Source organism: Dyadobacter sp. SRI_021, assembly GCF_057586235.1.
In genome coordinates, this window is sequence record NZ_JBYCZM010000007.1 from 1 (window position 1) to 388,114 (window position 388,114).

Sequence of the window (388,114 nt, forward strand, 5' to 3'; positions counted from 1 at the left end):
ATACGCCACATACGCCACCCGGTCGAGCGCGACCCCGGCCCCAACAAAGAAGTTAAGCGGGGCTGCCTAAGCGGGGCTACCTAAGCCGAGGGCGTTCAGCCGCCACAATTACTAATCAAATACAATAGCACTCCATGAAGGACGCTTTTTTGCGTTTAGGGTGTTTCGAATGTTTATCCCTTGACAGAATCACAAGTCGTAGCCCGGAATAATGCTGGTAGGCAGACTATCTCTGCGTAGATTTAGTACACTCACACAACTTAATTTTAGCTCCTGAGCAATCTTTTGCCTTCTCTGGCTTTTGGCTCTGTCCAGCGTTGAAAGATACTCTCAAAAGCGGGAATGGCCTAGCTAACCACCCACCAACAAAAAAGCCGATCATCAGACCGGCTTTGAATAGGAAACTTATATCTTAATGAACAACTGAAGCCGCTTTAAACTGTCGTGCCATAAATTCAATTGAAGCGGAAATAATGCCATCCACATCGATCCCGCATTCTTTGTAAAGCTCCGAAGGCTCACCATGTTCAACGATCGCATCGGGAATCCCGAGTCGCTTCACTTGGCTGGTATATCCGTTATCAATCATAAATTCGAGCACTGCGCTGCCGAATCCGCCTTGTAAGCAGCCATCTTCCAATGTCATGACTCTGTCATAGGACGAGAAGATTTCGTGCAGCAGAGCCTCATCCAGCGGCTTTGCAAAACGCATGTCGAAAAGACCAGCATGGATGCCCTGTTTCTCTAACTCTTCACACGCTTTCAAAGCAAAATTACCAAGTGGACCGAATGAAAGAATGGCAAGATCGGCTCCGTCTTTCACTTTTCTTCCTTTACCAATCTGGATTTCTTCAAATGGCGTTTTCCAATCCGGCATAACACCATTGCCTCTTGGGTAGCGGATCGTGAATGCATTCTTGCCCGATTGAAAAGATTCCAACTGAGCTGTGTACATCATATTCCGTAGCTCCTGCTCATTCATAGGCGAGGCAACAACCATATTTGGAATACAACGCATGAAAGCGATATCGTACACGCCATGGTGCGTCGGCCCATCGGCTCCTACCAATCCGGCTCTATCCAGACAGAAAATAACCGGGAGTTCCTGAATGCACACGTCGTGCACGACCTGATCGTATGCACGCTGCATGAATGTGGAGTAGATATTACAGAAGACAATGTCGCCCCGTGTCGCCATACCTGCCGAGAAAGTAACAGCGTGCTGCTCGGCAATACCGACGTCAAATGCTCTTTCCGGAATGGCTTCCATCATAATGTTCAATGAAGAACCGGATGGCATTGCAGGTGTGATACCCACGATCTTTTGATTCTCTTTGGCCAGCTCCACAATGGTATGGCCGAATACATCCTGATATTTTGGCGCCTGAGGTGTATTGTAGACTTTTTTCTGAATCTCGCCCGTGATTTTGTCGAAGACGCCGGGAGCGTGCCATTTCGTCTGGTCTTTTTCTGCCGGGCCATAACCTTTTCCTTTGACGGTAAGGCAATGCAGCAACTTGGGACCAGGAATGTTTTTGAGATCTTTCAATACTTCGGTCAGATGGCTGATATCGTTTCCATCAATGGGGCCGAAATAGCGCAAACCGAGCGATTCGAAAAGGTTGCTCTGCCGCAGGATTGCTGTTTTCATAGCCGTTTCGACTTTGGAAACAATTTCCTGGGCGCTTTTTCCGAAGTTGCTCATTTTGCCGAGCAGGTTCCAAACCTCGTCTTTAAACTTGTTATAAGTCTGCGAAGTGGTAATGTCGGTCAGATATTCTTTTAAGGCACCGACGTTCGGGTCGATGGCCATGCAGTTGTCATTAAGGATAATCAGGAGGTTGGAATCCGTGGCACCGGCGTGGTTCATGCCTTCGAAGGCTAAACCAGCCGTCATGGCGCCGTCTCCAATGATGGCTATGTGCTGGCGTTCGAAGTTCTTTTCCAACGCGGATGCTACGGCCATACCGAGTGCCGACGAAATAGAGGTAGACGAGTGGCCTACCCCAAATGCATCGTAAATGCTTTCTTTTCTTTTAGGAAAACCGGACAATCCGCCGTAAACGCGGTTGGAATGAAACTCATCGCGGCGACCGGTAAGAATCTTATGCCCGTAAGCCTGGTGACCTACATCCCAAACGAGCTGGTCGTCGGGCGTGTTAAATACATAATGTAACGCTACGCTCAATTCCACCACTCCCAGACTTGCACCGAAGTGTCCGCCGTAAACCGACACGTTATCGATGATAAATTGCCTTAACTCGTTGCAAACCTGCGGAAGCTGAGAACTGTCCAGTTTTCGAAGATCTTCGGGAGAATTAATTGTCGCTAATAATTTTCCTGGCGTTATAAGCATACCGTAGGGCTATTGAATCAAATTTACTAGCTGTCCGCTTTATTAAATAGTCACAAAATTAAGCAAATACGTAATAAGTCTGACTATTATTTTTGCTGGCTTGCCTTGAACAACTTCTGCTTCTCCTCACGCGTCAGGCTTTCATAACCCGATTTTGAGATTTTATCCAGGATCGAATCGATTTCCATCTGATCGGGCATTTCGATGGGGCTCGATGATGATGATGAATATACGCTGGTACTGCGGTACACTTGCCGCTCGCGGTAAGTTACTTGCATGGATGGGCGCTTTCTGAAAATGCGCGACCATATCGACAGTAGCCCGTAAATGGGTTTGCCCAAATCTGTCCCGTTTTGCAGCAGTTTGATGAAAATATAACCCGTGAACGCCCCGCCTAAATGCGCCAGGTTTCCGCCTGCATTAGGACCAACCGTTTGTGCAAGCGACAGAATGATATAGAAGAGTGCAATAAATTTAATGCGTACCGGCCCCAAAAAGATCAGGTTGAAGGTGTAGTTAGGCAATAGCGTAGAAGCTCCTACGGCCACCGAAAAGGCCGCCGCGGATGCACCCAACATCCTAGAACCTTCGATATGGGCCTGAAAATAAGGCAACAGGTTATATAACACAATGTAAATCAGCCCGCCGGCGATCCCGCCCAGCATATACAACGCCACGACTCTCTTGGCGCCCAGATATTCGTCCACCAGCTTTCCAAACCAGTAGAGAAAGAGCATATTGAAGAGAATGTGAAAAATATCATCGTGTGTGAAGAAATACGTGATGAGCGTCCAGGGCTTGTATATGAATTCTTCCGTAGCAGCCGGAAGCTGTAACATATTGATCACCAGTGCGTATATGTTTGAAGATTGGGAGAGGGTAAGCACAATCTTCATGAGCAGCAGAATCAGGAATACTGCTGTGTTTATCAGAATAATCTTTACAAGCGCATTCTCGGATTTCGCGAATTCCCTTTTAACGTCGTCAACAATATTGCTCATCTTCTTCTTCTAATAGAAATTTGACTTTTGCGTACCCCAGTAACGCAACAATATATATGCAAATAGCATTCCTCCAATGTGCGCGAAGTGGGCAACATTATCGGACTGAGCGTTTTGTATTCCTGAATACAATTCAAAAAGCCCATAAAAAGCGACGAAATACTTCGCTTTTATAGGGAACGGTACAAACAGGAGAAAAAGCTCCGTATTTGGAAATAGCAAACCAAACGCCATCAGGATGCCGAAAATTGCGCCCGAGGCGCCGACCATCGGTATGCTTAGCATACTCTGGTAAACGTCCTGTACATCTCTAATACTCTGTTGAATATACATGGAATTAGTCGGATTTACTTCAAAATCATTCACAAATTGAAGCCTGTATTCATAGTAGGCTTCGGCATGTTTGCTCAGGAAGTCGGCGAAGCCGTCGGGTGTGGGATTTTGTGTATATATCTCAACAGCCTTAGCCAATTGCCAGTTCTCATAAAGGCCTATCCCTGAGAACAGCAACCCCGCACCAATGCCCGTTACAAAGTAAAATATCAGAAAACGCTTCGGCCCCCACACCCTTTCCAGCAGCGGCCCGAACATAATCAGACCGAACATGTTACTGAAAAGGTGGCCAATGCCGCCATGCAGGAACATGTAGGAGACAAACTGGAAAATATGGAAATCCGGCGACATCACCGGCATGAGCGCAAACTGGCCTTTCAGATTAAAAACAGAAGAATCTATAAAGTAGAATAGAATATTCAGTATCAATAAATTCCTTACCGTGGGGGTTATGGCTAACATATTTGATTCAAATTCAAAGATTTATCTCCAATTAACTTCGCAAATCCGGTTTTTTTTCTCAACCGCGGAATATGTTCGCCAGCTTATCCATCGTCAGCAAAACGATAATCGGTTCACCACCGGGCGTCCGGTTCGGGTCCGAGGATGAGAACAGCTGGTTAAGCAATGTGTGTATCTCGACGTATGAAAGCTTGACGGCGTACCGCACCGAAAAACGTTTCGCGAGTGACCTCGACAAGCTTTCCGGCTTATTCAGTTTAAGGTCGGAATAACTCTGTTTGAGTTGCTCGATCAGCTCTTCGAACAGGTCCTGCTCGCTTTCCTCGGGCAAATCGGCCGGAATGCCGCGGATGATCAGCTCGTTAGCCCCGAATTCGTCAAACTCAAATCCTAAACTGCGGATCTCCTTTTTCGTCTCGTGCACGAGCTGCATGTCCGAATGCGTGAGCCGGATGGTTTTCGGGAAAAGCAACTGCTGACAGGCGCCATTACGGTTAATCAACATCTTACGATACCGTTCGTAAAGAATGCGCTCGTAAGCGGCCTTTTGGTCGATAAGCATGATGCCATCCTTCACCTGCGACAAAATGTAGCGGTTATGGAGCTGGAACAGCAATGCATCAGCCTCCGGCGCGGCAATGACCTCGGACGCCATCCGGTTCACTTTGCTGGCAACGGTTTTAGCCTGTTCCTGGTACACGGGGCGCGAAGCAGTAGTGGCGCCCATTTCGAATGCTGCCAGTTCGCGGTGCCTGTCTTCGGTATTTTGCAATCCCTCGAAAAGCTTGCTCCAATTGGTCAGGTTCGATTTAGATGCACCGCCCTCGCTCTTGCGCGGCTGCGCGGCCCAGTCGGGCATGACCGTGCGCGGGATCAGGTTGTTGTTCGGTTCGGCCGGTGTAGGGTTGAGGAAATTTATATTTTCTTCAAAGTCGATGGACTGTGAGAGATTATAAACACCCACTGCCTTCTTGACTGCCGCCATAATGATCGCATACACCGAGCGCTCGTCGTCAAATTTAATCTCCGTTTTAGTGGGGTGAATATTGATATCGATATGAGACGGGTCGATTTCAATAAACAAAACATAAAACGGATGACTACCCTCCGGAATGGTGCCGTCGAATGCGCTGATCACCGCGTGATGCATGTAATTATGCTTGATGAAACGATCATTCACGAAAAAGAACTGCTCCCCACGCGTTTTACGGGCAAATTCGGGCTTGCCGATGTAGCCGCGCACATTGATGTACGACGTGTCCTCCTGGCAATAGGCCAGCTGTTCGCGGTAGCTTTTGCCGTAAATATCGATGATCCTCCGCACCAGCTTCACCGGTTGCAGGTTGAATACCTCGGTATCGTTGTGATGGAGCGTAAAGCCGACTTCCGGATGTGCCAGTGCTACCCGCTGAAACTCGTCGAGTACGTGCCGCATTTCGACGGAATTCGATTTCAGGAAGTTCCTGCGGGCCGGTACATTGAAAAACAGGTTGCGAATCGAAAAGTTGGTGCCTTTCGGGCAAGCCACGGCCTCCTGCGTTTTAATCTCCGAACCGTCGATACGGATCAACGTGCCTAGTTCGTCAGATTCCTGGCGCGTTCGCATTTCCACCTGCGCCACAGCCGCGATGGAGGCCAGCGCTTCGCCGCGAAAACCCATTGTCTTGATCCTGAACAAGTCTTCCGATTGCCTGATCTTGGAGGTAGCGTGCCTTTCGAAGCTCATGCGCGCGTCGGTTTCGGACATTCCGGTACCATTATCGATCACCTGGATGAGCGTCCGGCCGGCTTCGCGGAGTATGACCTGCACTTGGCTCGCCTTCGCATCAATCGCGTTTTCCATCAGCTCCTTTACCACCGAAGCGGGTCGCTGAACGACCTCTCCCGCGGCAATCTGGTTAGCTATGGAATCGGGTAATAGTTGAATGATGTTGGATGAAGGCATGTTGGAAGTGGCAGTTAACTTTACTATAACAAATAAACAAAAATTTTTTTTACTGCCCGGCGAATATCGGTGGGTAACAAATCGGGAGATTTTGCTTTATCAAGAATCCCGATTGAAATAATTACATTAATAATTCAAATTTTACAGAAAACGAGCGCGTTAGTATTGTAAAAAGTTGTTGACTATTAATTAATTATATAACTTGGGATACTAACCCATGTTATTTAGCACCTGATCCTGTTATGAAAACGCCAATTATCAAGAGATTTAACTTTACCATGGCATTGCAATGGCTGATTTTTTTGCCAGTCATTCTGCCTCTTTGTGTCATTTTCGGCGCCGTACAAGGCGTCATGAATATGGTTGAAAAAATGGCGCACAGGATGTGGGTTGACATGGAATTGTGACACCGCTCCGACACGTTTTACTCAGCGTATCAGGTAGATATAAAACGAAAATAGCCCGGAAACTTCCGGGCTATTTTCGTTTACAGTTATTACTTAGAACTTCCAGCGTACAAATGCTTCCATTGCTTCGTATTCGGCCAGACCGAGTGAATCGTAGAGCTGGGCCGTTCCGCGGTTGCGCTCCTCAGCACGTTGCCAGAACTCGCGTGAGTCTTCGCCCTGGAACACCACACCGTCTTTTTGCGACTGGTGTTTGAAAATTCCCTGGCGTTTTTTCAGCACCTGGTCCGGGCTCATCGGCACTGCCATCTCGATTTCATAAATATCCCATTCAGCCCATGCGCCGCGGTACAACCATACCCAACAGTCTTTCATGAAGTTCTTATGTTTCGAGCGCTGCAATGCGGCTTCGATAGCATCCCAGCACACTTTGTGTGTTCCGTGCGGATCGGCGAAGTCGCCGGCTGCATAGATCTGGTGCGGTTTGATCTCCTCGATCAGGTTTTCGATGATCTTGATATCTTCTTCACCGATCGGCTTTTTCTGAACAGTACCCGTTTCGTAGAAAGGCATATCGAGGAAGTGTGCCTGGCTGGTAGGGATACCCACGAAACGGCAGGTAGCTTTCGCTTCACCACGACGGATCAGACCTTTCACCTTACGAACCTCTGGGCTGTCGATCTCGCTGTTTTTAGTATGTCTCAAAAATTCCTTCGCATCCAGGAACAACTTGCTCGCATTCGGGCTGTCGATATCGAAGCCTTTGTTGAAGTCGACGACGAAATCAATAAAACGCAATGCTTCATCGTCGGCTACGGCGATGTTACCGGAAGTCTGGTAAGCAACGTGTACTTCGTGGCCCTGGTCGACGAGACGTTGGAAAGTACCACCCATTGAGATAATGTCGTCGTCAGGGTGCGGGCTGAAAATCAGCACGCGTTTTTTCGCAGGCTGAGCGCGTTCCGGACGGTGCGTGTCATCTGCATTAGGCTTACCACCCGGCCAGCCGGTGATAGTATGCTGCAATTGGTTGAATACATTGATATTGATCTCGTAGCAAGCACCATATTGTGCCAGCAAGTCGCTCATACCATTATCGTTGTAATCCTTGTCGGTTAGTTTCAGGATTGGTTTTTTCAAGGTTTGCGACAAATGTGTTACCGCTTTCTTGATCATTTTATTATCCCAAACCACTGAATCCACCGCCCAAGGCGTCTTGATGCGGGTCAGTTCGGAAGCTGCGCTTTCGTCCACCACGAAAGTAACATCCGCATGTGCTTGCAGGTAAGAAGCCGGGTTAAGCTCGGTTACAGGGCCTTCCACAGCGTTTTTGATCACCGAAGCCTTTCTTTCACCCCAAGCCAGCAGCACTATACGGCGTGCATTCAGGATAGGTGCGACGCCCAACGTGATCGCCTTGCGCGGTACGTTGTGCAGCCCGCCGAACTCCATGCTCGCAGCGGCGCGCGTAGAGTGGTCGAGCGTGATGAGGCGTGTGTGCGAGTTGATGAGCGAGCCTGGTTCGTTGAAACCGATGTGGCCATTTCCCCCAATTCCCAGCAACTGGAAATCGAGTCCGCCTACCGCATTGATTTTATTCTCATAAGACGTGCAGTAATCGCGCAGCAAAGCAGCGGGTACCGTTCCGTCCGGAATGAAATAGTTTTCTTTTGGAATGTCGACATGATCGAACAGCTGCTCTTTCATGAACCGGTGGTAGCTGTAAATGGAGTCCGGCTCCATTTGGTAGTACTCGTCCAGGTTGAAAGAAATCACATTCTTGAAGCTCAAACCTTCTTCACGGTGCATACGCACGAGGATCGCGTAGACGGTCTTCGGTGAAGAACCGGTTGCAAGTCCCAAAACACAAGGCTTACCTTCCTTTTGTTTCTGACGGATGAGGTCCGAGATCTCTTTTGCAACCGCATAGGACGCTTCTTTGGAATCGGCAAAAATCTGCGTCGGGATTTTTTCATAGGTGATGGGCTGCCCTATGGTGCCGGTAGTGCCTTTTCCATTGCTGGAAGCTTGCATCAGGATGGTTTGTGGACTTACCGTTTGTTGGCTCATAACTAAATGTTAAATTATTTAAGAGTTTCGTGAATAGACTTCGAATTAAACTGCAAGTTACTCATGTGTTCGATCACGCACGAACGATTTGACCACAAAAGTACAACGGAAAACAATTATTCTTAAAATAATTTAAGAAATAACTTACACATAAAATTACGCTTGTCGCACCGCTATGGGCTATCCGTCCGCATTAAGCTTACGAGCCGGTTCGCACTTTAAATATAAAGTAAGTGTTAATATTTTATTCCAAAATAATTGCTCGTATTTTTGCGGCTTATTCCACGAGTATCACACCATTTTTTCTGACAAATCCCATGTCTACACTCACCAGCGTTGAACGCGACACCGCCATTTTTGATCTGATCAACAGAGAAAAACATCGCCAGGAGTCTGGTATCGAACTGATCGCATCTGAAAACTTCACGTCACGCCAGGTGATGGAGGCGTCAGGCAGTGTGTTGACCAATAAATATGCGGAAGGTCTTCCGGGCAAGCGCTACTACGGCGGTTGCGAGATCGTTGACGAAATCGAGCAGATCGCGATCGACCGTTTGAAAGAACTTTTCGGCGCTACCTGGGCTAACGTACAACCCCATTCGGGAGCACAAGCCAATACGGCTGTTTTCCTTGCTTGTTTGAACCCTGGTGATAAGATCATGGGCTTCAACCTGGCACACGGAGGCCACCTTACACACGGCTCGCCTGTGAACATTTCAGGTAAATATTTTCAGCCTGTATTTTATGGGGTAGAAGCAGAAACTGGTCTGATCGACTGGGATAAAGTAGAGGAAACGGCATTGAAAGAGCGTCCGAAACTTTTGATCTGCGGTGCTTCGGCATATAGCCGTGACTGGGATTACGAACGTCTTCGCGCAGTAGCCGACAAAATCGGTGCGTTGCTGATGGCTGATATTTCCCATCCTGCCGGCTTGATTGCAAAAGGTCTTTTGAAAGACCCGTTTGATCATTGCCACATTGTTACTACTACTACGCACAAGACACTTCGTGGCCCACGTGGCGGTGTGATCATGATGCGTAACGACTTCGAAAACCCATTCGGTATCAAAACGCCGAAAGGTCAGCTGCGTACCATGTCGTCGCTTCTGGACTCAGGCGTTTTCCCGGGCACACAAGGCGGACCTTTGGAGCACATTATCGCTGCCAAAGCCGTTGCATTCGGCGAGGCATTGAGCGAAGGATATTACAACTATGCTACCCAAGTTGCGAAAAATGCACAGGCAATGGCTAAGGCATTTGTTGACAAAGGTTACCGCATTATCTCAGGCGGAACTGATAACCACCTGATGCTGATCGACCTGCGCACTAAAAATGGTGTGGAATCAGGCCTGACGGGTAAATTGGCTGAGAACACATTGATCAAAGCGGACATCACCATCAACAAAAACATGGTGCCATTCGACGACAAATCGCCGATGATCACCTCGGGTATGCGTGTAGGTACTGCCGCTATGACTACCCGCGGGTTGGTTGAGGCAGATATGGAGCGTATCGTTGACCTCGTTGATACCGTTCTGGTAAACAATGACAACGACGCGAAAATCGCCGCTGTGAAAACAGAAGTGAACGAATGGATGAAACAATATCCATTGTATTAATATAAACTAGTAGTAAAAAAATGCTGCGCGGTAACACTGTTACCACGCAGTTTTTGTTTTTGAGTTGGCCTAATATATTGACTTACAAATCAAAGGCCCTGAAATGCATTTGTCACCGTAAGCCTTTCGTTAACTAACGGTTGGCGGGAAATATATAACTTAAAGAATTGTGACCTAACTTGTTTTGACTTAACAAGTTTTTCATAACTTTGCACTCCAAAATCGAATTATTTGATATGAGCAAGAAGAATACGGGCGAATCCGGGATTGAAATCATTGAATCTCCGGAGGCATTAGCAGGCCAGATCAATAAAGCTGAGGTTTTTTTCCTTAAAAACCGCAAGGTTGTTCTTGGAATCGGGGTGGCGGTTGTGGTTGCTATTGCTGGTTTCGCGGGTTACCGTTTTTACATAGATGGTCAGGAAGGCACTGCCCAGAATGCACTTGCCAGTGTCGTGTACGATTTTGAAGCCGATTCATTGCAAAAAGCATTGAACGGAGCCGGTGGTAACGAAGGCCTTTTGTCAATCGCCGACAATTACAAAGGAACCGACGCCAGCAACCTTGCAAACTTCTACGCTGGTGTGGCTTTGCTGAAACAAGGCAAATACGACGAGGCTATCAGCCGTCTGCAATCATTCAGCTCTTCCGATCTGTTGATCCACGCACGTGCTCAATCATTGATCGGTGATGCTTATCTCGAAAAAAACCAGCCTGCTGAGGCTATCTCATACTATCAGAAAGCTGCTGATTATGAGAAAAACGAATATTTCACACCTGTTTATCTGATGAAACTGGCACTCGCGCAGGAGAAGGCCAACCAGCCTGCTGACGCGGTTGCTACGTATAAACGTGTTGTTGACGAGTTCCCACTTTCCTCGGAAGTGGTGAATGCCAAGAAATATATGGGATTATTAGAGGGACAGGTCGGCAAATAATGGTTAAACCATTCTGTTTCTGAAAAAGGATAAAGCCGACCTCGGTTTTATCCTTTTTTTATTCATTTAACCCGGAAATTTAAATCATACCTGTTTTTAATAAACCCCTTGAAAATCGATGTCAAGTGCCGATAAAAATTTAAGCGTGTTCACAACGGAAGGACTTCCGGATATCAGTAGTAAAAAATTCGCGATCGTCGTGGCCGAATGGAACAGCGAAGTGACCGGGAAACTGTTCGAAGGAGCTTACCAAACCCTGATCACCTACGGGGCGCTGCCTACGAATATCGTCAGAGGTAATGTACCAGGCAGTTTTGAGCTCACGATGGCCTCGCAATGGTTCGCGCAGCGCGCGGATATCGATGCGGTGATTGCATTGGGCGTGGTAATCCAGGGCGAGACGAAGCACAACGATTACATTAACCACGCGGTGGCACAAGGCATTACCAATGTGAGCCTGAAATACGACAAACCCGTCATTTTCGGTGTGTTGACCCCTAATAATATGGAACAGGCACTGGATCGTGCAGGCGGCGTGCATGGTAACAAAGGCGACGAGGCAGCCATTACGGCGATCAAGATGATCGGGCTTAAAAATATAATTTTGAATGATTGAATGACTGAATGATTGAATAGGGCGGGTTACTGATTTGCAACATTAGCCATAGCTTGATTTATTACTTAAAGCCTATTCGGTCATTCAATCATTCGGTCATTCAATCATTACCCATTCAGTCATTCAAAATTCAATCATTCATAATTAACTATGCAAGTCTGGAAATTTGGCGGTACTTCGGTAGGGAAGCCTGAGCGTATGCACTCAATCCGCGAACTCCTCAACAATGATCCTAATCGTAAAATTGTGGTATTGTCGGCTTTGTCCGGTTCTACCAATGCGCTGATCGCTATCGGAGAAGCGGCCAAATCGTATGACGATGCCAGGGCTGCTGCTTTGATTGAAGAGTTAAAAAATCATTACGATCTGTTTATCAAAGAATTGTACTCTACGCCGGAAGGATTGGAGGCTGGTCAGCAGATCGTAGACTCCGAATTCGGGTTTATCAAATCCGTGGTAAGCGTGAAGCCTTTCACGATCAAGCAGGAGAAAGAACTCGTTGCGGAAGGAGAAATATTGAGTACCAAAATGTTCCAGGCTTATCTGGAAGAAAAAGGCGAGAACTCGGTATTGCTGCCTGCATTGGATTTCATGCGCATCGACGCCGACGGTGAGCCGGAACTGGCAACGATCGAAGAGAAATTGGTGACGATTTTGAACCAATATACCGACAAACAGACCATCGTTACCCAAGGCTTCATTTGCCGCAACCCGCGCGAAGAAGTAGATAACCTGAAAAGAGGAGGGTCTGACTACACGGCTTCATTGATCGGCGGTGCCATCCGTGCCGACGAAATCCAGATCTGGACCGACATCGACGGAATGCATAACAACGACCCGCGCATTGTGAAGCGTACCTTCCCGATCCGCGAGCTGACGTTCGAAGAGGCGGCAGAGCTGGCTTACTTCGGCGCGAAAATTTTGCACCCTAGCACCATTACCCCTGCCAAACTACGCGGTGTGCCGGTTCGTTTGAAAAACACTATGCAGCCGGAAGCGCCGGGTACACTGATCGCGACCCAGACTTCCGACCGCGATATCAAAGCCATTGCTGCGAAAGACAATATCACGGCGATCTACATTCATTCGACCCGTATGCTGAATGCTTACGGCTTCCTTCGCAGGGTGTTTGAGATCTTCGAAAAATATAAAACACCGGTGGACATGATCACGACTTCCGAAGTATCGGTGTCGGTAACGATCGATAACTCCGAAAACCTGGAACAGATCAGTGCCGAACTGCGTGAATTCGCTGATTTGGAGGAACATGACCGCGACCAGAATATCATTTGTATCGTAGGTAATTTCAGCGCCGACAAAGAAGGCATCGCCCTGAAAGTGCTTGACGCGATGAAAAATATCCCGATACGAATGATTTCGTACGGCGCTTCGGAACACAACCTTTCATTGCTGATCCATTCAAAATACAAAGCGGAAGCGTTGAATGTCCTCAACGAGCGTCTCTTCTTTTACGAAGACGCCATGAAAGACATCTTCACTGCTCCCTGAGCTCAAAGCATTCAAATACTAAAAAGCTGATCGCCGAAAGCCGACAGCCGACAGCCTCATGTTACAAACCAATTTTATCCGCGAAAACCGCGAACTAACCATCGCGGCATTGACCAAAAAGCATTTCAAGGATGCCGAACAGGCGGTAGACCGCATTATAGAACTCGATGGCAAACGTCGCCAGATTCAGCAGGACCTGGACGATGTGCTGGCTGCATCCAACAACAAAGCCAAGGAAATCGGCGCATTGATGAAAGCCGGCCAGAAAGCCGAGGCAGAAGCCGCCAAAGCCGACACCGCTGCATTGAAGGAGCGTTCCAAGGCGTTGGAAGAGGAGCATAAGGTATTTGAAGAGGCGTTGTTACAAGAGCTCGTAAAGCTGCCAAACCTTCCGCACGAGAGCGTTCCCGAAGGCCGCACCGCCGATGACAATGTGACGGTTCTCGAAGCCGGTACCAAGCCGGAATTACACGAAGGTGCATTGCCGCATTGGGATTTGATCAAAAAACTGGGTGGTAACCTGGCCCCGATCATCGACTTTGAGCTTGGGAACAAAATTACCGGAGCAGGTTTTCCGGTGTACAAAGGCAAAGCCGCACGTTTGCAGCGCGCCATGATCGCATTCTTCCTCAATGAGGCGGGTAATGCAGGCTACACCGAAGTGCAGCCGCCGATCGTGGTGAATGCGGATTCCGGTTTTGCGACAGGTCAGCTGCCGGATAAGGAAGGCCAGATGTACCATGCGACCGTCGACGATTTGTATCTGATCCCAACGGCTGAGGTACCGGTTACCAACCTTTACCGTGATGTAATCGTGGCTGAAAGCGAATTGCCAGTGAAAAACGTGGCATTCACTCCGTGTTTCCGTCGCGAGGCGGGCAGTTGGGGCGCACACGTACGCGGGCTGAACCGTTTGCACCAGTTCGATAAGGTGGAAATCGTGCAGATCAACAAGCCGGAGGATTCATACAAAGCCCTCGACGAAATGGTGGAACACGTGAAAAGCCTGCTCGAAAAGCTGGAACTGCCTTACCGCATTCTGCGCTTGTGTGGCGGCGACATGGGTTTTACATCCGCATTGACCTACGATTTCGAAGTATGGTCGGCCGGGCAGCAGCGCTGGCTGGAATGCAGCTCCGTTTCCAACTTTGAGACTTACCAGGCCAACCGTTTGAAACTGCGTTACAAGAATGCCGACAAGAAAACGCAACTGCTTCACACCTTGAACGGCTCTGCATTGGCATTGCCACGTATCCTGGCCGCATTGCTGGAAAACAACCAGCAGGCCGACGGAACCGTGAAAGTACCGGCGGTATTGGTGCCGTTCTGCGGTTTCGATGTGATCGAATAATGCATTTGAAATACGATTAACGAAAGGCTCTCATTCCGATGAGGGCCTTTTTGCTTTTTGGAGCAAAGCGGTCACACCGGTTTGCTCCATAATGAGCCTGCCGACCTTCTCAAATGCGGCGCCTTCTTCGATTTTAAATGTGTTTTGAAATTGATTGTTGTTGATATGGGTTTGGAAACATCGGAAGCTAAGCTTGGAATGGCCGGAGTAATGGGTGATCAATTCGTGAATGTGGGTTGATACCAGAAAGCACGAGCCGCCGAAGTTCGCAAAACCATTGAGTACGGTTTTAGAGCAGTGCAAAGCATCCTCCTGATTAGTGCCGCGGAACAGTTCATCTACAATCACAAAGCATTTTTCGCCCTTGTTCAACGCCTCAGCGATTTGTTTGATACGCATCATTTCATTGTAAAAATGGCTGAAACCCTGGTCGAGGTCGTCGGAGAGGTGGATAGACGTGAAGAGCCGGTCGATAAATGGTAATTGCAGCGATTTTGCTGGTACAGGCCAGCCCAGATGCGCGAGATAAACAATGATACCGCAGGTTTTGAGAAAAGTCGTCTTACCGCTTGTATTTGCTCCGGTGAGGATACATACGGGAGCGTTGGTGCCCAGCTCGAGGTCGTTGGCGATTGCATCGGTAATGAGCGGGTGCCAGGCTGCTTCGGCATTGAAATCATTGGAATGCAAATCAAAAACCGGAAATGTAAGTCGATGGCGTCTGGCTGCTTTGACAATCGCCATACAGGCATCCAGCTTATAAAGCGTGTCGAGCATTTGCCGGAACCCGTCCCGGTGGCTGATCCGCAAATGATAGTCGAGGTAGAAGATTGAGCGGTTGGATAGTTTCCCCTCATTCTTTCTCAAAAACACAGACAGAAGGGGGGAGAAGATAAACTTCCTGAGCCCGGCAATGTCTTCGGCAATTTCATCGGGAATGGCAGTTTTCGAAAGGTGATCCAGCGTGGATTGAACCGCCCTGGCCAGTCGCAGCGTTGCGAGCACGCCGCTTTGAATGCGGTAATATTCCCCCTTGTTTCTAACCGAATACCACCACGTATCAAACCAATGCTTGATCACATCCTGCGACATAGAATGCGCCACGCTTAACGCGTAGTAACTTTCGGCGGCGGCGGCATATGCTTTGGCAATGTTGACCTGCCAGGCCGCCGGACGCATGGCAATGGCTTTTAGCAGATCCTGAAAGCAAATAATGTCTTCGGGCGTTTCCTTGGGCCGGGTGATAATGCTTTTGAGATAATCGCCGCCGCCCAGCGTTTCGGTGTGGTTATAGAAAGCGAAAATGCTGGCTGCACGGCTGTTTTCGGGCAGGAGTTGTAGTTCGTGTAAGGTATGCCGGTCTACGAGCTGCATTCGGGTAGTTTTGCGTATTCCCAAATGTAGGAACCGGTGCGAATACGTGCCGTTAAAGAAAGTTAAACTTGCAAGTACGGGAGACGCGGAGTGGGAAGAAAACAGGATCCTTTCTTGTTAATGTTAGCTGGAAGCTGCTTCTTCCTGTTTCGGAAATGCAAGCCAGATGAAATAGCCTGTCAGGAGCACAATAGCGGTTTGCATGCTGTAATCGATGAGCAGTTCCGTCGACGCAGCGGTGTCCGAGGGCGTCATGTAGCACGGCATTCCGAGCCGCCACCAGTAAGAGGGATGCACGACACAAAGCAAGTTGAATACGAAAAGGATCGTAATCTGTGTTTTGTTCTTCCAGTCAACCACATAGAATACCAGCGGGAGCAGGAAGAGAAAGATATAATTGCTGTAAGCGCTCTGTTGTACGATCATCATCGTAGCGTACAAAACCACCCATACTTTGGAAAGCATTACCCGGAAATCGGCATAGCGGAGGCGCCAGGCTGAAATGCAGGCCAACCCTACCGAGGCTACGAGGCCGATCCAATTCCAGATTTTCTCACCAACGCCTATAGAATTGTAGAACCAAGGGTTCAATATCGACGGGATATTCGGGGCACGCAATGTTTTAGCTTCATCGAGCGGCTGCATGAATTCCAGCCCGACGAGCGGGTACAGAACAGCCAGGGAGATAATGCCGATAATGGCAATAGGAATGACGAAGCGGATCTTTTGTTTTTCCAATAAAAATAAAGGCACCATAATAAGCACGAAAATGGCTTTGGTCATCAACAAACCAATGGCCAGAACGGCAGCATACCACTCTACGCGCAATGTGCGCTCCCGCAGTAGGTACGCGAGGATTACGAAAAGCCACATCCAAACGTCCTCCTGCGCACCTATCACACATAGCACGAGAGAGCCGGGCAATAGCAGGTAAATGAGCGCCCGGAACAGAAAGGTCCCCCGTGATTGGAATGGCCTGAAAAAATGGTAGGAAGCCAGTAATGCAATGCCGTCCATAACTGCCATCGTGAGCACAATCATTTTCGGACTGTACCAGATTTTCAGCCAAATGCCGAGGAAATACGCGTACAGCGGCGAATAGGGCGACCAAAAGTCACGGTACACGACTTGTCCCAATGAAGCCTTGCTCCCCTCGTCCCAGAAGCCGTTCACATCCGAAGTCGGTTCCATATTGGCGACCAGGTACACGGCGATGAATGGTAGCAGCCTCAGAAATATCCAGGCGACGGCCAGTACCGCATTCGCGGATTTTTTTTCCAGCCAGTCGGTCAGTGCGTCCTTTTTGAATAGAAATGCAGTGGTAACCAGTAATGCCGCCACGCTGATGGCGGTTTTAGCAAGGACTATATTCATGCCGTTGCCAGGGTTTGGGTGCGAACTACCTTACGATACGTTTCGCGGAGAATCCACAAGAAGCAGAGCACATTCAGGATTTGCAGCACGTACTCGAACAAGTAAGAAGCATTGGCAAACAGGCTCAGCGACGTGTACGCGGGCTGTTTGATATACACCCACACAAACGGCTGCACGACCGTAAGCCAGTTCAATGCGAGCAGTACCGCTACGTGAGCGGTTTTGCGGATATCGATGATTTCAAACAAAACAGCCATCAGGTACGCGATAACGTACGCGCCCATCGCGCTCGCCTGGAAGAGCATCATGCATACGAAGCAGGCGATGAAAAGGCCGGGCAATACTTCGCTAATGTGCCTGTGACGCGCTTTGAATGCCATATAAACCGGGATGAAAACCGTAAACAGCAAACCGAACCAGTTGACTAAGGTTGATTTCTTCTCATCCACATGGAAAACGATCTCTACAAATGGCCTTAATACCGAGAACAAATTCGGAGTCATCAACTGCTCTGTGTGCCGGATTGGCATCAGGAACAGATCGCCGATTTGCCAATAAAGGAATCCAACGGCCGGTAGCCCGATCGCCGCCATCACGAGCAGCATTTTAACGGGTTTTTTCACCATTACCAACAATGCGGGCAGCAGGAATATGAATGTGACTTTGATCGTCAGCAAGGTCATCGCATACAAAAGGCCGATGCCTACCTCGTAATTGCTCCTATTTTTAATGGTATAGCGCCAGATCAGCAGCGCGGCGCCCCAGAACCACACTTCTTCCTGACCATCCACGAGAATGTACATGAATGCAGCCGGAAGCATATAGTAAATGGAAGCCAGTTGCAGCGCTTTCGGGTTTTTGCTTTTATAAGTATTGTAGGTAAGCCAGAGAATGGCGGTTTCCATCAAAACCATGAATAGCACGATTGCCCGTGCATTGTGCCAGATCCAGACGGGTAGGCTGATAATGTAGGCGTAAAGCGGTGCGTGATAGGACCAGAAGTCGCGGTACACGAAACCGCCGGCTTTGGCGCCCTCAGCTTTGTAAAAAAAGAAAGGTATATCACCTCGCGGTTCTTCGTTGATGATGAGGAAAATGCCGATCCAGGGAATGAGCCGGAACAGCACAAAGCCTAATGTGAGAATCAGTTTATCGTTTTCCCGCTGCCATTTTGAAAACAGATCCGAACGGCTGATGGTCCAGATGATTCCGATAGTCAATGCAAGGTTGATGAGCAGCTTAATATAAAAAACGGTAAGAACGGGCATGTGTAATCTGTCGTGATCAGGGCGCAAACTTAAGACAACTTTTGTTGAAAACGTCCAGCAAAACCCAAAGTTTTAATCGGTTAGAAAATTGTATGCTTGCATACTGTTTTCGTAAATCCTATTTTTGAAAATCTTCATCCTCAAAAATCAACGTCTTCTATGTCAGCTTCCCAACCACTAACCGGAATGGATTTCAACTTCAGCGAAGAGCACCTGGCGGTGCAAGCCGCTGCACGCGACTTTGCACAATCCGAGTTATTACCCGGTGTGATCGAAAGAGATACCGCCCAGCATTTCGACCCTGCATTGTTAGGTAAAATGGCCGAAATGGGCTTTCTCGGCATGATGGTGGCGCCCGAATACGGCGGCGGAGGTATGGATACGCTTGCTTATGTGCTTGCGATGGAAGAAATATCGAAGGTGGATGCATCGGCCGGGGTAATCATGTCGGTGAACAATTCGCTGGTGTGCTGGGGCCTCGAAAAATATGGTACGGAGGAGCAGAAACAGCAATATCTGACGCGGCTTGCCTCCGGTGAGCTCATCGGTGCGTTCTGCCTGTCGGAGCCGGAAGCCGGTTCGGATGCCACTTCGCAACACACGACCGCCTTTCTGAACGGCGACCATTATTTATTGAACGGTACGAAAAACTGGATTACCAGCGGGAATACTTCATCGGTTTGCCTGGTGATTGCGCAGACGCACCCGGAGGCAAGACATAAGGGTATTAACGCCTTCATTGTTGAGAAGGGTTGGAATGGCTTCGCAGTGGGCCGTAAAGAAGATAAAATGGGCATAAGAGCCTCAGACACACATACCTTGATGTTTTCCGATGTGAAGGTGCCGGTCTCAAACCGGATCGGGGACGATGGCTTTGGATTCAAGTTCGCGATGAATGTGCTGAATGGGGGGCGCATCGGTATTGCGGCGCAGGCGCTAGGAATCGCTGCGGGGGCTTTTGAGCTTTCCTTAAAATATTCCAAGGAGCGGAAGACATTCGGCAAACCGATTGCCGACCACCAGGCGATCCAGTTCAAATTGTCGGAAATGGCGACTAAAATTGAAGCGGCGCGGTTACTTGTTTACAAGGCCGCCCGGTTGAAAGATGAAGGGAAGGAGTACATCCAGGCGGCTGCTATGGCAAAATTGTATGCATCCGAAGTGGCGATGTGGGTGACAACAGAAGCGGTCCAGGTACACGGGGGCTACGGTTATGTGAAAGAATACCACGTCGAGCGCCTCATGCGGGATGCGAAAATCACACAGATTTATGAAGGTACCTCCGAAATCCAAAAACTCGTAATCGCCCGGGAGCTTCTTAAATAATTAGTAATTCTCCCAAAAGTCGATTTTATTCTGAATGTTGGATTAAAATAATATCAAAATATCACTTTTTTTCAAATTTTTGTGAAACTATACTTGTATTAGTTTTGTACAATTTATTAGATTTGTACAAAATTTGAAAAATCGGTCAAAACGGCCCTTAAATATATCAAGTATGGAAGACTATAATAAGATTATTGAGTCGTTGGGGGTGAAATTTGTGAAGGCCCGTCATATCAGGATTTTACAGCCCATCACAATCAAAAACTTTTATGACGTACAGAACTCCCTGACCATTCTGTACGACGGTGAAGTTTCCTTCGGATCCGATGAGCCTCAGAGGGTTGAGGAAGGGGATATGCTCTTCATTCCGGGAGGTAAGCATGCTACCGTAACATACGGAAACGGCGCATCAGCCAAAACCGTGTCGAACGAGGAGTTCATGACTAACCGTGACAATTATATCGAAGCAGGCCACGATCCGGCATTGATCGGAAAGTTGCCAAACTCTTTCGGTTTGATATCTTTCGAAGCGAAAGTATTTGATACTGTAAACTTTTTCACGTCCCTGGACGTGCCTCCGTTCCTGATCAAACGCGACGACCAGATCGCCGCGACGATCAACCAGATCCTGACGGAAGATATGCTCGATACCCCTGGAAAGGGCCGTATCATTAAGATCAAAACCGAAGAGGTGGTGATCGAGATCATCCGTTATATTTTGAAAAACAAGCTGTTTGTTGAGCAACTCGTAACCAACAGTACGTATTTCAAAGACCCTCGTCTGATCGATATTTTCGCTTACATCAAAGACAATCTGGGCGGCGACCTGTCGAACAAGGTACTCGCCAACGTAGCGAACGTTTCGGAAGATTATGTAGGGCAGTATTTCAAAATGCTGACGGGTATTAATCCACAAGATTACATCGAATACCAACGCATGGAAAAGGCGGTGGACCTGCTCCGCACGTCGAAGAAAAGCATCCGCGCGATCGGTTCCGATGTGGGTTACAAAGACACGGCTTATTTCTGCCGCCGCTTCAAGATGATGTTCGGTATCCCGGCCGGAAAAATGCGTCGTCGCGAATCGCTGATGAATGTTTAGAATGTAATGTTAGACTATAATTGAAAAAGAGAACTGGTTCCGGTTCTCTTTTTTTTATGCCCCGTAAGCTGCATTTTCGGCGCTTTACGACGTACGGAATGCCTTGCTTCATTGCGCGGGCGTCAGTTGCACGGTGGTAACCTTCCATTTCCCGCCCGAGCGCACGCACACGCTCGTGTAGGCGACGTTACCGCTGAAGCCGTTGTTCTGAATCCTCGCGCTTACATTCCAGAAGCCCTGCACTACCGCGACATCGCCATACGTACGCGTGCGGGTGCCTGTGAGCATACCCGAATCGACAATAATGTAGCCTTGTCCGATTGCCTGCTGTAGTGCACGGCCGTCGATGGTCTGTCCATTGTAATTGGTCACAGTAAAGTCATTGGAAATAAGGTTACCGACAGCCGCCCCATTTTCATCCAGCATTGCCTGGAAAAACAGGTTGGAACAATCGGTACCGTCGACGGGCTGCGTGACGTTGTCTTGGGCTGATGCGGCCAGTGTCGCGAATGTCACGAGAAAGATGGTCAGGAGTTGTTTCATCATGTAGTCTGGTATGGTCAGGTGTTGTCAGATATGGTCAGGTATTGTCAGGTATAGTCAAGTGTGGTTGGGTGTTGTTGGTTTGAGAGCGTGCGATTTTTAGCAATTTTCTCGCATTGTATGGCTAGATTCGCCTCGGTTTTGAATGAACGAATTATGACAATGAAATTATCTATAAAAATCCTCTTGACCGCATTGATCGGTATTGTTGCCGGCTGTTCGAGCGCACCTGATAAATTGGGCAACCTGGATCTTAAAAAGTGGCGTGGCGACCGTGGCGGCTGCAACGGCATCCGCAAAGGCCTGGAAAGCGATTTTAAGAATGCTGAAAATGAATTGAAAGGGAAGTTCGCCGACACGATCGGCGAGATATTGGGCAGGCCGGATATTCATCAGCTCGGCGAGCGGAATACCAAATTCTACGTTTATTTCCTCGAAAAGGGGCCGCAATGCGAGAATATGCAAGCCAAATCGGACGCGCGTAAGGTACTATTGAAATTCAATGCGGTAGGATTGCTATCGGAGATTACTTACCAGGACAGGCCGCTCTGATGTCAGAACCGGCCATTCCGGCTATTGATAGAACTTCTTGATCTTAATCAGCTGCTCTACGGGCTCAGGCACCATGTAGCGGATCGACTGGCCTTTCTTAACGCAGGCGCGAAGGAATGTGGCTGAAATGTCCAGCAAGGGCGCTTCCACGAACTTCACGTCCGGATGGTTCCCGAATGCGTGCGGCTTTGAATTGGGCCGTGGGTAGACATACAGGCCCGTGTATTCCAAGATCTTGTCGTAATTCTTCCAGTTCGGGAATTGCGCAAGGTTATCTTCCCCCATGATCAGCTTGAATTGATGCTGAGGGAATTTCTCCTGTAACCTCACCAATGTATCGATGGTATAACTTGGCTTGGGCATGTGGAATTCAATGTCGTTAGCCCGAAACAATGTATTATCTGAAATAGCGCGTTGCACAAGGTCGAAACGATCGAATTCGTGCAGGAGGCTGCTGTTTTTTTTGAACGGGTTTTGCGGGCTCACGATAAACCAGACCTGCTCGAGGTCGGTGGTAGTAGCCATCGTATTGGCAATGATCAAATGACCGACATGAATAGGATTGAACGATCCGAAAAACAGGCCGATCTTCATTGCGCAGACTAAATTTTAGGATTGGATGAATGCCTGAACGAGATCTTCCGCTTTGGCCAGCGTTTCGTCCAGTTCATCATTGACAAGAACTACGTCGAACTCGTGCTCGAAGCTTTGCTCGTAACGCACTTTGGCCAGGCGTGTAGCCAATGTTTCGGCCGTTTCGGTACCGCGGCCCGACAGGCGGCGTTTGATTTCTTCATCGGAGGTAACCTTTACGAATACGGCGAGTGCGGCGTCGCCATATGCTTCTTTCAGTTTCAATCCTCCTTTCACATCCACATCGAAGAGGACGTGTTTGCCTTCATCCCAAAGGCGCTGTATTTCTGATTTGAGTGTGCCGTAGTAATTACCGGCGTAAACTTCCTCCCATTCCGCAAACTGCTGATCCGCTATTTTCTGACGAAAATCCTGCAAGGTCAGGAAGTAGTAATCTTTGCCGTCTATCTCGTAATCGCGGCGCGGGCGCGTACATGCAGAGACAGAAAATGCCAGTTGCTGTGTGTATTTATTTAAAAGATGCCTTACGATGGTGGTCTTTCCGGATCCGGAAGGGGCAGAAAATATGATAAGCTTACCTTTCACTCGAACAGATTAACTGTTAATTTTTGAAATAATCGTATTGAGAATACTGTCCGGGCAAGGTTTCTTGACAATTTTCATGTTGAGGGAATCCTTGATGCACTTTTCCAGGCGATAGGCCTCGATACAAGGGATGCATTTATCCATATTTTCGCGGAAGTGGTCCTTCTCTGCTTCGCTCGCCTCGTCATCCAGGATTGCCTGAATGATTTTCATACACTCAGCATGGTGCTCGCAGGTATGCTTCATTTGTTTTTGCGCAACTTCTGTTACAGAAGGCGTCGTGGAAGATGCATTCATTAGTTAAAATGAAAAAGAATAATGGAATATTGTACAGTTGTACCCTATAACCGAAGAGGTTGCAAAAAAAGTTTCACAACCTATGAATCATATCCCATTGAGCTCGCGTAGCTTCTGAGTTTTTCTTTCAGGAGGTTACGTGCGCGGTGCAGTCTGGACCTCACTGTTCCGATAGGAATGTCCAGGATTTTGGCCATCTCTTCGTAGGTGAAACCCTCGATGTCGCAGAGAATGATGACCGTTCTGAAGTCGACAGGCAGGGCGTTGAGTGCGTTCGCAACTTCATCGCCGATCAGTTCCTGTACAGCATCAGCACGGAGGTCTACGGTATAAGTGGTATCAGATGCTTCCTCGGAATTATAGGTCGTTTCAACTTCCTGATAATCTACTTTGGAAGGTTCTTTACTTTTTTTACGGTAGTCGTTGATGAAGCTGTTTTTGAGGATCCTGAAAAGCCATGCTTTTGCGTTGGTACCCTGTTCAAATGAAGATATAAAACGGAACGCCTTCAGATATGTGTCTTGAACCAGGTCGTTAGCATCGTCTTCATCCATGGTGAGGCGGAAGGCGAAGTTATACATGGAGTCAATGTGTGGCATGAACTCGCGGTTAAATACTTCATAACGAAGATCGTCCGTGTATTCATTAGTCGTGAGCGTTTCTGACATGGCAACTAACATAGGAATGCTGAATTTACAAAGATTAATAACAGCTCCAATTCGTACAAATTAAAATTTGATAAATGGCTGAATGGAGCGTCCTAACTGCCCTTATTTCACGATAAAATTAAAAAGAGCTGGGATGAATAACCTGCCTCCCAAACGGTGTCGCCTCGTATCGTTAATTTAATGTTACTACATCAAATTCCGAGCCAAAAACGAGGCTCCGCCAAAATGTCATGCTAGCGTTTGGAGAAGAGTTCCAGCAGGATAATGAGGATGGTTGTGAAGAGGGTGCTGGCGCCGATGCGGATCAGTGTGTAAAGGATCATTCCAAAATTGTTCATTTCCATTAGGAACAACATCGAATGGTGGATCAGGATCAGCGGGAAAATGTACGAGACGAATGCCCCCAGCCCTTGCGCACGTATGCCTACCTCCGCGCGCTCGGCCCCGCGCGATTTCATCTGGTAGTGGATCAGGAATGGCCTCAGGTAGGCAATCAGCACCGTCGCCGATGCATGCATACCGAAAGTATTTGAGAAAACATCCACTACAAAGCCCACGGCGAACGCGATGAGCAACGTATACATCCGGTCCATGTCCGCGGGCAGCAGCAAAATGGCCGCGATGTAAATGAAGCAGAACGCGTAGTTGAAGAGCACGATATTCCGCATGAAGAAGATCTGCAAAAATAGATAAAGCAGGATCATCAGGGAATATTGTATCGCCTCGCGTAAGCTCATTTTTTCAGGTCTATGGTTTTGGCTTTAAGATTTTCTTGTTCTACAAGTTGGTGATTTTGTACCACATACACGTATGACAGGTTCCGGAAATCGGTCGCCAGTTTCAGCACGATATTGTAAAATGTCTGGTTCGGGTTCACGGCTACGCTCTGCACTTTTCCGACCATGATATTCGGCGGGAAAACCGAGTTCTGGTCGGACGTTACGGCAGAGTCACCCTTATAGACTTTGGTATACTTCGAAACATCGATCATGTCGATGAAATTAGGGTCCTTCCCGTCCCATTTCGCATAACCGATTTCCTTGCTGCGCACGAGTTTGGATGACACCATGAAATTCGAATGCAGAATGGATGTAATGACCGAGTAATGTTCGGAACAGAACCGCACCTTGCCCACTACTCCTGTGGCGGAAATGACGCCCATGCCGGGTTTAATGCCATGTGCGGTGCCTTTGTCGATCGTAATGACGTTGTTTGCCTTGTTGGTTTCGTTATCCACTACTTTCGCAACGGTATACGTAAACCGAGCCGCAAACGCCGAGTCCGGCACATAACCGGCAGGCAACTGGCTTGGATTGGTCTGGCTCAACTTTGCCACGAGCGCGTGCAAATGTGCATTCTCGCTCGCGAGGTCGGCATTGATCTCGTCCAGCTTGGTATAATCGCGCACTGAGTTCGAAAACGCGAGGGTTTTAGCGACGTAGTAATTGGAAGTATTAAAGTAGGTTGCTCCCCAGTAGGTATTGTTGCGCACGATCATCCAGACACTGAGCACTTCCAGCAGCACAAATACCAAAAAGAAACGATTCCGGACAACGAAATCAACGAGTTGGAGCATGGGGCTAAATGTTCACGCGCAGTTTATCAACCCCAAAAATAGAAATCTTTTTTTCCAATTGATGAACTGCGCGCTCCGATCCTACGAAATCAGTACAGGCTTGTATAGTTCGAGGTTTTTGAGGACTTCCCCGGTACCTTTTACTACGGCCTTCAACGGATCGTCGGCGATGTGTACGGGCAGCTTGGTTTTCTGGGCGATACGTCTGTCGAGGCCGTGGATCAATGCGCCGCCACCTGTAAGGTAAATACCGTTCTTGAAAATGTCGGCAGAAAGCTCGGGTGGAGAAATTTCGAGGGCTTTCATCACACCCTCCTCAATTTTGGAGATCGATTTATCGAGAGAATAAGCGATTTCGCTGTAAGTGACGCGGATTTCCTTTGGAATACCGGTCATAAGGTCGCGGCCGCGGATCTGGTAGTCGTCCAATGGGATTTCCAGCTCCGGAGAAGCCGAACCGATCGCCATTTTGATCAATTCCGCAGAACGCTCACCGATCAGCAGGTTGTGTTCGCGGCGCATATAGTCGACGATATCGCGCGTGAAAACGTCGCCTGCAATACGTACCGACTGCTCGCAGACGATACCCGACAATGCGATTACCGCGATTTCGGTAGTACCGCCGCCAATATCGACGATCATTACCCCGTTTGGCTGCGTAATATCGATACCGATACCGATCGCCGCTGCGATAGGCTCGTGTACCATGTAGACTTCCTTCGCACCGGCGTGCTCGCAGGAGTCTTTTACCGCACGTTTTTCAACCTCGGTAATTCCCGAAGGAATACAAACCACCATGCGGTGAGAAGGAGTGAAGAAACGGCTGCCGGTGTCGATCATTTTGATCATCCCGCGGATCATCATTTCGGCCGCGGTAAAGTCGGCGATCACCCCGTCTTTGAGCGGACGGATTGTTTTTATATTCTCGTTCGTCTTTTCATGCATTTGCATTGCCGTATGGCCAATCGCCAGCACTTTGCCGGTGGTTTTGTCCATGGCAATGATCGACGGCTCATCAACAACAACAGTATCTTTATGGATGATTAAAGTATTGGCAGTACCTAAATCGATCGCTATATCGCTCGTCAAAAAATCAAACAATCCCATATATATTTTTAAAAACTTTTGCTCCCTTTGATTTCAGGATGGCAAAATTACAGATTATTAACCACAAACAAAGGCATTTAAAAAATTTCGGTATGCGGTATCCGAAGGGCGTAAAACTAGTTGCAAAGGGCTTTCCGATAGGCCTTCCAGGCGGGTTCCGAGCGGCTTTCCAAGCGGTTTTAAAATCATGGAATTTGTAATTCCTGCGTACATTTGTTTTCACTATGGGAATCAGATCAGTTTTAAGCAGGCCGCTGGCCCGTTACATTGTCAAGCAGCAACAGGAATGGATCGCGAGAAGTGTTGAGGTCCAGGAAAAATGGAGGTCGGAGCTGGTAAAGAAGGCCGCTGACACGCAGTTTGGAAAAGACCATTTTTTCAGAGACATTCATAGCTATTCCGATTTCAGGGAAGCCGTTCCAGTGTATGATTATGAAGATCTGAAACCTTACGTGGAGAAAATAAAATCCGGGGAAAGTGATATTTTGTGGCCGGGTAAGCCACTTTATTTTGCCAAAACATCGGGAACTACTTCGGGTACCAAATACATCCCGATTTCCAAAGATTCCATCTCCAATCACATCGACTCGGCGCGTAATGCCATTTTGACGTATATTGAAGAGACTCAAAAAGCTGATTTTCTGGATAATAAGCTGATTTTCCTCTCTGGTAGCCCGATACTGACAGATACTGGCGGGGTACTGACAGGCCGCCTGTCAGGCATTTCCAACCACCATGTGCCGGGCTACCTGCGCTCGAACCAGCTGCCGAGTTACGAAACGAATTGCATCGAAGACTGGGAAACCAAGCTCGACAAGATCATCGACGAAACGCTCGACCAGCGGATGTCGCTCATCTCGGGCATTCCGCCGTGGGTTCAAATGTATTTCGACCGCATTATCGAGCGGACAGGCAAGAAAATCAAAGATGTGTTCCCTGACTTCTCACTGTTCATTTATGGCGGGGTAAACTTCGAGCCTTACCGAGCCAAATTGTTCGAGTCCATCGGCAAGCGCATCGATTCAATTGAGCTGTACCCGGCTTCCGAAGGATTCCTCGCTTACCAGGACAAGCAGAATGACGAAGGCCTCCTGCTTTTGCTCGATACCGGCATTTTCTTCGAATTTATTCCCGTAGAAAACTATTTCGATGAGAATCCGCGCCGATTATCCATCGGTGAAGTGGAAGTAGGCAAAAATTATGCGGTAATAGTCAATAATAATGCGGGACTGTGGGGTTACTCGCTCGGCGATACCGTCAAGTTTGTCTCGATTGACCCCTACAAAGTACTGGTAACGGGCCGGATCAAGCATTTCATTTCCGCATTCGGCGAGCACGTGATCGGCGAGGAGATTGAAAAAGCATTGAAATACGCATTGGAAAGGCATCCTGAAACAGAAGTGATCGAATTGACCGTCGCGCCGATGGTAAATTCGACGGATGGCGGCCTTCCCTATCACGAATGGCTCGTGGAATTTGCTAGGAGGCCGAATGACATGGAGCAATTCGCGAACGATCTCGACCGCAGACTAACGGAGCTCAACATTTATTACAAAGACCTGATCACCGGAAGTATCCTGCGCCGGCTTGAACTCACGCCGCTGCGCAAGAACTCTTTCATCGACTACATGCGCGCCAATGGAAAGCTCGGTGGCCAGAATAAGGTGCCGCGCCTTTCCAACGACCGCAAAATCGCCGACGAACTGACCCGGCTGAACCAAAATTGACCGAACCTAACAGTGAGAATGCAATGAAAAAAAGAGTAGCCATTTTAGGTTCGACCGGTTCCATCGGTACCCAGGCCCTCGAAGTGATCGCGGCGCATCCGGGAATTTTCTCGGTTACCGTGCTAACCGCCGGCGGCAATGCGGATCTGCTCATCGAGCAAGCGGTGAAATTCAAGCCGGAGGAGGTTGTTATTTGCAATGAAGCGCATTATGAAAGGGTCAAAGCCGCCCTTTTTCCTTTCAATATCAAAGTTTACAGCAGCGCATCCGCGTTGGTTTCAGTCGTGGAATCGGACCATGTGGATGTGGTACTGACCGCTATGGTGGGTTATGCCGGCCTTCTGCCGACCATTCACGCCATCAAAGCGGGGAAAGACATTGCATTAGCCAACAAAGAAACGCTGGTAGTGGCCGGTGAAGTAATTACGGCCCTGGCAAAACAACATAATGTCAGTATTTACCCCGTCGATTCGGAGCATTCGGCCATTTTCCAATGCCTCACGGGAGAACAGGACAATGCGATTGAAAAAATCATACTGACCGCATCGGGCGGACCGTTCCGCGGCAAAGACCGTGCATTCCTCGCGCACGTAACGAAGGCGCAGGCGCTCAAACACCCGAACTGGAGCATGGGCGCGAAGATCACGATCGACTCCGCGACGCTGATGAACAAGGGCCTGGAAGTGATCGAGGCGAAATGGCTTTTCGATTTGAAGGCTTCACAAATAGAGGTGATTGTGCATCCGCAGAGCATCGTGCATTCGCTCGTGCAGTTTGAGGACGGCAGTATCAAAGCACAAATGGGGCTACCTGATATGAAATTGCCCATTCAATATGCCCTTAATTATCCGCAAAGGCTTAAATCGGATTTCCCTCGGTTCAATTTTATGGATTACCCGACGCTGACTTTCGAGAAGCCTGATCTGCAGACCTTCCGTAACCTGGCGATCGCATATGAAGCCTTGGAAAAAGGCGGAAATGCGGCTTGCATCGTCAATGCGGCTAATGAAATTGCCGTTGACGCATTCCTGCACGATAAGATAGGTTTTCTGGATATTTCGGACGTTATTGTCGAGAGCCTTGCCAAAATCGCGTTTGTCGGGAATCCTTCGATTGAGGATTATGTTCAGACGAACGAGGCGACAAGGCGTTTTGCTTCTGAAATGATACAGGTTAAAGTCTAAATGAAAACCACCTTTTTGAAATACCTGTCTGTTGCGCTTGCCAGTACATTGAAATTCTTCGGAGGGCCGATTGCGGGGGTTGTGCTTAAACTAACCTGGATAGAAACCGCCCTGTGCTCGGCTGTGGGCATGATGTTCACGGTGTTCGTGCTCACGTACGTAGGGGGCGCGATCCGTAACCTCATTCAGAAGTACCGTAAAACGCCGCCCAAAAAATTCACCAAAACCAACCGCATTGCCGTCAACATCTGGCGCAAGTTCGGGATTGTAGGCATTGCGTTCCTTACGCCGCCACTATTCACGCCGCTTTTCGGGCCTATTCTGGCCGTCGCATTCCGCGTGCCCAAGGGTTCGATATTCCTGTGGATGTCGGCCAGCGCGCTCGTGTGGGGCCTCGCAATTTCTTACATCGCGCACAAAATGACGTTTATCCAGGAGTGGATTAAATAAGTTGTATTACCTGCTGACTTCCTTTTTAGGAGCAGCGGTTTTCTTCATAAAGTCGCCTTGCGAGAAGTATTTTTCGATGAGGCAGTACATCAATATAAAGAAGTACCGGCTACCCATTTCCTTGATTTTCAGCTTCGATTCGCCGTATTTCCGGTTTGTCCAGCTATTAGGGACCACGGCGTAGTTATAGCCACGGACAATGGCTTTGAGAGGTAGTTCAATGGTCAAATTGAAGTGAGGGGCCAGAAAAGGCTTGATACCTTCGATGGTTTCGCGCTTGTAGAGCTTGAATGCATTGGTCGTATCGTTGTATTTAATACCCATTACCATGCGTACAATGGCATTCGCTACCCGGTTGATCACCTTTTTCAATACGGGATAGTCGATCACCTTGCCGCCTTTTTCCCAACGAGAGCCGAAAACACAATCGTAATCGCCTTCCAGCATTTTGTAATAGAACTTCACGAGATCTTCGGGATCGTCGGACATATCGGCCATGAAAACCGCTACGCAATCGCCTTTGAAGCGTTCAAGCCCGTAACGTACCGCATAACCAAAGCCATTGGGGCCTGGATTGGTGTAATAAACCAGTGTGGGAATTTGAAGGGAAAGCTCGTCCAGTACACGCAATGTCCCGTCCTTCGAATTGTCGTTGGTGACGCAGATTTCGTGGGGTATATTGTACTTATTTAATGTATTGTGTAAAGATACAAGCGTGTGAGTGATCGATTCTTCTTCGTTATATGCTGGTATTACGACGCTTAGCTTCATAAATGTGTTATGTGTTAAACAGTACAAATTAAAGATTATTAATTCGAACTGCCAATTTTTTCAAGGCTGGCAAGGAGCTCATCATAGCGCTGCAGGGTCTTGTTGACTGTCGAATTATAGCGCCCGTCAAGCCATTTACCCACGTTTTCAAACATCTCCTTTCTGTTTTGTAAAAACTTAAAATTGGTGTGTGCATGTACATTGCTCAGGCCTGCGCTGTGCTTGCGATACACGCCCATGACCTCATTTAGATAACCGATTTTACCTTTTGCAGCCAACTGGAACATAATCGCCCAGTCGCCTGCTGCGGCCCTGGCGTGCCATTCGGCAAAATCTTCGGTGAGGAAATGGTTACGGTAAACCCAGCTGGCCGTAGCCATAAACCATTTGTCTTCCAGCAGATCTTCGATGGTAGAAACGGCTTTCTGATCGGGCGCATTGAAAAAATGCGAGGGAGAACCGTCTTCGTAAATGACTTCCATATTGTGATGACATACGGCGAAATCAGGGTTCTGATCAAGGAAATCGACCTGTTTTTGCAGTTTTAACGGGTCAGTCCAGTAATCATCGCCTTCGCACATCGCTACGTATTCGCCCCGGCAGGCTTTCAGCAATTGCAGCACATTATTTCTTCCGGCAAACTCACGAGGTTCTTTGGGCCCCTGGTTTTCGGAATGCAGAAAAGCCCGGATAATGCCGGGCCTTTCTGCGTCATATTTACGGATAATCTCCGGCGTCGCGTCGGTCGAAGCATCATCCCCGATCACAATTTCAAAGTTGAAGCTGGTTTGCTGCATGAATGCACCTGCCAGCATTTGACCAATGTATTGCTCGTGGTTGTACGTCGGTACGCAAACGGAAAGTTTCATTCGGATTTTAGCTAAAAACCTCTTTCAGCTGCTCCACCGTCGGGAAGTTCGGGGTTACGAGCTCTGTTTCAGGTTTGTAAATGTACGCCATCGGGTAGCCGCGCTCGATGAAGGTCGGTTCGTCGAGGTTGTTGTAACGCAGCTGCACCGACCAGCGGATGTTGTTCGTAATGTTATTGCCCGATTGGTGGATCAGGAATGCGGAGAAAATCAGGATATCGCCGACTTTGAATTCTGTTTGGATAAAATCTTCATCCTTTAATTCAACGGTAATACCTCCCTGATAACCGGAAGTGGAAGACGCCTGCAAGCCGATCTTATGACTGCCCGGAATTACCTGCAATGCGCCGATATCCGCGCCGGCATCGACCATCGGGAACCAGATCACCGCGCTGTCGAGCGAGCCCTGGCCCGTGCGCCAGTCCTGGTGCGCGTCGAGTTTCCAGTGTTTGCTGCCGTCTTTCGACAAAAAGCGGCTGTTGAACTGCATGGCAGCCCTTGCACCGATAATTGGGGAGGATAGGCCGACTTCTTTCAACAAATTTTCAATAACCGGGTCCACGCCGAGCCGGTGCAGCGAGAAGGAATGCTGTACGGTTTTACCAGTGCTCACAAATCCGTCGAAATCCTTTTCGAAAAACTCGAACATCGCATTCTCGAAAGTATCGCGGTCGTCGATATCGACGGTTTTGCCGGTTACGCGTTTGATCTGCGTCGCAAATATTTTGCGGGCTTCGGTGTATATTTCATTAATAACGCCCTTATCGAGGTAGTTTCTCAAAAGGACATAACCATCGCGGTTGAACTGCTCCTGAAGTGTACTCATTGTGCGATCACGTTTGTGACATTTAATGGTGATTTCTTCAAAATTATCTCGCCATTGTTGTTGAGGTTATGACTAGCCTCAGTTTGATTCAGAATATTAATCTTCCCAAACCGCATAGCCAAAGCCGGCCGCACCGAAGCCATTACCATTATAAAGCAGGTAACGCTTGCCATTGTGCTGGTAGAAATTGGCGTAATCGATCATTTCGTAGTCGAAATCTTCCGGGTTGTCGGATTTTGCGATGCCTACTAAATGGTCTTTGCGCTCCCAGGTCGTACCATCGGCAGACTCGGCGTAGCCCAGGCGGTAGCTCTGGTTGCGGTCGGTACGATAGTCGCGGGAGTGGCGGTAGGAGTAGTACATTTTGTAAATGCCGTCTTCCTTAAACACGCTTGGCCGGCCTACCGCATGCAGGAAATCGTCGAAATCCAATGTCGGAATGTCGCTGATCTCCCAGTGGATCCCGTCTTTGGAAGTAGCCGATTGTGCGCGGTAGTAAGGCTCGGGATAATCGTGGATCATCTCGCATTTGTGGCCCGAAATGTACCACATCCGCCAGGTACCGTCATCGTCGATGAGAACCGAAGGCTGCGCGGCCCAGAGCGGGTTTTGAATGCTGCGGTCCATAATCGGCCCGCGGAACATCTTTTTGAAAGTCAGACCTCCATCGTGGCTTACCGAGAGCCCCATGGAAAGCCGGTAGGAGTTCCAGGTACGGTTCCAGCCGGTGTAGTAAAGCCAGATGTCACCGTTCGGCCGGTCCACAAACCAGGCTGGCATAGCGCCGGTTTCGTCGTATTCACCCGGGCCGCCGAGTTCGAGCACAGGCTTGTCGTGTACGTAGAGGATCTTTTTGGGGTCGTCGTAATCTACATCGATGAACGTCGGCCGCGACTGTGTGCTCGAATCCCTCGTCGAGAAATAGATCCTCAGAAAATCCTTGTGTTTATAAGCAAATGGCACCTGCGCATGGCTCTGACTGTGCGCCAGACTGCCGTCAGGTTTATAAATAACTCCTTTTTTAACCCACATTGGAACGTTGAATTTTTGGTATTGAGTAATGGCGTAATGCTCAGTCGACTGCCTTTTCAGCCCGCAGGCGCCAGTTATCAACGAAATCTTTACCCGGGATCGGCAGATCGATATCCACTTCCGGGGCCTTCGCGGTTACGCGGTATTCCATTACATAAAATGCATTACCAAACACATAATGCAGCTTAAAGTTCTCGATATTGGCCGGAACATCTTCAAGCGGCACCTCGGCACGGAACAGCGGATTCGCTTTCAGCAAAGTAGCGTAAGTAGGGGCGTTCCGAAGCCACGGGGCCACGCTTTCATCACCTACTACCACTTTTCCACCCGGTTTCACCACGCGGGTCAGCTCGTCGAATGCACGTTTGCGCTCCGAGAAAGTGTTAATGCCGCCGAAATGGAACACGGCGTCGAAAGTATCGTCCGGGAATGGCAGGTAAGAGCCATTTCCGAGGAAGTAATGCACGTTCAAATCGTCGGTAACGAGTTTTTCCTGTGCGAGTTTCAGCATGTTAGGCGAAAGATCGGAAAGAACAGCCGTACCGCCGGGTCTTACTTTATCGAGAATCAATGCAGAATCCTTACCGGTTCCGGCGCCTACTTCGAGGGCTTTCATACCGGGTTTCAGCTCCATCAGATCGATGAAAAAGCGGCGGGTAGCGGCTTCGTCGGAATGGTTCAGGGTTTCGAAAACCCAGGAAACGCCGCGGTCGTAGCGAAGGAAAGCCTGGTCGTACAGATATTGTTCGCGGGCATCTTCGGGAAGCAATTCTTTGGGATACAGCATGTTGACAATGCCTGTATCGCCTACTTCATAAACTGTGCCGTCTTCGCTTTTGAGAGATTTGCCGTCTTCGGCTATGGTTAAAGGGGTTCCTGTGCGTGGACAAACCAATGATTCTAAAAACTCCTGTTGATTCATTTTTTGCGTGTCTGATTGATTCATATCTGGTCAAAATTACCCTTTTTCTTTGGAACACCAGCCAATGCCGGCCGCGTTCTTAGCAAATGGGCTATGTGTTTTTGGTTGTATGGTAACGATACCACGCCATTTTTTTATTATTACCTTTGAATGTTTTGTAAAGACAACCCGTAGTACTTCCATATCATGTCCCAGCTTCAGGAAAAAATCAAAGCGCTTGCCAAGGATCAGTCGCAAGACATCATTGCTCACCGCCATCATTTGCATAGTAACCCCGAGTTATCATTTGAAGAGTTCAAAACGGCGAAATACGTTGCATCGGAACTCACAGCAATTGGTCTTCAACCCGAAGAAGGCATTGCCGGAACGGGCGTGGTAGCGATCATCGAAGGACGTAACCCGGGCAAGAAAATCGTCGGCCTGCGTGCCGATATGGACGCATTGCCGATTCTCGAAGCGAATGACGTTCCCTATAAATCAAAGGTCCCGGGCGTGATGCACGCATGCGGGCACGACGTGCACACGTCGTCGCTCCTGGGCACGGCGCGTATCCTGCATACGTTGCGCGAGGAGTTTGAAGGGACTATTAAATTGGTATTCCAACCGGCTGAGGAAAAAGCACCGGGCGGGGCTTCCCTGATGATCAAAGAAGGTGTGCTCGAAAATCCACGCCCTGCCAGCATGGTAGGCCAGCACGTGGCACCGAATATTCCGGTGGGTAAAATCGGTTTCCGCGAAGGCATGTACATGGCCAGCACGGACGAATTATATTTGACCGTAAAAGGCAAAGGCGGCCACGCAGCGGCACCCCATCAGCTGGTAGACCCTGTACTGATGGCTTCGCACATTATCGTAGCATTGCAGCAGATTATCAGTCGTAACCGTAACCCGGCAAACCCGTCGGTATTGTCATTCGGCCGGTTTATTGCCGATGGCGTTACGAATGTGATTCCAAACGAAGTGACTATCCAGGGAACATGGCGCTGCATGGACGAGGAATGGCGTGAGGACGGCCTGCGCCGCATGAAGAAAATGGCCGAAAGCATCGCCGAAGGTATGGGCGGAAGCTGCGAATTTGAGATCGTGAAAGGTTATCCATTCCTGAAAAACCATCCTGAGCTTACACGCCGTACCAGAACAGCCGCAGTAGGCTACATGGGTGCGGAGAATGTCATCGACCTTGATCTCTGGATGGCCGGCGAAGATTTTGCATTCTATTCACAGGTAGTCGATTCCTGCTTCTATCGCCTCGGAACGCGCAATGAGGCACGCGGAATCATTTCCGGCGTGCACACACCTACATTCGATATCGACGAAAGCGCGCTCGAGATTTCGACCGGCCTTATGAGTTGGCTGGCAATTTCTGAGCTGAATGCTTAGGGATATACCTTTTGAAATAGCTGTTGAGTTTCAAAGTGATCACACCAAAGATGGCTTCCTTGAAAATGCCTTTCGACATTTTTGAGGCGCCTTTGGTGCGGTCGGTGAAGATGATAGGCACCTCTGTTATGCTGAAACCGTATTTCCAGGAGTTGAACTTCATCTCGATCTGGAATGCGTAGCCGATGAAACGGATGTTGTCGAGATTGATCGTGTTCAGAACTTTGGCCGTGTAGCAAATGAAGCCGGCCGTTGGGTCCATAATCGGCATCCCGGTGATCATCCGCACGTAATACCCTGCAAAATAGGACATCAGCACGCGGTTAATAGGCCAGTTCACCACATTTACCCCCGTAATATACCGCGAACCGACAGCTACATCGTGGCCTTCGTTCGCACATGCATTATAGAGGCGTACCAGGTCCTCGGGCGGATGCGAGAAGTCGGCGTCCATTTCAAAAATATAGTTATACCCTTTTTCGAGCGCCCATTTGAAGCCGTGGATGTAAGCGGTACCCAGGCCTAGTTTTCCCTTTCTTTCTACGAGGTGAAGTCCCGAAAATTCCTTCATTAACTCCTTGACAACCCCCGCGGTGCCGTCCGGCGACCCGTCGTCTATGATCAACAGATCAAACGGATGATTCAGGCTAAAAACCTTCCGGATGATGGCTTCAACATTTTCAAGTTCGTTGTAGGTAGGGATAACTACAATGCAATCGTTCACAGAAATTGTCCAGTTTAGAAGTTAAATGCGTAGTATAGAGCGCGATACGAAATTTTCAGAGCTTAATATTATTACTTTTCTCCCGATCCTCAATTTTCTTGTTCACTTTTTCGTAAATGGTGGTCATGCGTTCGGGATGGCTCATGTAGTAAGCGTAGCTTTCGCGATAGGCCGTGGTATCAACTTTGTGTTTTTTCCAGATATCACTTTTCAAACGGTTGAAAATCATGAGCGACGAATCGAGCGATTTCAGCTGTAAACGGTTCACGCGCGACTCTGCCAGGTGGATGTCGGTCAGAATGGTGGCCATTTTTTCCTCAGATAATGTCCCTTTCGGCGGCGTTTCGTCTTCGGAACAGGCCGAAAACAGGAGCATAAAAAGGGTCAGGAGGCTTATAACGGTCGTGAATTTCATCGCAGGGCGTAGCTTACTATCAAAATACCTATCTTTGTTTTAGGTACACCAGACGACAAAGGTGGTAATTTTTTTGCAAAACTTATGTTTGAGCAGTTTCTGGGGAAGTTGAGGAAGTATGAAATCCGGATGCGGAAAGCGGTGACCAGCGAGCGTCACGGCAACTTTCATTCGGTGTTCAAAGGGTCCGGCCTGGAATTCGACGACCTGCGCTTGTACCAGTACGGCGACGACGTGCGGGCGATCGACTGGAACACCTCTGCGAAAGGTCACGGCACATTTGTCAAGATTTTCAAAGAGGATAAGGAGCAAACGGCCTTCTTCATGCTCGACGTGAGCGCATCGCAGCAGGTAGGGGAGATCAAGAAGCTCAAAATCGATATTGCGAAAGAAATATGCGGGGTGCTCACGCTCTCGGCCATTCAGGGGGCGAGCCGCGTCGGCTTGCTATGCTTTTCGGACCGTAACGAGCGGTACATTCGCCCTTCGGACGGCATGAAGCATGGTTACGGCCTCATTTCGGAACTTTACAAACTCGTTCCCGAATCGACCAAGACCAATATCGCCGAGGCCATTCTCGTTGCATTGAATGTGCTACGCCGTCGCAGCCTGATATTCCTGATCTCGGATTTTATCGACAACAATTACCAGCACAACCTCAAAGCCCTCGCCCGCAAACACGATCTTATTGTGATCCATTTGTATGATTCGAGGGAGGTGAATTTGCCGGGGCTGGGCATTATCCCGCTTTACGACGCCGAGAAGAAGACCACCGTGTGGGTAAATACCTCTTCGCGCCAGTACCGTGAGGAAATGGCCAATCGCTTCGGAAAAAGAAGTGCCGAGCTCCAACGGTTGTGCCATCAGAACCGCGCCGACTATATTTCCATCAATACCCAAGAGGATTATGTGCCGGCGCTGATCCATTTGTTTAAGGTGAGGCGTTATACCAAAAGTACGGCACCATCCAATGGCTAGGGTTTTTCAGGTATTCTTTTTGGTAGCAACAGGCTTTTTGCTGTGTTTCTCGGGCATCGCAAGAGACGCACGCAAACAGCGGATTACACCTAAAGGTGTTTTCCAGACCGATAGCGTGGAAGTGGGCAAGCCCGTTTATTTCTCCCTTAGCGTACGCCACAGTCCTGAATCCGAGATTTTCTTTCCGGACAGCACCTATGATTTCTCGCCTTTTGAACTGGTATCTCAAAGGATTTTCGTGTCCAGCACCGACGCACGCGGCACGCTCGATAGTGCGGTTTATCACCTCGTTTCTTTTGACGTATCGAAGGTCCAAAAGCTGCGATTACCTGTCTTTGTATTCCAGAAGAAGGATTGCACGGCCGTTTTCACCACTTCCGACTCCGTTCTGCTCGTTAAAAGCAACAATATTGATCTCAGTAAAAAAAACGTATTGAAAGAAGAAACAACGCTGGCCGCGCTGAGCCGGGAGTTCAATTTTTCGATGCTGATCGGCTCCGTCGCGTTGATTATCGGTGTGGTAGGAAGCATTTACTGGGTTTTCGGGCGCGATATTTACAAGCAATGGCAGTTGCTCAAATTGCAGCGCCGGCATCTCGAATACGTTCGCTCGTTCAACCGCCTCATGCGCAGTGCACGAGAGAAGGGCAATATCAAGGACGCCGAAAAGGCTATTATCATTTGGAAAAACTACCTGGAAAGGTTAGAGAAAAAGCCGTTTGCGACTTATACCACAAGAGAAATCATTGATAATATGCCCGACGACGAACTGGCCGATGCATTGAAAAACATGGACAGTATCGTGTACGGGCAAAGCCGGTCAGGCAATATGGATAAACACCTGGAAGTGCTCAAAACAGGTGCCACGCGTTTGTACCGGGCGAAAAGGAAGTTTATACTCGACAGCCCCGTCGTATAATCGGGTATTGAATGGAAAACTGGTTTTCACTGGAATGGTTTGGATACAGCACGCTGAGGTCGTACGAATGGGTGTATCCCTATTTCCTCTATTTGCTGCCGCTGGTTCCTTTTCTATTTTGGTTGAGGAATGCATTGCATCGCAAGCACAAGCAGCGGCTCACGATTACCTACACGTCGGTCACAGGCTTCCGCAGCTGGCTCACTTTGCTGCGGTTTGTACAACCGGTTTGCGTGGGCTTTGCGATATGCCTCATTTTGGTGGCATTGGCACGGCCGCAGGTAGTTTCGGAGCGGAGAGACCAGTATTCAGAAGGTATTGACATTGTGCTTCTGCTGGATATTTCGGATTCGATGATCGAAAAGGACCTGAGTCCCAATCGCCTCGAAGCTGCCAAAAGAATGGCGAGGCAGTTTATCAAAGGCAGGTTGCAGGACCGAATCGGGCTTATTGTCTTCGCAGGGGAAGCCGTATCGCTCTGTCCGCTCACTACCGATTACGAATTACTGTACGGTTTTCTCGACGAGGTCAATCCGAGCCTCATTCCCACTCCCGGGACGGCGATCGGCAGTGCGTTGGCGGTGGCTGTGAACAGGATGCGTGACACACCGGGGGAGAGCAAGGTGGCGATCCTGATCAGTGACGGTGATAATACATCCGGTAACCTCGGCCCGACGACTTCGGCTCAGCTCGCCAATGCATTTGGCGTGAAGGTTTATACAATTTCAGTGGGGCGACCCAAAAAAATGTCGAAAGCAGACACCACAGCTCATGCAGGAGCATTAATGGATGAAGGCGAGCTGCAAAATATTGCGGGAATCGGTAACGGGAAGTATTTTCGTGCTACCGATAATACGACGCTGGAAACGGTTTTTAAACAGATTGACCAGCTCGAAAAGGTAAAGTCGCGTGACGTGCTGTCGCGCGATGTGAAGGATTACTATCGCGTTTACCTCTATTGGGCAGTTACGTTGCTGTTGGTGGCGATCGGGACGAAGAGTACATTTATGGCCAATATTCTGGAAGATTAATGCTGAAAGCTTATTACAATATCGACGCCGTCGAGGCAGGGCTGGACGAAGTGGGGAGGGGCTGCCTGGCAGGACCGGTAGTGGCCGCGGCGGTGATTTTGCCGCGCGATTATAAGCATTCATTTCTCAACGATTCCAAGCAGCTCACCAAAGCGCAGCGTTTGGAACTGGAAAAGGAAATCATCCGCGAGTCGGTCTCCTGGGCGGTGGCGGAGGTAGATAATGTTGAAATTGATAAAATCAATATCCTGAAGGCGAGTTTCCTGGCTATGCACCGGGCGGTAGACAAGCTAAGGGTGCGTCCCGAGCATTTACTCGTTGATGGTAACCGCTTCACGCCTTATCCGATGATCCCGCATACCTGTATTATCAAAGGCGATGCGCATTACCTGTCGATCGCGGCAGCGTCAGTTTTAGCAAAAAATTACCGGGATGAGCTGATGGCCAACCTTTCCCGGCAATTTCCGCATTATGGTTGGGAGCAAAATGTAGGCTACCCGACCGTCCATCACCGCAAAGCGATCGTGCTGCACGGCCCATGTTCCTATCACCGGATGACGTTCAAACTGATTAAGGAAGAAGGTGATCAATCGGTAGAGGAAACCGAAGATTTAGGCTTCTTGTAAAGCGGCACCGTGCTGCAAGGCTCTCCGAACATCAGGCTTTGGACAACGGGTTTCAGCAATTTGCTCACTGCCACATAGGCTGAGACAGGCACATTTACCTTGCTGCAACCTTTTACTACCACGCGTTTTCCTGCAAATTCTTCCACATTCAGTTTGCTGATTGCGTCGGCGAAGAGCTTGTCTTCCAATGCGTTCAAATCCCCGAAAACAAATGCATTTGCATAAGGTTCGAGCTGTACGGCGAGGAGCATGTATGCCCATGTAGGCACAATGGCGTCCTCGGAGCAGATAATCGCCACATTTTTGCCCTGGTACTGCGTCCAGTCATGGCTTTTAAGAAAGTCGCGGAAATCCTTTTCGCGCAGGATCATTCCCTGCCAGAGGTTGTTCTTGATATCGTAAACAATGCGTTCGCCAGGATGGTAAAGCTCTTCAAGATCCAGTGAGATAATGCCGCTGGTAGCAACCCGGTTTACTATTTCGTCAGTTTCCATGCTAAAAATCCATTTACAAAAGGCTAACACCAAAATGCGGCCGATTGTTTGGCAAATTTTCTAAAATCCGTTGTTCACTGCACCAATGTGCTGGCCTTGCGAGGCGCGGGCGACATGAAATCTTTCAGGTAATAGGGTTCAAAGGACGCCACATCCTCGAACCGGCCGTTTTGGAATGCAATCGCACCCAACTGTCCGACGGTACGTGCCGACGGCTTAATGTCTTCGGCAGGAAAAATCGCATGAGGGTGTTTTTCCAGGAGTGGCTTGCATTTGGCAGCGCCGTCTCCGAAGAATACGATCTTGTGGTTTGTCAGCAGGTCCTGAAATGAAGTTTCATTCATAATCACTGCCTGAGTTTCCTGGACAAATGCAGTGTTTTCATCCAGAACTGCCGCGTAAACCTCCATTCGGCGTGCGTCGATCATCGGGCAAAACAAATGTCCCGGGTAGAATGGCGCGAGCTGTAATGCCATCGCCTGCAAGGTATTGACGGCGATCAGCGGCTTATCGAGCGCGTAGCACAGGCCTTTTGCCGTGGATACGCCCACGCGCAGGCCCGTGTATGAGCCGGGGCCCTTGGCGACCGCGATCGCGTCGATGTCCTGAAGTTCGAACCCCGCGTGCGTCACGCTGTCGCGCATGAGCGTGGTGAGCATGGCGGACGAGGATTTGTCCGTGAAAAGATCATAGGCTGCCAGCAAGCCGGTGTCGTTGTGGACGGCTACTGAACATCCGCGGATTGAGGTGTCGATACTGAGTAAGCGCATATAAAAACAAAAAGCCCGCCGCGAGCGACGGGCCGGATGGTATTACTTCTTTTTCAAAATCTGGCTGTAACGGGCCGGGTCTTTGAAGAGCGCCAGCGCAGCTTTTACTTCGGGATCTTCATTGAAAGATGCTTCCCGCATGCCTTTTTCCAGATAGTAATGCTTGATGATCTCTTCTTCAAGGATCTTTTTGATCTCCGGCTTGAAGATTTGCAAGTCATTATCCTTGCTGTGTGACAGCTTCGATTTCAATGCTTTCAATTGATCTTCAATAACTTCTAATGATTTTTCCTTTTTGGCAGAAGCTTCCAGGTCTTTCAGATCGCGTTCTACCTGGGTAGTATAATCGTACTCCTTGTCGCCCAGCCATTTGGTGAATGCGGCGTAATCGGCGTCGGTCAGGTGGAATTCCTTCGCGGGTTTAATGGTCGGGTGTTCGAAATGGTATTTCACCGCATAGTCAAAAAACAACCGGTTGCGGCCCAGTGAAACGGCCAATGGCGAGAAGGTTTCTTTTTCCGTAATGATATCAGGCAAGATACCGCCGCCATCGAACACCACACGGCCATTTTTCGTCTTAAATTCCGTCATGAGCGAATCGGGGATCTTGCCTACGCTGCCATCGTCGTTGCGGTGGCTGTAATCGATCGCCTGAATACACCGGCCGCTTGGAATGTAGTATTTGGCGGTGGTGATCTTCATTTTGGTATTGAACGAAAGGTCGCGCGTGGTTTGCACGAGGCCTTTTCCGTACGTCCTCTGGCCGATCAGCACGCCGCGGTCGTAATCCTGAATGACGCCCGAAACGATTTCTGCTGCCGAAGCACTGCGGTTATTGGTCAACACCACAACAGGTATTTCGGTATCCAGCGCCGGGTTGTAAGCCGTGTAGGTTTTGTTCCATTCGCTCACTTTTCCCTTGGTCGAAACTATTTCCTCGCCTTTCGGAATAAATATATTCGAAATCTCGATCGCCATATTCAGTAATCCGCCCGGGTTATCGCGCAGGTCCAGTACGACCGATTTCATGCCCTTGCCTTTCAGCTCCTGGAATGCATTACGCACTTCCCTGGAAGCGGTTGCGGTGAAATCCTTCAAATCAATATAACCTACTTCTTCGTTCAGCATACCGTAATAGGGCACGTTGGTCACCTTCACAATGTCGCGATTGAGCGTGATTTCGAGCGGTTTGGTAATGCCGTAACGTTTTACGGTGAGTTTAACGGCAGTTTGGGTCTGGCCTTTCAGCAGTTTGCCGGTATCGAAATCTTCGCGTGTCGAAAGGTCGATGTCGTTGATTTTCGTGATCTCGTCTCCGAGCTGCAAGCCCGCTTTTTGTGCCGGGGTATCTTCGTACACCATCATCACCGTATGCTTGCCGTCCGCAGAGTTGACCATCGCCCCAATGCCGTTGTATTTGCCGGTGGTCATGGTCATATAATCCTCGATATCGTCCTCGGCATAATATACGGTGTACGGATCGAGGGAACGGAGCATATTGTCGATGCTCGTTTTGATTAACTGATTAGGGTTGATCTCATCGACATAATACGCATTCAATTCCTTGAAAAGCGTGGCATAGATATCCAGATTTCGCGCGATTTCGAAAAGGCGGTCGTCCTGACGGAACGAAACGAATGCCAGCCCGCCTACGACAGGAGCGGCCAGCAAGATGGAACGAAGATACTTTTTCATCTATGTTCAGGAATTGGATTGTTCTTTGAGAAAGGCGGGCGGCAGCTTTTCAAGCTTTTTGAGCGACTGCTTCATAGCCGTTTCAATAACGTCGTACGAGGTTATTTCTTTTGCAAGATACAAAAAAGCAATGTAGGAAGGGCGCGTTTGGGCGGGTAATGCCACGAGCGCAGATTTGTGCAGCCGGTAGGTTTCACGGCAGCGTCGGCGGATCAGATTGCGGTCAACCGCTTTCTTAAAATTCCTTTTGGAAATAGAGAAAAGTACTTGCGGAAGAGGGGAGGGGGTTTCGGGGGCGTAGATATACAGCACCCTGAATGGATAAAGGTAGAACGTTTGAACCTCCGGACTGCCTTTTTTGAAAAGCCTGCCTATGATACGGAGGTTACGCAACCGCTCGTTCTTACCAAATTTCTGTTTCAAGTTCTTGTAGAAAAAAATGTCTGATAAGTTCGTGGTTTTCAAACTTATCAGACCTATGAATGACTATGCGTCCTCTACTGAACCTTCAAGCACTAATTATTGCTTGTGACGTTTTTCGTCAGAAACAGTCAGTTTCCAACGGCCTTTTTTACGACGGCCAGCAACTACTTTGCGTCCGTTTGCCGTGGACATTCTCTCACGGAATCCGTGCTTGTTTCTCCTCTTGCGATTCGATGGTTGAAAGGTACGTTTCATCTCAGTATCAAATTATTGCGATATAAATCTCTGTCTACCCGTAATTTTGGCTTGCAAAGGTAGATAAAAAAATCAATCAAGTCAAAATTTCTGTATTTTTTTCAGAAATAGTCTGTTAGTACGGCTGTTTGCAATGAATTTCCTCCCCCCAAACGGTACGGAAATCAGTATGAGCATAAACCCGGCGCCGGTCATTGTGTCGTTTACACAGAGAATACGACCATGCACATTTATATGCGCGGAATGTTGACCGTGGCAGGAATGCAAGAAGGAAATTGTTAGGAATGAGAAGGGTGAGGCAACAAATGCCGGAATGGGAATCCTGGAAGCGGAACTGGTCTAGGCCGACATCAGATTATAGGCCGAATAGTTTTTGGTAAACGATTCGCGTACGTCTTCGATCTGATGTGTCAGAAGCCAGGTCCTAAAGCGGATGGCGTCCTCTGCCTCGTGGTGAACAATACGTCCTTCCGACAGCAGAAGCGTAAAAGTTTTGTGTGTTTGCAGAAAGCGGCGAATTTGCGCTGCACTATGCTCGAAGCCGGAGAAATAAGGGTTTGTCATAATCATATTCGCATGGCGTCATGAATAAATCATCGGCAAGGTACAAAAATGTAGGTGTTATTTTATAATAATGTAGAATAAATTTATATTCTACCCTTAATTTCTTCAAAAGTAACGGAAAAGCTGTAAAATAATATGTCACCGATGATAAATAATTTTTTCATGTGAGCATTTGTTTCTCCGGCAAAAGGATTGATATTGACAAGGATACGCCCAATTCAGAACGTTAGCTATTGTAGCTGTTCATCAGAACGGCTCTCGTCGAACACCACATGAAATTCGCAGACGTTGTAGTTGTCTACAAAAGGTTTGTTTCCAAAGATTTCAACCTTATCCGGTAAAGTGTCGTCCGCACATAGCTCAAGAGATTATCGAGGAAATTGGTCATTTGCACAAGGCTTTGCTCCAACCCATTGCCCACCTCGTTCAACATTTCGCGCTGGCCCATTTCATTGAGCTTGGAATTTGCCGTGATGCCTGCGTAAAATCCCGCATCATCGCGTGCGATAGATTTGATACTGTTGTGGGGTAGCCCGGTTTCGGCGGTATAATGCGAAAGCCGGTAATGATCGGATTTGAATGCGATTCCCTGCGCTTTGGCAGTGGGGAGCAGATAGCTTAAAGAAAAGACCATGCGCAGCAGTTGCTGTGCAAGGGGGGGGCGCCGTTGAGAAATTTCAGGCTGAAATTGCGGCTCATCAATTTTATATTGTGCAGAGATGCTGCCAAAATCCTATCCGCTCCACAAGTTTCGGGATTGATCCAAAGTAGTGCAAATAAAAGTCACAAACACGAAAAAGCCACCTTCTTTCGAAAGTGGCTTTGGCCTAGTAGCGGGAGCTGGACTCGAACCAGCGACCTTTGGGTTATGAGCCCAACGAGCTACCAACTGCTCCATCCCGCGGTGTCGTTGAATTGGAGTGCAAACATACAACAAATGTTTTACAGAAAACAATTATTTTTGTGAAAACTTTTTAAAAAAGTTTGCCTCTAACGTTCTGATATCAATTTTATGAGTTCATATTCAGTCGCTTCCGGTTTCGGATGGCGCATTCATCAGGTGCTGCTGATCAGGCTGCTTGGCATCATGGTCCTGTTTACAGTTTGCCGGATTCTCTTTTATTTTTTCAATCAATCGTTTTTTCCGGACGTTTCCCTGGCTTTGGCGCCGCGTTTATTTCTCGGCGGGCTGCGCTTCGACCTCGTGGCGGTGCTCTACACGAATATCCTCTATGTGTTCCTGACGCTCATTCCCGTCACATTCAAGTACCGACCGACGTTTCAAAAATTTCTGGACTACCTTTTTATTATCACCAACAGCATAGCCCTGCTTGCCAACTGCGCTGATTTCATTTACTACCGCTTTACGATCAAAAGGAGCACGTGGTCGGTTTTGGAGGAATTTTCGCACGAAAACAATATGCACAAGCTGTTCGGCGGCTTTCTGGTGAATTATTGGTACGTGGCGCTGGTATGGGCGTTGCTTGTGGTGGCGGTGGTATACCTCACGCGACGCTGGCGTGTAGGTCTCAAACCCGTACGCCCGGCCTGGCAGATATTTCTCGTTCACAGTGTATTGATGACCGGCGCGGTTTTCCTTTTTATTGGGGGTGTGAAGGGAGGCTTCCGGCACAGCACCCGCCCGATCACGCTGAGCAATGCAGGTGAATACGTCGATAAACCGAAAGAAATGTTCATTGTCCTGAACACGCCATTCTGCATTTTCAAGACCTTGAAACGCTCCGATTACCAGCGGGCGAACTTCTTTAAGTCGGAGCAGGAAATGAATGCGGTTTACTCGCCGATCCATTATCCCGACCCTAATGCGCCGGCATTCCGGCCGAAAAACGTCGTGATACTGATCTGGGAGAGTTTTGGAAAGGAAATGGTGGGGACGTTCAATCGGGATTTGGAAAACGGTACCTATAAAGGTTATACCCCGTTTATAGACTCGCTTATGCAGCACAGCAAGGTGCATTGGTATTCGTTTGCCAATGGTGCGAAGTCGATAGAGGCCATTCCGTCGGTGCTTACGAGCATTCCGGGCATTATGGAGCCATTTATACTGACGCGCTACACCGATAACAAGCTCCCCAGCCTGCCCCAAATGCTGCAAGAGAAGGGTTACCACACCTCGTTCTTCCACGGTGCACCGAATGGCTCAATGGGTTTCAAGGCATTTACCAATTTGATTGGTATTAAAGATTATTATGGTAAAACCGAATACAATAATGACGCCGACTATGACGGAATCTGGGGAATTTGGGACGAGGAGTTCCTGCAATTCTGGTGCAAAAAGCTGGGTACTTTTCAGCAGCCGTTCATGAGTACACTGTTCACAGTGTCGTCGCACGACCCGTACAAGGTACCCGCGCGCTACCAGGGCAAGTTTCCAAAAGGCCCGCTGCCGATCTACGAAACAATGGGTTATACCGACCATGCATTACGTAAGTTCTTCGACTCTGCCAAAACTAAACCATGGTTTAAGAATACATTATTTGTGATCACGGCCGATCATTCGGCCACATTTGCTCATTACCCTCAGTACCAGACCTCGGTAGGAAATTTCTCTATCCCGATTCTGTTCTACGCGCCGGGCGACGCCTCGCCCGGCGAAGAAATGCCGGATGAAGGATCTCCAAGTGGCGTGGGTATAAAAAGCGTCGTTTCGCCGGGTACTGACAGCACCCGGCTCGTTCAGCAAATCGACATTATGCCCTCCATTCTGGGTTATTTATATTATGATAAACCCTATTTTGGTTTTGGAAAAAACGTCTTCGGGAACCCTCCGCTCAACTTCGCTGTCAACTATGATGGCGTCTATCAATGGTTCAATGGGCCATATGTTTTGCAATTTGATGGCCGGAAAACCGTAGGTTTGTATAAATATCAGGAAGACAAGCTTTTGAAAAATAACCTTGCAGGACGCATTCCGGAGGTTCAAGGGCCTATGGAATTGCAGGTGAAGGCATTTATCCAGCAATATTCTAACCGGATGCTGGACGACCGGCTGACGGTAACACCCTAGGTGCCCCATTTTTGGGAAGCTGAAAAAAGTGAAGAAGTAATTTTTATGGAAGAAAAAGCCGAAAATAATACCGAGTTGCGTAACCACCGGGCTGGTTTTGTGAGCATCATCGGAAAGCCCAATGTCGGGAAATCGACGCTGATGAACGTGCTCGTGGGTGAAAGAATGTCGATCATCACCTCCAAGGCGCAGACGACACGCCACCGCATTATCGGGATTCTGAATGGAAAGCACGAGGATATTCCATTCCAGCTCGTGTACTCGGATACGCCCGGGGTGATTAAGCCGTCATACAAACTACACGATTCGATGATGACCTTCGTGAAAGGCTCATTGGAAGATGCCGATGTGGTGCTTTTTGTCGTGGAAATAGGCGAGAAAGCCGCCGAGCATGAGGTATTGCCGCTGCTGAAACGCACCGAAGCACCGGTGGTGCTCGTACTGAACAAAATCGACCTCTCGAACGACGAGGAAGTGAAAGCGAAAATGGCCGAATGGGAGAATGAAATCCATCCGGCAGCCATTGTACCGATCTCCGCATTGGAGAAGGCGAATATAGGTACATTGTTCGACGCCGTGGTGACCCGCTTGCCATTCCACCCGCCTTACTTCGACGAGGATGAACTAACCGACAAGCCGGAGCGTTTCTTTGCTTCGGAAATCATCCGCGAAAAGATCTTCTTGAATTACCGCCAGGAAATTCCATACAGCTCCGAAGTAGTAATCACTGAATTTAAGGACAAGGACGACATCATTGTGATCCGCGCAGAAATTCTGGTCGAACGCAAAAGCCAGAAAGGGATCATTATTGGTGAAAAAGGGGAAATGCTGAAAAAAGTCGGTACACAGGCCCGTCAGGACCTCGAAGATTTCTTTGGCAAAAAAGTTTTCCTCGAACAGCACGTAAAAGTAGAACCGGATTGGAGAAGCAAGGAAAATAAGCTTCGCCAGCTGGGTTATCAGGAATAAATTTTAAATAAAACGAATGAAGAGCGGGTGCCAGGCCGGCTCGGATCATACTAATAGTAAGAAAATGGCAAATGTAATATCGATTGTTGGTCGTCCGAACGTGGGCAAATCCACTTTGTTCAACCGCCTCACCGAAAGCCGGAAGGCCATCATGGACAACCAGAGCGGCGTAACCCGCGACAGGCATTATGGTTACGGCGAATGGACCGACCAATATTTCACGGTGATCGACACGGGCGGGTATGTGGTAGGTTCGGAAGATATTTTCGAAGGCGCGATCCGCGACCAGGTGGAACTCGCGATCGAGGAATCGACCGTGGTATTATTTATGGTGGACACGATGACCGGTCTCACCGATCTTGACAAAGACTTCGCAAATGTACTTCGCCGCTTCAATAAGCCGGTTTACCTCGTAGCCAATAAGGCCGAAACAACTGAGCGCTACCAATCGGCGGGTGAATTTTATGAATTAGGTTTGGGAGATGAAATTTTTGCGATTTCAGCCCAAACGGGCTTCGGTACAGGTGAGTTGCTCGACAAAGTAGTGACGCATTTCGAAACCGCAGGCATCGAAAACCCGGAGGAAGGTATTCCGCGCATCGCGATCATGGGACGCCCGAATGTAGGTAAATCGTCGTTCCTGAACGTACTCACCGGCACCGACCGCAGTATCGTGACCAACATCGCGGGCACCACGCGCGACGCGATCCATACGCATTATAATGCATTCGGGATGGAATTTATCCTCACCGACACCGCCGGTATCCGCCGCAAATCGCGCGTGAAAGAAGATATCGAGTTCTACTCGACGCTCCGTTCGATGAAGGCGATGGAAGAGTCCGATGTCTGTATTGTGCTCCTCGACGCCACGCTCGGTTTAGAAGGTCAGGATCTGAACATCATCGGTCAGGCGGACAAGGCGAAAAAAGGCATTGTGATCATGGTCAACAAGTGGGATTTGATCGAAAAGGATTCCAAAACGGCCGATCAATATAAGAAAGCATTACTGGAAAAGCTTGCTCCGATGAACTACATGCCGATTATCTTCGCATCGGTTGTTGAGAAGCAACGCATTCACCAGGTAATGGAGAAAGCGATGGAAGTTTATCAAAATAAAACCAAGAAAATCTCGACTTCGAAACTGAACGAAGTAATGCAGGCGGAGATCGAGAAATATCCGCCACCGGCGCACCGCGGGAAGTATATTAATATCAAATACATGATCCAGCTGCCGACGCCGTCGCCGACGTTCGTGTTTTTCAGCAGCCATCCCAAACACGTGAAAGAGCCATATTTACGCTATCTCGAAAACCGTTTGCGCGAAAACTTCGATTTTTCGGGTGTACCGATCACGATATTCTTTCGCGAGAAGTAGGAAGAAATGTTATCAGCAAAGAAGCGCCGATAGGATTTTCCCTGTCGGCGCTTTCGCAATTTATCCGTAACCAGCTACTGTTCAGCGGGAAATTTCTACGGTTCGTCTTTTTTAGAAAATCTCGAGCAACCTTTTATATTACTTTTACATCTGTTATCCGGCCAGCCATGGTACTTTGAGAGAATCCTGAAAAATTTTCGAAAAAAATGTTAAAAACAAGGTACTATGTATTGCAAGATACCTAATGAAACATATATATTTGTAAGGTCAATTAGTTACACATAATTCCATCCGAATTCTTAACGATTGCATACAAGCCATGAAAACACTCAGAATCTTAATATTACTCACGATAATCAGCCTGCAAGCCAGCGCAACAGGTTATGTGCACAACATGTTCGTAGCGCACAGAAAATTGCAGTCAGGCAAGGAATGTGTAACGGAAAAAGCGATTGTAAGAAAGGCTAAACCTGCTTTGAAGGCAAAAGCACCCGTGCAGATGAAGCACGCCGGGCTGATCAAAAATACCAGCGCGAGTGCGCCAGCTTCTCAAATCATTACACTGAATGCCCGCATCCTGGAAGAAGGACCGGCAGCATTATTTGAGAATGAGCCCGAAGAAAACGAAGGCGAATCAATGGTAAGCAAGCTGGTAGGCGCGGTGAAATGTGTAATCTTCACCTTTATCCCCAGGTTGGCCCATTCGTAAGCGATACTGTTATTTATGAAAGCAAAAAGCTGCGGGAGTCGATCTCGCAGCTTTTTGTTTATCAGCCTACTGTATTGGTCAATGTGCCAATCGGCTCGATGGTAATGTGAACGACGTCGCCGGCTTGCAACGTGAAGTCGGATGATGGCACGATGCCCGTTCCTGTCATAAGATAAGCGCCTGACGGAAACGACATTTCACGGTAGAGGAAATGCAGCAGTTCCTCCGGCTTGCGCTTCATCTGGGATAATGTAACTTCTCCGTTAAAAACTTCCTCGCCCCCGCGCACGATCGAGAGGTCGATCACCGTGTCGGGACCGAGTTTCTCCTTAAACACATAAAGACAAGGCCCCAATGCCGCGCTGCCGGTGTAGGATTTGGCCTGCGGCAGATACAGCGGGTTTTCGCCCTCGATACTTCTGGAACTCATGTCGTTTCCAATGGTATAACCTACCAATGCGCCTTCGGAAGTGGCGAAAAGCGTCAGTTCCGGCTCCGGCACATCCCAGGTCGAATCTTTACGAATGCGAACCGTGCCATGGTGACCTACCACACGCCATGCGGTCGATTTGAAGAACAATTCGGGACGTTCGGCTTCGTATACCCGGTCATAGAAGCTGCCGCCGCCCGCTTTTTCCGACTCTTCCATCCGCGCAGTGCGGCTTTTGAAGTACGTCACACCCGACGCCCACACTTCCTGGGTACCGATCGGCGCCAGCGCCTCTGGCATTGGGAGATCGTCGCTGAATGTCAAAGCGATAAGGCTTTGCGCCTGGCCTTCGAGCCATTCGTACAGGTTATTCCTGTTCACAACCACGTCCCAGTCGGTTTCGTGGAGGCGGTAGAAAACGTCCTCGTTTTCAAGGAGGATACCATTTTCGGTCTTATATAACTTCATGAAATGCAGATTTTGGTTTTGCCTGAATAAGTCCCGCGTAGGGTGTCTTTACTGATGAATACGAGCAGGAAAGTGTTTCAGGCCACTGAATTTGCGGGAAAGTGAACCGCAGGAATGGTTAGCTGTGCCACAGGCGCCGGTCAATTGGAATGGGCTCCTGAGCTATGAGCTTGATGTCCGCAAACAACGGGTGCTCGGGATGCAGAATGATGTTGGAAGAAAAAGGCACAATCACCGACGGAATGCCAATTGCAAGCACGTCGGGCTTGATGAGCCAGTCTTTGAGCCAGAATTGCGTCCGGCCATAGGTTTTGTCTTGCCAAAAATCGGGCAGGTCTTTTCGTACGTAATGCCTGATGTCGTCGGGTATTTCGATGGAGGAAAGCCAGTATTTGGGAAGGTCCTCGTAGCGTACGCCCGGCGCATGTGCGAGGGTCTCTACCAGGCCGAGCTCGGGAGTAGAAGTGGTATAAAGTACGCCAATGCCTTTGGGGTTCCAGCGCGCACCAAACAGCCTGGCACCTTCGGTTGAAAGCGCCTCATGCCGGTATTTTTCGCGTGTGATCCTGTATACCAATGGCATGGGTGACGCGATCAGGCGGGTGAACCATAATCGAGGCGGCCCAGCACATTATCCACCAGCCCGAAACCCGTAACGGTATCCATCATTTGCAATGGCGACTGCTCATTCAACTCGGCGATGGGCGTCCGCAGCCAATGCCTCACCACATGCTCCTTGCCTTCAAAGGTATCCAGCGCATGAATAAGCACATTCCGGAGGAGCAAAAGGCGCTCTGATGCATCGGTACCAAGCCGTTTTTCCCCTTGAATGCGATGCAAATTACGCGGCGTCATGCCTAATACATAAGCAATCTCATTGTCGGTCAGTCCCACGAGATCAGAAACTTCATCGGCAACGGAACGCAAAATCCCCTCCCGCGATGTTTTAACCACCGCATACTCGGAAGCGGGTTGCTTGCCGTATGGCACAAATTCTTCCTCAAAAAACCGGATAGGCGTTGACATAAGACTTTTGATGAAGTATGTCACTAAGTTAAGTGACATACTTCACAATATCAAATTTTTTCCTTCAAAAACTCCGCGGTGTAATTCCCTTCCAGCTTCACCATTTCTTCAGGTGTGCCGGTGAAAGTGAGTTGCCCGCCATTTTCGCCGCCTTCGGGGCCGAGGTCGATGATCCAATCGGCGCTTTTGATGACCTCCATATTGTGCTCGATGATGATCACGCTGTCGCCTTGTTCTACCAAAGCATTGATGGCTTTAAGGAGCTTCTTAATGTCGTGAAAATGCAAACCGGTGGTCGGTTCGTCGAAAATGAAGAGTGTTTTGCCTTTGTTGGATGAGCCTTTGCCAAGGAATGACGCGAGTTTAACACGCTGGGCTTCCCCACCGGACAATGTGTTCGAAGATTGTCCCAATCCCACGTAACCAAGCCCTACTTCCTGCAATGGCAGCAATTTGTCCGCCAGTTTAGGCTCCGATTCCCGGAAAAACTCGATGGCTTCGTCCACAGTCATATCCAGGATTTCTGCCACATCTTTGTCCTGATATTTTACTTCCTGGATTTCCTGCTTGAAACGCTTGCCATTACAACCCTCGCAAGTGAGGTAAATATCGGCCATAAACTGCATTTCGATCTTCACCTGACCTTCGCCCTGGCAAATCTCGCAGCGGCCACCGTCGACGTTGAAAGAGAAATGCGAGGGTTTATAGCCTCTCGCTTTCGAAAGCGGCTGTTCCGACATCATTTGCCGGATATAATCGTAAGCTTTAATATAAGTAACCGGGTTGGAGCGCGACGATTTCCCGATCGGGTTCTGGTCAATCATTTCAACGGCCTCGATACGGTCAATGCTGCCCGTTAGCGCGTCGAAACGACCAACATCCTCGCTAAATTCGCCTTTGAGGCGCATTAATGCAGGATAAAGAATCTTCCGGATCAAGGTTGATTTTCCCGAACCACTTACGCCGGTAACAACGGTAAGGTTATTCAAAGGGATTTTCACATCCAGCTCCTTCAAATTATTCTCCCGCGCCCCTTTGATTTCGAGGAAATGCAAAGACTTCCTGCGTACGGATGGCACCGGAATAGAGTCGTTCCCCAGCAAAAAGTCCAATGTATGCGACTGAACATTCCCTTCAGCAACTTCCTGACTACCAATGACCTCCTGACCATTCTTGACCACATAGCTACCATCGTCATCTTTTAATGCCTCAATATCACGCTGATTCCCTTGAAAAACCACATGGCCGCCGCCCGTCCCCGCTTCCGGCCCAATATCAATGATCTGATCGGCTGCATGCATCACTTCTTCCTCGTGTTCTACCACAATCACGGTGTTGCCCAGGTCGCGGAGCGATTCGAGTACGCCTACGAGGCGTTGCGTATCGCGCGGGTGCAAGCCGATGCTCGGTTCGTCGAGAATGTACATGGACCCAACCAATGCACTGCCCAATGAAGTAGCAAGCTTAATGCGCTGGAATTCACCGCCGGATAATGTGCTGGTCAATCGGTTCAATGTCAGATAACCCAGCCCGACGCGGTTCATATAGTCCAGCCGGGATTCGATTTCGGTCAGAACCCGGCGAGCGATTTGCCGGTCGTGGTCGCTGAGTTCGAGCTGTTTGAAAAAAGCCGAAACATCCTGAATAGGCATCAGTACCAGGTCGGTAATGGATTTGCCACCGATTTTAACGTACGATGCATCTTTCCGCAAACGCGAGCCGCGACAATCAGGGCAGGTTGTGCGGCCGCGGAAGCGCGAGAGCATTACGCGGTACTGGATTTTATGGGTCTGGGATTCGAGTTCTGCAATGAAATCGTTGATTCCCTGAAAATATTGGTTCCCGGTCCAAAGCAGCTCTTTTTGAGCAGGCGTAAGGTCCTTGTAAGGCCTATGGATCGGGAAATCGAATTTCACGCCGTTGCGGACGAGCGGGATCAACCATTCGCCCATTTTTTCGGTACGCCAGGGCGCAATAGCACCGTCGTACACCGAAAGGTTTTTGTCGGGAATGACCAGATCGGGGTCAATGCCTAATATTTTGCCAAAACCCTCGCACCTTTTACAGGCACCGTAAGGGTTGTTGAAGCTGAAAAGATTGACGGAAGGTTCTTCGAATGTGATCCCGTCCAATTCAAACTTATCAGAGAAAACTCTTTTTTCACCCCCTACAATATGTACGGTACATGTGCCTTCTCCTTCGAAAAATGCGGTTTGTACGGAGTCAGAAAGGCGGTATTGTGTGTCTTCGTCGTTGTGGCGAATTGCGGCACGGTCGATGAGGATGGAAACCTGATTACCGGCTTGCGGGAAATGGTCGGGTTTTTCGAGAATATCCTCGATAGAAACCACTTCCTCGTTCAGCACAATGCGGTTATAGCCTTTTGAAAGCAATATGGTAAGCTCTTCGATTTGTGAGCGGCCATCGCGGATGAGCAGCGGCGCGAGGACCATTACACGCGTGCCCTCGTCGTGCGCGAGCATGTAGTTCACTACATCCGTAACGGAGTCTTTTCTTACAATTTCCCCCGAAACCGGCGAATAAGTATGCCCAATACGCGCGAAAAGCAGTTTGAGATAATCATAAATTTCCGTGGAAGTGCCGACGGTCGACCGCGGGTTACGGGTATTCACCTTTTGCTCAATAGCAATAGCTGGCGAAATGCCCTTAATGTATTCCACCTCCGGCTTCTCCATCCTGCCCAGGAACTGCCTCGCATAACTGCTAAGGCTCTCCACGTACATCCGCTGGCCTTCCGCAAAAAGCGTATCAAAGGCGAGGGAAGACTTTCCGGAGCCGGAAAGGCCGGTGATGACGACCAGCTTGTTGCGCGGGATCGCCACATCGACGTTTTTAAGATTGTTTACACGGGCACCTTTGATCAGAATGTATTGTCTCGGATCCAGTTCATCGAACTGGTCGGCCTCGATGCGGGGCACAGCTAGTTGCATCATAGCGGGGTTATCGATGGATTATGATATTAGTTTGAATGATGATGTGATACTATTATAACCAAAAGCCTGTGCATTTAGTTTTCTTTGAAAACCTGGCCCGCTTTCTCAAATTTCATGCCGCTTTTCGCAGCTTCTTCAAATATCGGATCGGCAAAATGACCGAAGTTGGGCACGTCGGACATGCAGTCGGTTAATGCAATGGTCTTGGCAGCTAATGCCGGCGCATATTTCACGACTTGCCGGATACTTGTCGCCACGCAATGCGATCGTGCTTCACCAGCAACTAATATCTGATCGAATGTATTCAGCTCTGCCAGAAAACGCTCATCCAGCTCAGTTTCCGGGGCATTCGCTACCGGTACCTGTGCTTTAAAAACCCCGAAATGCTCGGTGAGCGGGTTAATGCCTTTTGAAACGGTGCGGTAGTCGCGGCGGATACGGTGCGCCCACGCGAGCACAGCACGCATGAGGGTGTCGTCAATGGCAGCACCTTTGGAGCCGACGAGGCAATGCTCCGGCCAGATGAAATGCTGGAATTCGCCATCAGCTTCAAGGGTTTGCAGGTATTTCAAAACATATTCGCGATGGTACCGCGGCACCCATTTGCCTGCTTCCACCGATTTGCTGGAAATTGATGTGAACGGTGCTACTGTATTGCCGTTCTGGTCTTCCCAGAAAAGCGGATGCGCGATATCCAGCACTTTATGTGTATCGAGCGTCAGAAATATCGCATCTATTTTGTCGCCTTCCAGCGCAATCAGGTTGGCAATGCGTTCCACGTCTCTTTCGGCGCCCGGCACATACAAGGTGCCGTTAGGGTCGCAGAAATCGTATTGGGCGTCGATGATCAGCAATGCGGTCTTTTTCATGGTGTTTTTAAAATTCAAGTTCCTGTGGTAGCTCCATTTGCCGGGCGTACATTTTGGAACAGTGGCTGAAAACCAGTTGCAGCATCCGGTTCGCATCTTTGATGTAATCAGTCCGGTAGTCCTCGTCGAGTTTATGGAGTCCGTTGAGGATCACCTGGGCCTTTTTGGCAATGTATAATGCACAGGTATCCGCACGGGAAGAATAGGTTCGGAGAATATCCGAATAACTTTCCAGAAAGGTATTGAGTAGGAAAAGGTTGAGCTCGATGCCGCCGATCTTGTCTTTCGTGACTTTCACATGGTAAGCAATGTCCGCGCTGAGGCTACGCATATCCATCAGGATCCAGCCGGGCGTGTTCTGGTTAAATTTCGACGTCCGCACGATCCGCCCCATGAGCTCTTCCCGACGCTCGGGAATCGTAGAACTATCCTCAATGAGTTCGAAATGGAGCCGGTCGCTCAGGGTTTTGTCTTTCGTGATCAGTCTCAGGAGCAGTTTATCCTTTTCTTTGGCAGGCATTTGGATAATCGCCTTTTTGAGCTGTTCTGGTAACGCCATTCGGGTGCTTTTAATAACTTTTAGTTTAATTCCCGGCACAACCACGTAACTTTATGGCCTATAAACGGGCCGGGAAGCTTTTACAAAAATATAAAATACAGATACACATTATGATTTCAGTGGCTATGTGTACTTACAACGGGGCAAAGTTCCTGCCCGAACAGTTGAAGAGCATTGCTGATCAGACGGTTTCGGTGGACGAATTGGTTGTTTGCGACGACAGATCGAAGGACGACACTATTGAAATCATAAAATCTTTCGCTGCTACCAGCAGATTTCCCGTGCGCATCCATGTGAACGAGCAGAATCTCGGCTCGACCAGGAATTTCGAGAAATGTCTTTCCCTATGCAACGGGGATGTGATTTTTCTCTCCGATCAGGACGACCGCTGGCGGAAAGACAAAGTGCAAAAGCAACTTGCGTTCCTGAATGCGCATCCAAACCTGGATGCCGTGTTCAGTGATGCGGATAAGATCGACGACGACTCGCAGCCGACCGGGGGTACCATTTGGGAGGAAATCGAGTTCAACCAAGCACGGCAGCAGCTCTGGCGTAGCGGCAAATCACATGAGATCCTTTTCAATGGTTTTGTGGTAACCGGTGCCACCCTGGCCATCCGTAAATCTGCGCTTGAACGGCTGATGCCATTTCCTACCCACGTTCAGGATCTGATCCACGATGCCTGGATAGCCATGGTGCTAAGTCTGGAAGGTAAAATCGAATTCATCCCCGAACCACTGATTTCGTATCGCATCCATTCCAGTCAGCAGGTCGGATTTGGTAATAAAGTGGAAAAAGTACAACTGGCCGATCGTTTCAAGCGCGACCGGAGGTTGAAATTGATCCCACTGGAAGAAAAAGCCAATAAGTTGCACGAGTTGTATTTGCTCCTTCGCGCGCTTCCATTCGTCCCGCGGGAGAAGCTGCTCAAATTGTATCTTTCACAAAAGCATTTTTATACTCGCGCCGGACTGCCTGAAAACCGTTTCAGACGACTTACTCCGATTTTGAGCCAGTTGCTGCGGGGCTACTACAAGTTTAGCAGCAAAGACTGGTGGTTGCCCGCGATAGGAGATTTATTAGAATGACGAACTGGATGATTATTGAAAATGGCTGAAAATAAGTCGTTGGTGGCGGTGGTTATACCGGTATATCAGGCAAATCTGTCGGAGGCGGAACAGATGTCGTTGCGGCAATGTATGCAAGTACTAGGCAGTTATCCGGTGATTATCGTGAAACCCGCGGCGCTGGACCTTTCTGCATTTCAGCAGCAATATCCCTCGCTTATATTTCAATCTTTCGACAATAGCTTTTTCACAAATGTCGACGCGTACAACCGCCTTATGGTGTCCGTTGATTTTTACAAAACTTTTACGGCCTACGAATACATTCTCATTTACCAGCTCGATGCATTCGTTTTCCGGGATGAATTAAAAGAATGGTGTGCGAAGGGCTACGACTATATCGGCGCGCCGTCGTTGCATCAGCCCGAATTCGATACCATTCCCGCGGAGTCTGCACAGAATTTTGCACAAGCATTATCAACGCATCGTGTCGTGTTGAACGGGGGGCTTTCGTTGCGGAAGATTCCTTCGTTTTTGCGTTATTTAAAGATTTACAATGTCTTTTATCCCGCCTGGAAAGGGAACGAAGATATGCTTTTCTGCCAGGAAGCAACACGCCTCAAACCCATGAAATTTTTCATGAAGCTGCCACAATGGAGGGAGGCATTGCGTTTTGCGTTCGAGAAAAGCCCGGCGGCAAGTTATGAACTGACAAACCATCAATTACCCTTCGCCTGCCACGCCTGGGAGCGCTACGACCCGGCATTCTGGGTTCCATTCATTACTGTAAACCAGTGACTTCCTGCGTTTAACAATTTTTAACAAACTATCGTCGGTTTTCGGACGTTCTTGCTGATATTTAGGTAAAACCCCAATATCACTATGAATTTCAAATTGCTTTCGGCCAGTTTTGGAGCCATTTTACTATCCATCCATACCAGCTTCGGGCAAATTACTGAAAACCCCAAAGTAGAAGAATCGTCGGTTCCCTATGTGAAAATCAAAAAGGTGGAGTTGACGGACGCCAACACGGTCATTTATCTGCAATTTATCGAGCCTAAGGCGCAAAAGCAGCCGCAATTCCGTTCGCAACCCCGGATGTCGCCTTTCCCCGACTCGCGCGTTCCACAATTTCCGCAGCAGGGCATCGGGCAGAGCCAGATCTGGCTCGATCCTGAGACCCGGCTATACAAGCCCGGCGAAATTGACAAGAAATTCAAGTTTATTAGGGCTGAGAATATCACTACTACTACCAAAACGAGTGTTGCCAATGGTGATACAGTCAACTTTGTTGCCTATTTTGAAAGACTTACGCCGGGAATCGAGGAATTCGACTTCTATGAAGGCAGAAGTTCGGGCGGTAGCCAATCGTGGAACTTTTATGGCATTCATGTTAAAAATCCGCTCAAAAAACAGCCGGAAAAATCATCCAAACCGATAGCGAAGGAAACAGCACCGCCTTCTAAGAAGCCTGCTGTTCAGCCGGCGACCAAAGCACCGCAAAAGCCGGCCCCCACACCAGCAAAGAAAGAGACGGAAATGGCTGTTTTGAAAGGCACGGTTTACAATGCGAAAACCAAAGAACCGATTGCGGCTCAGCTCTCATATTTGGAGAAAGGCGATACGCTGCAAATTCGCTCATCATCGGGGAAATACCGCGTAGGGATCGATGCGGGTGAGCAATACAAATTCCGTGTGATGGCCCGCGGTTACTATGGGTCCTCGTTTAGCCTGGCGCCCGGCGATTCGTCCGGTAAATCATTCGATCAGGACGTGTACCTGACGCCGCTGATCGTAGGAGAAACGATTCTGCTTCCGAATATTTATTTCGAAACCTCCAAATACACTTTGCTACCCGAGTCGTATGAAGAACTGAACCGCTTGGTAGATGTCATGCGCGACAGCCCGACGCTCAAGATCCGGGTGGAAGGCCATACCGATAATGTGGGCGATTTTGACAAAAACCTCGAACTCTCCCGCCAGCGCGCGGAGGCGGTGAAGAACTATCTGATCGAAAAAGGCATTGAAAGCAGCCGTATTGAAGCAAAAGGCTACGGAGGCACGCGCCCGCGCACGAAGGGTAGCGAAGAAGAGCGTAAAAAGAACCGCAGGGTGGAGTTTGTGATTACGGAAATGTAGTATGGTAACGCTGCTTTTGTCATTTGTGGTCAAGCGTAGTCAGGAGGAGTCAGGTATTGTCATTTGTAGTCACATATTGTCGTTTGTTGTCAGGCATTGTCATCAACGGGAACCAAATTATCCCTCGTGACTACAAATGACCACAAATGACTATACATAACCATATATGACAATTCCCGACTACACCTGACGTCGAAGCTTACCGCGCCTTGATAATATTCGTGAACTCACGTGATTTCAACGAAGCGCCACCGACGAGGCCGCCGTCGATATCCGGTGCAGCGAAGAGTTCTGGTGCGCTGGCGGCTGTAACGCTTCCGCCATAAAGGATCGAAATTTCATCGGCTACTTTCACCCCGTATTTCGACGCGATGTGCGCGCGCAATGCCGCGTGCATTTCCTGCGCCTGCTCAGCCGAAGCCGTAAGGCCCGTTCCGATCGCCCAGATCGGTTCGTAGGCGATTACTACCGATTTCAGTTGCTCTTCCGAAAGGTGGAAAAGGCTTTCGGTCAACTGGTTTTTTACAAAACCGATATAATCTTCATTCTGACGCTGTTCGAGCGATTCGCCGCAGCAGAAAATAGGCGAAACGCCGAAAGAAAGCGCCGTATTTACTTTTTCAGCCAGCAATGCATTGGTTTCGTTGAAATACTGGCGGCGCTCGCTGTGGCCGATCAGCACATATTGTACACCGATCGATTGCAGCATTTGTGCAGAGATCTCCCCGGTGAATGCGCCCGAAACTTTGTCAGAGCAGTTTTGAGCGGCCAATGCGAAGTTGGGCGCGTCTTCGATATATTTTTGAATCGTAGTAAGGTAAATCGCAGGAGGGCAAAGGATGATTTTCGCGTCATTACGGACCTCATCTTTGGCCATATTAACGAGCTCCGAAGTAAGCGCAACTGCTTCATCCAGAACCTTGTTCATCTTCCAGTTACCGGCAACAATTTTTTTTCGCATGAGAAAATTTTTATTGTGGGAAAAAGTCATTTTACGCAACAAAAGTACCATATTTTCCTCATTTACATGATTATATATATGTGATCAAAAAAATGTCGAAAAGTTTGCACATATCGAGATTTTTTTGTGTTTTATTAATGTGAAAAGAACTATTTTTACTTGAATTAACCGATTGGACTGAATTCGATACTTAGCGTACACCGAAGAATATAAATAGAGTTTCAAGTCATTTATAGTCAACGTGTTGAAATATGTCACCCCGGGATTAGAACATTAGCCATCATAAAGAAAGGAGGCCACGATGAAAACGTCTAAGTGGTTTATAGCAGCGATCATACTTTTTACTCACACCCTGACATTCGGCCATTCCAGCGACGTACCCCCTGTATCAGAGGAGAAGTATGGTTACTTTTTGGATAAAAACCATAAAACAGCACGCATCCCGTTCGAGCTGCATTCCAACCTGATATTGCTCTACGCGAAGATCAACGACAATGATTCGCTGCGTTTTATCCTCGACACGGGAGTTAGTTCGATTATCATTACGGACCCCAACATCCTCAAAGCCGACAAGCTGCGTTTAACACGTAAAGTTAACCTCACCGGCGCGGGTGAAGGCGAATCTATTTCGGCACACGTGGCAATAGACAACCGGTTTTCGATGGGCAGGCTCAGGGCCAACCACCAGAATATTGTAATTCTCGAACAGGATTTCCTACGGTTATCCGAGTACGTGGGTGTGCCGGTACACGGGATTTTCGGGTATGAGATCTTCAACAACTTCGTCGTGACCATCGATTTCGCCAAAAAGGAAATATTGCTGATGCGGCCGGACAGATACAAGTACAAAACCAGCAAAGGCGACAAGCACCCACTCATTATCGAGGATACCAAGCCATTTACCGATGCCGTGACGCTTTTCGCCGATGGGCGCGAGCATCCGATCCGCGTGCTGATTGATACCGGCGCCGGACATGCATTGCTGCTCAACAACACGCCTAAGGAAACATTCCGCTTGCCGGAAAAAGTGATCCGCGCACAATTAGGCCGCGGGCTGAACGGCGTTATCAATGGAAACCTGGGCCGGGTCGATAAAATGAAGCTGGGCCGGTTTGAGCTCAATAATGTCGTAGCCTCGTTCCCAGACAGCATCGCATTCGGCTCCAAAATACGGGCCGGAGTCGAGCGGCAGGGGAACATCGGTTGCGAGTTGCTCCGTCGTTTCAAAGTCACATTCAACTATGGCGAGCGCTACATGGTGCTCAAACCGATCAGAAGCCGCCTGCGCGAGAAATTTGAGCATGATATGAGCGGTATGGAGATCCGGGCGGAAGGAAGAGATTTGCGCGATTATATCGTCAACCACATTGTGGCCGACTCGCCGGCGGCGCGTGCTGGCTTGATGGAGGGAGATCAGCTTCTGTTTATCGACGACCATTCCGCTTCCGAGCTGAATGTGAGTGAGGTATATAAGCTGATGCAGCGGGGCGACGGCAAAAACATCGACTTGCTAGTGAAACGCAAAGGCGATATTTTCTTTACCCAGATCACACTGCGCAGAATGATTTAGTACTTTTGGCCAAACTAATACCCGGCCATTTGGAACGCTTCATTATCACGGAAGACGGCTCGCATTCATTGTTCAGCGCGCAGTTCAATCAGCAATACCATTCCTTGCAAGGTGCCCTGAATGAATCGGTGCACATTTATATCAACCTTGGTTTAAGGCCGGCTCTTGAAAACGGGCCGGTTTCTGTTTTTGAAATGGGTTTCGGTACGGGACTTAATGCGTTTCTCGCCTGGAAACTGGCCGATCAGCTTCAAAAGCAGGTTTTCTACACTTCCGTGGAGGCATATCCCGTTTCGTTGCTGGAAGCATCGCAGCTCAACTACGAGGAAGCCACTGGTGAAAATGGCTTTATGCAGCTGCACCAGGCGCCGTGGGGCAGGGAAGTGGCCATTTCTCCCTTTTTTAACCTGAGGAAAGAAATAACCACCTTACAGGATTTCACCCCGGACCGGTTTTTTGACGTCATTTTTTACGACGCATTCGATCCCCAGGCACAGCCTGAACTCTGGACGGAAGAAATTTTTACCAAAATAGCGGCCCAAACCAAACCCGGTGGCGTATTAGTGACATATTCATCCAAAGGAATCGTTAAAAGGGCATTAGCCGCTGCCGGTTTTCAGGTGGAGCGGCACAAGGGTCCCGGCCGAAAGGCGCATATACTCAAAGCCATTAAACTCTGACATTCATTAGCATTAATACCAACATGAATTACCAAAGCATTATTAGCCAGGAACTGAAAGAAGCACAAGTCGTTCTAGACAACTTCCTGAGCGACCCCGAGCAAATCGAAAAGATCGAAAAGGCAGCAGGCCTGATGGCCGATGCGATTATTCATAACGGTAAAATCCTTTCGTGCGGCAACGGCGGTTCGCATTGCGATGCCATGCATTTCGCCGAGGAGCTTACCGGCCGCTACCGCGACAACCGCCGCTCATTACCGGCCATCGCGATCTCCGATGTGAGCCATTTAAGCTGCGTCAGCAATGATTTCGGGTATGAATATGTATTTTCAAGATATATTGAGGCACTGGGACAGCCTGGCGACGTGCTGCTGGGGCTGAGTACAAGCGGAAATTCCGCCAATATCATCCGCGCTACCGAGGCTGCAAAGGCGAAAGGAATGAAGATCATTATCCTGTCCGGCAAGGACGGCGGCAAGCTCGCTGGTATCGCCGACGTCGAGATCCGCGTGCCGCATTTCGGCTACGCCGACCGCATTCAGGAAATCCACATTAAGATTATCCACATTTTCATGCTCCTGATCGAAAAAATGGTGCTGCGAGATTGACGCGCGTGCGGTAGGGCGACGTCAGGTACCGGTCAGGAGTAGTCATATGTAGTCAAGTGTGGTCAGGAATAGTCAGGAGGTTGTCATTTGTGGCCAGGTATAGTCAGAAATGTCAAGGAGTAGTCAAGTTTAGTCATTTGTTGTCAGGGGGTGTTATTTTTCACGGGAAGTTTGTTTATTGAGAAACAATCATTTCAATACTTAACAACTCCTAACCATTCCTGACCACACCTGACAATTACTTGATTACACTTGACATTCCCTGACCACAAATGACCATTCCTGACCACACTTGACCAGACCTGACAACCTCCTGACCACATCTGACCAAACACATCCATCACACCCGTACCGTTATGAACGTCCGTCCATCCGCTATCATTCTCGACAACGACAAGATCCTAACTCTGCGCTACCAGTACGGCGAAAAGGAAGTATTCGCATTGCCCGGCGGTAACCCCGATCCGGGCGAATCGCTGGCGGACGCGCTCGCACGGGAGCTGATGGAGGAATTGGGTGTGGAGGTAGAGGTCGGCAAAATGGTCTCTTGCGGAGAGGTAATCTGGCAGGAAGTGCGGAAAGAGACCCTGCATATGGTATTTAACGCAAATATAACAAAGGGCACGCCGACGCTCGATCCGCTGCATACTACGGCATTGGAAATTGTATGGCTGCCGGTGGCATCGCTAGGTTCGAGGCATTTGTATCCCAATGTCGGCCCGCAGATCGCCGCATTCTGCAATGAATCACTGCATTCGGGGCATATCGGCGTGATCGACCAGCCCTACGTGCGCTCATAAACCGGTTAGTCGGGGCCAATACTTCTTCGTTCGTTTCTATAAGACAGAAAGATGCCGTACTTTTGCGTTTTTAATAGGCAGCAGGGTAAATGGAAAACGAAAAGAAGGAGAAATTATCCAACTTCTTACTGAGACGGGCGGAGCGGGATGTATTGTCAAGAGGGCGTTCCATTTATAGCAGTGGCGGCTTAAAAGTTTCCAAACTCGATTATAATGGCCCCGGTAATGCTGAGTTCAAGGTCAAAAGCGACTATTCGATCCAGTACTACCAGATTTTCATCCGCGACTTTCTCACACCGCAGATAACCACCGAATGTTCGTGCCCCGACAAAGCCGGGCTGTGCAAGCACCGCGTGGCGGGTATTTTGTACATTCTCGACAAAATGCCGACGATCAAACAGGTTGTCCATGAAATGGGCAACACGACGATCGAGCTACAAGAAATCCGCGAAATGCAGCTCCGCGGCATGGTACTCGACGAAACGTGGCAAAACCGTGAAAACGTGGGCCCGGTAGAAATCGTATCTGCCAGGGAAGGAGAGGCGGAATGCCAGGTGACGGACAAAGGCCAGGAGTACCTGACGACTTTCCGCCGTGTAAAAGGCACCCGGCAGGTTCAGACTTCCTGTACTTGTAACCAGAAACTGTGGGTACCGCTCTGCGAGCATAAGCTTGCCGCATTGCTGAAACTCCGTGAAGAGCTGGGCGAAAAAGCATTCGAAGTAATGCGTGATATGACGGTCGAGAAGAGCAATCTGCTGGCCGAATACGGTTATTCCCTGGAAGATCAGTTTAAAGATAAGTTCGAGTTTCGGCTCGATGAGGACGGCGGGCTGCATTTGATCAAGCTCGATCCGGCGATTCAGAAAGTAGGCGCTTACCAGGATTGGCAATCGCTTCGCGAGCGCATATTGCTGGTACAGGAATCGTCATTTGCTGTGACGCTCACCGACAATGGTCAGGACGACGAGGACCGTGTTTCCATTTTTGTGTTTTGGCCAAAAGGAAAAAACCACCTGCTGGATATCGGTTTCGGGGTCTTTTCGGTCAAATTCAGTTCCAAATCCGAGAAGGTTACGAATATCCGCAACATTGCCGGAGGTTCGAGCCACTATTATAATGCGGATGAAATTCCCGTACTCACCGAGTCGGATGCACGCCTCGTGCGCATGGCGAAACATTGGGAGGAGGGGTTACAGAAATTCATCCGTAAACAAGGCTGGGCTTACAATGCGTATCTGCATTTCGATGATGTAGAGGCTGATCAGCGCTACGAAGCGCGGAATTACGTCGGCAAACAACTTACCCGCGTCTTCAACGACCTGGATGGCGACCGCCTTTTCCTTGCCGATGGCGACTATGTGACCAGCAACCATCAGCTTACCCAGCTCGAACTGCACCGCGAGCCCGTAAAACTGTTTTTTGTGCTCACGGAGGATAAGGAGTTTATTACATTAAATCCTTACGTAGAAATTAAGCCGGGCACCCCACTTGAATTGCAGAAAGTGGTGACGCTCGACAGCTTCTGGCTGGGACTTTATAACGAAAAGACTCTATTCCGCTGGGCGGGGATCAGCGAGGCCGAAATGGTCGCTTACCTTAGCCAGAATGGATTTAAAATACGGGTTAAGAAAGATTTTGGTGACGATTTCCTGAAAGACTGGATCATTCCCGTTTCCGAGAAATTCGATGTGATTTTCCAGACCCGCCACGAAATACAAACTTCGCCGCTGGCATTTCAGAAGCCGAAGTTTTACTTGAAAGAAGACGAGGCAAACCTGCTCATAGTGCCCTCCTATGTTTACCTTGAACAAAACGGTAAGGAGGAAGAACTGGAACTACTGCACGATCAGCGCCGTACGCGAACCAGCTTCGACAACAACCAGATCACCATGCTGGAACGTGACGTTCAGGCTGAAAATGCGATTTGGGACTGGACGAAGGCATTGCACCCGAGCTTTGAGCATCAAACCGGTCAACCGTTCTTTTATGTGCCTTTCGAGCAGGTCATGAAAGATGGCTGGCTGTTCAATTTCGTGGATGCGGCCAAGAAAAAGCATTACGAGATTTTCGGGTTCAAGGATCTGAAAAAAATGAAGTTCAATCCCAATCGCGGGACGGTAAAAGTACATACTTCGTCGGGAATTGATTGGTTCGATATGAAGATCGAGATCAGTTTCGGCGACCAGACGGTTTCGCTGGCCGATGCGAAGAAGGCACTGCTCAAAAAGCAGAACTATATTCAGTTGCAAGACGGCTCGCTGGGCGTGTTGCCCGACGAATGGATCGCCAAACTGGAACCGCTCATGCAGTTCGGCCGGGTGAACGACGATCAGATCCATTTATCGAAAATACATTTCTCGCTCATCGACGAACTTGTTTCGGAGATAGACAACGAGGACGTCTTCCGCGAGCTCTGGGAGAAGAAGCAGAAGCTGCTCAATTTTAAACAAATCCCATCCGTACCGCTTCCGCAGAATATCGAGGCCACGCTTCGCCAGTACCAGGAAGAGGGGTATAAATGGCTGCATTTCCTCGACGAATTCCAGTGGGGTGGCTGTTTGGCGGATGATATGGGTTTGGGGAAAACCCTGCAAATGCTGACCTTCCTGCAAAACCAGAAAAACCTGAATGCGGAATATACGAACCTTGTCGTAGTTCCTACTACGCTGATATTCAACTGGCAAGCAGAAGCAGCAAAATTCACACCTGACCTGAAATTGTACGTTCACCGGGGCATGGCGAGAAGGAAAGACATCGAGTTTTTCCGGGAATACGACATTATTCTCACCACCTATGGTACCATGCGCAGCGACGTGGAGCTGCTGCGCGAGTTTGATTTCAACTATATCATTCTCGATGAAGCGCAAGCCATTAAAAACCCCGATTCGCTCACGTCCAAGGCCTCACGCCTGCTGCGCGCACGCAACCGCCTGACCATGACGGGTACACCGGTGGAAAACAATACATTTGACCTGTACTCGCAATTCGAATTCCTGAACCCAGGAATGCTCGGTCACGCCGATTTCTTCCGGACGGAATATGCAACGCCTATCGACAAGTACCAGGATAAGGAAAAGGCGGCTGAGCTGCGTAAATTGGTCTACCCATTCATGTTGAAACGCACGAAAGAGGAAGTGGCAACCGATTTGCCGGACAAAACAGAAACCATTCTGTTCTGCGAAATGGGGAACAAGCAACGGAAAGTTTACGACACCTTCCGCGAACGGTATCGCCAGGAAATCGCCGAAAAACTCGCAACAGAAGGTCTTAACAAAAGCAGTTTCCTTATCCTGGAAGCATTGTTGAAACTTCGCCAGATTTGCGATTCGCCATCTATACTATCTGGCGATGAAGATTTCGGGAACGAATCGGCGAAGCTGGAAGAGATTACCCGCGAGATCGAGGAGAATGCATCGAATCACAAAATATTGATATTCAGCCAATTCCTGGGCATGCTGGATCTGATCCGCAAGCATTTGGAAAAAATGAATATTCCTTACGAATACCTCGACGGCCAGACCGTAGACCGGGCCGGTCGCGTGAACCGCTTCCAGAACGACTCTACCTGCCGCGTGTTCCTCATGAGCCTCAAAGCGGGCGGCGTAGGGCTTAACCTCACCGAAGCGGATTACGTGTACCTCGTAGATCCGTGGTGGAACCCCGCCGTGGAGCGCCAGGCGATCGACCGTACGCACCGCATCGGGCAAACGCGCAAGGTGTTTGCGTATAAAATGATTTGTAAGGATACGATTGAAGAGAAAATTCTGCTGTTGCAGCAACGTAAGCAGGACTTGGCAGAAGATTTGGTGGGCGGCGAATCCGGCTTTATCAAGAAATTGAGCCAGGAAGATATTATGGGGCTCTTCAGTTAAACCATGAGAAAGCTAAATTACTGAATCGGCTTGGTTCAGTAATTTAGCAGCTTGGTACTCGCCGAAATGTGCAATAATCTTTGATTGGCCAGTCGGGCGGTAGTCTCTGATTTCAACGAGTCGGCAGACGCGAATTCAAATGTCTGTGAATCGGTTAGCAATTGGTCTGCATATTCAGGAGCCGAAGTGCCGCCATCTTTTGGCGCTATTGGCGAAGAATTGTACATTTTTTCTACACTGTCGTGCTGGGCCGTTCCATACCGGGCTTCTTTTTGCATTACGCACAGTACCAGTAAAACTGAGGCAATTAGAAGTGTAATTCCATTTTTCATGTTAAGAGATGCCTATTGTTTAGGGTTCTAAATCAGACAACACTTTCACAAAGAGCAAATATTGCGCCAGAAGGTTGGAATCACAGTTTCAAATGGTGACAAAAAAGCCTGTTTTCACCGGGAAACAGGCTTTTTTTAAATATTTCGATATATCACTGTACTATTGCGGTGAATTCGATCTCAACAAGGTAGTCGGCCGACACCAGTTTGCTGATTTCATAAATCCCTGTGGTGGGCTTAATCTCCCCAAAATATGCGCCATGTGCGCGGGCGATGTCTTCAAAAAGGGTAATATCCGTTGTGAAAATTCGTGTGCGAACCACATCTGCGAGGCTTGCGCCCGCATCTTGCAACACTTTCTCAATGCGTTCGATGATATTGTTGGTTTGCGCATAAGCATCATCGGCCTTCACTTTTTCGCCGTCCACGATAGCCACCGTCCCGGCCACTTCAATGATATTTCCGATCCGTACTGCCCGGCAATACCCCATTTTGTCTTCCCAGGGAGATCCTGAGAGTATATTTTGTCTTGACATATTATTGGTTAAGTATTTGAAAACGTAAATATAAGCACGTGCTGCTAGTTTTGCCGTTCCTCTTCCCAAATCGCAAGCGCCAGCCGGATTTGCCCGTAATCGTAACGTTCGTTCAGTAGTTCGAACAGCGGCTTCAACGGATCATTTTTTCCGACGTGAATTTCTTCGGCGGCGGCGATGATGGTTTTGTAGGCCTCGGGTTCAATGAGTGATTTTAAGTCGACTCCGTGGCCGTCTTCTTTTAGCTTCACCAAATGCGAAATGATCGTTACTGGGTTCAAATTCCGTTTTTCTGCGATCGCTTTAATGGAGTAGCCTTCCTTGTAAAGATCGAAAGTTTCTACGAAAGTCATTCCTTTCATCACACGGGTGCCAGGCGCATTGTTCTCCCGGGCGAAATCGAGGATTTCGTTGATGAATGCTTCGCCGTATCGACGGAATTTTTCGGCACCTACACCTGAAATAGCCTTCATTTGCGCTTCGGAAATCGGCTTTTTCTGGGCCATTTCCGAAAGCGAAGTGTCGCTGAATACGACATATGGCGGGACGCCCAGTGTATCGGCAAGCTGCTTGCGGAGCTGGCGGAGGCGTTCGAAAAGGGCATCGCGGATGATTTCCTGTTTCGGTTTTTCCTTTTTTAACAATTCTTCCTCTTTCGCTTTTCGCTCGGCGAGCGGGATAAATTTTACGAGTTGTATTTGCCGCTCGCCTTTCAAGACCTGCCAGCTTACAGGATTCAGTTTAAAAGAATGCGCCTCGTCGTAAGCAATGTCCATGACGCCGGAGTTCAGCATTTGCCCCAGGTATTCCGACCATTCGTCGCCGCGCAGCTCATGCCCGACACCGAAAGTAGGAAGCCTTTCGTAGCCGTGTTGCAGGATATTCCGGTTGCGGCTGCCGCGGAGAATGTCGATAAGCATACCCATGGCTACCTTCTGTTCGGTGCGGGCAATGCCTGATAATGCCTTTTGGGCGATAATGGTGGCGTCGAAGCGGGTTCGCGGGTTGCGGCACACGTCGCAGTTGCCGCAATCGTGGTCCACCGGCTCATTGAAGTAGCTCAAAAGAATGCGTCGGCGGCAAATGTCGGCTTCGGCATATTGCTTCATCCGGTTCAGTTTTGCGTGTAGCAATTCTTTTTGCTCAACCGATTGATCGGAATTGTTAATCATATCCTGCCGGGTGATAATGTCCATGTAGCTGTAAAATAGCACGGTATCCGCGCTCGCTCCATCACGGCCCGCCCGCCCGATTTCCTGGTAAAAGCTCTCGACATTGGATGGCAGGTTATAGTGGATTACCCAGCGGACATTCGATTTGTCGATCCCCATTCCAAATGCGATCGTTGCGACGATGATTTGAATATCGTCTCTCAAGAAATTCTCCTGCACTTGCGAGCGCTTGTCGCCTGTCATGCCCGCGTGGTAGTACGCAACGCGAAAGCCTGCCTTTTGCAAGCTGGCTGCCACCGTTTCAGTACCTTTTCGGCTGAGGCAATAAATAATACCGGGCTGGCCTTCGTGCCGGTTGATGAAGCGCTGAATTTGTTCGATTCGCTTTCTTCCGGGTAATACATTCAGGCTCAGATTTGGCCTGTCGAAGCTGGAAATGAAGGTTTCGGCGTGCTCGATATTGAGTTGTTTGAGGATATCGCGGCGAGTGACGCGGTCGGCAGTGGCGGTGAGGGCTACAATCGGCACGTCGGGGAAGCGGACTTTTAGAAGGTTCAGCTGGCGGTATTCTGGCCGGAAATCGTGGCCCCAGGACGAAATACAGTGTGATTCGTCGATGGCGAACAGGCTCACGTTCCATTCCCGCAGCAAATCGAAGGTATTTCCTGCAAAGAGCCTTTCCGGCGCGATATAGAGCAGTTTCAACTCCCCGAGCTTGATTTGCCACATGATCTGGTCCTGTTCGGTGCCCGAAATAGTGGAGTTGAGGAATGCCGCAGTAATGCCATTTCCACGCAATGCCTCAACCTGGTCCTTCATCAGGGCGATCAGCGGGGAGATTACAACGGTAAGCCCTTCACGGAGCACAGCCGGTATTTGAAAACAGACTGATTTGCCACCGCCCGTAGGCATAAGCACCATGCAATCGCGGTTAGCCATGATGGTGTCGATGATTTCGGATTGCTGAGGGCGAAAGGAGTCGTATCCGAAATATTTCTTTAATGCTTCAAGTTTGTTAATGGACATGATGTACTGATTAATGGTATTTACTTCAAAAGAATTTCCTTTCGCGCAGCAAAAATACGGCTTCAAAACTGATACATCACCTGTACTTTGGCCTCGCTTCGCTTGTTACCGTTAATTTCGTTGAGTCCTGAACTGATCTTTTCAATGTCTGAATACCGTGTTTGCGACCATCTGAGCCATATTTTAAGCTGTTTTGCAATGGTATAGCGCAGCATTAAATAATGCCGGGTACCGGTGTCGTAATAGGCCGGGATCGAGAATGCGTAGAGCATATCTTTCTCATACACATATTGCCGGCTGTCGTAGTCATCGGTTTTGAAAAACGCCAGCCGACCGCTGATTTCAACTTTTTTCAAATGCCAGGACACGTCCTGTACGATCGTAAAGCCGTTTGAGCCTTTGGAATGCCCGTTTTTCAGCCCGCCATATTGCAGCCGCGTCCGGAATGCGCACCGGAGCGGAATTTCGTAATCGATATTGAACATAGCTGTCCGTTTAATGGATCGGATCAGCGATGGATTAACGACTTCTGCCGCAGGATCATTAACCTGCTTATGCTTCTCATGAAACAGCCCATAGGCACTCAGCCGCTTCGAAGGTTTCCAGAGTAAATGCAGGAAATAATCGAATCCGCGGGAAGGTTTATCGACCTGGTATTTCAGCCACGGGAACCGGAAATAATCGAAATAGGCGCTCCATTGCCACTTCCGGGAAGGCGACCAACGCATTCCGGCATAGGCGCCGCGCTCATTAATAGGCCGCGTACCTTCGCCGATAGGATTGCCGTAAAATGTGTGAAAGTGGCGGGGATAATGCCGGGCCATTACCGATACATCGACTTTCCTGCCAACGCTTGCAATGAGGCCGCCGATTGCGCCGGTGCCGCCGCTTTTGGAAATGGCGGTTTCGGCGAAGAAACGGATGTTTTGCCAACGGTAGTCGCCATGCAGGCCGGCAATCAGGTTCTGCCTGCCCGAAAATTCATACCGGTTATAAGGCAGATCACGCTTTTGGATAAAAGAATCATAACCGGTATGGAGCATTGTCAACCCAACCTGGCCCTTTTGCGAAGCCAGTCTATGCAGCAGATGCAAACCTGCAATCTGCTCGCGAAGCACATTGTGTTTCTCAATTTCCGAAGGCGTGCGGTGGTAGCCTGTAATCGGTAGCGAAGTCGTAATGCTGGAATGAATGCTGTCCGCCTCCTGGGTGGCGTCGCGTTTGGTTTTGGAGATTAAAATGGTCAGATCGGTGCGTGGGATAATACGCCACGTAGCTGCAATGCCCCGGAAAAAGTTGGCTTCGGTGGCCGAGGTATAAGGTTTAAGGCCGGTTGTGCTCCTATAAGCGGTTCGGATCACCTCCGAACCCTTTCCCAGTGAAAATCCTGCGCCGGTGATCATTCCTTGTCCAGCCTGCATTTGAAAATCGCCGATAATCAGACTTTTAAGCCTCCCCCTGTTGAGGATTTGTGCATGAAAGGAAGTGTAATCGATGCCCAAAATCTGCCTGCGTGCATTCCAGTGCCATATTTCTTCGCCAGCATCTTTTTCCAATGTAATTCCAAAACTATACGCGCCGCTCCGTGCATTGCGGTAGCGGATGTAGCCGTTGAAAGGAGGCCCCTGATAGCGTGTAGTCGCATTAGAGTTTGAGTCCAGCGGTGCGAAACCCTTTTGCCGCTCCATCAATTTACCCGAACGAACCATCAGGAAATGCTGACCAGGATTTTTCAATGCATCTTGAATGGAAATTGCTTTGGTACTAATTGTTATAAAGGGTAGTAATCTCCGAGTCGTGTAAATGTCAAACCCTGGAACAGCCTGTAATTCGTAAAGCGAGAGCAATGCACCCGTTTTTGCACGGTAGTCGAAAAAGGAGCGGAGCTGTTCTTCGCTTAAAATAAATGTGGCGGCAAGATCGTCCGGTGTGGCGGTGTTGAGATCGAGCGGACTGGCGTAGAGCTGCAAAAGCGCCTCGTAAAGGTCTTCGGAGTCGTCGGGCGGGACAGGGAAGAGTTCGGCGATGAACTGGTTGATGTCGATCTCAGGCCGGGGTGGCTCCTGGGCAAAGGCCAGGAAGGGAATGCAAATGCCGAGCAATGCGGCTGCCCATAGGGAATAGCCGGTAGGAAACCCTTGAAGATCAAAAGCGTATGTGGTTTTCATCGATCTCAGCATACGCTTTTGATATGAATGAAAAGGTTAAAAGGCTTTCAGACTTAAATCCAGACTTCGCGCCTGATGCGTGAGCGCACCGCTGGAAATCCCATCCACACCGGTTTCGGCCACTGCGCGTAATGTTTTTTCGGTAATGTTGCCCGAAGCCTCCGTCTCGTACCGATCGCCGATCCGCTTCACTGCTTCCCGAAGGTCGTCCAGCGAGAAGTTATCAAGCATAATAATGTCGACCTGGCCGACACGCAGCACCTCGTCCACTTCGACAAGGTTCCGCGTTTCGATCTCGATTTTCAACTTCCGGCCGGTTTCTTTCAGGTACTTGTTAGCCCCCGTAATCGCCGCTTCGATGCCGCCGGCGTAATCCACATGGTTGTCTTTCAACATGATCATGTCGTAAAGGCCCATCCGGTGGTTTACCGCTCCGCCGATTTTCACCGCCATTTTTTCAAACAGCCTGAAATTCGGGGTCGTTTTGCGGGTATCGAGCAGTTTTACAGGCAAATCCTTGATCAAATCCGACATTTGCCGCGCATAGGTGGCGATACCGCTCATGCGCTGCATAATGTTGAGCACCAGTCGTTCGGCTTTCAGGATCAGGCGGGCGTTTCCTTCTACCGTAAAAACAATATCTCCTGTTGATACGACGGAACCGTCAAAAAGTAACACATCAATTTTCGGAAGGGGGTAACCGTAATATTTTGCGGTTTCATCGAAGATAATCTGCGCCACTTCCACACCGGCGAGTACGCCGTCCTGTTTCACCAGCAGCTTCGCACGTTTGGTGGCATTTTCGGGTACGCTGGCGAGGGATGAATGGTCTCCGTCACCGATATCTTCCAGCAATGCAAGCCTGAGAAGATTCCGGAGTTCGTGGGGGTCAGTTTCCATTTTGGTAGAAATTAAAATCAGTAGGTTTGTTGCCGGTAGGCCATATTATAGCGGATGGCAATCGAAAAGATATTGGAGTTGGTGGCGACCTTCGCGTCCTGTGACGTTACTTTCCGCATCAGGTAGCGGCCATCGAGGAACAGATTGTGAGCCAGAGAATACGACAAGCGCAAATCGGTAAATAAGGTTGTCGCTTTAATGCCCTGGCCGATTTTCTGGTTTTCTTCGCTTTGCCCGTCCCGACCTACATGACGGGTTTCGTAACTTTTCGAAATATCGCCTCCGTAGTTCATCAAAGGCTTATCAGAAGGATCTTTACCCTGCATGGCCGACATAACCGTGCCGTAAATCGATAACCTTGGCGTGACTTTATAGCGCAAAATTCCCAGATACTCCCGGAAATTAGCCCCCAGCGGGTGTGCGAGCGCTTGCCCGTAATGCATGTAGTTGCGCCCTCCGTCCTTGTGTGAGTACGTGTAGGGGCGCACGACGTTGTATTCTGCCTGTAAGTCGAGGTTAGGTATGCCAAATGCGTCCACATATTTGGCACCGAGCTGGAAGCTGTATTTGTTAGTCCAGGATCCGCTGCCATTAAAAAGGTATTTGGTCAAAAATTCATCTAGCACAAACTGGCTGTAAATGGAGGCGGTTTTGCCCACCAGCCAGCGGAAGTCGAAGCCGAGCAATGCATTGTCCTGACTACCGATGTAGGATTCTACATAACGATAGAAGATAATGGGGTTGAGGTAATTGAGGTCGTAGCCGCCGCCCACGGAATCGCGGTTGAAAACTTCGGCTTCAAATACCCCGAAATTGATTTTGTCGGTCAGGTTAACGCTCAAATGGTGGATCGCCGCGAATTTCTTTTTTCTTAAAAATTCAGAGAAGCCATCCTCGGCGCCGTCGATCATGCTGGTCCAGAGGTTGGTATAATGGAACCGGCCGAGCTGGGTATCTAATCTTAAAAATAAATAAGGACTGCTGTTGTCGGAAAGGATCAGCGAGCGGTAACCACTGCCGAAAGTGTTGTAATCGTGCCCGAATTTTACATTAATCGCTTTCAGCGGGCGGAAAGTAATATAACCGCGTGCCGAAAGGAAGTCGTTGCCGTGGTTGCGGGTTGCTTTCGCGAGCCCCTCACCCGGGAAGCTGTATTTCGGCGCAAAGGCACTTACATAGCGCGGAAAGCGACCCTGATTATCGGATACGAAGGTATAAAAGCCCAGCTTTTCATTGATCATCCCCCTGATCTCGACCCCACGGCCGGTAAACCAGAGCGTCTGATGCGACGTGGTGTCGTAGCTGTTGTCTTTTCCGATGAAATTGGTAGTAGTAAAATTGAAATGCAGGTCGAAATCTTTGTTGTGGATGCTGTACAGATCGGCAGGGTGATGGAAAAACTTGCGTTTCTGCCCCGGAGGCGGTGATTTAAACCAGCCCAGCCGCGCCAGCTTGTTATATTTGGCCGAATCGGTGGAAATCATTCCCTTGGTCCATTCCCAGCTGTCCTCGCGCAGATAATCGATCGTTTCCCAGTCGCGGTCGGTCAGGTCAACGGTGCCTTCTTTTAATATGGAGTCGGTTAACGCAACTACCGCTTTACGCTCAAAAGGCTTGGCGTTGAAATGAAAACCTTCGGAAAATTTACCTCTTTTGATTTCCAGACGATCAATGAGATGATAATAGTCGTCGTTTAGCGGAACGAAAGCACTTTGCGCGTGTACGTAAGCCGAGGATACCAGTGTTAAAAACAGTAATTTAAAAAGCCGGATAATTCCTTGATACATAGGCAACAAAAATCTACTACGACCGCAATTGGAGCTTTTGCACGTAATTTTTAGAAATGGTGTTCCAAATTACGTCAATGAATTTGTATTATCTTGCATGGAGTAGTCTAAAAAACTGTCACTCCCATGTTTTTACTTTCCCAGAAACCTTCCATAGCAGATCACTACCTGGCCGAATTGCGTGACGTAAATTGTCAGAAAGACCGGATGCGGTTTCGCCGGAATATGGAACGGGTAGGAGAGCTGCTGGCTTATGAAATGTCCAAAACGCTCACTTTCAAAACGGAGAAAGTAGAAACGCCGCTCGGTACCGCACCGTGCCGATCGATGTTGCAGCCCATCGTGCTGGCTACCATTCTGCGCGCCGGGTTACCGTTCCACCAGGGCTTCCTGAATATTTTCGATAAGGCCGATAATGCATTTATCGGGGCCTACCGTGGGCACCATATCAATGCAGAGGAGGAGTTTACGGTTGAAATGGACTACATTACCAGCCCCGATCTGACGGGTAAAATCCTGGTGATGATCGATCCGATGCTGGCGACCGGCCGCTCCATGGAGAAGGTTTACCATGCATTGCTGCGCTTCGGCATTCCTTCGCAAACCCATATTGCTTCTGTCATTGCCAGTCCCGAGGGCGTTCAGTATCTGCAGGAAAGAATACCGCAATGCCGCCTCTGGCTCGGTGCTGTGGACCAGAAGCTGAACGAGCAATATTATATAGTGCCAGGCCTCGGTGACGCCGGCGACCTGGCTTTTGGCGAGAAATAGATTTTCCTGCACTCAGTTCAGCAATTCATCAAACATAATGGACACATAGTACGTGCTGCCCACGTTCGGGCTGCCGTATGACTGGAAGTAAGATTTCCCGAACAGATTCGTGCCACCCAGCTTGATGATCGATTTGATCGCGGGCACTTTCCAGCTAACCTGCGCATCAAGGTTACTGATCGCCGGCACCCTGGTGTTCGAGAATACCGGCACATCGGTGGTCGTAGGCACGACAAAGCTCGACTCCCACAAAAAAGCCTGCTGGTAGCGGTACACGACATTGAATCCCCAGGTGTTGGAGCTGGTAATGCGGCGGCCAAGGCTCACATTGTACCGGTATTTAGGAGTATTGAATTGCGAATACTGCACTTCCGGCGATGGAATAAAGTCTTTCAACTCATTGTTCGCCACATTACCGCCGATATTGAATCCCTTCGGCAATGCATAATTCAGCCCGATCGCGAAGCCGCGCGTGGTGATCGTCTCGGTTGTATTGACGGTCCGCGCGTATCCCTGGTAGCTACCCACTCCAATGCCTGATTCAATCGGCAGGCCCGGCGCGGCGGCAGCCGTCGGTACCACGATCACCGTTCCGCCAATGAGGTTTTTGTATTTGCTGATATAATAGTAGGCGTCGATGAAGAGCTTTTTCGCGATAATGCCTTTATAGCCAACCTCATAGGAGGCAATGCGCTCCGGTTTCAGTTTCACCGGCTGGTATTTAGGCAGTTTCCCCAATGCATACGCCTTCGCCAGGTCAGGGACCAGCGCCGGAACCTGGGTGGCGAGAATACCCGGCAATTGCGCCGACAATACGCCCGGAAGCGTTTGGTTGACGCCCGCCTTGATGGCCGCCTGGATCACTGCCGGGTCGTTCGGAATGGTTCCAGCGGCTACGCCCGCATTAACCTGCGCGGTCACCGCCGTGGTGACTTGTTGCGTAATGGCAGCGGTAGCCTGTTGGGTCACTACCACCGTAGCATATTGCTGTGCGCTCTGGACCACCGATGGGTCACTTTGCACCACGGCCATCACCGCAGCTTCGGAAAGGTTTTGCCGGAGAATGCCACTCGAAAGGTTGTAGCGTGAATCAAACTCAGGCAAACCGCCAACCAGCGTTCCCGATGGTGTCCGGAGGTCGATGTATTGGTTCTGCGTCGTGGGGATACGGAAGCCTGTTTGATAAGAGAGGCGGATATTGTGCTCGCCAAATGTGGTAACCGCCGACACGCGCGGCGTGAACTGGCCGTCGAAATTCTCGTTTTTGTCGTAGCGGATTGAGCCCGTCAGTTTCAAATGGTCGGAAAGCAGGTTTTTGCCGGCTTGCACGAATGCGCCCCATTCATTAATAGGTATTGTTCCGTCGCGGCCCTCCTTGGTATCGGCAAATAACGTCCCGGCAGAGCGGAGCGTGTAAAGGCGGTAGTTGGCTCCGGCGATCAGTTCCAGAAAGCGGACCTGGTTTTTGAAATTGTAAAAGCCTTCTGCGTGGTACATATTGGTTTTATCTGCAAAACCACCTCCGCCGTTCACAATCGGCATGTTCCGGTATTTATCCAGCAGCTGGTTAAAGGTGGCGCTGCCCGGTTGCGGCATTCCCTGATCAGCAAACTGCCGGGCGGTTGCGTGTGCATCTGCCTCCGCTGCGCCCGCATCACGCGCCTGTACAAAGGCGCCCACATATTGTCCGAACCAGGTATTGTTTGGTTTGATCTCGCCGAGCATGGAAACCGCCGCGAGGCCTGCGAGGTACGACTTGCCGGAACGTTCCTGTGTGGTGTATGCCCTCACGGTAAAATTGTCGCCCCGAAGCTCCAGTTTGGCCTGGGTAAGGTTAAAATCTCGCAATGAGTAACGGCCGGTACCGGTATAGACCGTGGTTCCATAGCCATAATTGACTTGCGCAATGGCCTCCACTTTTTCGTTCAGGCGATAATGTAATGCGGCATTAGCCTTGAAACTTTTGGTATCGTAATCCACCAGGTCCCGCTCCCGGATCCCGGTGCGGCTGACAAAAATATTGGGCACAAGCCCCACCTTATCCTGAGGAATCTGCCTGGACGCAGCAAGCGCTTTCGCTACCGCGTTGATATTCGTCTGGATTTCATCGCCGTATACATTCGTACCGTCGTAGTCGAGGTCCGTGCCTTTTCCGCGGCTCGGATCCGCATTACCGCCTACGTTCAGGTTTGTATAATTGGTGGCCTCCCAATCTTTCGCCTGGATGTAGGACAGGTTTACCTTGAATGCAAATTTGTTGTTGAATGCCTTTGCATAACGGATGGTAGCCTCTGCAAACGGGGTGGTGGCTTTTGAGCGATTCTTTTCATGCATGATTCCGCCTTTGAGATTCGCGCTTAACCCCTGATAGAGGAACGGACTTTTGCTGTTCATTAATACCAATCCATTTACCGCGTTGGGACCGTACAGCGCCGATGCCGCGCCGGGAAGCACCTCTACGCTCTCGACGTCGAGCTCGGACATACCGATGATATTATCGAGCGGAAAGTTGAGTCCCGGCGCCTGATTGTCCATACCGTCGATCATCTGCACGGTACGCGGGTTACCCGTCGCACCAAACCCGCGCATGTTGATGGATTTGAACAAGACACCCTGGGTGGTCATGTCGATGCCTTTCAGGTTTGCGAGTGCGTCATAAAAATTGGTTGCTGGCGTGTCTCGAATACCCCGGATATCGAGCTTTTCTACCGCTACCGGCGATTTCATCACGCTTTCCTCCACACGGGAGGCCGAAACGACAATTTCCTTACCGAGCACCGGCTGTTCCACCATTTTGATATCCAGGTCCGACATGCTGGCAGTGACCGCAATTTCCTGCGTTTGGAAGCCAACGGAACTGACAATGATAGAAAATGGGGGATTCGAGGTGGTACTGAGAGAAAACTCACCTTTCGTGTCGGTGATTGTACCGGCTACTTTACCCTGTATACGAATGCTAACGCCGGCCAGTGGTTCCTGGGTAACCGATTCGGTAACCTTTCCGGTCAAACTAATCTGCGCAAAAGAATGTTGGCAAAACAACAATAAGAAAAACAAGAGAGGCAGATTTCTGGGGGATGCAGAAGTTCGGATCATGGTTGGTTAGTGGGTTGATGTCTGTAACAAGTTACTAAGAAATAGATTTTGTTTACATAATATCCAATTTTTTCTTTGGGTATTTATAATGCAAAGGCAGGTGTCTTCGGAAAACAAATGGTTCGATCACTCGAAAGGAATTTAATGCAATGACGAAAAACCGCTATTCGCGCCATGAACTAACTTTCCGGGACTTTTCCGATGCCCGGATTGAGCATACTGAGTCTTTATCATTAGTTTTGAGAGATTTTATTTAACGTTATAACAAACATACCTTACACAACACAGATGCAGGACACTTATGTGATAATCATGGCAGGCGGCGTCGGAACCCGTTTTTGGCCGTTCAGCCGGACGGATTTCCCGAAGCAATTCCATGATGTGCTTGGCACAGGAAGGACGCTGTTACAGCAAACGGTCGACCGTTTCGACGGCGTTTGCCCTATCGAGAACATTTATATAGTAACCAGTCAGGAATACAAGGAGCTGATCAAACAGCAGATTCCGGAATTGACCGACGACCAGATTCTCCTGGAACCACACCGGCGAAATACCGCGCCGTGCATTGCCTATGCGTGCTACAAAATTGCAGCCCGCAACCCGAACGCGAACGTAGTGGTAGCGCCTGCGGACCACATTATCCTGAAAGAAGAGGTTTTCAAGGATACGATCAAGGTTGCGTTGGGAGCTACCCGTAATGAGGACATCCTGGTGACGCTGGGCATCCAGCCGACTCGTCCTGATACCGGTTATGGCTACATCCAGTACATTCCGGATAAGCTGACTGTTAAAAAAGTAAAGTCATTTACCGAAAAGCCCCATCTGGAATTGGCATTGCAGTTCCTCGACAGCGGTGATTTTGTGTGGAACGCAGGTATTTTCGTTTGGAATATCAATGCATTCAAAAAAGCGCTGACTCAATTCCAGCCCGACATTGCTGAAATTTTCCAGGGCGGGGTCGAACATTATTACCTCGATTCGGAGGATTCGTTCATCCAGCGCGCTTACCAGCATTGCGGCAGCATTTCCATCGATAACGGTATCATGGAAAAGGCCAATAATGTGCACGTTGTATTGGCAAGCTTCGGCTGGTCGGATCTGGGAACGTGGAAGTCGATGTACGAAGTTTCGGAAAAGGATGAAAACCTGAATGTTACAGACGGCAACCTGATCCTGCACAATACCACGAACTCGATCATCAAGACGCCGAAAGACAAGCTGGTAGTCATTAACGGCCTCGACGGTTTCATCGTCGCCGAATTCGACGGCGTGCTGTTGATTTGCAAAAAGGATGATGAACAGAAGGTGAAGGAGTTTGTAGCACAAGCCAAGGAGCTGGATCCGAAATATGTTTAATGCGGTGATTTTTAATGCATGCCGCTTGAAAAGCCAGGTCGTTTCGATCTGGCTTTTATTATTTTAATTAGGTAACCTTGATTAGTGTTGAATCAAAAACAATGCTCGCTATGTCTGACCAAGAGATGAAAACCGAAGCAATTCGCCTGATAAACGAAATAGACGTAGATCGTATGGAAGATTTGTTATCGTGCCTTCGTGTGTTCAGAGAGTAGCAAGACTAAATCATTCTTTCAACACCTTCTCAATCTCAAAAAAACGTACATCGGCCTTCACATGCTCTAAAATCCTTTGCGAGCGCTCCGGACGGGCGTCGGTGATGAAAACCTGCGACAGGAAGCCGGTATCAATGAGTTCAATGAGCTTATGAATGCGGCGGTCGTCGAGTTTATCAAAAATATCATCGAGGAGCAGAATGGGTGTTTTGCCCTTCTCTTCTTTTAATAATTCAAATTGCGCCAGTTTGAGAGCAATCAGGAAGGACTTTTGCTGGCCCTGCGAGCCGAATTTTTTGAGGGTAACCCCATCTATTTCGAATACATATTCATCCTTATGCACGCCTTTGCCCGTACGTTGCGCGTGCAGGTCGCGGCTACGATTGCGACGGAATTCGGCTGGGAAATCGGGGCTGGCCACTTCACTTTCGTAGATTACATCCACTTTTTCATGCCCGCTGCTGAGGAATTCGTAGTATTTGCAGAACAGCGGGATGAACTTTTGCATGAACGTCGCGCGGTGCTCGTGAATGCGTTGCGAGAGGACGATCAGAGGCTCATTATAGGTTTCGAGCAGGTCTTCGTCGAGGTAATTTCTTTCGGCGAAGAGCTTCAAGAGGCCGTTTCGCTGGGTGAGTATTTTGTTGTATTGCAGGAAATCGCCGAGGTAGCCGGGCACGGCCTGGCCGAGTACGCCATCGAAAAAGCGGCGGCGTTCCTCGCTGCCGTCGCGGATGAGGTCGGTGTCGTCGGGCGCGATGAGTACGACTGGAAACAGGCCGATATGGTCGCTCAGGCGGTCATAATGCTTCTTATCGGCCATGAAAACCTTCCGCTGGCCGCGTTGCAGGCTGCATGTGATCTGGATATGCTTCCCGTGCTCGTTGAATACGCCATCAATGAGGAAGAAATCGGCGGTGTGGCGGATGCCGAGGGCGTCCTGGTTGTGAAATGCGCTCTTGGTAAGGGTCAGGAAATAGATTGCGTCGAGCAGGTTGGTTTTTCCGCTGCCGTTCTCGCCCACGATACAGTTCACATGTTTTCCAAAAGTGAAGGCCTTCTCCTCATAGCTTTTAAAGTAGGTAAGACGGAGCTTTTCTAGCCACATGAACTTCTTTGTTATTTAGTTTATGCTTATTTTCGCACATCATTGCGTGAGTACGGCAAAACAGACTCTGTTCATACCATAACTTTAAGACAAAGTTCTGTCTTTATAAACGAGAACCAAATACATGGCCACCGTTACTGAGAAAAAGAAAGCATCAGCCCCCAAAAAGTTACAGCATCCGAAGGAGCAATACATGTTCTGGTTCGAGAATATGCTTTTACAACGCCGTTTTGAAGAAAAATCAGGCCAGTTGTACGGTCAGCAGAAGATTCGTGGTTTTTGCCACCTCTACATCGGCCAGGAAGCCTGTTCTTCCGGCGCGGTGAGTGCCCTGAAAAAAGGCGACAAGTACATTACCGCTTATCGTGATCATGGTATCCCTCTCGCATTGGGCACGAGCCCGAACGCGATTATGGCGGAGCTTTTCGGCAAAAAGACCGGAACTACCAAAGGTAAGGGCGGTTCCATGCACATTTTTGATAAAGAAGTAGGCTTCATCGGAGGCCACGGTATCGTAGGCGGCCAGATTCCACTGGGCGCAGGTATCGCATTTGCAGAGAAATATAACAAAACCGATAACCTGTGTATCTGTTACTTCGGTGATGGCGCGATCCGCCAGGGTTCATTCCACGAAACGCTGAACATGGCGATGAGCTGGAAACTGCCGGTGATCTTCGTCGTTGAAAATAATGGTTACGCAATGGGTACTTCCGTAGCGCGTACATCCAACGTTACCGAGCTTTATACCCTTGGCGAGGCATATGACATTCCTTCGGAGCCTGTTGACGGTATGAGCGTTGAGGCGATTCACGAAGCGGTTTCCCGTGCGGCGGAACGCGCCCGCAGAGGCGACGGACCTACTTTCCTCGAATTCCGTACTTACCGCTACCGTGGACATTCCATGTCCGATCCTCAGAAATACCGTTCGAAAGAGGAGGTAGAAGAATACAAACACCGCGATCCGATCGAGCAGATCCGTGCGGTGATCCTTGAAAACAAGCTGGCTACCGAAGAGGAGCTGGAAAACATCGATAAAAAAGTAAAAGATATCGTTGCGGAGTCCGTGCAATTCGCCGAAGAATCGGAGTGGCCGGACCCGAAAGAGGCTTACACAGACGTGTACGTTGAGAACGATTACCCTTTTGTAATGGATTAATTGATCCAGAACGCATGAATAAAAAACCCGTCGGATCACTTCGACGGGTTTTTTAAGTAATTTCAGCTTTTCACTTAGATTGAGTTCTAGTAATAACTTAAAATATGTCCCTGGATCAGGATTTTGACAGAGAGCAGGAGGATGAAGACGGCGATGGCAAGGAGATGTCGTTCCTTTCGCATCTCGAAGAACTAAGATGGCATGTTATCCGCGCCGGTGCTTCGATTCTCGTATTTGCGATTCTTGCCTTCATTTATATTCAAGAAATATACCATTATGTAATCATTGCGCCGTCACAGCCTGATTTCTGGACGTATAGAATGCTCTGCAAACTGTCGGAAATCACCGGTTACGAGGATTTGTGCGTAAAGAGCCTGAACTTCAAATTGCAGGTGATCGGAATGGGCGATGCGTTTACGATGAGTATGACGTCGTCGGTGATCGCAGGTCTGGTATTTGCCTTCCCTTACGCATTCTGGGAAATCTGGCGGTTTATCGAGCCTGGTCTGAAACCTTCTGAAAAACGGTCGGCGCGGGGAGCGGTGTTTTATGTGACTACATTGTTTTTCTCCGGTGTGCTGTTCGGCTATTACGTGGTATCGCCGCTTGCTATCAACTTCCTTGCCAACTACACGCTCGATCCGACGATTATCAACGAATTCAGTCTTGCTTCGTATATTTCGCTGGTGGCGACACTTACACTGGCCTGCGGGGTGGCATTCCAGTTGCCGATTGTGGTGTTTGTTTTGTCGAAAATCGGAGTACTCACGCCTTCGTTCATGCGCGAATATCGCAAGCACTCGATGATTGTAATCCTGATCGTAGCGGCGGTGATTACACCTTCGCCGGACATTTACAGCCAGGTACTCGTGGCCATTCCGCTATTCTTGCTTTATGAATTGAGTATCATGGTTTCGGCGAAAGTGGAGCGTGAAAAGCTGGCTGAGGAAAAGCGCCTTGCCAAACTAGGCGGAACAACTACCGAAGACTAAATACGAAGATTGGTTTTAAGAAATATCAAGCATTAAACCGCTTACAGACCTCGGCCAACCGGTCGAGGTCTTCTTTTTGGTGCAAACTGCTAATCGCAATGCGCGTAACAGGCGCGTCCGCAGGCGATGGGTAGGGGAAGCAGGAGGCCATAATACCGTTTTCCAGCAAATGCTCGAATAATGCGGCGTTGGAGGAACAGAATACGGGGTAACCTTCTATGCATTTAAAAAGCGCGGTACCTTCCATTTTTGCATTGATATAACCAATATTCTTCATCAGCAAAGCGCGCGCCTCCGCATATTTGCTCTGTTCCAAAAGTGTTTTCAACGCGTACGCATAGGCGGGTGCGGGCGGAGACCCACCTGCGAACCAGGGCGATTTTCGCACCATTTCAACTACACTTTTTGAACCCCAAACAGCACCTGCGGGAATGCCCAGTGCTTTGTTCAGGGACGAAGCAAAGATGGTTTGCTTCGAAAGCTTTGGATGTATTTGTTCCATCACACCATTTCCGCGGGCTCCCATCACACCCAGCGAATGCGATTCATCGATGATGAGCCACACATTCGCTGAATTTTGAATAGCATTAAAGAGGGTAAAATCAAATGCCTTCACCATCGGCGAACCTACGGCATCCGTACAGATTATATGCGCGACATCCGGCTCGGTTGCATTGATTTTTCGAGCGGTTTGCATTATCCACTCGCTCCATTCACCATTGTTCCGCTGAAATCCATGGCCCCATAATGCGGGATGAACGCCGGGTGCATAATGGTAGAAGATTCTGGCGATGTCACGCTTTCGTTGAACAACGTTCTCAACTTCTTTCATCAGCAACTGCCCCGCCCACATGCCCGACGAGACAATCAATGCAGACTCAGTTCCCAGAAAATGAGCGAGTTGTTGTTCGGCATCATCGTAAATGTCAAGCCGCAAGCTGTTATTCCTCGAACTACCATAATGATTTCCGAAAGTTTCCGTAGCCGAATGTACGTATCTACGAAAGTCTTCGTTGTGGCCCATTCCAAGGTAATCCGTGCCGCTGAACCACAAAAATTCCCTTCCGTCGGTTGTAACGACGGTCCGGCCGGGAAGTTTGGTGGTATGGAAGGTGTTCACAGCGGAACCTATAAAAATTCAGGCTTCAAGGCGGCTCCGGTGCCATTGCCCTGGGCGTAAATCACCTTGCCAAAATCGAAAGTAACGCCGGTGGCGGGATCGTTGCGGATGAGCAGGGAACCGTCCATATCGACGTAATCGAGCAGCGGAAGCAAATGCGCAATGGCCGAAATGCCGACGCTGGTCTCTGTCATGCAGCCGACCATCGTTTTCATGCCTAATGAGCGCGCTTGTGCGATCATCCGCAACGCAGCGGTAGGCCCGCCGCATTTGGTCAGTTTTACATTAATGCCGTGAAAAAGGCCGTGACATTGCCCAACATCTTCTTCAACAATGCAACTTTCATCCGCAATCACAGGCAATGCGCTCGATGCAAAAACCTTTTTCATTCCCTCAATATCATCCGCGGGTAGCGGTTGTTCGATGAATTCCACACCTAATGCGGCCAATTGAGGCGCTATTTCAATGGTTTTCTCTGGCGTCCAGCCGCAGTTAGCATCCACGCGGAAAAGTGCGTCGGTGTTTTTCCTTAATTCCCGTACAATGCGCAGGTCTTCATTCGTACCGAGCTTAATCTTGTAAATAGGCCAGGGAAGCTCTTTCATCTTCTCGACCATCTTTTCCACAGTATCAATACCGATCGTAAAATTGGTCATAGGAATATTCTCGGGCGACAGGCCCCAGCTTTCGTACAGCTTCTGGCCTTTCTTTTTAGCAAAATAATCCTGCGCGGCCTCGTCCAATGCACATTGTGCGAATGAATTGTCTCTGAGCAGCGGGTGTACCATGGTCCAGAGCTCTTCTGCGGAAGTGTATTTTCCCTTTTCAACAATGTCCTTCACCATATCGAGCGTCGCGATCATGTTACCGATCGTGATGCCATAATAGGGGTTGGAAGTAGCCTCGCCAAAGCCGGAATAAATGCCATCGCTGAGCTGGACGATGAGCGTCTGCTGTACATCGCGCGAGTCGTGCGCGATGGTGAAGGTATGTTTGAGTTGGAGGTCGAAGGTGTGGTAAGTAAGGCGCATAGGGTGTCAGAAGTGGTGATTTCGGGGGCCTAGTTACGCATGTCGAGCCCCCACGATAGTTTGCTTCTCAATGTATTCAAAAAACTGTCGTCTTTCATCTTGATCAGCCGTGCAATGAAGCCGGCTTTGCGCACAAGCAGCTGCGTGTTCTCATCCACAATGCGCGAGCGTGCGTCGAGTGAAACGAGGAAATTGCTGCTGCGACTCTTTACTTCGAGGCGTATTACGGCGGTATCTTCTACCACGAGCGGGCGCACGTTGAGGTTGTGCGGGCTGATGGGCGTGACGATAAAGTTTTGCGAATGCGGCACAAGTACCGGCCCGCCGCAGCTCAATGAATAGCCTGTAGAACCTGTGGGTGTCGATACGATAAGCCCGTCGGCCCAGTAGGAGTTCAAAAACTCATCGTTCAGGTAAGTATGCACAGTGATCATCGACGACGTATCGGTTTTGGTGATGGTGAAATCATTCAAACCGAAGTTCAGGCCGTCGAAAAGATCAATATTGGACTCAACTTCCACGAGCGTACGCTCGTCGATGCGAAACTGGCTGTTTTCGAGCGCGGCGATCATGTCGGTAATGCGTTCGGGCGGCACGGTAGCCAGGAAACCCAGGCGGCCCACATTGATACCGATAGCGGGTGTTTGCCGCTTGCCGACGTGCGAAATCGTTTCCAGCAGCGTGCCGTCGCCACCCATGCTCACGATGAGGCGTGCGTCGAAAAGGTCTTCCGGTTTTTCATAAACCAGTTCGGAATAATGCGAAATGCCGGCCTGGTCCAGAAATGTCCTGAATGACTTCGAAAGCTGGACTTCAACTTTTCTGCGCGCCAGTTCATCGAACATATTTTCAATGAATGGCCTTGCGGACTCATTAAAGTTGCGTCCGTGAATGGCGATTTTCATGAAGGAAAAGTAAAACGTGTGGTTTCAGCCGAAAGATACACGACAAACGGTGCGATTCAAAAGCCGCATGCACATTTGAAGCGTCGGGCGTCGCGCTTGGGATGCTAAGTAGCCAGATAACGCAAAAGCATATCGAGGCGCTCCTGGTCGAGGCTTTCGATCGGGTCGTTGGCGTGCGCTTCTTCGATTTCGTACCCGAAGCGTTCAAGCGTTGCGATAATGGGGGTGATGTGCGTCCGGTTCAGTTTCAAGGTCAACCGGGCTTCGTTGGTTGGATTATAGACTTCTCCCGACGAATAATAACTGCTCAGGATTTTGACGCCGTTTGACTCGATCAGTCTGCTAATTTCTGAAAGCGAATAGTTTCTTTCTTCTATTTTGAGCACAATTACAGCCCCTTTTTCCTGCACACCCAGCTCGTTCACAAAATGTTCAACGAGGTCGTTCACAAGAATACTGCCCGCAAATGACCGGTCGTCGTGAAGCACGGGGATGATCAGCAGGCCAAATTGGTTTACCAACCGGAGCAGCTCGTAAGGATGCTGATCTTCGGTCGCGAAAATGTCCTTATGCTGGATGATTACTTTAGAAAGCTGCTCGGAAATGTCCGTAATGTCGAAGAGAATGTCTTCGGAAACAATTCCCTGATAAACGCCCGAGTCGGCGATGACCAATTGCTTCACGCCAAACTCATCCATCCAATCCAAAGCCGTACCCACCGAATCGTTCGGTTTCAGTACAGGGATCATAGGATTTATCAGAGTGGCTGCGAGCATGGGTCAGAACGTCATTTTCCGAAGCTATAAAAAAACTATATATAGATCAACTATCGTAACAAAAGAAATTTTCCGGGAATTCCCGGGCGTTTACGCCATCGGAACCGACACGTCTTTTTCCAGGAAACTTTCCAGGATCAGGTTGAACTCGTGCGGGTGCTCCATCATCGGAGCGTGGCAACATTTATCGATAAAGTACAATTCCGAATTGGCTATCAGGCGATTGAACTCGTAACCTACATGCGGAGGGGTAATGGTATCGTTGAGACCCCAGACAAGCAGGGTAGGAACGGTGATCTGGTGCAAATCTTTCGCGAGGTTATGGCGCTGGGCCGATTTCGCGATGCCTACGATGCTCATACATTTCGGGATGCTCGAAGTAGTTTCGAACACCTCGTCGATGAGCTCCTTGGTAGCCACTTCCGGATCGTAAAAGGTATAGGCTACGCGTTCCTTGATATAGTCATAACTTCCACGTTTCGGGAACGAGCCGCCCATCGAGTTTTCGAACAGGCCCGAGCTGCCGGTCAATACCAGGCGCTGTACATTCTCCTGGTTTTTCAGGGTGTAAAGCAGGCCGATGTGCCCGCCCAGCGAATTACCGATCGCCGTAACGTTGGTGAGATTTTTAAACGAAACAAAGTCTTCCAGAAAGGCGAGTAATGCTTCCAGCCCGGCTTCACGCGGGGGAAGCGAGTAAATCGGAAGCAATGGAATAACGACCCGGTAACGGTTTGAAAAATGGTCAATAATACCGTCCCAGTTACTTAATGCACCGAAAAGGCCATGCAAAAGCAGTAACGTTTCGCCCTTTCCCTCATCGATAAATTGAAACCTGCCCTCTGCATGTACTGTATATTTCATTCTTTTGTGGATTTAAGACGATTTATAACTTATCAAAGAAACTAGTGCATGATTAGGATACTCTACAAAACTAGCTATTTTTTTGATTGTTCAATGGGGCAAAGTAACAAACGCGTTTCGAATTTCTTGTAAATATTATATTAATATTAAAAGAATTAGTCGAATAACACAGAATGGTGCAATTCTGTTCGCTCCATTCCGAAGGTTTTCCGTGCGCGTTGCGCAGGTAAATTTTGTCGAACTATGTCTTAACCCATTGTCTGCCGGCCGCTAGCGCAGCAGAGGGTTCTGCGTCACCGGGCGGTTAAACAGTGTAACCGAAATTTAGGTAGAAAAATATCTAATAGGAATTAGAAAAAAATTAAATGATAAAACTATCCAGCCTTCTGGCCTCCATTGGCCTTGTTCAACTTCTGGCGATGCCGGCACAAGCTCAGACCGAAATGGCACTTTACCCGGATCGCATCCCGAATGCCATTGAGGCGGAAAATCAGGAAACCAATGAAAAGGGATACGTTAAAAATGTATCGAAGCCTACATTGACAGCATTTCTTCCCGCGGCAGGCACCGGTAATGGTGCAGCGGTGATTGTCTGCCCCGGTGGCGGTTACGGCGGACTGGTAATCGAGCGGGAAGGATACCGCGTCGCAAAAGAGCTGAACAAAGCCGGCATTGCCGCATTCGTGCTGAAATACCGGTTACCCAGCGACCGGATCATGAAGGACAAGGCGATAGGCCCGTTGCAGGACGCCCAGCAAGCCATTAAAACGGTTCGTGAAAAGGCAAAGGAATGGCAGGTCGACCCGGCGAAGATCGGTATTATGGGTTTTTCGGCGGGTGGTCACCTTGCTTCTACGGCTGGTACGCATTACGACAGCACTTTCATCGAGAACCCGCAAAAAACCAGCCTTCGTCCCGATTTCATGGTGCTGGTATATCTCGTGATCAGTTTTGAAGGAAAAATCGGGCATAAAGGGTCGTCCGCGAACCTGCTCGGCGCGTCTCCGTCCGCCGAACGCATCAACTACTTTTCCAACGATTTACAGGTGACGGCCTCTACGCCGCCCGCGTACCTCACGCACGCGGGCGACGATACCGTAGTGCCGGTGTCGAACAGCATTCGCTTTTACGAAGCATTGAATGCCAAAGGTGTCCCGGCCGATATGCATATCTATTCACAGGGCCAGCATGGTTACCCCAAAACGCCGTCATTCGACGAGTGGTTTGGCAGGTGCCTGCATTGGATGCAGGTAAGTGGTTTTATACCCGCTAATTGATCACGCCTCTAATTAACATCGGCTGTCGGCAGTCGGTTGTCAGATACACCCTGCGTGCCAGGTGCGTCATCCAAAGCTTCGTAAGGTGAATTGGCGCTGATGTATTCCGGAATCACCATTTTTAACACGCTCACCATTTGCTGAGGCTCGCCGGAGTCGAGGGCTTTTTGCAAAGCTTCCAGCATTGCACGCATGCATCGGGAAGGGCGGTCGGGAAAAGGCATCGTGCAGAGCTGTCCAGGTGTGGTCCCTTTCTCGCCGGTGTGTAATACTTCCGTCAGTTTTTCGCCCGCTCGTAATCCTGTGAAAATGATGGGAATGTCTTTCTCCGGCTCCATTCCCGCCAGCCGGATCATGTCCCGGGCGACCTTTGCAATGCGTACCGGTTTCCCCATGTCGAAGGACAGCACTTCGCTCCCGGTGCTTTGCGCCGCGGCCAGTAATACCAACTGACAAGCTTCCGTGACCGTCATCAGGTACCGCTCGGCATCAGGATGGGTGACGGTAACAGGCCCGCCTTCTCGGATTTGCTGGGCGAAACGGACGAGGAATGAACCATTGGAACCAAGTACATTGCCAAAGCGGGTGATAATGAACTGAGTGCATGCTGGATATTCGTGGCTGAGATATTGCAGATAAAGTTCTCCGAAATGCTTCGTAGCCCCCATTATACCGGCAGGTCTGATGGCTTTGTCGGTGGAAATGTACACGAATTGGCCGACGCCTCGCGCAACGGCAAGATCGGCAAGAATGGCGGTACCAAAAACGTTGGTCTTGATGGCCTCGTAAGGGTGGCGCTCCATGAACGGCACGTGTTTGTAGGCTGCGGCATGGAAAACGATGTCGATCTTATTTTTCAAAAACAGATCAGTCATGCGCCGCGCGTCAGTAATGTTGGCGATGAGGCAGGTAATGTGCGTTGCAGGGAATTTCCGTTTCAGCTGATAATCGCGCTCGTAAAGCGCAGTTTCGGCCTGGTCAATCAAAATCACTCTTGCGGGCGCACAGGCGCATACCTGTACGGCGAGCTCGCTGCCGATCGTGCCCGAAGCACCCGTGATAAGGATGTTGCGGTGGCGAACCCGTTCAAAGGCATTTTGTAAATCCGGGACGATAGGTTCGCGGCCCAGGAGATCTTCTGGCCTGAATGTGAATGGGAGGTAGGTGTGTCGTTTGGTTTGCATACGGATATCTTTTTTCAATTACAGATACCCTTGATACGTGTGTTTGAAAAGTTGGTAACAAAAAAATCGCCGTATGTCTTACGGCGATTTTCATAAGGTATTATTTGTAAGTTTTTAAATCAATTTCTCGAAGATACCCGGTGCCAGACCGAATAGGATTGTCAGGAATGTAGCCAACACCAGGATGATCTGGTAAAACGGCGCCACGCGGATCTTAACGGTATCCCCTTCCTTGAAGTAAGAAGAGATAATCACCCGGAAATAGTAGTAAATACCGACGGTCGACATCAGAACGGCGATCACAGTAATCCAGATAATGCCGCGCTCCGCTGCGCTCGTGAAAATGAAGAATTTACCCCAGAACCCGGCCGTGAGCGGGATACCAGCCAGCGAAAGCATGGATACCGCCAGTACGAAAGCCAGCAATGGGTTTTGTTTGGCCAGACCATTGAATGCTTCGTAGCGTTCGTTGGGCTGGCCTTCGATCGTTTTCTCCTTTGAAACGAGCATCAGCACACCGAATGCAGCGATGGTCGATAAGGAGTAGGCGAGAGAGTAAAAGATAATGGCGTTTTGAGTAGGCTTGCTCAGGGCCGTTAGTGCGATCAGCAGGTAACCTGCATGCGAGATACCCGAGTAGGCAAGCATTCTTTTGAAGCTGTTCTGACTGGTAGCACCGATGTTGCCCACGAGCAGCGTAAGTACTGCGATGGCCGCGATCACGATCCACCAGAAGTTATAGATCGCGAATGTGTGATTCAACAAACGGAATAGTGCCGCAAAACCGGCAGTTTTCACGATCGTCGACATGAAGGTCGTGAAAATAGTAGGTGCGCCTTCGTATACGTCCGGCGTCCAGAAATGGAACGGAGCTGCGGATACTTTGAAAAGCATACCGATCAGTAGCAATAGCAACCCTGCGTAGAAAATGTAGGATTGCGAAGCGGCGGACATATTCGACGCAAAGCCCTGGATCGCGACGAGCTGGAACGAGCCGGTTGCGCCATACAGCAATGTCATACCGAAAAGCATGAAGCCGGTTGCGAATGCACCCATTAAAAGGTATTTCAATGCAGCCTCGTTGGAGCGCAGGTTGCGTTTATTGCTCCCTGTGAGCACGTACATGGCTACTGAAAGGATCTCAACACCAATGAAGAGCATAATCAGGTGATCGAAACCGATCATCATAATGGCGCCCACGAGCGAGAAAAGCATCAATCCATAATATTCAGCCGGCTCGGCGTCTGCATTGTCCTGGAAGCCACCCGAGATTGCGACGATCATAAATGCGGAAAGCAATACGATCCCGTTGAACGCGAGCGTGAGGTTGTCCACCCGGAGCATGTCGTAGAAGTACAGGAACGGCCCTTTGCCCCATTCGATGAAGTTGCTTCCCAGCGCGAGGATGAGGAAAAGCAGGGTGGAGGGCAGGAGGATGTTCTTGGATTTCGAAAAGCCCAGAAAGAGCGTTAATACTCCAAAAACCGACAACAATATAATGGGATACATATTCTTAACTTAGTTATTGACCAGTTGCAACAATTGGTTTACAGCAGGCTCTGTTATTTTCAGGAATGTGCTTGGGTAAATACCGATCCAGAATACCATGACGATCAGCGGCAGCAATACGGCGCGCTCGCTGGCAGTAAGGTCCTGGAAGCCTTCCACCCATTTCGATTTCGGCCCGAACATGGATTTCTGGAAAAGACGGAGCATGTATACCGAACCGAGAATGATCGTCAGACCAGCTACGGCACCGAGCCAGCCTTTGTATTGGAATACACTTGAAAGCAACAGGAATTCACCCACAAAACCGTTGGTAAGCGGCAATGCCACGCTGCCGAGTAGCAACACCATGAAATACACGCTCAAATGCGGCGTGCTTTGGGTAATGCCCCCGAGTTGGTCGAGGTAGCGGGTTTTGGTTCTTGAATAAATAATGTCGACGATGAAGAAAAGGCCGATCACGTTGATACCGTGTGCGAGCATCTGGATCAATGCGCCTTGCAAGCCATTCAATGAAGACGAGAATACACCGGCCGCCATCAGTCCCACGTGCGCGAAAGACGAGTATGCGATGAGCGTTTTCATGTCGCTCTGCTGGATTGCGATGATGGAACCGTAGATGATACCGATCACCGAAAGGATCATCGCCAGGAAGCCCCATTGCTCCATGCCCAATGGCACGATCGGCAGCAGCAGGCGGATCAGACCGTAAACCCCCATTTTAAGCATAATACCTGATAACAGCATTGTAGCCGCGGTAGGCGACTCGGTGTAAGTATCCGGCTGCCAGGTATGGAAAGGGAAAAGCGGCATTTTAATGGCAAATGCAATGAAGAATGCCCAGAAAAGGTAGCCTTGGGCTGCCGGACTCAGTTGCAGTTGGTAGAATGCGGAGATTTCAGAAGTGTGTTCGCCGGGAGTCTGGTAATACAGGTAAACCAGCGCCACAAACATGAACAAGCTACCGAAGATCGTATAAATGAAGAATTTGAATGTGACCTTGATGCGGTTCTCTCCGCCCCAGATCGCCGCCAGAAAGTAAACGGGGATCAATGCGGCTTCGAAGAACAGGTAGAACAGGAACGCGTCAGTTGCAGTGAAAACGCCGATCAGCGCCGCTTCCATAAATAGGATGAGCGAATAGAATGCTGCAGGGTTTTTGTATTCGTTTTTAAATGCCGAAAGGATGATTAGCGGTGTCAGGAACGTGGTAAGCAATACCAGAAGCATGCTGATACCGTCGATACCCGCAGCGAAGGAAATGCCTCCCGAGGCTAGCCAGGCATATTTAAATCCGAACTGGGAACCTGCCGCTGGGTCGAATTGCAGCCAGGTAAAAATAGCGATGCCCAATGATGTCAGGCCGCCAACCAGCGCCAGCTGCTTCGCCATGCGTTCGCCGGCCAGGAGGGTGATAACGCCTGCCGCTATTGGTAAAAGTATTAAAAGAAGAGTAAGCATATTTTCAAGTCGACGGTCCGAAACTAATAGGAAACGGATTGATGAATGATCGGATCAGAGTAACAACTTCCAGAATAATATGACCACAATGCCGATCACCATTGCGAACACGTATTCGCCGGTGGAGCCGGTTTGTGTTTTTCTCAATAGTTTAGCTCCCAGGCTCACGAGTTTTACGAATGCATCGATAATCAGGTCGATAAAGATCTCGCCGAAGCTGTACAAGACGTTGGAAAGTGTTTTGATGGGTTTCACAAATACCGCATCGTACAGTTCGTCGACATAGTATTTGTTATAAACCGCACGCTGCAAGCCTGATTTTTCTTCCGAATCCGGTGCTGGTACCGCGCCCTTTTGCACATACATCACATAAGCGGCGATCGCGGAAATCAATGCTGCGGCTACCGAAATGGCCATCAGCAAATATTCTTCTGAATGTGAAAGGGAAGTATGTTCGAATGCGGCCGGATTGGCAGTTTTAGCCAGATCATACAACGGGCTCATGAACTGCGCCAGCTGGTGTGAGCCGTGCAACGCTTCGGGAACGCCGATGAAACCACCCACTGCCGAAAGAATGGCGAGGATGATCAAAGGTACCGTCATGGAAGCAGGTGATTCGTGCAGATGGTGTTCCTGCTCGTGCGTGCCGCGGAAGGTCCCGAAGAATGTCAGGAACAACAGGCGGAACATATAAAAGGAAGTCATGATCGAGCCCAGCACACCGATTACCCACAGGATTTTGTTGTGTTCAAAAACATGTGCAAGGATTTCATCTTTGGAGAAGAAACCTGCAAATGGCGGGATACCGGAGATCGCGATCGTGGCGATGAGGAAAGTCAGAAATGTAACAGGCAATTTCTTGCGGAGACCGCCCATTGAACGGATATCCTGCTCGTCGGACATGGCGTGGATCACGCTACCGGCACCGAGGAAAAGCAATGCTTTGAAGAATGCGTGGGTAATCACGTGGAACATCGACGCCGAATAGGCCATCGCGCCCAGACCCATGAACATATAGCCGAGCTGGCTCACGGTAGAGTAGGCCAGTACTTTCTTGATATCGTTTTGCAAAAGGCCGATAGAAGCGGCAAACAACGCGGTAGCACCACCGATAATACCCACGATTTCGAGCGTCGAAGGCGCGAGTGAATAGAGCACGTTGGAGCGGATCACCATGTAAATACCCGCGGTAACCATCGTAGCTGCGTGAATGAGCGCGGATACAGGCGTAGGACCAGCCATCGCATCGGGAAGCCAGGTGTACAAAGGAATTTGCGCCGATTTACCCATTGCACCTACAAAGAGGAACAAGGTAATGGTAATGATCACCGGATCGCCCACCTGGAAGCCCGCAGCTGCTTTGCTGAAAACCTCCGAATATTCGACGGAACCGAATGTGGCGATAATTGTGAAGATACCCAGGAGAAAACCTAGGTCACCCACGCGGTTCATAATGAATGCCTTACGGGCAGCATTGTTGTAGTTGGTGTTCTTGTTCCAGAAACCGATGAGCAGGTAAGAGCAAAGTCCCACACCTTCCCAACCGATGAACATGATCACGTAGTTCGAACCGAGCACCAGCAGGAGCATGAAAAACAAAAACAGGTTCAGGTAAGCGAAAAACTTGCCGAAACCCGAGTCGTTGTGCATGTAGCCAATCGAATAAATGTGGATCAGCGAGCCTACGCCAGTGATGATCATCAGCATGAGCAGCGACAGCTGATCTACCTGGAACGAGAACGGGATATTAAGGTCGCCGACCGTGATCCAGTCGAAAAGCGGTACGATGAACGGCTGATTGCCGGAAGCAACGAATGCATTGAACGTCATGACCGACAGCACGAAACTGGCCACAACCGCCAACGTTCCGATAATGCCGACTGCGCCTTTTGGAATATTGGGAAATCCGAGCCCGTTGATCAGAAAGCCGGCGAGCGGCAGCAGCGGAATCAGGATGAGTAATGATGCAGACATGTCTATTTTTTAATCTTTAATCTCTTGATTGTGTACCGGTTATGCGCCGGTAATTACCATTTCAGCTTGTTCAGGAACCCGATGTCCGTATTTCTGGTGTTGCGGTAAATCATTACGATAATGGCCAGCCCGACGGCTACTTCGGCGGCAGCTACCGCCATAATGAAGAATACAAAAACCTGTGCGGAAGGATCGGACCGATAGGAAGAGAATGCGATCAGCAGCAAGTTAGCAGCGTTCAGCATCAATTCAATCGACATAAATATGATAATGGCGTTCCTGCGTGTAAGCACGCCGATAATGCCGATCACAAATAGTAAGGTGCTGAGAATTAGGTAGCTTTGAAGTGGGATATGTTGAATAACCGCTGGTATGTTAACCTCTGGCATGGTGGGGTTTGGGATCATAGCAGGTTTACCTAATGGGATATCCGGTTAAAATAGTCAAAAATAGATTTCTGGCAAAAATAGACATAATTACTACTTACTCAAACCTGAGGTAAGATTATGTCAGCGTTGGGTCAATCCCCTTAATTTAATCTCCGTCAATTTACGTTTGGTGTCGAGCGGAAACTCGCCTTTCATCATCCAGTCGAAGAACGATGGTTCGTTTTTCAGGATGTCGGTCACACGCTTGCCATTGTGCTTGCCAAAGTTGAATACCTCTTCGCCTTTGTCGTTGAATACCATACGCCCCGCGAAATCCACGATTTTGGAAGCGGTCAGCTCGTGCAGCACGGCCACGTCGTTTTTCACCGGTTCGGTAACCTTGCCGTGCGCATCGGTGATCGTAACACCTTCGTATTTTGCGATTTGCCCTTGCAGCACTTCGAAAGTCGCGATGGTATCGGCCTCGGCGCTGTGTGCATTGTCAAGCGTTTTGCCGCAATAGAACTTGTAAGCGGCACTCAGGTTCCGCGGCTCCATCATGTGGTAAATGCGCTGCACGTCCACCATCCGACGGTTTTTAATGTCGAAATCCACACCCACGCGCAGGAACTCTTCCACGAGCATCGGAATATCGAAACGGTTGCTGTTGAAACCTGCCAGATCGCATCCTTCAAGGAACGATGCCAGGTTTTTGGCAATACTTTTAAATGTGGGGGCATCTTTTACATCCTCGTCGTAAATGCCGTGAATAAGGCTGCTTTCCAGCGGGATAGGCATTTCAGGATTGATCCTCCGCGTGCGGATCTCGGTTTCGCCATTCACCAATGCTTTGACAACGGAAATCTCTACAATGCGGTCGCGGACAATATTTACTCCTGTTGTCTCAAGATCAAAAAAAGCAAGGGGCTTTTTCAGATGGAGGGTATGCATGGGTTACTGAGGTTGATTTGGCACCGCGAAGTTAAGGTGAACCGCGTGATAGCACAAGGAATGGGCTTGTTTATATACATTATAAAGAAGAGTCATTTGTGGTCAGTAGGTTGTCAGGTGTTGTCACTTGTGGTCAGGAGTGGTCAAGTATTGTTATTTGTAGTGAGGAATTGTCGGGGTGATTTTGAAGAATTTTTAGGCAAATTCTCCTCTCGCGACTATAAATGACAATACCTGACCACTCTTGACTATTAATGACCACACCTGACAATACGAAACAACTTGCGCTATTCAATCCAGTCATACGACTTGGTAACTGCCTTTTTCCAGCCTTTGTAGTAAGTATTGCGCTTTTCCTCGGCCATGTTCGGGTTCCAGGTGTGGGCGATGGCCCAGTTTTTCTTCAAATCTTCCGTGCTTTTCCAGTAGCCGACGGCTAATCCGGCGGCGTAGGCTGCACCTAACGCGGTGGTTTCAGCAACGGCCGGGGACACAACCTGCGTATCGAGAATATCGGATTGGAACTGCATGAGCAGTTGGTTATGCACCATACCCCCATCCACGCGCAGGCTGGCGAGTTGGATGCCGGAATCCTGCTCCATGGCTTTTACTACGTCTACGGTCTGGTAAGCAGTTGCTTCGAGCACGGCGCGGGCAATGTGGCCTTTGTTTACGTAGCGTGTAAGGCCTGCGATGACGCCGCGCGCGTCGTTGCGCCAGTAGGGGGCGTACAGGCCCGAGAATGCAGGTACGAAATAGGCGCCGCCATTGTCTTCCACGGTTTGGGCGAGTGGTTCGATGTCGCTGCTGTTCTGGATCAGGCCCAGGTTATCGCGGAGCCATTGTACCAGAGCGCCGGTTACTGCGACGCTGCCTTCCAATGCATATTGCACCGGCTGGTCACCGAATTTGTAGGAAATGGTGGTAAGCAGGCCGTTTTCAGAAGTTTTTAGCTCGGTACCTGTGTTCATTACGAGGAAACAGCCAGTACCGTAGGTATTCTTGGCCATGCCGGGTTCGAAGCACGTTTGGCCTACCAATGCGGCGTGCTGGTCGCCGAGGTCGCCGGCAACGGGAACACCGGGAAGTACTTCGTGGGTGGTGTAACCATATATTTCACTGCTGCTTTTGATGGCCGGCAGCATGATTTCAGGGATATTGTAAGCGGCGAGCATCGATTTGTCCCATTGCAGCGTCCGTAAATTCATGAGTTGCGTACGGCTGGCATTGGTGACGTCGGTCACGTGAATGCCACCCTGCGTGCCGCCCGTAAGGTGCCAGATCAGGAATGTATCCATGTTGCCAAAGATCGCTTCTCCCTTTTCAGCGTCCTCGCGCATGCCTTCCACATTTTCCAGGAGCCATTTCAGTTTTAAACCACTGAAATAGGTAGAAACCGGCAGGCCGGTAATCTCACGAAACTGGTTGAGGCCGCCTTCCTTTTCATATTTCGCCACGAGCTCAGTGGTGCGCGTATCCTGCCAAACCAATGCATTGTAATAGGGCTTGCCGGTGCGTTTGTTCCAGACGACTGTCGTTTCGCGCTGGTTGGTAATGCCCACAGCCGCAATGTCCGAAGCGTGTGCCGACACGTGAATGCGCGCCAGAGCGATCACTTCCAGGGTGTTTTTCCAGATTTCGGTGGGGTTATGTTCTACCCAGCCCGGACGCGGGTAAATCTGCTCGTGCTCTTTTTGCCCTACGGAAACGATATTCCCCTGATGGTTGAAAAGTATGCAGCGTGTGCTGGTAGTTCCCTGATCAATGGCGGCAATGTATTTGGACATAATGGTATTATGATTGATTTTATTTGTAGTAAAGCAAGTAAATAGGGAAAATTAACCGATCAGGACAAATGCGCGGGCAATTTTATTGAACGGGAGACGCTAAAACCGTTCGTCGGCGTTGGCTGTATTATATTGCAGCGCTATCGGGTCACAGCGCATCCTCCTATGAAAAACAGTAAGGTCAAAAAAGCATTATTGGCATTAATCGGCCTCATACTCCTGCTTTTCGTGCTTGATCTGGCTTTTCCCTTCCGTCCTGAAATTCATTATGCGACGCAAATCACGGACCAGAAGGGGCGGGTAATTCATGCATTTTTAAGTAAGGAAGATAAATGGCGGCTCTATTCGAATGTGAACGAAATCACTCCGCTACTCCGGAAAACGCTCATTCATAAGGAAGACCAATATTTTTACTACCATCCGGGGGTGAATCCGTTCGCCGTGGTACGTGCGGCTGTCAGGAATGTGTTTTCGGGAAGAAGGACTTCCGGGGCATCTACCATTACCATGCAAGTGGTGCGTCTGATGGACCCGCGTCCGCGGACCTATTGGAATAAGGCAGTCGAAATGTGGCATGCATTCCAGCTCGAAATACATTATTCCAAAGAAGAGATCCTTCAATTTTATGTAAACCTCGTCCCTTATGGTGGTAATATCGAGGGTATTAAAGCGGCCTCGCTGCTCTATTTCGGGAAAGCGCCGCAGCTTTTGAGCCTCGCCGAAATTACCGCACTTACGATTGTGCCCAACCGCCCGTCGGGCCTGCGCCCGGGTACACGTAACGACGCACTGCGCAACGCGAGGAACACCTGGCTGAAACGGTTTCAGGAAGATGATTTATTCGACCATACCGTAATCCAGGACGCAATGGATGAGCCTTTGAACATCCGCCGGCTCCAAACCCCCCGCCTGGCTCCGCACCTTTCGATACGACTGCGGCAGCAATATCCCCACGAGCCGGTGATCCGTACCAACCTCAATCTGCAAGCGCAAAGCCAGATCGAGGAGCAGGTGAGGAACTATATCAACCGGCGGCAGTTGATGAATATCCACAATGCTGCAGTGCTGGTCGTGAACAATGAAACGATGGAAGTGGAAGCTTATGTGGGCTCGGCCGACTTTAATAATCCGTTCGACGGAGGACAGGTGGACGGGGTGCGTGCTGTACGTTCGCCGGGAAGTACTCTGAAACCATTGTTATATGCCACTGCATTTGACGCGGGTATCATTACCCCGAAATCGGTTTTGAACGATGTTCCGGGAAATTTCAATGGATACGAACCTGAAAACTTCGATAAGCATTTCAATGGCGCAGTTACCACGGAATTTGCATTAGCCAATTCGCTGAATATCCCGGCGGTGAAGGTTTTAAAGGACATTGGTACACCTGCCCTGATTGCGAAACTGCGGAAAGCAGGTTTCAAGACGGTAGACAAGCAAGCCAAAGACCTGGGACTTTCGATGATACTGGGAGGCTGCGGCGTGACTTTGGAGGAACTGACAAGGCTTTTTGCCGCATTTGCCAATGAGGGAAAGCTCCGTAGCCTTCGGCTAAGCGGCGGGGATGTTTTGGATAAAAAAGGAACCCCGATATTGTCGGAAGAAGCGACATTTCTCACTACCAACATTCTCACGCAGATTACCCGCCCCGATTTGCCCACTAATTTTGATAACACGTATCATTTGCCACGCATTGCCTGGAAAACCGGTACTTCATACGGGAAAAGGGATGCATGGAGCATTGGCTATAACCGGCGGTATACGGTAGGAGTGTGGGTCGGTAACTTTTCGGGAGAAGGCGTTGCCGAGTTGAGCGGCGCCAACACAGCCACGCCGCTACTGTTTTCGATATTCAATGCATTGGATTACAATTCGCCGAAGGGCTGGTACAAATCGCCGGCCAATATCTCGCTCCGTAATGTGTGCCCCGTGAGCGGCGATATTCCGTCGGATTTCTGCGATCATCAGGTGTCCGATCAATACATCGTAGGTACATCGGCCTACCGCAAATGCCAGCACATGCGCTGGGTTTTTACCGATGCGGCGGGGAAGATGTCGTATTGTACCTATTGCCTTCCTGAAAAGGGTTTTGAAAGAAGAGCCTATCCGAATTTGGCGCCGGAGCTGATCGCCTTTTATGAGCTTCAAAAACTGCCCTACCAGAAAATACCCCCTCATAATCCGCGATGCGAGCGGGTTTTTCATGACGGTGCGCCACTGATCGTGAGTCCGAATGACGGAAGCGAGTATTATATCCGTAAAGACGAGCCGCAGGAAATCCAGCTGGCTTGCCAGGCTGCCAATGATGTTCAGGAGGTTTACTGGTATGTCAATGATAAGTTATACCAAAAATCGCCGCCACAGGAAAGCGTCTTTCTAAGCCCGCCGCTGGGGCGTGTCAAAATTTCGTGCAGTGATGATAAGGGGCGAAACTCCGACGTTTGGATTGTTGTCAAACGCTTGTAGGTGCGGGTTGATCGTGGTCAGGTGCGGTCAGAAGTAGTCAAGTGTTGTCAGGTATAGTCAAGTATAGTCAAGTGTTGCCAGGTGTTGTTAAGATTAGACAGGAATGGCGGTTACTGATGGTTTAATCAATGACTACCAATGACAATTCCTGACTATCAATGACAAAACTTGACAACTCATGACTATACCTAACAACACCTGACCACACTGACCACATTACAGCGGCTGATCCTGCGCCTCCTGGTATAGCACCTGAACGAGCGTTTGGCCGACTGCCTTCAACGTTTTCGGATCGATGTTTTCCATGGTGTCGTGGGTAGTGTGCCACTGGTCGAAGAACGTTTTGCTCATATTGTTGGGCCGTGTATGGATGATGTCGATCATCGGGATATGTGCCACCTGGTTTACAGGGACGTGGTCGTCGGTAATGCCCGGGCCGGCCTCATCGATGAAATAGTTGCTGTAACCAAGACGGCTGGCTGTTGCCCAAACCTGCCGTACGACATCACTGGCGAGCTGTAGTGAATAGGCTTCCTTAAAGAATGTGGCCCCTTTTGCGCCAGCCATATCCAGGAGAATACCGAAATAGGCAGTATAATTAGGAATATGCTTGTTGGCGGCCCAATACTGCGAGCCAAGGCAGAAACCACTATGTTCCATTTTGGTTTCCTCCGATTCGGAACTGCCCCAGTCTTCGAGGTCGAAGAAAATGATATCGACGCCAATCTCCGGTTTGGCAGATTGAACCGATAGTGTACGGGCTACTTCCAGCAGAATTCCCACGCCACTCGCGCCGTCGTTTGCGGCCAACACGGGCTTGTTTTTCAAAACCGAATCCTGGTCCGAGAATGGTCGCGAATCCCAGTGGGCCGCCAGGAGTATCCGTTTGGCAGCAGCCGGATTGAGCGAGCCGATGATATTGCGGCCGTTGACAATCTTGCCGTCAAAAGTGGTGTCCTTAAAAGTTTGTTCGCTTACCTGCAATCCATATTTCTTCAAGCTGGCAACAAGGTAATCGCCGCAAGCTTTGTGTTGCGGGGTCCCCGGCACGCGTGGGCCGAAATCAACCTGCTTCTGTACAAATTGAAATGCGCTGTCGGCATTGAAATCCGCGCTTTTAACCAATGCGGGTGGGGCCTGTTCCGCCGTTTGTTCGGAACTGGTGTTGCTGTTGCACCCGTAAATGCCGGCAATGATCGCTAATGCGATGGGTAAGCGCTTAAAAAACAGTTTCTTAGAAAGAAATGACATCTCCTGATTGAATATTGTTTTGCTTGGTAAAACCTCCATTGACCTCCACCACATATTGTACCAGACCGTACGGCGGAATAGCTTCTTCCGAATACGGTTGGGTGTTTTCTGCAATTGAAATGATTTTTTTATCCGGGCCTACATATATGATGTCCAGCGGAATGGATGTATTCTTCATCCAGAATGAATGTTCGTCGGGCTGTTCAAAAATGAAAAGCATACCTACCGAATCAGGCAGGTAAGAACGGAACATCAGGCCTTTGTTTCGTTCAGCTTCGTTTTCGGCAATTTCAACCTCGATTTTTTTGAAAGGTTTGCCCTTTTTCAGGAAGGTTACCTCGCCTTCCTTATTAAAAACCGGGGTTGGTACGGCTGGGGCAGATGTTTCGGCAGGCATGCTTTTGTCCGAAAACGATGCGATGAAATACGCCACGCCGCCCAACAAAAACACACCCAGCAATATGAATGCAAAAACCGACTGCCGTTTTTTCATGACTATTCCTCGTATGCCCAGTCGATCCTGGTCTTGGTATCGCGGATCACCAGCCCCTGATTTTTGAAGTAAGAACGGATTTCGTCGACTTTTTCGTAGTTCTGCGACAGTTTAAATTCGCGGTACAGTTTCAGCATGCCGTCGAGGATCGCGTGGCCTTCGGCGAGCTCTTCTTTCAAGCCGAGCACATCCTCGAAGAATACAACGAACTTTTCCTTTAACGAAGTAAATACTGCTTCTCCCAATGCGGCCGATTTCAATTGACCCATATTCAGCATATTGATGTATTTCAGCATGTTGAAAAGATTCGCAAATGCTACGGCCGTATTGAGGTCGTCGTTCATAGCATTGTAAAAGCCTTCGATCGATTTTTCGATGTCCGCTTTTTTCGCTTCGTCCGCATTTACGCCATCCTCATGTGTATACGTGAGCATTTTTGCAATGCGCAGGCCGTTAGCGAGTTTTTTGTACCCTTTTTGAGCCGCTTTCAATGCGTCGTTTGAGAAATCGAGCGTGCTGCGGTATTGGCTTTGCAGCATGAAGAACCGTACAGTCATCGGGCTGTAAGCCTGGTCGAGGAGCTCATGGTTTCCTGAAAACAGTTCGGAAGGCAGGAATGAGTTCCCGAGCGACTTCGACATTTTCTGGCCGTTGACGGTCAGCATGTTGGTATGCATCCAATACCGGACAGGCTCCTCATCGGTCAGCGATTTACCTTGTGCAATCTCGCATTCGTGGTGAGGAAATTTAAGGTCCATTCCGCCGCCGTGAATATCAAACTGTTTGCCTAAATATTTGGCACTCATGCATGTACACTCCAAATGCCAGCCGGGAAAGCCTTTGCCCCAGGGTGATTCCCATTGCATAATATGCTCCGGATTGGCTTTTTTCCACAATGCGAAATCAAGCGGGTTACGCTTTTCGGCTTGTCCGTCGAGCTCGCGGGTCTCGTTCAGCAAGTCCTCGATAATGCGGCCCGAAAGCTTGCCGTACTCGTTGCCGCCTGCCTGGTATTTGTTGATATCAAAATAAACCGAGCCATTGGATTCGTAGGCTACTCCCTTGTCAATCAACGTCTGCACCGCTTCGATCTGCTCGATCAAATGCCCGGTCGCAGTAGGCTCGATGCTCGGGGAAAGCAGGTTGAATATGGCAGTAACTTCATGGAAATCATTCGTATACCGTTGCACGATCTCCATCGGTTCCAGTTTTTGCAGCTTCGCCATCTTCCCGATTTTGTCCTCACCCGCATCGCCGTCGCCCACAAGGTGGCCTACGTCGGTAATGTTGCGGACGTAACGCACCTTATAACCGATGTGCGTCAGGTAGCGGAACAGGATATCGAATGAGAGAAATGTGCGGATGTTGCCCAAATGCACATTGTTATAGACCGTCGGCCCGCACACATACATGCCGACATAGGGAGGGGCAATGGGAACGAAAACATCCTTTTTACGGGTAAGCGTATTGAATATTTTAAGTGGCTGGAAAGTTTGTGCGGTCATTTATATGTTGTACTTTCTTGATTACTGATTTTTCTTTTCGAGCCGGGTTTCTACCCAATCGATGATTTTTTCGGCTGTATCCAATCCCAGCGCAGCTATTTTTGCGCTTTTGGTTCCTTGATATCCCATATCGATATGGAGAATCTGGTAGGCAGTTGTAAAATTGGACAGTAAACTTTTATCAACGCGGCTCAGCTCATATTGATACCACTCCACACTTTTGGGAGTTTTCCGGTTTTTCTCTCCTAACAGCTCATTCAACACCAGCAGTATACCCGTGTAGGCTGTATGACCTGCGATTTTAACGTACTTCTTGTCCTCATAGAGTCCATCCTGCTTCCTTGCATTGTTACTGAGAAAATCCTTTGCATTGTTGATATGGCGTCTTGCTTCTGAGATTACTTCCATGATAGTATGTGATTAGAGTGGTGTATTACTTGATTCTGACAAAAATAGCAAATAACCCATGATTGATTTGTAGGTATAACTGAGAATGAGCAGGCGGCGAGAGGCTATTCGGCCGTTTTGTTTATCTTCGCAGCGTTTTTGCATTTAAAATCCAGTTTGAAACTAACTTAAAATCAATACAGTAATCACTTATGAGTTTACTTACCGTAGGATCTGTTGCATTCGATGCGCTCGAAACCCCATTTGGAAAAACAGACAAAATTATCGGTGGTGCAGCCACTTACATCACACTAGCTGCTTCCTATTTTACCCAGCAAAATAACCTCGTTGCGGTTGTAGGCGGCGATTTCCCCAAAGAAATGATCGGCCTGCTCGAAGAACACGGCGTGGATACCAAAGGTTTGGAAATCGTGCAGGAAGGCAAGACATTCTTCTGGTCGGGTAAGTACCATGAGGATATGAACACCCGCGATACGCTGATCACGGAACTGAACGTGATGGAGCATTTCGACCCCATTATTCCCGATTCCTACCAGGGTACCGAGTTCCTGATGCTGGGAAACACGGTTCCTGCTACCCAGAAACTGGTGATCGAGCGCCTGGCGAAACGTCCGAAGCTGATCATGCTCGATACGATGAACCTGTGGATGAACATCGCACTGGACGATTTGAAATCCGTTCTCAAACTGGTTGACCTCCTGACGATCAATGACGAGGAGGCCCGTTTACTTTCAGGCGAATACTCATTGCGCAAAGCTGCGAAAAAAATTATGGGCATGGGACCTAAAACCCTGATCATCAAGAAAGGCGAGCACGGTGCATTGCTGTTCCAGGAAGACCGTATCTTCTTCGCGCCTGCGTTGCCGCTGGAAGAAGTGTTCGATCCAACCGGCGCAGGCGACTCGTTTGCAGGTGGTTTTATCGGCTACCTCGCCGCTACCAACGACATTTCGTTCGACAACATGAAGCGCGCGATCATTTACGGTTCGGCGATGGCTTCGTTCTGCGTGGAGAAATTCGGTACTGAGCGCCTGGTGAACCTTTCAAAGGAAGAAATCAACGCCCGCGTTCAGGAATTTGTGAAACTGGCGAGCTTCGAAATACAATAAAAGTTTAAAGTTCAGAGTAGAGGAGTCTATAAGTTGAAATTACATTTCTGCTTGTAGACTCATTTTTTTGGCAGGCTTGTTAGCCTGTTTGATTGAAAAAACGGTAACTCCGCTGATAACCTGAAAATTCACGATGAAATTGTTTATTCACAAAATCTGCTCCCTCGTGGCGTGCGCTACGCTCGCTATACCCGCATTTGCGCAGCATCATGCCCACCCTGTACTACCACATTCGAAAAACAAAACCGTCGTGATTGCTCATCGCGGCAACCACGTGAACGCGCCCGAGAATACGCTGGCGTCCACACGTGAGGCCATCAACTGTGGTGCCGATTACGTGGAAGTGGATTTAAGGACAACCAAAGACGGCCACCTAATAGCGATGCACGACGCCAAAGTGGACCGGACGACCAACGGCATGGGCAAAATTGCCGATATGACCTGGCAGGAGGTGGAAGAATTGCAGGTTTTCAACCGTAATAAAAAGACTCACCGCGTTCCCGAGTTCAGAGAGCTGCTCGCACTTTGCAAAGGCAAAATCAACATTTACCTCGATTTCAAGGACGCGGATGTGGCCGAAACCTGGAAGCAGATCAAAGCCGCCGGCATGGAGCATCAGGTGGTGGTGTATTTAAATAAGGAAGAACAGTATAAGAAGTGGAAGGAAGTAGCACCTGAGGTACCGCTGATGACCAGCCTTCCGAAAGAGGTGACGAACAAAGAGCAATTCACGGCATTTCTCAGCCAAATCAGCATTCAGGTAGTGGATAATGTCACTAACCCTGAATTATTGAAAGCGGCGCATGAGCTTGGCATTTCCGTTTGGCTTGATGTACAGAGTCCTACCGAAGGGCCGGCTTCCTGGAACGAGGCGTTGCATAAGGGCGTGCAGGGTTTGCAAACGGACAAGCCGGCGGAAATGGTATCCTATATGAAGACGCACGTGCAGTAGCATTTCAAAAATCACCTGCGCTAATCAACTACTGTGACCATTCGTGTCAGTTCGTGCCTTCGTGGCAATAAAAATCGGACAATCCGCATCATGGGCACCGGGCAGATATCCTGTACTCATTAAAAACTCATTTACAATCTCGCCGCCCGTAAACTTAAAAGTCTTCTTGAAAAGTTTGATCCACTGCTCTTTGCTTAATGGGTGGTGCGCATCGATCCAGCCTTTGAACGACCCGTATTCCTGTTTCAATTCGAGGATCTTCTGTGCATTCACAATAGCTGCATTCACCTTCAACCGGTTCCGGACAATGCCTGGATCGGCCAGTAGCCGCTCGCGGTCGGCTTCGTCGTAAGCAGCTATTTTTTCAATGGAAAAGTTATCATAAGCGGCTCGAAAGCTGTCCTGCTTGCGGAGCATCAGCGTCCAGCTGAGGCCTGCCTGGTTGATTTCCAGCAAGAGCCGTCCGAAGAGCTCGTCATCGTCTTCGATCGGGAAGCCATACTGGTTGTCGTGGTAATGCTTATGGAGCAGGTAGTCAGCCTGCTCCGAGGGGTTGTTGATGATGTAAGTGCAATATGACATCGCGGTGGTTGTTAGGATCTTGTCCTTAAAAATCTATTTCAGGATTCCGACCTGAACTTCGGTGATATTCCGGTCGGGGTTTTGGAAATCCATATTCAGATAAATTTCCCGGCTTTGCCCGGACATAACGAGTTTCTGCGCCATAATCTCGCCGAACAGCGCGCCATAGGTGTTAACAAGCCCATCCCAGCTTCCATAAAGTTCTTCGCTGATGCATTCAAACGTTTCAAGCTGCTTTAACTGGTAAGCCGAGTCAATAGTATGGGATGGTGGTGTGACGGGCAGCGCGATTGTTAATGTAAAAACCGTATCGGGCCGGCCGTCAGCGCCTTCATAAACCCAGTAAATCGGACCGGTGATTTCGAGCTCGTTACGGATGGCATCCTGATACAGCTTCCGGGCTTCAACACGCACATGCTGGGAAATTTCCTGGAATGAAGTCCGCGTTTCGAAGCATAGAACGTGAATGGGCCGGATGGTTTTCGTTTGCATGGCTAACAGATGTTTATGCAAAAGACAAACCTGCGAGTGACAACCCTATGTCAGCAGCATTTCAATTTTTTTCACTGTGCCGTCGGGCTTTCATTCTGCGCACCTGCTGCTGCATCCACGGATAGCTGATATACACGACTTTGGTTGCGCCTATACCTATGCCTGCACCCATGAGCACGTCGGCGAGCCAGTGGTGGTTGCCCAGTACCCGCATTGCCCCTACGGTAGTGGCTGTGCCGTACCCGCCTATGCTATATAAAATACTCCGCTGGCCGTATTCCTCATGCAGGATCGTCGCATTCGTGAATGCCGTTGTCGCATGGCCGGAGGGGAAAGAATGGTTGTCTTCTTCGTTGGGGCGTGGATACTTCACAATGCGTTTCAGGCTTTGCGTAACCCCCTGGGCGATCACATTGGAAAGTATGGCCAGAATGACCTGGTCTCCGAGTTTATGCTTACCCTTCACGCCAGCGGACGCCAGCCCGAGGCTCACCACACCCGGCGCATAAGGAAGGAATTCGTCTACCTTCGTGCGGTAATTGGGATAATTGGAAACCACGCGCTCCTGCAAATGCCGGCTGATCTTGCCCTGAACAATGAGGCTCGCAAGTCCGAGTGTGACAGGCGGGATCACGTCCCCTGCCGTTACTTTCCAAAGTTTGGTAGAATCCTGCTGGGCAAATGCCGTTTGCGGGATAATTTGAATACAAAGAAAAAGGCATATCAAATATGCCTTCATAGTTTTTGGAATCATAAAATAGCTTCTCTCACACGTACAAGTCTTTCCAGCAGCCCTTCGAGCTGATCGAGCGGGAGCATATTGGCGCCGTCCGATTTGGCTTCGGCGGGATTAAAGTGGGTTTCAATAAAGAGACCATCGGCACCTACGGCAATGGCGGCTTTGGCAATAGTTTCTATCAATTTCGGTTTGCCGCCGGTTACGCCGGAACTTTGGTTGGGCTGTTGCAATGAATGGGTGCAGTCCATTACGACGGGCACGTCGAATGCCGCCATTTCGGGCAGATTGCGATAATCCACGACCAGGTCGCCGTAGCCGAAGCTGTTGCCGCGGTCGGTAAGAATTACCTGTGCGTCGGGATTTACCTCATTGATTTTTTCGGCAGCAAATTTCATCGAAGCACCTGAAAGGAACTGACCTTTCTTCACATTTACAGCCTTACCTGTGCGCGCGGCCGCCGCGAGCAATTCGGTTTGGCGACAGAGGAACGCGGGAATTTGGAGTACATCCACATACTCGGCGGCGAATGCGGCTTCGTGTGATTCGTGGATGTCGGTAACAGTAGGAACGCCGAATGTCTGACTTACTTCCTGCAAGATTTTCAGCGCTTTTTCATCGCCGATCCCGGTGAATGAATCGATTTTGGTGCGGTTGGCTTTGCGGTAGGAACCTTTGAATATATAAGGAATACGAAGGCGGTCGGTAACCGTCACGATATGTTCGGCGATTCGCAGGGCCATATCCCTTCCTTCGATGGCGCAGGGACCAGCCATGAGGAAAAAGTTAGTCGAATCGGTATTTTTCAACTTCGGTATCGAGATCATACGGGTGTTGGTATAGATATTGATAAATGTTTCGCGAATGTACGGCTATCCGTAATGTTCTCTTTGCACTCGGCCGATTTCTTAAAACAGAACCCTTATAATCGGCTGATTTCCTGCTTTTTTTTATTTTAAACCAGGATTGTGCAATAAAATGACCAGTTTAAAAAATTTTTGAAAAAGTGAACTGAAATATCTTTCTTTGTGGCGATTTTAACCAAAAAGTGATTATAAAATGTCAGCAATTGCAGAAAGAGTTAAGCAAATTATCGTCGAAAAACTCGGCGTAGAAGAGTCGGAGGTTACACCGGAAGCAAACTTCCAGAACGACTTGGGAGCGGACTCTCTAGACACCGTTGAGTTGATTATGGAATTCGAAAAAGAATTCAATCTTTCTATCCCTGACGATCAGGCAGAGAACATCGGTACAGTTGGTCAGGCTGTTGCATATCTGGAAGAAAACGTGAAGTAATCCGGTTTTTACCAGTACAATCTTCTATTTCTGTCCCAATTTTATGAGTTTTAAGCGAGTTGTAATTACAGGTATGGGCGCATTGACGCCCGTTGGCAATGATGTTCCTACCTTTTGGTCAAATCTGGTTGCAGGCGTAAGCGGTGCAGCCCCCATCACGCGGTTCGATGCTGAAAAGTTTCGTACGCGTTTCGCCTGTGAGGTGAAGGGATTGGACGTTACTAATTACATACCGCGGCAAGAAGCCCGTAAAATGGACCCCTTTACACAATACGCCGTCATCGCGGCTGATGAAGCGATGAAGGACGCCGGCTTTGACGCAGATACGCTTGATCTCGACAAAGCCGGTGTAATTTGGGGCTCCGGTATCGGTGGTCTCAAAACTTTCGAGGAAGAGGTGATGAACTATTCCGAGAACGGCAGAACTCCCCGCTTCAATCCTTTCTTTATCCCGAAAATGATCGTCGACAGCGCTTCCGGCGTATTGTCGATCCGGTACGGTTTCCGGGGGCCTAATTTTATCACGGTATCGGCTTGTGCTTCGGCAACCAACGCCTTGATCGACGCATTCAACTATATCAAGCTTGGCTTGATGAATGTGTGTATCTCCGGCGGTTCGGAAGCGGCCGTTACGATTGCCGGTGTAGGTGGTTTCAATGCGTTAAAGGCATTGTCCGAAAGAAACGATTCGCCTGAAACTGCTTCGCGCCCTTACGACAAGGACCGTGACGGTTTCGTACTTGGAGAAGGCGGAGCGGCTATTATTCTGGAAGAACTCGAACATGCGAAAGCACGGGGAGCTAAGATTTACGCCGAAATGATTGGTGCCGGTATGTCATCCGACGCCTATCACATCACTGCTCCGCATCCGGAAGGACTCGGCGCTTACATTGTAATGAAAAATGCAGTCGAAAATGCAGGTATCAAGCCTGAGGAAATCGACTACATTAATACCCACGGTACATCTACCCCGATCGGTGATCCGCAGGAGATCAAAGCCATAGAAAAATTCTTCGGCGAGCATGCATATGATCTGAATATCAGCTCTACGAAATCGATGACAGGGCATTTATTGGGAGGAGCAGGAGCGATTGAAGCTGCCGCCTGTATCATGGCGATCAAAGACCAGGTCGTGCCGCCTACCATTAACCACTTTACCGACGACCCGGAAATCAATCCGCGATTGAAGCTGACCTTCAATAAGGCTGAAAAACGTCGCGTAAATATCGCTTTGAGCAATACTTTCGGTTTCGGAGGTCATAATGCGTCAGTCGTTTTCAAAAAATATGAAGACTGATTAAATCTCTACCATTGGCAAAGCGAATTCTTATACCGATACTTTCCCTATTCAGGACCGGAAGTGCTGAGGATAAAAAATTTAAGGAGTCGATTGCGCATGTTATAGGCGACAAGCCTTCCAATCTCGGCGTTTATCAGCTGGCTTTCCGGCACACCTCCGCTTCCCGCGAAACCGCTATCAAAGGTTTCAGGGAATCGAACGAGCGTTTGGAATACCTGGGTGACGCGGTGCTGGGCATGGTGGTAGCAGAATTTCTTTTTACGAAATATCCCTACAAAGACGAAGGCTTTCTTACCGAAATCCGTTCACGGATCGTGAACCGCGAATCGTTGAACCAGATCTCGCGAAAGCTCGGCCTCGACAGGCTGATCGAATACGACGGCAATCGCCGTGGTATGTCGCCACGGTCGTCTATGTATGGAGACGCGCTAGAAGCATTCGTAGGTGCTATTTATCTCGATAAGGGCTTCCGTTTCACACGGACCTTCATCATCAGCAAACTCATCACGCATTATGATCTGGACAGCATTATCCAGAACAACGTGAACTTCAAAAGCCTCATCATCGAATGGGCGCAGCGCGAAGGCAAGGAAATCCGTTTTGAAATACTCGAAGAACGGGGTACCCGCCACCACCGCGAATTCATTTCCCAAATTCTCGTCAACGACGAGCCTTTCGCAACAGGTAATGGCTTTACCAAGAAGAAAGCCGAGCAATCCGCATCGGAGCAAGCCTGCGCGATCCTTGAATTGAAATAACCTTACTTGTTTTTGAGTGCCCGCTCATTGGTTTTCCAATGGGCTAACGATGCTTTTGTCATTTTGTAAAATTGCCGATCGGTCATTTTGTCTGCGTTTGGAAGCATGGAATTATGGAAATCGGCCATTTTGTCGCTATTTTTTTGATTTTGTAAGCCCGGAACAGAAGTTGTTAAATAGAAGGCATAACCGCGAGGTTAGAAGAAATTGAAACTAGAAACAAAAACCTTATAACAATGAGCACATTAGTCAAACATTTCGCAGGTCCTTCTTATTTGAATGGATTTTTTGGTAAGGATCTCTTTAACGAATACAACACTCCTGCATTTGCAGGCACCGTACCAGCTGTGAACGTGGTTGAAAACGAAGAAGGTTTCCGCATCGAAGTAGCGGCTCCCGGCCTTCAAAAGTCTGACTTCAAACTGAACCTCGATAAAAATCAACTGACCATCTCAGCTGAGAAAGAGCAGAAGGAAGAAAACAAAAACGAGAAGTACACGAGGAAAGAATTTAAATACACCTCTTTCCAAAGAACTTTCACTTTGCCTAACACCGTTGACGGCGACAGGATCGAAGCCAACTACGCCGACGGCATCCTGAGCATTGCGTTGCCGAAACGTGAAGAAGCAAAAGAGAAACCTGCCCGCCTGATCGAGGTCGCTTAGTCGGACGTACTCACATAATGGGCGTTATTCGGGAGGATAACGCCTTTTTTGTGGGCGCCGATGGATAATCCCCTGGCAGGATATTTTAGTAAATTCCCAAATGAAATATCTTTGTTAAAAGATGTTAAACGAATCTACGGCGGGAATAATTTGTTGATTGATTTGCGTTATTTGTCCATAAAAATATAACCCCAACATATGTCTATGAAAACAAATTGGAAAGGTTTGGTGTTGGTTGGGTTGATTTCGAGTGCATCAACCATAGCTGGCTACAAACTACTTGGTCCTGATAGTGATAAAGATGTTATTTTCAAGGAAGCGCCTTCCGAATCCATAGCACGTTTTACATCGGCAGGAGCTCCGGCTGGTGCGCCGGGTGATTTTGTTTACGCAGCCGAGGCTACTACGCCGACGGTCGTGCACATTAAATCGACCGTTACCCGTCAGGCCTATCGTGGCCAGCAGATCCCTGATATTTTCCGGGACTTTTTCGGCGATGATTTCGGAGGCGGCCAACGCGGCCCGCAGCAATCGGAAGCGACAGGTTCGGGTGTAATCATTTCAAATGATGGATACATTGTTACTAACAACCACGTGGTGGAAGGCGCGCAGGAACTGGAAGTGACTTTGCATAACAAGAGCAAATTCCGCGCGAAAGTGATCGGTACCGACCCTTCCACGGATATTGCCGTGATTAAAATTGAAGGAAAAGACCTGCCTGCCGTGACTTTGGGTAATTCCGACGCCGTGAAAGTAGGAGAGTGGGTGGTTGCCGTGGGTAACCCTTTCAACCTTGAATCCACCGTAACAGCCGGTATTGTGAGTGCAAAAGGCCGTGGGTTGGGTATCATCGGCCAGTCGAGCCGCCGCAACCAGATGCAGCCGACCGCTGCCACAGTCGGCGATTCTCCACTGGAGTCATTCATCCAGACCGACGCCGTTGTAAACCCTGGTAACAGTGGTGGCGCATTGGTAAACCTGAAAGGCGAGCTGATCGGTATCAACACCGCCATTGCGAGCCCTACCGGTAGCTTCGCAGGTTACGCATTCGCCGTACCTTCGAGCATTGTGAAAAAAGTATCGAGCGACTTGATCAAATTCGGTAATGTACAACGGGGTTACCTGGGTATCGCCCTCGACGACCTCGATAGCAGAAAAGCCGAAGAATACGGAGTGAAAGTAAGCGACGGGGTGTACGTGCGTGATTTCACCGAAAACAGCGCTGCCAAGGCAGGTGGTGTGAACAAAGGTGACGTAATCGTGAAAGTAGATGGTGTGAATATTCACTCGATCCCTGAGTTGCAGCAATCTATCGGTTTGCACAAGCCCGGTGACAAGGTGAATCTGACCGTCAACCGCGATGGTAAGGAGAAAGACCTGAGCATTACGTTACGTAACCGTACAGGTGGTTCTGAGATCATCAAACGTGATGAATCAGCAGCAGTAATGAGCTCGCTGGGTGCGCAGTTCGGTAATCTGAGCGACCAGGAAAAACAGAGACTGTCGCGCTACAAAATCGATGGTGGTGTGAAAGTGCTCTCAATCGAAGGCGGCAAGTTTGCACGCTCGCAGGTGGAAGAAGGTTTTATCATCACCAAAGTGAATGGCAAGACGGTTAAAACTGTAAAAGAATTCGAAGCGGCGATTGCCGGTAAGGAAGACTCGATGGTGCAGTTTGAAGGACTTTATCCCGATGCGCCTTACGACGTTTACTCATTCGGATTCAGACTATAAGAATTGAATGCATAAAGAAAGGGCTGCGATGATCATCATCGCAGCCCTTTCTTATTTTGAGATGCCTGTAATTAAAGCAGGAATTTGAGCTTAATCACTTCCTTCTCAGTCAGGAAGCGCCATTTGCCGCGGGGCAAGTCCTTTTTATTCAACCCCGCAAAAACGGTACGGTCGAGTTTCTGAACTTCGTAACCCAAATGCTCGAACATACGGCGCACAATGCGGTTACGCCCGCTGTGGATTTCAAGTCCCACAACTTGTGCGTCCGGCGTCACCAAACCCACTTCGTCGGGGCGGATAAAACCGTCTTCGAGTTCAACGCCGGCTTGCAGCTGCTCGAAATCCTCGGTAGTAATCGGTTTATCAAGCTCAGCCTGGTAAATCTTTTTGATACCGCTGGAAGGGTGCGTCAGCTTTTCGGCCAGTTCACCGTCATTGGTGAGCAACAGGAGCCCGGTTGTATTGCGGTCGAGACGGCCTACGGGGTACACGCGCTCGGAACATGCGCCGGCGATGAGATCGAGCACGGTTTTGCGCTCTTCGGGATCGTCGGTGGTGGTGATATAATCCTTTGGTTTGTTAATGAGGATGTACACCATTTTCTCCGGGTTCAATGCCTTCTTGCCATATTTCACGACATCGGTGGGGCGCACTTTGTAACCCATTTCGGTGATGATTTTGCCATTCACCGAAATTTGACCCGAAGAAATGAGGTCGTCGGCCTCGCGACGTGAGCAAATGCCCGCATTTGCGATGTAGCGGTTCAGACGGATTTCGTCGGTTTCTTCCTTGACCTTATGCCTTGCCGAAGGCTTCTTTTTATGCTCGTAATTGTCAAGATTATAGCGCGGTGCGGTCTCGTAACGTCCTACTCGTCTCTCCAACCCGCTGCGGTCCTGCTCTTCATCGTCCTGGAAACGGGAGCGGTAGGGTTTGTCGTCCCTATCTTCTTTTTTTTTAAAAGAACCTCCGTTGCGGTCAAATGAGCGGGAAGGCCTTTCTGATCTCGACTCGCTGCGATCACCGCGCGACTTAAACTCGCGATCGCCGTCTCTTTCGAAACGTGGTTTGAACTCGCGTTCGTTATCATTCTTCTCAAAGCGCGGCTTGAACTCACGGTCACCTCTTTCGGGACGCGATTTGAACTCACGCGAATCTCTTTCCGGACGCGGTCTGAACTCACGCTCGTCATTATCTCTGTCAAAACGAGGTTTGAACTCGCGGTTGCGGTCTCCGAAGCCACCCCTTTCAGGACGGTCGCCAGATGGCTTCCGGTCACCGGAACGGAAATCTTTTTTACCAAAGTCCTTTTTAAAACCACGCTCAGCAGAATCGCCTTCGCGACGGAATGGACGGTCGTTGCCGCCTTTGTCCCATTTCTTGAAATCGGGCTTACCAAACCGTGGCTTATCAAAGCCAGGCTTATCGAATGCACGATCTTCCCGTGGCTTCTCGTGATCGAAGCTTGGACGAGCTTTCTGGCCTTTGTTGTCGGCCGGAGCAGAAAATTTAAGACTGGATTTTTTGATGCTGGGTTTGCTGAACCGGCTTTCTACCGCGGGTTTAGCACGTTTGAAGAATCCGCCTCCACCTTTGGAGCCTCCGGAATTGTTTCTGTTTCTCATTAGGAATGCAGTATCACTACTGGATTTATTTCCTCTTACAAATTTACCTTGTAACCGATTAGTGCTTTAATTCGCACAAAATGGTATGAATTGCCACTAAAACTGGTTAGCCAACGTATCTGATGGTCAGAGTACTAGTGTTGAAAAAAATTAGCCTGCAAAGATACGGGAATTTTTCTGGTAAAAATATTTGAATGTGTTTATGTCAAAAATGATATGAAAACGTTTATAAGTACTATCGGAGAAATGCGGCCGGAAATGGCCATTTTTACCTAACTAAACCTTCATTAACAAGTGCATTATGGCAGCTGAGGCGCAACCGTTGTGGAAACCGGGACGGAACCTGTTGGAACAGTCCAATCTGAAAAAGTATATGGACTGGCTGTTTGTCAAAAAGGGCCTCTATTTCCGCTCGTATCACGATCTGTGGGAATGGTCGGTAACCGATCTGGAAGATTTCTGGGAAAGCCTTTGGAATTATTTCAATATCAAATCCCACGATTTGTACCTCGAAGTGCTGCAAAAGCCCCTGAGCGGCATGATCGGCACACGCTGGTTCACGCGTTCCAAGCTAAACTACGCCGAACATATTTTCAGAAACAAAACCAAAGAGCGCCCGGCGATGGTCTTCCAGTCGGAAAAATCGGAGCTCGTGGAGATTTCCTGGGAAACGCTGGAAATGCAGGTAGCCGCTGTTTCGACCTGGCTGAAACAGCGCGGCGTGAAACCCGGCGACCGTGTGGCGGCAGTCTTGCCCAACATTCCCCAGGCCGTAGTCGCATTTCTGGCAACGAATGCAGTGGGAGCAGTGTGGTCGTCGTGCTCCCCCGATTTTGGCAAACCAGCGATTACCGAACGCTTCTCGCAAATTGAGCCGAAGGTGTTGTTTACCGTCGATGGCTATGTTTATAATGGCAAAACGTACGACATTACTTCCTTCGCCACCGAACTTTCTGCATCGCTTCCAAGCGTCGGCGACACGGTGCTGATCGACAATATATTTTCAGAAACCCGTCCCGACAGGTTTACAGCCTGGGAGGATATCCTGCATTTCGAAAATTTCGGGATCGACTTTGAGCCGGTGCCCTTCGACCATCCGATCTGGATTCTGTATTCCTCGGGGACGACAGCCAAGCCGAAGGCCATTACCCACAGCGTCGGAGGTTGCCTGATCGAGCACATGAAAGCATTGGTACTGCATCAGAATGTGAAACCGGGTGACCGGTACTTCTGGTATTCCACTACTGGTTGGATGATGTGGAACTATGCATTAAGCTCGCTGCTTTGCGGAGCTACATTGGTGATATACGACGGCGCCCCAGCATATCCTTCTTCGCAAGTACTCTGGACAATGGCCGAAAAAGCCCGTATTACGCATTTTGGCAGCGGGGCGGCATTTTATATCGCTTCCATGAAAAGCGGCGTTAGCATTACTTCCGAGCGGCTTGGGTACCTGGAAACGATCGGTTCTACCGGCTCGCCGTTACCGCCGGAGGCATTTGAATGGATTTATAAACATGTCAAAAAAGATGTATGGCTGATCTCGCTGAGCGGCGGCACGGATGTATGCAGCGCGTTCGTAGGCGGGTGCCCGCTCGTGCCCGTATATGCGGGCGAGATCCAATGCCGGATGCTCGGAGCGAGAATCGAGGCATTCGATGAGGATGGGAAGCCTGTTTTGAACGAACTGGGTGAAATGGTAATCACACAGCCGATGCCGTCGATGCCTATCTATTTCTGGAACGACGAGCATGACGAAAAATACCTTTCCAGCTATTTCGAAATGTACCCGCACGTGTGGCGGCATGGCGACTGGATCAAAATCACGGACCGGAAATCGGTGATCATCTACGGCCGCTCCGACGCTACTTTGAACCGCGGCGGCGTCCGTATCGGTACCGCTGAGATTTACCGCGCCGTGGAAAGCATCCCGGAAGTGAAGGACAGCCTGGCTGTTTACCTCGAAAAGTCGAATGGGGAGGGGACGATATCGCTGTTTGTCGTTCTGGCTAAGGATAAAGAACTTACTGAAGATTTGAAAAAGCAGATTAAAGATACTTTACGCACGCAATACAGCCCGCGCCATGTGCCCGACACGATCGAGCAGGTAAGCGATATTCCTTACACGATCAACGGCAAGAAGATGGAAGCGCCGATGAAGCGGATACTGATGGGGCAAGACCCGGCCAAATGTATTAATGTCGACACCATGCGCAATCCCGAATCGTTAAAGGCATTCATCTAGAAATACGCGCTGTTGGTCTGTTAACGCCCTGCATTCATTTGCATTAGGCAACCAAAATCGTTTAATTCACGTTGGAGAAATAGCCAATTTCCGCGACGCCAGCCGATATTCCTAATTTTTACAGGTATGAACTCACATAGCCCCCAACCCCCCATTCAGAACTCGAAATCCGTAGTTCGTTTGCCTATCATCATTGCGATCACGCTGGCGGCGGGTGTGCTGCTGGGAAGTACGTTTTTCAGCGGTGGAAAAAAGCTGTCTGATGTGGCGAAGGGTTATGGCAAGTTCAGGGAGGTGTTAATGTTGGTGGAAAACAATTATGTCGATTCGGTAAACACTGAGGAGTTGGTGGATTATTCGATCTCGAAAATGCTGGAAAAGCTTGACCCGCACACGGCATATTTCAATGCCGAAGAAGCTACTGCAGCGCGGTCGCAGCTGGAATCGGGTTTTGACGGTATCGGCGTCGAGTTTAATATTTACAATGATACAGTGTATGTGGTAACCCCGCTGAGCGGCGGCCCTTCCGAAGCGGCTGGTATCCAGAGCGGCGACCGCATTATTTCGGTGAATAAAGAAAACCTTTCGGGGCCTGGCGTTACCAATGCGCAGGTCTACAAGTTGTTGCGAGGCAAGCGCGGTACCAAAGTGGATCTATCGATTGAAAGGGTAGGGTTAAAGGATAAAATGAATTTCTCCGTCGTGCGCGACCGCATTCCTACCTATTCGGTGGACGCCGCCTACATGGTGGATCAGGAAATAGGGTATATTAAAGTGAGCCGTTTCTCGGAAACCACTTTCGATGAGTTTAAATCCGCATTGAAAACCTTGAAGGCCGAAGGTTTGAAAAACCTCATTCTCGACCTTCGCGGCAACCCGGGCGGCTATATGGAACGCGCTACGGCCATGGCCGACGAGTTTATTGCAGGAGATAAGCTTCTGGTGTATACCGAAGGCAAAGACAGCCGCTTCGACCGCAAGACTCGCTCGCATGTGGACGGCCTTTTCGAGCAAGGCCCATTGATCGTGCTTGTGGACGAAGGCAGCGCATCAGCGTCCGAAATCCTCGCCGGCGCATTGCAGGACCACGACCGCGCATTGGTAGTAGGAAGAAGGTCTTATGGAAAAGGATTGGTTCAAATGCCGATCAAACTGTCGGATGGCTCTGAGCTGCGCCTGACAATCTCACGCTACTACACGCCGAGTGGTCGGAGCATTCAAAAACCTTATGAGCTTGGAAAAGGCGAAGATTACAGCCAGGATCTGGCGCACCGTTACGAAAGCGGAGAGCTATTCAATGCCGATAGCATCAAGTTTGATAAAACTAAGATTTATAAAACCGATGGCGGCCGTGTCGTGTACGGCGGCGGCGGTATTACCCCGGATATTTTTGTGGCAAAAGATACATTGATGAACAGCAAATACCTGTTTGAGCTGTATTCCAAAAACATTATCCGCGAATATGCGCTACGCTACGCGAACGAAAACCAGAAGAGATTGGAAAAACAGCCATTCAAGGAATACCTGAAATCATTCCAGGTGTCGGATGCGATGCTGGCCGAGTTGGTAAAAGACGCTTCGAGGGCGGGTATCAAACCAAATGAAAAAGAATTGAACCTGTCCAAACCGCTCATTACTTCGCAAACCAAGGCGATCATCGGTCGTTATGTCTGGGGAAGAAAGCAGAAAAATGGATTGAACAACGAAGTGTTTCAGGTTCTCAATCCGAGTGATAACGTTTATCAACAGGCTGTACAGCTTTTCTCACAGGCCGCACAGCTGGAAAAAGGCGAGTTCAGCAGTTTGAATACTCCAAAAAGCAAAAAGTAAAATTCACGCCACACCATCCACTCAATGTCCCGTATTGCATTTATTACCGGAGCCACATCCGGTATCGGTAAGGCCACGGCGGAAGCATTCGCCGGGGTCGGAATAGACCTTATTTTGTGCGGCCGGCGCCAGGAACGCCTCGACGAAGTAGCCGCTGAATTATCTTCCAAAGTAAAAGTAACCACACTCGTATTCGATGTCCGTGACAAAGGTGCGGTGTTCGCAGCAGTCGGCTCGCTGCCTGACAACTGGAAAAACATTGATATTCTGGTCAACAATGCAGGAAATGCACATGGGCTGGGCACGCTCGACGAAGGCGATACCGACGACTGGGACGCGATGATCGACGGCAACGTAAAGGGGCTTCTTTACGTTTCGAAGGCTATTATCCCGCTGCTTCTCGAACGCGGCAAAGGCCACATCGTCAATATCAGCTCCATTGCCGGTAAGCAGACTTACGCCAACGGCGCGGTGTATTGCGCTTCCAAAGCTGCCGTGGAGGTGATCAGCGAAGGAATGCGCCTCGAACTGACGCAGCATGGTATCAAAACGACCAACGTGGCGCCGGGTGCCGTGGAGACGGAATTCTCGCTCGTGCGTTTCAAAGGCGATGAAGCCCGGGCTGAAAAGGTGTACCAGGGTTTCGACCCGTTGCAAGCCGGCGACATCGCCGATGCGATACTCTACGCCGTTAATGCACCTGACCGTGTTACGATTGCCGATATTACCATTCTCGCCGGCGCCCAGTCCGCGGCGACTGTGATCCATCGTAAATAGAATTTTATTTGGTTTTTAGTCGTAGTTAGGCTGATTATCGATACCTTCGTCATTCTTTTTCAGGCCCCGACTTCCATAAACAGGAGGTCGGGGATATTTTGAATGCCCATGAAAAGTTTCGACCAAAGTTCATCCGCGGATTCCTCCGCCGCCGTGTCCACGGCCTCGGTTCCCGCCTCTCAGACGGTATTTCCAATTCTTCTGGCACTGAGTTTCTCCCACTTGCTGAACGACACGATGCAATCCCTCATTCCGTCGATTTACCCGATGGTCAAGGATTCGTTCAACCTAAGCTTTTCGCAGATAGGGCTTATTACATTTACATTTCAGGTAAGCGCATCTGTATTCCAGCCGCTGGTGGGGTCATTTACAGACAAAAGGCCGCAACCTTATGCATTGGCAGTCGGGATGTGCTTTACATTGCTGGGGCTTGTATCGCTGTCCTTAGCGAACAGTTTTCATATTGTGTTACTTTCAGTGGGCCTGATCGGTATTGGTTCGGCGGTGTTCCATCCGGAGGCTTCACGCGTGGCGCGCATGGCGTCGGGAGGCAAGCATGGGATGGCACAATCACTTTTTCAGGTCGGTGGCAATGCAGGTAGTTCGCTCGGACCACTGCTGGCGGCATTGATATTATTGCCTTACGGGCGATTCCAGGTGATCTGGTTTTCACTCGTGGCATTGCTGGCAATCGTTATCCTTTCGTGGGTAGGCGGGTGGTACAAGCAAAACCTGGCGACGGTTGTAAAAAAATCCGCCAGCGCTGTGAAGCAGGAAGCGACTTTATCCAAATCCAAAGTGGTCGTTTCGATAGGTATTTTACTCCTGTTGATTTTCTCGAAATACATTTATATGGCCAGCATTTCGAGCTATTTCACCTTTTACCTGATCGATAAATTCGGTGTTTCCATACAGAGCTCGCAGATTTACCTGTTCGCATTCCTGTTTGCCGTAGCGGCAGGGACATTCATCGGCGGGCCGGTAGGCGACCGGATCGGTCGTAAATATGTAATCTGGATTTCGATTCTCGGCGCAGCACCATTTGCATTGCTGCTGCCTTACGTCGATTTGTTCTGGACGGGCGTGCTGAGCTGCATTATCGGTCTGATCTTATCGTCGGCATTCTCGGCTATCCTCGTGTACGCGCAGGAGCTGATTCCGGGGAAAGTCGGGATGATCGCGGGGCTGTTCTTCGGCTTTGCATTCGGTATCGCCGGTATCGGTTCGGCCATTCTTGGCACGCTGGCTGACAAGACGAGTATTGAATACGTATTCTGGGTTTGCTCGTTCCTGCCGCTGATCGGGTTACTAACCGGGTTCTTGCCGAATTTGGAGAGGAAATCCTGAGTGGTTTTAGGCGAAAAGTTTCAAAAACTGGGGCAGACTGTAAACCGGCAGTAGCGTGAGCGCCTGCCTTTGAAATTTCCGATCACTACTAATGAAGAAATCAATTTTATGATGAAGCGCGGTATAGTATTGCAGCGCATCTTCAATGTCGTCGATCGGAGAGGTTAGTGCCAGGTTTACGACTTCCTGATTGGCATCGACAATACTGATGTCCGAGAGAAACAGCAATAGGAGATCTTTGGACTTGGCACTTCCGTAAGCTTTTGTCAACCAATAGCTGACGATATGTAGAATGGAAGGTAAAATGAAGGCTTTAATTTTCTTTTCCAGCGCCAGCGATACTACTTCCCGCGCATCTTCATAGTCTTTTCTTTTCAGGAGAAAATCAAGCACGATGTTCGCATCGAGGAAGACGCTAGTGGCCATACTTTTCTTTGCGGGCTTCGTGATATGCTTTTACAAGATCCTGATCGGCATGTATGCCAATCGGCGCTTCCATTTCGTCGAGTACTTCGAGGATATTTTTTTTCGTTCAGCTGATTGTGCAATAGATTTCAAATGATCCTCAATTATCTGAGAAACACTGATTTGTCGTGCTGCTGCGTAATTTTTGATGTACGCTAAAACAGTATCTTCAATTGTGACGTTCAAACGAGTTTTCATACTATGAATATGCGCATAAATTTTCGCATATGCGCACTACATTTAAACTTTTATTCTCAAAACCAGCTGTGGATCAGGACATAAATTGAGATAGTAATCCCGATCCGTGGCATTGCAGACGCCCGGAAAATCACCTTTGTAATGGCCCATATCTCCGATAACCTGAAAATGCAAATGCGGCGGCCAGTCGCCGTTTTCGGGATAGGGACCAATGGCAGCGAAGCGTTCTCCGGCGTGGATCGTTTTGCCTTCGTGCAAGCCATCCAATGAGCCTAATGATAAATGCCCGTAGAGCGTAAAGAAGGTTATCCCGCTTAGTTTATGTGCGAGGATAATGGTTGGGCCGTAATCTCCGTAATGGTCGTTAAATGCAAAGCTATGCACCGCCGCGTCGAGCGGTGCGAAAAGCGGCGTCCCAGCCTCTGCCCAAATATCCACACCCAGGTGAATGCTGCGCGGCTTTTCGGCGTTGGCAGTGAAATGTTTCCGATGCCGGTAAATGACCCGGTCTTCGGCATAGCCACCGATTCCATTGAATGTGTTTTCAGAAAGCATTTCACCGAAAACATAGTTGGAGAAATCAGCGGTTTCCGACAAATCGCGCGTCAGCAAATCGCCATTGTCCGCTGTAAAATCCAGCTTCCGGTAAGGTTTGCTGTTCTGTATGACGGCACAGAATGTGGGATGATCATGAAGGACCTCGGCGAGTTCTGGCATATTCAATTGGTTTTAAGTAAATCAGGCAAGCCGTTTCCGACTTGCCTGGTTCCATATACATTACTTCGGATCAAGCGCCTGCTTGATTCTTTGCGACACATCCTGCAAATGGTAACGCGTGTTTTTGTCGGTGCTTTTCGCGATGGCAGCATTCACCGTCGTTTTGAGGCTTTCCAAATGCGCCCTCGCGATGGATGGTAAATCGGTCTTTTCGAGTTCCACCGAACGTGTCGAGAAACCATAGGTAATGCCTACCGGGATAGACTGAACATTCGCCCGACCCGGTTTCAGCAACGAAATCAGCTTTTCAGCGTATACTTTTTGCAAATTCCGGCGGTACAGATCAATCGGCTTTCCGGCTTTGGTCTCCGACCATATCCCCGTTTCCAGGTCGGTAAAAAGATCGTCGAGCGTGTAGTATTTGGCTGAAATACCGGTTTCCATCAACCGTACGGCACGGTCGCCTGCGAAAAGGGAGGTCAATGCATAATCTTGCAAAGCTTTAATAGCCTCCATACCGGTTTCGGGCTTCACTTTGTTGAGGATATTCTGGTCCAAAAGCCAGGTCGGCGTTTTGAAAAGCTGGGCATTCAGGAAGTCGATGGCTTCTTTTTGGGTCGCTTTCGGCACCGTCGTAAAAGTAGGGCCTTCCATGTCGTAGGTCGTCGGCGTATCGTAAATACCGCCCACATTCTTGATCACATGGCCGAGGTAGCGACGATATTGCGTCACCACGTTGCCGTAAATTTCATCCAGTTCCTTATAGCTCTCGCCATCTTCCTTGCTCCATTCAATCAGGTTCGGTAAGATGCGTTTCAGGTTTTTGATACCATATTCCGAAGCTTTCATAGCATTGTCACTTAGATCCTCGGTCTGGTAACGGGGGTCATAAGGGCTGATTTCCGTACCAAAATGCAGGCGGTTGTCTTTGTAGGCCTCTTTGGTCAGGGTATTCAACGCCAATTTTTCGGCCTGGGCATCTTTGGCATCGGGGAAATTGCTGTAACCCCATTGAATGGCCCATTTGTCGTAGTCGCCGATGCGCGGAAAGAGGTCGGTAATGCCGTCCTCAGGCTGTGCTACGTAGTTGAAACGTGCATAGTCCATGATGGACGAAGTATGCCCGTGTTCAGCAATCCAGGCCTTATCGCGCAGTTTTTCGACGGGCGTGGCTGAGCTGGCACCCATATTGTGACGTAGGCCAAGGGTATGACCGATTTCGTGAGAAGACACAAAGCGGACCAGCTGCCCCATCAATTCATCATCAAACTTCTTGGTACGCGCTTTCGGGTCCACAGCCGCAGCCTGAATAATGTACCAGTTGCGGAGCAGGCGCATCACATTATGGTACCAGCCGATGTGGCTTTCGAGGATCTCGCCGCTGCGCGGGTCGTGTACGTTAGGCCCGTAAGCATTCTGAATGTCGGCCGCGAAATAGCGGATCACCGAGTAGCGGGCATCTTCGAGGCTCATAGTGGTATCCCCTTCCGGCCAGTACTCGCCGCGGATCGCGTTTTTCCAGCCGGCTTTCTCAAATGCAACCTGCCAGTCATCGACACCCGCTTTCAGGTACTTGCGCCATTTTTCAGGTGTAGCCGGGTCGATGTAGTAAACGATCGGCTTTTTAGGCTCGATCAGCTCGCCGTTTTTTTGTTTGCGGGCATCTTCGGCATTCTTGGGTTCGAGGCGCCATCTTACCGCGAAAACTTCGGTGTCGGAACGCTGCGATTCTTCACCGAAAGTGGCGTATTGATTGGCAAAATAGCCTACACGGCTATCGAAAATGCGTTTTTTCATCGGCGCTTTCGGCAGCAGGATCAGCGAGGAGTTCATTTCAAATGTCACGACACCCGCGTCCAGGCCGGATGGCAGGTATTGGCCGATCGAAGGCGTTGGCGTAGGCGTCAGCAGCTGAGGCGTTACGTTGAAAGTTTTGATCGTCCGGATCTCCGTATTGATCGGATAGGTACTGATTTTGGAAATGAAAGATGCTTCTTTCTTGAATGCGGCCAGTTTCAGGAGCTGTTTGCTCACAGAACTCAATGAAAACACCTGGTTATCGGAGTTGAAGAATTCAGTCACATCAACTACCGAGGATTTCTCAGGCTCTTTTTTGATTGCCTTAATGTCGAAAACACCGATAATAGGGTCGGAATTGGAGTTTTTGACGGCCTGGAAAATAGGCTTGGTGCTATCTGGGCTTGTCACGACAATCGTTACCGACCGCAATAGCAGATTGTTATCCATTCCCCGTTCCCAACGGATCATTTGCCGGTTCACTTCCTCACCCCCAAAAATACCACCACCCGCTGCGGTTTTGGAATAGCGGGTCACCGCCATAATATCGCGGTTCAGAAGCGAATCGGGAATTTCGAAATACCATTTGTCATCCACCTTGTGGACCGAGATCATGCCTTTCTGGCTAATGGCATTGGTGCTGTCGATGAGTTCCTTGAACGCTTTCGGGCCTTTCTTTTTGTCGTCTTTCAGCTTGTCTTTCACTGCGGAGGCAACCGCGTCGACGGCCTTGTCGATTTTGACGTCTTCCTGTTTGTCTTTCTTTTTCTTTCGTTGCGCATGCGCGTCGTGCGTGTACACGAATGCCAGCGCCGCGAGGAGAAGGTAACGCATTAATCTCATAGAGTTGGTTTTTGGGATAAAGTATAAAGGTGTATTTAAATGAGAGGTTAGGGGGTTATCTGGCCATCAATTCGGCCAAAACGCCTTCTTTGAGGGCATATTTAGAAACCTGGATTTGCCGGATACCATGCGTTTTCAGTACGTAGTCGATCAGGCAGACGGCCACGACAATCATGTCCACGCGCAATTCGATCATACCGGGGATCGCCATGCGTTCGTCGTGGTTGCCGGAGAGGATGAGGGCATAAGCACGGTAAAATTCTTCCAGTGGAATGTTAAAATCCGTTTGGACTGGCGGCGGCCAGTCGCCGGTGCGGAAATGGAAGTCCATATCCACAAGGGTATCGAATGTCCCTGACGAGCCCACGAGCTTTTCCGGGGCATATTGATGTATTGCATTCGCGAGCGGGATCAGGTTTTCGTCGAAGTGATTGTAAAGTGCCCGGCGATCGGCCTGGGAAAGCGGGTCGTTCCGCATGAATTTTTCCATGAGCCGCTGTCCGCCGATTTCGAAGCTTTGCTTCCAAAAGATTTGCGAGCGGTTCCCGATGATAAATTCCACGCTCCCGCCACCGATGTCCATGATCAGCGAAGGAGCGTCACCAATGTCGGCCCCGCGGCGGACACCATAGTATATGTACTCTGCCTCGCGGTTGCCATCGATAACCGTCACTTCGATATTCGTTTTTTCCAAAATTTCGGAGCAGAACTCCTGCCGGTTTTCCGCATTACGGACCGCGCTCGTGCCGAATGCGAATGTTTTTTCAGGCATTACCTCAAAAGAATCCAGCTTTTCGCGGAAATAGGAGAGGACGGCAAGCGCGCGGTCCTGCGCTTCGGGTGTGATCACGCGTTTGTTGATACCTCCCAGGCCGATCCTGGCGGGCCTGCTTTCGTGGAAAACAGTCTTAAAATGAGCGCCGTTAGGCTCCGCGATCAGCAGGTGAAATGTGTTGGTGCCTAAATCAATTATTCCCAGTCTGGAACTCATATGGGGCTGTTTAATCTGTTAATGACTAGTGTTTCAATGCAATGGATACAAAAATAAACGAATTTTAACGACTTATTTCTTGATTTTCTGTTGGATATAGTTTTTCTTTGCAGTCCGATTTCAGAAACCAATTCAAAGAACATTAGAAATTATAAGCATGCTTATTATTAACATTAAAGACAACGAATCGATTGATCGCGCTCTTAAGCGTTACAAGAAGAAATTTGAAAGAACTGGTACAATGCGTGAGCTTCGTGCCCGTACAGCTTTCGAAAAACCATCTGTTAAGCGTCGTTTCGAAGTTTTGCGTGCAGTTTACAAAGAGAAAACTTACGGTCATTTAGAAGACTAGTTCCTCACGGAATGGTTCTCTGAAAGACTTCTATAGGATTATTGTATCCATATCATACAAGAGGAGCTGTCTTGAATAAGATAGCTCCTTTTCGTATGTTAGGGTTATGATAAAGCCGTTTCTGGAATTCCTCCAATTCGAAAAGCGCTCCAGTGCGCATACCATCAAATCGTATCAGACTGATCTCGAACAATTTCAGAAATACCTCCTTTTTCAATACGATTGTACCGAGCCCGAAATGGCCAAAGCGCCTATGCTGCGGTCGTGGGTCGTGAGTTTGATGGAGGAGGGGCTTAACCCTTCGTCAATCAACCGGAAAATTGCTGCGCTCCGAACTTTTTACGGGTATTTAAGAAAGAAAAAGCATATTGACAGTGACCCGACGAAAATCCTGTCGGCTTTGAAAGCGCGTAAGAAGCTGCCTGCCTTTGTGGAGGAGAAATCGATGGAAATGCTTTTTGAAGAGGGTACATTCGCCGATGATTTCGAAGGGCTGCGAGACAGGGTGATTATGGAACTGCTCTATGGCAGCGGGATCAGGCTTTCGGAACTGGTGGAGTTGGAATTAAAAGACCTCAACTTACCTGCCCGTACGATTCGGGTCTTTGGAAAGCGATCGAAGGAACGGATTGTGCCGGTCTCCACTTCTTTGGCACAATTACTTGAAAGATATATAGAACAGCGTGCGCCGGAAGAGGATACCGATGTTTTACTGCTAACCGATTCAAATAAAGCTGTTTACCCGGTTTTTGTGCAGCGGAAGGTGAAACAATACCTTTCGGCCGTTACCACGCTCTCGCAGAAGAGCCCGCACGTGCTCAGGCACACGTACGCGACGCATTTGCTCAACCGCGGTGCCGATCTCAATGCGATCAAAGAGTTATTGGGCCATGCCAACCTCGCTGCAACACAGATTTACACGCATAACTCGATCGAAAAGCTTAAAAAATCGCATCAACAAGCGCATCCCAAAGCCTGAAACCCATTTTTTAAGGTTATATTTGCCTTCAGTGCAAATTTCAAAATATAATTTCGTCACTCCATTATGAATAATAGTTTCCAGGACGCAGTTGTAACGAAGTATAATATTTTTAATAGCCTGTTTCTGAGCTTACCCTACCGCGGTATATTCCAAACAGGCTCCTTGCTTCCGATACTGACTCAGCAAAGTGAGATTGGCTTTCAGGAAGGCAAATCTCCCAAAGAAATCATCGAGCATTTTTTTTCAGAGCTCCTGGAAACAGCTACTCCCAAGGAACGTGCGGATCTGCTTTTTGCATTTATCCAATACATAGAGCGCCAGGTCGTGCTTTTCGACTCGGTGGAAGATGCGGCCTTCGACGAGACCCACGATCTGACCGGCAAAGGCTCGGTAACTTACCTGACCGAACGGCTGGAAAGCGATGAGCTGAAAAAGAAACTGCTCGCCAAACTGGAAGACTTCAGCGTACGCATCGTGCTGACCGCCCACCCGACCCAATTTTATTCAGGCAAAGTGCTGGGCATTATCAATGACCTGGAAGATGCGATCAAGGCCAACGACTTTACAGAGGTAAACCAGTTGCTGTTGCAGCTGGGGAAAACGGCATTCATTAATCACGAAAAACCTACGCCGTTCGATGAAGCGGTGAGCTTGTGCTGGTTCCTTGAAAACGTGTATTATGATGCGATCCCTTCCATTCTTGAAAAGTTGATTAACGGCTTGGGAATGAGTGTGCACGACTGGCCTTACCCGAATGTGTTCCGTCTGGGCTTCTGGCCGGGCGGCGACCGCGATGGCAACCCGTTCGTGAATCCCGAAATCACATTGAAAGTCGCCGATCGCCTGCGCGAGACGCTTTTGCGGGGTTACTACCGTGATATTCGCCAATTGAAACGTCGCCTTACATTCAAAGGAGTGGACGATGCGATTTCGCTCGCGGAGAAGAAGATGAACAGCACTATTTTCGGGCCGTTTGAGGAAGGCTATGGAAGTGCTCAGGAGCTGATCGACGAATTATTGAAAGCACGTGAAGTGCTGGTGAACAAGCACCAGGGCCTTTTCGTGGAATTGCTGGATAATTTTATCCTGAAACTCAATCTCTTCGGGTTCTTCTTTGCAAGCCTCGACGTCCGTCAGGACAGCCGAAAGCACGGAAAGGCCTGGGAGGATATCCTGAAAAGGCTTGAAAAGAAAATCCCGCTCCTGAAATATAGCGACTACCAGAGCTGGGATGAGGCGAAAAAGATCGATTTGCTGCTCTCGCTGAATATACCGCTTCGTGACGAAGATTATGAGGACGAATTGACGAAAGACATTCTCGGGTCAATCCGCGCGATCAAAACGATCCAGCAAAAGAATGGCGAAAAAGGTGCACATCGGTATGTGATTAGTAACAACACTTCCGCATTGAATGTAATGCAAGTGGTGGCACTGGCCAAAAACCTGATTGCAGACGAAGAAGGCAAGCTGGCGCTTGATGTCGTACCGCTTTTTGAAACCGTGGACGATCTGGCTAATGCACCGGGCATCATGCGGACGCTGTACGAAAATGAATATTACCGCAACCACCTCGCCAACCGCGAGAATCACCAGACGATCATGGTGGGCTTCTCGGATGGTACCAAAGACGGCGGCTACCTGCGTGCCAACTGGTCGATCTACCGGGCTAAGGAAGAGCTGACCAAAGTATCGCGTGAGTTCGGCATCAAAGTGACGTTCTTCGACGGTCGTGGAGGACCTCCTGCACGCGGTGGCGGCAATAACCATAACTTTTACTCGTCGCTCGGTAAGGATATTGAGGATAAGGAAATCCAGCTGACCGTTCAGGGGCAGACCATCAGTTCCAACTATGGTACCGTTACGACGGCGATGTATAACCTGGAAAGGCTGTTCACTGCCGGCCTCGAAAATCACCTTTTCAAAGGTCACCGCGACGATGAGTTGACCGACGCCGACAAGGATCTGATCGAGGAAATGGCGGAAATCGCCTATAATTCCTACCTGGACCTGAAAAACCACCCGATGTTTGTCAAATACCTCGATAAAAAGACGCCATTGCGCTTTTACGGGCAAACCAACATCGGCAGTCGCCCGACCAAACGCGGTAACGATGACGAAGGTTTGAAATTTGAGGATTTGCGTGCGATCCCGTTCGTGGGCTCATGGGCGCAGATGAAGCAGAATGTGCCGGGCTTCTACGGTTTCGGGACAGCTATCCGCGAACTGGCGAAACAGAACAAGATCGAGGATATCAAGAAGCTTTACCAGAAATCGCTTTTCTTCCGGACATTGATCGAAAACTCGATGCAGTCGCTTTCGAAGGCATTTTTCCCTGCCACCAAATACCTCCGCGATGAGGAAGAATACCGGGAGTTCTGGGACAAAATGTACGAGGAATTTTTGCTCACCCGTGAACTTCTGCTGGAAGTTTCGGGTCAGAAGGAGCTGCTCGACAGCAACAATGTCACCAAGGTTTCCATCAAAACCCGTGAACGCATCGTATTGCCATTGATCACTATACAGCAATATGCATTGCAAATGCTCGCCGGCGATCCGAAGGACTTGCCCGTGGATGTAGAGACTTACAACCAGCTGATTATCCGGGCGATGTTCGGGATCATCAACGCGGCGCGGAATTCGGCATAAGGATTTTCCCAAAGCTATATATTTCCTGAGCCGGGTCTGTGCCCGGCTCATTTTGTTTTATGGTCATTGGTTTTTCACTCGCCTCTTGCTTTGTATCGGATAATTTTCGTGTGAAACCGGCCGTTGCGGAAGCGTAGGGTATCGGGCAATACATCGGATGACCGGGGTATCCGGGCATTGGCCAATGTGAGCTGAAAACTTCCTTTTATTTCTTGCGTTTTGGCATTGTAGCTATCGATTTGGATGTAGTTATCTTCGGAGTCGACAGTATAGAAGAAGTCCCCGGCAACGTCGCCGTCGCTGAGTGATTCAAACAAAGCGACCTGGGGTTTGTCGCTGGATTCGCAGCCTGCGTAAGAATTGCATGACGCAACTTTATGTCGCCCCGGCATCGGAAAAAACGGGATTTTTTGAAATAACAGCTCTTGACGATTATAACCTTCCGGTGAATACAGTATCGAGGTTAATGTGTAGAAAACGCCCTTGGGGTTATCGGCATAATTAGTTGAGCCATGTGTAACCTGGTAGGCGTTTTTATATGTTTTGCTCCAATCTGCCCCGTTCATATCGGCTGTTAGATAGCCCCAGTTAGGCAGGCGCGGGAGCGGCCCTGCGGTATCGATGATTGCGTCCGTGATTTTACAACTAAATAGTATTGTAGTAATTCCAAGCGATATGTAAATAGTTAGTAGACGGTTCATTCTCTTTCAAAGTTTCGTTTTGTCAGGCCCAGATTAAAAATATGTACACACGGTTATCGAGCGTAACACCGATAATCACCTTTGTGTGAAAGCGCCCCTCGGTGAATCGGTGCATATCGGGCAGTGAGATTCTCCGCCACGCACCTATCCGCCATCCCTACCTTTGTATTCGATAATCCTGGTATGAAACCGGCCGTTTCGAAGACGCAGGGTATCGGGCAATACATCGGATGATCGGGATATCCTGGCATTGGCCAATGTGAGCTGAAAACTTCCTTTTATTTCTTGCGTTTTGGCATTGTAGCTGTCGATTTGGATGTAGTTATCTTCGGAAGTCGACGGTATAGAAGAAGTCCCCGGCAACGTCGCCGTCGCTGAGGAGTTCAAACAGTGCAACCTCGGGTTTGTCGCTGGATTCGCAGCCCGCGTAGGGTTTGCATGACACAAGTTTGTGCCGGCCTGTTTTTGGAGAGAATGGGATGTTTTGAAATAGCAGATGTTGGCGGTCATAGCCTTCCGATGTGTATAGTATCGAAATTAAGCCATAGGATATACCTTGCGGTTCATCCCGATAGCTAACGATCCCATGTGTAACCTGATAGGCATTTTTATAGCTTTTACTCCAATCACTACCATTCATATCAGCTGTCAGATAACCCCAATTTGGCAGGCGTGGGAGAGGGCCGACATTGTCAATGAGCTCGTTGGTGAGTTTACAACCCGCCGACAATATCGCAATCCCAAGTGTTAGACATATAGTTATTAAGCACTTCATTTGACAAGGGCTATTTTGTGATGATCACCCGGCAAGTTGTGATTCCCTGACTAGTAATCAGGCGAATGACATAGGTGCCAACGGATAGATCTTTACTTTTCATTTTAAATGAATAGCGGCCTTTACGATTTAATGCCTTGTCGTCTTTCAGTATTTCGATAACCTTTCCTGATTGGTCCAACACATCCAGTCTGACTTGAGTATCAGATTGGAGATTATAGGAAACGTTAATCAGATCATCTGCAGGGTTGGGAGTGGCAATTAGGTGAGGTAGCTCGGGTTGCTGCGCAACGGTGTCATTTCCTGCGACAGAAACCTTATAGGGATTAGCAGGTAATTGGGCAGTTACAGTAATGTATGCCGTTGCAGACTGGCCGTTAGAAGTAACCGTGCCTTTAAGGTAAATCTTTTGACTTTGAGAGAAATACCATGTAAACATGTCTGTCGTGGTATTGGAAAGCGTGTAATTGACACCGTCATAACTGTATTGCCAGCTAAAAGTGTATGGCGCAGACCCGCAGCTATAATACAACTCATAGTTTTTCCCGCCCGGGCTGCTTACCCATGTGGGGCCATCCACAAAAGCATTCAACGGATTAGCAGGGTCTGGCCTGAATGCGCCTACGATCGGGTGAGATTCTGTAATTCTTTGGGCATTGTTTTCATCGTTCGTACCGGTTGCCCTCCCACTCACCTGAATATTTGGATTTGAAAAGTTCAACAACCTATTCTTGGCATGGTCAGCAGAGATGCCATTACCGACCATCATTGTTCTGTCGACGGTAAATCCTAGGACTTTGATTTTGTAGCCTTTGGCATAGGATGGTAGGGCCGTATTGTCATCTTCGTGACGGCATCCGTATAAATGGCCCACTTCGTGAGCGAACGTCTTATGAGAAGTTGCACACCAGAGTTCAACAATTGAATAGGAGTTCGAATTTACTAATGTGACAGTCTGAGACTTGCCCCTAGTATCACCATCTTGGTAGTAGGAGTCCGTCAAAAGTACTACAAGATCAGCCTGGTATTGATTTCTAAGACTTTGTGCTGTTGCGTTACCTACCAGACTATTGAGGTCGTTTGTAATAGACTCAGTTTCTGTTAAGTTCAATGGCGCAATCCCCGCCAGTACCAAAGCCGCAGCGCTTGTAATCCCGCTATTGTAAATGCAGCTGTTGAACTGCGAAATGGACAGGTTTACGTGGTCTGTCAGATTCGTAAGGTTGCTCGCTAGCGTCAAAGCCTTTGGCGTATACAGTACCAGCACTCTCGGATACGTCAACGCCTGGCAAGGCTGCATTTTCGCATTCGCATTGTCGTCTTGCTTAACAGCTGGTTCAATGGCTGCCATTCGCCCGTTATCGGGCTTTGAATTGGGAGAGGAGGTCGTGGCGCAGCCAACGTCCCATGCCTTCTCAGGATCGACGATTTGCAGGCAATACAGTCCTCCCGGCGCGGGAAATACTTCATACACACCCGCAGGTGTAGATATGTGCGCACACACACGACCAGCCCTCGATACAATAATCACAGTGCCCCGGTCATCATCGGTTTTTCCGATCCATTCGTATTCACTGGCAGATTCGTATTTCACATGGCTGGCGGTAGCGGTAATAATTGGGCCGCCGGGAATGTGAAGCACCAGAATGCCGTCTTTTTGCGAAGTTGCCAATGCGTTGAGCTTGACGAAATGATAGCCTGTGATATCCGGATTTTTTCGTAAACGTTCGCGGTATGCAGCCATTTCGGGCGAATCCGGGATCTGGTCGGCAGATACCGATTGAATAAACGGCGTGTCCTGCGCTTGGAGGGAGAGGCCGATGCACGAGATGACTGTGAATAGGCCAGTTCGGATGAAAGTGTAAAGTAGTTTTCGCATAGCAGAAATAGTTAAACAATGCTCGTGGAGGTAATTTTTCGGCTGAAATCTTGCACTATTTCTGCTGCCTAAAAAGTGTTTCGGCTGCGAACCATCCTCCGGTCGATGATGGAGGATGACAGGCTAAAACCAATTATCAACATCAACTTTCCCTCAAACTTTTTCTCACAATTATTAGTAGACGAATTGTTGCACAGGCTTATATTTGATAATACTCAATCATTCCAATCCTATTTACTTCCACATCATGACACACCAGTCGGATCATCGTGCCTATTTTTTCAAGATAGATACGACTATCAAAAAGATTCGTAATGCCTTACAAAAGCAGCTGACTGAGGCGGGTTTTGACCTCACGGTCGATCAATGGGTACTTATTGACCATATCTTTAGAAAGCAAGGCATCAGCCAGAATGAGCTGGCGGAAATGACTTTCAAGGATCCTCCTACGGTGACGAGGATTATCGATTTGCTGGAAAAAAAAGGGATGGTTGAGCGCGGGCCGGCAGCGGGGGACCGTCGTAAATTCAACCTGTTTCTGACCAAAAACGGAGAGGCTATCTATAACCAGGCGTTCCCGATCGTAGCCGACATCCGTCGCAAAGGCTGGGGCAGTCTGAGCGACTCCGATTACCAGCATTTCGTACGGATCATGGACTCCATTTACCAAAATTTTACCTGATTTGACAAAATTTTTACAAAGCCATTAAGTGGAAGAATGACAGCTTCTTACGTCGTTCTTCCACTTTTTTTGTGTAGAAGTGTCGGATTACCGGGGCATTTGCACGAGCATCCGGTTAAACCTTTCGGTATGTTTTTGTATCTAAACCATAGAACGGTTCCGAAACCAGCAGGTTTGAAAGGAGCTGTTCCGGTAATATCAGTTTCATTTATATCCATTTTTAAGGCCATGAAAAAGTATTTTTTGCTCGGCGCTCTCATTACTTCATCACTCATTAATCCTGCGTTTTCACAAGTCAAAACAGAACAGTTAGTTCAAGTACCTAATATAGAAGTGGCGGGTTTTGCCGAAATGGAGGTTGTGCCCGATGAAATTTATTTCAACATCTCGCTTCGTGAGTATTTTCAGGACGAGAAAAACCAGAAAGACAAGGTCAACATTTCGACGCTCGAAAAGCAGCTGATCAAGGCGGTGGCAGATGCCGGTTTGCCGAAGGAGGCATTGTCGATCAGTGGAGTAGGAGGATATCAGAATTATGTGGATAAGAAAAAAAAGCCGGCTACTTTCCTCGAAGCGAAGCAATATGAGTTGAAAGTATCGAGCGCCGAAAAGCTGGATGGCATTTTGTCGAAGGTTGAAAGCCGTGGCGTGCAGTATGCGAACGTTGCGCGGGTAGATCACTCGAAACGCGAGGAGTTCAAGAAGCAGGTGAAAATCGACGCATTGAAAGCGGCCAAAGTGAAAGCGGAGTACCTTGTGGCGTCGCTCGATCAAAAGTTGGGTAAGGTATTGTCGATCAAAGAATTGGACGAAAACCTGTACTTCCCGCAGCCTGTATTTGCCAAAGCCAATGTGCGTGCCTTTGCGGCGGAAGCTGCGGATGCCGTTCAGGACAGCGATGTGCAGTATCAAAAAATCAAGATCAGTTATCGTATGCAGGCTGCATTTGAGATCAAATAGGCTGTTTCACGCATAAACTCCCTGTCAGGTGCCCGGTGAACGATTTACCGGGCACAATTTTTTCTGTGCGATGAATCCGGATTTGTCAGTCCGTTCTTTTGTTGGGAATATTACTTTCTTTAAATTGAATGTCCAATCTCAAACTAAGTAACTGGAAATCATGAGCATTAACGCGAAACACCTGGCCACATTCATTTTGGGCGCCGCTGCGGGGGTGGCTGCACACAAATACCTTCAGACCGAGGAGGGGGAGAAGCTTCTGGAAGACCTCAAAACAAAGGCGAACAACCTGAAAGCCGAGGCGGAAGGGGCCATCGATAAAGCTCCTGAGTATTTCGAGGAACTTAAATCGAAGGGCGCCGAGACACTGAAAGGTAATTTCCCTGACGCGGAGGCATTTTTCAAGGATTTGTTCGAAAAGTTCAAGGGTACCAAAGGCCCGGCTTCCACTGAAACGGACGTCACTCCGACGCCGGATCCTATTTCCTGATAACAACAAACAACCGATGCCGGAGAACGTTCTGCACTTTCTCCGGCTTTTTTATTGCCCTACCAATCCGTTAATCTGTGCATACTGGATGAGCATGATGGTTTTGGCATCGTTAATCGCCCCGCTGGCGACCATTTGAACGGCTTCTCTGAAAGGAATTTCCATCACTTCGATATTTTCCTGTTCGGTCGCGCAGCCTCCGCCGTCGCTTACCTTCATATCGTCGGAATATTCGGCTACGAAGAAATAGAGGATTTCGGTAACGGAGCCGGGCGACATGTAGGCCTGGAATATCTTCTTTACCGAGCTCACTTTGTAGCCGGTTTCCTCTTCGGTTTCCCGCTTGATACATTCTTCCGGATTGTCTTTATCCAGCAGGCCTGCGCAAGCTTCGATCATCATGCCGCTTTCGTTGCCATTGGTATAGGTAGGCAGGCGGAATTGCCTTGTGAGCACTACGGTTTGCTTCTCCTTATTATAAAGTAAAATAACGGCTCCATTCCCGCGATCGTACGCCTCGCGCGTCTGGCGCTCCCAGGAGCCGTCGGCATGCTGATAATCGAATATATATTTGCGAAGGGTGTACCAGTTATTCGAAAGCACTTCTTCGGAAGCAATGTTGACACGTGGGTTAGTCATTGATCAGAAATGATTATTTATGATTAATAATGATCAAAACTAGTCAAAACTTTTCTGTTGGCAAAAAAGAATGAGCCAGTGGTGAATATTTAGCGATGCGGATTACTTTGCGGTTGTATCTCAACCGACGTTCCATGAAACCAGCATCCTACTGGATAGAAAAGTATAATCTGATGCCCCACCCGGAAGGCGGCCATTTTGCCGAAACATATCGCGCGTCGGAAACCATCGCGCATCATGCATTACCCGCACGGTTCGGAGGCGACAGGGCATTTTCCACAGGTATTTATTTCCTGCTCGAATCGCACAATTTTTCTGCATTTCACCGTATTCAGGCCGATGAAATGTGGCACTTCTATGCCGGTGAAGCATTAGAAGTGTTTGTGATTGATGAGAAAACGGGAGAGTTGAGTATTATCAGGCTGGGTAATAATCCGGATAATGGCGAGACATTCCAGGCCGTGGTACCGGCCGGGGCATGGTTTGCTTCGCGCCCTGCGAGCGGGAGCACATACGCGCTCGTGGGCTGCACGGTAGCGCCAGGCTTCGATTTTGCCGATTTTGAAATGGCTGAGCGGAACGCATTATCGCAGCTTTATCCGCAGCACGCCGGGTTGATTGCAGAGCTCACCTGGTGCTGACCAACCCGGCGTCTTCGCTTAATAGCCTACGCTCGTATCGTCCCCGCGCGGATCAGAGCCGCCTTCGAGGGAGCCGTCGGGAAGTACGAGAATACAATCCATCCGCCCGATGGAATTACGTTGCTGTTCGAGGATGTAGCCTTTGTCCTGCAACTTTTTAATGGTTTCGGCGGAGAATGCATTGGCCTCGAAAGTGGTTTTGTCGGGCAGCCATTGATGGTGAAATTTCAAAGCATTTACGGCCTGCTGCATGGTCATACCGTGTTCCAGTACATTCAGGATCGTTTGGTAGACGGACGTGATAATGGTAGAGCCGCCGGGCGTTCCTACGACCATCAGTAGTTTCCCATCTTTTTCGATGATCGTCGGCGTCATGGAAGAAAGCATTCGCTTACCCGGAGCGATCGCATTGGCTTTGTTACCGATCAGGCCGTACATGTTTGGAGCGCCGGCTTTAATGCTGAAATCATCCATTTCATTATTCATGAAAAAGCCGCCGCCTTTCACCACTACGCGACTGCCGTATCCGCCGTTCAGGGTAGTGGTGACGGACACTGCATTACCTTCCTTGTCTACCACCGAAAAGTGTGTCGTTTCGAGGCTTTCATAGCCCGGGAGTACTCCGCCATGGATATTTTTGCTGTCGGTAGCTTTGTCCCAGGAGAAATCGCTCCAACGTTTTTGCAGGTATTCTTTACTGATCAGATCGTTCACCGGCACTTTCACGAAATCGGGGTCGCCGAGGAACTTGGCGCGGTCGGCGTACACCCGGCGTTCGGCTTCGATCATCACCTGAATGGTGGAATCGCTGTGCCAGCCCCATTTGCGTAACGGGTGCTGCTCGGTGAGGCGCATGAGTTGCAGTAATGCCACGCCGCCGCTGGACGGCGGGGCCATGGTAATCACCTTGTAGCTTTTGTAGCCTTCGGTAATGGTCTCCCGCCATTGTGCACGGTAATCGGCGAGGTCTTGCTTGCTGATAATGCCTTCGCCATTCTTATTAATATCTTTTACGAGCTGTTTGGCCACTTTTCCGGCATAAAAGCCTTCGCGGCCTTTTTTCTGAATTCGCTTTAATACTTTCGAAAGATCTTTCTGCACGAGCAGGTCGCCGGCCGCCCAATCTTTCCCGTTCGGATTCAAGAAATAGGACGAACCCGGATTTACGGCTAACAGGTCACTTTTGATCGAATTGAGGCTGCGAGCTTCGCGTTCGGTTAGCACCACACCGTTTCGGGCAATATCAATGGCGGGCTGTAATACCTGTTTCCAGCTTAGTTTGCCATATTTCGCGTGAGCTTGTACCATGCCATCCACAGATCCCGGCACGCCGGAAGCCAGGCGGCCCAGCGTGCTGGATTTGGGAATGATATTGCCGTCCTTGTCAAGGTACATGTCCGCGTGCCCTTTGCCGGGCGCTTTTTCGCGGAAATCGATGCTGTAACTTTTGCCTTCCTTATCCCGCAAAACCAGAAATCCGCCGCCGCCGATATTACCCGCCGAGGGATGTACGACCGCCAGCGCAAACTGCACGGCCACCGCGGCATCTACCGCGTTGCCTCCGGATTTCAAAATATCCACACCTACCTGAGACGCCACCGGATGTGCCGATGCGACCATCCCATTTCGCGCGAAGACGCCTTTGCGATCGCTGAAAAATGGCTTTTGATTAGGATCGTCGGAGAGAAACTGGTAGAAGCCGGTAGATTCCTGTACAGGTTTTTGGGCGTAAGAAATGCCGGATAGTGAGCCGGCGAGCAGGATTAGCGAGTAGCGTAATTTCATATAGGAGTGTCAGGTTAATGTTGTAATTTATTAAATCGAACCCTTTTTCTTACCTTTTATACCAATTTATTTCGATGCATTGGGGCGATGCGCTAACTTTTGAATTCAAATTGTCCGTAACGTCATGATGAAGTTTTTACGACAGGTCTGGGAGAGTTTCCGGTTTGCATGGGGAGCGCTTAAAACCAATGTTACCCGCACTATTCTTTCGCTTCTTGGCGTAACGGTCGGCATATTCGCGATCGTCGCCGTTTTTACAATCGTGGATTCGCTTGAAAAGAGTATCCGCGATAGCCTGAGCTTCATCGGCGACAAAGTGATTTATGTACAAAAATGGCCCTGGGGCTTCGGCGGTGAATACCAATGGTGGAAGTACTTCCAATGGCCCGAGCCGAATTATTCCGAATATAAATACCTGTACGATAACCTGGAAAGTGCCAGTGCCGTGGCAATAATGGATTTCAGGGGTAATACCGTGCTAAAAAATGGTTCGAACAGCATTAATGCAATAATTCAGGGCGTGTCTTTCGAGTACAATCTTATATCTGACATTCCAGTCCAGAACGGCCGCTACTTCATTCCGCTCGAAACCAATAATGCCCGAAATGTTGCCATTGTTGGTGCGGACATTGCGGAATCGCTCTTTCCGGGCCAGGATCCCGTCGGGAAACCATTCAAACTGGCGGGGCATAAGTTTACGATTATCGGCGTGCGGAAGAAAGAGGGAGAGAGCCTGGTCGATTTTGGTGGTAGCCCCGATAAGATTTGCCTGATTCCGTTTTCCTCCTTCTCCAAACTATTCCAATCGGGCAGGCGAAGTGCCGATATTGTGGTGAAGGGCTTCCCCGAAGATGTGGGCATGAAAGAAGTGGAAGCCGAGATTGTGGGCCTGATGCGTACCAAACGGGGAATCAAGCCGCGCGATGGCAACAACTTCTCATTAAACCGGCCCGAAGCGGCAGCCGTTGCGATTTCCGGTCTGTTCGCGGTACTCACGGTGGCGGGTTGGGTAATCGGCAGCTTTTCGATTCTGGTGGGTGGTTTCGGGATTGCCAATATCATGTTCGTGTCTGTCAAAGAAAGGACCAATCTGATCGGGATCCAGAAATCGCTGGGGGCCAAAAATTATTCCATATTGTTTCAATTCCTGTTCGAGGCGGTGATGCTGAGCCTGGTCGGGGGGCTGGTAGGAATATTCCTGGTATACCTGCTATCATTCCTGAAACTGGGTTCGCTGGAAATACTGCTTTTGCCGCGCAATGTGCTTTTGGGACTAGGCGTGTCGAGCATTATCGGCGTGCTTTCGGGCATCGTACCCGCCATGCTCGCAGCGCGTATGGATCCGGTGATCGCGATCCGGGCTAAATAATAACTAGGAAAAATCAAACTGTTTTGCGAAGTTCGCTTCTATCACCATCACACTGATCGACTGTTATGCGTAAATGGGTCATATTCGCCGTATTTCTGGCTATCGTATTCGGGATTCTATATTATATCACTTTTGGATATTACAGTGAAGGAAAACGGGGAGGATATGTGACGAGGCTCAGCAACCGGGGCTATTTATTCAAAACCTACGAAGGTGAGCTGAGAATGGGTGGCCTGTTCGAAGGCGACGGTACCATGAATTCCTCGCAGTGGGTGTTCTCGGTAAGCGGCAAGAACAAGGACGCTATTGGAAAGCTCGAAGAGGCGATCAAAAACGGCCATAGGGTTTCATTAACCTACGAAGAGAAGTTTTTCAAACTCCCCTGGAACGGCGATACGAAGTTCTTCGTCACCGACGTGGAAGTGCTCGGGCCGACGAAATCAGCAACACCCCCGGCATCGTCAGTGCCCGCACCGACGGAAATCGATACCACTAAGACATTATAATTCAAGCCGGAGCTACCCTCCGGCTTTTTTGGCTTTATAGTTTTTGCTTGTGAGCCACGCAATGACTTTGTCGCGGTGGTCGCCCTGGATTTGCACTTCGCCATCTTTTACGGTACCGCCGCTGCCACAGAGGCCTTTCAGTTGCTTGCCGAGCGCTTCCAGGTCGGTATTTGTCCCGACAAATCCTTTCACGACGGTAATCACCTTGCCGCCGCCTTTGCGATCGAGCCAGATGCGGAGATCCTGCTGCTGCGGGGCCAGCGTTTCGGGCTCGTCTTCCTGATCGTTGTATTCAAACTCCGGGTTGGTAGAGTACACAATGCCGGAGCGGTTTTTCTTTGACATATTTTCAGCGTTTTGGGGGAAGTCAGAAGATCACATTCAGGCTTCCCGGCTTTATTTTAACCTCTATTCGTGTAGTATCCAGCTGCAATGGCTCTCCATCGTAATGGATCATTGGAGGCACATCGGTTTCAACAACGGCCTGTGTGGCACGCCGGTAGTCGATGTAGGTCGATTGTTTCAACTGCTTGGTAAACAATCCGTAAGCGAGCGCCGTGCCGTACCATTGCGGGAACGGGCTGATCGTACATACATCGAGCAGGCCGTCCTGCAAGCTGGCCTGCGGTGCTACCCAGGCATTATTCCCAAATTGGCCCGCATTGGCAAATGAAAGCGAAAATGCCTGCTTTTCCACGCCGTCGAGCCGGAACGATTGCGGTTTATAGGACCAGTAGGCTTTGAAAGAAACATTCACATAGGTCATCAGACCGCGTGCTTTTTGCTGGCTGAACAAATGCCCCACGTAGGCGTCGAAACCCATTCCTGCGGTACAGAAGAAGGGTATACCATTCAATTCGGCGCTGTCGATCGTAGAGGGGTTACCCTCGAAGAGTCGTTTCAGGGCCGCGTCCAGCGTTAGCGGAAGTCCCAGGTGCCTTGCGAGGCCATTTCCCGAGCCGAGCGGCAGGATACCTATCGGGATGTTGGTGTCCACCAATGGCTTCGCGATCTCGTTCACCGTACCGTCACCACCGACCGCCACAATGGCCTTCCATTTTTCAGCGTGCATATGCTCGCGTACGAGCTCGGTCGCGTGTGCAGGCTCCTCCGTGAACAGGATTTGGGCAGAACCTGCATTCTTTTTCGCGACGGAGTGGATTCGCTCCCGCACAGCCGCGCTGTTCTTGCCGATGGACGTGCCCGAGTTGGGATTCAGTATAAATAAATAGGGATGGGTCACTGGTCAGGCAAAAAATAGGAACAGAATAAGGATAAAAACAATGATGAACAGGTAGTAAAGACCATCCACGAAAGGGTATTTCTGGCGGTCGATTTTTTTGAAAATGCTGTCGAACTTGCTCATACCTGCTGGATCAATGATATTTCGGCCATGTACCTCCCCGGGCGCCGATCTTTCCGTTATATTTAGAATCGTCAATTGCATTACAAAAATCCATAAAAAATATGAGAAACTGGCTTTTTACCCTCATTCTGATCGGCGTTGCGTTGACGGCAGAGGCACAGTCGCCGCGCGACAAAGATGAGATCCTCGGCATTCTGAAACGGCAGGAGGCGGATTGGAACAAGGGAGATATTCAATCGTTCATGAACGGCTACTGGGAATCCGATTCGCTGATGTTCGTCGGAAAGGCGGGTATTACCTACGGCTACAAGCCCACTTATGAAGGTTATCTCAAGCGCTACCCCGACCGCGCGACGATGGGTACATTGAAATTTACCTTCCTCAACTTTTCATTCCCCGGCCGCGATGTGGCTTTTGTAGTGGGGAAATTTCATTTAACGCGGCCTGAAAAAGGCGACCTGGAAGGCCATTACACGCTTTTGTTCAAGAAAATCAAAGGGAAATGGCTGATCGTTTGCGATCACACAAGCGGGTAGCAAAAGAGCCGGACTGAGAAGCCCGGCTCTTTTGTTTGAGGTGTTTTGATATACTACACTTTTTTAAGTTTCAAGGTCACGTCAACGGCTGGTGATCCGGGCAGTGTTATGTCGTCGACGAAAATCTGCATATCGGATCCACTAATAGTATATTTAAAGGTTTTGGATCCATTGTTTTTATCTTTCAAAGTAAGGTTCCCATCTTTTACTTCCCATGTTGATCCAGAAATAGGAACATAAGCATTGATAAAAGTTACAGCATCCTCGCAGTCAGCGGTAGCCAAGGTATAGTCTGCCTTGAAAGTCAATTTTAAGCTGTAAATACACTTGATAAGCACCGCAGGGTCAATAGGCAACGTAGAACCAGTAGCTGGCGCAACGGCAGTAAGTTGCCACGTCGCTACAATCGGATCGTTGTTTGCGGGTGGTGTCGGTTCATCGTCATCATCTTTACAAGCAAAAACGACCGAAAGGATCATGAACATGGCTAGCAAGGAGGCTTTGCTGAGGGCGTAGGTTTTTTTCATAGTTGAGAACTTAAAAGTTAAAATCAATAGAGTTGATTCGCGTTAGTTTTAACGCTCAAACTTAGTGAAAAATGCCTTTTGCCGGGAAGTTTTATGACTTAGCGGAAAATTTTGGGGGTTGTTCGGAAGAAAGAAACAGATTGATCAGGTCTGCGGCCGCTTCATCGGGTAACTTTTCTCCGCTTCGCACTGCCTGGTCCGCCGAGGTAATGTGTTTTTTTACCAATTCATTTTCATAAAACCGGTCTTCCAACGACTGCCGGATTTGCTCGCGGAGCCAGTCCACGCGCTGAAACTGCCTGTTATGCTCAAAAAAGCCGCTTTCAGAAGTTTGTGTATGGTAATCTGAAATCAGTTTCCAAATGATTTCCATACCGGTTCCTTCCAATGCCGAACACGCCACTATCTGAACGGGCACTTTGGAAGCGGTTTCTGGAAAGAGGTGTAATGCCTGCCGGTATTCCGTAACGGCTTTCGCAACAGCCTGCTCGTTACCATGATCGGCCTTGTTGACGGCTACGGCGTCCACCATCTCCATAATGCCTTTTTTAATGCCCTGCAACTCGTCGCCCGCGCCTGCGAGCACGAGCAGCAGGAAGAAGTCGGTCACACCTTTCACCAGGGTTTCCGACTGGCCAACACCTACGGTTTCGACCAAGATAATATCGTAGCCCGCCGCCTCACAGAGCAGGATCGCTTCACGCGTATGCCGCGCGACGCCTCCGAGCGTCGCGTTCGCAGGCGTGGGGCGAATGTACGCGTGTGGGTCACGCGCGAGTTTTTCCATCCGAGTTTTATCCCCCAATATGCTCCCGCCCGACTGCTTGCTGCTCGGGTCGACTGCCAGCACGGCCACCCGTTTGCCCAGCGAAGTAAGGTAGCTGCCAAATGCCTCGATGAATGTGCTTTTCCCTACGCCGGGTACCCCGGTAATACCAATGCGGATGGATTTCCCAGTATGCGGCAGGACATTTTGGAGGATTTGAGAGGCTAATAAACGGTCTTCGGGCAGGCTGCTTTCGATGATCGTGATCGAGCGGCTGAGCGTGGTGCGGTCGCCCGAGAAGATGCCTTTGGTATATGTTTCAACTGACAGTCGCTGGCGCATTGGAATGAAAATTTGACGTCGGCAGACAAACGGCGTTGTCCGTCGCTAAAATGAAACTTTTTCACTTAAAACAGGTGAAAAGGTGTATATTGCTCGTTTACAACCCAATATTTCTAATTTTTAACCATTATAATGAAAATTTCAATATTTCGTCTGGGCGTCATTGCGATGAGCAGTCTGGGCTTCTTCAACAACACTATCGCACAGGAGGCGGAGAAGGTGAAATATGATGCTCATGTCCTTTTTCACCCGCTTTTCAACTTCCAGCCGGGCAATGAATACCGGACGGGAAGCGGCGCCCCCGGCCCCAAATACTGGCAGAACCGCGCCGATTACAAAATCAACGTGGCGCTTGAAGAGGAGAAAGGTACCGTGAGCGGGGAAGTGGAGCTTACCTATAAAAATAACAGTCCTGAAAATCTGGAATTCCTCTGGCTGCAACTCGATCAGAATGCATTTGGCAGCCATTCGAGAGGTGCACAAACGACGCCGGTTAGCGGCGGCCGTTTCGGCAATATGGGATTTGATGGCGGTGATTCCATTAAATCCGTAACAATACAGCAAGGCAAGGGCGCATTTGTGGATGCCGAGTACAAAATTACCGACACCCGCATGCAAATCCGCCTCAAAACGCCGGTGAAAGGAAATGGCGACGTGATCAGGATCAAGCTCGCCTATTCATTTAAAATCCCTGAGTATGGCTCCGACCGCATGGGAACGCTGGAAACGAAGAATGGTATCGTGTACGAAATGGCGCAATGGTACCCACGGGTCGCGGTTTTTGACGATATCGAAGGCTGGAACCTGTTGCCTTACCTGGGCGCCGGAGAGTTTTACCTCGAATATGGTGACTTTGAATATAACGTGACTGTTCCCTGGGACCACATCGTAGTAGGATCGGGAGAATTGCTCAACCCGAACGAAGTACTGACGGCCGAGCAGCGTAAAAGACTCGCTGACGCCGCCAAAAGCGACCAGACCGTTGTAATCCGCAGCGCAGAAGAAGTTACCAACCCGAACACAAGACCCAAACAGTCGGGTACCCTGACCTGGCGCTTCCGTTGCGTGCAGGCGCGCGACATTGCGTGGGCTACTTCCAAGGCATTTGTGTGGGATGCAGCGCGTATGAACCTGCCGAAAGGCAAAACGGCTTTGGCGCAGTCGGTATACCCGGCTGAGGACGGCGGACTGGATGGCTGGGGCCGTTCGACCGAGTACGTGAAGGGCTGTATCGAATTCTATTCCAATTATGTGCATGAATATACCTACCCGGTTGCGACCAACGTGGCCGGTATCGTGGGCGGTATGGAATATCCGGGAATTGTGTTTTGCAGCAGCAAAAGCCGCAAAGAGGACCTTTGGGGCGTAACCGACCACGAGTTCGGCCACAACTGGTTCCCGATGATCGTGGGTAATAACGAGCGCAAATATGCGTGGATGGACGAAGGGTTCAACACATTTATCAACTTCCTGTCAGGCGATAACTTCAACAATGGCGAGTACAAAACAAACCAGATGAACGATATGCACCGCCTGGCGCCGATGATCTTCCGCCCGAAAGCGGATCCGATCATGACCATTCCGGATGTAGTTCAAGCTGTGAATCTGGGTTGGGAAGCGTATTACAAACCGGCATTAGGCCTGAAAATGCTTCGTGAGCAGATCCTCGGCAAGGAGCGCTTCGACTATGCATTCAAGATTTACGTACAGCGCTGGGCATTCAAGCATCCCACACCTTACGATTTCTTCCGTACTATCGAAGACGCGGCAGGGGAAGACCTGGGCTGGTTCTGGAAGGGCTGGTTCTTCGAGAACTATAAACTCGACCAATCGGTGAGGGAAGTAGCTTATGTGGAGCAAAACCCGCAGAAAGGCTCTTACATCACGATCGAAAACCTCGATCAGCTGGCAATGCCGGTGAAAGTGGATATCGAAGAAGTAAGCGGCAAAAAAACTCGCGTTGAATTGCCTGTTGAAATCTGGCAGCGTGGCGGTGCCTGGACGTTCAAAGCGGCTACGCAAGGGCCGATCCGTTCGGTAACGATCGATCCTGATCATAACCTTCCAGATATCAATCCTGAAAATAATGTCTGGAAACCGGCTTCCTACAATGCCGAACCGGATGTGAACTAAGCATTCCCGGATATAGAAAAAGCCTTCCAATCATAGCGATTGGAAGGCTTTTTATGTTTCAAGCAGGGAGTACTACACGGTCAGCAGCATGGCGCCGTACGAATAGCCGCCGCCAAATACCGTAATCACGATATTTTCACCTTTTTTAAATTTATTCTTGTTCTCGGAAAGCGCGATCGCGCAACCGGCGCAACCTGTGTTGCCGAGGTACTGAATGTTCGAAATCAGTTTTTCGGCGGGGATGCCCAGCGTATTGATCACGTTAAGGCTAATGCGGTGGTTGGCCTGGTGGGGAATCAGGTAGTCGAGATCGTTGATCGTCAGGCCGCATTCCTGCAACACCTGCTGGCTCACTTTGGGCATGTATACGCAGGCATTCTGGAACACATCGCGCCCGAAAGGCATCACCACACCCCGGTCGTTGGGCCGGAGTACTACCGCCTCGATGGCTTTTCCGCTGGTGGCCGCACCGCCGGTGATGAGCTTTTTGATCTGCATATCGCCTTCCGTCTGCCGCTCTTTGGAAATCAGCAATGCAGAAGCACCATCGCCCCACAAATGCCCGGAAACGGTGTCCATTTCATTGTAATAGGCTGTGTTATGGTCGGAAACGACCACCAATGCCTTCGAAGCCTTACCCATGGCAAAGTACCCTTCGACGATCTCGATGGCGTTGAGCAACGACGAGCAGGCGGATGAAATACTTACGACCGGAATGTCGGGGATTTGAAGCTGGTGCTGTACCGCGTGAGCCAATGTGACGATCGTGTCGTAAGGCGTATAAGTCGCTCCTACGATCAGATCTATCTCGTTTTTACTGTATGGGATATTTTCGAGCAATGTTTCGACCGCCTTCATGGCCATGGTCGATGTGTTTTCGTCTGCTGATGCTTTACGTCTTTCTGAGATTCCCGTTCTTTCCGTTATCCACTCGTTAGATAGGTTGTTGAGATTTGTAAAATATTCATTACCAATAACTTCGCTTGGCAAATAATGACTAACCGTATTAATATACATGATTGAGAAGTTGACTTCGCAAGCTACAATTCTTTTCGATTCCGAAAGTTAAATATTTCGTAGAAATCGTAGCACTCCATATTTGAACAATTCAATAATAAATTTATAAAATTATAATGCCTGCATTTGTGAATTAGATAGTTAGGAGCTAAAAATGTCGTTATAAAATGACAAAAGTTTGGCTTCTTCCGAGGCCCAGTTGTAATGTGCCTCCGCAGCTTTTCTGCCGTTCCTGCCCATTTGTTGCCTGAGGGGACTGTCGATAATGCAGCATTCCAATGCTTGGCGCAGCATTTGGGCATTGTAAGGGGAAATACAGAATCCGCATTTTGAACCTTCCACGATCTGCCGGTAAGCCAGGAAATCGGACGTAATAACTGGCAATTGCAATGCCATGTATTCAAACAGTTTTGTCGGGAACGACTCCGGGTAATCGGCCACGGGTTTCAGCAGTGCAATGCCGGCTGCCGATCGCCGCGCATACCGTAGCGCCACTTTCTGATCGGTATAACCATGGAAGGTGATATTGTTCCTTACCTCGGGGTAGCCGGCTATCGCTTCGAGCTCCGCTTTGTCCACCCGCACGGGGCCGAAAAGGTGTAAATGGCAGTCAGGATGACTGCTTTTCAAGAGCGCCAAGGCATGGACCATCGTATCGAGGCAGCGCTCCATGGACACAACGCCCAGGTAAAAAATCTCGGGCCCATGCGCAGGCGCCCCTTTGTGCGCGTGCGAGTCCATTACAGGCAGCGATACATAATTATGGATCACAGCGAATGGCTTTGCCAGGTTGCGGTATTCTTCCAGATAGGCATCGTCCGTAAAGACGCAATGGAAGTTCTGGCGAGCCAGTTTGTCGAAAAAACGGAACAGCCTTTTGAAAACCGGACTGTTGTTGTACCGTTTGATCGCAAACTTCTTGAACAGGTTTTCCTGTACCTCATACACCACTTTGGCTCCTGCCCATTGAAAAAGCAATGCTATGGGAATCAGCTCCGGCACAAAAATGTGGACGATATCCGGCCTTAGCCGTAAGCATTTGAACAACGCAACAGGGTGTGCAAACAGGATTCTCGGCAACAACCATCTGAATTTCGGCAGTTCGATCAAATGCTGCTTATCTCTCAAGCCGTTTCGAAGATCAGGTAGCGCACAAAATACCTCGTAATAACCTTGGAGCGAGGGCGCGATCTTGTACATAATGCGCGAGTCTGTCGACGGGTGAACTGTACTGAGAAGCAGCACGCGTTTCATGCGCGGGTTACGATTGCAACGCCTGACGAGGTTCCGATCCGTTCGGCACCGGCTTCGATCATGGCAATGGCTTGTTCATAAGTCTTGATACCCCCTGAAGCCTTGATCTTCACCTCAGCAGGTAAAATCGACCGCATTTTACGGACCGTTTCTACATCCGCACCACCGGGACCAAAGCCTGTCGATGTTTTGACAAAATCGGCATTTGCCTCCGCGCAGATTTCGCAAGCCGTATACAGGTCGAATGAATCGAGGGCGGCGGTTTCGATAATTACTTTCAGCAATGCATTCTGCGCATGCGCCAAGTCGGCGAGTTGCTTCAATTCCTCACGAATGCTCAGATAAGCCATCGATTTGAATTGCGACAAATTTATCACCACATCCAGTTCCGTAACCCCGTTTTGCAATGCTTCACTAGCCTCGGCAATCTTGGTCGCAGTGGTAGAATAACCCATCGGAAAGCCCACTACCGTCGCAATTTCAATTTTTACAGGACAAAATTCCAGCATTTCGACGACATATGGCACGTAAACAGGCGCCACACATACCGCTTTGAACTGGTGTATCCAGGCTTCTTCACAAAGCTTGCGGATATTAGTTTCGCTGGCCGTGGCCGAGAGCAGCGTGTGATCGATATAGGAAGAGAGATTATCCATAAAAAGGAAAAACCCCACCGGAAAGGCAGGGTTGCACATGATATCGGTTGCTTTTTAAGCTTTGCTTTTTTCTTTTTTGGCAGCCTTTTTCGCAGGTGCTTCTTTCACTTCTTCTTGCGCAGAAACTTCTGCTACCGGTTCTGCTACTTCCGCTTCGCCTTCGGTTGCAACAAACGCTTCGGGGATGTATTTCGAAAGCAGGTTGTACCAGGAAATGACCTTCTTGATGTCCGATACATACACTTTCGAGCGGTCGAACTCAGGAAGTACCTCAGCAAGGAACTCGATGAGCTCTTTATCTGATGAAGCTTTGACTGACAATGTAACCTCTTCGCCGTGAATCTCACGGATTTTCAGGAACACGTCCGACAGGGCAACAGATTCTTCTGCACCGTCTGTAAAGATCGAAACGTCTTTCAAAACGGATACGCGCGCAGTTGGACCGATGAGCGTTTTTTCACGTTTCTCGTCCAGGCTTTCTACGATTACGCCCGCACGGCTTGGTTTCAGAATGCGGAACAACCCTGGCTTGCCGGATACATTGGCTACTTCTTTCAACAAATCCATTCCTGTTGACTCTACTTTTTCACTCATCCTTTCTTACTATGGTTATATCTTGATGTTAATGTTGGATGCGGCAATTGAATTTTTGCGCAAAATAACGGAAAGATTGCCCGGGAAACAACCTATATCCTATTTTGTCTTCACAAACGACTGATTATAAGTTTCTATTGTCGCCAGTATGGGCTCTCGGCCCTCATTTTTCTCTGCCGAAGTCACATACATTTCAGGCACTTCTTCCCACATTTCGCTCATTTTACGTTTATAGGCTTCTACCTGGGCGGCTACCTGGCCGGGTTTGAGCTTGTCGGCTTTGGTGAATATGATTTCAAACGGAATGCCGGCTTCGCCCAATGCGGCCATAAATTCGAGATCGACGGCCATGGCACTATGGCGGACGTCCACCAGTACGAAGGTGCAAATGAGGTTTTCTCGGTAATACAGATAATCGTGGATCATTTTTTCCCACTTGTCGCGTTCCACTTTACTCACTTTGGCATAACCATACCCGGGCAAATCGACCAGATACCAGGCGTTGTCGATGATAAAATGGTTGATCATCTGCGTTTTTCCCGGTTGCTGCGAGGTTTTGGCCAATGCTTTTTTGCCTGTCAGCATGTTGATAAGCGACGATTTACCCACATTGGAACGTCCGATAAATGCATATTCGGGAAGGACGGGCTCCGGGCACTTCTGGTAATCGGAGTTGCTCATCACATACTTGGCTTCCTGAACTTTCATGGTATTCTGGTGTTAATGAAGTTGCGAAGTTACCCTTTTTGAGCTTCTTATCCGCAAAAGATGCCGGATAGGCTCGCAGTCCATAATTGTGTAAAATAAAACAAAGGCGTATTTTCGTTATGGTATACGCAAATCAAAAATCTTATTATTCAAATGAAAAATCTTAAAAATCTCGGTTTCGCGATCATGGCGCTGATGCTGGCCATGTCGGTGGCAGTGGCCGGGGAAGGAGATAAAAAGGCAGCAAAAAGTGCCGACAAGGGAATCCAGTTTACGGAAGGTAAATGGTCGGAAATTCTTAAACAGGCCAAAAAAGAGAACAAACTGATCTTCCTGGACGCGTACACTACGTGGTGCGGCCCGTGTAAAATGCTGCAAAAGAACGTTTTCACACGCGACGACGTAGCAGCAACTTTCAATGGAAACTTCATCAACGTGAAGATCGATATGGAGGCTGGCGAAGGTCCTTCACTGGCAAAAAGATACCCGATCGAAGGTTACCCGACGTTGTTCTTCATCAATGGAAAGGGTAAGGTGGTGAAACAGCTACTGGGCTATCAGCAACCTCAGGATTTGATCAAAGTTGCCAAATCCGTGCAAAAAGGACCTGCTATTTAAATTATTAGTATAAAAAGAAACCCCCGTAGAAATGGCTCTGCGGGGGTTTTATTTTTTGCATAAATCTTATTCGTAATAGTTGGGGACGCGGTGGCCGCTGCTTTCCAGCAAACGGTCCTTGCGGAACAACTCAACGTCCGCAGCAACCATGTCGTTTACGAGCGCTTTCAGGTCGTATTTCGGTTTCCAGCCCAGCTTTTCCATTGACTTCGTAGGATCGCCGATCAGCAGTTCTACTTCGGTAGGGCGGAAATAACGCGGGTCAACAGCCACGACTTCCTTACCGATTTCGATCTGGAATTCAGGATTATTGCATTTGACTACTTTCGCGATTTCGTCCACGCCTGCACCGGAGAATTCAACCTCAATGCCCACTTCTGCAAATGCCATTCTCACAAACTCGCGGATACGGGTGGTAACGCCGGTTGCGATCACGAAGTCCTCAGGGGTTTCCTGTTGGAGGATGAGCCACATGGCTTCTACGAAGTCTTTCGCATGGCCCCAGTCACGCTGTGCGTCGAGGTTACCGAGGTATACTTTATCCTGTAAGCCCAATGCGATACGTGCCACCGCGCGGGTGATTTTACGGGTCACGAAAGTTTCGCCGCGTAATGGCGACTCGTGGTTGAAGAGGATACCGTTCACTGCGAACATATTATATGCTTCGCGGTAGTTGACAGTGATCCAGTAGCCGTACAGCTTCGCAACCGCGTAAGGCGAGCGCGGGTAGAATGGCGTGCGCTCCGACTGCGGTACTTCCTGCACCAATCCGTACAATTCGGAAGTCGAAGCCTGGTAAATTTTAGTTTTTTGGGTTAACCCCAGCAAACGGACCGCTTCGAGAATGCGGAGCGTTCCGATACCGTCTACGTTGGCGGTGTATTCAGGTTCTTCGAAACTCACCTGAACGTGCGACATCGCACCCAGGTTGTATATTTCATCCGGTTGAACTTCCTGGATGATGCGGATAATATTCGTGGAATCGCTCAGGTCGCCGTAATGAAGGTGAAAGCGCACGTTTTTCTCGTGCGGGTCTTCGTAAATATGGTCGATCCGCTGGGTATTGAACAACGAACTGCGGCGTTTGATACCATGCACTTCATATCCCTTGCTCAAAAGGAGCTCGGCCAAATAGGAGCCATCCTGGCCGGTGATCCCTGTAATTAGCGCTTTCTTCATTCTGTTGGTAGTATGTATATGTGGATAAAGTTATCCGGTTAATAAGTAATTACATTAATTGTGGTCGGAAGCCGGGTTGACCATCAGGCTCCGCTTGATATCTACCCTGTCGGCGAGGATCACGGCGGAAGCATATTGTTCACGGATCAGATCAAGGTAATGCTCTGCGTCGCTCCGGTACATAAAATCGCCCACCTTCACGCGGTAGGTCGGCTGGGTGTACGAAACGTAAGGGTTCAAATCCGGAAAGGCCTGGTAAATGTAGGACTTCGCACCATCCGCTTCCTGCCGCACATTTCCTACGTAAATCTGGATCCGGTAACCATTGATGTAGCGGATCGCCTTGTTCTGCTTCGTCAGCGTGTCCAGCACCGACTCCAGTTTCTTGTTGACATACAGCGGCTTGTCTACATCAGCCTTCGGCACATTGTTGCTTTTAGCGGGTGTTGCCGGTTCCGTTCGGGTTACGACAGCGGGTTCTACATATTCATAGCGTGGCCGGACCGCGGAAAGATCTTCCCTATATTCGGAACCGGAGCTCACAACCGATGTTTTAGCACAACCCGAAATCAGAATGATACCAAGATGCAGAGCCCATAAAAATTTCTTTTTTAGCGTCATATCCTGAACCATTGTAACTGAGCCCACAAACTTAATCAAAATTGGATGAATCACCATACCACTTAATTTTGAATGTAATACCTAACTTTACCCGGTTTATCCCCGATTTCAATGCTAGTACAATCCAACGTTTCGCTTCGTCATCTCAATACATTCGGGCTCGATGCCGATGCCAGGTATTTTGTAAATGTGTCCTCCGTCGATGAATTAACGGCCGTTTTACGTGATCCTGTGTGGAAGGAAATTCCGAAATTCATCCTGGGTGGAGGAAGTAACATTTTGCTTACACAGGATATCGATGCGCTCGTGATCCGTCCGGGTATCAAGGGCATTACAGTTCTTGAACAAACTGAGGAAACGGTCGTGCTCGAAGTGGGCGCAGGCGAGGTTTGGCACGATTTCGTCATGCATTGCGTGGATAATGGCTATGGCGGTGTGGAAAACCTTTCGCTCATTCCCGGGACCGTTGGTGCGGCGCCTATGCAAAACATCGGCGCGTACGGGGTGGAGATCAAAAGTGTAATCGAATCGGTGGAAGCGGTGGATATTGAAAGTGGTGAAAAACGTATTTTCAGCAACGCAGAATGCGAATTCGGCTATCGTGAAAGTATTTTCAAGAAAGCATTGAAACATCAATATGTGATCACCGGTGCAACTTTCAGGCTCAGTAAGAAGCCTGTTTTGAACGTGGCTTATGGCGATGTGCAAAAAACATTGCAGGAAATGGGCGCTGAAAACCCGACGATCCGTGATATCAGCGAGGCGATTATGCAAATCCGCCGCAGCAAGCTGCCCGATCCGGCGGAGATTGGAAATGCGGGGAGTTTCTTCAAAAATCCAGAGATACCGGTTACTCAGTTCGCACAATTACGGGAAACCTTTCCGGAAGTTCCCGGTTATCCGGTAGATGCCGAAACGGTGAAGGTACCCGCTGGCTGGCTGATCGAACGGGCTGGTTGGAAGGGTTATCGGGAGGGTGAGATCGGTGTCCATGCGCGCCAGGCACTTGTATTGGTCAATTATGGCGGCGGTACCGGGGCGCAGATCAAGGCATTAGCAGAAAAAATTCAAGCGTCGGTGGCCGAGCGGTTCGGCATCCGGCTCAACGCGGAAGTCAATTTTATATAGTATCCTATGCATCGCAAAAAGTTATATACCTCATTTGCCCTGCTCGCATTATTTATCCTCGTTTTTTTCCTGAAAGACCGGTTTACCGTTGACCTTTACCAGGACGAACACCATTACCTGCCTACGGCGGTATTGTTCAGTACTGAGCCGATCCCCTCACTACACCTGCTTCAAACTTACAATGAGCTGAACACCCCGATCCCGTTCATCCTGGGCGGATGGGTATTGCGCGTTTTCGGAGAAGACATCCAGAACCTCCGCCTGCTCACGGCTTTTACGAGTTTTGCATTGCTGATGCTTTTTGTGTGGTACAGCCCCGGGCGCACGAAGCGTTTCTGGCTTTGCCTGGGCGGACTGCTGATTTTTCCGAATTATTACCTGGTAAGTGTCTACTACTACACCGACATTTTCGCGATGGTGTTCACGCTCGGTGGGGTGATCGCCTATTTGCGCAAATGGCATTGGGTGGGATTCCTGTCGTTGGCCGCGGCGGTTTGCTGCCGCCAATATATGCTGGCTTTTCCTGCGGCGATCCTTGCTTATGAGGTGTTTAAGAATGTAAAATGGAGTACTAATCCGGTGATTCTGGTAAAAAGCGTATTTGCCGATCCTGCCTGGATCTGGTATGCGCTGGCGGTGCTGGCGATCGTTCCGTGGGTGGTGATCTGGCATGGGCCCGCGCCCGCGTCGGTGATGGCCGATCAACATTATGACTCGGATAAGCTGGTAAACTACAATTTTGGTTACTTGATGTACGCCTCGGTGGTGGTAGCGGTGTACTACACTCTTCCGGAAACATTGGTAACACGCCGCTTTTCGCATTTTTTGGAATATCCACGAAAGCATCCGGTGATGTTCGCCGGTTTTCTGGTAGTAATTGCCGCGATTGTTGCCTTTTTCCCTGCCAAGCAGGCTTATAATCCCTATTTTACCTGGCCGTATTTAGGGTATGTAGATGAATTATTGATGAAAATTGGCATTAGCGGATTGCTGAAACAGCTGGTTTTCGGGGTGCTCATGCTGGTTACGCTGGTCCGTTTTGTATCTCCCCGGTTTAATCTCGCTACCTGGGTTTTCCTGTTGAATATCCTCTTGCTGGGCAAGGCTCAACTGTCCTGGGACAAATATTCCCTGCCGATGATCATGGTTTTGTGGTTCCTGGCGATGTACGACGAGCATTGGCTTCCTTCCGAAATCCGCACTGGCAACGAACCGGAGGCATTAAATATGAAATATTAAAGATATATTTATAACCCGGCATCGATCTGCCATTTGTCTGCCTGTGCGCAGCAGGGCCCGGAGAATTTTAATAGCCATCAGAAACAGCCTCTTTAATGAAATGAACTTTACACACTTCAAATTCTTCCTGCTTTCTATCCTTTTTTGCTGCATATATGGCAGCGCGAGTGCCCAGCGTTTTTATTCGGTGGTTTTCAACAAGCTGCCGCGCGACATGCAATTGTACGCCCGTGCGGACGACAATATGGCCGACGTGCCTATTTCCGGCATTATCGAACTGGCCGGGTGGGATCATATGTCGGTGGTAACGTTCCGGAACAATGTGCGGACGGGCTACCATAAATCGGCGATCACTTATGGCGCTGGTACGACCGGGACATTCAGCATGACACCGAGAATCAAGGCGGAAATGGCTGATTACTCCTTTGAAGTGTACGCTTGCCACGAGGCCGACTCGGCGCTGATCGTGCGGCGTAATGAGGTGGTAGCAGGCGATTTCTACGTCATCAGTGGGCAATCCAATGCAGCTGCAACTGTTTTCGGGGCCTGGTCGAGCAAATATGCCCGTACTGTCGCCCGCACACCCGATCAGAGTCCCGCCATTTTACCTGGCGATACACTTTGGACTGCCGCGGCATGGTCGTGGACGTACGTGGGGGCGTGGGGCCTTGAAATGCAAAAGGAGATTTTAGAACGAGATAGCATTCCTACCTGCGTGATTAACGGATCATTGCCCGGTGCGAAACTGAGCGATTTCCTCGGTAACCGCAGTTCCAACGACTCTATGAGTATCAGCTCACTTTACGGCAGTTTGCGTAAAAGGGTAAATGTTGCTAATCCTGCCCGTATCAGGGCGTTTATCTGGATGCACGGCGAGCAGGAGGTGTTCGAAAATATCCCTAATTATGCCACCCAATTCGATCAGTTGCGTAAATTTTGGGTACGTGACTATCCGCAGGTCGACCAGTTCGTGGTCGTTCAGTCGAACGTCATTGTTCTGAGAAATGATACTCCCAATCCGATGGGAGGCACGATACGCGATTTCCTGAGAAGAACCAAATACATTTACCCCAAAACAGACCATTTTGCTGCCGTTGGAACACCCGATTATGACGGTGTGCATTATCACAGGTCGGGCTACGAAGAATTTGGCCGCCGGATGTACCGCTTTTTCGCGCCTCGTATTTATGGCTCAAAAGATTCGGACAATGTGCGAAGCCCGGATATCAAAAGGGCATTCTATACCAATGCGGAGAAAAAGGAAATCACCCTGATTTTCGACGAAGGCCAGGAACTGAGATGGCCTGCTGATACCACAATCAAAGGACAGGATGGTAAACCGCTTGTATTGAGCCTGAAAAACTTCTTTTTTCTGGATGGAGATGAAAAGAAAGCAGCCTTCTCTGCCGGAAAAGTGACAGGGAACCAGGTAACGCTGACACTCAAAGAGGCGTCCAATGCAACGAAATTGAGTTATCTGCCTTCGTTTTATCCCGACAATCTCCCTTTGCAATGGCCGTACGAACAAAATATAGGTATTTTCACGGGACCTTATCTCTTAAACAAGCGCGGTCTGGGCGCATTTTCTTTTGATAAAGTCAGCATCGGGACGCTACTGCCTAATGTCGCGCTTTCGGCTAACCGCACTTACAATTCAGTAATATTGACCTGGCCTGCGATAGAGACGGCTACCAGCTACGTGCTGCAACGCAAAAAATCCGACTCGGCCCCTTACGAGACATTGAAAACTCTCAATGGGCAGTCGTTATCTTTCGAAGACAAAGACATCGAGCTCAATGCGAAATTTATTTACCGGATACAGGCGTTCAGTGAGATTTCACAGTCAGGATATTCAACTGTGTCGGTTGATTTAAGTCCGATCCTTGGCAACGAGATCGGGGCCAAAAATATGCTCTGGCAGCTTTTCCCGAACCCGACCGACCGGGTATTGCGCGTCGAATTCAAGAACGCAGCCACGGGTGCAATGGCGATTTTCAATGCAAAGGGCCAGGTTCTGCACCGGAAAGCCCTGAAAGCGTCTAGAAGCGAGGAAATCAATGTAGCCGACTGGCCAACCGGCACCTATTTGTTGAATTTTGAAAACCAGGACGGCGTCAGAACTGCTCAGCAGTTTATCAAACGTTAGACATATTTAAGGGTCTTTCGCGGGAGGCGGGGCAATGTACTTTTCGTAAAACGAGCCAGGTTTTCCGAGGTACTGGTCCGCCTCCTGCTGTGACCAGCGTTGCCGGAGTGTTTCATACAGGCTGGGATAAGCGTCATAGGGGATCGCCACGAACCCGGTATTCGGACTCCACAAGGCTGTAATGCGGTTGAGCCTCGCCGCTCTGTAAAACCGACCGATCCCCACTGCGGCGGGGAGCACCAGGGCGAGCATGATGATGATACAATTGGTATTACCCCGCAATATCGTAAGAGTTTTCGCCAGCGGCTGGCTTGCGAGAGGGTACAGTAAACAACAACCGATCAATATCAGTACCGGCATCATGCCGCGCAGCAGCATATCGTTCACTTTCCCGACCCTGATCAGCGGAAATAGTAATGTAATGCCAATTAGTGTCCAGAACGGCAGCGCGGGGATAGACTGCAGTCCGGCTCGGCGGGATACCAGGTATGCGAAGACAAAGAGCAGGGTATCCGCGACTGTATTCACCAGGTATTCCCGCATCAGATTGCCCATATCACCCCGAAATTCCCATATCAGTCCGTTCTCCGGTGGGTGCGGGTGCGATTGAAACAACAGCAGCACAGGCACCGCTGCGATGGAAGGCAAGAAAATCTGCTGGAATAGCCTTCGAAAAGTAATGCCCCATCGGATCCATTGGAAAATCAACAGAAGTGCGGTGATCAGGCCCACAATCAATGCGGGAAAGGCGGCCCACCAAAGCGCCAGCACCGTTGGGAAGCAAAGCAATGCATAGTCCAACCGGTGGCGGATCATGTGAAAAAGCATTCCGCCGAGCATGATCGAGGGAATAAATTGGTTTGGGGCCCAGAATAGATTCTCAAGATTCGACCAGTGCTCGACGCCGATTTCCTCGTACCTGTACAATTGAATGGACGCATGCGAAGCGACGCCTTTAAAGATCCTCGGAAAGTCGCCCACGCACAACACGAGCAATGTTGCCCACCATTTCCGATCCAGCGATGTGCAAATCCACAGCAGTCCCAATGCGATCCCAACGCTGGTCCAGACCAGAATTGCAGCCTGGGAAATATCGCCAATCAGCCTGGAAAAGGCGGCCGGTACCAGATAGTACCCGAAGTAATAAGCCATGACCGGGCGGTTGGCCGGAAAGCGGAGCGGCCAGTCGTTTTGAAGAAGTTCCTGGAACTTCGCATTGTGGCACCAGTGGTCCATGGTTTGAAATGCGAAGCCGGTAACGCCGGAAGCGAGTGTCAGAGCCACCGCCAGACTCAGCGCAATACAGATATCTTTGATATGAATAATATGTTTCGGGAATGCAATTTCTTGCAATATACTTTTATGGAGAAGGTGAATTAATAGTGCGATTCCTGTTAGTGAAAATGCGGCTTTTGTCCAATATAAATAGTAGATAATATTGGGTATTAATAAATAAATAATTGAAACGACATAAAGCGTTTTATTTCGCATTTAATTAAAAAATAATGTGTGTATAACATATTTGAATTATCAGCCGGTAAATAGCTGATTGAAAACGTAAATTTTCAATCAGCTATTTGCGAGCCAATATGTAAAGTTTTCGCAGGTAATCCCGGTTAACAATACAGAACCTGATGAGGTTGCTGCGGCCTTCGATTTTCAGCTTTTTGCTGATCCTCCGCTTATAATTTTCAATGCTTTTGGGCTCAATGACAAGACATGCGGCTATTTCGGCCGTAGTGAGGCCATCCGTAATGAAGGAAAGGACGTCCCATTCGCGGTCGGTGAGTTGGAGTAGCCTTTGGTTGATCGACTGGTAGTCATCGACCAATAGTATGGAAGCATTTTCTGATACAGGGGTCATGAATAGCGTGTTGATAATGGTAATTCGAAAAGGGTCTTTAATCGCCGTCAATGCAATGCGTGGCCGGATGAACGGCAAAGTTATTTGTTTTATTAAAAATAAAAACCCCTCAATAATTGAGGGGTTTGGTGTAAAGTTTTGATGGGTAAATGAAATAGGTGAAGTGAAATAGTAGATATAGTTTTACGGAAACTACTTTACTAATTTTGTTATGCACACTAATATTACTTACGTCAGATACGTTCTGACCTGGTTGCTTTTGCTAGGTGCAAATCACTTGTTTGCAAATGGCCTGAAAAGTGAAAATGAAGCGGATTTAGATCCGGTTTTGTTTTCGATGATTGCGGATAAATCCGTGGTGAAGGTGGGCGAGGAGTTTTCGATCGACATTCAGTGTACGATGCGTGACTTTTCGGACCTCCGGTTGTTCCCGGTGTCGCTGAACGGCGAGTTTGTATTGAAAGTCGTGTCCCCCGATGGCTTTGTGCAATCGGCTGGTAACTATTATCATGCGGTCTCCGGGAAACTGCTGCGGCCGGGAGAGAGCATCACGTACAAGCTTACCGGTAAGTTTGTATCGAAGCCGCCTGCCGGAAAGTTCATGCTGCTGCGTGGAACAAAGTACTCGGCCGAAATCGATCGGTTTCTTTACCGCGGAGAACTATCCATAGCAGTTCATGACGTGGAAACAGCAGCGAGGCAGGCTGCGACCCACGCTTTCAGTCAATGTCTCGAAGCAGAACTGATGTCCGGCGCCAATGGACCTATTACCAGCGACCCCAATGCCTCGAACGGCCAGACGCGCGGCGCGGAGAACCAGTACAACCACTTTGTCGACTACACGGTGAATGTGCCGTCGGCGGGGCCTTACCAGGTTACTTTGCGCTATTACTCCTCGGCATCGCCGATAGTGAGTGTGACGGTCAACGGTGGTAATGCGCAGAGTATTTCACTGCCGAATTCCGGTTCCTGGAACATCGCCTATACCGATTATACTTTCGCCGTGAGCCTGAACGCGGGCGCATCGACCCTAAAAATAGCCGGTACTGGTGGCGGGAGTTGCCGTCAGGACAAGATTTGCGTCACAGGAGAAGGTCAGATGTGCCCTGTTTTGAGCAAGGTAAGGCTGCATTGGCGCACGGCGGATTTCAACCGGCTCAATGGGGCGAAGATCCAGGGTTCCAACAACGGTTCGGGCTGGACGGACATTTATACAATCGGGGTGAACGCAACAGGCAGTTGGCAGGAATTTACTTTCCCGAATGCGACGCCGTACCAGCATGTGCGCTATGCCGCCAGCCCGACCGGCTATGGCGAACTGCGCGAGATCGAATTTTACAGCGGGGCCACTAAACTTTCAGGGACGACCTTCGGTTCTGACCCGAATGTGGCTAATATGGGCTGGCAATACGCCATCGACGGAACGGTGAATGCCTCATGGCACGGCCAGTATTCGGGCATAGGGGCACATGCAGGACCGAGTAATTTCGTAGGTTTATCCATTACCGGTTGCGCGACGACCTGCATCACACCTACTATTGTGCAAACTGCCGGAACGAATGTGTGTCCGGCAACCAGTCAACAAGTAGTACTCACCGCCTCGGGTTACTCGGATAATGTGAGCTGGCTGCTGAATGGATCTGGGGTAGGGAGCGGTACTTCCTTGACAACCGTTAATGCGGGAACTTATACAGCTTTCAGTGGTAATGGTACCTGCACGAGCGGGCAATCTCAGGCATTCACGGTGGGGCAGGCAGCCAATTGCGCGGCACCGGCATTGGTACCCAAGATTTCTTCCAGCGGTTTTCCTGAAATCCTCACGTTGTCGATTGTCGCCGATCCTGCCAACCCCGGGAGCTGGTTACTGAGTGATATCGGAACGGTAAGTCTGCCCGCCGGTTACGAATGGTCCTATTTCATCGGGAGCAAATGGCTCAAAACCGGAACGAATTTGACTAATGAGCCGTGGCAATCGAGTAGCCCCGGCAGGGTTGTGAAGATGGCAACGAAAATCGGGCTCGATACGCTTAATCGCTGGCCATGCCCGCCGGAGGGCTGCAACTACTATTACCAGAACGATGCTGTCGCACAACTCGCGCCCGGTGCGCGGGGAGGTCTCACCACTTTTATTTTTAACTGACCATGAAAAAGCTGATTCTGCTTTGGATGCTCTTGGGCACCCTGCCCCTCCATGCCCAAACAATACCGGTTACTTTCAAGAGCACCGTTCCTGCCGGCTATGATCCTACCTCACAGGTGCCCGGTTTTGTGGAAGTGAGCCCGAACATCGCAATGCCGCAGGGGCACGTGCTCGTAAAGCCGCCTACCAAGCAGTCGTACACCTGGGCGCAAACGTTCACGAAGGGCGGCACGCACTACAACCGCAATGAATTGGGTAACGAGGGCTCTCTGGCGACATTCAGGAGTACTTTTCCCGATAAGGAGTACAATGGTGTTCCCACTATCCCCACGATATTCGGCTTGCCTTGTTCAGGGCCGGAAGAATGGGTGGATGGTTATAACAAGAAATGCTGGCCTAACGGACCATTTACGGATGCGGAGGCACGTGCTAAGGCGCACGAAATCTGGAATAGCGGAAATGCCTCCAACCTCTGGATCGGGGAGACGATGGAGAACTTCCCTTTTATGCCGGCCGACAAGCCAATGTGGTATTCATTCTATGACGAGCTCGCCGGACTTTACGAGGCGAAGAAGGCACAGGACCAGAAGCCGTTTTTTCTTTGTCACAACTACTTCGCCACCAGCCCCTATTACCTTGGAAATACAACCAAAACACAGGCCGATTGGGAGGTAATGTACACGCAGGATCCTTCACAATGGCAAATGAAAACTTGGTTTCATCCCGGCGGGACGTTGTCACGCACGAATACTGTAATAGAAGGTATTTATTTCGGAGCGTTCGATCTCAGTCCGGGGCAGGCAATGAATACGCTCTTTTGCATGGAGCTTTGGCAAAAACTCGGCAAATACACCGGGATGTTTTTTTATAATCATCATGAATGGGCGCCGGAATCGTTTACTGACAAAGTTACATTCCCGGAAGGCACATTTTTCCGTGCCGATAAACCGGTACATGACCCTGCATTTCAGATCCTCATGGGATTTCTGGCACACGAGTACGGCAATGTCTTTGTCGATTGGGGCACATTTCTGAAACAGCCATCCAGCAAGAAGCCCATTGGTTACTATCAGCCCGTACACCAAAGCATGGATTACTGGCGGCCGAATGCAGGAGGTCCGGCGACATTTCCTTATTACTACCAACTGGGAGTAGGTTTGCCCCCGCAGGATTTTTATTCGCCGCTGGCTGTCAGCAGTGATTACAGCTATTTCGGGAATCTATTGTGGATGCAAACCGGTGGGAACGTTGCGGGAGGAATACCTTATTACTGTTCCTATCGCCTCGACGGCAATGCGTGGATCGACCGGAAGGCATCGGGTTGTGACATTGTGAGTGCCTACTTTGCCAAAAGGGGCGTTGCGAGGTGTCGTATTTCAGGCAATAAGATGGTTTTATATTACTTCAATATGTACGCGGATAATTTGCGGCACACCATTGAGATCAAACACCCGACCAACCCCGCCAAAAGCTATACCGGCACGGTATGCGGAAGTGGTATTCATGTGGTATTGCTAGATATTTAGTTGTCGGAAATTGCAGGATGGAACGGTAACCATGTAGGGCCTTAACTGAACAATCCGTAACGTACAATGCAGTACAATGCACGGAAGCCGTCCTTCCAGTTGATTTTTTTTCCCTCATCGTACGTACGGCCGTAATAGGATACGCCCACTTCGTAAATACGGATTTTGGGAATTTTGGAAATTTTGGCGGTTACCTCCGGCTCGAAACCGAAACGGTTTTCGACCAGTTTCAGGCTTTTCAGCAGATCGGCACGGAATAGTTTGTAGCATGTTTCCATGTCCGTCAGGTTGAGGTTGGTAAACATGTTGCTTAGGAACGTCAGGAACTTGTTCCCGATTGTGTGCCAGAAAAAAAGGATGCGGTGTGGTCTTCCGCCCATGAAGCGGGAGCCATACACCACATCCGCATATCCTTCGATAACCGGTTTTAGCAATATATTAAACTCCTGGGGATCGTATTCAAGATCGGCGTCCTGAACGATAATGTAGTCGCCCGTGGCGCGGCGGATGCCAGTGTGCAATGCCGCCCCTTTCCCCTGGTTGTATTCATGCCGGAAGTAAGCCACTTCCAGCTCAGGATTCTCTTCTATGAATTTTTTAGCAACTGCCTCCGTATTGTCAGCAGAACAATCATTTACTATTACAATTTCCTTTTTAAAATTACCTATCAGGTCAACGGATTTGAGTTTATCCAGCACATTTCGGATTGTCTTTTCTTCATTGTAGGCAGGAACGATAACCGATAATTTCATCAGGGAAAGATATAGTGAGACTGTTTAAGAGTGAATCGTTATTGTTTCGGGGTTATTCGTTATTCAAAACACAATGAAGCTGCTCCAAGCAGACCGGCGTCGTTAGCGAGCGTTGCGCGTTTGATATTGATTGTTTTCAGGTAATAAGGCGTCAGCCAGTACTTGAAACGATCGTTAATTGCCGGCAAAATAAACTCAAATGAGGCAGAAATACCACCACCGATCAAAATTGTTGTGATATCGAGTATCCGGATCATCGAAACGAGGCCTTCTCCCAGCAGGTAACCCATCTCATGGAAAACGGCTTTTGCCAGCTCGTCGCCTGCCGAAGCAGCCGCTACCAGGCCGGTTGTAGAAATGGTGCCATCGGCAGGAAGTTGGGTAGTGCCGGTGTAAGCTGCGCGCATTGCATTAGCCATGTCTAGCAGTTCTTTTTTACCGATGTTGCGTTCGAGAACCTTTCCATTTTTGGAAGGAACGTGACCTGGCTCCATGGCATTACCGCCGCCGCCTTTGAATACCTTCTTGTCGATAATCGCCGCGCCGCCGATACCGGTGCCGAGGGTTACGAAAATGTAATCTTCCGGAAGTTTGTCCTCCCCGAAATAATATTCACCCAAAGCAGCCGCATTTGCGTCGTTTTCCAGGTAAAAATCATGCTGCGGAAACCGTGCTTTCAAATCCGGAACAATGGTAATCCCGTCGATTTCAGGGATTGCCGTGATTTCGATCAGCGTGGTCCTGTCGCGGGAAATGAGCCCCGGAACACCGATCCCTACTTTTTTGACTTCGGGATATTCAACGAGTTGGAGCGCAATCGCATCCCCTAACCTGTCTATAAAATGCCCGGAGCTGCGCCAGCTGGCGGTATCGTGACTGTAAAAATTTGAGATTCTTCCATCCGTAGCGTCAACGATCCCCATTTTTACGTTAGTACCGCCCACGTCTATACCGAGGTATTGTTCCATGAAATGAAATATGGGTTTAATAAATAATTTTAAAAATGCGGCAATTTAGTAAAATTGCTCTATTGTTCACTCATTAATCCAAATCTCCCAGCTGCGGGCGGATCAGAATTTCTTCCACCACTGCCCTGGGAGACAATGCATAGGCAGCCCAGATCGACTCGGCCACGTCGCCGGAATCCATAAAACGGTCTTCGGGCAAATCGGTACCTTTCCAGCTGTCGGTATACGTCGCACCGGGCAGGACAGCCGTTACACGGACATTGTGCGGCTTCATTTCCTCGCGCAAAACCTTGGTCATCCCATATAATGCGAACTTCGAAATGCAGTAGGAGCCGCCGTTCGGATAAGCGATAATGCTGGCTGTGGAGCAAATAGTGAAAATATGGCCTCTTTTTGCGTCGATCATACCAGGCAAAAGGCCGCGGGTAAGATGATAGGCGCTGTAAAGGTTGGTCTCCATCGTTTTTTCCAGCGTGCCTTCGGTTTCATTATGAACCTGCCCTGGAATAAATACGCCGGTATTGTTGATAAGTACCTCCACCGGGGAGCTATGTTTGTGGATAAATGCAATAAACGCATCCACATCGGCGCGTACCGAGAGGTCGGCCATTAAATAAGTCAGTTTCGATTGGGGAAAACTTTCGCTGAATGTTTGTTGCAGTGCGAGCAGGTCGCTCTCGTTTCTTGCGCAGGTAATTACGTCGAAGCCTTGTGCTAAAAATTTTTCTATCGCTGCCCTTCCGATCCCTTTTGTTCCACCGGTTACAACCGCTAATGGATTCATTTTTCTGATTACTTCTTTTTTTGCCTAATTTTCCCGAAAATATTGAATACAATTAAGATATCATGTCTGTAATCGGTAAATACTTCATTTTTTTAGGGACGCTGTTCGGGAAGGGCGAGAAATTATCGGTTTACTGGCGGAGGCTGATGGAGGAATGCGTGGGCATCGGCGTGAGCTCGATTTTCATCGTCGCGATCGTTTCCACGTTTATCGGCGCGGTGTCTTGTATTCAGACGGCCTATAACCTCGTTAGCCCCATTATCCCTATTTCCACCGTGGCACTCATCGTTCGCGATATGGAGATCCTCGAACTCGCGCCTACCATTACCTGTATCGTTTTAGCCGGAAAAGTAGGGTCGAACATTGCCAGTGAATTGGGTACGATGCGCATTACCGAGCAGATCGACGCTTTGGAAGTAATGGGGATCAATTCCTCGTCCTATCTGGTGCTTCCGAAAGTGGTGGCAGCGATGCTCACATTTCCAATGCTCGTGATTTTTTCCGCATTTCTGGGCATTTTCGGCGGTTATCTCGCGGGTACACTCACGGGCGTGATCACCGAACGCGACTATTTATACGGTATCCGCGATTCCTTTGTGCCCTACAATATATTTTTCATGTGTGTAAAACCCTTCGTTTTCGGCTTTCTGATCGCCTCTATTTCATCCTTTAAGGGATTTTTTACATCGGGCGGTGCGTTGGAAGTCGGTAAGGCCAGCACACAGGCGGTGACTAACAGCTGTATTTCCATCCTCATCGCCGATTACCTGCTCGCACAGCTGCTTTTGTAAGCGTTCTCAACCGGACACAAAATGATTGAAATCAATAATATCTCGAAGGCATTCAACGGTAAGGAAGTTTTAAAAGGGATTTCGGCCCAGTTTCAGAAAGGGGAAACAAACCTGATCATCGGCGGTAGCGGTACGGGTAAAAGTGTATTGCTCAAATGTATGATTGGCCTGGTGAAGCCCGACGAGGGCAATGTGCTCTACAACGGCCGTGATTTTTACCATTGCGACAAGGAAACCCAGCAGTCGATCCGCCGGGAAATGGGCGTACTCTTCCAGGGTGGAGCATTGTTCGATTCCAAGACAGTGGAGGAAAATGTGCGCTTTCCGCTGGATATGCTTACGACCCAATCGCCGGAGGAAAAACGGGAGCGAGTAGCATTCTGCTTACAAAGGGTAGGGCTGGAACAGGCCGCGAAACGGATGCCGTCCGAGATTAGTGGCGGGATGAAGAAGCGTGTGGGCATTGCACGGGCCATTGTAATGAACCCGGCCTACCTGTTCTGCGACGAACCCAACTCGGGCCTCGATCCACTCACATCGGTGAAGATCGACGAGCTGATCAAAGAGATTACGGAAGAATACAAGATCACTACCATCATCATTACCCACGATATGAACTCGGTGATGGAGATCGGTCAGAATATCATGTTCCTGTATCAGGGACATAAGCTTTGGGAAGGCGTGAACACCGACATTACCAAAACCGATGTGCCGGAACTAAAAGAATTCCTTTTCTCCAATAAACTGCTGCGCGAAATGCAGGAATAGCCTGCATTGCCGGTCGGGTTACTGCCGGAGTGCAGGAATGTTTCTCTTTTCTACCAAAAACACTACGGCCGCGCATACCGCGAATATGGCCATGTGCACAGGCACAGAAATCCACAAATTTGGTATTTTAAACAAAGAAGAGGCATAGATCAGCAACGCGCCTCCGCCAATATAGCCGATCGCCGATGTCACATCGTACGGCACGGGGTAATACTTTTGCCCGAAATAATAGCAAAGGGCCAGCATCACAAAGCCCGACAATGCGAATGCGATCGCAAATCCGTGATAGCCGATTTGCGGTACGAGTACGAAGCTCGTTGCGATGGTAATGCCTGCGCCTGTGAGGGTGAGCCAGGTTCCGTATTCAGTTTTGTCGGTCAGTTTAAACCAGGTTGCCAGGTTGTAATATACGCCCAGGAACAAATATCCCGCCAGAAGCCAGGGTACTACACCCAGGCCTTCGTGGTAGATCTTCTTTTTCAGGAACAACTCGGCGAAAAGATCGAGGTTCAGGCATATGCCCACCCACATGAGCACGCATATGATGATAAAATACTTGGTAACCTTCGCGAATACCGGGGGCGCGTTCTTGTCCTCGCCCTTGGAGAAGAAAAACGGCTCTGCGGCGTATTTGAACGCCTGTATGGCCAGGTTCATGAAGATCGACAGCTTGTAGCATTGCACATAAATACCGATGGCGGTTTCGTTGCTGCGGCCGGGGTAGAAGCCCTCGGGGAGCAGGAACTGGATGAATGCCCGGTCGAAAAGCATATTGAGCACACCGCCGATATTCATGACCAATACCGGAAATGCGTAAACCCAGACCGGTTTAAAAAGGCTGCTGTTGAATACAAACCGGAAGTCGGCGAATTCCTTGCGGAGCATCCAGAAGAATGCCAGGTTGGCTATGAGGTTGGCGAGTACAATGTAATCCGGGGCGTGCAGTGGATTGTAAAACAGATCTACGGCCGGTTGCAGGAATGTAAGGTATTTCCCGGCATGAATGTCGCGGCAAACAAGCAGGAAGAATAAATTCAGGAAAATGTTGATGAGAATGTTGGTAACCCGGATGATCACGAATTTTTTACCCTTACCTTCCAGTCTCAGCCTCGCAAACGGGATCGAAACAATGCCATCGGTCGCCATAATGATGGCAAACATACGCACAATGGAAGCGGAATCGGGGTATTTGATGAGTTCGGCGATAGGCCCGGCAAAGACGAACATGAACGTGGAGCAGAGCAGGCTGACCATGATCACCGCGCTTAATATGAGGTCGTAATACTGTTTCCGATCCTTTTCCTCCCGTGCGAAGCGGAAGAACGCCGTTTCCATACCAAACGTGTAAAGTACGAGCGCCAGTCCGGCGTAAGCGAAGAGCTGCCCTTGTGCGGCGATTTGCTGAGGTTCAAAAAGCTTGGTATGCAGGGCCACCAGCAGGTAGTTCAAAAAGCGGCCCAGCATGGTGCTGATGCCGTAAGTGGCGGTTTCACTGGCCAGTTTTTTCAGTACGCTCATTCAATGCGGGATTTTCCTTCGCAAATATAGGAGAGTAACTGCCAATAAAAGGAAAAGGCCCTTCCCGTTTGAGGGGAAGGGCCTGCGGTTTTTTATCGTCAACCCCGGACATCCGAGATAATACTGTCAACTACATGCTCGATACGCTTCCAGCCTTCATCTGTTTGAAGGTCTACGTCAAGCATTTTTTCACGATAATCAGAGGAGATAGTCAAAAAATAAATGCCTGCTGAAATGAATGCGATTAACGCGCTGGTGTCATTGTAATAGGGCAGGTCGCCTATTTTGTTGAGGATACGCGTCGCAATCTGGTTGCGGGCGTCTGAAAGCATCGACTTTCCGGTTCCGATTTCCCAGCGGAGCAGGTCACGCGTGGCTTTGCGCTGGCGCAGATCGTTGGTGAAAGTGTGCATGAGGGACGTGAGAGCTTTGTTCCGTTCTTCCGGTGTTAGCTCCGGAATGTTGTCAATGTAATCTGTGCTGAGGGTTGACGTGTACTCTCCCGACCTGACGTATTGTTCCATCAGGCCGTCTACGCTTTCAAAGTATCTGTAAATCAGTACTTTGTTGACTCCGGCAGTGCGGGCGATCAAGTTTACGCCCACTTTTTCGGTGCCATGTTGTTCAATTACTTCGCCGACCGCCTTGAGTATTTTACTCTTCGTGCGCTCGCGATCACGCTTTTTTACTTTTTCTACTTTCATATGGGTGCTGTTTAGGTTAAAACATAGTAAATGTAACATTTCATATCCAAATTTTATAGCAGAAAAGTTACATTAAGTAACCAAAATTTTAAAAACAGTTTCTTAATGTCACCGTAGAGTCGCAAAAGGATGGAAATGCTATTAAATGGATATTGCGCGTCTGAAATTTGGAAATATTCTAAGGATGGAATGGTAACCGTGGGGAAATAAAAAAGAGCTCATTGAAAAATGAGCTCTTCGATTACTGTTGGCCGACAAGGACTCGAACCCTGAATAAGACAACCAAAATGTCCTGTGTTACCATTACACCATCGGCCAAAACCGTAAACAGTGGTGCAAAAGTAATGGGAGCATCGTAACGTGTCAAGCTTTTTAGAAAAAAAATTAAATACTTTTTAGCTCAACGTTGCTAGCGATCTTTTTTACAAGGCCTTGCAAAACTTTGCCCGGTCCTGATTCTATAAAGATCTCTGCGCCGTCGGCCACCATTTGCTCCACAGACTGCGTCCATCTTACCGGAGCCGTGAGCTGCGAGATCAGATTTTCTTTAATAACGGCTACTTCGGTGGCTGGCTTTGCATTCACATTCTGGTAAACCGGGCAAATAGGCTGCTCGAACTGCGCCGCGTTGATGGCCGCTGCAAGTTCTTCACGGGCAGATTCCATCAACGGCGAGTGGAATGCACCTCCCACGGGGAGTACCAAAGCACGTTTTGCGCCCGCGGCCTTTAGAAGTTCGTTGGCGCGCTCTACACCTTCGATAGTTCCTGAAATCACCACTTGTCCCGGGCAGTTATAATTTGCCGGTACGACAATTTCATCTGTAATGCCAGCGCAGATTTCTTCGATCACATTGTCGGCAAGGCCGAGGATCGCAGCCATCGTCGACGGACGGATTTCACAGGCTTTCTGCATGGCTGCCGCACGTTTTGCCACGAGCGAGAGGCCGTCTTCGAAAGAAAGGGCTCCGGCTGCAACCAGGGCGGAGAATTCGCCAAGCGAGTGGCCCGCTACCATGTTCGGTGCGAAGTCAGGCGCGATTTTCGCCAGGATTACGGAGTGGATGAATATCGCCGGTTGGGTCACATTGGTTTGTTTCAGCTCCTCGTCGGTGCCTTCGAACATGATTTTCGTAATCTCAAAACCGAGGATTTCATTCGCTTTTTCAAAAAGTGCCTTGGCGGAATCGGAGCTTTGGTAAAGGTCCAGACCCATTCCTTTGAACTGCGAGCCCTGACCAGGGAAAACATATGCCGTTTTCATATGGATGATTTATGGTTATTCATGATGAAATAAAAAGCCCGGTAAAAAAACCGGGCTACAAAGGAAATACTTGAATGTGAAAGAAAAAAGGATCTACCGCAGCAGCTGCACCCATCCTTTCATGGTCACAGGTACGCTTTGTTTTTTAGAAGATTCGAAATAGATTTTTACTTCATAATAATACTGCCCAGCCGCGAGGTCTTTTCCGCCGTTGGTTTTACCGTCCCAGTTGATGTTGACATCCCTGGTAGAATACACCTGCGCACCCCAGCGGTTGTAGGCCTTGAATTCCAGTGATTGGACAAATGCGGGGCATTCCAGGGGCTGGAAAGTATCGTTTTTGTTGTCGCCATTGGGCGTAAATACGTTTGGCAGCACAAACATCGGGCAGTTATCGCGGCAGACGGTGTTGCTTGGCGCACTTTCGCTTCCGAACCGGTTGACGGCCGTCACATAATAGCATCCTGCAAACGAAGTGAGCCCTGTATGGTCGAAGCTGGTTTGCAGGGGTGAAGGCGGGGTGGTTACGGTGGCGATCAATGCCGGTGTATCGCCCTCATATCTTGCATAATAAATCCTGTAAGCAGTCACGAGCGGGTCGCATTCCTTTCCACCCACTTGGGCAGGGTATTCCCATGTGAGATGATTTGTAAATCCGGAAGGGGTACAAAAAGCTTCGGGATGTGCCCTGAGCGAATCGCAATTAAGCGGGTCGAGGGTGAGCACCGGCGGACATGGCTTGGTGGTATCCGAGGATGATACACAGAGTATCTGCGAGAAGTTATAAAGGAGTGATGGTTTGATCTGGCTGTTATTATAGGAACCGACAGTTTCTACCTTATAACAATAGGTAGAGTCCTTCACGATGGTCACATTCACGGTTCCATCGGTGGCATATTTATCGGTACCGTCATCGACATAGGTAAATGTCTGTGGTCCCTTCACAGCTACTTCATAAATGCGGTTGAAAGTACCCGGTTTCGTCTTATCCTCCCGGTAGACCCGGTGCACGCGGTTTGCATTATCCCAGGGTACGAGCGCAGTCCATTTCAGTCCTACCTGATTGGGTTGTGCAGCAGCCTGTTCGAGCCTAACCGAGCTGGCGGTTTCGGTTTCGTCGAACTTGGTAAGCTGGCCGTTTACCGTGGTATAATATTCGAGTTTGTAGTTGTAGGCATTGGCCTCAGTATTCAATCCTTTATCGACGAAAAGGGTGTCGGCCGCTCCCGGTGTGAGGTTGGTGTTGATGTCGGCGATTTTAGTGAAAGCAGTGCCATTTTGTCCGGTGGCCCTGTACAGGCGGTACTGGGCGGGTAGCCCGGCTGCAGTAGCAGGTCTGATCCATTTGACGGTGATCTGTCCTCTGGTGGTGCTGGTGGAATCGACTGTCACATTGGTGATCACCGGCATGGCCAATGGGAGGTTGAGGCAATACTCGGCGGAAGCAAGGCTTTCCCCCCCGCCGATCAGGTAACCGGGGTCTGTGGGGCTGGCGCCTGGCCTCGGGAACATGGCCACGATGCGATAGGAGTAGGAAACACCGGGACGGAGTCCTTCGCCGCCGTTGTTGTCCAGGAAGGTGGTCTGGTTAATGTCCACCCTTCCTATTTCCTCATAACCTGAGCCGGCGGGAATGCCTGGGCTACACACATCTTCTTGCAGGTCGGTACATTTTTCCGCCCTGTAAACAGCGATTTTGGCACCAGCGACCTGGCATTTATAGGCATCCCAGTTGAGGCGGTAAGCGGTTCCGGTAGGGTCGGAAACGGCTGTGCCCCTCAATCCGGTCGGTTTCGGCCCGTAGACCTTAATGTTCACCGTGGTCATATCAACAAGTTTCCGGAACAGAGACGGGTTGGGAACGTTCGGACCCGGTGCGTCTTCCACTTTAAAAAGCACGTCGTAAGCTTCCAGGCGGATATGGGCGCAGGAGGTTTGCCAAGTGAACAAACCGTTGACAGTACCCTGAGCGCCTTGATTGGCAACTGTAAACTTCGCAACGGCCGGGGGAATCAGAGATGCTTCATAAACACCGCCCGACGATGTGAGCGTGAGTTTATCACCATTCTTGTCGGTAGCTGTCACAGGTTGGTTAATCAATGTACCGGCCTCGACGCAAATATCGGGTATCGGCTTAATTACCGGCCGGTCGTTGCGGGCGTCCTCAACGATGATCTGCATGTCGCGGACGATCTCGCCTATAAGTGAGCCGTCGCGCCATTCTTCCACGACAAATGCGACATTATAATATCCTTTCGTGACAGGCGCATCCCAGATAAGGTCGCCGGTGATCCTGTTAATGCTGAAAGTGGCAGGTGATGCGCCAGCTTCCGTAGATCCGGGAGGCGTTACCATATTAGGGTCCTTGTATTGCAAATTGATCCCCGAGCCTTTTACACCGCTTCTTTGGGGTACAAACATCCGATAGGCAAGGCTATCGCCATCGGCATCGAATGCGCCGGGGTTGTGAATGTAGCGCTGTCCTACCGCCGCCACGTCGATCGGCGCATTGAGCAGGACGGGCGTCTGGTTCTTTCCGAAGTTGGAATTGATTTCCAGGATCGTGCTCACGTAGAAGTTCAGGTTCTGCGTCGGCGGAGGGCCGATGTTGAGCACGTTGTTGTTCCGGTTGTCCTCTTCGAAGGAAATACGGTACTTCCCGGCACTGCGGAACGTGTAGTTGATAATGTAAGTGTTCTGCGTTGTGTTGTTTCCAATGTTTGGGATTGGTTGCATACGAGGCGCTTCTATTACATCAACTTGGGTATTGTCACCGACTTTAACAGGTCCGATAGTGAAAAACACCGAATTCTGCGCATTAGCGGCTCCCTCACCGTTCTGCATGTCAAAATAGGCGGTAAGCTTTATCTCGTAAGTATGGATTTGTGAGCCGGCGGGAGTAAGCCTGCGGGCAGTAATCTCACCCGCGCGTATGTGTGTAGCCATGGCTTGGAAGCCATTACACAGCAAAGCCAGGAAGAATAAGTATAATGGGATTCGTAAAACAGAGCGCATAAATCTGTGTCGAGCTAATAATGATAGGGAGGTAATGGCGGTGCCATTTCTCCTGTCAGGTACGTTAAATCAACGAAAATTCGGGTAAAAATGTGTGCTTTGAGAATGAATATAATGTGTCGGTTTGTAAACATACAAAACAACTTTATAAATCATATACGAATTGTAACAAAGTCCCAACGCAGCACAAATAGCGCTCTGATGTGATTTTGTATCGCTATCTCAGCAATTGTACCCAGCCTTTCATGCTGGTCTCTGTGCCTTGTTTTTTAGAAGATTCGAAATAGATTTTTACTTCATAATAATACTGCCCGGCTGCGAGGTCTTTTCCGCCGTTGGTTTTACCGTCCCAGTTGATGTTGACATCCCTGGTGGAGTACACCTGCGCACCCCAGCGGTTGTAAGCCTTGAATTCCAGTGATTGGACAAATGCGGGGCATTCCAGGGGCTGGAAAGTATCGTTTTTGTTGTCGCCATTGGGTGTAAATACGTTTGGCAGCACAAACATCGGGCAGTTATCGCGGCAGACGGTGTTGCTTGGCGCACTTTCGCTTCCGAACCGGTTGACGGCCGTCACATAATAGCATCCTGCAAATGAAGTGAGCCCTGTATGGTCGAAGCTGGTTTGCAGGGGTGAAGGCGGGGTGGTTACGGTGGCGATCAATGCCGGTGTATCGCCCTCATATCTTGCATAATAAATCCTGTAAGCAGTCACGAGCGGGTCGCATTCCTTTCCACCCACTTGGGCAGGGTATTCCCATGTGAGATGATTTGTAAATCCGGAAGGGGTACAAAAAGCTTCGGGATGTGCCCTGAGCGAATCGCAATTAAGCGGGTCGAGGGTGAGCACCGGCGGACATGGCTTGGTGGTATCCGAGGATGATACACAGAGTATCTGCGAGAAGTTATAAAGGAGTGATGGTTTGATCTGGCTGTTATTATAGGAACCGACAGTTTCTACCTTATAACAATAGGTAGAGTCCTTCACGATGGTCACATTCACGGTTCCATCGGTGGCATATTTATCGGTACCGTCATCGACATAGGTAAATGTCTGTGGTCCCTTCACAGCTACTTCATAAATGCGGTTGAAAGTACCCGGTTTCGTCTTATCCTCCCGGTAGACCCGGTGCACGCGGTTTGCATTATCCCAGGGTACGAGCGCGGTCCATTTCAGTCCTACCTGGTTGGGTTGTGCGGCAGCCTGTTCGAGCCTGACCGAGCTGGCGGTTTCGGTTTCGTCGAACTTGGTAAGCTGGCCGTTTACCGTGGTATAATATTCGAGTTTGTAGTTGTAGGCATTGGCCTCAGTATTCAATCCTTTGTCGACGAAAAGGGTGTCGGCCGCTCCTGGTGTGAGGTTGGTGTTGATGTCGGCGATTTTGGTGAAAACAGTACCATTCTGTCCGGTAGCCCTGTACAGGCGGTACTGAGCGGGTAGTCCGGTTGCAGTAGCAGGTCTGATCCATTTGACGGTGATCTGCCCTCTGGTGGTGCTGGTGGAATCAACCGTCACATTGGTAATGACCGGCATGGCCAATGGGAGGTTGAGGCAATACTCGGCGGAAGCAAGGCTTTCCCCCCCGCCGATCAGGTAACCGGGGTCTGTGGGGCTGGCGCCTGGCCTTGGGAACAGGGCCACGATGCGGTAGGAATAGGAAACACCCGGACGGAGTCCTTCGCCGCCATTGTTGTCCAGGAATGTGGTCTGGTTAATATCGACCCTTCCGATTTCTTCATAACCCGAGCCGGCAGGAATGCCCGGACTACACACATCTTCTTGAAGGTCAGTACATTTTTCAGCGCGGTAGATAGCAATTTTAGCGCCTGTGACCTGGCATTTATAAGCATCCCAGTTGAGACGGTAAGCGGTTCCGGTAGGATCGGACACGGCTGTGCCCCTCAATCCCGTAGGTTTCGGTCCGTAGACCCGGATATTAAATGACGTCATGTCGGTGAGCTTCCTGAATAGCGAGGGATTTGGGTAAGTGGGAGGCGGGCCGTCTTCAACCTTGAACAGCACGCCGTAAGGGCCCATCCGGATATGGTCACAGGATGTCTGCCACAAGAATGTCCCGGTTACGCTGCCCTGAGCACCTTGATTGGCCACAGTGAAAGTGGCCAGCGGAGGTTTGACTAATGTAGCATCATACGTACCGCTTGCGGATGTTAGCGTCAGCTTGTCACCGTTTTTATCGGTCGCTACGACCTTTTGGTTAATCAGCGTTCCTGCTTCGACGCAAATATCCTTCAACGGGGTCAAAACAGGCCGGTCGTTTCGGGCGTCCTCGACGATAATCTGCATATCGCGGACGATTTGCCCGATAAGCGTTCCGTCGCGCCATTCTTCCACCACAAATGCCACGTTATAATAGCCTTTGGTCACAGGTGCGTCCCATATCAGATCGCCGGTAACACGGTTCAGACTGAATGTTGCCGGAGAAGCCCCGGTCTCGGTTTGGCCGGGTGGGGTTGTCAGGTTAGGGTCATTGTATATGAGGTTCACGCCCATGCCATCAGTTCCTCTTTGCTGGGGGACATACATCCGGTAAGAAATGCTGTCGCCGTCGGCGTCGAATGCCGCAGGGTTGTGAATATAACGCTGGCCCACAGCAGCGATGTCGATAGGAGCGTTGCGGAGAATGGGCGTCCTGTTCAGGCCAAAAGCGGCGTTAATTTCCAGCGTGGTGCTAACGTAAAAGTTGAGGCTTTTGGTTGGCTTCGGCCCGATATTCAGTACATTTTCATTGCGAGCATCCGCTTCGGCGGAGATGCGGTAGGCGCCCACCGATCGAAACGTGTAAATGGCTATATAAACGTTTTGAGTGGTATTGTTGCCAATATCGACGATGGGAAGAATCCTGGGTGCTTCAACAAATTGAGGTTCCCCAGTGCCCTTCACGTTATTGATGGTGAAAATGACCTTATGCTGCGCGTCGGCTGCTCCTTTTCCGCTAATTATATCGAAATAGCCCGTCAGTTTGATTTCGTAGGTAGGCGATGTGAGCGAGAGCCTTCTCGCCGTGATCTCCCCCGCCCGAAAGTGTGTGGCAAAAGCCTGGCCGAATGGCACTGTCAGCATCAGGAAAACAACCAAAATCCGGAAAAATAGAGGCTTGGGCATGGGTAGGTTCGTTGATCGTTTGGCTATGTACCAACTCAACGAAACACATGTTTGAAAATGTGTGCTATTCGGTTACAAAATAGTTGGAAAGAATGCCCTGAGCCCTTCGGAATGAGGGGCTTGCTTTTTTAAAGACTAATCAGTCTAAATAATTCTTAATAATGATTATAAATAAACAGGGCGATTTGCAAAAATGAAAGGGATTCTTTGCCTCGCTAACGTTTGTGATATACCTTTGAAAGGTTCTAAATATACCTCATTTTTTTGCACTAAAACCATTCGTTTTTGATTATGTCGTGGTTTTCACAAACGTTAACGAGCTCTATCGGTAAAAAACTTCTGATGGCTCTTACCGGACTTTTTCTGATTAGCTTTCTGGTTGTTCATGCCACCATCAATGCAATGATTTTTTATAATGATGGCGGAGAGACTTTCTCCCATTGGGGGCATTTCATGGGTACCAACCCGATTATACGTACGCTTGAAATAGGCCTTATTGCGGGCTTCATCATCCATATTGTTGATGGTTTGATGCTCTGGAAAAGTAACCGTGACGCCCGTCCGGTAAAGTATGCTGTCAACAACGCAGCAGCGAACAGCACCTGGTACTCACGCAGCATGGGCTTGCTCGGGACATTGCTTCTGATTTTCCTTGTGATCCACACCTCGCATTTCTGGATTCCTAACCGTTCCAACCAGTTTGCCACAGGCGAAGAACTGAACCTCTATCAGATGATGCTCGAAACATTCCAGAACCCGGTTGTGGTACTGATTTATGTACTCGGTTGCATTTCGCTTTTCTGGCATTTGCTCCACGGTTTCAAAAGTGCATTCCAATCGTTGGGTCTAAACCACGTGAAATACAATGGTGCGATCTCATTCATAGGAACTGCATTTTCCATCATCGTGCCGATCCTCTTCGCATTAATGCCGATCTCGATCTACCTCGGCTGGGTGAAGTAATCCCGATAGCGTCTCATTTCTAAATTTTCGATTAAATAATATTTGATATATGGCAACTTCATCTCGTCTGGATGCCAAAATACCACAAGGACCACTCGAAAGTAAATGGAGCAAATACCGCTCGTCCGTTCCGCTTGTCAACCCTGCGAACAAACGTAATCTCGAGATCATTGTCGTAGGGACCGGACTTGCCGGTGCTTCTGCCGCTGCTACGCTCGCCGAGCTCGGTTATAAAGTAAAAGCATTCTGTTTCCAGGATTCTCCACGCCGTGCGCACTCTATTGCCGCACAAGGAGGGATCAATGCAGCAAAAAACTACCAGAATGACGGTGACTCGGTTTACCGTCTTTTTTATGATACCATCAAAGGTGGTGACTACCGTGCGCGTGAGGCGAACGTACACCGCCTTGCCGAAGTTTCGGGGAACATTATCGACCAATGCGTAGCGGCGGGTGTGCCTTTCGCGCGTGAATACGGCGGTTTGCTTTCCAACCGTTCATTCGGTGGAACGCAGGTGCAGCGTACCTTCTACGCAGCGGGCCAAACTGGCCAGCAGCTGTTGCTCGGAGCCTATTCAGGTTTGCAACGCCAGGTAGGTATGGGTACTGTAAAAATGTACAACCGCCACGAAATGCTCGACGTCGTGAATATCGATGGCAAATGCCGCGGTATCATCGCACGTAACCTGATCACAGGCGAGATCGAAAGACATGGTGGCCACGCGGTACTGCTTTGTACAGGTGGTTATGGAAATGTGTTTTACCTTTCTACCAATGCCATGGGCAGCAACGTGACCGCGGCATGGAAGGCTCACAAACGCGGTGCATTCTTCGGTAACCCTTGCTTTACCCAAATTCACCCTACGTGTATTCCCGTTTCGGGCGAGCACCAGTCGAAACTCACACTGATGTCGGAGTCGCTACGTAACGATGGACGTATCTGGGTCCCCAAGAAAAAGGACGATAACCGCCCGGGTAACGAAATTCCCGAAGACGAGCGTGATTACTACCTCGAACGCCGTTACCCTGCATTCGGTAACCTCGTACCGCGTGACATTGCTTCCCGTGCAGCGAAAGAGCGTTGTGACGCCGGTTACGGGGTGGGAGCCTCCAAATTGGCCGTTTACCTAGATTTCGCCGCGGCGGTTGAGCGTTACGGACGTGCGGAAGCCAACAAGAACAATATCCACAATGCCTCCGATGCGGATATCATCACCTGGGGTAAGGCAGTTGTGAAAGAAAAATATGGTAACCTCTTCGATATGTATAAGCAAATCACGGGTGAAGATCCGTACGAAGTGCCTATGCGTATTTATCCTGCGGTGCACTACACCATGGGCGGGCTTTGGGTTGACTACAACCTGATGACCACCGTTCCGGGCTTGTACTCGCTGGGAGAGGCCAACTTCTCCGACCACGGTGCCAACCGCCTCGGTGCTTCGGCATTGATGCAGGGGCTGGCCGATGGTTATTTCGTGATCCCTTACACCATCGGTGCTTACCTGGCGAGCGAAATCCGTACCGGAAAAATCTCTACCGACCACGAAGCATTCGTGAAAGCGGAAGCAGAGGTGAAAGAGCGCATCGACACGCTGCTGCGCATTCAGGGTAAAACTTCTCCCGAGCTTTTCCACCGCCGTTTGGGTAAGATCATGTGGGAAAAATGTGGTATGGCGCGTAATGCACAGGGCTTGAAAGAGGCGATCGAAGAAATCCGTCAGTTGAGAAAAGACTTCTGGTCGGATGTGAAAGTAATGGGTACTGCCAACTACTTCAACCCTGAACTCGACAAAGCGAACCGTGTTGCAGACTTTATCGAACTGGGCGAGCTGATGTGTATCGACGCTCTGAACCGCAATGAATCATGCGGTGGCCACTTCCGGGAAGAATACCAGACCGAAGAAGGCGAAGCATTGCGCGACGACGAAAACTATATGTACGTATCGGCCTGGGAACACAAGGGACCTGAGCAATGGGAGCTTCACAAAGAGGAACTCGTTTACGAAAACATTAAAATCGCTCAACGCAGCTACAAATAAGAAACCTCCGGTGGCAGGATTTATGCCACGCTAAAAAGTTGTATCAGAAATAAAGAATATAGGTATGGAAGGAAATATGAGGTTGTCTCTGAAAGTGTGGAGACAAAGCAATAAAGACGCAGCGGGAGGTTTCGAAGACTACAAGCTGGACAACGTTTCCCCCGATATGTCATTTCTTGAAATGTTCGATGTCCTCAATGAGCAGCTCATCGAAGAAGGAAAGGAACCTGTTGCATTCGACCACGACTGTCGCGAAGGCATTTGCGGGATGTGTTCGATGTATATCAATGGCCGTCCGCACGGGCCTCTGCGTGGGGTAACTACCTGCCAGCTGCACATGCGTTCGTTCAAAGACGGTGATACCATCGTGGTAGAGCCCTGGAGAGCACAGGCATTCCCGGTGATCAAGGACCTCGTGGTAGACCGTGACGCATTCGACCGCGTGATCTCTGCCGGTGGTTTCATTTCTGTCAACACGGGTAATGCGCAGGATGCTAACTCGCTTCCAATTGCGAAAGAGGCAGCGGACGACGCATTTGCAGCGGCGGCTTGCATCGGTTGCGGCGCTTGCGTAGCAGCTTGTAAAAATGCCTCTGCTATGCTTTTTGTATCTGCCAAAATCTCCCAGCTGGCATTGTTGCCGCAAGGACAGGCGGAACGCAGCATCCGCGCCGAGAAAATGGTCGCTCAAATGGACGCAGAAGGCTTCGGAGCCTGCACCAACACCGGTGCCTGCTCGGCAGAATGCCCCAAAGAAATCAGCCTCGAAAACATCGCCCGCATGAACCGTGAGTACATCGGCGCGAAGTTCTCTTCTTCGGCGGTTTAAAATATATTCAATGCAAAGCGCAGGGCAGTCGGATTTCCGGCTGCCCTGTTTTGTTTTTGAGAGGCATGGCCTGGATCTGTTAGTGTTTCAAAATGTTTATATTGCATTAGGTAAGGAAACAACAACATGGATACGATAGAATTGAGATACAAGCCCCTGCGTCTTGACGACGATGAATTCTATGAATTTTGCAGGGAGAATGATCAACTCAAAATAGAGAGGGATAGCGAGGGAACGATCTATATTATGTCGAATACCGGCGGAGTTACTGGAATGTTGAACTCGATCATTAACTATTGGTTGATGCATTGGCACCTTGCTGCGAATTTGGGATTTGTGTTCGATTCTTCTACCGCTTTTCGCCTACCCAATACTTCCGTCAGATCCCCAGACGTTGCATGGGTTTCAGCAGAACGGTGGGCGCGTTTGACTAAGGCGGAAAAAGTAAAATTCCCGCCAGTATGTCCTGATTTCGTGATAGAACTACTCTCGACAAATGATGATTTGAAAACAATTCAAAGGAAAGTGGAAACGGAATGGATTGGAAATGGTTGTAAGCTGGCCTGGCTCATTGATCCGTTTGAGGAAATGGTTTTCGTTTATCGAGCTAATGCGGATGTTGAGATTTTAAATGGTTTTAATCAGCAATTATCAGGAGAAAATGTGCTGCCAGGGTTTCAATTCGATTTGAATAAGCTGAAAATTTCATATTAATTTTACATTAAAAGAGCGAAGCAGACGATCCTCGGATCGTCTGCTTCGCTCTTTTATACAATTCAGGAAATACTACTTCTTCTTGGTAGTATCAGCCGGAGCGGCTGCTTTGCCTGAGTTTTTATATTCTTTGTTCAAACCGTCGATGATCTTCTGGGTCACGTCCAGGGATGGGTTTGCGAACAGAATGCCACCGCCCAGGGAGTAGCCGAGTACGTATTCGAACTGGTTTTCCTTGTTATATTTCTCGATGTAGGCACGGATGTTCTTATAAAGCTCTTCGTTCTTTTTAGCCTCTTCCTGGCCCAGTGCTTGCGCCGACTGATCGCGGTAAGCCATCAGATCCTGCTGCTTTTTCATGAGTTGAGCCTCGGTAGAACGAGCTTGCTCGGGAGTCATGGTAGCGGCGCGTTGCTGGAAGAAAGCTACTTCATTTTGCAGTGAGCGTCCTTTGGTGGTCAGCTCGTTTTCAAGCTGGAAATTCTTGTTTTCAAGCTCTTTTCTGGTATCCTTGAAGAAATCGTAGTTTTTCAGAAGTGAATCCACCTGAACGTAAACAGTGCGGCGGCCTGCCACTACTGCACCATCTGCAGCTGCGCCGGTGTCTGACGATTTGCTTGAAAAATGAAGGAAGAATAACACCGCCACAGCAAGCGAAAGGACGACGTTCCAGATCAATGAAGTATTGTTGTTCACGTTTTTAAGGTTTATTGTTTTTGAACGAGCCGCAAAGATAATGATTTGTGTTTAAGTACAATGAATAAGGCCGGGGCGAGCGCTTTACGAAATAGGACCGGACACAGGTACAGGACGCCTTCGGAAGATCTGCCGTACCCAATATCCGGACAGCCCCGAAAAACTGCCCACAAGACCCCCTACAAGAGCCGTCACCAGCAAAAGGAGGATGCCATTCGGCAACATGAATATCTTCGCAACCCGGTCGGAGAGGGCGCCGTCGGAGATGAAATGCTGATAGTACCCGTAAAGCAGCCAGGGGACGGCAATGCCGCCGAAACCCGCCCAGAATGAGCCGGAAGGCCTGGATGGGCGCCATAGCACGATTACGAAAGGAACAATGGCGATTATCCACCATGGAGCGAATATTTGTAACAATGCCGAAAGAACGGCTATGATGAGGAAGTTCATAAGCTAACGTTTTTGCAATACAAGACTCGACGCCAGATGCGGCACTTTCTGATCGGGCGACGTGAGGAATATCAACTCATTGAGCTCTCCCTTCTCCCATTTTTTTAACAGATTAAGATAATAGGGACTGCCCGGATTGCCCGATTGACCTCCCGGATAAATACCGTAAGCGCGCGGTGTAGGTCCGAGTTCGACCACCATACGCCACGACGGCCCTTTACGTTTCGTCATCGCATTCACAATGCTGCTGCCGCCACCCGTCACCAATGGAGGCGCGTTGAATGGCTTGATGCTACGGCTCAAATGTCTTATTTCAGCTTCTTTCACTTTCGACCATTGCCATTCGGGACTCATTGTGCCTCTACGGGCAGTAAGCGTGTCTAGTGATGCATTAAAGCTCTGGTAAACTATGTCGGGTAAGGTCTCCTTTTGAGGCGTGTTCACATTATCGAACCACTTTTCATTCGGCTGCTTCAAGATGAGGTACAATGTCCGGTCACGGGAGGGATATTCCATCGGAGCTTCGGAGGAAGCGAAATCGTCGTTCCAGATGGCCTGGCCCAGCAATGGGTACCAGGTTTCAAAGATCGACGCTGCAATGGATTCCGGGGAATTTTGGTAGTTCCAGTTCGAGAGCAGGATATGGGCTGCCTTTTGTTTGGGTGTTAATGAACGGGTCTCAAGAATGCTGAGCAACCTGGGCAGTAATGTACGTGCCAACACGCTGAAATTGTCATTTTGCAACATCCGGAGGCTGTCGGCATTGGCGTTGGTCATGGCTTGCAGGCGCTCGTTGATACGGATTCCCCGCTCGGAAGGCGCAAAACTCCAGTTGATATAATAAGGATAAGTGGTATCGGCAGACGACTGGTTGGCACTGCTTACAAAGTTTCTAGGCGGATTTTTTACGAACGGGTTCTGTTCGGCAGGTATCCAGCCGTGCCAGTCGTCAGCGGGTGAGGAGCCATCCAGCAGGAATTTGCCTTGTTCCTTATATTTCAACGGAATTTTCCCATTCACGGTAATGGCAATATTTTTTTCATTGTCTGCAAATACGAAGTTTTGTGCGGGGCCAACATAATGCGTCAAAGCCTTGCGATAATCGTCGTAAGTTTTGGCCTTATTGAGCTCGTAAAAGGTAATAAAGCTGTTCCCGGGCTCATGTCCGATCCATTTGATGGCAAGGTTGGGCAGATCCCCAAAGGTGCCGTCCGAATCGGTCACAGGTCCGTGATGGGTATAAATGATCTGCTCCCGGTAAGGTTTCAATTGGCCTTTTACGTGGATAATCTCCTCGCGTTTATGTGTAGGCTTCCATTGATTATCATGCCAATAGAAGTTCCGGTATTCATTTTTGAATTTGATTTTATACAAATCGAAAACATCGGCATCCACGTTGGTAACGCCCCATGCGACTCGTTCGTTGAAACCGATGATCACACTCGGAATACCCGGCAGTGAGACACCGTACACATTCATGTCCGGAGAATGCAGTTGCACCTGGTACCAGATCGACGGCAGGGATAGTTCCAGGTGTGGGTCGTTGGCGAGGATAGGATAGCCGGTAATGGATTTTTCGGCACCTATCGCCCAGTTGTTACTGCCGATTCCCTCTTCTTTGGGCCCCCTGGGAGGCAATGTGGTTAGAGATTTCGAGGACAGCAGGATGCTGTCGCCCGGTACCATTGGCGGAACAGCTTTTGGAATGGGAAGTTTAGGGAAATCCCAGGGAGTTCCGGAGGGGATAATCGGGCTTTCCTGCAACATGGGGTAGTCGGGAAAAAGCTGTGCGATGGTTTCCCGGCCGTACTTTTTCAACGCATTGGTCATGGCAAGCTCGTTGGAGCGCCCCGCGAGCGTGAGCGTCATCTGTTCGAGCATGTACATGGTGTTAATCGGCTTCCAGGGCTCCGGTTTGTATCCTAATAGTTTAAATTCAATAGGATAATCTTTCGGAGCGAGTTGCCGGATAAATGCATTGACACCCGCTGTGTAGCCGAGCAATGCCTCCCTCGACCGGGGATCGGTCATCGCCACTTTCAGGTTAGCCTCCGCGCCATAACCCATTCCCAGCCTGCGGCTCTGCTGGTCCAGAGAAAGTGTAGCGGGGCCAAGTATTTCCGAAAGCCGACCCGCCGCGGCGCGGGTTTGCAAATCCATTTGCCACAGCCGGTCTTTGGCGGTAATGTAGCCCTGCGCGTAAAAAAGGTCGAAGTCGTTTTTAGCAAAAATGTGCGGAACGCCCGAGTCGTCGAAACGGATCGTTACCTCGTCGCGCAGGCTGTCGAGTTGCAGGGTTACGCGTGTTTTGGGATCGATCACTTCCTCGCTGTTTTGCCATAGCCCGCAAAAAGGGCTCAGGAACGGCCCCAACGCGGGTGCAGGCGCCCACGGCTTATCCAGCACATACACGAGCCCGGCAGTGATTGCGATAAACAGAATTGCCTTTACGAACTTCATATAGAGGATGTTGGTGTGCTTTTATTGGAAAAAGGCATTATTCCGAAACGGCCTGCACCATGGCCTCGATCAGTTCGAGATCGGAGTACATGACCGACTTCTCATCCGGAATTTCGCCAGCCATGGAAATACCCTCGGGAAAGAATTTCTGCCGTGCTGGCCGGAATTTTTTAGCAGTTAAATGCAATGCATGCACGCCGGCAGCTTTGAGCTCGGCTGCATTGTTATGGTTTACCCCGCCGCCTGCCATAATCTCGATTTTACCATCGGCCTCTCTCGCGAGCTGACCGAGCAGTTCGACCGCCTGAATGGCCGAAGGTTTTTGACCGGAAGTAAGAATACGCTCCGCCCCGGTGGCGATAACATCCTTCAATGCCTTCATCGGATCGGGCGTGAGATCGAATGCACGGTGGAACGTTACTTTTAATGGTGCCGCGTAATCGACGAGGGCCTTGGTACGTGCCACGTCCACGTTACCATCGGGCGTGAGAATGCCCAGTACTACGCCATTAGCACCCAGTTTTTTGGCCAGATCGATGTCTTTCCGCATGATTTCTTCTTCAAAAAAATCATAAACGAAATCCCCGCCACGCGGTCGTATCATCACATATAGCTGAATATCAACGTTTTTTCTTACGATTTCGATCAGTCCGGCGCTAGGCGTAGTACCGCCTTCTCCGAGCCCGCCGCATAGTTCAATCCTGCCCGCTCCGCCGGCCTGCGCATTGATACAGGATTCCAGCGAGTAAGCGCAAATTTCAATGGTCATAATAGGATATTTGTAATGGTGAGGGAAATTAAGGGTTTTTCAGGGAGAGGGGAAATGTGGGGGGACAAACTTTGCATCGTGAGCAAAAAAATCCTTCATTTGATATAAAAACCTTACACACACATGATACCATTAGAGCAAATCAAAAGTGGGCTTCGTCCCATTAAATCAGAAGCGACTTACAGGGAATACTTGGGGATAATCGACGAGTTGGTAGATTGTGCTGAAAATAGTCCGGAGGAAGAGGTGCTCGAATTGGTGTCGATTCTGGTAGAGAATTACGAAGCAAAGCATTATCCGATCGAGGCACCCGATCCGTTGGAAGCGATCAAGATCAGAATGGAGGAGCAGGGCTTGAAGCGGAAAGACATGATAGACTATTTCGGCAGTGCCAGCAGGGTATCGGAAGTGCTCAACAAAAAGCGTCCGCTAACCCTCGAAATGATCCGCAAAATTCACAAGGGGCTAGGGATTTCAGCAGAGACTTTATTAGCGTTGTGAGTTTTAATTTGTTGATATTCAATTGTTTGTTAGTCCCCGGAAAATAAAATCTGCAACCAGGCAATTATTTTTCTTTTTTTTTGCTTTAAGCTTTTAAAAGATAGCAAATTTTTTACTTTTGCAGAAAAGTAAAGTAACCATTAATAGGCGAAAATATTATGTACTGGACTCTCGAACTCGCATCGTACCTTGAAGATGCTCCCTGGCCAGCTACCAAAGACGAGCTAATTGACTTTGCAATCAGAACAGGCGCTCCGTTAGAAGTAGTTGAAAACCTTCAGGAGCTTGAAGATGATGGGCAGCCTTATGAAAGCATTGAAGAGATTTGGCCCGACTATCCTACGAAAGACGATTTCTTTTTCAACGAAGACGAATACTAAATGCGAACGGCACTCTATCGGTGCCGTTTTTTTTATGATATATAGCCCGCTTTTTTACGTGACTCGCTCTCCATAGTTTTTTAAATCTGACAAAAGGAATGTAAATTGTTAGCGTTAACAAATGAGGAGGACGAGGTAAGTTACCGAAAGTGATTTAGTCATAACTCATAATTTATCCATTCCAACCCGATGGAGCTTCGATTGTTGAAAGAGCTGGTTAAGAAAGGTGAGGGGGAACATCTGGAATTCAAACTGAAGTCCAATCATCCCGAAAAGATCGTCCGCGAAGTGGTTGCTTTCGCAAATTCAGGTGGCGGTAAGCTGCTGGTCGGAGTGGGTGACGACAGGACCATCAAGGGCCTTAAAGATGCCGATGAGGATGAATACACGCTCTCTCGTGCCATCGACAAGTACATTTTCCCCAAAATCAGTTTCAAAAAAGAACGCGTGGCGATCACGCCCGACCGCGATGTGCTCGTGCTCACAATCCCGCGCAGTGTGGATAAGCCGCATTATGTGGTGGACGACACGGGTGCGCGCCAGGCGTACATCCGCGTGGAGGACAAATCCATCCAGGCCAGCCGCGAAATGAAGGAAATCATGCGCCGGGGCCGTGGTGAGCGCGACGTCAGTTTTCAATATGGCGAAAAAGAAGAAAAGCTGATGAAACTGCTCGATGAAAAGGAATCGGTGACGGTGGACCTGTTCGCGACGGTGGCCGGCATTCCCCGCAAAATCGCTTCCAATACCCTGGTGGTAATGGTGCTGGCGCGGATCCTGGAAGTGCATCCGCACGAAATGATCGACAAATTTACTATGTCGATGGCTTATCAGTCGAGCTAGTTTTGGGCCCACCGTAAACTTGCGAACGGTAAATGCTCGTGTGACCTGACAGGAGATACGAGACCACGCAGGCTATCGCCACAAAAACGCCGCATTCGCTTCCGAATAGTTCGATGCCCATCAATATGCAGGCAAGCGGAGTGTTGGTAGCGCCTGCAAACACGGCAACGAAGCCCATTCCGGCGAGTAATCCCGTCGGAAGCGGGATAAAGTAAGATAATGCATTGCCCAGCGTAGCGCCGATGAAGAACAGTGGTGTCACTTCGCCTCCTTTAAATCCCGCGCTAAGCGTTATGATGGTGAAAATGATTTTTAATGCAAAATCATACGGAGCCAGCTGTATTATAAACGACTCCACGATCACCGGGATCCCCAAGCCGATATAACGTGTACCGATCAGCCATACGCCAGCAGAAACGATTAATCCGCCCACCACAGGTCGGAGCGGCGGATAAGCGATATGTTGTTTGAATTGCTGGGTGCAAAAATGAATGGTTTTGCTGAAAACGGCCGCTATGATGCCGAATGCAATACCGGCCACGATCGCGTAGATAATGTTGGCAAAGGACATTTCGGGAATAAGCGGAATGTGGTAATGCGTATGCTTTACTTGCCATGAGTCGGTGACGAGACTTGCGATGATCGCGGAAGCGAATGCGGGAAAAATAGCGTCGTATTTAAGCCGGCCTATTAAAAATACCTCCAACCCGAAAATGGCCCCGGCCAGTGGCGTACCGAAAACCGACCCAAACCCGGCACTGATAGCCGAGATAAGCAGGATTTTGCGATCATAGGCATTCAGCCTGCATAATTTGCTGAATTGCTCACCAATGGCCCCGGCCATCTGCAACGCCGTGCCTTCACGACCGGCTGATCCACCGAACAAATGCGTGGTAACCGTCCCCAGCAGCACAAAAGGCGCCATTCTGAAACGGATGAATTCCTTTGGGTCGTGAATCGTCTCAATGAGCAGGTTATTTCCCCGCTCGACTTCCTTACCGAAATAGTGATAAAGCAGACCGATCGCAAAGCCTGCGACAGGCAGCAACCAGATGATCCAGCCGTTCGTTTCGCGTGTTTGGGTGGCCCAATCCAACGAAACGAGGAAAAGAGCAGACGATGAACCGATTAATGCGCCGGTTATAGAGCAAATGACCAGCCATTTTGCAATGTATAATGTAGACGGAAACCGTTTGTTGAAGCGGGTAAACGGACTTAGAAATGACTGCGAGTTGCCGGATGACTTTTGATTGGACATAGTAATACCTGGTGATAATGAGCAATTTTCGTTATACCAGGCGCCATCAGCTTTTTAGGGCGGTTAAGTAGGAAGACACCATTTCCTTTCTGCAAAACTAGCAAAAATCTTTTCCTGCAAAAATAAATCGCCAACACCCGCAGGCATTGACGATTTGGAATAGCTTGAATTCCGGTGATCAGAATGGCAGATCGTCCGATTCGTCTTCGGTGAAGGTGGTCACCGGAGGCAGTGGGGCGCCCCCTGCATTGCCGCCGTAGTTGTTGGCTCCTGCTTTCTCAACTTTCCATGCGCGGACCTCAGTATACCATCGGGAGTTGTACTCGCGGCTTTCAATATCGATGGAAGCGGTTACCGAGTCGTTCACTTGCAGATTGGCCTGGTCAATTTTGTCGCCCCAAAGTGAGATACACACTTTTTTAGGGTATTGAGAAGGTATTTCAAGGATGAACTCCTGCTTGCGCCACATTCCGTTTTTTCCCTGGCCGGTAACTTCCGGCAGCAATGAAATGACTGTTCCTGATACTTCCATTGATAATATGTTTTTTTAGTGTCGTTTCAAAAATGGTTCCAAAAGTAAGGTTTTTGACCGTTGATTGCAACGCTGTTTGCTAATCGGTGCCGATCGCCTGGTCGAGGTCGGCGATAAGATCTTCTACATCCTCGATACCCACGCTGAGGCGTATCAATGTGTCTTTCAGGCCTATTTTCAGTCGCTCCTCGCGTGGCATGCCTGCATGGGACATGCTCGCGGGGTGTGTACAAAGCGATTCCACACCGCCAAGCGATTCGCCCAAAGCGAATACCTCCATTCGTTCCATGGTACGCACGGCTTTTTCATAGCTATCATCTTTTAACTCGAAGGATACAACGCCGCCAAAACCTCGCATTTGCTTTGCGGCCAGTTCATGCCCGGGATGGTCGGGCAGGCCGGGGTAATAGACCTTTCCTACGTTGGGGTGCGAGGCGAGCCAGACGGCCACTTGTCCGGCGTTCTCGCAATGACGCTGCATTCTTATATGTAGTGTTTTAATTCCTCTCAATACCAAAAAGCAATCCTGAGGACCCGGTACTGCACCGGTAGCATTTTGGATGAATTTCAACTGGCTGGCCAGTTCGTCATTGCTCGTGACCAATGCGCCCATTACCGTGTCGGAATGCCCGCCGAGGTATTTCGTGACCGAATGCATGACTATATCCGCACCGAGATCGAGCGGGTTTTGCAGATAGGGTGATGCGAACGTGTTATCTACGCAGGTTAGTACATTCCGTTCTTTGCAAATGCGCGCGATTTGTTCGATATCAATGATTTTCAGCAGCGGGTTGGTGGGAGTTTCCCACCAGACGAGCTTCGTGTTTTCAGACAATAGCCGATCGATTTGCCCTACTTCTTCAATATCCACAAACTTGAAAACAAGTCCCATCGGCTCGAAAATGCGTTTCATGAGGCGGTAGGTCCCGCCGTAGATGTCGCTCGGAGCGATGATCTCGTGGCCTGGCTTGAAAAGTTTCAGAACCGCGTCCGTAGCTGCGAGGCCGGAGGCATAGCAAATGCCGTGTTTGCCGTTTTCGAGGGCTGCCAATGCCTTTTGCAATGCGGTGCGCGTGGGGTTGCTGCTGCGGGCGTACTCGTAGCCTTTATGCTTTCCGGGGCTTTCCTGGACGTAGGTGGACGTCTGGTAGATCGGCGTCATAATAGCGCCGGTGCTCGGGTCCGGCTCCACGCCGGCGTGTATGGCTTTGGTTGCGAATTTCATTTTTTAGCGGTTATGGTTGCCACGAAGGCACGAAGGAGCACGAAAAAATCTTAGTGATAATTCGTGCTTTCGTGGCGTCAAAATAATAATGCAGAAAAGCAAGTTCATAAAAACCTTTTGTCAAAACAACTGGTTATCCAATTAGAAAAGTTAAGCAGATTAGCCTTGGAAACGTCTACACCAAAAAGATTCTCACTTCCGGTCGTCGTAAGTATATTAATGACGATCGTGCCATTGGTGACGACCTCTGTGATAACGGCGTGGGCTATCAATCATGAAAAAATTCTCCGCGAATTGCCAATCGAATGGTGGCTGGGGGTAACTGTTCTGCTCACGCTGGCTTCTTCCGCAGCACTCACACCTCCAACATTTCTGGCATTGGTGTACGGTTACTTCCTCGGCTGGGCCTCGCTGCCGATGCTTTTTGTGCTGAACATCGGCGCGATATCCATTATTTATGTATCCGCGCATTTCCTGCATGCCGCCTCTGTAAGAAGTTACCTCATTCAGGTTTATCCGCAGGTTGGAACGCTGCTGCGGCGGTTTTATAAAAATGAGTTAAGACTGATCTTTTTTGCCAAACTATCTCCCGTACTGCCATTTGCCATTACCAACCTGTTTTTTGCTATGGCTGGTGCCCGTTTCAAACAAGTGCTTACTGGCGGAACCCTGGGCATGATTCCCCGGACCGTATTGGCCGTTTGGGCAGGTAAAGAGGCACAGGACATCCGGTATTTGCTGGAACATCCGAATGAAGGATTGGCTACCAAAATCGTGCTCATCGCATTGATTATCATTTCGACCGTCGGCATCGGTTATTTCTTCAAAGACAAGAGTATGGTAGAATCATAAGCGCGGAATTTACAAATTCATAACACGCTTTGATAATATCGTACAATAAATGGCTACAAACTGCCACAAAAGCATCAACTTCATCCTGTTTCTTTGTGGTAAAGTTATAAATACCCGAAAAGTAGAATGAAATCCTTACCTTTTGTTGACCTCGCCATAGTGATTGCCTACCTCGCGGGAATGGTGGCAGTAGGGATTTATTTTTCGAGAAAGAATACCAATGCCGAACAGTTTACCAAAGCGTCGGGGCGTATTCCCGGCTGGGCGATCGGTATTTCTATTTATGCGACGTTTTTGAGCAGTAATACGTTTCTCGGTGTGCCGGGTAAGGCGTTCGGAAGCAACTGGAGTTCCTTTGTTTTCAGCTTGTCGATGCCATTGGCCGCCTGGGTTGCAACGAAGTTTTTTATTCCTTTTTACAGAAGTACCGGCGAAGTGTCAGCCTATACCCACCTCGAACATCGCTTCGGGCCATGGGCGCGTACTTATGCCGTGATTTGCTTTCTGCTCACGCAGCTCGCCCGCATGGGATCGATTTTCTTCGGAATTGCATTGAGTTTGCAGGCGCTGACGGGCTACCCGATGTCCACCATCATGGTTGTCGTGGGGATTTGTATTGTGCTGTACACAGTAATGGGCGGTATGGAGGCGGTGATCTGGACTGAAGTGGTGCAGGGAGTGATCAAAACCATTGGTGCGCTGGTGATACTTTACCTAGTCGTTTCAGGGGTTTCGGGTGGATTACCCAGCATTATCGAGATCGGAAAGGCTGAGGACAAATTCAGCTTGGGTACGCTGGCACCGGATTTTACTACGGCCTCGTTCTGGGTGATATTGCTGTACGGGTTTTTCATGAACCTGAACAATTTCGGAATGGACCAGAACTACGTGCAGCGGTACCATACCACATCCTCGGCGAAAGAGGCTGCCGGTTCGGTTTGGCTTTGTGTGTATCTCTACGTGCCCGTGTCGCTGATATTCTTCCTGCTGGGAACCTGTCTATTTGCCTATTACCAGGGAAATCCCGAGCTGTTGCAAACCATTAAAATGCAGGTAGCGGCGGAAAAACTACCGGGTGGGACTTCGGACGCAATTGCAAGTTTGGCTGCGACGCTCACACCGGCCGACTATGGTGATAAAGTGATGCCGCATTTCATGGTTACCAAGGTGCCGGTGGGTTTGCTGGGATTGATCATCGCCGCGATCATGTCAGCTGCCATGAGTACGATCAGTTCGGGAATGAATGCTTCGGCGACGGTTTTCTCCGTGGATATTTACCAAAAATATATCAAATCCGACCTCACATCGCAGCAATCACTGCGCCTGCTCTACATTGCCACCACCGCTTTCGGCCTGCTGGGAATGGTGACGGGCATTGCGATGATCGGTGTGAAAAGTGTCCTGGACGTGTGGTGGATGCTTTCAGGGATTTTTGCAGGCGGAATGCTCGGGTTGTTCCTGCTGGGGATTATTTCAAAAAGTACAAAGAATACGGAGGCGCTTACGGCAACAATTATCGGGATCGTGGTCATTATATGGATGACATTCTCGACCCAGCTTCCTGACACCTATTCCTATTTGAGAAACCCGCTCCACCAGAACATGATCATGGTGGTCGGAACACTGACGATCTTTTTGGCCGGAGTGCTGCTTACCAGGTTGAAAGGTAAGCAACCGGTTGAAAAAGAGGTGCTTTTGCACAGCAAGTAATCGCAGGGCCGGCGCGCCGGAGTTCCGGTAGGTGCGCTGGAATTTCAGAGAGATTTTTTTACTAGTATTTTAAAACCATACACGATGTCATCTGTAACGTCTTCCGCCGCGTCGTTGCCGCAAGGCTTCATTCCCGTCATGCTTACTCCTTTCCGGGAAACCGGTGAAGTGGATTATGAAGGATTAAAAGCACTGACGGACCTGTACCTCGAAGCGGGGGCTGCGGGACTGTTTGCCAACTGTCTTTCAAGCGAAATGTACGAGCTTTCGGTGGAAGAACGGCTGAAAGTAACCCGCACGGTCGTGGAACATACAGCGGGACGAGTGCCTGTTGTAGCTACGGGCACCTTCGGAGGGCCTATCCCGGAGCAGGCTCAGTTCGTTAAACGTATATATGACACCGGTGTACAGGCGGTGATTGTAATTACCGGATTGCTGGCAGATGAGGGTGAGTCGGACGAAATATTTATCCAGCGGGCGAAGGAGCTGATCAGCCTTACAGCCGAGGTTCCGCTCGGTTTTTATGAATGCCCGGTCCCGTACAAGAGATTGATCAGTAGCGAAGTCCTTGCGGAACTGCTTCCTTCGAACCGCATTATTTATCATAAAGATACCTGCCTGGATATTGAAGAAGTCGTTCGCAGAATTAAAGTGGCCGAAGGTTATCGTTTCGGGCTTTACGATGCTTACATGGTGAATGCGACGGCGTCACTCAAAGCCGGCGCTGCCGGGCTCTCATGCATTCAGGGAAACATTTATCCTGAACTGATCGTCTGGATTTGCAAAAATTACAACAATGCAGGGCGACAAGAAGATGTAAAAGCGCTGCAAGCGTTCTTCGTCGAGTCGATGGATATTGTGCACTCGGCCTACCCGATCATTGCGAAATATTGTCTGCAAAAGAGAGGTTTCCCCATTTCGACCTACACGCGCCGCGATGTGGGGGAACTGACAATGGACTTGCAGGAACGTGCCGACCAGCTATTGGACGAAGTGGACCGGATACAGGTTGCCCTCGGAATTCCGAGTGTATTTAAAAAGACTCTTGAAGCACCGTTGAAATAACCCAATCGGATCAAACTCTAAATTTTGAGCTATGACTTTTCCTAACCAGCAAATTTTGGATCGGGTAACCGAGGGGGACGAAGCGGCATTTACGCAGCTCCGTTCGTACTTCCATGTCGCTGCATTTAAATTTTGTACCGTTCTCCTGAAAGACGAAGCAGAGGCGGAGAATGTCATCAATTCCGTTTTCAGCAAAATCTGGAACGAGCGGCTTGACTTACGGACCGAGGGAAATTTCCAGTCTTACCTGTTCAGCAGCCTCAAAGATCAGGTCTTCGGGGAGATGCGAAAATACAGTGATCCGACCGCACGCAAACAATATCTCGATCGTATACAGTCCTTTCGCGCGAGCTAATGCTCTTTATAATAGCGTAATATTAGTATTACACTATTTAATAGTATTTTTTAATCATTTTGCCCATTGCACAGGATGGATTATTAAAAAAATTTCTTTTAAATTGAGCAATGGCAGCCAACCTAAACCCTGCCGGCATTGATTTAAAATGAAACCGCATTTCCATAAGGTCCCTATCCCCTCGAGGACTTCGTTCAGCATCCGTCATGACAAAGACTCAGGCTTCGGCACGGTTTGGCATTACCATCCCGAGTTGGAGCTCCACTATCTGGTCAAGGGAAAAGGGGTAAGGTTCATCGGGGATAACATCAGCAACTTTTCCGACGGGGAGCTGATTTTGTTGGGTGAAAATCTGCCGCACACGTGGCGGGTGGAAGAGGGCGCGAGTAACACAGCGGTGGAGGTGATTATCATTCACTTTTTGCCTAATTGCCTGGGTAGTGAACTGCTTCTGCTCCCGGAAGCCTACCAGATCCCGAAATTATACGAGCGCGCCAAGAGGGGCCTGTTGATACGCGGCGAAGCCAGAGAGAAGGTGATTCGACTGATGCATTCCGCCGTGGATGCGGAAAATCTTGACCGGCTGATCGCATTGCTATCGATCCTGAAAATCCTGGCGGAGGCAAGTGAATATGAGACGATCGCCTCGGCACACGCATTCTATAAGTCCAACGACGCCGAAACGCTGCGGTTGAACAAAATTTACGCTTACACGCTTTCCAATTACCGCAACGACATTTCTTTGCAGGATGTAGCGTCGATCGCCAACCTGGGTATTACTTCTTTTTGCAGGTATTTTAAATTGATGACCAAGAAAACCTACAACGATTTTCTGGTGGAGATCAGGATTAGCCAGGCTTGCCGGTTCCTGATCGAAGATAAAATGGCAACGGAGGTGATCTGTTTCGAGTGCGGCTTCAACAATGTTTCCAACTTTTACCGGCATTTCAAGAAGGTTACCGATATGACCCCCCTGGAATACAAGCGGAAATATCTTTACAAAGCCGCACCCGAAATGGTCTGATCATTTGTCGTGATTCTTCATCCATTCGTCCATCGAGAAACGTCCGGAGCCTATGACGGAGAACGTTACTACGAGAATGAGTGTGATCATCGAAAGCCACAGCTCGGAGTTGAGATAGGAAAAACCGAGCCGGATATTAACGAAGAACACGGCGGTAAGCAGGATCGGTATCTGAATGATGGATGCGATTCTGGTCAGGCATCCCATTGCGATAAGGAATCCGCCAAAAATGTGCGCAAAAGCTACATAGTGAACGGCTGTGACGGTGTATAAATGAAAGTCGAGGCCGGTAACCAGATGAGACAACTTGGTGGTATCGCTGATGAAGCTGATACCTTTAGCAAACAAAAATACTCCCAAAGCAATACGAACTATGTCCATCCATGCCGGATGGTGTGTATCGCCCCAATGCTCGATTCGATCCATCATGTTCATAACTTCTCAAATTTTGGTTTCAAGAAAGTTACAGGTTTGAATGGACTATGTCAAGAGGAAATGGTTTTTTTCCAAGCCCCTTGGGAGCTAAAAATCAATGTTTTTCGATCAGAGAAGTGTGTTTGGTGTCCTTCATTCGGACGTAGACGATCAGTGACACGAAAATGCAGATGGTCACATACCAGTAGTACCATGTTTCGTGTCCGAGATTTTTGGCCCACAGTGCAAGGTACTCGGCTGTTCCGCCGAAAACCGCCACGGCAATCGAATAGGGTAGTCCTACGCCCAGCGCACGTACTTCCACGGGGAAGAGCTCGGCTTTCACTACCGCATTAATGGAAGTATAGCCGCTTACAATGATCAACGCGGCCATCAGCAGTCCAAATGCCGGCCACATTTGGGTAGTATGACTCAGCGTGGCAAGCAGCGGGTAGGTAAAAATCGTTCCCAAAACCCCGAAACCAATCAATAACGGCCGACGGCCAATGCGGTCACTGAGGGCCCCGAAAACGGGCTGTAATGCGGCAAAGATGAAGAGCGAACAAAAGGTGAGTATCGTCGACTGGTATTTCGTAAGCCCTACCGTGTTGACCAGGAACTTCTGCATGTAAGTCGTGTAGGTGTAAAAGGCCAACGTACCGCCCGAAGTAAGGCCTATTACTACCAGAATGGCCTTCGGATGCTTCATCAGCTCTTTTAGCGAGCCTTCCTTTTTTGCTTTTAAGTCTTTGGATTGAAAAGCTTCGGTTTCATTCAGATGTGTGCGGAGGTACAATGCTACCAACGATAGCAATGCCCCGATCACGAACGGAATGCGCCAGCCCCAGTCGTGCATTTGCTGGTCGGTGAGGAAGATATTTTGTAAAATGAGTTGCAAACCTAATGCAATGAGCTGCCCGCCGATAAGCGTCACATATTGAAAACTGGAAAAGAAGCCGCGTTTCTCTTCGGTGGCTACTTCGCTGAGGTACGTGGCGGAAGTGCCGTATTCGCCGCCGACGCTGAGTCCTTGCAATAATCGGGCGACCAGCAGCAACAATGGCGCAGCAATGCCAATACTGTTATAACCCGGCAGGAATGCGATCAGGAGCGAACCGAGCGACATCAGCAGTACCGACACTGTCATTGCTACCTTACGTCCGCGGTTATCAGCCAGTTTTCCAAACACGAAACCACCGATCGGGCGCATTAAGAAACCTACGGCGAAAATGCCCGCGGTATTGATGAGCTGGACCGTCGGGTTTGAATCGGGAAAGAATGTATTGGCAAAATAGAGGGAGAATGCGGAGTAAGCGTACCAGTCGTACCATTCGACGAGGTTACCGGCCGATCCGCCGATAATGGCTTTAAGGCGCCAGCCTGTATCGTCTTTGTGTAAAGTTTGCTCCATAAATCGGGATAGGTTTTCCCAATTTACTTAAATAAAGTGCAAATCCATGCGGCCGCGTGCTCTACCAGGCGCGTGTGGCCGCTTTTTAGTTCAATATATTGGTTTTCGGGAAGCAGCTCCGCCAGCTTCTTTACTGCTTTTGGTTTCAGCAAACTATCATAAACGCCCGCAAAAAGGTAAATCGTTACCTGATTCGCATTCGCCGTTTTGACCAATGCGGAAATATCAAACCGCAGATCCCGGAATGCGACCCAGGAGCGGTAAATTGTCTGTCTTTTTTCGGGTGTATTTAAAACCTGCTGCGTAAACCTTACCAGGCTTTTACTCGCCAGTTTCAACGTCCTCGCCACGCGAACGCCGGGAAAAAACACACCGGGATGCCGCATCAGCCACCCATAAATCCATCGCGCAGGCAGAACGCGTGTCGCGAGCGCATACATAGGATGCTCGGACACGCCATCGGGCGCGATCAGGAAGGCATGGTCGATTTTTTCAGGAAATGCTTCCAGCGTGGCCAGCGCAAAGCGCCCGCCAATGCTGAAACCGGTAATGTCGAAGCGGGAAATGTTGTTTTGATTGAGGAAATGGGCGACGCTGTTTTTCCAATCGGCTTTTGAAATGACTTCAAATGCGGCGTCGCTATGCTGGCCGTGAAAGGGAAGGTCGAATGCGTAGATGGTATAATGCGTACCGAGCGTTTTCTCGATGGCCGCAAAGCACCCGGTGCCATCTTGTCCGATGCCGTGGAATGCAAGGAGCACATTCGGGCCGGAGCCTAGTTTCTGAAATGGAAGATTTTTGGAATGATGATCATTCATAGGCTTCCCGGCGATGTTTTACTGCCGACACTTCTACAATTCTGATTTGATCCTCAATGCAGTAGAGTATCCTATAATTTCCGACCCGAACCCGATAAGTATTTTTTGTAGTGACCAACTTTTTACAACCCGTCGGTCTCGGATCGTTGGCCAGTAGGCGAATGGCCGGGACTATTTTTTTGATTTCCTGCGCGGGAAGCTTTTTGACATCTTTCTGTGCCGAACTATTAATGATGACTTCATAAACCTCATTCATCAAATTTGCCTTCGGCTTTTAATTGTTGCACAAACTCTTCGAAGGAAATTGATTCTTCATTTCTCCTTTCTTCGACTAAGAGAGCGTCCAGAATATCCTCGACTATCTGACCGTGTTTTTTCAGATCGATAATCACTTCGGTTTTATGTCCCTGTGCGTCGGTATTGTATCTGACCCCTGTCATAGCGCAATTAAGTTTGATAGGAATATTAAATTTAAGCTAAAACAAAAAGACCTCCAAACGCCGTACTCATTGAAGCAGCCGTTTGAGAGGTCTTTTAGATTAATCTTATGCTTCCATCAAATAGGCCTTGATGAACCCATTAATATCGCCATTCAGTACCGCTTCGGTATTCGAAGTCTGGTAATCGGTGCGGTGGTCTTTTACGCGGCGGTCGTCGAGGACGTAGCTGCGGATTTGCGAGCCCCATTCGATTTTACGTTTCGAAGCTTCCACTTCGGCCCGTGCCGAGTTGCGCTTTTCGAGCTCGATCTGATAGAGGCGCGATTTCAGCAAGCGGATCGCTACCTCTTTGTTCATCAGCTGCGAACGTTCCTGCTGGCACGCGATAATGATGCCCGAAGGCTTGTGGTGCAAACGTACCGCGGTTTCTACCTTGTTTACGTTTTGCCCACCGGCACCGCCTGATCGGTAAGTGTCCCAGGTGATGTCGGCTGGATTCACTTCGATCTCGATGTTGTCGTCCGCGAGCGGGTACACATACACAGAGGTGAAGGAAGTATGCCGGCGCGCATTCGAGTCGAATGGCGAAATGCGGACGAGGCGGTGCACGCCGTTCTCCGATTTCAGGTTGCCGTAGGCATATTCACCGTCGATTTCGAGGGTCACGGATTTCACTCCGGCCACATCGCCATCCTGCAAATCCACCTGGCGCACCTTGTAACCATTTTTCTCCGCCCACATGATGTACATCCGCATGAGCATCGACGCCCAGTCTTGCGACTCGGTACCACCCGCTCCCGCGTTGATCTCGATCACGGCCGGGAGTTCATCGCCCTCTTCGCCCATCATTTTCCTGAACTCGATTTCGTCCAGCTTGTCGGCGAGTTTTTTGCCTTCTTCGTCCACCTCTTCTTCGGTGGCTTCGTCGGCCTCATAAAATTCCCAGATCGTGTCCAGGTCGTCGCGCAGGCGCGCGAGTTCCTCGTATCCGTTGGTCCAGAATTTCAATCCGCGGATTTCCTTCATGACCTTTTCCGCGCGGGTTGAGTCGTTCCAGAATTCCGGCTGAACAGTCTGCTGTTCAAGTTGTCCTAGCTGTTGTTTCCGGTTAGCGTAGTCAAAGATACCTCCCCAAAGCCTCTACACGGGCTTTCAAGTCTTTCAATTGCTCTGCAGTCATTGAATTTTTTGAATTTAAGTTAAAAAAATGCTTCGCTGTTTGGGCTCAGGCTTTGACGGTTGTGGTCAAGTCTAGTCATGGGTTGTCATGATTTGTCAGGTGTGGTCATTTGTTGTGACTATTTCCTGCTTGAATCACCGCAAGCCGTTGCCTATTGTTTTGATGTAGTTGTTAAGTTTAATGGATAACAACTCACAAAGTTGCTTCAATTCTGTGAATTTTTCCTTAGAAATCAGATTCCTGTTTAATGCTTTGGGAAGCCAGGTTACTGTTTCCCTTAAAGAACCCCTAGAATAGTAGCAGAAGTTCAGATTCTCTTTATAGTGGTATCTTCCAACGCCCCCGGCGATGTTGGCAGCGATAGAATCGGCAGCCCGGATCAGTTGTTTGCTAAATGCATCTTTCACAAAATAGCTCCAATCGTCTACTATTCGCCATATTTCGTCGCCAATCACCATTGCCAGCTGGTATACTTGCAGTTCTTCCGGTTTCATCATGCAGCCCGTTTGTTACCAAATTGATACGCCAGAATCTCCCTTTGGTAACAACTTGTAATAACCTTATCAGCTTCACAACAAATGACTTCCTGACTACACTTGACCACACCTGACCATTTTCTAACCCACTTGACTAATTCCCGACCACACCTGACAACATCTGACCAGGCCTGACTAATTCCTGACCAATTTCTGACGATAATTATTACCTTTGCGTCAAAATTTTGTCAACCCATTTCGTACAATAAAAATACCGGAAAATGGCTCAAACATATGATGTGATTGTAATTGGTAGCGGCCCCGGGGGTTATCCCGCAGCCATTCGTGCTTCCCAATTAGGACTTAAAGTTGCTATTGTTGAAAAAGAAAGTTTAGGAGGGATTTGCCTTAACTGGGGTTGTATTCCAACAAAAGCGCTGCTGAAAAGTGCTCAGGTTTTCGAGTACATCAAGCACGCAAAGGATTATGGTATCAATGTAAGCGACTCATCGGCTGATTTCGGAGCGGTAATCAAACGCAGCCGCGGCGTGGCCGATACGATGAGCAAAGGGGTGTCGTTCCTGATGAAAAAGAACAAGATCGACGTCATCATGGGCACCGGCAAAGTGAAAGGCCAGAAAACGGTAGAAGTCACTGACAAAGACGGCAAAAAGACCGATTATAGCGCTTCAAAAGGGGTCATTATCGCAACAGGTGCACGCGCACGCGAGTTGCCGAACATCAAGCTCGACGGACAGAAGATCATCGAATACCGCAAGGCGATGAGCCTCGAAAAGCAGCCGGCTTCCATGCTGGTAATCGGTTCAGGCGCGATCGGAATGGAGTTTGCTTACGTTTATAACTCAATGGGAACCAAGGTTACCGTAGTGGAATTCCTCCCGAATCTGGTTCCGGTTGAAGACGAGGAGATTTCAAAAGAAATCGCGAAGCAATACAAAAAGATCGGCATCGAAACTTTGGTAAACTCTTCGGTGGAGAAAGTGGATACAAGCGGGAAAGGCTGCAAAGTGTCTGTTAAGACTCCGGATGGCGAGAAAACTTTCGAAGTAGACGTAGTGCTTTCAGCGGCTGGTATCGTTGCAAATATCGAAAACATTGGTCTGGAAGAAACCGGTATTAAAACCGACAAAGGTAAAATCGTGGTTAACGAATGGTACGAAACCAGCGTTCCAGGCTTCTACGCGATTGGCGATTGCACACCTGGCCAGGCATTGGCACACGTGGCAACTGCAGAAGGTATTATCTGCGCGGAAAAAATCGCAGGTCACAAAACCGAAGCACTCGATTACGGCAACATCCCTGGATGTACTTACTGCCAGCCTGAAATCGCATCGGTAGGTTTCACCGAGAAAAAAGCGAAAGAAGCAGGTTACGATATCAAAGTGGGTAAATTCCCATTCAAAGCGTCTGGTAAGGCGGTGGGAGCGGGCGTTACCGACGGTTTCGTAAAAGTAATCTTCGACGCAAAATATGGCGAGTTCCTCGGAGCCCACATGATCGGCGCGAACGTAACCGAAATGATCGCAGAAGTAGTAGTAGCCCGCAAGCTCGAAACTACATCGCACGAGATCATGCGTTCCGTACACCCGCACCCAACCATGTCGGAGGCGTTGAAAGGCGCAACCGAGGCGGCTTACGGCGAAGCAATTGATTTGTAAGATTGTAAGACTTCGGCCGTCGGCTTTCGACTGTCGGTATATTGATTATGGCAATGCCCGGGAGTTTTCTCGGGCATTGTTTATTTTTACTCAAAATACTGCTCAACTTCCTATGTCTGCGAATACATTAACCAAGCAACATTCCGAGAATCTGGAAGCATTCATTCGCTTGAATGGTGTTGCAGACAAGCTATATCGTTCGAATCCCAGAAACAGAAACAAGCATTCGATGGACATTAGCAGCGAGGACGTTTTGCAACTTTTGAAAAGTTTTAACCAGCATCAGGTCCGATACCTTTTGGTAGGAGGCATGGCCGGGGTCGTTCACGGCCATATCCGCACCACATTGGATATGGATTTGTGGATCGGAAATACCTACGGAAATACGGAAGCATTTGTTCGTGCCTTACTTGAAAATGATGTCGTAGGTGCTGAGCTTTTAAGAACAATGCCGCTTATTTTCGGCTGGACGTCCGTGCGTTTCGGAAAATCAGGTTTCGAACTGGATTTGGGACATGCTTTGAGAGCTTTCGCCGAGACCGATTTTGATGCATGCTATGAAAGGGCACTGTTGGCCGATTACAACGGGGTGCCCTTTCGAGTGCTCCATTTACGCGATTTAATAGCAGAAAAGAAAGCCGCCGCAAGACACAAGGATCTCGGGGATGTCGAAGAATTACAACGTATTTGGGAAGAATTGAACAACGACAACCCGTAGTCGGCGGCGGTATGGATTGCCGTTGTTCGAAAAAAGTCTGAAAGCCGAAGTTCTACTTCACCTTCTGTCTACGTTGCATTGCCTCCCGCCAGGTCGTCAAAATAATCCCTTCCTTCTCAATATACTTCCGCAATTCTGGGTCGATCATGGCCAGGAAATCCCCTTCGCGTGTCGGCCACGAGTCGGAAATGTGGGGGAAGACTTCGGTGTGGATGGTGCAATGCATGATCACCATCGTGAGGCCGGGTTTCAATTTACCGATCGCTTCAATGTATTTGGCGGTTTTGTATTTCTGTAACGCTTTTTCGGATTTGTCGCCATTTTCCGGGCCTTTCCAGCCATAGCTGCTGTTTTCAAGGTCGTCGAGCACGGGCAATCCTGCTGCCCAGAGTTGTTTGCCCACTTTTTGCGTCATTTCGAAGCGTTCTGCAATCATTTTCTCCTCGCCCCGAATAGCCGTGTTATGTCCGCCAGGGAACATCACTGGAATCTTCTCCTGCATTCCTACCTTTAAATACCTTTCCAAAAACTCGGGCGTCGCGAAGAGCGTACCCATATGCGAGTCGAGGTGGGTAGGTTCAAAGCCCATCGTACGTGCGCGTTCGAGCTGGGCGCGGATTTCGGTTTCAACTTCATCGGGAGAAGCATTTTTGACAACCTCCGCAACGCCGCGCCATAATGCACCTTCCGGGTCGGTAAGTCCTTTCACCTGGTTCTTGCCCGCCAGCGGTCCCCAGCGATAGTCTTTCCATTCCGATGTCATGGTCAAATGCAGGCCGGCATCAATGTCTTTATTCTCTTTCCAATAATGTACAAAACCCGGCACCCAGCCGCAGGGCATCATAACGCTCAGTGAGTTGGCGACGCCCTCACGAATAGCTTTGATGGCGCCCTGATTGGATTCATAAGACATTCCCACGTCGTCGACATGGATAATCAGGACTTTTTTGCCTTTGGGGTAGCCGAGTTTTTCAGCGTAAGTTTGTTCGGTCGTTTGGGCAACTGAATGCAGACTGGGGAGAATGGCTAGCAGGAATAGTAGTTTTTTCATAAAATAATCTGTTACTGGATGGAGCTGGAAGTCTGACGATTATACACGGCGAATGCGATTTTGGACTATCAGCTGGCTACTCACAGTCTACTTATAAAACAAAACACCTTGGCCGTAATAACTACTATTGGAGGAAGAGAGCGACCGGAACACCATCTTGTAGTTTCCATGCATGAGCGCGAGTGAGTCCTGCGGCACGTCCGCAGCGTGATTACCGAATGCTATTTGCAACGCCTTCACACGGTCTGCGACATTCCAGGCGGTTATTTTCTTTTTATTTCGATATACTGTCCATGTCTTTCCACCCTGCTCAATTTTTACTTCCACTTGTCCGTCGCCGATTTGCCTGTCCTCGCTGGCATCGATAAACAGCGCGTGCTCGAATCCGGTAATCGACATGCCGGCAGCATTTTTGGCAAATTGGGATGAGTGGTTGGTGTATTTTTCGGATTCCAGCTGTTTGTCAGAGACGACAAACTTGTTCAATGTTGTTTCCATCGCAGCGTAATAACGGTAGTCGCCTTTGTCCTTTTCTTTAAATCCTGCAAAATAGGGTTCCAGCCCCGACAACTCCCTTGTCCTGAAAAAACTGATAATGGAAATGAGTTGCGCCTGGTCTGCCTTGCTAACTGTCTTTTGCCGGGTGATCTGGTTGTTTGCATCCAGAACCTTATTTCTTGCCAATATCTCTTCAAACTGTTTCAACTGGCTGTTTTTAGAAACGGCAAATATGTTCCACGGCCCGATCGGCAGCAGGAAACATAAAATGGAAAGTGTAATGGGAATCCAGCGGATATCATCGCGCTTGCCGGAGAGGAAATACAGGGTAATACCGGCCAGCCAGAATGCGAGCACAGCCACAACATATCGGTTTTCAGTAATACCATAATCGCCGATGCGCCTGAGTATGCCCGTAAAGAGCAGGACAATAAGCGGCAAAAGTGCCAGATAATACCTCCGGCTGAATATAGCGACCCAACGTTCCTGCATGTTTTGGCGAAGCGGATGTAAAAGCAACAACGCCAAAATCCCTGCGCCCGAAAATGCCATTACGAGGTAGGCGACCTGGCCCTGCGGTAGCTGCCATTGTAAGATGATTTTAGCCAAATAAATGTAGAGAATGACCAGGTACACGACTTCCAGGGGCAATAGAACATACTGCGTGAATATTTTCAGGCCATTCGGGTAATCCGTCAGCGTTTCGGTGGGTTTTGGAATTTTGCTGAGGAAAAACACGGTATGAAAGAAGCAGGCCACGACCATAAACAAATCCGCCTCTATGGCAAATGAATACTCAATTCTGAAAAGGTATTTGACGGTTTGCACGGCAATGAGCAAGCCGACGAAAAGGGTACCCGAATACAAAGTCGCATTAAGGAATTGGAGAAAAAGCGTTTTGTTGAATTGCCAGAAACCTTCTTTATCATCGGTTCCAATAAACGGCAAATAGGAAACGAGCAGATGCGCGCCAGCCAGTAGGATAAAGAACTGATACGTTTCGCTAAACCCCGGATCAGGGTTCATTAGCCAATAATAAATTGCCAACGCGACGATCATCACGACAACCATGGCAGGGCCGGTATATGATTTCCATGAACGTCGTTCGCAGGAAAGCCGTATAGCCAGGGCTATCGGCAGCGCTAATGTAGCTACGTACGACAGGCGCAGCAACTCATTTTTAATATTCTGCTCGTCATAGGGAATTTCAGTAAGCCAGATGAAAATAATAGTCTTGGCGAGGGCGATCAGCGTGACCCATTTGTAGCGGATAACAGTGTCCGCGAGGAGGTCGCCTAATGTTTTTAAAGAAGGGAGTTTGATCATGGCAAGGCAAACTGTTGGAATAGTGTATGTAAATCAACAAACTTTTTCTCAAAATTATGATGATTCCGGTTACACAATACCCCCTTGCTTTTCGCGTTATTTGCCAACATTTTAACGCATCCCCTGACATCCCTGCATGACTAACTCGCGCAACCTGTTAACCTGTCTGCTACTGTGCCTGATTATTCCCGCACAAGCCCAGCACTTTTCTCTAAGTCGCCTTTTTTATCCGAATCTGACGCTCAAAGCGGATTACAATGTGCCTTCGAGCCTCGACGGGACGCGGGATTACGGCGTTTCGAGGACAGGATTTTTCGGGATTATTCCCTTGCGGAGTGAGGTGCAGCTGGGTTATAGTCTGCGGAAAAAATTTGATTTGAGGGCTGTGCACACGGTTGCCATCGCTCAGTATACCCAAATTCAGCCCACTTTCGATGGTAAGAATGATCCATCCAACGGTTATAAAACGTTATCGCTTGGTGTGATCCGCTTGCAGGCGAGCATCAAGGACCGGCTGTGGGTGTATGGCGGCGGGTTGGGCATGACGGAAAGCAATGAGACGTTTTTTAGCCCACAGCCATTCTTCTGGGGCGGCGCGGCGAGAATGCACATCCTCGGGCTTCGCACGCAGTTTATGTACGGATCGGTATTGGCTTACAACCAGAAGCTGCGGTTCATTCCGGTATTTGGAATAAACAAGGGACTAGGGAAAGACTGGCGCGTGTCTGCATTGTTGCCGTTTATGGTAAATGCGAACTACAAAGCGACCAAGTGGTTCAACGTGGATTTCCTGGCGGGATTGAGCGGTTATAGCGGCGGGTTCCAGGTGCAAACGCCGGAAGAAAAGGCGTTACGCCGCGAAAATTACCGTCAGATTAAAACCGGCATAGCCGCCAATGCGCACTTGTTTTCGGTGCTGAATGTGTCGGTGGAAGCCGGGGTGACCACATTCCGGCAGCTACGCACATTTAATAGTGCCCGCGAAAACCTTAGCTCGTACACGCCCGCGACGACGCCTTACATAGGTGCGAGTGTACGCTACATCACGAGCCGGTCGCGATTGTCGTCCAAATTTATGCGAAGAATGAGCCTCGGAGAGGGTGGTATTAACTGGTAGCTACAGTTTTTGCGCTTCCGATTTCAACAATGCTTTGTCAATAGGTACCACGCCCACCATTTCACATACCAGCCCGCCGCCGAGGTTTGAGATGGCAGCGACGCTTTTCGGCGGAAGGCCCAATGCCACGCAGCATGCGGCAATGCTGATCACCGTATCGCCCGCGCCGGAAACGTCGGCTATCTGACGGATATGGGCAGGTAATTTGTGCGTTTCGTCGTTGAGATCAATGAAAACGCCTCTTTCCGATAATGTGATCAATGCGCCCTTGGCTTGGAGCGTATCTTTCAAATGCTGTACAGTCGCTTTCAGCTCGTCGAGGTTATCCACATTGAAGTCCACTTTTAAACCTTCGCGGAGTTCTTTCAGGTTTGGTTTAAAAAGTGTGACGTGGTTATAGGCTAGGAAATTGCGCTTTTTGGGGTCTACGACGGTTGGTACATTATGCTCGTTGGCGAATGCGGTGATTTCGGCGATGGATTCGGGTGTGAGTACGCCTTTGTCGTAATCTTCAAAAATAATCACCTGGCAGGACGGGATTAATTCCTTGGCCTTCGCTACCAGTCTTTCAGTCTCTGATTTGGAAACCGGCTTGTCGGTTTCGGTATCGATGCGCACTACCTGCTGAGAGCCGGCAATAATTCGCTCCTTAATAGTGGTAATGCGGTAGTCGCTGCGGATCAGGCCTTCGCAGTTCAAACCTTTTTCTTTCAGGCTGTTTTCGAGTAAGTCGCCGGGAGCATCGGTGCCGATCACAGAGCAGATAATGGCTTCCGCACCCAACGATTGTACATTCAGCAACACATTGCCTGCGCCGCCCAGCCGGTATTCTCTTTTTTGAACGTTGACCACCGGCACGGGTGCTTCCGGGGATATTCTATCAACTTTTCCCCAAACATAGGAATCGAGCATTACGTCGCCGATTACCAGTACACGAAGGGTATCAAATGCTTCAAAAACCTGATCGATAGTCATGTAGTTATGTGCTAAAATTGCCAGCAAACCTGTGGTAAAAAATCAGACCTTGGCAACAAAATGCAGGCTGGCAACCTGAAATCTTTTATTGAGATAAAGCCGGTGCGCGTCCGTCCGGGCGGCATTGACGCCGGAATCGAGATGGATTTCGTTGAATCCTTCCTTCCGGGCATATGTTGCGATCCAATCGAGCAGCATACCTGCATAACCCTTGCCGCGCTGCGTCGGCAAAGTCGAAAGATCGTCGATGTAGATATATTTTCCACGAAAAAGATTGTAACCGGTTTCAAAAACGGCTACTGCGGCGGCATCGGGGCTGCCGTCTTCAATGAAAATGATTTGCCGGTTGTCGGCGAGGGTTTGCTTAACGGCGTCGGTATAAATGTCGTCGGTCAGCAATGGCCGCAGCGCCTGGATGGCGCCACGGCATTTGAGGATATCTGCGTCGGTCTGGACGGTTTCGATCGTCATAGTCCTTTGTTATGTCCTACGATGGTCAGATTGTTCAGGTTATGGCCCATTTTATCACGTTTGGTGAGCAGATATTTCTCGTTGTACGGATTGGCAGGAATTTCAATGCCTATAGAATCCACGATTTCGAGACCATAGCCGATCAGCCCGGCGCGTTTCTTTGGATTATTTGTAATGAGCTTGATTTTGGTGAGTTCGAGGTCACGCAAAATCTGCGCACCCACGCCATAATCGCGGTCGTCCATCGGGAAGCCCAATTCGAGGTTAGCTTCCACGGTATCGCGGCCCATTTCCTGTAATTTATAGGCTCTCAGTTTATTCAAAAGACCGATTCCACGGCCTTCCTGGTTCATATAAACGATTACACCTTTGCCGGCCTGGTCCACCATTTCCATGGCGGCGTGGAGCTGGGGGCCGCAGTCGCAACGGCAGGAGCCGAAAATGTCTCCCGTCACACACGACGAGTGTACGCGTACAAGCACGGGCTCGTCCTTTTCCCAGGTTCCTTTCACCAAAGCAAGGTGCAGGTCGCCCGTATTGATCTGGCGGTAGGCGATCAGGTCGAAATGGCCCCATTTGGTAGGCATATCCACGCCGATCTCGCGTTTGATCAGCGATTCTTCGCGGAGGCGGTATTCGATCAGGTCTTTAATGCTGACGAGTTTCAGATTGAAGCGATTAGCGATTTCGCGCAGCTGAGGCAGGCGCGCCATCGAACCATCTTCATTCAGGATTTCCACCAAAACGCCTGCCGGCGACAAGCCTGCCAGGCGCGGAAAGTCGATCGCAGCTTCGGTATGGCCGGTGCGGCGAAGCACACCGCCTCTTTTGGCTTTCAATGGGAAAATATGGCCGGGGCGTCCGAGATCCGTAGGCTTGGTGTCCTTGCTGACGAGCGCCTGGATGGTTTTGGAGCGGTCGCTGGCTGAAATACCGGTAGTACAACCATGCCCGAGCAGGTCTACGGAAACAGTAAATGCCGTTTCGTGCAGGGCGGTGTTGTTGCCCACCATCATTTCCAGTTCAAGTTCGGCGCAGCGCTCTTCGGTAATCGGCACGCAAATGAGCCCGCGGCCCTCCCTTGCCATAAAATTGACTATTTCCGGCGTTACCAGCTCGGCAGCGCAGATAAAATCACCTTCATTTTCACGGTCCTCGTCATCGACTACGATGATAAGCTCCCCTCTTTTGATTGCTTCGATGGCATCTTCGATGGAGTCCAGCGCAATCGGGTTTGTATTGTTACTCATTAATCGGGTTAATGAAAAAATAGTTTTAAACTAAAACTCGTTTTTACTCTGCAAAGGTACGTTGATAATGTCGAAAGTTCTATTTTTGAACGTCCGTTACAGATTGAACAAAGGATTTGCATGATCCGTTTCACTGGGGCAATCCGACGTCAGCATACCTCGCGGAACCTACTTTACTCACTATGAAACACAGGCTACTGATCATATTTCTGTTAGGCATTTTTTCGCTTGTTCACCAAGAAGTTTCAGGTCAGAGCTTTTGCAGTACTACCGGGGCGTTTACGGTTACGCCCGAGGTCGGTTGCGCGCCCATGGAGGTCACGATTACCAGTCAGATGACCAATGCGGAAAGCGTGACCTATTCCTACAATTTTGACCGGAATAGTACAAGCCCGCCCAAGGAGGCCGACCGCTCCTACGATTTAACCCACACTTACAATGTGCCAGGCACCTATACGATCCTCCAATATGGCAGTATCAAAGACGTAGGCGGGTTCAGTTTGTGTAAAGATGTGACCGTGAAAGAAACCCGCGGTCCCAAAGCAGAACTAATTAGTTGCCCCAACGGAAAGGTGCGGGTTACACTCGGGAATGATGCCATCACGAAGGCCTATGATATGGTGATCATTAACTGGGGCGACGGCAAGACGCAGAATGTTAATCCTAAAACCAATACCACCCCATATTTCGAGCACACCTATGACCCTGGCAGTCTCCCGGCCATTACACTGAAAGGCTCTTACACCAGTACCTTGTGCAATGCGGAAGCCAACACTACTACTTTGACGGCCGGTGCACCGCAGTCGCTCGCCAGTATCCGTATCAGAAGCGTGGAAATGCCGGCAGACGGGAATGCGAAAATCATTTATGACGGAATGGAAGGCATCGAAACCAAGGTTTACATTGCCAAGGGAAACGGAGATTTCATTTTTACCAACAAAAGCGGCCAAACCGGCGGCTCTCAGTCGGTATCAGTGCCGCTGCTGGACCCTAAGGTGGTTTACCGGTTTCAGCTCTGGTCGACGGACATTTGCGGAAACGTCGTTCAAAGCCCCATAGTGAGCAGCATTGCGATCAAGCAAGGCGGACTATCGCTCGATGAAATCATTTCCCTCGAATGGGAGAACGAGCCTAATACCAAAGGACTGGTCGAATACCAGCTGAAACGGAACGGCGCGGTGATTTTCTCGGACCCCCTCAAACGTTCCTATGAAGACACGGATGTTAAATGCGGTAATACTTATCAATATGATGTTGTAGCAATTATCGAAAACGACGTTCGCTCCTATTCAGCGCCTATCAGTCTGGAACCTAAAACTTCGGCGCCGGGCGATATCACCAATGCCTTGGTGACGGTCAAGGACGAAAACACGATCAGCACCAAAGTGGAGCTTTCCGGCGAAGGGCTAACCAGCGAATACAACCTGATTGTAGAGCGCGCATTACTGGGCACCTCCAACTTCGAACTGGTTTCGCCTGCGAATAATCAAAGCTTGCAATGGGATGATACGAACGTGAGTACCTCGCAAAATTCCTATTGCTACCGTTTCCAGTACGAGAATGCTTGTAAAATGAAGTCTCCGTCATTTAGCACGCCGGTTTGCTCCATTCTGCTGACAACAAACACGCCGGATATTGTCTGGAATCCCGAAGCGCCGTTCATCAGTACCGTTGAAACCTATACCCTGCAACAAGTTGACAAAAGCGGGAACGTGGTCAATGAAACGCCCAAAGGCCTTTCTACCAACCATACCCTGGATCTCGCATCCCAATCCGATTTCGGTTATCGGATCGAAGCCAAATCGTCCGATGGTAATTTTGTGAGTTTATCCAATCTGCTGAATTTCCGAAGTGAGGCCATTCTGCTGGTTCCGGACGCATTTACACCGAACGGGGACGCCTACAACGAGCGTTTCGAAGTCAAGGCTTATTTTGTTAAAGATTTTAAAATGTCTGTTTTCAGCCGCTGGGGCGAAGTAGTTTACCATTCCAACGACATCGCCGAGGGCTGGGACGGGAATATCAAAACCGGCAAAGCTCCGGGTGGTTACTATCTGTACAAGATCGAAGCGACCAATGCTTCCGGCCAGACGGTCGTCAAAAATGGGAGCTTTCTCCTAATAAGATAGTATTTTTCCAAGACTGTGTTTCCTGGGATAATACTTTTTTAATATCCCCGTTTAATAGGTACGCATTATTGCCACCCCTAAATAGCTTATTTTTGCTATTGCGTTTTTGAATTCGTTATGATTCCGGAAACTTATTGTTCTATCTATCGTCTTTGAAAAAAGTCAGGGTTAAATATGCCACACTTATGAGAATAACACTACTATCCTTCTCTTTATTTTTTCTGTTACTTTCAACGCTTACTTCGTACGGACAGGGGTTGTGTGACCTTGGGGGAGGTAATTTTGAGCTTGACAAGTACGAAGGATGCGCACCTCTGACGGTTAAGATTACCAATAACCTTACTAATTACAACCTGGTAGGTTATTATGCGCTGTACGACGGCAAGGAAACCAATCCGAGTATCCGGGAGGTCTCTACATATACATATCAATTGCCCGGGACATTTATTATGTTACAGGTGGCTGGTATTCCATCCGGACGGGGATATGCTTGTAAAACCGTGAAAGTGAGTGAAACGCGTCCCATTGGTGCCATTTACTCCTCTTGCGGAGGCGGCAAGATTTTTCTGGAACTCACCAACGATGTTATTCTGGCGGCTTACGACCAGGTTGAAATAAAGTGGGGCGACGGAGAGACTGCCACATGGCAGAAAGGAAACGCACTGAAATTTGTACATGAATATAAAAGTGTCGCCACCAGTCCGACTGTGACGATTACCGGTTTGTACGCCGCAGGAAAGGCTTGTGACAAAGGCAGGGTTTACAGTTTCCCAGTTACCTTCGAGCGCCCTCAGTTTAATGAGATCCAGACAACTGCGGTTGAAATGCGGAATGACGGCACGATACGGCTTACTTACAGAGGTGTGACGGGTGTTCGCACCAATATTCAATACAGCACCAACGGTACCTCTTACGTTACCTCCGGTACGCGCTCCTCTGGCGGTACCCAGCCCTACGACATCAAAGGGCTTAATAAAGACCAGAGTTACAAGGTAAGGCTTTCATCAGAAGACCTTTGTGCCGGCAGTACCGAAACAGAACCTATCAGTACGATGACGATATCTGGCAACAGTACCGATGGTTCCAACAACCTGAAATGGAGCCAGTATCCCGATGCGGCACAATTTGATGGTTACGATCTCCTCCGCGATGGAACGGTTATCAAGAGCTTTACGGCAATCGGGGAAACCAGCTACACCGATAACGATGTAGAGTGCGGAACATTTGCGGAATATCAGGTGGTTGCTAAATTGAAGACAGCCACTTCTACTTCCGCGGCGATTGGGATTAAAGTCGAGACAGGCAGCGCGAAACCACTCAGCGGAGGATCCGTTTCGGTTTTGGACAAAAGCAGTGTGGCTATCAAGGCAGAGGTGCCCGGCGCGGGCCCCAACACTTCGTTCGAACTATCGATCGAGCGGGCGGAAGCAGGCAGCACATTGTTCAAGAAAATCATCACACTCTATAACCAGAGCGATTACATTGACAATGCGGCCAATACGGATGAGCGATCTTATTGCTACCGTATGAGTTATGAAAATTCCTGTGGCCAGAAGGTGCCCCCGTCTGAGCCGATTTGTACGATCCTTTTGAGTAAAAAACTTACAACCCTCAACTGGACCAGCGATAGTCCGATTTTGGGCGGTTTTGAGGACTATACAGTCGTTCAGACAGGCTCGGGAGGGGCCTCCGAGGACATTCCGATGCAAAAGAATACGAGTTATACCGTGAAGCTGAACAACCAGAGTGCCCTGGAATATAATTTTCTGGTCAAGGCCGTTTCGCTGGATGGGAATTTTGAGAGTTTATCGAATATTATCAACTACCGCCGCAATGCAGGCGTTTTTGTACCCGACGCATTTACCCCGAACGGCGACGGCTATAATGATATCCTGGAAGCGAAATCGGAGCAATTGCAGTCATTTAATATGTCGGTCATGAACCGATGGGGAGTGGTCGTTTTCCACTCCGATGATATTACCAAAGGCTGGGATGGAACTTTCGAAGGAACCAATGCGCCTGTGGGATATTACTACTACAAGATGACTTTCGTCGACGACATCAATCAAACTGTTGAAAAAAGCGGTACTTTTATGCTTTTACGGTAAGGAACTATTTCCGTAAAATAAGTTTTCTCAAGTTTTAAACTTAATAAGTACAGCTATGTTTGGAAATATGGCGGACATGATGGGCCTCATGGGCAAAATGAAGGACCTTCAGTCGCGTATGAAAGAAGCACAGGAACAACTGGTTTACATTACCGAAACTGCCGAATCGGGTGGGGGAATGGTGAAGGCTACCGTCGATGGGAAAAGAAAGCTGCTTAGCCTGGATATCGATAAGGACATTATTAACGCCGACGATAAGGAAATGCTCCAAGATCTCATTGTAGCAGCAGTTAACAAAGCCAATGAGAATATCGAATCCAAAATTCAACAACATCTGCAAAAGGTAACGGATGGAGTGCTCCCCAATATTCCAGGGTTGGATTTGGGCAGCTTTATGAAATAACCGAATACCGAATGACTCCCTCTGTTGCGATTGTAATCCTGAATTATAACGGTCAGCATTATCTCGAAAAATTCCTTCCAAAAGTCATCGAGCATTCCGGCAGCCACGCTATCTGGATTGCTGACAATGCTTCGACAGACCATTCCCTCGAATGGCTGAATACGCATTACCCGGAGCTGAACATACTCACAATCAGTGAAAACAAGGGCTATGCGGGGGGGTATAACGATGCACTGCGCCGCATTCAGGCCGACTATTACATTCTGCTCAACTCCGATATCGAGGTTACTGAAAACTGGATCGCCCCGGTGATCGCATTCATGGAGTCGGACCCGCTTATCGCTGCCTGCCAACCCAAAATACGCGCATATGATCTGCCTACGCACTTCGAGTACGCGGGCGCGGCGGGCGGTTATATGGATTACCTGGGTTATCCTTTCTGTCGCGGACGTATTTTCGATACGCGGGAAGAAGACCTGGGGCAATACGACGATGAAAAGGATGTGTTTTGGGCCACAGGTGCCTGTCTCTTTGTGCGTTCGTCTGCATTCCACGCTGCATCCGGCTTTGACGAGTCTTTTTTCGCCCACATGGAGGAAATAGATCTTTGTTGGCGGCTGCTTAACATGCGGTTCCGCATCACTTATTGTGGCAAATCCACCGTTTACCATGTCGGCGGCGGAACGTTGCACAAATCCAATCCAAGGAAGACGTTCCTGAACTACCGCAACAACCTGATCATGCTTTTCAAGAACCTGCCGAAAGGCCGCAGGTGGAAAACGGTGCTTATCAGGCTCGTGCTCGACGGCATTTCCAGCGTGCGGTTTATGGCCACGGGGGCCTGGCCCGACGTTTTGGCTATTGTGCGAGCGCATTTTGCCTTCTACGCGATGATCCCCGAGTTAACACGAAAAACACCGAGGACCCGGTATCGGGCACCGCTTTATTACAGAAGTGTTGTGTGGGAATATTTTGTGCTGGGAAAGCACAAATTCGGGAAGCTTACGGGTATCGAACCCATTAAAGCTCCCAGATCGTAGGGCTATTATGCCGGCGCCAATGCTGGTGCAGCTCCATCCAGAAGGCCAGCACGAGGTACAGGATAATGGGCGAGCCGAAGGTCATGAAGGTGGCGTAGATGAAGTATTTCCGGATGCTGCTCGCCGGAAAATTGAGCTTTTCTCCTAGTTCTGCACAAACTCCAAATATTTGGTTCTCAACGAAATACCTAAACTTGTTCATACCTTGTTTTCGATAATTGCCTCATAATTAGCGATTTTCGCCGGAATATGCAATTCTGTCGTGTGAAATTTGCTTTAAATGAGCCAAAAAGGCAAAATACCGCTTGCTCGTTAAATTTTCAAATTCTTTAATCAAATAAATTGTTTTACAAACAATTTTTGTTTCTTTGTGATTGAAGAATTTGTAAGTTGTTCATTATAATCAAGATGTCTTCGGGAGAATTTCCAAAATTTCTTTTGCTAATGCGTTGAGCCTCCCTCAATTATTTGGTATAGCCATTTCGACTTTTAACTGAAACGCCTACATATCTTCTGTATTTTCACCTTATTTCAATTTTTTTATTTCAACTATTATGCCAACAGGTACTGTAAAATTTTTCAATGAAGCTAAGGGATACGGCTTCATCGTGGAAGACGACACAAAAAAGGACATTTTTGTCCATGTGACAGGATTGGGAGGACTTACTATCCGTGAAAATGACCAAGTAGAATACGAAGTCGTTGAAGGAAAAAAAGGACTTAACGCTGTGCAGGTAAAAAAGATATAATTGTATTTTTTTTGCAAGAGAAATTAAAAATGCCGCTCACTAGCGGCATTTTTAATTTGAAAGCTATGCTACCCACGACTTCACCTCGTCCAGCAACGGCATTTTTTCATCTATTTTGAGCTTTTTGCGCATTCCACCCAAATCGTTGAAGATTTTGTTCGGATTTGCACTTTTCAGTTGCTCAATCGTCAGGATATTCATCTTCTGCAATGCCGGTACCCACACAGCCGGTACGCCCGCATTCACATAATCAGCTTCTTTCGCAATTTCCGCTTTCTTTTCGGGACGCATTTGCGGGAAGAAAATCACTTCCTGGATACTGGCATTGTTTGTCAGCAGCATGGTAAGACGGTCGATGCCGATACCGATACCGGCGGTTGGAGGCATGCCGTATTCCAGCGAACGGATAAAGTCGTCGTCCATCTCCATCGCCTCGTCGTCACCTTTTTCTTTCAAACGGAGCTGGTCTTCAAAACGCTCCTTCTGCTCGATCGGGTCATTCAACTCGGAGTACGCATTGGCTATTTCACGGCCATTCACAAACAACTCGAAACGTTCCACCATGCCTTTTTTGGTGCGATGTTTCTTAGTCAGCGGTGACATTTCAACCGGGTGGTCGATGATGAAAGTAGGCTGAATAATGTTCGATTCCACTTTCTCTCCGAAAATCTCGTCGATCAGCTTGCCTTTGCCCATGCTTTCGGTAACTTCCATTCCCCACGCCCGGCATTGTTCCCGGATCGCCACTTCGTCGAGCGCTTCCACATCGAGACCGGTATATTGCTTGATGGCGTCGGTAATGCTCAGTCTTGGATAAGGGCCGGCAAAATCCAGTTCCACATCCCCGAATTTCGCCTTGGTAGTGCCATTCACTGCCAGTGCTACTTTTTCGAGTACTTCCTCGGTCATATTCATCATCCAAAGGTAATCCTTGTAAGCCACATAAAGCTCCACAGTCGTAAACTCGGGGTTATGTGTGCGGTCCATTCCTTCGTTACGGAACAGTTTCCCGAATTCATAAACTCCTTCGAAGCCACCCACGATGAGGCGTTTCAGGTGAAGCTCCGTCGCAATACGCAGGTACAGGCCCAGGTCAAGCGCGTTGTGGTGCGTTGTGAACGGACGCGCAGCCGCGCCCCCGTGAATGGATTGCAATACCGGGGTTTCTACTTCCAGCCAGTTATTCGCATCGAAATACGAACGCATAGTGGTGATGATCCGTGCACGTTTAATGAATATATCGCGGACTTCCGGGTTTACGATCAAATCCACGTAACGCTGGCGGTAACGCAGCTCGGGGTCGGTAAAACCGTCGTGCACATTGCCGTCCTCGTCTCGCTTCACGACCGGCAGCGGACGGAGCGATTTGTTGAGAATCTTGAACTCCTGCACATGCACGGAGATTTCACCGGTTTGTGTCGTGAAAACAAAACCCTTCACGGCAATGATATCGCCGATGTCGAGCAGTTTCTTGAAAACGGTGTTGTACAATGTCTTGTCTTCGCCCGGACAAAGATCGTCGCGGCGGAAATACAACTGGATACGCCCGGTGGCATCCTGGAATTCGGCAAATGCAGCGCTTCCCATAATACGGAAGCCCATCAACCGGCCGGCCATTGTGACGTTTTTATAGTCGATCTTGTTGTTTTCGTAGTTTTTAAGAATGTCGGCCGCGTAAGCGTTTACGACAAATTCTTCCGCAGGATAAGGCTCAATGCCCATTCGCATGAGTTCCTCGCGTTTTTGACGGCGCAGTATTTCCTGTTCGCTCAGTAGCATCTTACAGCAATGGATTGGTAAATGGAAGTAGGTATTCCAAAAGAGTGCGCAAAACTACTACATTTTGTCCTGAATAGCGAGTAAAGCGGCCGTTAAGATGCTGTATTGGCCGGTGGGACATTATTTCTGGCACGCTATTAATGTCTTGCTTATATTGTAGATCGGAGTGAACTGTTCCCCTTCATCAACAGCGCTAAACCTCTTCGTTAGATGTCTCAAAAGGTCTTAAAAGTCATTGGTATCGTTGCTCTGGTGAGCGCTCTGCTCTTTGGGGCGGTCGAGCTTTGGGTTTATAAGAACAGGGAAGCCCTTTTCCTGAGGGCTAAGAAGGTGATCAATGAAAATCTTAACGGGAACCTCGAAATAGCCGATTTTAAATTCAGGCCATTTTACGGCGGCCTGGGGCTGAATTTCACATTATACGACGTAAAGTTGACCGACACGCTTTATAACGTTCATCATAAACCGTTTCTCGAAGCCGGGAAAATGCACGTCGCACTCGATCTCCAGCGCATTTTGTCAGGAGATGTAGAGGTAAAGAACCTCGTGCTGGAAGACGGCGGACTCAGAATGTTTGTTCAGCGGGACGGGTATTCCAATGCATCTATTTTCAAACTTGAAGAGCAAAACAAAAATAAAACAGGAAAAAAGGACGCCAACGAGATTCTCGAAAAGCTGGGAAATATCCGCTTTCTCAACTTCGCAGTGTCATATTCGGATTCGGTAAAGGAGAAATATTACGGAGCGCTTTTTCATGACGCGACCAACATCATCGAGCGGACTGATTCGAGCATGAATGCCAGTCTTACCGGGGCAGTGCTTTTCAATGGATTAACATTCAGAGTTGAAAAGGGTGGTTTTCTGATGAACCAGGAAACGACGCTGGCTTTGGCTTTGGGTTATGATCAGGACGAAAAAAAGCTGAAAATTTACCCTTCAACACTCGAAAGCGCAACGCACGACAAAATTGGAATCAATGGCGTTTTCGATTTTTCAGACACAATCAAAATATTTCACCTCAATTTCGAAGCAAAGGGAATACCGGTGAAAAATGCATTGCCATTGCTGAACCAACGGCTGCAAGAGCAGATCGACTCGATCGGGATCCAGACGAATGTGGATACGGAGGTCAAGGTAGCCGGGATTTTAGGCAGGCCGGGGCTCAAACCGCAGGTGGATGTGTATTTTCAAACAGACACTTTCCGCTACAACCTTCCGGTGGGCGTTTTGCGTAAAATGAAAGCTTCCGGAACATTCACAAACCGTGCGGACACGACAAAACTGGCTGACGTCTTCAATTCGAGGCTGATAGCGCCGAAGATAACAGGCTTTTTTGAAACCATACCATTTGCATTCAAGCTGGTGGTTAATAACTTTCGAAATCCGAGGGCGCATATCGACGGTCGTATCGAAGCCGATTCCACTAATCTCGGGGCATTGCTAGATCCCGGACGTTATCGTTTCAAAAACGGCTCGGCCCGGATCGACTTTCACTTCAGTGGCAATCTGAAGAAGTTTTATAATCCCGCTAAGGACAATTTTGACGGCAAAGTATCGGGCAGGGTTTCACTCAAAAACATCGGGATGGACTACCTCCCGCAAAAGGTGAGGGTAAGCCAAATCAATGGCGACCTGACATTCAATGAAAAGGTAATGGTGTTGCCTAACCTCAGGTTCTATGACGGGCAGAATATGCTGTATGTACGTGGAACGCTGCTCGACCTTATCCCCTATCTCTTCGGCTCCCCCAAGCCGTTACGGGCCAACGTCGACATCAATATTCCCGATTGGCAGCTCAACTGGCTGGAAACTCTGCTGGCGGCCAGGGGAAGCAGTAAGCCAAAGGCAAAAAAGTCGCTCAAACTCTCGGAGCTGCTGGATAACGCAATTGATAAAATGGAAATCGTGGCGAAACTCGACGCGAAAAAGGTGCGGTACAGGCATTTTACGGGTAGGGACGTGAAAGGCCAGCTTACGATCAGCAACAATGCGGTGAGGATCGAATATTTTGTGTTAAAAGCTTTCGGCGGAGGAAATGTGCGGCTTTCGGGTGAAATGGACAATGCCGGTTCGGGGGAATTGCCGCATATGGCTGTACGCGGGAAAATCGCGAATGCAGATGTCCATTCCGTTTTTTACTCTTTCGATAATTTTGGCCAGAAAACGCTTACCCACCAGAACCTGAAAGGCATTCTCAACACCGATTTCAGCTTTGAATCCGCATTGAATAACAATGTGAAGCTGGTACCATCCAGCATGAAGGGGCTGCTGAGGATCGATCTGACAAACGCTTACATTATCAACTTCGAGCCGTTTATAAAGATGAAGAAGTTGATTTTCAAGAGACGGAATTTCGAACGGGTCAAATTTGCCCCCATCCGGAATGATTTTCGATTGAACGGGCAGGAAATAGAAATAGCGCCGATGGAAATTGAATCCAATGTGCTGACGCTCTATATCGACGGCATTTACAGTTTTGGGAATAAAACCGATATCAATATTCAAATCCCGCTCAGCAACCTCAAAAAGCGTGATTCGACCTACGTTTTGGATCCCAATAACCCTGAAAAAAGAGAGGGGTCGAAGATATTCCTCAGGGCGGTCGATGAAAACGGGGAGGTAAATATCAAACTCGCCTTCCGCAGAAAAAAGAAGGATAAGTCAAAAGGCGAGGACTCTGAGGTCAAAAAGCTGGAAGATATCGAGCGGTGACGGTTACTCCCGCTCGTTGCTGAACATGTAGCCTACTCCCTTCAAAGTTTTGATATAATTGTCGCCGAGTTTCTCGCGCAGTTTGCGGATATGCACGTCGACGGTCCGTTCGAGTACATAAATATCCGCTCCCCAGATTTTCTGCAAAAGCTCATCGCGGCTGAAAACCTTGTTAGGCGTTTGTGCGAGGAAGAATAGCAATTCAAATTCCTTTTTAGGCAGAACAGTCGATTTCTCGCCTCCCTGTGTTACCGTATAATTCTTCCGGTTGATCGACAAATCGAGGATTTCGATCGTGTCGCCCGACTCCGCTTTTTGGGCTTCCCGGCGGAACAATGCATTAATACGGCTCATCAATGCACGTGGCTTGATAGGCTTCGTAATATAATCGTCGGCACCTACCTCGAACGCCGCTACCTCCGAATATTCCTCGGAGCGGGCAGTCAGAAACAGGATGTAGGTGTTCTTGATATCGGGATTTTGGCGCAGGATCCTGCCGGTTTCGATGCCGTCGAGCTGAGGCATCATGATATCGAGGAGGATAAGATCCGGTACGAATGCCTTGGCGATGTCGATGGCCTTCTTCCCATTGGAAGCAGTTAATACCGAATAGCCTTCCTTGGTTAAGTTATATTCGAGAAGTTCAACTATGTCGGAATCGTCGTCAACTACCAGTACTTTCGGAGCCGAGTTTGCAGATTTAGCAGTGCTCATTGTTTTGATGATTAAAACACGATTCGAAATTAGCAGATGTGATGTTCACATTACATGAGGAAATCTAATATTAACATAAACATAACATCAACGAAAAGTAGTCCGATAGACGCCGCCTTGCTCATTGGTGATCAGCATATCGGTATTGTTCAAAAATTCAATGGCCTCGGTTTGCTTCCTTGAAAAGCGGAAACAGCCTTTTGGTTTACTGAAATCGATGTTGTCACCAGCCGTTTCGAACAGCAATATTTTCCCATAAGTCAGCAATGCGAATGTTTTACCGTCAGGGCTGATGGCTGCGGAAGTAACCTGTGCACTAATGCGGATACTGTCGCCGGGCGCGATGCTATGCTCGCCGGCCTGCGCTGGGAGGCGGTACATTTTCACCCATTTGTCCTTGCCCCAGTTTTTCGAAAAAAGATACAAACTTCCCTGATGATAAAAAAAAGACTCACAATCGGGTGCCGCTGACTGGTAACGAAATGTAATGCGCTCGCTTCCATTACTTTCCGGGTTGAAGCGGTAAATGTCAAAAACATCACGCTGTGAGGCATTGTTTCCGAAATCGCCGATGTAGAGATTACCTTTGTCGTCGTGCGTCAGGTCTTCCCAATCGATGTTTTTGGCGTTAGGAACGGCTTTTGTATCGAGTAGTTTGCCGTCCAGGTCGAACAGGTACAGCTCCGGTTTCCCGCCGCTGTCGTTATGCGTCCAGAACGTGCCGGGCTGCTTGCCAGGGGCCAGTCCCGAACTTTCGGAAGCCACCGCGGGAAGCTTTCCTATTTTGCTATTTTTGTAATGCGCTTTAACTTTCTTAAAATCATTGGTTCTGTGATCGGGCTGACAGGTACAGAACACCGTTTTGACCGCTAACCACAGATATATCAGCTTGTTCATGAATTCAACGTTGCGTCCTCTTCCAAACAAAGATAGCGAAACCCCCGTGTACTTAAAGATCGCCAGCTCGCTCGTGGCGCTCATCGCGACGGTATACATTCTCTACGTACTTCGCGAAACAATTATCCCGCTGGCGTTCTCGATTTTGCTGGCGATCCTGCTGCACCCGGTTTGCGCATGGCTCGAAGTACGGCGAGTACCACGGATAGGGGCCATTCTACTGAGCATTCTTGCACTATTTACGGTGCTTGTGATCCTCGTTTACGTCGTTTCGATGCAAATAGGCAGTTTTGCGGAAGAGCTTCCCCGCATTACTGAAAAGGCGGAGGCAATCCTCGACGAGACGCTTACGATGGGTGAGCGCTACTTGAATATCAGCCGTACCCAGCAGGTCAGCGAGGCCAAAAAGTACCTGATCAACGCATTGAGCGAGGGTCGTGCGGTGTTGCTTAATACGCTTGTGACGACGACTGGCGCTATTTCTACATTTGTGCTAATCCCGTTGTACATATTCTTCTTCCTGCTCTACCGCGATTTTTTCAGGATGTTTGTTCATAAAGCCATTCGCAGTGTGCCGAACGAAGAGCTGAATGCACTGCTGAAGAAAATTTACGAGGTAATCCAAAGCTATCTCTCCGGTCTGTTCCTGGTGATCCTGATCGTGGGCGTGCTAAACAGTGTCGGATTGTTGATATTAGGCGTTCCGCATGCGATATTCTTCGGTTTCCTCGCCGGCTTTCTGATTCTTATACCTTACATAGGCATCCTGATTGGCTCGATATTACCGGCATTGCTGAGCATCGTCACCATGGATTCGCCCTGGTATGCGCTCGGCGTGATAGGCGTTATGAGCTTTGTACAATTTCTGGAAGGCAACTTTATCACGCCACATATTGTGGGCTCGAAAGTGAGCGTCAACCCGCTGGCGGCCATCGTCGCATTGTTTTTGGGGGGACAGCTCTGGGGGCTTTCCGGTTTGATCCTCGCATTGCCGGTTACCGCAATCCTGAAAGTGATTATGGACACCATTCCAAGCCTCGAACCTTACGGCTTCCTGCTGGGTGAGCCGGTGCACGAAGTTGCGGAAGAAAAGGCCGATTTCGCCAGGGAACAGGCGGTCGCAAAGGAATTCAAAAAAAAGCCCTACCGCCGGCACCGCAACAGACCGAAGAAAAAACCGGAAGGCGGCGTCCCTCCCGGGTCCGTTGTCTGAGTTATCAGGCTATTTTTCCACAGCCACTTTTTCCACACTGATTCCGACGCTGATGATAAACGGCAGCGGGTTCTGGCGCATAGACTGGGATATTGTAAATGTGTAAGTTCCTGAGCGCGGGAAACGATAATTTTTCAGGAAAGGAATTTTATGGTCGAACAAATCGCCCAAGCCGTGGCCATACGGCTTACCGGTGATTTCATTGGAAATAAACACCTCTTCCAATGTATTAGAAATGACCTTCCCGTCGGGCCCGGCGAAGTTGCGTGTGATGTAGAGGTTATAGTACGGATATTGCAGTGCATTCCGCAACACATAATACAGGTTATAGGCCTGCGTCGTGTCGGTGATCTCTACTTTGAATGAAGGTTTGTTTTTAATATACCAGAGTCCGTCATCAATATCCTCGTGGGCTTTATAGACGACATTTTTATCACAGCCTGATAAAAGGAACACCAAAAAAACGACGACAGCCAGCCGGACGAACTTCATGAAAGACTCTGATATGTTGAATTGCAAAAGTATCTGTTTATCGATTTTATAAGCTGGTTTGCTCCGTAAAATAACGGCTCAACCATGAATTCGACGCCGGGATTTTCCAACGGCTCATCCATTGGGCCTTGGTAGCCACCTGGTTATCGAAAATCGTGGTGGTCGGCAGGATCGTTTCATTGATCACTGCCTGCTTGATTTTCGGTACCGGGATGGTTTTTACGTGGTCGTTCTCGTCGACGTATGCAAGTGAGCGGTCGAAGAAATCGATATTCATCCGCTGCCCGATTTCCTGCAACCAATGCACCGACTTGTCGATCGAGCAACCACTTGGCAGTTCGTCGCGTTCGTCCACCGCGATCACAATGAAGCGGTGTTCGAATATTTTTCCGGAGGCGGTGAGTGGTTTGCCGTGTGCTTCCCAGGTATCCAGCGAAGCTTTCAGCGTTTCGGTGATAATTCCTGTTTCTTCCGGGGTGAGTTCCCTGTTGGCCTGATACACCCAGACCCGGGATTGAAAATCGATATCACTAAAAGGGATGTACATGGTTAAAAAGGGTTAAATGCCGGTTAAACGGTGTACTGTATGGGTATTTAAAACAACCGTGCTAGCTGCATAGTTCTCGCAATATCTGGCTACAAACCTTTGGCTTGGGCTATCAGCTCGGCAAGGTCGTATACCTTCACCGACTGTTCTTTTTCTTTATTTTTCACACCGTCGGTCATCATTACCATACAAAACGGACATGCCACGGCAATCGTATCGGCACCCGTCTGTAAGGCTTCCTCGATCCGCTCGATATTCACGTCTTTTCTGCCGGGTTCGGGCTCTTTAAACATCTGCCCGCCACCCGCGCCGCAACATAAGCCTTTCGTGCGGCAACGCTTCATTTCGACCAGATCCGCATCCAGCGCTTCCAGCACATGCCGGGGCGCTTCGTAAACATCGTTCGCACGGCCAAGGTAACACGAATCGTGGAAAGTGATCTTCTTTCCCTTAAAAACCTCGTCCCCCTGCAAGCGTACGCGACCGGTGTCGATCAGTTGCTGCAGGTATTCCGAATGGTGCAGCACTTCGTAGTTCCCCCCCAATGCCGGGTATTCATTTTTAAGTGTATTAAAACAATGCGGGCATGCTGTGACGATCTTTTTCACATTATACATATCCAAAACCTGGATATTCGACATGGCCAGCATCTGAAATGTAAATTCATTTCCTGCCCGCCGGGCCGGATCGCCTGTACAGCTCTCCTCCGTCCCGAGTACCGCGAATTTCACGCCTGCACTGTTGAGTATTTTCACAAAAGCGACTGTCACCTTTTTATAGCGGTCGTCGAACGACCCGGCACAGCCTACCCAGAACAAAACTTCGGGAGTCTCATTGCTTGCCGCCATTTCGGCCATTGTAGGCACCCGGTATGCGATCTCACTCATATTTATTGCTGCTTTTAGGATGCTGTTGAATTGCCATTCGGGCCACTATCTGCCACTGCCGAAGCCCAGTTGAACCGGTCGCCAGGTGAAAACTTCCACGGCGCCTGGTTGGTATTCAGGTTCTGGAACATCATGTTCCACGATCCCGGCGCGTGCGCCTCGTCCATCACTTTATGCCTGCGCAATTGCAGGATAATATCGAGCGGGTTGATCAGCACCGGGCATTCCTGCACGCACGCATTGCACGTCGTACATGCTAGGATTTCCTCTTCGAGAATATAGTCACCAAGCAGGCTTTTGTTATCTGGCACAAATTCGCCCTTATTCGTGAGCATATTACGGCCGACCTCTTCCAGCCGGTCGCGTGTGTCCATCATGATCTTGCGCGGCGAAAGCTTTTTACCCGTGATATTAGCCGGACAAGCTGCCGTGCAGCGCCCGCATTCTGTGCAGGAATAGGCGTCCATGAGGTTTTTCCACGTCAGATCGGGCACATCCTTCGCGCCAAAGCGCTCCGGAACCGCCACATCTCCTGCTTGCGCTTCGAGCCCCAGCATGATTTTTACTTCCTGCGTGATCTCGGGCATATTCTTCATTTCACCCTTGGGTTCCAGTCGGGAGAAATAAGTGTTGGGGAATGCCAACACAATATGTAAATGTTTGGAATACGTGAGATAAACCGCAAAAATGAAAATGCCCAGAATGTGAATCCACCATGCAATGCGCTCGTAGGCGATCAATGCGCCTTCGTTCCAGCCCGCAAACAGGGGTTTCAACCATTGGCTGATCAGGAAATCGCCCACGACCGGGTAATGTGCGCTACCAAGGTCCTGCAATGCGTTATCGGCGGCATTCATCGTAAGGATAGCGATCATGAGTACGATTTCAAAAACCAGGATCAGCTTGCCATCGAGCTGTGGCCATCCGGTCATCTCACGGTGGCGTACTGGTTGAAAACGCTCCACTTTCAGAACGCTTCGGCGGACCAGGAAAATAGAGCAAGAAATGAGTACGCCTAACGCCAGCAGTTCGAAGAAGCCGATCAGAACGCCGTAAAACGAGCCCAGTGGACCGGCGAAGATCCGGTGCGTGCCCAGAATGCCGTCGAGCACGATTTCCAGTATTTCGATATTGATCAGTATGAAACCTGCATAAACGGCAAAATGGAGTAAGCCGATCAGCGGTCGGTCAAACATTTTTCTCTGTCCGAACGCGATGCGCATCATGATCGAAAGGCGCTTGCCGGGCTGGTCGGTGCGATTCTCATCTTTCCCAAGCCGGATCGTTCTGCCGATAATGCCGACTCGCTGGTAAATCAGCCAGGCCGTCGCGCCGAGGGCGGCTATAAAGAGGATTTGCTGTAAGATCGCCATTGCGAAAAAGGGCTGGTTTGGTATGCTTGCATACTAACAAGGTAGGATAAAAATGCATTCCGGCGCAAATGGATTGGGTGTAAATTAATATGCCGTAAAATTAAATGTAAGATAATCAGTGTGATACGTACTCTTAAAAAACTATTTCAGAAATATTTGCTTAAAATATTTGTAAAGCCAAAACAGACATCTATTTTTGCAGTCCCAAAAGGTGCCAACTGAAACGGTGATGTAGCTCAGTCGGTAGAGCAATAGACTGAAAATCTATGTGTCGGCGGTTCGATTCCGTCCATCACCACTTTAAAATGCATTACGCCTTGATAGTTTAGCTGTCAAGGCGTTTTTGATTTTTCTAAGACACGTTAGCATCGCAGTGTTATTTTGTTACTGCACCGTGGACCTAAACCGTGATTGTCGGTCCGGAGATTGGTGTTGATAGCAATGAAGTACAGAATCTTACCTACTTACTGTTTGGGGGACATTTTTTCTGCCAAATGTATTTATACTATCTTAATGTCTCCAACAGATTTGTGACCGATCGACACTATGGCAACCATGAATTTCAATACAGCAAATCAGACATATCGTCAATTGTTAGGGAATGGACTACTATATACCATTCCCAGATTCCAGCGAGATTACAGTTGGACGGAAGTTGAGTGGGATGATTTGTGGCTGGACATAATGAATGTACTTGAGGGCGGTGGAGAGGAGTCGCATTATATGGGTTATTTGGTTCTCCAATCGAAGGATAGCAAGAATTTCGACGTGATAGATGGGCAGCAGAGACTTACTACCCTGAGCATTGTAATTCTCGCTGTTTTATCAAGTTTACAAAAGTTGATTGACGACGGAATAGACTCCGAAAGGAATAAACAGCGTCAAGATCAGCTTAGAAATTCCTTTATTGGTTTCTTGGATCCTGTAACACTCATTCCGAAGTCGAAGCTGACACTTAATAGAAACAACGACTATCTCTTTCAGAATTACCTTGTAACGTTGCAGCCAGCCCCCAAGCGAAATTTAAAGGCAACTGAACACCTGTTACGTAAATCATTTGAATGGTTCTACTCGAAAATTCACGAAAGCTTTGGGAAGGGTAGAGATGGTGCAGAACTAGCCAAGTTTATAGATACACTGGCAGATATTCTGTTCTTTACTGTAATCACAGTAAGTAATGAACTCAATGCCTATAAGGTATTCGAAACTTTGAATGCGCGAGGCGTAAAATTATCATCAACAGACCTTTTGAAGAATTATCTGTTCTCGGTTGTTCACAAACATAACAGCTCAGAGCATGAGATGTTAGAGTTGGAAAATAAGTGGGAAAGATTGGTCGGTAAAATGGGTAGTGAGAGTTTTCCTGACTTTTTAAGGACTCATTGGAATAGCAGGAATAGGTTTGTTAGGCATTCCGAATTATTCAAGCGGATAAGAGATCAGATTCAGGATCGACAGTCCGTATTCCAACTCCTTCGCAATATGGAAGCTGATGGTGATACATTCGCTGCGTTGACGAAGCCTGAGGATCCGTTGTGGACCGCTGAACAAAAACAATTTATCCGCGAATTGAAGATGTTTGGTGTAACCCAGTTGTATCCACTGTTACTTGCAGGCCATCGCCAGTTTTCAGAAAGTGATTTTGCAATCTTGTTAAAGGTATGTAGCATCATTTCGTTTAGATACAATGTAATTGGTGGTTTAGCAACAAATGAACAAGAAAGGGTATACAACAGTGTCTCAGAAAAACTTGCGAATGGAGCAATTAGTAGCGTGGGTGCTACCATAAGGGAATTACGATCGATCTATATAAATGATGATACGTTTAGGGCGGCATTTTCCGAAAAGCAATTGAAGACGACACAAACTCGAAATAAACGTATTGTAAGGTATATTCTTTTCAATATCGAGAAACAGGTTTCCGGTCTCGATCTAGACTTTGAGAGTGATACGATCAATATTGAACACGTGTTGCCCGAAAACCCAGGAGAGGCTTGGGACTACATTTCGGATAGGGATCATGAACAATTGGTATTTCGGTTAGGGAATATGACGCTTATGTCAGTGAGTCAGAATAAGGAATTGGGAAACGCCGGATTTGAAGAGAAAAGACCAATATTGGGAAATAGTCAGTTTGCAATTACCTCTAAAATAGCTGCTGAAAACAGCATATGGAACGCCGAGCGGATTGGTGTTAGGCAAAAGTGGATGGCGAATCAAGCTGTTGGGATTTGGAAAGTTAGCCAGCTCAGTCAATGAGGTGTCTTGACTACTTCACTTAATCTGATCTTTAGCCGGAAGCCGCACTTATTGTGTGGCTTTTTTCTATCCAAGCGATTGAGTAATTTCCCGCCCGCCTGACCAGCCTCCCTCTGAGAAAATTCACCGGCCTTTCGCTGCCGCATTAGTTCCGGGTAATTGATTTCCATTGCGACTTTCGTGTAGAAGTCATTGACGCTATACGCATTCCGAACCTTCATCCAACTAATACCATGCACTATTCCAAAGAGCAACTGATCGTGCTTTTTACGTACCTGCCTGTGCTCGTGGCGGCGGGAATGGCATTGGTGCGGTACCGCAAGGCCGACCGCCCCCTGAAGTTGCTTTGCTGGCTGATCTTCTTTGCATTGCTCATCGAGAGCATTTCACGTATTTTCTGGTTTTTTAAAGTGTCCAACCTGTTTCTGTGGCCTATTTACATTACGGTGGAATTTGCTTTGCTTACCTGGACGTACAGCCTGGTGCTGGATCAGAAGTGGCTGGTGGCGTTGCGGGGCTGGATGTTGGCGGGCTTTACGGTCATTGTCCTGGTGCGTGAGCTGGGGCAGTCCGGACAGTCGGTGTGGATTGACAATGCCGGGCGCTCGATTGAAAGTGTGGTAGTGATTTTTCTGGCGCTCGCTTATTTCTATAAAGTTTTTCAGGAATTAAAAGTACAAAATCTGCTGCTTGAGCCTTTCTTCTGGGTGTCGGCAGGGTTACTGCTTTTCTTTTCGGGCAACTTTTTGATTTTCATATTCATGAATTTCATTTTGCTGTATTCCAAAAATTTAAATGACCAGATTTGGATGATCCATGCGCTGATGAACTATATGCTGTACATTACTTATGCCATCGCATTATGGGTAGGCCGGGAGAAATAGAGTTTGCTCAGCTGCTTTTCGGCGGGATCGGTATTATGGTGATGATGGCCCTTGCGATCGTCATTTTTGTGCTGCTTTACCAGCGCAAGCTGCATTTTCAGCAAAGTCGTCTGCATCAAATGGAAATGGTCCACCAGAAAAGGATCCTCGAATCGATCGTGGCCTCGCAGGAGAACGAGCGCGAGCGCATCGCGCGCGACCTGCACGACGAGATTGGGGCGTCGTTGTCGGCGGTCCGTTTGTTTGTAAACCAGATCCAGTACGAAAAGTCGCCGGAGGAAATGAAGGGCCTCGCAGCGCGTTCAGGGCGGATTATCGGGGATGTGGTGAAGGATGTAAGGCAAATCGCGCATAATCTGTCGCCGGTGATTATCGAGAACTTCGGTTTTGCAGGAGCGGTAAAAATTCTGTTAAACCGCATGGAGGATGCAGGAATGGATATCCATTGCACGATCGATGACCCGGCCGAGGTGCTTTCGCCGTACCAGCAGCTGGTTCTGTACCGCATTATCCAGGAAGTGATCGGGAATGTAGTCAAGCATGCGGAAGCCAGTGAAATTACTTTCGACTTGCACCATAATGGCTCACAACTGAGCTTGCTGATGAGCGATAATGGCAAGGGGTTCGATATGCTTTCGGGCTCAAAGCCGGCCGGGATGGGAATGAGCACGATCCGTACCCGCACCGACCTGCTGGGCGCCACACTCGAACTGAACTCTGCCCCCGGTGCAGGCACCCGTTTTAAAATTGAAATACCCGTCTAACATTATCTCAACGATCGAATTGGAACCGGTTAAAATAGCAATAGCGGACGATCATAAGCTCTTCCGTCAGGGATTAGGCCAGATTCTGGCCCGGAATGAAGACTACCAGGTGGTTCTGGAAGCGGCCTCCGGCGAGGAGCTTTTAGAAGAAATAGGCAAAGCCGTGCCCGACGTGGTGCTGCTGGACCTCTTTATGAAAGGAATGGACGGGAAGGAGGTGGCCGGGCTGCTTTTAAAACAGCATCCCGGTGTAAAGATCATTATCCTCTCCATGAACTACTCCCCTGAGCACATATTACAGCTCATGCGTGTAGGCGTACACGGCTACCTGCCCAAGGACATCGACCAGGGTATTCTGAGCGATGCGATCGGGCAGGTGGTGACAAAAGGGTATTATATCAATGACGACATCGCGCAAGTAATGCGGCAAGGCTTGCAGGCGGGGGATATCAAACCGACGCGGAGTAAAGTGGCTATTCCTTCTCTGAACGTCGGCCTTACCGATCGTGAGATGGAGGTTCTGACGCTCATTTGCAAGGGTTATAATACGGCCAAAATCGCGGAGGAGCTTTTTATCAGCTACCGAACAGTGGAAGGTCACCGTAAAAACCTGCTGGAAAAAACGGGCGCAAGCAACTCAGTCAGTCTCGCGATATTCGCCGTGAAATATCAATTACTGGATTTCTAGCCTGGTTGTCAGTGTTAAATGCGAGCAAACACCCGCAAATCGGTAATGCGGTCGCGGTAGGTTTCAAGAAATGCGCAGAAGCGGGCGATTTGTTCCTCCTGATAAGTAAGATCAGCCATTTGATCATATTCTTCGAGATAAACATCCTTGAAATCGGTGATCACATAGCGTAAGCTTTTGATGCCTTTCGTGCGTAATGCAGGCAGGTAAAAGTTCTGGTGGCTTTTGACAAAGCAGCCTTCGCGATAATTACTGGTGGTTTTGATGTCCACGGCCAGCATTTTTCCGATCACGTCCACATATCCGTAAATCAGGCTGTCGTTTAGCTGGTATTCGCAGTATACCTGCGTTTTCAGCATTGGGCGGGGTAGATACGACCGCACTTTGGACAGGATTTCCGGATCAAATGTTTCTTCACCAATGCCTTTAATCACCGCATCTTCAAATGAGGAGCCCCGGAACTGCGCTTCCGTTTGCGGTACCGGCACGCGGTTAATGCGGTCGAGGAGTTCCTGCTCATTGATATAGCCGCGTTCAAACCGGTCGAAACAGCTTAGTAGGGATGGATAAAGTTTGTATTTAACAGTGGTAGAAAACATTGTTTAATGATGTTAACAGCCATTCAGTGCTTCTTTTGGCCGAAATGGTATTGCAATGATAACGCAATAAAACTGAAAGTATCGTTCGGCGTATCGCTGTACGATTCGCTTTCCTCGGGGTTGATCAGCCGCCTGCCCGATGTAGCGTCCAGCTTGTCGGTCCGCACGAAATAGAAACGGTATTCGAATGAAACCTTCAATTTTTCTAACAAAGCATAGCTCACAGAAGTGCCGAGCGGTAATATCCCTTCCCGCGTTCTTTTGATGCCCTTCGGCCCCCTGGCGGGGCCCCAGCGCAGGAAAAGCGGGTTTCTGGCACTTTGCTCGCTGTTGGTGAAGCGTAACAGGCGGTTGTCGTTGAGGTCATAGGCATTGGCACTGAACCAGATTTGCCCTAATCCGGCAAAAACAGAAATGTGTGTAAGCCCGGGCTCTCTTTCGAAGAATTGCTCCGAGAGGTCCCATTTTACCAGACATTCGGCGCTATTGTATTCATTCACAAACCAGGAATTGAAAAAATCCCTTTTCTCGCCGCCAATGCTGCCGGCGTTGTAATCGAGCTGAATGGCGAACTGTTTGTTAATCGACCTTCCAATGCCTATTCCGGCGATTCCGTGCATCGCCTGGGCATTCAGTTCCCCGTAAAACTGCGTGAGGCCGCATCGCACGTCCAGAGACCAGGGATGCATAGCGCGGCGGTTATAGTTTTTCTTGTCGCTAATGCCGTTCGGCGAGCGGTAATGGACAGGCTGCGCGAAGGTTATGCCGGCTAATGCACAAGCGGTAAGAAGCAAAATGTAACGCATGGCTGGAATTGATCAGGATGAAATGTTTGTTCAGCCATTGATACGTACGCTTTTCATTTTGGTCACCTTTTGTAGAACCAATAAGATGCCGGCCCGCCGTGCGATAACCGTAAATATCTGTTAGTTTTGCTTGTAGTTGAAAATACAATATAAAGATGAGTGTAGTACCCTATAAAGATAAAGAAGGGACCAAGCGGGAGCAGGTTGCAGAGATGTTCGATAACATTTCACCCAAGTACGACCTGCTGAACCACGTCCTGAGCGGAGGCGTAGATATATACTGGCGTAAAAGAGCCATTAAACTGCTCAAAAAGCAGCAGCCGAAGGTGATTCTCGATATTGCGACCGGTACAGGCGACTTCGCGATCGAGGCCCTCGCGTTGAAGCCTGAGAAAATCGTCGGCGTCGATATTTCGGAGGGTATGCTGGCCGTCGGCCGCGAGAAAATCGCGAAACTGGGCAAGCAGGACGTGATTACCCTGCAAAGCGGCGACTCGGAAAGTTTGGCTTTTGCAGACAATTATTTTGACGCGATTATCGTTTCGTTTGGAGTACGCAATTTTCAGAATTTGCTGGCCGGACTGACAGAGATGAACCGCGTGATGAAGCCGGGCGGAACTTGTGTGGTGGTCGAATTTTCGAAGCCCAAAAGCTTTCCGTTCAAGCAGATTTACAATTTTTATTTTAAATACATATTGCCAATAATAGGGAAAACGGTCTCCAAGGACAGTTCGGCATATACTTATCTGCCCGAGTCCGTACAGGCCTTTCCGGATGGGGAAGCTTTTCTTGATATTTATAAAAAAGCAGGTTTCATAAATACCAAATGCATATCACTTACCTTCGGGATCTGTTCAATTTACGTCGGACACAAGTAATTATCGGTATTCTGGCGCTGCTGATGGCGGCGCAGGAAGCGCAGTCTCAGGGCATCGGGTACCGTCGCAAGCACCTCGAATACTACGACGACAAGCCGATCCATTACGGTATTCTTTTCGCGGTCCCCTTCACGCGGTTCAATATCAAGCACAGCAACGACTTTGCGACGAAGGATACGGCATTTGTGATCCAGTCGCCCACGAATGCCGCATTTCGGATGGGATTTACCGTCAATGCCTATCTAAACGAGCATTTCGACTTGCGTACAACGCCTGCTGTCTCACTTTACGAGCGGCATGTGAAATTCAGTTATCCCAACGGTACTGAACGTACGGAAAAGCGGGAGTCGACGTGGATTGAAGTGCCACTCTTGCTAAAATACAAATCCGTTCGCCGGGTGAACTCGCGCATGTATATGATCGCAGGCGTAACGCTCGGGATCGAAACGAACGTAAAGCGTAACCGGGGAGGTGGGGCCACGGCCCTCAATACGAAGTCGAGCGACTTCTCTATTGATTACGGCATCGGCTATGAGCAGTTCTTCGAGTTCTTTAAATTCGCTCCCGAGCTGCGTTTTTCCCATGGATTGACAAATATGCTCGTCCCCGGAACAAATTCCGTCGCCAATGGCATCAGTCGCATGCGGACCCACACCGTAACGCTCTATTTAAATTTCGAATAGCGTATACTGGTTATCAGTAGGTTAAAAAATATTTTAAATTTTTTTTCAAGAATATTTGCAGAGTTCAATTTAGTCGCACATATTTGCACTCCCAAACGACGGGAAAACAAAAGCAAAAAGAAAGGGAGTTTAGCTCAGTTGGTTCAGAGCATCTGCCTTACAAGCAGAGGGTCGGGGGTTCGAATCCCTCAACTCCCACAGAAAGCATCGAGAAATCGGTGCTTTTTTTGTTTTCTGAGCAGTTTGTTCATAGCATCTGACTACAAGCAGAGGGTCGGGCCGGCCGGCCGTTGCCGCGGTCCGCCGCGGTGGTTTGAATCCCTGAACTTCTATCCGTGCTTAACTTAGTTCATCGTTCCCAGGAAACGTTCTCCTTGATTAATTTGCAGGGACTTCCAGCGTAGAGTGAATTTTCTTTGTCAAGTGGTTTGTTAACCAGCGAGCTTGCTCCAATAATGGTGTTGTTGGGAATTTTAGCACCTTTTAATATTAAACATCGGCACCCAATCCAAACATTGTCACCTATTGAAATTGGTTGCGGAGCATTTATCTCTGAGCCAACCTCGTTTTTTATTTTGTGAAGGTCGCTATCCATGATGAGCGTGTCCCAGGATAGCAAGCAGTTATCGCCAAATTCAATATTCAGCTTTGTAATGATTGATGTTTCTGCGGTGATAGCGAAATTCTCCCCAAAAGAAAGTGATCCGGTACTTGACACAGATATCTTGGAGCCATGTCCGATATTACACGTTCCGTTGAAAATAACTGTTCCGTTTACTTCCCATATCGTCCTTGATCGCTTCTCGTCAAAAATACCGATGTTACCATACCCGATTCGTATTAGTCCCGTTCTTAGCGGGGCATTGATTTTAATTTTTCCGGAAGTATTTCTTAGGTAAGTCCGCTTTGATACCAAAATAGGCAAAAGCAATGCTTGCCGTAATGGAAGGTATTTCAAATTGAAATATATGGTCTTGAAATTCAACCTGGATATTAACTTAATGACGTTTTTAATCACCTTCGATCAGGGCTTTTTAGTTATTTTTCCAATTAAAAAATATTAAAACCGTTGTGCGGCTGTAATTTAAAGATTACAAGGTTGTATGCGCTCTTTCCAGCAAATCGACTGTGGGACACTCATGACGATACACATCTCACGGCTAATTTCAATAAATTTCGGCGATTGCCAAAGAGTTGGATTCGAAATGGGCCCGGCAATATAGACCGCAGAGTTTCCCACCCGAGTAATAAATCCTCCAACTATCAGCATGTATTCCGCAAAGGGCTAGCCGAAAACTCGCCTTACCTTGCCGCTGTAATTTTTCAAATTAATCCATTGGAATCATGAAAACATTATTGCTACTGGCATTGATGGGCGTATTCGCGTCGTGCAATGCGAAAAATGAGCCATTAACAAGCGATACGATGATGCAACTGGAAGAAATTCTCAAACTGGTAAGCCGAAACGATTTGAGCGGCGTAAAAAAGGCACTTGGCGCCGGGGCAGATGTCAATACCCGGGATAAAAGCGGAAAATCGTTGCTCTTGCTGGCTACAATAGATAAGCATATTGAAATGGCCACGCTGCTAACGGAGAAAGGCGCGGATGTCAATTTGCAGGACAATATCCAGGACAGTCCGTTTCTGTATGCCGGCGCTACAGGGCAGACGGACCTGGTAAGGCTGTTTCTTGCTCACGGTGCCCGGTTTGACGTTTTCAACCGCTACAACGGCACCGCATTGATTCCCGCATGCGAACGCGGACACGTGGAAACGGTGAAGGTGTTGGCGGGTACAAAGGGTTTTCCCATCAACCATGTGAACCGGTTGGGGTGGACGGCTTTGATGGAGGCAATTGTTTTGGGTAACGGGAGTAAAAAATACCAGGAAATCGTGCAGTTGTTGAAAGATGGCGGCGCGGATCTCGGCATACCGGATCATGATGGCGTTACGCCATTGCAACACGCTCAACGGCGTGGTTTCACCGAAATAGTAAAAATTTTATCAGAGTAAATGCTGCGTGGCGTCAAAATGGAGAATAAAGCATACACCCTGAAAAACGTATTGTTGGAAACGGGTTTTGAATACGAAGCGGATGAGGTAGTGAGTACGAAGACAGCCTTGTTTTGTATTGGGATAGAGAATGGCAAAATAAAAAGCATTGAACCTAATCATTCCCATGCCGAAGGAATAGACGCGAAAGGGAGGCTTTTGCTGCCGGCATTTAAGGACATGCATGCGCATCTTGACAAAATGCTTTTCGGGTTGCCGTGGCAGGCCGTTTCGGCCAAACGGAAGACGGTAAAGGATATGATCGCCTACGAACAGCAGATGATCCCCGAATGGCTGAAAACCTCTGTCGAACGTACCGAAAAGTTAATCGATTTCCTGCATTCTTACGGGACAGACTTCATTCGTTCCCATTTCAATGTCGACCCAACTTCAGGGCTCGACTCCCTCTATCACCTGGAAGAAGCTCTGCGGCACAAGCGGAGGAGTCTGGCCGCGGAGTTGGTCGCGTTTCCCCAGCATGGTATTTACTACACGCCCACGGAGTTCTTGCTGAAAGAAGTGGCCAAAATGGATTCCGTGGATTTTATCGGGGGTGTGGATCCCTATTCAATTGATGGAAGTATTGAAAAACCGTTGGAGTTGATTACACAATTGGCTTTGGACAATGGCAAAGGAATTGATCTCCACTTGCATGAAAGAGGGGAAAGCGGTGTAAAGACTATCGAGTTCCTGATTGATAAGGCCCTTGAAAACCCGCAACTGAAAGGAAAGACATACGTGAGTCACGCATTCGCGTTGGGGCATCTGAGTGCCTCCGAAACAGAAAGAATGGCCGAACGCCTGGCTGCGGCCGGTGTAGGCATAGTGTCGTCGGTTCCGTTCAGAGGTACTATTATGCCCATTCCAACGCTTAGAAAACACGGCGTGGAGGTTTTGATCGGGAATGACAATATACAAGACCATTGGAGCACATTCGGTTCGGGGAACATGCTTCAAAAAGCACACCTCATCGCGGCACTTTATGGGTACTCCACCGAATGGGAGCTGTCGAGAGCTCTCGCCTTTGCTACCCGTTATGTGCTTCCGCTGGACGACAAAGGCGCACAACAATGGCCCAGAGCCGGAGATGCCGCGGATATAGTGTTGGTAGAGGCAAGTTGTTCGGCGGAAGCGGTATCCCGCATGTCACCGATCATTGCGCTGATTCACAGCGGAAATATCGTGTTTAAAGAGACGTAGCGATTGCGCGCGTAGGTAATGTGCGGGAGTGTCCGTTATAAATTTTACAATTATCGGGATGAATGGGATAAAGTGAATGCACAACGTATAAAATACTTTTGCTGTGCAATAAAACTTTATCAAACATGGCTGATTTCAAGAAGATTGTATTGGGTTTGGTGGTCATTTTTTGTGCCACACTGTTTATTGGTTGCAGCGATGACCACGAGCCTCAGAAAGCGCTGACACCCAGCGAAGTGCTATCGAGCGTTGCCTGGGAAACAACTAATGCAAAGAATAATAAAGGAGAAAATGTGGTATTAACCGATGCCAATGTGGTCAACTTTGTTGGCTTTGCTTATTTCAAGGCAGATGGGACTTTTACCATGTTTAACCTGGACGATTCGCCCAAGATGCATGGAGATTGGACGGTTTCCGCGGATGGAAAAACCCGCACGATCGTCGCAAAAGACAATGCCGGGGCTATTTTGTTTACACGCGTTGTGGATATTACAGTACTTACAAAGGATGAATTTACGTACCGGATTTATCCCAACAATAATGACAAATCGATTTATTTCGATATCGTTCACACGCCTACCACACATGTGGAGCCAAAGTAAAAGGGAAAAAAGGGAACATGAAGGGCTAACTCCAGCTCTTCATCCTCCCTTTCCTCCTTCCTCCTTTCTCCCCAATTTAAAGTCTCACCTCACTGCCGCTCTCCGCCGAACGTAGACCGGCTTCCAGTACCTGGATGATTTTCAAACCGTCCGCAAAGTCCGGTTTGATTTCGGTGTCGTTTTCAATGGCGTCCAGAAAGTCGGCTACTGCATGCACAAATGCATGCTCGTAGCCGATAATGTGTCCGGCAGGCCACCAATGGCCGGCATATGGGTGGATGGATTCGGTGGCGAGGATCGTGCGGAACCCGTGCTCGCCTTTTGCGTCTTCGTTGGAATAGTATTGCAACTCGTTCATACGTTCGAGGTCGAAAACGAGGCTGCCTTTGCTGCCATAAATCTCGAACGTAAGACGGTTTTTGCGGCCGGTTGCGAAGCGCGTGGCTTCAAACGAGCCTATGGCGCCGTTCTGAAACCTGACCATCATCAATGCAGCGTCTTCGACGGTTACATCACCCATTTCATCGCCCTTCGACGCGCCGGTAAGGCTTCCGGTGGCGGTTTCATCCGCGATCGGGCGCTCTTTGATGAAGTTGGCGGTCAATGAGGAAACGGAAACAATGTCGCCCACCAGGAAATGCGCCAGGTCCACGGCGTGTGAGTTGAGGTCCCATTGCGGGCCGGCTTTGGCAGTCTCCTTTTTAAGCTGCCAGGTAAGCGGGAACGACGGGTCTACGATCCAGTCCTGCTGATACGCGCACCGCCAGTGGAAAATGCGGCCGATCTTACCTTCTTCGATCATCTTTTTAGCGAGGGCTACGGCCGGCGTTCGGCGGTAATTGTGGTTCAAATAATGCTTCACACCGTTCTCCTGGCAGACTTTCAGCATTTCGGCCGCCTGGGTGCTGTCCATTGAAAGCGGCTTTTCGCAGAAAATATGCTTGCCTGCCTTGGCAGCTGCCAAGGCGACTTCATAATGCAGGTTTTGAGGCAGGGCAATATCGATAATGTCGATATCGGGGCGGTTGATGAGTTTTTGCCAGTCGGTTTCGATTTCTTCCCAACCCCAGTTCCGGGCGAATTCAGAAAGTGATTTCTGATGGCGGCCGCATGCTACTTTCAGGACGGGCGTCGAGGGCGTGTCAAAAAACAGCGGGGCTTTTTTCCATGCATTACTATGTGCCCGGCCCATAAACTTGTATCCTACTATACCAATATTAATCTGCTTTTTCATCGGGAACTTGTGTGGTTAAGGATTGAATGCTAAACAGGTTCGTCAAAATTATCAAATCTCGGCGATTGGATTTAATTCGTAAATTCCAACTCCTGATTTTTGCGCCAACTACACACTATATTTTATGAAACAGCTTGCCCAGAATCTGCGGACGGGAGATACATTGCTGCTAGATGTCCCCGTTCCGCTCGTCCGCAAGGGTTGTGTGCTCATCAAAACCCGCAAAAGCCTCGTCTCCGCCGGCACCGAGCGAATGCTGATTGAGTTCAGCAAAGCCAATTTCCTTTCCAAAGCGAGGCAACAGCCTGACAAATTACGTATCGTATTTGAGAAAATCAGGGCCGATGGTTTCTGGAAAACTACGCGCTCTGTTCTCCGCAGGATGGATCAACTTCTGCCGTTGGGGTATTGCAATATGGGGGAAGTAGTAGCAATTGGAGAGGGGGTAGAAGGCTTCGTCATCGGAGATCGGGCAGTCTGCAACGGGCCGCATGCCGAGGTGGTTTGTGTGCCGGTCAATCTGGTAGCCAAAGTTCCGCGGAATGTACCCGACGAAGAAGCAGTGTTTACAGTTCTGGGGGCGGTGAGCCTGCATGGTGTGCGCTTGCTGGCGCCTGCACTGGGCGAGCGCGTGGCGGTCGTAGGGTTAGGATTAATCGGTTTGATGGTCGTCGATCTCCTGCATGCGCATGGGTGTGGGGTAATAGGGATTGAGCCCGATGAGGATCGACGAAGAATCGCAGAAGAAAAGGGTATTCCAACCGTTAATCCGGTAAAGTCTGCCGGTAAATCAATTTCAGAGCAGTTTGGCGAAATGGATGGCGTAATCATAACCGCCTCGTCCAAATCCGGTAGTGTGATTTCAAGGGCGTCTGCGATTTGCAGGAAAAAGGGCAAGATAGTGTTGATCGGCGACGTTCCCCTGCACCTGAACCGCTCCGATTTTTACCAAAAAGAGCTGACATTCCAGGTCTCCTGCGCCTACGGGCCCGGGCGCTACGACTACGCGTACGAGGAGCAGGGCAGAGATTATCCATTGGCATATGTCCGCTGGACGGTAAACCGCAATTTTCAGGAAGTTCTGCGCTTGCTGGCTAGTGGTGCGCTGGATGTAAAGCCGTTAATCTCGAATGTCGTACCGATTGAAAACTATTCGAGCATTTATCAAAGAAATAGCCGATCGCTCGGGACATTGATCGATTACAGCGGCAATTGTAAGACGAGCGAGACGGTCGTCACGAATCCGGATAATGCATTCGCGTTACAAAAGGTAGTTGCGGCGATCATTGGTGCGGGAAATTTTGCTTGTATGACGCTATTGCCCTGCCTTGGGAAAAAAAGCATCAAATATATCGCAAGCTCAGGCGGGTTGAGGGCCGCGGAACTGGCTGCAAAATATGGAATTCCATGCATTGCTACCGATTATCGGGAAATATTGGCGGACGACGAAGTCAACCTGATCATCATCGCTACCCGGCATGATCAGCACGTTGCGATCGCCTCGGATGCGATTCGGGCCGGTAAACATGTTTTCGTGGAAAAGCCGCTAAGCATTGATTCCGGAGGTATTGAAGCGGTGAAATCAGCGCTTCAAAGCGCTTCGTGCCCGGTTTCTCTCACAGTAGGTTTCAACCGGAGATATGCACCGCACACTATAAAAATGAGGGAATTGCTGGAAGGCGCCCCGATGAATGTTGTGATAACCGTCAATGCAGGGTATATCCTCGGCAACACCTGGATACACGACAGTGCGCGGGGCGGAGGAAGGCTGGTCGGAGAGGCGTGCCATTTTATAGATTTGATAGCGTGGCTCGCGCAGAGCCATATCGATGAAGTTTGTACGCATGTGCTGACTATCGGCGGCCGCATGAGTTCGGAGAATGCGACGGTGTTGTTAAGGCTGGCGAATGGCTCCACCGGCACAGTGCACTATTTTTCAAATGGCCATAGCAGTTATCCAAAGGAGCGGATCGAAGTGCATTCACTTGGACGGACATTGATTCTGGATGACTATAAAACACTCAGAGGGTACGGTTTCGAGCGGTTTCGCGAAATGAAGGTGGATGCAGGAAAGGGCCACCAGGAGCAATTTGACAAACTTTTTGAATGCATTTCCAATGAAACAATGCCGTTAATGCCTCTCGAAGACATCTGGAATTCCAGCCGGGCGACATTGGCGGCACGAGATAGCATGTGGACGGGCGGTTGGGTGAAGGTACCATGAAAGCGCTGCGGTATTTGACGCTTTTCTGGCACATTGGCCGGCAAATGGGTTGGCATTATGTGGTGTTTAGGGCCGGGTATTGGTTGCAGGCGAAAACGGGTATTTTGAAATTACGGTTTCCGCGAAAATCTACCAGTCAGTCATTTGTAAGTAGGCAAGAATGGCTTAAATGGAAGCCAGAATTTCTTTTCGATCCTCAAAACCTGGATTTGCCAAGGAATCCTGAGCTTACCGACCTGAAATGGAGGGTGCGGCAGATTCGATCAGGCCGGTTCTGTTATTTCAGTGGTCAATGGTTTGAGGTTTCCGATTGGCACACCAATCCATGCACAGGATATTGTTACCCAAAGAATGAACATTGGTCTGACGTAAATGATTTTTCGACAAAGGCGGGCGATATCAAGTATGCGTGGGAAAAATCCAGGTTCACATTTTTGTATGATCTGATTCGATATGACTTCCATTTTTCGGAAGATCAATCCACCGAAGTTTTCGGATTGATCGCAGACTGGATTGATCGGAACCCGGTCAATTGCGGGCCGAACTGGAAATGCAGCCAGGAGATCGCTTTGCGGGTGTTGAACTGGATTTTCGCATTGCATTATTATCGGTCGTCGACGATTTTGAGCCAATCATTGCTCGACAAAATACTTGGCAGCATTTATGACCAGATGCGTCATGTCGCACGAAATACTCGCTTTTCGGAAATTGCCGTTAAGAACAATCACGTGCTGACGGAGGCGCTGGGGCTTTTTACGACGGGTTTGATGTTTCCGTTTTTTCCTGAAAGTCAAAAATGGAAAGAGAAAGGCAGGAATTTGTTCGAAACAGAAATCATTTCACAGGTTGCGCCAGACGGTTCTTATCTGCAATATTCAATGAATTACCACCGGATCGTTGTGCAGTTGCTGACGTGGGGATTACAATTGGCGGAACTAAACGATGAATGGTTTTCTGAAACCGTCTACGAGCAAGCCGATGCTTCACTGAGGTTCCTACGAACCTGTATGGATGAAACTAACGGTAGCCTTCCTCATTACGGACACGATGACGGAGCTCTATTTTTTCCACTTTCCGAATGCCATTTTCGGGATTTCAGGCCGCAATTGATAGCACTGGAGTCGGTGTTGTACGGTTGGAAAAATTCGGATTCTGCTATAAGCGAAGAGAAAGCGTGGTTGGTATCGAAGGAGTTGTCGGACGTGCAAAGCTATTTTGAAGAGGTAGAAGATGGCGCTTTTGATTTTCACGAAGATGGGTACTTTGTTATCAGGGATAAAGGCACCATCACATTCCTGCGCTGCGGAAACTATCGCCATCGTCCCTTCCAGGCCGATAACAACCACCTCGACATCTGGATAAACGGCCGAAATGTCTTGCGCGATGCCGGGACCTGGCTCTACAACGCCGATGAAGAATCAGTCCGCTATTTTTCGGGTACCAGGGGGCATAACACGATTATGATTGGTGATTTTGATCAAATGAAAAAACAGCATCGCTTCATCTGGACGCATTGGATTAGAAAAGCAACGGGCAAATCAGGTTACACGAGCAATGAATACTGGATCGAAGCCGAATTTGAAGGCTTTCGGCATGTTGGAAAAGGCATTGTCCATAAACGTCGCGTAGTAAAGAAAGCCGGTCAGCCGCATTGGGTGATTGAAGATTCCGTTCAAAACGTTCCGAAAGGAATGCCAATCCGGCAATTATGGCACCCGTATGAGTCATTTGGCAATGATTTTAGAATGTTTGCAACCGACAAGCACGGCAATGAAATTCCTCTGATTATTGAAAGTGGCTGGTATTCGAAGGGATATGGCGAAAGGGCGAAATGCGAGGTGTTGGTATTTGAGACTTTTGGGTATTATATCCGGACCGTTATTGAAGGACATTGACTTAAACAGGTTGTTATGCATATTCTGCTCATCCATCAGTATTTCCTGGAAGACCACGCTGCTGGTGGCTCGCGGTGGAATGAAATGGCGCGAATTTGGGTGCAGGAGGGGCATTCGGTAACAGTGATTGCGGGAGATGTACATTATATGCTGGTGAAGGAGGATCAAACAGCCGGAAGGGCATTCGATGTAAACCGGAATGCAGATGGCGTGTTGGTAATTCGCTGCAAAGGGTCGAAATATTATCATAAAGGCATCCTCGGACGGTTTTGGAGCTACATTTCCTTTGCATTCATGGCCATTTATGCGGGAATGCGTTTCGCAAATGCTAATTATGAATGCGTTCTTGTGACCTCTCCGCCCCTTCTGGTGGGTATTCCGGGATGGTTTCTGTCGAAATGGAAGCGGATTCCGCTGGTGCTGGAAATAAGGGATCTTTGGCCCGAATCGGCGATTGAAATGGGTGTTTTGAAGAATAAGTGGCTAATCTGGTTATCTTACCAATTTGAAACATACCTCTATCGTAAAGCACAGCTGATTAATGTGCTAACCCCTGCATTTCGCGAACGGCTTATTCGCGAAAAGTGTGTCGATACGTACAAAATCGTCACGATCTCCAATGCAGCGGACTTTCGTTTGAGTGAGCGTGCATTATGTAGTGCATGTACGGGTGGATTGCGCGCGCGACTTGGCCTGGGAGGAAAGTTTGTGATCATTTACGTCGGGGCGCATGGCTTGGCAAACGACCTCATGCAGCTTCTGGAAGCCGCGGCGTTGCTTAGCGGCACCGATGCCCATTTTCTATTGATCGGCGATGGAATGCAGAAAAAAATGTTGATCGAAGAGGCGCATTCCCGGGGCTTGACCAATGTGTCATTCTTGGATCCGGTTTCGAAAGAGCAGGTATTTGAATACATCCTAGCGGCCGATGTAGGTGTAGCTGTTTTGAAAAAAGCAGATATTTTCAGAACAGTTTACAGTAATAAAACCTTTGACTACCTATCCTGTAAAAAGCCGGTATTGATGGCGATCGATGGCGTTTCGCGTGATTTGGTTGAGCAAGCCAATGCAGGCATTTTTGCAGAGCCGGGGAATCCCGCCGATCTGGCGCGGAAAATCAAAATTTACATGAATGACCGCGAGCTTTTGGGCAGGCACGGTGAAAACGGCTACCGGTTTGTGCAAATGCATTTCGATCGGAAGAAATTGGCAGAGGATTTTTTGAAATGTATTGAGAATCAACTTGGAGTGACAGGTAAAAGTGCAATTTTTGATATACAAAAAGTGAACTGAAAGCGCCGTCAGAGGGTTTTCTAGTAAATAAAAATCCAATGAAAAACGTAGCACATCTCTTCCCTGAATCCGTCAGAAACGGGGCATATACTTATTCTGCATACATGCATTTGATGGAGGCGATGGTTTTGGAAAATAGGACGACTGGACCTAAACAATCCGAAGCGCTGAGCCACTACACGAAGCTGAATCTGGCGCGGATGCAGCGCCTCAATAAAACGGCGTCGATCCATGAGTCGTTGCGGGAAGTTGTCGACCAGATCGACATTCCGCAAACCTGGTACATTCTCACCGAAGCGTGGTGTGGAGATGCGGCGCAGAACATCCCGACGATCGTAGCTGCGTCACTTTCGAATCCTTTTATCACCGTGCGGTTTCTGCTCCGGGATGAGAACCCCGAATTGATGGAAGCTTACCTGACCAATGGAGGTCGCTCTATTCCGAAACTGATTGCTGTGGATGAAGATTTTAACGAAATTTTCACTTGGGGGCCGCGTCCGGCAGGTGCTCAGGAACTGCTGAGAGAATACAAGGCCAATCCCGTGAAGTCTTACAGCGAATTTTCGGAGGATATTCAGCGTTGGTACATTGCCGACAAAACAGCCTCGCTGCAAGATGAATTACAAGAGCTTTTGGAGGCAGTAGTTGTGGATAAGTGAGTTTTTGAACCGTTTACTCTATATTTGTCATAGGGTAACCGCAATACCAACGAACAGGGATTTTGTCAGAATACTTTAAAAATATATCCGACGGCATCAGTACGACCCTCACGGGCATGCGGCTGACGTTACGGCACCTCTGGAATGCGCGTAAAAGCCGTAGACCTGCGGATATTCGTTCGTCCAGTTTTTATGACCAGCAGGATGGGATCGTGACGATCCAATATCCGCTGGAAACTATCCCCATTCCGGACAATGGCAGGTATCGTCTGCATAATGAGATGGACGACTGCATTGTTTGCGACAAATGCGCCAAGGTCTGTCCGGTCGACTGTATCGATATCGAGCCGATTAAAGCGGTGGAGGACGTTGGGCGTGCCTCTGATGGATCGCCAATCCGCTTATACGCCGCCAAATTCGACATCGATATGGCCAAATGCTGTTATTGCGGCCTTTGTACGACAGTTTGTCCGACCGAGTGTCTTACCATGACCAAGACGTTCGATTACAGCGAGCTCGATGTGCGTGATATGGTTTACAACTATTCCAACCTCACCGCCGAGCAAGCCGATGAAAAGCGCATGCTGCTGGAACAGTTCCAGAAAGAAAAAGAAGCCTTGAAAGCGGCTAAGGCTACTCCTGCGGCAACACCGGCTGCCGCTCCTGCGGGCGCACCTGCACCAGCCCGTCCGGCTTTCAAACCGACTGCCAGGCCAAAACCAGCCGAAGAACCAGTTGCTAAAGATGTCAATACTGATGCTGGTGAGACTGCAACGCCGACTCCTAAACCGGCATTCAAGCCCGTGATGAAGCCGAAAAAGGTCGAAGGCGACGCACCAGCGCAAGAAACGGCACCGGAAGCTCAGTCGACTGAAAGGCCTGTGGCTGCCAAGCCGGTATTCCGCCCTACTTTGAAGCCTAAGGCTGTTTCGGATGAAAATACCGAGAAACCGGTTGCAGAAGCGCCAGCCGAGCCTGCTGAAAAGCCGGTTGTTGCGAAACCTGCATTCCGTCCTACAATGAAGCCCAAGGCTGTTTCGGAAAATACTGAGAAACCGGTTGCAGAAGCGCCAGCCGAGCCTGCTGAAAAGCCGGTTGTTGCGAAACCTGCATTCCGTCCTACGATGAAGCCCAAGGCTGTTTCGGAAAATACTGAGAAACCGGTTGCAGAAGCGCCAGCCGAGCCTGCTGAAAAGCCGGTTGTTGCGAAACCTGCATTCCGTCCTACGATGAAGCCAAAGGCCGCTCCTGTTGAAAACGAGGAAAAGCCAGCTGCCGAAGCTTCGGCAAAGTCGGTATCTGAGCCACCAATTGACGTCAAACCAGCTGAACCGGCAGCGGAAAAGCCAGCCAGGCCTACATTCCGCCCGACGATGAAACCTAAGCCAAAGGAATAGGAGCGCATGGAAGCAATTATATTCTACATTTTTTCCGCATTTACGCTCGCAGCCGGGCTGTTCATCCTGTTTTCCAAAAATCTCATTTATGGTGCATTCGCATTGTTCGTCGCATTCCTGGGCGTGGCCGCATTATATGTGCTTGCAGGCGCGGACTTTCTGGCTGTTTCGCAAATTATGATTTACGTCGGAGGTATTCTCGTGCTGCTGATATTTGGCATAATGCTGACGCAAAAGAAAGAAAAAAGCGACGATTCGACGCGCCATAATCGCGTCGAGGTACCGATTACCCGGAAAATCTGGGGCTTTTTGACAGGTATCGGGCTCTTCGGATTGCTGTTGAAAGTGATTCTTTCTTCGGATTTTAGAATGGCAGGAGAAGAAATGAGTACCAAATCCACGATAAGGACGATTGGCGTGGAACTCATGACCAGCCATTTATTGCCGTTTGAAATAGCCGCTATTCTCTTGCTGGTTGCGCTTGTCGGCGCCGCCTACCTTGCATTAAACCGAAACCCGACCACATGACGACGATACCTGTACAATATTATCTGATCGTCGCGGCTGCATTGTTTTGCATTGGACTGGCTATTTCCATTACCAAACGGCATTTTATTGGCATGCTGCTTGGAATCGAGTTGATGCTGAATGCGGTCAATATCAATCTGGTAGCATTTGGCCGTCACGATCCGGAGCGGCTGAGCGGCCAGCTTTTCGCGTTGTTTGTAATTGTGGTAGCTGCCGCCGAAGTGACTGTAGCCCTGGCGATCATTCTGCGCGTGTATGGCCGTTTTAAAACAGTTGACCCTGATAAAGTAAATGAGTTGAAGCAATGAACTGGATCTTCCTGATCTTCGCTTTTTTGATCGGCATCAGCAACGCTGTTCAATCCGGCGTAAATACGCAGCTCCGCGAGTCGATCAATAACCCCATTCTTGCGGCGATGACGTCTTTTTTTGTGGGGTTAATGGTCCTGACCATCGCATTCGCCTGTTTTAACCAAAATCCGGTTCCTTCTCTGGCTGATTTCAAACAAGTTTCTTGGACACGCTTTATGGGAGGAGTGTTAGGCGCTTTCTATGTGATTACCGTCATTTTCATCGTTCGGAATATCGGTCCGGCCAATATGATGTGCCTGGTGATTGCCGGACAGATGGTAACCGTTATGATGATTGATCATTTTGGATTACAGGGATTTGCTGTTCATCACATGAACCTGCCGCGCATTTTGGGCACGATCCTGCTTATAGGCGGAGTTTATCTCATATTGAAAAATTAAGGCACAAAAAACAGCAACCTCTCGGATTGCTGTTCTCGTAATTTCAGAATGCCTCAGGGGATTTTATTGAAAATGAATAGATCCACGAAACTCCACTTATCATTTTCTTTCTTTCCACGCTGGATAACCAGTTGAGTAGGAGAACGTCTCTCATAAATGATCCGTACCGAAGCGTCATCTTTTTCAAACAAAGCCTGGTTCTTTTTCGCCTCAATGAATTTGTAGCGGTCGGCTACCTCTTTCTCTTCCAGCGAGATCATTCCCGGTTTGAAATGCTTCACCATCGCCACAGGCCCATTGTCAGTCTGTTCAAATGCAAAGATCTCGTAAAGCGCAGGTTTGTCGTCTTTGATCATGCGGATGAAGCCAACGATGTTATTGCCTTTGGGAGCAGTCCAGGAAGCTTCGATCGGTCCGCCGTTGTACGTACCGAGCCAGCGACCGTCCAGGAACGCGATGTCGTTCAGCGTGCCTTGCGCCTGTGCAAAAGTAGCCGTCAGTACCAGGGCAAATGCCAGAAGAGCTTTTCTAATTGTGTTGAATTGGGTCATTGAGATTTAGGTTGTGAATTGAGGTGGCAAATTAATAGAAATGTTAATTGCGTCAACGTGCTGACGCAACTTAGCTAAATTCCGTCAGTACGTTGACGCAATTTAGGTGAATGATCACAAAAAATAGCCGACTCGTCTCCGAGCCGGCTATCTACATTTAAATTCTATAATATCAATAAGCCCTCTCCAACTTACCTTCGTAAGAGTTGGTAAAGGCTTTGTTTACCACTTTATTTCCACCTTGTGTCGGATAATTTCCGGTGAAATACCAGTCGCCGAGGTGGCCGGGGCACGCTTTGTGCAGGTTTTCGACAGTTTGGAAAACCACAGACAACTCTGCATTCAAACCCTTAGGACGAACAATCTCTGCTATTTTCTGAGAAATCTCTTCATCTGTGAATGGCTCGTAAAGCGCCTTAACATAGTTGGTGTGGTATGGATTCTTCGTAGCGAGCGCTGTCACACTTTGGGTGTAGACATCTTCCAGCAAATACTCCATATCGCGCTCTTCCAACAATTTGAGCACTGCACGGTAAGCAACGAAGTCTTTCATTCTCGACATATCAATGCCGTAGCAATCGGGGAAGCGGATCTGCGGGGCAGACGATACCACTACAATTTTCTTCGGTTTCAAACGGTCGAGCATGGTGAGAATGCTCTTTTCCAATGTGGTACCACGAACGATCGAGTCGTCGATAATCACAACGGTGTCCACATTCTTGCGGACTACTTCAAAAGTCGTGTCATACACGCTCGAAACCATATCGTCGCGCAAGGCATCGGCTGTAATAAACGTGCGGGATTTCACGTCCTTGGTTACGAGTTTCTCGATCCTTGGGCGGAAAGAAAGCACTTTTTCAAGGTCGGCTTCGAAAAGAATGCCTTCCATGATGGCTTGCTTGCGTTTTTTGGCCAGATATTCTTCCAGACCTTCGATCATGCCGAGGAACGCCGTTTCGGCAGTGTTCGGAATGTATGAAAATATCGTGTTTTCGAGGTCGTAATTAACTTCTTTGAGGATCTGCGGGATCAGCAGTTTACCAAGTTGCTTCCGTTCATTATAAATATCGGGATCGGTACCGCGGGAGAAGTAAATCCGCTCGAAACTGCATGAGCGTTTTTCCAGGCGGGGCAGGATCGGGAACTCGTTATATTCACCGTTTTTGTCCACTATTAATGCGGAACCCGGCGTAATTTCAGTGATCTGGTCGTAATCTACGTTAAATGCAGCTTTAATAGCTTGCTTTTCGGATGCTACTACAACCACTTCATCGTCAGCGTAATAGAATGCAGGGCGGATACCTGCCGGGTCGCGGATTACGAAGGATGCGCCGTAGCCTGTGAGGCCGCACATTGCATAGCCGCCGTCGAAATCGCGGCACGAGCGGTAGAGCAGTCGAGGCAGGTCGATATTGTCTTCGATGACATCGGACAACGTTGGGTTTTCGTAAATCCCTTTGAAACGCTCGAACACCCGCTGGTTTTCTTCATCCAGGAAATGTCCAATTTTTTCCATCACCGTTACGGTGTCGACTTTTTCTTTCGGATGCTGGCCGAGTGAAACGAGTTTGCCAAAAAGCTCATCCACATTGGTCATATTGAAGTTACCCGCCATTACCAGATTGCGACTCCGCCAGTTACTTTGGCGCAGCATCGGGTGGCAGTTTTCTACTTCATTGGAGCCATGCGTGCCGTAACGAAGATGTCCCAACCATACTTCTCCCGTAAATGCCAGGTTTTCCTGCAACCATTTCGCGTCGTTGACGTGGTCACGATTGTTTTTGAGGCCCTTGCGGAATTTTTTATGGATTTTGGAGAAGATATCCGTAAGTGGCTGAGGTTCTACGGATCTGTATCGGCTGATATATCGTTTCCCGGGCGGGACATCGATCTTGATATTGGCTACCCCGGCTCCATCCTGGCCCCGGTTGACCTGTTTTTCCATCATCACCGAAAGCTTATGCACTGCGTACAGCGGCGTTTCGTACTTGTCGATGTAGTATTGATAAGGCTTTCTAAGACGGATAAGTGCTATGCCGCACTCATGCTTAATGGCGTCGCTCATAAGAAGAGTAATGCTTTTAGAGATATTGGTGTTTGCTGGTATGCAAAGCGTATTCCCTGAATATTAGCCTAACGAATTTCGATTCCCGTTTAGTTCGTTATTTCTTACAAAGGTACAAATCCTTTGGCTTAAAAAACTCCAAAAATTGTTCAATTTTTCAAATCCTTTCCGTCAGTTTAAACTGACGGGATTAGATTGGCATACCGTCATTAAAATTGTACGTCGCGCATCCTCTTACCGGCAGTTGAAACTGCCGGATCAGAATTATAAGGGGTTCTTATTATAAGAAAGATAACTATTTTTGATCAGATCGATATTAAAATTTTATATGCTTCATAAAACCCGTGGTATCGCGTTGAGCTACATCCGGTACAAGGAGTCTTCCATCATCGCAAAAATTTACACGGAAGCCTTTGGTATCCAGACTTATATCGTCAACGGTGTGCGAAGCAGCAAGTCCAAGACCAATCGGATCGCCTTCTTCCAGCCGCTCACACTGCTCGACCTGGTAGTGTATCATAAGAACAAGGAGGATACCATCCATCGCATTTCCGAGATTAAATGCTATGCGCCATTTTTTTCGATACCTTTTAATGTAATAAAATCAGGCCTGGCACTTTTTATGACCGAAATGCTCGGTAAAACTTTGCGCGAGGAAGAGAACAACGAGCCCTTGTTCGATTTTATTGAGCAATCGGTGCTTTATCTCGATGAGGCCGAAACCGGGTTTGAGAATTTCCACATTCAGTTCCTGATGCAACTGGCACATTATCTGGGTTTTGGAGTGGAGACGGCCGATGACCTCGAAAATGAGTTAAAAGACCACCACTTTCCCCTCCGGCCCGATGTGCAGGAGTACGGGGCTACTGAGCAAATGCTGGACAGTCGCTACGGGTTGTCCATTCCGCTGGACAGGCCGAGGCGGATAAATATCCTGGAAAAGATGATTTTCTTTTACAAAATCCACATGGATGGGCTCGGGGAAATCAAGTCGCTGGATGTTTTGAGAGAAGTTTTGCGTTAAAAACTGCTTCCGGCTGAAATTGGCATAATTTTGATAACGTATAGGGTAACTCCATCAAACCTAATGCAATGAAACATATACTGACGACCGCCTTTTTGCTTATTTCTTTGATGACATTCGCCCAGGAACGCCTGCCGCAAGTGCCCAAGGGAGCGTGGAAATCCCAGGAGCCGACAGGCAGTGCTTCGACGCTCATTGTGGCTGATAATTACCTGGTTATCGCCTCTTACAGCATTGGAAACAAATATTTTGAAAGGACCGAGGGAGGCCCGTTCACTATGAATGGGGACAAAATGATTTACACGCCCGAGTTCAATTCGGCGGATACGGCCAAAATCGGCATTCCCATTGAGTTCACGGTCACCGTGAAGGACGATATCCTGACATTACGTTACGAAGAGGCGATGGTCTGGATGCGTGTCGACGACGCTACCAGTAATGCGCCCATGGCTGGCGCCTGGCATATTACGGAACGTGACAATGGGCAGGGTACGCTGGTTAAAATACATCAGGAGGGAACGCGGAAAACGCTTAAACTGCTTTCAAAAACCCGCTTTCAGTGGTTTGCAATCGATCCTGCGGTTAAGAAGTTTTATGCAACCGGTGGCGGTACCTATACAGCCAAGGACGGCAAATACACCGAAAACATTCAGTTCTTTTCCAAAGACAACAATCGTGTAGGTTCTTCACTGAAATTTGATTTCAGGCTCGACAATGGTCGTTGGGACCATAGCGGAAAGAGCAGCGATGGCAAGCCGATTCACGAGATCTGGGAAAAGATCCCTTGATATTTATTCGATCACCTCGGCGTCTTTCAGAATGTAGTTGAGGTGATCGACATCATTCGCATTGAGTGCCAGTTTGCCACGCAGTGTCAGCACCTCGTCGGTGCGGAAACGTTGTTTCTTCCTTCTGAACTGCAATTCAATGATAGATTCCGGGCCTGCACCGCCACAGAAGAAGCAGGCGGCCATCGGTTTCGCAGAAATCACGTAAATGTTATCGTGTTCGTCCACAGGAATCATATACCCACGGATGCTGATTTCCTTGCCCTGCAATGCATTCACCGAGGGCCCGAAAGTAGGGTAGAGGAAATACATGCTCAGCTCCTTATTCAGTTTGCGGGTGAACCGTACGTCCGTCAGGCGCTTCCAGTTAATATAGATGGGCTCCGCAGCGAATGCAAATGTAAAGAGCGGAACGAGCAGGATTGCAAGTTTCTTCATTTTCGCGGGTTGTTCAGTGCGGTGATGGCGTGCTGCAATTCTAAAATCGCTTCTTTCGATTGCCGCTGGTAATCCAGCATCGACGCGTCGGTCATTGATGGTGCCGTTTTATGCTCGTGTGCGCCATGCGCGTGATCATGTGCATGAGTGAAGCCAGGCACTTCGATCACATTTTCTTCCCAAACTTCGATCAGGTCTTTCAAACTGTCGATCCGAGATTTTTCCAAATCGTCCTTTGCCAACGGTGCGAGGCTGTCAAGTTTTTGTTCAAGGTGTTCCGAAATTTTCATGGCTTCAAGATGCAAACGGTTGGCTTCGATGAGCTTGCGGCTTTTTTCGTTTCCCGACGAGCAGGAAAGGGTCGTAAGGACTACTAGGAACAGGAAGACTGGATAAACGAGATTCATTTCGGATGGAACTTCATTAAATGCAACAATGTTGCAAAAATGAATCAAATACTTTTAACACGCAATAGTCGCGTCCATTTTCTTCCGTTATGCGAAGCTTTTATTCCTTGTCATTCAGTTTGATAATTACCCTCTTACATATAGGTTGCTGCCTGCTGCCGTTGCTCTCGTTGGCGTCTTTACCGTTTTTCGCTGCTGGTTTTTGGGGCAGGCACAATTTGCTATTTATCATTTTGCAATGGACGATGTTCCTCTGGCTGAGCGGCCGGTTAGTCGGTTTTTACTTTTGGAAAAAGAACTTTCATAGTCGAAGGGAGGCCATATCGTATGTGATTGGATGGCTTATCGCATTATCCGGACTGGTTATCAACCGGTGGGAGCCTTTCAAAACCGAAGAACAAGTTTTGGCTGAGCAGCATTTTGAGCGTTTCAAATCTCACAGGCAGCTTCGCGTGGATTTAACGGGTACATATAATAAAGACAAACTGCTCACGGACTTACGCCAGATCGAAGGCGTTCGCAAGGAAAGCATTGGCCTGGATAAGCACGCGGTAACGCTTTCGTATCATAAGGGAAAGGTGTCGGACAAAGAGATCTTTGAAGTATTGAAGCGCAAAGGATATTTGAAGTGACCGCTTATGTGCACAGGAGTTATTTAGATTTATTCAAAATAATTTGTGGCAAACATTTGAATCATTCTAAATAGGTAATATATTTGCCTCAGTTTTAACGGCAATGTGAATGAGCGCTTTTACAATTAGTGATTACAATGTGGGATCGGAGCAGGAGTGTTTCTGGATGAAAAGCTTCGAAGACAACACCGAATGCGTGTTTAAGAAGTGTTGCGAGAAATACAAGAAGAAGGGCAAGCATTGTAAAAAGTGCCCCAAGAAGTAACTTCGTCGTTACGCTTTATGACTAGTAATACAGTTCATGGTGAATAATTGTAAGAGAGGGAGTGCCGCCTGAGCATTCCCTTTTCTATGCTTGAGACAGTTTAGATTTTTCGTTTCAGTTCGAAATTTTGTCCCAGATAAACACGCCGTACCACCTCATCTTCTGCCAGTTCCTCAGCGGTTCCTTGTTTCAATATCTTTCCTTCAAATAGCAAATACGCCCGGTCGGTAATCGATAGGGTTTCGTTCACGTTGTGGTCTGTGATGAGAATACCGATATTCTTATGTTTGAGCTTGGCGACGATGCTTTGAATGTCCTCCACGGCAATAGGGTCAACACCGGCAAACGGCTCATCGAGCAGAATGAACTTGGGATCCACGGCGAGTGACCTTGCAATTTCAGTCCGGCGACGCTCCCCACCCGATAGTACCATCCCTTTGCTCTTGCGTACGTGCCCGAGGTGGAATTCTTCGATCAGCTCCTCCACCTTCCGTTTCTGATCGGCTTTCGGAAGATCGGTCATTTCCAGAACGGCTTTAATGTTCTCTTCGACAGTCAGTGTCCTGAAAACGGATGCTTCCTGCGCGAGGTACCCGAGCCCGAGTCGCGCGCGCTTGTACATGGGCAGGTCGGTAATGTCCTTGTCGTCGAGGTATACTTTTCCGCTGTTAGGTTTTACCAAACCAACGGCCATATAAAAAGAAGTAGTTTTACCAGCGCCATTCGGCCCGAGCAACCCTACGATTTCGCCCTGCTCAACCTGGTAGCTTACATTATTATTGACAAGACGAACCCCGTATTTCTTCACGAGGTTTTCGGTTCTTAGTATCATCGTTCGTTTAAGTTCTTCCTCAATGCAGCTTAATGTCTTTCAACGAAAGCTGTAAGGTTTTCTTGTCGCGGAAATTGTTCTCTTCGAGGCAATAGCAGATCGAGAACGGCCTTCCGTTGACAATATCAGGATAAAAATGCCCCATTCCGAAGCCCACGGCCGTGAAAACCGCCGAGTTGTTTTGTTTTACGTCAAATTTGATGTGTTTTTCCTTCATCAACATCGGCCGTCCGACGAGCGTCATATTCCGTGATTCGAAAACCGGCGTCATGTTCCCCGGCCCGAATGGCCCCATTTGACGAAGTATGTTGTAAAATTTCGGAGTAATGGTTTCCAGTTCGAGCAGCATATCGACATTGATCATCGGCACGAGCTGGTCAGGCTGAATGCGGCTGCTTACAATTTCGTTGAAACGTAATCTGAATGCTTCTACATTATCGAGCGGTAATGTGAGACCGGCGGCAAAAGTGTGCCCACCGTATTGTTCCAAAAGATCGGCGCATTCTTCGATCGCTTCGTACACGTCGAAACCCGGCACCGAGCGTGCAGAGCCGGCGGCTTTTCCGTGCGATTGCGTGAGGATAATGGTAGGACGGTGGTATTTTTCGATGCACCGACTGGCCACGATCCCGATCACGCCTTTGTGCCAGTCTTCCTTATATAATACGGTACTTTTCGCATTCGAAAACCATTCGTCGTTTTCGATCATGAAAAGCGCCTGCTCGGTAATGCTCGAATCGAAATTGCGACGTTCGCTATTATGTTTGTTGATTTCTTCGGCGAATGCGATGGCTTCCTCCTCGACTTCGGAGAGCAAAAGTCTTACCGCCTCTTTCGCGTGCTTGATGCGCCCGGCAGCATTAATGCGCGGCCCGAGCCCGAAAACGACGTTCGTAATATCCAGCGCGCCACTGATGCCCGAGATTTGAATCAATGCCTTGATCCCTGTTCTCGGTTGGGTATTGAGCCGTTGCAGCCCATAATATGCCAGAACACGGTTCTCTCCGGTAATCGGAACAATATCGGAAGCGATGCTGACGACGAGCAGATCGAGGTAATCATACAGCATTTCAGGATCGAGCCCCTGTCTGATACAAAATGCCTGCAGAAGTTTGAAACCAACGCCGCAGCCGGTCAGCTCTTTATATGGATACAAACAATCCTCCCGCTTGGGATCCAGCACAGCGGCTGCTGGTGGAAGTTCGTCGCCGGGGCGGTGGTGGTCACATATAATGAAGTCGATGCCTTTTTCCAGAGCCACGGTTACCTTGTCGGCGGACTTAACACCGCAGTCGAGAGTTACTATTAATGTATAGCCATTAGCTTCGGCCCAATCGACGCCTTGCCACGAGACGCCATAGCCCTCCTCGTAACGGTCGGGAATATAATAGTCGAGATTGGGGTAAATCCTTTTAAGAAAACCGTAGAACATGGCCACCGAAGTAGTACCATCTACATCGTAATCTCCGTAAACCAGTATTTTCTCATTGGAATCGATCGCTTTGATCAAACGCTCTACTGCTTTCTCCATGTCGGCCATTTGGAACGGATCGTGCAAATGCCGGATCTCGGGACGGAAAAAATCGCGGGATTGGTCGAAGTCAAGAATACCGCGCTGAACCAAAAGTGTTGCCAGTGAGGGGCTTACTTTCAAAGATTCGGCGAGTCTCTGTGCAACCTGTTCTTGTTCAGAGGTAAAGGGAGGGTGATGTATCCAGCGCTTTTCAATCATGGGGCAAAGATAATCGGAATCCGGAATGCTTGCTGGCAAAATGTGCAATCGGGTGATCGATCGGGAAAAGCTAACCGAAAGGTCTTATCTTTGCAAACTATTAACATATTTTAAGCCATGCCACGTCTCCTGGCGATTGATTACGGTGCCAAACGCAGCGGAATAGCCGTAACCGACCCTTTGAAAATTATCGCCACCGCGCTCGATACGGTCCCTACGCATCAGCTCACCGATTTTCTCAAAAAATACACATCGGCGGAGCAGGTAGAGGCATTTGTGGTCGGGATGCCCAAAAGGCTCGATAATACCGACAGCGAAAATGCCGCGAGGGTTACGGCTTTTGTAAAGACATTACAAAAAGCATTTCCTGAAATCCCGGTGTATTTGCACGACGAGCGATTTACATCCTCTATGGCGTTACAATCGATGATCGCTTCGGGCTCTAAAAAGAGCGACCGGCGCGATAAAGGCAATATCGACAAAGTAAGCGCGACAATCATTCTCCAGTCGTTCATGGAAAGCCGGAGGTAGAATTTGTAAGTAGTACATATTATATAGGTAGCAAAAGTTTAATAAGCATGATTTATCCAATAGTTGCATACGGTGACCCCATCCTGAGAAAGCCAACCCGTTTTATCGAAAAAGATGAGATGGATTTGAAAAAACTTTCGGAGGACATGTTCGAAACCATGCACGGCGCGAACGGCGTGGGTCTGGCTGCCCCGCAGATTGGTCTGAACATCCGCCTTTTCGTGGTAGACGGTACCCCGTTCGCCGAAAGAGATGAGGAAGACGAAGACGACGAGCCGGATTTGTCGTTGGCTGATTTCAAGAAAGCTTTCATTAATCCCGAAATCCTTGAAGAAACCGGCGAAGAATGGGCGTTTGAAGAAGGCTGTCTAAGCATTCCGGGAATCCGCGGCGACGTGTACCGTCCTGAGACACTCCGTATCCGCTATCGCGATCTGGATTGGAACGAGCATGAAGAGACCTATTCGGGCATGGCAGCGCGCATTATACAGCACGAGTACGACCATTTGCTCGGTAAACTGTTCGTGGATTACCTGCCCACGCTCAAAAAGCAGTTCATCAAGAAGAAACTGACCGACATCTCTAAAGGAAACGTAGATGCGGATTACCGTATGCGTTTCCCAGGCCGCAGATAGATTTAACCCATATAATATTCGGTCATGCAGGAAAATAAGGAAATCCTTTCCATTGCGTTGGTCCAGGCCGATCTGCATTGGGAAAACGTGACTGCCAACCTTGCCTCCTTCGAAGAGAAGCTAGCCGCATTGCCGGAGCCCGCCGATGTGATCGTGCTCCCGGAAATGTTTAACACTGGTTTCACGATGAATACCGCGCTCGCAGAGCCGATGAACTTAACCACCACCCGCTGGATGAAGCAAATCGCCAAACAGCACAATGCATTGGTGGTGGGAAGTTTTGCAGTAAATGAAGGGGGACGTTTTTTTAACCGCCTCCTCTGCGTACGTCCGGACGGCACTTATGCACAAAGCGATAAGCGACACCTTTTCACAATGGGAGAGGAGAGTAAGCATTATGCCGCTGGAAATGTGCGGCTTACAGTGGAATGGAGAGGTTGGAAATTATGCCCGCTCGTGTGCTATGACCTGCGGTTTCCGGTTTGGAGCCGTAACCGGCAACGCGATCCTTACGACATCCTATTATATGTAGCCAACTGGCCCGTACGCCGCGCGCATGCATGGAGCACGCTTTTGCAAGCACGGGCGATCGAAAATCAATGTTATGTGATAGGTGTCAATCGGGTCGGGGCAGACGAGAACGGGTTGGAATACCGGGGAGATTCTGCGGCGCTTGATTATCTGGGCGAACCGATGGCTCTCCTGGCAGGCCATGAGACTGAAAAGATCGTCCATATTTCGAAGGCCGACCTGGCCGTTTACCGGAAGAGTTTCCCCGCGTTGCCGGACGCCGACGAATTCGAAATCCATTGTTGAGGTATAGGACATTGTGTCCTATACTTACTCAATCACTTTGGGCACCATTATATAGGTACTATTTTTCGACGGTGCGTTGAAGAGCGCTTCCTCGCGTGTGAGCGTATTGGCGCCTTTATCTTCTCGCCAGTTATTTTCTTCGTCGAGCACGTGCGTCAAAGGCTCCACTCCCTGCGTATTGATTTCATTGAGCTGGTCCATCCAGGTAAGAACCGAATCCATACTCTGTAGGAGAGCCGCTTCTTCCCCGGGCCTGATCTCCAATCGGGCGAGGTGCGCGATCTTTTTGAGCGACTCCTGATCGATCTTCATGTATTTTAAGAATTTGTTAAGTTAACGGACACGCTATCTGCGGAAAGCCAAAATTACCGGATTTTTGTCATTCCGCTAGTAGTAAGCTCGGGGAAATTGAGTGACAAGCGGTTGCGTAGCCGAAAAAAAACGATGCGCGGGGTGGATTGATTTAGTCAAATTTCGGGACCCAGCGGAAAATCCCGGCCACCGAAATTTAAAATTGTTGTCAAGACACATAGTAGGAGAAAAATAATATTTGCTTTTCTAAGGTAATCTTGAAATATTTTGAAACGCAAATCTCCTCACTAAAAAACATGTTGTTACATATGAACGCAAAGAGTGCAATTATATGAAGGTTCAGGGGTGGCCGTTATATCCTTACAGATCAGCATTAAAACTAGAAAATTTACTAAAAATAGAAGGGAGGGGATTCTTTAAATTATGCAATTCGGAGTCGTTTCGGAGAAAAAACTGAGAAAAAATCTGCCGAAACGCTTGCTTTTTTTTAAAAGGAAAACTCATACTTTTGTAGATGTCGTTTATCCGAAAAGCATTCAAAATTTTATTTTACGAAAACCAGTTTAAACCAAAAGTTTTATTTAATTCACAACCAAAATCTCAATTTAACCTTTAAAAGTAAGTCTGATGGAAAAGAAAGCTACAAGTCCGGCACCAGCTCCAAAGCCTGCTGCGGCAGCAACTAAAGGCAAAGGCGGTTTGAACCCGGCATTGGTAATCCCTCTCCTTTTTGCGATTGCATTGTGTGTTTACATTTTCGTTCTGGGTGCTCCGGAACACTTTAAAGATGGTGATCACGAAAAAGGGCCAATCGATGGTGATTACTACGGAATCGTTTACAAAGGAGGTCCTATCGTACCTATCTTGATGACGTGTTTCCTTGTTGTGTTGACCTTCACAATCGAGCGTCTGATCACTTTGAGCAAAGCTAGCGGAACTGGCAGCATCGATTCATTCGTGCGTAAAGTGAGAAGCCTGCTTGACAAAAACCAAATCGAAGAGGCTATCAAAGAGTGCGACAAACAAAAAGGATCTGTTGGTAATGTAATCAAAGCAGGTCTGTTGAAATACAAGCAGTTGACTACTGAAACTGCGCTCGACAAAGAGCAAAAACTGGCAGCTCTTCAGAAAGAAATCGAAGAGGCTACTACACTTGAACTTCCAATGCTTCAGAAGAACCTTACCATCATCGCTACACTGGCGGGTGCTTCTACTCTCTTGGCGCTTTTGGGAACGGTAATCGGTATGATCAAGGCGTTCGCGGCTTTGGGTACATCAGGTTCTCCTGACTCCGCTGCTCTTGCAACTGGTATCTCTGAGGCCCTTATCAATACCGCTCTTGGTATCGGTACTTCGGCTATCGCAACAATCTCTTACGCTTACCTGAACAGCCGTGTTGACGATCTTACTTACAGCATCGACGAAATTGGCATGAGCCTTCAGTCGAACTTTGCTGCACATTATTAATAGTTCTCTGAACTATTTTATAGTGAAGTTTCGTTAATATAAAAAAAACTTATATATTTGTATGGGAAAGGTAAGGCCTAAGAAACATGCGCCGCATACTGATATGACGGCCATGACGGATGTTGCCTTCTTGCTCTTGACGTTCTTCATTATGACGGCGACTTTTAAGTCGAACGATGCGGAGATTACAACGCCTACATCGATTTCGCAGATCAAAGTGCCAGATGATAAGATCATGGTCATTAGCATTGATAAAACAGGGAAAGTGTTCTTTGGTGTTGACGCTCAGCCCACTCGTGTTGCGATGCTGGACAATATCGGACAAGCCAAAGGCATTACTTTTACTGACACTGAGAAGGCAAAGTTTGCACTGCAGTCGAGCTTTGGTTTTCCTTTGAATCAGTTGAAGCCCTGGTTGAACATGCCAAAAGAGCAAATGAGCCAGGTGAAGCAGCCAGGGATCCCGGTTGACTCCACGGGTGCCAGCGAATTGGCAGACTGGGTTTATGCTGCGCGTAAAGCGGATAGTCAGCTACGCATCGCATTGAAAGGCGACAACCTGTCGAAATTCCCTGCGTTCAAAGACGTATTGGCTAACCTGCAATCGCAGAATATTAACAAGTTCAACCTGATCACAGGTAGCGAACAAGCACCGGCCGGTTATACAAACGAATAATGTTATCATTTAATAATTAGAAGAAATGGCAGCAATTGAAGAATCCGGTGGTGGTGGGCACGGTAAAGGTGGTGGCAAGGTTCGCGGTAAGAAAATGTCCACCCGTGTGGACATGACCCCGATGGTGGACCTAGGATTTTTGCTTATTACCTTTTTCATGCTGGCGACAACAATGTCCAAACCGACATCCATGTCGCTCGCTGTGCCTGACAAAACCGAAGATCAGGAAAAGCCGACAGAACCTTTGAAAGCGTCGAAAGTATTAACCCTCTTCATGGGTGCAAATGACGACGTTTATTATCTGGATGGTATCGCTGCGGATGACGATAAAGCACCTACTGAATTGAAGACAACCCGCTACGGGTTTGATCTCAGAAGCGTGATCTTTGCGTCTCAGAAGCGTATCAATGCGGCCAATCCAAAGGATAAAGACGGTAATGAAGCGTTTGTCGTGGTAATCAAGCCAACAGATGTGTCTACTTATAAAAACATGGTGGACGTTCTGGACGAAATGGCGATTACAAAAACCAAGCGCTATGCACTTGTGGACGCTTTGACCGATGCGGAGAAGAAGCTCCTGGGTGACAAAATCAAACCAAAAAACTAGTTTTAAACAAAATTAATCACAGCGCCATGGCAGAGATAAGCCCGAATGCAACACTGGATGACATAGTGTTTGCGGATCGTAATAAGGCGTACGGAGCTTTTGAACTTCGTCAGGGATATCGTAAAGATGTGACGAAGGCCACTATAATCGGAGCTGCTCTTTTTGTTCTTGCCATGTTTACACCGTCAATCATTAACAGCTTGACGGCAGGTAAGGAAGAAGAAGCGCCGATGGTTGAAGTGGACTTGATGAAGATCCCACCGCCACCAATTGACCCGGCAGAACCACCACCGCCGCCACCGCCACCAGTGGAAGCACCAAAGGTGAATACGGTGAAGTTCTTGCCTCCTGAGGTTAAGAAGGATGAAGAGGTTCCCGAAGAGGTACCACCACCAACAGTGGAAGAAATCAAAGAAGCTGTTGTTGCGGATAAAACCGTAGAAGGTGATCCTAACGCGAATGAAATCATTGTTGCTCCCGAAGCTGTTGCAGCACCTAGCAAAGGAACGGTAGTAGAGGCAGCCCCTGAGCCTGAAAAGGTGTTTACAGTGGTTGAGCAACAACCTGAGTTCCCGGGAGGTACCGCAGAAATGTATAAGTACCTAGGAAAGAATATCAAGTACCCAAGTGCGGCATCCCGTGCTAACGTTTCCGGAAGGGTTTTCATGTCCTTCGTTGTTAACACTGACGGAAGTATTCAGGATGTTCAGGTTTTGAAAGGATTGGGTTTTGGTTGCGATGAAGAGGCGATCCGCGTAGTGAAAGCTATGCCGAAATGGAAGCCCGGAAAGCAGTCAGGACGTGCAGTTCGTGTAAAGTATAACCTGCCGATCAACTTCCAATTGGAGTAAGGCATGAGGGAGAAACCATTGCACGAAAAGCTCGGTGATCTGGCCTCTTCGGTAATGGCTCTGGCATACGTAGGAGGAGGGGTCTTTTTGATCCTCTCCTCCTTCTCATTTAGACTGCTGCCGATCGGCAGCGTATGGAGGTATGCTTTTGCTGGCACGCTTATTTTGTACGGAGCTTACCGGGGGTACAGAGTGTTTAGAAATAACCAGGACGACGAGTCATGAAGAAGAGATTGGCAGGACTGCTGCTGTTGGTGACGCTCGGTATTGCAGGATTACTCAGATGTACCTCGTCCAACAGCGACCTGGACAACCCACGGCAAGGTACGATCACGATCGCGGCGGATGAATCCTTTAAACCGCTGATCAATTCGCTGACGAGTGCTTATGAGGGAATCTACCCCGATGCGCACTTCAAGCTGGACTATAAACCGGAGCAGGAAGCGATCCGCCAGTTATTGAATGATAGCGCAAGGCTGGTTTTTGCGACACGGCAGCTGAATGACAAAGAGCTGGAAATTATCCGGAAGCAAAAAGGCAGCCAGAAATTTCAGCACATAGCAACCGATGGGTTGGCCCTGGTGATCGGAAAGAGTAATACGGATAGTCTTATCACCATTCCGGAGCTTAAAGCGATCATGGAAGGTAAACTAACCGATTGGTCGCAGATCAAAGGTGGGCAAGAGGGATTGATCACACTGGTCTTTGACAATGCCAATGCGAGCAATCTGAATTTTGTCCTTAACAAATTTGGCATTAAGGATATCCAAAAGCTGAGGATTATCTCGGCGGGATCAAACGAGAATGTAATCAAAGACGTCAGGGATAACCCTACACATCTCGGTTTTATAGGGGTGAACTGGATCAGTGACGGGCATTCGCTGGCTTCGGAAGAACTATCGAAAGGAATCCGGGTGATGGGGGTTGCAAAAGATGCTCAACCAGATTCCCTCTCGGACTACATTCAGCCGTTTCAGGCGGGACTGGAGTTCAAGCGTTATCCGCTGCACAGGGATTTATATATTATCAGCAGGGAAGGATACTCGGGCCTCGGTGGCGGGCTGATGACTTACATAGCCCGGGACGTAGGTGGGTTGATTATTCAGAAAATGGGTCTGCTGCCAACCGTAGTTTACCCGCGTGAACTGGAAGTAAAGAAAGAGTTATAGTGAATGTAAACAATTAGTAGATTTGGGGCTTGTTATTGAAAAACCAAGTTTTTTATCATTATTTTAACCGGGTAAAAAATGAACAGAAACATGAGATTGAAATTAGTAGCATTGGTATTTGGTTTATTAGCGTTTGTTAACTTACACGCACAGACGGTACAGGATGGCTTGGCATTAATCGTTGGTGAACGTTACAATGAGGCGGGCGCTTTACTTAAAAAACTTGCCGAAGGAAGCCCTTCTGCTGATAACCAATATTACCTTGGTTATTACTATATCAAAACCAACCAATTGGATGAGGCGCAGAAAGCGTTTGAAAAAGGCTTATCGCTGGACGAAAAGTCTTACCTGAACCAGGTAGGTCTTGGAACGGTTGCTTTGGCGAAAGGCGATCGTGCAAAAGCGAAAGAGCTTTTCGATACTGCTGAGAAGAAGAAAGGCAAAGACGCCGAGGTTCTTTATAGAATAGGTGAGGCTTATACCCTTTTCGAGAAAAACAACGACCCTGCTGAGGCCATCCGCTTACTGGATCTGGCGATCAAACGTGACAAAAATCTGGCTGACGCTTACATCGCCAAAGGTGACGCTTTGATGTTGCGCAACGAAGGTGGTAATGCGGTAACAGCGTACGAATATGCGTTGACGGCAAAACCAAACTATGCAGCCGCACACAATGCAATTGGCTCTGTCTACTTGCGTGGTAAGAACTACAACCTCGCTTTGGAAAATTACAAGAAGGCAATCGAAGCTGACGCAAACTTCGCTCCTGCTTATAAAGACCTTGCGGAACTTTATTTCTTTGCTCAGAAATATAAGCAAGCTGCTGAAAACTTCGACTTGTATCTGCAAAAAAGCGGAAGTACTGACCCAGAGATGAAACTCCGTGGTGCGCAGTTCGCTTTTACTGCTGATGATTACACGAAGTCGCTTCAATTCCTGGAAGAGGCGAAAGGAAAGATCAACAACCCGATCATCAAACGCATGTATGGATGGGCTTATTTCAAGACTAACAAGCCGGACGAAGCTATCCAAAACCTGGAAGAATTTATCAAAGGCTCTCCGGACAAGGTAATCGGTGATGACTACAAATACCTCGGACGTGCGCTCAATGCCAAATCGACAGATGGCAAGGGCTATGACTCGCTGGGTATGGAGTATATCAAAAAAGGTGCGGAGATGGATACTAGTAAAGCGGAGGCTGCTGCTGCTTACAAGGAGGTAGCTGGATTGTATTACGCCGCTAAGGATTTTCCTAAGGCTGCCGCTGCTTACGAAAAGGGAAATGACCTGGACACAGCCAAAGCAAGCGCGAACGATTATTACTATGAAGGTCTTGCCAACTTCCAGACTGCACAGGGTATCATCGTTCCAAAATCCGGCGACCCTAACTTCGCTGACAGCTTGAAAATTGCAACTGAGAAACGTAACTTGTATCTGAAAGCAGATTCAATTTTCGCAACTGTAACGCAGAAATTGCCAGATTGGCCATACGGCTACTACTGGCGTGCTAGTACGCTTTATAATGCGTACGACAGACAAGAGAATGTTGACAAAGGGATCTCGCAGCCATACTACCTGAAATTGACTGAATTGGCAGAGAAAGATCCGGATCCAAGTAAATACAAGTCTTATTTGAGATTGGCTTACGGATACCTTGCATTCCATGCACAATCGACGTTGAAAGACGAAGCAAAAGCGAAGGAGTACTGGGAGAAGCTGCTTAAAGTTGATCCGGACAATGCCGCTGCAAAAGAGGCCTTGGGATTGGCTGTTGCTCAACCTGCACAACCTGCCGCCGGAACTGCTGCAAAGCCGGCTCCAAAGAAGAAATAAGTCAGACAGGCTATAAGCAAGAAAGCCGCCCGGATTCGGGCGGCTTTCTCATTTTATAAGCTCTCGATTATTTAATGATTGTTATCGCTAATTAGACGGAGTAAGTCGCTCAAAACAAGTGTTCAACACTGGCAGGTGGACAGTCGCATAGTGGTCGTAACACCACTGTCTAAGCCTCTTAATTTCAGCGGGCATTAACATACGTATCGCTTTTCGGAGTTCTTTTTCAAATAATTTGCGGTCGAAGCTGACTTTTTGAAGAATAATTTTAATGTATTCAAGCATCGAGGCCATAGTATTATGTAGTTTTGTGGTTTAGGGACAACGATAAAACAAAGAGAAACCCTTAAAACGCTTCGTTTTCAGCAATTCCAATAAAGATAACGAAAAACTGAAATGAAATTATATGCGTTATTAAATATTTTTTTGTGTTTTTTTAGTATTGCCCGGGCGCAAGCACCCGAAAATGCTGCGACAATCGAGTACGGATCGAAGAACCTCACACTGGATCAGCCATTTCTGATATCGGTAGTGTTACGGGATGTGGAGACAAGGCCATCGGTTGTTTTCCCTGAAATCAAGGACCTGGAGAAACGAAGCAAGTCCGCCACGAGTTCGATCAGTACAGTGGATGGCAGAAAGGTAGTTATCCAGACTATCACTCAGGAATATTATGCGACGAAGGGGGGAAACTACCTCATTCCGGAGTTTACACTAACAGTCAATAATGTTAAGTTGCGCTCTGAGGAGATGATGGTCGTATTCGCGAAATCGGGGGAAGAAGCCGCAAATGCGGTACCAGCCGAAAATGTGGATGTAAGTGAGGTTGACGACCACAGCCAGTCGGTGTTTTTGTCCGTTCAGACTGATAAAAAACAGGTCTATATCCGACAAGGTTTTGCGGTCCGGATATCTCTGTATATCGCGGAAAATGCCCCGGTGGAAATGGAGTTTTACCGGTTCAATGAACAATTACAGGCTATTTTAAAGGCTGTAAGACCTGTAAATTGCTGGGAGGAGAACGTAGGTGTCGAGGAAATCATCAAACGGAGGGTAACAATCCGAGGCAGGAAATTTGCCGAATACAATATGTACCAGGCCCGTTTCTTTCCCATTACCGCCGAAGATATTAAGCTACCTGCTGTGAAGCTGGATATGCTGGTTACCGAAAGTGGGAGGGCGGTGAATGTTGAGAAGAAGCTGGTGAAAGGGTTCTATTCGAGGCCGGTAACAGTGGTAGTGAGACAGCTTCCCGATCACCCGTTACGTGACCAGCTGGCAGTTGGGCAGTATAGTTTGAAAGAAAGATTGTCCAGCGACCTTGTGTATCCTGGCGAAAGCGTCAGATATATGTTCAAGGTAGAAGGGGTGGGCAATATTACAGCCATTCCGGCACCGGTAATCCAGGCGAGTTCGTCGTTTGATATTTATCCGCCTGAGGTCAGCCAGATAACGAAGCGCAGCTATCAGAGCGTAGCAGGCGAAAAGACATTCAGCTATTTTGTCGTTCCGCGAAAGGATGGCGAATTTCCATTGGGTAGGTATTTTTACTGGATCTATTTTAATGTTGAAAAGGAGAAATACGATACGTTGCGCTCGGCGGCGTCGCTGGAAGTGAGGGGAGAAGATTACAAATTAACTAACTTGGCGCTTTCCGGATCGTCGGGGTTGTACGATAACCTGGAAAACCTCGATAGCAGTCAGGAGACAATTGATTATAAAAGGATTTTGAAAGATTTAACCAACATCATCATTGTATTGTTGTTGGTGACAATGATTTGGGTATTTAGAAAGTAAGTTAATGGGCAGTACATACGGCAAGATATTTAAAATAGCCACTTTTGGCGAATCGCACGGAGTAGGGATCGGAGTTGTGATCGAGGGATGCCCGGCGGGTGTGACATTTGATTCCGATTTCATTCAAAGTGAGCTGACCCGCAGAAAGCCGGGACAGTCGAGAATTACGACGCAGCGCAAAGAGGCCGATGAGTTCGAAGTGCTGTCCGGCGTATTCGAAGGAAAAACGACCGGTACGCCCATCGCTATGGTGATCCGGAATGAAGACCAGCGGAGCAAGGATTACTCGCATATAGCGGCACAATTCAGGCCTTCTCATGCAGATTATACTTATCAGGTCAAATACGGCGTTCGCGACTATCGCGGAGGCGGGCGAAGTTCCGCGCGTGAGACAGCCGCACGCGTAGCCGCAGGTGCGCTCGCGAAGCTGATGCTGGCGGAGCTGGGTGTGAGCATTCAGGCTTATGTATCACAAGTAGGCACTATGAAGCTGCAAAAAAGCTACCAGGAGCTGGATCTTTCCGAAACAGAAAATAATGCAGTTCGCTGTCCGGACCCGGCCATGGCCCAGCAGATGTTCGATTATATTGACGATATCCGCAAGCAGGGTGATTCGATCGGTGGAGTTGTTAACTGTGTTGTAAAAGGAACGCCGGCCGGTTGGGGAGAGCCTGTTTTTGATAAACTTCACGCCGAACTGGGTAAAGCAATGCTGAGTATCAATGCTGTAAAAGGCTTTGAATACGGCAGCGGCTTCGATGGCGTACTGCTACCCGGTTCGCAGCATAATGATGCGTTCTATACCGACGAAAATGGCAACGTACACACGCGCACCAACCATTCGGGTGGTATTCAGGGTGGTATTTCAAATGGGGAGGATATTTACTTCCGCACGGCTTTTAAACCAGTAGCTACGATCATGCAGGACCAGGAGAGCGTCGATCAGTTCGGTAACATCGCGATAGTGCAGGGGAAAGGGCGTCATGACCCGTGCGTGGTACCGCGCGCTGTTCCTATCGTGGAAGCGATGACGGCATTGGTATTGGCTGATTTCTATCTGAGAAACAGATCAGCGAAGTTGTAATCAGGCTTTGTGGCGTTTGCGGCGCTGGTTGAGGTGAAGTACCAGCCAAATTGTTCCGACGAATTCGATCGCAAGCCCGCTCAAAATGACCGGATCGCTGAATTGCGTTTTGGAAGAGTTTAAAAACGAACCGGTTGCCAGCACGATCATACCGGCAAGAAGGATAAGTACAGCGTTTTTCAGGCTAAGCTTCACTGACTACATATTTCGTTCCACAATAAGTATCGTCAAGAATTCCTTTACCGAATATAGGTATTCGTTCCGAGAAATACTATTAAAACGCAAAATGGCCCGCTAAGGGCCATTTTGCGTTAGTAGTCTTCGATTAGATCACCTGAGTTTTACCGGGGATCGCCACTGGATAAAGCCCGTCCGGTCCCGGGAGTACTTTTGGAGACGCATCCCATGCAAGTTTGTCAGGGAACAGGTTGATATCCGAGTTCAACGCTTCTTCCCATTTGATCTGCTTACCTGAATACGTAGCCATACGGCCCATGATTGCCGTCATGGTACTTTTTGCTCCGTTTTCAGCATCAGCGAACTTGTATTCGCCTTTTGCGATGGCCGCGAAAAGCTCGTCGTGCTCTACCTGGTATGGGTTTCTGTAATTTGAGTTGTCGTGGTGGTAAATCACGCCTCCTTTGTAGTCTTTCAGGACTGTTTTCTTATCGTCGAAGCTGTCGATACGCCCCTTAGTACCAACGAAAGCCTCGTCAACGCGGTTCCAGGTTCCTTCAAACTGGCGGCATTGGCTGGAAATCACAGTCCCATCCGCGTAAACCAAGTCGAGCGTGTGGTGGTCGTAAATTTCACCATAAGCCTTGCCCGTACGCACCTGACGTCCGCCTGAGCCCTGGATGGTTACAGGATAACCTTGTTTAACCCAGTTAGCCACGTCGATATTGTGAACGTGCTGCTCCGAAATATGGTCGCCGCAAAGCCAGTTGAAGTAATACCAGTTTCTCATCTGATATTCCATTTCAGTCTGGTTAGGCTGGCGCTCCTTCATCCACGGGCTGCTTCCTACCCAGTACACCTGGCCACCTACGATATCGCCCAGCGCACCGTCGTGAATGCGTTTAATCGCCTCACGGTAGTTTGCCTGATAGTGGCGTTGGAGACCCACTACCACGTTCAGTTTTTTCTTTTTAGCTTCTTCCGCCAGTTCAAGCACTTTGCGGATGCCCGGTGCATCGGTTGCAACCGGTTTTTCCATGAAAATGTGCTTGTTGTTCTTCACCGCCTCTTCGAAATGTGACGGACGGAAGCCCGGAGGTGTCGCCAGAATCACCACATCCACATCTTTCAATGCGATGGCCTTTTTGAATGCATCAAAACCTACAAATTTCCGGTCTTCGGGTACATCCACTTTCACTTTGGTGTCAACCGGCTTTCCTGAGGCGTCTTTATATTTTTTAGCAGTCAGGTTTTTGTAAGCATCGTCAAGACGGTCCTTGAAAGCGTCTGCCATAGCCACGATCTGTACGTTCTGCGTAGTGCTCAATGCCTGTGCGGCCGCGCCGGTTCCACGTCCGCCGCAACCGATAAGGGCCACTTTGATCGTATCACCTACCGCGCTGTTGTAGCCGTAGCTCCCCAGCGGGCTCAGGATAGCGCCGCCCGCGATGAGGCCCGATGCTTTCAAAAAATTGCGTCTGTTCTGTTCCATTTCGAGTTTAAGAGTTTAAATATGATCAGTAGTCTTCAATCAACTTAGGGCTGTAATACGCTTTGATTTCCTCAGGAGAAGGCGTTTTGAGCGGTCTTACAATACGGAAACCCACAAATGACGCACTGGTCATCCACCATTCCGATTTTGGCAATTGCGGGTCAAGGATTTTCCATTCAGGCTTGGAAGCTACGCGGGCTGCGCTGCGGAGGTCGGCCGCCTCGTCGTCCCATGACCCCCCGCGGACGGACGTGGGATAAAGCTCGGTAACCGGTGCAAATGCTTCGCCTTTGGGTTGTTTAGCATAGTAATCAGGAATGTACTGGTCCAGTGTCCATTCCATCACATTGCCGTGCATATCGTGCAACCCCCATGCATTCGGTTTTTTTGTTCCTACTTTTTTGTAAGCAGCATCGCTGTTTTTGCGATACCATGCATATTCATCGATTTTTGACTCGTCACCGAAGGAATACGGTGTGGTGGAACCCGCGCGGCAGGCATATTCCCACTCCGCTTCCGTTGGAAGGCGATAGAAAACACCAGTCTTTTCGTACAACCATTTGCAGAAATAGATCGCCGCATATTGGGTCATATTGATCGCCGGATAACCCGAGCGCCCCATTCCGAAGGACATATCTACATAGGGAGGGGAAGGGCGGGTACTTGCGTCGGTTTTCTGGACGCTCTTGTCAGGATCCGGGTGGCGTGCGCCCATCTCCTTTTCCATATTCTTGAAAGCGTACAAATCGTAAATGTCCCAGGTCACTTCGGTTTTGCCCATCCAGAAAGGCTCGATTTTCACCTTGTGCTGGGGACCTTCGTCGGCTCTGCGGCCTTTCTCATTCGCCGGGCTGCCCATCATGAACTCACCGCCTGGTATCGCGACCATGTCGTACACCTGAGGGCTACCTCCGATTTTTTGCGTATAACTCTTGAAATTACTGTCCTGCGCTACTGCTTTAAAACAAAGAAAAACGGTTAAGATTAGGTAAAGGGATTGTTTAGACATGATAATGAATGTGTTCAATGGAACCATCTAACTGAATATAAGTGGCAATATTAGCCTATTTACCCTATGAAAGCGAATTTTTTCTTCGTTGTTTAATATCTGTCCTAACTTTGCATATACAGAATTTCACATTTGATCATGAATTATCTTTCGGCGGAAAATATCGCAAAGTCATTCGGCGACCGGTGGCTTTTCAGGAATATCAGTTTTGGGATCAGTAAGGGCGATAAGGTAGCGTTGATCGGGACGAACGGGACCGGAAAAACCACATTTCTGAATATCCTCACAGGCAAAATCCCCGCCGATGAAGGCGAAGTAAGTATTCGCAAGGATATCCGCGTGGGCTATCTTGACCAAAGCCCGGCATTTGATGAGTCTTTGCCGGTGCTCGAAGTGATATTTTCTTCGAATAATCCCGTGGCGCAAGTTGTGAAGCGCTACGAGCATGCCATCGAAAGCGACAACCACGACGAGCTCGCACAGGTGATGGAGGATATGGATAAGTTCAATGCCTGGGATTTTGAGTATAAAACGAAGGAAATCCTCGGCCGCCTCGGCATTCATCATACCGACAATACCTACGGAACGCTCTCGGGCGGCCAGCGCAAACGTGTAGCATTGGCAAAAGTGTTGCTCGAAGATCCCGATCTGCTCATTCTCGACGAACCTACCAACCACCTCGACCTCGATACCGTCGAATGGCTGGAAGAATACCTGAATACTTCGAATACTACATTATTGGTAGTAACGCACGACCGTTACTTCCTCGACACCGTCTGCAACCAGATGCTCGAACTCGATCATGGTTCAGCTTACACTTATAAAGGAAACTACTCCTACTTTCTCGAAAAGAAGGCCGAACGTGAAGAACTCGAAGCTGCAACCATCGACAAGGCGCGTAACCTGATGCGCAAAGAGCTCGAATGGATCAGGAGGCAACCGAAAGCGCGCGGTACCAAAGCGAAATACCGCATTGATGCATTCGAAGACCTGAAAGAAAAAGCCAGCCAGAAGAAGTTCGATGTACAAATGGAACTCAATGTGCGCACGTCGCGCCTGGGCAGCAAGATTATCGAGTTGGAAAACATCAGCAAGGGCTTTGGTGATCGCCAGTTGATCAAAAACTTCGAATATACCTTCCGCCGCGGTGACCGCATTGGTGTGGTGGGCAAAAATGGAATGGGTAAATCGACACTGCTGAATATGATCACCGGCGAGCTGCAACCGGACAAGGGGAAGATCAGCACAGGAGAAACAGTTCAGTTTGGCTATTACAAGCAAACTGACCTCGTATTTAATGAAAACCAGCGCGTGATCGACATCGTAAAAGATGTGGCGGAAGTAGTGCAACTGGGAACCGGGGAAACGGTGACCGTCGGCGTACTCTTACAAGCATTCCTGTTCTCACCTTCCAAGCAATACGACTTTATCTCCAAACTAAGCGGAGGAGAAAGGCGGCGTTTGCAGCTTCTATTGATTCTGATCAAGCAGCCGAACTTCCTGATCCTTGATGAGCCTACGAATGATCTCGATATCGACAGTTTGAATGTGCTCGAAGAGTTCCTGCTCAATTTCCCGGGCTGTCTGATGATCGTCTCTCACGACCGTTATTTTCTCGACAGGCTCGTGCAACATATTTTTGTGTTTGAAGGGGATGGTAAGATCAGTGATTTTCCAGGAAACTACACTGAGTTGCGGGATTATCAGGACGAACAGGAGGCTGAAAAGAAGCTGGCAGCCACCAATGCGCCAAAACCTGCGGCACCTGCGGTAGCAGTTCCGAAAGAACCGGTGGCCACGCCCGCTGCTGCAAAACGGAAGCTGAGTTATAAGGAGCAAAAGGAAATGGAGCAATTGGAAGCGGATATTGCCAAAATGGAATCGACCAAAGCGGAACTGGTAGAAAACCTGAATAAAGGCGGCTCCCACGAGGACCTGGCTAAATGGTCAAAACAGATAGAGGAAATCAATGACAGTCAGGCTGAGAAGGAAATGCGCTGGCTGGAACTGTCGGAAAATGCTTAATTTTAAAAAATCAACAAACAGGCAGCTGTGCGTCGGAGCCGGTCACAGTTAGCCGCCGGTAGTTTGCTGCCGGCAGCCCAACTCAGATTATAGCTTATGGATTCAATTGTCGAGTTTTTCCAGTACATCGTTAATTCGGAGGAAATCATCCGTACTGGCGGGCTCCTGGTGATTACTTTTATTGTATTTGCTGAAAACGGGTTGTTTTTCGCGTTCTTCCTGCCGGGCGACTACCTCGTTTTCCTTGCAGGAGTTTTTTGCGGCACTGGTATTCTCGACGTGCCGATCCTCATTTTGCTGATCAGCATGCTGACGGCCGCGATATTAGGCTCGCTGGTCGGATATGTATTTGGAAAGTATTTCGGTGATATTTTCAAAAACCGGCCGGATTCGTTCTTTTTCAAGAAAAAGCACATCGAAACTACACATAATTATTTCGAAAAATACGGAAGCCGTACACTGATTATCAGCCGGTTTTTACCTATCGTGCGTACATTCGCGCCTATTCTCGCGGGACTGGTGAAAATGTCTTTCCCTTCTTTTCTGATCAATAATGTAGTGGGTGGAGCAATCTGGATCTTTACATTAACCGGCGGCGGGTATCTTTTCGGTGAAAAATTCCCATGGATCGTGGATTATGTGCAGTACATCATTCTCTTCTTCCTGGCGATTACGACATTCACGGTAATCAAGGGTTATTTGAATGCCCGGAAAGGGATGGCCGAATAGTAGATCAGGCATGGATTGGTAATGCTTTCCCGGGTTTCAAGGCTTTCTGTTTCGGCAGAGCCGATTTTCCTTTGAACAATACCATTACGACAAGCGATATATCCAGTTGCAAGCTGATCGCGAGTTTTTGCAGTATCTGAATATCGAGCTTTCGCTTGTTGTTTTCGATCCTGTTGACGACCGATGCGGAGACGTTCAAACTAATTCCCAGCGCTTCCTGGGAAAGCCCTGCCCATTCTCTCAACTTCCTGAAATTACTTCCAAAATCTGTCATAGTGTGCTTCGTTATGAGTGGCTTGACAAATTTAGCGGCTTTTTGAAATTGCCAAACAGCCCGCGCTCTTTCCCCTCAATTATGTGCGGAAACCGCAAGTGCCCCTGCACTTTCCGCAACAGCATCCGGCAAGTAATTCAGTTGTTTTGTGAGGTAGTTTCACATAACGCAAAATAGATGGGTAATTCATCAACAAACTTTAACCAAGAATGCCTCAAAAGGGGCTCTTTCCTCTTGATGCGCTATCATTTTCTCACACTTTAACCATTTAATGTCATGAAAAAACCAAGTATCAATCCCTTCCGTTTCTTATTCATTGTATCCCTTTTCGCTGTAACATCTATTATTCTTTCCGCTTGTAGTAAGTACAATGATAAAGTCACCCCAACCTCCGCCGCAAAGACACCAGCAATGGAGAATGACGCATATGCAAAGTTGTCGCAAGCTAATTTCGGATCGCTGGACTGTTCAACTTTGAATGAAAATGCCCTGAATACGAAGTATCGGAATAAGACGATAGCCAAATACGGGGCGGCGACGGGTCCATGGTATGACGGTTTAGTTGCCGCATACAAATCCAATCCCAATGCCTATTCGTTTAATCCGGCTTATGCAAAAATTTACAACTACAAGTCTCAGATTACTTCTGCAATCCAGAAGGGGGCTAAGGACCTCGCGTTAAGCTATTGCACTGACAACACACCCGGTTGCAACGCGCAGATATTCTGGAGTTCTTATCTCAAAGACGCTATTGATGTTTATCTCAATCCAATCAAAACTGCAGTAGCGAACGATGGAACACTTACGTCGCTTGAAAAAGGCGTATTGAATGCGGTAATACAAGCTTACTACGACAATTTCGACGAAGCGACGAATTACTATGCAACGGATGGTAAATCATGCTTTCCTGATCCGTCATGGTACGGTTACGACAGCTATCAGGCCGATTTTTGGGGAGGTATGGGGAAGGTGATCAGGAAGATCATCAACATTGCAGCGACGATTGTCACTGAGATTGTGAACAATGCGGTCTATGGCGCAGTTTTGGGATTAATTGTAGGAGTTCCCTTTGCTGGTGTTGGGACACTGGCGGCAGGGGCTGGCGGTGCAGTTATTGGTGGTTTCGCTGGACTTGTTGTGGGGATCAACAGATGTATAAAGGGTGATTACGTTTGTCTGGTTTCATGCATTTGATGAAGAAAAATCTGTTCGAGTTTCAAATCTCGGATCCCGGAAAGAAAATAATCAAACTGAATGGCTACCTGGTTTTGTTTTTCCTGGCGTTGGCACCTTCAATGATTATGGCGCAGAAGCCTTACTTTCTGATTCAATCCGTTGAAACAAAATATACCACCAAAGTCAAAAAGGGCCAGTTTATACAATGCATCCAAAAGAATTCCTTCGGGCAGGAGGAATTCTTATTTGGAGAAGTGGTGACCATCCGCCACGATGGGATCGTTCTTCGTGCTAACCCATTCATTCCCGGAACCGGCGGCTTCGCTTCTTATGAGGATATTGTCAATATTGATAAGATCAAACTAATCAAAAGAGCTATGCTGCCTTCATTGTTATGCGGTTTCGTTCTTGGGAAGTTGTCGTTAGCTTTTCAGCTTTCGAAGCCAGCTACGGGACCGCTGGTAAGTATCAGTACATATCTGGTAATGTACCGTTCCGTAAAACGCAAAAGAAAGTCGCTTTTCAAAAACCGGGTGCCAGAGGTGGTGATTTTGATCCCGCCGGGTGTGGATGTCCAGAATGATCGTTATTTTGAGCCTTCGTCCTCCTTAAACCAGCCCGAATAAATCAGATAATTATTCGCCGTCCGATCAATAGCCGCGTTTAGCTCCGGTGAAACGTCTTTCAGGTATTTGGCGGGGTTGCCGGCGTAGATGGTGCCGGGAGGGACTTTTGTTCCTTGGGTAACAATGGCTCCGGCGGCGATGATGGCTCCCTCGCCAATAACGGCTCCGTCCATGACGATAGCCCCCATTCCTATCAAGACATGGTCTTCGATGGTACAACCGTGTACAATAGCGTTGTGCGCAATGGAAACATAATTCCCGATCGTAGTTGCGAAGCGCTGGTAAGTACAGTGGATCACGGCGCCATCCTGGACATTGGAATGGTGCCCGATACGAATACTGTTTACGTCGCCGCGGATCACCGCATTGAACCACACAGTGCAATTTTCGCCCATCACCACGTCGCCCACAATGGTAGCGTTTTCTGCAAACCAGCAACTCTCATGGTAGGTAGGATGATGTCCACGGACCGGTTTTATTAATGCCATGATCTTATTTTTATTATATTTTGGGCAATATCCGTTTTTCAGTGCGAAAAATAAATATATTTCGTTGTTGAATTAACAATTTGCCAGGTTATGCCGTCAGCCGCGAAAGTTTCAAAAGGAAGCTTGCTCATCGCCAAGCCGTTTTTGGGCGATCCCAATTTTGAAAGGGGGGTTATCCTCATGTGCGAACATAATGAGCAGGGAAGTTTCGGTTTTGTGCTCAACCAAACCACGGACTTGTTCCTGGGAGATGTGCTCGACGAGACCATTTATCAGGACATCACACTTCACCTGGGCGGCCCCGTCGAAAAAAACACATTGCATTTCATCCACCGCCGCCCTGACCTCGTTACCGGAGGGACGGAAATTATGAAGAACGTTTACTGGGGCGGTGATTTCGAAAATGTCAAAACGTTGCTCAACCTGAATACATTGAAACAGGAGGATGTCATGTTCTTCATCGGGTACTCGGGATGGAGCGGCGGGCAGCTCGATGAAGAGATCAAGCAGGATTCCTGGATCATTTCCAGTACCACGTCCGATTTCCTGTTCTCGACGCCGGCAGGAAATTTCTGGCGCGAAATCCTCCGCACTATGGGCGGCGAATACCGTTCCATCGCACATTACCCCATCGACCCGCGCCTTAACTGACTCCGTTAGTTAGGCTGGTTTAAACCTCTCACCGATTCGTAGTCCGATTTGATCCGCGCAACTTCGTGGGTGAGGAAATGCTGTAATTCCTCATTGAAAATCTTTTTCTCGTCATCAGGCAGCGACGCGTACAAATCTTTCAGCTCCTGATTGATCGCCGCTCTCTCCTGGTCCGATCCCGCATTCATCGACCGGATGTGGAACCGTTTGAAATCGTATTTAGGCATAAATGATTAGAGTAAGGTACAAAAATACCGAAAACCGCTTAGCTGCCGAAATCAACCTTCATTCATCCATGACATACATTTATCCAAAATCCGGTTGGCTGCTGAACGTGAAAGAGTTTGCATATGTTTGTCGTTGATATGACAACTATCATTTTAAAATGAACAGAACCTTCTTTTTTATCATACTAACTTTTATACTCTTTGCCATCGACTGGTATGTCTGGCAAGGGTTAAAACTGGCTGTTCGCAACCTGAACCCATTAACACAACGTTGGATCGGAGGAGCATATTGGACATTGACAATCGCTACGCTGGGCGCATATATCGGAATGCAACTTCTCCCGCCAGACTACTTCAAAAGCACCACACGCACATTTGTAGTCGCATTTATCGCCATTCCTTATTTATCCAAATTACTGGCGGTAGCGATCCTGCTCATCGACGATGTACGCCGCTTTTTTCAATGGATCGTTAGTTTTTTTGCACCTTCCGTTGCAACGCCTTCCCCCGAAACCGGTGAGCCGGTGATCCCGCGTTCGCAATTCCTCGCGACGACAGCCGTGGTTGCCGGAGCAGGGTTAATGGGCACGTTTGCATATGGTATTCTCTCTGGCGCGCACGACTACCGCATTCGCCGGGTGAAAGTGCCCCTGAAAAACCTTCCCCGACAATTTCACGGAATGAAAATAGCTCAGCTTTCGGATATTCACTCAGGCAGCTTTTTCAATAAAACTGCGGTAAAAGGCGGCGTAGAGATGTTGATGAAGGAAAAGCCGGACATTGCATTCTTCACCGGCGACCTGGTGAACGACCGGGCAAAGGAGGTGCAGGATTACATTAATATTTTCGATAAGGTGAAAGCGCCGCTGGGCGTGCATTCTGTGCTGGGCAACCACGACTACGGCGATTATTTCCAGTGGCCGGATGCGAATGCCAAGATCAGCAACCTCGCTAATTTGAAAAAAGCGCACGAATTACTGGGCTGGAAGCTGATGCTGGACGAAAACCGGCCCATTACCGTAGACGGCGAATCCATCGGATTGATCGGTATTCAAAATTGGGGAGCCGGTAATTTTGCCAAATACGGAAATCTGGAAAAAGCTTACGGGCATGCGGACGAATACCCTGTGAAAATATTGCTTTCGCATGATCCCAGCCATTGGGAGGCGCAGGTTTTGCCTAAATATAAGGACATAGACCTCGCGCTTGCGGGCCATACACATGGCATGCAATTCGGCGTGGAGATCGGGAATGTGAGATGGAGCCCGGCGCAATACCGTTACAAGCAATGGGCGGGGCTGTATGAAGAAAACGACCAGTATTTGTATGTCAACCGCGGATTTGGCTACCTCGGTTATCCTGGCCGCGTGGGTATCCTCCCCGAAATCACGATTCTGGAATTGGTAAAGGCTTAAAAATTTCGGAAAATTGTGAAAGGGTTGGCGCAATGCATACCGAAACCGGCGAGCATTGCGTTGCATTAGTAACCTTTGACGATCCATCTTAACGAACATGATCAAGAAAATCACTCCCTGGGTTCTGGTACTGGCTCTGATTTGCAGTATTTCAGGCGTACAGACTGTTTCGGCAGCCGCAGTTTCGGCGCCCGATGCAACCAAAGTGGAATTGTTTGGTAAAAAGAAAAAATACAAAGGTTACAAGAAGCCAAGATCCAAGAAATTCCTCGGAATCTTCAAACGGAAGACCGATTGCGGCTGCCCTAACCACTAGGAACTTCCCGTTCATACATTTTGTACATATTCAAGAGTAAGCATAGCCATCGATCTCTGAGAGATTTGCTTGGATTTGCTTACTTTTGTATTTTAAAATCACCTAATAGCGGCATTCTCAGCCTAACTTGAATGAAAGTTAATCTTCGAAACCAGGACAAGTTTGAAAACCGTCACCACGGTAAAGATGAACAGGAATTGCAGGAAATGTTGAAGACCATCGGAGCCGGGTCAGTGGATGAACTGATTGACCAGACTCTGCCTTCTGCGATTCGTCTACCAAAACCACTGAATTTGCCGAGACCCAAATCGGAGCAGGAATTTTTACAATACATCAAAAGAATTGCTTCGAAAAATGCGGTGCTGAAATCATATATCGGTACGGGCTACTACGACACCATCACGCCGAATGTCATTCTGAGAAATATCCTCGAAAATCCGGCATGGTACACTGCCTATACCCCTTATCAGGCGGAGATCGCGCAGGGGCGCCTTGAAATGCTCCTGAATTTCCAGACAGTCGTGACGGATCTCACTGGCATGGAAATTGCGAACGCATCATTGCTGGATGAAGCCACCGCGGCAGCGGAGGCTATGACCATGCTGCATGCAGTAAAGGGCGCTTCCAGAAAGAAAGCCAATACATTTTTTGTTTCGGAGCGCTGCCACCCGCAAACGATCGACCTGATCTACACCCGTGCAAAACCTGTCGGAATCGATGTGGTGGTGGGTAATCATGCAACGGTTGATCTTACCGACGAAAATATTTACGCCGCGCTTGTTCAGTACCCGGCTACCGACGGCGAAGTGATCGATTATACCGACTTTATTGCTTCGGCTCATGAGCTGGGTATTTCAGTAGCGGTAGCGGCGGACCTGCTCGCATTGACGCTCCTGAAATCACCGGGCGAAATGGGTGCCGATGTCGTGATCGGTTCTTCGCAGCGCTTCGGCGTGCCGATGGGCTATGGTGGTCCACATGCGGCATATTTCGCCACGAAAGATGCTTTCAAACGTCAGATTCCGGGTCGTATCATCGGCGTGTCGGTGGATGGTGAAGGCAATCGTGCATTGCGTATGGCGTTGCAGACACGTGAGCAGCATATCCGTCGTGAAAAAGCAACTTCCAACATTTGTACCGCGCAGGTATTGCTAGCCGTTATCGCGGGCGCTTATTCGGTATACCACGGACCTGAGGGGATCAAGAGCATTGCTGCACGTGTGCATGGTCTCACCCGCCTGTTTGTGGATACGGTTAAGAAATTCAATTATGAAGTTGTTACCGAAACGTATTTCGATACCGTAACAATCAACACGCCACTGACCCGCAAGCTGCGTGAGCAGGCGTTGAAATGGGGCATTAACCTGAAATACCATGGTGATGAAAGCCTCTCGGTTTCGTTTGATGAAGCCAAGACGTTCGATGATGTAATTGCATTGTTGAATGTATTCGCAGAGGTTTCGGGCTTCCAGGGTGAAATGGTGATCGATGAGGATCTTGAATTTTCGCTTCCTGAAAATCTGGCAAGAACTTCGGAATATTTGACTCACCCGATATTCAACACGCATCATACTGAGCACGAAATGCTGCGCTATCTGAAATCCTTGGAAAACAAAGACCTTTCGCTGGTACATTCCATGATTTCACTCGGTAGCTGTACGATGAAATTGAATGCGACCGCCGAAATGATCCCGCTTACCTGGCCAGAATTTGGTGGTATTCACCCGTTTGCTCCAACCAACCAGGTGGGTGGTTACGCACAGCTGGTGAGCGAATTGAACACCTGGCTATGCGAAATCACCGGTTTTGCGGCGATGTCGTTCCAGCCGAACTCCGGTGCGCAAGGTGAGTATGCAGGCCTGATGGCCATTCGTTCATATCACGAGAGCCGAGGCGAGGCACACCGTAATGTGGCATTGATCCCGTCTTCGGCGCACGGCACCAACCCTGCATCCGCTGTAATGGCCGGTATGAAGGTAGTGGTAACGAAGTGCGACGAGCGTGGTAACATCGATGTGGAGGATTTGCGCGCAAAGGCAGAGCAACACGCATCAGACCTGTCGTGTTTGATGGTAACTTATCCATCGACCCACGGTGTTTATGAAGAAAGCATTATCGAAATCTGTTCAATGATCCATTCATTTGGCGGGCAGGTTTATATGGACGGCGCGAACATGAATGCGCAGGTAGGTCTTACAAGCCCTGCCAGCATTGGCGCGGATGTTTGCCACCTCAATTTGCATAAAACATTCTGTATCCCTCATGGCGGCGGCGGCCCTGGTGTTGGACCGATTGGCGTGGCCGAGCACCTGATGCCGTTCCTGCCTGGTCACGTGAATTTCAGCACGCAGCCTGAGCATTTGCCGAACGGACAGGCCGGAGCAGTTTCTGCAGCACCTTATGGCAGCGCTAGCATCCTGACGATCTCGTATGCGTACATCGCGATGATGGGTGGCGAAGGCCTTACCAATGCGACCAAATTTGCGATCCTGAATGCAAACTATATTAAAGAGCGCCTGAATGGACATTACGAGGTGCTTTATACCGGAGCAAATGGCCGCTGCGCGCACGAAATGATCGTCGATTGCCGTGGCTTCAAGGCAGCTGGTGTAGAGGCCGAGGATTTGGCAAAACGCTTAATGGACTACGGTTTCCACGCGCCAACCCTTTCATTCCCAGTTGCAGGCACATTGATGATCGAACCGACAGAATCTGAATCGAAAGCGGAGCTGGATCGTTTCTGTGATGCAATGATCGCGATCCGTAACGAAATCCGCGAAGTGGAAGAAGGTGTTGCGGACCGCACAGACAACGTTTTGAAGAATGCACCGCATACTTCCCGCGTGTTGCTGAGCGAAAACTGGACGCGCTCTTACAGCCGCGAAAAAGCCGCGTTCCCGTTGCCTTACCTGCGCTTCAACAAGTTCTGGCCAAGCGTAAGCCGCGTCGACAGCGCCTATGGCGATCGTAACCTGATTTGCTCTTGTATCCCGGTTGAAGCCTACTCCGAAGTAGAGGAGGCCTGACACGGACATAACCCAGGCTTTAAAGCCTGGGATGGGAGGCCCGGTGCGGCGCCAGCGTAGAATAAGATACCAAACAAAAAGAGGCTCGAAAGAGCCTCTTTTTATTAACCCAAGTCTTCAGGCTTGGGCCGCATGATGATACGAGTATCTTTAGAAGTGCCGCTCCCCAATCTCCCTCTTGCCAAGCAACACAGCTCCTACCATTGCGACCAGCAAAAGGATCGAGGCCAATTCAAATGGCAACAGGTAATCCCGAAAGAGCATATGACCCAGGCTTTCGATCATACCGATCTGCGAATCGTAAGTTTGCGGGTTGAATGGCTCGATAGCGGTCTTGCGATAAGCACCGAAAAGAATCACGAAAACAGTCCCGCCGACAATCGTCGCAGCTATTTTGGTCAAATTAGTCTTGGCTTCCTCCTGGTCCTGCTTCATGTTGAGGAACATAATCACAAAGAGGAAAAGTACCATAATCGCCCCGGCGTACACGATAATGTTCACGGCAGCGAGGAATTGCGCATTCAGGAGGATATAATGCCCCGAGAGCGTAAAGAACGTCAGGATCAGGTAAAGAACGCTGTGAATGGGGTTACGCGATACCACGACCATCACCGCGCTCAGGATGGTCAGGAAGGATAGAAAGTAAAAAAATGATACTGCTGAATTCATAATGTTAGTAACTGCTGACAGTCTTGGTTTACCAATCAGGGAATAGCTCGTGGAACAACGTTGGTGACTTCACCACTGGCTCTTTTGGCATCCAGCGCACGCGCTTCTTCTTTCGTCCAGGCTTCGCGGGTATAGCGGTTGTTCATATCCTCAACGAGGAGGTCTTTACCCCAGATCACCTGGTCGCGCTCTGTAAATACCGGCACAAACTCATCGTGGCGCAGGTACACTGCCTGTTTCGGACAAGCTTCCTCGCAAAGGCCGCAGAAAATGCAGCGGAGCATATTCACTTCATACACTGCCGCGTATTTTTCTTCGCGATACAGATTTTCCTCGCCTTTCACGCGCTCGGCGGCCACCATTGAAATAGCCTCAGCAGGACACGCTACCGCGCACAAGCCGCAGGCAGTACATCTTTCGCGACCTTCTGCGTCTCTTTTCAGGATATGCCGGCCACGGAAAACAGGACCGAGGTACCGCTTCACTTCCGGGTATTGGATCGTTACTTTCTTCGAAAAAAAGTGCTTGATCGTAATCGCCAGACCTGTTGCAATAGCAGGCAGGTAGGCGCGCTCCGCCAGCGTCATTTCTTTATTGCTTACTTGCTTTGAGCGATTTGTCAATTGCATGGCAATACGATTTTGGAATTAATTCAACCACGCGGTGATTACAGGCTTCAAGAAAAGCACGGCTGCACCGGTGATAATAATGTTAAAAATAGCAAGAGGGATCAGCTTTTTCCAGCCCAGGTTCATCAATTGGTCGTAGCGGAAACGCGGGATCGTCCAGCGCACCCACATGTAGAAGAACACAAAGAACAATGCTTTTCCGAAGAAAACGGCTGTTCCGATCAATGTCGCGATGTTGTGACCTGTATCCGGCCCGAAAGATTTCACTAGTTGCGCATACACGAAATCCATTCCCGGATAGTTATAACCGCCGAAATACAGCACGGAAATAATCGCCGAGGAAATGAACATGTTGATGTACTCCGCGAACAGGTAGAAACCGAGTTTCATACTGCCGTATTCGGTGTGATAACCACCTACAAGCTCCGTTTCACATTCAGGGAGGTCAAAAGGCACACGGTTACATTCCGCGAAAGAGCAGGTAATGAAAATGATGAAGCCCAGCGGCTGGTAGAAGATATTCCAGTTCATGCCGTGCTGCTGCGCCACGATTTCGCCCAATGAAAGCGAGCTACTCATCATGAGGATCGCGATGAGCGAAAGGCCCATAGCCACCTCGTAACTGATGTTTTGTGAAGCCGCACGGATCGCTCCGAGAAGCGAGAATTTGTTGTTGGAAGCCCAACCACCGACCATGATACCGTAAACACCCAGCGCCACAACGCCGAATACATAGAGGATACCAATGTTCGACTCAACACCCTGCAGTGCCACTTCGTGGCCTGCAATGCGAAATGTGCTGCCGAAAGGAATTACAGCGCTCGCAAGCAACGCCGTGAGCATCGCCAAACTCGGGCCGGCGATAAAGAGCCATTTGTTGGCCAATGCAGGAATGAAGTCCTCTTTAAAGAACATTTTCCCCGCGTCTGCAAGCGGTTGCAGAAGTCCGCCCCAACCGGCGCGGTTAGGCCCGCTACGGTCCTGGATGAAACCTGCTACCTTTCTTTCCGCCCATGTGGAGTACATGGCAATGAGGAGCGTTAGCCCGAAAACGGCAACGATGGTTACGGTTTTAACAAGAAATTCTACTAAATCCATTTGAAAGCAATTTTATCCGGCTGCTTTGACTACTGATTCTCTTAATTATTGTTGGCGGCCAAAGAACGATGGTTGGCCTTATCGTTATTCTCGATACTCTGGTGACGGATCGTTTCCTCGTCGGTTACGTATGGCCGCGAGTCGTCGATCTGTTTGAATTGCGATGCTGCCAGTTTCAATGCGAAATCCGGTTTTGCAACGAGGTCTTTACGGTATTTGTTGGCAGAAATTACCGAACTGCGTTTCACTTTGGTAGGTCCTTCCAATACCCAGTCACTGGTTTTTTTCTTCTCAAAACGGCAGGTATTGCAAATGAAGTCCGTCACTTCGCCCCAGGTGTTTTTGCGGGCCGTCACGCGGATTATTTCATCGCCTCGATACCAGACAGTTGTTTTGCCGCAGCATTTGTCGCAATCGCGGTGAGCGTCTTCGGGTTTCGAGAACCACACGCGATTTTTGAACCGGAATGTTTTGTCGGTCAAAGCGCCTACCGGACAGACATCGATAATGTTTCCGGAGAAGTCATTATCGATCGCTTTTTCGATGTAGGTGCTGATTTCCGAAGCATCTCCGCGGTTCATGACGCCGTGGACACGTCCGTCGGTGATCTGGTCGGCGGTATACACGCAGCGATAGCAAAGAATGCAGCGCGTCATGTGCAGCTGCACGTGCGGACCGATATCGATCTTCTCGAACGTTCTTCTTTCTTCTTCGTAGCGGGTCTTCACCGAACCGTGTTCAAATGCGAAATCCTGTAAATGACATTCACCAGCCTGGTCGCAAATTGGGCAGTCGAGCGGGTGATTGATCAACAGGAACTCTACAATGCTCTTGCGTGTATCCAGTACCGCCTGATTGGTAGTGTTTTCCACCACCATTCCATCCTGAACCTGTGTAATACAAGATGGTACCAGCTTGGGCATCGGGCGTGGATCCTTTGCAGAACCAGCCGATACTTTCACCAGACACGCACGGCATTTACCCCCGGAAACCGGAAGCGGTTTATAGTAACACATCGCCGGCGGAACGAGGTGGCCCTGGCTTTCATCTGCCTCGGCGATTTTACGCGCCGCCTGCATAATGGTTGTGCCCGGTTCTACTTCGACCTCGATGCCATCGAACGTAATTTTCAACAATTGGGATTTAACTTCTTCCATGCCAGTAATACATTATGCTATCTCTTGTTGGCTTCATAAATATCATAGGAGCCCATTGTGGAGCTATATTTCAGCGTATTCGCAAAATCATAGTCCAGAATGTTTGCAGGAGCTTTGCCTTTTGGTGAAATCACAAAACGAATCCCTTTCTCATCGACGATTCGTCTGAATTCGTCGTAGTTGAATGTCCCGTTCTGGTCTGCAAGGTAAACCAGATCCGAGAAAGGAATCAAATTATTTTTAAATAGAAATAAACTTAAAAACGATCCCTGAAAATTCTCCGAATTACATATATAGACATAGTCTGTCGGTTTCAGGTTTTTCTGCTCGAGCAGGTACGTCGCAACTTTACGGTCTTCAATGTAAAGTGCTTCAAAATTACGGAACATACCCGATTTGTATTTCATAAACACATACAATGAGCAATGCAGAAATGCAAAGGTCATGAAAAGGGCCATTCCTGATTTGACAAAACCGGTTTTCAGCGCAGTGAAATCGCTTTTATATGAAAAAGCGAGCGCGAGCTGAATCACCGCCACGATCAGGTAATCCTGGTAATAGCCCACTCCGGCACCTATCTTGAATGCGGTGGATGTTGCAAATAGGAAAAACAGCACGGAGGCGATCACCAGGAAAAGATGGAATCCTGTGGGCCGGTAGTGGAGTGTGTACGCACTTACCAGTGCATTCAGAACCATCAGGGGAGCGAATTGTAACAACCAGTACTGTAATGTCCAGTCGTAAAACCAACCCCAGCTCGCTGAATTGGCCACGCCGCCCACAATGTTGAGAAAGAAAAGCTCGACGGTATTAATGGGAAGGATCACCAGGTATAAACCGAATGTCAGTATCCCGAACGCGGTGAGTTTCAAAACCATCTTGAAATCCCGCTGAATCAACCAGAATACGCCGACCGAAATCGGAAGGACAGCCCCGCTTTGTTTTACGAAAAATGCGGAAACACCCGTGAAAATGGCGAGAAACCAGAGCTTTTGGTCATTGTTTTCAAAGGCGAAGTAAATTGTGACGATAAAAAGCGTCGTCAGCAGCACCAGGAGGCTGTCGGGGCGGGAGGTTGTCAGAAACCAGAATGACAAAACATGAAAAAGCACCAGCCCGGTGAGGAGGGCGGCGATCTTTTGTTTTGTTACCCGGTAAATGAAATAACCCGCTATGCTCACGGTTGCTAATGTAAAAAGGTTTGATACCAGCCGGCTGGCGAGGTATATTTTGTGAACGTCAATGCCTGTCCAACCAACGATTTTCACCAGGAATGAAACGATCGTAAAATATAGTGGTGTGTACTGGGTCAGTCTGAACGGTGCTTTTTCGGGATCCGTATAAATGTCCTGTCCATCCAGCAGTAGCTGTATAGCGGCGATCCCGCTTGCCTCGCTTCCTGAAATGTCGGGAGAGTAGCTCAAAACCGCCTGCATCTTCACGATCAGCAATGCCAGAGCACTTAGTAGCCCGAACAGCACCGATAGTAACAGAGACCTGTCTTTGATCCAAACAAGGCTGTTCTGAATACTCATTAACCCAATACCATTTCACCCATGTATACCGCACCCGGAGCCGTCGCTTCCTGGGGATGGGTGATATGCCACACAAATTCTTCGCGGAAATGGCGGATCGCGCTGGCCACGGGCCAGGCCGCTGCATCGCCGAGCGGACAAATGGTGTTCCCTTCTATTTTCTTTGAAATATCTACGAGCAAATCGATGTCGTGCATGCTGCCGTGACCGTGCTCGATGCGGTGGAGGACTTTCTCCATCCATCCGGTTCCTTCGCGGCACGGGCTGCATTGGCCGCAGGATTCGTGGTGGTAAAAACGCGAGAAATTCCAGGTGTTGCGAACGATACAGGCTGTTTCATCGAAAACGATAAACCCGCCCGATCCGAGCATGGTACCCGTCGCGAAACCACCGTCAGAAAGCGATTCGTACGTCATCAGACGATCTTCGCCGGCAGCGGTTTTCGTGATGAGGTTGGCAGGAAGAATGGGTACAGACGAACCGCCTGCTACCAATGCTTTCAAATAGTGGCCTTTACGGATACCGCCGCAATATTCATCCGAATTCAAAAACTCATCCACGCTCACACCCAGTTCGATTTCGTAAACGCCAGGTTTCTGAATATGCCCTGATGCGGAGATCAATTTGGTACCGGTACTTCTACCAATCCCGATTTGCGCATAAGCATCACCGCCGTTGTTGATAATCCACGGCATATTGGAAATCGACTCCACGTTGTTCACCACGGTAGGGCTTTGGTAAAGACCTTTCACCGCAGGAAATGGCGGCTTGTTACGCGGGTTACCTCTTTTTCCTTCGAGCGATTCGAGCAATGCAGTTTCCTCGCCGCAAATGTAAGCACCGCCGCCCGGCTGCACGACCAGTTCAAGGTCATAGCCCGAGCCTAGGATATTTTTACCTAAAAACCCTTGCGCTTTCGCCTCCGCAATCGCTTTTTCGAGAATGCGGATCACATACATGAGCTCGCCGCGCACGTAGATGAACGATTTGTTGGCTCCCAATGCGAAGCTGGAAATGATCATACCCTCGATCAAAAGGTGAGGGATGGATTTCATCAGATGGTGGTCCTTGAACGTACCCGGCTCCGATTCGTCGGCATTACACACCAGGTAACGGGGAACGCCCTCGGGCTTGGCCAGGAAGCCCCATTTCATTCCCATCGGGAAGCCCGCACCGCCTCTGCCACGTACGCCTGATTTCTTTGCTTCTTCCACCACCTCTTCCGGGGTCATGGTTTTGATAGCTTTTTCAACGGCAGTATAGCCTCCCTGTTTGCGATAAACATCGAAGGTTTCGATACCGGGTACATTAATATGCTCCGTTAAAATTTTTCTAGCCATTTGAGGATAATATTTTCAGCTTATGAAAGCTTATTTACTTAACTCTTCTATGATTTGGTCGACCTTCTCGTTGGTCAGGTTCATGTAGAATTGCTCGCGGATCTGGAAAACGGGTCCCCAGCCGCATGCTGCGAGGCATTCTACTTCTTTCAATGTAAACTTGCCATCGGCAGTGGTTTCACCCGCTTCGATGCCGAGCTTCTTTTTAAGGTGCCCGTACACATCTTCACCGCCCATCAGGCAGCAAGGCCCTGTACGGCAATATTCGATCACGTGCTTACCAACCGGGTCGAGGTGGTACATGGTATAAAAGGTAGCTACCTCGTAAACCTCTACGGGTTTGATATCTAAAATACCTGCGACGTAATCCATTACCTCGCTGCTCAGCCAGCCCCATTGTTCCTGGGCCACGTGCAAAACGGGTAAGAGAGCCGATTTTTGGCGGCCCTCCGGATAACGTGCGATTATTTCTTTTACTTTTTCAAGTCGTTCGGGTGTGAACGCAACCAGATTAGGTGATTCGGTCATTTCTAAATAGGTCTTTAACAAACTTTAAGCGTCCAGTTCACCTGCAATTACGTTCAGGCTACTCATTGTCAGGATCGCATCCGACAGTGATGAGCCTTTGCACATTTCAGGATATGCCTGATAATAAATAAAGCTTGGCCTGCGGAAATGCAGACGGTACGGAGCCCTGCCGCCATCGCTGATCAGGTAGAAGCCCAGCTCGCCGTTTCCTCCTTCCACAGCATGGTAAACTTCGCCCGCCGGTGCATCGATTTCGCCCATTACAATTTTGAAATGGTAGATGAGCGCCTCCATATTGCGGTATACCTCGTTTTTCGGAGGCAGGTAATATTCGGGAGCATCGGCATAATAGGGTCCTTCGGGAAGATTGTTGATGGCTTGCTCCACGATGCGGAGGCTTTGCCACATTTCCTCATTACGGACCATATAGCGATCGTAAGTATCACCATTCTGTCCGATAGGGACGTCGAATTCAAAATCCTGGTAGGATGAGTACGGGTTCATCACACGCACGTCGTAGTCCACGCCCGCCGCACGCAGGTTGGGCCCCGTGAAGCCGTACGATAATGCTCTTTCAGCCGAAATGGAACCCACATTAATTGTTCGGTCCATGAAGATCCGGTTACGGTTGAGCAGTTTTTCCAGCTCTCTCAATACCGGCGGGAAAGATTTAATGAATTCCTTAATCTTGCGGATAGCCGTGCTCGAAAGGTCACGCTCCATACCGCCGAGACGGCCCATGTTGGTGGTAAGGCGTGCTCCGCAAACTTCCTCGTAGATTTCGTACACTTCCTCGCGCTTCTGCATCACATACAGGAAGCCGGTGAATGCGCCGGTATCTACGCCGAGGATACTGTTACAGATAATATGGTCGGTAATGCGTGCGAGCTCCATCATGAGCACGCGGATGTACTGCGCGCGCTTGGGAACCTCTACGCCCAAAAGCTTCTCTACCGTCATGTGCCATCCCAGGTTGTTGATCGGGGAGGAGCAATAGTTCATGCGGTCGGTCAACGTGGTAATCTGGTAAAAGGGCCTTCTTTCGGCAATTTTCTCAAACGCCCGGTGGATATAACCGATCGTTTGCTCGCCCGAAACGATCTTTTCGCCATCCATTTTCAGGATGTTCTGGAAAATACCGTGGGTAGCAGGGTGTGTCGGGCCGAGGTTGAGGGTGGTCAGTTCTTCTACGAGTTCTGGCAACTCGCCTTGAGAAGGGACATTATGCGGTAATAATTCAATATCTGCCATATCTTACTCAATATAGATCATCGGCCGAAAAGGGCGTCAATTTTATCTTCACGGGTCGCGTCTTCCAGCGGGTATTCCTTACGCATCGGGAAGTAATCCATTTCCTCAATGTTCAGGATGCGTTTAAGGTTCGGGTGCCCGTCAAACAAGATACCAAAAAAATCGTAGGTTTCGCGCTCCATCCAGTTGGCGCAGGCGAAAAGGCCTGTCGCTGTCGGAATGTGAATATCGGCTGCCGAAAGGGCTACTTTAATGCGGATGCGGAAGTTATGCACGAAGCTGTGCATGTGATAAACCACCACGTATTCTTTGCCGGTATTATCAGGATATTGGATACCCGTAATGTCGGTCAGGAATATTACCTGGTAATTTTTGTGGTCTCTCAAGAACTCCATCAACGGAATAATCTCTTCGCGGGTCGTTGAGAGCGTCAACAAACCATACGGCTCCTCGAAGTCGAAAACCTGATCACCGAATTTTTCCAAAAGCCCTTCGGCTACCTCCTGGTTAGTGAGCATAGGGGGTTACTGAATATTATATGATGCCAATAGTTCCTGGTATTCGTCGGTATTGCGGCGGCGAAGCTTTTCGTTCTGTGCCAGATATTGAATCTGCATCAGGCCGTCGATAATCTGCTCGGGGCGTGGCGGGCAGCCGGGTACGTATACATCCACAGGGATGATACGGTCAATACCCTGCAATACGCTGTAAGTATCAAAAATACCACCGCTTGAAGCGCAAGCGCCCACAGCCATTACCCAGCGTGGCTCGGCCATTTGAAGGTAAACCTGCTTCACAACCGGTGCCATTTTTTTGGCGATGGTTCCCATCACCATCAGCAAATCGGCCTGGCGCGGCGAGAAGCTCGGACGTTCGGAACCGAAACGCGAAATATCGTAATGCGCGCCCATGGTGGCCATGAACTCGATCCCGCAGCATGAAGTAGCAAATGGCAACGGCCAGAGCGAGTAACTACGTGCCAGACCTATCGCTTCGTCGAATGAAGTTGCAAAAAAACCGGATCCGCTATGTCCCTGCGGAGCCTCCACTATCTTTACTTCTTTCATAATTCTTTGTATTTCAATGTTCGAAGCCTATTCTTCCCAGTTCAATACGCCCTTGCGGATCACGTAATAGAAACCGGACAACAAAAGGGCCATGAACAATAACATTTCTACGAATCCGAACATTCCCAGGCCTTTGAAATTAACAGCCCAGGGATACATGAAAATTACCTCCACGTCAAACAAAACGAAGAGGATCGCCACCAGAAAGTACTTTACCGAAATGGGCGTCCTGGCGTCACCAACTGACTCGATACCACATTCGAACGGATCGTCTTTCTTTTTGCTTTTGCGGCTCGGACCGATAAGGTGAGTGACAATCATCGTGCCACCAATGAAGCCGGCGGCGAGCAAAAATTGCACAATGATGGGCAAATAATCGGAAGGGAGATACTCGTTTTTCATTATAATGATCCGGTTACAGGGGGGCAGGAATGAGAGAAAACTGTTGCCAGCGGGTTATATTCCTCCCCGTCTCTCAAAATTAGCCTTTGCAAATTTATCAATCAAATTCTTTCCTTTTTGTTTTGTCTAATTAGTATCATACTAAATAAGCCCCGTAGTGGCGGGGCTTATTTAGTACTTATCAAAGAAAGAATATTTATCTTATCACAATTTGCTTGGTAAGGCTCTGTCCCTGGCCGGTTACACGAAGAATATATTTGCCCGTAGGCAAAAGGCTTACATCGATCTGCATCCTGCCGCTGAGCAGTTGCGGACTGGTAGTTTTGATCACGTTACCACGGATGTCGAAAAGCTCAATCGCGGCGTCTTTCACATTATCCCGCGACTCGATGTAGATATAAGCGCCCTGGCTTGGATTGGGATAAATCACCACCTCATTTTGCTCATTGGTTTTGAACTCTCTGGAAGCAGTATCGGAGTAACAAACCAGGTTGTTGTTGCCAATGGTGTACGTAACTTTCGCTTTTGTGGTATAAACACCCGATTTCAGGATTTTGACCAGAGATGCAGTAGTATCGGTTTCGTAACCAGGGCGTCTCCACAGGAATTCTTCATTTACTTCGCCACCTTCGGGGATGCTTGCCGAGACGCTGAAAGGCCCTGACGGCTCGATGGTCGGTTTGGTTATTTTAGCACGGACAATCAAAGTGGAAGCCGCCGAGTTATCGGAAGTACACCCGAAAATGTTCCGGCTTTTGACAAAATAGTTGCCGCTCTCTCCTAATCTGGCAGAGATTCCCGTTGCAATGGCGGTGTTGGAACCCTCTTTATACCAACTATATATTTCGCCGCCATTCTGTACCGAGAATTGGAATGTCGAATCCGCACAAGCTTGTTGCTGGCCTTGCTGAATAATGCTTGGTTGCACCGGCTTAGCATCGTTCTCCAAAACGATAAGCGGCGTCAGGATCGAGTTGCCAGAGGCATCTTTTACGGTGGCACGATATGTACCTGCTTTTGAAACCTTGATTGAGTTGGAAACCTCGTTGGTGTTCCATTTGTAAGAAGCGTAACCTGCAGGGAGCGTTAGGGTAACGCCGTTATTGTCGGTAACGCAAGCTGCAGTCACAGCAGGTACCTCGACGGGGTTAACCGGTGTGACAGTCGAGAAGAATTTGGCATCCAGTGTTCCGAACCATGCATTCGCCAGAATCGTCAAAGCTCTGAGGGTTCCTTCTTTGTCATTCACTCCCTTGCCTACGAAGTGCGTGCCATCGCCACGGTTAGGTACGAGAGGATCTGTTTCGGGACCCGGATAAGTAGGGTTAAAATCCGTGTTGAGTACTGCGTTTTGCGCAGCAACGATTTCTGGATTGATGTCCGATTCAATATTGAATCCCGCTGATGTCCGGGAGGTACGGGCAATTACCCAGGTAAGTCGTTTGCCGGTATCCGCACCGAGGCGGTTCATGATCGACTGAAGGTCACGGCTGTAATTGGCACGTGGTGTCTTATACAATGCGTCGGTTTCGCCTTGCATCCAGAGAATGGCTCTAACCCCATATTGGTTGGCATAGTTGCGCGCAGCAATGCGAAGGTTGGCGTAAGGCATTTCGGGCGCATACACAAAACCGCCGTACATATTTTTAGTCGGGAGGCCTTTTGAACTGCTCGCCCAGTTTTCTATGGATGTACCTTCCCAGGCAGTGTTAATAAATACGACGGGTACGTTCAGTCTCTCAACCAGGAGGTCTCCAAGTATCCCCCAGCACCAGGCAGACTGCCCGCGCGGCGACATGATATTCAGATTCTGGTTGATTTTGCTAAACTCAGGCGGAGTAGGGTCGGTAAGTCTGTCGATGGAATCGTTGCTGTAATTTGAAATATACAGTACCCGGTCGTCGGTAGCGGATGGGCCAGGGTAATTTCTGAGTCCCTGAGCATTCGACTGTCCGGCTATGAGGAACACTTCACCTACACCAAAACGGCTCAATACATCGCGGCCTATTACTTTTCCGTCAGACACACCCCGGACTTCCAGGGAGTACCATCCGCCGATCAGTTTAATCGTCCCTGAAAAAACGCCGCCCTGGGGAGCGTCCTGCAAAGTTAGCCACGGTGTTTCAACGCCCTGTCCCTGAATGACCGGCACTGCCCTCACCTCAATTTTTTCAACAGGCATGGTGAATGTACCTGTCACCTGAATCTCCCGCTGGCCGGCCATGTTACGTTGGTAGACAGACTGAAAAACAGGGGAAGTAATTCTGATGGGGGATTTTTCTTGGGAAAATGCTGCTGATGAAAAAATGCAAATTAACAACAACACCTTGGCCATTACCGGAAGAATAAATCTACTATGCATTTGGGATTCTGATACAGGTAAAGTTTCTGAGCTCTAACGAAGTATAAATCTGTTAAAGTGTTCAATTACAAAACGGTCACAAATGTAACGGAATATTTTCGCTAAAATATCACTATTCCGTTTTTTTGATCAATCGGGTGTTTGCTTTACGTGTTACCGTTCGGCATGCTTACATTTTAAAATACAAGAAAGACGAAGGGAGGAACAGGCAACGCTTCGGCCTCCCGGCAAGGCCGGTAGGTTCATTTGCCTATTTGGCAATTACCAGCTTTTGGGTCTCACTGAACGTCGCAGAAGTCACGCGAATAATATATATACCACTCGACAGGCCCGCCAGGCTGAAGTATTGCGGGCGATCGAACTTCAGCACACGGAAAGTCCGGTGGATAATACCCCGGCTGTCGATGATCTGAACATCGGCGTTCGCCAGATTGGCAAATGTTTCGACAGTCACTCTTTCACTGGCATTCGGGTTGGGATAGGCCACGAAACCCGGGTTATTCGTATCAAGGTAAAACTGGAACGGTTCGGAGAAGTCGGAGTAACAGGTAAGCGTCGGACTGTATACAATGGTGTTGTTAACAACATATTTACCTGCCTTCACGGCTTTCAGGGTCGCGCTGGTTTCTGTCAATGGCTCATCGTTATATTTCCATACGTGGTCACCCGCATTGAGATTGTTTTCAGCAAATAGGGTGTAAACGCCTGTTTTACGGATTACCGGCACGCTCGGAGACGGCTTGACATCAATCGCTACCGGTGCGGAGTAAGGAGAGTAGCATCCATGATCATCCTGAATGCGAGCCGAATAATTACCCGTCGCAAAAACCTCTATGCTTTCGCCTTCCAGGCCGTTGTTCCAGAAAAATTCGTTGCCGTTGGCGGCTTTCAGCATAATGGTGTCGCCATCGCAGAATGTTGTTGGCTGCAATGCCGTAACTGCGGGGGCTGGTGGCAGTGCCAGTGTTTCCGTCGTTATCTGGTTACTCGGATCCGAATAGCATTGAAACTCGTTGATTGTTTGTACGGAGTAAGTCCCGGCCGCCGTTACTTTCAAGGTCTGTGAAGAAACGCCGTTGCTCCATAAATACCCGGCAGCGCTGGTTGAAACCAGGTTCACGCTTAGATCTGCGCAGAATGTGGTCGGGCCCTCGGCGGTGATCGTGGGCGTAGGTGGCAATGGATTCATTACTACGACAACTACCGGAGAAACGGGAGAAATGCAGCCGTTTTCGTCTTTGGCCGAAATTGTAAAATTGCCTGATGTCCTTATTTCGATCTCGCGGTCGGTGGAGCCGTTACTCCACAGGTAGGAGAACGCCTCGCTGCTGCGTAGCGTGGTATAGTCGCGTTCACAGAAAGTAGTAGCGCGAAGGGCCGTTATGGTAGGTGTTGCGGGAAGCGGGTTAACCTTTACATTCACTTCATCTGAAGTGGATTCGCACCCGTTTCCATCCCTTTGCTTCAAAGTGAATTTACCGGTCGTGGTTACGGCAATGGACTTCGTGGTAGCGTTGGTGCTCCAGATGTTCCCGGAATCGTAGCTTGAAGTCATCGTTACGTTGCCGCCGTCGCAGAATGTCGTTTCCCCGCTCAGCGAAATTACAGGCTTGGCCGGCAACGGGTTTACTTTCACGGTCACCGGGTCCGACTCAGGAGAGAAGCAGCCGACATCGTCGAGCGCTCTCACGCGGAAATCACCCGAGTTGACAACCGTAATAGTGGCATTATTCGCTCCATTGGACCAAACACTTTTCACTTTTGAGTCCGAGGTCAGGTTCACTTCTCCGCCTTGGCAGAAGGTAAGTGGCCCCGAAGCAGAAATTTTGGGTTTGGCCGGCAATGGTGAATTGAGTACCTGCATGGCTACTTTCTGGGAAGTAGACTCGCAGCCATAAATATTTTTGACCGTTACGAAGTATTCGCCCCCTGTGGTTACTGGGAGGCGGTCGCCGGTGGCGCCTGTGTTCCAGACGGCATTTGTAGAAGTGCTCGATACCAACGTTGCGGTATTACCGATACATACCGGATTACTACCTTCGATCGTCACAGTCGGCTGGTCGGGCTGGATTTGCTCATTTACCCGGATCTCTGGCGAGAAAATGTAGTTGCCTTTATCATCGCGTGCTTTCACATAGTAAGTTCCGTTTCCAACCGTTACGCTGCTGGAAGACTGCCCATTGCTCCAACTGAATTGGGAAAGCCCAACCGGGTCGGCGTTGATCGTTACATTACCATTGCCCGCACAGTCTACCGTTACTCTGAGTGGTCTTTGCGCCGGGTAGGGTTCTGATCTTGCGAAAAAATCATCCGTGAGTGAATTGGACCACGCATCGCCAAGCTGAATTAAGCCATCGCCAAAAAAATGGACGCCGTTAGGAGCACCATTTTCGCGGGGAATCTGAATCAGATCGGTATTAGGCCCTTCGAAAACATTCGGAACATTATTGATAACCTGCCTTTGCCCATTTGTAACGTTTACATCGACGAGGCGTCCGTTGTCATAGGAAGTAATGGAAACCATCCATGAAATATTCTTTCCCGATTCATTCCGGCTGGCTTCAATAACGGCTTTCAGGTTGTTGAAATAAGTATCAGTGCTGGTATCTTTAAAATTGTCGGCCTCGCCTTGGAGCCAGAGAATGCCGCGAAGCCCGGTGATAGGTGTGTATCGCTGAATGACATTTCGCAGGTTGCCATAAGGCATTCCATCCGGTTTGACCCACACGGGCGCGTAGACAGACTGCGTATTGTTGTTAATACTTTCGCGCCAGTTAACGGAAGCCATACCTTCCCAGCCTACATTGAAAAACAGAATAGGAACATTGAGCCGCGATGCCAGGCGATCGCCCAGGCGTCCCCAGCACCATGCGGCAGGTCCACGGGGAGAAATGCGACTTTGAGCATCGATGTGATGGAAAGACGGACGTTCCGGCAATTCAAACGGATAGTCGCCTGTTTCGTAATTATCGATAGAATTGACACGATCGTCTTGTGCGCCCTGATTATTAAAGCTAGGGGCGTCAAATCCCTGTGCATTGGATTGCCCTGCGATTAGAAATACTTCGCCTATCCCGACGTGCTCGACGGTTCTGGAACCCACCAACTGGTCGCCCTTCCAACCGCGGACTTCCAGCCGGTACCAGCCGCCCTGGGCAGTAATATAACCGGAGAAAAAACCTCCTTTAATGCTGGCGTCGCTCAGGTTGGCCCAGTCCTTGTCGATGCCCTGACCTGGCACAAGTGCAGATACTTTGGCTTCCACACGATCGACAGGCTGTGTGTAACTGCCTGCAATGTTGATGTTTGCGTTGTTAGCTTTGTCTCGCTGAAGTACGATACGGTCGGAAGGGAAATCAATGCTGATTTGTCCGTGTGCGGTAAAGGAAATAATACTAAATACTACCAGATAGAAATACGGTAGATAGTGTCTCATGGTGACTAAAAATTCTTTGAAATAACTACTTGGACACACAATTTGCATCGAAAGGTTGCCTCTTTCAAGAAATTATTATTGTACGGGGAACGGTGAGTTAATCATTTCCCATATTTTGTCTTTTAATTGTTCAATACCTTCTTGGGTTATTGCAGAAATTAAAAGCGTTGGGATACCGTTTGGTAGATTTTCTTGTAATGTAACCCGCTCTTCCTCAGAGATTACATCCATTTTGGAAATCGCTAGCAGGCGGTTTTTGTCGAGCAGCTGGGGATTGTATAAGCGTAGCTCTTGCACCAGCGTCTGGTATTCGGCCTGGATATCCTCACTGGTAGCAGGTACGATGAAAAGGAGAATGGAGTTGCGTTCGATGTGCCGCAGAAACCGCAGACCGAGTCCTTTACCCTGCGAAGCGCCTTCGATAATGCCCGGAATATCGGCCATTATGAAAGACTTGTAATCACGGTAGGGTACTACGCCCAGGTTCGGCACGAGGGTTGTGAAGGGGTAATCGGCAATTTCTGGCTTGGCTGCCGAAACAACTGAGAGCAATGTAGATTTGCCTGCGTTCGGGAAGCCCACCAAACCTACGTCGGCTAGTACTTTCAGTTCGAGGATGAACCACTCTTCCTTGCCTGGTTCGCCGGGTTGGGCATATTGGGGAGTCTGATTAGTAGCGGACTTGAAATGGTCGTTACCCATTCCGCCGCGTCCACCGCGCAACAGGATCATTTCCTGTCCGTCTTCGGTGATTTCGAAAAGCTGTTCGCCGGTTTCGGCATTTTTGGCGATCGTGCCGAGCGGTACTTCCAGGATAATGTCCTTTCCAATCGCTCCTGTGCGCCGCCCGCCTTCGCCGCCTTTTCCGTCGAAAGCCTTTACGTGCTTGGTGTATTTTAAATGCAGCAATGTCCAGAGCTGGGCATTGCCTTTCAATATCACGTGACCTCCGCGTCCGCCGTCACCGCCGTCCGGTCCCCCTTTCTCGACGTGCTTTTCACGCCTGAAATGCATAGAGCCGGCACCGCCGTTGCCGGAGCGCGCATTGATTTTTACGTAGTCTATAAAGTTAGAGGAGGCCATGTGAGTATAGTGGGAAAAATAGAAATCAGGCTGCTTCGATCGCGTTCGAGATTTCCCCGAAAATGAAATCGATTTCACCTATTCCGTTGATAGCGACAAACTTTCCTTGTTTCTGGTAATAGTCGGCAACGGGTTTTGTTTTACTGTTGTATTCCTGAATGCGTTTCGCGATCAGTTCTTCGTTCTGATCGTCGGGACGGCCGGAAGTTTTGCCACGGTTCAAAAGGCGGGCCAGTAACTCATCGTCGTCGACCGACAAGGCTACCATCACTGAAATACCTTCGTTGTAGCTCGCAAGCAGATTGTCTAACGCTTCGGCTTGCTTCACCGTTCTCGGGAAACCGTCGAAGATGAAACCAGCCGCGTCGCGGTGCTCTTTCAGCTTGTTATCGATCATCCCGATTACCACTTCGTCCGGCACCAGAATGCCCTGGTCCATCAAAGTTTTAGCTTTCAATCCCAGCTCTGTTCCAGCCTGAATTTCCGAGCGCAGCAGATCTCCTGTGGAAAGGTGGATCAAATTATACTTTGCAATTATTTTTTCACTTTGGGTACCTTTCCCGGCGCCCGGAGGGCCAAACAGTATAAGATTCAGCATAGTTGCTTCAAAAATTGATGTCGCGGTAGATTGGTGAATAAGCGGCAAATTTACAACTCTTACTATATGTGTGCGAAATTGTTGCATAATTTTTACAGGAAAAATCCCCTTTACCGTTTCCGGCAAAGGGGATTCGCTATCGTAAAAGTGGCTCCATTCAGGGAATAACCACCCTTTTCACCGCTCCATCTTCGTTCTGAACCACCGTTACGAACAGCGTCCCTTTTGTATTTTTCTTAAGTTCGACCTGGCCTACATACTCGCCCTCAAACTCGTGGATCTCTTTTTTACCCACTTCTTTGCCTTTGGTGTCGGTGACTGTCACCGTCACATTGCCTTTTTGCGGCACGCTGAAACGCAGGTTAAGGACGTCGTCGGCGGGATTATTGGTGTAGGCATTCAAAGACCGGATTGTTGCTCCTTTCGCATTCTCGCTGTTATCCCAGGCATAGTCAAAGCTTTTGCTGAAATTCCTGCCAAAATCCTCCATGTCCCGCAGCATCATTTTAGCCTTGGGATGGAAGTTTCTGTCGAAATTTTTCTGGATCGATTTCATGCTTTCGTTGAACTTCTCCGAATCCCAGTCGAGGTCGTGTTTGAAATCGCCGTCCCAGTGAAATGCCATCGGCTCGCGCGGATCGCGATGGTCGATAATCACTTTTTTACGTTTTTTGGCCGCTATCACGCCGTCGGCACCATCATCCACCGTAATTGAAATGGTTTGCTTGCCCTTTTTGTCGACATTCAGCGAATCAAGTACTTTATCGATGAACTTTTGCCTTTCGTCATCGCTCAGCGCACCTACCTGATAACTTTTCTCGATGTCGCGGGTCTTGCCGTTTTCCTCCTCGGTTACCCGGATCCTAATGCTTGTCTTTTTGTCGTCATCGTCCTTTTTAGGCTTTTTGTCGGACTGGGCCTGCGCAACGGATAGCAGCGCCGGTGCCGCTACGAGCAGCAGCGACCATGTCAGTTTTTGAATTGAAACAGTTTTCATAAGCAGTTTTTGTTTTGAGTCTGAATGAATTGCAAAACCATGGCTATGTTGCTTGGGGCGTTGTTAAATAATGTTAAAAACACCTTTGGCCGGGGGCGAAACACTAAATTTGTTCTTGGCAAAATGTCGGGTAAAGCACAGCCGGCGTTGCACATGGGAAGCGGAAATTATGACCAAGCGTAAAATACAAATTATCGTAGGGCTGATGTGTCTGGCATTGATCGGGCTCATCGGTTTTCAATGGTACTGGATCAGGGAAGCTATCGCGATCAGGAACGACCAGTTCAATCAGAAGGTCTCCGAGTCGGTACAGCAAGTGGTGCACCGACTGGAAAAGCAGGAAATGATGTATCTCCTGCAACGCCGCATCGAGGCGGAGCAGCAAAAAAGCAAGCTCGACCGCATTGCGCAGCTGCGCGACATGCCCATGAAGCGGACCACTCCGCCGAAGCCTAAGGCGCCTGTTCAGGAAATAGTACCGCGCTTACAGCCGCGAATGGAGATCGCCATTGGCCCGAACGGCGAGGAAATACATTATCAGATCATTACCGAAGCGGCCCCTACCGACGTACTCAGCCCGAATATCAGGGTGATGGTGGATCACCAGCAGCGCATTATAGAGGAATTTTTTCAGGCGCAGCAATATGGCATGGCCGGTATCGACGAGTTTATGCGTCGCCGGCTGGACGACGAGCGTCGTTTGGGAAATGCCATGCGCGGCATGGCCGATCCTGAATTCCGCCGGAAAGGCAGCGATTTCCTGAAAAAGGACTCGATTTCCAGAATGGCTAACCGGAAAGTGGCCTTGCCAGAGAATGCAAAAAGCAGTAAACAGAAGTCGCGGGCGATTCTCAATGCGGAAGAACCCGACCGCGCCGAGTTGCTGAAAGAGGTCATGAAGGATTTTGTTTATACCAAAAGGCCCATCGAGCAGCGTGTGAACCGATTTCTGCTCGACACACTATTGAAAAAACAGCTGATCCAGAATGGTGTCACTTTGCCTTACGAATTTGCCGTGAGGGGGGCCGTGCGCGGCCAGTCGACGGATAGCCTTATTTTCTCGACCGTGAGCATGCGCAGGAGTGAATGGGAGGAGCGGTCGTATAAAGCATCGCTGTTCCCGAACGAAACACTCACCGCGCAGAATGCATTATATGTTTACTTCCCGGATCAGCAGCGCTACATTCTCAGTAATATGGGTGTGATGTTCGGCGGCTCCGGCATTCTGATCATCGTAATTATGGCCTGTTTCTACCTGGCCGTTACGACCATTCTGCGTCAGAAGAAGCTTTCTGACATTAAGAATGACTTCATCAACAATATGACCCATGAGTTCAAAACACCTATTTCTACCATTGCATTGGCAGCGGAAATGGCGCAAGAGAATTCGGCTTCATTGATGGATAGCCCGAAAGGCTCGCGGCTCGACCGCTACCTCGGCATTATCCGCGAGGAAAATAAACGACTCGGGACGCATGTGGAGAAGGTTTTGCAAATGGCACTGCTGGATAAAGGGCATGTCAAACTTAAAATCACGGAAACCAACATCCATGACCTCATCGGCGCTGCACTAAACGGACAGAGCGTGCAGATCGAGCAGAAGGAAGGAGAAGTTGACATGAACTTCGAGGCAGAGGAAGATGTAGTGGCTGCGGATGAGGTGCATATCTCCAATATTCTGAACAACCTCATTGACAATGCGATCAAATATTCGCCGGAGAAGTTGTATTTGAATATCAGTACCAAAAATGAAAATGGCGGTATCGCGATCTCTATTACCGACAGGGGCATAGGCATGAGCCGTGAGCAGCAGCAGCGCGTCTTCGATACTTTCTACCGGGTGCCTACCGGCAATGTGCATGACGTCAAAGGCTTCGGCCTTGGGTTGAGTTATGTTAAAAAGATGGTCGAGGCGCATGAAGGTACTGTCCGGTTGATGAGCAAACCGGGTGAAGGGAGCACATTTACGATCTGGCTGCCGGTCCGCAAAGAGGAGCAAATAGTTTAGAAATATCGCCCGTAACCGCTAACTTGCCGGCTTTTAAGATGACTAACCGACAGCTACGGTAAATTTCTGAACACGCAATGATTTCCAAAACTTATGCCCCTCAGGAGATAGAGGATAAATGGTACTCCTACTGGATCGAGAACAAGTTTTTTCAGTCGAAACCCAATCCTGACAAAGAACCCTACACCATCGTGATCCCTCCGCCGAACGTCACCGGCGTGCTGCACATGGGGCATATGCTTAATAATACCATTCAGGACATTCTGGTTCGCAAGGCGCGGATGGAAGGTAAAGAGGCCTGCTGGGTACCTGGTACCGATCACGCTTCCATTGCTACCGAGGCCAAAGTGGTGGCGATGCTCAAAGAGCGCGGCATTAACAAGCGTGACCTTACCCGCGACGAATTCCTCGAATATTGCTGGGAATGGACGCACAAATACGGCGGCATTATTCTGAAACAGCTTCGCAAACTCGGCGCTTCCTGCGACTGGGACCGTACGCGCTTCACGATGGAGCCGGATTTGTACGATTCGGTGATCGACGTTTTCATTGACCTCTATAATAAAGGAGAAATCTACCGCGGCCACCGCATGGTGAACTGGGACCCTCAGGCGCGCACGACCGTGTCCGACGAGGAGGTGATCATGAAAGAGGTGAATCAGAAGCTAGTTTACCTGCGCTATCCGCTGGTCGGGGAGGATGGAGAAGGGAGCATGGAGGAAGGGGTTACGATCGCGACTACCCGCCCGGAAACGATTATGGCGGATGTGGCGATTTGTGTGAACCCTGCGGATGAGCGTTATCAGCACTTGATTGGTAAAAAAGTGTTGATTCCGTTGATCAACCGGGCTATTCCGATTATCGCGGATGATTATGTGGAGATGGAGTTCGGAACTGGCTGCCTGAAAGTCACTCCGGCACACGACACCAATGACTACGAACTTGGGAAACGTCATAACCTGCCGATTATCGATCTGTTGAATGAAGACGGTACATTGAATGAAAAGGCGCAGATCCTGGTAGGTGAAGACCGTTTCATTGCACGCAAGAAGATCATCAAGTTGCTAGAAGAGTCGGGTAACCTCGTGAAAGTGGAGGAGTACAGGTCGAATGTAGGACATTCGGAACGTACCGATTCGGTGATTGAGCCAAGGCTTTCCGAGCAGTGGTTTTTGAAAATGGAGAAAATCAGCAAGCCGGCATTCGAGAATGTGATGAACGATACGGTGCAGCTAATTCCCGCGAAATTCAAAAATACCTACCGCCACTGGATGGAGAATGTACGTGACTGGAATATCAGCCGCCAGCTATGGTGGGGCCACCGCATCCCGGCTTATTACCTGAATGACGGCACAATGATCGTCGCGAAATCGAAGCGCGAGGCATTGCGCAAGGCGCAGCATGAGTTGCAGCTTTTTGCATTGACAGAAGAAGATATCAAGCAGGATGAGGACGTGCTCGACACATGGTTCTCGTCATGGCTTTGGCCGATCTCCGTTTTCAATGGTATTAAAGAGCCGGAGAATGAGGAAGTAAATTACTATTACCCAACCAATGACCTCGTAACTGCACCGGAGATTCTTTTCTTCTGGGTGGCGCGGATGATCATTGCGGGTTATGAATACCGCGGCCAGTATCCGTTCAAGAATGTGTACCTGACGGGCATCGTTCGGGACAAGCAGGGCCGCAAAATGTCGAAATCGCTGGGTAATTCACCCGATCCAATCGACCTGATCGATAAATATGGCGCGGACAGCATTCGTACCGGCATGCTTTTCAGCTCACAGGCCGGTAACGACTTGCCTTACGACGAAAAGCTGATCGAGCAGGGCCGGAATTTTGGTAATAAAGTATGGAATGCCTTCCGCTTGGTAAAAGGCTGGACCGTCGATAGCGAGCTTCCGGTTCCCGAAGGTTCGAAACTGGCGGTACAGTGGTTTGAAAGCAAATTGAACCAGACATTGGCGGAAGTGCAGGACCACTTCTCGAAATTCCGTATTTCGGACGCATTGGGCTCGATCTATAAACTAATCTGGGACGATTTCTGTGCACAATACCTCGAAATGATCAAGCCGGGCTTCGAGCAGCCGATCGATTTGTCGACTTACGACTCGACGCTCGACTTTTTCGATCGCCTGATGCGTTTGCTGCACCCGTTCATGCCTTTTATTTCGGAGGAAATCTGGCAGAACATCATTGAAAGAGGCGAGAAGGAATCCATTTGCGTCGCACATTTCCCGCAGGCCGGAGAGTTTGACCAGGCGTTGCTGAATGACTTTGATATATTGTTTGAACTCGTTTCGTCGATCCGTAACCTGCGGAATTCGAAAGGCATTAGTCCTAAAACTGCATTACCGCTGGCGATTCGCACAGATTCAAACGAGCGCTACAATGCATTGACGCCGCTGATCGAAAAGCTGGCGAATGTGGAAGGCATCAGTTATGTGTCGGGCGAGGCGGAAGGTACTTCGTTTCGAGTGAAGTCGGATGAGTTTTTTGTAAACCTGGCCGATGAGCTGGATGTTGAGGCAGAGCGCGAGAATCTTCTGCGAGAATTGGAATACACCAGAGGCTTCCTCGAATCGGTGATGAAAAAGCTCTCGAACGAACGCTTCGTGGCTAATGCCAAAGGTGATATCGTCGAAAAAGAAAGAGCAAAGCAAGCGGATGCTGAAGCGAAGATCGCCACATTGACCGAGGCGTTGGCAAGGCTTAAATAAACGTCAGAAAAACAACTCTTTTGTAAAGCACAGGGCATTAGCGCCTTGTGTTTTTTTGTTATGCTGGAATACGGTTTAATGTCTGCATGACATTTAAAAAGTGCAACCTGACGACTACGTAAAAGGCTCACCCTTAGGATTAATCAATGAATTAATGGAGGTAAAATTATATTCATTTTTAAAAAATTTTATTAGTTCGAACTGTTTGGAAATAGGAAAAAACCGGGTGTAAATTTCCCTCCAATCTCATGTAATTCAATTGACTATGGCGACGAAAACAGTACAGGACCTGGTGGTGCCGGTGGGTGTGACACTCGACCGGTTTATCATGCACAGCCAAAGCGCATTTCCCTATGCGACGGGCGAGTTGTCGCAGTTGCTCCGTGACATTGCGCTTGCCGGGAAGATCATCAACCGGGAAATCAACCGCGCAGGGCTGATCGACATTGCCGGCGGAAATGGAACGGAAAATGTGCAGGGTGAAAACCAGCAGAAGCTCGATATCGTCGCCAACGTACGTTTCATCCGTGCATTAAAAAATGGGGGAGAAGTTTGTGCGATCCTTTCCGAGGAAGAGGAGGACATTATCCACACCGGCAACAATCACGGCAAGTATGTCGTGGCCATGGACCCGCTGGATGGTTCTTCCAATATTGACGTGAATGTTTCCATCGGCTCGATTTTTTCTATTTACAGAAGGGTGACGCCTATCAATAGTCCGGCTTCGATGGAGGATTTCCTGCAAGGCGGCCGCAAGCAAGTGGCGGCGGGTTACATTCTTTATGGCTCGTCGACGATGCTCGTGTACTCGACCGGCGATGGCGTGAATGGCTTTACGTTCGATCAGTCACTCGGGGAATTTATTTTATCACACAAAAATATTGGTACACCTGCCGACGGTTCGATCTACTCCGTCAATGAGGGGCACTACCACAGCTACCCGCCATTTGTGCAGCAATATGTGGCGCAATGCAAGTCAAGAAATTTCAGCGCGCGTTACATTGGTTCACTCGTGGGTGACTTCCACCGGAATATGCTCAAAGGCGGCATTTACCTTTATCCATCCACTAAAAAAGATCCCAAAGGCAAGCTGCGCCTGCTTTACGAATGCTACCCGCTGGCGTTCATTGCCGAGAAGTCGGGTGGTAAGGCAAGCGACGGTTTTGGAAGTATTTTGGACATCTTGCCGCAGTCGTTTCACCAGCGTTCGCCGCTTTACATTGGCTCGGCGGGTCTTGTCGACGATGTTGTGAAGGGCTGATAACCGGCTACCGTTTTAGTTTTCGTAACTTTGCCGAATGCAGACTACGCAAAACTTATTCGAGCAGTTTAAGCTCAACCGTCAATTGCTCAACGCGATTGAAGAAGCAGGTTACATCGAACCGACACCCATTCAGGAGCAGGCGATACCCGTGGCGCTGGCCGGGCAAGACATTCTGGGCATTGCTCAAACCGGTACCGGTAAAACAGCCGCTTATACATTACCCCTGTTAATGCGCATTAAATATGCCCAGGGACAGCATCCCCGGGCATTGATTTTGGCTCCTACCCGCGAGCTCGCGATGCAAATCTCGGACGCTATCACGCAGCTCGGCAAGTATACCGACATTCGTACAGTGGTGCTCTACGGCGGCGTGGGTCCGAAAACGCAGATTGAAGCGCTGCGTAAAGGCGTCGACATTATTGTGGCGACACCGGGGCGGTTCATGGACCTGTATTTCCAGGAGGAGATCGTCGTGAAGCATCTGAATGTAATGGTGCTTGATGAAGCGGATAAAATGATGGATATGGGCTTTATGCCGCAAATCCGCAAGCTGCTGGAAGTGATTCCGCGCAAAAGGCAGAATATGCTTTTCTCTGCGACGTTTTCGGGGAAGGTCGAAAACCTTTCCTATGAATTTCTCGAATTTCCTACCCGGATCGAAGTTACCCCGCAGGCTACGGCTGCGGAAATGGTAACACAGACCCTTTACGAAGTGCCGAACTTTCGCACTAAAATCAATCTGTTATCTTATTTATTGGAGGACAAGGAGGTCTTCACGCGCGTGCTCGTGTTCACGCGCAGCCGCGAGGTGGCCGGGTTGGTGCATCAAAATTTATTGAACCGGGTAGTCCCCGAGTCGGAACTCCGCGTAATCCATGCAAATAAAGGCCAGAATACGCGTATCAATGCAATGGAGGCATTCCGGGAAGGGAATATCCGGGTGATGGTGGCGACTGACGTGGTGGCCCGGGGGATCGATATCACCGAGGTGAGCCACGTGGTCAATTTCGATGTGCCTTTGATTTACGAAGACTATGTGCACCGGATCGGCCGAACGGGTCGGGCCAATACAGTGGGCAATGCAATTACTTTCATGACCATTGCCGATGAGTACCATATCCGCAAAATTGAGGCGATGATCCGGATGGAAATTCCGAGGGCGGAGTTTCCGGACGAAGTTTACATTGCCGAAACGCCCTTCCAGGAGCGGCAGGATATGCTGCGGGAGATCGATAACCAGCGACGTAAGGAAGATCCAACATTCAAAGGAGCGTTCCACGAGAAAAAACACAGTTATCCGCAGGTTAAGAAGGGTTCGGGGAATACCAGTAGGGGACGTAGGGCTGCGGGCGGAAGAAGTAAACGCCGGTAATGCAATACAATTCCAATAAAACCGTTTAACTTGGACAATAGAAACCTGTTCTTCTATTAAAGTCAATTATGAAAGAGTCTGTTGTAATTTGGCTTGCCTTTTTGATTCCTGTGCTGGGCTTTGCTCAAAACACGCATCTGGCAAGCGCGGGTCCAAGCACAGATACAAACGTAGCCCCCAAAAAGCCCCTTGATTTAAAGGAAAGGCGTATTCTCCCGCTCTTCGGAGAAGTGAGTAAGACATCGGAGCAGATTGATGAAGAGATCAAATTCCTGAGCGAATGTGACAAATCATTTTCCAGCCGCGCAGAGGCCAGCAGTTTCTTCGCGACCCGTGCCTGGGAGTATTTGCAGGAGGGTTCTCTGGACACAGCCTGCTACCGCTTCAATCTTGCCCAACTGCTGAACGACAAGAATGTGGAAGCTTACTGGGGGCTTGGGGTTGTATCGTATCAGCGCGAAAACTGGGTGGATGCAAAAAGAATGCTGAGCAAGGGCGTGAGCCTGCAAGGAGACAATGTACCGCTGCTGGTGGATTTATCGACGGTTGAACTCAAACTGTACGCGATCACCAGCCGGAAAGAGGAGTTGGACGAGGCAGGCGAATTATTGAAACATGCGGTTTCCCTTGATTCTACCTATGCGCTCGGTCAGTATAACCTGGCGCTGTTGCATTATAATCTCAATGAACTTGACAAGTCGTGGGAGCATTTGCATAAGGGCCGGACGCTGGATTTTAACCAGCTGAACCTCGATTTTGTTGAACTTTTGAAAGCCAAGATGCCCGATCCGCAAGGATTTTTTAAGTGAAGTGGCATGGTTCCGAAATTGAAAAAGTCTCCCAAGCGGGAGACTTTTTCAATTTACGTGTTATTGGAAGAAGAATCCTGCTGGTGCGATGCCTACTTTGACAGAGTCGACCAAACTTCCATCGGCGCGATAACGAACCGCGTAGCCTGCCTGCGTATAGGACGGGCTCACGCCTGCGTAAAGCAGTCCTTGTGACGGATCAACTGCAAGGCCATAGAACGGGCGCGGAATCAATGGGGTAACCATGGCTATCTGCGTATCGGTAATGGAGAATTTGTAAGTGCCTCCTTGCTGTTTACCAGCGCTGTCATACCACGAAAGCACAAAGAAAATGGATTTCAAATCATTGCTGAATGTAAAATTGCCGGGTGTTTTGGTCCCGTCCGTCGCAATCGTCAGCGTTGCTTCGGTAGCGTTGGTTTCTGTATTAATGCGCAACATTTTATTGCCGGCATTCACCCATAGTTTTCCGTTCGCATCAACACCAACCGGATTGGCAGCACCTGATGTCGCAATGGGCGACGATGCTTCATCGGTGTTTGTATTGATGATCGCCAGCTTGTTTCCGGCAGCCCATTGCGTAGTGCCTATGTAAAGCTTCCCACTAGCATAGGCCAGGTTTTCAGGGCCATCGGCTATGTTGATTTTTTTGGTAACCTTTTTGGTGGTCAGGTCAATAACCGCAATATAGCCGGTCGAATATTTGCTGACGTCCGTTCCCCAGCACGAAACATAAGCTTTTCGGCCTGCGATAACCACTTCGCGAGGATTCTCTATATCCGGTGCACCAATGGTACCTTCATCCTTGAAAGTGTACCGTTGTACGAACTGGACTTTATCCTGGCCGGCAGACATATTATCGACAAGAATAATACCTTGCTCTTCGGAAGCAGTATAATCCTGCACGCCGCCCTTCAATGCCGTTCCGTTTGCCACTGCGAAAATATCGGCGGTTGCCGTGTTGTTTTCCCGCGCGAAGTAGGAAATAGCACCGTTATTCTGGGAGAAATTACCCTCATTCATTACAAAAACACCGCTCACATAGTCTCCCTTCGGAGCCGGGTCGCTTTGATTACAGGACCATACCGCGAGGGTTGAAAAAGCTACTGCTAATGAACTGGCTAACTGTCTTTTCATTTTCATTGATTTATTGAGAATCGTAACTAAAGGTTAAACTTAATGCAAAACTTCTTCCCGGCATCGCATTATTTCTGACATTTAAATAAAACGTGTCGGTGAGGTTGCGGACTTGCCCCTGTAAAATGAGCTTGAATTTGTAAAAGGTAAAGCTCGTTTCGGCCAGCAGGTTTACCAGGCCATAACCGTCCAGAAACTGTGAATTGTCGAAGGTTGTATAGCGCTTGCTGGCCGCCTGCAACTGTCCCGTAAGCTTCGTGGACTTGAACTGCACGAATGCATTTGCATTAACCGTATGTTCAGGTACAAATACCAATTGTTTGCCTACAATATCCTGCGAGTAATTGTCGTAGGCCTTCTCCTGGCTGCTTTTGTTGAATGCATAACCCGCGTCCAGTCCTGTTCGCCAGAAACCGGTTTGTCGCTGATAGCCCAGTTGCAATTCAATTCCCCGCGCTAGCACCTGTTGCAGATTTTCGACCCGGTAGCTTCTCGATGGATTCCAGTAAGTCCAGTCTTTAATTCGGTTATGGTAAAAAGTTGCGGTGGTTCTTAGCGTGCCGCCGAAAGCCGCTTTAAATGTCTGTTCAAGGCCGATTTCCTTATTCCAACCCGTTTCCGGACGAACGTTCGGGTTACCGAGGTCCTTCCAGTAGCGTTCATTCAAAGTGGGCACCCGGTAGCTGCGGCCATAGGAGCCTTTCAAGGTAAGGTTGTAAAGCGTTTTCTGAATGAAACTATATTCCACACCAACCGACGGTGTGAACGGTGGATTGAAACCCGTAACGAGGCCCTGCCTAAGGTTAATGGAAGTAGTAATCCGCGCTGTCGGTTGCCAGCGGGTGAGCAGGAAGAAGTCCGTGCGGTTCTCGCTCGCGGGCGAGAGCGCGTATCCGGGCACGCGTGAACGATAATGCGTCCATTCTCCTCCGGTTTTGAGGCGAATAGGATTGATATTGTTGCCAAGATTTAGAAGAAAATCCTTTTCTATTCTCGAAGCGAACTTATCCGTTATTGAATGGTCGGGGTGGGAGAGGTCACCTTTGGCATAATCTATGATGTCGCGTACCCAGGCGGTGCGTAGCGTGAGCGTCCGGACCTGATAGCGGAACATCGTACGATAGGCCGTAGTACGGGTCATTTCACGACCTTGGATATCGTCGGGCGTCAGCGTCAGTTTATTGTCGGTGAGCCAGATGTGTGCGGAAATTTCCTGGTTGTTTTGTCCGTGGAGAAACAGGTCCTGTACAATGCCTTTTTGAAAAGTTTCGGTAGGCAAGAGTGCGTAAGTGTTCCGGGTTGGTTTGGGGTAATCGTTGTTCATCCTGCCATAGTAAAGTGCCGTTTTACCTGAGAAAGCCCATTGGTTGTTTAGTGGCACTAGATAGCGGATATCTGTTCGGCTCTGATGGTTATTGAAGCTATCATATTGTCCGCCATCAGACACATGAAACGGCGTTGCCGATGCGCGGCTGTCAAGCAAAATACTTCCGCCCACGGCATCGGAGCCCACAACACTCGCCGCGGAGCCGTACTGAACCGAAAGCTGGTCGAAACCCGCCACGGGAATGGTGGAAAAGTCCGTTTGTCCAAGTGTAGGCGCATTGATATTGAGCCCGTTCCACAAAACGGCGGTATGGTTGGCGGAGGTGCCCCGGAACGAGGCGGTACTGAGCTGGCCCGGCCCGTAATTTTTAAATGCAATCGGGGTATAAGCGGATAATACGTCACCGATATTCTGATAGCGTACCTGCGCGAGCAAAGCGGAGTCGACGCGCTGGATTTTCAGGCCGCTCATGAATTTTTGCGGGACGAATCCCTTCACGATTACAGGATCGAGGGCGATGGAGTCTTTTTGTGCACAGACTGGCAATGCCAGTGCAAAACTTGCCCATAGCATCCAGTAACCCACAAATCTCCGTTCGCTAAACACTCTAAATCGCAATGATTGGCGGCGATCTTCTGTTTTTCCTCCGAAAACGGTCCGATCAAAATGCTCTGGCAGGTCTCCTGGCTCGTCTTTCGCACCCGGAGCCTTCCCGTCGCAGGACAGTGGCATGAAGAATCGGGCACGTGTTGGCAGACTTACAGTTGCGGGGACAGCTTCCGGTGCTAGCGGAATTCCCTATTAAGCCTAATCGCTGACTAGAAGCAGCTTGTGGCACCAGGCGGGTGCAAAGGTAGGTATTTCCCCCGACTTTCCGTTGTGTACGATAACCGCTATCTTTGCAGCAAATTCTGATTGCTTTTGGCCGCTTCTACTGAAAATTTCCCGACCGCATCCTCCCTGAAAGGCATTTACCTTATGCTCGGCGCCGCATTTTTTTTCTCGCTTACGTCGGCGATCTCGAAATGGCTGGGAAGGGAGTTCCATATTGTACAGCTGGTTTTTTTCAGGAACATTGTTGGGGTGGTTTTTATCATTAGCAGCATCTGGCAACGGCCGCTGAGGCAGGAGGGCGGAAAGTTGGGACTGCTTATTTTCAGAGGTGTAGTAGGAACATTGTCGCTGTACATGCTATTTTATGCAATCCAGACGCTTGGACTCGGCCGGGCTTCTACCTACCAATATACCTACCCAATTTTTCTGGCGCTTTTCTCCTGGCTGCTCATCGGAGAAACACTGAATGGCAAGGAATGGATGGCTATATTCGTTGGTTTTACCGGTATTCTGTTCGTGTTCCGGCCCGATCTTTCGTCGTCGCTGCGGGATAATGCATTAGGTTTGGGCAATGCACTGTTGACGGCCATTTCTTACTTGTCCATCCGCCAGCTTGGTGTCGTGTACGACACACGCGCGATCATCCTTTCATTTATGCTCAGCGGGATTGTAATGCCTATTTTGTCGATGCTGGTCGGTACGTATTATCCTATGGAGCATTTGGATTTTCTGATAGGTACATTCAGATGGCCGGAGAATACCTGGCAATGGCTGGGTTTTCTCGCATTAGGGTTTACGGCGCTTTTGGGACAAAAAATGCTTACGCAATCATTTACTTACGATAAAGCCGGGCGCGTCGCTGTGGTGGGTTATTCCAATATTCTTTTTTCGGTGCTGATCGGCTTTCTGATGGGAGAGGCGATTCCGACGCTTTCTATGCTGACGGGCATGTTGCTAATCATTACAGGAGGCATTCTGGTGTCTCTGGCAAAAACTAAGAAAGCTTAAAGCCGCTCATTGAATGCAAGCCGGTTCATGAACGGATCGACTACCGTTACCGAAATGGCATTCCATGGCTCCTGTTCGAGTCCCGGGCGATTGTATTTGTATTGCTTTTCATTGAGTTCCTTGTGGAAATCACGCACGCCAGTGCATTCGATGAAGACTTTGGCGCCCGGTGTGCAATCGCCATGGTGTTCGGAGAGGTGGAGCGTCAGGCCTCCGCGCGAAACTTGCATGTAGAGCGGTGCATCGTCGGAAAACCGGTGTTCCCAGTCGACTTGGAAGCCGAGCCAGCCGATGTAAAATTCCCGTGCTTTGGTTTCGTCAAAAATGCGTAAAATTGGGATGACTTTGCTGGCTTCCATGTTATTATGCTTTGGCACCTGACGCGCAGTCCGTGCCATGATTTGTGAAAGAGATTTGTTTAAGATAAGAAATCTAAAAAATTACCATGAAACGACTCCTGTCAATACTGATAATATTTCCCGTAATGCTGGTATTCCTTGCCGGTTTCAAAGCCGATACGGGTAAAAGGCGTGCAGCCGCCGAAGGCATTCAGTGGCTGACCATCGAAGAGGCATATGCCAAAATTCAGAAGGAGCCCCGCAAGATCCTGATCGACGTCTACACTGACTGGTGCGGATGGTGTAAAGTGATGGATCGCGAAACGTTTAAAGACAAAGCCGTTACCGAATATATCAACAAGAAATATTACGCCGTAAAGCTCGATGCAGAGCAAAAGGGGACGATCAAACTGGGCGACAAGCAGTTCAAATACCTTGAACAGGGCGGTCGCGGCATCCATGAAATCGCATTGGCATTAACGAATAATCAGCCGAGCTATCCCACAACGGTTTTTCTGGACGATCAATTTAACATGATCCAGCCACTAGCCGGTTACCTGAAAGCGAAAGAATTCCATCAGATCATTACCTTTTTCGGAGAGGATTACCATAAAAAGCAGGACTTCGAAAGCTATAAAGCGAAGACTTACGGCACTTTGTATCCTGCGAAATAGGCGTAAGTAACTCACTCAGCTTCCTTATAAAGAGATGAAAAAGCCCAAAATAGTTCTGGACGTTATAAGGGAAGAGCAAGGTTTTAGCGCTATTGCTGATTGCCGACAAATTTATTGGCACGCAGGGCGATAGTATGGAAGAATTAAAACAAAACATCCTCGAAGTGGTCAATCTGACTTTCTCCGAGGATGTTTTGACTTATAGTATGGATGAGATCGAACTAAGATAACCTATCGAAAAACCTGAAACTTCGCTTCATTAAGTTAAAGGACAACATTCCTAAACGGCTTCTCCTTCCTGCATTCTTTCGGCATTCTCAGCGATGCGCAGTTTTTCGATCAGCTCGGCGATATCTCCTTCCATTACAGCAGGGAGATTATAAACCGTGTAACCAATGCGGTGGTCGGTAATGCGGCTTTGGGGGTAGTTGTAGGTGCGGATTTTATCGGAGCGGTCGCCGCTGCCCACCATGGATTTCCGCTGCGAACTGATCGCGTCATTGTGTTTCTTCAACTCGATCTCGTACAGGCGCGAGCGGAGCACGCTTAATGCGCGTTCCTTGTTTTTGAGCTGCGAGCGTTCGTCCTGGCAGCTTACCACCAGCCCGGACGGAATGTGGGTAAGACGTACCGCGGAATAAGTCGTGTTTACCGATTGCCCACCCGCACCTGACGATTGGAAAGTATCGATACGGACATCATTCATATTGATCTGCACATCCACCTCTTCCGCTTCCGGCAGGACTGCCACTGAAGCCGCAGATGTGTGAATGCGGCCCTGAGATTCTGTCGCGGGGACACGCTGTACGCGGTGTACTCCCGATTCGAACTTCATTTTGCCGTACACATCCTCTCCTTCGACTTTACAGATAATCTCTTTATAACCGCCGTTGGTACCTTCGGTATAATCCATTACGGATGACCGCCAGCCCATTTTCTCGAAAAAGCGCTGATACATTCTGAAAAGGTCGCCGGCAAAAATAGCAGCTTCGTCGCCACCGGTACCGCCGCGAATTTCCAGGATGATGTTCCGGCTGTCGTTAGGATCTTTCGGGATAAGTAGCTCCTTAATGGTCTGTTCGAGCTCTTCCAGTTTGGGAGTCAGTTCATCCAGCTCCTCTTTGGCCATTTCGCGCAGATCTTCGTCTTTTTCAGTCGCTATAAGTTCTTTGGTACCGGCAATATCCTTCTGCAACTTCTGATAAAGTGCATATTGCTCCACGATCTTGCCAAGGTCCTTGTATTCCTTGCTGATCTTGGAATAACGTGCAGAATCGGAGACTACTTCCGGTTGTATGATTTGTTGAGAAACCTCTTCAAACCGTTCTTTTATAGCTTCTAATTTATCGATCATCTTTATTGAATATCTTTGGCATCTCGCATTCGGGGCACAAAGATACGCATTTTAGCTAAATGAATGGTTTCAAGGGACTGGCTGCGTGCTGTGAGAGAAACCGTTTGATGGATTAAACAAATATTTGGAACAATGAAAAGAATCATATGCATTGCCATGTTGGCAGCAGCTTTCACAAGCTGCGATTTTAAAAGCGGCCGCATCGAAAACACAAAAGAGCTAAACAGGGAAATCAAAGCCTCGCAGATCAAACGGGTTACAAATGTGCAGCTGGTATCATCAGCCGACGAATGGGGCAAGAAAATCGCGCAGATCGCAGAGAAATCCTTGAAAGGCGAACTGGAAAAGAACCCGGATGCCGGACTGGCACATTGCCGTGACCTGAGCGGTATTCCGGTGATCGCTGCATTGGAAAAGGAATACGGAGTTAAAGTGGAATTGTTCGGGATCAATGACGTAAAACGCGCCGATTTGCACGCCAAGGAAAGGGAAATACTGGATGCCTACGCTTACAGTGCGAAAAGCAGCACGCAAGCGGGAGATAATTTACAGCAGCTCAACGACAGCCTCCTCGTGTACAACGCGCCTGTTGCGGCGGGAAGCGTCATTTGTAAAAAATGCATGGCTACCCAGGACACGACTTTTGCTGTCTGGCGACTGCTTTTTAATAAAAAGGAGATCATCAGGAAGCTGGATGCGAAGCAGTTGAAGGATTGACCTTCAATCCAGGAACTTAGCTGAATGCAGGGGACACGGTATTTGATATGGGAAGCCCGCAATGTCATAAAAATGAAGGGGACTGTGACAACCAACAGCACCCCCTGCATTTTTTATTTCCCGACAACCTGATAGATATCGTACCAATCTTCCCGGCTCAGCTTGATATCCGAAGCGCTAGCACCATTACGAATGCGGGCTTCGGAGAGCGATCCGATAATGGGTAACGTCCCCAATTTCATGAGCCAGGCTACCGCCGTTTGTTCGATATTGGCATCGTATTTCTTGCCGACCTCATCCAGTTTGGCCCTCAGACGCACTGCTTTTTCGTCGGTACCATTCAGGATTTTTCCTCCCGCGAGGGGCGCCCAGGCGAGCGGTTTGCTGAAACTCTGTTTGATAAAATCGATACGGCCGTCCTCTATTGCGGTCGTATTCATCAGGTTCAATTCAATATGGTTCGTAACGATCGGAATCCTGAGGTACGACGCAAGCAGCTGATGCTGGAAAACCGTAAAGTTGGCGACTCCAATGTGTTTTGCCTTCCCAGAGGTTACGATTTCGGCCAATGCCATGGCGGTCTCTTCCGGATCGGCCAGCAGGTCGCTTTGATGGAGCAGGAAAATATCCAGATAATCGGTTTTGAGCCTTTTGAGTGAGCCGTTAATGCTGTTGATAATGTGCTCGCGCGAATTATCGTAGTAGGTCAGGTATTTATCCTCCGACTTTCTGATACCGCACTTGCTGAACAGCACAATGTCTTCTCGCTTGAAGGATTTGTGGGCAATGATCTTGCCGAAATGTTCTTCAATCGTATGATCGCCGTAAACATCAGCATGGTCGAATGTATTAATGCCCAGATCGAGGCAGAGGTTGACCGTTTTTTCAATTTGCGTGGTGGTAATGGCACCCTCGTCGGTCCATCTCCAAAAACCATAAATTGCTTCCGAAACCTTCGGGCCGGAATCGCTGAGGCTTACTTTTTTCATCGGTGGTAGTTTGAATTCTTGCAAAAATATCTATTTCTCCAATCGTTTATCCCTTACGATCAGATAAAAATCATTGTCCAGTTCAAGGTAGCCATAGTCGTAAACGAAGCGATAAATGCTTCCTTTGAGGGTCGGACGGATGTTGGTAATCAGGTTAAAATCAAAGCCTTTGGCCATTAAAATGTGCTTGGTGGTTTTGGATTTGTCATCGGGACAAAGTTCTTCCAGAATCCGGCGGTTCTTCCGGAGCTGGTTATTAATATTTCTGATAATGTTGTGAGAATCCGAATTGAGCCGGTTATTGAAGCTGTTTCGGCACATATCTGAGCAAAATTTTTTATCGATCCTACCCGTGAGAGGTCTGCCGCATTCCTGACAATTTACCATATACCTTTTGTTTCGCCGGACCGCTTTTATCCGGGCAGTGTGCATATATTTTCCTGGCCTGCAATATAGTAAAATTCATTTGCGACGACGGCCGGCTTGCATTTTTCCGTTTGCAAACGGCTGCAAATGCTTTCATATGACTATAAGCGGTTAAAAACCGACTTCTGTTTTTCACCCATTACATCTTTGCATTGTCGGTTCACTTTATTCAATCCGGCAGCAGTATTCATCATCTAAACATTATCAACAATGAACTCGGTAAAATTAATCGGAAATGTAGGCCGCGAAATCAATGTGAAGGAGTTTGAGGGCGGTAAAATGCTAACCTTTTCACTGGCAACGGACGAAGGTTATGTTAATAAGAACAAGGAAGAGGTCAAGAATACGGTCTGGCATACCGTGGTCGTGTGGCGGGAACTGGCACAGCGCTGCGAGACTTTCCTGACGACAGGTAAAATGGTTTCGATCGAAGGTAGGCTAACCTATCGGCAGTATGTCGACAAAGACAATCGTACCGTAAGGCGCACGGAAGTGACCGCGCATAAGGTGGAAGAAATTCAGAAGAAACAGGAGGCGGCGGTGTGAGCAATTCAAGTGACGCAAGCGTGTTATAACAGGCCTCATGCCTGGGTTCAAGATGAGGCCTGTTTTATGCTTATGAGAGGCTCTTTTCGAGAGTAGTTTTCCAGTTATTGTATGCGTCGCGCGTGGCCTGTACGTGATTTGCATCGGGCTCGATCGTGCGTAGCGCCGTAAGTCCGACAAATGCATCTTCGCGGTTCTTGTAATAGCTTAGTCCGAAACCGGCAGCGCGGGCTGCCCCTTGTGCGCCATCGGTGTTGTAAAGCTCGACGGTGGCGCCAGACACGTTAGCAAAGGTTTCTCGGAAAACAGGGCTCAGGAACATATTGGCTTCTCCGGCACGGATATTCTTGAGAGACACACCTACCGTTTCCATGATTTCCATTCCGTAATAGAGGGCGAAGACAATGCCTTCCTGCGATGCACGCGTGAAATGGCTCAGGCCGTGGCGGCTGAATTGAAGCCCTTTAAATGTACTTCCGGGATCCTGATTTTCGAGCATACGCTCGGCTCCGTTACCGAATGGAAGGCAGAAGAGGCCATCGGAACCCACAGGCGCCTGTGCGGCGAGGTTGTTCATTTCTGGATAAGAGATATTTCCCTGGAACAGCGCATTGCGAAGCCAGCCATTCAGGCTTCCGGTCCCGTTTACGCACAGCAAAACGCCATAACGGGATGCTGAGGAAATCGGGTTCACGTGCAGGAAAGTATTGACACGTGATTTCGGATCGAATTTAATTTGATCGCTAACGCCATACACTACCCCGGAGGTGCCGGCAGTGGCTGCAACCTCACCCGGTTCGAGTACATTTAGGGAAAAGGCGTTGTTAGGCTGGTCTCCGGCACGGTAGGTGACGGGAATGCCCGCGCGCAAGCCGAGTTCGGCAGCGGCAGCGGCGGTTACTTTTCCTTGCTCCGCAAATGTCGGCAGTATCTCGGGAAGGATATTTTGGTTGAACCCGAAATGATCGAACAAGAAATCGGCCGGGCGCTGGTTCACGAAGTCCCAGAATATTCCTTCGGAAAGCCCCGATGGAGTGGTTACAACCTCCCCGGTCATGCGGGCGGCCAGGTAGTCGCCGGGCAGCATGAATTTGTGAACTTTCGCGTAAACATCGGGCTCGTTCTGTTTCACCCAACCCAGTTTCGATGCCGTGAAATTGCCCGGGGAGTTCAGTAAATGAGGCAGTACGTATTCCTCACCCAATGCTTCCATCGCCTGGTTACCCACTTCGACGGCGCGACTATCGCACCAGATAATGGACGGACGGAGAACGTTCAGGTTTTCATCCACCACCACGAGCCCGTGCATTTGGTAGGATATACCAATTGCGCCGACCTCTTCTGGGGATACGTTTGCTTTTTTAATAACAGCCTGAGAAGCAAGACATGCATTTTCCCACCACATCTGAGGCTGCTGTTCAGCGAAGCCAGGTTTGGGAGCTGCAATGGTCATTTCCCTTTCCGGGTAGAATGCGGAGGCGGCAACTGCCCCGGTATCTGCGTGAATCAAACAAGCTTTGACGGACGAACTGCCTAAATCGAATCCAAGGAAATACATTGCGAAATATGATTATTTTGATTTAAAAAGCTTCGATGTTTAAATATAAGCGCTAAAAAGTACAAAAATGTTCAAATAACTTTAAGAAAAGAAACATAATAAGTGTAATTTTTACACTTAAATAAAAATGTGCTGCATCCATGCGGGAAAGTGACGTCAGAACAGTCAGAAATTGGGTATATTAAGGACGCGATGAAACTAAAGGGTTGATTTTAGGGTCTCCTTTGTGTTTATCTTGCAAGAGGTCAAATATCTATGCGATATTTGAGGAAAATTTCAAGTTGCTGACATCCTTTATCGGGAATTATGAAGAAAGTTGTACAAGTTGTTCTCATTGGTGGGCTGTTTTTGTTGTTTTCTGAGTTTCGCCCGGTAGATCGAAAATGGGAAAAGCAGTTCTCCCGCCTTGACCGGGAGATCAGAGAAAATAGCAAAGCCTATGCAACACTGGGCGATGCAACCAAGACCATCGGGCACCGGCTTACCGGAAGTGTCAATGGTGAAAAAGCAGAGGAATATGCATTCAAGCTTTTGAAAAGCTATGGTTTCACCGATGTGGTTTATCAGCCTTTCGAAGTGGAAGCATGGATGCGGGATACTGTGACCCTCTCCATCGCTCCTGGCAGCAGCGACAATTTTCGTGATGTTCCGGTAGTATCCCTGGCACATTCGCCTGTGGAATCCAATCTGCAAGGAGAAATCGTGGATGTCGGCAACGGATTGGAAGAAGACTTTCTGGCTCTTAAAGATAAAGTGAAGGGCAAGATTGCAATGGCAAACATCAACCTCGTGGGTGTAACGGGTAAAAAGAATTTGCACCGGTCGGAAAAGACAGCATTGGCAATCAAATATGGAGCACGGGGAATGATCATGGTCAATGGCGCGCCGGGCAAGATTTTACTTACCGGAACCGCATCGGTCACGGGAGCTATTATCTCTATTCCTGCTGTGTGCATTTCCAATGAAAGCGGCCACGAGATCAGGAAATGGATTAAGGACGAAGGCCCTCTGGAAGCGCATATTGATATGCACAACATTTCGAAGCCTATCAAGGCACGGAATGTAATTGCCACGCTCAAAGGGAAATCGGATGAGAAAGTGATTATCGGTGGTCACCTGGATTCGTGGGACCTGGCTACCGGCGCTATTGACAATGGCATCGGTTCGTTTGCGGTAATTGATGTGGCCAGAGCATTCAAGGCATTGAAAGTGAAACCAGAACGGACCATTCAGTTTGTGTTGTTTATGGGGGAAGAGCAAGGGTTGCTGGGCTCAAAGCATTTTGTAAACGAACTCAAAAAGTCCGGGACGATCGATAAGGTTTCTTACATGATGAACCTCGATATGACCAACGATCCCAATGGTGCCAACACATTCGGACGGGACGAGATGGTAGACTTCTTCGCAACGGTGGGGCAGGCTATCCGTTCGGTGGACAGCGACTATAAGAACGAGACCACAAACAGGGCCGGCCTGCACAGCGATCATCAGCCATTCATGCTGGAAGGCGTACCCATTGCCGGTTTGTCGGGACATCTCGATCCCAATGTTTTGCAATGTTACCATGCGGATTGCGATGATTTCAGTCTGGTGAACAAGGACCAATTGGAAAATACCGTGCGCATCGCTTCCATGTACCTGTATGCACTCTCTAATGCAGAGAATATTGCGGTGAAAAAGTTGTCGGACCAGAAAACCCGTGATTATCTTATATCGCAAGGCTTAAAAGAAGAACTGATTATCGGCCAGGAGTGGCGCTGGGAACAGTAAACTACTGCCGCAATAGAAAGTACAATGCTAGTATTTCCGAATGCCAAGATCAATATCGGTTTAAATATCGTCGAGAAGCGCCCGGATGGGTTTCATAACATCGAATCCTGTTTCTATCCCGTAGGTTGGTCGGATGCGTTGGAAATTACTTTGGCAGAGAAGTTTTCATTTCATTCCGACGGCATCACTATACCGGGCAATGCAGATGAAAACCTTTGCACAAAGGTGTACAAAATGCTCAGGCGTGATTTTGATCTGCCCGCGGTCAAAATACACTTGTTGAAAACGGTGCCTATCGGTGCGGGACTCGGGGGAGGATCGGCAGACGCAGCTTTTACCATCAAAGCGCTGAATCAGCTGTTCGATCTGGGGATTTCCATTGAAGAGCAAGAGAAATACGCCAGACTTATCGGCAGCGATTGTGCTTTTTTCATCCGTAACAAACCGGTGTACTGCTTCGAAAAAGGCGATCAGTTCGAAGCAATCGACATTCATATTTCCGGGAAGTGGATCGTGCTCGTCAACCCCGGAATCCATATTTCAACCGTTGAAGCATATTCCGGTGTAGTCGCGAAACGAAGCACTGAAAATTTACGTAATATACTTCGGGAGCCGATCGCTACATGGAGAGGCCGTGTTATGAACGACTTTGAAGCAACCCTTTTTAAAACACACCCTTCTTTAGAAGAAATAAAGGAAAAGTTATATAGCCTTGGCGCAGAGTATGCAGCCATGAGCGGTTCAGGATCCACGCTGTTCGGCATTTTCGGGCAGGAGCAAAATGTAAAAGAGCATTTTTCTGACTTTCGTCTCTGGCAGGGGTTTCTTAAATAATTTAACCTTCGCGTTATGTATTAAGGTGCAAAATAGTCGTTATATTCACTTTGAATTGCGCTTTTCGAAGATATCAATGATTGGGAGATGAGTCCGAAGCACACAACTAAGCAAACCGAAAATCCTTTCACCAAACGTCGTGAGCCGCTTGGCTTTATGCTTTGGTTAGGGGTTGCAGGCAGCTCCGTGCTATTTACTTCGATCTTCGTCATTTTCCTTCTGCGAGCGCATAAAGAGACGGCACACCTCGTGGCATTGCCGGATATGTTCTGGCTAAGCACGCTGGTTATCCTGTTCAGCAGTATTACGCTTCACGAAGCGAACCTCGCTTTTACAAACGAACGTTTCCTGCATTATAGGGTATTTCTGGGCGCAACCCTCCTGCTTGGCTTCACGTTCATCATGCTGCAAACGGGGGGATGGATGGAAATGGTCAATTCCGGCATTTTTAGCGGTGTCAACACTTCCGAAGGGTTTATTTACCTGTTGACGGGCCTACACCTCCTGCATATGATCGGAGGCGTGCTGTATTTGAGCTATCTGTTTAGAAAAGCAATCAAGAACAGAAGCTATGTGGATTCGTTCGTGTACAGCGTCAATCCTCCAAATCGCCTTCGCATTAAACTTTTTACCCGCTACTGGCATTTCACAGGAGCGCTCTGGCTTGTAGTGTTTATTTTCCTGATCGTCCTTTACTAAGCATTCGGGTCCGAAAAGATACCTTCCCGCAATTGCATTCCCGAATTCGTATATTTGGAATCCGAGATGTAATAACATGATCCCTGCGCCGCCGCCAATCCGTACCGACCTTTTTTCGTTATTCATTCTGCTGGGTTGTGTGCAGGGGCTGATTCTCGCATATGTTTTCCTGTCGCATGCAAGGGGAAGCAACCGAGCGAACCTCTTCCTGGGAATACTTATCCTGGCGATGTCGGTCATTATCAGCGACGTCTGGTTGGGATACACCCATTACATGTTCCGTGTGCTGTGGCTGGTAGATTTCAGCGAACCGCTGAACCTGCTGATGGCCCCGACTGCTTTTCTTTACACCCAGGCAGGCGTGAACCAAAAAATGCCCAAACGTGCGTGGCTCCATTTCTTACCCTCGGTGGTGTACCTCGTGTACATGTGTTTGCTCATATACCCACAAGACCTGACATTCAAGTATAACTCGAACATCGGCTCTTTCCACCCGGAATTGGAGAGGATCGACGCCGTGCGGTACGGCAGCGATTGGATGTTTTACCCGAAATGGCATATCAATGACCTTACATTTGCCAGTATGGTTATTTACAGCATTGCCGGTTTCTGGTTTCTTACCAAGGCGTTCCGGGCACGGGGGATTTCGTTCTTTACGGGTGAAAAGAATTCGCTGACCTGGTTCCGGGACATGTCTTTACAATTGGCATTCCTGATACTGGTTTTCTTTGTCGTCCGAATCTCATTTCGACATGACCTCGGCGACCATATCATCGCTGCATTTATTTCCCTGATCATCTACATTATCAGCTTCACGGTGTTGAGGAAATCACTGTTTTTTCACGAGCCGACAGAACGAACCACGCGGAAATATGAAAAATCGTCGCTGACGGAGGAAATACAATCTGCGACGCTGGGCAAGCTGGAAGCGGTAATGCTGGCGGAAAAGCCGTTTCTTGATCCTGGGTTTTCCTTGCCGGCGCTTTCCAAACGACTCGGCGTATCGACCCACCATTTGTCACAAATACTCAATGAGGAGTTGGAACAAAGCTTTTTCGACTTTTTGGGTGCATACCGCATTCAGGAGGCGCAGCGGCTGCTTGCCGATCAGGACAATGCCCACATCAAAATTGAGGAAATCGGGCAGATGGTAGGGTACAACTCTAAATCCGCATTCAATACGGCTTTCAGGAAGATAACCGGTACCACACCCTCCGAATACCGCAAACAGCACGCTAATCAGAAGTTCTGACTTATCGGGAAGAACTTCGAACGGATCAGAACGGTCGTTTGGGACCGGTTTCAGACACTAGTTTTGGGCATCACTCAAAACCTATTTGTCATGGAAACAAAGCCTGTCCAATCTCATTCATTATCCAACAATATCCGCCGATACGATCTCGATTGGCTTCGTGTGCTCGCCTTCGGAATCCTGATCTTCTTCCATGTCGGAATGTTTTTTAATCACTGGGGTTGGCACATTAAAAACAATGTGATCACGCATGCCGTGGAATGGCCGATGCGGTTCAGCAGTCAGTGGAGGATGTCGCTGCTATTCATGATTTCCGGCGCAGGAGTATATTTTGCACTTGAGACCCGTGGGCCGGGGGCTTTTCTGAAAGAGCGTTTTGTCCGCATTTTCATACCACTCATTTTTGGGATGTTTGTCGTCGTGCCTCCGCAGATTTTTTTCGAGCGGCTCACACAAGGCCAGACTTACAGCTATGGAGATTTTTATAAAACCGTGTTTCAATTCATCCCTTACCCGGAAGGCAGTTTCAGCTGGCACCATTTGTGGTATCTGGTTTACATCTTCTGCTATTCACTATTGGGTTTGCCGTTGCTGCTTTTGCTGCGCCGCCATGCGGGTTTTACGCAGCGGGTCGTGGCATTCTTTGCCAATCCCTGGGCTTTGATTGCCGTGCCGGTAATCTGGCATGTGGGGGGAAGTGTTTTGCTGGAAGAACATTTCCCTACTACACACAATCTGGTCCGCGATTGGAACGAGCACTTTCACGATTTTACGCTTTTTGTGACCGGCTTTATGATTTGCACACAAGCCCGCTTCTGGGAAACGCTTCAGAAATACCGGCAATTGACGCTGGGCATCTGGATTACGCTGACGATCGCCCTTTATGCCTATTACTGGACAGTCGACAAGGATATGGACGCTATGCAATGGCTTGTGTATGATGCGATCAAAACGACGAACGCCTGGTGCATTCTGCTTTCGATCTTTGGATATGGTTATACTTACCTGCAATTCACGAATCCATTCCTGAAATATGCCAACGAGGCGGTGTATCCGTTTTACATCCTGCATCAGACGGTAATCATCTGTCTGGCCTACCCGATTATCCAGGCGCCTGTGCATTGGTTTTTGAAGTTCGTTTACCTGTGCATAGCCACATTCGTGATTTGCCTGGGTATGTACCACTTTCTGATCCGAAAGAGCAGTCTCCTTAGGGTGTTGTTTGGATTGAAAGCGTTGAAGCGAAGTAAAAGCAGTGCGACCGTGACGCCTATTTCTTCAATATCTTGAATTCTACGCGGCGGTTCTGCTGCTGGCCTTCCGGTGTGTCATTTTTGGCAACCGGCTTGGTCTCGCCGTAGCCCTTGCTGGCAATGCGGTCGGGTTCGATGCCTTTTCCGATCAGGTATTCGCGAACGGCGTCGGCCCGTTTCTGTGAAAGATCAATGTTGAATTCGGCGCTACCCGTGTTATCAGTATGCCCGCCGAGTTCGATGGAAAGCGTTTTGTTCTCTTCCATGGAAATGGCAATGCGGTTCAGCTCCCCAAAAGACTCGTCGCGGAGCGTGGCTTTCCCTGTGGCGAAGAAAATATTGTTAAGCCGCACGATCTGCCCTTCTTCAATCGGGATGAGTTTCAGTGATTTGTTGGCAATTTCCTTGAAACCCTTATTACCATTGCTGGTGGAGTCGGTAAGGTCGATATTTTCCCCTTCTGCGATGAAGTTGGGGGCGACTGCCCGCCAGCTGTATTTCTGGCCGTACGGAAGCACGAGTTTATATTCGCCGGTGGTAGGGTTGGTCGTGGCGGTACCTACTTCTTCGCCGGTAGCGAGATCTTCATAAATGATTGTCGCTTCCACCGGCTTCCCGGTTTTGGAATCGATTACTTTTCCGCTGATCATCACCACAGGATCCGAAGGTGGCACTACCGCCACGGGAGCCTCCGCCGCCGAATCGGCCGGAGAAGGTTTGGGTTGCAGGTTATAGCGAACAATGTCGCCTTTGCCTTCCGTGTCTTTGAAAGAGACCATATAGGCGAAATCACCCAACGCGGAAATGGTGTAGTAAGCGTCGTAACCGTCGGTGTTGATGGCAGGACCTAGGTTAACGGGCCTGCTCCATCTTTTCCACGATTTGTCGATCCGCTTGCTGTAATAAATATCGTTGCTGCCTTGGCCGCCTTTCCGGTCACTCGAAAAATAGAGCGTCACGCCGTCAGGCGCGAGGAATGGGGTGGTTTCAGTGAAATCGGCGGTGTTGATTTCAGGACCGAGATTCAAAGGTTTCGACCAGCTACCGTCTTTTTGCTTGAAGCTTACGTACAAATCGTCGACTTTGCTGTTTTTCTTTTCGCTGAAAGACATGACCAACGTTTTACCGTCGTTGGAGAGGTAACCGCAATCGAATTGGCCTTTGCTGAGTTTGGTATAACCAGGAATATCCAGCTTGTTGGGAGCGGACCAGCCTCGCGCCGTTTTTTTACTGGTTGAAAACCCGCGCGTTTCGTAAGTCCCGTTTTTGTATGCTCCCTTGATTAACAGCGTGTTGCCGTCGGGTGTAATGCTGTAAAGGCTATTGTAGTCTTCCTTATTAAGGGGCGGAGGTAGCCGCCTTGCCGGCGTCCATTTATCGCTTTTGAGTTCTGAATACCAGATATCCTGGCTGCCTTTCGGGCCGTGCGTGTTCTGCGGATGGCTTACCCTTGAAAAATAGATCGTTTTACCGTCGGGGGAAATGATCGGACTGATTTCATTGTATTCGGTGTTGACCGATTTTCCGAGGTTTTCCAGCTGCGCATGGGCACAAATGGAAGTGGCGACCGTGATGGCTAATAAGCAGAAAGCACGCATTGTTCTGACAGGATGGCTAGTTTTTATCTACATACAACGACCCGTCCAGCGGCTTATTTTCCGCATTTTGCAAACGGAAGGCTTCCATTTTTTCAAGGAGCGTTGCAGGGTCTTCCCCAACTACCAAAAGTGCACGGTTATCGGGCCTCAGAAAGCCCTCTTCCACCATTTTATCGAGTTGTAGAAGCAAAAGATCGTAAAATCCGTTGACGTTCAAAAGGCCGACAGGGCCGTGGAATATGCGGAGCTGTGCCCAGGTCAGGATCTCGAAAAGCTCATCGAAAGTGCCGTAGCCACCGGGTAATGCAATGACACCGTCGGACATCGATACCATTTTGGCTTTACGCTCGTGCATCGTGTCGACGAAATGGAGTTCCGACAACGTCTTATGCGCCACTTCCAGCTTGGCCAGGAAATTCGGGATAATACCCGTAACAAACCCGGCATTGTCCATTGCGCCATCGGCCACACGGCCCATCAGGCCCATATTGCCGCCGCCGTAGATGAGTTTGATATTTCGCTTTGCCAGTGCTGTGCCCAGTTCGTAGGCGGTTTCGGCATATAGCGCTTTCTTTCCCGGATTTGAACCGCAGTATACAACTATGGATTGCATCGGATGAACGGATAAGTGTTTAAGCGGGATATCCCGGCAGGCTATGCCAGAATATCCGCGGCCAGTTTTTTCAGGTCAATATCGCCGAAGGTGCCGGAGCTCATCAGCAGCAGGTTGGCGTCTTTCCAGGCCAGTGACTTTAAGAATGCTTCCAGTTCGGCCGAATTGGTAAATACTTTCAGGTCATCGCGCTTGAATGCCGCTTTGATATCGTCTTCCGACAGACTTTCCAATCGCTTGTGTTCCAATGTCAGCGGATTGAAATACACGATCGCCACATCGGCCGCTTTTAGTTTGCGGCGATATTGGGATAAAAAACTCTTGTTAAGGCTGCTGAATGTATGAAGCTCCGCGCAGGCTACCAGCGTTCTGTCGGGAAATTGCTCTTTCAGGGCGTTGGTAGTCGCTTCGACTTTGGAAGGCGCATGGGCGAAATCACGGTAGACATTTACTGTTTTATTCGTTCCAAGTAGTTCCAGGCGTTTTGAGGCTCCTTTGAATGTGCGGATCGCGTCGTAGAACTGCTCGTCGGTCACGCCTAGTCGTTCGCAGACTTCGCGTGCGCCGCTGATATTTTTCATATTATGACTTCCGAAAACAAGTACCGGAACCTCGCCCTGCTCGGCGGTGATCAATATGGTCTTATTATCCTCGATCCGGTGCGGATGTACAGCATAAGGTGTGCTGGCCACATCCGGACGTTCCTTCCGGCCGATCACATCGAGCATATCGTCCGTTTGGTCAAAGATGATCGCGCCGGCTTTCGGCAGCGAATCGGCCAGCAGCTCGAATTGCTTCACATACGACTCCCAGGTCGGGAACACATTGAAATGATCCCAGGCAATGCCGCTGATCAATGCGATATGCGGCTGGTAGTGGATAAATTTCGGGGTGGGATCGATCGGTGAAGTAAAGTACTCGTCGCCCTCGATCACGATCAGCGGGGCATTCTCTGAAAGCTTCACCATATTGTCGAAACCTTCAATTTGTGCGCCGACCAGGTAATTGAAATTCCTTTTATTGTATTTCAAAACGTGAAGTATCATGGAGGTAATGGTCGTTTTTCCATGACTGCCCGCGATCACGACGCGTTGTTTGTTCTGGCTTTGCTCAAAAATATACTCGGGATACGAATATACCTTAATCCCCAGCTCTCTTGCTTTTGCGAGCTCGGGGTTGTCCTGCCTGGCGTGCATGCCGAGAATCACGGCTTCCAAATCGGTAGTGATTTTTTCCGGAAACCAACCTGTAACAGGCGGAAGCAAGTCATATTGTGCAAGGCGGCTGGACGATGGCTCATAGATCTCATCATCCGATCCCGTTACAACGAATCCTTTTAAATGTAGTTCGATGGCCAGATTGTGCATGACACTACCGCCGATCGAAATGAAATGTATTTTATGCAAAGATGAAGATTGACTCATTGACAATTCTAAAAAACTGATTCCGTTCGAAAGTTAGCAAGAATTGGCCTTCGGGCAAATCCCGCCCATGCGCTATTTCCCGGCATCTTTCACGAACTTGATATTTTCCTGCGTACCGTTCTCGTGCACAAGGCCGATTACGTAAGCACCCGAAGCCAGGCCCCGTATATCGATTTCACGGCGCGGCTTGTTCGAACTATAAACCACCTGACCCGCAACATTGATGATCCTGACCGTTTTGACATGCTCCCAGTCATCTGCTGCGATCGTTACCCTGTCGCTGGCCGGATTTGGATACGTACTTGCAACCGGGGTGGTTTTGAAATTCAGGTTAACGATTTTGCTGTATGAGAAGGTCTGGTCCCGGTCGACCATTTTCAGGCGGTATAGATTTTCACCGGCCGCGGGGCTGATATCGGTGAAATTGTAACGGGTAACAGCATTCAATACGTCCCCTCCCGCTGGGAGCGACCCAATGCGCGTCCATTTCTTGCCATCGGCACTCCGCTCCACATCAAATTTTTCGCTATTTTCCTCTTCGGATGTCGACCAGGCAAGCAGTGCTTGCTCGCCTTCTTTCATCGCGGTAAAGTTGATCAATTTCACTGGTAATGCGCGCCCGACCGGAACGACCTTCGCCGCGGATTTGGCAACGCACCCGCTTCGGGTCGATCTGGCGGTATAATTGTAATCGCCCGGTGAATCCGGAGCAGTAATCGTAATGATACTGCCCGTCCGGTTGTTGGCACCCTCGCCGCTCCACTGGTAGTTGGCCGTATTGCATTCGGGCCCCTGGCAATTGACGCTGAGTGTCACCGGCATTCCGACAACGGGTTTGGTCGGCGAGGAGCTGACATTCACAGAGTAGGAGCACGGCAGGTAATTGCCGCTATCCCAAACGTTTTCCCAATAGCCCGTATCCGTCATTCTGATGGATTTAGGTTGAAGGTCCGTTTGCCCGAAATTCTGTCCGCCGATCTGATTCCAGGCGTCGAAAAGGAAAGTTCCTGTGAATACGTTCGGAAAAATATTGACAGTCACGGCTTCCGCCCGTGCAGGTGGCTGGTAGGAGGGCGTAATGTATTGCTCACGGCACAATGCGAGCGTGGGTGCGAGCTGCGCCATTTCAATATCATTAAAATGCATGGCAATATGCACATAGTCCGCGCCATGCTTATAGGCACGGGGAAACCATTCGTACGGAATGCCGCCATTGATTCCCGAGCCGCCGTCGGGTTGGCCGAGGTCGGTCGGATCGAATTCGATGCCTGCTATTTTATTGGGATAAGTACCTTTGATGACGTCGACTCCCATTATTTTTCTCCACAGATCCCATTGGTGACTGCCGTCGGTATGGTAAATACCGTCCGAAAGCTCCAATGCGAGTAAGAGGGTGCTGCTGTGCAAATGCCAGTTGTTACCCTGTACCGAGCCAAAGTCGGACACGAAATGCAATACTTTAATGGAAGAATTACGGTTTTTGACGGTTTCGTAAAAACCTTTGAAAAGCTTCAACAAACCCCATGCTGCAAACCGGTGCAGGTCGCGGCCCATTTCAGAATTGTAATTTCCGTCGGTTGGCTGGGGAGCGGTGGCAATAGGATAGGAGGTTCGGCCCCAGGTAGCATTGGTTTGGCCCGGAAATCTTATCGGAAGGAACTTGGTACGCCATGCCTGCAATGCTTTGGCCTCGAACATTCCGGCGTAGTTGACCGAGTTGACGACTTTATTAGGCATGTAAAACTCTTCTGATCCGTTGTTGCCCATCGCGACATATAAAATCCTGGACGAATAACCTTGCACCTGCGCGAGTGCATCGTCCACAAATGCGAGGAAACGGCCGGTCGCATATTCGGAGAAGACAGACGGGACCGTGTGCGAAATGGCCTCGCGCATGAGCGAGCCGTTGGAGAGTTGCGCAACGTCTACGGTAGAAAGAAAGTTGTCGTTCCAGTACCCAGGCCGCAGATAGGAGAAGTGAAGGGCCACCTTCATGTTTGGGTTGATGTCCAGAATGGCTTTGACGGCCTGGGCCATCTTTGCGCGCTGGTAATTACCGAGGGTTGGCTCATAATGTTCCCATTGAATATGCAGCCTGATTGCCGTCGGACTCGCATCCTTCCCGTTATATTTGAGGTTCGCAAATTTCAGAATGTACTGCCATTGCTCGGTATTGATCCCGTTGGGTGCCGTTCGGTCGAATCCGTAGCCGGTGGTATTGAGGATCAGCTCTCTTTGCGCCAGAAGCGCGGTGGGCCGGCCGGATAACACGGCCAGAAAAAGTGCGATGGTTAATAAACGTGAGTAGTTGGGCGGCGACGTCAGACGTTTGAAACGCATAAAATTTTCGTTCGGTGGGCGGTTATAGCTTTTTAGATTCGTTGAGACAGATTTAATTTTATCTATAACTGATATAGAAGTTTATGGAGTTACAAATAGCTGCCTGGCGGGGACGGCCGTTTTGTAAAACCCTGTTGAGTGTCAGGATGGAAATAGAAGAGGAATTTTAGTTTTTAAGCCTGATAGGCGAACAGCTCAATATAATTTGAATTGACAACTTGATAAAGGATGGTATGAATAGGATAGAAAGGTAGAATATTAAAACTAGATTTCAAGAGAAATAGAAAATAAATTCTACAAGCAGTCACAAAAAAACGCTCACCTGTGTAGATGAGCGCTGGGTAACGGGCAGATCCGGGCGGAATTATGCGAGTTTTTTATACTTGATTCGGGTCGGTGTAGCGTCTGTACCGAGTCTCTTACGGCGGTTTTCTTCGTATTCTGAGAAGTTACCTTCAAACCAGTAAACCTGTGAATCGCCCTCGAATGCCAGAATGTGGGTTGCGACGCGGTCGAGGAACCAGCGGTCGTGCGAGATAATCACGGCACAGCCCGCGAAGTTTTCGAGGCCTTCCTCCAATGCGCGAAGCGTGTTTACGTCCAAATCGTTGGTAGGCTCATCCAACAGCAACAGGTTGCCGCCCTCTTTCAGGGTCATGGCAAGGTGTACGCGGTTACGCTCGCCGCCGGAAAGCGTTCCCACTTTCTTTTCCTGGTCGCCGCCGCCGAAATTGAACCGGCTCACGTACGCACGCGCATTCGCCTGCTTGCCCCCGAGCATAATCCAGTCGTTGCCATCGGATATGCTCTGGTATACGGTCTTATTGGGATCGAGGTTATCGTGTTCCTGATCGACGTAAGCGAGTTGCACGGTCTCACCTACTTCGAAATGGCCCGTCAGCGGTTTCAGCTGGCCGGTAATGAGTTTGAACAAAGTGGTTTTACCCGCACCATTTGGCCCGATAATGCCGACAATACCATTCGGCGGCAATGCGAAGCTGAGGTTTTCGTACAGCAACCTGTCGCCGAAGCCCATCGATACATTATGTGCTTCGATAACCTTGTTCCCAAGCCTTGGGCCGGAAGGAATGAAGATTTCCAATTTTTCTTCCTTCTCTTTGCCCTCCTCGCTGAGCAATCTCTCGTAAGCGCCCAACCTCGCCTTGGATTTGGCCTGGCGTGCTTTCGGCGCCAAACGCACCCATTCCAACTCGCGCTGCAATGTTTTCTGACGTTTCGATTCGGTTTTTTCTTCTTTTTTCAGGCGTTCCTGCTTTTGTTCCAGCCAGGATGAGTAGTTGCCTTTCCATGGAATGCCCTCGCCGCGGTCGAGTTCGAGGATCCAGCCGGCTACGTTGTCGAGGAAGTAGCGGTCGTGGGTTACGGCGATAACGGTTCCTTTATATTGTCTCAAATGCTCTTCGAGCCACAGTACCGACTCCGCATCGAGGTGGTTGGTAGGTTCATCCAATAAAAGTACATCCGGCTGGCGCAACAGGAGGCGGCACAACGCAACCCGGCGCTTTTCTCCACCCGAAAGTGTCGATATCAATGCATCCGATGGTGGGCAGCGGAGCGCATCCATCGCGATTTCGAGGCGGTTGTCAAGATTCCATGCATCGGATGCGTCGAGTTTTTCCTGCACTTCGCCCTGTCTTTCCAGCAATTTGTCGAAATCTGCATCTTCTGCACCAAACGCCTCATTGATCTCGTCGAATTCTTTCAATAGATTTACAATTTCTTGTACACCTTCTTCTACAACTTCGCGAACGGTCTTGTTCGGATCGAGTTTCGGCTCCTGTTCGAGCATCCCGACGGAGTAGCCGGGAGAGAAAACTACCTCACCCTGAATGTCTTTGTCGATGCCGGCGATGACGCGCAGGAGCGTCGACTTACCGGAACCGTTCAGACCGAGGACGCCTATTTTAGCGCCGTAGAAAAAGGATAAATAAATGTTTTTAATAATATGTCTGTTGGGAGGAATGATTTTGTTAACCCCCGACATTGAGAAAATAATGGTTTCGTTACTCATTTTTTGTTTAATTTGTGCGTAACAAATATCGTTATATATCCCTACACTTAGCAGATAAAAAAAAATTGAAAGAATGGAAAATGCCACATTGAATGATGAATACGGCTACGTTAAGGACAGCAAAGTATTTTTAAAGGGGTATCTGGATTTCCCCGACCGGCAAATTGGAGAAGTAAAAAGGACTGAGCAGGAAGCGATTGACTATTTCAAGAATCGTTTTAACATTGTCCTGAACAAAGTAGAGCAGCTGGAACGCGAAATTGATGAGGCACTTAATAAGGGCTCCTATCTTACCAAACTGATCCAGTTACAGCGCAAGTTGAAAAGTTTTGATGCATTGGGTGATTTTGTGCCATTGCTCAGAAGGCTCGAAGAAAAAGAAGAATATCTCAAAAGCCTGATCGAGGTTAACCAGCTCAAGAACCTGGAAATCAAACGCGCGCTGATCGAGGACGTGAAAGTTGCCGCCGCCGTGACCGATTATGCTACTGCAACGGACCAGATTCAGGAGATCAAAGCCAAGTGGATCCGCACCGGGCCGGTCGATAAGGAATATCAGGATGAAATCGAGACCACATTCCAGCAGATCCTGGATGATTTCTTCCAACGCCGTCGTGATTATTTCGATGAGCAGAACAAGCTCAACCAGCACCGTATAGAAGAGTACGAAAAGCTGATTAAAATTACGAAGACACTCAGCTACGCTAAAGATCTCGACGAAGCCTATCAGAAGGCGAGAGATGTACGCAATGCATGGAATAATGTAGGGGAAGTTCCGCCGAAGCGCTTTTTCAAAGTCAATAAGGCTTATCGCCACTTCCTCAAACTGTTCTACGATAAATATAATGCGGCTAAAGGTATAGAACCGAAAGTTCGCATTGACCCGCGTATCGTGGAACAACAGAAACTGCTCGCCCAGGCCGAAGCGCTTCTGAAATCTCCGGATATCATCGAGGCGTCGCAGGAAGCAAAGGTTCTGCTTAGTAAATGGAAGGAGATCAAGATTCCGTTCAAACTGGCAGATAAGGAATTGGCAGAGAAATTCCGGATGGTTTGCGACAAGATATTTGAGCTCAGCTACCTGGCGCGCGTGATCAGCCGCAAATACCCGGCTTTCGACCTGAAAAGCCCTGAAGAGCAGCTCCGTACCAAATACCGCGAGCTCGAATGGCTTACCAAGCGTGAGAAGAGCGACCTCGAATTCGCGCAGCTGGAATTTGACCGCACCGCTACCGGCGATCCCGAGCAGGACAAGCAGGCCGTGGGGCGCATCAATATTCAGAAACGTAAGGTTCAGATGAAAGAGCGCATTCTTATTGAATTTGAAAGAAAATTGAAAGCTATAACCGGCTAGTGCCGCATAGACGACTTATTAATCACCAAATTGGATTGCAATACCCTGGTCTCGAATTCGGCCGGGGTATTTTTGCTTTCAATGAGGTCCAAAAGCAATGAAGTAGCCTGCTGGCCCATTTCGAACGACGGCTGGGTGACCGAACTCACCGGCGGATCGAGGAGAGATGACATGGCGATGTCGCAAAAGCCCACTACCGCTACGTCATCGGGCATTTTGTAGCCTAGCTGCCGCAATGCCCAGTGAATACCCATGGTAATGCGGTCGCTGGCGCCGAAGATAGCGTCGGGACGCTCGCGGAGGGCCATGAGTTGGTAGGTGCGCTCGGTACCGCCCGCCTGCGTAATCTCGCTGTGCAACACCCATTCTTCCTGGAATTCGATCCCGTATTTGCGCAATGCATCCTTGTATCCTTCCAAACGGAACCGTGTAATGGATACCGGTTTTGGGCCGGCAATGTGCGCAATGCGCCGGCAACCCCGCTTGATCAAATGCTCCGTAGCATCGAACGCGCCTTTGTAGTCATCCACCCGCACCTTATGTGTATGCATGGCGTCGCTTACGCGGTCGAAAAACACCACGGGAATGCCCTGCTCCTGCAAGGACGCGAAATGGTCGATATTCTCCGACTGGCTGGAAATCGCTACCACCAGACCATCTACCCGGCGCGAGGCAATGTGCCGTGTGGCGGAACGCTCGCGTTCGAGTAGCTCGTGGCTTTGGTAAATCATGGTATGGTATCCGCGGCTGTACGCAATATCCTCCACGCCGCCGATCGCCGAGGAGTAGAACCGGTTGGCAATATCCGGCACGATCACGCCGATGGTTTGCGTGCGGTTTTTGAGCAGGCTGATCGCGATCGGGTTGGGATAATAGTTAAGCTGCTCAGCCAGATCGATCACCTTTTGCTTGGTTTCTTCACTGATCTCGCTGCTGTCGCGTAGCGCCCGCGACACGGTCGATTTGGAAATGCCGAGTTGTCTTGCAATCTCTTTGATGGTGATAGAAACCTTTTTCATTGGAATATATTGAAATAGTACAATCCTCCTAAAAAATCCAGAAAATAGACTAGCGGTCAATGTTGCACAAAGCCGCTGGTGTCCGCACAAAGTTCCGGGAAAAATTGCGGGAATGGGAACGGTTCCGGGAACGGTTGCGTAAATTTATTGCTTTTTTTCAAGATTTATTTTTGTGTATCAGCGAATCAGTATTTAAACTAGGTAAATGATCGACGAAGACAAGGGGCTAAATACCACTACAATTCCAGGAAATTTTCTATAATTAACCTAGCTCAGCTAACATGGAGACAAACTCATTTACCAGTACATTACCATCAGCCTGTTCTCAGAAAAGTATACTGGAAACCCTGTTTGGCAGAGTAGTGACTAACGGTGATTATAATGCCTTCCGCGAGTTGTTCACACGCCATTACAGGTCGCTTTGCAACTACGCCATGCGCGTGGTGGTGACGCGGGAGATCGCAGAGGAAGTGGTGTCCGATGTATTTGTGAAACTTTGGAAAAATCGTGAGCAGATTGAGGTCCATACTTCGTTTCAGGCTTACATTTACAGGGCTGTGCGCAACCAGGCGCTGGATTACCTGAAACTGCGTATCCATCGTCAGAATGAGCGGGATTCGCTGGAATCGGTGCAGTGGAATATGAACCACGCCGACCATTTCTCGCCCGCGGAAGAACTGTCGTACAACGAATTTTACGAGCATATAGAAGATTGCATCCAGGCATTGCCGCGCCAGTGCCAGCTCATTTTCCGCCTCAGCCGCGAGGAAGGCCTCCGCTACCGCGATATCGCAGAGCGTTTGGATATCTCAGTCAAAACGGTAGAAACCCAAATGAGCCGCGCATTGAAAGTACTGCGCGAAAGGGTGCCGGAGCATAGGTTGGTAGCGTAGGGGCTTTAAGCGATAGGCTTTAGGCTGTAAGCAGGTTGCTTTAAGTTCGCAAAAAATAACTGAACTAACAATAAAAATAACAGCGGTGCGTAAGGCTTAAAGCTTATAGCCTAAGGCTTATAGCTTACAGCTTATCGCGCCGCAAGGCATCAAATGGCATTAGAACAAACCTGGCGTTGGTTTGGGCCTAACGATCCTGTTTCGTTGCAGGATATTCGTCAGGCCGGGGCAACCGGAATCGTCACCGCATTACATCACATTCCCAATGGTGAAGTTTGGGAAGTATCAGAAATCCAGGCGCGCAAGCAGTTGATCGAAGACGCCGGCCTTACGTGGTCTGTTGTGGAAAGTGTACCTGTACACGAATCGATCAAGACACGCTCCGGCGATTTTGAGAAACATATATTAAACTACCAGCAGTCGCTCCGTAACCTGGGGCAATGCGGTATCGACACCGTCTGCTACAATTTCATGCCCATTCTCGACTGGACGCGCACCGACCTGGACGCGCCGATGAAGGATGGTTCAACCGGTTTGCGTTTCGATGCAACGCAGTTCGCCGCATTTGATCTCTACCTGTTACAAAGATCAGAGGCCGGAGAGCTGTACACCGAGGAGCAAAAACGTGCTGCAAAAATTTGGCTCGACTCGGCGTCAGAGCAGGAGAAGGAAAAACTCGTCCGTAACATTATAGCCGGTCTGCCAGGTTCGGAAGAGAGCTTCACGGTAGAAGAATTCAGGAAGGTTTTGAAAACCTACGAGCATATCGGCGATTTCGAGCTGCGTACGCATTTGTACCAGTTTATTCAGGCGATCGGGCCGGTAGCGGAGGAAGCGGGGATCAGGTTGGCGATTCACCCGGACGATCCTCCTTATCCCATCCTCGGACTACCACGCGTTGTGAGCACTGAAAATGACGCAGAAATGCTGCTGAAAGCGTATGACAAGCAAGCCAATGGCATTTGCTTTTGTACGGGCTCCTATGGCGTAAGGCCGGATAACGACCTCGCCGGAATGGTGGACAGGCTGGGCAGCAGGATTCATTTCATACATCTGCGCGCCACCAAGCGCGAGCACGACGGCAGCTTTTACGAAGCCGATCACCTCGACGGCGACGTGGATATGTACGGCGTGATGCGGGCATTGGTATTGGAACAGAAAAGGCGGGAAAATGACGGCAGAACCGATTTGAGAATGCCTTTCCGTCCTGATCATGGCCACCGTATGCTTGATGATTTGTCGGCTACGAAGCGGACCAATCCGGGTTATACGGCCATCGGGCGCCTGCGCGGGCTTGCGGAGCTGCGGGGCCTCGAATACGGGATTGAAAGAAGTTTGTGATTGTAATAAGAAAGAGAATGGAAACGATTAGCACCGCTGTACAAAAGACCTTCATTTCCGAAGATTTCCTCCTCCGCTCGGAAACTGCGCGTATCCTTTACCATGATTATGCGAAGGAAATGCCGATCATCGATTACCACTGCCACCTGCCGCCCGATCAGATTGCGGAAGACAAGCAGTTTGAAAACCTGACGCAAATCTGGCTTTACGGGGACCATTACAAATGGCGGGCAATGCGGGCAAATGGTATCAACGAGCGGTATTGTACCGGCGACGCGAGCGATTGGGAAAAGTTCGAACAATGGGCGGCCACAGTACCGTATACAATGCGCAATCCGCTCTATCACTGGACGCACCTCGAATTGCTGCGCTATTTCGACATTGATATACTATTAAACAGAAATACCGCCAGAGAGATTTACGAAGAATGCTCCGCCAAGTTGCGCCAGCCCGATTACTCGGTGAAAAGTCTGCTTACCCGCATGAATGTGAAGGTAATCTGCACGACTGATGATCCAACTGACACTCTGAATTACCACCGCGCAATCAGTGAAAGCGGTTTCGATATCCGCGTGCTGCCGACATACCGCCCGGATAAGGCGATGCTGCTGATCGACTCGCCGGAGGACTTTAAACAATATCTGGCGAAACTGGCGCAATCGGCCGGTATTGGTGAGATTACTTCTTATGAAGCATTGCTGGGCGCATTGCAGAACCGCCACGACTTCTTTGCTTCCATGGGCGGCCGGTTGTCCGATCACGGTTTGGAGCATATTTATGCGGAATTCGATGAAGCTGCGGCGCGTGAGGCATTTGCGACTGCATTGAGGGGCGAGAAGCCTTCGGCCAGTCAGGCGCTGGCGTTCAAGTCTGTGCTGCTGTATGAAATGGCTAAAATGGATCATGCCAAAGGTTGGACGCAGCAGTTCCACCTCGGTGCATTGCGCAACAACAACGAACGTATGCTCCGCGAACTCGGCCCCGATACCGGCTGGGATTCCATCGGCGATTACAGCCAGGCGCAAGCGCTTTCGAAGTTTTTGAACAAACTCGATTCGACCGATCAATTGGCGAAAACCATTTTGTATAACCTTAATCCGGCCGACAATGAAGTACTGGCTACGATGACTGGTAACTACAACGACGGAACGGTTGCCGGTAAAATGCAGTTTGGTTCCGGCTGGTGGTTCCTCGATCAGAAGGATGGTATGGAGCGGCAGATGAACGCATTGTCGAATATGGGCTTGCTGAGCCGTTTCGTGGGCATGCTTACGGATTCGCGCAGCTTCCTGTCGTACCCGCGTCATGAATATTTCCGCCGTATTTTGTGTAACCTCATCGGTCAGGATGTCGAGAATGGCGAGTTACCGAGCGATATTCAGTGGCTGGGTAAGATGGTGCAGGGTATTTCTTACAACAATGCCAACAAATATTTTGGTTTTTGATTAAAGTCCGAATTTAAATACGCTAATAAAAGGAATAGCCCAGACATTTGTTGTGGGCTATTTTAATGTTAATACTTAATTTTGGCGCGTAATCATTTTTCAATGGCCCGTCAGGGAGTTCATTCTTTGGCAAACGGGCAATAGTTTAAAATATGGCTCAGATAGTATCCTTCGGGGAAGTCCTTATGCGGCTTTCCACTCCTGGTTTTTCCCGTTTTGAACAAGCCCGTCAATTGAATGTAACATATGCTGGTGGCGAAGCGAACGTTTCGACGGCGTTGGCATATTGGGGACACAGCACGGCGCACGTTACCCGTTTTCCTGACTCGCCCATCGGGCGTGCGGCGGCTCAGTACCTGCATTTCCATGGCGTCGATACGTCGCACATCCTTTTCGGAGGCCCGAGAATGGCCGTTTATTTCCTGGAAACCGGTGCTGCCATGCGCGGCAGCCAGATCGTGTACGACCGCGCCAATTCATCCCTCGCGACGATCGACCCAAAGGAGCTCGATTGGGATAACATCCTGAAAGACGCGAAATGGTTTCATTGGGCTGGTATTACCCCGGCATTGTCGCAAGAAGCTGCGGACGCATTGCTCGACGGCATTAAAGCGGCCCGCAAACGCAACATTACCGTTTCCGGCGACATTTTCTACCGTGCGAATTTGTGGAAATACGGCAAAAAACCTTCCGATATCCTTCCCGAACTAACTGCTGGAACGGATGTTGTAATCGCCAACAGCATCAATATCAAGGAGATTTTTGATATAGACGGAAACGATTTTGTCGAATCCTGCGTCAATTTACAGAAGGCTTTCCCGCAGGTAAAAACGGTGGTGGATACTAAAAGGACGTCGATCAGCGCGTCACATAACTTGCTGCGGGCATTTTTGTGGAATGGCAAAGAGTTGCTCGAAACGGAAGACATCGAGATCAACCCGATCGTCGACCGCGTAGGCGGCGGCGACGCATTCATCGCCGGCCTTATTCATGGCCTCATTACCTTCGACGACCAGCAAAAAGCGCTGGAATTCGGGGTAGCCGCTTCGGCATTGAAGCATACCATCGAAGGCGATGCTTTGATCTCGACGATTGCCGAAGTGGAAGCCATACGTCAGGGAGAGACCTCAGGAAGAATCAAACGCTAGTAACCTGGCCAACAATCATGGATAAAGAAACAACATTGATATTATTGAACGAAGTCGGCGTACTGCCGCTGTTCTATCATGCGGATATTGAAATCGCCAAGGAGGTAATCAATGCGGCATACCGCGGAGGTGCACGCGCATTCGAATTCACGAATCGTGGCGACAATGCCTTTAATGTATTTACGGAGCTTCTGGCGCATGTAAAGGAAAGCCTGCCCGGCCTGTCAATGGGAATCGGTACGATTTACGATGCTGAAACCGCGCAAAAATTCATCGATGCCGGCACTGATTTTATCGTGACACCTTGCCTCAATCCGGCCGTAGGCGAAGCTTGTTTGAAAGCTGGTATCCCCTGGATTCCGGGCGTTTCTACATTGACTGAAATCTACAACGCACAGCAAGCTGGCGCGGAGGTAGTGAAACTTTTCCCGGGCGAAGTGGTAGGTTCCGCATTCGTGCGCGCAATCCGCGGGCCTATGCCGAATGTGAAAATTATGGTTACCGGCGGCGTACAGCCTACCAAGGAAAGCATTAACGAATGGTTCGGTGCTGGTGCCTACGCTGTCGGCTTAGGCTCAAACCTGTTTCCGAAAGACGTGGTAGCACAAGGTAACTATCCCTGGATCGAGCAAAAAGTAGCTGAAAGCATCGCGCTCGTGAAGGAGTTCCGCGCGAATAGCTGATTAATATTCCAAAATATCGCTTAGGCGGGTGGAGAAGTCCACTAGTACTTCACCGCCTGAAAGCGTTTCTTCAAAATGCACCGCAAGTTGAGGCTTGCCCGGCTCGTAAACGTAGGTCGTCTGACTTTTCGGACACACTAGCCAGGCAAGCCTCACGCCGTTTTCAATCCACTTCACCATTTTTCGTTCCAGGTAACGCAGGCTATCTGTTTTGGATTGTAATTCAATCACAAAATCCGGTGCCATGTATGGGAACGAATTCTTTTCATCGTCTGTCAGCGCATTCCAGCGGTCTATTTGTATCCAGGCAACGTCCGGTACCCGCATGGACCTGTCTTGAAGAAAAAAACCTCCATTTGATTCAATCACCTTTCCTCCCTTTTTCTTGCGGTTCCAAATAGCTATTTCGGCGATTAATTCACTGTTGTTAGAACTGCCAAGGAGAAAGGTGGGTGTCATAGTGATGTGTAGTTGACCGTGTTCATCCCTTTCGACCATTAAATCGGGGTTGGCCACGCAGAATGCGACCAACTCGTCGTCGGTGAAATACGGATGTGCAGGTATGTTCAATGGGAGAATCATAATATGCTTTTTATCAAATATAAGCATTTGTGAAAACGAAAGCCAATTGACTTTCTCCTGCATAAGTTTGTAACTTATAAGGCAATTAGCCGTGACAAAGTTATGCTTACCGTTGCCATCATCATTTCGCTGGTCTTGCTTTCGCTCGGGTTTATCGTGACTCCGGGTAATGCGAAATACCTGTTATCCGGGTACAATACGATGTCCGAAGCCGATCGCGCGAAGATGGACATTGTTTCCTACGTCAAGTTTTTCAATCGTTTCCACATATTCCTCGGTATCAGTGAGCTGGCAGGAGTGTTGATTCTGAATGCTTTTAATCCTAACTGGGCTACGGTGTTTATGGTTGTCTACCCCCTTCTGGCATATGTCTATATGATCGCTGTCGGGAACCGATACTATACGGGCACGAGCGGCCAGCGGGTAGGCACCTACATTGTCATGGCCATTATCCTTGTGGTGGTAGTGGGCGTAGGTTATTTGATGTTTATGGGCATGAGGAACAGCGAGATCTTCCTGACTACCCGTGCATTGGAAATCAAAGGCCTGTCCGGGATGAAAATTGCGCGGGATGATGTGACCGGGTTCACTGTTACCGACAGCCTGCCTGATATTTCGAGCAAAGCGAACGGTTTCGCAGGCGGAGAGTTTGCGAAAGGGGCCTTCAAAACAGAAGACGGCCGGATTGTCAGGTTGTATATCAATAAAAAATCTCACCCGTACCTGCTGATCAAAACAGTAACGGATGAGATCTATTTCAGTTCTGATGCCATCTCGGCCGAGGAACTGTATAATCAGCTCAAAGCGTGGAAGTCCCGGTAAAGACCGGCTCGATCATATAACCTTTCACGGCGTCGGCAAAGCCCGGCAGTAATGTAAGGTCGGTATCCCAAAGCGATACATCGCTCAAAACCTGCTGTGCCAGATCTACCGGCGACGCAGCATTCTTCCACTTTTCATCAAAATAGGCGGCTGCATCGCACCGGATTGGATACTGCTGACCATCGCGCTCGCCGTAGTAAGCATTGTCCTTATGCACGACAGGCCTCATAAAACGGAGGAATGCGGCAAATCCTTTGGCAAATAATACAGGCACATCGTCCGATTTCTGATAATGGTTCAGAAGTGTCGGAATGTTGCGCATCTTCATCTTCGCCGTGTATTGCACGGTAATATCTATCAGCTGGTGGCGAATGAACGGGTTGCGGAAGCGGTCGAGTACCTGGTTGCCGAACTCCTGCGCCCGTGCGGGATCAACAGCGTACGGGATTGCAGGCGCAAGTTCTTTCAGCATTACATCGGCGATAAACTGCGCGGTTTCGGTATTTTCCATCGCTTCACGAACTGTATCGAGGCCGTGGAGATAAGCAAGACCGGAAGCTAACGTATGCGTGCCGTTTAGTAATCTCAATTTCAATTCGCGGAAGAGGTCGATATTAGGTTCGATCACCACCCCCTTGTCGGCTTGTGCGAAGCTTAACACATCGCGCACATGCTGGCTGCCTTCGATTGCCCAGAGGCGGTAAACTTCGGAAACGATCAGCAGATCGTCGCGGAAGCCTTGTTTTTGAGAAAGCACCTCGATCGTTTCGGCATCGGGCTTGCCGGGAACAATGCGGTCTACCAGTGAGCTGCAAAAGTGGTTATAGTTTTCCAGCCAGTAAATAAAAGCCCTATCCAGACCGTGCCGTTGTGCCTGTTCCAGCACGATGGCTTTCAGTTTCGGACCGTTGCCGACGATCAATTCGGTGGGAACGATCACCATTCCCGATTCCGGAGCACCGTTGAACGCTTTGTACCGTTCCAACAAATAGGCCGCCAGTTTCCCCGGAAAGGATACCGGCGGGCTGGCGAAAATGTCATCGTCGACCAGCTGGATACCCACTTCCGTCGTATTTGAAATAACAATATTAAGCTCTGAGCTATGTGCACATTCGAGGATATCGGCCCAGTCGCTGGCAGCGGTCAGGGTGCGGCTAATGCTGCTATTGATAACCGTCTCGTCGATTTGCCGACCGTTTTCAATTCCGCGGATGCTGTGGGAGAAGATATTCTGCTGCTCCGTAAAGGCGTCGGTTCCCCCGGTGCTGGTTGATTTCACGACAACGATCCGGCCATTGAAAATACCCTGCGCATTGGCCTTGTTCACAAAATAGTCGGGCAGGCCGCGCAGCAGTACTCCTGTACCGAACTGGATAATTTTTTCAGGCAATGCAAGAAGTTTCCGGTGATCGGGAAGAAGTTCGGGCTGCTGGTCGAGCAGTTGGGGGGAGAGCTGCGGTAACGACATTTTTAAATAGATAAAAGGTTTAACAATATGACGCCGTTTGGAAAGCATAACCCCTAAACAAAAAGAGGCACCTTTCGGTACCTCTTTTCATATTTTCAAGTCTGGCTTAAACCGTCATCGTAACAAATCCGCTTTCTTCTTTTTCTTTCTTTTCATCGGGGAAAATGAAGTTCATCGGGTTGTTCACTTTTTCGGGAAGGAGCGCAATACTCAGCACTTCATCGACCTGGTCCACGTAATGGAAAGTCAGGTCTTTGATGTAATTGGCAGGTACTTCTTCCACGTCCTTGCGGTTTTTCACACAGAGAATAATCTCTTTTACTCCCGCGCGGCGTGCAGCGAGGATTTTTTCTTTCACACCACCTACCGGAAGTACTTTTCCGCGCAATGTGATCTCACCCGTCATCGCGATATAAGGTTTCACGCGGCGTTGTGTAAATATCGAAGCCATGGAAGTGGCCATCGTCACGCCCGCGCTAGGTCCGTCTTTGGGTACTGCGCCGGCAGGTACGTGTACGTGAAGATCGTAGTGATTGAAAATGCGGTAATCGATACCCAGCCTTTCTGCGTTAGCTTTGAGGTATGACAACGCAGCCACCGCCGACTCTTTCATCACATCGCCCAGCTGGCCGGATAATGTCAGCCCGCCTTTCCCACGACTCAGGCTCGTTTCAATGAACAGGATTTCACCACCTACCGAAGTCCAGGCGAGACCCGTCACAACGCCCGCGAAGTCATTGTCCTGATACAAATCCTTATCAAAAATCTCCGCGCCGAGGTACTTCTCGATTTGGTCGGCTTTAATGGTCTTAGGATAATCCTGCTCCATTGCTACCGATTTTGCGATCTTTCGGATAACAGTGCCTACCTTCTGCTCGAGGTTGCGCACGCCCGACTCGCGGGTGTAGCCTTCAATCACTTTCAGCAATGCGGCATCGTCGATCTTCACATCGGTCGATTTCAAACCATGATCTTTGCGCTGTTTCGGAACGAGATAACGTTTCGCAATCTGCAATTTTTCTTCGATCGTGTAGCCGGTCATTTCGATGATTTCCATCCGGTCGCGCAATGCGGGGTGAATGGTATCGAGCGAGTTGGCGGTGGCTACGAAAAGCACCTTCGAAAGGTCGTATTCTACTTCGAGGTAATTATCGGTGAATGACGAGTTCTGCTCGGGATCGAGTACTTCCAGCAGTGCGGAAGAAGGATCGCCGCGGTAATCGGAACTCACCTTATCGATTTCATCGAGGATGAACACCGGATTGGCAGAACCTGCCTTTTTGATATTCTGGATGATCTTACCCGGCATTGCACCGATGTACGTCTTGCGGTGCCCGCGGATTTCGGCTTCGTCGTGCACGCCACCGAGCGCCATACGGATATATTCCCGGTTCAATGCCTTCGCGATGGACTTGCCGAGTGAAGTTTTGCCGACACCCGGAGGGCCGTACAGGCAAAGGATCGGCGCTTTCAAATTCCCTTTCAGTTTCAACACCGCCAGGTATTCGATAATGCGCTCTTTCACCTTTTCGAGACCGAAATGGTCAGCGTCGAGGATTTTCTGTGCCCTTACCAGGTCGAAATTGTCTTTGGTATATTGTCCCCATGGCAAATCCACCAGCGTTTCCAGGTAATTCATCGTTACCGGGTATTCCGGGGCCATTGGGTTAACGCGCTGCAATTTGCCCAGTTCTTTTTCGAAATGGGCTTTCACCGGCTCCGACCATTTTTTCTGGCTGGCTTTCAGGCGGATTTCGTCGAGGTCGCGCTCGGGGCTGTCCATTCCCAACTCATCATGCAGAACTTTGATCTGCTGGCGAAGGAAATAATCGCGTTGCTGCTGGTCGATATCCGAGCTTGCTTTCGTCTGGATTTCACGTTTCAATTCCAGCATTTCGATTTCGCGCATCATGTATTGCAGCAAAAGCGTAGCCTGCTTGTGACCGTTACGTTCTTCAAGCAATTTTTGCTTATCGGCTATCTCAACATTGATGTTCGACGACAGGAAATGGATCAAAAAGATCGGACTTTCGATGTTGTCCAGCGCAATGCGTGCTTCCTGCGGGATCTCAGGGTTCAGGCGCATGATCTTGTGCGCACCGTCACGAAGCGATTGCAGCAGTGCTTTCGCTTCTTTTTTGGTAGGGCCCACAAAAGAATCTTCGATAGGCCGTACTTCGGCGGTCAGGTAAGGCTCCTCGTTTACAATGGCTTTGATCTCGAAACGCTGGCGGCCCTGTACGATGATTGTCACGTTACCATCCGGCAAGGTGATCATTTTCAGGATTTGAGCGACGGTACCGATATTGTAAAGATCCTCAGCCGTAGGGTCTTCCTTGTTAGGGATGGCCTGGGTGACGGCGCCGAGAATACGCTGATTGATATCGGAGTTGCGGTATATCTTTTTAACAAGCCTGATAGCTTTCTGGCGCACGACTGTCACGGGAATCACCATCCCCGGGAAGAGCACCGTTTGCCTGATCGGAAGTATCGCTAATTCATTGGGAAGTTCAAAAGGCTCGTCAGAGCCGTCGGGGCCACCAAGAGGAACGATTTCAAGGCTATCCATGTCCGAATCGGACATCAGCAGCCGGCTATATAGATCAGAAGGTTCAAATTTCATAGGCATTCTGTCAAATTGACAGATAATCTTTTCCCAATATATAAATAATGACTTTCAAAAGAAAGGCATTATAAAACAAAATAGCCGTGCCACTACACATTATGTCATGCATTTTTATGAGCGGTCACAGACCAGTTACAGCAGGTGAGAAGTCTGTCCTTTTTTAAATAAAAACGTCCTTTTTTCGGACTGGAATTTAAGATTCGTCATATTGACCTGATCGTCAAAAACTTCCATAAGCGTAACATTCAAAAGCTTACAGCCGTTCAAAGCGCCCTGGAAAGGGATTTCGAGATACACCCACGTTGCATCCGCTTCCTGTTCTTTTCCGACATATTTGATAGGGACATTTTTTTTCTGACTATCTGTCAAGACAAATGATTTACGAATGTATTCTTCAACGAAGCGATCATTTTGATCATTGTCCTTGATCACGAATCGTTGTCTGGAGTGGCTTTCCGACAATGCTTTTTCAAGATCATCCGTAAATATCCGGATACTTACTTCGAACGATCGCGACGACGCATTGTATTGCATTTGCGTCACCGAAACGTGGTAGTCGTGCTTCGGTTTGAAGGACGTGAGTAGGAAAAGGGAGGAAAGCAGGAAAGGGAGGAAGGAGGAAAGGGAAGAGGAAAAAGTCAGAAAGTCAGGAAAGCGAAATGACCTTCCTGACCTCCTGACTAATACATTCCTTTCCTCCCCTTCCTCCATTCTCCCTTTCCTCCCTCTTTTTAGAATACCGCTTTCCATACGTCGTTGAAAATGGCGAATGCCATCAGGCCCAACAGGAGTACCATTCCTACTTTCTGGGCGTTTTCGAGGAACTTGTCGGAAGGCTTGCGACCTGAGATGATTTCATAGGACAGGATTACCGCATGGCCGCCGTCCAATGCAGGAATAGGCAATGCATTCATGAATGCGAGCACCATCGATAGCAAGCCGGTCAGCTGCCAGAAACGGCCCCAATCCCAAACGCCACCAAACATACGTGCTATGCCGATCGGTCCGCTCAGTGCTTTGGAGGCAGACACTTCCCCGCGGAATATTTTACCGAAACCTTTGATATTGTTATACACCACACCGAAGGCATTTTCCGTGCCAATGGCCACCGCTTCGCCGAAAGTATATTGAACTACTGTGAAGTCGAGCAGGGTTTCTGGATAGAAACCGAGCGTACCGTCTTCAGTTACGGCCACTTTCAAGGGTTTCTGCTCCGCACCGCGTTGTACTACCAATGTGGTTTCCTTGCCTTTCAGCTTTTCAAGTTGGGTCTGCAATTCATGGAAGAAACGGATAGGCGTGCCGTTGATCGACGTAATTTTGTCTCCGACTTCCATGCCCGCTTTTTCGGCAGGCATTCCCGGAATCAGCTCACCGATTTTGAAAGGTTCGATCGCGCGGATGAAATTGCGTTTCTCATCAGGGTCGGACAGTTTTTCAATGAAATTGTTAGGGATCTCTATCTGCACTTCCTGGCCGTTGCGGTCGACGGTGTAAGAACTGTTGCTTCCCAGGAAAACCTCCGAACTGATCACGTCGCTGAAATCCGTGAAAGGTTTGCCGTTGACGCGCACGATCTTGTCGCCGGTTTTCAAACCGATTTCCTGTGCCAGTTCGCCGGCCACGATACCATATTTATTTACCTCATTAATCGAAAGGAACTGCTTGCCGTCGTGGTACGCGATTGCAATGAAGATGACGATACCCACGACCACGTTCACGATAATACCGCCGAGCATGACGATCAGCCGCTGCCAGGCCGGTTTCGAGCGGAATTCCCACGGCTGCGGCTCCTGGTTCATCGCCTCGGTGTCCATCGACTCGTCGATCATCCCGGAAATTTTCACAAACCCGCCCAGCGGGATAGCGCCTATGCCATATTCTGTTTCGCCTTTCTGAAAACTGAAAATTTTAGGAGGAAAGCCTATAAAGTATTTTTCAACCCTCATTCCGAACAATTTTGCGGCGGCCATGTGCCCCCACTCATGCAACCCCACCAGGATCGACAGGCCCAGGATAAGCTGCCCTGCCATGATCAATATTTCCAATGCTTTCTGTAATTCCATTCAGGTTTTGTAATCGTTACGGGTTAATTGTTAATCAAAAAAGTTCGACTTCCGCTACCGGATCAGTGTTTTAAACGTAAATGTAAACAGTAAAGTTACGCAAATCCGCAAACAACCGTACAAATGCCCGGTATCAGTGTGCAAGCGGGGTTTTGTCGGGTCCAATAGCGATGCCCATCATCCGCATCAGTTCCGAGGCATTGAAACTCCGGCAGATCCCTTCGTGCAAACGGTAATCAAAATGCAGCTGGCCGTTTTCCACATCCGACCGGAAATGGAAGTTGTGAATGTAAGGCTCGGTAGCGCCCCACTCGCCTAGTTCGAGGTCGTGGGTGGATACCATACCTGATGCTTTTTTGGCATGCAGCTGCCGAATCAGCGCCTCCGCACCCCGGTGGCGGTCGGCGGAGTTGGTACCTTTGAGAATTTCATCCAGTAAATAGAAAACAGGTGCTTGAGCCTGCTCGTCGGCCAGTTCAAGGAGTTTCCGGAGCCTTTTTAATTCTGCATAAAAAGAAGAAGTGCTTTCTTCCAGCGAGTCCTGCGTGCGCATGCTGCTGAATACCCGCACAGGCGAGCAAGCGAATGCGCCGGCGCTCACAACCGCGCCCATTTGCGCGAGTACGAGATTTAAACCAATTGTCCTTAAAAAAGTACTTTTCCCAGACATATTCGAGCCTGTAACCAGTATTGTCTTGCCCGTTCCCTGCATGGCAAAATCGTTACTAATCCGCTTTGCCGCGGGAATCAGCGGATGGCCGAGCGAAGCGGCGGCGATGGTAACTTCAGAGACATGATTGACAGCGGGAATAATGTACTCCGGATGGGCAAATGCGTGACCTGCCAGACTGTTCATTGCTTCGGTGTCGGCCAATACGTCCAGCCAGTGGTCGAGGTGCTGGTGATGCACAGCCTTCCAATCTTCGAGGCTTGCGAGGCAATGCATATCCCAGAGTGTGGGAATGCCGATGAACACGGCGAAGTAAGGATTGTTGCGGTAATCCAGTTTTTCGAAGAGGTTGCCCACTTTCGCCAATGCGGCCGAAGAGCCGGTAATCTTCGCCTTTCTTGTTTGCCACCACTTCGACTCATACGGTGCATGTTCCGCTTTTTTCAACAAATCCGAATAAGCGGTGAGCGTTTGTCCCATTGATGTCGTGCGGTTGGCGAGTAGTTTCACAAATTCGGCGTAGCGGCCCAATATGAAAAGATGGATTCCGAGGCTGACGAACACAACAATGCCTGGCAGGATGCCTGCGAAATACAATATCGCGATCAAAAGTGTCAGCAATGGGTACCAGCGCAATGGCAATGCATTTCTCAATGGCGCGGGAAATGGTTCAACGATCCATTCCTGAAATTCGCCCACGTGCTTGGCTGCGTGCGCGTGAAGCAAGGCGGTCGCTTCCCATTGCTGGATGTGCTCGGGGTGATGGCTGAAATCGGTGGCGGCTGTTTGCCGGAGCCCTACCTCGGTTGCGTTGGCTGGATTTTTGAGCCAATTGGCAAGCCGGCGGCTTCCTTCGGCGGTGCGGCTGCGATTGAGGAGTTTGAAAAGGGAAAATTCGCCGAAGATGTCCAGATCATCGGAATAATTATGGTCTTTTTCGCGGAATTCCGAGCCGGTTTCGGGCCTTTTGAAACGGAGATCGAGGCGAGCAAGTTCATCGTCATTAATGGCGATAAGGTTTCGCTGAAAGTTCCGGTTGGTACGGGCTTCCTGCTGCTTCCGCATCAGGATAAGGAAGATTATGAGCAATACCAATATCCCTATTCCCCAATAGGCGACGCCCGTTTTGTTCCAGACCACCGCCAGCACCACCATGCCTGCAAATGCAGCCAGTCGCAGCAGGGCTATATTTTTAAATCTTTCATGTTCCCTTTGTTCCGCTATGGCCGCTTTTTCTTTTTGGGCTTGAAAAAATGTGCGTGATTCGAAGCGGGATGTTTCAGTGCTTTTCATGAAAGGGTTTCAACGTTTTCAAATTGGAGTTTGATGAGGTTGGCGTACAGGCCATCAGGAATAGTGCTCAATGCCTGGTGCGTTCCCGACTCGGCGATCCGGCCTTCGCGAAGGACATAGATCATATCGACTTTCCGAATGGTCGCCAGGCGGTGGGCGATCACGATCGTCGTGCGGTTTTTCATCAGCTCGTCCAATGCGATTTGTACAAGCTTTTCGGATTCCGCGTCGAGCGAACTGGTCGCTTCATCGAGAATGAGGATTTTGGGGTCTTTTAAAATAGCCCTTGCAATGGCAATGCGCTGTCGCTGGCCGCCGGAAAGCTTAATGCCCCGCTCGCCGACGATGGTCTCAAATCCTTCGGGAAAGGACTCGATAAATTCCAGCGCATGGGCGCGTCTGGCGGCGTCAATAATGGCTTCACGGGAGGCGGAAGGTTTTCCGTAGGCAATGTTTTCATAGATCGTCCCGCCAAAAAGCATTACCTCCTGCGGCACGATCGCGATATTTTTCCTTAAAGCCGAAAGGCCATATTCCCTTACCGGCTTGCCGTCGACGAGTATTTCACCCGACTGATATTCGTAAAAGCGCATCAGGAGTTGTACAATGGTCGATTTACCGGCACCGCTGTATCCTACCAAAGCGATTTTCTCGCCTGCCTGAATGTCCAGTGAAACGCCTTTCAAAACTGGCAAATCGGGACGCGAGGGATAGGCAAAATGAATGTCCTCGTAAGTCACGCGGCCTTCCACATGACTTGCCACTGCATTTTGTGCCTCATCCACCGAAACCTCGGGCGTTTCTCCCAGGATCTCGAAGATGCGTTCGGACGCACCCACCGTGCGGCTGATTTGGGCATATAAATCACCCATTCCGCTGATCGACGCGCCGATAAAAGTGGTGTAAAGAATAAATGTGAATAAATCCGAAAGACCGAACTCGCCAGCTTGCACTAATGCGGCTCCGTACCACACTACACCCACGATCCCGCCGAATGTGGCGAAAATGATAAATGATACGAACCCACCCCGAAACCGCGCCGCATACAATGTAAGGTCCACCACCCGATCCAGAATCGTCCGGTAGCGGTTGATTTCCAGTGGCTCATTGGTAAATGCCTTTACGACGTTCACCGATTGCAAGGTTTCCTCCACCACGACATTTGCTGCTGCAAGCTGGTCCTGCGCCTTGCGGGAGAGCCTGCGTGTGTGACGCCCGAAGAATACCGAAGCCACGCCCAGTATGGGTACCGTCGCGAGCATGAAAAGCGTCAGCTTCCAGGAAGTATAAAACAAAATGGACATTCCGACGATCAGCGTAGCCAGCTGCCGGAAGAGTTCTGCGAGCGTGAACGACAGCAAACCTTGCAGTTGTGAAACATCGGAAGTAATGCGGCTGGTGAGCTCGCCCACGCGACGTTCTTCCAGGAATGGGACAGGCAATGTGATAATCTTGCTGAAAACGTCGAGCCGGATGTTGTTGACAGCCTTTTCACTGACTTTGGAAAAGAGATAGATCCGGAAGAACGAAAATATGGCCTGACCAAACAGGACTACGAAAAGCAGCACGGTGATTTGATTGATCGTAAACCGCGATTTGCCCTCAATGACCTCGATAATGCTTCCCACCAGTTTCGGAAATGCAAGGGACGTGCCGGTCGACAATGCAAGGAACAGCATCCCCGCCACGAACATCAAGCGATAGGGCCGCAGGTAACGCAAAAGCCGGAGCGTGATTTTTAATCCTTCCCACCTGATTTTTTTTACGGCAAATGGAGAGGGAGTTTCCTTGCCGGGCAAGGTTTTGCCAGTTTCATTATTGGCCATTGGATATAGGGTACACCGGAAACCAGTTTTAATCCGGCTTTGATTAACATTCGATAGTTAGCCTGCAAAAGTACGCATTATTTCAAAGCCATCCGGGCGGGACTACCCGGGCAGGACCACCCGCGCAGGGCGGGTTCCGGGAGGCATTAACGCCAAGTTTACGTGCGATTGTCGTTAAAAATTCCTAATTTTTCAATGAACGGACGATGTGTCTTTTTGCCGGCGTAAAAATGTTGTAAAAAACTTGCAAACCCCAGGCAACCCTGTGCCGGATTCCCTCGTATAGGTTAAAAAAGCAAATAGCATGCCCGAGTATAACTCCGCCGTTCTTCAAGAACTACTCGACGGCTGTTTACAGAAAAACCGCCGCAGTCAGGAGCTGTTGTACAAGCAGTTCTACGGCTATGCTATGAGCATTTGCTTGCGCTATACACGCAGCCGGGAAGAGGCGAAAGAAATACTCAACGATGGATTCATGAAGGTTTTCACGAAGCTCGAAAGTTTCGATGCAAGCCGACCATTTAAAACCTGGTTGAGCAGAATCATGATTAATACAGCCCTCGATCATTACAGACAGGAAGTTCGCAGAGATGTTTTCGACGACGTGGAAGTCGCGGAACAGGTGTCCGTAGACGAAACGGTTATCAGCAAGCTTTCACATGACGAGCTGGTCGGACTGATCCAGCGCCTGACACCGGCGTACCGGCTGGCATTCAGTTTGTCGGTCATTGATGGCTACACACACGAAGAAATTGCAGAACAGCTGAATATTTCAGTTGGGGCGTCAAAGTCCAATTTGTCGCGTGCAAGGGAAAAGTTGAGAGACATGTTATCCAAGATTAAAATTGACGACTATGATAGAGTTGCCAGATGACGAACTGGACAAGCTCTTCAGAAAGTCATCAGAAGAGCTTGATCCGACATACGAACCCGATGACTGGAATGACCTGCGGAAGCGACTCGACAAGCAGGATGGAAGAACTCCGGCCGGATGGTGGCGGAAATGGTGGCCGCTGGGCGTACTGGCGCTGCTGATACCGGCGGGGATTGCGCTTTATTCCCTGGAAGGGGAGAAGGGAGGAAAGGAGGAAGGAGGAAGGAATGTTACGTTGAAACGGGAAAATAGAGTAGCTCAGGAGGATGGTGGAAGTGAGAGAGGGGTAGTGGAGGAAGGAGGCGTGAAGGACGGTAGCGGCGAGTCAGATATTGTCAGTGAGTCAGGTGTTGTCAGTGAGTCAGGTGTTGTCAGGAAGTCGGGAGATTTGGAAGAGGAAGCCTTAAAAACGGCTGCGGGTGTTGATAAAGGAAAGCTGACTGTGGATAATGCAAAAGAATTGGTTGCTGAGAGAAATAAAGTTGCTGGTAATGGCAAAAAAGGTATTGGTAGTAAACTAAAAGCCAGTGCAAAAGAAGCTGGTAAATCTTCCTCAAAATCAGAGTTGAATGCTGCTGTTGGTAAAAACGGCAGAAAACCATTGCCCCGGAGCCAATCTAAGGCAGGCGGAGTGTTCTTAGAGCCTAACCGCTCAAGAGTGGAAGGAGGCGACGGGGCTCTTTCTATTCAAAACAATGCAAAAGCGGAAGGCAGGGAGACGTCCTTGTCGCAAGCAACGGGCCGGCAGGACGGCAATGCGGCTTCGACGGAGATACAGCCGGCACATGCTAGCGAATCGTTGACAAAAGCAGATGTACGGGACCGCGCATTGATTCCTGCAGCCGCATTGGATAGTAAGGCGTTGAAATGGAATGTGTTGCCACTGCCCGGGGTTTCCGCGCCAGAGCAGCAGGTTGCGGCCGGGCCTGCGCCCAGGCAATCGTCCATGTCCGCAGATGACCGGCCGCTGATGGCGTTCAGATTTGGCTATTCGCCGGACCTGAGCACGGTAGGATTGAAGGATTTTTCAAAGCCCGGAACGTCGGTGTCGCTGTTGGTGGAGTATTCGGTTTTACCAAGATTGTATTTGCAAAGCGGCGCGGTTTGGAGCAGGAAGGATTACTATGCACCCGCGGAGGCTTATCAGTTACCCAAGCATGGTTATTACCCGCCGCTGGCATTGAGCGGAATAGACGGTGTGTGTAAAGTGTTGGAAATACCCCTGAATGTGCGCTATGATATTGCGCTGGGTGAAAGGTCGCGTTGGTTTGCAACAGGTGGTTTTTCATCCTACCATATGAATAGTGAGAAATATAAATACTATTACATCGACCCTAACGACCCTAATGCGCAGACAAGACGGGGTTGGAATGGGGAAACCGGCTGGTATTGGCTGAGTCATGCCAATATTTCAGCAGGCTACGAATACAGAATATCCCGTAAACTATCGCTCCTCGCAGAGCCTTCTATCCGGATGCCGCTCAAACGCGTCGGCTATGGAAAAGTGAACCTCATTACTACGGGCCTCTGGCTATCGGTGCGCTACACCCCTGTTTTCAAGTGAGCACTATGCCCACATTATCGCTGAATTGTATCTTCTAATTAATTTATTATTACTATGAACTCAATTGAAAAAGGAAGCATGAAAAGAGGCGAATTCCTAAGAAGTCTTGGGCTCAGTACCTCAACGTTAATGGCATTCTATTGCCTCGGCACCACTATGACGGCATGCGGATCGAAAGACGATGATCCGAATCCTAATCCGAATCCAGATCCGGGTACCGGCGGCAGCGGAATAACAGGCACTACAAGCGGCACGGCTATCAATTTCACGGTTGACATGACCAAATCTCCCTACGACGAGCTGAAAACGGCTGGTATCGGTAAGGTAATCGGGGATGTGCTCGTAGCCAAAACGAGCGGAGGCAGCTATGTGGCTTTGAGCAAAATTTGCACTCACGAGGGAAATCCGGTGGCATACAGGTCATCGTCCAACGACGTTTTCTGCCAGACTCATGGTTCTACATTCAGCACTGCCGGGGCGGTGACGAATGGTCCTGCCACGACTCCGCTTAAAACGTATAATGTAACCGTTTCTTCCGACGGCAACACTTTAACAGTGAAAGCTTAATCAGAACTGACTATGAAAGTACTCCGCCTACTCGTGATGTTGATGGGTTCATCAACAGTATTATATGCGCAAGACGACTTGCTGAACGAGTTGTCGAAACAGGACAGTGCGCAAACCGTTCCGGTCAGCGCCACTTTCAAATCGACCCGCGTGGTGAATGGCCAATCGGTGGAAACGATGAAAAAGAAGCATCTCGATTTCCGCATTTCGCACCGTTTCGGGAAGTTGAACTCGGGCGCTTACCAGTTTTTCGGGCTCGATCAGGCTACGATGCGGCTGGGCTTCGAATACGGGTTGACGGACGATCTGATGATCGGAGTGGGCCGCAGCACGTCGCAGAAGGTGTATGATTTTTTTGGTAAATATAAATTACTGAAACAAACCACCGGAGCACGCAATATCCCGGTTTCGGTGACATTGTTCGGTGGAACAGGCGTAGCCACGGTGGATAAGGAGCGCGATTTTCAGGATAAACTGTATTACTCCGCCCAGGTACTGGTAGCGCGGAAATTCGGGGAGCGCTTGTCGCTGCAACTGTCGCCAACCTATCTGTACCGCACTATGCCGGACGTGACAGGTGACGAAAAAGTACTCTTTGCCGTAGGTATCGGCGGCCGTTTCAAGCTCTCGAAACGCGTCTCATTGAACGGTGAATATTTCTATACCGCTCGGGAAAAGAATACTTTGACAGCCCCTTACCACGATTCCATGTCGTTCGGCGTCGATATCGAAACCGGCGGGCACGTTTTCCAACTGCATTTTACCAACTCCCTCGGCATGATCGAGAAACAGTTCATCGGCGAAACCACCGGCAGCTGGGGCAAAGGGGATATCCATTACGGGTTCAACATTTCCCGTACATTCAGCTTTGACAAGAAGAACAAGAAGCAGCCAAACTGATCCAGACTATGAAACTGCATTTTTTTCGCGTGGCCTGCCTGGCCATGTTCAGTACCGCTTTGCTTTCCGGGACCGCATTTGCACAAATGTTTGCCACTTCGGGCGGTAACACGCAATTCTCAGCGTCGACTCCTTTGGAGAATATTGAAGCGGAGAATAAAAAGTCACAAGTGATCCTGAATACAGCCAACAACGAGATAGCGATCCGGATGAACATGCGGGACTTTTCTTTTCCCAATAAGCTGATGCAGGAGCATTTCAATGAAAACTATATTGAATCGGAGAAATATCCGACAGCTACGTTTTCAGGAAAGGTAGATAAGGCCCCGGATTACGCCAAAAATGGCGATTACGATGTGTCGGCGACCGGGAAATTCACGGTTCACGGCGTTACCAGGGAGCGGACGATCAAAGGGAAAATGAAGATCGAGGGCGGAAAGATCACGATCAGTTCCGATTTCGAAGTAGCGCTGGTGGACCACAAGATCGAAGTGCCGAGTGTGGTTTTCGTCAAAATCGCGCAGGTAATCAAAGTGAAGGCGCAATATGTACTGTCGCCTAAAAAATGATAAAGACCCGGCAACATTTAAGCATTCGCCGGGTCTTTATTAAAACTGTGGGGTGTTACAGACTTGGTAAGCCTTTCTTGAACTTGCCAAGTCTTTTTCATTATCTCCGGCGACGCCGGCGGGCAGGTTTTCTTTTGCGTACTACCTTTTTTCGCACAGGCGCTTTTTTGACGGTCGTCTTGCGAACCGGGGCCGCTACGGCTTCTTCTTCCTCGTCTTCGCTTACAGCTTCTTCGGTGGGAACAGCCGTTTCGGTTATGGATACGGTCTCGCTGGTCTCCTTTTGATCCACGTAAGGTAAGCGCACCGCTGCGATCTGCTCGATATTTGAAGTGCTTTCGATCGGTCTCAGTCTGAATGAGTAGGAATACGGTTTTGCGGGCAGCAGATATGCCTCGTGGACGCGTGGGGACCAGCTATCGTCACCGCCCAATCCCATTTGCGCGAGGTCTATGTTTACTACCGTCGAAATGCCGCGGCTCAGTATCGCTGCCCGGCGTTTGGCGGCGAGCAGGTCTTTGTCCGTATAATCATGGACGTTGAAATTGAATGCGGTATCGCTCAGCACCAGCAATCCGGCTCCTTCGGCATTGGTCACCGCAGCCCAGCGAACGCCGGTCTTATTTCCATTTTCCTGCGGAGTAATGTACGGGAAATGCTGTTCAGCTACTGTACCGGCGTAAATGCCTGTTTTTCCACTCGTTTTGCGGTCGGCATAAGTCTCGTGGGGGCCGTTGCCATACCATTGGGTTTTGGTAAATGTAGCGGGCATTCTCAGTTGCATTCCCACTTTGGCCAGCGGCGGCCATTCGCCTCGCGGTGTAAATGTGTTTTGTATATGAATGTCGCCCGAGGCATAAACCATGTATACCGATTGCATATCCATTTCACCTTTGGGCTGTTTCAATGTCTGGCTGAGCGTCACCTTGTAGATTTGGGCGGTCAATCGCTGGGTTTTCATCTCTGAAGAAATGCGCTCCAATGTATCGAGGCCGAAGTTACGCCATTGGGCAGCGTAGCTTTTCGCACCGCCGCCTTCGTCATTATCGGTTGGTACGCGCCAGAAATTGGCATACGGACCGCTTTCGAGCATTTCTTCCCGTTTGTTTTTAAAAGAAATCATCCGGCCTTCGTTTTTGTCGAAAACCACGGTGAAATCCTGTCCCGAAATCTGTACGCGGGCGGCGGTAATCTGCGCAATGCGGAGGGGGCGCTCGCCATACAGGCTGAGGTTCGGGCGCGGGGCAGCTGGTTTCACCACGGGTACCTGATGCCAGGCGACTTCGTGGCCTTTCGGAGCCCAGAGTGTCGCTTCTTTTAATCTTAAACTAAGGTTTAGAAAATACTCGGCATTGGGTTTTGTCGAAGCCTGGAGTTCGTAAGGAATGGTGATCTGCTGTTTCTGGTGTGCCAATGCATTCAGGTTGGCAATGCTTCCACCTTTGCCCACAGGCTTCCCATTTTCCGTCAGCGACCATACTAGTTCATAACCGTGCAGCGATTGAAAATCGTAGGCATTGTGCAAAATGATAGTCTTTACACCAGCTTTCAGCGTGTCCGGCGTTTCAAACTTCACATATTGATATACTTTCTTCACCTCATTCAGCTCGGGCTGGGGCGTACGATCAGGGTTCACGAGGCCGTCGCCGGCATTGGCGCCGTCGATGTAGTTGAAATAATCCCAGTATTCGGTGCCATCAGCACGTTTCAGTTTTAGACCCTGGTCGACCCAATCCCAGATGAAGCCGCCCTGCATGGTTGGGTATTTTTCGATCAGGTCCCAATATTCTTTCAGGTTACCGATGCTGTTGCCCATCCCGTGCGCGTATTCGCATACGATGAGCGGGCGGGTTTTGTCCTTTTTGACCAACTCGATCATGTCCTGCGTGGAAGGGTACATGACTGAAACAATATCGAAATTGCTGAGTGTCGTCGGTTTGTAATCCTTTCTTCCCTCATAATGAATTGGCCGGGTAGGGTCGGCGAGTTTGATGAAGTCGCCCATATCCAGGAAATTCTGCCCCATTCCGGACTCATTCCCCAGCGACCAGATAATCACCGACGGGTGGTTCTTGTCCCTTTCGACCATTGCATTGCCTCTCGCCAGAAACGCCGCGCGCCATTGCGGGTTATCGGCCAGGATCATGTTTTTGCTCCATAGCTCATGGCTTTCGATATTCGCCTCGTCCATCACGTACAGGCCGTATTGGTCGCAGAGGTCGTACCATTCGGAGTTATTGGGGTAATGCGAAGTTCGCACAGCATTGATATTGTGCTGCTTCATTAAGGTAATGTCTTTGATCATCGACTCACGGCTGATCACGCGGCCGGTTTCCGGGTCGAATTCGTGGCGGTTGACCCCCTTAATCGTTATCGCCTTGCCATTTACCAATAGCTGGCCGCCTTTAATCTTCACATCCCTGAATCCCACGCGCTGGCTAGTCGCTTCGAGGACCTTACCGTCGGAATTCATGAGCTGGACCGTCAACGTGTACAGGTTCGGCATTTCGGCGCTCCATTTGGCGGGGTTAGGAACCGGCATTTCGGCACGTACTGCCCCCTCTTTGCCCATTTCGAGCGTGCCGATCATCTGGCTCACCGGCGTGGTAACGACGTTTTTGGAAGCATCATATAATGTAAAAAGCACCTGATGCGCGTGAATGGACTGCTGTCCGAAGTTCTTGACATAGGCGCTCAATTTCAGCGTTGCATTTTCATGATTGGCGTCCAGAATCGTCCTGACTGAGTAATCGGTTAATACCACTTTAGGTAAAAGCAGCAGGTTTACATCGCGGAAAATGCCTGAGAGCCGCCAGTAGTCCTGATCCTCCAAATAACTGCCGTCTGACCAGTTGATCACTTCGACGGCCAGATTGTTTACTCCGACTTTCACATCTTCCGTCACATCGAATTCGAATGGCGTCATGCCATCCTCATGGTAACCGATGGCGACGCCATTCAGCCATACATAGCAAGCCGATTGTACGCCGCCGAAATGGAGAAATATCTGCTTATCCTTTACATCTGCGACCGTAAATGTAGTGCGATACATGCCCACCGCATTGGTATCAGCCGTAATCCGCGGCGGGGTGGCTTTGAACGGGTGTTTGATATTGCTGAAAATCGGACGGTCGTATTTACGGCCCTCGCGCGCGCCCACGACCTGCCAGTTGGATGGAACCGGTATATTATCCCAGCCTGCGTCGGAAATTTTAGGATCGAAAAAATTAAGTTGCGCTTTCGAAGGATGCTGCGCCCATTTGAATTTCCAGGTGCCATTCAGCGACTGCACGAACGGGCCTTTTTTGTCCATGGCTAACGCCGCTTTTTCCGTGGTATAGGGGAAGAAATCGGCACGGGGCTTTTCGGTATTGATGCTGATTACCTGCGGATCCTGCCATTCAGGAATGGCCTGGGCCTGAGTCGTGTGATTCAGAATTTGTATTAGAAAAAGCAGTATGGGTAATCCGCGGCGTATAGAAAATTGCATATCACTTCCTGTGGTAACATTCGTGCGGTGCTTTGTTTGAAAGGGTGAAAGCACGCGCTTTTATTTTGGAGGTTAAAATTAGGGATAATCAAAAAGAAACGGACGCAAAACCGGGGCAGCATGAAGTTTTATTTGAAGAATGCCTTTATTTTGCTTCCACATGTAAATTCTCTTTTATGTTGTTAGCCGTCGACCTTGGCAATACCGATACTGTTTTCGGGCTTCATGATTCCGGTAACTGGGAGCACATCTGGCGGATGCGCTCGCTGGTGCAGGAAAACGAGGCGCATTACGAGTCGAAACTCCGGCTGCATTTCCTGGAAGCCGGGTTGTGGTTCGGGGATGTGGAAACCGTGGTATTGAGCAGCGTCGTGCCTGCACTTACACCCGTGATACTGAGAATGCTCCGCTCGCTATTCGGCGAAGGTGTGATTGTGGTAGGGCCGGAAATTTACCCTGCATTATCTATCGAAATAGACCATCCGCACGAAATCGGAGCCGACCTGATTGCCAATGCGGTAGCGGTTTCTTCACGCTATAAAGAAAATTGCGTGGTCGTCGATTTTGGTACTGCATTGACATTCACAACTGTGTCCAAAGACAGCAAAATTCTCGGCGTAGCTATATTGCCGGGTTTAATCACCGCTGTGAAGGCATTGTTTGCCAATACCGCGCAACTGCCGGAAGTGCCACTGCAACTTCCGCCTTCGGCCATTGGTAAAAACACGGTCGAGGCCATTCAGGCGGGCATTCTGCTGGGGTATGAAGGGTTGGTCAAATCGCTGCTGGGCCGCATTCGCACCGAGCTGGGCGGCGAATGCATTGCCGTAGCTACCGGCGGACTATCTTCCATTATCGATACTCTGCGCGACGAGTTTACAGAAATTGACAGAAAGTTAACATTGGACGGCCTCCGCATTATCGGCGAGAGTCTCAAGACTTAGTTTTGAAATAACCATCTTCAATTAACGGCAAGTCCGAAACCGGCTGATTGTACAAATACACCCAACAATCAATCACTACTTCCTGACAATCCCTGACCACCTCTTGGCCACACCTGACAGGCACCACTTTCCTGACGTACAAACTCGCTGCCTCATCTTCCAGAATGTCCTCATATTCATCCAGTTCTTTCAGTATCTCGGGGAAGTGAAGCTGGTAAATTTCCCCGTGCACGCGCGTAGGTGCATCAGGCTCGTATAATGCGCCCGGGTACCAATCCACGCGGAACAGTTTTCCATTGAAATATCCTTTTCCTATATAGTTTGAAGACAACCTGAGCTTCTGTGCATAGGGATTTTCAAAACCCTGCATCAAAGTGCCGTAAGTGAATAAATTATATAACTTTTCCATTCTAGTGCCAGAAGATCAGAAATTCCGCTAAATGCAGAACTGTATTTTTCTTATATTTACATGTAAGCTTCTTCATTATACTAATATACCGTTATGTACGAAAAGAATCTTGGTACAAAACAAAAAGCACTAAGGATCAACCTCGATCGCCGGATCTACGGATCGTTCGCGGAGATCGGGGCAGGTCAGGAAACGGCGGCTTACTTTTTCAAAGCCGGCGGCGCATCCGGAACCATCGCTAAAACGATGTCGGCCTACGACATGACGTTCAGCGACGCGATATACGGGACAGAAGAGGGCGGGCGATACGTGGTGGAGTCCCGATTGATGAAAATGCTCAACCGCGAATATAACCTTGTGGAAAAGCGGCTCTCGGAAAAACGCGGTGTCGATAGCACTTTCTTTGCATTTGCTAATACCGTTGTAGCCCTCAATTTCCAAAAAACGAACGAATCACACGGCTGGATCGGGCTGCAATTCCAGCTCACGCCCATGGGGCCGACGAACTACGTCGTAATCCATGTGCGTATGCGCGATGATGAGAACATTCTGCAACAACAGGCACTCGGCATTATCGGTGTAAACCTGATTTACGGTTGCTATTACTATTACAAATCACCCGAAATTCTGCTCATGTCGCTCATGGACGATCTTACGACCGACCGGATCGAGATTGATATGGTGCGTTTCAGCGGGCCCGATTTTGCCAAGGTAGATAACCGCCTCATGAGCCTGCGCCTCGTGAAGAACGGCTTTACCGATGCCGCATTGTTCGGCAGCGACGGCGGCGTATTGCAGCCTTCCGAAGCATTGTACAAAAAGCACATTCTCATGATGCGCGGCCGCCTGCGCCCGATCACGAACGTGCATATCGACCTGATCAGCAATGGTCAGCGGCAGTTTTTGGCAGAGGAAGATGTGGATGAATCTAAAGTGGTGCTCATTTCGGAGCTCACGCTGCATAATCTGAAAGCCGGCGACCGCGATATCGACGAAAAGGACTTCCTCGACCGCGTGGACATTCTCTGCTCGCTGGGGCATATGGTAATGATTTCCAACCACCATGAATATTACCGGTTGGTGGCCTATCTGTCGCGATTGACGAAACTGAAATCCGGCCTGCTGCTCGGTAGCCCGAACTTGCAGGACATTTTCGAGGAAAAGCATTACCAGTTCCTGCAAGGCGGCATTCTGGAATCGTTCGCGACGCTATTCAGCCGAAAGGTGAAATTATACATTTACCCTACGTTGCAACCCGACGGTTCGGTTTACAGCTGCGAGAACTTCCGCGTGCCGGATCATTTGCGGCCGTTGTTCCAATATCTGATCGTGAATGACAAGATCGAGGATATCAAGAACTATAATATCGAGCATATGCACATTACCACCGACTCGGTACTTGAAATGATCAAGCGCGGGGAGCCGGGGTGGGAGAAGCTCGTGCCGGAGAATGTGGCTCAGATTATTAAGGAGAAAGCGTTGTTCGGGCTTCCTAGTGAGAATAACTATGTGGATACGGTGAAGCAGATTCACCAGGCTGTGGGGAATTTGTAGCGGCATTTTTTATGCCACGAAGGCACGAATATTCACGAATGCTCTTCGTGAATATTCGTGCCTTCGTGGCAATTAAATAATAATCATTCTTAGCTTTTGGATATAAAATCCCCCTTATGTCCAAAATCCTAACTCCGCCAACCACGTTTGTGGGCAGGCTCAAATATCTCGGTCCCGGTTTCATCCTTTCCGCTGCTATCGTCGGCTCCGGCGAACTAATTGCCACCACCGCATTAGGTGCCAAAGCAGGCTTCGTCATGTTCTGGTTAATTGTCCTGAGTTGTCTCGTCAAAGTCGCATTGCAGCTGGAATTTGGCAAGAATGCCATTTACACCGGCACATTCATCATGCACAATTTCAACAATTTGCCCGGGCTGCGGCTCGGCAAGGCGCATTGGAGTATTTGGCTGTGGCTTTCATTACAGGGATTGAAACTGCTGCAAGTAGGCGGTATTGTCGGAGGGGTTGCGATTGTGCTGAACATGGCATTTCCTCTTGTTTCAGTCAATTTGTGGGCAATTATCTCGGTGCTGATCACGTCTTTCTGGGTTTATAAGGGTAACTATGGTCCGGTAGAGAAAAGCTCCCTCGTGATGATCATTCTTTTTACGGCCATTATTCTTATATCCGTCATTTTGCTTCAATGGACGCCCTATGCCATCACCTGGCCTCAATTTGAAAGTGGGTTACAGTTTTCACTTCCTACCGCATTGGTTGCGACGGCATTCGGGGCATTTGGGATAACCGGCGTCGGTGGCGATGAAATCATGTATTACAATTACTGGTGTATCGAAAAAGGGTACGCCGCCTACACCGGCCCGAACGACGGGACGAAAGAATGGTCCGATCGTGCCAAAGGCTGGTTTCAGGTAATGTACCTGGATGCGGTGTTGTCGATGATGGTCTATACGATTGTGACGGCCGCGTTTTACCTCCTCGGCGCCGCTGTGCTGCATACAGGGGGCCATGTGCCGGAAGGTTACCAGATGATCGACACCCTTTCCCGCATCTTCACAGAAACACTTGGCCCGTGGGCAAAGAATATATTCCTGATCGGCGCATTTTTTGTGCTTTATTCTACATTGTTTACGGCCGCGGCGAGCTGGGCGCGGGTTTGGAGCGATGCCTTCGGGCAGATCGGCTGGATGAAGTTTGGCTCGGAACACGAGCAAAAGTGGAGTATCGGCATTATGTCCTGGATATTGCCCATAGCCTGGTGCCTCTTGTTCCTCTTTTTCCAGGCACCGGTAAAAATGGTCATACTCGGGGGGATCGCAACTTCAGTGTTGCTTTTACTGGTCGTGTATGTGTCACTCGTGTTCCGTTATCGCAGCCTACCGGCCGCATTGAAACCATCGACCTTGTATGACGTATTTTTCTGGATAAGCGTGCTCTCGATCCTGTTTGTAAGCGGATATGGCGTTGTTCAAATTATTTAGGAAAGAGTAGTACTTAATTTTAAATGAGTAGTATTTTTTGATAGTGAGCGAATAGGGGAGTTACTTCTCGTTTTCGTCTAACTGATTGCCGGTCAGACAGGATGCATTCATTCCGAAATCCTAAATTCTTTCATATGGACAAACCAAACGAAGTATCGAGAAGAAACTTTATCAAGAACACCACGGGAGTTGCGGTAGCGCTTTCCATTCCGACCATCATCCCGACAAGCGCATTTGGGGCGAACGATCGCGTACGCGTGGCCGTACTGGGCGTGAACGGCCGCGGGCAGAGCCATATTTCCGGTTTCAATGCGCTGAGCAATGTAGAAGTCGCTACCCTCTGCGACCCCGACAACAACATTTTGCAGAAGCGCGCGCAGGAATTTGAGCAGAAGACCGGGAAGAAGGTCAAAACTGAAAATGATCTCCGTAAAGTTTTCGACGACAAAACGATCGATGCCGTTAGTATCGCTACACCGAACCATTGGCACGCATTGGCGGCGATCTGGGCTTGCCAGGCCGGAAAAGATGTGTATGTTGAAAAGCCGGGTTCACATAACCTCCACGAAGGCCGGAAGCTGGTGGAAGCAGCCCATAAATACAAAAGAGTAGTGCAGCACGGCGTCCAACTTCGCAGCTCGGAGGCATTGAAAGAAGCTGTGAAACATCTCCGCGATGGGTTGATCGGCAACGTCTATATGGCAAGAGGCCTGGTCTACAAATGGCGCCCGGACATCGGTGACAAAGGTACTGAGCCCATACCAGCGGGCCTGAATTACGACCTCTGGACCGGTCCTGCCGAAATGAGGCCGTTTTCCCGCAACTACGTGCATTACGACTGGCACTGGCATTGGAACTACGGTAACGGCGACATAGGGAACCAAGGTATCCACGAAACCGACATGTGTATGTGGGGCCTCGGCGTGGAAAGCTTCCCGGACAAGATCACGTCCTCAGGTGGCAAATTCCTCTGGAACGACGCAAAAGAAACCCCGGAAGTGCTCAGCTCTTCATTTATATATACCAAAGAAAAGAAGATCATCGAATTCGAAGTGCGGCCCTGGATGACAAACGACGAAGGCGGGGTGGGTATTGGCAATATCTTCTATGGTTCGGAAGGTTACATGGTGGTGAAGGGTTATGATTATTACGAAACCTTCCTGGGTAAAGATAAAAAGGCGGGCCCATCGCGAAAAGCGGGTGGCGACCATTATAAAAACTTCATCGACGCTGTGATAGCCAAAGACCCGAATTTGCTCAATGGTCCCGTTGAAACAGCGCATTTGTCTTCCGGTCTGGCGCATTTAGGAAATATCGCTTACCGCGTCGGTCGAGCCCTTACTTTTGATAACAAGACGGAGAAATTTGTGGGAGATGAAGAGGCTAACAAACTGCTAACGAGGAAGTACCGATCGCCTTATGCATTGCCGCAGGTAGTGTAGGCGTGGCATTGGAGTGATTTAATAATTGTTCATTGGAAAGTTCCCTTTGGTTCAGTAGCACCCGAGACTATTGGGTACTAACGATAGATGATACAAAAAAACGGCCGACAGTAGAACTGCCGGCCGTTTGTATATCTATTACCGTTCTCTTCAGAGAACGGACTATAAAACAGAGAAATCAAACGATTCCAAATATTTCGTGGTGAAATTCCCAGATTTAAACCCAGGATCATCCATCAGTTTAATATGGAACGGAATCGTGGTCTTAATCCCTTCAATCACAAACTCTTGCAAGGCACGCTTCATGCGTGTAAGCACCTCCTCGCGTGACTGGCCGCTGACGATCAGTTTTGCGATCATCGAGTCGTAGTTGGGCGGAATGGTGTAGCCGCTGTAAACGTGGCTATCGATGCGTACACCGTGACCGCCAGGGAAATGCAGGTTGGTGATTTTACCCGGCGCAGGACGGAATCCGTTAGCAGGATCTTCCGCATTGATACGGCACTCCATCGCGTAAAGCTTTGGCGTGTAGTTCTTTCCGGAGATGGGCTCGCCTGCCGCTACTTTGATTTGCTCCTTAATGAGGTCAAAATCCGTGACTTCTTCGGTGATAGGGTGCTCCACCTGGATACGGGTGTTCATCTCCATGAAGTAGAAATCACCGTGTTTGTCGACGAGGAACTCGATCGTACCGGCACCTTCGTAACCGATGGCCTGAGCACCTTTGATGGCCGCTGCACCCATTTTCTCACGCAATTCGGGCGTGATAATAGGGGATGGCGTTTCTTCTACCAGTTTCTGGTGACGACGCTGGATCGAGCAGTCGCGTTCCGAAAGGTGGCATACTTTCCCGAACTGGTCACCGATGATCTGGATTTCGATGTGACGAGGCTCTTCCACGAATTTTTCGAGGTACAGACCGTCGTTTCCGAATGCGGCCGCAGACTCGGTACGGGCGTCGTTCCACGCTTTTTCGAACTCTTCCGGCTTGTTGATGATCCGCATACCACGGCCACCGCCACCAGCAGTTGCCTTGATAATGACCGGATAACCGATACCTTCGGCCAGTTCCTTACCTTGTTCAACGGATTCGAGCAGACCTTCCGAACCGGGCACAACCGGTACACCGGCTGCGATCATGGTTGCTTTCGCAGTAGCCTTATCGCCCATCCCATTGATCTGAGCGGCGGTGGCTCCGATGAATTTAATACCGTAATCCGCGCAAATTTGCGAGAATTCGGCGTTTTCAGACAAGAATCCGTAACCCGGGTGGATCGCATCCGCGCCCGTTACTTCCGCTGCCGAGATGATATTCTGGATGCTCAGGTACGATTGCCTGCTGGGAGGGGGACCGATACAAACGGCCTCGTCGGCAAACCGTACGTGAAGGCTGTCGCGATCGGCTGTCGAGTATACCGCGACAGTCTTAATGCCCATTTCACGACAGGTCCTGATTACACGCAGGGCGATTTCGCCCCGGTTAGCAATGAGTATCTTTTTAAACATGTAATTCAGTGAGTTTTCGTTCGCTGCGGTTATGCAGGTTCAACCAGGAATAATGGCTGGTCGAATTCTACCGGAGTTGCGTTTTCAACCAGGATCTTCACGATTTTACCTGATACTTCGGATTCGATTTCGTTGAATAATTTCATCGCTTCGATCACGCAAACTACTTTTCCGGGTTTGATCTCATCACCGATGTTAACGAATGCCGGTGTTTCCGGGCTGGATGCGCGGTAGAATGTACCGATCATCGGGGACTTAATCGTAATAAGGTTCGAAGAAGCTGGTTCTTTGGAAACCGCTGGCTCGGCCGGAGCGGCCGGTGCAGCTGCTGCGGGAGCCGCAGGAGCGATTGCTGGCGCAGGCGCCGCAACTTGTGCCGGAGTATAGGCTACTACCGGTGCCGTGGCAAAGCGTTTTACCTTGATTTTCAGGTCTGCCGTTTCAATATTCACTTCATCAAGTCCCGACTGGGCAATGAAGTCAATCAGTTTTTGGATTTCTCTGGTTTCCATTTAATTAAGATTTAACTCTTTCTACGTATTCGTATGTGCGTGTGTCAACTTTGATTTTTTCACCTTCGTCGATGAAAAGCGGTACCATAATGCGTGCACCGGTTTCTACTTCGATGGCCTTTTTAGGAGAGTTGGCAGTGTCGCCTTTCAGCCCCGGCTCCGAATAAGTTACCACCAATTCCACGAAAGGAGGAAGTTCGCAAGTCAGCGCTGCATCGTTTTCAGTATTGATCAGGATCTCGACTTCCTGTCCTTCCTTCATCAGGTCGGCGTTGGTCACCAGTTTTTCGTCGATCAGTACCTGGTCGAATGTTTCGGAGTTCATGAAGTTGTAGCCAACTTCATCTTTATATAGGAACTGGAATTTGTGACGCTCCACGCGCACGGGCGTAATGCCTGCGCCTGATGAGAACGTGTTGTCCAGCACTTTGCCGCTAGTAAGGCTTTTCAGTTTGGTACGTACGAACGCGTTGCCTTTTCCGGGTTTCACGTGTTGGAATTCAATCACCTGAAAAAGATCATGGTTGAAATGGATCACCAAACCGTTACGCAAATCTGCAGTAGTTGCCATTTTTATGCTAATGAATTGTATGATAATGCTTTAATGAAAATCACATGCCTACGCTTCGATACCCCATTTGAGGTACATAGCGCCCCAGGTAAAGCCTCCGCCGAATGCGGCAAGAATCAGGTTGTCGCCTTTTTTAAGTTGTGATTCGTAGTCCCACAAGCATAGCGGAATTGTCGCCGCCGTGGTATTTCCGTATTTGTGTATGTTCATCATCACCTTGTCCATGCCTACGCCCATGCGGTTGGCGGTGGCTTCGATGATCCGGCGGTTGGCCTGGTGAGGGACCAGCCATGCGACGTTATCGCTGTTCAGGCCGTTGCGCTCCATAATATCGGCGGCGATGTCGGCCATGTTGGTTACCGCAAATTTGAAAACCTGCGCACCATCCTGATAAACGTAATGCAGCCTGTTTTCCACCGTTTCGTGGGTAGGCGGGTAGCGGCTTCCTCCGGCTTTCTGGTTGAGATAAGGATAACCCGCCCCGTCAGACTTGATGATCGAATCCAGGATGCCGTTTCCGGACGTGTCCGGTTCGAGAAGTACCGCGCCGGCCCCATCGCCGAAGAGGATACAGGTCTTGCGGTCGGTGTAATCGACGATCGCGGACATTTTATCCGCACCTACGACGATGACCTTTTTATATTTTCCGGTCTCAATAAATTGTGAGCCGAGCGTCAATGCATAAATAAAACCCGAGCAGGCAGCCTGGATATCGAAGCTTCCGATATTACGGATGCCGACCATGTCGCAGATGAGGTTGGCTGTGCAAGGGAAAACAAAATCAGGTGTGGTAGTAGCGCAGATGAGCAGGTCGATTTCTCCGGGACTTGTATTGGTTTTGGCCAGCAAACCCTTTACAGCCTCCGCACCCATATGTGAACTTCCTAAACCTTCGCCTTTCAGGATACGCCTTTCCTTGATGCCTGTGCGGCTAACGATCCATTCGTCGTTTGTCGCAACCATTGTTTCCAACTCTGCATTAGTCAACACATAATCAGGCACATAACCTTGTATTCCTGTTATAGAGGCTTTAATATGGGTCATGATAAATCAACTATTCAAAATCCGAATAGATTTGGTAAAAAGGGACAGTTTCAGTTTTTTCATAGTCATGTGGTTGTCAGCATCCGTCGTTAGCTCAATGCCTGGGCGATGTGCAGGTACGCTTTGGATTTCACCTGCTTGTAAGCCCAGTCAACCATATTTTTGATGGCCAGAGGTGTCGACACCCCGTGCGCGATCATCACATTTCCATTCACCCCGATAATGGGACTGCCTCCGATGGACTCGTAGTTCGTTTGGTCGATAAAATCGTCCTGGAAACCTCTTTTCTTCGAAATCTCATACAGAGACTCTCCGAGTTTGAACAAAATATTGCCGGTAAAGCCGTCGGTAACGATCACGTCGGCCTTGTTAATGAAGAGATCTTTCCCTTCTATATTTCCGATAAAATTGATGCGCTTGTTTTGTTTCAGCAGGGGATAGGTGGCCTGCGAAGTGAGGGAGCCTTTTTGCTCTTCTTCCCCGATATTCATCAGTGCAACCCTTGGCTTGTCGATCTGGAAAGTGTGCTGGGCGAAAATCGAGCCGATTTCGCCGAACTGCGAAAGGACCTCCGGTTTGCAATCGGCATTGGCACCGATGTCGAGCATTACGGCATAGCCGCCTCCTACCTGCGGCACGAGGCCCGCAATGGCCGGACGGAGAATACCTTCAATGGCTTTGATGCTGAAAAGGGCGCCCACGTGCATGGCACCTGTGTTTCCTGCACTGCAGAATATATCTACCTCTTTTTCTTTCAGAAGCTTGAAACCCACGCCAATGCTGGAATTGGGCTTTTGAGAAAGGGCTTTGGTAGGATGTTCCCCCATCTCGATTACATCTTCTGCGTGAACGACGTCAACATTAGTAGGAGTGAAATTGTGCTGGTTGAAAATCTCCCAGATCACGTTTTCACGGCCAATTAAAACGATTCTCGCCTCGGATGGTAGCTCAGAAGAGGCTTGAATGACCCCTTCAACAATTGCTTGCGGAGCTAAATCTCCCCCCATAGCATCTACCGCAATTTTCATTTACACGCTGTTATTTTGACAAATAAGTTAGAAACCGAAGGTGTAAATTTAGCAGATGTGCCGCAGTAAAAAAGAATTTCGCAACAACTTTTATAGGGCTGCTGCGAAATTGAATTGCTCATCGACTGAAACTAAACCGTTTTAGTATAGTTCTCAACTACAACTTTACCTCTGTAAACCAGGTTGCCTTCGTGTACGTGTGCACGGTGCAATTGGTGGATTTCTCCGGTTGTAGCATCAGTTCCCAACTGCTTTCCGGTAAGGAAATCGTGCGCTCTGCGTGAATCGCGACGGGTGCTGGAATGTCTCCGCTTAGGATGTGCCATGATATTTTTGGTCTATTGTTATTTACTTTTTATACTCATTTCCGTCGATTGAAATCGACGGCCAAAGATTCTTTTTCTTTTTCAATCCCGCCAGCTAAAACGACGGTAGTTGATTTGTCCCTTCTTTAATCCCCTTACCGTCGGTCTTAACCGACGGATCGAAAGAGAAGGCTTTTATTTTTTCAAGTTTTTTAAGGCTTCCCAGCGAGGATCGATCTTTTCTTCATCCTCTCCTTCTTCCCCTTCCTCCGATTCTCCGCCGGAAGTGTACACTAATGTGCCTTCTTCCTCATCATCCTCCAAATCGAACTCGTCTTCCTCTGTCCGCAGGCTCGGGTGGAGCTTTTTTACCGGTAACGACAACGCGATGAAATCGAAAATATAACGCGCTACGTTGATCCTGTTGGTGTTACGGCTGATGATCTCGATCTCTTCCGTGAGCTCCTCATTGTGATCGCCGAATTTCAGTATAATGCGTTCGTCGGAATCAATCGGTTCTTCGAACGTTTCGAGGCTGCGGTCGCAAGTCAGGGTTACGCTTCCTGTTGTGTGAAAACGAAGCTGGATCATCGTCGCCGATTTGCTGAGGATCACGTGCGTTTTAAAGTGCCCGTGCTCAATCAGATCTTGCTCCATTTCCTCAAAAAAAGCGTCGCCAGACTCCATATCATAGTCATACTGTTTGTCTTCCAAACCGTAAATGTCTATGTTGTATTTACTTAGCTCTTTCACTTTTTCTGTCAAAAGGAGTGCAAAGGTAATGTGTTTCAGTTTAATAAAAAACATTGGGCCGGAAAATTGTTGCCATCCCGCCGCTAATCTGTGTGCTATCAGATTTTCCGCGCCGGATTTCCGAAATAGGTCGCGCCCGCCGGTACATTCTCCACCACCACTGATCCCGCGCCGATCCGCGCATTCTTTCCAACTTGGATGCCGGCCACGATCACTGCGCCCGAACCGATAAACACGCCATCGGCCAATGTCACGCGGTCGTTTACGATCGCGCCCGCGCCGATGGTCACGAAATCGCCCACAATGGCCGATGTGTCGATAATAGCGCCCGTTTGCACCAGGCAATGATGGCCAACCACCGTGCGTGCACCGATGGTCGCACGGGCTGCAATGAGGTTGCCGTGCCCGATCGACGCCATGCCGGAGATCACCGCGCTATCGTGGATTGCATTCACGGGCATATTCTTGTGTTCCTCGTTCAGCGATTCTACGAGGCGTTCCCGCACCGAGCGCTCGCCGATGGCGATGAATGCCTCGCATTTGGAACCTATTATATTAAGGTAGCTGGTATCGTCGGTATTGCCGAGTACGCTCACTTCTCCGAACTCCTTACCGTGCAGCTCTGCATGGTCGTCGAGGAAGCCGTAGACGATTACATTGTTCCTTCTGAAAATATCGAGCGCCTGCATACCAAGGTCGCCGGCGCCAAAAATTAATACGGGGTTTTCCATAATTGATGTTGGTATTGAATAAAAAGTCTTCATCCGAATGGTTAGTTCAAATGAAGACTTAAAAATTGAGCTTAAATATAATGTTTACAGGAATGTTACCCTGAAAACGAATGGACTGCCGTAGGGCGACAGGTTCTGTCCGCTGTATTTATCGATCTGGCTGTCATAACTGAAATTGTACAGCGCCGTTAAATGCACGGCTTTGATAAACTTCCCGCCGATGGGTTGCGAATAGGAGGCGCCGGCCATCGGCGAACCCAGCCATTGCCGCTTCTGATAGGATCCTTCCACATTCAGCGCTTCAAATTCACCGATAATATTAACCGGCGGGATCACATTGTACATCATGAATGCGCGGCCGCCGTAATAAGCGGTGTTGATATCATAATACTTATACCGGAAATACATGATCGTCGCGCCTACACCGCCCACGAGCTTTTCGGTCAGCTCATAGCCTGCCATGGGCGACACGTTAATATTTGTAACCGTTCCGAGGCTCAGTCCAAAGCTGCCTCCAAGGCGCAGCCTTTCGATGAACTTTCTGTCTTCGAAATCGGCTAGTTTCTTCTTCTCTGCCAGCACCGGCTTCTGGTCCTGGGGTTTTCTCTCAACAGGAGGTATTTCCTTTCTTTCCGGCTGGTCCTTCCGAAGCGAATCGGGGCGGTAGTATTCATCGTTCTGCGCCATCAGCGAAGAACTTGTCAAAACCGCCAGGAGAAACAGGAATGGCAGGAGAATTTTACTTTTCATCTTAAAATCGTTTATTTTATAATGTTGTAACTGGTAACGTAGGACTATCTGATTTTTGTCTACCGATACTGCGCTTCCGGCTCCTCTTAACACCACGCGTTTCGTCTATGCTTTATCACATTTCGGTTCCTGACCCACAATCCCGTTTTCTCGACATTACCTACACCATCCCCGAAATCAATAGCGAACAGATCGAAATTCAGCTGCCGGCATGGCGCCCGGGGCGGTACGAGCTTCAAAACTTCGCCAAAAATATTCAATTTATCGAAGCGATCTCATCCGCTGGTCACAAACTGCCCCTTCATAAAGTAACCAAAGACCGGTGGCGGGTTGGAACGGCCGGTCAAAACGAGATACGCATTCATTATACCTACTACGCGTCTATTCAAAATGCGGGCAGCAGCTATGTAGATGAGGAATTGTGGTATCTCAATTTCATCAACTTCTGTATGTACACCGAGGGGCGGATTACTGAGCCTTACCGCGTAGAACTCGATTTGCCCGATGGTTACCAGATTGCCTGCGGATTGCCACCGGCAGGTAAGAATGCATTATCGGCGAGAGACTTTTACCAACTGGTGGACAGCCCGATGTTGGCTTCCGAGACCTTGCAGAAATGCGAATATGAGGTTCGTGGTGTTCAATTTAAAATATGGATGCATGGAAATCTTAAACCCAACTGGCGGCGTATCGAGCGTGATTTCCGGCGCTTTTCGCGCGAGCAGATCGCGATGATGGGAGAGTTCCCGGAAAAGAATTACCATTTCCTGAACCTGATTTTACCCAACGCATTCTACCATGGCGTGGAGCATCAGAACTCGACGATGATCGTGCTCGGCCCCGACGACGAGGGTGAAGGCCTCTATTCCGACCTCCTGGGCGTGAGCTCGCATGAACTTTTTCATGCCTGGAATATCATCCGCATTCGCCCGGCGGAGCTTTTGCCTTATGATTTTACCAAAGAGAACTACTTCCAAACCTGCTTCGTGGCCGAAGGCTGCACGACTTACTACGGCGACCTTTTTCTGAGGCGCGCCGGCGTTTTCAACGACGATGCTTATGTAAAGGAGTTGCAGGTATATATGAAACGCCATTTCGAGAGCAGCGCCCACGCCGCACAGTCGCTTGCGGAGTCGTCGTTCGACCTTTGGTTGGATGGTTACGAAAAAGGCATTCCGAACCGGAAAGTGTCGGTTTACCACAAAGGCGCATTGGTAGCGCTTATTCTGGATTTGTATTTAAGGAAGAAAACCAATCACGCCCAGTCGCTGGACGATGTGATGAGGCTGCTATGGGTGCGTTTTGGCAAGCCATTTATCGGGTACACGCTTGAAGACTACATCGGCATTGTAGAAGAAGTTGCCGGCGAATCGCTGGAATGGTATTGGGAAGAGTGCATTTTCAGCGCAACGCCGCTCGAAGACCGCCTGAACGAAGCCCTCGCATTTGTAGGACTGCAAATGTCGGTTTTCAGCAATGGTAATGTGCAGCTGAACGTGCTCGATGATTTTAAGGCACAAGTGCAGCGGGAGAAATGGCTGGAAACGGCGCAGGTATTGACGGTTGAAGAGGAGGAGTTGGAGGACGAGGAGGAAGAGTGAGCGAGACTTCGGCTGTCGGCAATCGGCCGTCGGCTTTTTATGGAATGTATCGTGCGAATGCAGGGATTTTATAATTTCGATAGCCGACTGCCAATAGCCGAAGTTCATCCCAATTCCGCCTTCAGGGCTTCTTCGAGCTTCCTATACCGGTATTCAAATCCCGTTTCGTGCGCAATTCGCTCGTTCACTACATAATTTCCTCCTAACACTACCGCTGCCATTTCTCCGAAAGCCAGTTTTAATGCTAATGCAGGGACATTAGGAAGCCATTGAGGGCGGTTTAGGGTTTTGCAAATGGCTTTTGTAAGTGCTTCATTGGTCACCGGCGGAGCTGCGACGGCATTGTAAGCTCCATGCCAGCTTTCGTTTTCCAGCGCTTCGATATACATTCTGCACATATCATCAAGGTGGATCCAGGACATCCACTGTTTTCCCGAGCCGAGTGGTGCACCAAAGCCGAAACGCGCGGGGAAAGTCATTTTGGGGATTGCTCCGCCGTCTTTGCTGATCACAATGCCGGTCCGGAGTTTCACGGTCCGGATACCCAATGCGGCGATTTCATCGGCTGCTTTTTCCCATTCAACACTTACATGAGAAAGGAAGTCGTTGCCTGCGGGTGTATTTTCCGTATTTCTGGTATCGCCGGTATCCTGGCCGTAGTAGCTGATGCCCGAGGCCGACGCGAATGCGACTGGTTTTAGCAGCTTTTCGGCGAGCTTTCGGGCGATGAGGCGGATTGATTCAGTTCGGCTTTCGAGGATGGATTTTTTGCGTTCTTCTGTCCAGCGGCCCTCGCTGACATTGGTACCGGCCAAATGCACGAGGAAATGTAGGTTGTCCAATGTGCCTTCTTCAATGTAACCCTTTTTAATATCCCACTCAAAAACCTGGACAGACGGGATACTGGCCTTTTCACGGCTCAGGAATGCCACTTCGTAGCCCTTTTCGAGCAACATTTGCGTCAGCCGCCTGCCGATAAGGCCGGTACCGCCGGTAATCAGTACTTTCTTTCCCATAAATGCTGGTTTGAAAAAAGCATACCACCCTAGATTTCAGCGTGCTGCGAACCGTCGCCCGGCGAGGCGTCGCCCGGCAAATCGTTGCCCGGCGAACCGTCGCGCGGCGGCTCCTGCTCGATCGCCTGTGTTACGCGCGCAACCATTTCTTCTACCGTTTCATCGGGGTGGAAATGCATAGGTGGTTTGAACTGTACCGTCAGTCGGGTGTTCCTTTTTTTGAAACGCAATCCTTTCTTATCAAAAGCCCTTCTGAAACCGTTAATCACGACCGGGATCACGATCGGGTGATGGTCGTTGATCAAATGCGCGGTGCCTTTGCGTACAGGGGCATACGGTTTGGTGGTTCCTTGCGGGAAGCTCACCACCCAGCCATGCTGTAAACCCATGCCGATGCGGTCCTGCGCGGAGGTGTCGAGCTGGCGTTTTACATCTTCGCCATTGGCCCGCCACGATCGTTCGATGGTAATAGCGCCACCCATACTGAACACTTTGGGTAAAAAACCACCTTTCATAGTTTCGGCGGCGGCCACGTAGTACATTCTGGCACGGGGCGAAAGGAGGTAAAATGGCGGGGATATCGTGTCTTTATAGCCCCATTTAACGGCACAAAAAATATGGAAGAATGCAATAACGTCGGCGAAATAGGTCTGATGGTTGGAGAGGAACAACACGCCCTGGTCGGGCAGGTCCATCAGGTTTTCGGTGCCGGTAATGCGGATTTTATTAACGGCCGTGTAGCGGTAATAGGTAAACCAGCCCAATATGAAAATGAGTAACCTTTTAACAGCGAGGTAGTTGCCAAACGGGTCTTTTTCGAATAAACCCAAAAAGTCCAGCCGGGCGAGCCAGGAGGGAAGCGTGCTATATGTGATTTTTCTAAAACTCATAGTGCAGTAGAGAATGCATCATGCAATGAAAGTCAGGGTTCTTGTTTTAAAAGTTTTTTACCACCCGGGTTGCGGACGAAGACGTAATTTAGATAATATGCGAGCCGAATGGAAAATATTTTTCTTTGACCGCCGAATAGCGTTTCGCTGTCGGGCATTGTCATGTATTGTCATGTATGGCCAGGTGTTGTCATTGGTTGTTCACTGACTACAAATGACAACACCTGACTATGCATGACAACACCTGGCCATAAATGACTTTCATGCACAACCATTCAAAATCATACCATCGGAGGTCGGTCAGCATCCGAAGTCACTATTTGGCATGATTCTTTGCATATAAATCAAGAGAACATTTAATTTTGACCATCTCCTTCATTCAAGTCATTTTTCAAATTTTATGAAAATGAAATACGCATTTCGCATTCTGCCGGCTTTTGTGGCGGCTGGAATGCTCGCAGGTTGTTCCAAAAATCCGGTGACGGGCAAAAAAGAGATCGTCTTCATGTCGCAAGAGAAAGAGATCGCCCTCGGAGCCGAATCGCACCCGTCTATTGTAGCCACAATGGGCATTTACGACGATAAAAACCTGCAATCCTTCATCAACGAAAAGGGTATGGCTATGGCGAAAATTTCGCACCGGCCCGATTTACCTTATAAGTTCTTCATCGTGGACTCTCCGGTCGTCAACGCATTTGCAGTGCCCGGCGGTTACGTATATTTTACCAGGGGAATTATGGCGCATTTCAACAATGAAGCCGAATTTGCCGGCGTACTCGGGCACGAGATCGGGCACATCACCGCTCGTCACTCAGCGCGGCAGCAGACTTCACAGATCTTTGGTCAGGTAGGCCTTGCGGCAGGGATGATCCTCTCCCCGCAGGTACGCGCGATGGGCGAGCAGGCGCAGCAGGCGCTGGGCTTGCTCTTTTTGAGTTACAGCCGTGACCACGAGACCGAATCTGACAAAATAGGGGTTGATTATTCGAGTAAAATCGGGTATGATGCCAAAGAAATGGCCGATTTCTTTGGTACACTCAAAAGGATTTCTGAAAAAGCAGGCCAGGCCATTCCTACGTTCCAGTCAACGCACCCCGATCCGGGCGACAGGATGCAGAAGGTGGGCAAGCTGGCAGCCGAGTACCAGACTGCACATCCGGGCAAGTACACTGTCAACCGGGATGTTTATCTGCGTAAGATCGATGGCATTATTTACGGCAACGACCCGCAGCAGGGATTTGTGGAAAATAACACTTTCTATCATCCGTCGCTGAAATTCCAGTTCCCGGTGCCCAGCGGGTGGCAATATGAAAACTCGCCGATACAGTTTCAGATGGCGGCGAAGGACGGTAAATCCATGATGCTGTTCACGCTGGCGCAGGGTAAGACATTGGAGGAAGCGGCTCAGGCAGTGGTGAAGAATTATGGCTTGAAAGTCATCGAGAACAATAAGGCTAGCATTAACGGTAACCCGGCGATCGCGATGGTGTCGCAGCAGGCGGAGCAGGATGCGAACGGCCAGGCAGCGGCTGCAACAGCCAACACGATACAAGTTGCTACCTGGCTGATCCAGTATGGCGGCAACATTTACGCCATTCACGGCGTGGCTTCAGCGGGCAATTTTGCGGCGAATGCGGGCCAGTTCCGCTCGGTGGCGCAGGGTTTCAAATCGGTTTCGGATCAGAATATCCTCAACCGCCAGCCGGAACGCATTCGCATTAAAACCGCTCAGCGCGAAGCTACACTCCGGGACTTGCTGAAAGACAACAACCAGCCTGACGGCAAACTCGACGAACTCGCGATCCTGAACGGAATGGCGCTGACCGACAAGGTGACAAAGGGTACTTTGTTCAAGACATTAGGAAGGTAAAATATACTTTCAAAATAATGAGAGCGGTGGCACGATCGATGTCGCCGCTCTTTTTGTTCACCGTTCATCCTGACCATTCTACCACTAGTCCAGAGACCAGAAACTTTTCACTTTAAAATTTGGTTGACATATCAACACAATATACCTTTGTATCATCATGAGCGCAAATATAGATAGCTGGCAGAACCTTAGAGAAGAATTGAAGAACTCCTTGCAGTTTAAATTGGGAGCCGTGACGAAGACGGTTTTCAAGAAAATGAATGCGGAGCTCGTCAATGAAGGAATACCCGTGCTGGCTGAGCAGCTGCCTATCCTGATGGTTGTATATTTCCAGGAACAGGCGCGCACGCAGCAGGACATTGCCAATATTTTGCAAAAAGATAAAGCGGGAATCCAGCGCTCTGTGCAGACTTTGCACAAGGATGGTTTCCTGAAAATTGAAAGTGATATTGAGGATAAAAGAAAGAACCTGATATCGCTTACACCAAGCGGCAAGTTTGTCTGCGAGCGCATTCAGTCATTGGCGATCGCTTTCAATAGCCAGATTATGGCGCATTTTACAGAGCAGGAATGGACGACGTTCCTGGGTTATTTGGACCGCGTCGTCAAAGTAGTAGACAAATAATATTTTTTTAATTTAATAGTTGATATATCACCAGTAGAGGCGTCAACTATCTATCATTAGCCACAATAATTAACAACAGGTCAAATGAAAAGTAAATGGATAGCCGCAATCATCGCAGTCGCCGCCTCAGTGGCGCCGGGCTGGGCGCAGACGCGCCTGACGCTCAAAGATTGCATTGCCTATGGAATCAAGAATAACGGGAATGTTAAAATAGCTCAGTATAAGGAAAGTACGGCTGTGCAGCAGGGACGGGAAGCGCTGGCGGGTTACCTGCCGCAAGTGGCAGGTAACGCGTCGCTCGACGATAACCTGAAACTGCAATCCACCGTATTGCCGGGCGCGCTTTTCGGAGGAGAGGACCGCCGCGTGGCGCTGGGTACCAAATACCAGAGCAATGCGTCGGCGCAGGTGGACCAGGTGATTTTCGACCAATCGCTGCTGGTGGGCATTCAGGCCAACAAGCCGAACCAGGAGAATGCCGCATTGAACTCGCGTAAGACGAAAGAGACCATCATATATAATGTGGCCAATGCCTATTACCAGGTATTTGTGACCTCGCAGCAGATCGCGCTTTTGAAGGATAACCTGGATAAAACCAGCCAGATCCTGAGCACATTGAAACTGCAACTCGACAATGGTGTAATCAAGAAAGTGGATTACGACCGCACCCAGGTGAATTTGAACAATATCAAATCACAGCTCACACTGGCAGAAAGTAACCTTACACTGGCCGAAAACCAGCTGAAATTCCAGATGGGTATGCCGCTGAGCGACCAGCTCGTGCTGGCAGACAATCCGCTCGACCAGCCTTTCAAAATTGTGGAGCCGACTCCATTCGATGCTTCCAATCTGACGGATTTCAAGATCCAGAACCTGAATATGGATTTGCAGCAACTGGAAAAAGCCCGCATTAAGGCAGGTTATTTACCCAAAGTGTCGGTTTATGGCCGCTATGGCGTGCAGGCGCTGGGTAACGACCTCGGTGCCTCATGGGGCAATTGGTTCAGCTACGGCGCCATTGGTTTGAAAGTGAGTATCCCGATTTTCGACAGCTTCCGCCGCGACGCGCAATACAAACAAGCCGATTTGAATTTGCTGACGCAGAAAGAGCAGTTGAAACTCAACGTACAGAACTACGAACTGCAAAACAGCAACGCATTGACCCAGCTTCAAAAAGCGAAGTCGAACCTGGCCAGCGACGAAAACAACGTGACTCTTGCAAAAGAAGTGTACGACGTGACCACGCTCCAATACCGCGAAGGCACCGTCCCGCTGACCGATTTGCTCAATGCGGAAACTTCATATAAAGAGTCGCAAAGCAACTATATCAATTCCATGTTGAGCTACTACCAGGCGAAACTCGGATTGGAGCAGTCAACCGGCAGTCTCAACGAGTTTTATACCGCATTACCATAAATACACTTCATCAACAAACATTCACTCACTGGCTCATTCAGTCATTCACTCATTCAGTCATTCAGTCATTCAAAATTATGAAGCGAAAACTCATCATCATAGGCTCTATTGCCATCATCGGCGTTCTGATCGGCTTGCGACTTGTTGCCAACAAGGCGAAGATCGACGAGAAAAAGAAAATGCCCGATAATAAAAATGTGACTATTCCGGTAACGGCCGTTGCCGTGCAGGAGGGGAGCGCCGATCAGCAGCTGATTCGTACGGGTAGTTTGATTCCTTTTAAAGAAGCTGAAATTATGGCTACCGCAGCGGGGAAAGTACTGGCTGTGAAATACGAACTCGGCTCGCACGTGGCGCAAGGCGCGACCATCGTGAAAGTGGATAGCCGCCTGAAAGAGCTGTCTCTTGAAGCTACCGAGTTGAATATCAATAAACTGAAAAAGGATACCGACCGATATTCCAAATTGCTGGCAGGTAATGCGGCCACCGAAATTCAGGTAAACGATACCAAATACAACTACGAAAACGCCTTGAACCAGGCCGAGCAAATCAAACAGCAGATCAGCGACGCGTCCATTCAGGCACCGATCAGTGGCCGCATTGTAAAGAAGAACATCGAGCCGGGAGAATTTGTGAACGTGGGTACTTCGCTGGGAACGATCCTCGACGTGTCTCGCCTGAAAGTGCAGGTGATGATCAATGAGAATGATGTTTACAAGCTCAAAGAAGGACAGCATGTGCAGGTGAGCACCAGCATTTTCCCGGGCAAGAAAATCGACGGCGTGATTTCCTACATTGCTCCGCAAGGCGACGAATCGCATAACTACCCGGTAGAAATTACCGTGAAAAACTCGACAGAACTCAAAGCCGGTACATTCGTAACGGTTGAATTTCAGCAAAAAAGCAGCACACAATCACTCCTGATCCCACGTAGCGCGCTCGTGGAGAGCGTGCGTAACCCGTATGTGTACGTGGTGGAAGGCGGTGTGGCGAAGCAACGTAAAATCGAGGTGGGCCGCGAAGTAGGCGATAACGTGGAAGTATTGAGCGGCCTGAAATCCGGCGAGACAGTGGTTACAACCGGACAGATCAACCTGAGCGAAGGCGCTGCGGTTACCGTTACAAAATAATCTTCATCAGCAAACTGAAAGAATTATGTCAATTACCGAAGTAGCCGTAAAGAGACCGCTCTTCATAACCGTAGTATTCGTAGTACTGATACTGTTTGGTTTGATTAGCTACAACCAATTGTCTTACAACTTGTTGCCTAAATTTGAGGCCAATGTTGTGAGCGTGATGACGACCTACCGCGGAGCTTCTGCCGACGAGGTCGAAACGAACGTCACGAAGCATATCGAGGACGCGGTATCGGCCATTGAAGGGCTGGACCAGATCAACTCGACTTCGCAGGAAGGCGTTTCATCTGTAATTATCCAGTTGAAACAAGGCGTTAGCGTCGATCTGGCGCAGCAAGAGGCGCAACGGAAAGTGGAGCAGGTGATTTCGCTCCTGCCCGACGATGCCGATCGCCCTGTAATCAACAAGTTCTCGACCGACGAAATTCCGGTTTTGAGAATGGGTGTGACTGCGAACCTATCGCCGTCTGCATTGTACGATTTGATCGACGACAAGCTGAAACCGCAGCTTTCGAACGTGACCGGCGTGGGCCAGGTTACCATTATCGGTGGTACCGAGCGCCAGATCCAGGTGAATATCAGTCAGGATAAGTTGAAGGCCTATCATTTGTCGATCAGCCAGGTTTCGGCTGCGATCAACAATGCGAACACTTCCTACCCGGCTGGTCAGGTGAAAACGCAGGAAGACCAGTTGTCTATCCGTTTCGATGCCAAGCTCACTACTGTTGCCAATCTTAGAAATGTGATTGTAGGTAAATCCTCGAACGGTGGGCAGATCTTCCTGCGTGACATTGCCGAGGTGTACGACGGCGTGGCCGATGCTACGGCTGTGAACCACATCAATGGCCGTCCGTCGGTTGCATTGCAAATCCAGAAACAATCTGATGCGAATGCAGTGGACGTGAGCAAGTTCACCCGCGAGCGCCTGACGAGTCTTGAAAAACAATATGAAGCACAAGGGTTGAAGTTCAATATTGCTTCCGACCAATCCATTTATACGTTAGCTTCGGCCAATGCGGTGGTGTTTGACTTGGGCCTCGCGGTACTGATCGTGTCCGTGGTGATGCTTTTGTTCCTTCATAGTTTCCGTAGCTCGATGTTTATCCTGGTGGCGCTGCCGTCGTCGATGATCCCGACATTCATATTGATGAGCCTGATGGGCTTCTCGCTGAACCTGATGACGCTCATGGCACTCTCGCTCGTGGTCGGTATTCTCGTCGATGACTCTATTGTGGTGTTGGAAAACATCAACCGTCATATGGAAATGGGCAAGAGCCGTTGGCAAGCCGCATTGGATGGTCGGGCGGAGATTGGCTTTACGGCCTTAGCGATTACCCTTGTGGACGTGGTGGTATTCGTGCCGCTCGCATTGACGCAGGGTCTTATCGGTAACATTCTCCGTGAGTTCTCGCTGGTGGTGGTATTCTCGACATTGATGAGTTTGCTCGTGTCATTTACATTGACCCCATTACTCGCCTCACGTTTCGGCAAGCTGGAAGTTTTGGATAAAAACAGCCTTTGGGGCCGTTTGAACCTCGGCTTTGAAAGATTCCTGGATAATGTAAAAGATGAATACGGTCGGATTCTGACATGGGTACTGGGGCACAAACGCTATATTTTCCTGCTTTCGATCTTCCTGATCGTTGGTTCCATCGCATTGGTGCCGGGGGGATTCGTGGGAGCAGCATTTATGCAGCAAAGCGACCGCGGGGAGTTGAATGTGTCGATTGAACTGGCGCCTACCGCGTCCGTTTATCAGACCAACCAGGTTGCTCAGCGCGTAGAGAAACTTCTTTTGGCGAAACCAGAGGTAACCAAAGTATTTACCAACCTAGGTTACAGCAGTACCGGTTTGGGAACCACTTCCAACAGCAACATCGCCGATTTGACGGTTCAGCTAGTAGATAAAAAAGAGCGTACTGTTTCGTCTGAGGAATTTGGTCAGAGTATTCAAAAAGAAATCCTGCAAATACCGGGCGTAAAAGTGACCGTAGCCCCGACCTCGATCACCGGTAATGCCAACCAGGCGCCGATCCAGGTAGCCGTGAAAGGTACCGACATGGCCGTGATCCGTAAAACTGCCGCGCAAGTGAAAGATATCGTTTCTTCTGTGCCGGGTACTTCCAACGTGGATTACTCGGTGGACGACCCGAAACCGGAAGTAGGCGTGACCCTCGACCGTGAGAAAATGGCGCAGCTCGGCATCAATGCCGCCGAAGTAGGGGCTACATTGCAAACCGCATTCCGCGGCGATGACCGTTCGAAGTTCAAGCAAAATGGCAAGGAGTACGATATTATGGTTAATCTCGACCAGTTCGACCGCTCGAAGGCCGACGACATTCGTCAGCTAACTTTCGTGAACAATCAGGGCCAGACCTTCGAGCTCTCGCAATTCGCAACCGTGAAGGAAGGAATGGGAGAAAGTGTACTGCAACGCATCGACCGTCTGTCGTCGATCACCATCAATTCGCAGGTAGTAGGCCGCCCATCGGGTTCCATCGGTGCCGATATTCAGGCCAAAATGGCGAAAGTGAAGCTCCCCGAAGGCATTAGCATCGAATACCGCGGTGACCTGAAAAACCAGGCCGATGCATTCGGCAGCCTCGGAGTGGCATTGTTACTTGGTATAGTTCTGATCTACCTTATTATGGTAGCGCTCTACGAAAGTACCATTTACCCATTTGTGGTACTCTTCTCGATCCCGGTTGCACTCGTAGGCGCATTGACCGCCCTCGCATTGACCATGGAAAGCTTGACCATCTTCTCGATCGTCGGTATGATCATGCTCCTCGGTCTGGTTGCTAAAAACGCGATCCTGATCGTCGACTTTGCCAACCAGTTGAAAGAAGAAGGATATGCGTTGAAAGAAGCGCTTATCGAAGCAGGCAAGGAACGTCTCCGCCCGATTTTGATGACCACCATCGCGATGATCGCAGGTATGTTGCCTATCGCATTGGCCTCCGGCGACGGTGCCGAGGTGAAGAATGGTATGGCCTGGGTGATTATCGGTGGTTTGACCAGCTCACTATTGCTGACGCTGTTCCTGGTTCCTAGTGCATATTACGTGGTAGATAAGATTAAGGAGCGGTTTGCAGGGCGAAAGAAGCGGAAAGTGAAAGAGGAGATGGTTTTGGAGGCGTAGTATTCGCTTTGCGGCATACCGTGACCCAATGTTACGGTGCGCTGCACCTATAAATATCTTGGGTGCTCTGCACCTGCTACAATTATTACGGCGCTCTGCGCCTGGACCATAAAGCCAGGCGCAGAGCGCCGTAATAATTATAGAT

General features: G+C 49.1%; 355 protein-coding genes, 4 tRNA genes and 2 riboswitches. Of the genes, 166 read left to right on the forward strand and 193 right to left on the reverse strand.

Annotation, left to right across the window (positions count from 1 at the left end; all coding sequences use genetic code 11):
- Nucleotides 1-412: 412 nt before the first annotated feature.
- From dxs to mutL, 4 genes are all read right to left on the reverse strand, one after another.
- Nucleotides 413-2,356 (reverse strand): 1-deoxy-D-xylulose-5-phosphate synthase, encoded by a 1,944-nt coding sequence (gene dxs / locus AC2YIT_RS21330; protein WP_430850568.1) that lies wholly within the window; start codon nt 2,354-2,356, stop codon nt 413-415.
- Nucleotides 2,357-2,442: 86 nt separating this feature from the next.
- A complete protein-coding gene (locus AC2YIT_RS21335) occupies nt 2,443-3,357 on the reverse strand; it encodes a rhomboid family intramembrane serine protease (RefSeq protein ID WP_430850570.1) in 915 nt (304 codons plus the stop codon).
- A gap of 9 nt (nt 3,358-3,366) precedes the next feature.
- Nucleotides 3,367-4,152: a rhomboid family intramembrane serine protease gene (locus AC2YIT_RS21340; protein WP_430850572.1), complete on the reverse strand. Its 786-nt coding sequence runs from the start codon at nt 4,150-4,152 to the stop codon at nt 3,367-3,369.
- Nucleotides 4,153-4,210: 58 nt separating this feature from the next.
- The gene (mutL, locus tag AC2YIT_RS21345) at nt 4,211-6,097 is read right to left on the reverse strand and encodes a DNA mismatch repair endonuclease MutL (RefSeq protein WP_430850574.1); all 1,887 of its coding nucleotides are present in this window, start codon (nt 6,095-6,097) and stop codon (nt 4,211-4,213) included.
- Between the two features lie 242 nt (nt 6,098-6,339).
- Between mutL and AC2YIT_RS21350 the strand changes: the two genes are divergently transcribed.
- Nucleotides 6,340-6,504: a hypothetical protein gene (locus tag AC2YIT_RS21350; RefSeq protein WP_430850576.1), complete on the forward strand. Its 165-nt coding sequence runs from the start codon at nt 6,340-6,342 to the stop codon at nt 6,502-6,504.
- 93 nt (nt 6,505-6,597) lie between these two features.
- On the opposite strand, the gene nagB is transcribed toward AC2YIT_RS21350, so the two are convergent.
- Nucleotides 6,598-8,538: a glucosamine-6-phosphate deaminase gene (nagB, locus tag AC2YIT_RS21355; RefSeq protein WP_430850867.1), complete on the reverse strand. Its 1,941-nt coding sequence runs from the start codon at nt 8,536-8,538 to the stop codon at nt 6,598-6,600.
- A 353-nt stretch (nt 8,539-8,891) separates the two neighbouring features.
- Between nagB and glyA the strand changes: the two genes are divergently transcribed.
- The 5 genes from glyA (at nt 8,892) to serS (ending at nt 14,607) form a co-directional block, all read left to right on the forward strand.
- Nucleotides 8,892-10,193: a serine hydroxymethyltransferase gene (glyA, locus tag AC2YIT_RS21360; RefSeq protein WP_430850578.1), complete on the forward strand. Its 1,302-nt coding sequence runs from the start codon at nt 8,892-8,894 to the stop codon at nt 10,191-10,193.
- A 236-nt stretch (nt 10,194-10,429) separates the two neighbouring features.
- The gene (locus AC2YIT_RS21365) at nt 10,430-11,131 is read left to right on the forward strand and encodes a tetratricopeptide repeat protein (protein ID WP_430850580.1); all 702 of its coding nucleotides are present in this window, start codon (nt 10,430-10,432) and stop codon (nt 11,129-11,131) included.
- A 118-nt stretch (nt 11,132-11,249) separates the two neighbouring features.
- Nucleotides 11,250-11,747: a 6,7-dimethyl-8-ribityllumazine synthase gene (gene ribH / locus AC2YIT_RS21370; RefSeq protein ID WP_430850582.1), complete on the forward strand. Its 498-nt coding sequence runs from the start codon at nt 11,250-11,252 to the stop codon at nt 11,745-11,747.
- A 150-nt stretch (nt 11,748-11,897) separates the two neighbouring features.
- Nucleotides 11,898-13,256, forward strand: coding sequence for an aspartate kinase (locus AC2YIT_RS21375; protein ID WP_430850584.1), 1,359 nt, complete (start codon nt 11,898-11,900; stop codon nt 13,254-13,256).
- 58 nt (nt 13,257-13,314) lie between these two features.
- Entirely contained in the window at nt 13,315-14,607 is a 1,293-nt protein-coding gene (serS, locus tag AC2YIT_RS21380) for a serine--tRNA ligase (protein WP_487280548.1), read from the forward strand.
- 30 nt (nt 14,608-14,637) lie between these two features.
- Here the strand turns inward: serS and AC2YIT_RS21385 are convergent, their stop codons facing one another.
- The 3 genes from AC2YIT_RS21385 to AC2YIT_RS21395 all read right to left on the reverse strand — a co-directional run bounded on the left by AC2YIT_RS21385 (nt 14,638) and on the right by AC2YIT_RS21395 (nt 18,623).
- Complete coding sequence (locus AC2YIT_RS21385) at nt 14,638-15,981, reverse strand: MutS-related protein (protein ID WP_487280549.1); 1,344 nt, start codon at nt 15,979-15,981, stop codon at nt 14,638-14,640.
- Nucleotides 15,982-16,104: 123 nt separating this feature from the next.
- The gene (locus AC2YIT_RS21390) at nt 16,105-17,355 is read right to left on the reverse strand and encodes a hypothetical protein (protein ID WP_487280550.1); all 1,251 of its coding nucleotides are present in this window, start codon (nt 17,353-17,355) and stop codon (nt 16,105-16,107) included.
- Complete coding sequence (locus AC2YIT_RS21395; RefSeq protein ID WP_487280551.1) at nt 17,352-18,623, reverse strand: hypothetical protein; 1,272 nt, start codon at nt 18,621-18,623, stop codon at nt 17,352-17,354. Before AC2YIT_RS21395 ends, AC2YIT_RS21390 begins: the two co-directional genes overlap by 4 nt.
- A 186-nt stretch (nt 18,624-18,809) precedes the next feature.
- Between AC2YIT_RS21395 and AC2YIT_RS21400 the strand changes: the two genes are divergently transcribed.
- Together AC2YIT_RS21400 and AC2YIT_RS21405 are read left to right on the forward strand one after the other, a co-directional pair.
- Nucleotides 18,810-19,949, forward strand: a complete 1,140-nt coding sequence (locus AC2YIT_RS21400; RefSeq protein WP_487280552.1) for an acyl-CoA dehydrogenase — start codon at nt 18,810-18,812, stop codon at nt 19,947-19,949.
- Nucleotides 19,950-20,121: 172 nt separating this feature from the next.
- Nucleotides 20,122-21,051, forward strand: a complete 930-nt coding sequence (locus AC2YIT_RS21405) for a helix-turn-helix domain-containing protein (protein WP_090376150.1) — start codon at nt 20,122-20,124, stop codon at nt 21,049-21,051.
- Nucleotides 21,052-21,159: 108 nt separating this feature from the next.
- Here the strand turns inward: AC2YIT_RS21405 and AC2YIT_RS21410 are convergent, their stop codons facing one another.
- Entirely contained in the window at nt 21,160-21,597 is a 438-nt protein-coding gene (locus tag AC2YIT_RS21410; protein WP_430850594.1) for a nuclear transport factor 2 family protein, read from the reverse strand.
- A 159-nt stretch (nt 21,598-21,756) separates the two neighbouring features.
- On the opposite strand from AC2YIT_RS21410, the gene AC2YIT_RS21415 reads away from it, so the two are divergent.
- Complete coding sequence (locus AC2YIT_RS21415; RefSeq protein WP_487280553.1) at nt 21,757-22,146, forward strand: hypothetical protein; 390 nt, start codon at nt 21,757-21,759, stop codon at nt 22,144-22,146.
- A gap of 21 nt (nt 22,147-22,167) precedes the next feature.
- Here the strand turns inward: AC2YIT_RS21415 and nadD are convergent, their stop codons facing one another.
- From nadD to AC2YIT_RS21450, 7 genes are all read right to left on the reverse strand, one after another.
- The gene (gene nadD / locus AC2YIT_RS21420) at nt 22,168-22,740 is read right to left on the reverse strand and encodes a nicotinate (nicotinamide) nucleotide adenylyltransferase (protein ID WP_430850598.1); all 573 of its coding nucleotides are present in this window, start codon (nt 22,738-22,740) and stop codon (nt 22,168-22,170) included.
- Nucleotides 22,741-22,755: 15 nt separating this feature from the next.
- Nucleotides 22,756-23,325 carry a guanylate kinase gene (gmk, locus tag AC2YIT_RS21425; RefSeq protein ID WP_430850600.1) on the reverse strand — a complete coding sequence of 190 codons (570 nt, stop codon included), beginning with the start codon at nt 23,323-23,325 and terminating at the stop codon, nt 22,756-22,758.
- A gap of 9 nt (nt 23,326-23,334) precedes the next feature.
- On the reverse strand, nt 23,335-23,622 hold the full coding sequence (locus tag AC2YIT_RS21430) for a phosphohydrolase (protein WP_106599622.1): 288 nt from the start codon (nt 23,620-23,622) through the stop codon (nt 23,335-23,337).
- Nucleotides 23,623-23,702: 80 nt separating this feature from the next.
- On the reverse strand, nt 23,703-24,302 hold the full coding sequence (locus tag AC2YIT_RS21435) for a sigma-70 family RNA polymerase sigma factor (protein ID WP_015813277.1): 600 nt from the start codon (nt 24,300-24,302) through the stop codon (nt 23,703-23,705).
- A gap of 221 nt (nt 24,303-24,523) precedes the next feature.
- Nucleotides 24,524-25,027, reverse strand: a complete 504-nt coding sequence (locus AC2YIT_RS21440; RefSeq protein ID WP_291204387.1) for a hypothetical protein — start codon at nt 25,025-25,027, stop codon at nt 24,524-24,526.
- Entirely contained in the window at nt 25,024-25,866 is an 843-nt protein-coding gene (gene mreC / locus AC2YIT_RS21445) for a rod shape-determining protein MreC (protein ID WP_430850603.1), read from the reverse strand. The genes AC2YIT_RS21440 and mreC overlap by 4 nt, the downstream gene beginning before the upstream one ends.
- 81 nt (nt 25,867-25,947) lie before the next feature.
- Complete coding sequence (locus AC2YIT_RS21450) at nt 25,948-26,973, reverse strand: rod shape-determining protein (RefSeq protein ID WP_019946014.1); 1,026 nt, start codon at nt 26,971-26,973, stop codon at nt 25,948-25,950.
- 224 nt (nt 26,974-27,197) lie between these two features.
- On the opposite strand from AC2YIT_RS21450, the gene AC2YIT_RS21455 reads away from it, so the two are divergent.
- Genes AC2YIT_RS21455 through AC2YIT_RS21465 form a run of 3 tightly spaced genes read left to right on the forward strand, consistent with a single transcriptional unit; the run spans nt 27,198 to nt 30,334 of the window.
- Complete coding sequence (locus tag AC2YIT_RS21455) at nt 27,198-28,700, forward strand: GH3 auxin-responsive promoter family protein (protein ID WP_430850606.1); 1,503 nt, start codon at nt 27,198-27,200, stop codon at nt 28,698-28,700.
- A 23-nt stretch (nt 28,701-28,723) separates the two neighbouring features.
- Nucleotides 28,724-29,884 carry a 1-deoxy-D-xylulose-5-phosphate reductoisomerase gene (locus AC2YIT_RS21460; RefSeq protein ID WP_430850608.1) on the forward strand — a complete coding sequence of 387 codons (1,161 nt, stop codon included), beginning with the start codon at nt 28,724-28,726 and terminating at the stop codon, nt 29,882-29,884.
- Nucleotides 29,885-30,334: a hypothetical protein gene (locus tag AC2YIT_RS21465; protein ID WP_309992505.1), complete on the forward strand. Its 450-nt coding sequence runs from the start codon at nt 29,885-29,887 to the stop codon at nt 30,332-30,334. It abuts the gene before it with no gap.
- Nucleotides 30,335-30,340: 6 nt separating this feature from the next.
- Here AC2YIT_RS21465 and AC2YIT_RS21470 read toward each other — a convergent pair whose 3' ends face one another.
- The 5 genes from AC2YIT_RS21470 to AC2YIT_RS21490 all read right to left on the reverse strand — a co-directional run bounded on the left by AC2YIT_RS21470 (nt 30,341) and on the right by AC2YIT_RS21490 (nt 34,778).
- Complete coding sequence (locus tag AC2YIT_RS21470) at nt 30,341-31,105, reverse strand: glycosyltransferase family 2 protein (protein ID WP_430850610.1); 765 nt, start codon at nt 31,103-31,105, stop codon at nt 30,341-30,343.
- Nucleotides 31,106-31,143: 38 nt separating this feature from the next.
- A complete protein-coding gene (locus AC2YIT_RS21475) occupies nt 31,144-31,974 on the reverse strand; it encodes a glycosyltransferase family 2 protein (protein ID WP_487280554.1) in 831 nt (276 codons plus the stop codon).
- A 7-nt stretch (nt 31,975-31,981) separates the two neighbouring features.
- Nucleotides 31,982-32,800 carry a phytanoyl-CoA dioxygenase family protein gene (locus tag AC2YIT_RS21480; protein WP_430850618.1) on the reverse strand — a complete coding sequence of 273 codons (819 nt, stop codon included), beginning with the start codon at nt 32,798-32,800 and terminating at the stop codon, nt 31,982-31,984.
- Between the two features lie 96 nt (nt 32,801-32,896).
- Complete coding sequence (locus AC2YIT_RS21485; RefSeq protein WP_487280555.1) at nt 32,897-33,832, reverse strand: glycoside hydrolase family protein; 936 nt, start codon at nt 33,830-33,832, stop codon at nt 32,897-32,899.
- 40 nt (nt 33,833-33,872) lie between these two features.
- Nucleotides 33,873-34,778 (reverse strand): class I SAM-dependent methyltransferase, encoded by a 906-nt coding sequence (locus tag AC2YIT_RS21490; protein ID WP_487280556.1) that lies wholly within the window; start codon nt 34,776-34,778, stop codon nt 33,873-33,875.
- Between the two features lie 162 nt (nt 34,779-34,940).
- On the opposite strand from AC2YIT_RS21490, the gene AC2YIT_RS21495 reads away from it, so the two are divergent.
- Nucleotides 34,941-36,134 (forward strand): M20 metallopeptidase family protein, encoded by a 1,194-nt coding sequence (locus tag AC2YIT_RS21495; RefSeq protein ID WP_430850624.1) that lies wholly within the window; start codon nt 34,941-34,943, stop codon nt 36,132-36,134.
- Here the strand turns inward: AC2YIT_RS21495 and AC2YIT_RS21500 are convergent.
- Complete coding sequence (locus AC2YIT_RS21500) at nt 36,097-36,858, reverse strand: polyprenol monophosphomannose synthase (protein ID WP_223406224.1); 762 nt, start codon at nt 36,856-36,858, stop codon at nt 36,097-36,099. The two genes, AC2YIT_RS21495 and AC2YIT_RS21500, sit on opposite strands and share 38 nt — an antisense overlap.
- A 55-nt stretch (nt 36,859-36,913) precedes the next feature.
- Nucleotides 36,914-37,273: a DUF4296 domain-containing protein gene (locus AC2YIT_RS21505; protein WP_430850626.1), complete on the reverse strand. Its 360-nt coding sequence runs from the start codon at nt 37,271-37,273 to the stop codon at nt 36,914-36,916.
- Between the two features lie 84 nt (nt 37,274-37,357).
- On the opposite strand from AC2YIT_RS21505, the gene AC2YIT_RS21510 reads away from it, so the two are divergent.
- Genes AC2YIT_RS21510 through rnhB form a run of 4 tightly spaced genes read left to right on the forward strand, consistent with a single transcriptional unit; the run spans nt 37,358 to nt 40,827 of the window.
- Nucleotides 37,358-38,251, forward strand: coding sequence for a DUF58 domain-containing protein (locus tag AC2YIT_RS21510; RefSeq protein WP_487280557.1), 894 nt, complete (start codon nt 37,358-37,360; stop codon nt 38,249-38,251).
- Nucleotides 38,244-39,170 carry a hypothetical protein gene (locus AC2YIT_RS21515; RefSeq protein WP_487280558.1) on the forward strand — a complete coding sequence of 309 codons (927 nt, stop codon included), beginning with the start codon at nt 38,244-38,246 and terminating at the stop codon, nt 39,168-39,170. The genes AC2YIT_RS21510 and AC2YIT_RS21515 overlap by 8 nt, the downstream gene beginning before the upstream one ends.
- A gap of 11 nt (nt 39,171-39,181) precedes the next feature.
- Nucleotides 39,182-40,201 (forward strand): VWA domain-containing protein, encoded by a 1,020-nt coding sequence (locus AC2YIT_RS21520; RefSeq protein ID WP_430850633.1) that lies wholly within the window; start codon nt 39,182-39,184, stop codon nt 40,199-40,201.
- Nucleotides 40,201-40,827: a ribonuclease HII gene (gene rnhB, locus AC2YIT_RS21525; protein ID WP_430850635.1), complete on the forward strand. Its 627-nt coding sequence runs from the start codon at nt 40,201-40,203 to the stop codon at nt 40,825-40,827. Before AC2YIT_RS21520 ends, rnhB begins: the two co-directional genes overlap by 1 nt.
- Here rnhB and AC2YIT_RS21530 read toward each other — a convergent pair.
- From AC2YIT_RS21530 to AC2YIT_RS21565, 8 genes are all read right to left on the reverse strand, one after another.
- Nucleotides 40,788-41,321 (reverse strand): DUF2480 family protein, encoded by a 534-nt coding sequence (locus AC2YIT_RS21530; protein ID WP_487280559.1) that lies wholly within the window; start codon nt 41,319-41,321, stop codon nt 40,788-40,790. The two genes, rnhB and AC2YIT_RS21530, sit on opposite strands and share 40 nt — an antisense overlap.
- 74 nt (nt 41,322-41,395) lie before the next feature.
- On the reverse strand, nt 41,396-42,091 hold the full coding sequence (gene tsaB / locus AC2YIT_RS21535) for a tRNA (adenosine(37)-N6)-threonylcarbamoyltransferase complex dimerization subunit type 1 TsaB (RefSeq protein WP_430850639.1): 696 nt from the start codon (nt 42,089-42,091) through the stop codon (nt 41,396-41,398).
- Nucleotides 42,092-42,133: 42 nt separating this feature from the next.
- Nucleotides 42,134-43,786 carry a S41 family peptidase gene (locus AC2YIT_RS21540; RefSeq protein WP_430850641.1) on the reverse strand — a complete coding sequence of 551 codons (1,653 nt, stop codon included), beginning with the start codon at nt 43,784-43,786 and terminating at the stop codon, nt 42,134-42,136.
- A gap of 6 nt (nt 43,787-43,792) precedes the next feature.
- On the reverse strand, nt 43,793-44,209 hold the full coding sequence (locus AC2YIT_RS21545; RefSeq protein WP_487280560.1) for a ribonuclease P protein component: 417 nt from the start codon (nt 44,207-44,209) through the stop codon (nt 43,793-43,795).
- Nucleotides 44,210-44,305: 96 nt separating this feature from the next.
- Nucleotides 44,306-44,464, reverse strand: coding sequence for a 50S ribosomal protein L34 (gene rpmH / locus AC2YIT_RS21550; protein ID WP_015813300.1), 159 nt, complete (start codon nt 44,462-44,464; stop codon nt 44,306-44,308).
- A 339-nt stretch (nt 44,465-44,803) separates the two neighbouring features.
- Nucleotides 44,804-45,028, reverse strand: a complete 225-nt coding sequence (locus AC2YIT_RS21555; RefSeq protein WP_430850646.1) for a hypothetical protein — start codon at nt 45,026-45,028, stop codon at nt 44,804-44,806.
- A gap of 298 nt (nt 45,029-45,326) precedes the next feature.
- Complete coding sequence (locus tag AC2YIT_RS21560) at nt 45,327-45,662, reverse strand: hypothetical protein (protein ID WP_487280561.1); 336 nt, start codon at nt 45,660-45,662, stop codon at nt 45,327-45,329.
- Nucleotides 45,663-45,859: 197 nt separating this feature from the next.
- Nucleotides 45,860-45,932 (reverse strand) — tRNA-Met (locus tag AC2YIT_RS21565).
- 108 nt (nt 45,933-46,040) lie between these two features.
- Here AC2YIT_RS21565 and AC2YIT_RS21570 point away from each other — a divergent pair.
- The 4 genes from AC2YIT_RS21570 to AC2YIT_RS21585 all read left to right on the forward strand — a co-directional run bounded on the left by AC2YIT_RS21570 (nt 46,041) and on the right by AC2YIT_RS21585 (nt 51,109).
- The gene (locus AC2YIT_RS21570) at nt 46,041-48,056 is read left to right on the forward strand and encodes an LTA synthase family protein (RefSeq protein WP_487280562.1); all 2,016 of its coding nucleotides are present in this window, start codon (nt 46,041-46,043) and stop codon (nt 48,054-48,056) included.
- A gap of 45 nt (nt 48,057-48,101) precedes the next feature.
- A complete protein-coding gene (era, locus tag AC2YIT_RS21575; protein WP_430850652.1) occupies nt 48,102-49,025 on the forward strand; it encodes a GTPase Era in 924 nt (307 codons plus the stop codon).
- Nucleotides 49,026-49,089: 64 nt separating this feature from the next.
- Nucleotides 49,090-50,400 (forward strand): ribosome biogenesis GTPase Der, encoded by a 1,311-nt coding sequence (der, locus tag AC2YIT_RS21580; protein WP_430850654.1) that lies wholly within the window; start codon nt 49,090-49,092, stop codon nt 50,398-50,400.
- Between the two features lie 319 nt (nt 50,401-50,719).
- Complete coding sequence (locus tag AC2YIT_RS21585) at nt 50,720-51,109, forward strand: hypothetical protein (protein ID WP_430850656.1); 390 nt, start codon at nt 50,720-50,722, stop codon at nt 51,107-51,109.
- Nucleotides 51,110-51,170: 61 nt separating this feature from the next.
- Here the strand turns inward: AC2YIT_RS21585 and AC2YIT_RS21590 are convergent, their stop codons facing one another.
- From AC2YIT_RS21590 to AC2YIT_RS21615, 6 genes are all read right to left on the reverse strand, one after another.
- On the reverse strand, nt 51,171-52,007 hold the full coding sequence (locus tag AC2YIT_RS21590) for a fumarylacetoacetate hydrolase family protein (RefSeq protein WP_430850658.1): 837 nt from the start codon (nt 52,005-52,007) through the stop codon (nt 51,171-51,173).
- A 118-nt stretch (nt 52,008-52,125) separates the two neighbouring features.
- The gene (locus AC2YIT_RS21595) at nt 52,126-52,590 is read right to left on the reverse strand and encodes an RES family NAD+ phosphorylase (RefSeq protein ID WP_487280563.1); all 465 of its coding nucleotides are present in this window, start codon (nt 52,588-52,590) and stop codon (nt 52,126-52,128) included.
- Between the two features lie 11 nt (nt 52,591-52,601).
- Entirely contained in the window at nt 52,602-53,033 is a 432-nt protein-coding gene (locus AC2YIT_RS21600; RefSeq protein ID WP_487280564.1) for an antitoxin Xre/MbcA/ParS toxin-binding domain-containing protein, read from the reverse strand.
- Between the two features lie 50 nt (nt 53,034-53,083).
- Nucleotides 53,084-55,987 carry an excinuclease ABC subunit UvrA gene (locus tag AC2YIT_RS21605; protein WP_430850664.1) on the reverse strand — a complete coding sequence of 968 codons (2,904 nt, stop codon included), beginning with the start codon at nt 55,985-55,987 and terminating at the stop codon, nt 53,084-53,086.
- Between the two features lie 74 nt (nt 55,988-56,061).
- A complete protein-coding gene (locus AC2YIT_RS21610) occupies nt 56,062-56,856 on the reverse strand; it encodes a cysteine hydrolase family protein (RefSeq protein WP_487280565.1) in 795 nt (264 codons plus the stop codon).
- A gap of 7 nt (nt 56,857-56,863) precedes the next feature.
- Nucleotides 56,864-57,415, reverse strand: coding sequence for a hypothetical protein (locus AC2YIT_RS21615; RefSeq protein WP_430850668.1), 552 nt, complete (start codon nt 57,413-57,415; stop codon nt 56,864-56,866).
- A 53-nt stretch (nt 57,416-57,468) separates the two neighbouring features.
- On the opposite strand from AC2YIT_RS21615, the gene AC2YIT_RS21620 reads away from it, so the two are divergent.
- The 3 genes from AC2YIT_RS21620 to AC2YIT_RS21630 all read left to right on the forward strand — a co-directional run bounded on the left by AC2YIT_RS21620 (nt 57,469) and on the right by AC2YIT_RS21630 (nt 60,618).
- On the forward strand, nt 57,469-58,503 hold the full coding sequence (locus tag AC2YIT_RS21620; protein WP_487280566.1) for a glycosyltransferase family 2 protein: 1,035 nt from the start codon (nt 57,469-57,471) through the stop codon (nt 58,501-58,503).
- Nucleotides 58,504-58,524: 21 nt separating this feature from the next.
- Nucleotides 58,525-59,277 carry a DUF5672 family protein gene (locus AC2YIT_RS21625; RefSeq protein WP_487280567.1) on the forward strand — a complete coding sequence of 251 codons (753 nt, stop codon included), beginning with the start codon at nt 58,525-58,527 and terminating at the stop codon, nt 59,275-59,277.
- Nucleotides 59,278-59,361: 84 nt separating this feature from the next.
- On the forward strand, nt 59,362-60,618 hold the full coding sequence (locus AC2YIT_RS21630; RefSeq protein WP_487280568.1) for an OmpA family protein: 1,257 nt from the start codon (nt 59,362-59,364) through the stop codon (nt 60,616-60,618).
- Nucleotides 60,619-60,817: 199 nt separating this feature from the next.
- On the opposite strand, the gene tpiA is transcribed toward AC2YIT_RS21630, so the two are convergent.
- A complete protein-coding gene (tpiA, locus tag AC2YIT_RS21635; protein WP_487280569.1) occupies nt 60,818-61,579 on the reverse strand; it encodes a triose-phosphate isomerase in 762 nt (253 codons plus the stop codon).
- Between the two features lie 301 nt (nt 61,580-61,880).
- On the opposite strand from tpiA, the gene AC2YIT_RS21640 reads away from it, so the two are divergent.
- The 5 genes from AC2YIT_RS21640 (at nt 61,881) to AC2YIT_RS21660 (ending at nt 69,112) form a co-directional block, all read left to right on the forward strand.
- The gene (locus AC2YIT_RS21640; protein WP_487280570.1) at nt 61,881-63,149 is read left to right on the forward strand and encodes a retropepsin-like aspartic protease; all 1,269 of its coding nucleotides are present in this window, start codon (nt 61,881-61,883) and stop codon (nt 63,147-63,149) included.
- 29 nt (nt 63,150-63,178) lie between these two features.
- Nucleotides 63,179-63,829 carry a tRNA (5-methylaminomethyl-2-thiouridine)(34)-methyltransferase MnmC2 gene (mnmC2, locus tag AC2YIT_RS21645; protein ID WP_430850680.1) on the forward strand — a complete coding sequence of 217 codons (651 nt, stop codon included), beginning with the start codon at nt 63,179-63,181 and terminating at the stop codon, nt 63,827-63,829.
- A 23-nt stretch (nt 63,830-63,852) separates the two neighbouring features.
- Nucleotides 63,853-64,437: a D-sedoheptulose 7-phosphate isomerase gene (lpcA, locus tag AC2YIT_RS21650; protein WP_487280571.1), complete on the forward strand. Its 585-nt coding sequence runs from the start codon at nt 63,853-63,855 to the stop codon at nt 64,435-64,437.
- Nucleotides 64,438-64,793: 356 nt separating this feature from the next.
- Nucleotides 64,794-65,237 (forward strand): NUDIX domain-containing protein, encoded by a 444-nt coding sequence (locus AC2YIT_RS21655; RefSeq protein WP_487280572.1) that lies wholly within the window; start codon nt 64,794-64,796, stop codon nt 65,235-65,237.
- A gap of 89 nt (nt 65,238-65,326) precedes the next feature.
- The gene (locus tag AC2YIT_RS21660) at nt 65,327-69,112 is read left to right on the forward strand and encodes an SNF2-related protein (RefSeq protein ID WP_487280573.1); all 3,786 of its coding nucleotides are present in this window, start codon (nt 65,327-65,329) and stop codon (nt 69,110-69,112) included.
- A gap of 35 nt (nt 69,113-69,147) precedes the next feature.
- Here AC2YIT_RS21660 and AC2YIT_RS21665 read toward each other — a convergent pair whose 3' ends face one another.
- The 6 genes from AC2YIT_RS21665 to AC2YIT_RS21690 form a co-directional block, all read right to left on the reverse strand.
- On the reverse strand, nt 69,148-69,390 hold the full coding sequence (locus tag AC2YIT_RS21665) for a hypothetical protein (protein WP_430850688.1): 243 nt from the start codon (nt 69,388-69,390) through the stop codon (nt 69,148-69,150).
- A 206-nt stretch (nt 69,391-69,596) separates the two neighbouring features.
- Complete coding sequence (locus AC2YIT_RS21670; RefSeq protein WP_430850690.1) at nt 69,597-69,980, reverse strand: RidA family protein; 384 nt, start codon at nt 69,978-69,980, stop codon at nt 69,597-69,599.
- A gap of 44 nt (nt 69,981-70,024) precedes the next feature.
- The gene (recQ, locus tag AC2YIT_RS21675; protein WP_487280574.1) at nt 70,025-72,178 is read right to left on the reverse strand and encodes a DNA helicase RecQ; all 2,154 of its coding nucleotides are present in this window, start codon (nt 72,176-72,178) and stop codon (nt 70,025-70,027) included.
- A 62-nt stretch (nt 72,179-72,240) separates the two neighbouring features.
- Nucleotides 72,241-74,346, reverse strand: coding sequence for a ComEA family DNA-binding protein (locus AC2YIT_RS21680; RefSeq protein WP_487280575.1), 2,106 nt, complete (start codon nt 74,344-74,346; stop codon nt 72,241-72,243).
- A 36-nt stretch (nt 74,347-74,382) separates the two neighbouring features.
- The gene (gene nadC, locus AC2YIT_RS21685; protein WP_487280576.1) at nt 74,383-75,246 is read right to left on the reverse strand and encodes a carboxylating nicotinate-nucleotide diphosphorylase; all 864 of its coding nucleotides are present in this window, start codon (nt 75,244-75,246) and stop codon (nt 74,383-74,385) included.
- 17 nt (nt 75,247-75,263) lie between these two features.
- A complete protein-coding gene (locus tag AC2YIT_RS21690) occupies nt 75,264-77,033 on the reverse strand; it encodes a capsule assembly Wzi family protein (RefSeq protein ID WP_430850698.1) in 1,770 nt (589 codons plus the stop codon).
- 126 nt (nt 77,034-77,159) lie between these two features.
- On the opposite strand from AC2YIT_RS21690, the gene upp reads away from it, so the two are divergent.
- On the forward strand, nt 77,160-77,804 hold the full coding sequence (gene upp, locus AC2YIT_RS21695) for a uracil phosphoribosyltransferase (protein WP_223406303.1): 645 nt from the start codon (nt 77,160-77,162) through the stop codon (nt 77,802-77,804).
- Nucleotides 77,805-77,816: 12 nt separating this feature from the next.
- Here upp and AC2YIT_RS21700 read toward each other — a convergent pair whose 3' ends face one another.
- The gene (locus AC2YIT_RS21700) at nt 77,817-80,900 is read right to left on the reverse strand and encodes a carboxypeptidase-like regulatory domain-containing protein (RefSeq protein ID WP_487280577.1); all 3,084 of its coding nucleotides are present in this window, start codon (nt 80,898-80,900) and stop codon (nt 77,817-77,819) included.
- 288 nt (nt 80,901-81,188) lie between these two features.
- Between AC2YIT_RS21700 and AC2YIT_RS21705 the strand changes: the two genes are divergently transcribed.
- Nucleotides 81,189-82,256, forward strand: coding sequence for a mannose-1-phosphate guanylyltransferase (locus tag AC2YIT_RS21705; RefSeq protein ID WP_430850703.1), 1,068 nt, complete (start codon nt 81,189-81,191; stop codon nt 82,254-82,256).
- Nucleotides 82,257-82,481: 225 nt separating this feature from the next.
- Here the strand turns inward: AC2YIT_RS21705 and recF are convergent, their stop codons facing one another.
- A complete protein-coding gene (gene recF, locus AC2YIT_RS21710; RefSeq protein WP_430850705.1) occupies nt 82,482-83,579 on the reverse strand; it encodes a DNA replication/repair protein RecF in 1,098 nt (365 codons plus the stop codon).
- 124 nt (nt 83,580-83,703) lie between these two features.
- Between recF and pdhA the strand changes: the two genes are divergently transcribed.
- Both pdhA and tatC read left to right on the forward strand, forming a co-directional pair.
- Nucleotides 83,704-84,735: a pyruvate dehydrogenase (acetyl-transferring) E1 component subunit alpha gene (gene pdhA / locus AC2YIT_RS21715; protein ID WP_430850707.1), complete on the forward strand. Its 1,032-nt coding sequence runs from the start codon at nt 83,704-83,706 to the stop codon at nt 84,733-84,735.
- 104 nt (nt 84,736-84,839) lie between these two features.
- Nucleotides 84,840-85,727, forward strand: coding sequence for a twin-arginine translocase subunit TatC (gene tatC, locus AC2YIT_RS21720; protein WP_430850709.1), 888 nt, complete (start codon nt 84,840-84,842; stop codon nt 85,725-85,727).
- A 25-nt stretch (nt 85,728-85,752) separates the two neighbouring features.
- Here tatC and AC2YIT_RS21725 read toward each other — a convergent pair whose 3' ends face one another.
- The 5 genes from AC2YIT_RS21725 to AC2YIT_RS21745 form a co-directional block, all read right to left on the reverse strand.
- Entirely contained in the window at nt 85,753-86,847 is a 1,095-nt protein-coding gene (locus AC2YIT_RS21725; protein WP_487280578.1) for an aminotransferase class I/II-fold pyridoxal phosphate-dependent enzyme, read from the reverse strand.
- 8 nt (nt 86,848-86,855) lie between these two features.
- Nucleotides 86,856-87,878: a dipeptide epimerase gene (locus AC2YIT_RS21730; protein ID WP_487280579.1), complete on the reverse strand. Its 1,023-nt coding sequence runs from the start codon at nt 87,876-87,878 to the stop codon at nt 86,856-86,858.
- Between the two features lie 29 nt (nt 87,879-87,907).
- Entirely contained in the window at nt 87,908-88,783 is an 876-nt protein-coding gene (locus AC2YIT_RS21735) for an NAD kinase (RefSeq protein ID WP_430850715.1), read from the reverse strand.
- Between the two features lie 104 nt (nt 88,784-88,887).
- On the reverse strand, nt 88,888-89,559 hold the full coding sequence (locus tag AC2YIT_RS21740) for a CBS domain-containing protein (protein ID WP_430850717.1): 672 nt from the start codon (nt 89,557-89,559) through the stop codon (nt 88,888-88,890).
- Between the two features lie 90 nt (nt 89,560-89,649).
- Entirely contained in the window at nt 89,650-90,423 is a 774-nt protein-coding gene (locus tag AC2YIT_RS21745; protein WP_430850719.1) for an alpha/beta fold hydrolase, read from the reverse strand.
- Between the two features lie 365 nt (nt 90,424-90,788).
- Here AC2YIT_RS21745 and AC2YIT_RS21750 point away from each other — a divergent pair, with 365 nt between their 5' ends.
- The gene (locus tag AC2YIT_RS21750; protein ID WP_487280580.1) at nt 90,789-91,700 is read left to right on the forward strand and encodes an alpha/beta hydrolase; all 912 of its coding nucleotides are present in this window, start codon (nt 90,789-90,791) and stop codon (nt 91,698-91,700) included.
- 8 nt (nt 91,701-91,708) lie between these two features.
- On the opposite strand, the gene AC2YIT_RS21755 is transcribed toward AC2YIT_RS21750, so the two are convergent.
- The 7 genes from AC2YIT_RS21755 to glpK all read right to left on the reverse strand — a co-directional run bounded on the left by AC2YIT_RS21755 (nt 91,709) and on the right by glpK (nt 100,931).
- Complete coding sequence (locus AC2YIT_RS21755) at nt 91,709-92,884, reverse strand: SDR family NAD(P)-dependent oxidoreductase (protein WP_487280581.1); 1,176 nt, start codon at nt 92,882-92,884, stop codon at nt 91,709-91,711.
- Nucleotides 92,885-92,998: 114 nt separating this feature from the next.
- On the reverse strand, nt 92,999-94,393 hold the full coding sequence (locus AC2YIT_RS21760) for an NADH-quinone oxidoreductase subunit N (RefSeq protein WP_487280582.1): 1,395 nt from the start codon (nt 94,391-94,393) through the stop codon (nt 92,999-93,001).
- Nucleotides 94,394-94,402: 9 nt separating this feature from the next.
- Nucleotides 94,403-95,851, reverse strand: a complete 1,449-nt coding sequence (locus AC2YIT_RS21765) for a complex I subunit 4 family protein (RefSeq protein WP_487280583.1) — start codon at nt 95,849-95,851, stop codon at nt 94,403-94,405.
- Nucleotides 95,852-95,905: 54 nt separating this feature from the next.
- On the reverse strand, nt 95,906-97,825 hold the full coding sequence (gene nuoL / locus AC2YIT_RS21770) for an NADH-quinone oxidoreductase subunit L (RefSeq protein ID WP_487280584.1): 1,920 nt from the start codon (nt 97,823-97,825) through the stop codon (nt 95,906-95,908).
- A 53-nt stretch (nt 97,826-97,878) separates the two neighbouring features.
- A complete protein-coding gene (nuoK, locus tag AC2YIT_RS21775; RefSeq protein WP_374755665.1) occupies nt 97,879-98,214 on the reverse strand; it encodes an NADH-quinone oxidoreductase subunit NuoK in 336 nt (111 codons plus the stop codon).
- A gap of 120 nt (nt 98,215-98,334) precedes the next feature.
- The gene (locus AC2YIT_RS21780; protein ID WP_430850732.1) at nt 98,335-99,144 is read right to left on the reverse strand and encodes an exonuclease domain-containing protein; all 810 of its coding nucleotides are present in this window, start codon (nt 99,142-99,144) and stop codon (nt 98,335-98,337) included.
- A gap of 287 nt (nt 99,145-99,431) precedes the next feature.
- Nucleotides 99,432-100,931 carry a glycerol kinase GlpK gene (glpK, locus tag AC2YIT_RS21785; protein ID WP_487280585.1) on the reverse strand — a complete coding sequence of 500 codons (1,500 nt, stop codon included), beginning with the start codon at nt 100,929-100,931 and terminating at the stop codon, nt 99,432-99,434.
- A gap of 165 nt (nt 100,932-101,096) precedes the next feature.
- On the opposite strand from glpK, the gene pbpC reads away from it, so the two are divergent.
- On the forward strand, nt 101,097-103,397 hold the full coding sequence (pbpC, locus tag AC2YIT_RS21790) for a penicillin-binding protein 1C (protein WP_487280586.1): 2,301 nt from the start codon (nt 101,097-101,099) through the stop codon (nt 103,395-103,397).
- 216 nt (nt 103,398-103,613) lie between these two features.
- On the opposite strand, the gene AC2YIT_RS21795 is transcribed toward pbpC, so the two are convergent.
- Genes AC2YIT_RS21795 through AC2YIT_RS21810 form a run of 4 tightly spaced genes read right to left on the reverse strand, consistent with a single transcriptional unit; the run spans nt 103,614 to nt 107,054 of the window.
- Complete coding sequence (locus AC2YIT_RS21795; RefSeq protein ID WP_487280587.1) at nt 103,614-104,648, reverse strand: M28 family peptidase; 1,035 nt, start codon at nt 104,646-104,648, stop codon at nt 103,614-103,616.
- Entirely contained in the window at nt 104,632-105,141 is a 510-nt protein-coding gene (locus AC2YIT_RS21800) for a DUF192 domain-containing protein (protein WP_487280588.1), read from the reverse strand. The genes AC2YIT_RS21795 and AC2YIT_RS21800 overlap by 17 nt, the downstream gene beginning before the upstream one ends.
- Before the next feature lie 2 nt (nt 105,142-105,143).
- On the reverse strand, nt 105,144-106,646 hold the full coding sequence (gene cysS / locus AC2YIT_RS21805) for a cysteine--tRNA ligase (RefSeq protein WP_487280589.1): 1,503 nt from the start codon (nt 106,644-106,646) through the stop codon (nt 105,144-105,146).
- A gap of 21 nt (nt 106,647-106,667) precedes the next feature.
- Complete coding sequence (locus AC2YIT_RS21810) at nt 106,668-107,054, reverse strand: DUF5618 family protein (RefSeq protein WP_487280590.1); 387 nt, start codon at nt 107,052-107,054, stop codon at nt 106,668-106,670.
- A gap of 191 nt (nt 107,055-107,245) precedes the next feature.
- Between AC2YIT_RS21810 and AC2YIT_RS21815 the strand changes: the two genes are divergently transcribed.
- Nucleotides 107,246-108,163 carry a PfkB family carbohydrate kinase gene (locus tag AC2YIT_RS21815; protein WP_487280591.1) on the forward strand — a complete coding sequence of 306 codons (918 nt, stop codon included), beginning with the start codon at nt 107,246-107,248 and terminating at the stop codon, nt 108,161-108,163.
- A gap of 133 nt (nt 108,164-108,296) precedes the next feature.
- Nucleotides 108,297-109,115, forward strand: a complete 819-nt coding sequence (locus AC2YIT_RS21820) for a glycerophosphodiester phosphodiesterase family protein (RefSeq protein WP_487280592.1) — start codon at nt 108,297-108,299, stop codon at nt 109,113-109,115.
- A gap of 24 nt (nt 109,116-109,139) precedes the next feature.
- Here AC2YIT_RS21820 and AC2YIT_RS21825 read toward each other — a convergent pair whose 3' ends face one another.
- From AC2YIT_RS21825 to kdsA, 4 genes are all read right to left on the reverse strand, one after another.
- A complete protein-coding gene (locus tag AC2YIT_RS21825; RefSeq protein ID WP_487280593.1) occupies nt 109,140-109,697 on the reverse strand; it encodes a DNA-3-methyladenine glycosylase I in 558 nt (185 codons plus the stop codon).
- 33 nt (nt 109,698-109,730) lie between these two features.
- The gene (locus AC2YIT_RS21830) at nt 109,731-110,189 is read right to left on the reverse strand and encodes a GyrI-like domain-containing protein (RefSeq protein ID WP_487280594.1); all 459 of its coding nucleotides are present in this window, start codon (nt 110,187-110,189) and stop codon (nt 109,731-109,733) included.
- Nucleotides 110,190-110,250: 61 nt separating this feature from the next.
- Nucleotides 110,251-110,928 carry a phosphatase PAP2 family protein gene (locus AC2YIT_RS21835; RefSeq protein WP_487280595.1) on the reverse strand — a complete coding sequence of 226 codons (678 nt, stop codon included), beginning with the start codon at nt 110,926-110,928 and terminating at the stop codon, nt 110,251-110,253.
- 11 nt (nt 110,929-110,939) lie between these two features.
- Nucleotides 110,940-111,752: a 3-deoxy-8-phosphooctulonate synthase gene (gene kdsA, locus AC2YIT_RS21840; protein WP_430850756.1), complete on the reverse strand. Its 813-nt coding sequence runs from the start codon at nt 111,750-111,752 to the stop codon at nt 110,940-110,942.
- Nucleotides 111,753-111,984: 232 nt separating this feature from the next.
- On the opposite strand from kdsA, the gene AC2YIT_RS21845 reads away from it, so the two are divergent.
- From AC2YIT_RS21845 to AC2YIT_RS21865, 5 genes are all read left to right on the forward strand, one after another.
- Complete coding sequence (locus tag AC2YIT_RS21845; RefSeq protein WP_015813362.1) at nt 111,985-112,221, forward strand: acyl carrier protein; 237 nt, start codon at nt 111,985-111,987, stop codon at nt 112,219-112,221.
- 43 nt (nt 112,222-112,264) lie between these two features.
- Nucleotides 112,265-113,518, forward strand: a complete 1,254-nt coding sequence (fabF, locus tag AC2YIT_RS21850) for a beta-ketoacyl-ACP synthase II (RefSeq protein ID WP_106599433.1) — start codon at nt 112,265-112,267, stop codon at nt 113,516-113,518.
- Nucleotides 113,519-113,532: 14 nt separating this feature from the next.
- A complete protein-coding gene (gene rnc / locus AC2YIT_RS21855; protein WP_223406370.1) occupies nt 113,533-114,279 on the forward strand; it encodes a ribonuclease III in 747 nt (248 codons plus the stop codon).
- 236 nt (nt 114,280-114,515) lie between these two features.
- Nucleotides 114,516-114,944: an Hsp20/alpha crystallin family protein gene (locus tag AC2YIT_RS21860; RefSeq protein WP_487280596.1), complete on the forward strand. Its 429-nt coding sequence runs from the start codon at nt 114,516-114,518 to the stop codon at nt 114,942-114,944.
- Nucleotides 114,945-115,148: 204 nt separating this feature from the next.
- Entirely contained in the window at nt 115,149-116,678 is a 1,530-nt protein-coding gene (locus AC2YIT_RS21865; protein ID WP_487280597.1) for a Do family serine endopeptidase, read from the forward strand.
- Between the two features lie 71 nt (nt 116,679-116,749).
- Here the strand turns inward: AC2YIT_RS21865 and AC2YIT_RS21870 are convergent, their stop codons facing one another.
- Nucleotides 116,750-118,303, reverse strand: a complete 1,554-nt coding sequence (locus AC2YIT_RS21870) for a pseudouridine synthase (RefSeq protein ID WP_487280598.1) — start codon at nt 118,301-118,303, stop codon at nt 116,750-116,752.
- 301 nt (nt 118,304-118,604) lie between these two features.
- Here AC2YIT_RS21870 and AC2YIT_RS21875 point away from each other — a divergent pair, with 301 nt between their 5' ends.
- The 4 genes from AC2YIT_RS21875 to AC2YIT_RS21890 all read left to right on the forward strand — a co-directional run bounded on the left by AC2YIT_RS21875 (nt 118,605) and on the right by AC2YIT_RS21890 (nt 124,502).
- Nucleotides 118,605-120,548 carry an acetoacetate--CoA ligase gene (locus AC2YIT_RS21875; protein ID WP_430850767.1) on the forward strand — a complete coding sequence of 648 codons (1,944 nt, stop codon included), beginning with the start codon at nt 118,605-118,607 and terminating at the stop codon, nt 120,546-120,548.
- 126 nt (nt 120,549-120,674) lie between these two features.
- Complete coding sequence (locus tag AC2YIT_RS21880; protein ID WP_430850769.1) at nt 120,675-122,378, forward strand: S41 family peptidase; 1,704 nt, start codon at nt 120,675-120,677, stop codon at nt 122,376-122,378.
- 24 nt (nt 122,379-122,402) lie between these two features.
- Nucleotides 122,403-123,155: an SDR family NAD(P)-dependent oxidoreductase gene (locus AC2YIT_RS21885; RefSeq protein WP_291204641.1), complete on the forward strand. Its 753-nt coding sequence runs from the start codon at nt 122,403-122,405 to the stop codon at nt 123,153-123,155.
- 108 nt (nt 123,156-123,263) lie between these two features.
- Nucleotides 123,264-124,502: an MFS transporter gene (locus tag AC2YIT_RS21890; protein WP_430850773.1), complete on the forward strand. Its 1,239-nt coding sequence runs from the start codon at nt 123,264-123,266 to the stop codon at nt 124,500-124,502.
- Between the two features lie 6 nt (nt 124,503-124,508).
- On the opposite strand, the gene AC2YIT_RS21895 is transcribed toward AC2YIT_RS21890, so the two are convergent.
- The 5 genes from AC2YIT_RS21895 to AC2YIT_RS21915 all read right to left on the reverse strand — a co-directional run bounded on the left by AC2YIT_RS21895 (nt 124,509) and on the right by AC2YIT_RS21915 (nt 129,513).
- Nucleotides 124,509-124,928: a type II toxin-antitoxin system VapC family toxin gene (locus tag AC2YIT_RS21895; protein ID WP_487280599.1), complete on the reverse strand. Its 420-nt coding sequence runs from the start codon at nt 124,926-124,928 to the stop codon at nt 124,509-124,511.
- A 30-nt stretch (nt 124,929-124,958) separates the two neighbouring features.
- On the reverse strand, nt 124,959-125,165 hold the full coding sequence (locus tag AC2YIT_RS21900) for a DUF6364 family protein (RefSeq protein WP_487280600.1): 207 nt from the start codon (nt 125,163-125,165) through the stop codon (nt 124,959-124,961).
- Between the two features lie 42 nt (nt 125,166-125,207).
- The gene (locus AC2YIT_RS21905; RefSeq protein WP_487280601.1) at nt 125,208-125,882 is read right to left on the reverse strand and encodes a peptidoglycan DD-metalloendopeptidase family protein; all 675 of its coding nucleotides are present in this window, start codon (nt 125,880-125,882) and stop codon (nt 125,208-125,210) included.
- Between the two features lie 60 nt (nt 125,883-125,942).
- Complete coding sequence (locus AC2YIT_RS21910) at nt 125,943-128,513, reverse strand: zinc-dependent metalloprotease (protein WP_487280602.1); 2,571 nt, start codon at nt 128,511-128,513, stop codon at nt 125,943-125,945.
- 64 nt (nt 128,514-128,577) lie between these two features.
- Nucleotides 128,578-129,513, reverse strand: a complete 936-nt coding sequence (locus tag AC2YIT_RS21915; RefSeq protein WP_487280603.1) for a Ppx/GppA phosphatase family protein — start codon at nt 129,511-129,513, stop codon at nt 128,578-128,580.
- Nucleotides 129,514-129,670: 157 nt separating this feature from the next.
- Between AC2YIT_RS21915 and rpsU the strand changes: the two genes are divergently transcribed.
- From rpsU to AC2YIT_RS21930, 3 genes are all read left to right on the forward strand, one after another.
- A complete protein-coding gene (gene rpsU / locus AC2YIT_RS21920) occupies nt 129,671-129,865 on the forward strand; it encodes a 30S ribosomal protein S21 (protein ID WP_015813375.1) in 195 nt (64 codons plus the stop codon).
- 106 nt (nt 129,866-129,971) lie between these two features.
- Nucleotides 129,972-130,844, forward strand: coding sequence for a phage lytic cycle repressor MrpR family protein (locus AC2YIT_RS21925; protein ID WP_487280604.1), 873 nt, complete (start codon nt 129,972-129,974; stop codon nt 130,842-130,844).
- Nucleotides 130,845-130,910: 66 nt separating this feature from the next.
- Nucleotides 130,911-133,493: a phosphoenolpyruvate carboxylase gene (locus tag AC2YIT_RS21930; protein ID WP_430850787.1), complete on the forward strand. Its 2,583-nt coding sequence runs from the start codon at nt 130,911-130,913 to the stop codon at nt 133,491-133,493.
- Nucleotides 133,494-133,567: 74 nt separating this feature from the next.
- Here AC2YIT_RS21930 and AC2YIT_RS21935 read toward each other — a convergent pair whose 3' ends face one another.
- The 3 genes from AC2YIT_RS21935 to AC2YIT_RS21945 all read right to left on the reverse strand — a co-directional run bounded on the left by AC2YIT_RS21935 (nt 133,568) and on the right by AC2YIT_RS21945 (nt 136,848).
- Nucleotides 133,568-134,194 carry a hypothetical protein gene (locus AC2YIT_RS21935; RefSeq protein ID WP_430850789.1) on the reverse strand — a complete coding sequence of 209 codons (627 nt, stop codon included), beginning with the start codon at nt 134,192-134,194 and terminating at the stop codon, nt 133,568-133,570.
- Between the two features lie 144 nt (nt 134,195-134,338).
- Entirely contained in the window at nt 134,339-134,581 is a 243-nt protein-coding gene (locus AC2YIT_RS21940) for a hypothetical protein (protein ID WP_487280605.1), read from the reverse strand.
- 398 nt (nt 134,582-134,979) lie between these two features.
- On the reverse strand, nt 134,980-136,848 hold the full coding sequence (locus AC2YIT_RS21945; protein ID WP_487280606.1) for a M12 family metallo-peptidase: 1,869 nt from the start codon (nt 136,846-136,848) through the stop codon (nt 134,980-134,982).
- A 247-nt stretch (nt 136,849-137,095) separates the two neighbouring features.
- On the opposite strand from AC2YIT_RS21945, the gene AC2YIT_RS21950 reads away from it, so the two are divergent.
- From AC2YIT_RS21950 to AC2YIT_RS21960, 3 genes are all read left to right on the forward strand, one after another.
- The gene (locus AC2YIT_RS21950) at nt 137,096-137,530 is read left to right on the forward strand and encodes a MarR family winged helix-turn-helix transcriptional regulator (protein ID WP_223406403.1); all 435 of its coding nucleotides are present in this window, start codon (nt 137,096-137,098) and stop codon (nt 137,528-137,530) included.
- Between the two features lie 228 nt (nt 137,531-137,758).
- A complete protein-coding gene (locus AC2YIT_RS21955; RefSeq protein WP_430850795.1) occupies nt 137,759-138,490 on the forward strand; it encodes an SIMPL domain-containing protein in 732 nt (243 codons plus the stop codon).
- A gap of 160 nt (nt 138,491-138,650) precedes the next feature.
- Nucleotides 138,651-138,980 (forward strand): YtxH domain-containing protein, encoded by a 330-nt coding sequence (locus tag AC2YIT_RS21960; protein WP_487280607.1) that lies wholly within the window; start codon nt 138,651-138,653, stop codon nt 138,978-138,980.
- A gap of 51 nt (nt 138,981-139,031) precedes the next feature.
- On the opposite strand, the gene nudK is transcribed toward AC2YIT_RS21960, so the two are convergent.
- Complete coding sequence (nudK, locus tag AC2YIT_RS21965; protein WP_487280608.1) at nt 139,032-139,619, reverse strand: GDP-mannose pyrophosphatase NudK; 588 nt, start codon at nt 139,617-139,619, stop codon at nt 139,032-139,034.
- A gap of 134 nt (nt 139,620-139,753) precedes the next feature.
- Between nudK and AC2YIT_RS21970 the strand changes: the two genes are divergently transcribed.
- Nucleotides 139,754-140,260 (forward strand): cupin domain-containing protein, encoded by a 507-nt coding sequence (locus AC2YIT_RS21970; protein WP_487280609.1) that lies wholly within the window; start codon nt 139,754-139,756, stop codon nt 140,258-140,260.
- 18 nt (nt 140,261-140,278) lie between these two features.
- Here the strand turns inward: AC2YIT_RS21970 and ggt are convergent, their stop codons facing one another.
- Nucleotides 140,279-142,045, reverse strand: a complete 1,767-nt coding sequence (ggt, locus tag AC2YIT_RS21975; protein ID WP_487280610.1) for a gamma-glutamyltransferase — start codon at nt 142,043-142,045, stop codon at nt 140,279-140,281.
- Between the two features lie 124 nt (nt 142,046-142,169).
- Between ggt and AC2YIT_RS21980 the strand changes: the two genes are divergently transcribed.
- Together AC2YIT_RS21980 and AC2YIT_RS21985 are read left to right on the forward strand one after the other, a co-directional pair.
- A complete protein-coding gene (locus AC2YIT_RS21980; RefSeq protein WP_430850809.1) occupies nt 142,170-143,414 on the forward strand; it encodes an ABC transporter permease in 1,245 nt (414 codons plus the stop codon).
- Between the two features lie 65 nt (nt 143,415-143,479).
- Entirely contained in the window at nt 143,480-143,920 is a 441-nt protein-coding gene (locus tag AC2YIT_RS21985) for a hypothetical protein (RefSeq protein ID WP_430850811.1), read from the forward strand.
- A 12-nt stretch (nt 143,921-143,932) separates the two neighbouring features.
- Here the strand turns inward: AC2YIT_RS21985 and AC2YIT_RS21990 are convergent, their stop codons facing one another.
- Together AC2YIT_RS21990 and AC2YIT_RS21995 are read right to left on the reverse strand one after the other, a co-directional pair.
- Nucleotides 143,933-144,265: a translation initiation factor gene (locus AC2YIT_RS21990; RefSeq protein WP_487280611.1), complete on the reverse strand. Its 333-nt coding sequence runs from the start codon at nt 144,263-144,265 to the stop codon at nt 143,933-143,935.
- Between the two features lie 22 nt (nt 144,266-144,287).
- Nucleotides 144,288-145,163 carry a diacylglycerol/lipid kinase family protein gene (locus AC2YIT_RS21995; RefSeq protein ID WP_487280612.1) on the reverse strand — a complete coding sequence of 292 codons (876 nt, stop codon included), beginning with the start codon at nt 145,161-145,163 and terminating at the stop codon, nt 144,288-144,290.
- 224 nt (nt 145,164-145,387) lie between these two features.
- Between AC2YIT_RS21995 and AC2YIT_RS22000 the strand changes: the two genes are divergently transcribed.
- Complete coding sequence (locus AC2YIT_RS22000) at nt 145,388-145,822, forward strand: YybH family protein (protein WP_487280613.1); 435 nt, start codon at nt 145,388-145,390, stop codon at nt 145,820-145,822.
- 53 nt (nt 145,823-145,875) lie between these two features.
- On the opposite strand, the gene AC2YIT_RS22005 is transcribed toward AC2YIT_RS22000, so the two are convergent.
- The gene (locus AC2YIT_RS22005; RefSeq protein WP_487280614.1) at nt 145,876-146,349 is read right to left on the reverse strand and encodes a lipocalin-like domain-containing protein; all 474 of its coding nucleotides are present in this window, start codon (nt 146,347-146,349) and stop codon (nt 145,876-145,878) included.
- A gap of 91 nt (nt 146,350-146,440) precedes the next feature.
- The gene (gene meaB / locus AC2YIT_RS22010; protein WP_487280615.1) at nt 146,441-147,457 is read right to left on the reverse strand and encodes a methylmalonyl Co-A mutase-associated GTPase MeaB; all 1,017 of its coding nucleotides are present in this window, start codon (nt 147,455-147,457) and stop codon (nt 146,441-146,443) included.
- A 132-nt stretch (nt 147,458-147,589) separates the two neighbouring features.
- Here meaB and AC2YIT_RS22015 point away from each other — a divergent pair, with 132 nt between their 5' ends.
- Entirely contained in the window at nt 147,590-149,590 is a 2,001-nt protein-coding gene (locus AC2YIT_RS22015; RefSeq protein WP_487280616.1) for a M1 family metallopeptidase, read from the forward strand.
- Nucleotides 149,591-149,662: 72 nt separating this feature from the next.
- Here AC2YIT_RS22015 and AC2YIT_RS22020 read toward each other — a convergent pair whose 3' ends face one another.
- The 5 genes from AC2YIT_RS22020 to yihA all read right to left on the reverse strand — a co-directional run bounded on the left by AC2YIT_RS22020 (nt 149,663) and on the right by yihA (nt 153,819).
- Complete coding sequence (locus AC2YIT_RS22020) at nt 149,663-150,607, reverse strand: 3-oxoacyl-ACP synthase III family protein (RefSeq protein WP_487280617.1); 945 nt, start codon at nt 150,605-150,607, stop codon at nt 149,663-149,665.
- A 141-nt stretch (nt 150,608-150,748) separates the two neighbouring features.
- Entirely contained in the window at nt 150,749-151,861 is a 1,113-nt protein-coding gene (locus tag AC2YIT_RS22025; protein WP_487280618.1) for a glycosyltransferase, read from the reverse strand.
- Nucleotides 151,858-152,517, reverse strand: coding sequence for a deoxyribose-phosphate aldolase (deoC, locus tag AC2YIT_RS22030; RefSeq protein WP_487280725.1), 660 nt, complete (start codon nt 152,515-152,517; stop codon nt 151,858-151,860). Before deoC ends, AC2YIT_RS22025 begins: the two co-directional genes overlap by 4 nt.
- A 54-nt stretch (nt 152,518-152,571) precedes the next feature.
- Nucleotides 152,572-153,111: a DUF5606 family protein gene (locus AC2YIT_RS22035; RefSeq protein ID WP_487280619.1), complete on the reverse strand. Its 540-nt coding sequence runs from the start codon at nt 153,109-153,111 to the stop codon at nt 152,572-152,574.
- Between the two features lie 99 nt (nt 153,112-153,210).
- Nucleotides 153,211-153,819, reverse strand: coding sequence for a ribosome biogenesis GTP-binding protein YihA/YsxC (gene yihA / locus AC2YIT_RS22040; RefSeq protein WP_430850831.1), 609 nt, complete (start codon nt 153,817-153,819; stop codon nt 153,211-153,213).
- Between the two features lie 153 nt (nt 153,820-153,972).
- Between yihA and AC2YIT_RS22045 the strand changes: the two genes are divergently transcribed.
- Complete coding sequence (locus AC2YIT_RS22045) at nt 153,973-154,437, forward strand: thioredoxin family protein (RefSeq protein ID WP_430850833.1); 465 nt, start codon at nt 153,973-153,975, stop codon at nt 154,435-154,437.
- A 66-nt stretch (nt 154,438-154,503) separates the two neighbouring features.
- Here the strand turns inward: AC2YIT_RS22045 and gmd are convergent, their stop codons facing one another.
- Nucleotides 154,504-155,616 carry a GDP-mannose 4,6-dehydratase gene (gene gmd / locus AC2YIT_RS22050; RefSeq protein WP_430850835.1) on the reverse strand — a complete coding sequence of 371 codons (1,113 nt, stop codon included), beginning with the start codon at nt 155,614-155,616 and terminating at the stop codon, nt 154,504-154,506.
- 54 nt (nt 155,617-155,670) lie between these two features.
- Nucleotides 155,671-156,159: an SPOR domain-containing protein gene (locus AC2YIT_RS22055; RefSeq protein ID WP_487280620.1), complete on the reverse strand. Its 489-nt coding sequence runs from the start codon at nt 156,157-156,159 to the stop codon at nt 155,671-155,673.
- A 189-nt stretch (nt 156,160-156,348) separates the two neighbouring features.
- Between AC2YIT_RS22055 and murB the strand changes: the two genes are divergently transcribed.
- From murB to AC2YIT_RS22070, 3 genes are all read left to right on the forward strand, one after another.
- Nucleotides 156,349-157,365, forward strand: coding sequence for a UDP-N-acetylmuramate dehydrogenase (gene murB / locus AC2YIT_RS22060; RefSeq protein ID WP_487280621.1), 1,017 nt, complete (start codon nt 156,349-156,351; stop codon nt 157,363-157,365).
- 6 nt (nt 157,366-157,371) lie between these two features.
- Complete coding sequence (locus AC2YIT_RS22065; RefSeq protein ID WP_487280622.1) at nt 157,372-158,604, forward strand: hypothetical protein; 1,233 nt, start codon at nt 157,372-157,374, stop codon at nt 158,602-158,604.
- A gap of 100 nt (nt 158,605-158,704) precedes the next feature.
- Nucleotides 158,705-160,750 carry a T9SS type A sorting domain-containing protein gene (locus tag AC2YIT_RS22070; protein ID WP_487280623.1) on the forward strand — a complete coding sequence of 682 codons (2,046 nt, stop codon included), beginning with the start codon at nt 158,705-158,707 and terminating at the stop codon, nt 160,748-160,750.
- A 6-nt stretch (nt 160,751-160,756) separates the two neighbouring features.
- Here the strand turns inward: AC2YIT_RS22070 and AC2YIT_RS22075 are convergent, their stop codons facing one another.
- Both AC2YIT_RS22075 and AC2YIT_RS22080 read right to left on the reverse strand, forming a co-directional pair.
- The gene (locus AC2YIT_RS22075; protein WP_430850845.1) at nt 160,757-162,103 is read right to left on the reverse strand and encodes a hypothetical protein; all 1,347 of its coding nucleotides are present in this window, start codon (nt 162,101-162,103) and stop codon (nt 160,757-160,759) included.
- Between the two features lie 220 nt (nt 162,104-162,323).
- The gene (locus tag AC2YIT_RS22080; protein ID WP_487280624.1) at nt 162,324-162,692 is read right to left on the reverse strand and encodes a helix-turn-helix domain-containing protein; all 369 of its coding nucleotides are present in this window, start codon (nt 162,690-162,692) and stop codon (nt 162,324-162,326) included.
- 133 nt (nt 162,693-162,825) lie between these two features.
- Here AC2YIT_RS22080 and AC2YIT_RS22085 point away from each other — a divergent pair, with 133 nt between their 5' ends.
- Nucleotides 162,826-164,754 (forward strand): galactose-binding domain-containing protein, encoded by a 1,929-nt coding sequence (locus AC2YIT_RS22085; RefSeq protein WP_487280625.1) that lies wholly within the window; start codon nt 162,826-162,828, stop codon nt 164,752-164,754.
- A gap of 2 nt (nt 164,755-164,756) precedes the next feature.
- Nucleotides 164,757-166,280: a hypothetical protein gene (locus AC2YIT_RS22090; protein ID WP_487280626.1), complete on the forward strand. Its 1,524-nt coding sequence runs from the start codon at nt 164,757-164,759 to the stop codon at nt 166,278-166,280.
- Nucleotides 166,281-166,321: 41 nt separating this feature from the next.
- Here AC2YIT_RS22090 and AC2YIT_RS22095 read toward each other — a convergent pair whose 3' ends face one another.
- The 3 genes from AC2YIT_RS22095 to AC2YIT_RS22105 form a co-directional block, all read right to left on the reverse strand.
- Nucleotides 166,322-167,032, reverse strand: a complete 711-nt coding sequence (locus tag AC2YIT_RS22095; RefSeq protein ID WP_487280627.1) for a glycosyltransferase family 2 protein — start codon at nt 167,030-167,032, stop codon at nt 166,322-166,324.
- A 59-nt stretch (nt 167,033-167,091) separates the two neighbouring features.
- On the reverse strand, nt 167,092-168,000 hold the full coding sequence (locus AC2YIT_RS22100; RefSeq protein ID WP_106599595.1) for an ROK family protein: 909 nt from the start codon (nt 167,998-168,000) through the stop codon (nt 167,092-167,094).
- A gap of 73 nt (nt 168,001-168,073) precedes the next feature.
- Entirely contained in the window at nt 168,074-168,784 is a 711-nt protein-coding gene (locus AC2YIT_RS22105) for an SDR family oxidoreductase (RefSeq protein WP_487280628.1), read from the reverse strand.
- A 62-nt stretch (nt 168,785-168,846) separates the two neighbouring features.
- Here AC2YIT_RS22105 and AC2YIT_RS22110 point away from each other — a divergent pair, with 62 nt between their 5' ends.
- Complete coding sequence (locus AC2YIT_RS22110) at nt 168,847-169,575, forward strand: MlaE family ABC transporter permease (protein WP_291042488.1); 729 nt, start codon at nt 168,847-168,849, stop codon at nt 169,573-169,575.
- A 21-nt stretch (nt 169,576-169,596) separates the two neighbouring features.
- Nucleotides 169,597-170,343, forward strand: a complete 747-nt coding sequence (locus AC2YIT_RS22115) for an ABC transporter ATP-binding protein (RefSeq protein WP_430850859.1) — start codon at nt 169,597-169,599, stop codon at nt 170,341-170,343.
- An 18-nt stretch (nt 170,344-170,361) separates the two neighbouring features.
- Here AC2YIT_RS22115 and AC2YIT_RS22120 read toward each other — a convergent pair whose 3' ends face one another.
- The 6 genes from AC2YIT_RS22120 to AC2YIT_RS22145 form a co-directional block, all read right to left on the reverse strand.
- Nucleotides 170,362-171,861: a lipopolysaccharide biosynthesis protein gene (locus tag AC2YIT_RS22120; protein ID WP_487280629.1), complete on the reverse strand. Its 1,500-nt coding sequence runs from the start codon at nt 171,859-171,861 to the stop codon at nt 170,362-170,364.
- A 98-nt stretch (nt 171,862-171,959) separates the two neighbouring features.
- Nucleotides 171,960-172,565 (reverse strand): TetR/AcrR family transcriptional regulator, encoded by a 606-nt coding sequence (locus AC2YIT_RS22125; protein ID WP_430850863.1) that lies wholly within the window; start codon nt 172,563-172,565, stop codon nt 171,960-171,962.
- A gap of 247 nt (nt 172,566-172,812) precedes the next feature.
- Nucleotides 172,813-172,883 (reverse strand) — tRNA-Gln (locus tag AC2YIT_RS22130).
- 66 nt (nt 172,884-172,949) lie between these two features.
- Nucleotides 172,950-173,828 (reverse strand): ACP S-malonyltransferase, encoded by an 879-nt coding sequence (fabD, locus tag AC2YIT_RS22135; protein ID WP_487280630.1) that lies wholly within the window; start codon nt 173,826-173,828, stop codon nt 172,950-172,952.
- Between the two features lie 93 nt (nt 173,829-173,921).
- A complete protein-coding gene (locus AC2YIT_RS22140) occupies nt 173,922-176,774 on the reverse strand; it encodes a T9SS type B sorting domain-containing protein (protein WP_487280631.1) in 2,853 nt (950 codons plus the stop codon).
- Between the two features lie 286 nt (nt 176,775-177,060).
- Nucleotides 177,061-179,967, reverse strand: coding sequence for a T9SS type B sorting domain-containing protein (locus AC2YIT_RS22145; RefSeq protein WP_487280632.1), 2,907 nt, complete (start codon nt 179,965-179,967; stop codon nt 177,061-177,063).
- Nucleotides 179,968-180,258: 291 nt separating this feature from the next.
- On the opposite strand from AC2YIT_RS22145, the gene AC2YIT_RS22150 reads away from it, so the two are divergent.
- From AC2YIT_RS22150 to AC2YIT_RS22165, 4 genes are all read left to right on the forward strand, one after another.
- The gene (locus AC2YIT_RS22150; RefSeq protein ID WP_430843814.1) at nt 180,259-180,930 is read left to right on the forward strand and encodes a succinate dehydrogenase cytochrome b subunit; all 672 of its coding nucleotides are present in this window, start codon (nt 180,259-180,261) and stop codon (nt 180,928-180,930) included.
- 49 nt (nt 180,931-180,979) lie between these two features.
- Nucleotides 180,980-182,968, forward strand: a complete 1,989-nt coding sequence (locus AC2YIT_RS22155) for a fumarate reductase/succinate dehydrogenase flavoprotein subunit (protein ID WP_430843815.1) — start codon at nt 180,980-180,982, stop codon at nt 182,966-182,968.
- Between the two features lie 76 nt (nt 182,969-183,044).
- Nucleotides 183,045-183,797 carry a succinate dehydrogenase/fumarate reductase iron-sulfur subunit gene (locus tag AC2YIT_RS22160; protein ID WP_430845342.1) on the forward strand — a complete coding sequence of 251 codons (753 nt, stop codon included), beginning with the start codon at nt 183,045-183,047 and terminating at the stop codon, nt 183,795-183,797.
- 126 nt (nt 183,798-183,923) lie between these two features.
- Nucleotides 183,924-184,511: a Uma2 family endonuclease gene (locus AC2YIT_RS22165; RefSeq protein ID WP_487280633.1), complete on the forward strand. Its 588-nt coding sequence runs from the start codon at nt 183,924-183,926 to the stop codon at nt 184,509-184,511.
- A gap of 72 nt (nt 184,512-184,583) precedes the next feature.
- On the opposite strand, the gene AC2YIT_RS22170 is transcribed toward AC2YIT_RS22165, so the two are convergent.
- The 4 genes from AC2YIT_RS22170 to AC2YIT_RS22185 form a co-directional block, all read right to left on the reverse strand.
- Nucleotides 184,584-185,207 carry an OmpH/Skp family outer membrane protein gene (locus AC2YIT_RS22170; RefSeq protein ID WP_430843817.1) on the reverse strand — a complete coding sequence of 208 codons (624 nt, stop codon included), beginning with the start codon at nt 185,205-185,207 and terminating at the stop codon, nt 184,584-184,586.
- An 84-nt stretch (nt 185,208-185,291) separates the two neighbouring features.
- Nucleotides 185,292-185,657, reverse strand: a complete 366-nt coding sequence (locus AC2YIT_RS22175) for a hypothetical protein (RefSeq protein WP_487280634.1) — start codon at nt 185,655-185,657, stop codon at nt 185,292-185,294.
- Between the two features lie 3 nt (nt 185,658-185,660).
- Nucleotides 185,661-188,117, reverse strand: a complete 2,457-nt coding sequence (locus AC2YIT_RS22180; protein ID WP_487280635.1) for a penicillin acylase family protein — start codon at nt 188,115-188,117, stop codon at nt 185,661-185,663.
- A 37-nt stretch (nt 188,118-188,154) separates the two neighbouring features.
- The gene (locus AC2YIT_RS22185) at nt 188,155-188,886 is read right to left on the reverse strand and encodes a copper homeostasis protein CutC (protein ID WP_487280636.1); all 732 of its coding nucleotides are present in this window, start codon (nt 188,884-188,886) and stop codon (nt 188,155-188,157) included.
- A 123-nt stretch (nt 188,887-189,009) separates the two neighbouring features.
- Between AC2YIT_RS22185 and AC2YIT_RS22190 the strand changes: the two genes are divergently transcribed.
- From AC2YIT_RS22190 to AC2YIT_RS22200, 3 genes are all read left to right on the forward strand, one after another.
- Complete coding sequence (locus AC2YIT_RS22190) at nt 189,010-189,387, forward strand: helix-turn-helix domain-containing protein (RefSeq protein ID WP_487280637.1); 378 nt, start codon at nt 189,010-189,012, stop codon at nt 189,385-189,387.
- A 158-nt stretch (nt 189,388-189,545) separates the two neighbouring features.
- On the forward strand, nt 189,546-189,767 hold the full coding sequence (locus AC2YIT_RS22195; protein WP_013927448.1) for a DUF2795 domain-containing protein: 222 nt from the start codon (nt 189,546-189,548) through the stop codon (nt 189,765-189,767).
- Between the two features lie 189 nt (nt 189,768-189,956).
- The gene (locus tag AC2YIT_RS22200) at nt 189,957-190,610 is read left to right on the forward strand and encodes an AlbA family DNA-binding domain-containing protein (RefSeq protein WP_430843822.1); all 654 of its coding nucleotides are present in this window, start codon (nt 189,957-189,959) and stop codon (nt 190,608-190,610) included.
- Here AC2YIT_RS22200 and AC2YIT_RS22205 read toward each other — a convergent pair.
- The 3 genes from AC2YIT_RS22205 to AC2YIT_RS22215 form a co-directional block, all read right to left on the reverse strand.
- Nucleotides 190,582-191,868 carry a voltage-gated chloride channel family protein gene (locus AC2YIT_RS22205; RefSeq protein ID WP_487280638.1) on the reverse strand — a complete coding sequence of 429 codons (1,287 nt, stop codon included), beginning with the start codon at nt 191,866-191,868 and terminating at the stop codon, nt 190,582-190,584. The two genes, AC2YIT_RS22200 and AC2YIT_RS22205, sit on opposite strands and share 29 nt — an antisense overlap.
- Before the next feature lie 30 nt (nt 191,869-191,898).
- A riboswitch (Fluoride riboswitch) is annotated at nt 191,899-191,963 on the reverse strand.
- An 83-nt stretch (nt 191,964-192,046) separates the two neighbouring features.
- A complete protein-coding gene (locus tag AC2YIT_RS22210; RefSeq protein WP_430843824.1) occupies nt 192,047-192,400 on the reverse strand; it encodes a DUF3127 domain-containing protein in 354 nt (117 codons plus the stop codon).
- Between the two features lie 79 nt (nt 192,401-192,479).
- Nucleotides 192,480-193,625, reverse strand: coding sequence for a cystathionine gamma-synthase (locus tag AC2YIT_RS22215; RefSeq protein ID WP_487280639.1), 1,146 nt, complete (start codon nt 193,623-193,625; stop codon nt 192,480-192,482).
- Nucleotides 193,626-193,790: 165 nt separating this feature from the next.
- Here AC2YIT_RS22215 and AC2YIT_RS22220 point away from each other — a divergent pair, with 165 nt between their 5' ends.
- The 5 genes from AC2YIT_RS22220 to AC2YIT_RS22240 all read left to right on the forward strand — a co-directional run bounded on the left by AC2YIT_RS22220 (nt 193,791) and on the right by AC2YIT_RS22240 (nt 198,631).
- Nucleotides 193,791-194,477, forward strand: a complete 687-nt coding sequence (locus AC2YIT_RS22220; RefSeq protein WP_430843826.1) for a TVP38/TMEM64 family protein — start codon at nt 193,791-193,793, stop codon at nt 194,475-194,477.
- 126 nt (nt 194,478-194,603) lie between these two features.
- Entirely contained in the window at nt 194,604-196,187 is a 1,584-nt protein-coding gene (locus AC2YIT_RS22225) for a sodium:solute symporter family protein (protein WP_430843827.1), read from the forward strand.
- Between the two features lie 84 nt (nt 196,188-196,271).
- Nucleotides 196,272-197,252 (forward strand): dihydrodipicolinate synthase family protein, encoded by a 981-nt coding sequence (locus AC2YIT_RS22230; RefSeq protein ID WP_430843828.1) that lies wholly within the window; start codon nt 196,272-196,274, stop codon nt 197,250-197,252.
- A 31-nt stretch (nt 197,253-197,283) separates the two neighbouring features.
- Nucleotides 197,284-197,607 carry an RNA polymerase sigma factor gene (locus AC2YIT_RS22235; protein WP_487280640.1) on the forward strand — a complete coding sequence of 108 codons (324 nt, stop codon included), beginning with the start codon at nt 197,284-197,286 and terminating at the stop codon, nt 197,605-197,607.
- A gap of 148 nt (nt 197,608-197,755) precedes the next feature.
- Nucleotides 197,756-198,631, forward strand: coding sequence for an AraC family transcriptional regulator (locus AC2YIT_RS22240; protein ID WP_430843830.1), 876 nt, complete (start codon nt 197,756-197,758; stop codon nt 198,629-198,631).
- On the opposite strand, the gene AC2YIT_RS22245 is transcribed toward AC2YIT_RS22240, so the two are convergent.
- The 7 genes from AC2YIT_RS22245 to AC2YIT_RS22275 form a co-directional block, all read right to left on the reverse strand.
- On the reverse strand, nt 198,632-199,066 hold the full coding sequence (locus AC2YIT_RS22245; RefSeq protein ID WP_430843831.1) for a DoxX family protein: 435 nt from the start codon (nt 199,064-199,066) through the stop codon (nt 198,632-198,634).
- Nucleotides 199,067-199,160: 94 nt separating this feature from the next.
- On the reverse strand, nt 199,161-200,456 hold the full coding sequence (locus tag AC2YIT_RS22250) for an MFS transporter (protein WP_487280641.1): 1,296 nt from the start codon (nt 200,454-200,456) through the stop codon (nt 199,161-199,163).
- Nucleotides 200,457-200,479: 23 nt separating this feature from the next.
- On the reverse strand, nt 200,480-201,274 hold the full coding sequence (locus AC2YIT_RS22255) for an alpha/beta fold hydrolase (RefSeq protein WP_430843833.1): 795 nt from the start codon (nt 201,272-201,274) through the stop codon (nt 200,480-200,482).
- Complete coding sequence (locus AC2YIT_RS22260; protein WP_430845343.1) at nt 201,267-201,530, reverse strand: type II toxin-antitoxin system RelE family toxin; 264 nt, start codon at nt 201,528-201,530, stop codon at nt 201,267-201,269. Before AC2YIT_RS22260 ends, AC2YIT_RS22255 begins: the two co-directional genes overlap by 8 nt.
- Nucleotides 201,523-201,714, reverse strand: coding sequence for a hypothetical protein (locus tag AC2YIT_RS22265; RefSeq protein WP_430843834.1), 192 nt, complete (start codon nt 201,712-201,714; stop codon nt 201,523-201,525). The genes AC2YIT_RS22260 and AC2YIT_RS22265 overlap by 8 nt, the downstream gene beginning before the upstream one ends.
- A 105-nt stretch (nt 201,715-201,819) precedes the next feature.
- Nucleotides 201,820-202,894 (reverse strand): peptide chain release factor 2 gene (gene prfB, locus AC2YIT_RS22270; protein ID WP_430843835.1). Its coding sequence is split into 2 segments (ribosomal slippage): nt 201,820-202,833 and nt 202,835-202,894, totalling 1,074 coding nucleotides; the frame shifts between segments, so codons are not numbered across the junction.
- Between the two features lie 134 nt (nt 202,895-203,028).
- Entirely contained in the window at nt 203,029-203,391 is a 363-nt protein-coding gene (locus AC2YIT_RS22275; RefSeq protein ID WP_430843836.1) for a four helix bundle protein, read from the reverse strand.
- Nucleotides 203,392-203,651: 260 nt separating this feature from the next.
- Here AC2YIT_RS22275 and lpdA point away from each other — a divergent pair, with 260 nt between their 5' ends.
- Both lpdA and AC2YIT_RS22285 read left to right on the forward strand, forming a co-directional pair.
- Nucleotides 203,652-205,049, forward strand: a complete 1,398-nt coding sequence (lpdA, locus tag AC2YIT_RS22280) for a dihydrolipoyl dehydrogenase (RefSeq protein ID WP_430843837.1) — start codon at nt 203,652-203,654, stop codon at nt 205,047-205,049.
- Nucleotides 205,050-205,161: 112 nt separating this feature from the next.
- A complete protein-coding gene (locus tag AC2YIT_RS22285) occupies nt 205,162-205,767 on the forward strand; it encodes a hypothetical protein (RefSeq protein WP_487280642.1) in 606 nt (201 codons plus the stop codon).
- Nucleotides 205,768-205,819: 52 nt separating this feature from the next.
- Here AC2YIT_RS22285 and AC2YIT_RS22290 read toward each other — a convergent pair whose 3' ends face one another.
- On the reverse strand, nt 205,820-206,818 hold the full coding sequence (locus tag AC2YIT_RS22290; protein ID WP_487280643.1) for a polysaccharide deacetylase family protein: 999 nt from the start codon (nt 206,816-206,818) through the stop codon (nt 205,820-205,822).
- Nucleotides 206,819-206,905: 87 nt separating this feature from the next.
- On the reverse strand, nt 206,906-208,642 hold the full coding sequence (locus AC2YIT_RS22295; protein WP_487280644.1) for a DUF4153 domain-containing protein: 1,737 nt from the start codon (nt 208,640-208,642) through the stop codon (nt 206,906-206,908).
- 136 nt (nt 208,643-208,778) lie between these two features.
- Between AC2YIT_RS22295 and AC2YIT_RS22300 the strand changes: the two genes are divergently transcribed.
- On the forward strand, nt 208,779-209,759 hold the full coding sequence (locus tag AC2YIT_RS22300; protein WP_487280645.1) for a hypothetical protein: 981 nt from the start codon (nt 208,779-208,781) through the stop codon (nt 209,757-209,759).
- On the opposite strand, the gene AC2YIT_RS22305 is transcribed toward AC2YIT_RS22300, so the two are convergent.
- Genes AC2YIT_RS22305 through AC2YIT_RS22315 form a run of 3 tightly spaced genes read right to left on the reverse strand, consistent with a single transcriptional unit; the run spans nt 209,760 to nt 212,455 of the window.
- Nucleotides 209,760-210,734, reverse strand: coding sequence for a bifunctional heptose 7-phosphate kinase/heptose 1-phosphate adenyltransferase (locus tag AC2YIT_RS22305; RefSeq protein WP_487280646.1), 975 nt, complete (start codon nt 210,732-210,734; stop codon nt 209,760-209,762). It lies immediately after the preceding gene.
- A gap of 42 nt (nt 210,735-210,776) precedes the next feature.
- On the reverse strand, nt 210,777-211,205 hold the full coding sequence (locus AC2YIT_RS22310; protein ID WP_487280647.1) for a GNAT family N-acetyltransferase: 429 nt from the start codon (nt 211,203-211,205) through the stop codon (nt 210,777-210,779).
- Nucleotides 211,202-212,455 carry a bifunctional 3,4-dihydroxy-2-butanone-4-phosphate synthase/GTP cyclohydrolase II gene (locus tag AC2YIT_RS22315; protein WP_430843844.1) on the reverse strand — a complete coding sequence of 418 codons (1,254 nt, stop codon included), beginning with the start codon at nt 212,453-212,455 and terminating at the stop codon, nt 211,202-211,204. Before AC2YIT_RS22315 ends, AC2YIT_RS22310 begins: the two co-directional genes overlap by 4 nt.
- Before the next feature lie 182 nt (nt 212,456-212,637).
- On the opposite strand from AC2YIT_RS22315, the gene AC2YIT_RS22320 reads away from it, so the two are divergent.
- The 4 genes from AC2YIT_RS22320 to AC2YIT_RS22335 all read left to right on the forward strand — a co-directional run bounded on the left by AC2YIT_RS22320 (nt 212,638) and on the right by AC2YIT_RS22335 (nt 218,135).
- Nucleotides 212,638-214,584, forward strand: a complete 1,947-nt coding sequence (locus tag AC2YIT_RS22320) for a T9SS type B sorting domain-containing protein (protein ID WP_430843845.1) — start codon at nt 212,638-212,640, stop codon at nt 214,582-214,584.
- 185 nt (nt 214,585-214,769) lie between these two features.
- Nucleotides 214,770-216,692, forward strand: a complete 1,923-nt coding sequence (locus AC2YIT_RS22325; RefSeq protein ID WP_487280648.1) for a T9SS type B sorting domain-containing protein — start codon at nt 214,770-214,772, stop codon at nt 216,690-216,692.
- 55 nt (nt 216,693-216,747) lie between these two features.
- Complete coding sequence (locus AC2YIT_RS22330; protein WP_211302183.1) at nt 216,748-217,095, forward strand: YbaB/EbfC family nucleoid-associated protein; 348 nt, start codon at nt 216,748-216,750, stop codon at nt 217,093-217,095.
- Nucleotides 217,096-217,106: 11 nt separating this feature from the next.
- The gene (locus tag AC2YIT_RS22335; protein ID WP_430843847.1) at nt 217,107-218,135 is read left to right on the forward strand and encodes a glycosyltransferase family 2 protein; all 1,029 of its coding nucleotides are present in this window, start codon (nt 217,107-217,109) and stop codon (nt 218,133-218,135) included.
- Here AC2YIT_RS22335 and AC2YIT_RS22340 read toward each other — a convergent pair.
- A complete protein-coding gene (locus tag AC2YIT_RS22340; RefSeq protein WP_015813454.1) occupies nt 218,116-218,337 on the reverse strand; it encodes a PspC domain-containing protein in 222 nt (73 codons plus the stop codon). The two genes, AC2YIT_RS22335 and AC2YIT_RS22340, sit on opposite strands and share 20 nt — an antisense overlap.
- A gap of 352 nt (nt 218,338-218,689) precedes the next feature.
- Between AC2YIT_RS22340 and AC2YIT_RS22345 the strand changes: the two genes are divergently transcribed.
- Nucleotides 218,690-218,884 (forward strand): cold-shock protein, encoded by a 195-nt coding sequence (locus AC2YIT_RS22345; protein ID WP_015813455.1) that lies wholly within the window; start codon nt 218,690-218,692, stop codon nt 218,882-218,884.
- A 63-nt stretch (nt 218,885-218,947) separates the two neighbouring features.
- Here the strand turns inward: AC2YIT_RS22345 and lysS are convergent, their stop codons facing one another.
- A complete protein-coding gene (lysS, locus tag AC2YIT_RS22350; RefSeq protein ID WP_430843848.1) occupies nt 218,948-220,663 on the reverse strand; it encodes a lysine--tRNA ligase in 1,716 nt (571 codons plus the stop codon).
- A 210-nt stretch (nt 220,664-220,873) separates the two neighbouring features.
- Here lysS and AC2YIT_RS22355 point away from each other — a divergent pair, with 210 nt between their 5' ends.
- Nucleotides 220,874-223,375, forward strand: coding sequence for an AsmA-like C-terminal region-containing protein (locus tag AC2YIT_RS22355; RefSeq protein ID WP_487280649.1), 2,502 nt, complete (start codon nt 220,874-220,876; stop codon nt 223,373-223,375).
- A gap of 3 nt (nt 223,376-223,378) precedes the next feature.
- On the opposite strand, the gene AC2YIT_RS22360 is transcribed toward AC2YIT_RS22355, so the two are convergent.
- A complete protein-coding gene (locus AC2YIT_RS22360) occupies nt 223,379-224,089 on the reverse strand; it encodes a response regulator (protein WP_106594009.1) in 711 nt (236 codons plus the stop codon).
- An 87-nt stretch (nt 224,090-224,176) separates the two neighbouring features.
- Nucleotides 224,177-224,986 (reverse strand): hypothetical protein, encoded by an 810-nt coding sequence (locus AC2YIT_RS22365; RefSeq protein ID WP_430843850.1) that lies wholly within the window; start codon nt 224,984-224,986, stop codon nt 224,177-224,179.
- On the opposite strand from AC2YIT_RS22365, the gene AC2YIT_RS22370 reads away from it, so the two are divergent.
- Nucleotides 224,985-226,199 (forward strand): AI-2E family transporter, encoded by a 1,215-nt coding sequence (locus AC2YIT_RS22370; RefSeq protein WP_487280650.1) that lies wholly within the window; start codon nt 224,985-224,987, stop codon nt 226,197-226,199. The genes AC2YIT_RS22365 and AC2YIT_RS22370 overlap by 2 nt on opposite strands.
- Nucleotides 226,200-226,208: 9 nt before the next feature.
- Here the strand turns inward: AC2YIT_RS22370 and AC2YIT_RS22375 are convergent, their stop codons facing one another.
- The 4 genes from AC2YIT_RS22375 to AC2YIT_RS22390 form a co-directional block, all read right to left on the reverse strand.
- Complete coding sequence (locus AC2YIT_RS22375) at nt 226,209-226,691, reverse strand: gliding motility lipoprotein GldH (RefSeq protein ID WP_430843852.1); 483 nt, start codon at nt 226,689-226,691, stop codon at nt 226,209-226,211.
- Between the two features lie 46 nt (nt 226,692-226,737).
- Entirely contained in the window at nt 226,738-227,238 is a 501-nt protein-coding gene (locus AC2YIT_RS22380; protein ID WP_430843853.1) for a hypothetical protein, read from the reverse strand.
- An 89-nt stretch (nt 227,239-227,327) separates the two neighbouring features.
- Complete coding sequence (locus AC2YIT_RS22385) at nt 227,328-228,125, reverse strand: (Fe-S)-binding protein (RefSeq protein ID WP_430843854.1); 798 nt, start codon at nt 228,123-228,125, stop codon at nt 227,328-227,330.
- Nucleotides 228,126-228,139: 14 nt separating this feature from the next.
- Complete coding sequence (locus AC2YIT_RS22390) at nt 228,140-229,498, reverse strand: 4Fe-4S dicluster domain-containing protein (protein ID WP_487280651.1); 1,359 nt, start codon at nt 229,496-229,498, stop codon at nt 228,140-228,142.
- A gap of 225 nt (nt 229,499-229,723) precedes the next feature.
- Here AC2YIT_RS22390 and AC2YIT_RS22395 point away from each other — a divergent pair.
- The 5 genes from AC2YIT_RS22395 to AC2YIT_RS22415 all read left to right on the forward strand — a co-directional run bounded on the left by AC2YIT_RS22395 (nt 229,724) and on the right by AC2YIT_RS22415 (nt 234,093).
- A tRNA-Phe gene (locus AC2YIT_RS22395) sits at nt 229,724-229,796 on the forward strand.
- 257 nt (nt 229,797-230,053) lie between these two features.
- Nucleotides 230,054-231,757 (forward strand): DUF262 domain-containing protein, encoded by a 1,704-nt coding sequence (locus AC2YIT_RS22400; RefSeq protein ID WP_487280652.1) that lies wholly within the window; start codon nt 230,054-230,056, stop codon nt 231,755-231,757.
- Between the two features lie 233 nt (nt 231,758-231,990).
- Complete coding sequence (locus AC2YIT_RS22405) at nt 231,991-232,641, forward strand: hypothetical protein (protein WP_487280653.1); 651 nt, start codon at nt 231,991-231,993, stop codon at nt 232,639-232,641.
- Entirely contained in the window at nt 232,620-233,405 is a 786-nt protein-coding gene (locus AC2YIT_RS22410; RefSeq protein ID WP_487280654.1) for a sensor histidine kinase, read from the forward strand. The genes AC2YIT_RS22405 and AC2YIT_RS22410 overlap by 22 nt, the downstream gene beginning before the upstream one ends.
- A complete protein-coding gene (locus tag AC2YIT_RS22415) occupies nt 233,389-234,093 on the forward strand; it encodes a response regulator transcription factor (protein ID WP_430843858.1) in 705 nt (234 codons plus the stop codon). Before AC2YIT_RS22410 ends, AC2YIT_RS22415 begins: the two co-directional genes overlap by 17 nt.
- 14 nt (nt 234,094-234,107) lie before the next feature.
- Here AC2YIT_RS22415 and AC2YIT_RS22420 read toward each other — a convergent pair whose 3' ends face one another.
- Both AC2YIT_RS22420 and AC2YIT_RS22425 read right to left on the reverse strand, forming a co-directional pair.
- On the reverse strand, nt 234,108-234,692 hold the full coding sequence (locus AC2YIT_RS22420; protein WP_430843859.1) for a hypothetical protein: 585 nt from the start codon (nt 234,690-234,692) through the stop codon (nt 234,108-234,110).
- Nucleotides 234,693-234,715: 23 nt separating this feature from the next.
- On the reverse strand, nt 234,716-235,498 hold the full coding sequence (locus AC2YIT_RS22425) for a hypothetical protein (protein WP_487280655.1): 783 nt from the start codon (nt 235,496-235,498) through the stop codon (nt 234,716-234,718).
- A gap of 155 nt (nt 235,499-235,653) precedes the next feature.
- Between AC2YIT_RS22425 and ubiE the strand changes: the two genes are divergently transcribed.
- The 3 genes from ubiE (at nt 235,654) to AC2YIT_RS22440 (ending at nt 237,257) form a co-directional block, all read left to right on the forward strand.
- Nucleotides 235,654-236,376, forward strand: coding sequence for a bifunctional demethylmenaquinone methyltransferase/2-methoxy-6-polyprenyl-1,4-benzoquinol methylase UbiE (gene ubiE, locus AC2YIT_RS22430; protein ID WP_430843861.1), 723 nt, complete (start codon nt 235,654-235,656; stop codon nt 236,374-236,376).
- Entirely contained in the window at nt 236,325-237,059 is a 735-nt protein-coding gene (gene porT, locus AC2YIT_RS22435) for a type IX secretion/gliding motility protein PorT/SprT (protein WP_487280656.1), read from the forward strand. Before ubiE ends, porT begins: the two co-directional genes overlap by 52 nt.
- A 123-nt stretch (nt 237,060-237,182) precedes the next feature.
- Nucleotides 237,183-237,257: transfer RNA gene (locus AC2YIT_RS22440), tRNA-Val, on the forward strand.
- A gap of 151 nt (nt 237,258-237,408) precedes the next feature.
- Here the strand turns inward: AC2YIT_RS22440 and AC2YIT_RS22445 are convergent.
- Complete coding sequence (locus tag AC2YIT_RS22445) at nt 237,409-238,077, reverse strand: acyltransferase (RefSeq protein ID WP_487280657.1); 669 nt, start codon at nt 238,075-238,077, stop codon at nt 237,409-237,411.
- 326 nt (nt 238,078-238,403) lie between these two features.
- Here AC2YIT_RS22445 and AC2YIT_RS22450 point away from each other — a divergent pair, with 326 nt between their 5' ends.
- The 3 genes from AC2YIT_RS22450 to AC2YIT_RS22460 all read left to right on the forward strand — a co-directional run bounded on the left by AC2YIT_RS22450 (nt 238,404) and on the right by AC2YIT_RS22460 (nt 240,913).
- Nucleotides 238,404-239,072, forward strand: a complete 669-nt coding sequence (locus AC2YIT_RS22450) for an ankyrin repeat domain-containing protein (RefSeq protein WP_487280658.1) — start codon at nt 238,404-238,406, stop codon at nt 239,070-239,072.
- Nucleotides 239,073-239,090: 18 nt separating this feature from the next.
- Entirely contained in the window at nt 239,091-240,311 is a 1,221-nt protein-coding gene (locus AC2YIT_RS22455; RefSeq protein ID WP_487280659.1) for an amidohydrolase, read from the forward strand.
- A gap of 125 nt (nt 240,312-240,436) precedes the next feature.
- Nucleotides 240,437-240,913: a DUF4822 domain-containing protein gene (locus AC2YIT_RS22460; RefSeq protein ID WP_430843865.1), complete on the forward strand. Its 477-nt coding sequence runs from the start codon at nt 240,437-240,439 to the stop codon at nt 240,911-240,913.
- 76 nt (nt 240,914-240,989) lie between these two features.
- On the opposite strand, the gene AC2YIT_RS22465 is transcribed toward AC2YIT_RS22460, so the two are convergent.
- Complete coding sequence (locus tag AC2YIT_RS22465) at nt 240,990-242,147, reverse strand: Gfo/Idh/MocA family protein (protein ID WP_487280660.1); 1,158 nt, start codon at nt 242,145-242,147, stop codon at nt 240,990-240,992.
- Between the two features lie 124 nt (nt 242,148-242,271).
- On the opposite strand from AC2YIT_RS22465, the gene AC2YIT_RS22470 reads away from it, so the two are divergent.
- From AC2YIT_RS22470 to AC2YIT_RS22505, 8 genes are all read left to right on the forward strand, one after another.
- Complete coding sequence (locus tag AC2YIT_RS22470) at nt 242,272-244,371, forward strand: bi-domain-containing oxidoreductase (protein ID WP_487280661.1); 2,100 nt, start codon at nt 242,272-242,274, stop codon at nt 244,369-244,371.
- A 44-nt stretch (nt 244,372-244,415) separates the two neighbouring features.
- Nucleotides 244,416-246,266: an alginate lyase family protein gene (locus AC2YIT_RS22475; RefSeq protein ID WP_487280726.1), complete on the forward strand. Its 1,851-nt coding sequence runs from the start codon at nt 244,416-244,418 to the stop codon at nt 246,264-246,266.
- A 15-nt stretch (nt 246,267-246,281) separates the two neighbouring features.
- Complete coding sequence (locus AC2YIT_RS22480; protein WP_487280662.1) at nt 246,282-247,559, forward strand: glycosyltransferase family 4 protein; 1,278 nt, start codon at nt 246,282-246,284, stop codon at nt 247,557-247,559.
- A gap of 38 nt (nt 247,560-247,597) precedes the next feature.
- Nucleotides 247,598-248,218, forward strand: coding sequence for a thioredoxin family protein (locus tag AC2YIT_RS22485; RefSeq protein WP_487280663.1), 621 nt, complete (start codon nt 247,598-247,600; stop codon nt 248,216-248,218).
- Nucleotides 248,219-248,280: 62 nt separating this feature from the next.
- The gene (locus AC2YIT_RS22490) at nt 248,281-249,615 is read left to right on the forward strand and encodes a 4Fe-4S binding protein (protein ID WP_487280664.1); all 1,335 of its coding nucleotides are present in this window, start codon (nt 248,281-248,283) and stop codon (nt 249,613-249,615) included.
- 6 nt (nt 249,616-249,621) lie between these two features.
- Nucleotides 249,622-250,143 carry an NADH-quinone oxidoreductase subunit J family protein gene (locus AC2YIT_RS22495; protein WP_487280665.1) on the forward strand — a complete coding sequence of 174 codons (522 nt, stop codon included), beginning with the start codon at nt 249,622-249,624 and terminating at the stop codon, nt 250,141-250,143.
- The gene (nuoK, locus tag AC2YIT_RS22500) at nt 250,140-250,451 is read left to right on the forward strand and encodes an NADH-quinone oxidoreductase subunit NuoK (protein ID WP_309980454.1); all 312 of its coding nucleotides are present in this window, start codon (nt 250,140-250,142) and stop codon (nt 250,449-250,451) included. Before AC2YIT_RS22495 ends, nuoK (AC2YIT_RS22500) begins: the two co-directional genes overlap by 4 nt.
- On the forward strand, nt 250,448-250,894 hold the full coding sequence (locus tag AC2YIT_RS22505) for a DMT family transporter (RefSeq protein WP_430843876.1): 447 nt from the start codon (nt 250,448-250,450) through the stop codon (nt 250,892-250,894). The genes nuoK (AC2YIT_RS22500) and AC2YIT_RS22505 overlap by 4 nt, the downstream gene beginning before the upstream one ends.
- Before the next feature lie 53 nt (nt 250,895-250,947).
- Here the strand turns inward: AC2YIT_RS22505 and AC2YIT_RS22510 are convergent, their stop codons facing one another.
- A complete protein-coding gene (locus AC2YIT_RS22510) occupies nt 250,948-251,445 on the reverse strand; it encodes a DUF6265 family protein (RefSeq protein ID WP_430843877.1) in 498 nt (165 codons plus the stop codon).
- 172 nt (nt 251,446-251,617) lie between these two features.
- Nucleotides 251,618-253,510, reverse strand: coding sequence for an amidophosphoribosyltransferase (locus AC2YIT_RS22515; protein WP_309980460.1), 1,893 nt, complete (start codon nt 253,508-253,510; stop codon nt 251,618-251,620).
- Nucleotides 253,511-253,838: 328 nt separating this feature from the next.
- Between AC2YIT_RS22515 and recO the strand changes: the two genes are divergently transcribed.
- Nucleotides 253,839-254,534, forward strand: a complete 696-nt coding sequence (gene recO / locus AC2YIT_RS22520) for a DNA repair protein RecO (protein WP_487280666.1) — start codon at nt 253,839-253,841, stop codon at nt 254,532-254,534.
- A gap of 68 nt (nt 254,535-254,602) precedes the next feature.
- Nucleotides 254,603-255,322 (forward strand): DUF4488 domain-containing protein, encoded by a 720-nt coding sequence (locus AC2YIT_RS22525; protein ID WP_487280667.1) that lies wholly within the window; start codon nt 254,603-254,605, stop codon nt 255,320-255,322.
- 3 nt (nt 255,323-255,325) lie between these two features.
- Here AC2YIT_RS22525 and AC2YIT_RS22530 read toward each other — a convergent pair whose 3' ends face one another.
- Both AC2YIT_RS22530 and AC2YIT_RS22535 read right to left on the reverse strand, forming a co-directional pair.
- The gene (locus AC2YIT_RS22530; protein WP_487280668.1) at nt 255,326-255,760 is read right to left on the reverse strand and encodes a DUF3299 domain-containing protein; all 435 of its coding nucleotides are present in this window, start codon (nt 255,758-255,760) and stop codon (nt 255,326-255,328) included.
- The gene (locus tag AC2YIT_RS22535; RefSeq protein WP_487280669.1) at nt 255,757-256,167 is read right to left on the reverse strand and encodes a hypothetical protein; all 411 of its coding nucleotides are present in this window, start codon (nt 256,165-256,167) and stop codon (nt 255,757-255,759) included. The genes AC2YIT_RS22530 and AC2YIT_RS22535 overlap by 4 nt, the downstream gene beginning before the upstream one ends.
- Before the next feature lie 218 nt (nt 256,168-256,385).
- Between AC2YIT_RS22535 and AC2YIT_RS22540 the strand changes: the two genes are divergently transcribed.
- Both AC2YIT_RS22540 and AC2YIT_RS22545 read left to right on the forward strand, forming a co-directional pair.
- Nucleotides 256,386-256,799, forward strand: coding sequence for a heavy-metal-associated domain-containing protein (locus tag AC2YIT_RS22540; protein WP_487280670.1), 414 nt, complete (start codon nt 256,386-256,388; stop codon nt 256,797-256,799).
- Nucleotides 256,800-256,908: 109 nt separating this feature from the next.
- Nucleotides 256,909-257,064 (forward strand): hypothetical protein, encoded by a 156-nt coding sequence (locus tag AC2YIT_RS22545; protein ID WP_430843885.1) that lies wholly within the window; start codon nt 256,909-256,911, stop codon nt 257,062-257,064.
- A 100-nt stretch (nt 257,065-257,164) separates the two neighbouring features.
- Here AC2YIT_RS22545 and lptB read toward each other — a convergent pair whose 3' ends face one another.
- Both lptB and recJ read right to left on the reverse strand, forming a co-directional pair.
- Nucleotides 257,165-257,896, reverse strand: a complete 732-nt coding sequence (gene lptB / locus AC2YIT_RS22550) for an LPS export ABC transporter ATP-binding protein (protein WP_106594039.1) — start codon at nt 257,894-257,896, stop codon at nt 257,165-257,167.
- 19 nt (nt 257,897-257,915) lie between these two features.
- Complete coding sequence (recJ, locus tag AC2YIT_RS22555) at nt 257,916-259,628, reverse strand: single-stranded-DNA-specific exonuclease RecJ (protein ID WP_487280671.1); 1,713 nt, start codon at nt 259,626-259,628, stop codon at nt 257,916-257,918.
- Nucleotides 259,629-259,745: 117 nt separating this feature from the next.
- Here recJ and ruvX point away from each other — a divergent pair, with 117 nt between their 5' ends.
- The 3 genes from ruvX to AC2YIT_RS22570 are packed head-to-tail and all read left to right on the forward strand — an operon-like array spanning nt 259,746 to nt 261,610.
- On the forward strand, nt 259,746-260,159 hold the full coding sequence (gene ruvX / locus AC2YIT_RS22560; protein WP_430843889.1) for a Holliday junction resolvase RuvX: 414 nt from the start codon (nt 259,746-259,748) through the stop codon (nt 260,157-260,159).
- Between the two features lie 47 nt (nt 260,160-260,206).
- A complete protein-coding gene (gene def, locus AC2YIT_RS22565; protein WP_487280672.1) occupies nt 260,207-260,794 on the forward strand; it encodes a peptide deformylase in 588 nt (195 codons plus the stop codon).
- A 24-nt stretch (nt 260,795-260,818) separates the two neighbouring features.
- Nucleotides 260,819-261,610, forward strand: coding sequence for an amidohydrolase (locus tag AC2YIT_RS22570; protein WP_487280673.1), 792 nt, complete (start codon nt 260,819-260,821; stop codon nt 261,608-261,610).
- Nucleotides 261,611-261,634: 24 nt separating this feature from the next.
- On the opposite strand, the gene gatC is transcribed toward AC2YIT_RS22570, so the two are convergent.
- Entirely contained in the window at nt 261,635-261,922 is a 288-nt protein-coding gene (gene gatC / locus AC2YIT_RS22575) for an Asp-tRNA(Asn)/Glu-tRNA(Gln) amidotransferase subunit GatC (RefSeq protein ID WP_090156047.1), read from the reverse strand.
- A gap of 627 nt (nt 261,923-262,549) precedes the next feature.
- Between gatC and AC2YIT_RS22580 the strand changes: the two genes are divergently transcribed.
- From AC2YIT_RS22580 to AC2YIT_RS22610, 7 genes are all read left to right on the forward strand, one after another.
- Complete coding sequence (locus AC2YIT_RS22580; RefSeq protein WP_106594043.1) at nt 262,550-263,389, forward strand: MotA/TolQ/ExbB proton channel family protein; 840 nt, start codon at nt 262,550-262,552, stop codon at nt 263,387-263,389.
- Nucleotides 263,390-263,450: 61 nt separating this feature from the next.
- Nucleotides 263,451-264,065 carry an ExbD/TolR family protein gene (locus tag AC2YIT_RS22585; RefSeq protein WP_430843893.1) on the forward strand — a complete coding sequence of 205 codons (615 nt, stop codon included), beginning with the start codon at nt 263,451-263,453 and terminating at the stop codon, nt 264,063-264,065.
- Between the two features lie 25 nt (nt 264,066-264,090).
- A complete protein-coding gene (locus tag AC2YIT_RS22590) occupies nt 264,091-264,672 on the forward strand; it encodes an ExbD/TolR family protein (RefSeq protein WP_430843894.1) in 582 nt (193 codons plus the stop codon).
- A 26-nt stretch (nt 264,673-264,698) separates the two neighbouring features.
- On the forward strand, nt 264,699-265,523 hold the full coding sequence (locus AC2YIT_RS22595) for an energy transducer TonB (protein WP_106594046.1): 825 nt from the start codon (nt 264,699-264,701) through the stop codon (nt 265,521-265,523).
- Nucleotides 265,524-265,526: 3 nt separating this feature from the next.
- Entirely contained in the window at nt 265,527-265,748 is a 222-nt protein-coding gene (locus tag AC2YIT_RS22600; protein ID WP_106594047.1) for a hypothetical protein, read from the forward strand.
- Nucleotides 265,745-266,692 (forward strand): substrate-binding domain-containing protein, encoded by a 948-nt coding sequence (locus AC2YIT_RS22605; RefSeq protein WP_430843896.1) that lies wholly within the window; start codon nt 265,745-265,747, stop codon nt 266,690-266,692. The genes AC2YIT_RS22600 and AC2YIT_RS22605 overlap by 4 nt, the downstream gene beginning before the upstream one ends.
- A gap of 90 nt (nt 266,693-266,782) precedes the next feature.
- The gene (locus AC2YIT_RS22610; protein WP_487280674.1) at nt 266,783-268,525 is read left to right on the forward strand and encodes a tetratricopeptide repeat protein; all 1,743 of its coding nucleotides are present in this window, start codon (nt 266,783-266,785) and stop codon (nt 268,523-268,525) included.
- 87 nt (nt 268,526-268,612) lie between these two features.
- Here AC2YIT_RS22610 and AC2YIT_RS22615 read toward each other — a convergent pair whose 3' ends face one another.
- On the reverse strand, nt 268,613-268,819 hold the full coding sequence (locus AC2YIT_RS22615; RefSeq protein WP_430843899.1) for a hypothetical protein: 207 nt from the start codon (nt 268,817-268,819) through the stop codon (nt 268,613-268,615).
- A 132-nt stretch (nt 268,820-268,951) separates the two neighbouring features.
- Between AC2YIT_RS22615 and AC2YIT_RS22620 the strand changes: the two genes are divergently transcribed.
- Both AC2YIT_RS22620 and aroC read left to right on the forward strand, forming a co-directional pair.
- Nucleotides 268,952-270,322 carry a BatD family protein gene (locus AC2YIT_RS22620; RefSeq protein ID WP_487280675.1) on the forward strand — a complete coding sequence of 457 codons (1,371 nt, stop codon included), beginning with the start codon at nt 268,952-268,954 and terminating at the stop codon, nt 270,320-270,322.
- 4 nt (nt 270,323-270,326) lie between these two features.
- Nucleotides 270,327-271,406 carry a chorismate synthase gene (gene aroC / locus AC2YIT_RS22625; protein ID WP_487280676.1) on the forward strand — a complete coding sequence of 360 codons (1,080 nt, stop codon included), beginning with the start codon at nt 270,327-270,329 and terminating at the stop codon, nt 271,404-271,406.
- Here the strand turns inward: aroC and AC2YIT_RS22630 are convergent, their stop codons facing one another.
- From AC2YIT_RS22630 to AC2YIT_RS22640, 3 genes are all read right to left on the reverse strand, one after another.
- Nucleotides 271,407-271,601 carry a hypothetical protein gene (locus AC2YIT_RS22630; protein ID WP_430843904.1) on the reverse strand — a complete coding sequence of 65 codons (195 nt, stop codon included), beginning with the start codon at nt 271,599-271,601 and terminating at the stop codon, nt 271,407-271,409.
- A 130-nt stretch (nt 271,602-271,731) separates the two neighbouring features.
- On the reverse strand, nt 271,732-273,075 hold the full coding sequence (locus AC2YIT_RS22635) for a Gfo/Idh/MocA family protein (protein ID WP_430843906.1): 1,344 nt from the start codon (nt 273,073-273,075) through the stop codon (nt 271,732-271,734).
- A gap of 25 nt (nt 273,076-273,100) precedes the next feature.
- The gene (locus tag AC2YIT_RS22640; protein WP_430843907.1) at nt 273,101-274,111 is read right to left on the reverse strand and encodes a formylglycine-generating enzyme family protein; all 1,011 of its coding nucleotides are present in this window, start codon (nt 274,109-274,111) and stop codon (nt 273,101-273,103) included.
- Between the two features lie 111 nt (nt 274,112-274,222).
- Here AC2YIT_RS22640 and AC2YIT_RS22645 point away from each other — a divergent pair, with 111 nt between their 5' ends.
- Both AC2YIT_RS22645 and AC2YIT_RS22650 read left to right on the forward strand, forming a co-directional pair.
- Nucleotides 274,223-276,109, forward strand: coding sequence for an ABC-F family ATP-binding cassette domain-containing protein (locus tag AC2YIT_RS22645; protein WP_487280677.1), 1,887 nt, complete (start codon nt 274,223-274,225; stop codon nt 276,107-276,109).
- 96 nt (nt 276,110-276,205) lie between these two features.
- A complete protein-coding gene (locus AC2YIT_RS22650; RefSeq protein ID WP_430843910.1) occupies nt 276,206-276,838 on the forward strand; it encodes a DedA family protein in 633 nt (210 codons plus the stop codon).
- A 4-nt stretch (nt 276,839-276,842) separates the two neighbouring features.
- Here the strand turns inward: AC2YIT_RS22650 and AC2YIT_RS22655 are convergent, their stop codons facing one another.
- Nucleotides 276,843-277,112 carry a helix-turn-helix domain-containing protein gene (locus tag AC2YIT_RS22655; RefSeq protein ID WP_430843911.1) on the reverse strand — a complete coding sequence of 90 codons (270 nt, stop codon included), beginning with the start codon at nt 277,110-277,112 and terminating at the stop codon, nt 276,843-276,845.
- 276 nt (nt 277,113-277,388) lie between these two features.
- Between AC2YIT_RS22655 and AC2YIT_RS22660 the strand changes: the two genes are divergently transcribed.
- Together AC2YIT_RS22660 and AC2YIT_RS22665 are read left to right on the forward strand one after the other, a co-directional pair.
- Nucleotides 277,389-278,306 carry a hypothetical protein gene (locus AC2YIT_RS22660; protein ID WP_430843912.1) on the forward strand — a complete coding sequence of 306 codons (918 nt, stop codon included), beginning with the start codon at nt 277,389-277,391 and terminating at the stop codon, nt 278,304-278,306.
- Nucleotides 278,306-278,914 (forward strand): hypothetical protein, encoded by a 609-nt coding sequence (locus AC2YIT_RS22665; protein ID WP_430843914.1) that lies wholly within the window; start codon nt 278,306-278,308, stop codon nt 278,912-278,914. Before AC2YIT_RS22660 ends, AC2YIT_RS22665 begins: the two co-directional genes overlap by 1 nt.
- Here the strand turns inward: AC2YIT_RS22665 and AC2YIT_RS22670 are convergent.
- Nucleotides 278,875-279,402, reverse strand: coding sequence for a gamma carbonic anhydrase family protein (locus AC2YIT_RS22670; RefSeq protein ID WP_430843915.1), 528 nt, complete (start codon nt 279,400-279,402; stop codon nt 278,875-278,877). The two genes, AC2YIT_RS22665 and AC2YIT_RS22670, sit on opposite strands and share 40 nt — an antisense overlap.
- A gap of 90 nt (nt 279,403-279,492) precedes the next feature.
- Here AC2YIT_RS22670 and AC2YIT_RS22675 point away from each other — a divergent pair, with 90 nt between their 5' ends.
- Nucleotides 279,493-280,053: a YqgE/AlgH family protein gene (locus AC2YIT_RS22675; protein WP_430843917.1), complete on the forward strand. Its 561-nt coding sequence runs from the start codon at nt 279,493-279,495 to the stop codon at nt 280,051-280,053.
- A 5-nt stretch (nt 280,054-280,058) separates the two neighbouring features.
- Here the strand turns inward: AC2YIT_RS22675 and AC2YIT_RS22680 are convergent, their stop codons facing one another.
- Nucleotides 280,059-280,280, reverse strand: a complete 222-nt coding sequence (locus tag AC2YIT_RS22680; RefSeq protein WP_223401493.1) for a hypothetical protein — start codon at nt 280,278-280,280, stop codon at nt 280,059-280,061.
- A 158-nt stretch (nt 280,281-280,438) separates the two neighbouring features.
- Between AC2YIT_RS22680 and AC2YIT_RS22685 the strand changes: the two genes are divergently transcribed.
- From AC2YIT_RS22685 to gcvP, 3 genes are all read left to right on the forward strand, one after another.
- Nucleotides 280,439-281,695, forward strand: coding sequence for a metallophosphoesterase (locus AC2YIT_RS22685; protein ID WP_487280678.1), 1,257 nt, complete (start codon nt 280,439-280,441; stop codon nt 281,693-281,695).
- A gap of 97 nt (nt 281,696-281,792) precedes the next feature.
- A complete protein-coding gene (locus AC2YIT_RS22690) occupies nt 281,793-282,011 on the forward strand; it encodes a hypothetical protein (RefSeq protein WP_430843921.1) in 219 nt (72 codons plus the stop codon).
- A gap of 131 nt (nt 282,012-282,142) precedes the next feature.
- Nucleotides 282,143-285,037: an aminomethyl-transferring glycine dehydrogenase gene (gene gcvP / locus AC2YIT_RS22695; RefSeq protein ID WP_430843922.1), complete on the forward strand. Its 2,895-nt coding sequence runs from the start codon at nt 282,143-282,145 to the stop codon at nt 285,035-285,037.
- 150 nt (nt 285,038-285,187) lie between these two features.
- On the opposite strand, the gene AC2YIT_RS22700 is transcribed toward gcvP, so the two are convergent.
- The 16 genes from AC2YIT_RS22700 to AC2YIT_RS22775 form a co-directional block, all read right to left on the reverse strand.
- On the reverse strand, nt 285,188-285,706 hold the full coding sequence (locus AC2YIT_RS22700; RefSeq protein ID WP_106594063.1) for an NADH-quinone oxidoreductase subunit J family protein: 519 nt from the start codon (nt 285,704-285,706) through the stop codon (nt 285,188-285,190).
- 35 nt (nt 285,707-285,741) lie between these two features.
- On the reverse strand, nt 285,742-286,335 hold the full coding sequence (locus AC2YIT_RS22705; RefSeq protein ID WP_015813526.1) for a NuoI/complex I 23 kDa subunit family protein: 594 nt from the start codon (nt 286,333-286,335) through the stop codon (nt 285,742-285,744).
- Nucleotides 286,336-286,353: 18 nt separating this feature from the next.
- Complete coding sequence (gene nuoH, locus AC2YIT_RS22710) at nt 286,354-287,433, reverse strand: NADH-quinone oxidoreductase subunit NuoH (protein WP_106594065.1); 1,080 nt, start codon at nt 287,431-287,433, stop codon at nt 286,354-286,356.
- 41 nt (nt 287,434-287,474) lie between these two features.
- Nucleotides 287,475-288,590, reverse strand: a complete 1,116-nt coding sequence (locus tag AC2YIT_RS22715; RefSeq protein WP_430843925.1) for an NADH-quinone oxidoreductase subunit G — start codon at nt 288,588-288,590, stop codon at nt 287,475-287,477.
- A 17-nt stretch (nt 288,591-288,607) separates the two neighbouring features.
- The gene (locus tag AC2YIT_RS22720) at nt 288,608-290,125 is read right to left on the reverse strand and encodes an ArnT family glycosyltransferase (RefSeq protein WP_487280679.1); all 1,518 of its coding nucleotides are present in this window, start codon (nt 290,123-290,125) and stop codon (nt 288,608-288,610) included.
- Nucleotides 290,125-291,465: an NADH-quinone oxidoreductase subunit NuoF gene (gene nuoF, locus AC2YIT_RS22725; protein WP_487280680.1), complete on the reverse strand. Its 1,341-nt coding sequence runs from the start codon at nt 291,463-291,465 to the stop codon at nt 290,125-290,127. The genes AC2YIT_RS22720 and nuoF overlap by 1 nt, the downstream gene beginning before the upstream one ends.
- A 30-nt stretch (nt 291,466-291,495) precedes the next feature.
- On the reverse strand, nt 291,496-291,993 hold the full coding sequence (gene nuoE / locus AC2YIT_RS22730) for an NADH-quinone oxidoreductase subunit NuoE (RefSeq protein ID WP_430843928.1): 498 nt from the start codon (nt 291,991-291,993) through the stop codon (nt 291,496-291,498).
- A gap of 24 nt (nt 291,994-292,017) precedes the next feature.
- Complete coding sequence (gene nuoD, locus AC2YIT_RS22735) at nt 292,018-293,244, reverse strand: NADH dehydrogenase (quinone) subunit D (protein ID WP_223401501.1); 1,227 nt, start codon at nt 293,242-293,244, stop codon at nt 292,018-292,020.
- A 17-nt stretch (nt 293,245-293,261) separates the two neighbouring features.
- Nucleotides 293,262-293,762, reverse strand: coding sequence for an NADH-quinone oxidoreductase subunit C (locus AC2YIT_RS22740; RefSeq protein WP_430843930.1), 501 nt, complete (start codon nt 293,760-293,762; stop codon nt 293,262-293,264).
- A 6-nt stretch (nt 293,763-293,768) separates the two neighbouring features.
- Entirely contained in the window at nt 293,769-294,311 is a 543-nt protein-coding gene (locus AC2YIT_RS22745; protein ID WP_015813533.1) for an NADH-quinone oxidoreductase subunit B, read from the reverse strand.
- Nucleotides 294,312-294,338: 27 nt separating this feature from the next.
- Nucleotides 294,339-294,713, reverse strand: a complete 375-nt coding sequence (locus AC2YIT_RS22750) for an NADH-quinone oxidoreductase subunit A (protein ID WP_090375516.1) — start codon at nt 294,711-294,713, stop codon at nt 294,339-294,341.
- Between the two features lie 196 nt (nt 294,714-294,909).
- Nucleotides 294,910-296,937 carry a T9SS type A sorting domain-containing protein gene (locus AC2YIT_RS22755; protein WP_487280681.1) on the reverse strand — a complete coding sequence of 676 codons (2,028 nt, stop codon included), beginning with the start codon at nt 296,935-296,937 and terminating at the stop codon, nt 294,910-294,912.
- A gap of 388 nt (nt 296,938-297,325) precedes the next feature.
- Nucleotides 297,326-300,511 (reverse strand): T9SS type A sorting domain-containing protein, encoded by a 3,186-nt coding sequence (locus tag AC2YIT_RS22760; protein WP_487280682.1) that lies wholly within the window; start codon nt 300,509-300,511, stop codon nt 297,326-297,328.
- 75 nt (nt 300,512-300,586) lie between these two features.
- Nucleotides 300,587-301,594 (reverse strand): GTPase ObgE, encoded by a 1,008-nt coding sequence (gene obgE / locus AC2YIT_RS22765; RefSeq protein WP_430843936.1) that lies wholly within the window; start codon nt 301,592-301,594, stop codon nt 300,587-300,589.
- Between the two features lie 25 nt (nt 301,595-301,619).
- Nucleotides 301,620-302,192 carry an adenylate kinase gene (locus AC2YIT_RS22770; RefSeq protein ID WP_430843937.1) on the reverse strand — a complete coding sequence of 191 codons (573 nt, stop codon included), beginning with the start codon at nt 302,190-302,192 and terminating at the stop codon, nt 301,620-301,622.
- 157 nt (nt 302,193-302,349) lie between these two features.
- The gene (locus AC2YIT_RS22775; RefSeq protein WP_430843938.1) at nt 302,350-303,189 is read right to left on the reverse strand and encodes a T9SS type A sorting domain-containing protein; all 840 of its coding nucleotides are present in this window, start codon (nt 303,187-303,189) and stop codon (nt 302,350-302,352) included.
- Between the two features lie 169 nt (nt 303,190-303,358).
- Between AC2YIT_RS22775 and AC2YIT_RS22780 the strand changes: the two genes are divergently transcribed.
- The 5 genes from AC2YIT_RS22780 (at nt 303,359) to AC2YIT_RS22800 (ending at nt 311,362) form a co-directional block, all read left to right on the forward strand.
- On the forward strand, nt 303,359-305,197 hold the full coding sequence (locus AC2YIT_RS22780; RefSeq protein ID WP_487280683.1) for a sensor histidine kinase: 1,839 nt from the start codon (nt 303,359-303,361) through the stop codon (nt 305,195-305,197).
- Between the two features lie 77 nt (nt 305,198-305,274).
- Nucleotides 305,275-307,917, forward strand: coding sequence for a valine--tRNA ligase (locus AC2YIT_RS22785; protein WP_487280684.1), 2,643 nt, complete (start codon nt 305,275-305,277; stop codon nt 307,915-307,917).
- Between the two features lie 265 nt (nt 307,918-308,182).
- Nucleotides 308,183-309,178 carry a class 1 fructose-bisphosphatase gene (gene fbp, locus AC2YIT_RS22790; RefSeq protein WP_430843941.1) on the forward strand — a complete coding sequence of 332 codons (996 nt, stop codon included), beginning with the start codon at nt 308,183-308,185 and terminating at the stop codon, nt 309,176-309,178.
- Between the two features lie 37 nt (nt 309,179-309,215).
- On the forward strand, nt 309,216-310,553 hold the full coding sequence (locus AC2YIT_RS22795) for a DEAD/DEAH box helicase (protein WP_487280685.1): 1,338 nt from the start codon (nt 309,216-309,218) through the stop codon (nt 310,551-310,553).
- Between the two features lie 68 nt (nt 310,554-310,621).
- Entirely contained in the window at nt 310,622-311,362 is a 741-nt protein-coding gene (locus AC2YIT_RS22800) for a tetratricopeptide repeat protein (RefSeq protein ID WP_430843943.1), read from the forward strand.
- 60 nt (nt 311,363-311,422) lie between these two features.
- Here the strand turns inward: AC2YIT_RS22800 and AC2YIT_RS22805 are convergent, their stop codons facing one another.
- A complete protein-coding gene (locus AC2YIT_RS22805) occupies nt 311,423-312,499 on the reverse strand; it encodes a DUF5074 domain-containing protein (RefSeq protein ID WP_430843944.1) in 1,077 nt (358 codons plus the stop codon).
- A 10-nt stretch (nt 312,500-312,509) separates the two neighbouring features.
- Nucleotides 312,510-314,432 (reverse strand): TonB-dependent receptor plug domain-containing protein, encoded by a 1,923-nt coding sequence (locus AC2YIT_RS22810; protein WP_487280686.1) that lies wholly within the window; start codon nt 314,430-314,432, stop codon nt 312,510-312,512.
- 50 nt (nt 314,433-314,482) lie between these two features.
- Nucleotides 314,483-314,683, reverse strand: a riboswitch (cobalamin riboswitch).
- 64 nt (nt 314,684-314,747) lie between these two features.
- On the opposite strand from AC2YIT_RS22810, the gene AC2YIT_RS22815 reads away from it, so the two are divergent.
- Entirely contained in the window at nt 314,748-315,668 is a 921-nt protein-coding gene (locus AC2YIT_RS22815; protein ID WP_487280687.1) for a DMT family transporter, read from the forward strand.
- On the opposite strand, the gene AC2YIT_RS22820 is transcribed toward AC2YIT_RS22815, so the two are convergent.
- A complete protein-coding gene (locus tag AC2YIT_RS22820; RefSeq protein ID WP_487280688.1) occupies nt 315,665-316,027 on the reverse strand; it encodes a glyoxalase superfamily protein in 363 nt (120 codons plus the stop codon). The two genes, AC2YIT_RS22815 and AC2YIT_RS22820, sit on opposite strands and share 4 nt — an antisense overlap.
- An 86-nt stretch (nt 316,028-316,113) precedes the next feature.
- Here AC2YIT_RS22820 and AC2YIT_RS22825 point away from each other — a divergent pair, with 86 nt between their 5' ends.
- Nucleotides 316,114-316,680 (forward strand): thioredoxin family protein, encoded by a 567-nt coding sequence (locus tag AC2YIT_RS22825; RefSeq protein ID WP_430843950.1) that lies wholly within the window; start codon nt 316,114-316,116, stop codon nt 316,678-316,680.
- A 280-nt stretch (nt 316,681-316,960) separates the two neighbouring features.
- Here AC2YIT_RS22825 and prfA read toward each other — a convergent pair whose 3' ends face one another.
- A complete protein-coding gene (gene prfA / locus AC2YIT_RS22830) occupies nt 316,961-318,034 on the reverse strand; it encodes a peptide chain release factor 1 (protein ID WP_430843953.1) in 1,074 nt (357 codons plus the stop codon).
- 132 nt (nt 318,035-318,166) lie between these two features.
- On the opposite strand from prfA, the gene AC2YIT_RS22835 reads away from it, so the two are divergent.
- Nucleotides 318,167-318,751, forward strand: a complete 585-nt coding sequence (locus AC2YIT_RS22835; RefSeq protein ID WP_487280689.1) for a hypothetical protein — start codon at nt 318,167-318,169, stop codon at nt 318,749-318,751.
- Between the two features lie 113 nt (nt 318,752-318,864).
- Here the strand turns inward: AC2YIT_RS22835 and AC2YIT_RS22840 are convergent, their stop codons facing one another.
- Together AC2YIT_RS22840 and AC2YIT_RS22845 are read right to left on the reverse strand one after the other, a co-directional pair.
- A complete protein-coding gene (locus AC2YIT_RS22840; RefSeq protein WP_430843956.1) occupies nt 318,865-319,740 on the reverse strand; it encodes an aldo/keto reductase in 876 nt (291 codons plus the stop codon).
- A gap of 30 nt (nt 319,741-319,770) precedes the next feature.
- Entirely contained in the window at nt 319,771-320,061 is a 291-nt protein-coding gene (locus AC2YIT_RS22845; RefSeq protein WP_430843958.1) for a hypothetical protein, read from the reverse strand.
- 315 nt (nt 320,062-320,376) lie between these two features.
- On the opposite strand from AC2YIT_RS22845, the gene AC2YIT_RS22850 reads away from it, so the two are divergent.
- Complete coding sequence (locus AC2YIT_RS22850; protein WP_430843960.1) at nt 320,377-320,712, forward strand: single-stranded DNA-binding protein; 336 nt, start codon at nt 320,377-320,379, stop codon at nt 320,710-320,712.
- A 70-nt stretch (nt 320,713-320,782) separates the two neighbouring features.
- On the opposite strand, the gene AC2YIT_RS22855 is transcribed toward AC2YIT_RS22850, so the two are convergent.
- Nucleotides 320,783-322,270, reverse strand: a complete 1,488-nt coding sequence (locus AC2YIT_RS22855) for a xylulokinase (RefSeq protein ID WP_430843961.1) — start codon at nt 322,268-322,270, stop codon at nt 320,783-320,785.
- A 306-nt stretch (nt 322,271-322,576) separates the two neighbouring features.
- Between AC2YIT_RS22855 and AC2YIT_RS22860 the strand changes: the two genes are divergently transcribed.
- The 5 genes from AC2YIT_RS22860 to AC2YIT_RS22880 all read left to right on the forward strand — a co-directional run bounded on the left by AC2YIT_RS22860 (nt 322,577) and on the right by AC2YIT_RS22880 (nt 328,115).
- Nucleotides 322,577-324,040 (forward strand): M20/M25/M40 family metallo-hydrolase, encoded by a 1,464-nt coding sequence (locus AC2YIT_RS22860; RefSeq protein WP_487280690.1) that lies wholly within the window; start codon nt 322,577-322,579, stop codon nt 324,038-324,040.
- A gap of 24 nt (nt 324,041-324,064) precedes the next feature.
- On the forward strand, nt 324,065-324,874 hold the full coding sequence (gene ispE, locus AC2YIT_RS22865) for a 4-(cytidine 5'-diphospho)-2-C-methyl-D-erythritol kinase (protein ID WP_487280691.1): 810 nt from the start codon (nt 324,065-324,067) through the stop codon (nt 324,872-324,874).
- 87 nt (nt 324,875-324,961) lie between these two features.
- Complete coding sequence (locus tag AC2YIT_RS22870) at nt 324,962-325,573, forward strand: cytochrome c oxidase subunit 3 (protein ID WP_430843966.1); 612 nt, start codon at nt 324,962-324,964, stop codon at nt 325,571-325,573.
- A 76-nt stretch (nt 325,574-325,649) separates the two neighbouring features.
- Nucleotides 325,650-326,825 carry a helix-turn-helix domain-containing protein gene (locus tag AC2YIT_RS22875; RefSeq protein ID WP_487280692.1) on the forward strand — a complete coding sequence of 392 codons (1,176 nt, stop codon included), beginning with the start codon at nt 325,650-325,652 and terminating at the stop codon, nt 326,823-326,825.
- Between the two features lie 90 nt (nt 326,826-326,915).
- Entirely contained in the window at nt 326,916-328,115 is a 1,200-nt protein-coding gene (locus tag AC2YIT_RS22880) for an acyltransferase family protein (protein WP_487280693.1), read from the forward strand.
- On the opposite strand, the gene AC2YIT_RS22885 is transcribed toward AC2YIT_RS22880, so the two are convergent.
- From AC2YIT_RS22885 to ettA, 5 genes are all read right to left on the reverse strand, one after another.
- The gene (locus AC2YIT_RS22885) at nt 328,096-329,676 is read right to left on the reverse strand and encodes an OmpA family protein (RefSeq protein WP_487280694.1); all 1,581 of its coding nucleotides are present in this window, start codon (nt 329,674-329,676) and stop codon (nt 328,096-328,098) included. The two genes, AC2YIT_RS22880 and AC2YIT_RS22885, sit on opposite strands and share 20 nt — an antisense overlap.
- Nucleotides 329,677-329,692: 16 nt before the next feature.
- Complete coding sequence (locus tag AC2YIT_RS22890; protein WP_430843973.1) at nt 329,693-330,289, reverse strand: LOG family protein; 597 nt, start codon at nt 330,287-330,289, stop codon at nt 329,693-329,695.
- A 41-nt stretch (nt 330,290-330,330) separates the two neighbouring features.
- The gene (locus AC2YIT_RS22895; RefSeq protein WP_430843975.1) at nt 330,331-331,713 is read right to left on the reverse strand and encodes a UDP-N-acetylmuramate--L-alanine ligase; all 1,383 of its coding nucleotides are present in this window, start codon (nt 331,711-331,713) and stop codon (nt 330,331-330,333) included.
- Between the two features lie 72 nt (nt 331,714-331,785).
- On the reverse strand, nt 331,786-334,053 hold the full coding sequence (locus AC2YIT_RS22900; RefSeq protein WP_487280695.1) for a T9SS type A sorting domain-containing protein: 2,268 nt from the start codon (nt 334,051-334,053) through the stop codon (nt 331,786-331,788).
- A gap of 364 nt (nt 334,054-334,417) precedes the next feature.
- Nucleotides 334,418-336,085: an energy-dependent translational throttle protein EttA gene (ettA, locus tag AC2YIT_RS22905; protein WP_487280696.1), complete on the reverse strand. Its 1,668-nt coding sequence runs from the start codon at nt 336,083-336,085 to the stop codon at nt 334,418-334,420.
- 73 nt (nt 336,086-336,158) lie between these two features.
- Between ettA and AC2YIT_RS22910 the strand changes: the two genes are divergently transcribed.
- Nucleotides 336,159-337,439 (forward strand): DUF349 domain-containing protein, encoded by a 1,281-nt coding sequence (locus AC2YIT_RS22910; RefSeq protein ID WP_487280697.1) that lies wholly within the window; start codon nt 336,159-336,161, stop codon nt 337,437-337,439.
- Here AC2YIT_RS22910 and AC2YIT_RS22915 read toward each other — a convergent pair.
- Nucleotides 337,436-338,458, reverse strand: coding sequence for a LacI family DNA-binding transcriptional regulator (locus AC2YIT_RS22915; RefSeq protein ID WP_090375451.1), 1,023 nt, complete (start codon nt 338,456-338,458; stop codon nt 337,436-337,438). The two genes, AC2YIT_RS22910 and AC2YIT_RS22915, sit on opposite strands and share 4 nt — an antisense overlap.
- A 281-nt stretch (nt 338,459-338,739) precedes the next feature.
- On the opposite strand from AC2YIT_RS22915, the gene AC2YIT_RS22920 reads away from it, so the two are divergent.
- The 5 genes from AC2YIT_RS22920 to AC2YIT_RS22940 all read left to right on the forward strand — a co-directional run bounded on the left by AC2YIT_RS22920 (nt 338,740) and on the right by AC2YIT_RS22940 (nt 343,968).
- Entirely contained in the window at nt 338,740-339,351 is a 612-nt protein-coding gene (locus AC2YIT_RS22920) for an RNA polymerase sigma-70 factor (protein WP_353722389.1), read from the forward strand.
- Between the two features lie 153 nt (nt 339,352-339,504).
- The gene (uxuA, locus tag AC2YIT_RS22925) at nt 339,505-340,692 is read left to right on the forward strand and encodes a mannonate dehydratase (protein WP_487280698.1); all 1,188 of its coding nucleotides are present in this window, start codon (nt 339,505-339,507) and stop codon (nt 340,690-340,692) included.
- A 17-nt stretch (nt 340,693-340,709) separates the two neighbouring features.
- Entirely contained in the window at nt 340,710-342,137 is a 1,428-nt protein-coding gene (gene uxaC / locus AC2YIT_RS22930; protein WP_487280699.1) for a glucuronate isomerase, read from the forward strand.
- A gap of 152 nt (nt 342,138-342,289) precedes the next feature.
- A complete protein-coding gene (locus tag AC2YIT_RS22935; protein WP_487280700.1) occupies nt 342,290-343,285 on the forward strand; it encodes a PfkB family carbohydrate kinase in 996 nt (331 codons plus the stop codon).
- 17 nt (nt 343,286-343,302) lie between these two features.
- On the forward strand, nt 343,303-343,968 hold the full coding sequence (locus AC2YIT_RS22940; protein ID WP_487280701.1) for a bifunctional 4-hydroxy-2-oxoglutarate aldolase/2-dehydro-3-deoxy-phosphogluconate aldolase: 666 nt from the start codon (nt 343,303-343,305) through the stop codon (nt 343,966-343,968).
- Here the strand turns inward: AC2YIT_RS22940 and AC2YIT_RS22945 are convergent, their stop codons facing one another.
- The gene (locus AC2YIT_RS22945) at nt 343,969-344,550 is read right to left on the reverse strand and encodes a Uma2 family endonuclease (RefSeq protein WP_487280702.1); all 582 of its coding nucleotides are present in this window, start codon (nt 344,548-344,550) and stop codon (nt 343,969-343,971) included.
- Nucleotides 344,551-344,652: 102 nt separating this feature from the next.
- Between AC2YIT_RS22945 and AC2YIT_RS22950 the strand changes: the two genes are divergently transcribed.
- A complete protein-coding gene (locus tag AC2YIT_RS22950; RefSeq protein WP_430843988.1) occupies nt 344,653-345,372 on the forward strand; it encodes a DUF3784 domain-containing protein in 720 nt (239 codons plus the stop codon).
- Here AC2YIT_RS22950 and AC2YIT_RS22955 read toward each other — a convergent pair.
- The 6 genes from AC2YIT_RS22955 to AC2YIT_RS22980 all read right to left on the reverse strand — a co-directional run bounded on the left by AC2YIT_RS22955 (nt 345,350) and on the right by AC2YIT_RS22980 (nt 355,321).
- Nucleotides 345,350-346,840 (reverse strand): tagaturonate reductase, encoded by a 1,491-nt coding sequence (locus AC2YIT_RS22955; protein WP_487280703.1) that lies wholly within the window; start codon nt 346,838-346,840, stop codon nt 345,350-345,352. The two genes, AC2YIT_RS22950 and AC2YIT_RS22955, sit on opposite strands and share 23 nt — an antisense overlap.
- Before the next feature lie 106 nt (nt 346,841-346,946).
- Entirely contained in the window at nt 346,947-349,463 is a 2,517-nt protein-coding gene (gene lon, locus AC2YIT_RS22960; RefSeq protein WP_487280704.1) for an endopeptidase La, read from the reverse strand.
- A 135-nt stretch (nt 349,464-349,598) separates the two neighbouring features.
- On the reverse strand, nt 349,599-350,216 hold the full coding sequence (locus AC2YIT_RS22965; RefSeq protein WP_487280705.1) for a DUF6702 family protein: 618 nt from the start codon (nt 350,214-350,216) through the stop codon (nt 349,599-349,601).
- Nucleotides 350,198-351,514: an RIP metalloprotease RseP gene (rseP, locus tag AC2YIT_RS22970; RefSeq protein WP_487280727.1), complete on the reverse strand. Its 1,317-nt coding sequence runs from the start codon at nt 351,512-351,514 to the stop codon at nt 350,198-350,200. The genes AC2YIT_RS22965 and rseP overlap by 19 nt, the downstream gene beginning before the upstream one ends.
- Nucleotides 351,515-351,665: 151 nt before the next feature.
- Nucleotides 351,666-353,495 (reverse strand): MutS-related protein, encoded by a 1,830-nt coding sequence (locus tag AC2YIT_RS22975; protein ID WP_487280706.1) that lies wholly within the window; start codon nt 353,493-353,495, stop codon nt 351,666-351,668.
- Nucleotides 353,492-355,321, reverse strand: a complete 1,830-nt coding sequence (locus tag AC2YIT_RS22980; RefSeq protein WP_487280707.1) for an ABC transporter ATP-binding protein — start codon at nt 355,319-355,321, stop codon at nt 353,492-353,494. The genes AC2YIT_RS22975 and AC2YIT_RS22980 overlap by 4 nt, the downstream gene beginning before the upstream one ends.
- Nucleotides 355,322-355,625: 304 nt before the next feature.
- On the opposite strand from AC2YIT_RS22980, the gene AC2YIT_RS22985 reads away from it, so the two are divergent.
- From AC2YIT_RS22985 to AC2YIT_RS23005, 5 genes are read left to right on the forward strand one after another with little or no spacing between them, the layout of a single operon-like run.
- Nucleotides 355,626-356,195 (forward strand): RNA polymerase sigma factor, encoded by a 570-nt coding sequence (locus AC2YIT_RS22985; protein ID WP_430843999.1) that lies wholly within the window; start codon nt 355,626-355,628, stop codon nt 356,193-356,195.
- Nucleotides 356,176-357,759 carry a hypothetical protein gene (locus AC2YIT_RS22990; protein WP_487280708.1) on the forward strand — a complete coding sequence of 528 codons (1,584 nt, stop codon included), beginning with the start codon at nt 356,176-356,178 and terminating at the stop codon, nt 357,757-357,759. The genes AC2YIT_RS22985 and AC2YIT_RS22990 overlap by 20 nt, the downstream gene beginning before the upstream one ends.
- A 54-nt stretch (nt 357,760-357,813) precedes the next feature.
- The gene (locus AC2YIT_RS22995; RefSeq protein WP_430844002.1) at nt 357,814-358,326 is read left to right on the forward strand and encodes a QcrA and Rieske domain-containing protein; all 513 of its coding nucleotides are present in this window, start codon (nt 357,814-357,816) and stop codon (nt 358,324-358,326) included.
- A 12-nt stretch (nt 358,327-358,338) separates the two neighbouring features.
- Nucleotides 358,339-359,226, forward strand: coding sequence for a DUF5777 family beta-barrel protein (locus AC2YIT_RS23000; protein ID WP_487280709.1), 888 nt, complete (start codon nt 358,339-358,341; stop codon nt 359,224-359,226).
- Nucleotides 359,227-359,234: 8 nt separating this feature from the next.
- Nucleotides 359,235-359,795, forward strand: coding sequence for a YceI family protein (locus AC2YIT_RS23005; RefSeq protein WP_487280710.1), 561 nt, complete (start codon nt 359,235-359,237; stop codon nt 359,793-359,795).
- A 100-nt stretch (nt 359,796-359,895) separates the two neighbouring features.
- Here AC2YIT_RS23005 and lacZ read toward each other — a convergent pair whose 3' ends face one another.
- The gene (gene lacZ / locus AC2YIT_RS23010; RefSeq protein ID WP_487280711.1) at nt 359,896-363,285 is read right to left on the reverse strand and encodes a beta-galactosidase, LacZ type; all 3,390 of its coding nucleotides are present in this window, start codon (nt 363,283-363,285) and stop codon (nt 359,896-359,898) included.
- A gap of 176 nt (nt 363,286-363,461) precedes the next feature.
- Here lacZ and AC2YIT_RS23015 point away from each other — a divergent pair, with 176 nt between their 5' ends.
- The gene (locus tag AC2YIT_RS23015) at nt 363,462-364,229 is read left to right on the forward strand and encodes a type III pantothenate kinase (RefSeq protein ID WP_487280712.1); all 768 of its coding nucleotides are present in this window, start codon (nt 363,462-363,464) and stop codon (nt 364,227-364,229) included.
- On the opposite strand, the gene AC2YIT_RS23020 is transcribed toward AC2YIT_RS23015, so the two are convergent.
- A complete protein-coding gene (locus AC2YIT_RS23020; RefSeq protein WP_487280713.1) occupies nt 364,219-364,638 on the reverse strand; it encodes a gamma-glutamylcyclotransferase family protein in 420 nt (139 codons plus the stop codon). The two genes, AC2YIT_RS23015 and AC2YIT_RS23020, sit on opposite strands and share 11 nt — an antisense overlap.
- A 93-nt stretch (nt 364,639-364,731) precedes the next feature.
- Between AC2YIT_RS23020 and AC2YIT_RS23025 the strand changes: the two genes are divergently transcribed.
- The 3 genes from AC2YIT_RS23025 to AC2YIT_RS23035 all read left to right on the forward strand — a co-directional run bounded on the left by AC2YIT_RS23025 (nt 364,732) and on the right by AC2YIT_RS23035 (nt 369,073).
- Entirely contained in the window at nt 364,732-366,192 is a 1,461-nt protein-coding gene (locus AC2YIT_RS23025) for a TonB-dependent receptor (RefSeq protein WP_430844011.1), read from the forward strand.
- 116 nt (nt 366,193-366,308) lie between these two features.
- The gene (locus tag AC2YIT_RS23030; protein ID WP_487280714.1) at nt 366,309-367,631 is read left to right on the forward strand and encodes an Nramp family divalent metal transporter; all 1,323 of its coding nucleotides are present in this window, start codon (nt 366,309-366,311) and stop codon (nt 367,629-367,631) included.
- Nucleotides 367,632-367,765: 134 nt separating this feature from the next.
- Nucleotides 367,766-369,073 (forward strand): Gfo/Idh/MocA family protein, encoded by a 1,308-nt coding sequence (locus AC2YIT_RS23035; RefSeq protein WP_487280715.1) that lies wholly within the window; start codon nt 367,766-367,768, stop codon nt 369,071-369,073.
- 162 nt (nt 369,074-369,235) lie between these two features.
- Here the strand turns inward: AC2YIT_RS23035 and accC are convergent, their stop codons facing one another.
- From accC to AC2YIT_RS23080, 9 genes are all read right to left on the reverse strand, one after another.
- The gene (gene accC / locus AC2YIT_RS23040; protein WP_430844017.1) at nt 369,236-370,579 is read right to left on the reverse strand and encodes an acetyl-CoA carboxylase biotin carboxylase subunit; all 1,344 of its coding nucleotides are present in this window, start codon (nt 370,577-370,579) and stop codon (nt 369,236-369,238) included.
- Nucleotides 370,580-370,608: 29 nt separating this feature from the next.
- Nucleotides 370,609-371,091, reverse strand: a complete 483-nt coding sequence (gene accB / locus AC2YIT_RS23045; RefSeq protein ID WP_223401628.1) for an acetyl-CoA carboxylase biotin carboxyl carrier protein — start codon at nt 371,089-371,091, stop codon at nt 370,609-370,611.
- 4 nt (nt 371,092-371,095) lie between these two features.
- Nucleotides 371,096-371,662, reverse strand: coding sequence for an elongation factor P (efp, locus tag AC2YIT_RS23050; RefSeq protein ID WP_106594126.1), 567 nt, complete (start codon nt 371,660-371,662; stop codon nt 371,096-371,098).
- A gap of 48 nt (nt 371,663-371,710) precedes the next feature.
- On the reverse strand, nt 371,711-372,706 hold the full coding sequence (locus AC2YIT_RS23055; protein WP_487280716.1) for a beta-ketoacyl-ACP synthase III: 996 nt from the start codon (nt 372,704-372,706) through the stop codon (nt 371,711-371,713).
- Nucleotides 372,707-372,795: 89 nt separating this feature from the next.
- A complete protein-coding gene (gene plsX / locus AC2YIT_RS23060; RefSeq protein ID WP_430844021.1) occupies nt 372,796-373,734 on the reverse strand; it encodes a phosphate acyltransferase PlsX in 939 nt (312 codons plus the stop codon).
- 131 nt (nt 373,735-373,865) lie between these two features.
- Nucleotides 373,866-374,060: a 50S ribosomal protein L32 gene (gene rpmF, locus AC2YIT_RS23065; RefSeq protein WP_015813599.1), complete on the reverse strand. Its 195-nt coding sequence runs from the start codon at nt 374,058-374,060 to the stop codon at nt 373,866-373,868.
- Between the two features lie 174 nt (nt 374,061-374,234).
- Nucleotides 374,235-374,846: a YceD family protein gene (locus AC2YIT_RS23070; protein WP_487280717.1), complete on the reverse strand. Its 612-nt coding sequence runs from the start codon at nt 374,844-374,846 to the stop codon at nt 374,235-374,237.
- Nucleotides 374,847-374,890: 44 nt separating this feature from the next.
- Nucleotides 374,891-375,523 carry an acetyltransferase gene (locus AC2YIT_RS23075; RefSeq protein WP_430844025.1) on the reverse strand — a complete coding sequence of 211 codons (633 nt, stop codon included), beginning with the start codon at nt 375,521-375,523 and terminating at the stop codon, nt 374,891-374,893.
- A gap of 84 nt (nt 375,524-375,607) precedes the next feature.
- Nucleotides 375,608-376,273 (reverse strand): hypothetical protein, encoded by a 666-nt coding sequence (locus tag AC2YIT_RS23080; protein ID WP_487280718.1) that lies wholly within the window; start codon nt 376,271-376,273, stop codon nt 375,608-375,610.
- A gap of 107 nt (nt 376,274-376,380) precedes the next feature.
- Between AC2YIT_RS23080 and AC2YIT_RS23085 the strand changes: the two genes are divergently transcribed.
- Nucleotides 376,381-377,874, forward strand: coding sequence for a M61 family metallopeptidase (locus tag AC2YIT_RS23085; protein WP_487280719.1), 1,494 nt, complete (start codon nt 376,381-376,383; stop codon nt 377,872-377,874).
- Between the two features lie 104 nt (nt 377,875-377,978).
- Here the strand turns inward: AC2YIT_RS23085 and AC2YIT_RS23090 are convergent, their stop codons facing one another.
- Nucleotides 377,979-378,890 (reverse strand): TIGR01777 family oxidoreductase, encoded by a 912-nt coding sequence (locus AC2YIT_RS23090; RefSeq protein WP_487280720.1) that lies wholly within the window; start codon nt 378,888-378,890, stop codon nt 377,979-377,981.
- A 29-nt stretch (nt 378,891-378,919) separates the two neighbouring features.
- Nucleotides 378,920-379,780: a lysophospholipid acyltransferase family protein gene (locus tag AC2YIT_RS23095; RefSeq protein ID WP_487280721.1), complete on the reverse strand. Its 861-nt coding sequence runs from the start codon at nt 379,778-379,780 to the stop codon at nt 378,920-378,922.
- 400 nt (nt 379,781-380,180) lie between these two features.
- Here AC2YIT_RS23095 and AC2YIT_RS23100 point away from each other — a divergent pair, with 400 nt between their 5' ends.
- The 5 genes from AC2YIT_RS23100 (at nt 380,181) to AC2YIT_RS23120 (ending at nt 387,969) form a co-directional block, all read left to right on the forward strand.
- The gene (locus tag AC2YIT_RS23100) at nt 380,181-381,650 is read left to right on the forward strand and encodes a M48 family metalloprotease (protein WP_430844031.1); all 1,470 of its coding nucleotides are present in this window, start codon (nt 380,181-380,183) and stop codon (nt 381,648-381,650) included.
- Nucleotides 381,651-381,807: 157 nt separating this feature from the next.
- Nucleotides 381,808-382,275: a MarR family winged helix-turn-helix transcriptional regulator gene (locus AC2YIT_RS23105; protein ID WP_487280722.1), complete on the forward strand. Its 468-nt coding sequence runs from the start codon at nt 381,808-381,810 to the stop codon at nt 382,273-382,275.
- A gap of 84 nt (nt 382,276-382,359) precedes the next feature.
- On the forward strand, nt 382,360-383,691 hold the full coding sequence (locus tag AC2YIT_RS23110; protein ID WP_487280723.1) for a TolC family protein: 1,332 nt from the start codon (nt 382,360-382,362) through the stop codon (nt 383,689-383,691).
- Between the two features lie 77 nt (nt 383,692-383,768).
- On the forward strand, nt 383,769-384,821 hold the full coding sequence (locus tag AC2YIT_RS23115; RefSeq protein ID WP_430844035.1) for an efflux RND transporter periplasmic adaptor subunit: 1,053 nt from the start codon (nt 383,769-383,771) through the stop codon (nt 384,819-384,821).
- Between the two features lie 25 nt (nt 384,822-384,846).
- Entirely contained in the window at nt 384,847-387,969 is a 3,123-nt protein-coding gene (locus tag AC2YIT_RS23120) for an efflux RND transporter permease subunit (protein ID WP_487280724.1), read from the forward strand.
- Nucleotides 387,970-388,114 lie beyond the last annotated feature (145 nt).

Coding starts and splice junctions, on each gene's coding strand:
- AC2YIT_RS21340 (WP_430850572.1), bottom strand. CDS start 4,152: ATGTTAGCCATAACCCCCACGGTAAGGAATTTATTGATACTGAATATT.
- recQ (WP_487280574.1), bottom strand. CDS start 72,178: ATGTCCATTAACAAACTTGAAGCATTAAAGAAATATTTCGGATACGAC.
- AC2YIT_RS22860 (WP_487280690.1), top strand. CDS start 322,577: ATGAAGAAAGTTGTACAAGTTGTTCTCATTGGTGGGCTGTTTTTGTTG.
- lptB (WP_106594039.1), bottom strand. CDS start 257,896: ATGATACTAAGAACCGAAAACCTCGTGAAGAAATACGGGGTTCGTCTT.
- fabD (WP_487280630.1), bottom strand. CDS start 173,828: ATGAAAACGGCATATGTTTTCCCTGGTCAGGGCTCGCAGTTCAAAGGA.
- AC2YIT_RS21435 (WP_015813277.1), bottom strand. CDS start 24,302: ATGTTAGTTGCCATGTCAGAAACGCTCACGACTAATGAATACACGGAC.
- fabF (WP_106599433.1), top strand. CDS start 112,265: ATGAGTTTTAAGCGAGTTGTAATTACAGGTATGGGCGCATTGACGCCC.
- AC2YIT_RS21625 (WP_487280567.1), top strand. CDS start 58,525: ATGGCTGAAAATAAGTCGTTGGTGGCGGTGGTTATACCGGTATATCAG.
- AC2YIT_RS22530 (WP_487280668.1), bottom strand. CDS start 255,760: ATGAAGAAACTTGCAATCCTGCTCGTTCCGCTCTTTACATTTGCATTC.
- AC2YIT_RS21950 (WP_223406403.1), top strand. CDS start 137,096: ATGACACACCAGTCGGATCATCGTGCCTATTTTTTCAAGATAGATACG.
- AC2YIT_RS22390 (WP_487280651.1), bottom strand. CDS start 229,498: ATGGCGATCTTACAGCAAATCCTCTTTATAGCCGCCCTCGGCGCGACG.
- AC2YIT_RS22605 (WP_430843896.1), top strand. CDS start 265,745: ATGAAGAAGAGATTGGCAGGACTGCTGCTGTTGGTGACGCTCGGTATT.
- nudK (WP_487280608.1), bottom strand. CDS start 139,619: ATGACTAACCCACGTGTCAACATTGCTTCCGAAGAAGTGCTTTCGAAT.
- AC2YIT_RS23105 (WP_487280722.1), top strand. CDS start 381,808: ATGAGCGCAAATATAGATAGCTGGCAGAACCTTAGAGAAGAATTGAAG.
- nuoK (WP_309980454.1), top strand. CDS start 250,140: ATGACGACGATACCTGTACAATATTATCTGATCGTCGCGGCTGCATTG.
- AC2YIT_RS21520 (WP_430850633.1), top strand. CDS start 39,182: ATGGAAAACTGGTTTTCACTGGAATGGTTTGGATACAGCACGCTGAGG.
- nadD (WP_430850598.1), bottom strand. CDS start 22,740: ATGAAGATCGGCCTGTTTTTCGGATCGTTCAATCCTATTCATGTCGGT.
- AC2YIT_RS21860 (WP_487280596.1), top strand. CDS start 114,516: ATGAGCACATTAGTCAAACATTTCGCAGGTCCTTCTTATTTGAATGGA.
- tatC (WP_430850709.1), top strand. CDS start 84,840: ATGTCCCTGGATCAGGATTTTGACAGAGAGCAGGAGGATGAAGACGGC.
- AC2YIT_RS21765 (WP_487280583.1), bottom strand. CDS start 95,851: ATGCTTACTCTTCTTTTAATACTTTTACCAATAGCGGCAGGCGTTATC.
- efp (WP_106594126.1), bottom strand. CDS start 371,662: ATGGCAACTACTGCAGATTTGCGTAACGGTTTGGTGATCCATTTCAAC.
- AC2YIT_RS22820 (WP_487280688.1), bottom strand. CDS start 316,027: ATGGAAGCCAGCAAAGTCATCCCAATTTTACGCATTTTTGACGAAACC.
- AC2YIT_RS21480 (WP_430850618.1), bottom strand. CDS start 32,800: ATGAGTACACTTCAGGAGCAGTTCAACCGCGATGGTTATGTCCTTTTG.
- AC2YIT_RS22225 (WP_430843827.1), top strand. CDS start 194,604: ATGAAATCCTTACCTTTTGTTGACCTCGCCATAGTGATTGCCTACCTC.
- AC2YIT_RS21505 (WP_430850626.1), bottom strand. CDS start 37,273: ATGAAATTCACGACCGTTATAAGCCTCCTGACCCTTTTTATGCTCCTG.
- AC2YIT_RS21935 (WP_430850789.1), bottom strand. CDS start 134,194: ATGAACCGTCTACTAACTATTTACATATCGCTTGGAATTACTACAATA.
- AC2YIT_RS21660 (WP_487280573.1), top strand. CDS start 65,327: ATGGAAAACGAAAAGAAGGAGAAATTATCCAACTTCTTACTGAGACGG.
- AC2YIT_RS22800 (WP_430843943.1), top strand. CDS start 310,622: ATGAAAGAGTCTGTTGTAATTTGGCTTGCCTTTTTGATTCCTGTGCTG.
- AC2YIT_RS22410 (WP_487280654.1), top strand. CDS start 232,620: ATGGGTAGGCCGGGAGAAATAGAGTTTGCTCAGCTGCTTTTCGGCGGG.
- AC2YIT_RS22850 (WP_430843960.1), top strand. CDS start 320,377: ATGAACTCGGTAAAATTAATCGGAAATGTAGGCCGCGAAATCAATGTG.
- AC2YIT_RS22250 (WP_487280641.1), bottom strand. CDS start 200,456: ATGGAGCAAACTTTACACAAAGACGATACAGGCTGGCGCCTTAAAGCC.
- AC2YIT_RS22965 (WP_487280705.1), bottom strand. CDS start 350,216: ATGGAAAGCGGTATTCTAAAAAGAGGGAGGAAAGGGAGAATGGAGGAA.
- rnhB (WP_430850635.1), top strand. CDS start 40,201: ATGCTGAAAGCTTATTACAATATCGACGCCGTCGAGGCAGGGCTGGAC.
- AC2YIT_RS21385 (WP_487280549.1), bottom strand. CDS start 15,981: ATGCAGCTCGTAGACCGGCATACCTTACACGAACTACAACTCCTGCCC.
- AC2YIT_RS22615 (WP_430843899.1), bottom strand. CDS start 268,819: ATGGCCTCGATGCTTGAATACATTAAAATTATTCTTCAAAAAGTCAGC.
- aroC (WP_487280676.1), top strand. CDS start 270,327: ATGGGCAGTACATACGGCAAGATATTTAAAATAGCCACTTTTGGCGAA.
- AC2YIT_RS21600 (WP_487280564.1), bottom strand. CDS start 53,033: ATGTCAACGCCTATCCGGTTTTTTGAGGAAGAATTTGTGCCATACGGC.
- AC2YIT_RS22795 (WP_487280685.1), top strand. CDS start 309,216: ATGCAGACTACGCAAAACTTATTCGAGCAGTTTAAGCTCAACCGTCAA.
- AC2YIT_RS21755 (WP_487280581.1), bottom strand. CDS start 92,884: ATGCAAACCAAACGACACACCTACCTCCCATTCACATTCAGGCCAGAA.
- porT (WP_487280656.1), top strand. CDS start 236,325: ATGCATATCACTTACCTTCGGGATCTGTTCAATTTACGTCGGACACAA.
- AC2YIT_RS21865 (WP_487280597.1), top strand. CDS start 115,149: ATGAAAACAAATTGGAAAGGTTTGGTGTTGGTTGGGTTGATTTCGAGT.
- AC2YIT_RS22025 (WP_487280618.1), bottom strand. CDS start 151,861: ATGAAACGCGTGCTGCTTCTCAGTACAGTTCACCCGTCGACAGACTCG.
- AC2YIT_RS21880 (WP_430850769.1), top strand. CDS start 120,675: ATGAACTCACATAGCCCCCAACCCCCCATTCAGAACTCGAAATCCGTA.
- lysS (WP_430843848.1), bottom strand. CDS start 220,663: ATGCTACTGAGCGAACAGGAAATACTGCGCCGTCAAAAACGCGAGGAA.
- AC2YIT_RS21350 (WP_430850576.1), top strand. CDS start 6,340: ATGAAAACGCCAATTATCAAGAGATTTAACTTTACCATGGCATTGCAA.
- AC2YIT_RS22595 (WP_106594046.1), top strand. CDS start 264,699: ATGGCAGAGATAAGCCCGAATGCAACACTGGATGACATAGTGTTTGCG.
- AC2YIT_RS21475 (WP_487280554.1), bottom strand. CDS start 31,974: ATGAAACTTTCCGTTTGCGTACCGACGTACAACCACGAGCAATACATT.
- nagB (WP_430850867.1), bottom strand. CDS start 8,538: ATGCAAGCTTCCAGCAATGGAAAAGGCACTACCGGCACCATAGGGCAG.
- AC2YIT_RS22375 (WP_430843852.1), bottom strand. CDS start 226,691: ATGAAGTTCGTCCGGCTGGCTGTCGTCGTTTTTTTGGTGTTCCTTTTA.
- AC2YIT_RS22165 (WP_487280633.1), top strand. CDS start 183,924: ATGGATACGATAGAATTGAGATACAAGCCCCTGCGTCTTGACGACGAT.
- lpdA (WP_430843837.1), top strand. CDS start 203,652: ATGGCTCAAACATATGATGTGATTGTAATTGGTAGCGGCCCCGGGGGT.
- AC2YIT_RS22570 (WP_487280673.1), top strand. CDS start 260,819: ATGCAGGAAAATAAGGAAATCCTTTCCATTGCGTTGGTCCAGGCCGAT.
- AC2YIT_RS22680 (WP_223401493.1), bottom strand. CDS start 280,280: ATGCCTAAATACGATTTCAAACGGTTCCACATCCGGTCGATGAATGCG.
- AC2YIT_RS22750 (WP_090375516.1), bottom strand. CDS start 294,713: ATGAAAAACGAGTATCTCCCTTCCGATTATTTGCCCATCATTGTGCAA.
- der (WP_430850654.1), top strand. CDS start 49,090: ATGGCAAATGTAATATCGATTGTTGGTCGTCCGAACGTGGGCAAATCC.
- AC2YIT_RS21955 (WP_430850795.1), top strand. CDS start 137,759: ATGAAAAAGTATTTTTTGCTCGGCGCTCTCATTACTTCATCACTCATT.
- murB (WP_487280621.1), top strand. CDS start 156,349: ATGCTAGTACAATCCAACGTTTCGCTTCGTCATCTCAATACATTCGGG.
- AC2YIT_RS23095 (WP_487280721.1), bottom strand. CDS start 379,780: ATGAGTTTTAGAAAAATCACATATAGCACGCTTCCCTCCTGGCTCGCC.
- recF (WP_430850705.1), bottom strand. CDS start 83,579: ATGTGGCTAGAAAAGCTCCGTCTTACCTACTTTAAAAGCTATGAGGAG.
- uxaC (WP_487280699.1), top strand. CDS start 340,710: ATGGAAACGATTAGCACCGCTGTACAAAAGACCTTCATTTCCGAAGAT.
- AC2YIT_RS23070 (WP_487280717.1), bottom strand. CDS start 374,846: ATGTTTTTTATTAAACTGAAACACATTACCTTTGCACTCCTTTTGACA.
- AC2YIT_RS22175 (WP_487280634.1), bottom strand. CDS start 185,657: ATGAACTTCCTCATCATAGCCGTTCTTTCGGCATTGTTACAAATATTC.
- AC2YIT_RS22345 (WP_015813455.1), top strand. CDS start 218,690: ATGCCAACAGGTACTGTAAAATTTTTCAATGAAGCTAAGGGATACGGC.
- AC2YIT_RS22805 (WP_430843944.1), bottom strand. CDS start 312,499: ATGAAAAGACAGTTAGCCAGTTCATTAGCAGTAGCTTTTTCAACCCTC.
- AC2YIT_RS22580 (WP_106594043.1), top strand. CDS start 262,550: ATGGAAAAGAAAGCTACAAGTCCGGCACCAGCTCCAAAGCCTGCTGCG.
- AC2YIT_RS22360 (WP_106594009.1), bottom strand. CDS start 224,089: ATGAGCACTGCTAAATCTGCAAACTCGGCTCCGAAAGTACTGGTAGTT.
- AC2YIT_RS22195 (WP_013927448.1), top strand. CDS start 189,546: ATGTACTGGACTCTCGAACTCGCATCGTACCTTGAAGATGCTCCCTGG.
- AC2YIT_RS22700 (WP_106594063.1), bottom strand. CDS start 285,706: ATGAATTCAGCAGTATCATTTTTTTACTTTCTATCCTTCCTGACCATC.
- AC2YIT_RS22585 (WP_430843893.1), top strand. CDS start 263,451: ATGGGAAAGGTAAGGCCTAAGAAACATGCGCCGCATACTGATATGACG.
- AC2YIT_RS22015 (WP_487280616.1), top strand. CDS start 147,590: ATGAAAATTTCAATATTTCGTCTGGGCGTCATTGCGATGAGCAGTCTG.
- AC2YIT_RS21980 (WP_430850809.1), top strand. CDS start 142,170: ATGATGAAGTTTTTACGACAGGTCTGGGAGAGTTTCCGGTTTGCATGG.
- AC2YIT_RS21890 (WP_430850773.1), top strand. CDS start 123,264: ATGAAAAGTTTCGACCAAAGTTCATCCGCGGATTCCTCCGCCGCCGTG.
- AC2YIT_RS22785 (WP_487280684.1), top strand. CDS start 305,275: ATGATTTCCAAAACTTATGCCCCTCAGGAGATAGAGGATAAATGGTAC.
- AC2YIT_RS22105 (WP_487280628.1), bottom strand. CDS start 168,784: ATGAATCCATTAGCGGTTGTAACCGGTGGAACAAAAGGGATCGGAAGG.
- AC2YIT_RS22890 (WP_430843973.1), bottom strand. CDS start 330,289: ATGCAATCCATAGTTGTATACTGCGGTTCAAATCCGGGAAAGAAAGCG.
- AC2YIT_RS22245 (WP_430843831.1), bottom strand. CDS start 199,066: ATGAACATGATGGATCGAATCGAGCATTGGGGCGATACACACCATCCG.
- pbpC (WP_487280586.1), top strand. CDS start 101,097: ATGAAAAACAGTAAGGTCAAAAAAGCATTATTGGCATTAATCGGCCTC.
- AC2YIT_RS22110 (WP_291042488.1), top strand. CDS start 168,847: ATGTCTGTAATCGGTAAATACTTCATTTTTTTAGGGACGCTGTTCGGG.
- AC2YIT_RS21465 (WP_309992505.1), top strand. CDS start 29,885: ATGAAAACCACCTTTTTGAAATACCTGTCTGTTGCGCTTGCCAGTACA.
- AC2YIT_RS21830 (WP_487280594.1), bottom strand. CDS start 110,189: ATGCAAACGAAAACCATCCGGCCCATTCACGTTCTATGCTTCGAAACG.
- AC2YIT_RS21925 (WP_487280604.1), top strand. CDS start 129,972: ATGATAAAGCCGTTTCTGGAATTCCTCCAATTCGAAAAGCGCTCCAGT.
- AC2YIT_RS22525 (WP_487280667.1), top strand. CDS start 254,603: ATGAAACATATACTGACGACCGCCTTTTTGCTTATTTCTTTGATGACA.
- AC2YIT_RS22400 (WP_487280652.1), top strand. CDS start 230,054: ATGAATTTCAATACAGCAAATCAGACATATCGTCAATTGTTAGGGAAT.
- upp (WP_223406303.1), top strand. CDS start 77,160: ATGTTTTTACTTTCCCAGAAACCTTCCATAGCAGATCACTACCTGGCC.
- AC2YIT_RS22920 (WP_353722389.1), top strand. CDS start 338,740: ATGGAGACAAACTCATTTACCAGTACATTACCATCAGCCTGTTCTCAG.
- AC2YIT_RS21835 (WP_487280595.1), bottom strand. CDS start 110,928: ATGAAGGCATATTTGATATGCCTTTTTCTTTGTATTCAAATTATCCCG.
- AC2YIT_RS22365 (WP_430843850.1), bottom strand. CDS start 224,986: ATGAACAAGCTGATATATCTGTGGTTAGCGGTCAAAACGGTGTTCTGT.
- AC2YIT_RS21400 (WP_487280552.1), top strand. CDS start 18,810: ATGGATTTCAACTTCAGCGAAGAGCACCTGGCGGTGCAAGCCGCTGCA.
- AC2YIT_RS21905 (WP_487280601.1), bottom strand. CDS start 125,882: ATGCCAGAACTCGCCGAGGTCCTTCATGATCATCCCACATTCTGTGCC.
- AC2YIT_RS21515 (WP_487280558.1), top strand. CDS start 38,244: ATGGCTAGGGTTTTTCAGGTATTCTTTTTGGTAGCAACAGGCTTTTTG.
- tpiA (WP_487280569.1), bottom strand. CDS start 61,579: ATGCGAAAAAAAATTGTTGCCGGTAACTGGAAGATGAACAAGGTTCTG.
- AC2YIT_RS22005 (WP_487280614.1), bottom strand. CDS start 146,349: ATGAAAAAAACCTACGCCCTCAGCAAAGCCTCCTTGCTAGCCATGTTC.
- AC2YIT_RS23100 (WP_430844031.1), top strand. CDS start 380,181: ATGAAAATGAAATACGCATTTCGCATTCTGCCGGCTTTTGTGGCGGCT.
- def (WP_487280672.1), top strand. CDS start 260,207: ATGATTTATCCAATAGTTGCATACGGTGACCCCATCCTGAGAAAGCCA.
- fbp (WP_430843941.1), top strand. CDS start 308,183: ATGGCGACGAAAACAGTACAGGACCTGGTGGTGCCGGTGGGTGTGACA.
- AC2YIT_RS22485 (WP_487280663.1), top strand. CDS start 247,598: ATGAAAAACGTAGCACATCTCTTCCCTGAATCCGTCAGAAACGGGGCA.
- AC2YIT_RS21455 (WP_430850606.1), top strand. CDS start 27,198: ATGGGAATCAGATCAGTTTTAAGCAGGCCGCTGGCCCGTTACATTGTC.
- AC2YIT_RS22690 (WP_430843921.1), top strand. CDS start 281,793: ATGATCAAGAAAATCACTCCCTGGGTTCTGGTACTGGCTCTGATTTGC.
- nuoH (WP_106594065.1), bottom strand. CDS start 287,433: ATGGATTTAGTAGAATTTCTTGTTAAAACCGTAACCATCGTTGCCGTT.
- yihA (WP_430850831.1), bottom strand. CDS start 153,819: ATGAAAGTTCAGGAAGCCAAGTATGTGATGAGCAACTCCGATTACCAG.
- AC2YIT_RS21615 (WP_430850668.1), bottom strand. CDS start 57,415: ATGGCGTTACCAGAACAGCTCAAAAAGGCGATTATCCAAATGCCTGCC.
- era (WP_430850652.1), top strand. CDS start 48,102: ATGGAAGAAAAAGCCGAAAATAATACCGAGTTGCGTAACCACCGGGCT.
- AC2YIT_RS22545 (WP_430843885.1), top strand. CDS start 256,909: ATGAGCGCTTTTACAATTAGTGATTACAATGTGGGATCGGAGCAGGAG.
- AC2YIT_RS22185 (WP_487280636.1), bottom strand. CDS start 188,886: ATGACCATTGAAATTTGCGCTTACTCGCTGGAATCCTGTATCAATGCG.
- AC2YIT_RS21405 (WP_090376150.1), top strand. CDS start 20,122: ATGGAAGACTATAATAAGATTATTGAGTCGTTGGGGGTGAAATTTGTG.
- AC2YIT_RS22465 (WP_487280660.1), bottom strand. CDS start 242,147: ATGAAAAAGCAGATTAATATTGGTATAGTAGGATACAAGTTTATGGGC.
- lon (WP_487280704.1), bottom strand. CDS start 349,463: ATGAAATTTGAACCTTCTGATCTATATAGCCGGCTGCTGATGTCCGAT.
- AC2YIT_RS22780 (WP_487280683.1), top strand. CDS start 303,359: ATGACCAAGCGTAAAATACAAATTATCGTAGGGCTGATGTGTCTGGCA.
- AC2YIT_RS22160 (WP_430845342.1), top strand. CDS start 183,045: ATGAGGTTGTCTCTGAAAGTGTGGAGACAAAGCAATAAAGACGCAGCG.
- AC2YIT_RS22240 (WP_430843830.1), top strand. CDS start 197,756: ATGAAACCGCATTTCCATAAGGTCCCTATCCCCTCGAGGACTTCGTTC.
- AC2YIT_RS21620 (WP_487280566.1), top strand. CDS start 57,469: ATGGCCTATAAACGGGCCGGGAAGCTTTTACAAAAATATAAAATACAG.
- AC2YIT_RS21985 (WP_430850811.1), top strand. CDS start 143,480: ATGCGTAAATGGGTCATATTCGCCGTATTTCTGGCTATCGTATTCGGG.
- recJ (WP_487280671.1), bottom strand. CDS start 259,628: ATGATTGAAAAGCGCTGGATACATCACCCTCCCTTTACCTCTGAACAA.
- AC2YIT_RS22935 (WP_487280700.1), top strand. CDS start 342,290: ATGGCTCAGATAGTATCCTTCGGGGAAGTCCTTATGCGGCTTTCCACT.
- AC2YIT_RS22325 (WP_487280648.1), top strand. CDS start 214,770: ATGAGAATAACACTACTATCCTTCTCTTTATTTTTTCTGTTACTTTCA.
- AC2YIT_RS22000 (WP_487280613.1), top strand. CDS start 145,388: ATGAGAAACTGGCTTTTTACCCTCATTCTGATCGGCGTTGCGTTGACG.
- AC2YIT_RS21960 (WP_487280607.1), top strand. CDS start 138,651: ATGAGCATTAACGCGAAACACCTGGCCACATTCATTTTGGGCGCCGCT.
- AC2YIT_RS22355 (WP_487280649.1), top strand. CDS start 220,874: ATGTCTCAAAAGGTCTTAAAAGTCATTGGTATCGTTGCTCTGGTGAGC.
- AC2YIT_RS22235 (WP_487280640.1), top strand. CDS start 197,284: ATGACTTTTCCTAACCAGCAAATTTTGGATCGGGTAACCGAGGGGGAC.
- AC2YIT_RS21495 (WP_430850624.1), top strand. CDS start 34,941: ATGTCCCAGCTTCAGGAAAAAATCAAAGCGCTTGCCAAGGATCAGTCG.
- AC2YIT_RS22385 (WP_430843854.1), bottom strand. CDS start 228,125: ATGAGTGAGATCGCATACCGGGTGCCTACAATGGCCGAAATGGCGGCA.
- AC2YIT_RS21590 (WP_430850658.1), bottom strand. CDS start 52,007: ATGAAGTTATATAAGACCGAAAATGGTATCCTCCTTGAAAACGAGGAC.
- AC2YIT_RS22455 (WP_487280659.1), top strand. CDS start 239,091: ATGGAGAATAAAGCATACACCCTGAAAAACGTATTGTTGGAAACGGGT.
- AC2YIT_RS21945 (WP_487280606.1), bottom strand. CDS start 136,848: ATGCGAAAACTACTTTACACTTTCATCCGAACTGGCCTATTCACAGTC.
- AC2YIT_RS21930 (WP_430850787.1), top strand. CDS start 130,911: ATGAATAATAGTTTCCAGGACGCAGTTGTAACGAAGTATAATATTTTT.
- AC2YIT_RS21705 (WP_430850703.1), top strand. CDS start 81,189: ATGCAGGACACTTATGTGATAATCATGGCAGGCGGCGTCGGAACCCGT.
- AC2YIT_RS22995 (WP_430844002.1), top strand. CDS start 357,814: ATGAACTCAATTGAAAAAGGAAGCATGAAAAGAGGCGAATTCCTAAGA.
- AC2YIT_RS23035 (WP_487280715.1), top strand. CDS start 367,766: ATGGACAAACCAAACGAAGTATCGAGAAGAAACTTTATCAAGAACACC.
- AC2YIT_RS23020 (WP_487280713.1), bottom strand. CDS start 364,638: ATGGAAAAGTTATATAATTTATTCACTTACGGCACTTTGATGCAGGGT.
- AC2YIT_RS23055 (WP_487280716.1), bottom strand. CDS start 372,706: ATGACCCATATTAAAGCCTCTATAACAGGAATACAAGGTTATGTGCCT.
- AC2YIT_RS21630 (WP_487280568.1), top strand. CDS start 59,362: ATGAATTTCAAATTGCTTTCGGCCAGTTTTGGAGCCATTTTACTATCC.
- AC2YIT_RS21440 (WP_291204387.1), bottom strand. CDS start 25,027: ATGAGCTTACGCGAGGCGATACAATATTCCCTGATGATCCTGCTTTAT.
- ruvX (WP_430843889.1), top strand. CDS start 259,746: ATGCCACGTCTCCTGGCGATTGATTACGGTGCCAAACGCAGCGGAATA.
- AC2YIT_RS22230 (WP_430843828.1), top strand. CDS start 196,272: ATGTCATCTGTAACGTCTTCCGCCGCGTCGTTGCCGCAAGGCTTCATT.
- AC2YIT_RS22065 (WP_487280622.1), top strand. CDS start 157,372: ATGCATCGCAAAAAGTTATATACCTCATTTGCCCTGCTCGCATTATTT.
- AC2YIT_RS21605 (WP_430850664.1), bottom strand. CDS start 55,987: ATGATGCAACTAGCTGTGCCCCGCATCGAGGCCGACCAGTTCGATGAA.
- AC2YIT_RS22140 (WP_487280631.1), bottom strand. CDS start 176,774: ATGGCTACACACATACGCGCGGGTGAGATTACTGCCCGCAGGCTTACT.
- AC2YIT_RS21915 (WP_487280603.1), bottom strand. CDS start 129,513: ATGAGTTCCAGACTGGGAATAATTGATTTAGGCACCAACACATTTCAC.
- AC2YIT_RS21845 (WP_015813362.1), top strand. CDS start 111,985: ATGTCAGCAATTGCAGAAAGAGTTAAGCAAATTATCGTCGAAAAACTC.
- AC2YIT_RS21795 (WP_487280587.1), bottom strand. CDS start 104,648: ATGTCATTTCTTTCTAAGAAACTGTTTTTTAAGCGCTTACCCATCGCA.
- AC2YIT_RS21735 (WP_430850715.1), bottom strand. CDS start 88,783: ATGAAAATCGCCATTCACGGACGCAACTTTAATGAGTCCGCAAGGCCA.
- AC2YIT_RS23085 (WP_487280719.1), top strand. CDS start 376,381: ATGCTTTATCACATTTCGGTTCCTGACCCACAATCCCGTTTTCTCGAC.
- AC2YIT_RS22020 (WP_487280617.1), bottom strand. CDS start 150,607: ATGTATATTAATACGGTTAGTCATTATTTGCCAAGCGAAGTTATTGGT.
- AC2YIT_RS22955 (WP_487280703.1), bottom strand. CDS start 346,840: ATGTCGTTACCGCAGCTCTCCCCCCAACTGCTCGACCAGCAGCCCGAA.
- AC2YIT_RS21875 (WP_430850767.1), top strand. CDS start 118,605: ATGGCAGCTGAGGCGCAACCGTTGTGGAAACCGGGACGGAACCTGTTG.
- AC2YIT_RS21640 (WP_487280570.1), top strand. CDS start 61,881: ATGAAAACGTCTAAGTGGTTTATAGCAGCGATCATACTTTTTACTCAC.
- AC2YIT_RS22180 (WP_487280635.1), bottom strand. CDS start 188,117: ATGAAGTTCGTAAAGGCAATTCTGTTTATCGCAATCACTGCCGGGCTC.
- AC2YIT_RS22260 (WP_430845343.1), bottom strand. CDS start 201,530: ATGAATGAGGTTTATGAAGTCATCATTAATAGTTCGGCACAGAAAGAT.
- AC2YIT_RS22910 (WP_487280697.1), top strand. CDS start 336,159: ATGGAAAATGCCACATTGAATGATGAATACGGCTACGTTAAGGACAGC.
- pdhA (WP_430850707.1), top strand. CDS start 83,704: ATGGCCACCGTTACTGAGAAAAAGAAAGCATCAGCCCCCAAAAAGTTA.
- AC2YIT_RS21655 (WP_487280572.1), top strand. CDS start 64,794: ATGAACGTCCGTCCATCCGCTATCATTCTCGACAACGACAAGATCCTA.
- AC2YIT_RS22425 (WP_487280655.1), bottom strand. CDS start 235,498: ATGCGTTACATTTTGCTTCTTACCGCTTGTGCATTAGCCGGCATAACC.
- AC2YIT_RS22660 (WP_430843912.1), top strand. CDS start 277,389: ATGAAAAAACCAAGTATCAATCCCTTCCGTTTCTTATTCATTGTATCC.
- AC2YIT_RS21570 (WP_487280562.1), top strand. CDS start 46,041: ATGAGTTCATATTCAGTCGCTTCCGGTTTCGGATGGCGCATTCATCAG.
- AC2YIT_RS22900 (WP_487280695.1), bottom strand. CDS start 334,053: ATGCGTTTCAAACGTCTGACGTCGCCGCCCAACTACTCACGTTTATTA.
- AC2YIT_RS22770 (WP_430843937.1), bottom strand. CDS start 302,192: ATGCTGAATCTTATACTGTTTGGCCCTCCGGGCGCCGGGAAAGGTACC.
- AC2YIT_RS22720 (WP_487280679.1), bottom strand. CDS start 290,125: ATGAGTATTCAGAACAGCCTTGTTTGGATCAAAGACAGGTCTCTGTTA.
- AC2YIT_RS21730 (WP_487280579.1), bottom strand. CDS start 87,878: ATGCGCCTTACTTACCACACCTTCGACCTCCAACTCAAACATACCTTC.
- lacZ (WP_487280711.1), bottom strand. CDS start 363,285: ATGCAATTTTCTATACGCCGCGGATTACCCATACTGCTTTTTCTAATA.
- AC2YIT_RS21825 (WP_487280593.1), bottom strand. CDS start 109,697: ATGTCATATTGCACTTACATCATCAACAACCCCTCGGAGCAGGCTGAC.
- AC2YIT_RS21780 (WP_430850732.1), bottom strand. CDS start 99,144: ATGCATACCCTCCATCTGAAAAAGCCCCTTGCTTTTTTTGATCTTGAG.
- plsX (WP_430844021.1), bottom strand. CDS start 373,734: ATGAAAATTGCGGTAGATGCTATGGGGGGAGATTTAGCTCCGCAAGCA.
- AC2YIT_RS22145 (WP_487280632.1), bottom strand. CDS start 179,967: ATGCCCAAGCCTCTATTTTTCCGGATTTTGGTTGTTTTCCTGATGCTG.
- AC2YIT_RS21450 (WP_019946014.1), bottom strand. CDS start 26,973: ATGGGATTGTTTGATTTTTTGACGAGCGATATAGCGATCGATTTAGGT.
- AC2YIT_RS22120 (WP_487280629.1), bottom strand. CDS start 171,861: ATGAGCGTACTGAAAAAACTGGCCAGTGAAACCGCCACTTACGGCATC.
- AC2YIT_RS22755 (WP_487280681.1), bottom strand. CDS start 296,937: ATGGCCGGCCAGCGGGAGATTCAGGTGACAGGTACATTCACCATGCCT.
- AC2YIT_RS22290 (WP_487280643.1), bottom strand. CDS start 206,818: ATGAAAAAACTACTATTCCTGCTAGCCATTCTCCCCAGTCTGCATTCA.
- AC2YIT_RS22405 (WP_487280653.1), top strand. CDS start 231,991: ATGCACTATTCCAAAGAGCAACTGATCGTGCTTTTTACGTACCTGCCT.
- AC2YIT_RS21745 (WP_430850719.1), bottom strand. CDS start 90,423: ATGAAATATACAGTACATGCAGAGGGCAGGTTTCAATTTATCGATGAG.
- AC2YIT_RS22155 (WP_430843815.1), top strand. CDS start 180,980: ATGGCAACTTCATCTCGTCTGGATGCCAAAATACCACAAGGACCACTC.
- AC2YIT_RS21485 (WP_487280555.1), bottom strand. CDS start 33,832: ATGTGGGTTAAAAAAGGAGTTATTTATAAACCTGACGGCAGTCTGGCG.
- AC2YIT_RS22745 (WP_015813533.1), bottom strand. CDS start 294,311: ATGAAAGAAGTAAAGATAGTGGAGGCTCCGCAGGGACATAGCGGATCC.
- obgE (WP_430843936.1), bottom strand. CDS start 301,594: ATGGCCTCCTCTAACTTTATAGACTACGTAAAAATCAATGCGCGCTCC.
- kdsA (WP_430850756.1), bottom strand. CDS start 111,752: ATGATCTCGATACCGAAGTTGAAAAATACCGATTCGACTAACTTTTTC.
- AC2YIT_RS21335 (WP_430850570.1), bottom strand. CDS start 3,357: ATGAGCAATATTGTTGACGACGTTAAAAGGGAATTCGCGAAATCCGAG.
- AC2YIT_RS22740 (WP_430843930.1), bottom strand. CDS start 293,762: ATGCTCACTAACCAGGAGGTAGCCGAAGGGCTTTTGGAAAAATTCGGT.
- AC2YIT_RS21585 (WP_430850656.1), top strand. CDS start 50,720: ATGAAAACACTCAGAATCTTAATATTACTCACGATAATCAGCCTGCAA.
- ggt (WP_487280610.1), bottom strand. CDS start 142,045: ATGAAATTACGCTACTCGCTAATCCTGCTCGCCGGCTCACTATCCGGC.
- dxs (WP_430850568.1), bottom strand. CDS start 2,356: ATGCTTATAACGCCAGGAAAATTATTAGCGACAATTAATTCTCCCGAA.
- AC2YIT_RS22675 (WP_430843917.1), top strand. CDS start 279,493: ATGCCGTCAGCCGCGAAAGTTTCAAAAGGAAGCTTGCTCATCGCCAAG.
- AC2YIT_RS22825 (WP_430843950.1), top strand. CDS start 316,114: ATGAAACGACTCCTGTCAATACTGATAATATTTCCCGTAATGCTGGTA.
- AC2YIT_RS21690 (WP_430850698.1), bottom strand. CDS start 77,033: ATGTATCAAGGAATTATCCGGCTTTTTAAATTACTGTTTTTAACACTG.
- AC2YIT_RS22035 (WP_487280619.1), bottom strand. CDS start 153,111: ATGAGTGAAAAAGTAGAGTCAACAGGAATGGATTTGTTGAAAGAAGTA.
- AC2YIT_RS22895 (WP_430843975.1), bottom strand. CDS start 331,713: ATGAGTCAATCTTCATCTTTGCATAAAATACATTTCATTTCGATCGGC.
- AC2YIT_RS22835 (WP_487280689.1), top strand. CDS start 318,167: ATGAAAAGAATCATATGCATTGCCATGTTGGCAGCAGCTTTCACAAGC.
- AC2YIT_RS22100 (WP_106599595.1), bottom strand. CDS start 168,000: ATGGAACAATACCTCGGTATAGACGTGGGCGGTACTAACGTAAAAATG.
- AC2YIT_RS21760 (WP_487280582.1), bottom strand. CDS start 94,393: ATGTATCCCATTATATTGTTGTCGGTTTTTGGAGTATTAACGCTCTTT.
- AC2YIT_RS22475 (WP_487280726.1), top strand. CDS start 244,416: ATGGGTTGGCATTATGTGGTGTTTAGGGCCGGGTATTGGTTGCAGGCG.
- AC2YIT_RS21815 (WP_487280591.1), top strand. CDS start 107,246: ATGAGTTTACTTACCGTAGGATCTGTTGCATTCGATGCGCTCGAAACC.
- AC2YIT_RS22370 (WP_487280650.1), top strand. CDS start 224,985: ATGAATTCAACGTTGCGTCCTCTTCCAAACAAAGATAGCGAAACCCCC.
- AC2YIT_RS22715 (WP_430843925.1), bottom strand. CDS start 288,590: ATGGAAGAAGTTAAATCCCAATTGTTGAAAATTACGTTCGATGGCATC.
- AC2YIT_RS23000 (WP_487280709.1), top strand. CDS start 358,339: ATGAAAGTACTCCGCCTACTCGTGATGTTGATGGGTTCATCAACAGTA.
- AC2YIT_RS21895 (WP_487280599.1), bottom strand. CDS start 124,928: ATGGCCACTAGCGTCTTCCTCGATGCGAACATCGTGCTTGATTTTCTC.
- gmd (WP_430850835.1), bottom strand. CDS start 155,616: ATGAAGAAAGCGCTAATTACAGGGATCACCGGCCAGGATGGCTCCTAT.
- prfA (WP_430843953.1), bottom strand. CDS start 318,034: ATGATCGATAAATTAGAAGCTATAAAAGAACGGTTTGAAGAGGTTTCT.
- AC2YIT_RS22985 (WP_430843999.1), top strand. CDS start 355,626: ATGCCCGAGTATAACTCCGCCGTTCTTCAAGAACTACTCGACGGCTGT.
- AC2YIT_RS22590 (WP_430843894.1), top strand. CDS start 264,091: ATGGCAGCAATTGAAGAATCCGGTGGTGGTGGGCACGGTAAAGGTGGT.
- AC2YIT_RS22150 (WP_430843814.1), top strand. CDS start 180,259: ATGTCGTGGTTTTCACAAACGTTAACGAGCTCTATCGGTAAAAAACTT.
- AC2YIT_RS21800 (WP_487280588.1), bottom strand. CDS start 105,141: ATGAAAAAACGGCAGTCGGTTTTTGCATTCATATTGCTGGGTGTGTTT.
- uxuA (WP_487280698.1), top strand. CDS start 339,505: ATGGCATTAGAACAAACCTGGCGTTGGTTTGGGCCTAACGATCCTGTT.
- AC2YIT_RS22265 (WP_430843834.1), bottom strand. CDS start 201,714: ATGACAGGGGTCAGATACAATACCGACGCACAGGGACATAAAACCGAA.
- AC2YIT_RS22655 (WP_430843911.1), bottom strand. CDS start 277,112: ATGACAGATTTTGGAAGTAATTTCAGGAAGTTGAGAGAATGGGCAGGG.
- AC2YIT_RS22200 (WP_430843822.1), top strand. CDS start 189,957: ATGGAGCTTCGATTGTTGAAAGAGCTGGTTAAGAAAGGTGAGGGGGAA.
- AC2YIT_RS22775 (WP_430843938.1), bottom strand. CDS start 303,189: ATGAAAACTGTTTCAATTCAAAAACTGACATGGTCGCTGCTGCTCGTA.
- AC2YIT_RS22190 (WP_487280637.1), top strand. CDS start 189,010: ATGATACCATTAGAGCAAATCAAAAGTGGGCTTCGTCCCATTAAATCA.
- AC2YIT_RS22940 (WP_487280701.1), top strand. CDS start 343,303: ATGGATAAAGAAACAACATTGATATTATTGAACGAAGTCGGCGTACTG.
- AC2YIT_RS21610 (WP_487280565.1), bottom strand. CDS start 56,856: ATGAAAAAGACCGCATTGCTGATCATCGACGCCCAATACGATTTCTGC.
- tsaB (WP_430850639.1), bottom strand. CDS start 42,091: ATGCGCTTACTCAGTATCGACACCTCAATCCGCGGATGTTCAGTAGCC.
- AC2YIT_RS23030 (WP_487280714.1), top strand. CDS start 366,309: ATGTCCAAAATCCTAACTCCGCCAACCACGTTTGTGGGCAGGCTCAAA.
- AC2YIT_RS22870 (WP_430843966.1), top strand. CDS start 324,962: ATGAGTCCGAAGCACACAACTAAGCAAACCGAAAATCCTTTCACCAAA.
- AC2YIT_RS22685 (WP_487280678.1), top strand. CDS start 280,439: ATGAACAGAACCTTCTTTTTTATCATACTAACTTTTATACTCTTTGCC.
- ispE (WP_487280691.1), top strand. CDS start 324,065: ATGCTAGTATTTCCGAATGCCAAGATCAATATCGGTTTAAATATCGTC.
- AC2YIT_RS21430 (WP_106599622.1), bottom strand. CDS start 23,622: ATGAATGCATCTTCCACGACGCCTTCTGTAACAGAAGTTGCGCAAAAA.
- AC2YIT_RS21555 (WP_430850646.1), bottom strand. CDS start 45,028: ATGACAAACCCTTATTTCTCCGGCTTCGAGCATAGTGCAGCGCAAATT.
- AC2YIT_RS21365 (WP_430850580.1), top strand. CDS start 10,430: ATGAGCAAGAAGAATACGGGCGAATCCGGGATTGAAATCATTGAATCT.
- AC2YIT_RS22760 (WP_487280682.1), bottom strand. CDS start 300,511: ATGAGACACTATCTACCGTATTTCTATCTGGTAGTATTTAGTATTATT.
- AC2YIT_RS22090 (WP_487280626.1), top strand. CDS start 164,757: ATGAAAAAGCTGATTCTGCTTTGGATGCTCTTGGGCACCCTGCCCCTC.
- AC2YIT_RS21885 (WP_291204641.1), top strand. CDS start 122,403: ATGTCCCGTATTGCATTTATTACCGGAGCCACATCCGGTATCGGTAAG.
- AC2YIT_RS22915 (WP_090375451.1), bottom strand. CDS start 338,458: ATGAAAAAGGTTTCTATCACCATCAAAGAGATTGCAAGACAACTCGGC.
- nuoF (WP_487280680.1), bottom strand. CDS start 291,465: ATGGCTAGAAAAATTTTAACGGAGCATATTAATGTACCCGGTATCGAA.
- AC2YIT_RS21395 (WP_487280551.1), bottom strand. CDS start 18,623: ATGCCCGTTCTTACCGTTTTTTATATTAAGCTGCTCATCAACCTTGCA.
- AC2YIT_RS22480 (WP_487280662.1), top strand. CDS start 246,282: ATGCATATTCTGCTCATCCATCAGTATTTCCTGGAAGACCACGCTGCT.
- AC2YIT_RS22210 (WP_430843824.1), bottom strand. CDS start 192,400: ATGGAAGTATCAGGAACAGTCATTTCATTGCTGCCGGAAGTTACCGGC.
- AC2YIT_RS22980 (WP_487280707.1), bottom strand. CDS start 355,321: ATGGCCAATAATGAAACTGGCAAAACCTTGCCCGGCAAGGAAACTCCC.
- AC2YIT_RS21510 (WP_487280557.1), top strand. CDS start 37,358: ATGTTTGAGCAGTTTCTGGGGAAGTTGAGGAAGTATGAAATCCGGATG.
- AC2YIT_RS22300 (WP_487280645.1), top strand. CDS start 208,779: ATGACTAACTCGCGCAACCTGTTAACCTGTCTGCTACTGTGCCTGATT.
- AC2YIT_RS21670 (WP_430850690.1), bottom strand. CDS start 69,980: ATGTCAAGACAAAATATACTCTCAGGATCTCCCTGGGAAGACAAAATG.
- AC2YIT_RS22875 (WP_487280692.1), top strand. CDS start 325,650: ATGATCCCTGCGCCGCCGCCAATCCGTACCGACCTTTTTTCGTTATTC.
- AC2YIT_RS21750 (WP_487280580.1), top strand. CDS start 90,789: ATGATAAAACTATCCAGCCTTCTGGCCTCCATTGGCCTTGTTCAACTT.
- glpK (WP_487280585.1), bottom strand. CDS start 100,931: ATGTCCAAATACATTGCCGCCATTGATCAGGGAACTACCAGCACACGC.
- AC2YIT_RS21970 (WP_487280609.1), top strand. CDS start 139,754: ATGAAACCAGCATCCTACTGGATAGAAAAGTATAATCTGATGCCCCAC.
- AC2YIT_RS22855 (WP_430843961.1), bottom strand. CDS start 322,270: ATGTATTTCCTTGGATTCGATTTAGGCAGTTCGTCCGTCAAAGCTTGT.
- AC2YIT_RS21910 (WP_487280602.1), bottom strand. CDS start 128,513: ATGCGTTACCTTCTCCTCGCGGCGCTGGCATTCGTGTACACGCACGAC.
- AC2YIT_RS22295 (WP_487280644.1), bottom strand. CDS start 208,642: ATGATCAAACTCCCTTCTTTAAAAACATTAGGCGACCTCCTCGCGGAC.
- AC2YIT_RS21665 (WP_430850688.1), bottom strand. CDS start 69,390: ATGCAAAAAGAAGCCCGGTATGGAACGGCCCAGCACGACAGTGTAGAA.
- AC2YIT_RS22045 (WP_430850833.1), top strand. CDS start 153,973: ATGAAAAATCTTAAAAATCTCGGTTTCGCGATCATGGCGCTGATGCTG.
- AC2YIT_RS22840 (WP_430843956.1), bottom strand. CDS start 319,740: ATGAAAAAAGTAAGCCTCAGCGATTCCGGCCCGAAGGTTTCGGAAGCA.
- accC (WP_430844017.1), bottom strand. CDS start 370,579: ATGTTTAAAAAGATACTCATTGCTAACCGGGGCGAAATCGCCCTGCGT.
- AC2YIT_RS21460 (WP_430850608.1), top strand. CDS start 28,724: ATGAAAAAAAGAGTAGCCATTTTAGGTTCGACCGGTTCCATCGGTACC.
- gcvP (WP_430843922.1), top strand. CDS start 282,143: ATGAAAGTTAATCTTCGAAACCAGGACAAGTTTGAAAACCGTCACCAC.
- nuoK (WP_374755665.1), bottom strand. CDS start 98,214: ATGCCAGAGGTTAACATACCAGCGGTTATTCAACATATCCCACTTCAA.
- recO (WP_487280666.1), top strand. CDS start 253,839: ATGCTTCATAAAACCCGTGGTATCGCGTTGAGCTACATCCGGTACAAG.
- AC2YIT_RS22470 (WP_487280661.1), top strand. CDS start 242,272: ATGAAACAGCTTGCCCAGAATCTGCGGACGGGAGATACATTGCTGCTA.
- nuoL (WP_487280584.1), bottom strand. CDS start 97,825: ATGTCTGCATCATTACTCATCCTGATTCCGCTGCTGCCGCTCGCCGGC.
- AC2YIT_RS22610 (WP_487280674.1), top strand. CDS start 266,783: ATGAGATTGAAATTAGTAGCATTGGTATTTGGTTTATTAGCGTTTGTT.
- AC2YIT_RS23110 (WP_487280723.1), top strand. CDS start 382,360: ATGAAAAGTAAATGGATAGCCGCAATCATCGCAGTCGCCGCCTCAGTG.
- AC2YIT_RS22845 (WP_430843958.1), bottom strand. CDS start 320,061: ATGTGCCGAAACAGCTTCAATAACCGGCTCAATTCGGATTCTCACAAC.
- AC2YIT_RS21700 (WP_487280577.1), bottom strand. CDS start 80,900: ATGATCCGAACTTCTGCATCCCCCAGAAATCTGCCTCTCTTGTTTTTC.
- mreC (WP_430850603.1), bottom strand. CDS start 25,866: ATGCTCCAACTCGTTGATTTCGTTGTCCGGAATCGTTTCTTTTTGGTA.
- AC2YIT_RS21560 (WP_487280561.1), bottom strand. CDS start 45,662: ATGGTCTTTTCTTTAAGCTATCTGCTCCCCACTGCCAAAGCGCAGGGA.
- AC2YIT_RS22640 (WP_430843907.1), bottom strand. CDS start 274,111: ATGGTTCCATTGAACACATTCATTATCATGTCTAAACAATCCCTTTAC.
- accB (WP_223401628.1), bottom strand. CDS start 371,091: ATGGAAACCAGAGAAATCCAAAAACTGATTGACTTCATTGCCCAGTCG.
- AC2YIT_RS22305 (WP_487280646.1), bottom strand. CDS start 210,734: ATGACTATCGATCAGGTTTTTGAAGCATTTGATACCCTTCGTGTACTG.
- AC2YIT_RS22885 (WP_487280694.1), bottom strand. CDS start 329,676: ATGCGTGCTTTCTGCTTATTAGCCATCACGGTCGCCACTTCCATTTGT.
- serS (WP_487280548.1), top strand. CDS start 13,315: ATGTTACAAACCAATTTTATCCGCGAAAACCGCGAACTAACCATCGCG.
- AC2YIT_RS22285 (WP_487280642.1), top strand. CDS start 205,162: ATGTCTGCGAATACATTAACCAAGCAACATTCCGAGAATCTGGAAGCA.
- AC2YIT_RS23120 (WP_487280724.1), top strand. CDS start 384,847: ATGTCAATTACCGAAGTAGCCGTAAAGAGACCGCTCTTCATAACCGTA.
- AC2YIT_RS22275 (WP_430843836.1), bottom strand. CDS start 203,391: ATGATGAAACCGGAAGAACTGCAAGTATACCAGCTGGCAATGGTGATT.
- gatC (WP_090156047.1), bottom strand. CDS start 261,922: ATGAAGATCGATCAGGAGTCGCTCAAAAAGATCGCGCACCTCGCCCGA.
- AC2YIT_RS21415 (WP_487280553.1), top strand. CDS start 21,757: ATGAAATTATCTATAAAAATCCTCTTGACCGCATTGATCGGTATTGTT.
- AC2YIT_RS22880 (WP_487280693.1), top strand. CDS start 326,916: ATGGAAACAAAGCCTGTCCAATCTCATTCATTATCCAACAATATCCGC.
- rpsU (WP_015813375.1), top strand. CDS start 129,671: ATGCTTATTATTAACATTAAAGACAACGAATCGATTGATCGCGCTCTT.
- AC2YIT_RS22335 (WP_430843847.1), top strand. CDS start 217,107: ATGACTCCCTCTGTTGCGATTGTAATCCTGAATTATAACGGTCAGCAT.
- AC2YIT_RS21375 (WP_430850584.1), top strand. CDS start 11,898: ATGCAAGTCTGGAAATTTGGCGGTACTTCGGTAGGGAAGCCTGAGCGT.
- lpcA (WP_487280571.1), top strand. CDS start 63,853: ATGAATTACCAAAGCATTATTAGCCAGGAACTGAAAGAAGCACAAGTC.
- AC2YIT_RS22705 (WP_015813526.1), bottom strand. CDS start 286,335: ATGCAATTGACAAATCGCTCAAAGCAAGTAAGCAATAAAGAAATGACG.
- AC2YIT_RS22510 (WP_430843877.1), bottom strand. CDS start 251,445: ATGACCCAATTCAACACAATTAGAAAAGCTCTTCTGGCATTTGCCCTG.
- AC2YIT_RS21680 (WP_487280575.1), bottom strand. CDS start 74,346: ATGAAAACCACATACGCTTTTGATCTTCAAGGGTTTCCTACCGGCTAT.
- AC2YIT_RS22975 (WP_487280706.1), bottom strand. CDS start 353,495: ATGAAAAGCACTGAAACATCCCGCTTCGAATCACGCACATTTTTTCAA.
- AC2YIT_RS22600 (WP_106594047.1), top strand. CDS start 265,527: ATGAGGGAGAAACCATTGCACGAAAAGCTCGGTGATCTGGCCTCTTCG.
- AC2YIT_RS22255 (WP_430843833.1), bottom strand. CDS start 201,274: ATGAATGATCATCATTCCAAAAATCTTCCATTTCAGAAACTAGGCTCC.
- nuoD (WP_223401501.1), bottom strand. CDS start 293,244: ATGGCAGATATTGAATTATTACCGCATAATGTCCCTTCTCAAGGCGAG.
- AC2YIT_RS21390 (WP_487280550.1), bottom strand. CDS start 17,355: ATGAATATAGTCCTTGCTAAAACCGCCATCAGCGTGGCGGCATTACTG.
- ubiE (WP_430843861.1), top strand. CDS start 235,654: ATGAGTGTAGTACCCTATAAAGATAAAGAAGGGACCAAGCGGGAGCAG.
- deoC (WP_487280725.1), bottom strand. CDS start 152,517: ATGGATAATCTCTCTTCCTATATCGATCACACGCTGCTCTCGGCCACG.
- AC2YIT_RS22535 (WP_487280669.1), bottom strand. CDS start 256,167: ATGAATCTCGTTTATCCAGTCTTCCTGTTCCTAGTAGTCCTTACGACC.
- ribH (WP_430850582.1), top strand. CDS start 11,250: ATGTCAAGTGCCGATAAAAATTTAAGCGTGTTCACAACGGAAGGACTT.
- ettA (WP_487280696.1), bottom strand. CDS start 336,085: ATGAGTAACGAAACCATTATTTTCTCAATGTCGGGGGTTAACAAAATC.
- AC2YIT_RS21595 (WP_487280563.1), bottom strand. CDS start 52,590: ATGCCATTGGTATACAGGATCACACGCGAAAAATACCGGCATGAGGCG.
- AC2YIT_RS22095 (WP_487280627.1), bottom strand. CDS start 167,032: ATGAAATTATCGGTTATCGTTCCTGCCTACAATGAAGAAAAGACAATC.
- nadC (WP_487280576.1), bottom strand. CDS start 75,246: ATGGAAACTGACCCCCACGAACTCCGGAATCTTCTCAGGCTTGCATTG.
- meaB (WP_487280615.1), bottom strand. CDS start 147,457: ATGCGCCAGCGACTGTCAGTTGAAACATATACCAAAGGCATCTTCTCG.
- glyA (WP_430850578.1), top strand. CDS start 8,892: ATGTCTACACTCACCAGCGTTGAACGCGACACCGCCATTTTTGATCTG.
- AC2YIT_RS21900 (WP_487280600.1), bottom strand. CDS start 125,165: ATGAAAACTCGTTTGAACGTCACAATTGAAGATACTGTTTTAGCGTAC.
- AC2YIT_RS22125 (WP_430850863.1), bottom strand. CDS start 172,565: ATGAAAGTAGAAAAAGTAAAAAAGCGTGATCGCGAGCGCACGAAGAGT.
- AC2YIT_RS22665 (WP_430843914.1), top strand. CDS start 278,306: ATGAAGAAAAATCTGTTCGAGTTTCAAATCTCGGATCCCGGAAAGAAA.
- cysS (WP_487280589.1), bottom strand. CDS start 106,646: ATGACCGCACAAACTTTCCAGCCACTTAAAATATTCAATACGCTTACC.
- AC2YIT_RS21740 (WP_430850717.1), bottom strand. CDS start 89,559: ATGCTCGCAGCCACTCTGATAAATCCTATGATCCCTGTACTGAAACCG.
- AC2YIT_RS21870 (WP_487280598.1), bottom strand. CDS start 118,303: ATGAGAAACAGAAACAATTCCGGAGGCTCCAAAGGTGGAGGCGGATTC.
- AC2YIT_RS22990 (WP_487280708.1), top strand. CDS start 356,176: ATGATAGAGTTGCCAGATGACGAACTGGACAAGCTCTTCAGAAAGTCA.
- nuoE (WP_430843928.1), bottom strand. CDS start 291,993: ATGACCGAATCACCTAATCTGGTTGCGTTCACACCCGAACGACTTGAA.
- AC2YIT_RS21540 (WP_430850641.1), bottom strand. CDS start 43,786: ATGAAAAAGTATCTTCGTTCCATCTTGCTGGCCGCTCCTGTCGTAGGC.
- AC2YIT_RS23015 (WP_487280712.1), top strand. CDS start 363,462: ATGTTGTTAGCCGTCGACCTTGGCAATACCGATACTGTTTTCGGGCTT.
- AC2YIT_RS22450 (WP_487280658.1), top strand. CDS start 238,404: ATGAAAACATTATTGCTACTGGCATTGATGGGCGTATTCGCGTCGTGC.
- AC2YIT_RS21530 (WP_487280559.1), bottom strand. CDS start 41,321: ATGGAAACTGACGAAATAGTAAACCGGGTTGCTACCAGCGGCATTATC.
- AC2YIT_RS21470 (WP_430850610.1), bottom strand. CDS start 31,105: ATGAAGCTAAGCGTCGTAATACCAGCATATAACGAAGAAGAATCGATC.
- AC2YIT_RS22650 (WP_430843910.1), top strand. CDS start 276,206: ATGGATTCAATTGTCGAGTTTTTCCAGTACATCGTTAATTCGGAGGAA.
- AC2YIT_RS22215 (WP_487280639.1), bottom strand. CDS start 193,625: ATGAAATTCGCAACCAAAGCCATACACGCCGGCGTGGAGCCGGACCCG.
- AC2YIT_RS22205 (WP_487280638.1), bottom strand. CDS start 191,868: ATGTCCAATCAAAAGTCATCCGGCAACTCGCAGTCATTTCTAAGTCCG.
- AC2YIT_RS23090 (WP_487280720.1), bottom strand. CDS start 378,890: ATGGGAAAGAAAGTACTGATTACCGGCGGTACCGGCCTTATCGGCAGG.
- AC2YIT_RS22950 (WP_430843988.1), top strand. CDS start 344,653: ATGCTTACCGTTGCCATCATCATTTCGCTGGTCTTGCTTTCGCTCGGG.
- AC2YIT_RS21810 (WP_487280590.1), bottom strand. CDS start 107,054: ATGGAAGTAATCTCAGAAGCAAGACGCCATATCAACAATGCAAAGGAT.
- AC2YIT_RS23080 (WP_487280718.1), bottom strand. CDS start 376,273: ATGAAAAGTAAAATTCTCCTGCCATTCCTGTTTCTCCTGGCGGTTTTG.
- AC2YIT_RS21990 (WP_487280611.1), bottom strand. CDS start 144,265: ATGTCAAAGAAAAACCGCTCCGGCATTGTGTACTCTACCAACCCGGAG.
- AC2YIT_RS22420 (WP_430843859.1), bottom strand. CDS start 234,692: ATGTTTTCTACCACTGTTAAATACAAACTTTATCCATCCCTACTAAGC.
- AC2YIT_RS22070 (WP_487280623.1), top strand. CDS start 158,705: ATGAACTTTACACACTTCAAATTCTTCCTGCTTTCTATCCTTTTTTGC.
- AC2YIT_RS22635 (WP_430843906.1), bottom strand. CDS start 273,075: ATGGAACAGAACAGACGCAATTTTTTGAAAGCATCGGGCCTCATCGCG.
- AC2YIT_RS23025 (WP_430844011.1), top strand. CDS start 364,732: ATGTACGAAAAGAATCTTGGTACAAAACAAAAAGCACTAAGGATCAAC.
- AC2YIT_RS22380 (WP_430843853.1), bottom strand. CDS start 227,238: ATGTACATCCCTTTTAGTGATATCGATTTTCAATCCCGGGTCTGGGTG.
- AC2YIT_RS22310 (WP_487280647.1), bottom strand. CDS start 211,205: ATGACGATCGAAACCGTCCAGACCGACGCAGATATCCTCAAATGCCGT.
- rpmH (WP_015813300.1), bottom strand. CDS start 44,464: ATGAAACGTACCTTTCAACCATCGAATCGCAAGAGGAGAAACAAGCAC.
- AC2YIT_RS22315 (WP_430843844.1), bottom strand. CDS start 212,455: ATGAGTAACAATACAAACCCGATTGCGCTGGACTCCATCGAAGATGCC.
- AC2YIT_RS23075 (WP_430844025.1), bottom strand. CDS start 375,523: ATGGAAAACCCCGTATTAATTTTTGGCGCCGGCGACCTTGGTATGCAG.
- AC2YIT_RS22085 (WP_487280625.1), top strand. CDS start 162,826: ATGCACACTAATATTACTTACGTCAGATACGTTCTGACCTGGTTGCTT.
- rpmF (WP_015813599.1), bottom strand. CDS start 374,060: ATGGCACATCCTAAGCGGAGACATTCCAGCACCCGTCGCGATTCACGC.
- AC2YIT_RS23115 (WP_430844035.1), top strand. CDS start 383,769: ATGAAGCGAAAACTCATCATCATAGGCTCTATTGCCATCATCGGCGTT.
- AC2YIT_RS21410 (WP_430850594.1), bottom strand. CDS start 21,597: ATGATGAAACAACTCCTGACCATCTTTCTCGTGACATTCGCGACACTG.
- AC2YIT_RS21490 (WP_487280556.1), bottom strand. CDS start 34,778: ATGAATCAATCAGACACGCAAAAAATGAATCAACAGGAGTTTTTAGAA.
- AC2YIT_RS22340 (WP_015813454.1), bottom strand. CDS start 218,337: ATGAACAAGTTTAGGTATTTCGTTGAGAACCAAATATTTGGAGTTTGT.
- AC2YIT_RS22460 (WP_430843865.1), top strand. CDS start 240,437: ATGGCTGATTTCAAGAAGATTGTATTGGGTTTGGTGGTCATTTTTTGT.
- AC2YIT_RS22505 (WP_430843876.1), top strand. CDS start 250,448: ATGAACTGGATCTTCCTGATCTTCGCTTTTTTGATCGGCATCAGCAAC.
- AC2YIT_RS22645 (WP_487280677.1), top strand. CDS start 274,223: ATGAATTATCTTTCGGCGGAAAATATCGCAAAGTCATTCGGCGACCGG.
- AC2YIT_RS23005 (WP_487280710.1), top strand. CDS start 359,235: ATGAAACTGCATTTTTTTCGCGTGGCCTGCCTGGCCATGTTCAGTACC.
- AC2YIT_RS22515 (WP_309980460.1), bottom strand. CDS start 253,510: ATGAGCGACGCCATTAAGCATGAGTGCGGCATAGCACTTATCCGTCTT.
- AC2YIT_RS22945 (WP_487280702.1), bottom strand. CDS start 344,550: ATGATTCTCCCATTGAACATACCTGCACATCCGTATTTCACCGACGAC.
- AC2YIT_RS22115 (WP_430850859.1), top strand. CDS start 169,597: ATGATTGAAATCAATAATATCTCGAAGGCATTCAACGGTAAGGAAGTT.
- AC2YIT_RS22495 (WP_487280665.1), top strand. CDS start 249,622: ATGGAAGCAATTATATTCTACATTTTTTCCGCATTTACGCTCGCAGCC.
- AC2YIT_RS22320 (WP_430843845.1), top strand. CDS start 212,638: ATGAAACACAGGCTACTGATCATATTTCTGTTAGGCATTTTTTCGCTT.
- AC2YIT_RS21820 (WP_487280592.1), top strand. CDS start 108,297: ATGAAATTGTTTATTCACAAAATCTGCTCCCTCGTGGCGTGCGCTACG.
- mutL (WP_430850574.1), bottom strand. CDS start 6,097: ATGCCTTCATCCAACATCATTCAACTATTACCCGATTCCATAGCTAAC.
- AC2YIT_RS22330 (WP_211302183.1), top strand. CDS start 216,748: ATGTTTGGAAATATGGCGGACATGATGGGCCTCATGGGCAAAATGAAG.
- AC2YIT_RS22670 (WP_430843915.1), bottom strand. CDS start 279,402: ATGGCATTAATAAAACCGGTCCGTGGACATCATCCTACCTACCATGAG.